Consider the following 447,069-nt stretch of genomic DNA (forward strand, 5'->3'; position numbering starts at 1 on the left):
GCGCGGCGAGCTGCTGATAGGTCTGTTCGACCTCAGCGCGTTCGACACCGATTTCCTGTGCGCGGGCGGCCTGAATCTTGAGCGTTTCGTCGATCAGGTTGCGAAGCACCTGAACGCGCAGACGCTGGCGCTCTGCATCGGACACTTCGACTTCGGAAGCGTTGGTGACGAGAGCCACGCGCTGATCAATGTCGGTGCCCGTGATGACGAAACCGTTGACGACTGCGGTAGGCGCACGCTCGTTCGGGTTCTCGCTGCCGTAGACAGTGAAGTTTTCAGGAATCCCAAGCGGGTTGTCAGCCGTAGGAACAGCGGTCGTCTGCGCAGCGGCGGGTGCTGTCACCAGCCCGGCAAGAGCAAGCGCAGCTACTGAATTTCGAATGGAAGCAAATACCTTCAACGTCACGTCCCGTAATCCCGAATTGTTCTCATGCGTGCGGTCGTCATGCGTCCCGTTTCGCTCGCGACCTTCAAGTCTGTTGCCGCAGGTAATGCAGCGTCAGCTTGGCCAAACCGTTGCACGCTCCCGGCTTAACGCTAGCTGAGTGAGGTTAGTCGTGGCGCCCTTTAACCCGTTTTTTGCGCGCTGCCAATTCGCGCGGTGTGAGTAATCGGGGAGGGGGCTTTCGGCGGCTTAGTTGAAGCCAAGATTGCGCAACGCGAAGAATAACTGGAACGAGTTGCCGCGCTCCGCGTCGCCCGCCGTGATGAAGTCACGCCGCCAGGTCGCGCCGAACTCGATGCAGTCGTCTCGGTAGGCGATGCCAAGGCGCGTGCGGATCGGCTCGAAACCGTCAGGCGAGAAGATCGGGTCTTCATCCGCGCCGGTTAGGTTGAAAACGCCCGAGCCGAACACCGACCAGTGCCGACCGATGGTGAAGCGCCCGGCAGCCCGGATTTCCTCGCGGTCGCGCAAATCCTCGACGGTCTGAATGTCGCGGTTGAGGCGAAGGTAGCCAACTTCGACATAATTGCGCTGCGATCCGATGGTCGCGTCGATCTCGTTGCGGCGGACCGCGAGATTGTCCTTGTCGATGCGGAACCGGTGGGTGAAGGCGAGGAAGTTGCGGTAGCGAACCTCCGTCCGGCCCACGAAGTCGGAAACGCGCTCAGACAGGCCCGTACCGTCGGGGAAGATCGCCTGCTGCGTTTCGGTAAGGCGGAAGGACTGGCCGATATTGGTTTTGACCCGCCACCCCGGCTTGGTCAGTTCCCAATCGACGCCCCACGTGACGCGCGAGCCTTCCTCGACCCGGTCATATCCTGAGAAGCGGTTGAGCGCGAAGAGGTTGGAATCCTCAAGATCGATCGCGCGCGCGTCTTCGTTGGGGACCGCGAGGTTGCGGATCGATGGGGCTGCGACGAGTTGCAACCGGGGTTTCAGGACCTGCGTGCCGCCGAAAGCCTCGCCCACGAAAGGCCATTCGATATCGACCGCCGCCGTGGCAACGCCGCGCGTGGTCCAGCCCTCGTTCCCGCGATAGGCCGCGGTGAGCGTCGAGAGCGTGTCATTCGTGTTGTAGACATCGCCGCGAACGAGGCCGGTGAAGGTGACGACCTGCCCAAGCCCGGTCAGTTGGCGCAAATCCCAGCGAGCACCTGCAAAGGCGCGCTGCGTATCTTGTCCCTCGTTGCGGATGAGGCTGAGGGAATTGGCCTGCAATTGCAGGTTACCGCCAAGCAGCGGGTCCTCGATATTGTAGCGATAATCGATCGCCGGGACAGCGAGCGGAACCTGACCTTGCTCGGCATTGATGCGCAAGGTCTGCGTCGCCCAGCCGGCCACGCTTAAATAGGACCGATCATCGATCCGCTCGAGATTGATGGTCGAGCGCAACCGGTCGTCGCGGCTGATGTCATAGCGGCGAAGGAAAGTGCGGTCGCTTGCCACACGGACCGAGCCGGTGATGCTCCATTCGGGCGAAAACTGAAAGCGGCCATTGGCAAACAGGTGCCCGCGCGGATCGCTTTGCGTTGTCGGGGTCGCTCCGAAGTTCGACACGCGGCGGCTCGACGTCGCATAGCCGGTGATCTGGTATGCGCCCTTTTCGGTGAGGTGCCGGAACTGGCCCGTCGCCATCGGCGCCACGTCGGAATAGACCCGCGCACCCAGCGTCAGGTCCTTGTTGTCGGCCAGCCGCCAGTAATACTCGCCCGAGAGCTCAAGTCCGTTGACCTGATCGAAGCGGACGTTGGGGACCAGAAACCCGCTTTCTGCGCGGCCATCGGTGCGGATGGCAAGCCCGGGCAGCGGCAGGATGCGCGCGCCGAACAGCTCCAGCATGGCGCCATCGAAACTGACGCGTGCCTCCTCCGGGTCGTAAGTGACGCGCTCTGCGGTGATGCGCCAGGACGGGTCCTTGTCGCAGCCTGCCTCATCGCTGACAGCGCAGGCGCTGTAGGCGGCGTCCGTAAGCAGCACGGTGCCATCCTGCGCCCGCGTTGCCGACCTTGCCGCTAGCCGTCCGCCTGCGCGAAGGGCAAGAAGCAGGTCGTCCATCGCGCCCGCTTCGAACTGATCGTTGAGCTCGATTGTCTCTGTGAAGATCTGATTGCCCGAATCGTCGACGAAACGAACATTCCCGCGCGCCACGATCTCCCCACTGCCACGATCCCAAGTAACCTCGTTCGCGCGGACCGATGCGCGGTCGGAACGCAGGATTACATTGCCGCGAGCGGTGAGGATATCGGCTTCGTTATCGTATTCGACCTGCTCTGCCTCGAAGGCGATCTGGTCGCCTTCCTCGGGAAGGTCAGGCTCGATGCTGGGAGGATCTTCGTCCTCGAACGTAGGCGGAGGAGGCGGTGCATCGGGATCGGCCTGCGAAATCGCCTGGCCGGGCAGCGGCGCATCGTCCTGTGCCAGTGCTGGCACCGCGACAAACAGCGCCGAGAAACACGCAGCCGAAGCTGCCAGCGCCAGAGGGCTGGTCATGTTGCGCGACACTGTAAACGGCCTCATGCCTACGCAGACCCTCGAACCCTCGGACATGGCTTGCCTATTGCACCGCTGCGGCCTAATCGCAATCGCCATTCCAGAACTGCTTTTGAAAGCAGGATCAAACGTGTCGCAAACGCCCTAGTAACGGCCAACTTGGCAGAGCCATTCGCGACAAATCACAATCGGAGCCCTCATGCAGATCAATTTCACCGACAGCGCACCCGACAATGTTCGCCTTCATGTGCAGATCGTCAATGAGGGCGACGGGCTCGAAGGCATCGATGAAGTGCTCGCTGAAGGCGCGCCGACCGCGCGTTTCCGAGGCAAGCCTGGACAGGTGTTCGAAGGCTTCGCCAAGATCGACGGGGAGCTTCGTCGTCTGGCCATTTCGGGAGCTGGTGAAGCGGGCGCAGACAATCGCCGCCTCAATCTTGAACGGGCAGGCGCTGCGCTGACGGCGAAGTATCTTCGTTCGGGCGAAACCGACATGGTGCTCGACCTTGCGAGTGCAGTAGAGGACGCCGAGGAAGCTGGCGCTGCCCTCGCAGGCCTGTGCATGCGCAGCTGGTCGATGGACGATTATCGCACCAAGCTTTCGAAGGAAAAGAAGGTCTCGCTCGAGACTGTGCACGTCATCAATGCACCCGAAGGCACACTCGCCGCTTGGGACCGCGAACTGGCGATCACCAAGGGCGTCGATTTCACCCGCATGCTCGTCACCCAGCCTGCGAACCTTCTTTACCCGGAAAGCTTCGTTGAAGTTTGCCAGAAGATGTTCAAGGACACCGGCGCTGAGCTGACCGTTCTGGACGAGGCGCAGATGGAAGAGCTCGGCATGGGCGCGCTGCTTGGCGTGGGTCAGGGCTCAGTGCGCGAATTGCGCCTGCTCGCGATCCGCTGGAACGGCGGCAAAGAGGGCGAGAAGCCAACCGTTTTCGTGGGCAAGGGCGTGACCTTCGATACTGGCGGTATCTCCTTGAAGCCCGGACCCGGTATGGAAGACATGAAGTGGGACATGGGCGGTGCAGGTGCCGTCGCGGGCGGCATGCTCGCGCTGGTCGGGCGCAAGGCGAAGGCCAACGTCGTTGGCGTTGTCGGCCTTGTCGAGAACATGCCCGATGGGAACGCAATCCGCCCGGGCGACGTGCTTACCTCGATGAGTGGTCAAACGATCGAAGTGCTCAACACCGATGCCGAAGGCCGCCTGGTCCTGTGCGACGCGCTGCACTGGGCACAGGAACAGTACGAGCCTGAACACATCGTCGACTTCGCAACCTTGACCGGCGCGATGATCATTGCGCTTGGCAACGAGCATGGCGGCGTTTTTGCCAATGACGACGATCTCGCCAGCCAGCTGGTAAGCGCAGGCAAGTCGGTGAACGACAAGCTTTGGCAGATGCCGCTTGGCCCGGCTTACGACAAACTCATCGATTCCCCGATCGCCGACATGAAGAATATCGGCGGGCGCGGCGCAGGCTCGATCACGGCGGCGCAGTTCCTTAAGCGCTTCATCAAGAAAGATACCAAGTGGGCGCACTGCGACATCGCGGGCATGGTCTGGTCCGACAAGCCCGGCCACGCGCATGACAAGGGCGCAACCGGCTACGGCGCGCGCCTTATCAACCAGTTCATCGCGGACAACGTGGAGTAATTTGCCCCATGGCGAAGATGCGGAAGAAATCCGATCTTCCGTCAAAGATCTGCGAGACTTGCGGGCTTCCCTTTACGTGGCGCAAGAAGTGGGAGCGCGACTGGGACAACGTTCGCTATTGTTCGGAGCGCTGCAAGCGGAATAAGAATAAGGCCTGATGAAAGTCGATTTCTGGCAACTCTCGCGCGATCCGGTCGACAAGGTGGTCGCCCTCATCGCGCAGCGCGTGCTGGATAGCGGCGAGCGGCTGTTGGTCGTCAGCAAGAATTCCCAGCAGCGCGACGCGATCTCGCGCACTCTCTGGAAGGCGGAGCCTGAGAGCTTTCTCGCCAATGGCGAGGCCAGCGCGGCTGGCGCGGACAGGCAGCCAATCCTGCTGTCCGACAGCTGCGAGGCTGCGAACGCGGCCAGCCATGTGATCTTTGCCGATGGCGAATATCGGGAACCGACCGGGTTCGAGCGCGCCTTTCTCCTGTTTGACGACGAAACCGTTGAGGCGGCTCGCGGGACGTGGAAGAGCCTAGAGAGCAGCGATGGCCTTGAACGCGCGTTTTTCCGTCAGGATGGCGGCAAGTGGACCAAGGTCGCCTGAAGGCTTGCGAGCCGTGCCCCGATAGCCGAAACTGCGAGGCGCAATGGGGAGAATCAGCATGCGAATCTCGACACTCGTCCTGCCTGCCGTGAGTGCGCTCGCCTTGACGGCGTGCGGGTCCGAGACCGAAGGCACATTCACGACCGATGAAGGCGACACCGGCGAATACGTCATCGACAATGATGGCGGTGAATCGACCATGACCATCACCACTTCCGATGGCGAGGTCAACGTGCGCACCGGGTCCACGGTGGCGGTCGATCTGCCAAGCGGTTTCTCGCTCATCTCGGGCGCAGACGTGGTCAGCAATACGGTGTTCGACCAGGGCGGAACCAAGGGCTCGCTGCTCAGCTTCCGCACCAGCAAGTCGCCTAATGAGATCGCCGAATTCTATCGCTCGCAAGCCGAAGACGCGGGCGTGAAGATCCAGATCGAAACCAACATGAATGGTGGCCGGATGATCGGCGGTGAGAACGAGGCGACCGGGCTCACCTTTTCGGTGACCGCCTATCCAGACGGCGACGGCATGACATTGGGCCAGCTCACTGTGGGTGAAGACCCCGGCTGATTTCGCACTCGTCAAGCGCCAAACGACCAAAAGCTTGAATTGCGCCTGCGCTGGCGCTAGGGGCGCGCGCAATCCTCTCTGGCGCGCCGCGTGGCGTGCGATTTTTCAAAACAAGGACGAATACCATGGCGGTCACCCGCACCTTTTCGATCATCAAGCCCGACGCCACCAAGCGCAACCTGACTGGTGCCGTCACCAAGAAGCTCGAAGACGCTGGCCTTCGCGTCGTCGCTTCGAAGCGCATCCACATGACCCGCGAGCAGGCCGAAGGCTTCTACGCGGTTCACAAGGAACGCCCCTTCTTCGGTGAACTCGTCGAATTCATGATGAGCGAGCCGGTTGTCGTGCAGGTTCTCGAAGGCGAAGACGCTGTGAAGCGCAACCGCGACGTCATGGGCGCAACCAACCCGGCTGAAGCTGAAGAAGGCACGATCCGCAAGGAATACGCGCTGTCGATCGGCGAAAACAGCGTCCACGGTTCGGACAGCGAAGAAAACGCAGCGATCGAAATCGCGTTCTTCTTCAACGACGACGAGATCGTCGGCTAAGCACTTACCGTGCAGCTATCTTGAAGAGGGCCGTCCGGTTGGGCGGCCCTTTTCGTATCAGCGCTCCTCTGCGAAGCGCTCCAACTGCTGTGAATGTGCATGGTGATGGCCCGATGCGCTGTCTTCCATCTGCGCGTGCATTGCAAAAAGGGCTTCCGGCGTCAGTTCGAGATCGAGATCTGCATAGCAGCGCGCGATCGCACCCTCCCAGTCTCCGCCCAGCGCGTCGAAATGGAGCCGCGCGATCTTGCCGTCCCATTGCGTCAGGGTTTTCGCCATACGCTCCTCGCGCAGCACGATCTTGTGCCGCCAAAGCGCCTCGATCGTGTCGAGATCGCAGGTGTCGGACTGGATCGCCATCTGGTTTGCGCAAAGTGACACTGCGCTGCGAAGGACCTTCTCACTGTCGCGCTCGGCCACGACCAGTCGCGCATCGGGGAACAGGTCGAGCAAGGCGGGAAGGTCTTCGGCGAAAGCGGGCACCTTGAGCACGCGCGGCTTGTCGGCGATCCCGCGGTGGGCGGCGTCGGTTCTCAGTATGCGCGCGAACTCGCGGTAGATCGGTGCGGCGTCGGCAGCCTCACTCCAGATTGAATAACTCGGAATATGCCACTGCGATTCGTAGATCGAGTGGTGCAATGCCGCCGAAATCCAGGCGAGCTCCTCCTCCACATCGCCCGGCGCCATCGGATGGATTGATTGCAGCCAGGGATTGAGCGCGTTGAGCATCACCAGGTCAAGCGCGCTTCGGACTCGGTTGACCCCCTTGGCCGCAGGGACGGGGTGATAGGCATCGCAATAGCGCGTGTGCGAATGCGCGGGGTCTGCGGCGAGCAGCTTGTGAATGCGTGTCGTGCCCGAACGCATATGCCCGATCACTATGATGGGCGGGGCGAGCTCGGTTTCGGCAAGTTCAGGCCGGTCGCTCCACAGCTTGCCGAAGGCGAGGCGGTTCTTGACCACGCGGCTCAGCTGACCCCACGCCATCGCCTTGCCCAGCGGGTTGAGGTTGGCCTCTTCGATCACGGCATTGCAAAGCCGCTCCAGCCGCTCGCGGAAATCGACCACATCCTCGCCTGAGCGTCCACCGGTTTCGCCATGCGCGTTGGCGGCGTTGGTGGCGACGTCCCAGAGCGCGTCGGCGCTAAGATCGGGCGTGGGCAGCCAGCCTTTGGCCCACGCCGTGCCAAGCAATGTGTTGGCGCGATCGGCGAGGCGTCCTCTCGCAAGAGGATGCTCGCGCGCGGGCTTCTTTCTCGGAAATTGCGGCATCAGAACTGGTCCGCCGCATCGAGCAGCTTGGTCAGGCGCGCAGGTGCAACGCTGCGCCAGCTTCGATGGAGCCATTCGCCGACATGCTCCCAATCGACGCCAGGGCGGTTGAGGATCACGCCGATCCATCCGCTGGCGCCGTAATAGGCGGGTTTGAAATAGGCTTCGGGCTGCGCTTCGACGAGGTCCAGCAGCTCGTCTATGCTACCCGTCTTCACGAGAACGGCGATGTGCTGCGAGCCGTGATGCTGATCGTTGAAATGCGCGAAGAACTTGCCCGATTTCTCCGTTCCAACGCGAAAGCCGGGCGAACCGTGGCTGTCGCGTTCGTGCGTTTCGGGCAGGGCAAGCGCTAACTCGCGCACCTTCGCATACAGATATTCGGGATCGTAGCCTCGCGAGACATAATCCGCGACTGCGCGCGGATAGAGCTGATGCTCGGCCGGTTTGACCCGCGCGGCGAGTGCTTCTGGTGTGTCGTCGGGCGCAATGGCGACCCTGACCTGCGCCAAGACCTCGCCGGCATCGAGTTCAGGCGTGACGATATGAACGCTCGATCCCGCATGGCTGTCGCCAGCCTCGATGGCGCGCGCGAAGGTGTCGAGTCCCTTGTATTTAGGCAGAAGCGAGGGGTGAATGTTGAGGATCCGACCCTCCCAACGCTCGACAAAGCTGTCGGAAAGAATACGCATGTATCCGGCAAGCACGATGAAGTCCGCGCCCGCCTCGACCACCGCCGCTTCCATCGCGGCGTCCTGCTCTGCGCGGCTGATGCCTTTGTGCGAGTGCGTGAATGTCGCGATGCGTTCAAGCTGCGCGAGCGCGAGCCCGGCTGCGTCCGCGACATTGCTCGCAACAAGCACGATCTCGTAGGCCGCATCGTCTAGGCGGCTGGCGTAAAGCAGCGCGGCAAGGTTGGTGCCCGTGCCCGAAATGAAGACCGCGATCTTCGCTTTATGAGTCATGCTGATCCCGTCTCAGCATAGATCCCTCCGATAGTCTGGCGCGATCCTGCTGCGAAAGTCCGGTCTGGACAAGGCAGGCGCGGCAGTTTGCCTCAAGCCGTGTGTGTTGCGCTCCAGTCGCCGAGCGCGCTCCATGTACCCTGCGATCCGCGAACCGTGCAGCCGCGCTCGCCTTGCGCGATTGTCCCGACGCGCAGCACCGTCTCGCCAGCCTCTTCGAGCCGTTTGGTGACCGTGTCGACATCGGTCTCGGCCACTGCGAGAACCATGCCCACGCCGCAATTGAAAGTGCGCGCCATTTCCTCAGGCTCAATCGCGCCCTGCCCCTGCAGGTAGGCCATCAGGCGCGGTTGCTCCCAAAGGTCGGCATCGACCTGAGCATGCGCGCCGTCTGGCAGGATGCGCGGAATGTTTTCGAGCAAACCACCGCCGGTGATGTGTGCAAGACCGTGGATGAGCCCATCGCGAAGCAGCGGAAGAAGGCTCGCCACATAAATGCGCGTGGGTTCGATAAGCGCGTCGATCAATAGCTGCTCGGGATCGAACAGGGCAGGGCGGTCGAGTTTCCAACCCTTGTCCGCTGCAAGCCGCCGTACGAGCGAATAGCCGTTCGAGTGGACACCTGAACTTGCAAGGCCCAGCAGCACATCTCCGGGGGCGACTTTTTCGCCCGTCAGCTGCTCCCCGCGCTCGACCGCGCCGACACAGAAACCAGCAAGGTCATAATCGCCATCGCCGTACATCCCCGGCATCTCGGCTGTTTCGCCGCCGATGAGCGCGCAGCCCGCTTGTTTGCACCCCTCGGCGATGCCCGCGACCACCCGCTCGGCTATGCCGTTCTCCAGCATTCCTGTGGCGAAATAATCGAGGAAGAACAGCGGCTCAGCACCCTGCACGATCAGGTCATTGACGCACATCGCGACTAGGTCGATCCCGACGGTGTCGTGCCGGTCAAAGTCGATCGCGAGCTTCAGCTTGGTTCCGACCCCGTCATTCGCCGCGACGAGCAGCGGGTCTTCATACCCGGCAGCCTTCGGATCGAAGAAGCCGCCAAAGCCTCCCAGATCGCTGGTTGCTCCCGGCCTCGCTGTGGCCTTTGCCAGTGGTGCAATAGCCTTCACCAGCGCGTTGCCGGCATCGATCGAAACGCCTGCATCGGCGTATGTATATGGGGAGTTCTTGCCACTCATGCGCAAGGCTTTAGCCTTTCAGGCTTGGATTTCCACTTCGCATTGGGCAAAGACGCATCAGATTTCCCCGATGAGTATGTCATCCACCCTTTCCGGCCCGAATTTGAGAGCCCTGCCAGCGCCGCGCTGGATCGCCGCAGCGCTGTTGGCGCTTGCTCTGTTGGGCGGCGGCTATGCGCTCGTACTGGCGCAGGTGTCGGGCGACCGCGGTATCGCTCCCACCGCTTCGAGCGCGGACATCGAGGTGCGCGGAATCGAGGTTGATGTGCGCGCTGATACGGGCGAGGAGGCGCGCGATGAGGCGTGGCGGCGTGCGCAGCGTGAGGCGTGGGAGCAGGTCGGTGGGCCTGCGATCAATGACAGCCAGCTTGCAGGCATGGTCTCGGCCATTGTCATCCAGCGCGAGCGGATCGGGCCAAAACGCTATGTCGCAACGCTTGGAGTGACCTTCGACCGCCAGCGCGCAGGGCGTTTCCTAGGTGGCGCTCGCAGTGCGCGTTCGTCCGCACCGATGTTGCTTATTCCGGTGACGGTGAGCGGGGGAGCTTATACGACCTTCGAGGTTCGCAATCCGTGGCAGCGCGCTTGGGCCGAATTCAATCCGGGCGGAAGTCGCATCGACTATGTCCGCCCGTCCGGCGCAGGGGGCGATTCGCTTTTGCTGACATACGGGCAGGCGGGTCGACGCAGCCGCGCATGGTGGGCGAGCACGCTCGACCAGTTTGGCGCTGCCGATGCTCTCGTGCCGATTGCCAAGCTCGATCACCAATTCCCAGGGGGCCCGATCACCGGGACCTTCACCGCACGCTATGGACCGGATAGCAAGTTCCTCGAGACATTCGAGATGGAAGCGAACGGTCCGGCGCAGTTGCAGGCCATGCTCGGTGAAGCGGTTGAGCGCATGGACGCGATCTACGAAGAGGCGTTGGCCGATGGGAAATTGCAGCCCGACCCGACCCTGCGCCTCGGCGGTTCGGGGCAGGTCGATCCGGCGCTTGCTCGCTTGATCGAGATTGGGCGCGCTATCCGGGCCCGCGATGCCGCCGCTGCTGAGGCGGCTGCGACGGCTTCCGAATTCCCGGCCGGTGAGGCACCCGTCGCGCAGCCGACTCAGGCCCCCGCCGTCGTGCGCGCTTATGCCGTCCAGTTCGCAAGCCCCGATCCGATGGCTTTCGATTCGGCCCTTTCGACCGTCCGTCAGGTTCCGGGAGTGCGCGGATTAGCGGTTACGAGCACCGCGATGGGCGGCACTTCGGTCATGAGCGTAAGCTACGGCGGCGACCTTTCTGCGCTGGCGGCGGCGCTGCGCGAGCGCGGCTTTGCCGTGCGCGAGGGCAACAACGCGCTCGCCATCAGCCGCTAGACCGCCAGTGGTGCTGCCGTGGCTGGTTCATCGCATTCCCAAATAGCTCTCCCGCTGGCTCCAGCCGGCGAAGGCGCCCCACGCCGGATCGTAGTGGGGAACGCCAATCTGCAGGTGGTCGAGGCCCTGCAGAACCCAGCCAGCTGGCCATTCAACACCGCCGTCCTGACCGGCCCGCCGCGCTCGGGAAAGACCCTGCTCGGCAATTGGGCCGCAGGGCAGGGGATCGAAGTCATCGACGGAGCCGATACGCTGGACGAAGCGCAGGTGTTCCACCGGTGGAACGCGGTGCAGGAGGGCGGCTCGCGCGCAGGAACGAAGTTGCTGCTGATCGCCGACAGCACGCCTTGGGAGATAAGCCTGCCTGACCTCAAGTCGCGCCTCGGCGGATCGCTGCAACTCGCGATTGGCGATCCCGATGACGCCATGGCGGCGCAGCTGATCGAAGCGCATGCAGAGGCGCGCGGTCTCACCTTGGCAGAGGGGGCAGCGGACTATCTCGTCCCGCGCACGCGGCGCTCCTTTGCAGATATCGAGGCGCTCGTGCGGACCATCGACCGTATCAGCCTTGAACGTGCAGCACCCGCTACCATGTCTGTGTGGAGAGCGGCGCTCGAAGCTTTGCATGGGCCCGACCAACAAAAACTGTTGTAGCGCGGATTTGCCTTTCGGCCCGTTTGGTGGGAGAATCAGCACCATGTTCGACAAGCTCAAGGCTTATCTGGACTCGGTCCAGGCGCGCGATCCAGCTCCTCGGTCGCGGTGGGAAATCCTTTTGTATCCGGGGGTTTGGGCACTTGGCTTCCACCGGATCGCGCATTGGCTCTTCGATGCGAAGCTGTTTTTCCTCGCCCGGTTCGTCAATCATCTCAGCCGCCTGCTGACCGCGATCGATATCCATCCGGGCGCCAGGATCGGGAAGAACTTCTTCATCGATCACGGCTTCACCGTGATCGGCGAAACCGCAGAGATCGGCGACAACGTTACGATCTATCAGTGCGTGACGTTGGGCGGGACCAATCCGACAAATGGCATGGGCGGCAAGCGCCACCCGACCATTCAGGACAACGTGATCATCGGCTCAGGCGCGCAGGTTATTGGCCCCATCACCGTGGGCGAGCGTGCACGCATCGGCGCCAACGCCGTGGTGACCGAGGAAGTGCCCGAGGGCGCGACGATGGTCGGTTTCAAGGCGCGCTCGACACTCGTTCCTGCCGAAGAGTGGATCAAGGACTTCATCCCCTACGGCACGCCGTGCGAAGATGCAGAGGGTAACCGCGTCGACTGCATTGAGAAGCTCGAAAGCGAACTGATCGCAATGAAAGCTGAGATCGCCGCTCTGAAGGCAGATCGTCAGGTCGATGAACCGGTTCAGGGCGATCTCGACCTCACCAAGAAAAGCGGGACCGGCGCCTGATGAGTGCAGGTCTAGGAGCCGGGAATTCCGGCCAGGTTGTTGCGTTTCCGAGTAAGCAGGCTGCAAACCAAGTCGGGTTTGACCGCGAGGAACTGCAGCGCATTCTCGACCTTTATGGCCGTATGGTCGCCGCGGGCGAATGGCGTGACTACGCGATGGATTTCGACCTCCACGCAGCGACGTTCGCCGCATTCCGCCGCACCGCCGAGCGCCCGCAAACGCGCATCGAGAAACGCCCGAGCCTTCGAGGCAAACAGGGCATGTACACGCTGTTCGGCGAGCACGGACAGATCCTCAAGCGCGGCTCTGAACTCGTAAACGTGCTTGCCCCGGTCGAGAGGCGGCTGATGAAGGCGGTCGACGACTAGGCCGTCGCTGCCATCGACAGGGCCGGATCCTCGGTCGCGGGAAGGCTCGCCTGAACATTTCGCGGAAGCGCCGCAACCACCGAACGTCGGATCGGCTGCCAGAAGGCTGAGAGGCTCAAGAGAGCCGATCCGATCACCAACGCGGTAAGTGCAAAATTCAATTCGACAGCTCCAAACTCGCGGAACAGGAATGTCAGCGCGAACAGCACATAGGCGAGGGCGGAGACCAGCAGCGCGCGCCGGTCAATCGCCAACGCTAGCAGGCCAAACGCGATATAGACGCCGAGCACACCCACAGCCGCTCCCACGCCCAAATTGTCACCCTCGGTCACGCCAAGCAGGGCGAAGATCGGGTGAGCGATCATTGGCGCTGCCAGCAGGTGCAGCCAGAAGGCAACGTCGCTGCGACGCGTGATACGCTCGCGATCTGAAATGTCCCAGCGCATGGCAAAGCCGAACACCGCAAGACCTGCGATGAAGACGAGGACGAGCAGGATATCGGGCGTAATCAGCCCGGGACCGACAGCGGCCAGCATCAGGGCGATGGCCGTGCCTGCGACACCCGCAGCACCGGCTGCGACCGTGATCGGCACCATGAAGCGTCGCCAATGAAAGTAGGCGGCGCCCGCTCCAGCAAAGGCTGCGAGCGCGGCGATCACGGCTCCGATGCGGTCGCTGCCATTCAGGATGATGGTGAACCCTGCACCGAGAACTGCGAAGAAGACCCCGCCGACGAAGGCGAGCAGCACCAGGATCGAGGGCAGCGCCATCCGGCGTTTGCGCGTAAAGAACTCTGCCAGCGGCCATGCGGTTACGGCCACCAGCAAGCCGGGCAGGCAAAGATCAAGCGCGGTCTTGAGGTTTCGGGCGTCGGCCCTCGCCTCCAGCTGAGCCGCGCTCATCCTGCTTGGAATTGTCTCAAGCCAGGCTTCGGCGGGTACGAACATTGCGGCGAGAGCCTGACCAATCGCACCGACCGCGAGCAGCAAGATGACGATGCCGATGCTGACGAATATGTCGTTGAAGCTGTTGATCAGTCGAAAGTTTTCTTCCGACCCGCGTGGCAATTCGCGCACTCTCGTCATGTGAGCGCGGAAGCTCTCGGCGGCTTCGGCGCTCAGCGCGCCTGCCGCGACGGCGGAATTGATGTCGTCTTCTGAATACATTTCGGGCCCAGCCTCCCCTGCTGAATAGCGAGGGAAGCTAGGCCCGGTGTATTAAGTAGTCAATACAGTGGTGCGGATTAGCCGCGCGCGCTGGCGGGACCGGTGCCGGTGACCTTCTGCATGGCCTTGAGGATGTTGCCCGACTGCTCGGAACCCGACTGCGGGGCGACGAGGTTCGAGAAGTCGTTGATCTCGTCCCAGCGTGCGGCGAAGCCTTCGACGGTACGGTCTTCGTCCTTTAGCCAGACGGCGTCGTTCATAACGGTCCACGAAGAGTGGAAACCGCCGGCGCCTGCACCGACGATCGCGTTGGTGGGCGAGTCTTCACTGACGAGGAACAGCGCTGCCGGGACCACGTTCACCGGATCGAACAGCTTGAAGGCTTCTTCAGGGAAGAGGTCTTCGGTCATGCGCGTGCCGGCAACCGGCGACAGCGTGTTGACGCGAATGTTGTACTTCGCGCCTTCGAGCTGGAGCGTTTTGGTGAGGCCTGCGAGGCCGAGCTTGGCCGCGCCGTAGTTTGCCTGGCCGAAGTTGCCGAACAGGCCGGTCGACGATGCTGTCATGAGAACGCGGCCATAGGCCTGCTCACGGAAGGTTTCCCAGCAAGCCTTCGTGACGAAAGCCGAACCGGTGAGGTGGACCTTGAGGACGAATTCGAAATCGTCCGGGGTCATCTTGTGGAACGTCTTGTCGCGAAGGACGCCAGCATTGTTGATGAGGACGTGCACACCGCCCCACTTCTGCTTGGCGTCGGCGACCATCTTTTCCATCTGCTCGTATTCGGTGACCGATCCGCCGTTTGACATGGCTTCGCCGCCCATGGCTTCGATCTCTTCAACGACCTTCAGGGCCATGTCCGAGTGGCCGGTGCCGTCGCGTGAACCGCCGAGGTCGTTCACGACGACCTTCGCGCCGCGGCGGGCGAGTTCGAGCGCGTATTCGCGGCCCAGTCCGCCGCCTGCGCCGGTGACGAGGGCTACCTTGTCCTTGAAGTCGATGGTCATGGGGAACGATCCTTTCCGTGGGGTTTGTTTATCTGGTCTGTGAGCGGGCGTGCTTTACGCTCGCGTAAACTCTTATGCGGCGCTGCGTGGCAGGAATCGTGCTGCGTTGCAACACCGTGCGCTGCGAAGTTGCGCTGCCGTAGCGTAAGATTGTTATTCTATAGCGCTTCGAGGGCGGGAATGAGGCCTTCGAGCGAATCAATTACCGCATCCGCGCCCAATTCGTGAGGCGGCTTGTCACAATAGCCATAAGCCGCGCCGATAACCGGAACGCCCGCTCCACGCGCAGCCTTAACGTCATAGGTCGAATCGCCCACGAATGCGAAGCGGCCACCGCCGCCAATCTCACGCGCTTTTAAGACCGGAGCGGGGTCAGGTTTGGCGAGGAACTTGCCGTCGGGTCCCTTGCCAAGGCTGTTGCCGCCGATGACCGTTTCGAAGGGTGCGATGAAGTCGATCTGCGTCAGGATGGAGCGCGCGAATTCCTCAAACTTGTTGGTGACGACAACCATCTTCACACCGCGCGTCGCGAGTTCGTCCACCACCTCGCGGGCGTGGGGGTAGGGCGCGGAATGAACGGCGTTGTTTTCCGAGTAAAATGCCAGCATCGCCTTGTAGAGCGGCTTGAATTCCTCCGGCGGCAAGCCGCCTTGCGCCTCGATGGCGCGGGCCAGCATGATCTTTGCTCCGCCTCCGATCAGGTCTTTTGAGCTGTCGACCGGCACCGTATCGAACCCACCAAGCTTGAGCGCATGGTTCACCGCTTCGCCAAGGTCGCGGAATGTGTCGAGAAGTGTGCCATCAAGGTCGAAACCCACGGCATCGAAAGGGAAATTGGCCATAGGCGGCATCGCGTGAAGGAACCGACTTCAATCTGCAAGCATTTGATGGCAAGCGCTGCCGGGCCTACAGGAGAGAGCATGACTGATTTTGCCGCCATCATCCTTGCCGCTGGCAAGGGCACCCGCATGAAGAGCGAGCTCCACAAGGTGCTCCACCCGATTGCGGGCAAACCGATGCTGCTGCACCTGCTCGACAGCTTTGCCGAGCTCGCGCCCCAGCGCACGGTCGTGGTGGTGGGCGACAGGCGCGAACAGGTGGACGCTGTACTTGAAGGGCGCGATGTCTCGACTGCGCTGCAAGACCCGCAGCATGGCACTGCTCATGCAGCCTTGCAGGCGCGTGAGGCGCTCTCGGGCTTTTCGGGATACCATCTTGTTTGCTTCGGCGATGTGCCGATGGTCCGCGCCGAGACGGTGCAGCGCCTGATTGCTGCGCTTGAGGACGGGGCAAAGGTCGCGGTGCTAGGCTTCCGGCCCGAAGATGCGCTCGCCTATGGCCGGATCATTGCCGACGATGATGGCACGGTGCGCAAGATGGTCGAATTCAAGGACGCGACCGAGCGCGAGAAGCGCACGCGCCTGTGCAATTCGGGCCTGATCGTCGCGCATTCGGACGATATGTGGCCATTGCTCGACGCGGTCGACAACGATAACGCGCAAGGCGAATATTACCTCCCTGACGTCGCCACCGGAGCCATCTCGCGCGGCGACAAGGTCGTCGTGGTCGAAACCGATGCGGACGAGGTTGCCGGCATCAACAGCCGCGCCGAACTCGCCGAGGCTGAGCAGCGCTGGCAGGCAGTCCGCCGCGAAGAGGCGATGGCGGATGGGGCGACATTGCGTGCTCCTGAGACCGTGTTCTTCAGCTGGGATACGAAGATTGGCCGCGATGTCCTGATCGAGCCCAACGTAGTCTTCGGTCCCGGCGTGAGCATCGCCGATGACGTCCACATCAAAGCGTTCTGCCACATCGAAGGCGCAACCATCGCGAGCGGCGCGGCGGTCGGGCCGTTCGCGCGCCTGCGTCCGGGCGCGGTGATGGAAGAAGACAGTTTCGTCGGCAATTTCGTCGAAATGAAGAAGGCAACACTTGGCCCCGGCGCAAAGGCCAGCCACCTCACTTATCTCGGCGATGCGACGGTGGGCGCCAAAGCCAATATCGGCGCAGGCACGATCACCTGCAATTACGATGGCTATTTCAAGTACCACACCACTATTGGGGATCGCGCTTTCATCGGCTCGAACAGCGCCCTTATCGCGCCGGTCACTATTGGTGCAGATGCAATCGTGGCGGCAGGCTCCGCTGTTAGCCGTGACGTCGGCGCCGGCGACCTTCGCATGGTGCGCGGCGAGCAGGCCGTGAAGCCGGGCTGGGCCGATCGCTTTCACGATACGATGAAGAAGAAGAAGGCAGCGCAAAAGGACAAGTGAGCATGACGCCTATCCTCTTCAGTGCCACCACAAAGCCAGAAGAGGCGCGGGTCTTCTATTGCGACGTCATGGGTTTCACTCTGACCGACGACAATCCGTTCTCTCTCGAATTCGATGCTGGTGGCACGATGCTCCGCGTTCAAAAAGTCGAGAGCTTTGAGCCGCATCCCTTCACCCAGCTAGGCTGGCGGGTCGAGGATATCGCTGCCGAATGCGACCGCCTGTCAGAGCGAGGCGTCGAATTCGCCCGGTTCGAATGGATGGAGCAGGACAAGCGCGGCATCTGGACGACGCCCGATGGCGCGCAGGTGTGCTGGTTCCGCGACCAGGACGGCAACACGCTGTCGCTTACCCAGTGGCCGGAGTGAGCGAAGAGGCACTGACCTGCTGGCTATGCCGGCGCGCGATCGAAAATCGCCTCCAGTGGCACCACCCAGTGCCCAAGTCGAAGAAGGGCCGCGCGACCGTCCCGGTTCATCCGATCTGCCACAAGACCATCCACGCAAACTTCACCAATGCCGAGCTTGCCCGGATCGGCGATGACCCGGAAGCCCTTTCCGACAAGCCCGCCATCGCGAAGTTCCTTGGCTGGATCGCGAACAAGCCGCCCGACTTTCACGCGCCGACCCGCCGCTAGGGCCGTGCCATCCGGGAACTGCTGCCTCTCGTAACTGTAGAGGTAACAGCAAAAGCAAAGGAGTGAGCGCGAGATGGGTGTGGCAAAATGGGTTCTGGCAGGAGCAGGCTTGGCCGCCATCGCAGGCGTCGCAGCCGTCGCGCAATATCGCGGTGACAGCGAGGAACCTGCCTATCGCAGCATCGCCAAGGACGACGCCTTCGAGCTGCGCGAATACGAACCGATAATCGTTGCCGAGGTCACTCACATGGGCGACCGTCGCCGCGCGAGCGGGGCGAGTTTCCGCCGCCTTGCCGCTTACATCTTTGCTCAGGACCGGCCGGGTGGGGACCGCGAGCGGATCGCCATGACCGCTCCGGTAATCCAGGAACGGATCGATCAGGCCGAGCCGATCGCGATGACGTCTCCCGTCCTTCAGGAAGAAACAGCCACCGGCGAATGGCGGATGCGCTTCGTCATGCCTTCGCGCTTCACGATGGACACGCTGCCCACGCCGCCTTCGGATATCACCTTGACCAAGGTGCCCGCTCGCCGGATCGCTGCCGTACGCTTCAGTGGCAACGGTTCAAACGCCGACCTTGCCAAAATGGAAGCCAGGTTGACCGAGTGGGTTGAAGACCAGAACCTCACACCGGTCGGAGACTTCGAGTACGCTTTTTACGACGCGCCGATGGTGCCAGGTCCCATGCGGCGCAATGAGGTGCTGATAGAGGTCGCGGCCGAGTAGGGGGGAACTCGCGGGTACGCCTACGACCTCTATCGCTCGCAACTCAGGCGCTCTCGAGATACTCCGTGCGTACAGGAGCCGAGCGGGAATATTCACGTTCCCATTCCTCGAACTCGCTGCGGCTCAGCAGATAGCGCTCGCGCGCTTCGTGAAAGCTGATGGCACGGTCATGCACGGCGCGCACCACATCAGCCTTGCGCGAAGCGGACCAGTGGACGCGATGAGAGCGCGGGAGGCCATAACGCTTAATTGCGTCGGCAATCGAAATATCGCGGGGGTAAGCCATTTCCTAAGTACTCCTTTGTATCCCGGCGAGATCAAAGGTGTGTTTTCGCACTTAACGAGGGCCTGCCAGACATGGTTAATTTCGCGTTGACGAACCCCCCCGTGCGCGGCCTGCGACGAACCGAGTGAAAACTGTCGGACTGCTTTACAACTGACCATGCGGTCGACAAAAAGGGGCGGTACCCCGCAGGAAACCGCCCCTTTTCGATACGCTCATCTTTTAGGATTCGCTTCGGCTTTGCGCGAAGGTCAACCGCCGGTCTGTTCGTCCATCAGCTGCTGCATCAGGTAGACATATTGCAGCGCCTGAAGCTTGGCGCGCTGTTCGTTATCGACGCCGCCTGAGTGTCCGCCGGTCATATCCTCGTAGTAGTAGTATGGCTGCCCCAGTTCCTTGAGACGCGCCGCACCCTTTCGGGCGTGCGCAGGATGCGTGCGATCGTCTGCGGTCGAAGCCCAAAGGAATGGGGTGGGGTAGTCCACGCCTTCAACGATCTTCTGATAGGGCGAATACCCTTCGATCCATGCGCGCTGTTCGGGGATACGCGGATCACCATACTCGCCGATCCATGAAGCGCCGCGACCGATCAGGTGATAGCGGAGCATGTCGAACAGCGGAATTTGCACGATAGCCGCTCCAAACAGGTCAGGACGCTGCGTGAAGGCCGTTCCGACAAGCAGGCCGCCCTGCGAGCCGCCCTGGATGCCGAGGTGCTCAGGCGAAGTGAAACCGCGATCCACCAAGTCCTGTCCGACTGCGATGAAATCGTCCCAGGTGCGCTGCTTGTTCTCGCGGATCGCGGTCTGGTGCCAGCCGGGGCCGAATTCACCGCCACCGCGAAGGTTTGCGAGCACATAGGCTCCGCCGCGCTCAAGCCACATCTTGCCGGTCGAACCCATATAGCTCGGCAGGCGCGGGATCTGGAAGCCGCCATAGCCGCTCATCAGGATCGCCGTTTCGCCGTTCATCTCCATGCCGGCAGGCTTGACGATGAAGTAGGGAATCTTGGTTCCGTCGGCGCTGGTCGCCTCGTGCTGCTCAACGTCCATACCAGCAGCGTCGAAGCGTGCAGGCGAGGTCTTGAGCGGCATCGGGTCGGTCGAACCGTCGGTGTAGTAGAGCGTCGTCGGGTTGAGGAAGTCGGTGACAGTGAACATGATTTGTTCACTCTCATTCGAGCTTGCCGCGATGCCGACCGTCGCATTGTCGGGCAGGGCCACTTCTTCGCTGGTCCAGGCGCCGTCCTCGTAGTTGAATTTGAGCACCTTGCCGACAACGTTGTCGAGCATGCCGACATACAAAGCGCCTGCGGTGATCGCACCGCCGCGCTTGGTCTGGCGCTCTGCCGGAGCCCAGACGAGCGTCTTGGCCGCGCCGTTCGGGTTCGCCTTCCACTCTTCAAGGTCCATCGCGACCAGGCTGTCAGCCGGGAAGGTCTGGCCGTCGACTTCCCAGTCAACATCGGTCGAAAGCAGCACCTGGCCATCGACGATCCCGTAAGGCGACGCCTTTTTCGGGATGTCGAGCTTGATCCATTCCTCGCTGTCATCGTCGTAGAGAAAGTATTCGCTTTCGTGGAAGCTCACGCCGCGAAACGCGGTCATGGCCTGCATTTCGCCGCTCGCATCGCGCATCAGGCTTGCACCGGCCCACACATCGTCGGCCTGTCCACGGAACAGTTCGGGCGCATCGGCAAGATCGGTGCCGCGTTCCCAAAGGCGGGTGGTGAAGGGGTATTCGCTGTCAGTGAGCGTGCCTTCGCCAAAGTTGCGGCCGACGAGCAGCGTATCCTCGTCGAACCACTGGATGCCGCCCTGGCTCTTCTCGGCCAGTTCAAAGCCACCTTCGACGAACTCACCGGTGGTCATGTTAAACTCGCGCATGATAGTGGCATCCTCGCCTCCATCGCTGAGCGCGATCATGCACATTTCCATCGCGGGCGGCAGGCAGGTCGAGCCCTTGTAAACCCATTCCTTGCCCTCAGCCGCGGCCAGCGCGTCGATGTCGAGCACGGTTTCCCATTCCGGATTGTCGGTCTGGTAGCTTTCCAGCGTCGTGCGGCGCAGGATACCCTTGGGGTTCTCCTTGTCCTGCCAGAAGTTGTAGAGACCGTCCGGGCGGAAGCTCACGAACGGAATGCGATCTTCGCTGTCATAGATGGCAAGCGCCTCAGCTTTCAGCGTTTCAAAGCGCGGGTCGTTCTCCAACGAGGCGAGTGTGCGCTCATTCTCTGCCCGGACCCAGTCCAGCGCTTCGTCGCTGCGGGCTTCTTCGAGCCAGATGTAAGGGTCTTCGTTAGGACCAGGGACGCCGCTTTCATCCATTGGGCTTTCGTCCATATGCGCATCTGCGGATGCGGAAGTCGCAACGCCCATGGTCATGGCAGCTGCAAGAGCCAGAGCGATGGTATTCGTGGAAACAAGTTTCAAAGGTCCTCTCCTTGGGGGTTTCAGGAATGTTTGTGCATGGAGAGCCTTTGATTGTGAAGGGCTAAATGCGGTCAGGACACTCCCGGATAATATTCGAAATAGGCATTGTGCTCGGCGGGTAATTCGATTGCGTAGAATGCGCCGCCATAGGCCAGGACGATCACGACACCTGCGAGCGGACCAAGCGTCAGCGCAGGCTTGTGCCAGCGGCGCGCCTTGCGAAAGTGGAGCGCGGCTAACAGGTGGCCGGTGATCGCCATGACGGCGAGCACGTAATAGGGTGCAAAGCCGTACCGAAGCGGATCGAGAACGAGCGTCCCCGCCGCCCAGTAGAAATTGGTGTCGAGACCAAATCCAAGGCGCGTGATGAGCGCCGCGCTGGTATGCATCACGATGAAATAGACGAGATAGCATCCGCTGGCGAACTGGACCCAGTGCCAGAAATCCTTGCGAGAGCGCTTGGTTATGCGACGCAGGAGACCTATCCCCAGGCCGACCTGCACGGCGAGCGCAAGCGCCAGAGCAGCTTCTATCACAGGAACTCGATAGACAGCGCGGCCCCATTGCAGGACGAGATCCTGAGCCGCGATCGAGCCTACCGCGCTGAAATGCGCTGCGAAATGCACTGCGAGAAAGAGCCCTATGAAAAGTGCAAGGCGGCGGTGGGCTTGCTTCGCTTCAACTCGCATGGCATCGCTCCTTAATCGGATATCTATTACCCGGATAAAGAATATCCAATTAAGGAGTCAAGAGTGCAACTGGCCAAAGGCATCGAGTGGACGACGCATGTTTGCACCATCATCGCGCTGTTGCCCGAGGGAAAGGGCCTCAGCGTCGATGCACTTGCCGAATTTTTTGAGCTTCCTGCCGCTTATTTATCGAAACAGATGCAGGCGCTTCGCCGTGCAGGGATTGCGCAATCGGTTCGCGGGAAGGGCGGCGGCTATCGACTTGCGCGTTCGCCGGATGCCATAACTCTTCTCGACATCGTCATTGCCATCGAAGGACCGTCGCCCGCCTTTCGGTGCACCGAGATCCGTCAAAACGGGCCATGCGGGCTCAAGCGCTCCGAATGCAAACGCCCCTGCGAGATTGCAGCGGCCTTCGCGCTTGCCGAACAGGCCTATCGCAGCGCGCTTGAGTCGAAGACGCTCGCCTCGATCATGCAAGAAGCGGCAATGAACTCGACGCCTGAGCATATGATGGAGATTGCCGGGTGGGTTCAGCGCCAGAGCTCGTGAGGCCCGATAGGCGCCCGTCGCCGTAGCTCAGCCGGGTTCTTGTTCGGCTACGGGAGCAGGCAAGGCGATCGCAAACTCTCGTCCTTGGAGCCAGTCGACGTATTTTCCGGCCAGCCACCACACGAGGATAACCAGAGGTGCGGACACCATGCCGTCTGTCGCATAATGCCAGCCGAGGTGGATCGAGCCGATGTAGATCACCGCCGCATAGGCCCAACCGATCACCGTCAGCACTCTCGACCCTTGTTGCTGGAGCCATAGAGCAGCCGCTACCGAAATCGCGACGTGGATCGACGGCATGGCCGAGATACCGCTGATGAGCAGGGGATTGTCCATGGTGTCGATCAGCGTATCTTTCACCATGATGACCGACGGCGCTTGATCAGACAGCACTGCGAGCATCGGATCGAAACTGCGGTCGCCGAAGAAGTCTCCGACCATCACCGGTCCGACCGATGCCATCAGCATGGCGAGCCCGCCACCCAGGAAAAGCCAGGTGAATTGCAGGACGAGGGCAAAGCGGATTTTCTGCGCTTCGTTGAAGGAGAAGGCGACCCACACCGCTAGCCCGATATGGACCATGTGCCACGCATTGTAGAGCCAGACGATCTGTCCGGTGGCCCACCCGAACAGCGCATGGGTGATACGCCATGGGTCGGTGCCGAAGAAGATCTTGCGGTCCAGTTCGACAAGGAACGGGTCGAGGTAGAACGGCATCACAAAGGGGATCGATTTCTTGATCCCGCTGAACACTTCGAGCGACATCGCCAGTGAAAGATAGAGTGCACCGGCCCAAACCACCTTCGGCCAATGTGCGCGAAAATCGGCGGCGAGTTGCGACACCGGATTGGGATTGCGAGCGATCACCGGGCGGAGAAGAAAGAAAATCGCGAAGACCGGCGTCAGGAGAAGGACGAGATTGATAAACGCATTACCGCGATTGTTGTCTGGCACCGGTGCCAGCAACGCGATCAGCGCGACCGCTACAACCGTCAGATAGCCAATGCTGATGCCGCGAATTTTCATGCGATGACTACCTGGCTCCCTCACCGGGGCTGGGACATTTGATCCCGTTCCCGCCTGAAATCCCAAAAGAAAAGGGCGACCCGCAGGCCGCCCCAATCACATCGCAATTCTTGGTAAAGATTTACTTACCCTTCGACGTGCTCCGCGAGCACAGTCAGGCCCCGTTACTCGCCGACATGCTCGGCGAGAACAGTCAGGCCCCCGTTACTCGCCGACATGCTCGGCGAGAACAGTCAGGCCAGCGTCTCCGACTTCAGCAAAGCCGCCGCGCACTTCGATGGTTTCGGGCGCAGCGCCTTCGGTCTTGTAGACCTGCACCGCGCCGTCGCGGATCGTGCTCATGAAAGGCGCGTGGCCTTCGAGAACGCCGAATTCGCCTTCGGTGCCGGGGACGACGACCATGTGGACGTCTTCGCTGCGGACCAGCTTGGCAGGGGTTACGAGTTCGAAGTGGAGTGCCATCGATCAGTTTCCGTCAATCGCCGCATCGAATGCCGATGTGGCCTTCTCAAATTTGTCGCGGCAGCCCGGATTGCAGAATCCGACGACCTTGCCGCGATAAAGGGTCAGGCTGTCACCTGAGACCGGATCGCCCGACCATGGACAAACCGCATTGACGCAGTTTGCCAGGTCAAGCGTTTCCGACATATTCCTTAGCTTTCCTCGGCGAGCTTGGCTGCCTTTTCGACCACCATATCGATGCCGCCAACCATGTAGAAGGCCGCTTCGGGGAGGTGATCGTATTCACCGTCGACCACAGCCTTGAACGACTTGATCGTGTCTTCGAGCTGCACGAACAGGCCCGGGATGTTGGTGAAGACCTCAGCCACGTGGAACGGCTGCGAAAGGAACTTCTGGATCTTGCGCGCACGGGCAACGGTGAGCTTATCTTCTTCCGAAAGCTCGTCCATGCCGAGAATGGCGATGATGTCCTGAAGGCTCTTGTACTTCTGCAGCGTTTCCTGAACGCGGCGAGCGGTCTCGTAGTGCTCCTGACCGACAACGCGCGGTTCGAGAACGCGGCTGGTCGAGTCCAGCGGGTCCACCGCCGGATAGATGCCGAGCTCCGAGATGGCGCGCGACAGAGTGGTCGTTGCGTCAAGGTGAGCAAACGAGGTTGCCGGGGCAGGGTCGGTCAAGTCATCTGCGGGAACGTAGATGGCCTGCACCGAGGTGATCGAGCCCTTGGTGGTCGAGGTAATGCGTTCCTGCAGGTTACCCATGTCGGTCGACAGGGTCGGCTGGTAGCCCACCGCCGAAGGAATACGGCCGAGAAGCGCGGACACTTCCGAACCCGCCTGCGTAAAGCGGAAGATGTTGTCGACGAAGAACAGGACGTCCTGGCCTTCTTGGTCGCGGAAGTATTCTGCCATGGTCAGACCCGACAGAGCAACGCGTGCACGTGCGCCCGGAGGCTCATTCATCTGACCGAAGACGAGCGCAACCTTGGAGCCTTCCGAGATAGCGTTGCCGTCTTCGTCCTTGGCGATAACGCCAGCGTCGAGGAATTCGTGGTAGAGGTCGTTACCTTCACGGGTACGCTCACCAACGCCTGCGAACACGGACACGCCGCCGTGACCCTTTGCGATGTTGTTGATGAGTTCCTGAATGAGAACGGTCTTGCCCACGCCAGCGCCGCCGAACAGGCCGATCTTGCCGCCCTTTGCGTAAGGAGCGAGAAGGTCGATTACCTTGATGCCGGTGACGAGAATGTCGGCTTCGGTCGACTGGTCGACAAAGGCAGGAGCCTCTGCGTGGATCGGGCTGGTCATGTCAGCGCCAACCGGGCCACGCTCGTCGATGGCTTCGCCGACGACGTTCATGATGCGGCCGAGCGTCTTGGGGCCAACCGGAACGCTGATCTGCGCGCCGGTGTTGATGACTTCCTGACCGCGAACAAGGCCTTCGGTCGCATCCATCGCGATCGTGCGGACGGTGTTTTCGCCAAGGTGCTGCGCGACTTCGAGGACGAGCGTCTTGCCGTCGTTTTTGGTTTCGAGCGCGGTCAGAATTGCGGGCAGTTCACCGGGGAACTGCACGTCGACGACAGCGCCGATGACCTGGGCGATGGTGCCGTTGGTGGTCTGGTTGAGGACTGGTGCGGTTGCCATTTTCGTTTCCTGTGATGTTCGGCCTTTTGGGCCGTTAAATCGTGAGCGTTATTCGGGCTGGGTAGGGACGTTCGCGCTTGCCGGTTGATCGGCCATCGCGTCGGCGCGTTCGAGCGAGGAGCAGAATTGCGGCTCCTGTTCGACGGCCCATGCGTCATCGGACTGGGTGAGTGTAAGTTCGCGGGTCACGCCTTCCGGGTCACCGGCCAGCGCGAAATCGCAGGTGAAGCTCTGTGCAAGGTCGGTCGCGACGCAGGTTGCCGAGCGGACCTCGGTGCCAAAGCCGGTGCAGGCTTCGCCGAGCGCCATGCTGACGGTTTCCATGCTGGGCGGATCTCCCGCATCGCCGACCGTGTCATCGTTGGCGGTGCTGACGGTCGCCACATCGACGTCATCGCCGGCGCCTTCTTCTTCAGCGGGAGCTGCGCAGGCAGCAAGACCGAGGATGACAGTGCAGGCTGCAAAAGTCTTGAGGGTCTTCATAGTGCTTCGGCTCCTGCGATGATTTCGATCAGCTCGGTGGTAATCGCGGCCTGACGGCTGCGGTTGTACTGGATCGTCAGCTTGTTGATGAGGTCGCCTGCGTTGCGCGTGGCGTTGTCCATCGCGGTCATCGAAGCGCCTTGCTCCGATGCCTCACGCTCAAGCAGCGAGCCGAACAGCTGCGTCTTCACGTAACGCGGAAGGAGCTCTTCGAGGATTTCCTCTTCACCCGGCTCGTATTCGACCACGGCGTCGGTTTCCTCAGCCGTTTCCGGTGAAGGGACGGGGATCAGCTGGTTGACGGTCGGGTTCTGAACCAGTGCCGACTGGAAGGTCGGGTAGATCAGGTGTGCAACGTCATACTTGCCGTCTTCGAACATCTGGATGAGTTCTGCAGCGATGGCATCGGCCTCTTCAAAGCCCGGCGTCTTCACATTCGAGGTGTCGAAGTGGTTGCCGATGCGCTCGGGATATTCGCGCTTGAGCGGCGCGCGGCCCTTTTTGCCGACGAGGTAGAACTCGACCGACTTGCCTTCAGCAAGAAGCGCCTGCGCCTTGGCCTTGGCAGCCTTGACGAGGTTGGAGTTGAGACCGCCGCACAGGCCCTTGTCGGTGTTCACCACAACCAAAAGGTTGCGCTGGTCTGAGCCGGTGCCTGCGAGAAGCTTGGGCGCGCTGTCGCCCGAAACCTTGCCCGCAAGGCTCGCCATGACAGCTGCCAGGCGTTCCTGATACGGGCGTGCGGCTTCGGCAGCGGCCTGCGCACGGCGCAGCTTGGCCGCGGCGACCATCTGCTTGGCCTTGGTGATCTTCTGGGTCGACTTGACCGAGTTGATCCGACCTTTGAGTTCCTTGAGTGAGGGCACTTACCCTTGCTCCTTATGCGAACTGCTTGGCGAAGGCTTCGAGGCCCGCAACCACAGCAGCCTTGGTGTCGTCTTCGAACTTTCCGGTGGTGCGGATCGTTTCGAGGACGTCGGCGTGCTCGCTGCGGAAGAAGGCGAGCATTTGCTCTTCGTATTCGTTGACGCGGTCGACAGCGATCGAATCGATAAACCCGTTGGTGCCGGCAAAGATCGATACGGTCTGCTCTTCGAACGGCATCGGGTTGAACTGCTTCTGCTTCAGAAGCTCGGTCAGACGAGCGCCGCGGTTCAAAAGCTTCTGCGTAGCAGCGTCGAGGTCCGAACCGAACTGCGCGAATGCAGCCATTTCACGGTACTGGGCAAGGTCGAGCTTCATCGAGCCCGAAACCTTCTTCATCGCCTTGGTCTGAGCGGCACCGCCCACACGGCTAACCGACAGACCCACGTTAATTGCAGGACGGATACCCTGATAGAACAGGTCGGTTTCGAGGAAGATCTGGCCGTCGGTGATCGAAATCACGTTGGTCGGAATATATGCCGACACGTCGCCTGCCTGCGTTTCAATGATCGGAAGCGCGGTGAGCGAGCCGCCGCCTTCTGCCTTGTTCATCTTTGCAGCGCGCTCAAGCAGGCGGCTGTGGAGATAGAAAACGTCACCCGGATACGCTTCGCGGCCCGGAGGACGACGCAGCAGGAGCGACATCTGACGATAGGCAACGGCCTGCTTGGAAAGGTCATCGTACACGATCACGGCGTGCATGCCGTTGTCGCGGAAGAATTCACCCATCGCGCAGCCGGTGTACGGCGCGAGATACTGAAGCGGTGCAGGCTCCGAAGCGGTCGCGGCAACGACGATGGAATATTCCATCGCGCCGTTTTCTTCGAGCTGCTTCACGATCTGCGCGACGGTCGAACGCTTCTGACCCACGGCGACATAGACGCAGTAGAGCTTCTTGCCTTCGTCATCCGATGCGTTGACGCCCTTCTGGTTGATGAAGGTGTCGATTGCGACGGCGGTTTTACCGGTCTGACGGTCGCCAATGATAAGTTCGCGCTGACCACGGCCAACGGGGACGAGGGCGTCGATGGCCTTGAGGCCCGACTGCACCGGCTCCGAAACCGATTCGCGCGGGATGATGCCCGGTGCCTTAACTTCAACGCGGCTACGCTCGGTCGTTTCAATCGGGCCCTTGCCGTCGATCGGGTTGCCCAGCGCGTCGACCACGCGGCCCAGCAGAGCCTTGCCCACGGGGACGTCCACGATGGTCTCGGTACGCTTGACGGTGTCGCCTTCCTTGATCTCGGCGTCCGAGCCGAAGATCACGACGCCGACATTGTCAGCTTCGAGGTTGAGGGCCATGCCCTGAACGCCATTGGCAAATTCGACCATTTCACCGGCCTGGACCTTGTCGAGGCCGTGGATGCGGGCGATGCCGTCACCAACGCTAAGCACGGTGCCGACTTCGCTGACCTGTGCTTCGGTGCCGAAATTGGCGATCTGGTCCTTGATGACCTTCGAGATTTCTGCGGCGCGGATTTCCATGTTCGTAGTCCTTTAAGCCTTCATGGCCTGGGCGAGAGAATTAAGGCGAGTGCGGATCGAGGCATCAATGCGCTGCGATCCAATGGTGACGACGAGCCCGCCCAGAAGGTCAGGATCTTCGTCGGCTGTAAGCATGACAGTGCGGCCAACGCGGGCCGTGAGCTTGTCCTTGAGCGTTGCAAGCTGAGCATCGGTCAGCTTGTGCGCGCTGGTGACATTTGCCGACACCTCACCGCGCTGTGCCGCGGCGATGGTTTTGAATGCGGCGATCATTTCGGGCAGCTTCGACAGACGGCGATTGCCGGCGAGCACGCCGAGAAACTTCGTGGTGAGCTCGCTCAGCTCGAGGTGCTTGGCCACTGCGGAAACTGCGGCGCCTTGTTGTGTGCGCGAGAGTTCCGGGTTGGTGGTTGCAGCGGCCAGATCGTCCAACTCACTCAGCGCAGCGCCGAGCGTTTCGAGATCGGATTCGACCGAAGTGACGGTTCCGTTTTCGGAAGCCAGATCGAACAGGGCCGAGGCATAACGGCCTGCGAGGCTAGCCTGAATACCGGCGGAATTATCCACGCGTTTAGATCCTCTTTGAGGAGTGAAGAAAACAACTGACGCTCTCGGGGAATCTGCAGGGGGCAAGGGGCCTCTGCGCCGAAGCTGGCGCGCGCCTAGCAATTCAATTCTGATTCCGCAAGCCGGGTGGTCAGATTGGCTGACCTGTCCACGCCTTAACCGCGCCGCTTTGCATACTGCCAAAGTGCTGGACAATTTGTTTACCGATCGGTAAGTAAGACGCGTGCAATGCTGGTGAAGGCGTGGTAATCAGCCAGCAAAAGTGGGAGAGGAACTTATGCAAATGACCCCGATGGCACCCAAATGCGGTGTCGAGGTTTCCGGTGTCTCGCTGGCTTCGTGCAGCGACGCGGAAATGCAGGACATCAAGAATGCGATTTACGAGCACGGTGTTGCCGTGTTCCGCGATCAGGAATTCTCGAAGCAAGACCATATCACCTTCGGTAAGCGCTGGGGCGGGATCGATGTGAACAACTATTTCCCGCTGACCGAAGACTATGCCGAGATCGCGGTGGTCAAAAAGGACCCCGATCAGCAGACCAATATCGGCGGGGATTGGCACACCGACCATTCGTATGACCAGATACCTGCGATGGGATCGGTGCTGGTCGCGCGCGAACTGCCCCCTCAGGGCGGTGACACGATGTGGGCGCATATGGGAGCGGCCTATGATGCGTTACCGCAGGACCTCAAGGACGAGATCGAAGGCCTTGAAGCGTTTCACACCGCCGACCACATCTACAAGGCCGATGGGCTGTATGCGCAGACCGACATGGGTAGGAGCCTTCGCGGGCATGATCTCAAGACCGGAGCAGTCCACCCGGTCGTGATCCGTCACCCGCATACCGGGCGAAAGCTGCTCTATGTAAACCGCGCCTTCACGATTAACTTCGTCGGTCGCACGCGCGAGGAAAGCATGCCGCTGTTGCAGCGCCTGTATGATGCTGCGCTTACGGACGACAACCAGTGCCGCCTGCAGTGGAAGCCCGGAACGATAGCGATCTGGGACAATCGCACGACGTGGCACAATGCAATGAACGATTATCAGGGCCACTATCGCGAGATGCACCGCATCACGCTGTCGGGTGAGGCGCTGGCTGCTTGAGCCGTTCTGCTACGGGACGGCTTGTTCGCCAGCCGCCTCGGCCCCGGCGATCTCCTCGTAGGCCCGCTTCGAGTACGTCTCGAGGCGGCTTCCCCACGTGCCCGGCGGCATCGTGTAAAGGCCGCGCAGATAGGCCTTGTCGAGCTGCGTAAGCGACTGAGGTCCGGTGAGCACATCGCCATCAAACAGAGTCAGGATCGACGCCGCAGCCAGATTGTCCGCGTCGTAATTCCTGCGCGGTGATCCAAGCAATTGTAGCGTGGCGAAGTCCGCGAGTTGATTGAGGTGCACGTTTTCCAATTGCCGCACATCGAACACGATGAAGCTGCTGCTCCGGGTGCGCGGGAGCGATGCTCTGAACCGCGAAGCGCCATATTCCCTCTCCTGCGCAACATTGGCGCCCGCATCGTCGAAAAGGAAACCGGCCCCGGCAACCGCTCCGGTGTTTTGTTCGTTCGCTGAGCGAGCCAGGCGCGACTGGACGCCCTCGATATTCCACGCAACGAACGGCAGGCCGCGATTGATCTCGGTGCGAATATCGCGGACGGCAGCGGCGTTGAAGATTTGGGGGCGCTCGCGGCGCAGGCGGTCGACGAGGACGCCGGGGCGATCGACAACCATGATAACGGCGTTGGCGGTGCAATCAGGCTCCCCAAGTTCTAGCCCCGCATCCTGCGCATTCGTGCGGACCCGCTGCGCCACGCGCTCGCTCAATTCGGCGCCCAGCCCGACCACAGTCAGGCACAGCGGGTCAATGAAGCGCGGGATTGCCTCCTTGGGCCGGCGGCTGTGAGCGATGTCTTTGACGCCCTGCCTGACTTCCTCTTCGCGCAAGGGACGCTCTGCCGTGACCTCGATCTCGGGCTCCGCAGTGCGGATACTTACGGTTTCGGAGCTGTCTTGCGCCTGAAGCGCCACGGGCGAGGCGGCTGCGATCGCCAGTGCGGCGGTGCTGAGGAGGGTAGGAAAAGACAAGCGCATCTGCGAACTCCGCTCGTTTCGGGGACGTCAGCATAACGCATTGGAGCGCCGGGCAAAATAGGCTGACCGGCATAGCGGTAGTCTACCCTAGCGAGCGGCCCACCCAGATGACCGGTGCGAGCGAGAGGATCGCGAAGCCGAGCGCGACCTGCCACCATCGGCTCGCGAAGATCATCGCAAAGATGACAAATCCCGCAATGACATCGCCCGAGATAGCCGCGAGGAAATCCGGCAGGGACGGTCCTCTTTGCCACAGGGTCCAGAACCAGCGCGCGTTTACCGACCAGAAGAACAGTGACATCAGTATCCACTGATACCGGCGGTTATCCTGATAATACTGCGCAAGATCCACGCCATCGTCGTCGATCTGGCCGGGAAATGACACCGCCGCGAGCAGTGCCAGCATCACCAGCTGGAACATGATCGGCAGAAATTCGCCGAGCGTGATCGCGCCCTCGCTGTTCTTCGCCGCGCCCCACCAATAGGCAATGATCGTCAGCAACACGAAAAGCGCGAAAATCGGCTGCGCCCAGTGCCATTTGACCGCCTTCGAACGCAGCACATTGTTCAAATGCTCAAGCTCGAACGCGATCGCGACACCGAGCACGATCGAGGCGAGGACGAGCGCTTGTTCCACGTTCTATTGCTCCGCCGCGAGGGCGGCCGCTCCACCATCGGCGCGCTTTGTCTCGCATGAATAGACCAGCCGCTCGTTCGGGCGGTCGGGCAGTTGCGCGATGAGGGCGCTTTGCTGTTCAGCCACGGTGCTAGCCGCATCGGTGACACCGCAGGCGGGCGGGTCGTAGGCGCTGCGAGCCTCGCGCGCGGCATCCATCTCCTGGCGTCCGAGCAGATAACGGTCGGTGCGGAAGGTGCGCGTGTCAGGATTGTAGGTGCTGATCGAGACCGCTGCTTCGTCGCCCGGCACAAGCACGCGTGTCCAGTCGCCGTTCATCATTCCGTACTGTGTGCGCTCGTTGACGCAGCCGGTTGCGGCCCAGTCGAACTCCACGTCGTCAGTACGCGCGCCTGTCACGCGGCTTCGGTCGGTGTCGAGCGTGCAAATTAGCGTGCCGTCACCTGCGATGCTCGCACCCGGATCGCCCGCATCGGTTGGCGCGGGATCGTCCTCTCCCAAAAGCGCTGCGGTGCGTTCCTCGATCTCGGAATAGCCGGGGCGAGTGACCCACACGATCACCGTCGCGATCAGAGCCGCGCCTGCGACACCAGCGGCGATCATCGCGCGGTTTCTCAGCTCCGGCTTGTCGGCGAGTGAAGTCCGTAGCTGGCCCGCTGTGTATGCAGCTCCAATCGCCACCAGAAGTAGCACCATCGCGATAGCCATTGCGTTGTCGCGGCGCTCCATAACCTCGATCTGTGCCTGCAGTCGCGCCGCGTCGCGAGCCTCGCGCAAAGCGGTCTCACGCGCTGCGATGCGTTCCTGCGCCTCGGCGCGTTGTTGTTCAAAGCGAGCACGTTCGGCGGCGTTGAGCTCGTCAATCGAGCGGCATGGGAGCGAATTGACGCGCGGTTGGATTTCGTTCTCGCGCAGGAACGGCATCAACTCGCGCAGCGATACCGCGAAGTAGAACTCGGCATCCGACCCGTCCGAATCGGCACCGAAGCTGTTCACGCCCAGCACGCGTCCGCAACCATCGAGCAGCGGGCCGCCCGAATTGCCGCGCGCAATCGGAGCGGTGTGGAGTATCGTGTCGAATTGTCGGCTCGGTCGCTCGCCCGAGAGGAACCCGCGACTTTTAACCGGGGGCTGCGCGCGGAAGATATCGCTCATCTCCAGCCCTTGCGCGAGGTCGACATTCATCGGGTAGCCGACCGCCGAGACCTCGCCCATGTCGCCCCCCCTGGCGCCCAATCCCGCGCCTGCCAGCGTAAGCGGCTCTAGACGAAGCGAACCGTCGGTTATCTCGAGTAAGGCAAGGTCGTTGCGCGGGCTCACCGCAATCGGCGTTGCAAATGTCGCCGCATCGCCTTCGCTCGGCACGATGCCAATGCGCAAGGTGTCGTCGAGCAAGGCCTCGCGGATAACGTGGGCATTGGTAACGATCTGCGTGGGCGAGACCGCAAATCCGCTGCCATGCGTCACGGGCACGACCTCGTCCCCGCTGCGGTCGATCAGGACAACGCGCACGACCCCGCGTGCAGCCGCGTCGATATCGCCCGGATCGGCGGAGGCGGGCGCGGCAATCAATGCGAGGGCGATAATCGCCAGAGCTTTGCGGAAAAGTGCTATCATCACGCCCACTCTTATGCAGGCGCGAACATTGACCGCAAGCTTCGGGATGCGCTTAGTTGGGGGTGCTGCGACAAAGGCGCCATGGCACACGAACACACATTGACCGACGATCAGCGCTGGCAAATCGCGCTGGCCAAGGACCGCCGCTATGACGGAGCCTTTGTAACAGGCGTCCATTCGACCGGCATTTATTGCCGCCCCTCATGCCCGGCGCGCGCACCCTTGCGAAAGAATGTGCGCTTTTATGCTGGTCCTGCAGATGCCGAGGCAGCGGGCCTTCGCGCCTGCAAACGTTGTTCACCGAACACGCAAAGCGCCGAGGAAGCCTGCGTGCTCGCCGCAATTGCCGCGATCCGGGCTGATGGCGCGCAAACGCTGGACCGGTTGGCGGACCTCACCGGCTATTCGCCCACCCATTTCCAGCGGTTGTTCAAGCGCACCGTCGGATTGTCTCCCGCCGCTTTCGCACGTGCGCTTCGCGAAGAACGCGTGCGCGGCGCGCTGGAAAGCGGGGCGAGCGTCACCGATGCACTTTACGAGGCGGGCTATGCGAGCGCCTCGCGCTTCTATGACGATACAAAGGACAGGCTGGGCATGACGGCAAGCGACTGGAGCAAGGGCGGCGACGGCATTCGCATCCACTGGAGCGTGATCGAAACCTCTCTCGGCGAAATGCTGGTTGCTGCGACCGACAAGGGCGTGTGCTGTCTCAGCTTCGGCGAGGGCGAAGAAGAATTGCGCGCCCGCTTTCCCAAGGCAGAACTGGTAGAAGGCAGCAACCAATTCCGCGAGCTCTTCGAGCAGGTCACACAGGCGGTCGAACAGCCGGGCAGCGACAACTCGCACATTCCGCTCGACGTGAAAGGCACCGCATTCCAGCAGCGCTGCTGGGAGGCCTTGCGCAGGATCCCTGCGGGCGAGACGCGCAGTTATGGCGAACAGGCCGCAATGCTCGGAAATCCCAAGGCCAGCCGCGCCGTGGGCAGCGCGAATGGCGCAAACAACATCGCGGTGCTGATCCCGTGCCACCGCGTCGTGCAGGCTGACGGGTCGATTGGCGGTTATGCCTATGGGCCGGACATCAAGGCGGAATTGCTCAAGCGGGAAGGCGCCATGTAAGAGGAGTTGTTCTGAGATGACCAAGACCGAGTTTGCAGCGCTTCACCGGGCGGGCGATCCGCTGGTGCTCTTCAATGTCTGGGATGCAGGAAGCGCCGTTGCGGTCGCGCGGGCAGGGGCGAGGGCGATTGCTACAGGCAGCCATTCGCTCGCTGGCGCGCAAGGCTATGACGACGGCGAGCACATCCCGTTCTCGCGCCTTGTCGAAACCGCCAAGCAGATCGCTGACGCGGTGGACCTGCCAATCACCATCGACATGGAAGCAGGCTATGCGACCAATCTTGCCGACCTTGCCCACAACGCCGACGCGCTCACGCATGCGGGCGTCATCGGCTGCAACATTGAAGACCGCCTGATACGTGCCGGAGGCCTGCGCGCCATCGACGAGCAGGCAGAGCGCATCGCCACGGTCAATGCGGAAGGTCTGTTCGTGAACGCCCGCACCGACGTATTCCTGAACCCGCTGATGGAGGGCAAGGACGCCAACCAGATCGAGCTTGTCTATGCCGCCATTGAGCGCGGTTCAGCCTATCGTTTCGCAGGGGCGGGCAGTTTCTTCATTCCCGGACTGAGCGACCCCGACCTGATCGCGCAGGTCTGCGACAAGGTCGCGCTTCCGGTAAACGTCATGCGCATGCCGGGCATGGTGAGCAATCACGAGCTGGCCAATCTTGGTGTTGCCCGCATCAGCTATGGCGGCGCCCCATGGCGCGACGCGATGGCAAGCGTCGAGGCGGCTGCGAAAGAAGCGTTTGCCTAGCTGATCGTATGCCAGCGGCTTTGCGCGAGCGGGCCAGACCTTACTCGGGGTCGTTGGTCGGGCTGGGCGGCAAGTCGAGCACGATGATGGTGCCGTGGTCGGTCCCTCCGACCGACAGCTTCCCGCCGATGGAATCAACGAGCGAATTGACCATCGCACCGCCCAAGCCTCGCCGGTTGCTTTCTCCTTCCTCGCGCATGGCCTTGCGACGATCTCGCAAAGACACGCTATCCTTCGGCCAGTTAAGTCCCTCGGGCAAGCCGACGCCGTCATCCTCAACGGTCAGCCGAACGAGCCCGCCTGCAAGGTTTTCGAGCCGCACGCGGATCATGCCAAGATCGCGGCCGACAAAAGCGTGCTCGAGGCTGTTGGTGAGGAACTCGGTGACAAGCAGGCCAAGCGTGGTCGCGGTGTTGACGGGAAGATTCACCTGATCGCACTCGACATTCATGCGGATTGCCTTGCGCCCATCGATCGCGGCCAGCGCGGCAGCGACCCGGCTGATATAGGCGCCTGCTGCAATCTCGTCGTCGGAGATTGTCGCGACCCCGCTGCCGGACAGTTCTTCGTAAAGCAGAGCCAGACTTTGAACTCGGCTGGACAATGCTGCGAGCGCTTCCTTTGAGGCTTCGCTGCTTTCATGCATGCGGATCAGACCGACGATCATCGCGAGGTGGTTTTTGACGCGGTGCTGAAGCTCGGACAGCAAGACGTCCTGCGAAGGGTCGGGCAATTCCTCTTCCTGACCAGTCAGGTCGCGCTGGATGCCCAGGAACGAGACGATGTCGCCTACATCGTTTCGGATTGGCGAGATGAGAAGCCGGTTTGTGAACTTCGTTCCGTCGGCCTTGTAGTTCGCCAGATCTACCGTGATATCTTCGCCGTCTTCGAGGGCCTGTCGGATTTTTGCGACCGACCTGGGGTCGGTGTCATCGCCTTGCAGGAAGCGGCAATTGCGCCCCACCGTCATCTCTGCGCTGTATCCGGTGACAGCTGTAAATCGCTCATTGATGTAGAGGATCGGTTGATCTTCAAGCGTCGCGCTTGCAAGCACCATGGAGAAAGGAAGCTTGGCGATTGCTTCGCCAAGGCGAGCCTCTGCAAACTCAGGGGGCATGTCCAGAATTCCTTACGGCTTGAAGCGTCAAGATAGATTTACATACCTGATCTTGAGTTGAAATGCGAGAAGGTCCGCGACCTTTCGAGCAACACACTGAAATCTGGCCGCGTTCGGGCTCTGAGAATGGCTGAACTCTTGCGCTTCTGATGCCGCTCGATATTTTCGCCGCCCGCTTGGAGGAGCAATGATGAGCGACAACACTTTCTTGGCCCGCGCCCTGTTCGACGCATTTCATTCCGGCGACACCGCCGCAGCACGCGCTTTGCTGTCGCCAGAATTCAAAGGCTCTCAAAATGGCGGCCCGCAAATGGACGCTGACACCTTGCTCGCGTTCTCGGGTGCGGTTTACGCCAAAGTCGCGAATTTCCGATATGAGGAGATCATGTGCGAGGCGACACCCAGCGGCTTCGTCGAAGAACATACGGTTCGAGGGCAATTGCCCGATGGCGGCGTCCTCGACCTGCGGCTTTGCGTCGTCGGGACAGTCGAGGGTGGCCAGATCACCGAGCTGCGCGAGTATCTCGATAGCGCAGGAGCAGTTGGTTTGGCGAAGGCGCTCGCGGGCTGATAATATAATGAACCGATGCGTTCATTATTTCATTGCGTGATCGAAACAGTACCTCTACGGGCGCGGGCATGACCGATTTCCCCCTCGATCTCGCCACACAACTCACCAGCATTTCCGACACACGTCTCAAGGCTGAGGGCGGCGAGGCCTATTGGAATTTCCAGTCCGCTTTCGGCGGTTGGGCGCTCGCGCTCGGATACAGTGCTGTCGAGCAAGCGCGCCCGCAGGAGGCGATGCTGGCGAGCGTCACTGCAAACTTCCTGAAGCCTCTTCCGCACGAGGGTCTGATGGTCGATGTCAGACAGTTGCGACAGGGGAGGCGCACCAGCTTCCTTCGCGCTGAAATGGCGAAGGGCGACGCCTTTGATGAGCCAATCTTCGCAGCCGACTACGTGTTTTCGGACATGAAGGAAAAGGCGCTCGATTACGCCTGCGAATTTCCCGAGGTTCTGGCGCCCGAGGACGCACCGCGTCTTCCCGATACGCCGGGACCGAAGTTCCTGAGCCGCTACGAACAGCGCGTGGCACTGGGCAAACCGTTTTTTGCGCAGGAGCGCCCGCATTCAGCGTTCTGGGTGCGCGACGCTGCGGGTCGACCTTGGGATGAAAAGGCGCTGCTGGCCGTATCGGATACGCCGATGCCGCGGACCTTTTTCCTTGATCCCACACCGCGCTTTGGAGCGACGGTGACATACGATCTGCAAGTGTTCTGTACGCGCGCCGACCTGGCCGAGCAGGGCAGCGATTTCCTGCTGATCGAAGCGACCAGCGACCGGGTCTATTCCGGGCGCTTTTCCGCAACGACACGCATCTGGTCCGCGAGCCGGAAACTGCTCGCGATCTCCAACCAGCTTGCGTTCTACTAACACTGCCTCGCGTGCGGCAGGTGTTGCGCAAAACCGAATTGTGAGGGCGTTGCACTGCGGCTCGATGACAGCGCCGGTTTTCTCGAGGCGCTGCAGCGCTAACCGTTCTTGATCGTCAGCCCGCCATCGACGGGAATGACTGCGCCGGTGATGAAGCTCGCTGAAGGCAGGACGAGCGACAAGGTCATGTGAGCGACCTCCTCGGGGTGACCATATCGGCGCAGGGGAACACGGCGCTTGGCGTAGATTTCCTTGTGCTCTTCTGGAATGCGCTCGGTGATGCCGGTGCGGATCGGGCCGGGGCAGATCGCGTTGACCGTAATTCCGTCGCGTCCGAGGTCCACCGCCATCCCGCGTGTGAGGCCAATCACACCGTGCTTGGCAGCGACATAGGGCGAATTGGTGGGCGTTGCGCCCAGTCCCTCGGTCGAGGCGATGTTGACGATGCGCGGATGCTCGCTCTTGCGAAGATGCGGCATGGCTGCGCGGATGATCCGCTGATGGGCGGTGAGCAGCCCTGCGATGCTCTTGTCCCAGTAATCGGGATATTCGTCATCCTCGATCATCGCATGAAGCGAGAAGCCAGCATTGTTGATGACGATGTCGAGCCCGCCGGATTGCTCCGCGATCTCGGCCACGCGTGTCTCGATCGCATCGGCATCCATCACATCCAGCGCTAGTGGAAATGCGCTGCCGGGATAGCCCGCCTCCGCAATCTCGTTCGCCACCGCATCGCATTTAGACTGATCGAGATCGGTCACCGCGACGTGCGCGCCTTCTGAGGCAAACAGGTGAGCGGTCGCGCGGCCCATTCCGCTGGCAGCGCCGGTGATTAGAGCCCTGTGACCTGCGATTGAGCGGCTGAGAGGCTTGTACGGCTCCATTTTCGCCCTTCCGATCAATCGAGCTTGGGCGGAAAGCCAGGCTCGGCCTTGGCCATTGCGCGCTGATAGGCATCGCGCGAACCGATGCGCTGCAGCCACGCCTTGAGGTTAGGCATGTGATCGACACTCATGTCATTGAAAGCGCGCGCCGTCGTCAGCGAGAAGCCAAGCATGATGTCAGCGGTGGTCAGCGCCGAGCCGCCGAAATAATCAGCTTCACCCAGGCGCTTCTCGATATGCGCCCATGCGTTCGTGACCCGCTTCATCAAAGGCGGGGGCATTTCAGCGCCGACGGCATTCACCGCAATCGTCATCATGCCGTTGGTCATCAAAGTCGCGTTGGCGAAATGGTACCAGTACAGGTGGTCGGCAAAGTCCGGGTGATCGGGGCCGGGGACTAGATCCGTATCGGGAGCATACTTGCCCACGATGTAATCCATGATCGCGCCGCTCTCGCCCAGCACGAGATCACCGTCGGTGATGACCGGCGCGATCTCCATCGGGTGAAGAGCTTTGAGCTCTGGCGGGGCAAGGCGCGTTTCTGGATCGCGATTGTAGAGCTTGAGGTCGTATTCGAGCCCTAGTTCCTCGCACAACCAGACGATGCGTTCGGACTGCGAAATGCGCAGGTGGTGGATGGTCAGCATGGCCGCGAAATTCCCCTCAAGACTTGGCGTTATTCGTTTCTCGCCCAGCTACTATCGGCAGGGGTCAGCGTGTCGAGGAATTTCTGCGCGCTCTCAAGGTAATCGGACTTCTTCGCATCATTCATCCGGTCCCAGTTCGAATAGATGCGCCCTATCCGGTGATTGCTTTCCAACCGGTCGCGGTGGCGGTCCATGAAGTGCCAGTACAGCGGGTTGAAGGGGCAGGCGCCTTCGCCGGTTTTCTTGCTGACCGAGTAGCTGCATTCTTTGCAGTAGTCGGACATCTTGTTGATGTAATTCCCGCTCGCCGCATAAGGCTTGGTCGCGAGATTTCCGCCGTCGGCGTAGAGGATCATGCCCGAGACATTTGGCAATTCCACCCACTCATACGCATCGGCATAGACCGCCAGATACCAGTCTTGCACGTCGCGCGGATTGATCCCTGCGAGTAGGCAGAAATTGCCTAGCACCATCAGGCGCTGGATGTGGTGCGCGTGCGCGTTGTCATGGGTTGAACGGATACAGTCGGCAAGGCAGCGCATATCGGTCTCGCCGGTCCAGAAGAACTCTGGAAGAGCGCGCTGGGCGTTCAGCTTGTTGTCGCTTTCGAGGCCCGGCATGTGCAGCCAGTAAAACCCGCGGATGTATTCGCGCCAGCCAATGATCTGACGAATGAAGCCCTCGACCGAATTGATCGGGGCTTTGCCGTCTACGTAGGCCTGCTCGGCGCGTTTGCAGAGTTCGACGGGGTCGAGAAGGCCAAGGTTGATGCTCGTCGAGAGCATCGAGTGATACATATCATCGGAGCCATGGACCATCGCGTCCTGATAGGGTCCGAATTTCTCGATCCTCTCCGCAAAGAAGGCATCGGCGGCTCTCTCAGCTTCATCGCTCGTCACGGGCCATTCGAACTTCTCGAGACTGCCGAAATGGTCGCCGAACTTGTCATCGACCAGTTCCATGACTTCGCGCGTGATGTCGTCGGGCTCGAACTTTGGGACGGGTGGCGGGTCCATCTCGTCTTTTGGTGGTTCGCGATTGTCCTTGTCGTAGTTCCAGTCGCCGCCTTTGGGCTTGCCGTCATCGGTCATCAGCAGGCCGGTCTTGCGGCGCATCTCGCGGTAGAAATGCTCCATCGTGAGGTGCTTGCGACCCTCGGCCCAGTCGCGGAACTCGGCGTGAGTGGCGATGAAGCGGTCGTCAGGAAGGATTTCAACCTCGCAGGCGAACTTGTCCGGCCATTCCTCGATAGCCTGCTGCACGCGCCATTCGCCCGCCTCGACCACGCGGATCTTCGATGGATCGTGCCGCTCGACCGCGCGCGCGACCTCGCCGGTGAAGCTGCCCGCATTGTCTTCGTCGGTGAGCTTGACGTAGTCGACGCTCCAGCCAGCGTCCTCAAGCTCGGCGGCGAAGTGGCGCATGGCGGAAAAGATCAGCGTGATCTTTTGCTTATGGTGCTTGACGTAGGTCGCCTCGTCCCAGACCTCCATCATCAGGATGACGGTGTTGTCCTTGGTCTGCCCGCGAAGCGAGGCAAGGGTGCGGGTCAGCTGGTCGCCGAGGACCGGTACGAGAACAGGATTTTCGGAAGGCATGCCTTAGCTACGCGCGGGGCCGCGAAAGGTTGCCGGTGCAAGTTACATTCCGGGTATCTTCGCAAGCTCGTTCACGACCACTGCATCGGCAGGCGGTGGTGTGTATCCGAAGTCACTACTTACAAAGCCTTCGGGAGGAGCGAAGGTGAAATTGACCGTCGGGGATTTCACCAGCGCCGAGCCCTTGCAGCTGCGATCATGCTCCAGATGGCCATCCTTGCGAAAGGCTTCGATTGCGGCTTCCGGGGAATCGCGGAAGTAGATTTCAGGTCGGTTATGGCCGGTTGGACCGTTCAGCCAGCGATAGACCGTGGGTGACCGCTCACTCAAATGGGCCATCCAGGCACCAACCACCTCGTCGGCGTGAAAGCCTGTCAGCTGCTGGGGGCCTTCAACGGCGAATGGCGCTTTCGTGCTGACCTTGTAGCGCCAGACATCGCAGCCTCGAGGGCCAAGCGCCTGCTGGATCGCGATCATCACGTACCAGGTCTTGGTCGGCTTTTCGGCGGCCTGCGGAGTCTCAGCCGGAGCAGGGTCAGGCGTCTGCGCAAATGCGCCTGCGCTCGCAAAAGCGAGGGCGGCGGCAGTCAGGTTCACCAATTTGCTCACAGTCGGCTCCCATCAGTCACGCTCGCAGCATGACAGGTGGGCGTAACCAGAGGCTTAAGGGCAATCGTGCCTAGACGAAGCTGTAGGGGTCAATGTCAACGCCGACGCGGATGCCGGGGGCGAAGTCCTGCCTGCCGATCCAGTCGCGGAGCATGCCTTGCAAGTTGGCGCTGCGCCGAGCGTTGATTAGGAAGCGGTAGCGATATCGGTTCCTCAGGAGCGCAAGTGGGGCAGGCGCGGGGCCAAGGATCATGAGGTCGTCGAGATGTGGGCGAGTGTCGCCGAGCCGGGCGGCCGCCTCGCGCGCTTCGCGTTCGTCTTCCGAAGACAGGATGATCGAGGCCCAGCGACCGAAGGGCGGCGCACCGGCATCGCGCCTCGCATCGGTTTCGGCCTCGTAAAAGGCATCACGGTCGCCGTTGGCGAGGGCTGCGATTACCGCAGCGTCGGGATGGCGGGTTTGGATCAGTACTTCGCCCGGCTTCGCGCCGCGTCCTGCGCGACCGGCAACTTGCGCGACTTGTTGATAGGTGCGCTCGGCCGCGCGCAAGTCGCCGCCCTCAAGGCCGAGATCGGCATCGACCACGCCAACGAGGGTCAGCTCGGGGAAATGGAAGCCCTTGGTGACGAGCTGCGTGCCGACGATCACGTCGATCGCCCTGGCTTCGACCTGTGCGAGGAATTCCGCGGCACGAGCAGGGGAGCCGAGCGTGTCTGACGTGGCTACCGCGACACGCGCCTCTGGGAAAAGCTCGCTCACCTCGTCCGCGATCCGCTCGACGCCGGGACCGCAGGCCACGAGGCAATCGGCCTCGCCGCATTCGGGGCAGGCATCCGGCGGACGCGTCTCCAAGCCGCAATGGTGGCAGGCGAGGCGCGCGGAGAGCCGATGTTCGACCAGCCAGGCGCTGCAATTGGGGCACTGGAAGCGATGCCCGCAATTGCGGCACAAGGTGAGCGGTGCATATCCCCGGCGGTTGAGGAAGAGGAGCGATTGCTCACCTGCTTCCAGCCGCGCTTCGAGCCCTTCGATCAGCGGCGCAGCGAGCCAGCGACCGCTCGCGGGTTTCTCTATCGTGAGGTCAACCAGCTTGATCTCGGGCAGCTGCGCACCGCCAAAACGGTTGGGTAGCTCAAGCTTTGTGTAAGTGCCCGTATTCGCCATATGCAGGCTTTCGAGTGCGGGCGTTGCGCTCGCCAAGACCACAGGGATTTCCTCGAACCGGGCGCGCATTACCGAGACGTCGCGGGCGTTGTAGCGCACGCCGTCATCCTGCTTGAAGCTGATCTCGTGCGCTTCGTCGACGACGATCAGGCCAAGGTCGGCATAAGGCAGGAACAGCGCCGAACGCGCTCCGACAATGACCTGTGCTTCGCCCGTGCTGATCGCGCGCCAGGCTCGGCGGCGTTCGGTCGATTTGAGCGAGGAGTGCCATTGGACGGGCGCCGCTCCAAAGCGGTCCTCGAAGCGGGTCAGGAAGTTCTCGGTCAGCGCGATTTCGGGAAGCAGGACGAGCACCTGCCGCCCCATGCGCAGCGCTTCGGCGACCGGCTCGAAATATGTTTCAGTCTTGCCCGATCCGGTCACTCCGTCGAGCAGGAAGGGTTCGAATTTGCGTGCTTCGACTGCCTTCACCAAGTGTTTCGCCACGCGCATCTGGTCGTCGGACAAAGCCGGCTGGTGGTGATCTGCGTCTGCGCGTTCATAGGGGCGGTCGATGGAAACCGTCACCGGCTCGATCACTCCCTGATTGACCAGCCCGCGCAGAACCCCTTCGGATACTTCTGCGATGCCTGAAAGCTCACGGATCGTGCCTTGCTCGCCTTCGAGCGCCTCAATCGCTGCAGCGCGCTGCGGTGTCATGCGTTCGGGCGTTCCGCCAGACAGGCGATATTCGGTCGTGGTGGTCGGGCCGCCCAATGCACCCCCGCTGGACAGCACCATGCGCGCGACGCTTGCAAGCGGAGCGCAGTAATAGTCGGCGGTCCATTCGATGAGGCGGCGCAGAGGCTCCGACAGAGGCGGCACCGGCACCACCTCGCGCAATGCGCGCAGCTTCGATGCGTCCACCTCCGCCCCCGGCAGGCGCCCTTCATCCCAGACAATTCCCGTCACGGTGCGCGGGCCCAGCGGTGCGACCACGACGCTGCCCGGCTCGACCTCCATGCCTTCTGCAAGCTTGTAGTCGAGCGCGCCCAATGCGGCATTCAAAACAAGGAGTCGGACGCGGTTCATCGGAACCTGAACATAGGGAGGGTGGTTACGAATAAAAACGCGAGGTTCGCAGATATGAACGCAATTGACCCCAACACGCTCAACCGGCGGCGCTTCCTCGGAACCGGTCTCGCCGGTGCAGCCCTGCTGGCGCTCCCCGCCTGCGCTTCTTACCCGGGCGGCATCAGCATGACCGAAGTGATCCGCCGCCTGCTCTTGCGCGCGAGTGAGAACGCCTTTGCGCGGCTGACAGCGCCAGATGGCTATTGGGACGAACAGGTCGCGCGCATTGGGCTGGGCAGCCTTCTGGGCACGCGCGGCGATGCGCTTACTCGTATCCTTACTTCGACCCTGTTCAAGGACCGCCTCGAAGGCGTTTTCGCCGACATCGCGATCGAGGGTTCCTACGTCGCCGCCCCGATCGTGCGCGATGCGGTCGACATCATCGGCCCGGCAGCCGCGGTCGAGCTTGTGCGCGGTGGACCGCAGGCTGCCACGCAGGCGCTTCGCGGAGAGCTGGGTGGGCGGCTCATCGACGAAATGGTCCCCGAGCTTGGCGAGGCGATCCGCATTGCCAACGATCCGCTGGTGGCCGAGCTGCTCAACGCCGCCACGGGCACCGATATTGGCGGGATCGCAGGCCGCATGGCCGACACGATCGACAGCGCGATCTGGAGCGAGATTGGCCGCGAGGAAGCCGCGATCCGTGCCAACCCCGAAACCACCCGCGATCCCGTCCTGATCGGCGTCTTTGGAGCTGCGGCGCGGATCTGATCTTACTGGCCTCGCAGCAGCGCGATTAGTGGACCTGCGAGGGCCTCTACCGCCTGCTGCCCACCACTGTTGAGGAAGACGAAAGTCTCGTTTCGCCGTCCTTCGTCGTTGAAGCTGAAGAGCTCGAAGCCGCGCTCGGACCCGTCGACGCTCGCGTTGATCTGCCGAAAATGCGCGGCGTGTTCCGCACTGAGAACGCCGCCGTCGGTGACATAGGCGTAAAACTTTCGAAGGTCGGAGAGGTTTGAATACATCCCGCCGCTGCCGAGCACGAGCCAGCTTGTCGGACCCCAGTTTGGCGGGATGTTGGGAAGGCCCACCTGCTTGCCGCCGCCCACTGCGAAATCTTCGAGTTGGTGCTCTCCGCGCTCGCCATAATCGCCGGTGCGCGTCATCCCGGCCGGTTCGAAGAAGCGCGAGCGAAGAAATTGTGCGTAAGGCTCTCCGCTCACCCGTTCGATAATCGCCGAGGCAAGCCCGAAGGCCCAATGCGAATGCGCCTCGCCTTCGCCTGGAGCGAACAGCAGCGGTGTCTGCATCGTGCGCCGTTCGAACTCGGTGCGATCAATCCAGGTCAGGTCCGCATCCGCATCGCCGGGCTGGGCGGGAAAATCGGGGAGGCCCGACTGGCCTGTCAGCATGTGGCGGATCGTCATCTCCGCGCGGTCGGCTGGCGCGTCGGGATAGTATTTGTCGAGCCTGTCATCGAGCGACAGCTTGCCTTCGTCTGCGAGGAGGAAAATCGCCGCCTTGGTGAATTCGATTGGCCGTGAGCCTATGCCGAAGATCGTATCGACTTCATTGACCCGTCCGCTTCCCGGGTTGGCGAGGCCATAGGCTTTTTCGACCACGGGCTCTCCATCGATTTGAACGTAGACAACGCCGGAAAAGCCGCCCTGCGTCATGATCGCATCGAGCTGTGCATCGAGGTCAGCCCTCGTAAGCTCGACGCCTGGAGCCTCCGTTTCTTGCGCGTGCCCGAGCGTCGGCGTGGAAAGCGCGACCATCGCGGCGAGGCAAATGGCGAAGGGGCGCGGGGTGACTGGCATTGCGGATATCCTTTTTCGACTACAGTTGTAATCAGTCCCGCTGCATACCTAATCCATTCAACCGTGCGATCAAGGCACCTTCGCCGATCCTCAAAAGCGTTTCGTCACGTAAAGCTGGGGTACGTGGTTGATCCGGTCGGTGCGGGCTTCTCGCGGATTGTAGATCAGCATGTAGCCGACGCCGAGTGACAGACTTTCGCTCACCTCCCGCGTCACGATGGTGCGTGCCCGCCATTGATCGCGCGGCGCGTTACTCAGTCGATTGCGCCGCTGGGCGAGGTGAAGGAACTCGCCGTCAATGCTCGCGCGCCATCCTTGGCCAAGCGGCTGGGTGTAGCGCACCATCTGCCGCAGACGCAGCTCCATCCGGTCTGCGCCGTCGAAGAAGCGCTGCTCGACCCGCGTGCGAGCCGAAAAGCGCCCTTTGGATAGCGTCACCTGCTGGTGCGGGCGAAGCTCGGTAATGCCGCCCTCGGTCTCGAACACTCCAAAGCCGCCGCCGATCCGCACGCCGTCATCAACCTGCTGGTCGATATTGAGCCTGAGCGTCTGTTGCTCATCCCCGCGCACTTGTTCGCGCCAGCGCGCCGACCCGTCGAGCGTCCATGACGTGTCCTCGTCAAAGTCCCCGCGCGCGACCGCGTAAACCCACGCCTGCACATCTTCTTCGGCGGCAGAGGCAAGAGACGGTTGCCAAGCCGCCCACGCACAGGCAATCACGCTGGCAAATCGGCTTAGCCCCCTCATCATGGCGATAAGGGTATAGGCGCAAGCCTCTGATTGCCACCCGTCACGCCCGATAGGCTGAGGAGAACAACCGCATGAAATTCTTCGTCGACACCGCCGAGATCGATCCGATCAAGGAACTCGCTGCAACCGGGCTGCTCGACGGGGTTACCACGAACCCCTCGCTCATCCACAAGTCGGGCCGCGACTTCATGGAAGTGACCAAGGAAATCTGCGGCATCGTCGATGGCCCGGTCAGCGCCGAAGTCGTCGCTCTCGACCATGAAACGATGATGAAAGAGGCTGAAGTGCTGCGCAAGATTGCGGACAATGTCTGCATCAAGGTTCCGCTGACGGTCGACGGGCTCAAGACCTGCAAGGCGCTTTCGAGCGACGGCACCATGGTCAACGTGACACTGTGCTTCTCGGCCAATCAGGCGCTCCTTGCGGCCAAGGCCGGTGCGACCTTCATCTCGCCTTTCGTTGGCCGTCACGATGACAACGGCTTTGACGGGATGGACCTTATCCGTGACATCCGCCTGATCTACGACAACTACCTGTTCGACACTGAAATCCTTGTCGCATCGGTGCGTCACACCAATCACGTGCTCGAAAGCGCGAAGATCGGCGCCGACGTCATGACTGCGCCGCCAAAGGTGATACACGCGCTGTTCAAGCATGTGCTGACTGACAAGGGGATCGAGGGCTTCCTCAAAGATTGGGAAGCGACCGGGCAAAGCATTATCTGATCTGGGCATCATTTGATCGCTGCAAGCCGTATCCCTATCTGAACCAAGAGAATGTCCGAAGAATCCCCCCTCGACCGCTTCAAACACGCCTTGACCGGAGCAGCGCGCGCGATTGCGCGTGATGCCGAGGTCGAGGTTGCGTGGAGTGCAGACGTGCCCGGCGCGTCGGGCAATCGTTTCCGGGTACCTCTGCCCGGACGCGATCTGCCGGCCGATCAAGTGACCGAGGCGCGCGGCTTTGCAGACAGTTTTGCGCTCAAATTGCGCCACCACGATGCAGGGCTTCACGCGAGGGCCGCGCCGCCCGAGCCGGTGGCGCGCGCCTGCTACGATGCGATCGAGCAGGTCCGCTACGAAGCGCTGGGCGCAAATCGGTTTGGCGGGATTAAATCGAACCTCGATTCGGCCACAGAAATGCGCACCGCGGGCGATCCGATTGCTCGTGCGCAAAACGCTTCCGAGGTGCCGCTCCAGACCGCGCTCTCGCTGATGCTGCGCGAACAGCTTACCGGTGAGGCCATTCCTGACCGCGCTCAGGCAGGCGTGGGTCTGGTTCGCGAATTCATCGAAGACGCGGTGGGCGACGATTTTGTCTCGCTCGCCGAACAATTGAGCGATCAGGAAGCCTTTCAGAAACTCACGCTCGACCTGCTGCGTGACCTCGACCTCACGCGTCCGACCGAAACGCCCGAAGAGACTGAGAACGACGACAGCGAAGAGGACGAGGGCGAGGACGACGACCAGACCGGCGACGAACAGAATGAAGGCGACGCCGACCCGCAAAGCGCCGAGATGGCCGGCGAAATGGCCAAAGGCGACGCCGACGGCGAAGCCGACAGCGAAATGTCCGCCGACGACGAGATGCAGGAAGGCGAGCCGGGCGAAGAGGGTGACGCCTCCAACGCGCCTGTGCGCCCGAACCGCCCGCAGGCCGACATCCCAGATGGTCTCGACTACAAGGCTTTCACAGAGCGTTTCGACGAGGAAATCGAAGCGCCCGAACTGTGTGATGCCGAAGAGCTCGACCGGCTGCGCGCCTATCTCGATAGCCAACTGACAGGGCTTCAGGGCGTGGTGACCCGCCTTGCAAACCGTCTGCAACGCCGCCTGATGGCGCAGCAGAACCGCAGCTGGGACTTCGACCAGGAAGAGGGCGTTCTGGATGCAGCGCGCCTTTCGCGCGTCGTTGTTTCTCCGGGCACGGCGCTGTCCTACAAGGTCGAGCGCGACATCGACTTCAAGGACACGATCGTCACGCTGCTGATCGACAATTCGGGTTCGATGCGCGGGCGTCCGATTTCCATCGCAGCGATCAGCGCCGACATTCTCGCGCGCACGCTGGAACGCTGCGGGGTCAAGACCGAGATCCTCGGCTTCACCACGCGCGCCTGGAAGGGCGGGCAGAGCCGCGAAGCATGGTTGGCCGATGGCAAGCCGCAGGGTCCGGGTCGCCTCAACGATCTGCGTCACATCATCTACAAGCAGGCCGACGAACCATGGCGCCGTGCGCGCCGCAATCTTGGCCTGATGATGCGCGAAGGGCTGCTTAAGGAAAACATTGACGGCGAAGCGCTGCTCTGGGCGCACAGCCGTCTGATCTACCGCCCCGAGGAACGCCGCATCCTGATGGTGATTTCCGACGGCGCGCCGGTGGACGACAGCACATTGAGCGTGAATTCGGCAGGCTACCTTGAAGCTCACCTTCGCGGGGTGATCGACTGGATCGAGAACGTGTCACCCGTCCAGCTGGTCGCTATCGGCATCGGTCACGATGTGACCCGGTACTACCGCCGAGCGGTGACGATCATGGACGTCGAACAACTCGGCGGCACGATCATGGAGCAGCTTGCGGAGTTGTTCGAAGATGAGAAGGGGCCCAAGAGAAGATGAACGTAACCGAAGCCGTCACCACCCGCCGCTCGATCCGTGAGTTTCTCGACAAGCCGGTCAATCTTGAAACCATTCGCCGTGTCATGGACAAGGCGCGCTGGGCCGCTTCGGGCTGCAATTATCAGCCCTGGGAAGCTACAATCCTGACCGGCGAGCCGCTCAAAGAGCTTCAGGCGAAGATCACCTCAACCCCGCCGCAGAAACTGGAATACGACTGGGACGCGCCCAAGCAAGAGGAGGCCTACAAACAGCGGCTTTACAGCCTTGCTGAAGGTATGTTCGATTCGATGGGAGTTGCGCGTGACGATGGCGCGGCGCGGATGGCGGCTATGGGCCGCAACGCCACCAGCTTTGATGCGCCGGCAGTGATGTTCGTATATTTCCCGCGTCTGATGAAGTCCCCGCAATGGTCGGACACCGGCATGTGGCTCGCCACGGTTGCGCTGCTCCTTCGCGAGGAAGGGCTGGATAGCTGCTTCCAGGAATTCATGGCCTACTATGCCAACGTCATCCGCGATCACATTGGCATCGACCATGATCGCTACATGTTCTTTTGCGGCATGGCGATTGGCTATCGCGACCCGGATGCGCCGGTGAACAATTTCGAGCGTGAGCGTGAGCCGCTCGACGATGCGGTGAAGTTCCTCGGCTTCGACTAAGCCTGCATCAATCGTGCCCGCGCTGGTCCTCTGACACCTGCCGTACGACGTCGGGGTCGTCCCAGATCATGACCCCCATGGTGATGAACCATGCGAGCATTCCGCCCGCCAGCATCCGCTCATAAGCGCCGTCATAGTCGGTTGGTACGAAGAAAAAGAGCGGACCCAGTACAGCCCATGCCACTCCGCCGAGATAAAGCGATCGGCCAAGCCACTTGTTGATTTCCCAGAATTGTCCGGCGGTCAGCAGGACGGTCAGCGGGAAGGCTAAGCCCAGCACATAGACCAGCCGGTAATGGATCACCGGGCCTTCGCCGGTCGTGTAAGCCTCGTATCCAGCGATCAGCACAACGCAGGCCGCCACGATCACCAGCAGCCATGACCCGATCTTCCAGTCCAGCCGATCGATCCGCCATCGCAGCAATCCGGCGGTCGTCGCCAGCACCGACGCGACGAACGCGTAGATGCCAAGGTCGGCAAGCTCGTCTGCAGGCGTGCCTTCGTCTTTGGATGCAGCAAGGTCGCTGATCGTGTCGCGCATGATGCCGACCTGCTCGGACATTCCTGCGCCGATGAAGTCCATGATGACCGAGATCAGGCATCCGCCAATCGCGATGCCTCCCAGCACGCGCGAGGTCGTATCGGTTCCGGAATCTTTGCTGATCGTTGGTTCCTGTTGCACTGGGTGGCGGTTTGTCGCATGGGCGCTGGCATGGCCCAGACACCGCTTAGACTGTTCAACTCTCTCAACAGGCAGATCGAGGAGTTCGTTCCAATTCACGAGGGCGAGGCGCGCGTCTACACCTGCGGGCCGACGGTCTATAACTACCAGCATATCGGCAATATGCGTGCATACGTGTTCGCCGATACGCTTGGCCGCACGCTTCAGTTCAAGGGGCTAAAACTCACTCACGTCATCAACATCACCGATGTAGGCCACCTTACGTCCGACGCTGATGAGGGTGAGGACAAGATGGAGAAGATGGCGGCGAGCCAGGGCAAGAGCGCTTGGGACATCGCTCGCTTCTATCAGGAAGACTTCGAGCGCGATCTGGCGCGGCTGAACGTTCAGAAGAAACAGCACCCGCGCGCGACCGAATATGTCGAAGAAATGATCGCGTGGGGCAAGCGCGTGGCGGACAAGCACTGCTATGAGCTTGAGAGCGGGCTCTATTTCGACGTCTCGACGGTCGCGGATTACGGCAAGCTGGCCCGCGCCGTCACCGAAGAGGGTGAAGGCAGGATTGAGCGGCTTGAGGGCAAGCGCAACGCGGCCGATTTCGCGATCTGGCGCAAGACCCCTGCTGGCGAGACGCGACAAATGGAATGGGACAGCCCATGGGGCAAGGGCGCTCCGGGTTGGCACCTTGAATGCTCGGTGATGGGCGAGGCGCTGCTCGGCTTTCCCTTCGACATTCACACCGGCGGGATCGACCACCGCGAAATCCACCACCCCAACGAGATCGCGCAGAACCAAGCCTATTGCTGCTCGGGCGGGCTTTCCGATGCGACCAATTCTGGCGCGCGCATCTGGATGCACAACAACTTCCTGGTCGAGCGTTCGGGCAAGATGTCGAAGTCGTCCGGAGAATTCCTGCGGCTGCAACTGCTGGTCGACAAGGGCTTCCACCCGCTCGCCTATCGGATGATGTGCCTGCAAGCGCATTATCGCAGCGAGCTCGAGTTCAGCTGGGAAGGGCTGGAAGCGGCGCTGACGCGGTTGAAGCGGATGGTCATGGCGGTTGAGCGGCTTGCCGATGCGCCGTCGCAGCCGGTTGCCGAACACCCCAAGTTTGCTGCTCCGCTTGTAAAGTTCGAAGAGGCGATGTTGGACGATCTCAACACCGCAATTGCTCTGACTGCGCTGGAAGACGCGCTTGCGACCAAGAAGGTCGATGCAGGCATCAAACGCGCTGTGGTTGAACATATGGATGCGGTGCTGGGTCTCGACCTTTTCAACCTTTCCAGAGCAGACTTGCGCATTCGCCCCGCCTCAGCCGAAATCGCCGAGGAAGAGATCGAAGACGCGCTCGCTCGCCGCAAGGCCGCGCGCGCTGAGAAGGACTTCGCAACCTCCGACGCGATCCGCGACGAACTCACGGCCAAGGGCGTGGAAGTGATGGACGGCGACGCGCTGGGCTGGGACTGGACGCTTTCCTGATTCGTCAGTGCGAGCGGAGCGAAGCAATCTATGGACCGAACACTGAGTTGAAGTCTCAGGTCCATGGATTGCCGCGTCGCTGCGCTCCTCGCAATGACGATGATCGTAACAATTGACACTAGTGTAGCGAGCGCTACAATGGTTGCATGCTGCAACCTATCCTCTGGCTCATCCTAGCTGCGATACACGCTATGCCAGCGCTTGCGCTGTTTCGTCCCGTGACCCTGACAACGCTCTACCGTATTGCGCCCGACAACCCTCTGTTCCTCCTGATGCAGCACCGTGCAGCCCTGTTCTTCGCGGTCTTCGTCGCCTGCGTGTTCGCAGCCTTTGTGCCCGAGGGAAGGCGGCTTGCGACGCTGGTGGTTGGAACCAGCATGGTGAGCTTTCTGGTTCTGTACTGGAGCGCGGGTAGCCCGGCACCGCTCAAGACAATCGCGATGGTCGACCTTGCCGGTCTGCCAGTGCTTGCCGGGGTAGCGTGGCTCGCATTCCGGCCCTAACAAGGCTCACATGACCACACTCGCAATATCCGGCCTCATCCGTCCGCTTCTCGAACCGCAGCTGCCAGAAGGGCTGGATGTCCGATGGTTCATGACCGCCGAGGAAGCCATCGACGCGGTGAAGGGCGCGGAGATCGGTTGGTTCGACATGAACGATAAGGAGGCGATGGCGAAGGCGCTACACGCCGCGACTGATCTCAAATGGCTGAACTCGATCTATGCGGGCCTCGATTTCCTGCCGATGGACGTGCTAATCGAACGCGACATCACCGTCACCAACGGCGTCGGCATCAACGCGATCACCATTGCCGAATATGTTGTGATGGGCATGCTCAACATCGCCAAGGGTTACCGCGACGTTGTCCGCGCGCAGGAACGCCGCGAGTGGCTGCTCGATTCTCCGGGAAAGCGCGAGCTCGCGGGCTCGAAAGCGCTGCTGCTCGGCTACGGCGCAATCGGCAAGCTCATCAAGCCCCGGCTCGAAGCCTTCGATGTTGACGTAACCGTGGTTCGCCGTTCGGGCGGAGAGGGCGTGCTGACGCCTGACGAATGGCGCGGGAAACTGGGCGATTTCGACTGGGTCATCCTCGCCGTGCCTTCCACCCCCGAGACCGAGAACATGATTGGCGCGGACGAGCTTGCAGCAATGAAATCGGACGCAGTAGTCGTGAACATCGCGCGCGGCGAAGTGGTTGACCAGCCGGCGCTTGTCGAGGCGCTTCGCAGCAAGGCTATCGGCGGCGCGTTTCTCGATGTGACGACGCCCGAACCGCTTCCCGAAGATCACGAGCTTTGGACGCTCGATAACGCGCACATCTCGATGCACCTGTCAGGTCGTGCGCAGGATAAGATGTTCATCCGCTCTGCCACGCGCTTTCTTGAGAACCTGCAAAATTACTTGGCCGGAAAGCCCGTCGCGCCGATCTTCGATCCGCATCTGGGCTACTGATCTAGGCTGCTAATTTTCCGGGAATTTCCGCTTCGCCCTTGGATTCTGGCGGAATCCTGCAATACATGGCTCTGACGTCCGGCCATCAAGGCTGCGACACACACGACACGTACCGCGAGGACATGGGGTGCAGCCTCCACGTAGAGGCGTCCTTGCGCGAGCATTTTACGGTCACGGCGAAAGGCAAGCGACGGCCTTTTGCGAAGTATTGGGGGGAATACGAAAATGAGCGATACCAAAAAAGCGTCTGACGTCTTTATCGACTGTCTCGAGGCCGAGGGCTGCGAGTATATCTTCGGTGTGCCGGGTGAAGAGAATCTCGACTTTCTCGACTCTCTGGGCAAGTCGGACAAAATCAAGCTGATCCTCACCCGCCATGAACAGGGCGCAGGCTTCATGGCCGCGACGTATGGCCGCCACACCGGCAAGACCGGCGTGTGTGTTGCAACGCTCGGACCGGGTGCAACCAATTTCGTGACCAGCGCAGCTTACGCGCAGCTTGGCGGAATGCCGGTGCTGATGATCACCGGTCAGAAACCGATCAAGAAATCTAAGCAGGGCCGCTTCCAGATCGTCGACATCGTCTCGCTGATGGAGCCGGTCACAAAGTATTCGATCCAGATTGCAGCCGGCGACAACATTCCCAGCCGCGTGCGCGAAGCCTATCGCCTCGCCGAAGAGGAAAAGCCGGGCGCGACGCTGATCGAACTGCCCGAGGACATTGCCGAGGAACAGGCCACCGACTTCAAGCCGCTTCCCAAGAGCGTTGCGCGTCGTCCTTCGGCTGAGCCCAAAGCGGTTCGCGCTGCGGTGAAGGCGATAGAAGATGCAAAGAACCCGGTTCTCGTCATCGGAGCGGGCGCCAACCGCAAACTGTGTGGCCGGATGCTCGAACAATTTGTCGAGAAGACCGGCATCCCGTTCCTGACCACCCAGATGGGCAAGGGCGTGATCGACGAGCGGCACCCGAAATTCCTCGGCTGTGCGGCGCTTTCGGCTGGCGACTTCGTTCACCGCGCGGTCGAAGCCTCCGATTGCATTATCAATGTCGGCCACGACGTGATCGAAAAGCCGCCTTTCTTCATGAAGGACAACGGTGTCACCGTGATTTACGTCTCGACCAAGACGGCTGAGGTCGACCCGGTCTACTTCCCGCAGATCGAGGTCATCGGGGACATCGCCAACGCGGTCTGGCAGATCAAGGAAGACATCTCGCCCAACCGCGACTGGGATTTCGAACAGATGCTCGGCTACCACAAGGCTGAGCTTGAACACACCGGCAAGCTTGCAGCCGACGATCGCTTCCCGATCTTCCCGCCGCACCTTGTTCAGCAGGTCCGCGACGCGATGCCGCGCGATGGGATCATCTGCCTCGATAACGGGGTCTACAAGATATGGTTCGCGCGTGGATACACCGCTTACCTTCCCAACACCGTGCTGCTCGACAATGCGCTGGCGACGATGGGTGCAGGGCTTCCCTCAGCGATGATGAGCGCGATGCTTTACCCCGACCGCAAGGTCATGGCGATCTGCGGCGATGGCGGTTTCATGATGAACAGCCAGGAGATGGAAACCGCGGTGCGCCTCGGCCTCAATCTCACCGTGCTGATCCTGCGCGATGATGCATACGGAATGATCCGCTGGAAGCAGGCCAATATGGGCTTTGACGATTTCGGTCTGACCTATGGAAACCCGGATTTTGTCCAGTACGCTGAAAGCTACGGCGCGAAAGGTCACCGGGTGGAATCCTCCGCGCATCTGGCCGAGCTGCTGAAGCACTGCAACGAGACGCCGGGCGTCCACCTGATCGACTGCCCGGTCGATTATTCGGAAAACGACCAGATCCTAAACATCGACATCAAGAAGCTGAGCGCCGAGCTTTAAGTTTAGCGCTCGCGCACTTCATTCGATAAGCTCACAACCTCGCTCTCAGGGGAAGACCATGCACGAAGTCGTCAATCCGTTCGACCGTCAGAAGATCGGTGAGGTTCCGACGCACGATTGGGAGACCATCGACGGGTATCTCGCCAAGGCCGAGGCCCTGCACAAGAACCGCGATGGCTGGCTCAAAACGCATGAGCGCGCCGCGATCCTCGAAAAGGTCGTCGAGATCATGAAGGATCGCCGCGATCACCTCGCGATGCAGATTGCGGACGAAGGCGGCAAGCCGCTGATCGATGCGCGCGTCGAGGCGGACCGCGCGATCAAGGGCGTCGAGCTGTGCATCGAGGATCTGGGCAATGTGCGCGGAACCGAGATTCCGATGGGATTGAGCTCCTCGGGCGACGGTCGCCTTGCCTGGACTTCGCGTGAGCCGATTGGCCCGGTTGTGGCTGTGTCGGCGTTCAATCACCCGCTCAATCTGATCGTGCACCAGGTCTGTCCTGCGGTTGCGACCGGCTGCCCGGTGATCGTCAAACCGGCCAGTGACACGCCGCTTTCGTGCTTCGAGTTCGTCTCGATCCTGCACGAGGCTGGCTTGCCGGAGGATTGGGCACGCGCCGTCCTTCCGTCGCGCGATGCGTCGGAGAAGATGGTCACCGATAACCGCGTCGCCTTCTTCACCTTCATCGGTTCGGCAGGCGTGGGCTGGGGGCTTCGCTCCAAGCTCTCACCGGGCACGCGCTGCGCGCTCGAACATGGCGGGGTTGCCCCGGTGATCGTCGATCCCAGCGCGGATATCGACGCGGCGGTCGGCTCGCTTATCAAGGGCGGCTTCTACCATTCAGGCCAAGTCTGCGTCTCAGTTCAACGTGTCTTCGCGCATGCAGACATTGTCGATGAGCTTTCATCGAAGATGGCCGATGCTGCCAAGGCTCTGAAGGTCGGCAACGCGATCGAGGAAGACGTCGAATGCGGCCCGCTGATCCGGCCCAAGGAGGTTGACCGGGTCGAAGAATGGGTGAGCGAAGCGCGCGACGGCGGGGCCAAGGTCCTGTGCGGCGGTGAGCGGCTCGGCGACACGACATACGCGCCCACCGTGCTGCTCGACCCGCCCAAGGATGCCAAGGTTTCCACGCAGGAGGTCTTCGGGCCGGTGGTCTGCATCTACACCTACACCGACGTGGACGAGGCGATCGCGCAAGCCAACTCGCTCGACGTTGCGTTCCAGGCGGCGATCTTCTCGAACGACCTTGCGAACACGATGCACACCTATCGCAACATCGACGCAGCCGCGGTGATGGTGAACGACCACTCAGCATTCCGCGTCGACTGGATGCCGTTCGCAGGGCTCAAGCATTCGGGCCACGGCGTTGGCGGCATTCCCTACACTATGCATGAAATGACCATCGAGAAGATGATCGTCATCAAGGCGTAGCCGGTTGCGAGGGCCCACTCGGGCCCTCGTCCTCGGCGCTATTCCTTAACTCAGCTTTCCTCCAGAAGCAGCAGCACTGCTGTTACCACCATGCGCTCGTCTTCGCCGAAGCGGTGGTCGACCTCTCTGATGGTGGCATCCGCGACAAGCTGGCCGGGGATAGTGAATTCGTGCTCGGGCAGGTTGGCGATGAACTCTTCACCAACCGCGACAGCATCCGCACCGTTGAAGTCGAGCATCACTTCGTGCCGCGTACCCGCGAAGGTGATCGAACTCCACGCCTTCTCCTCGTGTGTGAGCAGGTCGGCGCGCCCCTCGGCCAGCATCAAGAGCGCCTCGCGCACCCGGTCAGCTGTCGTTCGACGCGGGCGATAGCGGCGACCTGCGGGCCGAGCAGGGACTTCAGCTGTGGCGGCGGACTTGGTTTCAAGCGCCGCGCTGACGCAGGCAAGCGGCGCGGCAAGCAGGGAAGGGTCATACAGCATGGGCAAGGTCCTTGGTTTCGAGAGTATCGGTGTGTGAAGCCGCTGACGCTGCGGCAAACTCGGCCATCCAGTTGAGCGTACGCGCTTCGGTTCGCGGACGCGGGATGCGGCCCATCCGCAAGTCGAGGACGAAGCGCGGATCACCCGCGGCGAGCCGACCGAACTTGGTTGCAGGCATTTCGTGAGCCCTGAGGAATTGCTCGACTTTCCGAAGCAGCATTTTTGATCCCTTTCCTGGTCATTCCGGACTTGAAGAAGCTGGGACGCCTGCACCGCGAATTGCTCAATGTTCACTAAACGTTCCACCTCAAATCCTACTTGTCTAGGAAAAATCCTTTGTGTAGGAAGAATTCATGACAAACGCCTCCGACACCTCACTCGACGCACCTCGACAGCGCCTGCTTGATCTGGCGCAGGAGCGCGGCGCCAGCCTCGCGAGCCTTTCGGTGCTGATCGGCAGAAATGCGAGTTATCTCCAACAATTCATTAAGAAAGGTTCCCCGCGAAAGCTCGAGGAAGGAGACCGGAAAGTGCTCGCGCAGTTCTTCGGGATTTCGGAAATCGAGCTTGGCGGAACTGAGAGCGTGACGCAGGAAATATCCTACGAAACTGGATCTGGCAGTGCCGATTCGGCTCAGTGGGTGGAGGTTCAACGCCTTGCTATCGGCGCATCAGCGGGACCAGGCGCCTTGCCAACGGAGGAGGCTGCGTTCGATACATTCCGTTTCTCGCGCCGTTGGCTGGCCGAGCAGGGACTCAGTAATGCGAAGCTGTCGGCAATCACGGTCGAGGGGGATTCGATGGAGCCTTTGCTCAATGATGGTGATGAGATCCTCATCGACCGCACTGAGCGTGCGTTTCGCGACGGTGTGCACGTCGTGCGGCTTGGCGAAACGCTGATGGTCAAGCGCGTTGCCCGTGCGGGGGCAGGGCGGTTCGCCTTGCTAAGTCAAAACCTGGCTTACCCGCCGGTCGAAGTGGCCGCCGACGAACTGGAGATCATTGGCCGCGTGGTCTGGAAGAGCGGCCGTATCTAGAGCACGCCGCCGCGCTCGCTCTTGCGCTTTGCAATCCAGGTGGCGTGCTCGTCCTCGACCCGGCGCCAAGCGCCGAAGACCGAGAGGCCCTCTTCAGGAGCGCCCTTGCGGCCCAGCGAATAGATCTGCTCGTAAAACCAGAATTGCGTGGCAAATCCGGCCATGGTCCGCACGAGCTTGATCCGGGTGAGGAATGAAAGCGGACCGGGCAGCAGCGAAAGCTCGTCCTCGAAGCGCGGGAGGTCCTCCTCGCCGGCCAGCAGGTGGTTGGGGCCATCGGGTTGGGCACACAACGGACGGCCAAGCCCGATAAGGTCGGCTGCGCCTTCATCCAGCGCCTGCTCCATCGCTGCGCGGGTGCGAAAGCCGCCGGTGACCATCAGCGGGACCGATACGGCATCCTTCATCGCCTTGGCAAAGTCGACGAAATAGGCTTCGCGCTTGAGCGTGGATGCTGCGACTTTCGGGTTGTCGGCCGGTTCGGTCCCCTCGATCCCCAGCAGCTTGGGCTGTTCGTATGTGCCCCCTGAAATCTCGATCAGGTCGACGCCAAGTTCTTCAAGCCACTTTACGACCCTGAGGCTGTCCTCGAAGGCAAAGCCCCCTTTCTGGAAATCCGCGCTGTTGAGTTTCACTGCGATGGGGAATGCCAAACCCACTGCCTCGCGTGAGCGGCGCACGACCTCGGTCAAAAGCCGCGCGCGGTTTTCGAGGCTGCCGCCCCATTCGTCGCTGCGCTGGTTGGTCTTGGGGCTGAGGAATTGCGAGATCAGGTATCCGTGCGCCGCATGGACCTGTATCCCGGTGAAGCCAACTTTCTTGCAAGTTTCGGCAGCGCGGACGAAGCCTTCGATCACGGCCTCGATCTCGTCAGCCTCAAGCGCGACAGGTTCGCCGAACTGGCCACCGGGCAGGTCGAGCTTGACCGCCGATGGCGCCTTCGGATGCGGATTGACGATGGCCATCGTCTGCCGCCCAGCATGGCTGATCTGCGCCCAGAAGTGATTGCCATTGGAAGTGCCGGCAGCAGTCCATTTGCGGAATGCCGTCAGCTCGTCTTCGCTCAATTCGCGGTCGATGATGACATTGCCGGGGCGTTCGAGGTGTTGGGCGTCGATCTGGATATTGCCCGATAAGAGCATCCCCGCACCACCTTCGGACCAGATGCGATAGAGTCGCTCAAGCTCCGGCGTTGGCAGGCCATCGGTGTCCGCAAGCCCTTCGGTCATGGCAGCCTTTGCGAGGCGGTTGGGAATGGTCGCGCCGCAGGGAAGGTTTAGAGTGGTGTCCAAGGCCATGTTTGTCGCTCTCCCGGTTTCAACTTGTTACCGATAGCGCGGCGGTGGCGATCGCGCACCTTGCTCGTCCACAACTTGCAATTGGTAGAGCGACCCGCCATTTCACCGCGCATGACCGATACGCCCATTCCCCCGATGAAAGCCGCGATTATCCCGGTGACGCCGCTGCAGCAGAACTGCTCGCTTATCTGGTGCACCAAGACGAACAAGGCTGCACTGATCGATCCGGGCGGCGATCTCGACAAGCTGAAAGACGGCATCGCCAAGGCCGGGGTCGAGATGGAGAAAATCCTCATCACTCACGGCCACCTCGACCATTGCGGTCAGGCAGGCATGCTCGCTGAGGAACTGGGTCTCTCCATCGAAGGGCCGCACAAGGACGATCTGTTCTGGATCGAGCAGCTCGACAGCGACGGTGCGCGCTATGGCATGACGGCGCAGAGCTTTACGCCCGACCGCTGGCTTGAGAACAATGACACGGTGACGGTGGGCGACCTCACGCTCGACGTGATCCACTGCCCCGGCCACACGCCCGGCCATGTGGTGTTCTTCCACGCGCCGAGCCGCTTTGCGATCGTGGGCGACGTGCTGTTCCAGGGATCAATCGGACGCACCGATTTCCCGCGTGGCAATCATCAGGACCTGATCGATTTCGATCACGCAGCGCCTGTGGCCGCTGGGTGAAGACGTGATGTTCATTCCGGGACACGGACCGACGAGCACTTTTGGCCGCGAGCGCAAGACCAATGCGTTCGTTTCGGACTACGCGTTGTCCTGATCGCCCTTTGCCATCGCCCGGCTCTCTCGCTTTAGAGGCCGTGAAACGGGGCAGACTTCCTGCACATAGCCGTTGAGCGTGTTGGTGAGGTTCTCGCGAACCAGCCGGTAATGCACGTATTGCCCGCGCTTCTCGCTTTCCACGAGACCTGCGTTCTGGAGCACGGTGAGGTGCTGCGAGACGGCTGGCTTGGAGATGTCGAACCGCTCGGCAATCTGGCCGGCGGTCAGTTCGGACTCCGAGAGGTACGCCAGGATCTTGCGGCGCACGGTCGAGGCTAGGGCTTCGAAAACTTTCTGCATGATAGCTGGGTATATAAGCGCTTGCTTAATCGCTTACCAGTGCGCATAGGTATTTAAGTGATACATTAATTACCTATGGAGTTGCCGATGATTCGTTCCGAGGATGAGCAGGCAAGCGAAGGCGCGCAAAGCCGCGACCGCTGCGAGGTGAACTGGATCGTCGACACTCCCGGCGCGGACCCTTCCAAGGGCGAAGTGCGATGGGATCCGGTCCACAGTGCATGGAACGGCGGGATGTTGCTGGCATCGCTCGCCCTCATTCCGTTCTTCACTACGCCCACAGCGGTGGCGGTGGGGCTGGGACTGACGGGAGCGATGGTGCTGCTCGGCCACTCGGTGGGGTTTCATAGACTTCTGATCCACGGCAGCTTCGAGACCACGCCCGTCCTGCGGCGCTTCCTCATCTGGTGCGGCGCGGTTGCGGGAATGAGCGGGCCGATCTGGATCGTCAAAACCCACGACCTGCGCGATTGGGCGCAGCGGCAGGATGACTGCCACGACTACCTCGCGCACCGCAGGCCGATGCTGCAGGACGCATGGTGGCAGCTGCACTGCACCCTGAAGCTCGACAATCCACCGCGCTACAACGTCGCAAGGTTCGAAGAGAGCCGCTTCATTCGCTGGCTCGAACGTACATGGATGCTCCAGCAATTGCCGATAGCGGCGCTGCTATACTGGCTAGGCGGCTGGCCGTTCGTTGTTTGGGGCGGGTTAGTGCGCGTCACCCTGACCGTGCACGGTCACTGGTTTGTCGGCCACCTCGCGCATCGGCGCGGGCCGCAAAGCTGGGAAGTGCGCGGGGCAGGGGTGCAAGCCCATGACGTGCCTTGGGCGGGTATCCCCACGATGGGCGAGGCGTGGCACAACAACCACCACGCATACCCCGGCAGCGCGCGCATTGGCCTCAAACCCGGTCAGAGCGACTGGGGCTATCGCTTCATCCAGGTGCTGGAGAAACTGGGGCTTGCCTGGAACATCTGTCTGCCAGAGCACATGGCTGGCAGAGCGACGAAACTGGTAGAGGTCGATCCTACCGTCAAAGCACCCGTGCCGCAATCAGCGCAGCCACAATAGCAAGGCCGAGCAGCGTCAGCAGGGTCACGATCGTCCCGATCAGGCGCCCCATCTTGAACGAGCCGCCATCCATGCCGAATGCATGCGCGATGCGGGCGATGAAGTAGAGCGCAGCCACATATTGCAGCCAAGCCTGGCCTGTCCCGGAAAGTTCGATCACGAGAATCAGCGCGAGCACAAACGGCGTACTCTCGACGAAGTTTGCCTGCGCGCGCATGCGCCGGATCAGCGGTTCGCAATCCTCATCGCCGACATAGACTTTCTCGGCGTTGCGCACCGCGCCGATCCGCAGCATGAGCCAGACATTGAGAATTGCCGCCGCCGCAGCCGCGGCCAGCGTCACAGGAAGCAGTGCCATTGAACGATCCCCTCGCGTTTAATTATCAAGTCCCCTGCTTGGCCCTCACGCAGATGGCTTGCAACCTTTGAGTTTTGCGCTATATCGCGCGCCTTCCCGCCAGACCGGCTCGGACGCTTTCGCCTGGGACATATGCCTTCAGGGTATATGCCTTGTGCGCATCGCGGCCTTGCCCTAAGGGCAACGAGAATACGCCCTAAGGGCAACACCGACACGCCCTTCGGGCATTTTACGAAACACGCTGCGCCTAATCGGCGCAAACAACGCATTAATTGAGGAAGTGGCTTAGCCATGGCAGTCCCCAAGAGAAAAGTATCCCCGCATCGTCGTGGCAATCGCCGCGCACACGATTCGCTGAAGGTCGAAGCATTCCAGGAATGCTCGAACTGCGGTGAACTCAAGCGCCCGCACCACGTGTGCTCGGCATGCGGCTTCTACAACGGCCGCGAAGTGATGGTGCCCAAGGGCATCTAAGCCGTCATTAAAGAAGGACCAGGCGCATGACTCTCCCGCGTATCGCTGTTGATGCGATGGGCGGCGATGAAGGCGTGCGCGTCATGGTCGAAGGCGCTGCGCTTGCGCGGCGTGAATATGACGACTTCAAGTTCCTGTTGGTCGGTGACCAGCAGCGCATTGAACGTGCGCTCGATACGCATCCCGGCATGGCCGGCGCCAGCGAGATCCTCCATTGCGATGACGTGATCAGCGGCGACGAACTGCCCTCGCGCGCTATCCGACGTGCCAAGACCACCAGCATGGGCCTTGCCGTGAACGCGGTGAAAGATGGCCGCGCAGGCGCTGCGGTCAGCGCCGGCAACACCGGCGCGCTGATGGCGATGAGCAAGATCGCTCTGCGCACGCTTCCCGGCATCGACCGTCCGGCACTCGCCGCTCTCTTGCCGACGCTCGAGCCGCACGACGTCGTGATGCTCGACCTTGGCGCAAACACCGAAGCCGACGCGCGTAACCTCGTCCAGTTTGCGGTGATGGGCGCGGCCTATTCGCGCATCGTCAACGGGTTTGAGAGCCCGAGCGTGCGATTGCTCAATATCGGCACCGAAGAGATCAAGGGTACAGAAGCCCTGCGCGATGCTGCCGCGCAGCTGACTGCAGCAACCGCCAACGGCAATTCCAGCCTCGCCCTTCAGTTCGACGGCTTCGTCGAAAGCGACAAGATCAACCGCGGCGAAACCCATGTGGTCGTGACGGACGGATTTTCCGGCAACATCGCTCTGAAAGCGATCGAGGGATCGGCGCGCTTCGTGACGGACCTCTTGCGCCAGGCCTTTACATCCTCGCTTCGTTCGAAGATCGGCTTCCTCGTGTCGCGGCCTGCGACCGAGCTTCTTCGCCATCACCTTGATCCGAACAACCACAACGGCGCGGTCTTCCTTGGCCTCAACGGCGTGGTCGTCAAAAGCCACGGCAGCGCGAACGCCAAGGGCGTAGCGAACGCGGTTACCGTCGCGGCCCGTCTGCTCGAGAACAAGCTGACACAGCGCATCGCTCACGACCTTGCCGAACTGGGCGAGGACGCGCTTCGCAAGGGCGGGAATGGCGCATCGACCGGACCATCCGAGGAAAGCGGAGCCGCAGCGTGACAGGCTCGAGAATTGTTGGATCGGGCTCTGCGCTACCTCAGCGCATCGTCACCAACAACGAACTGGCAGAGCGGGTCGACACCTCGGACGAATGGATAATCGAGCGCACCGGCATCCGCCAGCGTCACATTGCCGGCGAAGGTGAGACCACGGCCACGCTTGCAACCGACGCGGCACGCGCCGCGCTTGCCGATGCTGGGCTGGAAGCTGGCGATATCGACCTCATCGTTCTTGCTACGGCAACTCCCGACAACACCTTTCCTGCAACCGCAACAAAGGTGCAGCATGCTCTCGGCTGCAAGAACGGCCCTGCATTCGATGTCGGTGCGGTGTGTTCGGGTTTTCTCTATGCGCTCACAACAGCCGATTCGCTGCTCGCAACCGGCTCTGCGAACCGTGCATTGGTGATAGGCGCCGAAACTTTCAGCAGAATTCTTGATTGGGAGGATCGAACGACCTGCGTTCTTTTCGGAGACGGCGCAGGCGCGGTTGTGCTTGAAGCACCTGATGCAGCGAACCCAGCAAAGACCGGTGGTCCGGGCGTTCTCGCAAGCCGGCTTCACGCCGATGGCGCGCAGCATGATCTGCTTTATGTCGACGGTGGTCCGTCAAGTACGCAGACTGTCGGACATTTGCGCATGAAAGGCCCCGAAGTCTTCCGCCACGCGGTTGTCAATCTCTCCAGCGTTCTGAAGGAAGTGATTGAAGACGCAGACGTTTCTGCGTCCGATATCGACTGGATCGTCCCTCATCAGGCGAACAAGCGCATCCTCGATGCGACCGCCAGAAAGCTCGGAGTTTCCGACGAAAAGGTTGTCGTGACGGTCGACAAGCACGCCAACACTTCGGCTGCATCTGTACCGTTAGCCTTCGATGTTGCGCGCAAGGACGGGCGGATCAAAGCTGGCGATCTGGTGATGTTCGAGGCCATGGGCGGCGGCTTCACATGGGGTGCAAGTCTCGTCCGCATGTAGTCACGACAAAGCCGATTGGCTTAACCGCACAGGGCAAAACTCGTCCGACTTCGCGCAGTGCAGTTGCGCAATACCCCGTTTTTCAATAGGATTGTCACATTAACAGGGGTCGCGTTCTCTTTAAGGAGGGGAACAGCATGCGTTCAGTGGGCACTTTGACCCGGGCCGATCTGGCCGAGACAATCAATCGCAAGATGGGCCTGAGCCGGGCTAAATCGCTCGATTTGGTTGAGTCTATTCTGACCAAGATGTCAGACGCTCTGGCTAACGGCGAGAATGTGAAAATTTCCGGGTTCGGCAGTTTCGTCCTTCGCGACAAGAATGAGCGCATTGGCCGCAATCCCAAAACCGGGGTGGAAGTACCGATCACTCCGCGCCGCGTCCTTACTTTCCGTGCAAGCCAGCTCCTCAAGGAGCAGATCGCGAAAGGCGCCTAAGGGCGTCTGGCGGCATGGTCGACTTCAACGACGGCAAGGACAAGTCGGCGCTCCGAACCATCGGAGAGGTCAGCGAAGCGCTGGGTATCAAGCCCCACGTTCTTCGCTATTGGGAACAGCAATTCGCTTTGCTCAAGCCGATGAAGCGCAGCGGCGGACGGCGTTATTATCGGCCCACCGACATTGAAATGGTCGAAGCGATTGACCGGCTCATCAATGAGGAAGGTTACACGCTCAAGGGCGCCGAAGCGGTGCTTCGTTCGGGCGGTGGACCCAAGGGCTCTGGCGCCAACCGTCGCACCGGCGAAGATCGTCGCATTGGCGACAGGCGCGCCGACGCGGACGAAGTGGGCGAACCTGTCAGTCTGAGCGTCTCGCCCGAACAGGTGCTGACCCCAGCGGTTGAGGAAACCATTGCGCAGCTCAAGACGCTGCGCAATCGCTTGGCAAAGGCGATCGAAGCCTAGTTTCTCGAAGAGATTGCGGCGCTTACTCGGCCGCCATCAACGCCGCTTCGCCCAGATCAACGCTGACGAGGCGCGAGACGCCTTTTTCCGCCATCGTCACACCAAACAAGCGGTGCATCCGGCTCATTGTCACCGCGTTGTGGGTGACAATGAGATAGCGCGTCTTGGTCGTGCGAACCATGGAGTCGAGCAGATCGCAGAAGCGTTCGACATTGGCATCATCGAGCGGCGCATCGACCTCGTCGAGCACGCAGATCGGCGCGGGGTTGGTCAGGAACAGCGCGAAAATCAGTGCGGTCGCGGTCAGCGCTTGTTCGCCGCCCGATAGCAGCGAGAGCGATTGCAAACGCTTGCCCGGTGGCTGGGCGTAAATCTCAAGGCCCGCTTCCAGTGGATCATCGCTATCGACCAGCGCGAGATGCGCCTGGCCGCCTTGGAACAGGCGCGTGAAGAGCACCCGAAAGTGCCCGTCCACCTCTTCGAATGCCGCGCGCAGGCGCTCACGGCCTTCGCGGTTGAGATTGCCGATGGAAGCGCGAAGGCGCGCGACAGCTTCGGTCAGTTCAGCCTGCTCGCTGGCATTCGCGCCGTGCTCTTCCTCGATCCGGGCGAGTTCTTCGGCAGCGACAAGGTTTACAGGGCCAATCCGCTCGCGGCTGGCGGTGAGGCGGTCCATCTCTTCCGATTCCACCGTCGCCGGCTTCACGTCCGCTTCGTCGAATTCGAAGCGTTCGGCCAGCAGCGGGGGAGGGCACTGGAACCGTTCGCCCGACACACGCGCCATTTCGCTGCGGCGGGCTTCCTCGTTCTCGGCGCGCGCGACCAACGTGGCGCGACCTTCGCGCGCAACGGCGAGCGCTTCCTGCGCTTCTGCAAGTGCGCGTTCGATGGTGCGGCAGGCGTCCTGGCACGCATCCATGACCGATTGCGCTTCTTCAAGTTCCTTGGTCAGGCGCGCGCGAACCTGATCGCCTTGCTCGATTTCGCGCATGAGGGCGGCTGGCTTGGCAGCGATGACTGCGCGCTCTTCCTCGATTTCTTCAAGCCTGCGCCCGGCTTCGGCAACGCGTGAGGCTGCTTCGCCCGAACGCGCTTTCCAGCTCGATTGATCAGCCTGCTGTGCGGCAAGGCGTTCGCGTGAGACTGCAAGGCCCTGATCATGCGCGGCGAGTTCGGCAAGCGCGGCTTGCACACCGGTTTTCGCGGCCTCGTGCCGGGCGCGCGCCGCGTCGAGCGCTGCTCGGCCCGCATCAGGCGGCGGCAAGGCAGCGCGCGCGTCTTGAGCGGCCTTCAATTCGCTGCGAGCGCCGTCCAGTTGCTCGTCGAGATCGCTTGCAGATGCGGCAAGTTCTTCGAGCCGAGCGGCAACGCGTTCCTTTGCTGCTTCCGCAGAATCGAGACGGCGCAGGCTCGCGCGTTCAGTTTCGATAGCGCCTGCGAGCTCGCGTTCCTGCGCGACGAGAGCGGTTTGCAAAGCCGACAATTCTTCGCGAGCCGTTGTCTCGTTCGCCTGTGCGATTTCAGCCGCGCCGCGCAAATCGGGAAGCTGCAATTCGAGCTCGGCCAGTCGGTTCGCAGCTTCGAGCCGCGCAGCCTCAGCTGAACCTTCGCCGCGGGCGATAAAGCCGTCCCAGCGACGCAGATGCCCTCCTGTCGTCACCAGCCATTCGCCGGCACCAAGGGCGCGGCCATCGTCACTGTCGGCCACATGCACCAGCGCGAGGCGGGCGCGCAGTTCCTCGGGGCAATCGCGTACATAATCGAGCAGGCTGTCGGTCACTTGCGACGGCGCGTCGCTGCCGGTCCAGTACCGTCCGTCAGATCCATCGGGAGCTGCGCCAATCGGCGATTTTGCATCGCGGCCCAGCACGGCAGCGATGGCGCGTTCGTAGCCTTTTTCGACCGCTACCTTGTCGAGCGCAGCGGGCAGGCCCTTGCGACCGGCTTCGCGCTTTGCACGCGCATCGCGGTCGCGGGCAAGAGCGGTGTATTCGCGTTCGATCCCGGCGAGTTCGGCGCGCGCCGTGGAGAGTGCGGCCGATGCTTCGTCACGCGCAGTCTGAAGATCGCCCTTGCGCGCCTGTTCTTCTTCAAGCCGGGTGCGCAAGCGGCTGACTTCGGCAGCGGCGTCGTCAGCGGCTTCGCGCGCTTCGGTTACGGCGACCTCCGGGTCTTCACCGCCAGATAGCTCTGCACGCGCTGCCGCAATGCGTTCGCCTTCGCGTTCCAGCCGGGAAAACCGCGTCTGCGCCTGTTCGATCGCGGCCTCGGCAACGCGCCATTCGGCTTCGACACCCGCATGATCGGCGGTGGCCTTGGCAAGGTCGAGTTCGGCGGTTCGGCTGGCGCGCTCGGTCTTTTCCGACTTGTCGGCGAGTGCCGGACGCTCTGCCTCGGCTTCGGTAACGCGTGTGCGCGAGGCTTCGAGTTCGCGCTCAAGCTTCTTCAGCGCTTCGGCAGCGTCGTTGGTGAGGCGGTCCGCTGCCACCCGATCTTCTTCAAGCCGTTCGCGTTGACGCTCAAGGTCGGCAAGCCGCGTTTCGGCTGCTTCCAGCTTTTCCGACAAGGCCGCCATGCGGTGCCCATGCGCGCTGGCATCGTCGCGGCGGTCGGCGAGTTCGTCGCGCGCTTCGGCAAGTTTTGCCGCTGCTTCAGCCTGTTGCTTCTGCGCCTCCGCGGTCAGTCGGTTGGCGTCGGCAACCTTGGCTTCCGACGCTTCGGCAGCCGCGCGTGCCTCCTTTGCGGACGCCGCCGCATCGCGCCAGCGGGCGAAGACGAGCCGCGCTTCGGCATGACTGATCTGTTCGGTGAGCTTGGTGTAGCGTTCGGCCTGCTTCGCCTGGCGCTTCAGGGACGCCATCTGCGAATCGAGACCCGCCATCAGGTCTTCGAGCCGCTCGAGGTTCTTCTCGGTCGAGCGCAGTTTGCTTTCGGCATCCTTGCGCCGCACGTGAAGCCCGGCGATCCCGGCGGCCTCTTCGAGCATCATGCGCCGCTCGGCAGGTTTGGCGGCGATGACCTGCGCGATCTTGCCCTGACTGACCAGTGCCGGGCTGTGCGCGCCTGTCGCGGCGTCTGCGAAGGTAAGCGCGACGTCCTTTGCACGAACATCGCGACCGTTCACGCGATACGCGGAACCGGCGCCTCGTTCGATGCGACGGGTAACGACGAGTTCTTCGTCATGTTCGTCGCTCGCATGTAGGACGACTTCGGCAAAAGCGCGGGCAGGGCGGGTCGACGTGCCTGCGAAGATCACGTCTTCCATCCCGCCAGAGCGCATCGATTTGGGCGAGTTTTCGCCCATGACCCAGCGGATCGCTTCGAGCAGGTTGGACTTGCCGCAGCCATTGGGGCCGACGACCCCGGTCAGGCCCGGTTCGATGCGCAGTTCGGCCGGCTCTACAAAGCTCTTGAAACCAGAGAGTTTGAGCCGGCTGATCTGCATATGCGTGTCTGTTTAGCCCCGCTTATTCCTGCCGCGCACCGGCGCGCTGGATCAGCGGCTCTAGCTCGCCCCAGCCGATCACATCGAGCTTGCGACCGTTCAGGAGGAAGGTCGGCGTCGAGTTGATGCCAAGCTCATTCGCCTGCTCGGACGAATTGTTGGCTATGCTCTCGATCGTGCTGACATCAGAAAGGCAAGCGCGTTGCTGGTCAGCGGAAATCCCGCGTGCCGCGAAGAATTCGACCAGCCCGGCGGCCTGCGCAATGCCGATAAAACGCTGTTCGGGCGGAGCGTTGCCAGCGGCCTGATATGCAGCGTTGTTGCTGTTCACGTTGTTGAAGAAGGCAGGCAACTGTGCCCAGGCCATGTCGGACAGGGTCTGCATGTTCTCATCAGCGCCGCACCGCACCAGGGTCGCGATGGTGAGATCGATCGGGTCGCGAACGAGGTTGCGCTGTTCGAAGCTGACCACGCCGGTTGCGACATATTCCTTGATCGGTTCCTTGGCGGTGGCAGCGAACTGCGCACAGCCGCCGCAGGTATGCGAGGCATATTCGACCAGCTTGATCGGCGCATCGGGATTGCCGAGGATGTATCCGTCTTCCTCGCTGACCGTCACTGTCTCGGTCCAGTTGGTGCCGTCTGGGGCCGCAATCGGCTCGATCGCTTCACTCGAGGCGACATCGCCTTCCTCGCCGCCGCACGCGGCAACAGCAAGCGCGAGCGGCGCTGCGAAAGCAAGCTTGAGAGAAGTGCGGATCGTATTCATGGTCGGACGTATCCTTGGAATCGAAGGGAAAGACTATCGCGGTGGGTTGTAGAGCCCAAGCGCTCCGGGGGAAGGGCTTGTGCAAAAATGTGCTGAAACTGTGAATTAGACGCCTGAATTGATCAATCCTGTGCGTTTCCGGGACGGAAATGTTCGCTCAATACCGGATAAAGCGCGTCCCACGAATGAACCTGCTCCAACAGCTCGCCATCGAGCGCAAAGCTCGGCGTGCCGGGAACGGCGAATTCTTCGCGGTCAGCATCACCATTGCGGATCAGCGCAAGCGCGGCCTCATCATCGGCAAGGCATGCACTGATCTTGACCCGGCTCATGCCGGTATTGGCAAGCATGTCGTCGAAATCGAGCGCCGCCGCCATGTTGGCGCGCGATGCTCTGTCGCCTCTAGCCCAGCTCTGCATTTGCGATTGCGGGGCTCGCTGCGCTTTCGCCATCCAGCTGTCCTGACGGGTGAGGAACATGCGGTGGCGATCCTTCATGCCCGACACATCGCCGCACTGCACCAGCAGCGAGACGGTGAGGTCGATCGCGTTTCGGATCACCGGGCGGATCTCGAGGTTCATGTGGCCGGGCGCAAGCACGGTCAGGTCAAGCGCGCCTTCGCCTTCCTTGGCAAAGGTGGCGCAGTGGCCGCACGTGTAGCTGATGAATTCGATCAGGCTCGCCTCGGCGTTGGGGTTGCCGATGCGAAAACCACGCTCGGTGCGCTCGATCTCGGCATGCCATGCGGCGCGGCGACCATCGCCAACAAAGGCGCTTCCCGGATTGGAAAGTTGGTTGTCCTGCGAAAGCGGCGCCTGCTGCGCTCCAGCGGGAAGGGCAAGCAAGGTGGCGGCTGCCACTCCTGCCAAAATCGATCTTCTCACGTCTCGTCGTCTCTCTTTGTCTTGTCCCCGTCGCCCATACTGCGCGCGAGGCTTTCCAGCACGGTGCGCAGCTCGGGATCGCCGATGTCGCGCAGGCTGTCTCCCAGTTCCATCGGGATCGGCTTGAGCGACGGCGGCGCTTTGGGTTTCTCTTGAGCATTTGGCGGCTTAACCGCGCCTTGCCGAATTTTCGCGCGCGCGACGGCGTTGTAGCCGAAAAAGCGGTTCACCCGCTCGATGATTTCCGGGAGCACCTGCTGGATCAGCGGTGCGTGGGCGGGTGTGACGACAAGCTGCAGGATGCCCTCGGACTTCTCTCCCGGCGGAAAGCGGATCGCTTCGGGTGAGCAGACGCGCGCATGGACCGGCCCGACAATTTCGGGCCAGCGAGTGACGACCGAGCTTTGTACGAAGCCAAAGCGGCGAAAGGCGGTGCGCCCGATTTCGGGCATCAGATCGCCAATAGCCTTGGGGCCGCGCCCGCGTGGTCGCTCATACGGTTTGGCGGCCTTGCGCGGACGTCCCCTGGCGCTGGGCTTCGGTTTGCCCGAATTCGTGGTCTTGTCGCTTCCCATTTCGCTTCCAGCCATGCCATAGGCGCGCCGTGACTGCTAGCGCTTCAGACAAGCTTCTCGACTGGTACGACAAACACGCCCGCGAGCTTCCATGGCGCAATCCGCCCGGAGAGCCTGTGCCGAACGATCCTGCGTGGCCTTATCGCGTGTGGCTGTCCGAGGTGATGCTGCAACAGACCACGGTTGCTGCGGTGAAGCCCTACTTTGCCAAATTCACGACCATCTGGCCGACCGTCTTTGATCTTGCCGGGGCGAGCGATGATGAGGTGATGGCGGCCTGGGCGGGGCTCGGATATTATTCGCGCGCTCGCAATCTCGTTAAATGTGCGCGCGAAGTGGCGTCTCGCGGCGGCTTTCCCTCGACAGAGACGGAACTTCGTGAGCTTCCCGGCCTTGGCGCGTACACCGCAGCGGCGATTGCTGCGATTGCCTTTGGCGAGCGCGCCGTGGTGGTCGATGCCAATGTTGAGCGGGTGGTGGCGCGGCTGTTCGATATCGAGGAGCCTCTGCCGGGCGCGCGCAAGGCGATCCGTCAGCGAGCCGACGAGATTACTCCCGAGCACCGCGCCGGGGACTTCGCGCAGGCGATGATGGACCTCGGCTCTCAAATATGCACCACCAAGTCGCCGCGCTGTCTGCTGTGTCCGCTGTCCGAAGAATGCGAAGGCCGCAAGGCGGGCGAGCCCGAGCGGCTACCGGTCAAACCGCCCAAGAAGGCCAAGCCCGAGCGACGCGGCACCGCCTACTGGATCGAGCGGGAGGGTAAAGTCTGGCTCGTGACGCGCCCCGGCACAGGGATGCTTGGCGGCATGCGCGCGCTGCCCGATGACGGCTGGAGCGCGCGCGAAGACGGTTCAGGCGAGGCCCCGATTGCTGGCGAAGTGCAGGAATTGGGCGCAGTGCGGCACACTTTTACCCATGCTCACCTGACTCTTAGAGTGGTGCGCATTGAGGCGACCACCGCCCCGCCGGGTGATGGCGAATGGTGGCCGATTGGTGAGATTGAAAAGGCAGGCCTGCCGACGCTTTTCGTCAAAGCCGCGCGGTTGGCGCTGGCCAGAAATTAAACGAAGCCGCCACCCAAAGTCAGGCGAACCGCAGCGATCAGGCCCACGATCAGGCAGAAATTACGCCCGCCTGTTCTCGAGGACAGCGCCCCGATCACCACACCAAGCGCAATCAGCGGCAGCGCGAGCCAGTTGGCCCAGCCCAGAAATGGGATCTGCGCGGGGATGACGATAACAAGGCTGATGAGCCCGATGAGGTATGCGAGTATGTTTCCCATGTGTGTTATATGGGTATAGCACCTTGCAGAATCAAGCCTCAAGTAGGCAGCGTCTGTGCACTTGCAATTGACGGTTAAGCCTCGCTCGCTCAAACAGTCGTCAAACGAAACTGACCCACCCGGGAGAAAACCCACAATGGCCTTTCGCACTTTCGAACATCCAAGCCTTTCGCGCCGCTCGCTTTTCCGCGGAGGAGCCTATGCGATGGCAGGTGCCACGCTCGCATCGCTGCCGTTCGGGCGCGCGCTTCTTGCCCATGATGTAAGCGAAAGCTGGCCCAATGTTGCTGCGATGGCGAACAAGTATGTGAGCGAAGGCAAGGTCGCCAACATGTTGCTCACCTTCGGATGGGGGCAGGACGACCACGCTCACACGGTCGGTGGCGGCACGCTGGCGCTAAATGGCAGCACCGAGGTCGACGAAAACTCGCTCTATCGCATCTACTCGATGTCGAAGCCGATTACCGGTATGGCGACGATGATGCTGATCGACGATGGCGCGTTCGAGCTCGACACGCCGCTTTACGACATCATCCCCGCATTCCGCGACACGCAGGTTCTGGTCGATCCCGAAGGTCCGCTCGACAACACCGTCGCGCCCGAGCGTCCGATCACGATCCGCCAGCTGCTCACCCACACCGCAGGCATCGGTTATACGATTACGTCCAAGGGCCCGCTGCTCGACGCTTATGTCGAGAACGGTATTGTCGGCGGACGCGTCAGCCGCTTCCCGATCCCTGGCGTTCCGAACCCAACGCCTGCACCGGGTCTTGAAGTGTGGACCGACAGGCTCGCCAGTCTGCCGCTCGCTTATCAGCCTGCGACCAAGTGGAGCTATTCGAACTCGATCGACCTGCTTGGCCGCGTGATCGAAGTTGCGAGCGGGATGGATTTCGAGGCTTTCCTCAAGACCCGGATGTTCGAACCGCTCGGCATGAACAGCACCTGGATGACGGTGCCCGAAAGCGAGAAGGGCCGCCTCACCGACAATTATGGCATCCTTGGCGAAACGCTCCTGCCGCTCGATCCGGGTGCAAACTCGATCTTCCTCGACGAGCCCAAGGTGCCCGCTGGCGGCGGCGGCCTTGTTTCCTCGCCCAAGGACTATGATCGCTTCCTGCGCATGCTGCTTGGTTACGGCAAGCTTGGCGATGAGCGAATCATGAGCGAGGAAGCCGTGCGCGTCGGCACTTCAGACCTCATCCCCGAAACCGTCGATCTTGCAGGGTCATGGATGGTCGGTCAGGGTCACGGCGCTGGCGGTCGTTCGCTCAATGGCACGTTCGGCTGGGGCGGTGCGGCTGGCACGCTTGCTGCGGTTGATTACAAGCTGGGCCTGCGCACCGGCCTTTACACCCAGTATATGCCCTCAGACGCCTATCCGATCCGCGACGAATATCTCGCCGCGCTTGAGGCGGATGTCGCGGCGATGCATGCGGGTCACGCAAACCACGCCTCGTAATGGCGCTCGCAAACGGACCCATCGCCTTCGCCGGATCGCCTCTCGACCGCGCGGATAATCTTCGCGCGGACCGCGATGCTCTGGCCGGCATGATGAACTGGAAGGCGCGGCTGCTGAAGCTCGACGCGCTGATGCCGGAACTCGACGAAACCGGGCGGCTTGCCTGGGGCACTTTGGCCGACGCTGCTGAGGATGCGGAGCTGGTGTTCCTTGGCCTCGATCGCAGCGATGGCGGCGAGAAACCGTGCTTTGCCGCGGTTCCGCCAGAGGGCGACGCAAGCCCGCGCATGGCGAACCCGCGCCTGTGGTCGCTGATGGCGACGCTCGATCCGGCTGATCTGGCGCTTTACGGCGGGGCGCGCAGCCTGATCGACTGGCACGCTCGCCACCGCTTCTGCGCGAATTGCGGCGCACCCACAAATATCACGAAGGGTGGCTGGCAGAGAAACTGCGACAATTGCGGTTCACAGCATTTCCCGCGCACCGATCCGGTCACGATCATGCTGGCAGAGCATGAAGGCCGTTTGATGCTGGGACGAGGGAAGGGTTGGCCTGAAGGGCGCTTCTCCGCGCTCGCAGGATTTGTCGAACCGGGCGAAACCATTGAAGAGGCTGCCGCGCGCGAGGTGTTCGAGGAATCGGGCGTGCGCGTTCGCGACGTTTCCTACATCGCCAGCCAGCCATGGCCCTTTCCAAGTCAGCTTATGGTAGGATGCCATTCCTATGCGGATGACGATGCGCTCACCATCGACGAGACCGAGATGGCCGAGATTATCTGGTTCACCCGCGAGGAAGTAGCATCGGCTCTCGCAGGCAATGGCCCGTTCCACGCGCCGCCGCCTCACGCAATTGCGCATACGCTGATGAAATGGTGGCTGGAGAAGACCGAATGAGTGCTCCGGAAAAGCTCACGATCGACATCTATTCCGACGTCCTTTGCCCATGGTGCGTGATCGGCTACGGCCAGCTGACCAAGGCATTGGATGAGCTTGAGGGCGAGATCGAGGCGCAGGTGCGCTGGCGGCCGTTCGAACTCAATCCCGACATGCCCAAAGAGGGCGAGGAGCAGGAAGCGCATCTCAGCCGCAAATATGGCCGCTCCGCCGAAGAGGGCGCTGCGGTGCGCGGCAAGATGCGCGAAATCGCTGACAGCGCCGGTGTATCGCTTAGTTACGAAGGCGAGGGCGAGGCGCCGCCAGCGATGATGTGGAACACGCGCGATTGCCACAAGCTGCTGGGCCTCGCGCTTGAGCAGATGGGGCCGGAAGTCCAGACGAGGCTCAAGCTTGCTTTGTTCGAGGCCCATTTCAACCATCGCAAGGATTTGTCCGATCGCGACGTGCTGCTGGGCATCGCGAGCGAAGTCGGTCTCCACCGCGAAGCCTCCAAAGCTGCGCTTGATGACGCCGATCTTGAAGCGCGCGTACTCGCAGAGGAGCGCCAGGCGTGGGATCTCAACATCTCAGGCGTTCCCGCCATGATCGTTGAAGGCAAGTTCATGATACCCGGCGCACAGGCTCCTGATGTCTACGTCAATGCACTGCGCCGCGTGGTCGAGAAGACGCGGGCTTCTGCTGAGTGAGCGAATTCGCTCCCAAGAGCGCGGTCATAACGGGCGGCGCAAGCGGGATCGGGCTGACGCTCGCACAAAGACTGGCGGGACGAGCGCTGGGCGTGATGGTCGCCGATTTGCCCGGGCCTGCCCTCGACCGTGCCGCTGCAATCGACGGTATCACCGCGATGGCCTGCGATGTGAGCGACCTGAAAGCGGTTGAGGCGCTTGCCGACGCGGCTTTCGACACTTTCGAGACCGTCGATCTCGTCTTCAACAATGCCGGTGAAAGAGGGCCTCGAGGCAAGCTGTGGGAAGTCGACCCAGCCCGTGCCCGCGCGCATTTTAACGTCAATTACTGGGGCGTGTGGAACGGCTGCCGCGCTTTCGCTCCGAGGCTGATCGCTCAGGACAATCCGAGCGCAATCTACAACACGGGCAGTGAGAACAGCTGGTTCTGCGCGATCGAGCAATCCGCTGCGTACATAAGCGCGAAACATGCCGTTCTGGGCCTGACCGAAAGCCTGCGCGGTGATCTGCCCGAACACGTCCACGCGGGCCTGATCGTCCCCGGCTGGGTCTTCACCCCGCTCGGGCCCGAACAATTCATGAAGCTCGGCATGAATGTCGAGGACTATGTCGACCGCATCCTGCCGCAAGTCATGCAGCGCCGCCGCTTCGTGGTCAGCCATGGCTATAACGAGGTGCGGATAGGCGAACGCATGAGCGAACTCTCGGCGAGTTTTGCCGAATATGCGCTACCGCCGGAGCAGGATGCGCGCCACGATGTGCGTCTGGTCGTCGAGCAAATCCGTAAAGCTTCACAAGCCGCCGAAAAGCAGTAGGCCTAAACAGCGCCAAAACATCCGCCAATACAAGAAACAGGGGACAGGGGCTCAATGAGCAAGGCAATCAAGAGCTTTACCGTCGTGGCATTTGTCACGATTTTCGCGCTCGCATTCGCGTTTTTCGCAGGCGCAAACAGCGTTCAGGTCTACGACGCGCCCACCATGTACTGGTGCGCGTGGCTGGCGCTGGTGATCAACTGGCTTGCCTTCATCCCCTCCGCTGCGGCGCAATCGGACAAGTTCTACGACAGTTTTGGAGCGATCACCTATCTCAGCGTTACGGCGCTTGCCTGCTACGCTGCCGTCACCACGATGGGCTCTCTCGACACTCGCGGTATTGTCGTGGCCGCGATGGTCGCGATCTGGTGCATCCGGCTCGGCACGTTCCTCTTCATTCGCATCCAGGCGAAGGGCGGCAGCGACAGCCGGTTCGAGAAGATCAAGAAGAACCCGCCGCGCTTCCTTGCAGCTTGGACGCTTCAGGCGCTCTGGGTGATACTGACTGCTTCCGCCGCGCTCGCGATCATCACCAATGAAACGCGCGAGCCGATCGGTATTTTCTTCTGGGTCGGCGCAGCGATCTGGGTCATCGGCATGGCATTTGAGACCATCGCCGACGCACAAAAAAGCGCGTTCAAGTCAAAGGACGAGAACGACGGCGATTTCATCAATGTCGGATTGTGGAGGTGGTCGCGCCACCCCAATTACTTTGGCGAAATCACGCTGTGGACCGGTATCTTCGTGATCGCCATCCCGGTGCTTTCAGGGATGAGCTGGCTGGTCGTGATCTCGCCGATCTTCGTCTACCTGTTGCTGACCCGGATCAGCGGGATCAACCTGCAGGAAGAACAGGCAAAAGAGCGCTGGGGCGACGACCCCGAGTATCAGGAATATCGCCGAAAGACCCCAGTGCTCTTTCCCAAGCCTCCCGCCGCACAAGGTTGATGCGGGCGGGGGCAGGAGTTCGATAGCCTGACTTAGTTTGCTTCGCCCTTCTTGATGGCTTCCATCGTCTTGGGGCCCTTGCGAGCATCATCTTCGGGGTTGTCCGAGCCGACCACCGGTTCGCGATTGTCGGGATCGGTCGCGCGGTTCAGCTCGGCGCGTTTGCCCACGCGCACATTGACCGTCCCATCGGCGCTGCCCTGATGCGACGGGGTGGCTTCCTTGGTGATTTCTTCGATGAGTTCGTTGTCGGGGTGAAGCGATTGACGCTCTGGCATGTTGTTTCTCCTTTACCTCGCTTACCGGGAAGGACCCGCCCGCGTTCCCAAAAAGCGCTCGCAAAATTCGATATTTGCGCAAGGGCCAGCAATCTGTAGTGTCGCATCCGGGATCAAAGAGCGCCGTCACTTCTCGCATTAAGGACCCGACCCAATGACCCGCAATTCCACTTTTCGCCTGATCGCTGCCACCCCGCTCATTGCCTTGCTCGTAGCATGCGGCGGCGAACCGACAGACGCCGAAGCGCCAGAGCCCGCCGGCGATGCGCCAGCCGAAATTGCCGAACGTCAGGACAATTTCGAAGCCATCGGCGACAGCTTCAAGGCGATCCGCGAACAGCTTGAAACCGACGCTCCCGATTTTACGGTGATCGAACCGGCTGCTGCCGACATCAACACAAGGCTCCAGCGCCTGCCAGACCTGTTCCCCGAAGGAACCAGCATGGAAGCGGGCTACGACACCGAAGCGCTTGCCGCGATCTGGGAAGACCCCGACGGCTTCAACGAAGCGATCCAGACCGCTGTCGGATTGAGCGAGGAAATGATGGCGGCTGCGGCAACCGGCGATCCCGAGGCCGTCGGCGCGCAGGTCGGCAATCTCGGCAAGAATGGCTGCAAGAACTGCCACGATAGCTTCCGCAAGGACGACGACTGATCCAGCGCGAGGTCGCATAGCGCATGGCCGAACCCACTCAGCCCGTTCGCATTTGGGACTTGCCGGTCAGGCTCACCCACTGGTCGCTGGCCGTGCTGGTCCCGGCCATGTGGGTGACAGCCGACAATTCCGAATGGGGCTGGCATATAAGGCTTGGCCATGTGCTGCTCGCGGTGCTGCTGTTCCGCATATTCTGGGGCTTTGTCGGCACGGATACGGCGCGGTTTGGCAATTTTGTGAAGGGGCCGGGGAAAGTGCTCGCCTACCTTCGCGGCGGGTATGACGAGAAGGCGAACAAGGGGCACAGCCCGCTGGCCGCTCTCGCAGTGCTCGGCCTTCTTGGCTTCACTCTGGCGCAAGTCGCAATGGGGCTGTTCGCAGGCGATCCATTCGATGGAGCGACTGGTCCACTGAACCCTCTGGTCGGAGTTGGCACCGCCGACACGCTAACCGATACGCATGAATGGTTCTGGTGGGTCGTTGTCGGAATGATCGGCCTGCACATTACCGCAATCGGCATTTACGGCGCAGTTCGCGCGGAAAATCTGATCGGCGCGATGATCGGTGGCAAGGGCGAAAAAAAGCTCGTTGTGGCCGACAACTCGCCGACCCCTTGGGGCAGGGCACTAGGCGCCTTCGCGGTTGCGGCTGGGATCGCGCTGTGGATCTACCTTGGCGCCCCGCCTTTGACTTAGATGCCGCTGACCTAAACCAGTCCCAACTTCTCCAGCTTCGCCGCAAGTTTGCCGGGTAGCGCGTCGCCGATGTCTTCACCCGGAGCAAGGTCGCGAGGGGGCTCTCCCTTGAGATAGCGCCAGCCCTGATGGGCGCGCTTGGGACGCGGGGAGACCCGGACCAGTTCGGGCTTCAGCTCGATTAGCCAGCGCCCGCTATCGGTCTGCGAAAAGCCAAGAATTTCGGAGCGAGCGACGATGCTGTGCTGGTGGATCCAGTACAGCGAGCCGCCGATGCATTCCTCCCATTTTGTCGGACGATACTTGGTTGTCAGGTGCGGGCTGCGGCGTCCTGCATACCAGCTTTCGATATCGCCATAGCTCTGCGCGCCGAACGCGATCTTGGTCAGGTGGAGAGGCATGTGTATTCATATGGCGGGTCAGGAGCGGTTTTTGAACCGGCCGAGAGAGGAAAACAGGGGGAATTTCGATGGTAAACGGTGCGAAAAATGCACTCGTGGCTGGCGTGCTGGTGGCGCTTGCCGCGTGTTCAGGACAGGCGGGCGAACAGGCGGATCAAGCCGACCTCACACCCGGCGAGCCCCATCCCGAATACGGCATGGCGAGCACCATCACCGAAGCGATGACCGCGAACGCCGCCGGTCTCGTGACAGAAGGCAAGGTCTATCCGCTTGGCGTAGTCACCGGACCGGACAGCGTGCCGTATCCGGGGCGCAGCTTCTTGATCGAGACCTTCGCCGCCGGCGACGCGATGGGCGCGAACCGCATCACGGGGCACGATGATCGCCTCGTGACGCATGTCGGGATCGGCAGCCAGATCGACGGACTTGGCCATATCGGGCGCGACGGAGTGCATTATGGCGGTGTGCGCGCCGAGGAATTCCTGACGCCCAACGGCCTCACCAAGTTCGGTACCGACCAGATCCCGCCCATCGCGACGCGCGGCGTACTGATCGACATGGCGAAGCATTTCGGCACCGACCGACTGGAACCGATGGCGAGCTTTGGCGGCGAGGACATCGCTGCCGCAGCCGAGGCGCAAGGGGTCGATATCAGAGCAGGGGACGTGGTGCTCCTTCATTCCGGATGGCTCTCGATGGCAGAGGAAGACCCGGAAGCTTTCATCGCCCAGCAACCCGGCATCAATGCCGATGGCGCGGAATACCTCGCTGGCCTCGGCGTTGTGGCAGTCGGTGCGGACAGCGCTGCGTTGGAGACAATGAGTTTCGAGGACGGGATCGTCTTTCCAGTCCACGCGGCCCTACTTGTCGATCACGGCATCTACATTCTGGAAACGATGAACACAGGGCCGCTTGCGGCGGACGAGACTTACGAGTTCTTCTTCGTGCTGGGGCAGCCGCGTTTTGCCGGATCGGTGCAGGCGGTGATCAATCCGCTGGCGATCAAGTAGAGCGCGCTAGAGCGGTGCAAGGCCAGCCGCGACCGCAAGGCCGAGGAAGGCGAAGAAGCCCATCGAATCGGTGATCATCGTGACGAACACGCTGGAGGCGACCGCAGGGTCCTGGCCCATGCGCTCGAACGCAACGGGGACCAGCACACCTGCAAGGCCCGAGACCGCAATGTTGATGACCATAGCAAGGGCGATGACCACGCCCATCTGCCAGCCGAACAAGATGCCAGCGGCGATCCCGATCAGCACTGCAACCGTGAAGCCATTGAGGATCGCCACGCGCAATTCGCGCCACACGATCTTCCACGTGTTCGCTCGCGTCAGCTGATTGGTCGCAATTGCGCGAACCGCGACTGCCATGGTCTGCGTGCCCGCATTGCCGCCAATGCTAGCCACGATTGGCATCAAGACGGCTAGCGCCACGAGTTGCTCGATCGCGGCGCCAAAGAACGCGATGATCGCGGAAGCCACCACAGCCGTCCCAAGGTTCGCGACCAGCCAGCGCACGCGGCTGGAATAGGCCTCACGGATCGGCTCGTTGATGTCGCCATCGCCCGCACCTGAGAGAAGCAGCGCATCCTCGCCCGCCTCCTCGGAGATAATGTGAACAATGTCGTCGACCGTCATCTGACCGACCAGCCGCCCGCTCTCGTCCACCACCGCAGCAGAAATCAGCGCATATTTCTGGAACATCAGCGCGACTTCTTCCTGATCGGTATCGACCGGGATCAGGGTCTGGTCGCGCTTCATCACGTCGGTAAGCTTGATGTTGCGCGGGGTCGTCAAAATCCAGTTGAGCGCGCAGGTGCCGACCGGATGGAAGGCGGCATCGACCACGAAAACCTCGAAGAAATCGTGCGTGAGGTCGCCTTCCTCGCGAAGGTAATCGATAAGATCGCCCACGGTCAGGTGCTCGGGAACCGCCATCACGGTGCGGTTCATCAGACGTCCGGCGGTCTCCTCGGGATAGGCCAGCGCGGAATTGACCGCAGCCTGCGTCTCAGGCTCCAGCTCGGCGATAATCGCCTTCTGGTCGTCCTCGTCGAGGTCTTCGAGCAGCTGGACCGCATCGTCGGTCTCCAGCTGTTCGGTAATCGCGGCGACGTCCTGAGGCTCGAGCGCCTCCATCATCAGTTCGCGGACGTGATCGTTCAGTTCCGCGATCACTTCCGCGCTCATCAGGTCAGTGATCGAAGCGGCGAGAATCGCGCGATCGTCGCGGTCGAACAGTTCGAGCAAGTCGGCGATGTCAGCAGGGTGGAGCGGCTCGACAAGGTCATAGACCGCGCCCGTATCGCCCGCCTCGAGCGCTTCCTCGACCTCGCGCACATATTCCGGTTTCAGCCGGTTTTCCTCGTCGTGCCGCTCATCGTCGATGCGGTCGTCAGGACGCACTTCTTCCTCTTCCGCCTCGGCGGTCAGCACTTCATCATCAAGGGCTGCGGGATCGACCATGGGAGCGGGTTTAGATGCGGCCCCTCGAAAAGCAACCGCTTACCCGCACGGGTGACATGGCGAACCAAAACCGTTAGGCGCACGGGCAAATCAATCAGGAGATTCTGACAAATGGCCGAAAAGCTCACTTTCACGCTCGACACCGGCGACGGCGAAGCAAAAGACGTTGTCATCAAGCTGCGCCCGGACCTCGCACCCGGCCACGTCGAGCGCATCACCACGCTCGCCGGCGAAGGCTTTTATGACGGAGTCGTCTTCCACCGCGTGATCCCGGGCTTCATGGCTCAGGGCGGCGATCCGACCGGCACCGGCATGGGCGGCAGCGACAAGCCTGACCTCAAGGCCGAGTTCAACAGCGAGCCGCACACGCGCGGCACCTGCTCGATGGCCCGTACGCAGGTCCCCGACAGCGCCAACTCGCAGTTCTTCATCTGCTTCGACGATGCCGAATTCCTCGACGGCCAGTACACCGTCTGGGGCCAGGTCGAAGAGGGCATGGAACACATCGATGCTCTGCCCAAGGGCGAGCCGCCCGCACAGCCGGGCAAGATCGTGAAGGCGACTGTCGCCTAAACTGATGGGAGTAAAAAGGTGACGCTGCGCCGGGTCGCACTTGCGATTTGCCTGTTGGCAGTTTCGGCCTGCGCCACCTTTCCCGACATTTCGCAATCGCGGTCACCATGCCGGACTGAGCCTGGTGGCTGGTGCGGCTTTATGCGTGCCGCCGCCGTGCAGGCTTATCCTTTCGCGGTTGCCTCGACACAGGCCTATGTCGGTGATGACGACATATACGCCTATCCGCTCCCCACACTTGAGCGGCTGGAGCGTTTGCCGATTGCCGAAGAGGACCGTGAACGCGGCTTCGGTTACCAGATCTTCGAACAGTTCGAGACCGGTTCTGAAGGCGATCCTGCCAGAAAGCCTGTTGCGCGCATTCTGGCTTTTCGCGGGACCGATTTCGACGGCTTCACCGATATCTTCTACGGCACATTGCGCCGCGATCAGATCGACATTGCTGTCAGCACTTTCGAGGCGGAGATGGCGCGCTTTGACGACGACTTGCCATGGATCGTTGCGGGCCACTCGCTGGGAGGGGCGCTCGCGACCGAGGTCTCGATCCGCTATCCGGAAGTGAAAGCTTACATGTTCAACACCTCGCCATTCTATCGCGGCGAGGCGATGACCAACGACGTGCAGCGCACGGTATTCAACGAGCGAGGTGAAGTCCTGCGCAGGTTCGCTCGTTTCGACGATGCGCCGGCCGCTGACGTGTACACGCTCAACTGCGGACCGCGGAACGGTCAGTTCACAAAACACAGCATTCGCCTGCTGTCCGATTGTCTTGTTTGGATCGCAGCATACTCCAACAGCGACGCGCTCAAGATCGTGCGCGCACAAGGCATCCGAAAGCCGATGGTTGAATGCCAGCGCGATAACGACGACCATCCGGGTACGGGCTGGCAAGAGGTCGAACCCTGCGTTCATTCCGGTCGCAAACCGAAGGATGAAGCTGACAATTGAAGTGGCGCGAAGTTGCGGGTAAAGCGCCGCCAATCATGAAACCGCAAACTCCTCCCAAGACCTACCGGGTCAAGTCCTTCGGCTGTCAGATGAACGTCTATGATGGCGAGCGTATGGGCGAGCTGTTGGCCGAAAAAGGCATCACGCCTGCGCCCGAGGGTGAGGACGCTGACCTGGTGGTGCTGAACACCTGTCATATCCGCGAGAAGGCGGCGGAGAAGATTTACTCCGACATTGGCCGTCTGACCAAAGGCAAGACGCAGGAGAAGGCGCCGATGATCGCGGTCGCAGGCTGCGTTGCGCAGGCCGAAGGCGAGGAGATCATGGCGCGCGCTCCGGCGGTGAGCATGGTCGTCGGTCCGCAGGCCTATCACCGCCTTCCCGACATGCTGGACAAGGCGGTTGCGGGTGAGCGCGCGACCGACACTGACATGCCCGCGATTGCGAAGTTCGATAGCCTGCCCAAGCGCAAGCGTCGTTCGCCCACCGCTTTCCTGACTGTGCAGGAAGGGTGCGACAAGTTCTGCACCTATTGCGTTGTACCTTATACGCGCGGCGCTGAAATATCGCGCCCCTACAGTGATTTGATCGACGAAGCTCGCAAGCTGATTGAAGCAGGCGCGCGCGAAATCACGCTACTGGGCCAGAACGTCAACGCATGGTCCGGTGAGGACGAGAAGGGTCGCAGTGTCGGTCTCGGCCAGCTGATCCACGCGCTTGCCGAACTCGATGGGCTTGAGCGCATTCGTTACACGACCAGCCATCCCAACGATATGGACGACGCACTGATCGAGGCGCACGGCACTTGCGACAAGCTGATGCCGTATCTCCACTTGCCGGTGCAGTCGGGCAATGACCGCGTGCTTAAGGCGATGAACCGTTCGCACACCGCCGAAAGCTATCTCAAGCTCCTCGAACGCTTTCGCACAGTGCGCCCGGATATCGCGCTCTCAGGCGACTTCATCGTCGGCTTTCCCGGCGAGACCGAGGCGGAGTTTGAAGACACGCTCAAGCTGGTCGACGAAGTGCGGTATTCGCAGGCGTTCAGCTTCAAATACTCGCCGCGCCCCGGCACCCCTGCTGCGACGATGGATAACCAGATCGCAAAAGAGATCATGGACGACCGCCTCCAGCGCTTGCAAGCTCGCCTCAACCGCGACCAGCTTGCCTTCAACGAGGGGCTTGTCGGCAAGACCTGCACGGTCCTCGTCGAGCGTAAGGGCAAGCACCCGGGGCAATGGCTCGGCAAGTCGCCATGGCTCACCAGCGTCTGGTTCGAAGGCGATGCGCAGATAGGCGATCTGGTCGAGGCAACCCTCGTTGAAGCCGGACCAAACTCGATCGAGGGCCTCCTGAGCGCCTGATCACGCAGCTCATTGCACCTGTGTGACGCCATGTCGGCAGCGTGACTTTCCCCAACCTTGGATGCGGGCTGTGCTTGCTTTGCCTCGCAACGCGCTTACCTTTCCGACTCGGAAACACTCGCACAGGAGATGAGCGTAGCTACCCATGGGCCGCAGACCGACCAGCGCAATCGATCCTTCGGTTATCCCCGAAGCCATCAATCCCAAAACACGCGCAGATGCGCCAATCGGCCACGGGCAAGCGCGGGCTGAACTGTCCTTCGAGAACCAGTCGCTGCTTGGCCCGCTGTTTGGCGAGTTCGATGCAAACCTGGTGCAGGTCGAAAACCGGCTTGGCGTCTATATCCACGCTCGCGGCGACCAGATCTTGATCGAGGGGCCCGAAGACGCGGTTGGGCGGGCCCGCGATACGCTCACCACCATGTATGACAGGCTGGCGCTGGGGCAGGACCTCGACAGCGGCGCGATTGAATCGCTCATTGCCATGTCGAACGAGCCGACGCTTGAAGGGATCATCTCCGGCGACAAGGAAGAGCCGCCGATCATGATCCGCACGCGGCGCAAGACCATCGTACCGCGCTCGGCAACGCAGATCACATATATGCGTAGCCTCGTGCGCGACGACATCATCTTCGCGCTTGGGCCTGCAGGGACGGGTAAGACCTATCTCGCGGTGGCGCAGGCGGTGGCCCAGCTCATGTCGGGAAGCGTCCAGCGCCTGATCCTCTCTCGTCCGGCGGTGGAGGCAGGGGAAAAGCTCGGCTTTCTGCCCGGCGACATGAAGGACAAGGTCGATCCCTATCTGCGCCCGCTTTACGATGCGCTTTACGATTGCATGCCGCCCGAACAGGTCGAGCGGCGGATCGCATCCGGCGAGATCGAGATTGCACCGATTGCCTTCATGCGCGGGCGCACGCTCGCCGATGCTTTCGTGATCCTCGACGAGGCGCAAAACACCACGCGTGAGCAGATGAAGATGTTCCTCACCCGCTTTGGCCAGAATAGCCGGATGGTGATCTGCGGCGATCCGCGCCAGGTCGACATTCCCGGCGGCGACCGGATGAGCGGGCTGGCCGATGCGGTCGACAAGCTTGAAGGGGTCGACGGCTTTGGCACAATCCGCTTCACAGCCGCCGACGTCGTGCGCCACCCAATCGTGGGCCGCATAGTCGAGGCGTATGAAGGGCCTGATGCCTAGCCGAGCAAGGCCGGTCCAACCAGGCCAAGCCAGGCGAAAATCCCCGCAACCGTGCCTGCTATCAATGCGCCCCACGCCAGCCATCGCCGCTTATCCGGCATCGCCCGGTGCACTGTGCGCCAGACCCAGATCAGGAAAATCAGTTCGCCAACCAGCAGGGGCCAAAGTGGCAGAGCAATGGCGGTCATAACGGTATGCTCGTCGAAGGATGGCGAGGGTGGCGGTAGTCCGGACAGGGCGCGGTAGGCGAGGACGCCCAGAAACCCGACCGAGAAGATGAAGCGCGCGGGCGCCGTGATGGCGAGCGCCAATCCAAAGGCGCGAAATCGCCCGATCAAGGCGATACCGATCAAGGTGAGCACGACGCTCACAATTGGCCCCATGCCGGTTTGCACCACGCGCTGCAGCGGCGGATAGTCGGTAGCGGGCGTGTTCGAGATCACGCTCGATGCGGTCATGCGGACATCCTCCCCATAGGCGAGGCCTGCAAGGAAGTGCCCTGCTTCGTGCAGGAAAATCACGGGACCGGCCAGAACCAGTGCCCAGAAGAAAAGCAGCGCGGCAAATTTGCCTGCCGCGCTGCTTGTCCAATGGATTGTTGAGGTCATCATGCGAAGCGATCTGTGTCTCTATTCGCTCACCTTTTCAATCGCTTCGAGCAATTCCGGTACTTCGGAGACCGCGATTTGCCAGACTTGCAGCAGACCCGCTTCGCCGCCGTTGACGGGGCGGTCCGAGGTGAAGACGAGGGTTTTGCCATCAGGCGTGATCCGCCCGGCGAATTCGGAGAACCGCGTGTTTACGCTTCTACCAAGCGGACGCGGTGTGCTCCATGTCCCGTTTTCAAGTGTCGAGACATGCAGGTTTGCAGGATCGCTGCTGCCGCGTGCGGTGGTGGTGAGCAGCATGAGGCGGCCATCTGCAGAAACCCACGAACCATCATTCTCGCCATCATTGTTAATCGGCGCTGGCAGGATCTCGGGACGCTCGAAACCGCCTGACCCATTGCTTCTGGCGACATAGATATCGCGCAGGCCCGCCCCGTCGAGGCGTTCCGACCAGAAATAAAGGTCGCCATCGAGAGTAAGAACCGGAGCGGTTTCGTTGTTGACGAAGCGCGTCTTGCGAATTCCCCCGCCGCGAATTCGGTTGATATCAGGATCGTCGATCGCCTGGGGGACAGCGTCGGTGTCGGTCAGGTCGAGGCGGAAAAGGTCAAAGTCTTCATAGACATCCTCGCCCTCATGCCGTTCACGCTCTGGGGCCCATGAGAAGTAAAGCGTGCGGCCATCGGGAGAGACGCTGGGCCAATCGACGCGGGCGCGTTGGGGGAGGGTGACTTCTTGCGGGCGGCTCCAACCGAAAGGCGTGCGCGTTGATCGCATCAGCAATTGAGGACAGTTCCAGATCCGTTCGCAATCAGCCTGCGCGAAGTAGATCGTATTTCCATCAGGCGCGAAGGCGGGTGAAAGCGTTATGCGCCCACTTTGTTGCAGGTCCTCAGGTGCAAAGAGGCTAGCACCTGACGAAGCGGCCGGGGACGCGGGGGCATGCGCGGCAGGCTCGGCAAGGCCAAGCGATATGAGGAGACCGGACAACAGAGAGGTGAGGAAGTTCATGGGATCATAATCCTTGGCTTGTGTCTTCTGATCCCGGCACTGAGTTCTATCAGGCGCTTAAACGTTAATGTGATCGAAAAAGGGCGTAGGATGATTGCATTCGATCATATATAACCTTTCGATGACCGAATTAGCTCAAGCTGTCCTCGACGCGGCGGATCGACGTATCTTGAGAGAGATACAACGCGATATTCGCCGCTCTCCTCAAACCATCGCCGATGCGGCAGGTCTTTCGGTCTCTAGCTACCGCAGAAGGCTAAAGCGCCTGCGCGAGGCCGGGGTGATCGAACGCGAGGTGGCGCTGGTCAATCCGGGACAGCTCGGCATCGACATCATTGTCATGGTCAGCCTGGTCGATGAACGTGGGCCTGAATATGATCGCCTCAAGCGCCTCTACCGCGCCTCTCCGCAAATTTCGCAGTGCTACAGCGTGACTGGCGACGCCGACCTCATCCTGCATGTACACATGCCAGACATGGCCAGTTTCGAGAGCTGGATACAGGCCAACATCATCGAAGATCCGGCGGTCAAGCGATGCACCAGCCATGTCGTCTATTCGCGGGTGAAGTTCGATACGACGGTCCCGCTTTGACGAGTTTCCCGGCGTCTTCCGCTATGGTTGTCACCGCGCATCAGGAAGGCCCATCCGGGCTTAAACTTTGACTCTCTCGAAGAAACACGGCTAGAACGCCGTTAGTTAACACCGACTCACCATCGTGCAATGTGGTGTGTCGGCGACCAAGCGGGCGTAGACCTGCTGGTGGACAAGGCGCTTTGGGCCGCGCTTGTTTGTCTGGCCGTTTGGCCACCCGGGGGGAAATATCCAATGAAGAAATTGTTGTGGGCTGGCGCCTCGTGCATGGCGCTCACTTTGTCGACGGCTGCGTTCGCGCAGAACAATTCCAGCACCATCACGCAGACCGGCAGCGATGACGACGCTGATGTCACGCAGACCGGTGCAACCAATGTCTCCGAGGTCGAGCAAGACGGCACCGCGGTAAGCGTCGATGGCATCGCCAGTGAAGCGATCATTCTTCAGGAAGGAGCGGGCGGCTTCTCCCGCGTGGTCCAGACCGGCGACAATATCGCTGATGTCAACCAGACCGGTACCAGCGATGGTATGCAATCGGTTGTCACTCAATCCAACCTCGCAGGCGGCGACAGCAACACCGCTACAATCATTCAGCGCGGCGCGGGCCTCGGCGAGGGCTCTGCAACCGGTTCTTTCGTCACGCAAACGGGCACGCGCGGCGTTGCCTTTGTCGATCAAGGCGAATTCACCACCGATGCAGTGAGCACGATCTCGCAGAGCGGTAACACCTCGGGCAGCCAGCGCGCAGAGGTATTCCAGATCAGCGGCGCTGCCGATTCCAGCATCACCCAGCAGGACGCCGCGATGAAAGCCGAGGTCTTTCAGGATGGATCGAGCACCTCGACCATTCTGCAAACCGGCCGCTTCCATACCGCCGGCGTTCGTCAGGAGGGGGACGGCAACACCTCCAGCGTTGTGCAGACGGGTATAAATGGACAGGTCGGCGATCCCGACGATCCTGACTCCGCTCCGCTCGGAACCGCCGATGCGCTCATCGGCGTCTTCCAGGTCGGAAACGACAACGTTTCGCAGATCACCCAGAATGGCGAAAACCAGAACGCCGATGTGCGCCAGTTCGCCAACAGCAACTTCTCGCGCATTTCCCAAGGCGTCCAGACAGGCGGTTCGGCCGACATCACTCAGACCAGTGACGACAACCATTCCGAAGTGGATCAAACTGGCTCATCGACGGTCTTCGTCACGCAAAGCGGCGCTCCAAACCCGTTTGGACCACGCTCATGGGATGGGACAGCCACGAATGCAAATTCGGGCACAGCGTATGACAACAACGTCTCGCTCGTGACGCAGTCTGGCCTCGATGCAGAAATCATTGTTTCGCAGAATGGCCAGATCAACCGCTCGAACGTTGTCCAGTCATCAAGCGACAGCATCGCCAACCGCGCGATTGTCGAGGTTTCGCAAACAGGTGTCTTCAACAGCTCGTTCGTCAACCAGTCGGGCGATGGCTCTTCGGCTGATGTCGTGCAAGGTGGTGGGCACGCGCGCAACGTATCGGGCGTGATCCAGTCTGCGACGGACTCGACCATCGAAGTCACGCAGACCGGAGAGAACTTGGCGCCGCCAGCAAATTCGCCGACGAATGAAAGCTTTGCCTCGCAGAGCGGTACGCTACAGACCGCGACGATCATTCAGGATGGTGATGAGCACCTGTCGAACCTTACTCAGTCGGGGGAAGGCAACGAGGCGCTTGTTACGCAGCTGGGCACGGTCAACACTTCGACCGTCACTCAGTCAAATCTCAACAACTTTGCCGATGTCGACCAGTTCGCCAATGCGACCAACAGTCGCTCGACCGTGACCCAGTCGGGTGAGGGCAGCCGCGCTTTCGTTGAACAGGGCGGCGATAACCAGACTGCGATGATCACGCAGGATGTGCCAACGACGCTTCAGTTCGGCACCATCCCTACATTCGCAGGCGCGCTGGTACGTCAGGAAGGCGCTGACAACAGCGGTACGATCGATCAAAGCGGCGATCTGGGGGGCGTCAGATTTGGCAGCTCGGCCAATCCCGGCCTGTTCCCGGCAGATCATTCTCAACTTGGTGAAATAGACCAAGACGGCGTCGGTAACACGGGGACCATCACGCAGACCGGCCTCAGCAACGCGGCTCGGGCCATTCAGAACGGCGACCGCAACCGTGCGACTTACATGCAATCCGGAACTAACACGGCTGGCCGCTCGGTCACGACCGGTGACGACAATGTCATCACGGTGGATCAGTCGGGCGTTTACGCTGGCATTTCCGATGCGAACATCACACAATTAGGCAATACCAACACCGCGATTGTGACACAGGATGGCGGAGGTCTCATCGCTGCCTTTGGACGTCCGCTGTCGCTTATCAATCAGAACGGCAACAACAACACCTCGACAACGACCCAGTCGGGCAATGATGACCTCGCATTCGTTGACCAGATCGGCGAGCGCAACCGTTCGACCATCACGCAAAATGCCGGCAGCAACCGGAACATTGCGGATGTCGATCAGAACGCCTCGGACGGCATTTCGACCATCACGCAGACGGGTGACGACAACTTTGCGCAGCTGATCCAAGGCGGTACGTTCAACGAATCTGTCATCACGCAGGACGGCACCTTGAACAGCGCTGTTGTAACGCAGGGCGGCATGATGGACTATTCGGGCGTTATGCAGACCGGGACCAGCAACGTTGCGACGGTCAATCAGAGCGTTCCCTGATAACACTCATGCATTACGTTTCGAACACGTTTCGAACACGTTTCGGGCCGCGATCGGGGGAATCGCGGCCCGTTCTTGTTTGGGGCTCGGCGTTAAACCCTTCGCCAAGGCGCGCAGCGAAACGGACCGCTTTCCTACGCAGCCATTTTCGCGCTAGGGCGCGGGGAATGATTTCGCATTTTCTTACCCTCGCATGCGGACTTAAGGTCGAGCACGTACAGCGCACCGTTTTTGTGCCTGGACCGTGTAACATGCGGTCCACTTCTCGGATAAGTCACTGGAATTACGAGGTTTCGTGTGGAGCTTGAAATCGACCTCGAAGACTGGCCACCCATAGACAATGGCGGCGAGTGGGAGGCGCTCGCACAGCGCGCTGCAGACGCCGCCGCAGGTGCCGAACCAGCGCTTGCCAGCGATCGCCTCTCGGTCAGCATCCTGTTCACCAGCGATGGTGAGGTGCACACGCTCAACCGCGAATGGCGTGATCGCGACAAGCCTACGAATGTGCTCAGCTTCCCGATGATGGAGCGCGCAGAGCTGCTTGAATTGGGCGCAGAGGGACCACCGGCAATGCTGGGCGATATCGCGCTCGCTTACGAGACTTGCGCACGCGAGGCAGCGGAGAAGGGCATACCGCTTGATCATCACGCAGCGCACCTGATCGTCCACGGATTGCTCCACCTTGCAGGCCATGACCACGTGCATTGCGACGAAGAAGCGCAGGTGATGGAGAATCTGGAGCGCTCGGCACTTGCAAATATGGGGATTGCAGACCCATATAACGACACTGACTGACACCAGGAGTAATCAGCAAAGGGCCATGCCCGATTCCAGTAGTCCTACCGCGGGAGACGCGGAGAGTAGCAGCGGGCTTTGGCCCCTCCTCAAGAAGATGGTCGGCGGCGGCGACGGCGACCGCTCGCTTCGCGCGCAACTCGAAGAGAAGATCGACGAGCACGAAGGCGAAAACGACGACGAAACGCACGACGAGAATGGCAGCGGCAACGGCGATCTGTCGCCGGTCGAGCGGCAGATGCTGCGCAACCTGCTGCACTTCTCAGAACACGACGCGGATGACGTAGCGGTTCCGCGCGGAGAGATCGTCGCGGTCGATGCGTCGATCAGCTGGGATGATCTGGTTGCGCAATTCTCGCAGCACGGCCATTCGCGCATGCCGGTCTATCGCGAGACGCTCGACGACGTGATCGGGATGATTCACATCAAGGACGTCTTCACCTACCTCGCCAAGGGCAAAACGGGCCCACGCGACTGGACGGTGCTGATGCGTCAGCCGCTCTATGTGCCGCAGGCTCGCGGCGCTCTGGATGTGCTCGCCGACATGCGCGCGCGCCGCGTGCACCTTGCGATTGTGCTCGACGAGTTCAGCGGCACGGACGGCCTCATCACGATCGAAGACCTCGTTGAGGAAATCGTCGGCGAGATCGAGGACGAACACGACGAGACGCCCGAGGCTCTGATCGTGCCGATCGGCGAAGGCATGTGGGATTGCGACGCCCGCGCCGAGCTTGAGGACGTTGCCGAACTGGTCGACCCGCGCCTTGCAGAGGTGTCTGAGGCGGTCGACACGCTGGGCGGTCTTGCCTTTGTGCTGGCTGAACAGGTCCCACCGGTGGGAACGATGCTCGACCATTCGAGCGGCTGGAAGATCGAGGTGACGGCGGGCGATGAAACCCACGTCAAACGCCTGCGCCTCCATGCACCTCAACCCGAAGGCGACTTGCAAGAGGTGCAATAATCGCACGCACAGGGCGATTTTCGCACTCAGGCTTCGATTTTCTGCATCCAATACGGCATTGAAACGTATCTACCTGAAAACAGGAGCCACTCGATATGCCATCACGCCGCCTGCCCCCCTTGCGAGCTCTCGAAGCCTTCATGCGCACGGTGCGTCTGGGATCGGCGCGCGCGGCAGCGGAAGAGATTGGCCTGAGCCCGTCAGCCCTGTCGCGCCGGATCACGAACCTCGAGGAGTTTGTCGGCAAGAAGCTCTTCACAAGGGCGCGCCAGTCGATGCAACTGACCGATGAAGGTCAGGCGTTCTACGAGGCGGTGAACCCGCACCTCGAATCGCTCACCCGCGCGGTTGAAAGCCAGTCGGACAATATCTCCGTTCTGCGTCTGCGGCTCGGTGTGCTGCCGATGTTCGGAAGCCAGCGTCTGTTCCCGCGGCTCGGCGAATTGCGCAAGCGGCATCCGCTGCTGCATATCGACATCGATACCGCCCCGCATCTCGAGGACCGGGTGGGCGATACGCTCGACGCAGCGATCATCCTCTCACGAGGGCCTGCGAGCGGCCTTCACGCGGTGCGGCTGGATCACAACCTCGTCCACGCGATCTGCTCGAACGAGCTCGCCGCTGCGATGGGCGACAACGTCACTCAGTCGAACATGGAAAAGCAGACCTTCCTCATCCACAACGAATTGCCTGAGAGCTTCGTTGCCTGGAGGAAGGCCAACGATCTTGAAGAGGTCGAGCCCGCCGCGATCGATCACTACGATTTAGGCGCGCTGATGCTTGAGGCAGCAGCGCAGGGTCTGGGCATCGCGATCATGCATGACGACCACCTCCGGCGCGCAGCGGACAGCCGCCTGACCAACCTCAACGGTCCGGACGTGCAGAGCCCGTACAGCTACTGGTTCGTGTGCAAGCCCACCGCGCTTGAGACACGTCCCGTTCGCCTGTTCCACGATTGGTTGGTGCGCGCAGGCCTTTAGGTCCGACTACGCGGCGGTCTCATCGGGGACCGGATCGTCCTTGACCGCCGAATAGCGCACAGGCGGCACGTCATGCGCGAAATCACGCAGCGGCTTTCCCAGCGCCTCCAGCAGAGCTTCCTCGATCCGGCGCCGCGCTTCCACGCTGATGGCCTTGCGCCCAACATAGTCTGCCGGGCTGAAGGGTTCGAGGAACACGATGCGCAGATCGAACGTACCTTTACGCGCAAGCACCCGCTTGGCATTGTTGAGCCCGCCTTCTTCACCGATCCATCCGATCCATTCCGCGACGGGGCCGTAATCGAGCAGGACTGGCTGCACCAGGACGCCGGGCGGGGGCGGTTCGAGGACTGAGAGCATGCTGGTCTTGAAGGGCAGGAGAGATTGCCCGTCGGTTGTCGTTCCTTCCGGAAAGACGGTGACAGACCAGTTGTCGGCGAGCGCTTCCTTGAGGGCATTGATCTGCTGCGCGACGCCCATGCGGTGCTCACGCTTCACATAGACGGTGCGGTTCATGTCGGCGAGCCAGCCCACGAGAGGTGCTTTTGCAAGCTCTGCCTTGGCGACGAACGCCGTGCCACACGCGCCCGACAGACTGAGGATATCGATCCACGAGACGTGGTTGGCGATGTAGAACACGTCGCGCTTGAGGTGCGTACCTTCGACCCTGACCTTGGCGCCCGAAATGCGCGCGGCGAAGCGCAGAAACCACATGGGGAACGGCGAACCGTAGGCGACGAGCCGAAACAGAAAATGCAACGGCACCATCACGATGATGAGCGCGAGCAGCATGAGCGAGCGGGTAATGATGCGCACCCATCCCATGATCGAAATCGGGGTCGTCTCGCCGCGCGCAGCCGCGACCCTCAAGGCCCAGGCCTTGTCCTCGGTCGGGGCATCGGTGCCGGTGATGGCCGCTTCGTCTGTCATGTTCGCGAAGTCAGTCTTCGCGCGAAAGCCGGACGCCGTACAGCTCCATCCGGTGGTCGACGAGGCGATAGCCAAGCTTCTCTGCAATCTGGCGCTGGAGCGCTTCAACTTCGGGGTCGACAAATTCGACAACCGCGCCGGTCTCGACGTCGATCAGGTGATCGTGATGCGCTTCGGGAACGGGCTCGTAGCGCGAGCGGCCATCGCCGAAGTCATGGCGATCAAGAATACCGGCTTCTTCAAACAGACGAACCGTGCGGTAAACGGTCGCGATCGAGATCTTGCTGTCGATTGCGGAGGCGCGTTGATGCAGCAATTCCACGTCGGGATGATCGTCGCTGTCCGAGAGGACTTTCGCTATCACTCGGCGCTGTTCTGTAATGCGCAGACCCTTCTCCGCGCACAATTGTTCAAGATCGATTTTCTGGCTCAAGCGGGTGTTCCTTGGCACGGCGTCGGGCGGGGCCGACTAATGGTCACTGCATGCTTTACCGGGCGAGGGCGGATTGCTCAAGCTGGCAGAAAAGCGAAGTCCCCCGCTTGATCTCTCAAACGGGGGACATGATGTGTGCGTCCAGGTCCATCGCGACCGCGACCCGTAAGGCCGCTCCGAACTCCGGATTTACTTGGTCTTCTTGCGCCCGCGGCCGGCACCCGGCTTGCGGCCAAGGCCGATCTTCTTTGCCAGATCACGGCGCTTTTCGGCGTAGTTGGGTGCCACCATCGGATAGTCTGATGGAAGTCCCCAGCGCGCCCGATATTCTTCGGGCGTCATATCGAAATTGGTGCGAAGATAACGCTTGAGCATCTTCAGCTTCTTGCCGTCTTCAAGGCAGACGATGTAATCTGGCTTGACCGAAGCGCGAATGGATACGGCAGGCTCCGGCCGTTCTTCTTCCGGTTCGCTTTCGTCGCCAAGGCCGGACAAAGCACCGTAAACGTTGGTGATCAGTCCGGGGACGGCATCGACTTCGACGTTGTTGTTACTCAGGTGAGCAGCGACGATGTCGCTGGTCAGAGTGATGAGCGTCTCTTTCATCTCCATGTCCAGGTCTTGCATGAGTTCCTCGTTTTTCTTGTTTTCGGATTTTTCCGATAACAGGCGCATGGCGCACGAGGACAGCCTTTGCAAGTCACGCTGTGACGAAGTGTCCCTTTTATGAGCGGAACTGGATGTTTATTTGGTCAATGACAATACTTTACAGCGAACGACCAAAAGTAATCGCATCAATGCGTTCACCATTTGAAAGACGGTAATAGTTGGGACGCTGGCCGATGGGTTCGAACCCGACCTTGCGGTACAGGTGGACGGCAGGGTTGCCGCGCCGCATCTCAAGGAAAATTCGGTTGACGCCGCGAGACTTCGCCATGTCGAAAAAGTGCTGCATCAGTTTTTCGCCGAGGCCGCGCCCTCTCATTTCAGGCGCCACAGCAATCAGAAGCAACTCTTCTTCATCAGCCGCGAAACGCGTGAGCACAAATCCTGCCGGAATAGAATCTCGGCCGTTGTGCGAGCTGCCTTCAATTGGCTCACCGTTCGCGTTGAGCACGAGCGCGTGGGTCGATGGCATGGCGAGAGCGTCGTTTACCTGACGGCGGTTCCACGCTTCTCCGTAAGCCGGGTCGAACGCAGCCTCCATGACCGTCATTATGCGATCGATCGTTAGGGGGCAGCGCGTCACGTTGCGGCCTGCCTTTGAGGCTTGGCGTCGGGCGCGCGGCCATAGATCGGTGTCAGATCGCTCGTGAGCCAATTGTCCGGCAAGAGTTTCACGTTGCCAGCATCCGGAAGCAGCTCGACAGCCTCGTGATCGCCTTCAAGAAGGGCGGCGAAATCTTGTGCACGATTGCCCGCAATTTTCCGATGCGCCCCGCGTTCGGCCGCCTGCTCTGGGGTCAGCGAACGGACTTTAGCTTTTGAGTCCCTGCTAAAGTCGGCGATGAACCATTCGCCATGGCCGCCATTCATGCATACGGTGACGGGCCTCGGCTCATCCTGCATGGCACGCGCTGCCACCAATGCCAGCGTCGGATAACCCTGTACGTCAGCGCCCCAGGCAAAACCGAGCGCCCGTGCTGCGGCAATCCCGATCCGGACACCAGTGAAGCTGCCCGGACCAAGCGAAACAAGAATACGTGACGCGCGGCCACGATCGGGCACCGCTTCAATCATGGGGATAAGGCGTTCCGCATGGCCGCGACCAAGCACTCGGTGGTCGCGCGCTATCAATTCATCGCCCGCAAAGAGAGCGATCGAACACGCCTCACTGGCGGTTTCAATGGCAAGGGTGCGCGAGAGATCCTGCATGCGGCTTCGCCCTGCCTCAGGGCGAGCCACGCTGCAAGTCGTTCACGCCAATATCAGACGATCGAGTTGCACTTCTCGAAGTCGGGGCGCGGCGAACGGTCGAAAATGCTTTCGGGATTGCCATAGCCAATCGAGCACAGGAAATTCACACGGTGACGCGGATTGTCTCCGAAATAAGCCTCGTTGACCTTGTCGGCATCGAAGCCCGACATCGGGCCGCAATCGAGGCCAACAGCGCGTGCTGCGAGTATGAGGTACGCACCCTGCAGCGAGGAATTCCGGAATGCGCCTTCCTTGCGGCCTTCCTCGTCGCCTTCAAACCAGCTCTTTGCATCAGTGTGCGGGAACAGCCAGGGCAATTCCTCGTGAAAATCGATGTCGTAGCCGATGATCGCGGTAACAGGCGCGGCCTTGATCTTGTCGCGGTTGCCTTCCGAAGCGAGACCGGCGAGGCGGTCCTTCTCTTCCTGGCTCTTTACCCAGATGATCCGAACCGGCTGCATATTCGCAGAGGTCGGCGCCATCTTCATAAGGTCCCAGATAGCCTTCAGCTGCGCGTCCGAGACGGGCTTGTCGAGCCAACCATTATAAGTGCGCGCATCGTTGAACAGTTGGCCAAGAACGTCGGCGGACAGAACGTTGTCGTGATATTGGGTAGGCATGGGTGTCCTTGAGAATTGAGAGGTTAAGCTGCTCTCACTTCAACAACTTCGGGCACATAATGTTTCAAAAGACTTTCGATGCCGTGCTTGAGCGTGGCGGTGCTCGATGGGCAGCCAGCGCAGGCGCCCTGCAACGTGAGATAGACAACACCATCCGAAAAACCGCGATAAGCAATGTCGCCGCCATCGCCTGCGACTGCTGGGCGCACGCGCGTTTCAAGGAGCTCGTTGATCGAGGCGATGATCTCGGCGTCTTCCTCGCGATCCTCGACTACCATCTCTGCCTCTTCCGGGGGGACGCTGATCCCGTCAGCCGTGCCGCCGACGAACAGCGGAGCTTCCGACACGAAATGGTCGAGCAGGATCGCGTGAACCTGAGGTTTGAGTGCGCTCCAATTGACGCCTGGCGCAGCGGTGACCGTCACGAAGTCCCAGCCATAGAAAACATTGACGACCTCGCCCGTGTCAAAGATCGCCTGGGCAAGCGGGCTTGCTTCGGCGGCTTCGGGGGAGGCAAACTCGCGCGTTCCTGACGGCATGACGGTGCGCCCGGGGAGGAACTTGAGGCTCGAGGGGTTCGGCGTGGTTTCGGTTTCGATGAACATAAGCCCTAAATAAGCTTAGGCGCGCTTCGCTACAAGCAAGCGATAGTTTGGTCACATTCACTGGTCCTTCACCCGCAGCCTCTCTATAGAGTAGCCATGAAGAAGTTTGTCCGGGCGCTCGCCGCCTTTTCCCTGATCGCTGTTCCCACCACGCTTGTCGCTCCGGCATTTGCGCAAGAAGCGCCTGCCGAGCCGGAAATCCCCGCACCGCAAGCGCTGCAGCCCGAGGGTGAGGTTCCCTGGCTCTACGAGGGCAGCAACGTTCCCGTCGACGAGGAATGGTATTGGGGCGTGATGGACAACGGACTGCGTTACGCCGTGCGCCGCAACGGCGTGCCGCCGCGCCAGATCGCGATCCGGGTGCGCGTCGATGCGGGCTCGCTCCACGAGACCGACAGTGAGCAGGGCTTTGCTCACCTTCTCGAACACCTGCTCTTCCGTGAGAGCAAGTATCTGGGACAGGCCGAAGCCATCGCCGCGTGGCAACGCCTCGGCGCGACCTTTGGTGCCGATGCTAACGCGGAAACGAGCCCGACGCACACGGCTTACAAACTCGACATTCCAGACATAAACCGCGCCAAGCTGGATGAGAGCTTCAAGCTTCTTTCCGGCATGATCCGGGAGCCGGTCCTGAACGACGCTAACGTCGCCGCTGAACTGCCCATCGTGCTTGCCGAAAAGCGCGAGCGTGGCGGCGCAGCGGAGCGTGTGGGCGACATCACCCGCCGCACATTCTTCGCAGGACAAAGGCTCGCGACCCGCAACCCGATCGGCACCGTCGAAACACTCGAAGCCGCGCGCGGTGATGCGGTGCAGGCGTTCTACGACCGCTGGTATCGCCCTGAAAAGACAGTGATCGTCGTCGCAGGTGATGCAGATCCTTTGGTGCTCGCTGGCCTCGTGGAAAAATGGTTCGGAGATTGGGAAGGAACGGGCAATCCCGGCAATGCACCCGATTTCGGCGACCCGCTCCCACCAGAAGGCGCTCCGGTAACAGCCGGTACAGACCTTCCGATTGGCGAAGTCAGCGCAGCCATCGAGGCCGATCTTGCGCGCACGTTCACCTATGCGATCATGCGTCCTTGGCGCAAAGTCGATGACACCATCGTCTACAACGAAGGCCGCTTGCTCGACGCGCTTGCCCAGTCGATCATCAATCGCCGGTTGGAGACTCGGGCGCGGGCAGGGGGCTCATACCTCTTTGCGCAGGTCCAGCAGGATTACGTCTCGCGCTCGAGCGATGCGACCTTTGTGAGCTTCCGTCCACTGACCGAAGACTGGCGGGCCGCTCTCGCTGACGTGCGCGGCGTAATTGCCGATGCAATCGAGAACCCGCCGACACAGGAAGAGATTGACCGCGAGGCGGCGGAGTTCGACATTGCTTTCGTGAACTCGGTCGAACAGGCCCCGGTTCAGGCTGGGCGTGATCTTGCCGACAATCTCGTCAACGCGGTCGACATCCGTGAAACGGTGGCGAGCCCGCAAGTCGTGCTCGACGTGTTTCGCGGAATGCGCGCACGAATGAACCCGGAAGAGATTCAGGAGCGCACGCGCGGCCTCTTCAGCGGTAATGTCGTCCGCTCGGTATATGTGACGCCTGCCATCGGTGAGGCCGATGAAAGTGCGCTCCAGCTGGCGCTCGCAAGCGAGGCGCTGGTCGATTCAGGTGCGCGGCTTGCCGCCGAGAGCATCTCCTTTGACGAACTCCCGCCGATTGGTGAACCGGGAGCGGTCACTGAAATTGGTCCGCTTGGCATTCTGGAAGTCGAGCAGGTCAATTTCGACAATGGCGTGCGCGCGCTTCTTTGGTCCAATGACGCAGAGCCGGGCCGCGTGACCGTCAAGGTCCGCTTCGGTGCTGGCTACCGCGCGTTCGATCAGGACAGCGCGGTTTATGCGCCAATCGGTCAGATGGCTCTGGTCGGGTCGGGCCTTGGAGAGCTCGGCCAGAACGAGATCGACAGGCTGGCCACGGGCCGCAAGCTCGGCTTCGACTTTGGTATCGACGATGCGGTCTTCACCTTCACGGCGCAGACCCGCTCGGACGATGTGGCCGACCAGCTGTATCTGTTTGCAGCGAAACTCGGCATGCCACGCTGGGATGCCGATCCGGTGATCCGCGCCAAGGCGGCTGCGGAGCTTGCCTACAACACCTATTCGACAAGTCCGGGTGCAGTACTCAATCGCGACCTCGAATACATCTCGACCGACAACGATCCGCGCTTTGCGACGCCGACGCCCGAGATGCTCGAGCAGGTCACGCCCGAAGGTTTCCGCGAGGTTTGGGAGCCGCTGCTTCAACAAGGGCAGATCGAAGTGCTGGTCTTCGGCGAGTTCGACCGTGATGCGATCATCGAAAAGCTGCGTGTCACCTTCGGCGCATTGCCGGAGCGTGCACCCATCGCTCCTGAAGTTGCAGCGCGCGTCCCCGGGTTCCCAGATGCTTCGAACGCTCCGAGAGTGCTCACACACCGCGGTGATGATAACCAGGCCGCAGCCGTGGTCGCATGGCCAAGCGGCGGCGGGATGGCGAGCATTCGCGAGGCACGCCAGCTCGAAATCCTGATCCAGGTCTTCAACAATCGTATGCTCGAAGCGCTGCGCGAACAGGCCGGCGCGAGCTATTCTCCGCAGGTCTTTTCAGATTGGCCGACCGACATTTCGGGCGGCGGTCGGATCGTGGCGCTCGCTCAGCTTGAGCCGGACTTCGTGCCTGTGTTTTTTGCTGAGGCCGACCGGATCGCAAGCGACCTTGCCGCCAGCCCACCGAGCGCAGACGAAATCAACCGCGTGACCGAACCGCTCAGCCAGCGCATCCGCCGTGCATCGACCGGCAACCAGTTCTGGCTCTACAACCTCGAAGGCGCGAGCCGTGATCCCAGCCGTGTCGAGCTGCTGCGCTCGCTGCTGAGCGATTACTCTCAGACGACGCCTCAGATCATGCAGTTCCTCGCCGATCGCTATTTCGCCAATGGCGCGCCGCTCAAGCTGGCCGTCATCCCAGAGGGTCAGGAGCTGGCCGAAGGTCCGGCGCCTGTTCAAGGACCGGTCGACACCGCGGCTCCGGCAGTGCGCGCGGTGCAGACTTTTGGCAGGTAGAAATTGCAATGATCGGCCTATCCGATCACTGATGCCGTGAAACAAAGTTGTCGCAAACAGCTTCACGGCTTTACATATAGAACCAGCGCGCCTAGTCCGCGCGCCCGCAGACGTTAGAGAAGAATCGAGAATATCCGTGGCCCAGAACTGGAAGCCTGAAAGCTGGAAAGAGCACGAAGCGCGGCATCTGCCGCATTATGAAGACGCCGCCGAACTGGCCGAGGCCGAGGCGACGCTTGCTGCCTATCCGCCGCTCGTCTTTGCCGGTGAAGCGCGTGCTCTGAAGGCCGACCTTGCAGATGTCGCCAACGGCCACGCCTTCCTGCTCCAAGGCGGCGATTGCGCTGAGAGCTTTGCCGAGTTCCATCCAAACAACATCCGCGACACGTTCCGCGTGATTCTGCAGATGGCGGTCGTCATGACCTTCGCGAGCAAGCGTCCTGTCGTGAAAGTCGGCCGCATGGCTGGCCAGTTCGCCAAGCCCCGCTCCTCGTCGACTGAAACCAAGGGCGACCTCACGCTGCCGAGCTATTTCGGCGACAACATCAACGGGATCGAGTTCGACCCCGTGCAGCGTCGTAATGATCCGGGCCGCATGGTTCGCGCCTACTCGCAGGCCGCTGCAACCCTCAACCTGCTGCGCGCCTTTGCGGGCGGCGGTTATGCGAACCTGCGGCAAGTGCACCAGTGGACGCTCGATTTCATGGGACGCACTCCCTGGGCTGAAAAGTTCTCCGAGACCGCAGATCGCATCGGCGAAGCGCTCGACTTCATGGAAGCCTGCGGCGTCGACCCCGCCACGGTCCCGCAACTTCAGGGCACCAGCTTTTACACCAGTCACGAAGGCTTGCTGCTGCCTTACGAGCAGGCGCTGACCCGTCAGGATTCGCTCACCGGCGATTGGTACGCAACGTCCGCGCACATGCTGTGGATCGGCGACCGCACGCGCTTTGAAGGCAGCGCGCACATCGAATTTGCTCGCGGTATCGGCAACCCGCTTGGAATGAAGTGCGGACCAAGCCTTGAACCTGATGCGCTTCTGAAGCTGCTCGACGAATTGAACCCGGCGCGCGAAGCTGGACGCATCACGCTCATCAGCCGCTATGGCCACGACAAGGTGGAAGACGGCCTGCCCAAGCTCGTTCGTGCCGTGAAGCGTGAACGGCACCCCGTCGTGTGGTCGTGCGACCCTATGCACGGCAATGTGATCAAGTCGGAGAGCGGCTACAAGACCCGGCCCTTCGACCGCATCCTATCTGAAGTGAAGGGCTTCTTCGCCGTTCACCGCGCCGAGGGCACGCATCCGGGCGGCATCCATGTCGAGATGACGGGGCAGGACGTGACCGAATGCGTCGGCGGGGCTGTCGCAATCACCGACGATGCGCTGGGCGACCGGTACCACACCCACTGCGACCCGCGTCTTAATGCGGAGCAGTCGCTTGAGCTCGCATTTACCCTCGCGGAGATGCTCAACGAGGAAGCGAATACGCAGCGCACAGCAGACGCAGCCTGACAGCAATTCGGTACGTAGCCGCACGAGGGGCTGCGTTTCCTGAACTTCGCAAGTCTTTGCCTAGAGGCCATGCTTGCGATGCTGGCCGTATCACCTTCCTTGCCCGGTCACCAACTGGGAACAGCGCCGACTTTTGGCGCGTCTGCGTCCGATGCACGCGGTTTGGAATGGCTCCAAGCGTATGTGGGATCGACCGATGCCACTTCGCTCTTGATCGCGTGCCTCATTCTGACCGTCATCGCATTGGTCGCTTTATCGAGCACGATAGTGAACCGACGCGAGATGCGCTTTATCGCCCGCGAGGCTCGGTCCCGATCCGAGACAATGCGCGAATTGCTTCGCACGATGAGGATGGCGGAGTGCATAGCCGGGATCGGAGTGTGGGAATATGACTATGAGGTTGGTGTCCAGCATTGGTCTGACGGTCTCAAGCGCCTGTTCGGCATCAGCGCGGATGCCGAGTTCACGCCGGGCGATGCAGAGACTTTGTTGTTCGCGAACGGCGCGGATCTGGTCGGTCAGATTAGAGCTAAGGGCGACGAGGTCGAACCGTACAATTTGACGCTGAGCATTTACGGGTTCGACGGCGTTGAACGCACTTTGCTAATCCAGGCCTGCAATCTTCGTGGTGCCGATGGAACTGTGCAGCGCGTTGTGGCGGTGGTGAAAGAGGGCAAGAGCAGCAAGCCGGTCGCAGGCGCGAATCCGCAAATCTCGTCATCAAAAGCGATCAACGGCCTAAGGACGCCGGAAACTTGTGCCGACAGCCGTGATCGGGGCGCGATCATGCGCACTTTGGATCGACTGGTGGTAAGCGCACGAGCGGGAAAGCATTCCCTCACAATGGTGATGTTCGACGTCAGAATTCGGCCTGCATCAGAGGAAGCCCCGCGCTTAATCTCAACGTCTGAAGTGGCTGCGCAGGTCGCCCGCATTTCTCGATGGCGCTCGCGATCCGATGAACTTGTCGGAAGGCTGGGCGAAGAGCAGTTCGTTTGGCTTCTTCCGGAGATATCAGAGAATGCGGCAAGAGTTCACGCAAATGCCCTGCGCCGGGCGATAGAGAGCGAATATCGGTGTGACGGCGTGCATTTCAGCATAGGCGTCGCCGGTCTTCAGCCCGGCGATAGCGCGCTTTCCCTCATTGCTCGCGCTGATGATGCCATGAATTGCGTGAACCATCCTGAGACTATCAAAGTCGAAGTATCGCCGAGAGTGTCAGCCTGATACGACGCCTAAAAGTGTCACGAAACCAGTCACTCAACGCTTTTCTTTGGCTTCGCTATGCGCCATGGAGGTGCGCGGACGGACCCGAGAGGGAGAGGAACGTTGGCTCAAGGCCGGCATCAGGAAGCGACATCGATCGATACGCCTGGCGGTATCGCGCAGGCTTTTGCGCGCACGCGCTCACTTATGAAAGCGCTCGCGCAGCCGCTCAGCGACGCTGACGCGAGCATCCAGTCAATGCCTGATGCCTCGCCTGCAAAATGGCATCTGGCGCACACGACGTGGTTCTGGGAGACGTTTCTTCTGAGAGAGCATGTGCGGGGATACAGGCTGCACGACGCAGAATGGCCGTTCCTTTTCAACTCCTATTACGAAGCCGAAGGTGCCCGGATTGCGCGTGCGGCTCGGGGGATGCTGTCGCGTCCCAGTGTGCAAGAGATTCTCGACTGGCGCGCTGCGGTCGATGCGGCGATGGAGCCTCTATTTGATCGCGAGGAGCTTGTTGATTTGATCGCGCTGGGTATCGCGCACGAACAACAGCATATCGAATTGCTGCTGACCGACATAAAGCACGCTCTGTTTCAGAACCCACTCGGCCCAGCAATGTGTGATACGGATCGTGAGCGATCTCCATCCAGCGAGGACTTGGGGTGGCATGAACACCCCGGCGGGGTCGCTCTTATCGGTCACGACGGCGACGCTTTCGCTTTCGACAATGAGGGGCCGCGTCACCGAGTGCTACTTGAACCGTTCGCTGTTGCAGACCGTCTGGTCACCAATCGCGAGTGGTCGCAGTTTATCTCCGACGGTGGCTACAAGGATGCCTCGCTGTGGCTATCAGATGGCCTCGCATGGGTGAGAGAGAACGGGATCACCGCACCGCTATATTGGCGCGGAGCCGAGCAGTTCACGCACACCGGGTGGCAAGGCCGCGATCCGGACGCTCCGGTTACGCACATCTCATATTACGAGGCCGATGCATTTGCGACATGGGCTGGTGCGAGATTGCCGACCGAATTCGAATGGGAGGCCATCGCGCGCGGACAAGACCAGCAAGGTTCGCCACAGGCGCACGATGCAGCAGCAGGCAATCAGCTCGATCAGGCTGAAGCACCTTTGCCGTCGGGTGGGAGCGAGCTGTTCGGTGATTGCTGGCAATTCACTCAATCGGCCTATCTTCCCTATCCGCGCTTCAAACCCGCATCGGGCGCGGTCGGCGAATACAATGGCAAGTTCATGAGCGGTCAGTGCGTCCTGAAAGGTGCAAGCTGCGCCACTGTTCGCGGCCATTCGCGCGCATCCTACCGCAACTTTTTCTACCCCCACCAACGCTGGCAGTTCACTGGACTAAGGCTGGCAAAGGACATCTAGTTCCCATGACCACAAGCCAAGGGCTCAAGCTCGTCGACCTCGATGAAGCCGGGGTCGACAATGCTTTCAGGGCTGATGTGCTCGCAGGGCTCTCGCAGGAACCGAAAGCTGTTCCGGCGCGCTGGTTCTATGACGAAGCGGGCTCGAAGCTGTTCGAGAAAATCACTCAGCTGCCAGAGTATTATCCGACCCGGGCGGAAACGGAGATTTTGAGAGATCGGGGGGCCGAGTTTGCAAAGCTGATCCGGCCCGGCTCTACAGTGGTGGAGTTTGGATCTGGCTCGTCGGTCAAGACACCGGTACTCTTATCCGCGATTGAGCCGTCGGCTTACGTGCCGCTTGATATTTCAGGCGACTTCCTTCGGGCGAGCGCTGCTGATCTGGCGGAGAAATTTCCGGGCCTTCCCGTCTACCCGGTTGAAGCTGACTTCATGCGGCAGGTGGAGTTACCTGACGCAGTTGCCGACCTCCCCAAGCTTGGTTTTTTCCCTGGTTCTACAATAGGCAACATGGTCGCCCGCACCGCGGTCGATCTGCTTCGTTCAATGCGTGAGACATTGGGCGTGGGCGCACAGCTGCTTATCGGGATGGACCAGATCAAGAACGAGGACGTTCTGGTTTCGGCCTACGACGATGCAGCCGGTGTGACTGCGGCCTTCAATCTGAACCTCGTGACCCGAATAAATCGCGAGCTTGGCGGGACAATTCCCCTAGATGCTCTCAAGCACGAGGCGCGGTGGAACGACGATTTTGCTCGTATCGAAATGCACCTTGTCGCGACCCGTGACATTGCCTTCGAAGTCGATGGCAAGAGCTTCGCCATGGCCGAGGGAGAGAGCATCCACACTGAGAACAGCCACAAGTTCAATCGTCGCACCTCGAACATGCTGCTTCTTGCTGGAGGGTGGGAGCCAACCAAGCGCTGGCTGGACGATCAAGGGCGCTTCTCTCTGCTGCTGGCTGAGGCCAGAGCACCCCGATCCGCGCCTTAGTCGTTTAACGCTTGAAACCGCCGACGCTTTCGGGCGTTAGGGGCGCATGAGCACACAGCATTGCGATATTCTGATTATCGGCGCGGGCATGGCTGGCCTGACCTGCGCACAGGCGCTGTCCGAGGCTGGCCGCAAAGTCACTGTCCTTGACAAGGGCAGGGGGCCCGGTGGCCGGATGGCTGCGCGACGCGCAGAGATTGCTGGTGACGTTGTTTCCTTCGATCATGGCGCGCAATACTTCACCGCTCGCGATCCACGCTTTGTCGAAGTCGTCAAGAAATGGGAGCGGCTCGGCGTGGTTGCACGCTGGGACGGTGCGGGGTCGAGCGACCCGGCCTTCGTAGGCGTTCCCGGAATGAACGGCCCAATCCGCGCGCTCGCTCATCCGCTCGACGTTCGCTGGAGCACGAGAGCGGAGACGCTCACACGCATGGGGAAGGAATGGCATGTCGATGCAGGCGGCGAAAACTTCACTGCCGACAATGTCCTCGTCGCCGTCCCTGCCGAACAGGCGGCTGACATTCTCGCAGTCACAGTGCCGGACTTTGCAAAGGTTGCGGCGAGCGTTCAGTCCGAGCCCTGCTGGGCGGTCATGGCCGCCTTTTCACAGAAGCTGGATGTCGAAGCGGACAGCATTCGGGATGAAAGCGCATCCATCTCATGGGCAGCGCGAAACAGTGCGAAGCCCGATCGCGCCGGGCGTGAGACCTGGGTCCTGCACGCCTCGCCCAAGCGCAGCCGCGAACTTGTCGATCTTCCAAAGGAGGAGGTCGGACCGCTTCTGCTGGACGATTTTTTCGATCAGACCGGCGCACCATGCGTTGCGCCCATCCACCTCGCCGCTCATCGCTGGCTTTATGCCATGCCAAAGCCAGTTGATGGTGAAGCGGCGCGATACGATCGTGATCGCAGCATCGGGATTGCTGGCGACTATCTGCATTCTCCGCGGGTCGAGGGAGCATGGATATCAGGCCGTGCGTTGGCCGATAAAGTGCTAGCGGAATAGAGAATGGCTGAGGCTCCTGAAACAGGATCGAAGCCGGCATGGTATGCCCTGCACGAAGCCGCCTGCGCCCAAGGCAAGCGCAAGTATATCGACCCAGAAACCGGCTACGTCGTCTTTACGAGGCTTGCTCATCTGGAGCGCGGCGAATGCTGCGGTTCTGCCTGCCGCCACTGTCCCTACGGACACGAAAACGTACCGCCTGAATGGCAGTGATTTTCATTTAGCGATTTCAGGAAGGCCTGGCTGGGGTGGCAGGGATCGAACCTGCGAATGGCGGTACCAAAAACCGCTGCCTTACCACTTGGCTACACCCCAGCAGGAGGCGCGGATATAGCGCCCCGGACACAAATGTGAAGGGCTTTTGGAAGGTTATTGCGACCGCTGGCGCCGCACGGCCAAATCGCGCTCAACCTGGTCCATTACTGAGTGGCTGAGTTTGTAAAAAAGCATCGCCACGCCTGCAGGCAAGAGCGCGAGCGCTGGCAGGATTGCAAAGGCAAAGTTAATACCCGCAAGCGCCTCTGCGCTTTGTTCGCCCTGGGGTACAAAGCCCGTCAGTTCGAGGGCGATGCCGGGGGCAAATGCGCCGAGGCCTGTGCCAACTTTCACTCCGAAAATCGACGCTGAAACCGTCAGCCCCGTCATCTGCTGCCCCGATTTCCAGTCGATATATTCGGCAATATCGGTGAACATCGAGAAGGACAAAACCATCAGAAAGCCAAAGCCCAAGCCGACGAAATACTGCGCGAGCGTCTGGGGCCAGATCGCATCAAGTGGCATCATCGCAAAAGCGGTAATACCAATCACCTTCATCGCTCCTCCGGCGAGGATCAGATGCGACTTTTCAAACCTTCGCTGGAGCAAAAATCCAAGGATGACGCCGCTGACCTGACCCACGGCAAGTGCGGTGAGGAACAGACCGAAGCGGTCGAGGAACAGGAAGACTGGCGTTCCGTCGTCTCCCGCCACGTACTTGAAGAAGAAGCGAGCCGTTGATGCACGGCTCGCGATCGAGAGCACTCCGAAGACTGCCGCGATGACCACGCAGATCCATGCGCCTGTCCTGAACAGCGTCGCAAGGTCGCGCCTGATCGCCGTGTTCGTCGGGACGGCGGGTATCCGCTCTTTCGTCGTAGCGAAAGTTACGACGTAGATCACGACGGAGACTGCGGCGAAGACGCCCATCGTCAGCATGATCCCCGTGCGCTCGTCCTCACCGCCGAGCTCGCGGATCAAGGTCGTGGCAAGCACGCCCACAACGATCCCGGCAAGGCCCGAGAAGAACATTCGGTATGCAGTGACGTTGGCGCGCTGCTTGGCCGAGGGTGAGATCACTCCCAGCAGCCCCGAATACGGAACGTTGACTGCCGTGAAAGCCAGCATGGTCAAACCATAGGTCACGTAGGCCCACACCAGCAGCCACCCGGTCGACATCTCCGGTGCGGCGAAGATCGCAAAGCCGGTGAGGCCAAAGGGCAGGGCTCCGAACAAGAGGTAAGGACGGTATCGTCCCCACCGCGTGCGCGTACGGTCGGCGATGACGCCCATGACCGGATCAGTGACCGCATCGAAAACGCGCGACAGGAGAAGCATCAGTGCCATCGCAGCAGGCGCAATCCCGCCAAGGTCGACGAAGAAATAGAGCAGATAGGCGCCGAAGAAATTGAGATAGAGGCCAGAGGGCAAATCGCCCACGCCGTAGCCGAGCTTCTCGCTCAGGCGGATTCGTTCATGCGCCTGTGCGCTCAAAACATTCTCTCACTCACGCATGCGACAATGGGCCGGAAGCGCGGTGACTTCCAGCCCATTTGTGCAGTTGTTCGACGAGTTTCGATGCGTGCCCGTCAGAAGGTGAAGTCGAGGTTCTTGCCTTTGAAGTCCGCGGGCGAGTGGCGCTCGGCCAATTGCTGGTCTTCGTCGCCCCAGACCTTGTTCACGAGGCGACCGCGCTGAACGCCTGGACGCTGAGCAATCTCTCGGGCCCAGCGGCCTACGTTCTTATAATCATCGATCGAGAGGAAAGTCTTGGCTTCGTTGTAGATTGTGCCTGCCACGAAAGGAGCCAGCCAAGGGAAGTTCGCGATATCGGCGATGGTGTATTCGTCGCCCGCAAGGAAGCGCGTCTTGCCAAGCTGCTGGTCGGCGACATCGAAAATGCGCTTCGTTTCCATCGCGTAGCGATTGATCGGATATTCGTATTTTTCAGGCGCATAAGCATAGAAATGGCCGAAGCCGCCACCGATAAATGGCCCGGTCCCTACCTGCCAAAACAGCCACGAAAGCACTTCAGCGCGCGCAGCGGGATCGGTCGGCAGAAACTCGCCGAACTTCTCGGCGAGGTAGACCAGGATCGCGCCGGATTCGAACACGCGAATATCGTCTTCGCCGCTCGCGTCGACCATCGCAGGGATTTTCGAGTTCGGATTTATGCCGACAAAGCCGCTGGTGAACTGGACGCCTTCGCCGATATTGACGGTGTAGGCGTCATACTCAGCGCCCGCATGCCCCTTTTCTATCAGCTCCTCGAGCATGATGGTCGCCTTCACGCCGTTGGGCGTTGCAAGCGAGTAGAGCTGGAAGGGATTGTCGCCGCGCGGCAGCGCTGCTTCTTCGCGCGCGCCTGCTGTGGGGCGGTTGATGTTTGCAAACTTGCCGCCGCTTTCGCTGTCATAAGTCCAGACTTCGGGCGGGGTGTAAGTGGGATCGGCCATGTCGTACTCCTTTTCTCAAGGAAGAAAATTGCGATGCGTTCCTCTGGCGGATCAATTGGAGGCTTAGCGCGGTCACCGCAAGGTGGAACCAAGCGTGCTTGCGGCGCATTTCCTTTGGCATGGAGAAGCTTATCTATGTCGATGACGCCCTGCCGGGCATCACGCGCAAGGGCGCAGGGCGCGGCTTCGCTTATTATTCTCCCGCAGGCGACCTGATCCGCGACCGGGGTGAGCGCAAACGCTTGAACGCGATCGCTCTACCTCCTGCCTATCGCGATGCGTGGTTCTGCCCGGAGAGCAACGGGCATATCCTAGCCACCGGCTATGATGATGCAGGGCGCAAGCAATATCGCTACCACCCGCATTTCAGGCTGATGCGCGAAGGCGACAAGTTCGACCGCTGCGAGGAATTCGGCAAACGCCTGCCCCTGATCAGAAAGCGGGTCGCAAGCGAGATCGAAGGCGATGTCGCTACGCGCGAGAGAGTGCTGGCGGCAATCGTACGGCTGCTCGACATGGGCTTCGTGCGGATCGGCAACGAGGTCTACAAGAAAACCAACCAGTCCTTCGGCGCCTCCACTTTGCGCGACGAGCATGCGACGATTACCGGCAGCAGGGTCGAGCTTTGCTATACCGGAAAGGGCGGCAAGGATCGGCGTGTTCTGCTCGAAGACGAAGCGCTGGCACGCGCGGTGGAAGATGCGCGCGATGTTCCCGGACCTCATCTCTTCCAGTATTACGATGAAGACGGAGATCGTCACGCGCTCGGCAGCAGCGATGTGAACGACTATCTGCGTTCCGTGATGGGCGAGGAATTCTCGGCCAAGAACTTCCGCACATGGCACGCGAGTGTGCTTGCGTTTGCGAAGATTGCCGAAGCAGCAGAGCGTCCGACGATCACCACAATCCTTGAGGAGGTATCCGACAAGCTCGGCAACACTCCGGCGGTTGCGCGTAACAGCTATATCCACCCTGCGGTGATCGACATTCCTTCAAGAGAGCGCGGATGGGAGGAGTGGCAGGCGACCCTCTCAATCCCGCGAGCTACAAAGTACCTGACAGGCCATGAGCGCGGCCTCTTGGAGCTCCTCGAACAAAGCCCGCAGGCCGCCGAACTGCTAACTGCCTAGAGTCTCTTGGCGATAGCGGCTAGAGCACACGGGAATTGCAGCGGGAGCAGGGCTTTATGGCCGATACATCTCACCCCTTTTACGACATGCATGCGCACGGTTTTGTCCGTGTGGCGACCGCGACGCCGTGCATGCGGACGGGGGATGTGGTTTACAATGTGAAGGGCATCCTTGCCGAGGCGCGCAAAGCGCATGAGCAGAACGTCGATCTCGTCGTTTACCCCGAACTGTGCGTTTCGTCCTACGCCATCGACGACCTGCATCTTCAGAACGCGATGCTCGATGCGTCCGAAGCGGCGCTCGGGACGATTGCTGAGGAAAGCCGCGACCTGACCCCGGTGCTTGTTGTCGGTGCGCCGCTGCGGCGCAATTCGAAGATCTACAACTGCGCCATCGTCATCGCGCGCGGCGAAGTGCTCGGCGTCATCCCAAAGAGCTATCTGCCCAATTATCGCGAGTTCTACGAGAAGCGGTACTTCGCCCATGGCCGCAACTGTCAGGATTTATGGATCGGCGTGAATGGCGAAGAGGTGCCGTTTGGTACGGACCTCGTCTTCTCCGCCTCGAACCTGCCGGGCTTCACCTTCGGGGTCGAGATTTGCGAAGACTTCTGGGCTCCGAACCCTCCCGGTACGCTGGCGGCGCTCGCTGGGGCGCATATCCTTTGCAACCTTTCTGCTTCGCCAATCACCATCGGGCGCGCGGATGATCGCCACCTGCACTGCCGCTCGTCCTCCTCGCGCTCGATCTGCGCCTATGTCTATTCGGCAAGCGGTCACGGCGAGAGTACGACGGATCTAGCTTGGGACGGGCAGGGAGTGATCTACGAGCTTGGCGGACTGCTCGCCGAAAGCGAGCGCTTCGATCTCGATCCAGAGCTTTGCGTGGTCGACGTCGACACCAATCGCATCGCGGGTGAGAGGATGCGCAACCAGACCTTCAGCGACGCAGCCGAAGCGCATGGACGCCCGGAGGACAGTTTTCGCCGCGTGGTGTTCGATCACGAATACGAAGAAGGCGAAATAGGGCTCGAACGGCCCGTGCGCCGGTTCCCATTCGTGCCCAACAATCCCAAAACGCTGGACGAGGATTGCTACGAGGCTTTCAACATCCAGGTCGACGCGCTCATGCGCCGGATCCAGGCCACCAAGGCAAAGTCGCTGGTCATAGGCATTTCAGGCGGTCTCGACAGCACGCACGCGCTCATCGTGGCGGCGAAGGCCTGTGATCGGCTCGGGCTGCCACGCAGCATCATTCGTGGCTACACCATGCCCGGCTTCGGTACGTCGGATGGTACGAAGAGCAATGCTTGGAAGCTGATGGAAGTCTTTGACATCACCGCCGAAGAGATCGACATCAAGCCCGCTGCGCAGCGCATGCTCGAAGACATGGGCCACCCCTTCGCCAAGGGAGAGCCGGCCTATGACGTAACGTTCGAAAACGTGCAGGCGGGCCTTCGCACCGACTACCTCTTCCGTCTCGCAGGGCAGCACAATGGCTTCGTCATCGGGACCGGCGATCTGTCCGAATTGGCACTTGGCTGGTGCACCTACGGTGTTGGCGATCATATGAGCCATTACGGCGTCAATTCTGGGGTGCCCAAGACGCTGATCCGGTACCTGATCCGCTGGACCGTCCAGACCGAGCAGTTCCTCCCGGTCTGCAGCGAAGTGCTGATGAGCGTCTACGACACGGTCATCTCACCCGAACTTGTCCCCGCAGGAGAAGACGGCGCGATTCAGGATACCGAGGCGCATATTGGGCCTTACGAGCTCAACGACTTCTTTCTGCACCACTGCGTACGGTTCGGTCAGCGACCGGGCACTATCGCGTTCCTCGCTTGGCACGCATGGCGCGATGCCAAGGCAGGAGACTGGCCCGCTGGCTTCCCCGAAGAACGCAAGAACGAATACACGCTCGGCGAAATCGCTGAGTGGCTGAAAAGCTTTCTCAAGCGTTTCTTCGGCTTCTCGCAATTCAAGCGCAGCGCGCTCCCCAATGGGCCGAAAGTCTCCTCCCAAGGTGCGCTTTCGCCGCGCGGAGACTGGAGAGCACCGAGCGATGCAGTTGCCGATGTATGGCTCGATGAATTGAAAGCGAGCTTGCCTGACAAGTTGTGATCGCAAAAAGGCCGGAGCGTCGCAGGACACTCCGGCCTTTTTTGGGGCTCGATCGCGAGGATCAGCCGCGATCGAGCGAGTACCTGCCCGCACCGAAGGCAGCGATGGCGAACATGCCCCCCGAGATGGCGAGGTTCTTGAGGAACATGGTCACCTCAAGCTGCTGCGAGAAGTCATTGTGAAAGATGACTGCGGTCAGGACTGTGAAGATGCCCATCGCCAAAGCGACTTGCCGTGCCTTGAAACCGATGGCGAGCAAAAGACCCCCGCCGATTTCGAGCGCTACCGTGCCGAAGTAGACCAACTCGGGAAACGGAAGGCCGACGGATCCGATATACCCGACAGTCCCTTCCATCGCGCCGATCTTGTTGATCCCGGCGAGGACGAAGAGCAGCGCAAGGAGGAGTCTCTGCGACCAGAGCAAGTGCGTCCTGACGCGCGGTCGAGGAAGTCGCTGGGACGGGGGAGGTTGTTTTTGCAATCGTGGACATGGGTAGTCTCCTTGATGGAGGGGCGAGATGGTCAGACCATCTCTTCGATGCGGGCCTTGGCCGCTTCGATCTTTTCAGGGCCGTCGCGGCCCATGATGCCGTCAGCTGCAACGATCTCGACGTCGCTGATGCCGAGAAAGCCGAGGAAGAACTTGAGCCAGCTCGACATGAAATCCATGCCTGAACCGATTGGTGTGCCGCCCGAAGCACCCGCGATGTAGGCCTTCTTGCCTTCGAGCAGGCCGACCGGACCGGTCTCAGTGTACTTGAAGGTGGTCCCGGCGCGGGCGACGAGGTCGGCCCATGCCTTCAGCGTTGCGGGCACACCGAAATTGTAGACGGGCGTCGCAATGACGATCATATCGGCAGCCATCAGCTCATCGATGAGCGTGTCTGCGATCGCGGCGAGTTCCTGCTGCTCTGCAGTGCGCTCGGTTTTGTCGGTCAGGCCTGCGTTGAACAGCTCCCAGCTTTGAAACGGGATGTCGTTCTTGGCAAGATCGCGCTTCGTGACGCTTGCGCCGTTCTTCTCGGCGAGGCGGTGAACCAGCTTGTCTCCCAGAGTGCGCGAGACGCTTTCCTCGTCGCGGATGCTGGCAGTGATATGAAGGATGTTGGACATTGGGATGTGCTCCTTTGGAGTGAGAAACATGGAGGGGCCGACCGCAAGGGGCGGTCGGCCCCGGAGGGACTTGGATCAGGCCGCGTCGACGAGGACCACTTCGCTGTCTTCAAGCGCGGTGATGGTCACGCTTTCGAGCCGGGTGATCGCGACGCCGTCGCGGGCATTGGCTTCGACGTCCTCGACCCGGACCTTGCCTGTGGCAGGGACGAGGTAAAGGTGACGATCTGCCGCTGATGGCGTGTAAGTCACGCTTTCACCGGCCTTGATCGTTGCACCCAGTACGCGGGCATCTGTCCGAATGAGCAGCGCGTCATTGTCGTTTGCGGAGCCGCTTGCGAGGGGGACGAACGATCCGGCGCGGTCGCCCTTCGGAAACTCGCGGGCACCCCAGCTGGGTTCACCGCCGCGCTCCTCGGGAATGATCCAGATCTGGAAGATCTGCGTGTCGGTGTCCTCGAGATTGTATTCCGAGTGGCGCACACCGTTGCCAGCGCTCATCACCTGGACATCGCCCGCTTCGGTTCGGCCCTCATTGCCCATGCTGTCGCGGTGGGTGATGGCGCCTTTGCGGACATAGGTGATGATTTCCATGTCGTTGTGCGGGTGAGTGGGGAAACCCGTTCCGGGAGCGATCGTGTCGTCATTCCAGACGCGCAGGCTGCCCCAGTGGACGCGTGCCGGATCGTGATAGCCGGCAAACGAGAAGTGGTGGTGGGCATCGAGCCAACCGTGATTGGCGGAGCCGAGGCTGTTGAAGGGACGAAGTTCGATCATGTCGTATCTCCTGTTCGGATCGAGCGTGTCGCTATGTTGAAACGGGAGATAGGGAGGATTGTTCAACCAGATAACTGCGATAAAACTTGCCAAGATGTTCAGATTATCTGAACATAGTGCATATGAAGCTCGGCGATCCCAGTCTCGACCAGTTGCGCATTTTCCTCGAAGTTGTTGATGCGGGCAGCTTCGGCGGTGCCGCGCGGCGCATGAACCGTGCGGTTTCGGCAATCAGCTACGGCATTGCGCAGCTTGAAGCGCAGCTTGCGGTGACCCTGTTCGAACGTGAGGGATCGCGAAAACCAGTACTCACGCCTGCTGGCGAGGGGCTGCTGGCCGAAGCGCGGGGTGTTGCCGACGGAGTCGACGCATTGCTTGCCAAGACACGCAGCCTGCATGCGGGGCTTGAAAGCAATCTCGGCTTGGTACTCGACGTGATGGTGCCCGGCGATGTTACGGCAGGCGTCCTGCGAGATTTTCGCGAGACCTTCCCGACCGTGGCCCTGCGGCTTCGCGTCGAAGGTTTGGGAGCGGTTGCATCGTGCCTGATCGACGAAGAGGGGCAACTTGCCATAGGAGGCCCGATTGTGGGCGAGGACCCGCTGCTGGAGCGCCAAGCCATCGGTCAAGTCGAGCTAATACCGGTTGCCGCACCATCCCACCCGCTTGCGCAGAAAGGTGTCCAGCCCGGCGAAAGCCGCAAGCACTTGCAGCTTGTCCTCTCCGATCGCTCGAGCCGGACCGAGGGCCGCGAGTTCTCGGTGCTCAGTCCACTAACGTGGCGGCTGGGTGATTTGGCAGCAAAGCATTCGCTGCTGAAGGAAGGGCTGGGCTGGGGTAACATGCCGCGCGAAATGGTCGCTGTCGATCTGGAGGCAGGGCGCCTTGTGGAGCTCGATTTGCCTGAGAAGCCGGGCGACAATTACACGCTTTACGCGCTGTGGCGGCGCGACACGCGGCTTGGACCAGCCACGAGCTGGCTGATCGATGCTTTCAGGGAGCGATTGGGAGCTTAAGCCGCACGTGCGGTGCGGAGCCACTCTTCGGCGTCGCTCGGCGTGTCGAAGAACTCGACATCAAGCCCGCTTGTGATCCGGCGGTACTGCATGCGCACGAGTGAGCTCTCCGATACGACCGCAAAGCGTGTCAGTCCGTTGGTCTGAGCGAGCAGTAAACTTTGGCGGATTGCGTCGGCGGTTTCGCGATCCTGCGGGACAAAGTGCCTCAGGTCGCCAAGCGCACTGAAGGTCTCGCGGGCCTTGATGAAGGGTGTCGCTGCCTTCGCAAGTTCGTCGAGAAACGCGCGCATTGTTTCGAGCGTCCAGAAGCCGCCAATCGCAAAGTGCAGCTCGCTGTGAGCCCTGTCTGCGCGGATTTCCTGAGTGCGTTCGAGCTGCTCCATGCGTTAAGTCCTGCCTAGGCGGCTTCCTTGCTGCGCAGCCAGTCGAGGGCATCGGCTTTCGTCTCGAAGATCTCGAGATTGATGCCGTCGTTGATGCGCTTGTATTGCATCGCTGCCAATTGCGAGTCAGTCACGATGGCAGTGCGGACCACCCCAAGCCTCGCAGATTCGCTGACGACCAGACGGATGCCTTCTGCGATCTCGCGGGTTTGCGTGACGAAGCCGGTGAGATCGCCGAGCACGTACATTTTGCGCCCCTGCGAATAGAACGGCTTGGCCTTCTCCAGAAGCTCGCGCGAGAAGTCGGCGAGGGTATTCTGGTTCCAGAAACCGGCGGCCGAGAAATGCACCTCGTGCCGGTCCAGATCGGCTATGACGGAGAATGATGGGTCAAGCGTCTGCATACCACTTGCCGTAGCGGAAGTGGGTAAAGATTGCCCTAAGCCACTGTCTTTTCTGGCCCGAAGAGGACCGTTTCATCGCCCGCTTTCCACGGCGTGAATTTGGGCATTATGCTGGCGAAGAGCTCGCTTTCTAGGTGCCCTTTGAGCCAAGGTTGCAGATGCGGCAAGTCCTGTGCGTCGAACCAGGCGCGGTCGTGGTTGGCGAATTGGCGGATGAAGGGGAATAGGGCGATATCGGCGAGCGTGCGCCGCTCTGCGCAAAGCTGACCCTGAGCCGCGACCCGCTCATCCCAGCGCGCGAGGATCGCCAGCCCTTCCGCGCGGTGGTCGACTTCGCCGTGGTCCGGCTCGTCCTCGTAGCGGTTGGGGTATTTGTAGCGGTCAAGATGGTGCTTGAACGTTCCATCAGCCTCGGCGATCAGTGCCGTATCATCGCCTTCGAGCCAGCCTTCAGGATCGTTGCGATGAAGCGCCCAGCGCATGATCGCGATGCTTTCCTCGATGACCGATCCATCGCGAAAGTCGAGCACTGGGACGGTCGCCTTGGGCGAGGCTTCGATCAGTTCGGGCGGCTTGTCAGCAAGCTTCACCTCGCGCAGTTCCACCGTCTCGCCTGCGATCCACAGCGCCATGCGTGCGCGCATCGCATAGGGGCAGCGGCGGAACGAGTAGAGGACAGGGAGGGGACGCGTCGATTCAGTCATCCTTGTCTGAGAACTCCGCACCCACATGCGCGGTTCCGCGCGCCTTGGCGATCGCTTCCTGCCGCTGACGTTCGCGGTAGCGTGCGCGCTGTTCTTCAGTGCGCTCGTTGAAGCAGGCAGGGCACGACACGCCTTCCTCGAAAGCGGGCGAGGCGCAGTCCGACAGGCTCACCGGGCGGCGACAGGCGCGGCACAGCCCGTATTCCCCGGTTTCGAGGCCATGCTTCACCGTCACGCGCTCATCGAAGACGAAGCAGTCGCCCTGCCACCTGCTCTCTTCTTCTGGCACCTCTTCGAGATACTTGAGGATGCCGCCTTTCAGGTGGAACACGTCCTCAATCCCCTCGGCGCGCAGAAAGCTGGTCGACTTCTCGCAGCGAATGCCGCCCGTGCAGAACATCGCGACCTTCGTCTTGCCTACGAGCAGTTCCTCGCGGTGATCGCGGAACCAAGCGGGGAAGTCGCGGAAGCTGGGTGTCGCGGGATCGACCGCGCCCTCGAACGTGCCTACCGCGACCTCGTAGTCGTTTCGCGTGTCGATCACGAGCGTGTCGGGATCTGAGATGAGCGCGTTCCAGTCTTGCGGATCGACATAGCGCCCAACGCTTTCGCGCGGGTCGATGTCGGGCTCTCCCATCGTGACAATCTCGCGCTTGAGCCTCACCTTCATGCGGTTGAAGGGCATCTCGGCAGCGGACGAGAACTTGACGTCGAGCTCAGCACAGCCGGGCAGCGAGCGGATGTGGCCGAGCACGGCGGCTATCGCATTGTCGGTCCCGGCAAGCGTGCCATTGATCCCCTCATGCGCGAGGAGCAGCGTCCCCTTGACCCCGACCGCCTGACAGGCAGCCAGCAGCGGCTCGCGAAGGTCGGCGGGGTCATCGAAGGGCGTGAAGCGGTAGAGCGCGGCGACTTGGACAGAGGCCGGGAAAGGTTCAGGTGCAGACATACGTCGCCGTGATGTCGACTTTCACATTGCCTTCCGGGGTCGTGCCGATGGTCTTCGTCAGGACCATGGTTTCGCCTTCCTTGGTGGCGTCGCTCTTGCCCCGCTCCAGACAGGCTTTGACTGCAAGTTCATCCAGGCCGGTATCATCGATCTCGAAGCCGCGCTCATAGACGTGTGTCATCGTGGTCTTCACCCTGGTTTCGTCGATCCACTCGACCGTGCCAGCGCCCGCGAGCAGCGAAGCAGAGGCGACCAGGTTTGCGAGAAAGTTGAGTATGCCCATCATCATTTATACCCGCATCACCCAGCCGTGCTTGTCTTCGATCGCGCCGCTCTGAATGCCGACGAGTTTGGTGCGCATCTTCTCGGCCATCTGGCCGATGCCGCCGGTGCCGATGGTGAACTCGCCAGCCGGGGAAGCGACGGTGCCGACCGGAGTCACGACCGCAGCGGTTCCGCATGCGAGCGTTTCGAGCAGTTTGCCGCTCTCGGCTTCCTCGCGCCATTGGGCGATGGAGTAGGGCTCCTCGCGCACGTCGAGGCCTTCCTCGCGCAGCATCGCGATCAGGCTGTCGCGGGTGATGCCGGGCAGGATCGTGCCGGTGAGCGGCGGGGTGATGACGCTGCCGTCGCTGCGCACGAAGAACAGGTTCATGCCGCCCAGTTCCTCAATCCACTTCTTCTCGACTGCATCGAGGAAGACGACCTGATCGCAGCCATGCGCGATGGCTTCGGCCTGCGGGACGAGGCTGGCTGCGTAGTTGCCGCCGGTCTTGGCCGCGCCCGTTCCGCCGGGGGCTGCACGCACGTAGTCTTGGCTGACCCAGATCTTCACCGGGTTCACGCCGCCCTTGAAGTAGTTGCCGCTGGAGACGAGGATCACGACGAACTTGTACTGCTTGGCCGGACGCACGCCCAGGAACGCTTCGGAGGCGAACATGAAGGGGCGGATGTAGAGCGAGCCGCCTTCGACTGATGGCATCCAGTCGGCGTCGGTCTTCACCGCGAGTTTCACCGCGTCGAGGAACACGTCCTCGGGGATTTCGGGCATCGCCATGCGCTTGGCGCTTTCGTTGAAGCGGCGCGCGTTCTGCTCGGGACGAAACATGGCGAGGCCGCCATCTGCGTGGCGGAACGCCTTCATTCCCTCGAAGATCTCTTGCGCATAGTGCAGGACCGAGGCCGCCGGATCGAGAGCGATGGCTTCGCGCGGACCGATGCGCGCGGAATGCCAGCCGCCCTTGTCCTCGTCATAGTCGATTGTGACCATGTGATCGGTGAAGACCTTGCCAAAACCGGGGTCGGCAATCGCGGCTTCGCGGGCCGCGTCAGGCGTGGGTGAGGGGTGAGGAATAGTCTCGAATTGCATAGGTCATGCGGATAATGTCGGGCGAGGCCGGGGGCAAGCGGTGTGTGCGCGCTGTGGCTTTTGGAAGGCTGCGATGGACCGTCGAAGGGGTGCTTTCGAAAATACGGCGGTTCGGAGCATGTGCCTGTTAAATAGCGGGTTTTGAGTGGATTGGCGTGTAGGATGTGTGACTTTCCGTTGGCGGGCCATCGAGGCGGTCGCGGGCTTGATCATCTTGGAGAGTGTCAGGCTTTCCATAAACGCGATCCATAACGTCTGCTCTGCAAGTAGGAAAACGGGCAGCACCCTTCGCCAACACCGCCCAATGAAAAGGGCGCTTCCTCGCCCGTAGGAGGAAACGCCCTTTCATGGTCAGCGGCGGTAAGCGCCGCTCACGAAGTCTTACTCGGTCGTTAGGTTACCGAATATACCTCGCGCGGAAACTTGCCGACCTCTCTACTGAACCATGAGACATCGGATCACCTCCTTTCGCGCTTGTAAGCCAAGACCCAAACCGTATCACCGGGGGCCGAGAGCCGCGTTCGCCGCTGGCCTCAATCACTGTTGTGAATCATGTGAATTGTTCAGGCAAGACTTGAAAAAAGTTTTTCCCACGTCAGAATAGAACATTGTTGCGTAACTGACGTAACAAACGGCGCCTTGGGGAAACCTGGGGCGTTTTGTGTATCCGGGACAGGTTTGTGGGTAGCCTGTCGAGAAGCTGTGGATATTAACGGATAGAATCGGTTTGGTTTGCGTGACCCCATCCGCGGCCACGTCCTCGATGCTGTTCCTCCTTCACTGTGTTCAGTCGGGCATCTGCGGCTCGCGCGCGTGCGCTCGCGACGCCTGCAGCGTCGATCACAAGCCACATGAGAAGTTTACTCAAAAATTGCTGCATACGGCCCGCAGGGTCGCAAGGGCGCCAAAGAGACGTGGGCGCCCGCCCGCAGCGGGCCCGCAGCGAAGCGAAGGGCGTCTAGCGAGGACGAAGCCCCGGATGGGGCTTCGCTAAAGAAAGATCTACCTGCAATCCTCGATCACACGCGTCACCTCGGCCCATGCGGGTAGGTACAGCGTGCGCTCGCCCTCGGTGCCGATAGCAAAGCGACCCTTGGTGATCGCCATCGCATCGAGCAACGGATCTCTGGGCTGCAGGCCCACGGCGACTATGCCGCTATCCGGAATCGGCTGAGCGACAAGCTGGCGCGTCGTCGTCTCGGTCGTGACGCTCATGGCACGTGGCTGCGGCGAAGCATTCCCGGTCGGGCGACCCAATGCGACGATCCCGGCAGCGCATCGCAGGATGAAGACGGGCTCTCCTGATCCTTCCGTAAAGATCGCGAGGCTTTCACCCGGCTCATCCACATAGCTCCACATGCCCTGCGTCTGCGGCGCATCGAGGTAGTTGTCGTATTGCGGCTCCTGAACGAGCGGCGGGGGCGTCGGTGTAGGTGTGGGCATCGGCGATGGCGTCGATACCGGCGCTGGCGGCGGCGGAGGAGGGGGAGGTGGCTCTGCGCTGGGAACACAGGCTGCAATTCCGAAGGTGAGGGCAATGGCGCCGACGGTGTGCAAGAGACAAGCTTTCATGCCCACTCAATGCGCGCTAACGGCATTCAGGTCCATGACTGATAAGAAAAATCCTCAGAAGAAGCGCGCAAAGAAGCGCGTCGATCATCTGCTGGTCGAACGTGAACTGGCCGAGAGCCGCACGCGCGCTCAGGCGCTGGTGATGGCGGGCGTCGTTTTTGTCGGCGAAGAGAAGGTCGCAAAGCCCGGTCAGCAGGTTGCCGAGGATGCGGCGCTCGAAGTGCGCGGACGCGATCATCCCTGGGTGAGCCGGGGCGGGATCAAGCTGGCTCACGCGATCGAACACTTTGAACTCGATCCAACCGGCGCAGTGGCGATCGACGTTGGCAGCTCAACCGGCGGCTTCACCGACGTTCTTCTGTCCAATGGCGCGGCGCACGTCTTTGCGGTCGACAGCGGGACCAACCAGCTCGCATGGAAGCTGCGCCAGGATGAACGCGTCACCGTGCTCGAACAGACGAGTGCGCGGATCCTGACCCGCGATCAGATTGACCGCGACTGCAACTGGGTGGTGTGCGACGCGAGTTTTATTGGCCTCGCAAAGGTGCTTGAGCGCCCCCTAGAACTGGCGGCGCAAGGGTGCCAGCTGGTCGCGCTGATCAAGCCGCAATTCGAAGTTGAAAAGCACGAGGTAGGCAAAGGCGGCGTGGTCCGCGACCCGGCCCTGCACGAACGGGTCTGCAACGAAGTGCGTAAATGGTTGGAGGGGCTCGGTTGGGACATTGAAGGAATAGTCGAAAGCCCGATCACCGGTCCGCAGGGTAACGTCGAATTCCTGATCTCAGCGCGGCGATCTTAAGCCGGTTGGCGATTACTCCAGGTCCAGCGACCCCAGCTTCGCATCAAGGTCGATCGGGATTTGCGAGAGCACTTCGATACCGCTCTCTTTCTCATACGCTGCCTCTTCACCGTGCTCTGCGACGAGTTCCGCGTGCTTCTCGTCGCGTTCGCGCAGCAGCTGCGCGATCTCGTCGCGGTAGAGCGCGACCATTGCGGTGACGAAGCGGTTCACGAGGTCGTCTTCGGGCGTGTGGTCGGTGTTGAAGTCGGGCAGGTGCTCGATCATCACGTCGGCGGGGAACAGGAATTCGTTGGTCACGAAGCGGTTCACCGTGAACCATGCGCGCGGAATGCCGTTCGTGTCGATCGACAGGCCGATGACATGTGTGACGTGAGCGCGGCAGTCCTCTCCCTGAGGCGGCCAAACCTTCGGCTCCAGCCCTTCGGGCAGCTGCGTGCGGTGGAGGAACAGGTGAAAGTGCCCGTGCTCATCCTTGTCGCGGCTGCCGGGAGCGTGGACATGATAGTACCAGCGCGACTTGCAGTATTTGTCGCGCGCATCCTTGATCGGGTAATGCTTCCAGAAATTCGCGCCCACTTCGGGCACGACGCGCAGCATCAGCGGTTTCTGCTCCTGCGCCATCTGGGTGATCGTTTCGATCACGACATGCGCGGCCTCAACCGTCGTCAGGGGCTTGGAGGGCGGGGCAGAAGTTGTGTCTGGAGCGCTGGCCATGTTCCTGAGACTAGAATGCAAAACGGCCGGCGACAACTCTCGTTATCGCCGGCCGGATTGTGGTTACGCAGTTGCGTAAGCGCGAAGGCGATTAGCCTTCAGCTGCACAGCAGCCTTCTGCGGCGCAGCAGCCAGCTGCACAGCAGCCTTCAGCGGCGCAGCAACCAGCTGCACAGCAACCTTCAGCTGCACAGCAGCCTTCGGCAGCACAGCAGCCAGCTGCACAGCACGATGCGGTTTCTTCAACCGAAGTCTCGTCAGCAGCGGTGTCGCCCTCTTCAGCCGGCGGGGTGCAGGCTGCGGTCGAGATTGCGAGGCCACCAGCGACGGCGAGCATCGATGCGAAGTTGGTCTTTTTCATTAAGTCGTCCCCTCATCGAACCTTGGACGGGTTTCCTCCCCCCGACTAAGGCCCAGTTGGCAAAGGTGAGGCGCGCGAGTGGAAATTCCTGCCGAACGGCGCCCCGAATCACGGCAAGAATGTGGCGAAGCTATCACAATGTGGCGAAAGCGCGAACGCTGTTAATTTCGCTGCCGACTTTCTGCGCGCAATCGGCTGTCACCAAGACATTGATTCAGGGTAACAATGTGCCGGATTGGGGCAGGTCTGCCATGAGCCGCAAGGGCAGGGTTTGGCGTGCCTTATTCGCTCGTGTATCGCCCCCAAGGCGCGCAGCGGATGCGAATCGAGGCGCGCTATCGGGGACGCGGAAACAGGGCACAGCGAGTTGCGCGAAAGCGGCTCGACTATGTTGGGAGAAGAGATGAATTTTCTGGCTTCGAAAGCTCAGCTGCGGGCAAGTTTCCTGCGCTGGGCGTTGTTTCTGGTCCCGCTTATCGTGCTGCTTGGTTTTACCGCCGGACAATTGGGAAGTCCCGACACCGTCTGGTTCCAAAGCCTGACGAAGCCCACGATCTTCCCGCCGACCGCGGCTTTCGGGATTGTGTGGGGCATTCTCTACGTCATCATCGGCCTTGCGCTTGCGCTCGTGGTCAGTGCCTGGGGCGCTGCGGGCAGGGGGCTCGCGATCGTGCTGTTCGCGCTCCATTTCATCGGCAACCTTGCATGGACGCCGGTGTTCTTCGGAATGCAGGAGATGACGCTTGGGCTTTATGTCCTGATCTATGTCGCGGTCAGCCTGCTGCTTGTCATCGCCGCGTTCTGGCGGGTGCGGCGGATCGCTGCGCTGATGATGCTGCCTTACCTTGCGTGGGTGTGCTTTGCTGCGGTTCTCAATTACCAGTTTATCGAAGCCAACCCCGATGGCGGTGCAGATGCCGGCGAAGGGGCGGTAGAGCGCATCGAGTTTTGATGGGTTGCTTCTGGACAATCGCAACGCTCATCGCCACATAGCGAGCCATGCAAAGCCAGAACCCGATCATCGCCGATTTCGTCAAACTCGCTAACAGCGCTGCTGGCACCATGGCCGGCATGACGCGTGAAGCGCGCGAGAGCGCCCGTGAACGTATGCGCGAGGCGATGGGCGGCATGGACTTCGTCAGTCGCGAGGAATTCGATACGGTCAAGGCGATGGCTCAGAAGGCCCGCGAACAAGCCGACGCTCTCGAAGCTAAGGTGGCCGAGCTCGAAAAGAAGCTCGCCGCGAAATAATCTCCAAGCACTTCCCTGCCAATCGCAGGATTGCACCCGCATCATGATCCTCTAGGCTGGCTCGCGAACTTCTTGTTTCGAGAGGCATCCCAAGAGGCATCCATGATCCGATCCATCCTGCTCGCCGCAACGGCGCTTTCGCTTTCCTCAGCCGCTTTCGCCCAGGACGCCGAAGAAACCTTCGGCGGCGCGAAGGGCGCCGACCTTTCGATCGAGGCGATGGAGCCTGATGGCAGCGGCGTCACGCTTGGCCGCGCGGGCGAGTACCCCGCAGACATTGCGCGCTATCTGCTTGCTGGCGGTCCGGGAGCAGCCAACCTCTCGCCCGATGGCGAAACCATCGCGTTTTCATGGGACATCACCGGCCAGAGCGAGCTTTGGGTCATGCCGGCAAGCGGCGGCGTGCCGCAGCAGGTGACGTTCGAAACCGGCGTGGGTGCACCAGTCTGGACGCCGGACGGATCGAGCCTGTTTTATTCCGCAGACCGCGACGGAAATGAGCAACCCGGCTACTTTGCGCTCACGCCTGACGGGATGAGCGAGACCGAAATCCTCCCGGCAGCGCGCGGCGACTTCCGCATCTTTGGCGGCTTTGCCGAGGATGGCAGCTTCATCTACGCGTCGACCGCGCGCGGGGCAGGGGTGTTCGACATCTATCGCGGCACGATGGACGGCGCGTCCAAGTTGCTGGTCGAAAGCGAGCTTGGTCTTGCCGCTCGCTCGATCTCGCCCGATGGCAAATATGCCATCGTGACCGAAACCGTGGGCGAGGATGCTGACAATCTCTACCTCCTCGACCTTGCCACGAAGGAGATGACCACGATCTCCAAGCCTCCGGTCGAGGACCGTGCGAGCCATACGCTGGGCGGCTTCGAATGGTGGCCCAATTCGCGCGGCTTCTATTTCTCGACCAACCTTGGCCGCGAATATGGCGCGCTCTCCTTCTACGATGTCGAAAGCGGCAGTTTCGAGATGGTCTTCGGATCGGACCGCGACGTCGAAAACCTCGAACTGTGCGGCGCGGGTGAGGGTGGCTCCTACCTCTACTGGACCGAGAATGACGATGGCTTTGACCGCCTTCGCGGCTGGCAGGTGGTCGAGAAGCGCCCAATCAGTATGCCCGAAATGCCCGAAGGCACTTATTCGCTGGACTGCGAGGCAGAAGGCGATCTTCTGATCCGCGTCAGCGGCTGGCAGACGCCCGGCGAATTGTGGATGACGAACCCGGTCGCAGGCACCGCCGAAAAGGTGTTCGCGGCAAACTATGCCGGCCTTGATCCCGACCGCCTCATCCGCCCGCAGGTCGTGCGCTATCCTGCGCGCGACGGGGTGGAATTGCAGGGCCTGCTTTATCTTCCCGAAGGAGCCGGTACGGGCGACGACGCGCCGCCGGTGGTCTTCTCCGTTCACGGCGGACCCTCGGGCCAGTCGCAGGCGAGCTTCGACCCGATTGCGCAGTACCACGTCGCAAGGGGCGTCGCGGTGTTCGAGCCCAATGTGCGCGGCAGCACCGGTCTCGGGCGCACCTATGCGACGCTCGACGACCGGGAGAACCGCTTGAACTCGATCAGCGACCTTGTCGACCTCAAGAACGCGCTTGCCGCCGATGGCCTGATTGACGGTGATCGAGCTGCGGTGATGGGCGGATCATACGGCGGCTACGCCGTGAACGCGGTGCTGGCCGAATACCCAGGTGAGTTTGCTGCCGGAGTGTCGCTGTTCGGAGTTGCCGACTGGATCACCGCGCTCGAGGTCGCATCGCCCGCGCTCAAGGCGTCGGACAGGATCGAATATGGCGACATCACAGAGGATCGCTGGCGCGAGTTTTACCGCGTCAATTCGCCGATCCGCAAAGCCGACCAGATTCGCGTGCCGGTGCTCTACTCACACGGCGTGATGGACCCGCGCATCGACATCTACGAGACCGAGGTGATGGTGAAGACCCTTCGCGAGAACGGCGTCGAGGCTCCCTTCGTGCGCATTCCCGACGAAGGGCATGGCTGGCGCAAACTTTCGAACCAGCTGTTCTACTATCGCAAGCAGGCGGAATTCATCGAAGAGCAGCTGGGTCTGACCGAAGCCGAGTGACCCATTAAGCATGAATATCCGCGCTCCCGCGATCCTCGTCGCCGCGCGTCCGCATGGCGAGACGGCGGTGATCGCGCGGCTTTTGACCGAAGACCACGGCCTCGTCGCCGCCTATGTCGCAGGTGGACGGGGGCGGCAGCTGCGCCCCGTGGTCATTCCGGGCAATTCGCTCGAGGCGGAGATTCGCTCCAAGTCTGACAGCCAACTGCCTTTCGCCCGGATCGAACTGGCAATCAGCCGTGCACCGTGGATGACCGAGCCGCTGCCCGCAGCCGCGATCGGTTGGGCCTGTGCGCTCACCGCCTCGACCTTGCCCGAGCGCAATCCGTACCCATCGCTCTACTCCGCGTTCGAAGCGTTGCTGGAGGCAATCTGCCACGCACCCAGCGCGCGCGGTTGGCTTGCCGCGATGGTGGCGTTCGAGGCGATGCTGCTGCGCGAGCTTGGCTATGGCGGCGAGAAGCCTGACATGGCCGCTGACCTCGATACCCAGTTCGAAGCCTTCCGCCAGCTTCATCGCCCGATCCGCGACTACCTTCTTGCGGGAAACCCCCGCGATGTTATGGCCGCGAGGAATGCGCTGGGGGAGCGCCTGAAGCGCATGATCGAGTGAGGGCGAGGTTATGAAGATCGCAATTCTGCCAGGCGACGGGATCGGCCCCGAAGTCACCCGCGAGGCGGTGAAAGTGCTTGAGGCGGTGAACCTGCCGGGCCTGGTCCTGTTCGAAGGCGACGTCGGCGGCATCGCCTACAGACGCCACGGCCATCCGCTTCCGCCCGAAACGCTGACGATTGCCAAGTCCTGCGATGCAGTGCTGTTCGGCGCTGTCGGCGATCCCGATTGTGACAGGCTCGACCGGCATCTGCGCCCGGAGCAGGCGATTCTGGGGCTTCGCAAGGAGCTCGACCTGTTCGCCAATCTGCGCCCGGCCAAAGTCTATGAGGGGCTGGAGCACCTCTCGCCCCTGAAGCCGGAGATCGCGAGCCAGCTCGACATGATGATCGTGCGCGAGCTGACGGGAGACGTCTATTTCGGCGACAAGGGCGAGCGCGTCGCCATCGACGGCACGCGCGAGGGGTGGGACATGATGTCCTACTCCGAAACCGAGGTCAGCCGCATTGCTCGCGTCGCTTTTCGAACCGCGCGCGCAGGCGATGACAAGTACCGCGTGACCAGCGTCGACAAGGCAAACGTGCTCGAAACCAGCCAGGTGTGGCGCGACACGGTCAACGCGGCCGCAGGCGCACATCCCGATATCGAACTTAGCCACATGTATGTCGACAACGCCGCGATGCAGATCATCAGCAATCCGGGCAGCTTCGGCGTGATCCTGACCGGCAACCTGTTCGGCGATATCCTGTCCGACCTTGCCAGCGCGGCGGTGGGTTCGATCGGCCTGCTAGCCAGCGCCTCGATGGGCGAACGCCGCACCGACCATGGCATTTTCGGCCTCTATGAACCGATCCACGGCAGCGCGCCCGACATTGCTGGCAAGGGCATCGCCAATCCGATGGCGACGATCCTGTCAGCCGCCATGATGCTGCGCCATTCCTTTGGCCTAGAGTGCGAAGCAGCGCGGATCGAGGCGGCGGTCGAAAAGGCGCTGGCAGACGGTTTCCTCGGCGGCGACCTTGGCGGAGAGCACGGGACCGAGGCGATCGGCGCTGCGGTGAGGGAGCGGCTCTAGCCAGCATCCAGCGATGAGCCTCGAGCTTGCGATAATTCTCCCGACGCTCAACGAGCGCGGCAACCTTGCGCCGCTTGTCGAGCGCATCGAAGCGGCGCTCGGGAGTCTCGTGGGGGAGGGGGGCTGGGAAGTGCTCATCGTTGACGATGACAGCAAGGATGGGACAGCAGACGAGGGCCGCGATCTTGCGCGGACCGATCGCCGGGTCCGGGTGATCCAGCGGATCGGCAGGCGCGGGCTTGCGAGTGCGGCGATCGAGGGGTTCTGCGCGACCGCTGCGCCGTATGTGGCCGTCATGGACGCCGACCACCAGCACGACCCGGCGCTTCTCGCTGGAATGCTCGATGCGCTGAAAGGGGGCGAGGCTGAAATCTGCGTTGCCAGCCGCTTTGCGCAAGGGGCGAGCACCGCGGCCTGGGAACAGCCTGAGCGCGAAAGACTTTCCAACCTCGCCAACCGGATCGCACGCGGGATAACCGGGGTTGAACTCACCGACCCGATGAGCGGCTATTTCATGCTCCCGACCGCCACGGCTCGGGCGCTTGTACCGCGATTGTCGGGGATCGGCTTCAAGATCCTTCTCGATCTGCTCGCCACCGCCGATGCGCCGATGAAAGTGAAGGAGTTTCCGCTGAAATTCGCCAAGCGCCGCGAGGGCGAGAGCAAGCTTGACCGGGCGATCCTGTTCGATTTCCTCGCCGGGATTTATGACAAGACGCTGGGCCGCCTGATCCCGACTCGCTTTGCGCTGTTCGGCACGGTCGGGGCGCTCGGTGTGATCGTGCACATGGCGGTGCTTGCGAGCCTTCTTTTCGTGTTCGAGGAAGCCTTTACGCTTTCGCAGACCGCAGCCGTACTCACCGCGATGAGCTTCAACTTCTGGCTCAACAACTGGCTGACCTATCGCGACCGCCGCTTGAAGGGCTGGGGCGAGTTTCTGCGGGGCTGGGCGGGGTTCTGCCTGACTTGCGCGGTGGGCGGCTTCGCGAATGTCGCAGTGGCGACACTGTTGCAGTCTCAGGGGCTATTCTGGGCGCTCGCCGCACTGGCGGGCATCCTCATCGGCTCTGTATGGAATTACGCGCTATCCAGCCGCTTCGTGTGGGGGCGGTTCTAGGCAAACCGGCTGCGCAGCAGCCGCAAGGCCGACTGGCCGCCGCGCCTTATGGCGCGAAGCCAAGCAGGCCGGATGGCCTGCGCCCGGCGTCTGAGGGCGCAAAAAAGCTACCTCCAGCCCGCGATCCAGGTCCAATCGGCAAAGCTCATGGGCCCGTCGAGCGGCGCGGCGGTCAGGATCTTGTAGAACACCCCGAACAGACCCGCGCTCGCCAAAAAAACGCCGTAAGCCAGCCTGCTCCATCCCGCTTGCCTCAAATCGCTCAGCGACAAGGCCAGTGCGCCGAGCAGGAACATGCTCGGCATGACGTAGTGATAATAGAACTGCACAGGCTTGGGCGCGATGAGCCACAGGCCGAGGCTGACGCCGTAGCCGACGACCATCGCGATCTTGGCCCAGTCGCCGCGGTAAAGCCCCGCGACAAGGCACCACACCAACGCAGGAAGGCCGATCAGCATGGTCAGCGGATTGCCGATCAGCAGAACCCCGCGCTGCGCTTCGTCGACGAATTCGTAAAGATACCAGATGCCGCGCGTGTTCATCACCCATTGCGGCCAATTGCTCTGATAGGAATGTGGGGCGAGCACCTGCTGCTGAAGCGCGAGCATATCGGCGTGAAGCCCGAACAGGCCAAGCTCTGAGATCGGCGAGGGGCGAAGCTCGCTGCCCAGCCAATGTCCCGGCATAAAAGTCAGCGCGTAGATCGCAAGCGGCAGGATGCCGAGCCACAGAAACGCTTCGATCAGGCTGGTCCCGGGTATCGGAACACCGCGGCGGCTCGTGAAGAAGCGGCGGCGGCCTGCCGACAGGCGCGCGGCGAAGAAGGTCAGGCCCGGCACCATCGCCAGCGGCACCGCGTTCCATTTGCTCCCCAGAGCGCATCCGATGGAAATGCCGGTGAGAATAAGGCGGGTGCGCCCCGTTTCCGGTTCGCGAATGGCGGCAGCGAATTGCCATGCGGCGAGCGACAGGAACGCCGCCATGAAGATGTCGAGCATCGCGATCCGGGCATGGATCAGCAGGTGAAAACCGGTCACTAGCAGGATACCAAACGCGACCGTCGCGAACCTGTCCTCGCTCGTGTGCCACATCGCCCGCATGCTCGCGCCCACGGCCACGATCCCTGCAATGAGCGGCATGATCCGCCAGCCCAGCGGATTGTCGCCGAACAGGTACATGCCAAGCGCAATCAGCTCCTTGCCGAGAAGGGGATGTTCGCGGTTCACGTATTCCCCGGTCACGCCCGCCCATGCGTTTAGGAATTCGCGCGCTGCCGGAAGGTAGTGAACCTCGTCGAAATAGGGCGCAGAAGGGGTCGTAAGCCGGAAGCCTGCTATCAGCGCGAAGATCGCCGGGATGACGAGGCACCAGATCCAGGGATCGCTGGGGTGCTCTGGCGCGCTTTCGTGAGCGCGATGAAGCGGCTCTGGTGCGTCGTCGACACTCTGGGCTTGGGCCTCGGTCATGGACCCGAGCGCTTAGGCAAGCACTCAGGCCCCTGCAAGCTTGTTAGGCATTCATGATCAGGCGGTTGGCGTGTCTGCCTGCGCGCATTCGAGGTAAAACAGCCGCGCGCACATGGCGAGAAGTCCGATGCTGGCGGTCGATATTACGAATAGCCCCCAAAGCGCGACATTCATTCCCACTGCGCGCGCTCGCGGTGCAATGAAGAAGAAGGCAATCAGAACCGCCGCGATCAGGTCCCACCAAACCTGAATGCCGGTGAGGTTCTGCGAGTGGTTCACCCAGAACATCACCGGCCCTTCCTGCCACAACTGGATCGTGGTGTAGCCAGCAAAGCCTGCTCCAAGCATCGCGGCCATAAGGGCACTTCCGGTTTTTTGATGGCGCGCCAGGATCGAGGCGAATGCGACGAGCCCGCCTGCAATGCCAGCGATGAACAGGATTTCAGTGGGACTCATGACGATTTTCCTCATTGTTGTAGCGAGTGCTACAAAAGCTTGTAGCGTAATGTAGCAATCGCTACAAGGCCCTATGTCCAGCGCATCCAACAGATCTCAAATGAACCGCGAGACGCTTCTTCCGCTTCTTGCGGCCCATGTCCTTGAGCACGGGCTCGCCGCTGCCAGCCTTCGGCCACTCGCCAAGGCAGCAGCGACAAGCGACCGCATGCTGATCTACCATTTCGGCAACAAGGTGCAGTTGCTTGCAGACATCCTCGCGCACATTGCCGACACCTATTCGCTGGCGCTTGATGCCGCCGTGGGTGGTGAGCGCGCGCAGAGCAGGCAGGAGGTAGTCTCGCGCATCCTCGCTCAGGTGAGGGAGCCAGCCATGCAGCCCTTCCAAACCCTTTGGTGGGAGATCGTGGCGGGCTCGGCTCGCGGTGTGCCTGGCTATCACGAGGCCGCCGAGGCGGTCATGGCTCGGTTGCTCGAGTGGCTGGAAACCCAGATGCCCGAGAACGACCCCGATCCGGTTGGCGGCGCGCGGTACCTTCTCACGCTGATCGAGGGGGCGCAGATGCTGAGCACCGTCGGCCACGCGCGAACAGCGCGTGAAGGACTGCTTGCGGGCGACCTTTCTGGCGACTAATCGGGCTGCACGATGAAGAAGACCACCGGAATGGACCGCGCGACGACGCGCAACTGGCGACCCGCGACACAGGCCGTGCGCGGCGGGACGTGGCGCTCGGAACATGGCGAGACGAGCGAGGCGCTGTTCCTCACCTCGGGCTACACCTATGACGATGCGCAGACGGTGGCGGACCGGTTTGCGGGCGAAGCCGAGGGCATGACCTATTCGCGCCTTCAGAACCCGACCGTCGCGATGCTGGAAGAGCGGATCGCCTTGATGGAAGGGGCCGAGGCCTGCCGCGCTCAGGCGAGCGGGATGGCGGCCATGACCGCTGCATTGCTCTGCCAGCTGTCCACCGGTGACCATGTTGTCGCCGCGCGCGCCGCGTTCGGTTCGTGCCGCTGGCTGGTCGACCATCTGCTCCCGCGTTTCGGGATCGAAACCTCAGTGATCGACAGCGCCGACGATGCGGCATGGGAAGCGGCGATCCGGCCCAATACGAAGGTTTTCTTCTTCGAGACTCCGGCCAACCCGACGCTCGATATCGTTGATCTCAAGCACGTCTGCGACCTCGCCAAGGCGCACGGGATCACCACGGTTGTCGACAACGCCTTTGCCTCGCCCGCCTTGCAGCGCCCGATGGAGTTTGGCGCGGACGTCGTCGCTTACAGCGCGACCAAGCTGATGGACGGGCAGGGCAGGGTGCTCGCCGGCGCGATCTGCGGGAGTGAGGAGTGGGTGAACGAGACACTCATGCCGTTTCAGCGCAACACCGGACCCACGATCAGCGCATTCAACGCCTGGGTCGTTCACAAGGGGCTCGAGACGCTGAGCCTGCGCGCTCACCAGCAGAGCCGCAATGCAGTGGCGCTGGGTGAGTTTCTCGAACCGCGCGTGACCAAGCCGGGCGGCCACATGCGGCATCCCGGCCTGCCGAGCCATGCGCGCCACAATCTCGCTCTCTCGCAAATGGAAGCGACGGGTCCGATTTTTGCCTTCGACGTCGGCACGCGCGAACGCGCCTTTCAGATCCTCAACGGGCTGGAGCTTGTCGATATCTCCAACAATATCGGCGATGCGCGCAGCCTGATGTGCCACCCGGCGAGCACCACGCACGCAAACATGGGCGAGGAAGCGCGCGAGGAAATGGGCGTTTCCGAAGGCCTCCTTCGCATCAATGTTGGGCTTGAGGACATAGCCGACCTCACCGAGGACATGGACCGGGCGCTCAGCGCGGCGGGAATTTAGCGCCGACGGCGACTTGGTTCGCAGGCAACTCCGTCGTTATCCCGGTCAAGCGCAGGCCGATAGCCTGGCTGGCCGCGATAAATCGGCGCAGCACCGGCAGCGCGTACGGCATCGCAATTGCGATAATAGACGTCACCCTCGATGGACTGCGCCCTTTCTACCGGTCGGGTGGCGCGAGAATTGCGGTGGCAATGATAGGTGCCGTTCTTGCGATCGTTATGGCACCCTTGCGCGTTGAGCCCACCCGGATGCGCTGCGACCGGAATGGCCAAGAGGCCAAGAGTTGCCGCGAAGGCCGATGCGATAGCAGCAGGAAGGTAACGTGCCTTGGACATACCTTTAGATAGCACGAAATCCTTCTGAGAATAAAACGGGCGAGGGATCGAGAGCGCTCACGCAAAAAGCCGGGGCAACGCGCATGACGCGCCACCCCGGCTTCTAAGCACATCCGCTGCGGTTCGATGGTCACTTACGCAGCGGTTGGAACGACCTTTCGTGTGGCCTTCGCCAAGTCAGGGCATACACGCGTGCATGCCAAGACACAGTCGGTATTGCCTCACGGCTCCTAACAATTCAGGAGCGAACGACGCTAACGCCAATTTAACCACGTCATACACGGACAGCGCGGTTGTGCAATGCAGCATGATTGCCTATGTGGCTCCATCACTTCTCCAGTCCGGGCGCACTCTCTCCACCTGTCCGGCTCATAGACATTTCCGGATAGATCCGACCATGACCCAGACCCGCTCCTTCGCGGAAACCTTCCGCCGTGACTGGTTCGCTCAGCCTCGCGCAGACATTCTTGCAGGGATCGTTGTCGCCCTCGCGCTGATCCCTGAGGCCATCGGCTTTGCGCTGATCGCAGGCGTCGACCCGAGCGTTGGCCTTTATGCGAGCGTCGCGATTGCGATGGTGATCGCGTTCACTGGCGGGCGTCCGGGCATGATCTCGGCGGCGACCGCTGCGGTCGCGGTCGTGGTTATCCCGCTCGTGCGCGATTACGGGGTCGACTACCTCTTTGCAGCGACGATCCTGATGGGCGTGTTTCAAGGTATTGCGGCGGTGCTGCGGCTCGACCTGCTTATGCAATTCGTCTCGCGCAGCGTCATCACGGGCTTCGTGAACGCGCTCGCGATCCTCATTTTCATGGCGCAGATCCCTCAGCTCATGCCGGGTAACGAGGGCGTGGGCCCGTGGACCTGGGCGATGGTCGCGGTCGGCCTTGGCATTATTTACGGCTTCCCGCGCATCACCAAGTCGGTGCCGAGCCCGCTTGTCGCCATCGTCTTGCTGACCGCTGCGGCAATTTACTGGGGCCTGCCCGTCAACAATGTCGCGGGCGAGGGCACTTTGCCCGATGGCCTGCCAACCTTTGCGCTGCCCGACGTGCCGCTGACGTGGGAGACTTTGCAGATCATCGCGCCGTACTCGCTTACGATGGCGGCGGTCGGTCTGCTCGAAAGCCTGCTCACCGCGCAGATCGTCGATGACATGACCCACACTGAAAGCGACAAGCGCCGCGAGAGCGCGGGGCAGGGCATCGCCAACGTGGTCGCTGCCTGCTTTGGCGGCATGGGTGGCTGCGCCATGATCGGGCAGTCGGTCATCAACGTGACCTCGGGCGGGCGCGGGCGACTGTCGACCTTTACCGCTGGCGCGTTCCTGCTGTTCCTCCTCACCGTTCTTGGCCCGTGGGTCGGACAGGTGCCGATGCCGGCTCTGGTCGCAGTTATGATCATGGTCAGCATCGGGACGTTCAGCTGGAACTCGATCCCCAACCTGCGCCGCCATCCGCCGACCAGCTCGATCGTGATGATCGCGACGGTTGTCACGGTTGTGTGGACGCACGACCTGGCGCTTGGGGTGCTTGTCGGCGTGCTGCTGTCGGGCATCTTCTTCGCGCAGAAGGTGAAGAACATGTTCACCGTCGAGCGTGTGCGCCGACCGCATTCGGCTGTCTATCATGTGAGGGGCGAGATATTCTTCGCCAGCGTCGACCGCTTCGTCGACCTGCTCGGCCCGGAAAGCCAATACGAAGACGCCGCTCACCACGTCGTCATCGACGTGAGCCAGGCGCATTTCTGGGACATCTCTGCCATCGGTGCGCTTGAGAAAGTCATCGAGCGCATGCGTCGCAATGGCCGTCACACGCGCGTGGTCGGACTGAACGCGGCAAGCGCCGACCTGTTTGATCGCTTTGCGCTGGAAGACAGAACCGGGGTGGAATTGGGTCTCTCTCCGACGGGCTAGCCAGCGCAATCGGCGTCGTGAGCGCGCTCGGCGCCTGAGGGCCGAAAGCATAACGTCTGAAAAACAGACTTGAAACGCGCGCCGCGTCGTGCGAGCCATCGGAAAACCTTATCAGGAGAGTTCCCATGGCAAGCCGCGTCGAGCTGATCTTCGATTTCGTCAGTCCCAATGCCTACATGATCTGGTGGCCGCTGCGCGATCTCGTCAAGCGGACCGGGGCAGAGCTCGACGTCACGCCGGTGTTCCTTGGCGGGATGCACAAGCTCACCGGCAACGCGCCTCCGATGATCCGCGATGCCGATGTGAAGGGCAAAGTCGAATATTCGATGCTCGAAATGCGCCGCTTCATCGAAAAGCATCAGCTGAGCAAATACAAGCTGCACCCCAACTTCCCGTTCAACTCGATCACGCTTCAGCGGATGCTGTTTGCCGCCGATCAGGACGGCCGCGGCGTGCAATTCGTCGAGGGAATGCTGCCTGCAATCTGGGAACAAGGCGTCGATGTCACCGACCCCGAAGCCCTCGGCGCAGCGGTTGCAGCAGCGGGCTTCGATGCGAAGGACCTGTTCGAGCGGACTCAGACCGACGAGGTGAAACAGGGTCTTGTCGCCAACACCGACAGCGCGGTCGAACGCGGCGCGTTCGGTATTCCGACGCTATATGTTGGCCCCAAGGACGGACCGCAGGAAATGTTCTTCGGCAAGGAACGTCTCGGCCAGATCGAGGAAGAGCTCGAAAAGGGGTAGCGGCTAGGTCGCCAGTCGTCCGGCTTTGCGCAACCGTTTGAGCGCCCTTCGCGACCCTAGCTCGGTCCAGATGTTGAGATCCTTGCCGCGATATTCGGTGCCAATCGAGTGGTCTTGCTCGGCGCCCTCGGCTGTGCCGTCGAGAACCTCTCCGACGACTTTCACATAGCCCTGCGCGCCCACCTCGACAGCGCGGCCAAACACGGCGTGCAGGTCGTCGTGTGACTGCAAGCTCGCGCGCCCGGTGAAGAACACCTTGCCGCCGTCAACCGCAGAGGTGCATTCGTGGACGGTCGCTCCGACCATGTCGGGCCGCTCGTCGAGGATTGGCCACATTGCGCAGCTGACCCCGCGATAATGCGGCGAAATTCCGGTGTGCATGTTGAGCGCGATATCACTCGCGCTCTCCAGCACATCGTCAGGGATCATGCTGGTTCCGTAGATTGCGAGCACGTCCGGCTGGAGCGCTTCGACTGTCTTGAGCAGGCGGCCAGCTTTTGGCCTCCCGACCCGCTGCACGAGGTCTTCGCGAGCAAATTGCGCAGATGTCTTGCCAAGCACCCGCGCAAGGCTGGCCTCGCGCTTGCCCCGGTCGCTCGTAACCTTGAGAAAGACGCTGCGCAAAGCCTTGCCCAAGAACTGGTCCGGATTGCGCTTGAGGACCTTCTTCCAGGACCTCTTGGCTGGTGGATCGCACACGAGGATCGCAGCCACGTCGTAGGCTTCGCAAAGCGCATTGGTCACGTATTTATGCTCGCGCCCGTCGCCCGTGATGATGACCAGCCGCTTCACCCCAGCACCGCCTTCTTGAGGGAGCGCAAATGCTGCTTCACCCGAAATTCGGATGCCAGTTCGCGATTGGACTGGTTCGTCAGTGAGCGGCGATACCAGACGTCCTTGGCCGGGCGCAGCCAGTTGGCGCGGGCATGGACAAGAAAGATCGCCTCGTGACCGCTCTCCCGTGCATGCGCGTGTACCTCTTCGGTCAGGTCAAGCTCATGCCCATAGGGTATCGAAAGCGAACGCACGCGGCTCTGCGACAGCTCTTCCAGCATTGCCTTTGAGCCAGCGATCTCTTCCTGCATCTCTTCTGCGGACAGGCTGCGGCAGTGCACATGGGTCTTGGTGTGATTGCCGATCTCGATACCAAGGGAAACGAGCTCTTTCAGGTCACGTGCCGACAACAGCGGAGCGCGTTCGCCGAGGTCAATGGGACCGAACTCGGCGATCAACTTGGCGACCACGTCCTGACGTTCGGCCGAGCCAAGACGCGCCATGTCGTTCACGATCAGCGAATGCACCGCATCGCGGGACGGGATACCAAGCACGCCGCAGACCTTCTCGATCCCGAACGTATTCACGGCATAGGCCAGCATGGAATCGAGCGAGATCGCACCTTCCTGAACCATGCCGGGATTGATGAAGTAGACGGCAGGTATCCCGCGCGGGCCCAACACTTCGCGGGCAATGCCAAGCACCGAGTACCAGGCGTCGTCAAAAGTCAGCAGCAAGGAATTGTTCGGCAAATCCCCGCTCAGGACTTGATCGAGCGACACGAACGTATAGCGCTCATGCAGCCACGCGAGGTGACGCTCAAAGGCTTCTCGCGAACTGGTCAGGCCAAGCCCTCTTTCGAAGGCGCCTTCCTCCCCGATGTGATGGTGCAGCACGCAGGTGAGGTGGGGCATGATCGGGCTTGGTGGCTCGCAGGATGGTAAAAGTGCGCCGGCGCAGCGATGAACCGTCCACGCCGTGCAGTCGGCGTTCACCTAGCCCAGTCGCTGCGCGCGCGGCAAGTGCAGACCCGCAGCAATCCGGGTCAAACCGGCTGTCGCAAAGGAACCGGTGAAGTCCGCAGCCGTTCATTCATCGTCCATTGTGGCGCTGTGCGGTACAAGGCTTGCGTTATTCGCAGGTGGATTAAGGGCACTCCCGCTCTTGAGGCCAGAACGAGAATTGCTACGTATAGATTCGTATGAAGGAACTTTTCCAACACGCAGCCGTCACCGAAGGCATCACCGTGCGCGTCGCGGTCAACTTCCTGCCCGAGCAATCACACCCCGACGCGGGCAAGTGGTTCTGGGTCTATCATATCCGCATCGAGAACGGATCGCATGAGCAGATTCAGCTCATCACCCGCCACTGGCGCATCACCGATGCACGCGGGATGGTGAACCATGTAGATGGCGAGGGCGTCGTTGGCGAACAGCCTGTCCTCGCTCCGGGTGAAAGCCACGATTACGTCTCCGGCTGTCCGCTGACGACAACGCACGGCTCGATGGAAGGCTTCTACACCTTCCACAAGCCGGACGGCTCGCCGATGGAAGTGCGCATCCCGTTCTTCCCGCTCGCCGCGCCTGAGACTGCGGACGGACAGTCGCGCGCCTGATAGAACGCGTTTCAAGCGCACAATTTGCATTGATCTTGCGATAGAACGCGCTCGCTTCTAAGCGGGCCATCGTGAAACGCACGCACCTCCCCTTGAACGCCCTGCGCGTCTACGACGCTGCCGCGCGCCACCTGTCGTTCACCCGCGCGGCTGACGAGCTTGCGGTGACGCCTGCCGCTGTCGGCCAGCAGATCCGCGCGCTTGAGGATCACCTCGGCGTGGTCCTGTTCCGCCGCACGTCCAAGGGGCTGGAGCTCACACCCGAAGGCGAGGCTGGTCTCGATGCGCTTCGCGAAGGCTTCCTGCGCTTCGAGGAGAGCGTTGCCGCGATGCAGGCGGGGCAATCCTCCGACCGCTACACTATCGCCGCCCCGCGCGAATTCTACGCCGAGTGGCTCAGCCCGCGCCTTGCCGAGTTCCAGGCGGGCACCCCCGGTGTAGTCTACACCATCCTCGCCGATGAGGGCGCCGACTTCACCGAGGCGAACCTCGACCTTGCCATCCGGCTGGTCGACGGTCCCGGCGAGCTCGAAGGCACTCAGCTTGCCGAGGCTCGCCGCGTTACGGTCGAAGCTCCAAAGGCCCGCGATTCCTGGATCGACTGGCCCGGAGCCGCTCTGCCCGAAGGCGTGCGCCCCTGCATCAAGGCGGGCTCTGCCGGACAGGCTCTGGCGAGCGCGCTTGCCGGCATGGGCCGCACCGTCCTTCCGCTGCCGCTGGTGGCGGGCGCGATCGAGCGCGGGCAGCTGACCGCGCTGGACGAGCCGGTGGAGAGCCGCCGCGCCTACTGGCTGGTCGCCCCGGTCCCGCAATGGCGCTCCAAGAAGGTCAAGGCGCTCGTCGAGTACCTCACTTCCTGACTGACGCACCCCATCCGGGGTGCGGTGTCCTCGCTCACACGACCTGAAGGTCGCGTCGCTGCGGGCGCCCGGTCGGGCTTGCACTCGGCTTCGCCTCGCGTATCAGCGCGAGGCATGAGAGCCGTCCAAACCCTCACCACGCCCCGCTTCACCCTGCGCGCGTTCCGGCGCGAGGATGCAGCCGCGCTCTTTCCGACCATGTCGGACGACGATGTCAGCCTATACCTCACCCGGCCCGCCTTCACCTCGGAAGAGGAGCTGTGGGGCTGGTTCGCCGATCCCGACTGGATCGGGCGCACCTGGATCGCCGAGGATGCGGGCGGAGACGTCGCAGGCCGCTTCGTCGCGTTCCCCGCGCATGAGAAGGGCGTCGAGGAGGTCGGCTACATCACCGCCATTCACCGCACCCGCGAGGGCGTCGCGCGCGAATGCATGGAGGCGCTGATCCGCCACCTGTTCACCGCCGCAATCGAGGACGCAGGCGCACGCAAGCTCACCGCCGAAGTCGACACCCGCAACGCCGCCTCGGTCCGCCTGCTCGAAGCGCTAGGCTTCACCCGCGAGGCCCACTTGCGCGAGCACGAGACCACCCATGCGGGCCTATGCGACATCTACCTCTACGGCCTGCTCAAGAGCGAGTGGGACGGCGGCGAATAGGGCGCTCGGGCTTGATCGCGGGACGCGCTCCAACGCCAGCGCAAACCCGCAGAAAACCGAGAAGTGGACCGCATGTTACACGGTCCTAGCGCAAACTCCTGAGCCACCGCAAATGCGCGCGCAAAACCCCCTCATTCGCCTCCCGCCGAGCCGCAACTTCGGGAGGGCAGGGCGGGTTCCCCCCGATATTCTCCACCGCCACATGAGCCGCCCAGCCGGAATTGTGCGCATGCTGATCGGTGTCGCCGTGCGGCTGCCAGCCAGCATCCGGGCGACCGGGAGGAAGCGGCTGTGTGGGATCGTAAGGAGGGGTTTTCATCGCGTGGTCCTTTTGTGGGGAGGGGAGGACCGGGTGACTTGGCAGAATTTGGGCGTGTAGGAAAACTGTTCTGAAACGAGACAATTACAGCCATGTGACACTGTTTTAATCGGATAAGTAGCAGGAAAGTATTGTTTTTATTCTCGAACATGAAAAGGGAAGCAATGGTTTACCGAACGGTAGAAATTCGGGGATCGATTCAGAAGATCAGTTTCTTGGGACGTACTGAAACTGCTTCGATAAGATGGGGGTATTATGGATCAGGAACGAGCGGATGCGGAGCATCTATTGCCGTATCTGCAAAACCAAGAGCGCGACCTAGTCGATCTCATAGTGAAGCGTACACCGCTTGAAAAAATCATTGAGCGCATGGGCCTGCCGCAAAGCAGCGTGGAAAACCTCGTTCACCGTGCGCGTTTTGCTTTCGGGGCGAATGATGATCTTGTCGATGATTACCTTGCTTTGCTTGAGGATTGGCAGGCATCGACCGGCAGCAAGTTTGCGACCAACGATGACGAGATGGGCGGTTTTGACGATAAGGGGAGGTTCCAATCGAGGATGCTTTCGATCCTTGGGACGCTTCAGAAAAAGTTCTCTCCTGCCGAGCTTCGCGATGTCGCTGCGGCACTGCTGAAGCTTGCCGATTCCATGGAGCAGAATTGGTCGCCGCATCGCGTACAGGCGCAGTATCGCTGGCCGTCACGCGCAGCCCGGATTGAGCGCAATTCCGTCGAATTGGCGAAACGCGCGATGATGCTGCTTGAGCATCGCAAGCTACGCGAGAAATACCTTCCTGGCGAACTATTCGGCGATCCGTCGTGGTACATGCTGCTGGACCTGTTCGTGCAGTTTGCGGGCGGGGCAAAGGTGTCGATCACCAGCCTGTCAATCGCGGCCTATTGCCCGACCACCACGGCCCTGCGCCACATCGGTCAACTCGAAGAGCAAGGCCTGATCGTACGCGAAGCCTCGCCAACGGACGCACGGGTCAAGCTGCTGAGCCTGACCAAGCAAGGCGTGCTTGGCGTAGGGCGGGTGCTGGAGCGGGTGATCTGACAGGTTTGGCGCGCTAAGATACGCAAAGGTACCGCAGGCTAATTGCCATAGTACTTTGAACCAATTCGCTTTTGGTATTGGTCGGCGGCGAAGTCCCCATTGATTGAGTGGATCTCGATTGCGTCGTCGCGGATTAGATGAAGGTGGTTTTCATATCTCTTTGACCTAGGGAACGTTTTCACGCGAACAGGTTCCCCCCCATATTGATGCACGGTTTCGTCACTCTGGATGACAATCACGCCATCATCGAATTCGAGAACCACCCCGAACAAGGCGGTTTGAGCTGAGACGAGGGAATTGACGCGGAACTCCAGCCGAACCTTCAATCCTGTGTCAATAATTCTACCGTCCCTTAAAAGCCGATATGATCTGATCTCATCATCCACGAAAAGATAAAGTTTGTCTTGACTACCCCAAGCAAACGAATCTCCGCTCCCTTCAAATTTCTTAAACTCGCTGCTTAGGTCACGCGTATCTCCGGCTGATTGCCTAAACACTGGCGGTAAGTCTCCGGTCGATTGCTCATTGTTTTGAGGCTTAGCGTCGCTGTCGGATTCAATTGGCTTAATCTTGTATTCGGCGAGGTAGCTTCCACCATCAATCGAGGTCGCAACAATGTTATGAAACATCCAATCGCATGCGTCGGCAGTTCGACGAGAGATTTGATTGTGGCCGGTCGGGATTAACTCCTCGCTGAAGATGTTTAAGTCGAGCTCAAATAGGCCTTCCGTACCGCCCGCGATTGCAGCAACCCCATAAGCGGGCCACGCTTGGTTGGCCGGGATGTCAGATATCCTCTCAATTGGTGTGTAATGGTCTTCGTCGACAGAATAAATGCCCGAATAGATTCCGTCTGGAGACGCAATGACCATCCGATCGAAATACATGGCGCTGGTCGCACTCGGGAACGGGAATTTTATGCCGTTCTCAAATACTAAGAAATTCTCGAGAAAGGATTGTTCGATCTCGAAAATGCTATTTGGTAAGGCTGCAAAAGCACTTTCGAGACGCTCTTGAGGGATCGTATTTCTGTAAAGCGCATTACTCTCGGAGAATGAGAAGCGAAACGCATCGTGACTGCCAGGGTGAACCTTTGAAGCCAACTCGTTTATGATGGCTTCCCAATCGTATACTTTGATTGAGCCATCCATATGCAGGAGGTGTAGGCGCCCCTTGTAAAGCAAGGTGTCCCACCACTCCCCGGAAATTTTAAGAGTTAGATTTTGCATGGCTGGCCGCAGACTATCTTTCGCACTTGGGACTTTGATAGCAGACTTTTTTCAAGCCAATCATTGATAACCGGTCTCGGTGGTCTTTGCTGAGTATTTCGATGGTTCACCGGGTAGCCATGCCATTCGTCATTCGCATGCTCGTCAAACCTTGCAATGAACAGAGATGTGCGATGATCCCTATCTCTCCCTAGGCTACTTGGCGAAGATTCCACTAGATGGAGGCCCCACGCCCACTTCTTTGCGATCCAGCCCTCACTCATCGCTCCACGAAAGCTGGCTCTTTCTTCGGTTTCTGAGATGTCCCATTGAGATTTACCCGGGGTCTGATCTCGATGGTCCGGCTTATGCACATACTGCACAGAAATTGTCGATCGCCCAGAAAGCCAAGAGATTTTCGTGGTTTGCATGAGGCAACCCATAGCCGAATTGCAAAATTGTTCAATTCCTCGACCTAATCTCAACGCACTTGACCCCCCGCCCACATCCCACTATGTGCCCGCCCATCCGGTGACCGGCTTGCCATGTGCGAGTCTCGTCTTCGAACAATAGAGCTGAACATTGCCGGTTCGTCCCGCAGGCCTCGCTCGCTCCTGATGCGTTCAGGGTGGAGTAAGGCCTTTTCTATTGGGCTTGCGCATGATCTTCACGATCAAAGCGGGTGTGGGGCGGCTGTCAAAGTAACCCGGTGGCCACGTGGCCGGTTCTGGGTGGAGCGTTTTCAGCTTGTGCCTTTTGCGAAAGGATCGCCGCTCTTGCGGTGGCTCTTTCTCGCAAAGCCTTGGCGGCCTTGGTCGCTGGCGGCAGGCGCAAGTCTAACCTTCCACACATAACCGTCCGCAAGTTCCACCTCCGCGCCGATCCCTTCAGGGAAAGTGGGAACCGGTTTCCCGCCCGGAAGGGTCGGCAACAAGCATGGTGAAGAGTAACTTATGCCGACGATCAACCAGCTGGTCCGCAAGGGCCGCACTCCGCAGAAGGCCAAGTCGAAGGTCCCTGCAATGGAGCAGAATCCGCAGAAGCGCGGTGTCTGCACCCGCGTCTACACCACGACGCCGAAGAAGCCGAACTCCGCACTTCGTAAGGTCGCCAAGGTGCGCCTGACGAACCAGCGCGAAGTCATCTCCTACATTCCGGGCGAAGGCCACAACCTGCAGGAGCACTCGGTTGTGCTCATCCGCGGCGGCCGTGTTCGCGACCTTCCCGGCGTTCGCTACCACGTCCTTCGCGGCGTGCTCGATACGCAGGGCGTCAAGGACCGCAAGCAGTCCCGCTCGAAGTACGGCGCCAAGCGTCCGAAGTAATTGAGACGCGGTGACGGGCCTCTCCCGCGCCGTTCCACCCATACGGATACGATCCGGGTGGAAGGGCGGGGGAGAGGGCCGGCGCCGCCAAGACGCTCGCGGATGCGAGCGGCTCTCCAAAGGAGTTTTAAACATGTCACGTCGTCGTCGTCCCGAAAAGCGGGTCATCCTGCCCGATCCCAAGTTTGGTGATCAGGTTCTCTCGAAGTTCATGAACAACCTGATGCTCGACGGTAAGAAGGCCGTTGCAGAAGGTATCGTGTACTCGGCGCTCGAAACGGTCGAAGCCAAGGCCAAGGCCGATCCGGTGCAGCTGTTCCACGATGCGCTCAACAACGTGAAGCCGCAGGTCGAGGTTCGCTCGCGCCGTGTCGGTGGTGCGACCTACCAGGTGCCGGTCGAGGTTCGCCCCGAGCGTGCCCAGGCTCTCGCGATCCGCTGGCTGATCGGTGCGGCTCGCGGTCGCCCCGAAACCACCATGAGCGCCCGTCTCTCGGGTGAGCTGATGGATGCCGCCAACAACCGCGGTAACGCCGTCAAGAAGCGCGAAGACACGCACCGCATGGCGGACGCGAACCGCGCCTTCTCGCACTACCGCTGGTAAGGATTGTGGAACGGGCGAGGGACACGTCTTTCGCCTGTCACAATCGTCACTATATGGGGGCCGATCCGCTAACGGCGGCCCCCTGAAGACCTTAAGGAAGATATTATGGCCCGCGATTATCCGCTGGAGCGCTATCGCAATATCGGCATCATGGCGCACATCGATGCCGGCAAGACCACCACGACCGAGCGTATCCTCTATTACACCGGCAAGTCCTACAAGATCGGCGAAGTGCACGATGGTGCTGCGACGATGGACTGGATGGAGCAGGAGCAGGAGCGCGGGATCACGATCACGTCCGCTGCGACCACTTGTTTCTGGAACCCGGAAGATCCTGACATGGATCCGATGGGCGATCCCAAGGAACTGCGCGCGAACACGCCCAAGCACCGCATCAACATCATCGACACCCCCGGCCACGTTGACTTCACCATTGAAGTCGAGCGTTCGCTGCGCGTGCTCGACGGCGCGGTTGCATGCTTCGACGGCGTTGCCGGCGTTGAGCCGCAGTCCGAGACTGTCTGGCGTCAGGCCGACAAGTACAAGGTTCCGCGGATGTGCTTCATCAACAAGCTCGACCGCACCGGCGCCGACTTCAAGTACTGCGTGCAGTCGATCATCGACCGCCTCGGTGCGACCCCGGCTGTCCTGTACCTGCCGATCGGCATCGAATCGAGCCTTGAAGGCCTCGTCGACCTCGTCAACCAGCGTGCTATCACCTGGAAGAACGAAGACCTCGGCGCTGAATACACCTTCGGCCCGATCCCTGACGACATGGCTGACGAAGCGGCAGAATACCGCGAGAAGCTGATCGAGCTTGCTGTTGAGCAGGACGATGATGTCATGGAAGCCTATCTCGAAGGCAACGAGCCTGACGCTCAGACGCTCAAGCGCCTGATCCGCCAGGGCACGCTTGAGCAGAAATTCGTCCCCGTCCTGTGTGGTTCGGCGTTCAAGAACAAGGGCGTTCAGCCGCTTCTCGACGCGGTCATCGACTACATGCCGTCGCCGCTCGACGTTCCCGCGATTAAGGGCGTTCTGCCCGACAGCGAGGAAGAAGCATCGCGTCCGTCTTCGGATGACGAGCCGTTTAGCGCGCTCGCATTCAAGATCATGAACGACCCGTTCGTCGGCTCGCTCACCTTCACGCGCATCTATTCGGGCAAGCTCGAAAAGGGCTCGGTCCTGAACTCGGTGAAGGACAAGAAGGAAAAGATCGGCCGTATGCTGCTGATGCACTCCAACGAGCGTGAAGACATTGATGAAGCGTTCGCTGGCGACATCGTTGCAATCGCAGGCCTGAAGGAAACCACCACCGGTGATACCCTTTGTGCGCCTTCCGCACCGATCATCCTGGAGCGTATGGAATTCCCCGATCCGGTCATCGAACTGTCGGTGGAACCCAAGACCAAGGCCGACCAGGAAAAGATGGGCGTTGCGCTCAACCGCCTGGCTGCCGAGGATCCCAGCTTCCGCGTGTCGACCGACCACGAAAGCGGTCAGACGATCATCAAGGGCATGGGCGAGCTTCACCTCGACATTCTCGTCGATCGCATGAAGCGCGAGTTCAAGGTCGAAGCAAACGTCGGTGCGCCGCAGGTGGCATACCGCGAATCGCTCGCCCGCGAAGTCGAGCTCACCTACACCCACAAGAAGCAGTCGGGTGGTTCGGGTCAGTTCGGTGAAGCCAAGGTTGTCGTCACCCCCGGTGAACGCGGCCAGGGCATCATCTTCGAAGACGAGATCAAGGGCGGTAACATTCCGCGCGAATACATCCCGTCGGTTGAAAAGGGCATGCGCGAGCAGGCTGAAAGTGGTCACCTGGTCGGCTTCCCGATCATCGACTTCACGATCCGCCTGATCGACGGCAAGTACCACGATGTCGACAGTTCGACGGTGGCGTTTGAAATCACTGGTCGCGGTGCGATGCGTGAAGCCGCTCAGAAGGCCGGTATCAAGCTGCTTGAGCCGGTGATGAAGGTTGAAGTCGTCACTCCCGAGGACTACCTCGGCGACGTGATCGGCGACCTCAACTCTCGTCGTGGTCAGATCCAGGGCACCGACAGCCGCGGCAACGCACAGGCCGTCGAAGCCTTTGTCCCGCTGGCCAACATGTTCGGCTACGTCAACGAACTGCGCTCGTTCACTCAGGGACGCGCACAGTACACGATGCAGTTCAGCCACTACGACGAAGTGCCGCAGGCTGTGGCGCAAGAGGTTAAGGAGAAGCTTGCGTAAGCAAGCGCTAAACGCTAGGGGCGGCGCCTGATTCAGCGGGCCCGCCCTTTCTCCCGCGAAGCAATCAATTTCAAAAAGAAGGTTATTAGAGAAATGGCGAAGGAAAAGTTTGAGCGTAACAAGCCGCACGTTAACGTCGGCACCATCGGTCACGTTGACCACGGTAAGACCACGCTGACCGCAGCGATCACCAAGGTCCTGGGTTCGGCTGTCGATTTCGCAAACATCGACAAGGCTCCCGAAGAGCGCGAGCGCGGCATCACCATTTCGACCGCACACGTCGAATATGAAACCGACGCACGTCACTACGCTCACGTCGACTGCCCGGGTCACGCTGACTACGTGAAGAACATGATCACCGGCGCAGCGCAGATGGACGGCGCTATTCTGGTTGTGAACGCAGCTGACGGCCCCATGCCGCAGACCCGCGAGCACATCCTGCTTGCCCGTCAGGTCGGCGTTCCGGCTCTGGTCGTTTACATGAACAAGGTCGACCAGGTTGACGACGAGGAAATCCTCGAGCTCGTCGAACTGGAAGTCCGCGAACTCCTCAGCGAGTACGGCTTCGACGGCGACAACATCGCCATCGTGAAGGGTTCGGCTCTGGCCGCTCTCGAAGGTCGTGACGACGAGATCGGCGCGAACTCGATCAAGGAACTCATGGACGCTGTGGACGAAAACATCCCGCAGCCCGACCGTCCGGTCGACAAGGACTTCCTGATGCCGATCGAAGACGTGTTCTCGATCTCGGGTCGTGGTACGGTTGTTACCGGCCGTGTTGAAACCGGCGTTGTGAACGTTGGCGACGAAGTTGAAATCGTCGGCATCAAGGACACCACCAAGACGACCGTGACCGGCGTTGAAATGTTCCGCAAGCTGCTCGATTCGGGTGAAGCTGGCGACAACATCGGTGCCCTGATCCGCGGCGTTGGCCGTGAAGAAGTTGAGCGTGGCCAGGTTCTCGCGAAGCCGGGTTCGGTTACGCCGCACACCGAGTTCAGCGCAGAAGTCTACGTCCTTTCGAAGGACGAAGGTGGCCGTCACACGCCGTTCTTCGCTAACTACCGTCCGCAGTTCTACTTCCGCACCACCGACGTGACCGGCGAAGTGATCCTTCCCGAAGGCACCGAGATGGTTATGCCGGGCGACAACGTGACCATCGGCGTCAAGCTGATCGCACCGATCGCCATGGACGAAGGTCTGCGCTTCGCAATCCGCGAAGGCGGCCGCACCGTCGGCTCGGGCGTGGTCTCGAAGATCACCAAGTAAGCCGCTGCCCTCAGGGCAACGCACCAAATTCGGGGGCCGGTTCACAAATATGAGCCGGCCCCCAATTTATGTGAGGTGAGTTTCGGCGAACGTGCCGGGAGAACACCTCACCGGCTGCGTGTACTTTTCGTGACACTTATGGGTTGCCAGAATCCGGCTCACCCGATATACGCGCGCCAACTTAGACGGAGATTCGTTTCCGTTGTAACGAAATTAGGTAAGGCCGCCCGCAGAACGGCAACGAGAAGCGGGGCTGGCCTTTTGTTTTTGAGGGCGTCGCCCACCACAGTGGCGTTCTTCGGCTCTTTCGCATTGGTATAGGTAATGGAAGCACAGAATATCCGTATTCGCCTCAAGGCATTTGACCACCGCGTTCTCGACCAGGCGACTGGCGAAATCGCTGACACGGCGCGTCGTACGGGTGCTCTTATTCGTGGCCCCATTCCCATGCCGACGCGTATCGAGAAGTTCACCGTGAACCGCGGCCCGCACATCGACAAGAAGTCGCGCGAGCAGTTCGAGGTGCGCACCTACAAGCGGCTGCTCGACATCGTGCAGCCCAACGCCCAGACGGTCGACGCTCTGATGAAGCTGGACCTCGCTGCAGGCGTGAACGTCGAAATCAAGCTGGCCTAATCACCGCTCGATTTCACCGTCCATCAGACAGGACGTAAAGCTGGTCTGAGAATTTGGGCCCCCGATGGCCCCGCTGGTCGGAAACGACTCGCAAGACATCTGGATACCGCCGAGCATGCTCGGGCTGCGTCCTCCGTCTCGCCAAACCGGCGCCATGAAGGCGAGGGGAGGCATAAGCCCGGACGGGGCTCGTAGCATAAACAAATTGGGCCGAATGGATTGCCAAGGAAACAAGGTGATCCGCACGCACCTTTGGGATGGTCCCTTGGGTGCCTCTGTAAGGAGTATAGACGATGCGCACAGGCGTGATCGCAAAGAAGGTTGGGATGACCCGCCTCTTCCAGGAGGACGGACGGCACGTGCCCGTTACCGTGCTCGCTCTGGAAGATTGCCAGGTCGTCTCGCACCGCACCGCAGACAACGACGGCTACTTCGCCGTTCAGCTGGGTGCAGGCGAAGCGAAACAGAAAAACGTTGCGAAGCCGCAGCGTGAGCACTTCGGTCAGGCCGGTGTTGGCCTCAAGAAGCGCGTCGCGGAATTCCGTGTCGAAAACGAAGAGGGTCTCGTGCCCGTCGGTTCGCTGATCAGCGCCGACCACTTCGTCGCAGGCCAGAAGGTCGACATTACGGGTCACACCCAGGGTAAGGGCTTTGCCGGTGCTATGAAGCGCTGGGGCTTCGGCGGTCTTCGCGCCACCCACGGTGTTTCGATCTCGCACCGTTCGCACGGTTCGACGGGTAACCGTCAGGATCCGGGCCGCGTTTTCAAGGGCAAGAAGATGGCCGGCCACATGGGCGACCGTCAGCGCACCCAGATGAACCTCGAAGTGGTTCGCACCGACGCCGACCGCGGCCTTCTCTTCATCAAGGGCTCGGTCCCTGGCTCGAAGAATGGCTGGCTGCTGGTTCGCGACGCGATCAAGCTCGACATGCCTGAAGATCTTCCGTTCCCCGGCGCTGTCCTCGAGACCGCGAAGCCGCAGGACGAAGCTTCAGCACCCGAGCAGGATGCCACCGACGTGCCGACCCCGGCTGAAGAAGCTGCTGCCGACAACGGCGGCACGACTGACGCCCCCGCCACCGATGGCGCGGCTGAAGAAAAGAAGGAAGACTAAGCCATGAAGGTGAAGGTCCAGAAAATCGACGGGAAGGCGTCGGGTGATATCGAACTGTCGGATGACGTGTTCGGTGTCGAGCCGCGCGCTGACATCCTGCACCGGGTCGTGACCTGGCAGCTCGAGAACCGCCGTGCCACCGCTCGTCCCACGCGTGAGCGTTCGGACGTGGCACGCACCGGCAAGAAGTTCGGCGCCCAGAAGGGTTCGGGCGGCGCTCGCCACGGCGATCGCGGCGCTCCGATCTTTATCGGCGGTGGTAAGGCTCACGGTGCTCGCAAGCGTGACTTCAACCAGTCGCTGAACAAGAAGATCCGCGCTCTCGGTCTCAAGATGGCTCTTTCGACCAAGGCGAAGGACGGCCTCGTCGTTCTCGACAGCCTTGAGCTGAAGGAAGCGAAGACCCAGGCTCTCAAGGGTCACTTCGACAAGCACGGTTTCGCCGGCAAGGTCCTCGTGATCGACGGCGAGAGCGTGAACGACGGCTTCAAGCAGGCTGCAGGCAACCTCAAGGGCGTCAACGTCTTGCCGGCCGCTGGCGCGAACGTCTACGACATCCTCAACCACGACACGCTGATCCTCACCAAGGATGCGGTCGAAAAGCTGGAGGCGCGCTTCAATGGCTAAGAAGGACGGCATCGACGCGCGGCACTACGACGTGATCCTCGCACCTCACATCACCGAAAAGTCGACCATGGCGTCGGAACAGAATGCGGTGGTGTTCAAGGTGGCGAACGACGCGACCAAGCCGCAGATCAAGGAAGCGGTGGAAGCCATCTACGACAAGAAGGTCGTATCGGTGAACACCATCCTGACCAAAGGCAAGACCAAGCGCTGGAAGGGCAAGCCCTACAAGCGCTCGGATTTCAAAAAGGCTGTCGTACGTCTCGCTGAAGGCGAGATGATCGACATCACCAGCGGTATCTGAGGCGGATCATGGCACTCAAGAACTACAAACCGACAAGCCCCGCACGTCGCGGCCTTATCCTGGTCGACAAGTCGGGCCTCCACAAAGGTGGCCCGGTCAAGTCGCTCACCGAAGGCAAGCGCAAGACCGGTGGCCGTAACAACAAGGGTCACGTGACCTCGCGCGGTATCGCCGGCGGTCACAAGCAGAAGTATCGCTTCATCGACTTCAAGCGTCGCAAGTGGGATGTCCCCGCGACCGTCGAGCGGATCGAATACGACCCCAACCGCACCGCTTTCATCGCACTTCTGAAGTACGAAGACGGCGAACTGGCTTACATCATCGCTCCGCAGCGTCTTGCTGTGGGTGACACGGTTGTCGCTGGCGAAAAGACCGACACGAAGCCTGGCAACGCCATGCTTCTGGGCCAGATGCCGGTTGGCACGATCTGCCACAACGTTGAGATGAAGCCGGGCAAGGGTGGTCAGATCGCCCGCTCTGCCGGTGCCTACGTCCAGCTCGTTGGTCGTGACCGCGGCATGGTCATCGTTCGCCTGAACTCGGGCGAGCAGCGTTACCTGCGTGCCGATTGCATGGGTACGGTTGGCGCGGTTTCGAACCCCGACAACCAGAACCAGAACTTCGGCAAGGCCGGTCGCACCCGTTGGAAGGGCCGTCGCCCGCTCACTCGCGGTGTCGCCAAGAACCCGGTCGATCACCCGCACGGTGGTGGTGAAGGCCGCACCAGCGGTGGCCGTCACCCGGTAACTCCGTGGGGCAAGCCGACCAAGGGCGCCCGTACCCGCAAGAACAAGCAGACGGACAAGATGATCATCCGTTCGCGGCACGCGAAGAAGAAGAGGTAAGCAGACATGGCACGTTCCGTCTGGAAAGGTCCGTTCGTCGAACTCAGCCTTCTCAAGAAGGCCGAGGACGCACAGGAAGCGAGCAGCAACAAGCCGATCAAGACCTGGTCGCGTCGCTCCACCATCCTGCCGCAGTTCGTTGGGCTCACGTTCAACGTCTACAACGGTCAGAAGTTCATCCCGGTTTCCGTTTCGGAAGAAATGGTTGGCCACAAGCTTGGCGAGTTCGCTCCGACGCGCAACTTCCCCGGCCACGCGGCTGACAAGAAGGGTAAGCGATAATGGGCAAGGCAAAGTCCCCCCGCCGCGTTGCAGAGAATGAGGCGCTTGCCGTCGGCACCACGATCCGTGGTTCGGCGCAGAAGCTCAACCTCGTTGCCGAGCTGATCCGTGGCAAGAAGGCCGAAGAGGCCATGAACATCCTCTCCTTCTCCAAGAAGGCGATGGCGAAAGACGCCAGCAAGGTGCTCGCATCCGCGATTGCCAATGCGGAAAACAACCACGATCTCGACGTCGACGCTCTCGTCGTTGCAGAGGCTTCGGTTGGCAAGTCGATCACGATGAAGCGTTTCCACACCCGTGGCCGCGGCAAGTCGACTCGCATCCTGAAGCCCTTCAGCAAGCTGCGCATCGTCGTTCGCGAAGTAGAGGAGGCCTAAACCATGGGTCAGAAGAGTAACCCAATCGGTCTGCGTCTCCAGATCAACCGCACGTGGGACAGCCGCTGGTACGCCGAAGGGCGCGACTACGCCGGCCTGCTCGCGGAAGACATCAAGATGCGCAAGTACATCCTTGAGAGCCTGCCCCAGGCAGCGATCTCGAAGGTTGTGATCGAGCGTCCGGCCAAGCTGTGCCGCGTTTCGATTTATGCTGCGCGTCCGGGCGTCATCATCGGCAAGAAGGGCGCAGACATTGAAAAGCTGCGCGCCAAGCTGTCGACCATGACTTCGAGCGAAGTGAAGCTGAACATCGTTGAGATCCGCAAGCCGGAAATCGACGCCAAGCTCGTCGCTCAGGGCGTGGCTGACCAGCTGGTTCGCCGTGTCGCTTTCCGCCGCGCGATGAAGCGTGCGGTTCAGTCGGCACTGCGTCTTGGCGCTGAAGGTATCAAGATCGTGTGCGGTGGCCGTCTCGGCGGCGCTGAAATCGCTCGCGTCGAATGGTACCGCGAAGGCCGCGTGCCGCTTCACACCCTGCGTGCGAACATCGACTACGCTGAAACCGAAGCGCTCACCGCTTACGGCATCATCGGAATCAAGGTCTGGATCTTCAAGGGCGAGATTCTGGCCCACGATCCGACCGCGCAGGACCGTCTCATGATGGAAGCTCAGACTTCCGGCGTGCGTCCGGCTCGCTGATTGCAGGATTAGGAAAGAACCATGCTGCAACCAAAGAAAACCAAGTATCGCAAGGCCTTCAAGGGCAAGATCAAGGGCGACGCGAAGGGCGGCACCACGCTGAACTTCGGCTCCTACGGTCTGAAAGCTCTTGAGCCCGAGCGTATCACCGCGCGTCAGATCGAAGCGGCTCGCCGTGCGATCACCCGCGCCATGAAGCGTCAGGGCCGCCTGTGGATCCGCGTCTTCCCCGACGTGCCAGTTTCGAAGAAGCCGGCTGAAGTTCGTCAGGGTAAGGGTAAGGGCTCGGTCGAATACTGGGCTGCTCGCGTAAAGCCGGGCCGCATCCTGTTCGAACTCGACGGCGTTGACGGCCAGGTGGCCGCTCTCGCTTTCGAACGCGCCGCGATGAAGCTGCCAATCAAGACCAAGGTCGTTGCCCGCTTCGGCGACACCTCGCACCTGGGAGGCGAATAATGGCTAACACCGAAGACCTTCGCACCAAGACCGACGACCAGCTGTCCGCCGAACTCACCGAGCTCAAGCGCGAGCAGTTCAACCTGCGGTTCCAGGCTGCGACCAATCAGCTCGAGAAGCCTTCGCGCATCCGCGAAGTGCGTCGCACGATCGCTCAGATCAAGACGCTGCAGAACGAGCGGGCTGCTGCGGCAGCCAAGGCGTAAGGAGTAGACAATGCCGAAACGTATCCTCGTCGGGACTGTCACCTCCGACAAGACCGACAAAACCGTGACCGTACTGGTCGAGCGCAAGGTGAAGCACCCGCTTTACGGGAAGATCATCCGTCGCTCGAAGAAGTATCACGCTCACGACGAGAAGAACGAATACACCCTGGGTGACGTCGTTCGTATCGAAGAGACGAAGCCGATCTCCAAGACCAAGACCTGGGCCGTCAAGGACCGTGTCGTGGCCGGCGGAGTGCAGGCAATCGAAGCCGATCTGGACGTCGCGGAAGCGACCCCGACCGGCGCAGAGTAAGACGTAGCAAGGAACTGCCAGGCCCCGGTTACTGTCGGGTGACTTGGCAAGCCAAGAGAAGGAACCGGATCAATGATCCAGATGCAATCCAATCTCGACGTCGCGGACAATAGCGGCGCGAAGCGCGTCCAGTGCATTAAGGTGCTGGGCGGGTCGAAGCGTCGTTTTGCCTCCGTTGGCGACGTGATCGTGGTTTCCGTCAAGGAAGCCCAGCCGCGCGCAAAGGTGAAGAAGGGCGACGTTCACCGCGCCGTCATCGTGCGCACCCGCAAGGATGTGCGCCGCCCCGACGGCAGCGTAATCCGCTTCGACAGCAACTCCGCTGTCCTGGTCAACAAGTCGAACGAGCCGATCGGCACCCGTATCTTCGGGCCGGTGGTTCGCGAGCTTCGTGGCCGCGGCTTCATGAAGATTATCTCGCTCGCTCCGGAGGTGCTCTAAGATGGGTGCTGCAAAGATCAAAAAGGGTGACGAAGTCGTCGTTCTCTCGGGCAAGGACAAGGGCCGTACCGGCAAAGTCCAGCAGGTCCTGCCGAAAGAAGGCAAGATCATCGTCGAGGGTATCAACGTCGCAACCCGTCACCGCAAGCCGAGCCAGGTAAACCCGCAGGGTGGCATCGACCGTACTCCGGCTCCGATGAACATCTCGAAGGTTGCTCTGGCCGATCCCAAGGATGGCAAGCCGACCCGCGTCCGTTTCGAAGAAAAGGACGGCAAGAAGGTTCGCGTTGCCGTGAAGAGTGGGGAGACCATCGATGGCTGATTACACTCCGCGCCTCAAGGCCCGTTACGAAGACGAAATCGTCAAGGCGATGACCGAAAAGTTCGGTTACAAGAACCGTCTCGAAGTCCCGCGTCTCGAAAAGATCACGCTCAACATGGGCGTGGGCGAAGCGAGCCAGGACAAGAAGAAGGTCCAGACCGCAGCTGAGGAAATGGCTCTGATCGCTGGTCAGAAGCCGGTCATCACCAAGGCGAAGAAGTCGATCGCACAGTTCAAGCTGCGCGAAGGCATGCCGATCGGTTGCAAGGTGACCCTGCGCCGTGACCGCATGTTCGAATTCCTCGACCGCCTCGTGACCATCGCAATGCCTCGCATCCGCGACTTCCGCGGTGTGAACGACAAGTCGTTCGACGGCCGTGGCAACTACGCGATGGGCCTCAAGGAACAGATCGTCTTCCCTGAAATCTCGTACGACAAGATCGAGAAGGTTCGGGGCATGGACATCATCGCGACCACCACCGCCAAGACCGACGAAGAAGCCCGTGAGCTGCTGCGTCTGTTCGGCTTCCCCTTCCAGGGCGAAGCAGGCGAAGACAAGAAGGCCGCCTGAGGGCGAGCCTTGGACAAGACACTAGGAAAGAGAGCTTAAGTCCAATGGCGAAACTGAGTTCGATCAACAAGAACGAGCGCCGCAAGCAGCTCGTTAAGAAGTACGCAGCGAAGTACGAGAAGCTGAAGGCTATCGCTAACGATGAATCGCTTGATGAAAGCGAGCGTCTGATTGCGCGCCTGAAGATGGCCGAGATTCCGCGTAATGCGAATCCGACCCGCGTGCGCAACCGCTGCGCCACCACCGGCCGCCCGCGCGGCTATTACCGCAAGTTCGGCATCAACCGTATCGAACTGCGTCAACTCGGCAACCGTGGCATGATCCCCGGTCTGACCAAGTCGAGCTGGTGAGGAACTGACACATGGCTATGACCGATCCTCTGGGTGATATGCTCACCCGCATCCGCAACGGCCAGCAGGCGAAAAAGGACAGCGTCCTTTCGCCCGCTTCCAAGCTGCGTGCAAACGTTCTCGAAGTGCTTCAGCGCGAAGGCTACATCCGTGGCTACAGCGAAGACAGCTCGGGCAAGCACGCTGCGCTGCGCATCGAACTGAAGTATTTCGAAGGCGAGCCGGCGATCAAGCACGTCGCTCGCGTCTCCAAGCCGGGCCGCCGCATCTATTCGGGTTCGAAAGAACTGCCGAACGTGCGCAACGGCCTTGGCATCACCATCGTCTCGACTCCGCGCGGTGTCCTTTCGGATGCTGAAGCACGCGAGAGCAATGTCGGCGGCGAAGTGCTCGCGGAGGTGTTCTGATGAGCCGCATTGGTAAAAAGGCAGTCCCGATCCCCGGTGGGGTGACGGCCAACATCGAAGGCGACACGCTGACGGTAAAGGGCCCCAAGGGCACGCTGAGCATGGGTCTTTCCGACCTCATCGACTACAAGGTCGAGGGCGAAGAGATCCAGGTGAACCCGGCCAACGACACCAAGCAGGCGCGCTCCTACTGGGGCATGCAGCGCACGCTGGTTGCGAACCTGGTTGAAGGTGTGACCGAAGGTTTCTCCAAGACGCTCGAGATTTCGGGTGTTGGTTATCGTGCAAACGCGCAGGGCAAGAAGCTCAAGCTCGAGCTTGGTTTCAGCCACGACGTGCTGCTCGACGTGCCCGAAGGTCTCGAAGTGAAGACCCCGGACCAGACCACGGTCGAAATCAGCGGTATCGACAAGCAGGCCGTTGGCCAGTTTGCCGCCGAAATCCGCGAATATCGCAAGCCTGAGCCGTACAAGGGCAAGGGTATCAAGTATCGCGGCGAGTATATCTTCCGCAAGGAAGGGAAGAAGAAGTAAGATGGCAAAACTTTCCCTCTTTGAACGTCGCCGTCGTCGTGTGCGCACCGCTCTGCGGTCGCGTGCCGGTGGCAAGCCGCGTCTCTCGGTGCACCGCACCGGTCGGCACATCTACGCCCAGATCATCGACGATGCAGAAGGTAAGACCGTTGCCGCCGCATCGACGCTTGGTGCCAAGGCTTCGGGTGCGAATGTCGATGCCGCCGCAAAGGTCGGCAAGGATATCGCTGCCGCTGCCAAGAAGGCTGGCGTGACCACTGTCGTGTTCGATCGCGGCGGGTTCCTGTTCCATGGCCGCGTCAAGGCGCTGGCCGATGCCGCTCGCGAAGGCGGGCTGGAGTTCTGATGATGGCTGACGAAAACAAGAACGAAACTCCCGAAGTGACGGAAACTCCCGAAGCAGCGGCTGCAAAGGCCAACGCCGAGGTTCCTGCTGCTGCAGAAACGCCGTCGGAAGCTGCCGACAACCAGAACCCGGCTCAAGAGCCCAGCGCTCAGCCGACCGAACAGCCCAAGGCGGAAGAACGCCAGGGCCGTGGTCGTGGCCGTGGTGGTCGTGACGGTGGTGGCCGTGGTCGTGGTGGTCGCGACAACCGTCGTGGCAAGCGCGAAGAAGAAGATGATGGCATCATCGAGAAGCTCGTGCACATCAACCGAGTCTCGAAGACGGTTAAGGGTGGTAAGCGCTTCGGCTTTGCAGCTCTCGTCGTCGTCGGCGACGGTCAGGGCCGCGTCGGCTTTGGTCACGGCAAGGCACGCGAAGTGCCTGAAGCCATCACCAAGGCAACCGCTGCTGCACGCAAGAAGATGATCCGCGTCCCGCTCAAGGAAGGCCGCACGCTTCACCACGACGGCAATGGCCGTTTCGGTGCAGGCAAGGTCACCGTTCGCACCGCGCCTCCGGGTACCGGCATCATCGCCGGTGGTCCGATGCGTGCCGTGTTCGAAAGCCTCGGCGTTGCTGACGTTGTCACCAAGTCGGTCGGCACTTCGAACCCGTACAACATGATCCGCGCTACCTTCGACGCGCTTGCCGACCAGACTTCGCCGAAGTCGGTTGCGCAGCGTCGCGGCAAGAAGGTTGCCGACCTCCTGGGTCGTGGCGGTGCCAGCGCAGCCGAGGCGGAAGCCGACGCTGCAGCTATTGTGGAGTAACACCTGATGGCTACCATCAAGATCAAGCAGATCGGTTCGCCGATCCGTCGTCCCGAAAGCCAGCGCAAGATCCTCATCGGTCTTGGGCTCAACAAGATGCACAAGGTCGTCGAGCGTCAGGACACCCCTGAAGTTCGCGGCGCGGTCGCAAAGATCCCGCATCTTGTAGAGATCGTGGACTAAACCAATCTCATGAGGCCCCGCATGGTGCGGGGCCTCATCCTTTCAGCGCGAACAAAAGCGAAAGCGAGTGCACACATGAAACTCAACGACATCCGTGACAACGAAGGCGCCCGTAAGGGTCGCATGCGTGTGGGCCGTGGTATCGGCTCGGGCAAGGGCAAGACTGCCGCACGCGGTCAGAAGGGCCAGAAGAGCCGTTCGGGCGTAGCGATCAAGGGCTTTGAAGGCGGCCAGATGCCGCTTCACATGCGTCTTCCCAAGCGCGGCTTCAACAACCCGTTCGGCAAGGACTACGCGGAAGTGAACATCGGCATGGTCCAGAAGTTCATCGACGCCAAGAAGCTCGACGGCAAGAAGGACATCACCGAAGAAGCCCTGCGCGAGGCTGGCCTTGCACGTGGCGGCAAGGACGGTGTTCGTTTGCTCGGCAAGGGCGAGCTCAAGGCCAAGGTCAAGTTCGTCGTCACCGGCGCGACCAAGGGCGCGATTGCAGCGGTCGAAAAGGCTGGCGGCAGCGTCGAGACCAAGGCTCCTGCCAAGGCTGACGCCGAATAATTGGTATCTCTCATCAGCCCGGGGTGTCGCGAAGATGCTCCGGGCTGACGAAAAGTGGCCCAAAATCTGGCGGCAGGGTTCGACAAGTCGCCCTGCCGTTCCTATTTAGGCCCGCATGACCGGGGCAGGGCAGGGATCGTCCGGACCGGAAAATGTTAGGATCGACATAGAAACATGGCTTCACGCGCCGACAATATCGCCAGCAACCTGAACCTCGGCAACTTTGCCCAGGCAACAGAGCTTCGCCAGCGCATCTGGTTCACGATCGGCGCGCTGATCGTCTTCCGCTTCCTCAGCTTCGTGCCGCTTCCGGGTGTCAACCCGCTGGCGCTCGACCTGCTGGCGCAGCAGAATCAGGGCACCATTCTCGACATGTTCAACATGTTCACGGGCGGTGCGCTTGCGAATATGAGCCTCGTCGCTCTTGGTGTGATGCCCTACATCACCGCGTCGATCGTGGTGCAGATGGCATCGGCGCTTCACCCTACGCTGGCCGCTCTCAAGAAAGAGGGCGCGTCGGGCCGTCAGAAACTGAATCAGTACACCCGTTACGGCACGGTCTTCCTGTGCGCGATCCAGGGCTATTTCCTTGCAACCGGTCTCGAAAGCTATGCCAGCGCGCAGGGCATCGAGGCAGTGGTCAATCCCGGCTACGGCTTCCGCATCGGTGCGGTGATCAGCCTTGTCGGCGGCACCATGTTCCTGCTGTGGCTGGGTGAGCAGATCACCAGCCGCGGTATCGGCAACGGCGTCTCGCTCATCATCATGGCGGGCATTGTCGCCCAGTTCCCGACCTTCGCGATGAACATGTTCGAAGGCGGCCGCACGGGCTCGATCGCTCCGACGATCATCATCGCCTTCCTGCTGATGGTCGTGGTCCTCATCCTGCTCATCAGCTTTGTCGAACGTGCACAGCGCCGCCTGCTGATCCAGTATCCCAAGCGCGCGACGCAGCGCGGAATGATGCAGGCGGATCGCTCGCACCTTCCGCTCAAGCTCAACACCGCTGGCGTTATCCCCCCGATCTTCGCAAGCTCGCTGCTGCTGCTGCCGCTGACGATCAGCTCGTTCGCTGGCAACTCGGTCGACACGACCAGCGGCTTTGGTTCGACCATCGTGTGGCTGAACCAGTATCTTGCGCATGGTCAGCCGATCTACATGGCGCTCTACGCCATCGGCATCATCTTCTTCTGCTTCTTCTACACCGCGGTCGTGTTCGACCCGGAAGAGACGGCGGACAACCTCAAGCGCAATGGCGGCTTCATTCCGGGCATCCGTCCGGGCAAGCGCACCGCCGACTATCTTGAGTATGTGCTCACCCGCATCACCGTGGTCGGCGCGATCTACCTGACGCTCGTCTGCGTGATCCCCGAATACATGATCGCCCAGACCGGCATCCCGCTGTTCCTTGGCGGCACCAGTCTCCTGATTGTCGTCAACGTGACCGTCGATACGATCAGCCAGGTCCAGTCGCATCTGCTGGCTCACCAGTATGGCGATCTCATCAAAAAAGCTAAGTTGAAAGGCCGCATGCGCTGACGCATGGTGGCATGATCACGCGACACAAATGCGTACGGGCGTAGTGCCCGGCGCGATAAAAGGGGATTTGCGCTCGTGAACATCATTCTTCTTGGCCCTCCGGGCGCGGGCAAGGGCACGCAAAGCGCTGGCTTGGTAGAGCGCCACGGCATGAAGCAGCTTTCAACCGGCGACATGCTCCGCGCAGCGGTCAAGGCCGGCACTCCGGTCGGGCTTCAGGCAAAAGCGGTCATGGATCGCGGCGAGCTGGTTTCGGACGAGATCGTCTCGAACCTGATCGACGAGAACCTTGCCGCCATGCCCGCTGACCAGGGCGCCATCTTCGACGGCTATCCACGCACCGCCGCGCAAGCAGGCGACCTCGACCGCATCCTTGCAAAGAATGGCCGCAGCCTCGATTGCGTGATCGAGCTTGAAGTGAACGTTGACGCTCTGGTTGAACGCATCACGGGGCGCTTTTCCTGCGCAAATTGCGGCGCGCTTTATCACGATACCGCGAACCCGCCCGCGAAAGAGGGCGTGTGCGACGTGTGCCACTCGACCGAGTTCAAGCGCCGCCCTGACGACAACGAGGAAACCGTGCGTACCCGCATGGAGGAATACCGCGCCAAGACCGCGCCGATCCTTCCGGGCTATGAAGAGCGCGGCATCGTCTCGCGCGTCGACGGCATGGCGGAAATCGCTGAAGTGGCTAGCGCCGTCGACGCAATTCTTGCCTGAGCTGACCTTCGCACTTTCCACCGACCGGGGCTCGCTCTAACCTCGCTTCGACTGAGGGAGGATTTTTCGTGCGCATTGTTCTGAAAACCGTAAGCGGACTGGCGCTTGCCATGGGGCTCGCGGCCCCTGCCATGGCCGAAGTGGTCGAGTCTAAAGAAGATCACTTCGTCACCCGCAACCAGGCGGTGGTGGAAGCTGATCCCAAGGCGACATGGCTCGCGCTCATCAGCCCGGCGCGCTGGTGGTCGGGTGAGCACACCTGGTCCGCCGATGCCGCGAACCTGACGCTTATGCCGCAGGCAGGCGGATGCTTTTGCGAGAAGATTCCCGAAGTCGAAGACGCCGAACGCATCACGCTTGAGGGAAGCGTCGAGCATATGCGCGTGATCCAGGCTTATCCCGAAGTCGCGCTTCGCATGGAAGGCGCGCTCGGCCCGCTGCAAAGCGAACCGGTGACAGGCATCCTCACCGTCGCGATCAGCGAAGTCGATGAAGGGACGCGGATCGTCTGGGAATACAATGTCGGCGGCAAGATGCGCTATCCGATCGAAGTGATCGCGCCTGCGGTCGACGGGGTGATGACGCTGCAACTGACGCGGCTCGCCGACATGCTCGGCACGGTTACTGCTCCGACTCAAGGGGGCGAATTGCCGGAGCCTGAGGAAGAGGGCGAGCCGGAGGCTGAAGCTCCCGCAGATGAAGATGGCGCGGCGATGATCGACCCGGAAGCCGTGATCGAAGAAGACGAGCCCGAAGGCCCCAGCGCGGTCGACGAGGCTTTCGGCGACCTCGGCGGTCCGGGCTGATTGTCAGCAGCAGCGGCTGCTTTCCCTGGCCGCTTTTTCGGTGACCGCAGCGATAGGCGCTTTGTCTTCGCCATAGGTGGCGGCTGCATCCATCGTGTGGAACATTTCCCAGACGACAGAGCTCGGGTCGGCGGCCCAGTGCTTGTCGCTGCGAGCATAGCAGCAATGCGCGCCTTCTTCTGGCTTGGACGCGATATCGGCCTTGGCGAGCCGCGCTTCGAGTTCCGCCAACTCGCCCGCATCGCCAGCCTGAATGCCGAGATGGTTGACCCCGACCGACGCGCCCTCGCGGGTGCTGATTGCGAAGTTGACGCGCGGATCCTCGACCTCCCATTTGGCGTAGTCGCCCTTGGTGACGCTCGGCTTCTGGTCGAAGAGCGCAGAATAGAACGCGATGGCGGGTTCGAGCGCGGCGACGCTCACATGGACGTGCAGTCGTTTCATTGAGATGCTCCTTGAGTAAGCGCGGTGAGATCGAGATCGCCGACAATCGCGGGGCTGCCGCTGCAGCAATCGGCCATCAGAAATTGGATCAGTTCGCGCAGGGTGTCGTAATCGGCGCGGTAGATGATCGAGCGCCCGTCGCGGCGCGAGGTGACAAGCCCGGCATTACTGAGCTTGGAAAGGTGCGCCGATAGCAGCGTGCTGCCGATATCGAGCTGGCGCGCGATCTCCCCTGCAGGCAAACCGTCATCACCGGCCCGCACCAGCAGCTTGACCGTTTCGAGCCGCGTCTTCTGTGAAAGCGCGGCAAAGCAGGCGAGAGCGATTGTCATTTTCATAATTCAAGAACTATTGAAATGAGTCGTTCGTGTCAAGATCGGGCGAGCGTCCCCATCGAAATGCGCGTTCCACAAGCCGGGTTTTGCGTCGCGCCGCGTTTGGTAGTATCAGGGGCTTGAAACAACGTCTCGGCGACCCATATGGGCCGCTCGATTGACGCCTGCGCGTTTGCCCGGTTGACGTATCGCTCGAATCACCGTAAGCGCGCCCTTCATTCGACAGGTTCGAGTCCAGTCCGGCGGGCACCATGGCTTTGGTGCACCAACCGGACTTTTGCCATTTGGGCATGGTTCGACACCATCGAATGAATTGAGCGTTGAGATAGGGGGCAGCGGCCCATACCCGCAAACCCCTGTGGAGCATGGAGAATTAAGTGGCTCGTATTGCCGGGGTAAACATCCCCACAAATAAGCGCGTAATCATTGCGCTGACCTACATTCACGGAATTGGCCGCACGACGGCAGTCCAGATCGCAGACAAGCTTGGCATTCCGCACACCGCCCGTGTGCAGGACCTCACCGATGAGGAAGTGCTGCGCATTCGCGAAACGATCGACGAAGCCTACACCGTTGAAGGTGACCTTCGCCGCAACACCGCGATGAACATCAAGCGTCTCATGGACCTGCGTTCGTATCGCGGCCTGCGCCATCGTAACCAGCTGCCCGTTCGCGGTCAGCGTACGCACACCAACGCCCGCACCCGCAAGGGCAAGGCCAAGCCGATCGCCGGCAAGAAGAAGTAAGCTGCTGGTCCTTCCAGCACGCTTTTTCCTTCTCCCGTAGAATAAGGATAACCGAACAATGGCACGCGAACCCGGCAAAGTAAGGCGCCGCGACAGAAAGAACATCACGAGCGGCGTTGCGCACATCAACGCCAGCTTCAACAACACCATGATCACCATCACCGATGCGCAGGGCAATGCGATCAGCTGGTCCAGCGCCGGCATGATGGGCTTCAAGGGCAGCCGTAAGTCGACCCCGTATGCAGCACAGGTTGCTGCCGATGACGCGGGCAAGAAGGCTGCTGAACACGGGGTTCGCACCCTCGAGGTTGAAGTGAAGGGTCCGGGCTCGGGCCGTGAAAGCGCACTTCGCGGTCTCGCCGCAGTGGGCTTCAACATCACCTCGATCCGTGACGTGACCCCGATCCCGCACAACGGTGTGCGTCCTTCCAAGCGCCGCCGCGTTTGATCCGAATTTGGGTGGTGGCGGTCTTTCGGGACTGCCGCCAACCAACCGGGTCTGGTTCGCTGACGAGCGTTTCAGACCCGCCTCACAATTCCAGAACCCGCTTACGTAAGCGAATTAGGGGAAATCCATGTCCGTCAACATGAAGAACTGGCAGGAACTAAAGAAACCCAACGCTCTCGAAATCAAGGAAGGCGGCGACAAACAGCGCAAGACCACCTTCGTCGCAGAACCGCTTGAACGCGGTTTCGGCCTGACGCTCGGCAATGCGCTGCGCCGGGTGCTGCTGAGCTCGCTTCAGGGCGCAGCGATCACCTCGATCAAGATTGAAAACGTCCTTCACGAATTCTCGTCGCTTGCCGGCGTTCGCGAAGACGTGACCGACATCGTTCTCAACGTGAAGCAGATCGCGCTCAAGATGGAAGGCGAAGGCCCCAAGCGCCTGCAGCTTTCGATGACCGGTCCGGCTGAAGTCACCGCTGGCGACATTGCTGTCACCGGCGACATCGAAGTCATGAACAAGGACCTCGTCCTTTGCCACCTCGACGAAGGCGCGACGCTCAACATGGAGCTGACCGCTGACGTGGGTAAGGGCTACTCGCCCGCCGTTCAGAACCGCCCGGCCGATGCGCCGATCGGCCTGATCCCGGTCGACTCGCTCTACAGCCCGGTTCGCCAGGTGAGCTACAAGGTCGAGAACGCCCGTGTCGGCCAGGAGCTTGACTACGACAAGCTTTCGCTGACAGTCGAGACCGATGGCACCGTCACCCCGGAAGACGCCGTGGCATACGCTGCGCGCATCCTTCAGGACCAGCTGACGCTGTTCGTCCACTTCGAAGACGGCATCCCGCAGCCGCAGTCGGCCATGATCGGTCAGGCTGCTACGCCGCAGGAAGACGACGCCAACCAGCTCAACCGTTACCTCCTCAAGAAGGTCGACGAGCTCGAGCTGTCGGTGCGTTCGGCCAACTGCCTCAAGAACGACAACATCATCTATATCGGCGACCTCGTTCAGAAGACCGAAGCCGAGATGCTGCGTACGCCGAACTTCGGCCGCAAGTCGCTCAACGAGATCAAGGAAGTGCTCTCCAGCATGGGCCTGCGCCTTGGCATGGACATCCCCGGATGGCCGCCTGAGAACATTGAAGAAATGGCCAAGAAGCTCGAACAAGAGCTGCTCGGCTAACCAGGTTCCGGCGGCGCACCTTAAGCGCCGCCAGCACTGGGCTACCTCACACGGGCCCTTTTCAAACGAAGGAAATACAAATGCGTCACGGAATTTCTCAGCGTAAGCTTTCGCGCAAGTCGGGCCACCGTACGGCTCTGTTCCGCAACATGGCTGCGGCCCTGATCAAGCACGAGCAGATCGTCACCACGCTGCCCAAGGCGAAGGAACTGCGTCCTTACGTCGAAAAGCTGGTCACGCTGGCAAAGCGCGGCGGTCTTTCGAACCGTCGTCTCGCCATGACCCGCCTTCAGGACGAAACGCAGCTCAAGAAGCTGTTCGACGTTCTGGCCGAGCGTTACTCGGACCGTGATGGCGGCTATACTCGCATCATCAAGGCCGGCTACCGCGACAGCGACAGCGCCGCGATGGCGATCATCGAATTCGTCGAGCGCGACGAAGATGCACGCGGTCAGGACTCCGGTCCGGACATGAGCGAGCAGGACGAATACGCCGACGCGTAAGTCCTCGCACAAGAGACAAGAGAAGGGCTGGCGGAGCGATCCGCCGGCCCTTTTCTTTTGTTGGCCTGCGTGTACCGTCCCAGCTCATGATGAAACTTCTCACACTTGCCGCAGGCGCAGCGCTAGCCCTCTCGACCAGCGCCTGCAATCCGCACCAGCGCAAAACCCGCCACGGTCGGTTTCGCCGCAATCGGATCAGGATCAGCTGAACGATCGATATGCCCGCGCTCTTGCCGGTGGCTACAAGGCTTTGTTCCTGTGCAGCGCGATAGCCAACGCCGAAGCGAATGGTGTCCGACGCAGCCCCGAAAGTGTTCATGAGTGGGAACTGAGCGGCATTTATCCGGCGCTCGATCCGATCATTCGCGATTTGCCGTTTGAGATCGTCCGGTATGGCGAAGGGGCGATCATCAACCACGTCGCGGTGCCATATGAAGATGGCGGAACCCGGTATGCGCTTTACACAGCCGGGCACGGCTGCGCGGTGCAACCGATCGGGTTTACACCAGATGCGGACCGCGCATCACCAGCATCAGCGTCAGTCACAACAGGCTCGCGCCGAATCGACCCGCTGACGGAGAATGTCGGCGAAAATCGCGTGGATGTTAGCGGCGCGTTCGACGGGAGTTATGGAGGGGGACGCACGACTGCTGTGACGGTATTGCAGGGCGGGGCTTTAGTCGGTGAGCAATATGCTGAGGGCTTCGATGCCAACACCCCGCAACGCACATGGTCAGTCGCCAAAAGCATCGGCGCAACGATCATCGGAGCCGCGGTTCAACGCGGGGAGGCCGATGTCATGGCCTCGGCTGGGCTGGGTGCGGATGGCAACGATCCGCGACGTGCGATCACGATTGATCACGCGCTTAGAATGGCATCGGGGCGCTACTCGGATACGCGTGGTAACCGCACCGATCCCCTCTATTGGGGAGGCACCACGGTCGACAAGCGCGCCCAAGGCTGGCCGCTGCTCGACGCACCGGGGACGGTCTATCGCTGTGCCAATAACGATACGCTGGCCGCCATTATGGCTATCGAGGACACGTTTTCGGACAATCCGCCCGCAGCGCTCTTTCGCAAGCTGGATATGACGAACACGGTAGCGGAGACCGACTCTCAGGGAAATTATGTTTTGTCCTCGCAGGTATGGTCGACATCGCGCGATCTGGCGCGATTGGGTCAGCTCTATCTTTAGGACGGCATTTGGCAATCGCGGTCAGTACGTCGTTGTCGTCCCCAGCCGCGATGTCGTTATAGTGCGGCGCGGTGAGAATATGTTGGGCACGCGCTCCGACATTGCGGGCTTCACCCGCGACGTGCTGGCGGCCTTGGCTCAGTAGTGCATCCATTCAGATAAGTCGTCGTTTACCTGAACGCCAACTGTAAGTCCCGCTCAGAATCGCCTCAGTTTTGTTCATCTAGAAGGCCCTCACGGTGAACGGAAATTCCTCCGTCGCTGGTAACCCGAGGATGAACCCACATGACTGATCTTACCAAGACCATCACCAAGGGCGCGCTCGGGACTGTCGCGGCTGGCGCGATGGCCCTGGCGTCCGCAACTCCCGCTGCTGCAAGCGATCGCCACCGCGATCGTGGGATCAGTGCCGGCGACGTGATTGCAGGGGCCGTGGTCATCGGCGGCATTGCCGCGCTGGCAGGTGCCTTCGATGGCGACCGCGATCGGCGTTATCGTGATCGGCGCTTCCGTGGCTATAACGACCGCGTAGGCTTCCGTGGTCGCGGTGGTGGTCAACGCGCAATCGAGCGCTGTGTCCGCACCGCAGAGCGTCAAGCCCGCCGTTTCGGTGGCTACCGCTTCGCCGACGTAACCCAGATCCGCGACGTCGATCGCACCCGCTTCGGATGGCGTATCCGTGGCCGTATGGAAGTCGAGGGCCTGCGTGGCCGCGGTTATGGCTACGGCAACCAGGGCTTCGATCGTGGCCGCTTCACTTGCTACGTCGAACGCGGCGCGCGTCCGGAAGTCCGCTTCCGCGGCATCGCCGGGCTTCGCTAACTCATAACCAACACTGCTCGGACGGGGCGGTGACCACCGGGGCGGTTCAGGCTTGCGCAAGCCTGGGCCGCCTAACTATGGTCTAATCATGAGCGATTGGTGGCCGCTCGCCTGCACCATTGGTGACAACAAACAGGAGGGAGCTTCCATGGCTCAACACACGAAGGCTTTTCGCATTGGCGCGCTGACCGGCATGGTCGCAGCCGTTTCGATGGCCGCTTCACCCGCATACGCAGCCGAAATGCCGCTCGCCTCGACCGAGGCAACCGGTAGCGCGTTCGGCCTCGTCTTTTCCGAAACCGACGCGATGAGCGGCGACTGGTATGCGCCAGGCGCAGAGCCGCTTGAATATCGCCGCTGGCGGCGCGGTTGGCGTCGCGGCTGGCGTGGCCGGCGCGGCATTCGCGGGGGCGATGTGCTGGCAGGCGTGCTCGTCCTCGGCGGGATCGCTGCGATTGCAAGCGCGGCCAGCAACAACCGCCGCCGTGACCGCGATGTCGTGATCGTCGAGCGTGACCGCGTGCGCGACCGCGACGACCGCCGCTATGATGACCGCCGCTCGAACCCGCGCGCCTCGTCAGGCTCGGGCCTCGATAATGCCGTATCCATCTGCCTCGACGAGATCGAGCGCGACGTGCGCGTCGATGCCGTCAACAATGCGAGCCGCACACCAAGCGGCTGGGTGGTCAGCGGGACCTTGTTCAACGGCGCTGGCTTTAACTGCCGCATCGATAACAATGGCCGTGTGTCAGGCGTCGACTATTCGGACTTCAGCGGAGTGAACTTTGAGAGCGGCGAAACCGTTCAGCCCGCCTCGGGCCAATGGTCCGACGACCGCTATCGTGAAGCGCGTGCGCAGACGGGCGAGCAGACGCCCACGCAGACAACCACGCTGGCTTTCGCCGAAGGGGCCGAGACAAACGCTCAGCCACTCAATGCCGCGAGCGCAAACGATGCGCAGCCGGCCTATCCCGGAGGCCCGCTTCCCGGCGAAGAGGGTTATCCCGAAGAGTGATCTTTCGATGATGGGGCGGGCCGTGGGTCCGCCCCTTCTTCTTTGGGGCTAGAGCGTCCGTAGCTTGGCAGCCCCAGCTCGAAATGGATGGCAGCCGCGCGCAGGATAAAGCCTGCGACGAATGCCAGCGCCCAGGCCCACTGGGTCGGCACACCGATCAGTACCGCCGCAATCGCTCCGCCCACGGTCAGCGTTGCGCTAAGTGCGGCGGCAGTCACGTATAGTTCTGGCTGCATGATGATTGAAGGACGCCCGGCGACCACGTCGCGGATGATCCCGCCAACGCATCCCGTAATGATCCCCATCAGCGCGGCAGGTACCGGCGGGATACCGTAAGCCATCGCCTTGGCAGCGCCGAGCACGGCGTAAGCTGCAAGACCAAGAGCATCGGCATAGTCGAGCAGCTTGCCCTCCCACAAACGCATCGGCGTAAACCACGCGATCAGCGCGGTGCCCAAGCACACGACCGCGACCCACGGATCGGTCATCCAGAAAACGGGCGCATCGATCAGAAGATCGCGCACGGTTCCCCCGCCAACACCTGTCACCAGCGCGAAAAATGCCATGGTGACGAAGGTCTGCCGCTCGCGCGCGGCGACCAGCGCTCCCGACAGCGCAAAGATCGCAATGCCTGCGATGTCGAGCAGGTCGAGGATCGGGGTGAGGACGGTCTCGTTCATGCTCCGGCGGTCTTAGCGCGGGCCTTGCGGCGGCGGAACATCAGGATGCAGCCGAAGATCGCTCCTGTCAGAGAGAGCGCGGCAAAGGCGATCAGGATCGGGTGGCTCGTATCCTCGCGCTCGGACAGGTCCATGATGTGAAGCCCCCACATGAAATCGAACCAGCGCCACCAACGCGTGCGCACCGCCTCGATCCGGCCCGTGTCGCGCCCGACATAGACATGCGTGCCGTCTTCGAGAGCGACTTGCCAGACGGGCAGGGGACGGCGGAAATCGAAGGGCACGTTGTCGGCGTCGAACGCCGTGACGCTGGCTACCATGTCGCCGCCGACAATCTGCGATGCCACCAGTTCGCGCGCTTCGGCTTCGCCAAGCGGGTCCAGCGCGTCTCCGCTGACTGCATCAAAGCGCTCTATGCGACCATCCATATAGGTCACGCGGGTAATCGCCCGGCCCGATTCCATGCGCGTCTCGAAGGATCGAACAGGCGGTGTGCCGGTAAGCTGAAAAGCTATCGGGGCAGGATTGCCCGGTGGCAAAGCGGCTTCCTCGCTTTCCATTCGCAAGTGTTCGCCGCGCACTTCCTCAATCGGTTTGGCGACCATGAACAGGCCCGTCGCGGTCCACATGACGATAGGAACGCCGACCAGCCAGCCGAGCCAGATATGCCACTTCGCAAGGCGGCGCATGATCGATGTTTTCGCCATAGTCTCGCGCCCTTGGAGAAGCTGCATCAGCTGTGCAAGATTTTCCCGATCGCGCCTGCCGCATCAATGCAGTCGAGGTCGGACATAAACCGCCCCATGACCTGCATTCCGCAAGGAAGTTCAGAGCCTTCGTACATACCGCTTCCCACAGGCACGATAGTGGAGGGCAGATTGGGGAAGGTCGCGATGCCCGCCCAGGCAAGCCCGCTTGCGCCCGGAATATCCTGTCCGTTCACTCGGATCGTCGAATCGAACACGCGCTCTTCATTGTGCGGGACCGCCAGCACAGGCGCGGGCGGGGCGAGGACGAAGTCGTAGGTGTCGAACAGGGTCTCCCATTCGGCAATGTTGGCCGCCTGCGCGTCGAGCAGGTCGAACCAGTCGGTTGCTGTCGCGCGCTTGCCGCTTGGCGCAGGCGCGCCGCGCGCCATCGCGGTGTTGAGCATCCGCATGTAATGGCCCTGCTGCGCTTCGAGATCGGGGATCAGCGTACTTGCGCGATCGATGGTGATGCCAGCTGCCAGAAGCGCCTCGATCGCGTTCTCGATCGGCTCCGTAACCGAGGCATCGACCGGTGCGCCGGGATATTCGGTGATTGCAAGCACCCGGCACTGCTTGAGCGGTTTGCCGGAGCGGGTGAGCGCGTATTGTCCGGCGATTGCAGTCAGCGCGGCGAGGTCTTCTGCATTGCGGGCCAATGGACCGGCGACAGACAGCGCGCCATCATGGGCCGCGACAAAGCCCTTTCGCCGCGCCATTTGCGGGTGGTCGTGGCCGCGTTTCGAGATCAGGCCCCAGCTCGGCTTGTGCCCGTAAACGCCGCAGAAATGCGCTGGCACGCGGACTGAACCGCCGATGTCGGTCCCGAATTCGCACGCCACCATGCCGCTCGCCACCGCAGCCGCGCTGCCGCCGGATGATCCGCCGGGCGAGCGTGTGACGTCGTGCGGATTGTTGGTGCGGCCATAGACCGGGTTGAAGCTCTGCCAGTCGGTGAGGTCGGTCGGCACGTTTGTCTTGCCAAGGATCACCGCGCCCGCCGCCTTCAACCGCCGCACGAGCTCGCTGTCGCGCGGAGCGATATAGTCGGTCAGGCGCTTGTGCCCCCAGCAGCTTTGCAGGCCCTCTACGTCAAAGCTTTCCTTGACCGTCATCGGCACGCCGAAGAGCGGCTGGTCCTCGCGTGGTCCTGCCTTGTCGAGAGCCATCGCCGCTTCGTGCGCACGCTCGAAATCAGGAACGGCCAGCGCGTCAATCTCCGCATCGAGATGCTCGATCCGCGTGACCGCAGCATCGACCGCTTCGGAAACGCTCATCTCGCCCGCCCTGATAGCCGCTGCGGTTTCGAGCGCGCCGGGTTTGTCGGTCAGTTGCGGATAAGCCATCGTCAGTTTTCCCCTCGGCGCAGAGGGTTAATCCAGCAAAGTGCGCGGGGCAACTTTGCGTGCTCGCTTATTCCTTGGTTGCGGGCATTTCGCGCCCGCCCTGGAACAGGGTGAGGCCGGTGATCGTGCCGCTGTCATCGCGGTTGAAGCGGACCTGTGCATCGACGACCTTGAGGAAGAACATGTCCCCTTCCTCGCGGAAGATCTCGTTAGCGCCTTGCCCGGTCGCCTGCGCCATCAGCTTTCCGTCTTCGACGAAAGTCGTGATCTTGAAGGTCGGGGCGAGGGCATAGACGCCCTCATATTCGGCCAGCGCCTCCGCCGGGACCTCAACCGCAACGCGGTCAGCCGTCGTCGGGATTTCGCCGCCCTGCGCCAATGTCATGAGCTGGCGTCCGATATTCTCGGCCGATCCGCCATTGAGGTTGGCGAGGACGGCTACCGTCGTGCTCTTCGCGCGGTCATAGCCAAGCCAGGCGTTGAACCCCTGAATGCCGCCGCCGTGCCAGATGTATTGGCCGTTCTCACCGTCGCTGACGACCACGCCGTGCGCATATTTTGCTTCGCCGATCGCATCATGCGGGGCGGGCTCGACAAACTCGGCGACGCTTTCGGGCGACAGGATTTCGCCGGAATACAGCGCCGTGTTCCAGCGGTGCAGGTCGCTCACAGTCGAATACATCGCGCCCGCGCCGGTGGGGATGCCCATATAGACATAGCCCGCATTCACCCGGCCTTCGCCGCCCGGAGAATAGCCAGCCGCGCGCTTGGGCAGGATTTCGGCGTTTACGTCGAAGCCGCTGTTTTCCATGCCGAGCGGTGTAAAGAACTGCTCATCGAAGTAGGTGGCGATATCCTGTTCGCTGACCCGTTCGACGATACGCGAGAGAAGGACATAGCCCGAATTCGAGTAGGACCATTTGCTGCCCGGCTCGAATTCGAGCGGAAGGTCGCGGAAGAAGGCGATCAGGTCATCCTGCGAGGTTTCAAGGCGGCTGAGATCGCCAAACCCATCGAGCGAGGTGACGTTGGGCAGGCCCGCCGTATGACGCATCAGATTGCGCACCGTGATCGCGCTCCAGCTCTCTGGTGTGCTTTCGAGATAGGTCGAAATCGGCGCGTCGAGGTCGATCAGCCCTTGCTCGGCCAGCTTCATGATCGCGACCGAAGTGAACTGTTTGGTCACCGAACCGATGCGGAACTTCGTGTCGGGCGTGTTGGGGATATCCCATTCAAGATTGGCCGATCCCCATGCGCGTTCGAGCAGCACCGCGTCGTCCTTCGCAACGATCACCGCTCCCATGAACGCGCCTGATTCCGCCTCTTCCGAAGCGAGTTCAACCATGCGCTCGGTATCCTGCGCGGCGGCTGGCACTGCGAAAGCGATAGCGAATGGGGAAAGGGCGAGCGCGAAGCGGCGCGTGATGAGCATGTGAATTCCTCCCGAGCGTGTATTAGTTAAGTAATACACACACTCGTGCGCGGTGCAAGAAGGGATATGAGGCAAGCCCTTCAGAGCGATGCGAAAAAGCGGTCTTCGGCCTCGTAGTCGAACATGTCCCACGGATAAGCGGCGAGCTGAGGGAAAGCCTTGCGCCAGTCGGCGGGGTTCAGATCGACGAGCCATTGCGCGCTGCTCAAGAGCTCGGATGCCACGCAGAAATAGCCCGCCTTGTCGGCCTTGGCGTTCGAGACGACAAAAGGTTCAGGCACCGACCAAGGCGTGCGGCCTACGCTGCCTTGGGGCGGGCCATCCATGAGGTGGAAGCCGACATCGTATCCCAGCCATTCGGCCAGCACTCGTCCGATTTCCGCAACCGTGCGCGCGGGGTCGTCGGCCATGTTGAAGACGCCGCCCGCATCGTCGGCAGCCATCTTGCGCGCATTGGAACCGAGGCAGAACGAGCTGGTCGTGCTGAACTGGCTCTCACCCCCGAAAGCGAGCGGGATGCGCGTGCGTCCGTCGAGGAACCGTTTGACGAACCACCACTCGCGCGGGTGGCGGCTGTATTTGCCGAACAACGCGCAGGGCCGCAGGATGGTCGCGCGTTTGCCGAACAGGTCGAGCGCCTTGTTCTCCATGCGGACCTTGCGGGTCGAATAGGTGTCCGGCCCGGGTGCGACGGTGGACTGCCTTTCCGTGACAGGGCCGTCGAATTTGGGAAAGCCGTTGGTGGCGGCCTCATCGAGCGTTCGGCCTTCGTCATCGCAATAGACGCTCGCCGAGGAGACCACGATCAGCCTGCCGACCGCGTCAGGATCATAGAGGGCGACATCCTCTTCATCGAAAGCGATGGTGTCGAGCACCACGTCGGCATGCGGAGCAGGATCTTCGCCTGCGGTGTAGGGGACGAAGCTCTCCTTTTCGCTCAGCTTCCAGGCGGGCTTTGTGCGAGCGTGAATGTGCACGTCCCAGCCGTGGAACGCGAAGTTGTATGCCGCGGCGTAACCGATCTGGCCTGCACCGATTATCGCGACTGAACGGCCCATCGCGATTGCTCCCGATCACATGTGGATCGGCTTGCCCTGAACCGCCATCGCCGCTTCTTTGAAGGCTTCGGCGTGAGTGGGGTGAGCGTGGCAGGTGTAGGCGATGTCTTCGCTCGTCGCGCCGAATTCCATCGCCTGTGCCGCCTGCGCAATCATCGTCCCCGCCAGCGTGTTGATCATCCACACGCCTAGAACACGGTCGGTCTTAGCGTCCGCAATCACCTTGACGAAGCCATCGGTGTCGCGGTTTGCCTTTGCGCGGCTGTTCGCCATCATTGGGAACTTGCCGACCTTGATCGCCTTCTTGTCGCCGCCCGCCTTTTCGATCGCTTGTTCCTGCGTGAGGCCGACGCCAGCGATTTCGGGAGTGGTGTAGACCACGTTCGGGATCACGTCGTGGTTTACGATGCCGGTCTGGCCTGCGATGTTCTCTGCCACCGCGACGCCTTCATCCTCGGCCTTGTGCGCGAGCATCGGGCCAGGGACCACATCGCCGATGGCCCAAACGCCTTCAACGCCCGTGCGGAATGCGTGATCGATTTCAATCTGACCGCGATTATTGACCTGAAGCCCTGCCTTTTCGAGCGCGAGGCCATCGGTGTTGGGGCGACGCCCGATCGATACGAGAACGTGGCTGGCTTCGAGCTTCTGCTCGTCGCCGCCTTCGGCTTTCTCGATGGCAAGCGTCACCTTCTTGCCCTTGACCTCGGCGCCGGTGACCTTGTGGCCGAGCATCATTTCCATGCCCTGCTTCTTGAAGATCTTGTTCGCTTCCTTGCGCACTTCCTCGTCCATGCCGGGAAGGATCTGCGGCAGGAATTCGACCACGGTGACCTTCGCGCCAAGGCGGCGCCACACGCTGCCGAGCTCAAGACCGATCACGCCGCCGCCGATGACGACGAGGTGCTCTGGCACTTCTTCGAGTTCGAGCGCGCCGGTCGAATCGACGATGCGCTTTGCCTCATTGTCGACTTCGACGCCGGGAAGCGGGGTGACCGAAGAACCGGTTGCGATCACGATGTCCTTGGCGGTGATGGTTTCATCGCCGACCTTGACCGTGTGCGCATCTTCGAATGCGCCGTGGCCCTTGAGCCAGGTGACCTTGTTCTTCTTGAACAGGAATTCGATCCCCTTGGTGAGATCGCCGACCGCGCTGGTCTTCTCCGCCATCATCTTGGAAAGATCGAACGTTGCATTGGCGTCGATGCCCCAGGTCGCGAAGTGACCGCCTTCGGCCTCTTCGAAAAGCTCCGATGCGTGCAGCAATGCCTTCGACGGAATGCATCCCACGTTGAGGCAGGTGCCACCCAGCGTTTCGCGCGATTCGATACAGGCGGTCTTGAGTTCAAGCTGCGCTGCGCGAATGGCAGCGACATAGCCGCCGGGGCCAGCGCCAATGATAAGGCAATCGTAATCGTAGGGGTGGTCAGCCATGTTTCGAATGATCCCGTTCAGTCTGACGTTTGAGTGTGTTGAGGCCCATTTAGTGGCTTGGGTGCCGTTGTGCCATGCAAAGTTTGCGCTGGTTCATCAATACGACCTTCGGCCCATGCGACCATGCGGCCGTGATGGCCGGTGTTGATGCCGGTCTTCACGATTTTGGCCGGATTTCCCGCCACCATCGAGCGGTCGGGCACGTGGCCGTTCACGATGCTCCCGGCTGCGATGACGCAGTGATCGCCGATGCTAACGCCCGCCGTAACAACCGCGTTCGCTCCGATGAAACAGCACCTGCCAATCCGCGTGTCGTCGTGATGCGCGCCGACAAAGTCATGCGCAAAGATGCGAGCGCCCGGCGTGATGATCGTGTGATCGCCGATATGGATGCCCTTGGGGTGAGTGTAATCGAGGAACGCCTTGCCCGAGATCAGCACGCCCTTTCCGATATCCATGCCCCAGACACTGCGCAGATACTGGCGGCGGATCGCGGCGAAAGCGAGGTAGAGGCGTTTGCGGATCGCAGTCAGCATGGCTTGTCCCTCCGCTTAAGGTTCGGTGCGCAACCAAAGAGCCGCTTCGCTGCGTCAGCTTGCGGGTGGTGTTTCCGCAGGCGTGCTCTCGGCCCCGTCCGCAGGTGCGCTCTCGGCTCCGCCGCTGGCGCTCGCGCTGCAAGTGCGCAGGAGCTCCTCGATCGTCTCGCGGTTGATGTCCAGCGACCCGTCCGAAGCATCTTCGGCCAGCCTGTCAGCCGCGCATTCGCAGGCAGGCGTGACGTTTTCTGAGGTGATCCCGTTGTCCTGGGCAATCTGCTCGCATTGCGAAACCACCTCGGTGCGGATCTGGTCCTTGATCGCGTTGCCAGCCATTTCGGTTGCCGCATCGCACGCGGTCAGGGCGAGAGCCGCAAGGGGAAGCGATATGAGGGTAAGCGCGCGCATGGGCAGGTTCCTTGGTGGGGGTGGGGCTGACTTAAAGGTCGATCAGCATCCGGGTGGGATCTTCGATCGCTTCCTTGATGATCTTGAGCGCAGTCACCGCCTCACGCCCGTCGATCAGGCGGTGGTCGTAGGAAAGCGCGATATACATCATCGGACGGATCTTGACCTCGCCATTGATCGCAACCGGACGGTCCTCGATCCGGTGAAGGCCGAGAACGGCGCTTTGCGGCGGGTTGATGATCGGGGTCGACATGAGCGAGCCGAACACGCCGCCATTCGAGATCGTGAAGGTGCCGCCGGTCATGTCGGCCATGGTGAGCGTGCCGTCCTTGGCGCGCTTGCCATAATCGGCGATGTCCTTCTCGATTTGGGCAAAGCCCTTCTTGTCGCAATCGCGCACGACCGGAACGACAAGGCCGTTGGGAGCCGAGACCGCAACCGAGATGTCGACATAGTCGTGGTACACGATCTCGTCGCCCTCGATATAGGCGTTGACGCTCGGCACGTCCTTCAACGCAAGGCAGGCGGCTTTCGCGAAGAAGCCCATGAAGCCGAGGCGGATGTCGTGCTTCTTGGCGAAGAGGTCCTTGTACTTGGTGCGCGCCTCGATGACGGCACTCATGTCGACATCGTTGAAGGTGGTGAGCAGCGCCGCGTTGTCCTGCGCGCCCTTCAGGCGGCGGGCGATGGTCTGGCGCATGCGGGTCATCTTGACGCGCTCTTCGTTGCGGCCTTCACCGGAGGCTGTCGCGGTCGGTGCCGGAGCAGGGGTGGGCGTAGGCGAAGGCGCGGGACTGTCGCCCTTGGCTTTCGCAGCAGCGATCACGTCTTCCTTGGTCAGGCGGCCATCCTTGCCGGTGCCCTTGATGGTCGAGGGATCGACCCCGTGTTCGAGCACGGCACGGCGCACGGCTGGCGAGAGCGTCTGAGTGACCTCTTGGTCTTCACGCTTCTCTTCGCCTTCCTCGCGCATTTCCTGTGCACGCGCAGGCTCTTCGCCCTTGGTCGCAGCGCCGGTCGCGCCTTCCTCGATCACCGCGATGACAGCGCCAACCTCGACCGTGTCGCCAACCGCGGCGCGGTGTTCGGACAGCACGCCAGCCACAGGTGAGGGCACGTCGACCGCGACCTTGTCGGTTTCGAGGCTCGCAATCGGCTCATCGACCGCGACCGCGTCGCCCGGCTGCTTGAGCCATTCGCCGATCGAGCCTTCGGTGACCGATTCCCCGAGCTGAGGGACAGTGATTTCAGTAGCCATTTCTCGTGATCCTCGAGTTTCTTGTCTTGGCGAATTACTTGGTGAGGCCGAGCGCGTCGGCGACCAGCTTCTCTTGTTGTTCGACGTGCCGCTTGGCGAGGCCGGTTGCGGGCGATGCAGCTGCCTCGCGTCCGGCATATTGCGGGCGCTTGCCCTCGTGGCCTGCCGCGGTGAGAGCGTCCTCGATCTGGTTCTGGACGAAGAACCAGGAACCGTTGTTCTTGGGCTCTTCCTGACACCAGATAACCTCTTCGAGGTTGGTCATGCGCTTGAGACGCACGGCGAGCGGGTCGCCGGGGAAGGGATAAAGCTGCTCGATCCGCACGATCGAGACGTCTTTCAGTTTCTCCGCGTCGCGTTTCTCGATGAGGTCATAGGCGACCTTGCCCGAGCACAGGACGAGGCGCTTGATCTTCTTGTCGTCAGCCGTCGCCGGTTCCATCGAGGGATCCGACTTGATCCGCTTGAACTGCCAGTCGCCGAGGAATTCCTCGCGCGGGCTTTTCGCCATCGGGTGACGCAGAAGCGACTTCGGCGACATGATAACAAGCGGCTTGCGGAAAGACCTGAGCATCTGGCGGCGTAGCACGTGGAAGTAGTTCGACGGCGTCGTGATGTTGCAGACCTGAATGTTGTCGTTCGCGCACAATTGCAGGAAGCGTTCAAGGCGCGCCGAGGAGTGCTCTGGCCCCTGTCCCTCATATCCGTGCGGCAGCAGCATCACGAGGCCGTTGGCGCGCAGCCACTTTACCTCGCCCGACGCGATGTACTGGTCGATCATGATTTGTGCGCCGTTGGCAAAGTCGCCAAACTGCGCTTCCCAGAGCGTCAGCGTCTTGGGATCGGCCATCGCATAGCCGTACTCGAAACCGAGCACGCCATATTCCGACAGCGTGGAATCGTGCACTTCGAACTTGCCGTGCGGCAGCGTGTTCAGCGGCACATATTTGTCTTCGGTCTTCTGGTCGACCCAGACGGCGTGGCGCTGAGAGAAGGTGCCGCGCCCGGAATCCTGACCCGACAGGCGCACATTGTAGCCTTCCATCACGAGGCTGCCGAAAGCGAGCGCTTCGGCGGTGGCCCAGTCGAAGCCTTCGCCGGTTTCGAACATCTGCGCCTTCGCCTTGAGCACGCGGCCAAGGGTGCGGTGGATGTTCACATCGTCGGGCACTTCGGTGAGCGTGCGGCCAAGCGAATCGAACATCTTGCGCTCGATTGCGGTGTCGACGTTGCGCCGCGCGGTCTCGTCGTCGGCAGGGCGGTGCAGACCCGCCCAGCGCCCGCCAAACCAGTCGGCCTCGTTCGGCTTGTAGCTCTTGGCGGCTTCGAACTCGTCTTCGAGATGAGAGACGAATTCGTCGGCCATCTTCTGGCGCTCGCCGTCATCGATCACACCTTCTGCAATCAGACGCTCTTCATAAACACGGCTGACCTTCGGGTGCTTCGAGATCACGTCATACATGATCGGCTGGGTGAACTTGGGCTCGTCACCTTCGTTGTGGCCGAAGCGTCGATAGCACCACATGTCGATCACGACGTCGCGGTGGAAGCGCTGGCGGTATTCGACGGCGAGCTTGCACGCGAAGGTCACGGCTTCGGGATCATCGCCGTTGACGTGCAGGATTGGCGCCATCACGCCCTTCGCCACGTCGCTCGGATAAGGCGAGGAACGCGCGAACATCGGCGAAGTGGTGAAGCCGATCTGGTTGTTGATGATGAAGTGCAGGCAGCCGCCGGTGTCGTAGCCCGGCACGCCCGAAAGCGAGAGGCTTTCCCAGACAACGCCCTGGCCAGCAAAGGCCGCATCGCCGTGGATGAGGACGGGGAGCACCTGACCCTTGTCATCGAGATCGTCGCGGATGAATTGCTGCGCGCGGGTCTTGCCGAGCACGACAGGGTTCACCGTTTCGAGGTGCGAGGGGTTGGGGACCAGGCTCATGTGAACGCTGATGCCGTCGAACTCGCGGTCGGTGCTGGTGCCGAGGTGATACTTCACATCGCCCGATCCGCCGACATCTTCGGGGTTGGCCGAGCCGCCGGAGAATTCGTGGAAGATCACCTTGTAAGGCTTTTCCATCACGTTCGCGAGAACGTTGAGACGGCCGCGGTGGGCCATGCCGTAAATTATCTCGCGCACGCCCGCGCTGCCGCCATGCTTGATGACAGCTTCCAGCGCCGGGATCATGGATTCGCCGCCATCAAGGCCGAAGCGCTTGGTGCCGACATATTTCTTGCCGAGGAATTCCTCGTACTGTTCGCCGCGAAGAACGGCGGCGAGGATCGCCTTCTTGCCTTCAGGCGAGAATTGGATCGTGTCGCCCGGGCTTTCGAATTTGTCCTGGAGGAAGCGCCGCTCTTCGGTGTCGGCGATATGCATGTATTCAAGGCCGACCTTGCCGCAATAAACGACGCGCAGCCGCTCATACAGCGCGCCCACGGTCGTCCATTCCATGCCCAGCACGCCGCCGACATAGACTTCCTCGTTCTCCTTGCCCGCAAGGCCATGGAATTCGAGCGTAAGGTCGGGCGGGGTCTCGCTGCGCTTCGTAGACGTGCCCAGTGGGTCGAGCTGCGCAGCGAGGTGTCCGCGAACACGGTATAGCCTCACAAGCGTCATCGCCGCGATCGAAAGGCTGGCCGCCTTCTCGATCGAGGCCGGGTCAGCCGCCTTGCCAGCCGCTTTCGCAGCCTTGCCGACCGCCTCCTTCGCCCCGAGCAGCATCTGCGTCGGGTCCATGGCGCTCGCCAGGCCCGCGTCTGCGTCCGCTACCTCGGCAAGCCACTTGGGATTGCCCCAGGAAGGGCCCGGCTGCGGGCCTTCCTGGTCGGTCATTTCGGGGAGAAAATTTTGCGGTTCTTCGCCCATGAGGGTTCTCCGGGGAGGGTAGGGTTACGCCATTTCTTTCAGCATGGCGTCCAAGGTGGTGCCGAGTTCTGACGGCGAAGGCGAGACGCGGATGCCCGCATCTTCCATCGCCGCGATCTTGTCTTCTGCGCCGCCTTTGCCGCCCGATACAATCGCGCCGGCGTGACCCATACGGCGGCCCGGAGGCGCTGTGCGGCCTGCGATAAAGCCGACCGTTGGCTTCGAGCGGCCTTTTGCAGCCTCTTGCTTCAAGAACTCAGCGGCTTCTTCTTCAGCCGACCCGCCGATTTCGCCGATCATGATGATCGACTTGGTTTCCGGATCGTCGAGGAAGAGGTCGAGCACGTCGATGAAGTTCGTGCCGTTGACCGGGTCGCCGCCGATGCCGACTGCCGTGGTCTGGCCAAGGCCGACCTGTGTGGTCTGGTGGACGGCTTCGTAAGTGAGCGTGCCCGAGCGCGAGACAACGCCGACGCTGCCCTTCTTGAAGATGGAGCCGGGCATGATGCCGATCTTGCATTCTTCCGGCGTCAGCACACCGGGGCAGTTCGGGCCGATCAGGCGCGACTTCGAGCCTTCAAGCGCAGCCTTGGCGCGCACCATGTCGAGCACAGGGATGCCCTCGGTGATGCAGATGATGAGTTCCATCTCCGCATCGATAGCTTCGCAAATCGCATCAGCGGCAAAGGGCGGGGGCACGTAGATGCACGAAGCGGTCGCGCCAGTTTCGGCCTTAGCCTCGCGCACGGTATTGAACTGCGGCAGACCGATATGTTCCGTGCCGCCTTTGCCCGGCGTGACGCCCGCAACCATCTTGGTTCCGTAATCGAGAGCCTGCTGCGTATGGAACGTGCCGGTGTTGCCGGTCATCCCTTGCGTGATGACCTTGGTGTCTTTGTTTACGAGGATGCTCATTTTAGTCCTTCGCTTTGCCGAAGAGTTTCGAGAAGAATGACGGTGGTTTGGGTAAGTCGGGAAGAGGGCCGTCCGGAAATACAATGTGTCGCCCGAGGCGGCCGTCATCTGACATCATATCGTAGATGCCCAGCTGTAGCTCCTTGGCTTTCGCAAGACCAATTCTCTCGCCAGCGTCGCGATCACTGTGACCGCGAGGCATCCCCCAATGTATGGCGCCGGGCAAAAGGTCGTAATCTATCCCCAATGGATCGTCGGTGTCGGTCCGTATGAAATCGGGAAATTGCTCAGTCATTGCATCATACCAACGCCGCAATGGCGGGCTGAGCCGTTCTAGCTCTCCTTCCTCGGGAAAGTCGGTTTGCGAAAGCCTGTGATACCAATCGCGAAAAGCTTTGCCATCCCGCGGAGCAACGGCTGGATCGAATACGACCAGGTCGACGCTCATTTAAGGCTCTCGTCCAGCCCCTTACACGCCTCGAGCAGTTCCTCGACCGCATCGGTCGAGACCTTGAGGTTGGACTTTTCCTCGTCCGACAGTTCGATCTCGACCACTTCCTCGGTACCGCCCGCGCCGATCACGGTCGGGACGCCGACATACAGCCCGTCGAGACCGTACTTGCCTTCGACGTAGGAGGCACATGGCAGGATGCGCTTCTGGTCGCCCAGATAGGCTTCGGCCATGCTGATCGCGCTGGTGGCGGGGGCGTAGTAAGCCGAGCCGTTGCCGAGCAGGCCGACGATCTCGCCGCCGCCCTTACGCGTGCGGTCAACGATTTCGTCGAGACGCTCTGCCGGAACGCCCTTGATCTTGGCGTAGTCGTCAACCGGGATGCCGTTGATCGTGGTGTAGCTCTTGACCGGAACCATCGTATCGCCGTGGCCGCCGAGGACGAAGGCGTTGACGTCCTTCACCGAGCAATCGAATTCCCATGCAAGGAAGGTCGCAAAGCGCGCGCTGTCGAGAACGCCGGCCATGCCGACCACCTTGTTGTGGGGAAGGCCCGAGAATTCGCGCAGCGCCCACACCATCGCGTCCAATGGGTTTGTGATGCAGATCACAAATGCGTCGGGGCAGTTATTCTTGATGCCTTCGCCAACAGCCTTCATCACCTTGAGGTTGATGCCGAGCAGATCGTCGCGGCTCATGCCGGGCTTGCGCGGGACGCCTGCGGTGACGATTACGACGTCGGAACCGGCAATGTCAGCATAGTCGTTCGAGCCGGTGATCTTGGCGTCGAAGCCTTCGATCGGGCCGCACTGGCTAAGGTCGAGCGCCTTGCCCTGTGGCATACCTTCGGCGATGTCGAAGAGGACGATGTCGCCCATTTCTTTTTTCGCTGCGAGGTGGGCGAGCGTGCCGCCAATCATGCCGGAGCCGATGAGCGCGATCTTCTTGCGGGCCATGTGTATCCTTCCCAAAATCTTCGGGACGAATAATCCAAGCGAGGCTTAATAGCCCGGCTTTCGTCCCAAATGGCCGGGCACCCGCTTCTGGCGGCGGGGTAGGCCCGGGGAAGGGCGATTGCAACCGTCAAAAGGTCGCATATGCCAACTATCTTCGCAAATAGTTCGCAATTGCATTAAGCGGGGGAAGGTCGAGTTTTCGGCGCTCCGGAGAACGGGGCGTGAATCAGGCTTGGTCTGAGAAAAGCATAGCGCTTGGCGAGGGCGCCAGATCAGGCGGTCGCGCGGCGGCCGTCCTGCTCGCGTTCCTGTGCCAGCAGCATGGCGGCAAGGTAGTCGGGGACGGCGCGGCTGAAGTAATAGCCCTGGCCAAGGTTGCAGCCCGCATCGCGGACGACCTGCACCTGGTCAATCGTCTCCAGACCCTCGGCAACGATATCCATGCCAAGCGTCGTTCCCATTTCGGCCACGGCACGGATGATCGCATCGCTCTTGCGGCCAACCTGCGCGCCCGAGACAAAGGAACGGTCGACCTTGATCTTCGAGAACGGGAAGGTGTTGATGTAGCCGAGCGAGGAATACCCCGTTCCGAAATCGTCGAGAGCAAAGCGCACGCCGATTTCCGACAGTTCCTCGATAAAGGCAGCGGTCGAGTGGTTGTCTTCGATGAAGAGGCTCTCGGTGACTTCAAGTTCAAGACGCCTCGGGTCGAGCCCTGCTTCACGAAGCGCGCTCTTGATACCCAAAGCCGCGCCCGGAGCGCGGATCTGAAGCGGAGATAAATTGACGGCGACGGTCACATCATCGGGCCATGTCGCAGCAACGCGCGCGGCCTGCGCCGTGATCCAGTTGCCAAGCGTCACGATCACGCCGGTTTCTTCCGCCACCGGAATGAATTCGTCAGGCCGCAGCTCGCCCTTGTGCGGGTGGAACCAGCGAACGAGCGCTTCGAACGTCTTGATGCGGCCTGTTTCCAGATCGACGATCGGCTGGAAGTAGATCGACAGCTCGTCGCGCTGGATTGCGGCCCGAAGCTCGTCCTCGATCTCGCGGCGGCGCGCGAGGTCGCGCGACATCGAAGAATCGTAGAAACATGTCCGGCTGCGTCCGCCGACCTTTGCATGATAAAGCGCAAGGTCTGCGCTCTGCATCAGCGTGTCGGCATCGTTGCCGTTCTCCGGCAGCAGCGAAACGCCCAGCGAAGCGCGCACTTCGAGGCGTTCTCCGTCGATGCGGAACGGGCGCATGATCTCTGCATGGATTTCGCTCGCTAGGCGTTCGGCGTCCTGGCGGCTTACGATCGGGCAGAAAATGATGAACTCATCGCCGCCAAAGCGAGCGACGGTCGACCCTTCAGGCGAAACTTCCTTCAATCGCTTGGCAACGCCGGTCAGAACGCGGTCGCCGACCGGGTGGCCGAGCAGGTCGTTCACTTCCTTGAAGCGATCAAGGTCGACCCAAATGAGAGCCAGGCGGCTGTCGTCATTCACGCCCATCATCGTTTCGACCATCGCGTGATTGAGACCGGCGCGGTTCGCAAGGCCGGTCACCACGTCGGTGCGAGCAAGGACCTGCATCTTGTCAGCCAGCCGCGCGCTGGTTTCGGCAGAAGCAATCGAGTCGCGCAACACCGTGAAGATGTTGCCGCAAATCGAGATCATCGCCGGGATCAGCAGAAGGATCGTGATGCCCAACGCGATGAAGCCCGGCTTCGCAGTCCAGAAACTTGCCAGCGCGATCGGAACGCAGGTGAGGCCAAGCTGGCCCATCGCGATCGTCAGACGACCCGCATTGCGGGCGCTCACCCCGATCCCATAGCCGACCGCATTGCACACCATCAGCACTTCGACCTGCACACTGCTGCCGTCTACGATGACGAATGCAGCGGTGCAGCCAAGCGCGAGAGCGAAGCTGAACGCGCCGATCTCGTAAACGAATTCAAGCGTGGCCGTGCTGTTGCCATCGGCTTCGGCATCGAGCGCCAGTGCCGCTGCGACGCGAGCTGCCGCGATCACGGTCAGCACTGCAGCTGCGACGTAAAGTTCGGGCATTTCGGCAATCCATGCCGATACCGATGCCGCGCACACGATGCACAGCGCGCCAATCGCAAGACTGGAAGGTTGAGCGTAAAGTGTGGTGACCAGCAGGCGGCGCACGCGTTCGGACAATTGGTCCGACGACTGTTGCTTGCCGAACCGCCCTTTCAGGCGGCTTATTTCACTGGTCACTCCCATAACGCTCTGGCCCTACGCAATACAGGTCAAGGGGTGGTTAACGCGGCGGCGGCTTTATCCACGGTCGGTGGACGCAAACCTTCGAATTCAATTTGAATCGATCGTTTACCGCCGCAGGAAATCGAGCGGACCCGGGGAGGGGGAACTGGTCGGCTCGATGGCGAAAGGGACGTGCGAGGCAAAGCCTTAGCTGAGCGCGCCATGCGGTCCGAGTTTGGCCGCTTCCGCCGCAAGCCTGCGATCGAGCGTGCGGGTGATGCCAAGCCACCAGTCATAGGCCTGACGGTCGCCCTCGAAGAACGCCTTCTCGGCCTGTGCGCGTGCCTGGCGAGCGGCACCGAGGCCGTGCTCCGCAAAGTGCCGAAGGGCTGCGCGAAGCATATGGTCATTCGCCGGCTTGTGATCGCCAGCGTTTGTGCGCTTCACCGGCCCCTTGGTTCCCGATTTCGGGTTGTTGTCGTTGGCCACGCGTTCTTGCGCACGCACCGCCAGAGCCTTGGCAATCGGAGTGCAGGCTGGGGCGTGAGCGAGGCGATTAGCGGGTGCGAAGCGAAGGGACATCGGGCGTCTTGGTCTCTCGTTTTGGCGCCCGCGTGCAATTCGCTGCCAACATGGTCGCGGCGTTGCTGTCGGGCGCAGAAAAGGGTTTCAGCGATGTCAGCCGCAATAAGCCTGACGCGCTAAGGCTTGGTGTGGAGCTAAGGTTGAGATCGCGTTAACCGGATCGCTAATCCGTGGGATTTCACCGCTGGGAAGAGGGAGGGGCGGCGGCTTTCTCGCCCGCTATCGAACGCTGTTCCTGTTCCAGCGCGGCGCGCGCGGCGTCGCTCTTCCATTGCCCTGCGCTCGCATAGTCCTCGCGAACCTGGCCAACGCCTGCGTAAGCGGGATCGGCAAGCACGGGCTCCGGTGCTGCAATCGCTGCCGGCGGCGAGGAAGGCTCTGCTGCGCTGCGCGGACTGGCCACCGCGCCGCCTTGAGCCCGCGAGGCTGGCAAGCTCTCGATACGCGCTGTTCTGCCCCGGTTTGCGGCCCCCGGTTCCTCACCCGCATAGCGCGCGGTGAACGCGCCGCTCGCGCCAGCCGCGCCTTTGGAGCGGTAGAAGCGGTGTGCGCCGATCGTGCCGATGTGGTCGAGGCTGGACGCCCAGTAAGGATTGACCCAGAGCGTGTGGTAATGCGTCGCGTGCCCGACGGGCGCGTAAACGCTGCCCGCCAACGCCTCGTCAGCGATCTGTTTTGCCCGGTCCCACGACCGCCCGCCAGCGCGGCGCGAAAGGCTGCCATCGCAAGTAAACGTGAACTGGCAACCGGTCCTGCGCTGAGAGCCCTGATAGACCACGCCGCACACGCTTCCCGGCCAGCTGCGATGGGAGACGCGGTTCAGCACGACCTGCGCAACGGCGCGCTGTCCCGCTTCGCTTTCGCTCGCCGCTTCATACCAGATCGCCTGCGCAAGACATTCAGCAGCGCGCAGGTGGCTTGCTCCTCCGGCGCTGAAGAATGGCTGCGCAGCAGGGCCAGCGTCGATCACCTGTCCCAGCTCGCGTCCGGCCTCTGCGCCTGTATCGTAAGCGTCCGTTGTTGGCAGCGCGATCAGCGCATCGTCGGCTGAAGGCGCGGCAAGGAAGAAGAAAGCAGAGCCTGGGAAACTCTGCCCCGGACGCTCAAACGGCATCGCGGGATTGGCTTTGAGCTCGGCAGACAGCTTCGCGCTCACCATCTCGGCTTCGGTCGGAGCATTGCCTGCAAGCGCTCCGAACTCGCCGGGGGCGGCCATGGCGGGCACCGCAATTGCGGCGAGCAGGACCATCAGCCGCGCGCGCAGATTGCCGCCCTGCGCTCGCGGTTGTGGCGCAGAGGCGCTCGCGTCGGGCAGGCGGATTACCTGCGACGAGGCGTATTTGGCCCTGGGGGCTGAAAGGCTGCGAAGGAAACTCATGGCGCGCCTCAAGCGCGTAACGATCGTGAGGCGCTTTCACGAGCTTGCTGACAGGTGGCGTCCCGAAAGGCGACACAGGTCATCAATTCGTTAACGCTGCGCTAGCGTGCTTGTGGTGAGCCCGTCGCGGCCCTATCGGCTGGCAGGGATGGGAGTTTCGGCGATCAATCGGGCGGCACGTTGGCTCGGCGCGGCAAGTGCGCTCGCGGTCCTTACGGGCTGCCAGCCCGCCAAGGTCGAGCGCTCCGTGGATATCGGCCCCACATTCGTAAGCCTCAATCCATGCCTCGATGCAATCCTCGTCGAAGTGGCCGCGCCAGAGCAAATCCTTGCCCTGTCGCATTACAGCCGCGATCCCGCAGCCAGTTCGATGGATGTTGACCGCGCTCGCACATTCGGCGTCACGGGCGGGACGGCTGAGGAGATCATCGCGCTTTCGCCTGAGATCGTCCTTGCCAGCCGCTTCATCGCGCCTGCCACGCTGAACGCGCTCGAACGCGCAGGCTTGCGGGTCGAGACCTTCGACAGCCCCTTCAGCAGTGAGGCGAGCTTCGACCAGATTTTCCGGATCTCCAACCTTGCCGAGCACCCAGCGAGGGGTGACGAGTTGGTGCAGGAAATCCGCTTCAGCGTCGGCAAGCCGGAAGGCGATGCGGGTTCAGCCATGGTGTGGCAGGCTGGACAGATCGTGGCAGGCGAAAGCTCGCTGGTGGCGGAGCACCTGCGCTGGGCTGGTTTCTCAAACCACAGTGCAGCGCAGGGGTTGGGGCAGGCCGATTTCGTGACGCTCGAAGCGGTGCTGACCGAGCCGCCGGACCTGCTTCTGATCGCAGGCGATGCGGCAGGGCAGGGGCATCCGGTGCTTGGTTCGCTTGAGGGCACCCATGTCGCGCGTTTTGACCCGAACCTTTTCTATTGCGGTGGCCCCTCGATTGCGCAGGCGCGCGAACGTCTTGTCGATATTCGCGCACAGCTTGAGGGGGCGAGCGAGTGAACCGCGCTGTCATAATCTTCGCGGCGTTGCTCGTGGTTTTGGTGCCGCTTTCCCTGCTCGCAGGGCGGGTGTGGATCAGCCCTTTCGCAGCAGATGGCACGGCGAACGCGGCGCTGATCCTGATGGAATTGCGCCTGCCGCGCGCAGTCCTCGCGATTGTCATCGGGGCGGGGCTTGGCGCGGCTGGCGCTGCGATGCAGGGCTATCTGCGCAACCCTTTGGCCGATCCGGGCCTGTTCGGCATTGCGCCCATGGCAGCGCTCGGCGCGGTGGCGAGCTTTTGGTTCGGGCTCGCCTCGTCTTCCTGGGGCGTTCCCGTCTTTGCGCTGGCCGGAGCCGCTCTCGCGATGGCGCTGCTTGCCGCGATTGCGGGAAGAAGCGTCTCGGATGGCCGCGCGGGCGCGGGCGGAGGGATCGCGCTCTTCACGCTTGCCGGTCTGATGATCGCCAGCCTTGCCGGCGCTCTCACCGCGCTTGCTATCACCATGGCGCCCAGCGCCTTTGCGATGAGCCAGATCGTCATGTGGCTCAACGGCGCGATCACCGACCGCTCATGGGCGGAGGTCTGGATCGCAGCGCCGCTTACTCTTGCCGGGATCGCGGTGCTGATGCTGGCATCGCGAAGCCTTGATGCGCTGACGCTCGGCGAAGAGGCGGCACGTTCGCTCGGCGTTGACCCTAAGCGGCTGCTCTTCCTGCTGGTGGTGGGAACGGCGCTCACCGTGGGGTCAGGGGTCGCGGTAGCTGGAATTATCGGTTTCGTCGGATTAATCGTGCCCCATCTCGTGCGCCCGCTCACCGACCGCCTGCCATCCTCGCTCCTTCTTCCAAGCGCTCTTGCAGGGGCATGTCTCGTGCTGCTGGCAGACAGCGTTGTGCGCGTCCTGCCGCTGGTGACCGAGCTTCGGCTCGGCATAGCCTTGTCTCTGATCGGAGCGCCATTCTTCCTGTGGCTGCTCATCCGCATGCGCAAGGGGCGGCTGTGATGCTGGAGGCAAACAACCTTTCCATTGAGCGCGGCGGTCGACCGGTCCTGAGCGATGTCAGCGCTGCGTTTGCAGCCGGTGAGATCACCGCGATTGTCGGGCCAAACGGAGCTGGCAAGTCGAGCCTCGTCCTCGCGCTCGCAGGGCTGCTCGATCCGGCGAGCGGCGCTGTGAGGCTTGATGGACGCTCGATCCATGCACTGCCGCCGCGAGAGCGCGCGCGCACGATCGGCTATCTCCCGCAGGACACCGACATCGCCTGGGACGTCGCGGTCGAACAGCTGGTGGCGCTTGGCCGCCTTCCGCATGGCGACCGGGGTCGCGAAGAGGTTGAGGCTGCCATTTCGATGCTCGCGCTTGAGGACTTGCGCCATCGCCCGGCGAGCCGTCTGTCGGGCGGAGAGAAGGCGCGCGTCCTGCTCGGCCGGGTGCTGGCTGGGACGCCTGAGTGGGTGCTCGCCGATGAACCGCTCGCCGCACTTGACCTCGCCCATGCGAAGGCGCTGACCGCGCACTTTCGCGAGATCGCGGATAGCGGCTCTGGCGTCGTGATCGTGGTTCACGATCTTGCCGTGGCAATGAACTGTGCCGACCGCGTCATCGTCCTGAGCGAAGGCAAATGCGTGGCCACCGGCACCCCAGCCGATGCCCTGAGGCAAGAGACGATCAAGCGCGTGTGGGGAGTGGATGCTGACTGGTTGGGTAAACCGGGCCAGCATGCGCTGGTCATTCGCCGTCCTTAGCGGCAGGTGCAGTGCCGCTGAATACCACAGGTGACCTGCGCATACCGACCCGGTGCGGCGGGTTAGGGTGCGCCGCATCTCAATGTTTGTTGCGATCCAAAAAGCCCAAGGCGCGACCCGAAGGGCAGGAGTGCAAAGACCTACAAAGAGGATTGCTTCATCACCAATTGCCGCCATTTTGGCGACTTCATATTTTCTGTACCCCTTCGCTAACCGCGGTTTTCTGCGGGTTTGGAGCGAAATAAAGAGTTTCGCTGGCACCCGATTGCGAGGCCGACTAAGCCGTTTTAATGGCCAGTTCCGACCAGATCCTCTCAGATTCCCGCTGGCTCCCTCACGCATTCGATCCGGCAACAGGGGCGATCACCTTCATCAAGCTGGAGCGTGAGCGACTATCGGCATCGCGCTTTCTTGCAGACGCAGGCAGCGAGGAAGGGCGCGAGATTGCGAGCGTGCTTTTGGCCGAGATCGCTCAGGCTCAAATCGCTCAAGGTCCGCTCCATTTCATCTTTCACACTGCGTTCTGTCGCTCGACCCTGCTGGCAAGAGCGCTAGAACAACCCGGCATCAGCGCCGGTCTCAGCGAGCCGGGAATCATCGCCAGCCTGGTAAATGCAGGGCCTCAGGCAAAGCCTGCAATCGCGCCCGTCATGGCATTGCTGAGCCGCAGCTGGGGTGTGGACGAGGCTGTTTTCGTAAAACCGACCAACCACGCCAACGCCATCGCGCCCGCGCTTATGGAAGCGGTACCGGGGGCAAGGGCAGTGGTGATGACCAACCCGCTGCCATCCTTCCTCGCTGCCGTGGTTCGCAAGGGGATGCTCGGGCGTAGGTGGGCTCGGCAGTTGTACCTCGAGATGATGGGCTATGCCGGAATGGACCTCGGCATGGATGGCCGAGAGCAGTTCTCCATGACTGACCTGCAAGCGGGCGCGCTGGCTTGGTTCCTGAACCAGCGTTTCATGCATGGGATGGTGAACCGGTTCGGCGAGCGGGTCAGAGTGCTCGACGGAGATCGTTTTGGTGAAGAGCCGGCTGAAACACTCGCGGCCATTGGAGCCTTCACGGGAGTTCCGATCACTCAGCAAAAAGCCGAGGCAATCGCAAGCGGCCCCGTCTTTACCAGCGATGCCAAGACCGGCGAGGATTACGCGACCAAAGCGGCCCGCGACGCAAAGGCCACGAGCAGCGCGGTGGTCGAGGATGAGATGGCAAAGCTCGAAGAATGGATCGCCATGATCGCGGGCCAGGCCGGGCTCACGGTGCCGATCAAACAGACGCTGTTTTAGCCGCGTCCCGACCAGCTGCCCGACTTGCGATCAGGCCTCGCGCGGGTCGGAATAGTCGGCATTCAGGAAGATGTTGGTGCGCCTCTCGCTGCGATAAACTAGGCCCTTTGCGACCCTGTTCGCCGCGTGATGATATTCGAGTTCTTCGGCAATGCCTTCATAGTCACCCGCTTCGATGGCTGCGTTGAGCTTCGGGCTTTTCTCCGGCCCGACCGTCCCAATGCCGACATTGAAGACAAGGTCGACAAGCGCGTCGAATTCGTTCTGGTTGAGCGGAAGATCACCGACGAGTTTGCGCACGCCCTTTTCGGCCTTTGCGAGGTCCTTTTCGAGAAAGGCGAGGGCGCGTCTGTGCGAGATGGTATCGCCTACCTTCAACCGGTCCTTGGGCAGTACGAGGTGCCCGACGCCGACCGTCGGATAGCCCGCCACATCGCGGTAGACATCATAGCGCACGCCTTCTTCCTCGATCATCGCCTCGATCAGCCGGTCGCTGACGCCCAACTTGCGGGCATCGCGGCGCTCGGACGGGTCGACGAGTTCAAAAGCGTCCGACTTTTCGACTTTCTCCATGAGGTTTTCCGCTGCGATAGGATCAGCCGAAAGCGCAAGATTCGACGTCCCCGAAAGCCCCAGCGCACTGACACCCAGCGCAAACGCCGTTCGCTTGCGGCGCTTGCCGCGCATGCGGACGTTCTGGAGCGGCGAGAAGGTGTTCGCTCGCCTCTGTCTGCTGCGCTCGCGACGGTCCTTCCAGCGCTTGCGGAACGATTTCGCAAAACTGCGCCGCGCCGCCTTCTTGACGGAAGGCAGATCGGGTGCCTGCGTCAAATGCGACGTGTTAGGCGAAGTGAGCCGCGACCCCTTTTCGCCGCCAGAGGCAGCGTTGATCGTAAAAGCGGGTTTGCGACCCGCAGGACCAGATGTGAGAAGTGTGTTGCGCGTTGAACTAAAGATAAAGTTGTCCTTTCGAGGGAAAGGACCGGGCGCTTCGTCACGAATTCTGTGACGGCGAGCGAGCCTCGGCACGTGAGTGCGGCATCAAAGAGGCACTGCTTGGGATCCTTCCCGAAATGTCTGCACGACCTGGGCGCGGCGGTTGCTCGCTGAAATGTTCGAGGTCGTTGTTGTGTTCATCTTAGTTACAAGCAGGGCCGCAAGTTCGATCCACGGTTCGGCGTAGCTGAGGCACAGGATGTGGAGCGCCGATGTTAGACATCCGACGTGCGCCCTCTTGCGAAGGCGCTGAAATTCAGTAGCTTTCAAAGTCGCGATGGGGATCAAATGGAAATGTATTGAGCCATTGACGGCTATCGGCTGTGGGTGGGGAGCCTATGCAGTTGGTGTGCTGGACGGTGGATTGACTGCGGGCGCAATCGTCGGCGGCTCTGCGCTTATGCGTATTTGGGGAGAGGCAAAGCAAAAGGTCGGGCTTGACAGTGCCAAGGTCATCAAACGACAGCAACAGCGGATCAAGGCGCAATGGGAAGCGCAGGCTGGTGAAAGCTGGGTCGTAGAGGCTGACCTCGCCGCAGCCGATGAAAGGCTAGCAAAGCATCTCGCCGATGCGATTCCTTCCATCAAGGAACTGGGCCTCTCAATCCGCGATGGCGAGCCTTATCCCGGGCGTGCCGCGCTGGCGATCGTCGACAGGCTTTCTGAGCGCAAGGATTGCAAGATTTTTCGTGAAGGAGGGCAGGAAGGTTCGAGCGACACCGCGCGGAGATTTGCCCTTGTCGTGGTCGAAGCGTCACTGGAGGCCGCTCTCGAGATTCCGGAATACGCACAAAAGCTGCACACTTGGTTCTTCGTGGCAATCAACGAGGGGATTGCCGAGGCGAACTTGCGACTTCAGCGGCTTGAGACGCGGGTAGACGAATTCATCGACCGGATCGATGGCCGCCTCAGAGATTTCAATATACCTAGCCCGGTCTTGCGTGACACCGTGCTGATGCAGCTTAGCGTACAGCCCGGCGCAAGCGATGCAGAGCTTGCAAGGGCAGTAGCGAAGCTCAAGAAGCAACATGATGACCTACTGGAGAAGGTCGCAAATATTCCGATAATCGACAACGAAGTGGCAGATTTGAGGGCGCAGGCAGAAAGTGCTCTCGAGAGCTATGAGCACAGTAACGCTGCTGCTCTGTATTCTCGGGCTCGTTCGCAGATGAAGGCCAAAATGCTCCAGGGCGCGCGAGTAGTAAGTGATCTAGCATTTGCTGAAGCTGACGCGTTGCTCATCGATGGAAAATGGCGCGAAGCCGACCTTGCTTGGGAGGATGGAATAGGCGCGTTGGTGCCTTTTGATGCTCGGATCGCTGCGAATTGTTCGTGGGAGGCCGCCTACAAAATGAGGGATTATCCAAGCTCGTGGCGATACAGCGCGCCATGTACGCCAGATCATCTCTTGAACACGCTTCGCCGCTGGAAGAAGGTTCATGAACTCGAATGTGAGGCGGCCGATGGTCTTGCGTCCGGCAACATCAGCTCTTGCAAAGGGGAAATTGAGAGCACGGTAAAGGCACTGATAAATATAGGAGATTGGCTTGAGGTCCATCTCCATCTGACGAAGATTTCATCGCTGACATTTTTGGCTGGAGCACTTGAGGAGAAACTGGCCGCAAACGGCGAGGACAAAGATTTCGAGAAATCGCATAGGCAAGTTTTGGGTTGGCTAAATGCTCAATGGGTAGATTTCTATCTCGTTCTTCGCAGGCCCAATGATGCAGAGAGGGTGCGGAATTGCGAAGCTAATTTTCAATCCTACGAAGAGGAATTTGATCGCAACGGCCCCTTCTTTGACAGAGTTAGCGCCCGTAACGTATTGAATTGGCTCTTTGAGATGCAGAAGAGAGTTTCTACGGTGGGGCATGAGTACACTCACTCATACTTCCTGTTTTTGAGTTTGGTTCAAGTCGTTGGAGTCTTTAGAGGGCGGGCTTTTGCATCTATCGAGGCAGTCACATTACTCCAAAGTTTTATCGAACAACTCTATGAAAACGGACGTGTTTCAGAAGCTGAAATCTTGACCTCGGTTTTCGCCGAATTGAAAGAAAACTCCAGCGAAATGGCTCAAGTTTTAGGGTCAGGATTAAATGAGGGCGCGAACACCGACGCTGATGGTGCCCGAATTGACCGACTAATCAAACAATTCGATGACCGTATCGCTCATCTTCAAGAAGCTTGTATCAAATTGCAATTTGAAGCTTGAAGCTCAAGCCCATTAAGGGTTGTTCGAACCCGCCAACCCATCACCCCCCGCAATACCGCCAATCCCCACCCCGACACCGCCGCACGGCTTCGCGCCATTCGCGCATGCGGCGTTGGTAGTCGGCGCGGCTTCTTTCGTAGTCGTCCATGTCCTGAGCGTGGCGGTCGTAGGCTTCCCAGCCGCGCGCATATTCGGCGTCGCGGCGTTCGACGTAGCGCAGCTGCTCGCGGTTGAGGCGGCGGATCTCGGCGCGGTCTCGGGCGAGTTCTTCGCGTGAGAGGCCTTTGCAATCGTCGGGGTCGGAGCAGGCATAGGCGGGTGCGGGTGCGCTTGCGGCTAGCGCGGTGATCACGAGAGCGGCGGTTGCGGCCAGAGGGGCGGGGAAGGCGTTGGGGATGCGCATGGTGGGTTCCTTCGCGACGTGAAGCGATCAAGTTGTTGTTTTTCCACCAGCCACGATCATAGCGCGAAAGCCGAAGAAAGCCTTACCCGAGCCGCTCGGATCGCCGCCGCCCAGGGTCGGCCCGTCGATGCGGCATTCGATTGTTGCAAGGCGGCACCAAGTCGCGCCTCGGGCGTTGTAATCGGTAAGCCTCGTCGCCACCTCTCACCCAAGCGGGCACAGCCCTCTGCGCTCCCCCTTTACATCAGCGAACATTTGCGGAACAAACGCCCCTTATGAGCCTTACGAAAATTCAGAAGCATTGGCCTGTCACATGCTGACAAAAATAAGCGTCCGTGGTGCCCGTGAGCACAACCTCAAAGGCGTCGATATCGACCTGCCGCGCGATAGCCTGATCGTGGTGACGGGGCTGTCGGGCTCGGGCAAGTCGAGCCTCGCCTTCGACACGATCTATGCCGAAGGGCAGCGGCGCTATGTCGAGAGCCTTTCGGCCTATGCGCGCCAGTTCTTGGAGATGATGCAAAAGCCCGATGTCGAGCATATTGACGGGCTTTCTCCTGCAATCTCGATCGAGCAGAAGACGACCAGCCGCAACCCGCGCTCGACCGTGGCAACCGTGACCGAGATCTACGACTACATGCGCCTCTTGTGGGCGAGGGTTGGCGTGCCGTATTCGCCTGCGACGGGCGAGCCGATCACTGCGCAGAGCGTGTCGCAGATGGTCGACCGGGTGATGGCTCTGCCTGAGGGCACACGGCTTTACCTGCTCGCGCCGGTGGTGCGCGGGCGCAAGGGTGAGTACCGCAAGGAGCTCGCCGAATGGCAGAAGGCCGGTTTCACCCGCGTGCGGATCGACGGGGAACTTTACCCGATCGAGGAAGCGCCTGCGCTCGACAAGAAGTTCAAGCACGACATTGAAGTAGTGGTCGATCGCCTCGCGGTGAAGGAAGGGCTGGAGACGCGTCTTGCGGATTCGTTCGAAACTGCGCTGAAGCTTGCCGAGGGCCTCGCCTATGTTGACCTCGCCGATGGCGTGGTGCCGGGGCGCGAGGATGAGGCGGATCAGGGCGGCGCGATGAAAGGCGCCGGCATCCCTGCGAACCGTATCGTGTTCTCCGAAAAGTTCGCCTGCCCGGTCAGCGGTTTCACTATCGAGGAGATCGAGCCGCGCCTGTTCTCGTTCAACTCGCCGCAGGGCGCGTGCCCGACCTGCGACGGGATTGGCGAGAAGCAGCTGTTCGACGAGCAGCTCGTGGTCCCGAATGAGGAGCTGACGCTCAAGCAAGGCGCGATTGCTCCGTGGGCGAAGTCGAACCCGCCGTCTCCTTATTACATGCAGGTGCTCACCAGCCTTGCGAAGGCGTATGACTTCACGATCACGACGCCGTGGAAGGACCTTGAGCCTGACCAGCGCATGATCATTCTCCACGGCACGGGCGGCATGCCGGTCGCGCTCACCTTCAAGGACGGGCGCAAGCAGTACACAGTCAACAAGGCGTTCGAAGGCGTCATCGGCAACCTCAACCGCCGCATGATGCAGACCGAGAGCGCGTGGATGCAGGAGGAGCTGGGCAAGTTCCAGACCGCGCAGCCGTGCGAGACCTGCGGGGGCAAACGCCTCAATGAAAAGTCGCTCGCGGTGAAAATCCCGAGCGCCAAAGGCCCCACGGATATTGCGGAACCCACGGTTATGAGCGTCGCGGATGCCAAGGCGTGGTTCCTTGACCTCGATCGGCATCTCACCGACCAGCAGGCCCAGATCGCCCGCCCGATCCTGAAAGAGATCAACGAGCGGCTGGGCTTCCTCGACAATGTCGGGCTCGACTACCTCAACCTCGACCGCACCAGCGGCACGCTGTCGGGTGGGGAGAGCCAGCGCATCCGGCTCGCCTCGCAGATCGGCAGCGGCCTGTCAGGCGTGCTCTACGTCCTCGACGAGCCAAGCATCGGCCTGCATCAGCGCGACAATGACCGGCTGCTCGAAACGCTCAAGCGGCTGCGCGATCTTGGCAACACCGTGATCGTGGTCGAGCATGACGAGGACGCCATCCGCACCGCCGACCATATCGTCGACCTTGGCCCGGGCGCAGGGGTTCGCGGGGGCGAGGTGGTCGCGCAGGGCACGCTCAAGCAGATCATGCGCGCGAAGAAATCGCTCACCGCCGACTATCTCACCGGCAGGCGCGAGATCGCGGTCCCGCAAACCCGGCGCAAGGGCAACGGGCACATGCTCACCGTCCACGGCGCGAAGGCGAACAACCTGAAGGACGTCACCGCCGCCATCCCGCTCGGCACCTTCACCTGCATCACCGGGGTCAGCGGGTCGGGCAAGTCGTCCTTCACCATCGACACGCTCTACGCCTCCGCCGCGCGCACATTGAACGGCGCGCGCGTCATCGCGGGCAAGCACGACAAGGTCACCGGCCTCGAATATTGCGACAAGGTCATCGAGATCGACCAGTCCCCCATCGGCCGCACCCCGCGCTCGAACCCCGCGACCTATACCGGCGCCTTCACCCAGATCCGCGACTGGTTCGCCGGCCTCCCCGAAAGCCAGGCGCGCGGGTACAAGCCGGGCCGCTTCTCCTTCAACGTCAAGGGCGGGCGCTGCGAGCAATGCACCGGCGACGGCCTCATCAAGATCGAGATGCACTTCCTCCCCGACGTCTACGTCACGTGCGAGACATGCGGCGGCAAGCGCTACAATCGCGAGACGCTGGAAGTGAAGTTCAAGGGGCATTCCATCGCCGACGTGCTCGACATGACGATCGAGGATGCGGAGGAGTTCTTCAAGGCGGTCCCCCCGATCCGCGACAAGATGCGGATGCTGAACGAGGTGGGGCTGGGCTACGTCAAGGTCGGCCAGCAGGCGACGACGCTATCCGGCGGCGAAGCGCAGCGCGTGAAGCTCGCCAAGGAGCTTGCCAAGCGATCCACCGGACAAACGCTCTACATTCTGGACGAGCCGACCACCGGCCTGCACTTTGAGGACGTGCGCAAGTTGTTGGAGGTGCTGCACCGGCTGGTGGAGCAGGGCAACAGCGTGGTGGTGATCGAGCACAATCTCGACGTCATCAAGACCGCCGACTGGATCGTGGACCTCGGCCCGGACGGCGGCGTGCGCGGCGGCGAGATTGTGGCAGAGGGCACGCCGGAAGAGGTGGCGCAGGTGGAGCGCTCGTTTACCGGGGCGTACTTGAAGCCGATGTTGGAGAAGGCAAGCGGGGCGCGGGAGGCGGCGGAATAGCTTTCGCCAGCTCCCATTGGAAGCTCACCGTGCTTCTTCGAGAATCTCTTCCCAGATCTCGCGTAGTTCCAAAACCCGGTTTGAGAGTATCTGCCCTTCATCACCGTTTAGGTCGATTTCACGGACAGAGAAAGATTCAGCGCGGTGTACGTCAAGGATAACCATGTCCTGAACGCGAAAGTTGTCGAGGACCTCACTCATCACCCAAATACCGACTCTCGCCCAGCGAGGCGCAAGCGCTGGTCCTTCGCTGAAATATGGGTAGATCAGGCGGTGACGATCTGGGTCGATCTGGAAGCACAACAGGTTATCGACTTTCACGGTAATTCCCAACCCGTCAATCTCGCGGCGTGCGTGCACATTTTCATCAAGCGGCGCGATTTCTTCGTTCATTGAACCTTCGAAGCGGTGCCACCATTCGATAAACTGCGGACACACGACCGAATAGAGACGGTCGCGAGGCCCGTGCCTCTCAATGCGCATCGATGTAGCAAGTTCGAGGTCGGTACCATCGGTGGCATATGATTTCGCATCGCTCCAGAATGGCCCATAGAAGTCGCCGCCTCCTTCTCCGGGCCGCTCTTCCCTGCGACGATCCTGGTAGGCTTCACGCTTCAGAGCAGATCGCGCTCGATCATCATCGAGCATGCAAATTCGAAGGAGTTTGTTCAAATTGATGAGTTCCAAGCTCATTGTTTGTTTCCTTGGTATCAGTTGACGGAAGAGTGTGTCGGCGACCGCGAATGGTCGCCGACAATTTCATGCGGTACCAAGGGATTCCTATTCAGGTTTCCTACACCGAACTTGGCCCATAAAAAGCCACGATCGCTATTCGGTCAGCGATTCGTTTGGAGCTAAGCGGGCCTTATGCAGGCACGAGAAAGCAGAAAGCTTGCTTGCCATAATGACGAGCGTAGATGCGCTTTCCGTTCCGCGTAACCCACGGGCGGCAAATCCACTTTTTGCCGGGCGGAGCCGGCCGCTGGTAGTTTGACACGTCGTGTGTCTCCTTCCTGTGCGGCCACGCGTTCTTGCTTCCTTAACCGATTCCGCCTAGGCGGGCAGTGTTCAAGTGCCGGTATCGGATAGCTCACCTTTTTCAGGGGCCGCTGTCTGATCCAGGCTTTCTAAGGGGTGCGGGTCATACCGTGCCCCTTTTTCTTGCGCCGCTGGTATTGCCGATCACGGTGACCACTCAAGAGATGCCATAGCCGCAGGTGCCTCGCTCGACAGAGAGCAGCTGCGCGGCTCACACCAAAAATCTGCATCGCTTGTCGAATTGATTTTACGCCCCGAAATTCCTGCGCAGGCATAAGAAATGCCGCTGCGAAGATGTCCGCTTGCCTCTCAGGATCTAGACGCGCGTCTCGTTTCCGGAGGAAGGCGAAACCAGTTCGGCCAGTGTGCATGAGCAAGTGGCCCAACTCGTGAGCGCCGGTCATCCGTGCTCGCGGGCGATCTTTGACAAGCTCTGCGTATGCGGACGGTCCAAAAGTAATAATAGGGCGGAAGCCATCTGTAATGGCCTCCGCCTTGCCGAGTTTGGCGCCCTCCTCAACGTGGAACTCGTACCCCTGAATAAGTGAGGGCAGGATATGCTCCAACACATGAGCGACCGGAACCCGCTGGCCGGGCTTCATCCCGATCGCGGTACGGGCCTCCATGGCGAGGGTCTCAATTTCTGCGGCTGTGAGTGGGGGGGCTACGCGATATTCACGCATCATCAGTTCCCCTTACGATTCGGTAGATGCGACGCTTTTCATCGACCGAAAGCCTTGCGAAGCTTGCTGTCAAATCGAAAGCGAGAGCACGATCCTCTTCAGACGCGTCGCCTTCGAGATCAATGCTGAATTGGCTTCGCGATAATGCCGCTGCACGCATCAGCTCGTTCTTTTCCGAAGCACTCAAGCTCAGCGCTCGTGAGACCTTAGCTTCAAATCCATCTGGTATTGCACGCTTCCCCCTTTCGATCTGGCTTAGGTATGGCGAACTCATCTTGAGCCGCTTCGCCAACTGACCTAGCAACTGCCCCCGCTCCTCGCGCTCGCGGCGAAGAAACTGTCCTAGTGGGGTCATTGTCTGTCTCCTCTTCAAGGCTCGTCGGGAGCCCACCGGTCCATCGGACTTCCTTTAATTAGCAGAAATCTGCAAATTTGCAACCCCTGCAAATTTGCTGTCTGTGCAAACTGAGCGGACCCGCATTCATCGGCAAGGCCGCTGTCGATCCCAGCTCGCGTGCGTCAAGTTGCCAGTGTCGCGAACATTCCCCATTTTCCTACTCCCCACAAACCCGCTAACTGAAAGAGTCCAACCGGCCCGCAGGGCCGCAAGCGCGACTGCGCGCCCGCAGCGGGGTCGAAGACGGCGCCGTGCGCCACCCGGCCTTCAGGCCGTGTGAGCGAGGGAAGCGCAGCTGACCGAAGGTCAAATCGCACGCCGGAAGGCGTGCGCAAGGAAAGCACACTCGCACCCTTACGTGATCTTAACTACCTGCGCGGTAGGACAATACTCATGTCGCACCGCTTCCTCTCTTTCGCCTTGCCGCTCACCTTTGTCGCCACGCTGGCTGCGTGTGATGCGCCCGATCCGGACGATTATGGGGGCGGGGCCGAGGGCGCGGCGATTGCCAAATGCATTTCGCGCACTGAGCGTGCTGACAGCGCGGTTACGCGTCCGCAGGCCGAAGAGATGTGCACTTGCCTCACCACCAAGACGGCGAGCGCGCTTAGCGGTGGCGGGATGAACCGCAGATCGATGGAAAGCACTTTGCGACGCTGTGCAACGGATGCCGGGATCGAGATCACCGGCTGATTGCGCCGCATTTTCCTACATCCCCCAAAGCCGCTAACTGAGCAGGATCTTCTCCGCTTGGGCGTCCCTTTTGGCCCGCTATCAAAGAACTGCTCCCCGCCTTGACCCACTGCGCACACCACGCCGACCACGCCCCCACCATCGCCGAACACCTGCCTCTCACCGACACCACAACAACGTCCTCCCGAGGCCACCGCATGGCCCTGACCACCACCGCTCACTTTACCCTCAGGACCGTGTAACATGCGGTCCACTTCTCCGGTTTCTGCGGGGTTGGGGAGGGGGGGTGCGGACCCGGGCTGGCTCGAAGCTCTGCGGGTGCTCTTGCTGTCATGGGCGCTATCATAATCCCTGCAATGATGTAGGGCGGGTGATGGCTTTCAAATCGAACCCCTGTCGCCCGGACCCGCGCGTCCTTGCTCTATCGCCTCGCCGGGCTGTCTGCATGGCGCTTGGCGCGGGGGTGCTGATGCTTGCTGCCGGGTGCAGCGACCTTGCCGATCCGCGCGATTACGGGGGCGGGGCCGAGGGGCGGGTCTTCGCCCAGTGCGTCACGCGCACCGAGAAGGACAACCCTTCGATTACCCGCGAAGAGGCGGCGAGTATGTGCACCTGCCTCAACGAGCGCATCGCCGAAGGGACCGAACAGCCGATTGCCAACGGCACGGTCGGTCGCAGCGAGACGCAGCGCGCCTTGCTGCGCTGTGCCGCTGACCTCGGCATCGAAGCGGGCTGAGCGCAAGGATCGCGCGCGCCGCGAGGGTTCTCGCTACCCCGGCAGGATCACCGTCGAGGCGTAGGACTTCAAGAGCTCGGTCATGCCGGCCATTTGCGGGCCCACGCGCGACTTGGCGATGTAGCCCGCGACGCCGAAGTCGTAGGCGCGGTCGCGGTCTTCCTCGGCCTCGGAGGTGGTGAACATGAAGACGACGTGGTTGCGCAGTTCGGGCTTGGCGCGGATCTCCTCGAGGAACTCGAAGCCATTCATGCGCGGCATGTTGATGTCGAGCAGGATAACAAGCGGCTTCTCGCACGGATTGGCGGCGCGTCCGGTGAGCACCTCGATGCCCTCCTGACCGTCCTCTGCGGCGACGACGCTGATGTCAGGGGCGGCCTTGCGCAGGGCGCGCTCGACCAGCTCGGAGTAAATGTCGTCGTCGTCGATGATGAGGATGCGCGGTTCGCGGGTGTGGGGCGCTTGCGTCAGGGTGTCATGCATTGAGGTCGGTCCTTGTGAAACGGGGCCAGGTGAGGCGGAAGGTGGTGCCACGCCCGGCGCCGAGAGGGAGGAGGTCGAGCTGCCCGCCGTGCCCGGTGGCGAGCCGCTGGGCGACGGCGAGGCCAAGGCCGGATGAGCCGCGCTCCGATGCCTTGAGCGTCTGGAACAGGCGGAACACTCGCTCGCGCGCGTTCTCGGGGATGCCGGGGCCGTCGTCGGCGATGTCGATCTGGCACTCGTGCTCGCGCAACTGGGCGGTTACGGTGATGGTGCCCTGGTCCTTGTCATGGTGCTTGATCGCGTTGGAGATGAGATTGCGCAGCACAGTGGTGAGCGGGGTGCGCGCAGCATCGAAGGGTTCGTCCGATGCCTCGACCCTGACCGCGAAACCGTCCGGGATGTCCTCGATCGCGATGATGTCGGAGAGGATCTCGGACAAGCTGGTGGGTTCGAGCTGCACCGCGCGGTTGCCGGCGCGGGCATAGGTGAGCAGGTCGTCGATGAGCTTCTCGACCGAGTGGACGCGGGCTTCCATGCGGTCGATGTTCTTGAGGACCCCGTCGAGCTGGCCGTCCTCGAAATCCTCGCGGATAAACTCGATAAGGTTGGAGATGCCGCGGATCGGAGAGCGCAGGTCGTGGGAGGCGACATAGGTGAACTCTTCGAGCTGAGCGTTGACTTCGCGCAGGCGGCGCTCGGTGCGCTGGCGTTCGGTGATGTCGACGATGGCCGCGCAGGTCATCGGGCCTTCGCTGGTCTCGAACGGCGTGAGGCCGATCTCGAGCGGGAATTCGACCCCGTCCTTGCGCAGGCCGGTTAGGTCGCGGCCCTGACCCATGACGCGGGCGGTCGGGGCAGCGTCGAAACGCTTCCGCTGGTCTGGGTGTTGGTCGCGGTACCGCTCGGGCAGGAGCTGGTCGATGCTGGTGCCGATCAACTCGGTCTTGTCATAGCCGAACAGCGCGACCGCCATATCGTTGACGGCGGTGATCAGGCCGTCATCCCCGATGATGATCTTGCCGTAGGGCGAGTTGTTGAAGATGAGACTGAATGCCTCATCCTGCTGGCCCGCGCCGGGTGCCAGCTCGCTCGGGACGATGCTTGGGGGTGGAAAGTGCTGGTTCATGGTGCCTGCTTTGCGATCGGCATGGTGTGGGTCGTCCGAGAACGACGCATTACCCGGGCAATCTCAAAGCGATGGTGGCGTTCACGCCACGCAAGGTCACGTAGGACAGGCGCTTAGCCGGTAGGGCAGTTGCCCGCGATCTCTTCCCCGGCAAAGGCCTTGGCGACGAAGGCGGCGGCATCGTCCATCGATTGCAGCAGCCCGCCCGAATGGTCGGCCCCGGCATATGTGCGTGCCTCGATGGTCGAGCCCGCAGCGCATGATGCCTGGACGAAGGCCTGCTGCATCGGGAGCGGGGTCACGGTGTCGACCTCGCCCGTGCCAACGAAAACGGGCACGCCGAGCACGAGCGTTGGGTATTCGAGCGCTTCAAACACCATCGGCTGACGCTTGAGCACCTCGGGCGTGTTGATGTCTGAGGGGGTGAGCCCTTCTTCCATCACCGTCTCGGTCAGTTCGAACACGCACTGGTCATAGGCTTTTGCAACCGTCGGCCACACATCCGCGTCGACAAATTCCTCAAGCGAGAAGGTGGGGTCGAGCTCCTCGGCGAGGATCATCAGGTAGAGCGTGTAGGTATTCTGCGGCGTCGGCGTGTTCGGGTCCGCGCTCAGCATCATCTCGCGGATGGCAGGCGGGAAGAACGGAACGCCGGTAGCCGAGATCGCGCGCAGGTCGATCTCTGGCGCATATTGGGCGGCAAAGCCTGCGGTCGCAATCGCGCCCGCTGCGCCTTGTGACTGGCCGGTCACGACCACCGCATCGCTCACAGCGAAATCGCCCGACTGCACCGCGCGGATCGCGTCGAGATTGCTGTAGGCCATCGGCGCGGCGGCCATGTAGGGGTGGACGCCCTCGCTCCCCAATCCCTGATAGTCGCTTGCGACCACGGCATAGCCTTTCACAAGCCAGCCGGAGAGGTAGGTGAGATCGCGCTGAGACTGGCCATTGGTCGACGGAGCGCAGGCATCGGCTACGCCCACCGTTCCATGCGACCATGCGATCAGAGGCCAGCCGCCTTCGGGCGCTTCGCCTTCGGGCAGGTAGATCGAGCCGGTGACCGTGATCGGGCTTTCCCCATCAAGGCCATTGGTCGAGGCATAGGTGAAATTCGCCCCGCTTGCCGCGCCGGGGATGAGCGATGCTTCGGCAACGGCGCTTTGCGAAATGAGTGCGCCGGGCTCCGTTTCTTCGGTTGTCTGCCCTTCCGCTTCGGGGGCGCAGGAGACGAGGAGCACCGCGAGGGCGACAGGCGAGAGCGTGCGCAAGGCTGTTTTCATACGTGCGATGCTTCCTTGGCGACCCTCGTCTTGTCAAGCGAGCGACACGCGCCATTTTCCTACTCGCGCAAATCTGTGTAGCTGGTCTGGCTCCGCTTCAAGGAGCCAAGAGAAATGTCAGCACAAAGCCCGCGCCCGTTCATCCCCGCAGCCGAGGCGCTTCCCGCCATCATCGAGATGTTGCCGCCTGACAGCGAGTTTTCGGGCCAATTGCGGTTTGCGCGGGGTCGACAGGCGGATTTCCTGCGCAAGCTTGCCGATTGCGGAGAGGTGCGCGCGGCAGCGAAAGCCTCGGCGGTATCGCATCAGACGGTCTACCGCATGCGTCGCGCATCGCCCGCCTTTCGCGCCGGCATGGACGCAGCGATGATGATCGCTCGCGAACTGGCCGAAGACTTGCTCGCAAGCCGGGCGATGAACGGGATCGAGGAAGAGGTCTACTACCACGGCGAGGTCGTCGCCACGCGGCGGCGCTATTCGGACCGGCTGCTGCTTGCACACCTTGCGCGGCTCGACCGGCTGGCTGAGCGTGAAGACGTGGCGGTGGTTGCAGGTTCCTTCGATGAGCTGATCGAAGCGTTCGAAACCGCCGAAGATGAGAGCGAGGAAGCCCTTTCCGATTTTGCGCCAGGACCGTGTAACATGCGGTCCACTTCTTGCGCTTCAAGTGAAGAGGATGAGGCGGAAACACCGCTTGGTGAGGAGGTCGAGGAGTTCCCGGTTGAACGGCTCGAAGAGCGGCTGTGCGCGATGGAGGATGCACGCCCCGCCGACGCTCCGCCATTGAGCGAACTGGCGCAAACCTCTGACGAGATAGGGGAGATCGAGGCGCTGCATCTCGCCGCCTTCGAAGCGGGCGAAGCCGAGTGGTGGATGCTGAGCAAAACGGGCGCAGAAGCTGGCGCGGGCGGCAAAAGCGAATCCGGCTTTCGCGACTCAGAAGAGAGGCGTATTTTGAAGGCTCCTTAGACAAGGAGAGGGACGATGAAACTCACGCGTAACGCACGGATTGCAGCGGTCTGCAGCGCAGGCTTGATCGGCGCAGGGATAGTCGGCGTACCGGCAGCGCTCGCCGACGGGCATGCACACGCGCTTGGCGCGTCGCTTTTCGGCGAGAACGAGGTCGGCCACCAAGGCGCGGGCGAGGATGCCAGCGGCAACTTCGAAGGCGAGATCGACATGGAGGCGGGCACGCTGTGCTACTTCCTCGAGATCGAGGAACTGGATGGATTCACCGCAGCTCACATCCACAAGGGCAAGGAAGGCAAAAACGGGCCGCCCGTTGTGGTGCTCGAACTGACCGGAGAGGATGGCGACGAGACCTGCACGCAAGTCGATGGCGAGGTGCTGGCCGCAATCGCGAGCGAACACCAAGACTACTACGTCAACGTGCACACGTCCGAGTTTCCGGCGGGCGCTATACGCGGGCAGCTGGGAAGCTAAGTGGGAGCTACGGAGGGCGTCGGGCGTTAGGGCGCCAGCAGCTCCATCTCGACGCTGGCATGGCCGCGCGAGATCATGCCGATCTCGCGCGCTGCGGCGCGGCTGAGGTCGATCGTGCGCCCTCGTATGAAGGGCCCGCGATCGTTGATGCGCACCGTGACGCTCTTGCCGTTGCGGGTGTTGGTGACGCGAACGAGACTGCCGAAGGGCAGGGTCTTATGCGCGGCGGTCATCGCGCCCATGTCGAAGCGTTCGCCATTGGCGGTGCGACGGCCATGGAAGCGGCGGCCGTAATAGGAAGCAACGCCCCTACCGAGGTCACGAAGAATTGTCGGGCCACGCGGAGGCTCGAAGGTGTCGAGATCGACGGCGTCGGGCGGTACCATCAGGTCGATGTCCTGAAGATCAGGGCCAAGCGGCTCGATCACGTCGGTGAACTGGGCGGCGAAAGGCACGATCTCGGCGGACTCTTCGTAGCTGGCTGCGGCGTCGGAACTGGTCGCAGAGTAGAGCGTCTGCTGCGCGGTCGAGGCCCCCAGCGGAAGGCTCGCAAGGCAGATGGCGAGCACGAATTGCGATGCTGCACGCGGCGTGCGTGCCCTGCGGTGTTGCGGGTCCAAGAGGCGATCTGGCTGTCTCATGGGAGGCGTCAGATACACGACAGGAGCCTGACAAGGCAAATCTGCGCCGTTCCAAGCGGCGCTAGCGGGCCTCCGACTGGCGCGATCTGGGGCACATTTGCGACAAGCCGAAAGACGCGGGATGTGAGTGGGAATCGAGGGACAGAGCCGGGGAGGGCACAAAGCAAATGGGGCCGGCATTGCTGCCGACCCCACTCTTACCAGCGCGTGGTCGCATCGGTTTTGCGTCCGGTTTGGCGAACCTCCCCTTCAGCATCCGTTTGCGCACTTGGCGCCCGGTTTCTCATCCGCGTCCAGCTGTGCTGTCTCTTCAGGGCCCTTGCGGGCTCTTCCGTTCTTGCACCGCCTTGCTTCGCGGTTCGTCACCGGCGCTCGCACCGGCATCCGACCTTGTTTCGTGACTGTCCCGCTATGGGTCCGGCCGAAGCCTTCTCCTTGCGCTAACAGCCCCTTGACGAAGGCCGTGGCTGCAATCCCTTAATGGCTGACGGTTCAAACACTCCAGTTCCGTGCTCGAAAGCACTTTCCTACAGCTATCGCCTGCCGGTATCGCAGCCTTAACGATGACAACGCATTCGCACTTTCCTCAAACAAGCCGGTTTGCTTCCTGCGTGAGCATTCTGCATACCGTCTCTCAGACAGTGCGTGGACAGCAGCCACCGTATCTTCGCAACCCAAATTGCTCTGGTTTTCAGTGCCTTGCGGCTCTTCAATCAGTGCCTTCTGTGTTCCGAAGACAACTTGAAACTGCGCCCGAATCGCTTGGTTCGCAAGCCATGCAAGAGCGGGTTATCCACTTTTCACCAGATCAGCTGTGGAGAGCGGTGGACAACTCAACGGTTCATCGCATTGGACAGCTTTGAGCGGGAACCAGTGAGGCAGCGAAGCGTTGCGCTTGCAGGAACGCGCAAGCGCAGCTTTTCGAATGTTACGCTTCTGTGAAACGCGCTTCGGAGCGACTCGGTGCGACTCGCCGCAACAGCGAATCGGTGATGGGCGAGTCGCTGCGATTCGCGATGTCAGTCCCGCTTGCGATCCCGGCCAGCCAGCAGCTTGAGGCGCAGCGCATTGAGCTTAATGAAGCCTTCGGCATCGTGCTGGTCGTATGCGCCCGCATCATCCTCGAACGTCACGTGCGCTTCGGAATAGAGCGAATGCGGCGACTTGCGGCCCACGACGCTGGCCTGCCCCTTGTAGAGCTTGAGGCGGACGGTGCCGGTCACCTTCTCCTGGCTGAGGTCGATTGCCGCCTGCAGCATCTCGCGCTCGGGCGCGAACCAGAAGCCATTGTAGATGAGCTCCGCATATTTCGGCATCAGCTCGTCCTTGAGATGAGCAGCGCCGCGGTCGAGAGTGATCTGCTCGATGCCGCGATGGGCGCGGGCGTAGATTTCGCCGCCTGGGGTCTCGTACATGCCGCGCGACTTCATACCGACGAAGCGGTTCTCGACGAGGTCGAGCCGGCCGATACCGTGCTTGCGGCCAAGGTCGTTCAGAGCGGTGAGGAGGGTCGCAGGGCTCATCGCCTCGCCATTCAACGACACACCATCGCCGCGCTCGAAACCGATCTCGATGTACTCAGGCGTGTCGGGTGCATTCTCTGGGTGTTCGGTGCGCGAATAGACGTAGTCCGGGGTCTCCTCCCACGGGTCCTCCAGCACCTTGCCCTCGGACGAGGTGTGCAACAGGTTGGCGTCGGTGGAGAAGGGGGCTTCCCCGCGCTTGTCCTTGGGCACGGCGATCTGATGCGCTTCGGCCCATGCGATGAGAGCGGTGCGGCTGGTAAGGTCCCATTCGCGCCAGGGGGCGATGACCTTGATGCTCGGGTCGAGCGCGTAGGCGGAGAGTTCAAAGCGGACCTGGTCGTTGCCCTTGCCGGTCGCGCCGTGAGCGATCGCATCGGCGCCCGTCTCATGCGCGATCTCGACTAGACGCTTGGAAATGAGCGGACGGGCGATGCTGGTGCCGAGCAGGTAGTCGCCCTCATACCGGGCGTTTGCGCGCATCATCGGGAAGACGAAATCGCGCACGAACTCCTCGCGCAGGTCCTCGATGAAGATGTGCTCGTCCGGGATGCCCATGGCGCGCGCCTTTTCGCGGGCGGGCTCGATTTCCTCGCCCTGACCAAGGTCGGCGGTGAAGGTGACCACCTCGAGCCTGCGCTCGACGCTCAGCCATTTGGCGATGACGGAAGTGTCGAGGCCGCCGGAATAGGCGAGGACTACGCGCTTGATGTCGGACATGGTCGAGGTACTCGGATGGGCGGCCTTGCGGCGTGTGGATAATCGGAATGCGGCGCTTTACCGAGCGCAGAGGGTGGAAGCAATCCAGTCGCGTAAGTCTCGGGTAACGCGGAGCAATGTCTTAACGTATCGCGACATTCGGGGTAACAGTCTGGTTTGTCATTAGTATGCGCGGTGCGGGATCACGGACTGAAGACAACTGATGAAGAGTGTGCTCGCCGCCGCCACCCTGACCGCTTTCGCCGCCAGCGGGGCGTATGCCCACGAAATCCTGCACGCCGACCACGCTGATCATGCTCAAGGAGCGGATTGCGGCCATGATGCGATGAACCAGCAGGGCTCGCACAGGGACTTCGTTCACGCAGACCGCCTGCATCACATGTATGGCGACCACTTCGACGATCACGGCCCGGTCAAGATGGTCAGCAAAGAGCAGCTCGCCCGCCGCTGACCATTGCGAGCGGCGGAATGCTACTCCGCCGCTTCCTTAAGCTCTGGATCGAAGCGCCAGCTCGGGATCTCGCCGATCTCGCGCAGGCGTGCACTTTCGCGCTCCATATATTCGCGAGTCATCGGGATGGCGCTCCGGTCTTTCACATATTGCAGTTGCCAGTTGACCATCGTCCCGTTGCGGAAGCTCTGCTCAGCGCCCGCGAGGTAGAACAGCCACATGCGATAGAACACCTCATCATACATCTCGGTGATCTCGGCCTGATGCATGACGGTGCGCGCGTACCATTCTTGAAGCGTGTGGCTGTAGTGAAAGCGCATCGCTTCGACGTCCATCACCTGCCAGCCGTTCTTCTCGCTCTCGGTCACGAGCTCGCTGAGCGCCGGGATGTAGCCGCCGGGGAAGATGTACTTGCGGGTCCAGGCATCGGTGTAACCCGGCGCGCCCGATCGACCGCAGCAATGCGAGATCATCACGCCGTCTCTCTTGAGCAGGCGGTTCGTGTGCTCGAAGAATTGCGGGTAGTGGATCGTGCCGACATGTTCGAGCAGGCCGACGCTTGAGATACGGTCGAATTCGCCGGTCACGTCGCGGTAGTCCATCAGCTCAAACTTGACGTGTTCGTCCACGCCCAGCTCTTTCGCCCGCTCGTTCGAGAAGGCGATCTGGTCGGGCGCTAGGGCCACGCCGAGCACTTCGCAGTCGTACATCTTGTGCAGGTAGAGCGCGAAGCCGCCCCAGCCGCAGCCGATGTCGAGCACGCGCATGCGCTTGCCGCCATTATCTTCGGGCCGCTTGAGATAGAGCTTGGAGGCAAGGTGCGCCTTCTTGTCCATCTGCGCTTGTTCGAGGCTGGTGCGGGTGGGATCATCCTCGCGATAATAGGCCATCGTGTATTGGCGATCCTCGTCGAGGAAACGCTCATAGAGCTGGCGCGTAAGGTTGTACGTGTGCTCGGCATTGGCTCTCGCCGAACTGCGCAGGTTGATGCCGTCGACTGCGGCCTTGACCTTCTGCACCGCCTTGCGAACTGGCCCCTTGGCCTTGAGCGACGATGCGCCCAGCCGTTTGGCGTTCATGGTCACCATCAGGATCATGTCGCGGATATCGTGCGGCTCCTCGACCACGAGCCAGCCCCACATGAACGCCTCGCCAGCGCCCATCTGCGGATAGCGAACGATGTGGTTCGCCGCTTTCTTGTTGGTCAGCTTGATGCGGATTGGACCGGCACGCCCGCCAACGAGCGGATCGTATTCGCCGCCAGGTCCGTAGGTGTACTCTTTGCCATCGTGATCCGTCACGATAAGCTGGCCAAGCTGAATTGCCTTGGTCAGGAATTTGTCGAGTAGCCACATATGTCTGATTGATCCCCCGAAAACAGTGTGCGCCGTACGAGCAAGAAAGTCTCTCCAAACACCGGTTTGGCTGGCTTTGTGTTATGCTGTCAATCGGGAGTAGGAAAGTGTCGTCAGGGGAGACGGGGATGAGCGAAGCCAAGACACAAGTGAACGATGCGCCGGTAGAGGACTTTATCGCCGCGGTTGAGCCGCCTTCGAAGCAGGAAGATGCACAGGCTTTACTGCAACTGTTCGAGAGGGTGACAGGCGAGAAAGGCCGCATGTGGGGCGACAGCATCATCGGCTTTGGCGAGTACAAGACGACCTATGCGAGCGGGCGCGATGTACATTGGATGCGGGCAGGTTTCAGCCCGCGCAAAGCGAAGCACTCGCTTTATCTCATGGGCGGCTATTGCGACGAGATCGCCGCCAAGCGGCGCGAGGAAGCGCTTGGGCGGCTTGGCAAGCACAAGACCGGAAAATCCTGCCTTTACATCAACAAGTTGGCGGACGTTGATCTCGAAGTGCTTGAAGACATGATCGCTGCCGATTGGGAGGCAATGAACCGCATCTACCCGGAGTAGTGCGACCTAGATGCCGGCATACCACTGGTAGTCGCCGACATCCTCCCAGAAGCCGCCTTTGCCTCCGTGGATGTCCTCGAAGCTGGCCACCGCTTCGATGCCGGTCAGGTACTTGGCGTGCTTGTAGCCCAGCTGCCGCTCGATCCTCATTCTTAGCGGCGCGCCGTTCTTCTCGGGGATGGGTTCGCCGTTGAGCCTGTGCGCGATGATTGTCTGCGGATGATAGGCATCGACCATGTCGACGCTCTCGTAATAGGCGCGGCCATAGAGCGTGTCGGCGCATCGGAAGACGATGAAGTTGGCTTCCTCGCGTACCCTGGCCTCGTCGAGCAGGCGCGAAAGCTGCGGTCCGGTCCATTCGGTAATCGCGCTCCAACCCTCGACGCAATCATGGCGGGTGATCTGGGTACGCTGAGGCAGGGCCTTGAGATCGGCAAGGCTCAGGCTCAGCGGATTTGCGACCAGCCCGCCGACTTCGAGCCGCCAGTCGGCAAAGCCGTTCGCCAATTGCTCGCGATATTCAGGCGTGTCGACCGTGAGCGATCCGTTGCCGCGAATGTCGGGGGAGCGTTCGGCCGGCGCGTATTCGGGAGCGAGCGCCTGCCGATTGGCGAGCGCGCGGTGCGCGGCGCGGTGCCAGTCCTCGGCAGCGTCGAACAGATCGCCTGCGGGCCCGGTTTCGGCAAGCTCGGTGCAGGCGGCGGCGGGAAGCGCGGCCATCCCGGCAAGCATCGCGCGGCGTGTGGTGTCAGCCATGTCGGCTCTCCTTCTTGCCCCCGGTGATCATCGCACCAAGCTCCTTCCACTGGCTGGGCATCAGAGCGAGGAGGATATGAAGCACCGCGAAGCCCGCCAGCGCCCAGGCGGCGAGGAAGTGCAGGCTGCGCGCGCTCTGACGACCGCCGAGCAGGTCGACCAGCCACGGCGCGATGGGCTCGAAACCGGGGCTCATGGCAAGGCCGGTGAAGACCATGAGCGGCAAGAGGATGCCGAGCACGACGCCGTACATGATGCGTTGCAGCGGGTTGAACTTCGAAGGCTCTTCGTGATCGCCCGAAGTGTGCGATTTGATGACTTCGAGCCAGCGGCGCGGTGACCAGTCGCCGGGGCTTGTTGCCATATCGCGCCAGAAGTGGCGGTTGATCAGACTTGCGATCCACATGAAGAGCAGCGCGAGCGCGAAGATCCATGCCGACAGGTTGTGCCAGTCACGCGCCTCGGCAAGGTCGTAGCGTTGGGGGATCGTCATCCAGGACGGGAAGCGCATGACCCTAAGCCACGCATCGGCCGGGTCGAAGCCATAGTCGCCCCAGTAGAGGTAGCGGTGGGCATTCGAGATGGTGAGGCCGGACCCGAACAGCACGATGAAAGCGACCGCGTTGATCCAGTGCCAGATCCGCGTCGAGAGCGCGTGGCGCTTCATGCCCTGTCCCTTCGCCGCATCGCTTCTTCGCGGGCGAGGTAGATAACGTCGCGCGGCTGGTCCATCAGGTGCTGACCGCTGTCGATGAACAGTGTGGTGCCGCTCTTCAAGGTGCCGGTCGCGAGGAACAACGCGGCATCGACGATCTCTTGCGGCGATGTCTTGCGCTCCAGCAGGTTCAATCGATGCGAGACATCGGTTTCATCCTCGCTCTGATCGTGGCTGGCAAGGATCGCTCCGGGCGCAATGCCGTAGACGCGGGCATCTGCGGGAGAGGTCATCGCCATCATCGGGATTGTCGAGGCAAGCGCGTGTTTAGACATCGTGTAGCTGAAGAAGTCGGGGTTAGGGTTCTCGATCTTCATGTCGGTGACGTTGATGACGCAGCGCGGTTCGTCGCCTTGCGCACGTGCGACAAAGGCCTGCGCCATGCGGGCAGGGGAGAGAGCGTTGACTTGCATCGCTTCTCTATTCGTAGCGGGATCGAGTTTGGTTGCATCGTCGTAGCGAAAGACTGACGCGGAGTTGACGAGGCAGCGAAGGCCGGGGAGACGGGCTGCTGCTCGCTCGATCATAGAGGCGGCGGCGTTATCGTCCGACAAGTCGCATTGGACGGTCTCAGCGGACGGCAATTCGCCTGCAAGCGCCTCGGCCTGGTCGCCTGAGCTCAGGTAGTGGATGACGACGTGCCAACCCCTGCCAGCAAAGCCGCGCGCGATCTCGGCGCCGATGCGCGTGGCGCCTCCGGTGATGAGGATGGCGGGGAGGGGTGCGTCATCTGCCATGACGCAGAGCCCTATCAGCGCTCACCCGCTTTGCACACAGCAAAGCGCCGCCCGCTGGGACTTGCGGACGGCGCTTATCTGGTTGGCGTTTAGAGGGTTAGCGGCAGCGTGCGTCGCTGCGGTCGATCTCGCGGCCCAGGACCGCGCCCAGCGCACCGCCGAGCAACGTGCCGACCGTGCGGTCACCGCGTGTGTCGATCGTGCGGCCCAGAAGGGCGCCGACGCCCGCACCGATCACAAGACCGGTCGTGCCGTTGTCGCGCTCGCAGTAGTAGCGTCCGTCACGGCCGCGCCAGACGCGGTCCCCGCGGCGCAGTCGTCGCGGTTCGTAGTAGCGGCCACGGTCGTCATAGACGCGGCGATTGTACCTGCGGTCGTAACGCCGGTCGCGGCGATCCTCGTAATAGTCGTCATCGTCATCATCGTAGCGGTCACGGTAGCGACGGCCGTAGGCGCGGGCATGACGCGGCGGGTCGCCGTAGGAGGCGACGTGCTCGAGGCCGGTGTCGAATGACAGTTGTATATCCATAGCAGGAGCGGGGGCGGGAGTGATCTCGGCGGCCTGGGCGGGAGCGCTGATGGCGGCGAGGGAGCCGGTGGCGGCAAGCAGTGCGATCATTTTCATCGTCGTGTTCCTTTGCGGCCTTGTTCGTGAAGGCACGCCCTATTTCGTTCATCTTCACCGAACGCTGGATGAACGAAATGTTGGAATACGAGTCAGGGAGACGAGATGCATTCTTACTGCGACGAGCGGATCGAATCTCAGATCAACTTCGCCCGCGCCTTTTCGCGCAGCTTGGGGGCGAGTCGTTCCATTTCAGCGAGCTCCTCAAGCTCGTCTTTCGAAGCCTTGCCCGCGACCAACGCCGCGAAAGTGCGCGCGACCGTCCAGTCGCTCTCGCCCGTCTCGGTCCGCTCGAGTACGTCGCCAGCGCACGCTTCCCCGATTTTGAGCACGCGGAAGTACCAGCCCGAACGCCCGCTTTCGATGATGGTCTTCACCATGCCTGTCGAATCGCAATGCTCGCCGAAACGGTGCTCGATCTTCCAGCAAGGCTGGCGCGGCTGGCTTACTTCGATCAGCGCGCTGCCGAGCCGGAAGCGGTCGCCGATATGCACCTCGCTTTCAGTGAGGTCGCTCACCGCAAGGTTCGACCCGAACGCACCGGGATGGTCGAGCAGGTCGATATCGCCGAGCGTCTCTCGCCAGAATGCGTGGTGGTCGAGCGGGTAGAGATGCAGCGCCATTTCCGGCCCGCCATGAACGCGCCGGTCGGCTTGTTCGTCGGGGGCAAGTCCTTCTTCGAGGATCTGCACGGCGCCCTCGCGTGGGTACTTGGCAAAGGCGCTCAATTCCGCGCCGTTGAAGGGGCGAGCGGTCCCGGTGCAGATCGCTTCGAGCGTGCGTTTCATGGCTGTTCCTTCTGGGGCGAAGCATGAGAAGTGGACCGCATGTTACACGGTCCAGGCGCAAATACTGGACGGGTCGATTTACGCGGATTTGAGGCTGTTTTGAGGTTGATCCAGCGGCGATTATGCATGCCAGCCTTGCAGCACAAAGCGCGCCTGTAGGAAAGTGTAACGCCCTATTCGGGACGCTGCGCGGTGATCGCGAGCCACTCGCGCATGACGCCGTCAGCACCCTTTCCCCGCCACGGGGCAAGTTCGAGGATTTCAAAGCCGGCAGCGGAGTAAAGCTCCTCCACATAACCTTGCGTGACCCGCGAATTGAGGCGTCCGCGATCGTCGCGAATTTCATCATCGCCCTGCTTGTAGCTTGCAAAGTGAAGTCCGCCGGGGACCAGCGCTAAATGGGTCGCTCCGACGATATCGCTCAGCGCATCAGTGGGCACATGCATCAAGCAGGCATGCGCCCATACCGCGTCATATTCGGCCGACGCCGCCAGTTCCTCGAACCGCATCTGCCGTGCATTGACGCCGTGCCGTTCGTTTGCCTTGGCGACCATTGCGGCGGTGCCATCGGTTGCGTCGACCGCAAAGCCGCGTTCGATCATGCGCGCCGCATCGCGCCCCGTTCCGCAGCCCAGTTCAAGAACACGCGCACCGGAACCGAGCCGGTCGAGAAAACGGTCGAGAAACCGGCTGTGCGAGCGGTCGAATGCGAGCGTGTAATAGGGCACGCTCGCTTCGTAGTGGTCGATGGTCGGCTGATCGGTGCTCATGGCGGATGTCGTGCCCGCCAGGAGGCTGCGGATCAATCCTTGAGACTGCGCTCGAAGAATTGGAGGGTGGCGGGCCAGATGATCTTCTGCGCCTCGCCATTGGCGGGATTGCCGGTTTCGCGGCTGCCATCGCCCGACAGGTAATGACCGGCATCGGTGAAGATCAGGCTGACGGTCGGCAAGCCAGCTTCGGCGCGCCGCTCTGCGATGAACTGGGCCATTTCGCCTGAGTTCCAAACGAGATCGGCATCGCCGCCTGCGACTAGCACTGGCTCGTCGATCTGCTCCACCGCGATGCGCGCTTTGACCACACGGTCGGGATTGGCGTTGCGGCCCTTGTCGTGCGGCAACCGGATACGAGGGTTGCCATCGGGACCGGTCGGATTGGCGAATTCCTCTCCCATGCCTTCATACGGCACGAAAGGAAGCGGCTCGCCCTGCCAGCTGAAGGAGCTTGGGCGGGTGCCATCGCCTGTGCCCCATCCTTCCCAGACTACATCGCTGGGTACGATGGCTGCGATGGCAGCAAAGCCGTCGATATAGCTTCCCGCGAGGAGGGCTAATTCCGCACCCTTCGAGACGCCGTAGATGCCGATATCGTCGGCGCGCACATCGTCTCGTTCGGCAAGCCATTGCAGCGCTGTTTCTGCACGGTCGACGGGGATGTCGGCAAATGCGCGAGGCAGGCCGGGGAATTGCTGCGGATTGTCGCCCCAGGCGGGCGAGTAATAGGGCATGCCGAAGACCGCGTATCCTTCGGCGAGGAAGCGCGGTGCAAGGTTGCGCGCGGCGCGGTCGCCGCCTTCGCTCCCGCCAAGCAGGATGATCGCGGGGAAGGGGCCTTCGCCTTCGGGTGCGATGAAGAACGAGCCGGGCATCGAGTCGCCCACGGCAATCTCGGGAAGCTCACCGGTAGGCGCGGCGTCCTGCGCGAGCGCTGAACCAAGCGGCAGCGTCAGGGGCAACGCAGCGGCCGCGAGTGCAAAACCATAGACAGCAGTGCGGATAGTCATGTCGGCTCTCTCCTTCATCCCTCACCGGGCAAAGCTACGAGGGAGAACCACATTGAGATGCGGTTCAGTCCTCGCTCGCGAGCGCGGCGGCTGCGGCCTCGCGGTCGCGCTCGGCGCGGCTCTTCTTCTGCGCAGCGGTTTTCAGCTGCCCGCAAGCCGCGTCAATATCGCGGCCACGCGGAGTGCGGACAGGCGCGCTGATGCCGCCTTCGAAGACGATGTTCGAAAATGCCTTGATCCGTTCAGGCGTCGAACATTCGTAATTCGCGCCCGGCCACGGATTGAACGGGATGAGGTTGACCTTTGCGGGCAGGTCGAACTTTTTGAGCAAGCGGACAAGCTCGCGCGCGTCTTCGTCCGAATCGTTCTTGTCCTTGAGCATGACGTATTCAAACGTGATGCGCCGCGCGTTGGAGGCGCCGGGATAATCGGCGCAGGCCTGCAGCAGTTCTTCGATGCCGTACTTCTTGTTGAGCGGCACGATCTCGTCGCGCACGTCCTTGGTCACGGCGTGGAGCGAAACCGCGAGATTGACCCCGATCTCCTCGCCGCAGCGCTCCATCGCCGGGACAACGCCGCTAGTGGAAAGCGTGATGCGGCGCTTCGACAGGGCAAGCCCGTCGCCGTCCATCACGAGGTTAAGCGCATCGCGCACATGGTCGAAATTGTAGAGCGGCTCGCCCATGCCCATCATCACGATGTTGGTAAGCAGGCGGCCATCGGCGGTGTAGTGACCGACGTCTTCTGCATCGTCCAAACCGTCCATCACACCCTTGGGCCACTCGCCAAGGGCATCGCGAGCAAGCATGACCTGCCCTACGATCTCACCCGGCGTGAGGTTGCGAACGAGGCGCATCGTGCCCGTGTGGCAGAAGGTGCAGTTCAATGTGCAGCCGACCTGGCTCGACACGCACAGCGTGCCGCGGTCGGCGTCCGGGATGAAGACCATCTCGAAATCGTGGCCGTCATCGGTCTGGAGCAGCCACTTGCGCGTGCCGTCAGAGGAATGCTGAGCTTCGACGACGTTGGGACGACCGATCACGAACCGCTCGGCAAGCCACGGGCGCATGGTTTTCGAGATGTCGGTCATCGCCTCGAAGTCGGTGACGCCGCGATGGTAGAGCCAGTGGAACACTTGTTTCGCGCGCAGCTTCGCCTGGCGCTCCTCAAGACCCGCTTCGGCGAACAACTCGCGGATGCGCGGGCGGGGGAGGCCGATAAGGTCGATACGACCATCGGCGCGCGGCGTGATGTCACGCGCGACGGGAACCGGGTCCACCTGCCCGGGGATGGTCATGAGTGTCGTGTCTGCCATGATTGAGCGCGCATATAAGGGCGCGAGTGCGATTTGACCAGTCAGCTGATCGGGTGACTGGTAAGGTCCTGTCCGAACATGACGCGGTGCCCGTCAGGCGTGCGCACGGCAAATTCGCGCATGTCCCATTCCTCGGTGCGCGGCTCTTTCAGGATGTCGACCTTTTCTCGGTCGATCTCGGCGAAATAGGCGTCGATGTCGTCGAACTCGATATAGCCGAAATACTGGTGGTCGCCGAGGTCGGGGATCGGGTGCGCATCGGGGCAGGAACCGAGCATGATCATGCAAGGCCCGCGCTTCACGAAAACCCAACCGCCAAGATCGCGCAGGGCGTCGAACTTCATCACGTCGACCCACCAGCGCGCAGTCGCCATCGCGTCGGGTACGGCGAGCACGAAGCTCATGCCGGTGATCGAAGGCTTCTCGCTCACCGCGACGCGCATCCGACGACGGCGGCATCGATAGCGGTCGCGACGCCTGCAAGGTCGTATCGGTCGGTGAAGCGGCGACCTTGGTCGTCACGCGCCGACACGCTCATGCGGGTAGCGGAGCGAAGGGCTGCAACGACGCTTGCATCCATGCGCGGATCCTGCGCCCATGCGTTGCGGCCATTGGCGGCGAGGGTGAAGCGCTCGGACCCGATGGTGAGGCGCACATCGCTGCCATCGCGCGCGGCGCGTGAAAGCTGGATGTGGAGCTGCGTGCGGATGTTCTGGCGCGGCCAGCTTGCGATACTGGCGAAGGGCCCCGCTTCGTTGCTGCGAGTCGGCTTGGCGATGGCGTAACAGCGCGCAGGGCTGTCATCGCGAAACGCGGCCCAGCTGGAATAGACGCCGAGGCTGTCTTTCGCTGCGAGAGGCGATGCGATGAGGCCGAAGGCTAGCAGGGGGAGGGCAAACCTAGTCATAGTCTATTCCCATGACTTCCCACTCCTTGAGCCCGCCGGGAAGCTTTACGATGCGCAAATCCCCGACAGATGCGCCTTTCAGTGCCTTGGCGATCGGAGAAGACCACCCGACAAGCCCCTTGCCCGCGTCCTGTTCATCGTCCCCAACGATAGTCACCGTGCGGCGCTCGTCGTCCTCGTCGGCAAGCTCGACTCGTGCGCCGAAGAATACGCGGCTGCGGTCCGGCTGGTTGGACGGATCGACCACGCGGCACGCTTTCATCCGGCGCGAAAGGTAGCCCAGTTCGCGGTCGATCTCGCGCATGCGCTTGCGGCCATAGATGTAATCGCCGTTTTCCGAGCGGTCGCCATTGCCCGCCGCCCAGCTGACGATCTCGACGATCTCAGGGCGTTCGGTGCCGAGCAAATGGTCATAGCGCGCCTTGAGCGCAGCCATGCCAGCGGGCGTTATCGGAGGGCCGGGTTTTGAAGCCATGACGCCACTTTTAGCGCGAAGGCTTTACGGAAGAAAAGTGTCGACCGTGCGCGGCAGCCCCGCTTGCTCTGGATACATGTGCGAATAGCTAACCGCATTGCCGATCACGCGCATGACGTAATAGCGCGTCTCGAAATTGGCGGGGATCTTCTCGATCCATTCGACCCAGTCGATCTCGCCCCGGCGCGGGTCGCCATTCAGCGCGAGCCACTGACGCACGCGCCCCGGCCCTGCATTGTAGGACGCAATAGCAAGCGGATAGGCGCCGCCATACAGGTCCATCCGGCGGGCAAAGTGCGCATCGCCAAGGCGGATATTGTATTGCGGATCCTCGGTGAGGTTCGCGCTCATATATTGAATGCCGAGAATGCCCGCTTCTTCGCGAGCGGTGCTGCGCAGAAGCTGCATCATGCCGATCGCGTTTGCGTGGCTGCGACGGGTGCGGTCGAATTCGCTCTCCTGCCGGGCGATGGCGTGAACCATCGTCCAGTCGTTGACGCGCGGAGTGGGGACGGTCGGGAACCCGATCCGTTCGAAGCCCGAAAGCCCGTTTGCGCCCGCTTCCATTCCAACGACGACCGCCATTTCTTCAAGGCCCGTTTCAGCGGCGAGCTGGTTCACCATCAGGAGCTCTTCAGGCGTCTTCGCGCTTTCACCGATCGCCTGGAAAAAGCGGCGCTCGGTCCGCCAGTCGCGGCGATTGCCGGCAAGCGTGCGGATCGCGCGAACCAGCGGGCGCGCCTCGAATTCGGCGCGGGTGGTCGCGTCGATCTGCAATTGGGGAAGTTCGGCGAATTCAGGCATCGGGCGGCCAAGCGCTTGAAGCGAGAGCTGGCCGTAATAGTAATGCGGATATTCGGCAGCCATTTCGAAGTAGCGCGCCGCATCTTCGGAAAGACCCGCCTGACGCGCCGCACGGCCTGCCCAGTAGAAACCTTTCGCGCGGGTCAGCGGCGTGCGAGCCGCCTCGCCATATCGAAGGAACAGCGGAGCAGCTGCCGCGCCATTGCCAAGCTGCCAGAGCGCGTTCGTGCCGCCCAGCCACATGAGGTCGGTGTAGCGATCACGCAGCGAGAAGGAGCCTTGCGAGATGTCCTCTCCCTCTTCGAACAGGTCATCGATCTTGCTCGCGATGCGCACCGAACTGGTCGCGCCTGCCGCCTTGGCAATCGCGAGCATGTCGCCGACGAATTCCGCCGAATCAAAAGCAGGTGCGTCGAAGTCAGGACGGTTTGAAAGGAGATTGATCGCCGCATCGGTCATCCGGCGCGAGCGATAGTAATTCACGAGGTTGAAAACATAGCCCGCATCGCGCTGCGCATCGGCAGGGACCGGCACGCCCGCTTCAGACGGCAGGGTTCCGCGAACCAGCGCGATGCGCGCAGTCGCAAGGTCACGCTGCGGCGCTGCGAGGTTAACGAGGTGACGCTCGGCAGCTTCGGCATCGCCTTGCCACAGCAGAGCATCCATGCGCGCCGCGTGATCTTCATCGGAGAACTGCGAGCCAAACAGGCCAAGGATGTAGGCCTCTGCCGTGGCGCTCATGTCACCGCCTCGCCACGCTTCGCGCGCCATGTCGAAGGCTTCGTCGCGGTTCGCGGCTACCAGGGTTAGCGCGTAAAGCGCGCGGCCATGGTTGGTAAGCGGTGGGTGCGCGTCAAAGAAAGCGAGCGCATCGGCCTGCTCGGGCACTTCATCGTCGAGCGTGCGCTCGGCGCGGATGCGGATCATCTCCATGCGCGGAAATTCGGGATAGCGCAGCGCGAAGCCTGCATAATCGGCGAAGGAATACTCGCCGTTTCCGGTCAGACGCTCCCATTGAGAAATCGCCGCCCCGATCTCACCGGGAGCCCGCGCCACGAGGTTGCTGCGCTGGGGAACGCTGCTCGCTTGCGCGCTCTCTTTCATGGCCGAGCCAGGGGTCGAAAGCGCTCCCACGGAAGCTGCGGCGAGGGCCGCGATGGCAATAGGGCGGGAAAGCAAATTTCTGACCATGCTGGACATAGTGCGGATTGGCTCCTTATCAGGCGCTTAACAGGATTACTCGGGTGATGAAGATTGCCCCAGCCTTAAGTTATTGTGTCATACAGGAAGATTGCAATGTTCAGCGGCTCCATTCCGGCTCTGGCGACTCCTTTTCGCGACGGATCGTTTGATGAAAGCGCGTTTCGCAAACTTGTTGACTGGCAAATAGAAAACGGCAGCTCGGGACTTGTTCCCTGCGGCACGACCGGAGAGGCCTCTACGCTTTCCAATGCCGAGCACCACCGGGTGATCGAAGTGTGCATCGAACAGGCCGCTGGACGCGTGCCGGTGATCGCCGGTTGCGGGTCGAACGACACGCGCAACGCCGCGCTTCATATGAATTTTGCCAAGAAGGCGGGCGCGGCTGCTGGGCTTTGCGTTGCGCCTTATTACAACCGGCCAAGCCAGGCCGGACTGATCGCGCATTTCAGCTATCTCGCCGAGAGCTGCGACCTTCCGATCGTTCTCTACAATGTGCCGAGCCGCACGGTGACCGACCTCGAAGACGAAACCGTGGTCGAACTGGTCAACCGCTTTCCAGACAAGATCATCGCGATCAAGGATGCATCGGGCGACTTATCGCGGGTTGCCGATCATCGCATGGGGATCGGACGCGAGTTTTGCCAGCTTTCGGGCAATGATGAGCTCTGGCTGCCGCACTCGGCTGCTGGGGGCAGAGGGGCGATTTCGGTGACGGCCAATGTCGCGCCTGCACTCTGCTCTGAATTCCATGCAGCAATTGCAGCCAACGACCTCAAGAAAGCGCGTGAGCTGAATGACCGCCTGTTCCCGCTACACTACGCGATGTTCTCAGACGCATCGCCTGCTCCTGTGAAGTACGCACTGAGCCGCGTGCACGACTGGTTCTCACCTGCCGTGCGCCTGCCGATTGTCGAGGCGAGCGAGGCATCGCGCAAAGCAGTCGACGACGCGCTTGAACATGCGGGGCTGATCTAAAGCACCTCGTCTTCGTCGAGCAGCGTTTCGGCAAAGCCTTCGGGTTCGCTGGTATAGATCGCGTCTGCGAGGCTCTCGATCCGGGCGCCGACTCGTTCAGGGTGGTCGACATGGGCGATGTGGAACAGCGCATCGCCCTGGTGAACCACAGGCAGGGTTGCATGGCCGATAATGATGCCATCGGTCGGGCTGAGGATTTCGAGCGGCTCTTCGCCGAACAGACCCGCGACAGCCGCGAGCAGATCGCCTTTCTTCACCGCATCGCCCGACTTGCGCATCCGGTGCGTGACGCCGCCTCGGGGGGAGCGGACCCATTGCGTCTTGTTCGAGCGAGCGGGCACGCCGACTTCCGCAAGTCCATCATCGGCTTCAATCATGCCAAGATGGGCAAGCACGCGGCTCACCCCCGCAACGCCGGTCTCGATGGAAAAGCGGTCAAAGCGCAGCGCCTCGCCGGTTTCCATCAGCAGCATCTCGACCCCTTCCTTGGCGGCGAGCGCGCGCAGCGACCCGTCGCGAAGCGGGCTTTCGATGATCACTGGCGCGCCGAATGCCATCGCAAGTTCAACCAGCTTCTTGTTTCTGGCGGCGATGCGAATTTGCGGCAGGTTGTAGCGGTGAACGGCAGCGGTGTGGATGTCGATGCCGAGCGAAGCGCGGCTTACCACTTCGCTGAAGAATACGTTGGCGACCTGCCCGGCAAGCGAACCCGACGCGTTGCCGGGAAAGGAGCGGTTGAGATCGCGCCTGTCAGGCAGGTAGCGGGTGTGACTCAAGAAGCCAAAGATGTTGGCGACCGGCACCAACATGAGCGTGCCTGACAGTTCCTCGGCGGAAAGCTGGTTGGCGATGCGCTGGATGATCGCGGTTCCCATGATCTCGTCACCATGGATTGCGCCGCTTACGAACACAGTCGGCCCCGGCTTGGCTCCATGAAGAACGCGCACGGCAAGCTGCGAAGAATATCCGGTCGCCATCGTGGTGATGGGCAGGCCGATATCGGCCTCGGTCCCCGGCGCGATGGTCTCTCCGCCGATCTCGAAATTGGATGGTTTTGGCGCGTGCATCTTTGAGTAAATCCCCGTGGTGAGCGAGATTGCGCCTCAAAACGCGCGCTTGGCAAGCGGAAGTTGCGCGCCTATCTCGCCTGCCACCATGGCACGGCCCAAACCCAAAATTTTCGACAAGCAGAAAACCGTCGCGGAAAATCGCCGTGCGCGCTTCGACTATGCGATCGAGGAAAAGTTCGAAGCCGGTCTCGCGTTGCAGGGGACCGAGGTGAAAGCCTTGCGCGCTGGCGAGGCGACGATTGCCGAAAGTTATGCCGAAGTGCGCGATGGCGAGGTGTGGCTAATCAATTCGAACATCCCCGAATACAGCCACGGCAACCGCCTGAACCACGAACCGCGCCGCCCGCGCAAATTGCTGCTGAATGGGCGCGAGATCAACAAGCTGTTCGGCGCGGTCGAGAGGAAGGGCATGACGCTCGTGCCTTTGTCGATCTACTTTAACGCGCAGGGGCGCGCGAAGGTCGAACTCGCTCTAGCCAAGGGCAAGCAGGCGCATGACAAGCGCGCCAGCATCAAGGAGCGCGACTGGAAGCGCGACAAGGCACGGATCATGCGCGACCGGGCGTAATCGCCGTTGAGAGCAAAGCTTCGCGGTTAATTTTCGCTTGGGTCAATTCACCCATTGGTCAGATGCCATTCGCTACCCATATGGCGGTCATGGTGGTTAATCGGCACTTGAACGAAGGACGCTTGCACTGCGTGAAGACGCAGGCCAAGGCGCGCCCGTCGTCATGAGCAGCCAGCGCACCTCTTCTCCCAGTTTCTTCCAGAGCCCGTTCCGCTGGATGGGACACGCCTTGGCGCGCTACATGCCGAGCCGAGAGGAAATGGCTCGCAGCAAGTATCTCGCACCAATTGCGCACCGGTTCCTGTCGCCTGAGCTTTGGCGCTTCACGCGTCGCTCGGTTCCGCGCGGGGTTGCTCTGGGGCTGTTCAGTGCATTCATCCTGCCGGTGGGACAGATATTCCTCGCCGCCTTTCTCGCGCTTCCTGCACGGGCCAATGTGCCGCTCGCTGCTGCTGTCACCTTCGTGACCAACCCGTTCACCATTGCATTTTGGGCAGTGGTCGCAAACCGGGTGGGAACCTTCATTCTCAAGATCGATGCGGCCGCCGCGCAGGTCGCCAGCGCCAAGGCGGGCTCTACCTGGTGGGCGTCCTTCGTCGACTTCTTCGAACTTGCCGGGGTGACCGTGGTGGGCTTTGTCGTCCTCGCCGTCGTCTCGTCGGCAATCGGTTATCTCATCTCCGGCGCGATCTGGCGACTTATCGTTGCACGCAAGCGGGCAAAACGGCTGAAAGTGATGGGCAAGCGGCTCGACCTGAGCGCTGACGCAAACTAGGCTGGAAGGCCTTTCTAGACGGGCGTTCGTGCGCTCACCTTGCAGCCGACAATCGACGAAGAGCCGTACCCAGCGTGAAAGCCCCCAGCACCGACACTTCTTCAAAATCCTCGCCATCGCTGCTTTTGACAGGGGTGGGGGCAGGGCTGCTGTTGAGCGCGCTCGCGGTGTTCCTGGTAAGCGGGGACTGGATCGTCGGTGTCGCTTATGCGGCGGGCCTGATCGTGCTGCTGGCCGCAGCCTTCGCCTTTGAACGCTACACCGCCGAACCATCGCAGGCGGAGGTCGCCGCAGCCGATTGGTCGGTAACCGTCGCAGCGATCGAGGCAAGTGGCGGCGCATCGGATGATCGCGCGGCGGAAGCCATCGCCATCACCGACAGGGCAAACAGGCTGGTCTGCGCGAACACGCCTTTCACCAACGCTTTTGGCGCTGAAAGCGCCCCGCCGGCGCTTGATCTGGATCGCCCCGAACTCGAAGCCATGAGCAAACTCGCGCGCGAAGCGTGGCGCGATGGCGATGCAAGCCTTGCTTCGCTTGATAGTCAGGGGGGCAGGGAATGGTCGGTCAGCGCGGCGCGCGCCGGGCGCGGCGACGACCACCTCATCTGGCGCTTTACTCCGATCATCGCTGCGACAAGCGATCCGCTCGCCAAGATCGACCTCTCCGGACCTTTTGGCGCGATGTTGAGCCGCGCAGGGATCGAGGCGGCCATCACCGGACCTGACGGCATTATCCGCTCGGTCAGCGCAGGGTTTGCCGAGCGCGCTTCGGGTGACGAGGCTGCGACGCTTGCCGGGCAGGAATTCGTTTCACTGCTGCGCGCCGACCAACGCGATCGCATCTTCTTCGCACGCGAGGGGCGCAGCGGAACGCCGCAGACGCTGATCGACGTGCCGCTCAGCGAACCGGGTCTTGCAGGGATCACTCCGGGCCCGGACGAAGGGCTTTCAATGATGCTCCTGGTCGACAGCGGCGTCGGCATCGGAACCGGCTGGGACGGAGCGTCGCAAGCGGGCGTCGCGCAGCTCGAAGCGCTGCTTTCGCAATTGCCGCTCGGCCTCGCAATGGCAGACCGCGACGGACGGTTCCTGTTTGGAAACGAAGCATTCCTGCGCTCGGTCGATCGCGAGGGAAGGGGACTTCCGCCATTTCCGACCGACCTTGTCGTGCGAGAGGACAAGGGTGCACTGTCCGACGCCGTGCGCCGCCACGGACGCGGGCCTGCGACAAGCGGCGACATGGCCGTGCGCCTGACCTCGAGCCCGGAAGAACCGGTCTCGATGGGACTTGCCGGTGTGCGCGGGCTGGGCGAAGCGGCGGTGCTCCTAAGCCTTGCCGATTCCAGCGAGGAAAATCAGCTCAAGCGGCAGGTTGCACAGGCGACCAAGATGCAGGCGGTGGGCCAGCTTGCTGGCGGTGTTGCGCACGACTTCAACAACGTGCTCACCGCGATTATCGGGACGTGCGACCTCATGCTGCTGCGCCACACGCCGGGTGACAGCGACTATGACGACATCCAGCAAATCCGCGCCAACTCCAACCGCGCAGCCTCACTGACACGGCAATTGCTCGCGTTTTCGCGCCAGCAGACCCTGCGTCCTGAAATCCTGCAATTGCCTGACGTAGTCAGCGAAGTGAGCCCGCTGATCAAACGGCTGCTCGGCGAGAAGATCGACTATTACGTCCAGCATGACCGCAACCTCGGTGCGGTGCGCGCCGACCCGCAGCAGCTTGAGCAGGTCATCATGAACCTTGCCGTAAATGCGCGCGATGCGATCAATTCCAATACCGGTCACGGGCGAGCGATGGGCGGTAAGCGGCAGGGACGGATATCGCTCCTCACGCGCAGCCTGGAATCGAACCAGGTGGTTAAGCTCGGCTCCGAAATCCTGCCGCCTGCCGACTACACTGTGCTTATCGTGGAGGATAATGGCGGCGGTATCCCGACCGAGGTCCTGCCCAAGCTTTTCGAACCCTTCTTCACCACCAAGGAACAGGGCAAGGGCACAGGGCTCGGCCTTTCGACCGTCTACGGGATCGTCAAGCAATCGGGCGGCTTTATCTTTGCTGACAACGCCACCGATGCGAGCGGGCGGCCCAAGGGAGCGCGCTTCACGATCTACTTCCCGGTCCACAAGGGCGTGGTCCCGCGCAAGCAGGTGGCCCCTGTGAGCGAGGCGTCCTCCGATTGGTCGGTGGGCGGCAAGATACTGCTGGTCGAAGACGAGGACATGGTCCGCGCCGTCGCCGAACGCGCCTTGTCGCGCGCCGGATATCAGGTCACGCCTTGTGCTGGCGGGGAGGAAGGGCTTGCCGCCATCGAAGGTGACGGCGATTTCGACCTCGTTGTCAGCGATGTCGTGATGCCCGGAATGGACGGGCCCGCCATGGTGCGCGAAATCCGCAAAGCGCATCCAAAGATCCCGGTGCTCTTCATGTCGGGATATGCCGAAGAATCTTTGCGCAAGGATATCGACATTCCCGACATGCACTTCATTCCCAAACCTTTCAGCGTCGCTGCAATCAGCGACAAGGTCGGCGAAGTCATGCGTGCAGCCAAGGCAGCGCAGGACGCCTGATTTATTGCTCATTCACAGGGCGTGTGAAAAAAGTTTTGTTCTACTCTTGTTCTTATGGAACAAACCGTATACATCCGCTCCAACAGGGGGCGCTCGACGGGCATCTCCAACCGGCTGGTTAAAACTCGCTAATCAGCCCTAGGCAAGCGAAGGAGTGCATGCGATGGCTACCAATCTCAAGCTCGTAGAGAAGGAAAAAGACGTGGACCGTCAAAAGGCGCTCGACGCCGCTCTTGCACAGATTGATCGCGCTTTCGGCAAGGGTTCGGCGATGAAGCTCGGCTCGAAAGAGGCGATGCAGGTTGAATCGATTTCGACCGGGTCGCTGGGCCTCGATATTGCTCTTGGCATTGGCGGCCTGCCCAAAGGCCGCGTGATCGAAGTCTATGGCCCGGAAAGCTCGGGTAAGACGACGCTCGCACTGCACTGCATTGCAGAGGCTCAGAAAGCCGGCGGTACGGCGGCCTTCGTCGATGCCGAGCATGCGCTTGATCCGGTCTATGCGAAGAAGCTGGGCGTCGACATCGACGAACTGGTCGTCTCGCAGCCCGACACGGGCGAGCAGGCACTCGAAATTACCGACACGCTGGTCCGCTCGAACGCGGTTGACGTGCTGGTGGTCGACTCGGTCGCGGCGCTTGTCCCGCGCGCAGAAATCGAAGGCGAGATGGGCGATTCCCACGTCGGCCTGCAAGCGCGCCTGATGTCCCAATCTCTGCGCAAGCTGACCGGGTCGATCAATCGTTCCAAATGCATGGTGATCTTCATCAACCAGCTGCGGATGAAGATCGGCGTCATGTACGGCAACCCCGAAACTACGACCGGCGGTAACGCGCTCAAGTTCTACGCTTCGGTTCGCCTCGACATTCGCCGCACCGGCCAGATCAAGGACCGCGACGAGGTGATCGGCAACTCGACCCGCGTGAAAGTGGTCAAGAACAAGGTCGCCCCGCCGTTCAAGCAGGTCGAATTCGACATCATGTATGGCGAAGGCATCTCCAAGATCGGCGAGATTCTCGATCTCGGCGTGAAGGCCGGCATCGTCGAGAAGTCGGGCAGCTGGTATTCCTATGACAGCGTCCGCATCGGCCAGGGCCGCGAGAATGCGAAAACCTACCTCAAGGAAAATCCTGAAGTTTGCGACAAGTTGGAAGCCGCCATTCGCGGTAAAACCGACGAGGTCGCCGAGGAAATGATGACGGGCCCGGACGCGGATACCGACAGCTGATCCTCAAGCGGGCGCCCTGCTGAAACCTCGTCTTTTGACGAGGGAGGGGCGGATCAAAGTGCGGGCCTTTCAGGGTCCGCCGCCCGGAGAAACGGAACAGCGGCGCGTACCTTGCTCCCTTTATTCAGGAGCGACAGGTCCGCGCCGGTTTTTCGTTGCGCAAAGACCGCGCGCTGGGACCGGCCGATTGCTGGGATAGGCGGTGCTGCAACAGGGGTGATCCGAATGGGGCAAGAACCGCTCCTTTCGCTTGTCGCTTCCGCAAGCATTGCCTAACTGCCAATCCATGACTTCGACCAACGATATTCGCCGCTCCTTTCTCGACTTCTTCGCAAGTGAAGATCATGTCGAGGTGCAAAGCGCGCCGCTTGTCCCGCACAACGATCCGACGCTCATGTTCGTCAATGCGGGCATGGTTCCGTTCAAGAACGTCTTTACTGGTCTCGAAACACCTCCGGGGCCGCGCGCCACGTCCTCGCAGAAATGCGTTCGCGCCGGTGGCAAGCACAATGACCTCGACAATGTTGGGTACACCGCGCGTCACCACACTTTCTTTGAGATGCTCGGCAACTTCTCGTTCGGCGACTATTTCAAGGAACAGGCGATCCTCAACGCCTGGACCCTGCTGACCAAGGAATGGGGGCTTGCGCCCGAAAAACTGACGGCGACCATCTATCACACGGATGACGAAGCCTTCGATCTGTGGCGCAAGATCTCCGGCCTCCCTGAAGAACGCATCATCCGCATCGCGACCGCCGACAATTTCTGGTCGATGGGCGATACGGGTCCATGCGGTCCGTGCTCCGAGATTTTCTACGATCACGGCGATCATATTCCCGGCGGCCCTCCCGGAAGTCCGGACGAGGATGGCGACCGCTTCATCGAGATCTGGAACCTCGTTTTCATGCAGTTCGACCAGGCGGCCGATGGTACGCGACGCGATCTGCCGAGCCCGTCGATCGACACCGGAATGGGCCTCGAACGCATCGCTGCTGTCATGCAGGGTGTCCACGACAACTACGACACCGATACGTTCAAGGCGCTGATCGCGGCATCGGAAAACCTGACTGAAGTCCCTGCGAGCGGTGAGAACACTGCCTCACACCGCGTGATTGCCGACCATCTGCGTTCGACATCTTTCCTGATGGCTGACGGCGTGCTGCCCTCTAACGAAGGCCGCGGTTACGTCCTTCGCCGCATCATGCGGCGCGCCATGCGGCATGCGCACCTGCTCGGCGCGAGCGAGCCCCTCATGCATCGCCTTGTACCTGCACTCGTATCCGAGATGGGCCAGGCTTATCCCGGACTTCAGCGCGGGCAGTCACTGATCGAGGAAGTGCTGCTTCGCGAAGAAACGCAGTTCCGCAAGACGCTCGATAAGGGCCTCAAGCTCCTCGACGAAGCCACCGGCTCGATGTCTGAAGGTGGCGAACTCGATGGCGAAACCGCTTTCAAGCTCTACGACACATACGGCTTCCCTTACGATCTGACCGAAGACGCTTTACGCGCCCGCGGCATCAGCGTCGATCGCGGCGGTTTCGATGACGCAATGGCGCGACAGAAGGCTGCCGCCCGCGCAGCCTGGAAAGGCTCGGGCGAAGCCGCATCGGACGAAATCTGGTTCGACATCGCCGAACGCGAAGGGGCAACCGAGTTCACAGGCTATTCGACCACTTCGGGTGAGGGCACCGTAGTCGCTCTCGTCAAGGATGGCGCCGAAGTCGACAGCGCGTCGGCAGGCGATGAGGTCATGGTGCTGACGAACCAGACGCCGTTTTATGGCGAAAGTGGCGGCCAGACCGGCGACACCGGAACAATTAGCACGCCTGCCGGATTGGCAGCGGACGTCACCGACACGAGCAAACCGCTCGGCCGCTTGCACGCGCATCAGGCCAGGATCACTGCTGGCGAGGTCAAAGTCGGCGACAACGTTCAGCTCGACGTGGACGCAGAGCGACGCACACAGATCCGCGCCAATCACTCGGCGACGCACCTTGTCCATGCAGCTCTACGAAATCAGCTCGGTGATCATGTTACGCAGAAAGGCTCGCTTGTTTCGCAGGAGCGGCTGCGCTTCGACTTTTCCCATCCCAAGCCGCTCTCGGCAGAGGACATCGTTGCGATCGAAGATGAGGTGAACGCCGAGATCCTCGCCAACGAGCCGGTCGGCACGCGCCTGATGAGCCCTGACGACGCGGTCGAGGCTGGCGCGCTCGCTTTGTTTGGTGAGAAATATGGCGACGAGGTCCGCGTGCTCTCGATGGGGCGCTCCGGCGGCAGCGGCCGCAACTACTCGGTCGAGCTGTGCGGCGGCACCCATGTCAGCGCGACAGGCGATATCGGCCTTTTCCGCATAGTCTCCGAAGGTGCCGTATCTTCGGGCGTTCGCCGGATCGAGGCGTTGACTGGCGATGCTGCGCGCAACTGGCTCGTCGCGCGCGAAGAGGCGCTCAAATCCGCTGCCGGCGCAATCCGCGCAACACCGGAGGAAGTCCCGGCGCGCGTTGCCGCACTTCTCGATGAGCGCAAGCGGCTTGAGAAGGAACTGGCAGAAGCCAAGAGAGCCCTCGCGCTTGGCGGCGGCGGTTCAGGCGGCGGCCCGGCGACTTCGGCTGATGAGCAGGTTGCCGGGGTCGCGTTCAGCGGACAGGTCCTCGAAGGGCTTAACCCCAAAGAGCTTCGCCCGCTGCTTGATGAAGCGAAAGCGCGGCTTGGCACGGGCGTTGCCGCAATCGTTGCCGTCAATGATGGCAAGGCGAGCATTGCTGCTGCCGTGACCGATGACCTCACCGACAAGTTCAGCGCGGTTGATCTTGTTCGCGCAGGTGTCGAGGCGCTTGGTGGCAAGGGTGGGGGTGGCCGCCCCGACATGGCACAAGGCGGCGGCCCCGACGGCTCAAAAGCCGCCGAGGCCATCGCTTCGGTCAAATCCGTGCTTGAAAGCGCGTAAGCGTTACGCGGCGGGCGTCTGCTTCGTCACGCCGCTGCTGCCCTGTTCGACATCGTTGCCGCCGGTATCACCGGGGTGGCCGCGACCCTGATCGGTCGGCGCCTGGTCTTTCAGCGGGTCCTGTACGTTTTGCGGCTTGAACTTTTCGTCGTTCGGCGTGGGCTTGGTAGGGTCGACATCCTTGGTCATGGGTTTCTCCTTTGTCTAAAAGGATTACCCGCAAGCTGCCCACTTGGTTCAATTTTCGACCGTTGACGTCCTCAGTTTCGGAGGGGACTTGAGCCCTCCGTCGACCTCCAGCTGTTCTCGAAACTCGTCACGCTTTTCATGGATCGAGGCGATCACCGGGCCCATGGCGACGCCGATATCGACCAGAACAGCTTCTGAGAGCTGCAACGAGCTTTCGAGATTTTCGGGCACGGCGTGGCTAGCGCCTGCTCGGTAAAGCTGCGCTGCATGGTCGGTATCGCGGGCGCGCACGACGATGAGCAACTCGGAATGGTCGGCACGCAGCCTGGCTACGAGGCGTTGTGCCAGCACCGGCTCGTCCATGGTGAACACAAGCGCTGGTGCCTCCGCGATACCGACCCGCGCAAGCACATCGCCGCGGGCCGCGTCACCGAACATGACGCGATAACCCTTGCGCTTGGCCGCATCGACTACGTCGGGATCGGAATCGATCAGCACATGGGGTTGGTCATGCGCTGTCATCATATCGGCAATCAGCCTTCCTACACGTCCTGCGCCAACGATGATGGTGCGCGGTTCGCCGTCGTCATCGTCGGGTAGGTCTGGAACGGCCTCGACCCGGCGAGCGATAGCTCTACCGAGCTTGGCAAGAAGCGGTGTGATCGTGAGACCGATTGCCGTAACGATCTGCCAGAACTGTGCGGTTTCGGTGTCGACAACAAGCGCGCTCGTCGCTGCTGCGAGCACGATCAGGGTGGTTTCCGATGGGCTCGCCATCAGCACGCCAGTCTCTGCCGCCGTAGAGCGCCGCGCGCCCATCATGCGCAGCAGGGCACCGGTTACGACCGCCTTGAACACCAGCACACCGACGACCGCTCCCATGATGGTGCCAAGATCGGCCCAGATCACGCGCAGGTCGATGCTCATGCCGATGGTGATGAGGAACACGCCGAGTGCTAGGCCCTTGAATGGCTCCATGATGCTTTCGACTTCGCCGTGGTACTCGGTCTCCGCGATCAGAAGGCCTGCAATGAGCGCACCGACGATGGGTGAAAGGCCGGTGGCGGCGGTCGCTAGGCTCGCGCCGATCACGACCAGCATGGATGCGGCGAGAAACAGCTCCGGGCTCTTTGTTCGCGCCGCCTGGCTGAACAGGCTTGGCAGGGCGAAACGCCCCGCGACGAGGAGGACGAGGATCACGATACCGCCCTGGATCAGGGTGTTCGTGAGGTCGCTCACGCTGTCGCCCGATGCGGTCGGAGCGAGCGCGCCGAGGATGAAGATGATCGGGACGATCATGATGTCCTCGAACAGCAACATCGACAGGGCTGCGCGTCCGACCGGGCTCTTGGTCCCGGAAATCGGCAACACGATGGCGGTCGAAGAAAAAGCGAGGGCAAAACCAAGCGCGAGTGCGGCCTCGGTCGCCATGCCGCTCGCATAGCCGAAGAAACCAGCCGAGATGCTGCCGATGATTAGCAGTTCGAGGCTGCCGAGCCCGAAGACGAGCCTTCGCAATTGCCACAGGCGATTGAACGACAGCTCAAGCCCGATCGCAAACAGCAGCAGGATTATGCCGAAGTCGGCGAAGGGTGTTAATCGGTCAGGGTCCGATATCGTGACATATCGCAGCCACTCAAACTGATCGACCAGCGACCCGAGCCCATATGGGCCAACCAGGATGCCGATCAGGATGAACCCGATGATCGGCGTGATCCGAAAGCGAGCGAAAACGGGGATGACGATGCCTGCCGATCCGAGGATCACCAGCGCATCCTGCATCACCGGGGACATGGTAAGTTCGCCTGCCATGGCTAGGACTTACCTGTGTCAAAAGGTGCTGTCATCCGCCACCGTGCCCTCTTGACCCGCTCGCAGAAGCAGCAGGCGTGTCGACTTTTTCTCCGAGCGGATCGGAAATGTTGCCCACGCGCCTGTCCCACTCGATTCGGTAGAGATCGAAGCGGCGATCGGCGAGGTTCTGCACCGTGCCCTCTGCGCGGGCCCATTGCAGGTCTGAGAGATTGACGTCGCTGATGGTTAGCGTTTCCACGTTCTCCGATGCCTCAGCTGCGATACCGTCGCGGGCGAAGGGGAAGTCGCACGGGGTCAGGATGCAGCTTTGCGCGTACTGGATGTCCATGTTCGCGACATTGGGCAGATTGCCGACATTGCCGCTCATCACGACATAGCACTGGTTCTCGATCGCGCGGGCCTGCGCGCAGTAGCGCACCCGCATGTAACCCTGGCGGCTGTCGGTGCAGAAGGGCACGAAAATGATCCGCGCGCCTTCATCGACAAGGCGGCGGGCAAGCTCTGGAAACTCGCTGTCGTAACAGATGAGGACGCCGATAGGGCCGCAATCGGTCGGAATGGCATCGATGCTGTCACCGCCCTTGATGTTCCACCAGTACGCCTCGTTAGGCGTGGGGTGAATCTTCTCCTGCGCGTAGATCGACCCGTCGCGAAGGCAGACATAGGCGACGTTGTGGATGTCGCCATCGGGCATGCGGGTGGGGTGCGAGCCGCCGATGATGTTGATGTTGTAGGCGAGCGCCATTTCCGAAAGCTTGGTGCGGATTCTCGGCGTGTATTCGGACAGGCACTCGATCGCTTCCAATGGGCTGAGTTCGTCCTCCTCTGCGCTCAGCAGCATCAGCGTGAAGAGCTCGGGAAAAACGATGAAGTCGCTTTCATAGTCGGCAGCGACATCGACGAAATATTCGACCTGCTTCATGAATTCGTCGAAGTCCGCGACCGCGCGCGCCTGTAGCTGACAGGTGGCAATGCGAACGCCCTCGACATCGCGCGGCAGACGGTGCTTCTTTGGCGCATCGGCATCGACATAGGGGTTGCGCCAGACCATGCGCACCGCATTGCCGCGGCTCGCCTTGTCTTCGGGCAGATACTTGGGGAGGATGCCCGCAGGCTCGAACCCGTTGGCAAGCTGGAAGCGCAGGACCGGATCGTGGACCTTACCCTCGAGGATCAGGTCGAGATATTCCTGCGGGTTCTCGGCCCGGTTGTTCTTGCGACGCTTGGCCCGTGCATAGCCCGGCATGCGTCCGCCAAAGACAATGCCGGTGAGGTCAAGCCGCTCGGCAAGCGCGCGCCGTTCTTCGTAAAGCCTTCGCCCGAGACGGCTTCCACGCACATTGGGATCGACGCACAATTCATAGCCATAGAGCCAGTCGCCAGTCGGATCGTGGCGAGAGCCAAAGCCGTTGCCGGTCACCTCGTCCCAGGTGTGATCAGAGAGTGCGACCTTCTCGTCGAGCCGCATCGAAGCGCAGTAGCCGACGATCTTGCCATCGAGCTTCGCGACGAAACATCCCTCAGCGTAGTTGTTGATCTGCCCGCGGATCTCACCCTGCGTGTAAGCGGGCAGGTCATCATAGGCGCGGCGCACAAGATCGCCGATGGCGCGCACGTCCTTGAGCTTGGCCTGCCGGACTTCAAGCCGGGCCTTGCTGCGGGTCTGGGTCATTTAGGCTTGTCTCCAAATGCACAAAGGGCGGCCTGCTCCAAAAGAGAGGCCGCCCTGATGCTACGCCGTAGTGCGGGCGTTGTTCCGCCTTAGAAAGCGGATCAGGCCCAGCTCTGCATTTCCTTTTCGAGGTTCTGCACGATTGCCTCGAAGAACTGCTCGGTAGTGAGCCAGTTCTGGCTCGGACCGATGAGCAGAGCGAGGTCCTTGGTCATCTGGCCGTTCTCGACCGTTTCGATGCAGACGCGCTCAAGCGTTTCGGCAAAGCGAACCACATCGGGAGTGTCGTCGAACTTGCCGCGATACATGAGGCCGCGGGTCCACGCGAAGATCGAGGCGATCGGGTTGGTCGAAGTCGCCTTCCCCTGCTGGTGCTGGCGATAGTGGCGGGTGACGGTGCCGTGCGCGGCTTCTGCCTCAACGGTCTTGCCATCGGGTGTCATCAGGACCGAAGTCATCAGGCCGAGCGAGCCGAACCCTTGCGCAACGGTGTCGGACTGAACGTCGCCGTCATAGTTCTTACAGGCCCAGACGAACTTGCCCGACCACTTGAGCGCCGAAGCGACCATGTCGTCGATCAGGCGGTGCTCGTAGGTGATGCCGGCTTCCTTGAACTTGTCGGCGAATTCGGCGTCGAACACTTCCTGGAACAGATCCTTGAAGCGGCCATCATAGGCTTTCATGATCGTGTTCTTGGTCGACAGGTAGACCGGCCATTTGCGGTCGAGGCCGTAATTCATCGAAGCGCGAGCGAAGTCGCGGATCGAATCGTCGAGGTTATACATCGACATGGCAATGCCGGCGCTCGGGAAGTCGAAAACGTTGAGGTCGATCTCGGTTCCGTCATCACCATGGTAGACCATGCGCAGCTTGCCCGGTCCCGGGATCAGCGTGTCGGTGGCGCGATACTGGTCGCCAAATGCGTGGCGGCCGACAACGATCGGGTGAGTCCAGCCCGGTACGAGGCGCGGGACGTTGTCGATGACGATCGGTTCACGGAACACCACGCCGCCAAGGATGTTGCGGATGGTGCCGTTGGGCGACTTCCACATTTTCTTGAGGTCAAACTCCTCGACGCGCGCTTCGTCAGGGGTGATCGTCGCGCATTTCACGCCAACGCCGTACTCCTTGATCGCGTTGGCTGCATCGATGGTGATCTGGTCGTCGGTTTCGTCGCGCTTTTCGACCGAGAGGTCGTAATACTTCAGGTCAACGTCGAGATAGGGCAGGATCAGCCTTTCGCGGATCCACTGCCAGATGATCTTCGTCATCTCGTCGCCGTCGAGTTCGACAACCGGGTTTTTGACCTGAATTTTCTGCATGGCTAGCGCCTCATCCTTGTGGAATGTCTGTGAGCGTTAGGATGTCTGATGTGATCCCTTGCGAGCGCTCTAGCAGAGGCTGCGCAGGGCGCAAGGTGTCGAAGGTCTAATGCGACCCGACTTGTTGCAACCGACATGCAAAAGCGGAAACGGGAGTTGGGCGGCGCGCATCAACGGCGCGCCGGCTCAGAACGGCCAGAGTTCCTCGATGAGGGCTGGCGGTGTCTCTAGCTTCACGTCTTCCTTGCGCGCGATGAAGGGACGCTCACGGACGTGTTTGTCCTCAAGCGCGCATTCGAGCATGAATTGCGCAAGGTCGGGGCGCCGAGTGCGCAGTGTGCCCCGGGGCATGTCGTCCAACGAAACCTCATAATCGCCGGTAAGCTTGCGGTTGAGCAACCAACCGGGACGCACTGCCGTCCAGTCGATATCTTCGCACACGTGCAATACTCGCTCCATCTCTCCCATCTGGCGAAAGATGCGATCAAGCGCAGCCGTCGCGCCCTTGAACCAGAGCGGTACGGTGGCTTTCGGATCGGCAAAGGCTGCGGAGATGACGACAAGGCGCTTCTTGCCGGTCTTGCGCATGGCCTCAACCATGTTGACCGCGCCTTCGGTGTAAAGGGGGGAGGGTTGATCAACGTCTGCGGATCGCGGCCCAGACCAACAGCCGAGATGACGACATCGATGCCGTCCATCAGATGCGCAAGGTCGCCATCGAGCAGGTCGGCTTCGCATTTCTCGAAGCGTTCGTGCTCGATGAAATTTCCCGGCCAATCGCGTTCAGCGCCACGTACCGAATGGCCTGCGTCCAATGCTTGTTCGAGAAGGGGTTTGCCAGTGTCGCCGGTCGATCCGAATAGAAGTATGTTGCTCATGCTCTTGCCAATTCACGAGAGCGCGAAAAGTGCCAAGAAACTTGGCGCTTCCGTGGTTTCAGCGGATCGAAGGGGAGAAGATGGTGGGCGTAGGAAGAGTTGAACTTCCGACCCCTGCGATGTCAACACAGTGCTCTACCACTGAGCTATACGCCCACACTATCATCATATCCCGAAATCGGCCGAAGCCCGTTGCGGGAAGCGGCGCATTAGCGAGAGCGCGTCGCCAGTGCAAGCGATTCGCGCAGCGCTGATACGATTTTATGTCAGACCTGGGCTTGCGCCTGCTCTTCGAAGACGCGCTCCACCTCAAGCACGAGGTCGCGCAGGTGAAACGGCTTTGACAAAACCTTGGCATGTGGCTGCTCACGGCTGGCGCGAAGCGAGACGGCGGCAAAGCCCGTGATGAACATGACCTTGGTGCGCGGGCTAACTTCCGCGCAACGCTGCGCGAGTTCAATTCCATCCATTTCGGGCATGACAATGTCCGAAAGAAGCAGGTCGAATTCGCCTTCCTCAAGAAGGGGCAGTGCTTCGGTGCCGCGATCGACGCTGGTGACTTCATAACCGGCCTTGGTGAGCGCACGCTCCAGGTATGTGCGCATTGCGTCTTCGTCTTCGGCAAGAAGGATTCGCGGAGCAAGATTTGTGGTCATGGCGAAGCCCTTTACCGCATTTCGCTTAAGAAGTCCTTGGCATGATTGCCGCGTGCCCTCATTTGAGACGGGCAACCTAATCGGGTTACCACACAAGCTTAACGTGACCGGCACATCGCAGTGGTCGCGAGTAGGGGGGCAAACGAGGCTTTGACTCAGATGTTCAAATTGGGCAGCAAAAGACCTCAATGAACCGGTTTTCCCGAAAGTCCCCGTTGCGCCCTGTTCCTGCTGGCAAAAGTGGTCAAAGCACCACGTCAAGCGGCGGCGCGATTGCGCCTATGGCCGAGGGCCATGACGCTCACAATCCAGCGGAAAAGGACGTGACTAACGCAGCTTACGTTCACGTCAGTCCACGCGCGATGCCGCTGCCGGTCCTGATCGCCGTTCCGCATGCAGGGCGCGTCTATCCCGGCAATGTGCTCGCGACGATGCGCGATGCGGGGCTGAGCCAGCTGCGGCTCGAAGATCGTCATGTCGATGCTGTCGGAGTTGAGATTGCGAAGGCGACAGGAACCGGGCTTCTGGTCGCGCAGGCGCCGCGGGCAATGTTGGACCTCAACCGCTCGGCAGACGATATCGACTGGGAAATGATTGTCGGAGCGCCTGAGGAGATCCGTTCTCCTTCGCGTTCGCATCGGCGCGGTCGCGCGATGCCCAATTCTCGCGCTCGGAGCGGTCTGGGGCTGGTGCCGCGCCGCCTGCCCGGTTTTGGCGAGATCTGGCGCGAGCGTCTTTCCGCCCAGGAGCTCGCGCGGCGCATCGACCGCATTCATCGCCCCTATCACGAATTTCTAGCCAAGGAGCTTGAGCGCATCCGCGACGTCTGGGGGGCTGCTCTGCTAATCGATCTGCACTCGATGCCTCCGCTGCGCCGACCCAGTGGGGAAGAGCGCGCGCCGCAGATCGTGATTGGTGATCGGTTTGGAGCTTCCTGCCACAACACCCTTGCTGCTCGCGCGCTCAGTTACCTTGATCGCCACGGCTGCGCAGCGGCGCATAATCGCCCTTATTCAGGTGGTTACGTGCTTGATCGTCACGCGGCCCCCGCGCGCGGTATCCATGGCATTCAGATTGAACTGTGCCGTTCGACCTATCTCGATGCGACGCTTTCGCACACTACGGCTGCGGTCAAACCGCTCGCCAACATGATTGCGGGCCTGGTGCGCGAACTGGGCGCCGAAACTGCCGGGTTGGGGGCAGGCGGGCAGACAGCTCAGGCGGCTGAGTAAGTCCGCCTTGCAAATTATTGAAAAACTGAAGAAAAAGACCGCCTCGCGTTTTTAAGGGGGGGTAACACGAGGCGGCCAGGTTCAGGGAGGAAAACGCCCAAAAGGGCGCGTCCCGGACGGCTCATGAGGGGGGTGCCGTCCGTAGGTTGCAAATAAGAACTGAGGGCCCCGTGTTCAAGACACGGAGCCCCCAGAAAAAGATCGCTTTTGGCGAAAAACGAGGGACGCTTTTGGAGCGTCCTCGCTTCGGCATATCTTACATCGTGCCGCCGGCAGGAACGGCAGGCGTACCGCCTTCAGGCATGGGAACCTTGCCCTGTGCGCTCTGGCGTTCGAACAGCATGCGCATCAGGTTCATCGAGAACAGGTGCGCGTGCATCAGCATCAGCATGCCGTTCTTGTTCAGACCGTCGAGCACGTCCTTGTCGAGCTCGCGCAGCTTCTCTTCGTTGACCATCTGGAAGCCGGTGTAGACGAACGGCTTGTCAGGCATGTCGTTGCGAGTGATGTCGATGCGGCCTTCCATCAGAACGTCGAGCTTCTTGAGCTCTTCGAGGAATGCGCGGGTGCGCTGGCCCGACTGTTCAAAGCGGCGGCAGAACTCGAGAACGCCGTCGGTGTATTCGGTCGGCTTGCGCGGCTCGTCGCCTTCGCCCGGCTGGAACAGCGCCTGGCCTTCTTCGCTTGCGCCAACAACGCCCGCCTGCGGGTCGAAGCACAGCGACATATCGTCGCTGTCGCGGTTGAGCTTGGCGAGCATGAACGGGTAGCGGCGAACATAAGCGGGTACGTAGACACCGGCTTCGAGCTTGCCGTCTTCGCCGATGTAGCAGTTGACGCCGTCATTGAGGCCCATGAGCGCGATCGGCAGCGGGTTGTCGCCGGCGGTGAACACGATCGGGAAGTGACGCTGCGCATCAACGAATTCGTCGACGGTCAGCGGGATCGCGTGCGTGTTCGCCAGGAACGATGCGTCTGCGAACGGGCTGACTTTCCAGTCGCCATGATCGCGGCTGTTGAGCGGAAGCAGGTCTTTGTAAAACAGCGGAAGTTGCGGCTGCGGCGCGGTCGCCATGGAAATCTCTCCGAGAAGCTATTGGAAATCTGTTCGCGGCTGTCAGCGGAAAAGAGGCCCCTCCCACAAGGCCGCGATTGCGGCGCTTTAGGCGTTCGCGTGGGCAGGCGCAAGCGCGAGGGGGATCAATTACCCTGCGGCGGCACCAGTTTACCCGGATTCAGCAGATTTTGTGGATCTAGCGCCTGTTTGACGCTGCGCATCATCGCTAGCGCAACCGGATCGCCGAGCCTGCCGAGATCGCTGACCTTCATCTGGCCGATGCCGTGTTCCGCGCTGATTGACCCGCCCCATTCGGTAACGAGATCATACACTTGCGCGCTGACAGCCTTCCCTTGTGTCTCTTCCCAGACGCCCGGCTCGGCGCCCTTGGGAGCGAGAACGTGGAAGTGGACATTGCCATCGCCCAGATGCCCGAACGCAACGGCTGAGGTGCCCGGATGCGCTTCCTCGATCGCAGGTGAGGCGGCGAGGATGAATTCGGGCATGCGTTCAACGGGAACCGAGATATCGTGCTGCATCGCAGGGCCAAGCGCCCGCTCTGCTGCCGAGATCGAATCGCGCAAGGTCCAGAAATCCTCTGCCTGCCGCTCGTTCGACGCGATCACAGCATCGGCCAACAGCTCGGCTTCGGCAGCATCGGCAAGCGCCTCTTCCAACCTCTCTCGAAGCTCAGCATCGTCTCCATCGAGCGCCACGCATTCGACGAGCGCGTTCCAAGCGTGACGCTGCCCAAGCGGTGATCGCGCGTCGGGCAAATGCGCGAGCACGCTGTCGAGGCAGTGCGCTGGGACGACCTCGAACCCCTCCAGCGTATCGCCGAGCGCGCGGTCGACACGCCTCAAGAGCGCGCGCGCATCGGTGATGGAGGACAGGCCGACCCAGGCGGTTGCGCGGGCCTGCGGGGCGGGGAGCAATCGAAGCGTTGCGCCGGTGACGATGCCGAGTGTGCCCTCCGACCCGATCAGCAATTGCTTGAGGTCGAAACCGCGATTGTCCTTCTTGAGCACGGTGAGCGCATCGAAAATGCTGCCATCGGCCAGCACCGCCTCGATCCCCAGAACCTGTGCGCGCATCGTGCCGTGACGCAGCACCTGAGTGCCACCTGCATTGGTAGAGATCAGGCCGCCAATCGTTGCTGAACCCTTGCCGCCGAGCGTAAGTGGGAACCTCAAGCCCTCAGCCTCCGCCGCTTCGTGAAAGGTCTGCAGGATCACGCCCGCATCGCACACGGCATGACCTGCGCCCGAATCGATCGAGCGGATCGCGTTCATGCGCCGCAGCGACAAGAGGATCGATGCACCGGTTTCGTCCGGCGTCGCACCGCCGGCCATGCCGCTGTTCCCGCCTTGCGGCACAATCGGGACGCCGTGCTTGGCGCACAGCTTCACCAGTGCCGAGACTTCCTCGGTCGATGCGGGCGAGGCGAGAGCCAGCGCGCTTCCGGTGTAGCGCCCGCGCCAGTCGGTTTCCCACGGCTCGATATCCTCGGCGAGCTGAGTGAACCCCTTGGGTCCGAGCAATTCCGCTGCTTCGGCAAGGAACGTGTCTTTGGTTCGAGTCAGTGTCGTCATTGTGGCTGCTATGCCACACTCCGCCGCGATTGTACTAGTGCTTTGCCCCGAGCAGTCCGCTTAGTTAAGCCAGCGTTCAATCGCTCATGCTAGTGCGCATTTCGGATCGCGTCAGAGGCCAGGACTAAAAGCAAACGGCCTTCGAATACTGGAGGAACCCCCGAGAAACCCATGCCGAGCTTGCTCGCCCTTGCAGCGCCGTTTGCGCTGATCTTGCCCGTTTTGGGGCAGGGGTTTTTGCAGGCTGAAAGCGGGGTGAATAACGGGGAAGAGGCTGCCAAGACGCAATCCACCGCTCCCGATTTTGAAGAGCGACCCGAGGCACCTTACTCGCCCGCGAATACCGCCGCGACGCCGCTCGATGCGTTTTATGGTGGGCAGGTCGCACGTCAGGTCAGGATTGACCGCCGGGTCACGATCCGCATTACGCCGCGCCGGGAAAGCCCGCGCAACAGCTTGCTGGCACGCTTGCCACAACGCGGAATGAGCCTTGCTTACGAAGAGCGCGATAGCGAGCGCTGCGTGCCGATGGCGCGTATCTCGGGCGTTCAGACGGGAACCGGCAATCGCTTGCTCCTGTTCCTTCGCGACAATCGTATCTTCAGCGTCAATCTTGAGCGCGCGTGCCGCGCCCGCGATTTCTACGCCGGTTTCTACATCGAGCGCAGCGAGGACGGCCAACTTTGCGTTGAGCGAGACCAGCTGCAATCGCGCAGCGGTGCCAAGTGCGAGGTCGAGGCAATGCGCCAATTGGTGGTGGTGCAAGAGTAACTGCTGCTCGGCTTTGATGCCGCCCCGGCGGCACAAGCTTCCCCAACCCTGTCCAATTCTTGACTTTTGCGGCCTTTTTCGCCAATCGCAGCGGCGCTGCTTGAGGGTAACCTTATAGGCAGCGCCCAATCCGGCAGCCTCGCTGCCCGCTATCCGGACATTTTGAACCGCATGACCTTTGCCGATCTCGGCCTATCTCCCGAATTGCTGAAAGCCGTCGAGGACGCCGGCTACACCGAGCCGACCGCGATCCAGGCCGAAGCCATCCCTGCCGTGTTGATGATGAAAGACCTCATCGGCATCGCGCAAACCGGGACCGGCAAAACCGCCAGCTTCGTGCTTCCCATGATCGACGTGATGGCCGCTGGCCGCAGGCGGGCGCTGATGCCGCGCTCGCTCATCCTTGAGCCAACGCGCGAGCTTGCTGCGCAGGTTGCCGAGAACTTCGAGAAGTACGGCGCGAACCACGATCTCAAGATGGCGCTGCTGATCGGCGGCGTTCAGATGGGCGACCAGCTGAAGACGCTAGACGAGGGCGTCGATGTCCTGATCGCAACGCCGGGCCGTCTGATGGACCTGTTCGAGCGTGGCAAGATCCTGCTCAACGGTTGTGAATTGCTCGTCATCGACGAGGCCGACCGGATGCTCGACATGGGCTTTATCCCCGATATCGAGTTCATCTGCGACAAGCTGCCTGAAACGCGGCAAACGATGCTTTTCTCGGCCACCATGCCTGCGCCGATCGAGAAGCTCGCAAAGAAATTTCTCAGCAATCCCAAGCGGATCGAGACGACGCGCGCAGCGACCACGAATAAGGACATCACTGCGTTCAAGGTTCCGGTCAAGGCCCGCCAGAAACGCGATACGCTCGAATGGCTGTTGGCTAACGACCAGGTTGAAACGGCGATCATCTTCGCCAATCGCAAGACTACTGTGCGAGAGCTCAACAAACACCTTCAACGCCAGGGTTTCGCCAGCGGTGAGATCCATGGCGATATGGACCAGAGTTCCCGTCTGAAAGAACTCGACCGGTTCAAGTCGGGCGACGTCAACATCCTCGTCGCGTCAGACGTTGCGGCGCGCGGGCTCGACATCAAGGGCGTGTCCCACGTCTTCAACTTCGACACACCGTGGCACCCGGACGACTACGTGCACCGCATCGGCCGGACGGGCCGCGCAGGGGCGAAGGGGCGCGCTTTCACATTGGTTGCCGATGAAGACGCCGAAGCCATCGCCAATGTCGAGAAGCTGACTGGTGCGAAGATCAAGGTCTTCGGCAAGGAAGACGTGCGCGTCGAACTGGCGGATGGTTCAGCCAAGAACACCAGCGGTGATGACGAGGCGAAGGACGAAAAGCCCGCCGAGAAGAAGAGCCGCTCTCGCAGTCGCAAGCGCGACGATGAAGGCGATGCGCCTCGTAAACCGCGCCGCGAAAGCGCCGAGGACAAGCCTGCACGCAAAAGCCGCTCCCGACGCCGCGACGATGAGAGCGACGATCCGGTCCCTGCAGGCGAATGGAACGGGCCCAAGCCCGGCTTCCTCGACGTAGGCGCGACCTGAGGCTTGCTACTTTACGCGCACGAAAATTCGTGCCGTTTGCGTCTCGCCGTTCCCGTCAGTGACAGTGTAATCTACGTAAGTCAGACCGGTGAAACCGGAGGCTGGCATGATCGTGATGAGGTTATTCTCGCCAAGGGATGCGGAAACCTCGGACACGTTGCTGCTGGGCACCGCGACCTGCGAGACCGTTATTCCGTCCGGGATCAAAAACCCATCATCGACGGCGGTGAAGTCGTTTTCGATGGGGTGGTCCTCATCGACACCGTCATCGACCAAGGTTAGTCCGATGCCGGCCTCCGTTTCGTAGTAATCGGGGCTTGGAAAGAAAAATCCTGTCTCGGTTATCGGGATAAGCTCTGCAAATCTTGCGATCGCATCCCTGATATCTTCCGTGTTGAGAGCCAGGACTTCGGCGGCAATCTCGCTTGAATTGGTCTGCTCCAATTCCGAGATTCGCGGAACGAGAAAACCGACCACCGCCATCTGGAATTGAGCAGCCTGTTCAGGTGTTTCAATCCGAAGGGGTACCGTGGCTGCATATGCATTGATCAAGTGAGCGATTGCGCTTTGCACGTCACTTTGAAGGTCAGAATATAGCGGCAACCGCGCGACAAGTGCGCTCATCGCCGCGTTGTCATTGAACAAGAACGCGTCTGGCGCCGCATCTAGCGACGCAGATAGCGAATTAGTATCCTCGGGAAACACACTGCGAACGAACGGAGATATCTGCAGCGATAGCAACCCAAGCGCCCGTGCATTTGCCGCAAGCAGGCGCTCCGCATCGGCGGCCACTTCCGCGTCATCGCTCAGTGCCTCCTTGAGCGGGTCGAATGTGCGGATATCAGGGTCGAGCGTTTGCAGGCGGAAAACGTTTTCTGTCACGCCCAACTGACGCTTGAGCTTATCCTGGTCTGGCCCATTCGGTAGAAGCGAGGTGAGTGGTGACACAACAGTCGCATCACCCGGCGCTCTCAGTACCGTTCGAAGACTCGATTGCGCGTCAATGAAGAGCGGAGCCTTGCCGAGGTCGGAAAGATCTCCTTCTCGTTGGCCCGAAACCCTACTGGGCAAACCGTCACGTCCCGAGAAGTTTGGAAAGTACTCACCTTCGCGGTTGCCGTATCCACCTGCGACGAACTCGGATTCGTCATCGAAATCGCTATCGTCAAAGAAGCGCCAGAACGACGGGCCTGAGGCGAGGCCTAGCACACGCGCAGTCGATCCGGTGGGTGTCGGGGAGGGCGTGGGTGTGGGTGTCGGGGTCGGGCTTGGTCCCGAGCTTGGGGGAGGCCCGCTGCCACCTCCGCCACACGCAGCCAAGGCAACACAGGCAGCGCCTGTAAGCAAAATTCTCGAAATCATAAAGGTGCGACCCCGTCCCCAAATCTTCTCTAGCGCCACCGTACGGAGTGGGTCCTGCTTTTCAAGTGCGTTGCGCAAGCTCCTCCCATCCTCCTTGTGGGCAATGGCAAATTGTGCCCCTTTCACCAATCGAACTGATCGCCTAAAGGCCGCGCTGCCCCCGTTTGAAACACCTTTTGGAGAACACCCTTGGCCTGGCAAGACACCCTCAACGCGCGCGGATGGAAAATCCCGTTCGTGGGCAAGTCGCTGTTCCAGATCGGCAAGGAACTGCGCCCGAAGATCGACGCGATCATCATGGAAAACTCCAAGATTCCCGACGCCGCGATCCAGGACAAGAAGCACTTTCCCTGGATGGAAAAGCTAGAGGCGCGCTGGACGGATATCCGCGACGAAGCCGTGCGCATCCGAGCACAGGACATTCCCTCACTTGGCGAGATTTCGTTCGATCATGGCAGGATTGGCAAGGACAAGCGCTGGCGCGCGTTCTTCCTCAAGGGCTATGGCTACACGATGGAAACCAACGCCGCGCGCGCTCCGATCACGTCGAAGCTGCTCGACGAGGTGCCGGGGCTGGTGACGGCGAATTTCTCTGTGCTCGAAGCAGGCGGTCATATTCCGCGTCACTGGGGCATGACCAAGGGGATGCTTACCTATCACCTCGCGCTGAAATCTCCGGCTGAGACCGAGAAGTGCCGCATGCACCTTGAGGAAGGCGAGACCACGCATGTCCTCAACTGGCGCGATGGCGAAAGCTTCGTGTTCGACGACATGTTCAACCACGAGGTCTGGAACGAGACCGAAGAGGATCGCTACGTCCTTCTTATCCAGATCAAGCGCCCGTGCCGTTGGAAGGGTAACGCGATCCAGAACCTGTTCCTGTTGGGTGTGCGCAATTCGCGCTTTGTGCAGGACATCAAGAAGGCGATCGAAAGCGCGGCGAAGAAGCGCGAGACGGCGGCCTGAGGCAAGCGCCGGTCTTCGATGTATCCCAGCAAAACCGCCCCTGAGCGCCTTGCCGACGGGCTCATCCATGCGGTGAGCCTTGCAGGTTTTGCGATTGCAGCCGGGTTCCTCATCCAGAAGAGTTCCGCGACCGATGACATCTGGCTGACCAGTGCCGCGATCATCTATGTCGCGGCGGGGCTGCTTTCGATCATGGTCTCCTTCGCATACCATCTTCACCCGCGCCACGAATGGCGCCCAGCATTGCGGCGCTTGGACCATGCCGCAATTTACGTAGTCATTGCTGGCACTTTCAGCCCGCTTCTGATCATTGCGGGGTCGACGATGGCACATGCCGTGCTCGGCGTCATTTGGCTGGCAGCGATGGCAGGGGTGGCCTTCAAGCTAATGGCCGACAATGGCAATTCACGCTGGTCGCTGATCTCGTATCTGGCTCTCGGCTGGACGGCGCTGATCGCTTTACCAAGCTTCTGGAACGCGCTTCCTGCATACTCGACCGCCGCAATCGCTGCCGGGGGCCTGTTCTACACGGTGGGTACGCTGTTCTACCGCAACAAGATCATGCGATTCCGCTACCCGATCTGGCACGCTTTCGGAACGCTCGGCGGAACGTCGTTCTTCGTGGCGATCTGGATGGCCGTCGCTGGCGTGGTTTAGATCTTGGCCGCTGAGCTTAGCCCGCGACCTAACCCACCACAGTCACGAAACTGTCGATCACGCGCTTTTCGCCCGCTTCCTCAAAGTTGATCGTCAGCTTGTTGCCTTCCTGATCGATCACGCAGCCTGTGCCGAATTTCTTGTGTTCGACCATCGCGCCGATGGCGATATCGGAGCGCGGCTTGGCTGCGAAGCTTGCCGCTGAACGGCCCGGTTCGGCGACGCGCTTCTGCCGCGGTTCGTAACCGGTTGCGACCGCGCGTTGCCATCCGGGACCGCGCGCCTGTGCGCGGTCAGGGCGGTCGCGTGCGACGTGGGCGAAGGGGTCTTCGTTTTCCGACCAGTTTGCTCGCCATAGCGAGGCGCCGCCGGTCATCGTGGTTTCCTGCTCGATATGCTCTTCGGGCAACTCCTCGATGAAGCGCGAGGGGATGGAACTGGTCCACTGGCCGTAAATGCGGCGGTTGGCCGCATGCAGGATCATGCAGCGCCGCCGCGCGCGGGTTATCGCGACATAGGCGAGGCGGCGCTCTTCCTCGAGGCTTGCGAGCCCGCCTTCGTCGATCGCGCGCTGCGAGGGAAAGACGCCTTCTTCCCAACCGACGCAGAACACGTGGTCGAATTCGAGGCCCTTGGCCGCGTGGATCGTCATGATGGTGACGGTGTCTTCCTCATCGCCGCGATCATTGTCCATGACGAGGCTCACATGTTCGAGGAAGTCGCCGAGCGTTTCATACTCTTCCATCGCACGGGCGAGTTCGGAGAGGTTTTCCGCGCGCCCAGCGCTTTCGGCAGAGCGGTCGGCGGCGAGCATGTCGTTGTAGCCGCTTTCGTCCAGAACAAGCCGCAGGAGGTCGGACGGCGTCATCTGCTCCGAAGCCTCGCGCCAGGCGAGGAACGACCGCATCAGCGAGCCAATCGTATTCGCGGCGCGCTTTGGCAGTTCGTCGCTGTCGGCAAGCTCAAGCGATGCGGCGGCGAGCGGCATGCCGACGCGGCGGGCATGCTGGTGCATTTTCTCAAGCGTCTTTGCGCCAAGCCCGCGCTTGGGCTGGTTGTAGATGCGCTCAAATGCAAGGTCGTCCTGCGGCTGCGCAATCACCCGCAGATAGGCGAGCGCATCACGTATTTCGGCGCGCTCGTAGAAACGGAAACCGCCGATGATGCGATAATTGATGCCGGTCTGAATGAAGCGGTCTTCAAACTCGCGGGTCTGGTATTGCGCCCGCACTAGGATCGCGACCTGGTCCAACGGAGCGCCCTCGCGTTCGAGGCGTTCGATTTCTTCGCTGACCCGCCGCGCTTCTTCGGGCGCGTCCCACACCCCGATGACGCGGACCTTGTCGCCGCCATTCACCTCGGTCCACAGCGTCTTTTCGTGACGCTGCGAGTTCGCGCGGATCAAGCCCGATGCTGCACCAAGGATATGCGGGGTCGAGCGGTAGTTCTGTTCGAGCCGCACGACATGCGCGCCGGGGAAGTCCTTTTCAAACCGCAAGATGTTCGCGACCTCGGCCCCGCGCCAGGAATAGATCGACTGGTCATCGTCGCCGACCACGCAGATGTTTTTGTGGGTCTGAGCAAGCAGCCTCAGCCACAGATACTGGACCGCATTGGTGTCCTGATACTCATCGACGAGGATGTATTTGAAGCGCTGCTGGTAATCGGCAAGCACATCGGTGTGCTTGCGGAAGATGTTCAGCATGTGAAGCATAAGGTCGCCAAAATCACAGGCGTTCAGCGCTTTCAGGCGATCCTGATAAAGGCGATAAAACTCCGCTCCCCGCCCGTTGACGTAGGCCTCGCACTCCGCGGGGTCGAGGTCTTCGGGATTGAGTCCGCGGTTCTTCCAGCGGTCGATGAGCCCCGCAAGCTGGCGCGCAGGCCAGCGTTTTTCATCGACGCCGTTGTCGTTGATCAGCTGCTTTAACAGTCGCAATTGATCGTCGGTGTCGATGATCGTGTAGTTCTGCTCAAGCCCGACTAGCTCGGCATGGCGGCGAAGCATCTTGGCGCAGATCGAGTGGAAAGTGCCGAGCCAGGGGATGCCCTCAGCACCCGGACCCAGATGGCCTGCAACACGCTCCCGCATTTCCCGCGCGGCCTTGTTGGTGAAGGTCACGCACAGGATCTGGCTCGGCCATGCGCGGCGTGTTGCAACGAGGTGAGCAAGGCGCGAGGTCAGCGCCGCGGTTTTCCCTGTGCCCGCACCCGCCAGCATCAGCACCGGCCCCTCAGTCGTCAAAACGGCCTCTCGCTGCGGCGGGTTCAGCCGCTGAGCATAAGGCGGCACCGGCCCATCGGGGACGTTGTCGTCAGGGGGAAGGGGAAGGTTCGAGCTCATGACTTCTTTTTAGAGGCGCTGTGCGAACAGGTAGGGAACGAATGCGCGCTCGGCAAGCGCGCTAAGCTGCGTTTTCATCTTTTTCGGAACCATGGGACGGGCGAGTGCATTTGGAAGGGCATCATGGGAACTGACAAAGGAAGACGGGAAACAACAAAGGATTACACACGATGAAGAACCTTATCTCAGCCTCGATCACCTCAATTTCGGCCGCCACTCTTTTTGCTGTGGCCCCGGTCATTGCGCAGAATGATGCGACTACCGACAACGACGGCTCGACGAAGGCCGAATTGCCAGTAGTGGTGGAGCGCAACGATGCCGGTAAAGCCACGAAGGTGCGCATCGATGGCCAGGTTTACGACGTGTGCATGAACGACGATCAGGACGGCTGCATCAACCCCCGCGCCGCTGGCCTCGATTGGGGCAATCGCCCGCTCGATTATTGGCCTGGAAAGCCGGCGAGCTCGAAGTAAGAGCTTCGACTCCAACCAAATTTGAAGGAAGGCGGCGCTGATAGCCGCCTTTTTTCATGTCCGCTTCTGACGTTCGCTGTTCGCCTCAGCCTGTTTGCGCCACAGGTTTCGTTTATCCGTGCGCGCGCAGAGGTCTGGGCGCTTCGGCGGGCTTCGCGAATGACTGCGGCCATGCCACATAGGGCTCGTCCGGATCGAAGGGGATCACTCGTCCGGGTCGCATTAGCATTCGTCGCGCAAACGTGTTCGATCATCAGGAGACCACTCATGCGCAAATCCCATCTCATCCTAGGCGCCGTCGCTGTCGTCACATTTGGAGTCGTTGCCTCAGCCCCCGGCATGGCACAGGACATCGAGGAGCCAGCGCCGCCTGCAACACCGGACCCGATGGCTCCGGAGGCGAAGGCTGAATATGACGGCTGGCCGGCGGAAAAGCAGGCCGAGTACGACGTCTGGCCTGCGGAAACGCAGGGCTATTACTGGACGCTGACACCCGAACGCCAGACAATGTTCTGGAGACTTGAGGACGGCGACAAGATCGCAATCACCGCGATGACCGGCCCGGAACGCGAGGCGGCATGGACTCAGATCGAGAACGCCTTTGCCGACCCGGGCCCAAGCGAGGGCTGAGCAGCCCGATCCATGACTGATGGCAGGTCTTCGTGCCAAGAGCGCGGGCCTGCCACCTTTTTCAGTTGGGGAAGATTGAGCGGGCATCACTTGCTCGCATTGTTCACCCGTCACTAGCCTCGCAACTCGTTCGGTTTTCGTGGCGGGGGACAGTGCATGGGTGTCGGCGAGTATCTGATTATCTTCGCAGCGATCCTGATCGGCTTGTCAGTGGCCGATCTCGCTCTCAGCCTTCATCGCCTCATGCGGCAGGGACGCGCCATTCGATGGGACCCGATCGTCCCGGTGACGGCCTTCATCGTCCTTTGCCTTATCCTCAACATCTGGTGGGGTCTCTATCGCGGCTTTTCGGAGCTCGAGCAGATACAATTCATCGAGTTCCTTCCCGTCGTTTTCACACTGCTGACCCTGTTCCTGCTGGCGGCGGCTGTCCTGCCTGACGAGAAGCTGGAGCAAGGAAGCTCTCTGCGCGAATACTACCTCGCGAACCGCGTCCAGTTCTGGGGGCTCTTCGCATTCTATCTGGCGATAGTGACCGCCTCTGGATTCTATGACGGCTGGCGCGAGGGATGGGAGGCGATGCAGTATTTCCAGCGGGGCATCGCAAACATCGTCTGGATGTTCCTTTGCATCGGACTGATCTTCACCAAGCGCATGGCTGCGCATTGGGGCGTGGTCATTGTCAGCCTTGTCGCGATCTCCCTATCCTGGTTCAACGCGCCTCTTGCGATGCCTGCAGCAGCGTAAGGCGCGCTTTGCCGACCTTGCGCGACACGTCCACCGAGAGACCCTTGATCTCGGGCTCTTCGTCGAAAGCCGTTTCGAGCGCGATCCAAGTCGCATCGCCAATCCACCCGAGCCGCAGCAAACGGTCGAGCGCAACCTCGCCCGCGCCGGTGCGATAGGGTGGGTCGGCAAGGATCAGGTCACAGGGCTCTTTTGCAGCGCGCAGGCTCATGACCGAGCCTGCGTCGACCTGAGTTCGGGTGCGGCATTCCAGCGCTGAAATATTTGACCGGATGGCGTCCAGCGCGCCGCGTTCCTGTTCGACGAACAGGCAATGAGCAGCGCCTCTGGAGAGCGCCTCGAGACCGAGCGCGCCCGATCCAGCGAATAGGTCAGCGACGCGTAGGTCTTCGAAGCTTCCAAGGCGGCTGGTGAGCATGGAGAACAACGTCTCCCGTGTTCGGTCGGCCGTGGGACGCGTCGCGTCGCCCTTGGGCGCGACAAGTTTTCGCCCGCGCCATTCGCCAGCAATCACGCGCATTACTTGGGTGGCCTCTTCAATGTGCTGACAAAGCGATCAAGATCGCCCTTGCGGATGCGCACGGCCTGTCCGCGCGGCAGGTCGCCAAGCCCAAACGGGCCGTAAGCGGTACGGATCAGCCGGTTCACTTTCAGCCCGAGATATTCGAGCACGCGGCGCACCTCGCGGTTCTTGCCTTCGGTGATTGTCATCTCGACCCATTGGTTCTTGCCCCCAGCGCCCCCGCGCTCGAGATTTGCGTCGATCGAGCCGTAGCGCACGCCGTCAATTTCGACGCCTTCGATCAGCGCTTCGAGCTGTTCCTGAGAAACGTCTCCGAAAGCGCGCGCGCGATAGGTGCGCGGAATGCCTGAGGAAGGCAATTCCATCTGTCGCTTGAGGCCGCCATCATTGGTCAGCAGCAGCAGCCCCTCGGTGTTGAGGTCGAGCCTGCCGATCGGCATCAGCCGCGGCGTATCCTTGGGCAGTGCATTGCGAAGCGCGGCGTAGATCGTGGCGCGCCCCGCCGGATCGCGCTCCGCCGTTATCAGGCCGGTGGGCTTGTGAAACGCGTAAAGCTGCGCAGCTTCGGGCTTCGCGACCGGCTTGCCGTCGACTGCCACGCCCCGGAGGCTGGTCACGAAGGTTGCAGGCGTTTCGACGACCTTGTCGTTCAGCGTGATGCGACCGTCGGCAATCATGCGCTCGATCTCGCGGCGGCTGGCCACACCTGCGCGGGCGAGCAGTTTCGCGATACGGTCGCCCTCGGGGCGGTCTTCGGATTGTTTGGGGTTGGTGGGCATTATGTTCCTTTGCCCGCGCCCCTTAGGCGTTCAAGGCGTCCTGCACAATCGCATCGAAGCGCGCGATCCCGCCTTCGAGCGTACCGAGCGTCAACTCTGTCACCGCTCCGCTTTCAAGACCTTGCTGACCCAGTTCAGCGGCGCGGAAGTCCTCGCTCGCAAAAACACCTCCATCGAGCAGTTTCCAAGACCGCTCCCAGTGGTCGCGCGCCTTGTCGGTCTTCGGCTCTTCGGGGATCAGCATGAAGTCCTCGACGAGCGTGAGATCATGGCGCTGAGGCATCAGCACCATGACGTTGACGTAATCGGGGCTGGGCACGATGACGGTCGCTGGCAGCAATTGGTAGGCGAAGGTGATGACCCGCCGCATCGCCTCCATGTCGGTGAGGTCGACGCCTTCCATCTCTTCGAGCCGCCCAACCGCGCTGCGCAGGTGTGGACCGACGCTGTCGCCTGCTGTGACACCATCCTTGAAGAATGGGCCGATGGTGTTGGCGTGAAGGCGGGTCACGTGGTAGCTTTCGAGGAAGGCATCCATGATGAGCTTCCAGTTGCCTTTGACCGTATGGGTCTTGCGGCGGAACAGGTAGGCATCGCCCATTCCGAAGGCATCGAAATCGGCGCTCACCGCCTTCGCGTCGCTGAAATCCGCGCCTTCTTCAGGCGCGAACCAGATGAGGCCTCCCGCCTCAAGGCTCGGCAGCTCGACGAGGCCGTGCTCGCTCTTATCGAGGCGGGGGAAGGTTTCAGGCCGGGGTAAGGCAAGGAGCTTGCCGTCGAGCTTGTAGGTCCAGGCGTGGTAAGGGCAAACAAGCCGCTTGGCGCATTGGACCTTTTGCCCCTCGACCAGCCTCGTGCCTCGATGTCGGCAGACATTGAGGAATACATGCGCCGTCCCGTCGCTGTCGCGCGTGATGAGCAGTGGGCGACCCGTCGCATCGTGAGGCACAGCCATGCCTGCATCCGGGATCAGCGCGCCAGGAATGAGAACCTGCGGCAGCCTATCAAAGAGCGCCGCTTTCTCGCGAGCGAAGTGATCGGGGTCGGTGTAACGGCTCGCGGGTACCGTCTGACCGGCCTCGGCCTCCCGCGTCACCCCCTCGCCAACAGCCTGCGCCAAGGCCAATTGCCCCGGTGTCGGCTGCATCTTCGATGAATCCTTGGGTAAATCTGTTGTCGGCGCGTTCATCGCGGCTTCCCTATCTCTCTTCTCAAAGGCTAGTGTTGCACGAAATTCCTGGGAAGCAAAAGGACGACGACATCGGAATGGACTGGAGCACGGCAATTCTTTTCGGGGTGATCGCGGCCATGGTCGGGCTCGCATACGTCGTCCCGTCCTTCGCCCCCTATCGCCGAAAAATGCCATTCGTGGCATTTCTGCTCGGCATTTCTTCGGGTTTTCCGCTGACGCTCCTGCTGGGGACGATGACCTTCTGGCTTTCGAAGGTCGGCATCGAGAAGTCGACAATCGGTTTCGCCATCGGCCTGACGACACCCTACACCCTCAAGTTCCTGTGGGCGCCGTTGATCGACAAGACCCGCATTCCGATCCTGTCCGACATGCTCGGGCAGCGCCGGGCGTGGCTCTATCTGGTTCAGGGCGCACTTGTGCTTGCGCTCTGGCAGCTTGGCAGCAGCAACCCTACGAATGAAAACATCGGCCTCTTCGCGTTCTGGGCGATCGTGGTGGCCTTCCTTTCCGCGACGCAGGATATCGTGATCGACGCCTATCGGATCGAGATCCTCTCCGACGAGGAGATGGCGCACGGTACCGCGATGAACCAGTTCGGCTATCGCACCGGCAACCTGCTCGCTGGAGCGGGCACGATCTACCTTGCCTCGACCGAGGGTTACGATGTCGGTTGGGCAATGGCTTACGGGATCACGAGCTTCCTTATCCTACCCGCAGCGCTGGGTGCCTTGTGGGCAGGGGCGGGGCGCTATGATCCTTCCAGCGCGCGCGCGGCCGGGCAGAAGTTCTCGACCTGGCTGATGGAAACCGTGGTCAATCCGTTCAAGGAATTCCTCGGCCGTAAGGGCGCGGTGCTGATCTTGTTGTTCGTCCTGATCTACAAGGTTGGCGACGCGATGGGGCAGGGCATGCTCAACCCGATGATTGTCGAGCTTGGTTTCTCCGACACCGAATTCATCACGATCAACAAGTTCGTCGGTTTCGGCGCGCTGATCGTTGGCTCTGCGCTGGGCGGCCCGTTCATCGCCTGGCTCGGTATGGGGCGCGCGCTTATCGTCTCGGGCCTGTTGATGATGCTGTCGAACTTCATGTTCGTCCTGCTCGCCATCGTTGGTGACAACAACATCATGCTGGCGCTGGCCGTTGGGACCGAGAACCTGACGAGCGGGATCGGCCTTACCGTCTTCGTGACGTATCTCTCCGGTCTTTCGAACCTCGCTTACACCGCGACGCAATTTGCGCTGCTGTCGAGTTTCGCAGCCGTCGGGCGGACTTGGTTGGCGACCCCCTCGGGTTACCTTGCCGAGAACCTGGGGTGGGTCGGTTTCTGGACCTTCACCGTCATCGTCGCGATCCCCGGCATGACGCTCTTGTGGCTTCTGTGGCGTAAGGGTTTCGTGGTCGAAAGTGTGCGGCAGACGGGGAAGGAAGAGGTCGATGATCCACCTGAGGCGGTGAACGGCAAACCGCGGGTGGAGCCGAGCTAGGTCGGAACCTCGTCGTTCAGCTTCAAAGCTTCGCCCGCGAGGTAGAGCGAGCCGGCGATGAGGACGGGATTCCCGTCATTGGGCAGATTGAGCATTGCCTCTTCAAGGTCGGCGCGAGGAACTGCATTTGGACCGAAGGCGCTTGCGTGGTGACAATCGTGGTCGGGCACCGGAACAACTTGGAGCGTGCGGATACGGTCGCCGAGCGGCTCGATGATAGCGCGCGGATCTTTGTTGTCGAGCATGCCGATGATGAGGTGGAGCGAGCATGGCTCGTCGGCCACTGCACTTGCCAGCGCTTCTCCGGCATTTGGGTTGTGACCGCCATCGAGCCAGATGCGCCCACCGTTTCCAAGAGAAACAAGGGGCCCGCTAGCAAGCAGCTGCAGCCTTGCTGGCCAGTTGGCTAAGACAATTCCCTTTTCAAGGCTACACATTGAGAATTCAATACCCCGCTGCGCCCTGAGCATGGCCATCGCAAGACCTGCGTTTAGAACCTGATGGTCACCAAGCATGTCAGGTCGCGGGAGATATTCTGGAGCACCGTCAGTTCGGTGGTCTCGGTAATACATCCCATTCTCGGTTGGTGAGCAATCCCAGTGGTCACCCATTAATCGGAATTTCGCTCCAGATTTGGCGGCAACGTCAGCTATCGCATTCGAAGCTTCGGGCGCATACTCGCTTCTCCCAAACGTCACCAACGGCACACCCCTCTTCGCAATTCCCGCCTTCTCGAACGCAATCCGCGCCATCGGCTCTGTCGGTACGCCTTCCTCAGGCGCGAGCAGAAAGCGTTCGTGGTCCAGTCCCAGCGCCGCGATCCCGCACGCCGCGACCGCTTCCGGCTCCAGCACATTGGTCGCATCGAAGCGTCCGCCCAGACCCACTTCGACCACGCAGGCGTCGGCAGGCGTGCGGCTGAAGGCTAGGATTGCGGCGGCGATGGTGACTTCGAAGAAGCTTGGGGAGATATCCACGCCTGCGTCCAAGACTTCCTCAACAAGCTCCGCCAGCGGGCCGTCTTCGATCAACTTTCCCGCAATCCTGATCCGCTCATTGTAGCGCACCAGATGCGGGGAGGTTGTCACATGCACTCGCTTGCCATCTGCTTCGAGCATCGCGCGCAGGAACGCGCAGACTGAGCCCTTGCCGTTGGTCCCCGCGACGTGAAACACGGGCGGAAGCTTGCGGTGCGGATTGCCGAGCTTATCCATCAGCGCGCGGATCGTCTCCAGCCCGAGCCGCCCTTGCGGGACGCTCAGCGCCGAAAGCCGGTCCAGTTGCGCCTGAACGCGCGGGTCATCGGACTGCCCGAAGTCGAGCTGACCGGATTTCATGGGAGTGCCTACGCAGCCGCTTTGGGCTGCAGATAGTCGAGCACCTGCGAAAGCCGCTCTTTCAGGTCCTTGCGGTGAACCACCATGTCGACCATCCCGTGCTTGTGCAGGTATTCGGCGCGCTGGAATCCTTCGGGCAATTGCTCGCGGATCGTGTCCTGGATCACGCGCTGTCCGGCAAAACCGATGAGCGCGCCGGGCTCTGCGATATGGACATCGCCAAGCATCGCGTAACTCGCCGTCACTCCGCCCGTGGTCGGGTCGGTGAGGACGACGATGTATGGCAGGCCAGCGGCCTTGAGGCGGCGCGTCATCACGGTTGCGCGCGGCATTTGCATCAAGCTCAAGATGCCTTCCTGCATGCGCGCGCCGCCTGCCGCAGTGACGACCACAAAGGCGCAGCGGCGGTCGATGGCTTTCTGCGCTGCCTGACAGAAGGCTTCACCCACCGCCATGCCCATCGAGCCGCCCATGAAGGTGAAGTCCTGCACGCCAACAACGGCGGGTCGTCCATCAATCGCGCCCGAGCCTGCGACAAAGGCGTCTTCGTGCGTGCTTTTGGCGCGCGCCGCCTTGATGCGGTCGGTGTACTTCTTCGAATCCTTGAACTTGAGCGGGTCTTCGGTGACCTGCGGGATAGGCAAAAGCTCGAAACCCGGATCGAGCAAGAGCGCCAGCCGCGTGTCTGCATCGATACGCCCGTGATGCGCGCATTTCGGGCAGACCGAGAGGTTCTCCTCGAACTCCTGCACGAAAAGCATTTCCTGGCAATTCTTGCATTTGACCCAAAGGTCTTTCTCGGTGCTCGTTTTCTCGGTGCCGAAACCGAGCGAATTGCGGACGCGGGTGAACCAGTTCATTTCTCGTATCCCTTAGGAACGTGCGGCGCGCATGGCCGAGGTCATGGCGCTGGTCAGTGCTTGTAGCTTGGCAGGGGCCGCATCGCCAAATTCTCCGACCAGATCGACGAAGGCGGAGCCGACGACGACGCCGTCCGCGACCTTAGCGATTTCGGCGGCCTGCTCGGGCGTGCGCACCCCGAAGCCGACGGCGACGGGCAGGTCGGTCGATTGCTTGATGCGGCTGACATTGGCTTCGATCGAGTCGATTGCGGCCTGCTGCTTGCCGGTGATGCCTGCGACCGAGACGTAATAGAGAAAGCCCTCGCTGCCCTCGATTACTGCGGGAAGGCGCGCTGCGTCGGTGGTTGGCGTAGCTAGGCGGATCGGGGCGATACCTTTTTCGCGCAGGGCCGGGCCAAGCTCGCCGTCCTCCTCTGGCGGAATGTCGACGCAAATGACGCCGTCAACGCCGGCGTTCGAGGCTGCGAGCGCAAACCATTCAGCGCCGCGCCGGATCATCGGGTTGGCATAACCCATCAGGACCAGCGGCGTGTCGGGATGGCGTTTGCGGAAGTCGGTCGCCATTTGCAGCACGTCTGCGGTAGTCGTGCCCTTGCCGAGCGAGCGCAGGTTGGCGCTCTGAATCGCGGGGCCGTCAGCCATCGGATCGGTAAAGGGCATGCCAAGCTCGATCACATCCGCGCCGCCTGCGACGAGTGCATCGAGATTTGCCGCTGTGTCGCCATCGCCAGCCGTGATGAAGGCGACGAAAGCGGGGTGCGGTTTGGAGAAGGCGTTGGAGAGGCGGCTCACAGTGGTAAGTCCTTCTTCGTCAACAAGCCCCAAAGGCCGCATACGGTGGCGACTATCAACATGAAAATTGGCACGCCATCCCAGTGGATTTCTTCTGCACTCATCGACTTGAGAAGGATCAGGATCGGTGAGATCAGTAAACCGATTACGAACCCCTTTAATCCCCTCATCAAGCTGAAGCTTGCGAAAACACGTTCAATCAGGGGCGGTTTCTTGCCCAGTACTGGGCCATCATCGCCGCGTCTCACATTTCCACCCCAAGCTTCTCCGCTACGGTGAAGATATCTTTGTCTCCGCGTCCGCACAGATTCATCAGGATGATCTGGTCATCGCTCATCTGCTTAGCGCGTTCGGCGACCGCGTGAATAGCGTGGCTCGGCTCAAGCGCGGGAATGATTCCCTCGGTACGGCAAAGCAGCTTAAAGCCTTCAAGCGCCTCTTCATCGGTCACAGCGTTGTATTCGACGCGGCCTGTTTCCTTGAGCCAAGCGTGCTCGGGTCCGATGCCGGGATAGTCTAGGCCGGCGCTGATCGAGTGGCCTTCGGTGATCTGTCCGTCTTCGTCCTGAAGCAGATAAGTCTTGTTGCCGTGGAGCACACCGGGGACGCCGCCAAGGAGGCTCGCCGCGTGTTCGTCACCATCCAGCCCGTGACCCGCCGCTTCGACGCCGAGCATCTTCACGTCCGGATCGTCGAGGAACGGGTGGAAAAGGCCCAGCGCATTCGATCCGCCGCCGATGCAGGCGACGAGCAGGTCGGGCAGGCGACCGGTGCGGGCGAGCATCTGCGCGCGCGCCTCGGTGCCGATCACGCTCTGGAAATTGCGCACAAGCTCGGGATAGGGGTGCGGGCCTGCCGCCGTGCCGATGATGTAGAAGGTGTCGTGGACATTCGCGACCCAGTCGCGCAGCCCTTCATTCATGGCGTCCTTGAGCGTCGCACCGCCGCTGGTGACGGGAACGACCTCGGCGCCAAGGAGCTTCATGCGGAAGACGTTCGGAGACTGCCGGGCCACGTCTTCTGCGCCCATGTAGATGACGCAGGGCAGTCCAAAGCGCGCGCACACGGTCGCGGTGGCAACACCGTGCTGGCCAGCGCCCGTTTCAGCGATGATGCGCGTCTTGCCCATACGCTTCGCCAGCAGGATCTGGCCGATGCAATTGTTGATCTTGTGCGCGCCGGTGTGATTGAGCTCGTCGCGCTTGAACCACACCTGCGCTCCGCCCAGCGCCTCGGTCAGTCGCTCGGCAAAATACAGCGGCGAGGGGCGGCCCACATAGTGTTCGAGCAGGTCGTCGAACTCAGCCTGAAACGCAGGATCGGCCCGGGCAGCGCGATATTCACGCTCCAGATCGAGGATCAGCGGCATAAGCGTCTCGGCGACGTAGCGGCCACCAAACTCGCCAAAATGCCCGCGATCGTCGGGCTGGGTGCGGAAAGAATTGGGGGTGTTCTCAGTCATGGTCGAGCGCGGCTTTGCAGAAGGCGGCGATTCTGTCCACGTCCTTGAGGCCCGGCGCGCTTTCCACACCTGACGAAGTGTCGACCAATGGGGCGCCGGTTGCCCGGATGGCGTCGGCCACATTGTCGGAATTGAGTCCGCCCGCAAGGCCCCAAGGGATGGACTTGTCGAACGCATCGAGCAGCGACCAGTCAAAGCCAATTCCCATGCCGCCCGGCAGCGCACCCTTGGGCGTTTTGGTGTCAAACAGGATCAGGTCGGCAACGCTCGAATAGGCGTCGGCAGCGGCGATATCCTCGGCTGTTTCGACGCTCAGGACTTTCCAGACCGGCAGGTTTAAGCTGGCCTTGACCTCTTGGACGCGGGCCGGAGTTTCCTTTCCATGAAGCTGGATCGCGTCGAGCGCGCCGTGCCGGACTGCCTCGTTGAGCAGGGTATCCTCGGGGTTCACGAACACGCCAACCTTCAGGAGCGAGGTTGGCGTTGTCGCAGCCAGTTCGCCCGCAAGCTCAGGCGCGACAAAACGCGGTGAGGGCGGGTAGAAATTGAAACCGATATGGCTCGCCCCCGCATCAGCGGAAGCGGCAATCGTCTCGGGCGTCGAGAGCCCGCAAATCTTGATTTGGATGGTCATGCCAAAGGTTTCGAGCTTCAGTCGTTCTGGATCAATCTGAACAGCGATCCGTCCGGGTCAGTCAGATACGCGATCGTTAGCCCGCTGGCTTCTTTTTGAGGAGGATGAATTCGTGGATAACCAGTGCGCGTATCGGGTACGCCTGCTACCTCAATTTGTGCGACCATCTCGGCCAGATCGTCGAGCCGAATACACGCACCAAACGAGCTCTCGAGGGGATTGAGGTCGGGATACGGAAAGAATTCTAGAACCACGCGAGACCCCTTTGGGCCGCGATGGAGGATCATCCAGTTATCAGCCCGGTAACCGCATTCGAAGCCGAGCTTGGCGAAAAACTGGACCGTCGCATCAAAATCGCGCGACGGCAGGTTAGGCGTGGCCAGATCGGGCATTCGTCACCTTCGTCAAAGTGTTGCCTCGATCGCGCGCGCGGCGGCTTCGGGGTCTTCGGCGCGGCTGATCGGGCGGCCAATTACAAGCACGCTCGCGCCATCGTCGCGCGCCTGTCGCGGAGTAACAGTGCGTTTCTGGTCGCCGGTGAGCGAGCCTGCGGGGCGAAGGCCGGGGACGACGAAGAAGCCGTCCTTCCACTGTTTGCGGACCTGTCCGACTTCCTGACCGGAACAGACTATGCCGTCGAGGCCAGAGGAATGCGCAAGTTCAGCAAGGCGCATCACGTGATCGTGCGGCGTGCCTTCGGTGCCCGTGGCGCGAAGGTCGCGTTCGTCGAGGCTGGTGAGCATGGTAACGCCGACGACCTTGCAGCCTTCTGCAGCAGCCGCCTTCGCATCCTCCATCATTGCGCGCCCGCCGCTTGCGTGAACGGTGACGATGGATGGCTCGTAAACGTGGATCGCCTGCATCGCGCCTGCGACCGTGTTGGGGATGTCGTGGAACTTAAGGTCGAGGAAGATCGGCAGCCCCATATGCGCGATCTCGTGAACGCCGTGGCCACCATGCGCGCAGAAGAACTCAAGCCCCAGCTTGATCCCGCCAATATGCGCTTTTACCTTCGATATAAGCGCCTTGGCAGGCTCGATCTGAGGTACGTCGAGCGCAAGATAGACCGGATTGCTCATTCAGCGGTGTCGTCCTTCTGGGGTGAGCTTGGTGTCGGGGAGAGTGTTTCCGCAGGCTTTGCCGGGATATCCGCAGGCTTATCGACAGTCGCATCCGGCTGATGACGCTGTGACAAGGCGTTGGATTTGATGGAGTTTTCAAGGCTACGGATGCGGCGACCAAGGCTCCATTTGACGCTGCGATGATAGAGCCAGGTGGGGATAACTCCGAGCAACCAGAATACGAGGGCGATGATACCCACAGGCCAGTCGAACCCAACCGGGTCTTCCGACAGCCAGATGCGAACGCGCTGCGGCTCTCCGTAATTGAGCATAACGAAGACGACGATGAATATCGCCAGCAAGACCCACAGAATTGTACGCACGATCTGCACGTGTTCGATCCCCTTGATTTCGCGACCCGTGTTTTCCGGGCATTTTGTGTTGACGCAAACCTAGGCGATTTGGCGCGCGAGTCTAGCGGTGTGACAAGTATCGCCAGTTGGCAATCGGCTTACCCGAAGACGCGAGCGAAAATCGTGTCCACATGCTTGAAGTGGTATTCGAGGTCGAACTTTTCCTCGAGCTCTTCGTTCGACAGAGCTGCGGCCACTTCATCGTCAGCCTTCAGCAGTTCGAGAAGCGAAAGCGCGCCCGACAATTCCCACACTTTCATCGCATTGCGCTGGACGAGGCGGTAGGCGTCCTCGCGGCTGACGCCAGCCTGCGTGAGCGCAAGCAGCACACGCTGGGAATGGACAAGCCCGCCCATCGAATCGAGATTGGCCTGCATGCGTTCAGGATAGACGAGCAGCTTTTCGACGACCCCGGTCAGGCGCGCGAGCGCGAAGTCGAGCGTAATCGTCGCGTCAGGGCCGATGAACCGCTCGACCGACGAATGCGAGATATCGCGCTCGTGCCATAGCGCCACGTTCTCGAGCGCGGGGAGGGCATAGGCCCGGATCATGCGCGCTTGGCCGGTCAGGTTTTCGGTGAGGATCGGGTTGCGCTTGTGCGGCATCGCGCTCGAACCCTTCTGGCCCTTGGAGAAGAACTCCTCGGCTTCGAGCACTTCGGTGCGCTGGAGATGGCGCACCTCAACCGCGAGCCGCTCGATGCTGCCGGCGATGACGGCGAGGGTCGAGAAATACATCGCGTGGCGGTCGCGCGGGATGACCTGAGTGGAAACTGGCTCGACGCTCAGGCCCAGTTTCTCGGCGACGTAGGCTTCAACTTCGGGGTCGATATTCGCAAACGTGCCCACCGCGCCCGAGATCGCGCAGGTGGCGATTTCCTCGCGTGCGGCGATGAGGCGCTGCTTGCACCGGTCGAACTCGGCATAGGCCTGCGCGAGCTTGAGGCCGAAGGTCACCGGCTCTGCATGGATACCATGGCTGCGGCCGATGGTCGGGGTGTATTTGTGCTCTTCGGCGCGGGTCTTGATCGCGGCAAGCAGTGCGTCGAGATCGGCGAGCAGGATATCCGAAGCGCGAGCTAGCTGGACCGCAAGCGTCGTGTCGAGCACGTCAGAGCTGGTCATGCCCTGGTGCATGAAACGCGCTTCTTCGCCGACCTGCTCTGCCACCCAGGTGAGGAACGCGATCACGTCGTGCTTGGTAACTGCCTCGATCGCGTCGATGGCTTCGACGTCGATCTCAGGATTGGTCGCCCACCAGTCCCACAGCGCTTTACCGGCACTTGCAGGGACGACGCCCATCTCGCCCAGCTTTTGGGTCGCGTGCGCCTCGATCTCGAACCAGATGCGGTACTTGGCTTCAGGCTCCCACAGGGCGGACATCTCTGGGCGGGCGTAACGGGGGACCATGAGCGGAGGCTTTCTTTCGAAAAGAGTGGATCGGCGGCTTTCCCGGCGCGGCTATGCCGCGACGCGCTGTTTGGCAAGAGCCGCCTTCGCGGTATCACCTGTAACCGGGGACGCGCCCGGCGCGAATGTAGGGCAGGAGGAACATTCATGACCAACGCATCGCCTGTAAGCGTGCCGCCCTCGGCTGTGGGCGTGGCTCACGCAGACAAGCTGCAGGAAGAGCGCTTTCCGCCTTTCCTGCGAGTGACGGTGCGCCGCTGGACGAAGTGGTACCTCGAAGGGACCGAGACCTTCTGGCCATTCAGCGATGTCGTCATTCGCTTCTTCATCGGCATGTGGTTCCTGCGTTCGGGACTGGTCAAGGCCGCCGACTGGGAGACCGCGCTTTACCTTGCCGCGAACGAGTACCCCGTTAGCTGGATGAGCCCGACCAATGCGGCGATGACTGGGCTTGCGATCGAGCTGATCGGGCCGATCCTGCTGATCGCTGGCTTCTTCACGCGCCCCGCCGCTTTGGCGATGGCCGCGCTGACGATTGTGAGCCAGGCGGTATACATCCCGACCACCACCAACCTCATCGTGAGCGCGATGCTGGTCTGGTACGTGTTTCACGGGCCCGGCGCGCTATCGATGGACCGGGTGCTGGCATCGGGTTTCAAGGCGAGCGCGCTCCCGTTCGCCCGTCCGACCGTCAACGCTTGGGAGTTCTCGCGCGAACACATCGCCCCGGTCGTGATGGCCGCGATCCGTGTCTGGTTCGCAGTGACCTTGCTTGTCGCAGCGGGACTGTTTGAGCCACCGGTCGTTGTTCAGACATGGCTTCCCATCAGCATTTTCTCAGGCTTCCCGGCGTGGCTCTCGATCCTGTGGGCAGCGTTCTTCTTCACCGGGTTCGGCGCGGTGATCGTGTCCTACGCTCTCTTCTTCCTCATCGCATTCTTCATGATTGCAGGCGCTCACCCGAACATCACGCTGTTCCCGTTTCTCTTCCTCGCGATTTACGAAGCGAAGGGGGCAGGCTGGCTTTCGGTTGACCGGGCTATCCTCAAGTGGCTCGAGAAGAACATCCTGTTCGACCGAGATTATGCGGAAATTCCCGATCGCTGGCCGCATGTGGTGGTCGTCGGCGCAGGGTTTGGCGGATTGGCCGCTGTTGAGCGCCTCAAGCGCTTACCGGTGCGCATCACGCTGATCGACAAGCGCAACTACCACCTGTTTCAGCCGCTACTCTACCAAATCGCCACCGCGACCCTGAACCCGGCTGACATCGCGACCCCTATCAGAAGCCTGTTCAAGGCTGACGGCAATGTGCGTGTCATCAAAGGCGAGGTGAAGGGCGTGGATAAGGAAGCGCGCACGATCAGCTACTGCACGAGCGAGACGGATCACGAGCAGCACCTGACATTCGACAAGCTGGTGCTCGCCACCGGCGCGACCCACTCGTACTTTGGTAAAGACGAGTGGGGGCCGTATGCGCCCGGCCTAAAGACCATCGAAGACGGTGTTGCCGTACGGGCATCGATCCTAAACGCCTTCGAAGAGGCCGAGGCTTCGGGCGATCCGGAAAGGATCAAGCGGCTGCTGACTTTCGTGATCGTCGGTGCTGGTCCTACCGGTGTCGAACTGGCCGGTGCAATCGCGGAACTCGCCCGCGTCAGCGTCGAGCGCGAGTTTCGCACTTGCGATCCTTCGACCGCGCAGGTCATCCTAGTCCAGTCAGGCGACCGAGTACTGCCCGCATTCCCTGAAGAGCTGTCAACCGAGGCAATGGCTTCGCTCGAGAAACTGGGCGTCGAAGTGCGGCTAGGTGGGCGCGTGACCGAAATTGCGGAGCGTCATGTGAGGATTGGCGAGGACACGGTGATCGAGACCGAAACCGTTCTCTGGGCCGCGGGCGTGGCTGCATCCCCTGCTGCCAAATGGCTCGATGCCAAGGCAGACAGAGCGGGCCGGATCGAGGTGAACCACAATCTTCGCGTGCTTAGGCCAAACGGCGCAGCGATAGAGGATGTGTTCGCCATTGGTGACACCGCTGGCAGCATGGCGTGGGATGGCAAGCCCGTTCCAGGTCTGGCACCTGCTGCGAAGCAGGCAGGTGTGCATGTCAGCCGCGTCATTGAGGCCGAACTGCTCGGCAAACCGTGCCCAGGGCCATTCGCTTACAAACATCAGGGAAGTCTCGCGACCATCGGCCGCAAGTCTGCCGTCGCGGATTTCGGTATCTTCAAGATGTCGGGCGCGCTGGCCTGGTGGCTCTGGGGGCTGGTCCACGTTGGTTTTCTCACGGGAGCGCGCAATCGAGTCACGGTGACAGTAAATTGGGCATGGAGCTTTTTTGCCAAACATTCGGGCGTCAGGCTCATCACCGAAAAGCAGGTCTAGATCAGCCCCTTCGCGCGCAGGCTCACATGACCTTCGCGGCCCACGATCACGTGGTCGTGCAGCGTCACCCCGAGCAGCCTTCCAGCCTCGGCGATTTTCTGTGTGATCTGAACATCTGCCCGGCTTGGCTCAGGGCTGCCGGATGGGTGATTGTGAACCAGGATGAGAGCGCTCGCGCCTACATCCATCGCACGCCGGATCACCTCGCGCGGGTGGATCGCGGCCTCGTCGATCGAACCATCGCCCACATGATGATCGTCGATCAGCCGGTTTTTCGCATCGAGATAGAGCACGCGCACGCGCTCGACCGTCAGATGCGCCATGTCGGTCGTGAGATAGTCGATCAGTGCCTGCCAACTTCCGAGCAAGGGCTTCTGGACAATCTCGCTGCGGGCCATGCGGCGTGAAGCGAGTGCGACGCTCTTGAGGGCGGCTGCGCTGGTTCGTCCAACGCCTTTCACACGCTGCATCGCCGCTGGATCAGCGTTAAGCACTCCGGCAAGCGATCCGAAACGTTCGATCAGAGCCTTCGCCACCGGCTTTGTGTCGCCTTGCTTGATTGCGGCAAACAGCAGGTATTCCAAAACCTCATAATCTGCGAGCGCCTCGGCCCCGCCTTTCAGGAGCCTTTCGCGAAGTCTTTCGCGGTGGCCCTTGCCAGCCATCTTGCCCGAATCGGAGACATAAGCAGCCTCAGAGGCGGAGGTCTGGCCGAAATCAAAACTGTCTTCAGGTTGAGGCAATCCGGGTCCCGTCACGTAAAAAGTGTGCGATCTGTCAAAGCCATAATTGCCTTTGGCAGCCGCGTCGCGCAAGTGAAGAGAAAGATGTCAGATGCCCCTTCGCCTTTCGATTCCACAATGGAGCGCCGATCGCTTCTGAGGGGAATGTGGCCTGATCGCTGGCGCTGGCGCTTCAGTCTGCTGACATTGATTTTCCTGATTGTTTTCGGATCGGCTGCATGGATCGAGCGAGATCGCATCGCGGCCAACCTGATCGATGACGCACTTGAGACCAACGGGATCGAGGCGACTTACGAGATCTCCGAAATCGGACCGCAGCGACAGGTAATCAAAAACGTGGTGGTGGGCGACCCGCTTTCCCCCGACCTCACCGTCGAGCAAGTCAATGTCGATGTCGTCCTGACCCTCGGCACTCCGCAGATCGGACGGGTCGAACTTGTCCGGCCCCGGCTGTACGGTGCATTTCGCGATGGCCGCCTCAGCCTCGGTGCGCTTGACCCGGTGCTCTATGCCGAAAGCGATGCGTCACCGGGACTGCCCGCGTTCGATGTCGCTATTGTCGATGGACGGGCACGGATCGACAGCGACTATGGCGTGATAGGTGCAAAGCTCGAAGGGGCGGGGAGGCTCGATGGAGGATTTGAGGGGATCATCGCAGCGACCGCTCCGGGCTTCGGGACGGAGAATTGCAGCGCGCAAGAGGCAACCATCTACGGTGAGGTGTCTGTCGATGGCGGAAGGCCGATCTTTGATGGTCCCGTGCGGCTGCGAGAATTCAAGTGCGAGGGCGCCTCGTTTGCGAGCGCCGATATCGCCGCGCGGGTCGAATTGTCCGAAGGCTTCGATTCGCTCGACAGCAATCTCAGCATCGCCGCGGTTGACATCGACTACGGTGAAAACGGTGCGTCCTCGCTCGACGGAGAAGTCGGTCTGCTCTGGCGGTTTGCAGGCAGCGAAGCTGTTGCGATGGGTGATCTGAGCGTACGGCACGACCTGACCGCTTCGGGCGTCACGACCGCTTACGCCGATATTGGTGAGCTTGGAGCAGAAGGGCAACTGCGCCTCACCGACAACATGTCGCGCGGCGAATGGAGCACACGGTTCAATGGCCGCGGAGCCGAACTCGCACTCGATGCGACCAGCGCCCTCACAGACGCGCAGGAAACGAGCGAGGGGACGTTCCTTGCTAGTTTGCTGGCAAAGGCCGAGCGCGGCCTTTCGCGGGGCCTCAGCGATGCGCGGCTTGCAGGTGACGTCACCGTGCGGACCAATCCCCAGGGTCTGAGGGTAATCATCCCGGAAGCACGCCTTCGCAGCGATAGTGGCGAGACCCTGCTGGCGCTGTCGAGGGTCAGCTATTCACAATCCGAAGCGGCGGGAGATCAGCTAGCCGGCAATTTCATCACGGGCGGCACCGATCTGCCGCTCATCACCGGGCGAATGGACCGACGGGGCAATGGCGACCTCGCTATTCGCATGACGATGGCGGAATACAGAGCCGGTGCAGATTCGCTGGCGGTTCCGCGATTGACGCTGTTGCAAAGTTCGAGCGGCGCGCTTTCGTTCAATGGGCTGGTCGAGGCTCAAGGCGCATTGCCCGGCGGTAAGGTGCGCGGGCTGCTGGTTCCGGTTGAGGGAAGCTATTCCTCGGCAGCTGGTCTCGCGGTTGGGCGGCGCTGCACCGACATCGCGGTGCGCGGCCTCGAGCTATATCAGCTTTCGCTGACCGAACGGCGCGTGACGCTCTGTCCGCAGACGGGAGCCTCCGCGATGGTGCGCTACCGCGATGCGCTCGACCTCTCGATCGCGAGCGAGGCGATTGATCTTGCAGGCTCCCTCGGCGAATCGCGCGCCCGCCTGTCCGCCTCCTCGGCTTTGCTGCGCTATCCGGGGCCATTCGCGCTTACAGGGCTGGAAGCGGTGATTGGCGATCCCGACAATGCAGTGCGTTTCGCAGCGGAGACATTGGAAGGGCGGTTTGACGATGGGATCGCGGGCACATTTGCGAGCGCAAGCGCGGCGCTCGACATCGTTCCGCTCGACCTCAGCCAGATGTCGGGCAACTGGAGTTACGAGGACGGTGCGCTGCTTGTCGATGAGGGCGCATTCAGGCTGACGGAAAGGATCGATCCGGCAAACGGTCCCGACCCGCGGTTCCAGCCATTGACCGCGCAAGGTGCCTCGCTCGTTCTGGCGGACAACACGATCATCGCCGAAGCCGCTCTGCGCCATCCAGCGAGCCAGGCGCTCATCACCAGTGTTTCGATCCGGCACGACTTGTCTGAGGGGACGGGTAGGGCGGACCTTGATGTTCCGGGCGTCCGCTTTGGCGAGAACCTGCAGCCCGACGATCTATCCATCCTCGCGCGAGGCGTGGTGGCTGCAGCCGAAGGGGTGGTCACTGGCGAGGGCGTGATCACTTGGACGCCCGACGGGATCGACAGCTCAGGCACCTTCCGCACCGACGACTTCGACTTTGCTGCTGCCTTCGGTCCAGTGCAACGGGTCAGCGGGGAGATCGAATTCACCGACCTCCTCGAACTGACGACCGCGCCGGGACAGGTGCTCAACATCGGCTCGGTCAATCCCGGTATCGAGGCGCTCGACGGACAGGTCACCTATTCGCTCACCGGTGGCACGCTGGTCGGCGTCGAGGAAGGACGCTGGCCGTTTATGGGCGGCACGCTGATCCTTCGTCCAACCAAGATCAATTTCGGCGGTGGCGAGGGGCAGAGCTACGTCTTCGAGCTGATCGCGCTCGACGCAGCCACCTTCGTTACCCAGATGGAGCTGTCGAATATCGGCGCGACGGGCACATTCGACGGCACGATCCCGATCTTCTTCGATGCCGACGGTAATGGCTCAATCAATGGCGGCTTGCTGATCTCGCGGTCGCCGGGCGGCAATGTCTCCTATGTAGGCGAGCTTACATATGAGGACCTCGGCGCGATCGCCAATTATGCGTTCAACTCGCTTCGTTCGCTCGACTACAACCAGATGGCGGTCGAATTGAATGGCGATCTTGCCGGTGAAATCGTCACCAATTTCAAGATCGACGGCGTGAGGCAGGGCGAGGGGGCGAGCCGCAACTTCATCACCCGTCAGCTTGCCGACCTGCCGATCCGTTTCAACGTTAATGTACGTTCTGAGAATTTCTACCTGCTCGCGACGATCGTGCGCGGAATCTTCGACCCGACAATCTTCGACACGCCCGCGATGCGCGAATCTCTTGGAATTGGAGAATTTGCTCCGATCGAGGCCGAGCCAGAACCCACGCCAGACCCGGATCTCCCGCCTCCTGTTGAGAACATCATCCAAAGGCGTGACCAGACTACCGAAGCGCTCCTGCGCGATGAATCGACCGTTCAACCTCCAGAAAGCGATAATCTGCCATGAAGATGCGTAAATTGACCCCGGTGCACCCGGATGCCACATCGTGTGAAACACAAGGCAAAGGGCGCAGCAGGGGAAGAGTTATGGCGAGGACCCGGACAAACGGGACCGGACTGGCAGTTTTGGGCGCGATGGCGCTTACCGGGTGCATCAATGTTTCCGCACCCGAAGAGCCCATCGTTATCGAACTGAACGTCAATATCCGCGCCGAAGTGCTGTACCGGCTGGCAGAGGATGCCAGCAATACGATTGAAGAAAATGCAGATATCTTCTGACAGGCTTTGATGCCTGCCGAAGATTGGAGGAACGAGAGACCAATGACCCTGATCCGCAACACCATGCTTGCTGCCGCTGCCGGCCTTATTGCCGTCACCGGTGTTTTCGCCCCGGCTTCGGCCCAGCGCGATCCTGCCTACGCCGCCGCTCGTGCCAATGGTTCCGTGGGCGAAAAGATGGACGGCTATCTGGGCGTTGTTGGCAATGCCACACCTGCACTTCAGCGGATGGTGGACGACATCAATATCCGTCGCCGCGCCGTTTATGCTGAAAAGGCCAAGGAAAACAACGCGACGCTTGAACAATATGCGACCACCGCAGGGTGTCAGGCAATCGCGCGCACGGTGCCCGGCGAAAAGTACGAAGCGCCTGATGGAAGCTGGCAAACGCGCACCGATGCACCTCCGCAGCGGCTTCCTGCCTGTCCGTGATTTTCCACTCCACGCTTCAATGCGTGAGGAAAGCGCAACACCCTACCATTGACTCGGGTTTTGCCCTCTTCTAGGGGGCACACGCCCTTGGCGGGCACCTCGTTGTCGCGTGCCTCGCTTGCCTCAATTTGGAAAGCAGCATGAGCGACGAGAAACCCGCCCGAGAACCCATCGCTGAGGATGCGCGGATCGACGCGCTCGAAGAGCGGCTCAAGGCCGCACGCGAGCGCGAAGACGAACGCAACCGGTCGAAGGTCCAGGGAGCTGATGCGAATTATCGCAGCGGCAACCGGGTCCTTGCAGATCTGCTCGGCGGAATTCTCGGAGGCAGCGTCATCGGATGGGCAGTCGATGCCATATTCGGAACGCTCCCATGGGGTCTGTTGGTCGGCCTTTTCCTCGGAATTGGCGTTGCCTTCAGGAACATTATTCGTGCGGCAAACACGGCCCCCAAGGACCCGGAATAGGTCCTGACAAAAGGGGCCGCGTTTTTACAGGTATCAGGGATACAACAAGGTCGTGGCAGCCGAAGCAGGCAAAGTCGATCCGATGAAGCAATTCCAGATTGAGCCGCTTATCGGCCAATCCTGGGAAATCGCTGGCTTCAACATCGCATTCACCAATTCCGCTCTCTGGATGGCGATCACCACGGTTCTGCTGTGGGCGTTTGTCTTTGGCGGCATGAAGCGTGAGCTGGTCCCCGGTCGCTGGCAAATGGCGGTCGAGACCTTCACGGGCTTCATCGACGACATGCTGGAGGCCAACATCGGCAAGGAAGGCCGCAAGTACCTTCCCTACATTTTCAGCCTGTTCATGTTCATCCTGTTCGGCAACCTGCTTGGCCTTTTGCCGATCGGTCTTGCATTCCTACACCCGTTCACCTTCACCAGCCATTTTACAGTGACCGGCGTGCTTGCGGTGATCAGCTTCTCGATCGTTCTGATCGTCGGCTTCTGGAAGCATGGCATCAAGTTTTTCACCCTGTTCGTGCCGCACGGTACGCCGCTACCGATGATCCCGATCATTTTCCCGATCGAGCTGATCTCGTTCCTCGTGCGTCCGTTCAGCCTCGCGCTTCGTCTGTTCGTTGCGATGATGGCCGGGCATGTGCTGCTCAAGGTTCTCTCGTCCTTCGTCATGGACGGCATCAATGCGGGCGTCGGCTTCGGCCTGATGGTCAGCCTGCCGAGCTTCCTGCTTATGATCGGCATTTCCGCACTGGAGATCCTTGTCGCAGGCATTCAGGCATACGTATTTGCACTGCTCACGTCGCTGTACATCAACGACGCAGAGCACCTTCACTAAGTTCACCTTTTTCCATTCCAACATTTCGATTTTCTCAAGGAGTTTAAGTACAATGGAAGCAGAAGCAGCCAAGCTCATCGGCGCAGGCCTCGCAGCTATCGGTGCCGGTATGGCAGCCATCGGCGTGGGTAACGTCTTTGGTTCGTTCCTCGAAAGCGCCCTTCGCAACCCGGGTGCAGCAGACGGCCAGCAGGGTCGCCTGTTCATCGGCTTCGCCGCAGCCGAACTTCTCGGCCTGCTGGCGTTCGTCGTCGCGATGATCCTGATCTTCGTCGCCTAATCGACTTTCGGTTCCCGGGCAGGCCAGTGATCTGGCTTGCCCGGTGACCACCTGATTTCATTCGACCTTCAAGGCAAAGCCAACTGACATGCCTCAGATAGCCCAGCTCGCCGAGACCTATTCCAGCCAGGTATTCTGGTTGCTGGTCTTTTTCGGCATCACTTTCTTCCTCATCGGTCGGGGCATGGTCCCCAAGGTGATGGAGACCGTGGGTATGCGCGACCAACAGATCGCTGACGACCTCGCCGCTGCGCAGGCCGCCCGCGACGCCGCTGACGAGCAGGAAGATGCATGGCGCGAGCGTGAGAACGCCAATCGTGCCAAGGCGCAGGGCCTGATTGCAGACGCCAAGGCCAAGGGTGCCGCTTCGTCCGAAGCCAAGCTGGCTGACGCGCAGAAGCGCCTTGATGCAAAGCTCGAAGCCGCCGAAACCGAGATCGAAGCCGCGCGCACCAGCGCGATGGCCGAGGTCGAGGACGTGGCTGCCGAAGCAACGCAGGACATCGTGGCTCGTCTCGCCGGTGCCAAGGTCGACAAGCGGACCGCACGGTCCGCCGTGAAGAAGGCTCTCGCCAATGGCTAACCTCGTTCTCACCATGATCGCTGCCGGCGAAGGTCCGGCGGCATTCGGTCTTCAGGACTACCAGTGGGTCAGCCTTGCGATGGCTGTCCTGATCGGTGTCGTCCTTTGGAAGAAGGTCCCCGGCGCGATCGCCGGCGGGCTCGACAACAAGATCGCCGAGATCAAGCAGCAGCTCGACGAAGCAAAATCGCTTCGCGCCGAGGCCGAGAAGCTACGCGACGAGTACGCCGCCAAGATCGCCGGTGCTGAGAAAGACGCCGAAGCTATGATGGAAGGCGCTCAGCGCGAAGCCGACGCGATCCTCGCCAAAGCCGAAGCCGACAGCGAAGCGATGGTCGCTCGCCGTCAGCGTATGGCCGAAGACAAGATCGCAGCCGCGGAGCGCGAAGCGGTCGATGGTGTCCGCGCCAGCGCTGCCAACGCCGCTGCCGCTGCATCGCGTACGATCATCGCCAGCAAGCACGACGCCGAGGCTGACAAGGCTCTGGCTGACGAGGTCATCGCCTCGCTCTGATGGCTTTGCCGATCCGGGATTTGAGAGGGCGGTCCTTTGGGGGCCGCCCTTTCTAATTCAGGCTCCGGGCTCGAACACGACCTTCCCGACCAACTCACGCCGTGCCATCGCTTCGAACCCTTCCCGCCAGCGAGACAGGGGAAGGGTGCGGTCGATTGCGGGGCTAATCCGGCCAGCCTCCGCAAGCTGCGCAATCGCAGCGTTGATTGCTGCGCCTCGCTCGGGAAAGCGGCGTGCGTATTCGCCGGCGCGCAGGCCGATGATCGAGAATCCCTTAATGAGCGGGATGTTGGTTGCGACTTCGGCGATTCTTCCGCTGGTGAAGCCGACCACGACCAGCTTGCCCCCAAAGGTCACGCAGCGGGTGGATTCGTCGAAGATGTCTCCACCGACCGGATCGAAGACAATGTCGCACAGGCGGCCGTCGGTGAGTTCGGCGACCTGCTCGCGGAAACGTCCCTCGGCGGTGATGACGGCGTCAGGCGAGCATGCCGCTTCGATTGCAGCGCGTTTGCCCGCAACGCCCGTCGCGGCGATCACCTTCGCCCCAAGCGCTTTGGCCAAATCGCAGGCGGCCAGTCCGACGCCGCCGCTTGCACCGTGCACCAGCACGGTTTGTCCGGCCGCCAGCCCGCATAGCTCAACAAGGCCGGTATAGGCTGTCGAATAGGCCGCGCCCATTGCGGCTCCCTGCGCGAAGTCGAAGCCTTCGGGCAAGCGCGACAGTCCGCGCTCAGGAATGCTCGCGATCTCTGCGAAGGCTCCGGTTTTGTTGCCGCCCATTACCCGGTCGCCGCGCGCAAAGCCGCTATCCGTATCCGCTTCGATCACCTCGCCAGCGCATTCGAGACCGCTTGTAAAAGGCAGCTCAGGTTTGAACTGGTACTTCCCCTTGGTCATCAACAGGTCGGGAAAGTTCAATGAGGCGGCGCGCACACGTACCAGAGCTTCGCCCGGCCTTCGCTCCGGCTCCGCCATGTCGGCAAGCGTGACGCCGGACAGGTCGTCCGACAGGCTTTCAACCCTCAGACCCTTCATGGTCATCAGAAATTGTCCTTGGCCGCCCTGAGCGCCGCGAAGGTCTCGTGCGGAGCATTGCCGCCCCAGCGCTCCATCAGCGCAGGATCGTCGGCGCGCAGAAAGGGGTTGGTCTCAAGCTCACGTTTGAGCACGGTCGGAACGGTCCATTCGCCGCGCGCGCGCTTCTCGTCGATCTCGCGGGCGTATTCCTGGAGTGCTTCGTTGTCGGGGTCGGCGTGAAGCGCAAACTTCGCGTTCGCCTGCGTGTATTCGTGCGCGCAATAGAGCACCGTGCCGGTCGAGAGGCGCTTGATACGCTCAAGGCTGCGCCAGAACTGTTCGGGCTCGCCTTCGAACATCCGCCCGCAGCCCAGCGCGAACACGCTGTCGCCGACGAAGGCCATGCCTTCCTCGACCACGTGATAAGCGATGTGGCCGTTGGTATGGCCCGACACGTCGATAACGTCGGCGCGGTGTTCGCCGAGGTTTACGGTGTCGCCGTGTGCGACCACGCGGTCGATCGGCGAGAGCTTCTCAACCTCCTTGGGAGCCAGCACACGCGCACCGGTCTTCTCTACAATCTCGACGTTCCCGCCGGCATGATCGGGATGCCAGTGGGTGTTCCAGATATGCGTGATCGTCCAGCCCTTGGCCTCCGCCTGCTTCAGATACTCCTTCGCATCCGGTGTATCGATCGCGGCAGTTTCGTCGGTCACGCTGTTGTGCAGCAGGAAGCCGTAATTGTCGGACAGGCAGGGGAACTGGTGAACTGTGAGCATGAGACTGTTTGGCTGTCCTATCGCTTCGCGGTTTGAGGACCCCAGTCTACGCCCATCCGCAGATGTAGGAAAGGCCCGCTCTCCGGTTTGGAGAACGGGCCTTTCCGAATGCCTTGAAAGGCGTTTGGCTTAGTCGTCCGACTTCTTGAGCGCTTCGCCCAAGATGTCGCCGAGCGATGCGCCCGAGTCCGACGAACCGAACTGCTGAACCGCTTCCTTCTCTTCGGCGATCTGACGCGCCTTGATCGAGAAGTTCGGCTTCTTCGAACGGTCGAAACCGGTGACCATCGCGTCGACCTTCGAACCGACCTGGAAGCGGTCGGGACGCTGTTCGTCGCGGTCACGGCCAAGGTCGCTGCGCTTGATGAAGCCGGTTGCGCCATCGTCGCCAACCTGAACTTCGAGGCCGCCATCGCGGACTTCGAGAACGGTGACGGTGACGGTCTGGCCCTTGCGGAGCGAACCGGCTGCGGCTGCGCCTGCTTCGGTCGGAGCGCCCTTTTCAAGCTGCTTCATGCCGAGGCTGATGCGTTCCTTGTCGACATCGACGTCCAGAACCACGGCCTTGACCTGCTCGCCCTTGCGGTGGAGCGCCAGAGCGTCTTCGCCCGAAATACCCCATGCGATGTCCGACATGTGGACCATGCCGTCGACGTCGCCGTCGAGACCGATGAACAGGCCAAACTCGGTAGCGTTCTTGACTTCGCCTTCGACTTCGGCGCCGACCGGGTGCTTCTCGGCGAACTCGTCCCACGGGTTGCGCTGAGCCTGCTTGAGGCCGAGGCTGATGCGACGCTTTTCGCTGTCGACTTCGAGGACCATGACTTCGACTTCCTGCGAGGTCGAGACGATCTTGCCCGGATGGACGTTCTTCTTGGTCCAGCTCATTTCGCTGACGTGGACCAGGCCTTCGATGCCCGGCTCGAGTTCGACGAATGCGCCGTATTCGGTGATGTTGGTGACCTGGCCGGTCAGCTTCATGTTGACCGGATACTTGGCAGCAACGCCATCCCAGGGATCGCTTTCAAGCTGCTTCATGCCGAGGCTGATGCGCTGCGTTTCGGCGTTGATGCGCACGATCTGCACGGTCACGGTGTCGCCGATGGCGATCACTTCGCTCGGGTGGTTGACGCGCTTGTAGCTCATGTCGGTGACGTGGAGCAGGCCGTCGATGCCGCCGAGGTCTACGAACGCACCGTAGTCGGTGATGTTCTTGACCACGCCGTCGATCACCTGACCTTCGGCCAGCTTGTCGATCAGCTCGCTGCGCTGTTCTGCGCGGGTTTCTTCAAGCACGGCGCGGCGTGAGACAACGATGTTGCCACGGCGACGGTCCATCTTGAGGATCTGGAAGGGCTGCGGCACTTCCATGAGCGGGGTGACGTCGCGCACGGGGCGGATGTCTACCTGCGAGCCCGGAAGGAAGGCCACGGCGCCGTCGAGGTCGACGGTGAAGCCGCCCTTGACGCGGCCGAAGATGCGGCCTTCGACGCGCTTGCCTTCGCCAAACTCGTTTTCGAGCTTGTCCCAGGCAGCTTCGCGGCGGGCGCGATCGCGCGACAGCATGGCTTCGCCGTCGGCGTTTTCGACGCGGTCCACGTAGACTTCGACTTCATCACCGACCGACAGGCCGTGATCGTCTTCGCCGCGTGCGAATTCCTTAAGGTTGACGCGGCCTTCGCTCTTGAGGCCTACGTCGATGACGGCGTGACCAGCTTCGATCGCGGTCACGGTGCCCTTTACGACGCGGCCTTCAAAGCCACCGTCGTCGGCGCCGCCGAGTTGTTCGTTGAGTAGCGCTTCGAAATCGTCGCGCGTTGGGTTGGGTGCAGTTGCCATAAGGCGTGCGTTTCCTGTTTAACGTTTGCTACCGGCCACCGGTTTTACCGGGGTCTTAAACCGCCTCCCACGCACCATTGCGAGGGCTAGCGGGGCAAGAGGCCGATTGCTCCACGCAGCCGGATGCTGTCGCAGAGGTCCTTTCAATCGCGCCATTATGTTTGGGGATTGCGAGAACGGCCGCGCGCTTAGGCCAAAGCACGCTGGAAAGCAAGCAAATTGCGGAGAGCTCTTACCGTGCTGCGAGCGCCTCTTGCACAGCCTCCAGCACCGTCTCAAACGCCTGCTCGCGGTCGAAGGCGGTGGTGTCGATCACCAGTGCATCAGATGCGGCCTTGAGCGGCGCGTCCTTGCGATTGATGTCGCGGGCGTCGCGGGCGACGATGTCCTTCTCGATCTCGGAGAGGGGGATTTCCTCCTCGTGGTCCATTTTCTTGTCGACCATTTCGAGCCAGCGGCGGCGGGCGCGCTCCTGCACGCTGGCGGTAATGAAGAGCTTCACGTCGGCATCGGGAGCAATGACCGTCCCGATATCGCGTCCATCGAGCACCGCGCCGCCCGGCTGCTCGGCAAAGGCGCGCTGGCGCTTGAACAAAGCCTCGCGCACCGCCGGATGGACCGAGACGCGGCTTGCCAGCCCGCCCGTTTCCTCCGCGCGCAGCACGTCGTCCTGCATCAGCTCATCGGGAAAGTCGCAGGCCGCCAGCGCATCGGCCGGGTCGTCGGGATTGCCGCCATTGATCGCGACCTGCCGCCCGACCGCGCGATAGAGAAGTCCCGTATCGAGATGCGGCACGCCGAAATGCTCGGCAAGCCGGCGGGCAATCGTACCTTTTCCCGATGCGGTAGGGCCATCGACGGCGATGATCATTGAGCGGATTTCCTTTTCTGAAATGCCTTTACCAGCCCGAAGATCGCGATGGCTGCCCAGAACCCTTCGAGCACGAGGCTCGGCCAGTTGGTGTGGACCAGCAGGCTGATCGTCAGCAGGCCCGCTCCGGTCAGGTTGGTGCCGTGCAGGATGAAGGGGTTCGGTTTCTCGACATAGGTGAGATAGGCATAGGCTCCGATGATGCAGGCCGTGCCGACAAAGCCGATCATCGAATAGATATCGAGCGGGGTCGTCATTGTATGTCCTTTGCGGCGGCAGCGGCTTTCTCCGCGTCGACCTTTTCGCGAAATTCCTTTGCGGCGTGCCTTTCGCGCTTGGAGCGTTCGCGGCCTTCATTCGGGGCCCAATCCCAGCGCAGCCAGATGAAATAGCTTAAGACCGGCAGCAACAGCACCGCCAGCCACAGCCTGCCGAGCTGGATCGCCTCGCCGTGAACGAGGTGGTCGTAGATGACCGACCCGAGCACGAAGATGCCGATGCCAAGCGAGTAGAGTGCGATTTTTTCCTTCATTGCGCCGCGCTTTCAAGCACCTGCACGAAGGTGGGAAAGCTGGTCGCGATCGGGTCGGTGTCGTCGATTTCGACCCCGTCGCGGCTTGCGAGACCAGCGACTGCCATGCTCATCGCGATGCGGTGGTCGAGATGGGTTTTGACCCGCGCGTTGGACGTGCCCCGAAGCGGTTCTCCGCCAGTGCCGTAAATGGTGAGGCCGTCTTCATGTTCCTCGACCCGCGCGCCTGCTGCGGTGAGGGCGGCGGCCATGACCGAGATGCGGTCGCTTTCCTTGACGCGCAGTTCTTCTAGGCCGGTGGTTGTGGTGGTCCCTTCCGCCATCGCGGCGGCGACAAACAGAACAGGGAATTCATCGACCATGCTCGGCACGATGGCCGGGTCGACCTCAATGCCTTTGAGCGGAGCATGGCGCACGCGCAGATCGGCCACAGGCTCGCCTCCGACCTCGCGCCGGTTCAGTTCCTCGATATCCGCGCCCATCTGCTTGAGCACGGTGACAATCCCAGCGCGCGTCGGGTTGAGGCCGACATTCTCGACCACAAGGTCGCTTCCCGGTACGATGCTGGCGGCAACCAGAAAGAAGGCAGCAGAGGACGGGTCGCCGGGGACGGTGACGTCCATCGGCTGAAGGTCGGCCTCGCCGTGGATCGCGATGACGCGTTCTCCGTTTTCTTCGCTGACTTCGAGGTTCGCGCCGAACCCTCTGAGCATGCGCTCGGTATGGTCGCGGGTGGCGACCGGTTCGATGATGCGGGTGATGCCCGGCGTGTTAAGCCCTGCGAGAAGCACGGCGCTTTTCACCTGCGCGCTTGCCACGGGCAGGCGATAGGTAATCGGCACGGCGGGAGACGCGCCGCGCAGCATGCATGGCAGGGTGCCTCCTCGCGATGCCTCGAAACTCGCGCCCATCTGGCTCAGCGGTTCGATCACGCGGTTCATCGGACGGCCTGACAGGCTCGCATCCCCGATGAAGGTCGCGGTGAGCCCATGGCTGGCGAGCAGTCCCATCATCAGTCGGGTCGAAGTGCCCGAATTGCCCATGTCGAGCGCGGTGCGCGGCTCGATCAGGCTGCCAAGGCCCGCGCCGTTCACGCGCCAGGTGCCGTCATCCTCGCGCACGATCCGCGCTCCGAGCTGGCGCATCGCGGCGGCGGTGGCGAGCACGTCTTCGCCTTCGAGCAATCCGGTGATCCGGCTTTCACCCACGGCAAGCCCTGCAAACATCAGCGCGCGGTGGCTGATCGACTTGTCGCCGGGCACGCGAAGGCGACCCTTTAGCGGCGCTGATGAGGTGAATGTGTACGATCCCATGGCGCGCAGGTCTTTGACAGCGGCTCTACCATCTGGCAAGGCGCGCCGCACTTTCGGACCGATACCTTGATAAAGAGGCGATCCGGTCCCACACAAGCTTACAAACTACCCGTGCCGCAGTCGCACTCGCGGCAAGACTAAGGACACTATCGAAATGGCGAAGCCTGAATGGGGAACCAAGCGTTCCTGCCCCGACTGCGGAACCCGCTTCTATGACCTGGGCAAGGACGATCCGGTCACCTGCATCGAATGCGGCAACACTTGGGAACCGGAACCCGTGCTGAAGTCGAAGCAGCCGATCCCGATCGACGATCCCAAGAAGAAGGATCAGGAAGCCGACAGCGATCTGAGCGGCGACGATGATGATGAACTGAAGGACATCGAGAACATTGACGACGACGATGATTCGCCCGACAACGACGTTGACCTTGGCGGCGACGATGACCTTGGCGTGGCCAAGGGCAAAGGCGACGACGAAGACGACGATACCTGATTTTGCTCTTGCGTTTCGCGAGGGGCGGTCTTAGAGGAGCGCTCCCTTGCGAATGCAGGGGTGCGGCCTTATCTTCGATAGGGTCACGACATCGATGAATTGGGGCCTTAGCTCAGCTGGGAGAGCGCAACACTGGCAGTGTTGAGGTCAGCGGTTCGATCCCGCTAGGCTCCACCATCGAACCATATTCAGTGAGTTGTCCGTTGTGATGGCTCCGCACGCTGGCCGACGAGGTTTCGTCCGCCGGCGTTTTTCGCGTTTATCGGACTTCGCAGGTCCGAGAGGAGTTTGAAGACGATGTTCGACAATCTGTCCGACCGCCTTGGCGGCGTCTTTGATCGCCTCACGGGTCGCGGTGCGCTGAGCGAACAGGACGTTCGCGACGCGATGCGCGAAGTGCGCGTGGCGCTGCTTGAGGCCGACGTTGCGCTTCCGGTTGCGAAGCGTTTCATCGATTCCGTAACCGAAAAAGCGATTGGCCAGGAAGTTCTCAAGGCGGTCAAGCCGGGGCAGCAGGTCGTCAAGATCGTCCACGACGAGCTCGTGGCGATGCTTTCGGGCGAGGAAGGCGAAGAGGCTACTGAAGGCCTGAACCTCGATGCAAAGCCTCCGGTCGTCATCATGATGGTCGGTCTTCAGGGCTCTGGTAAGACAACCACCACAGCGAAGCTCGGCAAGCTGATCCGCGAACGCTATGGCAAGAAAGCCATGATGGCCTCGCTCGACGTCAACCGTCCGGCAGCGCAGGAACAGCTGGCGGTGCTGGGCGAGCAGACGCAAGTCGCGACCCTGCCGGTTATCGCGGGCCAGCAGCCGGTCGACATCGCGCGGCGCGCGATGGAGTCGGCTCGTCTCCAGAATTTCGACGTGCTGTTGCTCGACACCGCGGGCCGCCTGCATGTCGACGAAGCGCTGATGGCCGAGATGAAAGCCGTCTCGCAGGTATCGGCCCCGACCGAAGTGCTGCTGGTCGTCGACTCCCTGACGGGTCAGGACGCAGTTAACGTCGCGCAGAGCTTTAGCGGCGAAGTCCCGCTCACCGGCGTGGTTCTCACCCGGATGGACGGCGATGCGCGCGGCGGTGCGGCGCTTTCGATGCGCGCAGTCACGGGCAAGCCGATCAAGTTTGCAGGGACGGGCGAAAAGCTCGACGCGATCGAAACCTTCCGCCCCGGCTCGGTGGCCGACCGCATCCTCGGCATGGGCGACGTTGTGAGCCTCGTCGAAAAGGCGGCTGCGACGATCAAGGAAGAAGAGGCCGCAAAGCTCGCCGAGAATTTCGAGAAGGGCAAATTCGACCTCAACGACCTGCGCATGCAGCTCAAGCAGATGCAGAACATGGGCGGTCTTGGAATGCTTGCCGGCATGATGCCGGGCATGAAGAAGGCCAAGCAGGCGATGGCCGCGTCGAATATGGATGACAAGGTGCTCGTTCACATGGATGCGATCATCTCCTCGATGACCAACAAGGAGCGCGAGCGTCCCGAACTGATGAACGCCAAGCGCAAGAAGCGCGTGGCCGCGGGCAGCGGGACCGACGTTCAGACGGTCAACAAACTCCTCAAGATGCACCAGGAAATGAGCCGCGCAATGAAGCAGCTTCGCAAGATGGGCGGGCTCAAGGCGCTGGCTGGCATGTTTGGCGGCGGCGGTGGCCTTCCCGGCGGAATGCCGCCTGGCATGGGCGGCCCCGGCGGCGGGGGCGGCTTGCCTGGCCTCGGCGGCGCTGGCGGCCTTCCACCCGGACTTCCCGGTCTTGGCGGACCGAAGAAAAAGTAAACTCACAAATTAAACGAATTCAGATATTTAAACTCGAAAGGTAATCTACAATGGCAGTTGCAATCCGTCTGTCGCGCGGTGGCGCGAAGAAGCGTCCTTACTACCGCATCGTCGTCTCGGACTCGCGCAGCCCGCGTGACGGCAAGTATCTCGAGCAGATCGGCACCTACAACCCGCTGCTCGCCAAGGATGACGAGAACCGCGTCAAGCTCAACGAAGACCGCGCCAAGTACTGGCTCGGCGTTGGCGCTACGCCGTCCGACCGCGTCATGCGTTTCCTCGATGCCGCCGGCATCATGGAACGTCCGGCCCGCAACAACCCTCAGAAGGCAGAACCGGGCGAAAAGGCCAAGGAACGCGCCGAGGAAAAGGCTGAGAAGCTGAAGGAAGCCGAAGAAGCAGCCAAGGCCGCCGAAGAGGAAGCCAAGGCAGCAGCCGAAGCTCCGGCAGAAGAAGAAGCGCCCGCTGAAGAGGCTCCTGCTGAAGAAGCAACGGCTGAAGAAGCTCCGGCGGAAGAAGCTGCCGAAGACGCTGCTGAAGACAAGGCAGAAGGCTAAGCCTCGCCTTGGCGGACACGTCCGACACGCAAGCTGCGCCCGGTCTGGTGGAATTGGCCGCTATCACCGGCGCGCACGGCGTGGCGGGCGAGGTCCGCTTGAAGCTGTTTGGCGAGGGGCTCGATGCCCTACGCCAGCACAAGAGCTTTAACGAGGGCGCACTGACCCTCAAGAAAGTCCGTTCCGATAACAAGGGCGGCGCCATCGCCCGCTTTGCCGAGGTGCAGGGGCGGGGCGAGGCTGAAAGGTTGCGCGGCACGGTGCTGACCGTTCAGCGCGAGGCTTTGCCCGAGCTCGAAGAGGGCGAGTACTACCACGCCGACCTGATCGGGCTCGCGGTCGAAACCAACGCTGGAAATGTGATCGGCAAGGTTACTGCTGTCCAGAATTTCGGCGCAACCGACATCATTGAAATCGCACTCGACCCGCCGCCTGAAAAGGGCCTGAAAGCGATCATGGTTCCCATGACCAAGGCTGCCGTGATTGAATGGGACGCGGACCGGCTTGTCATTTCGCAGGATTTCGCCGACCAATAGCGCCTATGAGCGCGTCCGATCCCTCTATCGAATACGCGACTTCCACAGAGCTGTGGAAGCGGCTCGACAGCTATGTGATCGGCCCGGAAACCGCCACGCTCTCCTTCCCCGCACGACTGGCGCGCGAAAACCGCTGGGAAGCCGACTTCACCAGCCGAGTGATCTGCGAATATAAGCGTTTCTGCTACCTCGCCGTGACCGCCGGCCAGGAAGTGACCCCGTCGGATGCGGTCGACCAGGCGTGGCACCTGCACCTCACCTACAGCCGTGATTATTGGGGCGAGTATTGCGAGGAGATCCTGCAATGCGACCTCCACCACGGTCCGACCGCTGGCGGAGCGGCGGAAAAGTCGCGGTTCTACGATCAATATGCCGAGACGCTCGAACTCTACGAGGACGCTTTTGGTGAGGCCGCACCGCCCGATATCTGGCCCGCTGCTCAGCGCCGCTTTGGCCGCGATCCCAAGGGCATACGCGTTAACCCCGATGATGTTATGGTGCTGGAAAGACGCGTCGCTATCCTCGGCGCGTTTGGCTGGATCGCGCTGGGTGTGGGTATCGCGGTCGTAGTAGGAGTGATATTCTGATGGAGCTTTTCGCGTCTTACACCGGCGGCGATTTTCTCGTTTTCTACTGTATCATGCTCGTCACCTGCATCTTCGCAGGCTTGTGGATCCCTGCAAACCTGCGCCCTGAAGGGAGGCGCGGCGAGGTCGAGGATCTCGAGGAAGTCGCAGTCCTAACCGGCGGAGCCGACCGGCTGAGTGTAGCGGTGCTTTCCTCGCTCTTTGCCAAGGGTGCTCTCGACGTGGATGAGAAGAAAAGACTCGCGGTCCGGCAGACCGGGGTGGCGGAGAATGACAGCGAGCGCGCGATCCTCGCCAAGGTTGGCGGCTTTCGCCCAGCCGAAGCGGGCCGCTCGATCAAAGTGCAGGCGGCGGCGGTGGAGACGCGGCTGATCCGGCGCGGCCTTATGATGGACGAGGGCGATAGGTGGAAGCTGCGCGCACTGTCGGCTGCGCCCTATGCTGCGCTGCTCGCCATCGGGCTTTACCGCCAACAAGCAGGGGCTGCGATCGGGGAGCCGACCGGGTTCCTCGTGGCTCTCATCATCATCACCCTGGTCCTCGGCCTTTTCCGCTTCGCGATGGGCAATCCGCGAACGATGGCCGGGAACGAAGTTGTCCGCTCGCTTGAGCAGAATGGCAGCCGTTTGCGGCGCGCACCGCAGGCGAACGAAGCGGGCTATGCCGTTGCAATCTTCGGTACAGGCGTATTGGTTGGCACGCCGTGGGAGCCAGTCCATGCCGCGCGCCAGTCCGGTACAGGCGGCGATGGCGGCGGATCGAGCGATAGCGGCGATGGTGGAGGCGGCTGCGGCGGAGGATGCGGCGGTTGCGGGGGCTAGCCCGCGTGAGTAGGGCGCGTGGCATGACCAAACTCAACGTAGCGATCTGCCAGGCGGCACCGATACCGCTCGACTTTGATGGCGGTATCGAGAAAGCAACGCGCCTTGCCAAGGAAGCCATCGATGCGGGCGCGCAGATGGTGGCTTTCGGAGAGACCTTCCTGGGTGGCTATCCGCTGTGGCTCGACGAGGCTCCGGGCGCGGCTTTATGGGACCATCCGGGGACCAAGGCGTGTCACCAGATCATGCTCGACAATGCTATTGTGCCGGGTGACGAGCGGCTGCTGCCGTTGCAAGAACTGTGCGATACGAGCGGCGCGGTTATCAGCCTCGGCGCGCATGAGCGGCTGCGGCAGAGCCTTTACAACAACCAACTGCTCTTCCGCCCAGGCGAAGCTCCGCTCGACCACCGCAAGCTGGTGCCGACCCATGGTGAGCGGCTGATCTGGATGCGCGGCGATGGCTCGACGCTGGGCGTGCATCAGGCCGAATGGGGCCGGGCGGGCAACCTTATCTGCTGGGAGCACTGGATGCCGCTAGCCCGCGCGGCGATGCACAATCTGGGCGAAAGCGTGCATGTGGCGGCCTGGCCGACGGTGCGTGAGGAATATGCGATTGCCTCGCGGCACTACGCGATGGAGGGGCGCTGCTTCGTGCTGGCGGCTGGGCTGGTGCAACGGCGTGGCGACCTGTTCGAGGGGCTGGAGCGGGTCGGCGGGGATGCCGACGTGAAAGCGCTGTTCGAAGCTATCGAAGGCGACATGCTCAACCGCGGCGGTTCGATGATCATCGCGCCCGATGCCCGGGTGCTAGCGCAAGCCGGCGAAGGCGAGGAGGTTCTCCACGCCGAACTGGACCTGAGCGAGATCGGACAGGGCCTCGCGAGCCTCGACATCGACGGGCACTACTCGCGGCCAGATGTGTTTGAACTGAATGTCGATACTCGGGCGAAGGACGGGGTGAATTGGTCGGATGATCGTTGAACTTATCATCTTGGCGATCGGACATATCGTACTGACCGGGGCGATATCGCTAGTGTTGCGACGCTCGGTGCATTCGCTTCACTATATCTTGATCGCGCTCATATCTTCGCTGGCAGTTACCGCCACGTTGCTAATCGCGTTCCTCGCTCTCTCGGATCGCCACGGGCAACCAGTGGTCGATCTCCTCTCGGAAAGTCTCAGTAATCAGACGTCCAGTTCCGCGATACTAGGGGCCTTCCTTGTAGGTTCAGCTGGGAGTGCACTAATCCTACGAGCATACGAACGGATGCGGCGGTCGCGAAACCTCGCATGACCTTCGCTGCCACCATCCTCACGCTCTACCCGGAGATGTTTCCCGGACCGCTGGGCACGTCGCTTGCGGGAAAGGCGCTTGAGCGCGGAAACTGGGCTTGCGCGACCGTTAACCCGCGCGACTTCGCCACTGACAAGCACCGCACCGTCGACGATACGCCCGCAGGCGGCGGGGCGGGAATGGTCCTCAAGGCGGACATCCTCGGCGCAGCGGTCGACAGCGTCGCGGATGAGCGTCCGATTCTTGCGATGACACCGCGCGGCAAGCCTATCACCCAGGCCCGCATTCGCGAGATCGCGGACGGTCCCGGCGTCACCATCATCTGTGGCCGGTTCGAGGGGTTCGATGAGCGACTGTTCGAAGCGCGCCCGCAGATCGAGGAAGTCAGCCTCGCCGACATCGTCCTTTCGGGCGGAGAAACGGCGGCGATTGCCATACTTGACGCTTGCATTCGGCTGCTTCCCGGAGTAATGGGCGCGGCTTCTAGCGGGACCGAGGAGTCGTTTGAGGACGGCCTTCTTGAATACCCGCAATATACCCGACCTTACGAATGGGAAGGGCGCACGATCCCCGAAGTGCTGCGATCGGGGGATCATGCGAAGATCGCTGCTTGGCGAAAGTCAAAAAGCGAAGAGATTACACGGTTACGCAGACCGGACCTTTGGGAACGTCATGAGGGCGTTCGGGACCAGTCTGCCTCTGGCGCGCGGCGAAAGAACAAGGATACGGACCAGTGAACCTGATCCAGCAAATCGAAGCCGAAGAAATCGGCAAGGTCGAACGTGAAATTCCCGACTTCCGCGCAGGCGACACCGTTCGCGTGGGCGTCAAGGTGAAGGAAGGCAACCGCGAGCGTGTGCAGAACTTCGAAGGCGTTGTGATTGCGCGTTCGAACCGCGGCATGGGCTCCAACTTCACCGTCCGCAAGATCAGCTTCGGCGAAGGCGTGGAGCGTGTGTTCCCGCTGTACTCGCCGATCGTCGATTCGATCACCGTCGTTCGTCGCGGTGTCGTGCGTCGTGCGAAGCTGTACTACCTGCGTGGCCGCACCGGTAAGCGTGCGCGTATCGCCGAGCGTCGCGAGAACGTCGCTAAGGCATAAGCCTCGCTGGCATAGCGAAATTCGTAAAGGGCGGTCCTTGCAAGGGCCGCCCTTTTTCGTTGCGGGGTTGCAAAGATTGTCCGCGATTGCGAGAGCCTGACCCGAATGACAACGAAGGGGCTTTCCTTGAGATGCGAACTGCTTTGCTTGCTGCCGCCGCCGCAATCCTTTTGCCGACCACTGCTTTCGCGGACGCGCACATGACCGAGAGCTCTCCTGAACTCACATTCGAACGCGTCTTTGCCTCCCCATCGCTTAACGGACCGACCCCGCGCGCGGTCAAGTTCTCGCCCGATGGCAAGTACCTGACCCTGCTGCGCAACCGCGAGGAGGATTCCTCGCGCTACGACCTGTGGGGATATGACTTCGCCACGCGCGAATGGCGCATGCTGGTCGACAGCGAGGCGATCGGTTCGGGCCGTGAGCTATCCGAAGATGAAAAGATGCAGCGAGAGCGTGCGCGCGTCGGCAGCCTCAAGGGTATCATCTCCTACCAATGGGCAAGCGATGGCTCGGGCGTTCTCGTGCCCATCGACGGCGACCTTTATTTCGCCAAGCTCGACGGGACGGTTCAGCGCTTGACCGATACTGAGGAAAGCGAACTCAACCCCAAGCTTTCGAACAAGGCGGGCTACGTTTCCTTCGTGCGCGATCGCCAGCTGTGGGTCGGGGAAGTGGGAAGCGAAGCGGCTCCGATCACGCCCAAGGAAGAAGACACGATCCGCTGGGGCGAAGCCGAATTCGTCGCGCAGGAAGAGATGAGCCGTCTCACAGGGTATTGGTGGGGACCGAACGACCAGCGCATCGCCGTTCAGCGCACCGATGAAAGCCCGGTCGGTATCGTCACTCGCGCAGCTATCGGTGCAACCGGCACGCAGGTCTTCGACCAACGCTATCCGGTGGCTGGCTCGGACAACGCGATTGTCGAACTTTATGTGATGGACCCCGATGGCGGGAACCGTGTGAAGGTGGACCTTGGCGATAACACCGACATCTACATCGCCCGTGTGAACTGGGGGCCGGACGACTACCTCTACGTCCAGCGCCAGAACCGCGAACAGACCGTGCTCGACATGCTCAAGGTCGATCCTTCGACGGGCGAGAGCGAGGTCTGGTTCACCGAAACCGCCGCGCGCGACGACTATTGGATCAACCTGTCGGATAATTACCGCTTCCTTAAAGATGGCAGCCTCTTGTGGTGGTCGGAGCGGGATGGCTTCGGCAATTTCTACCGCTTCGACGGAGAGAACTGGACGCAGCTTACGAGCCGCAAGGAGCCTGTCACCGCGCTGGTCGGAGTGGATCAGGACGGGGACAAGCTGTATTATCGTGCAGTGACCGACGTTCTGACCGAGCAGGTCTACGTCTCCAGCCTGTCCGCCGAAAGCGAACCGACGCTGCTCACCGATCCCGACTACACGAACTCGGCCAGCATGGACCCAACGGGCAAGGGCCTGCTCATCAGCCGTTCGGCGACCGATCAGCCGACCCAAAGCTACATCGCGGATACGAGAGGCGAACGGCTTGTCTGGGTCGAGGAAAACGCGCTCGACGCGGATCATCCCTACACGCCGTTTCTGCTGAGCCACACGCCGCCCGAATACGGCACGATCCCCGCCGAGGACGGCACGCCGCTGCATTACATGATGCTCAAGCCTGAGATGGAGCCGGGCAAGCAGTATCCAGTGTTCTACTATCACTATTCCGGGCCGGGTCCGCAGGTCGTGGACAAGGGCTGGGGCGGCGCTCTGGCGCAGGCGGTCGTCGACAAGGGCTATATCTGGTTCGCGCTCGACAATCGCGGCTCAGCCAATCGCGGCGTCGATTTCGAGCAACCGCTCTACCGCGCCATGGGCGGGGTCGAAGTGCGCGATCAGAAGACCGGTGCCGAGTTTCTCAAGACGCTCGATTACGTCGATGCAGAGAAGATCGCGATCTACGGCTGGTCCTATGGTGGCTACATGACGCTGAAGCAGTTGCAGGCTGATCCGGGGCTTTATGCAGCCGGTATCTCAGGCGCGCCCGTGACCCGCTGGGGCCTGTACGATACGCACTATACCGAACGCTTCATGGGCGACCCTCGCGAGGTGCCGGAAGCCTATGAAGCCGCGAGCGCCATTCCCAACGCGACCAAGATCAGCGATCCGCTGCTGCTGATCCACGGCATGGCGGACGATAACGTGGTGTTCGAGAACTCCTCAGAGCTCATCAGCGTGCTTCAGGAAAACAATGTCCCGTTTGAGATGATGCTTTATCCCGGCTACACGCACCGCGTCGGCGGCGAACAGGTCAGCCCGCATCTGTGGAACACGATGTTCCGCTTTCTCGAAAGCCACGGAGTGACGCCGCCGGAGTAATTCAGGCGAGCCACTCCAGCGCCTTGGCGGCGACTTCGTCAGGCGCTTCGACCTGAGGGTAGTGGCCGACAGTCTCGATCAGGTGGTGCCTCGCGTCCGGCACCACTTCGCGCCATTTGTCATAGGCGTGCTTGCCCGAAACCGGGTCGAGCGCGCCGTTGATGAGGCCGATCTTGCCTTGCGCTGCGACCAGAGCCGCTTCCCACCGCTCCTTATGCTCGACCCGGTCGGCGATGTAGTGGAGCAGCTTGTGCGTGATCCGGTTGCCGCCCTTGTAGCTGATGAACTCCCAGAACTCGTCGAGTTCCTGCTCGCTAGGCTGGGTGTCGGGGCCGAACACTTCGGAAAAGCTCTTGCCGAACCCCTTTCGGCTCATCAGCAGCCCCAGCAGGAACCCGAAAGGCGAATCGCCGAGTTTCTGCATCGGGCGAGGGCGGTGCTGGTCGGGGAAGATGCCGCCATTGAGGAACACCATTTTGCCAAGGCCCTTCGCGCCTGAGCCATCCTGCTGCCGCGCCAGCAATTCCTGTCCGACCGATACGCCGTAATCGTGCACCAGCGCATCGAAGTCGCCCACGCCAAGCTCGCTCAGAAGCGCTTCCTGAAGATCGGTCTGGCGATGGATCGAATAGCCTGAGCGCGGCTTGTCCGACAGGCCGAACCCCAGCATGTCGGAAGCGATCAGATGGTGTTTCTCCGCCAGCATTTCCCACACGGGAACCCAGTCCCACGCGCAGGTCGGAAACCCATGCACAAGCAACACCGGCCTCGCTTCGGGATCGCCGCCTGCCCAATAGGCGATCTTGTGCCCATCAAAGTGGAATTGCTTGGCCCGATTGTGCCAGTCTCGCGTAGTCAGCGTCACGTCTTTCCCCTTGCCAAGGGGGCATAGTGTCGCCACCTCACGGCGCAAGAAACTTAATCGGAGAATGTGAATTGGGTTACCGGGTGGCTATCGTCGGCGCGACGGGCAATGTCGGACGCGAAATGATGCAGGTGCTGGCCGAGCGCGAATTCCCGATTGAGGAAATCGCGGCGGTCGCCAGCGGGCGCAGCCAGGGATCAGAGGTTGAATTCGGCGACACCGGCAAGATGCTCAAATGCAAGAATATCGAGCATTTCGACTGGTCGGGCTGGGACATCGCGCTGTTCGCCGCCGGAAGCGGACCTGCCAAGGAGTACGCGCCCAAAGCGGCGGCTGCGGGCTGCGTAGTGATCGACAATTCCTCACTCTATCGGATGGAACCAGACGTGCCTCTGATCGTGCCGGAGGTGAACCCCGATGCGATCGACGATTATTCCAAGCGAAACATCATCGCGAACCCCAACTGCTCGACTGCGCAACTGGTTGTGGCGCTCGCTCCGTTGCACAAGGCGGCGACGATCAAGCGCGTCGTTGTCTCCACCTACCAGTCGGTTTCCGGCGCGGGCAAGGCGGGGATGGACGAGCTCTTCGAACAATCACGCGCGATTTTCGTGGGCGATCCGGTCCAGCCGTCCAAGTTCACCAAGCAGATCGCCTTCAACGTGATCCCGCATATCGACGTCTTCCTCGACGATGGTTCGACTAAGGAAGAGTGGAAGATGATGGTCGAGACCAAGAAGATCCTCGACCCCAAGATCAAACTGAACGCGACCTGCGTGCGCGTGCCGGTCTTCGTCGGCCACTCCGAGGCGGTGAACATCGAGTTCGAGAACGAGCTTTCGGCAGAGCAGGCACAGGATATCCTGCGCGAGGCTCCCGGCATCATGCTGGTCGATAAGCGCGAGGACGAAGGCTACGTGACCCCGGTCGAAAGCGCCGGCGACAGCGCGACCTATATCAGCCGCGTGCGTGAGGACCCGACGGTCGAGAATGGCATCACCTTGTGGTGTGTGTCCGACAATCTGCGTAAGGGCGCGGCATTGAACGCGGTGCAGATCGCAGAACTGCTCGGTCGACGTCATCTGAAGAAAGGCTGAAGCGATGCGGGCACTGGTGATCGCAGCCTCTTGCCTGGCACTAGCTGCCTGTGGCGGGTCGGATGTACCGTCGCCAGCCGAACGGCTTGAACAACGCGAGGGCGGGGCGGTCGCCGAGATCATCGATCCGGGCCAGGTCACTCTTAAGTCCGAAGGCCTCGTTGCTGGCCCTGACGCGTTCTTCTTTGCTGCCGGACAAAGCGAAGTCGAAGCCGCACTCACACGCGCAATCGGCGAGCCGGGTGAGATCATGGACATGCCCGAATGCGGCGCGGGGCCAATGGAGAGCTCTACCTATCCGGGCGGGCTGACAGTCAATTACCAGGACGGAATCCTTGTCGGCTGGCTGGTCAACGAGCCGTCGGACTCAATCGGAGTAGAAGGCCTGCCCGTCGGCACCCCGCGCTCTGATCTGGAAGCCATGCCTGGCTTTGCCCTGATCGAAGGCAGTACGCTGGGCGAGGAATTCATGCTTGGCGACAGGTTTGCGGGCTTCATCGAGGATGATGCGGTTTCCATGCTTTATTCAGGGACGCAGTGTTTTTTCCGCTGAAGCGCGCTAGGCTCGCGTCATGACATTATCAGCCGATCTGTTCTTCAGCTTCCGCTCGCCTTATTCCTACCTCGCCGTGGGCCGGTACCGCGATATGGCGCGCGAATACGATCTGGACATCACGCTTCGCACCGTATGGCCCATTGCGATCCGCGATCCTGATATTCTGTTCACCGGCAACCCTGCGGCGCCGCGTTACATCGTGATGGATTGCATGCGCGCAGGGCAGTTTCTGGGCATTCCGATCAGCTGGCCCAGGCCCGATCCGGTGGTGCAGAATTTGATGACCCGCGAGATTGCTGAGGAACAACCTTACATTCACCGTCTCTGCCGCCTTGGACAGGCGGCTACACGACGCGGCAAGGGATTGGAGTTTGCCGCCGAAGTCGCTCCGATCATATGGGACGGCAGCGTCGATGGCTGGAATGAAGGCGATCACCTCGCGCGCGCATCTGAACGCGCTGGCCTCGACCTTGCCGAGATCGACGCGGAGGCCGAGAGCGACGCTGAAGCGCTCGACGCCGAGATCGCCGACAATCAGAAAGCGCTGGAAGCCGCAGGTCATTGGGGCGTGCCCACGCTTGTCTTCGACGGGGAGCCGTTCTTCGGCCAGGACCGGGTCGAGATGGCGAAGTGGCGCATGGAGCAGAAGGGTCTGACGAAGCGGTGATAATTCATCCGGACGCGACAGATCAGGAAGTGCGCGCGCATATCGATGCGGAATATGTAAGAGGAAAACATAAATCGGGCTGGTCTTACATCTACAGCAATCAGTCCAGTCGTCGAAATCCGAGATTGGTGACAATTGGCCTCAACCCCGGTGGCGGTCGGGGCGACTACGATTGGAGTGCGGATAAACGGCTGATTTTCGAAGACGACGATAAGCACGCAAACGCCTATTTCGATCAGAGGTGGGGCGAAAACGATCAACCCACTCCTCTGCAAACTCAAATTCGAGCCATGAAGTCTAGGCACTTTGATGATATTCCAACTGACCAGATACTCAGTTTCCAGTTAATCCCCTTCCGAAGCCCGAGCTGGCACGAGCTTGCTGACGATCAGCGCAATAGGGCTGTCGATGTCGGATTTGGCCTACTCGGCTGGACGCTTGCCAATCTGAAGACGTCAACAACTGTTGTGGCGTTCGGGCTATCGCAGTTTGAACAAAGACTTGTCGGTTGGTTTCGTGGGACCGAACCGCGAACATTTGGCGTAGGGTGGGGGCGTGTTTCGGCAACGGTTTGGTCAACACCATACGCAGCCAAGCTCATTTTTCTGCCGCATCTGAGCCGATATCGAATATTTGGTCGTCCAGAATTCACTGAAGAGAGCATGATCTTTGGCTGAGAACAGTTTCATATCCTTCGACGGCACGCGCCTCGCGGTCCACCGCGCGGGTGAAGGACGCCCCGTGGTGCTCTTGCATGGCCTGTTCTCGAGCGCTTTCATGAACTGGACCAAGTGGGGCCATCACACGCGGCTTGCCGATGCCGGGTTTGAGGCGATCATGCTCGATTTCCGCGTTCACGGCGACAGCGACGCGCCGCATGATCCCGCCTCTTATCCTAAGGGCGTGCTGGTGCGCGATGCGGCGGCGCTCGTGGAGCATCTGGCGCTGGAGCCGGGCGAGTTCGACCTTGTCGGCTTTTCGCTTGGCGCGAGGACCGCGATCCATGCGGTTGCGCACGGGATTCTGGAGCCGCGCAAGCTGGCGATCTGCGGTATGGGCGTGGCCGGTCTGGCCGAATGGGAGCGGCGTGCGGCGCACTTCAAGAGGGTGATCGACGAGTTTGACACGATCAAGCCGGGTGATCCGGCCTATGTGGCGCGCACTTTCCTCAAGTCGCAGGGGGTCGACCGGGTTGCGGCGCGGCTCTTGCTCGATGCAATGGAGGATTTCGACCTCGCGCGTCTGGCGAGCATCACCATGCCGACAGGGGTAATCTGCGGCGACGAGGACAACGACAATGGCTCTGCCGAAGAGCTGACCGCGCTGCTTCCCAACGCGACTTATTATGAGGTGCCCGGCAGCCACCTCAATTCCGTCACCAAGCCCGAGCTTGGCGAGGCTCTGGTGGAGTTTCTGACCGCATGACCGTTTCCAAGCGCGCCTTCCTGCTCTGGTGGATCGGCGGCCTCGTCGCGTTCGGCATCGTCATCTGGCTGGGAAGCGGGATTACCGGGGGCGAAGTCACCCTCGGCATCCTCGACCACCAGGCTGCTGGCACGGCGGCGCGGGTGGACGAGATACAGCAGCAATGGCTTGCTGGCGGCGTCTTGGATCTTGCAAGGATCGCGATGGCAGGCGATCTCGTTTTCATCGGCATCTACGGCATCGGCTGCGTGCTTGCCGGGTTCTATTACCGCTCGCGCCCGCAGATCGTTCTCAAGGTCTTCGGTCTCACGGCCCTCGTCGCGGGCGTGCTGTTTCTCGCCACCGATTATGGCGAGACCATCGCGCAGTTCATCCAGCTGATGGAATTGCAAGGCGATGATGATCTGGCCGGATTCGCCGCCACGTTGCGCCCGGTAAAGGTGTTCGCCTTTATAGCAGCGACATTGGCCGTAATCGGCGCGCTTTTGGCGGAACGCCTTTCGTCGAGAGCATCTTGATAATCGCCTCAAAGCCGCGCAATCACGCTGGCCTGAGGACATTGACTGGAAAAGACTAGAGAAGAGGGTCACTCCACCATGAAATTCACCAAACTTTCGCTCAAGGCATCGGCGGCTGCGCTGGCCGTGTCGCTCGCCGCCACCTCGGTGCCTGCATTGGCAGAGGCGCATCAGGACAGCGCCGAAATGCAGGATGCCGGTACGCAATTCCCGCTTACGCCTGAAGGCGCGGCGCAGTTCGTCGCCAGTGTCGAGGACGAGATGCGTGCCTTCTCCGAGCCGTATGCGCGCGTGTCTTGGCTCAATGCGACCTACATCAACACCGATTCCAACGCGCTCGCCTCGCAATATGGCGCGCAGCTCACCACGATGAGCGTCGGCTTTGCCAACGAAGCGGCCAAGTATGCCGCCGTCGAAGGGCTGGACCCCGAGGTTGAGCGCAAGCTTGGTATGCTGCGCTATTCGATCGGTCTGCCAGCTCCGGCACGCGACGGCGCGGCTGAGGAACTGTCCGACATCGCCACCCGTCTTCGTGCAGCCTACGGGGCGGGGCGAGGCACTCTGAATGGCGAGGAAATCGGCGGCTCGGATATCGAGGCCGAAATGGGCAATCTTGATCGCACGCCCGAGGAACTCGCCGAAATGTGGGCGAGCTGGCACGACAACGTCGGCGCCCCGATGCGCGAGGATTACGCGCAATATGTGAGCCTCGCCAACGAAGGTGCTGCCGAGCTTGGTTTCGACGATCTCGGCACGATGTGGCGCTCTGGCTACGACATGAGCCCGGAAGAATTCGCCGCCGACACCGAGCGTATGTGGCAGGAAGTGAAGCCGCTCTACGTCGCACTTCACACCTATGTCCGCCGCAAATTGAACGAGCATTACGGTGACGAGGTCCAGCCCGCGACCGGCCCGATCCGCGCTGACCTGCTCGGCAATATGTGGGCGCAGGAATGGGGCAACATCTACCCGCTCGTCGCACCCGAGGGCGCTGGCGATATCGGCTATGATCTCACCGACCTGATCGTCGAAAAGGACCTCGACGCGGTTGAGATGACCCGCGTGGGTGAGCAGTTCTTCTCCTCATTGGGTTTTGAGCCGCTGCCCCAGACATTCTGGGAGCGCAGCCAGTTCACCAAGCCCGCTGACCGCGAAGTCGTGTGCCATGCTTCTGCGTGGAACCTCGACAATGTCGACGATCTGCGGATCAAGATGTGCATCAAGCAGAATGCGGACGATTTCATTACGATCCACCACGAGCTTGGCCACAACTACTATCAGCGCGCCTACAATCAGCAGGACTTCATGCACCTCGGCGGTGCCAATGACGGATTCCACGAGGCGATCGGAGATATGATCGCGCTGTCGATCACGCCCGAATATCTGGTCCAGATCGGCATGCTTGAACCCGAACAGGTGCCGAGCGCTGACAAGGATATTGGCCTTCTCCTGCGTCAGGCGATGGACAAGGTGGCGTTCCTGCCATTCGGCCTTCTGATCGACCGCTATCGCTGGAGCCTGTTTGACGGCAGTGTCGCGCCTGAGGATTACAACAAGGCCTGGAACGATATCCGCCTCGAATATCAGGGCATCACCCCGCCGGTCGAGCGCCCAGCCGATGGCTTCGATCCGGGTGCGAAGTACCACGTGCCGGGCAATGTCAGCTACACGCGCTACTTCCTTGCGCGCCTCCTTCAGTTCCAGTTCTTCAAGGCCGCCTGCGATCAGGCCGGTTGGGAAGGGCCGCTTCACCGCTGCTCCTTCTACGGCAATGAGGAAGTGGGCAAAAACCTCAACGCCATGCTCGAACTCGGCGCTAGCGAGCCGTGGCCTGAAGCGCTCGAAGCCTTCACCGGCGAGCGTCAGATGAACGGCACCGCGATGGTCGAGTATTTCGCGCCGCTGATGGCGTGGCTCGAAGAGCAGAACGAGGGCCAGGAAGAAGGCTGGTGAAATACGCAGCCGCCTTTGCCGCAATAGCGCCGCTTTTGGCCTCCTGTGCTTCGGCGCAGGAGCCGGAGGCGAGCGCGCCGGTCGCATCCGATGTGACCGGCACGCTGTTCGTTGCGCAAAAGCGCGGCAACACGATCACCAAGGTCGATCTTACGAGCGGTGAAGAGGTTCTGCGCCGGGACAGCTGCACCAACCCGCACGAACTGGCGACCTCTCCCAATGGCCGGCATGTCGCACTCGCTTGCTATGGCGGGACGACGATCGACATTTTCAATACCGACACGCTTGAGCGCACGCACAGCGTCGAGCTTGGCGAGAACGCCCGCCCGCACGGCATCGTGTGGCATGAAAACGGGCACATCTACTCGACCGCCGAGGGGCGTCAGTCGATCTTCTGGATCCGCAGTCCACTGAGCCAGATGCCCGACGTGTTCGAGTACGCGACCGGCAAGCGCGGCAGCCACATGCTGGTCGTCGCTCCCGATGCGCGCACCGCATGGACCACTGATCTTGGATCGCGAACAGTAACGCGCGTGGACCTGCTTACTCGCCGAGCACCGCTTTCGGTTACGGTAGGAGAGGAACCCGAAGGCATCGCGCTGACGCCCAACGGCGAGACGCTGTGGGTATCGGCGCGCGGCTCCAATCAGGCTTTCGCTCTCGATTCTGAGAGCATGGAAGTTCGCAGCACGGTTGAGACCGGTGCGTTTCCGCTACGCCTCGCCATCCGCCCACAGGGCGATGTCGCGGTCACCTCCGATCTGATGGACAGCGGTTTGTCGGTGATCGATCTCGAGATGGCCGAGGTTACCCGGCAGATATCCGTCGACGAGGCTTCGAATGCACAGCAGCGCTTTCAGGTGACTATCCTGTGGTCCGACGATGGGACACGTATCTACGTCGCCGAAACCGCCAGCAACACGGTGGCCGAGGTCGACTACGCGACCGGCGAAGTCCTAAGGCGACTGCCAGGCGGTGAGGGCGGGGACGGACTCGCTATCCTGCCGTGAGCCAGAAGAAGCCGCGCAAACTGCTGCCCGCGGTTGGGTGGCGGGAATTGGTCGATTTGCCCGATATCGGCCTTACCGCCATCCCGGCGAAAATCGACACAGGCGCGCGTACGTCATCGCTCCATGCCCGTGTGCTCGAGCAGTTCGAGCGCGACGGTAAATCCTTCGTGCGCTTTGCCGTAGACTGGGACAATATCGCTCACGAGGGCGTGGCGGTTCAGGTTGACAGGAGGGGCATAACAAGTTCGAATGGAGAGACGCAGTACAGGTTCGTAATCAAGACCCCGTTGCGCATCGGGGATGTCGAATTTCGCGCTGAATTCAGTCTTGCTGACCGTTCGGACATGAAGTTTCCGATGTTGATCGGGCGGACGGCTCTGCGACGACGCTTCGTAGTCGATAGCGGACATTCGTGGCTGCAATCGCCCATACGCCCTGATAACTAGACACGCCCACGCCTTTCCAAGGAACACCCCCTTTATGAAAATCGCCATGCTGGCTCGCAATCCGAATCTCTATTCACACAAACGTCTGAAAGAGGCAGCAGAGCAACGGGGTCATGAACTCGATATTCTAAACACCACGCGCTGCACCGTGAACATCGCCAGTCATCGGCCCACGCTGACCTATAATGGTGAGACGCTGGCAGGCTATGACGCAGTGATCCCGCGTATCGGGGCATCGATCACCAATTATGGCCTTGCGGTGTTGCGACAATTCGAGATGGCTGGGGTGTGGCCGCTCAACGAAAGCGTTGCGATCGGACGCAGCCGCGACAAACTGCGCTCCATGCAGATCCTCGCCAAGTATGGTCTTGGTCTGCCTCTCACCGCCTACGCCAACGACCCTAAGCAGGCTGAAGAGATCATCAAGGCGGTCAATGGGCCGCCGGTGGTTATTAAGCTGCTCGAAGGTACGCAAGGCATCGGTGTCGTGCTTGCAGAAACCATGTCGAGCGCAAAGTCGGTGATCGAGGCTTTTCGCGGGGCGAACGTCAACATCCTCGTGCAGGAATTCATCAAGGAAGCGGGCGGCACCGACATTCGCGCGCTGGTTGTCGGCGGCAAGGTCGTCGCCGCAATGAAGCGCACCGGCGCGGCAGACGATTTCCGCTCCAACCTTCACCGCGGGGGAAGTGCTGAGGTTATCAAAATCACGCCTGAAGAACGTTCGACCGCCGTTCGGGCAGCAAAGCACATGGGTCTGAATGTCTGCGGCGTCGACATGCTGCGTTCGAACCACGGACCAGTGATCATGGAGGTTAATTCCTCGCCCGGTCTCGAGGGCATCGAAACCGCAACTGGAAAGGACGTTGCGGGCCAGATCATCGACTTCATGAAGGCGAACGCGAAGGTCGGCGCGACCAAGACCAAGGGGCGTGGCTGATCCGGAACAGCCTGCAAAGAAGTATGAGCAGGCCCTTTGCGGCGTCGTGCAAACTGGCTATCCCTTCGCGCATGCTTATTCGCTCGATCATTTCGACTTCGCTTGCAGCCCTTGCCTTGGCTGTAACCTCAACGCCAGCCGCAGCGCAGCAGGCTCCCGCCCAGACACAGGCGCAATCAGCGCGACCCGACTGGGTCGGCCGTTTTGACGATCAGCTGATGCGGATGCTGATGCAGGATTTGCGCGCGACCTGGACCGTGGAGCAGTCTGCTGAAGGCCTGACCACCTACCGCGCGAGCGCCGAGGGCGGGATCAACTTTGTCGCCGTGCCGCGTTCGTGTGAGGACCAAAATGGCTGCGTCGGACTGGTTGTCATCGCCTTGTTCAACGACGTCAATGTCAACAACGCTGCTCGACTTGATGCGTTCATCAATTCATTCAACGACCGCCAGCCGACGGCAAAGGTCATGCGCGATCCGCAGGGAATGGTTGCTCTCCAGGCCTACATCAACGCGGCCAACGGCATCACCTATCGCAATCTGCTCGCGCAGATGGTCGTGTTTGGGCAGAACATCACCACTCTGAGCCGCGAGCTGATCGAACTCGAACAAACTCAATAGGCGTTTTTCAAAAAGCACCCGTTGGCACTCAAACCCAAGATTTCAGGCGGCTTTCAGGCTGGAAATGAAACCGTTTGTCGATTCTTCGAGATCGCGAATGGTTGTGACCAGCGCCTGCGCCGCGTCTTCGAGTTCTTCTGACAGTTTGTGTCCGGCATCAGTCCTTTTGGCGAGCGCATTGTTTCGCTCGAAAAGGGCATCCGCCTCCTGAGCTGCGTCCCGAGCGAAGCGTGAAATTGTGTCTGCAGCCTGCCGCTGGCTGTCGACATCGACGCGGATCAATTCGGCAGCCTGTGCAAGCTCTGCCACCGCGTCGCTGATCGCCCTGAAGCCACTTTCGGCCTCCTCAGTCCCTTCTCCCACCCCTTTCAGGAAGGTTTCGATGTCGCCAGCAGCAAGAGTTGCCTGCCTTGCGAGTGCTTTAATCTCCTGTGCCACCACCGAGAAGCCGCGCCCGTTTTGTGATGCCGAGGCCGCTTCGATCGAGGCGTTCAGCGAAAGAAGATCGGTGCGATCGGCGATCCTTGCGATTTGGCGATTGGTTTCGCCAATTGTGCGTTTTTGCTCCGACAGGTGCTCGATTGCTTCGCCGACTGTGCGCGCTCGCTCGATGGCTTGGCTGGTCAATCTGTTCTGTTGTTCGGCGCTGACCGCGATGTTCGCGATCGACATCGATATTTCCGAAAGACCGGCTGCGACCATGTTGGAAGCCTTGCGGGCTGCTTCTGCATTCGCTGCGGTGCGCTTGGCCTCAGTCCCAGCTTCTTTGGACAGGATGCGCAATTCGCGCGAGGAATTGGCGAGTACCGTGGCCGTAGCCGCGACTGCATGAGTGACCGCGCTCACCGAATGCTCGATGTCGGCGGCGATGCTCTCGCGAGACTCCCGCCGAGAAACCTTTGCCTTCTCTTCAACGGCCTGTTTGGCCGCTTGTTCGGCCTGAATCGTATCAAGGGCCGCTTCGAGGGATTCGCTGGCAAACCGCAACTCTTCAGCGCGCTCTGCACTCTCGCCGCGCGCTGCCTCGATGTTTTCAAACAGCTTGCGAAAGCACACACTGATCCAGCACAGGATCGACCCGATCATAATGACCGCGATGGCGTGGATTTCGACGCGCAAGAGCCTGGTCTCGTCCGGGAAGGCCCATGTATACGCCCACATGCTCAGGACCACGTGATGTACAATTATCAGCAGGCACGCCAGAATTATCGGCCGCGTGTCACAAAGCAGGGTGAGGGAGGCAAGCGCTACGAAGAAATAGAGGTGGAAATCAATCTGCCAGACGAAGCCCTGCATGGCGAAGACAAGGAGCGCTGGCTGGATTGCAGCCATCAGCCCGACTGCGAGGCGCGCGACGCTATCGTTGCGACGTTTCACCACGTACCAACTTGGGAGTAGATTGGCGACGGCGCTTACTGAGGCGGCGACAAGAGCGGCCTCACCCATGTGGAAAGACAAGGCAAGAAAAATGAGGGCCGCTGCCCATCCGAATGCCGTTGCGAGGAAAATCCCACGCCGGCGAAGGTCATCGATGCCCGAAATCACCGGACCGCCCTTGAAGCGGCGCCTGCGCAGCCAGACACCGATACATTCACGATGAGCACACCGTCACTTGCGAGCGCGCTGAAGAAAGACGTTCGCTTGCCGCGAATGACAAGCGATCCTTCGAATTGGCCACGCGCCATAATTTGTGTGTCGGGCTGCGAAATCATCTTCGCTACCGCCTGCTGGGCTGCCGGGGTCAGAGGTATGAGCGTCGCAGCCTGGCCACTGCGCGGAAAGATGGCAACGAGCAGGACACCCGAAGTGGCAATCAGTCCGTGAAGCGCAAGGACGATCGACCGGACAAATCGTCTTGGCGCGATTTCAAGGGCACATTGCATACCGGGTACATCGCGAATTTTGGTTAGCGCACCATCTGCGGTTCGCCACGTAAATGCCCGCTCAGTATTGCCCGGTAGCGTTTTTACCGGAAGGGCGGCTCGTTAAACGCGCGCAGCTTGCGGCTATGCAGGCGGTCGCCTTCATCGCGCAGGCGCGCCGCGGCTTCGAGGCCTATCTGCAAGTGAGCGGCAATCGCTTCCTCGTAGAACTTGTTGGCCTGCCCGGGCAGCTTGATCTCACCATGCAGCGGCTTGTCCGAAACGCACAGAAGCGTGCCGTAAGGGACGCGGAAGCGATAACCCTGCGCGGCAATGGTCGCGCTCTCCATCTCGACCGCGATTGCGCGGCTTTGCGAGAAGCGCTTGGCGCTCGACGCGTAGTGCAACTCCCAGTTGCGGTCGTCGGTGGTGACGACCGTGCCGGTGCGCATGCGCTCCTTGATGTTCGCGCCCTGAACGCCCGAGACGGCTTCCGCCGCGCCTGCTAGCGCCAGCTGAACCTCAGCAATCGGCGGGATCGGGATTTCGGGCGGAAGCACCTGATCCAGCACATGATCGTCGCGCAGATAAGCGTGAGCGAGCACGAAGTCGCCGATCTTCTGGCTAGAGCGCACGCCGCCGCAGTGTCCGATCATCATCCAGGCATGCGGACGCAGCACGGCGAGGTGATCGCAGATCGTCTTGGCGTTGGATGGGCCGACGCCGATATTTACGAGGGTAATGCCTTTGCCGTCCTCGCGAATGAGGTGATAGGCAGGCATCTGGTGTTTGCGCCAGGCGGTATCGTTGAGCTGCTCTTGAGCGTTGTCAGTGCATTCGGAGATGTCGAGGCCAGCTGCACCCTTGAGAGCCATGTAGCCGCTGCCATCTTCGCTTTCGCAAATCTGCTGCGCCCCCCAGTTCACGAATTCATCGACATAGCGATGGTAATTGGTGAACAGGATAAAGTCCTGAAAATCCTCGACCTTGGTGCCGGTGTAGTGCGCGAGGCGGGCAAGCGAATAGTCGGTGCGCAGACCATCGAACAGCGACAGCGGCATGTCCGCATCGTCGTCGAACTCGATGCCGTCCGCCAGCTCGTCTCCGATCAGCGACAGATCGGTCGAAGGGAAATACTGCGCGATTTCATAGGGCGGAGTGCCCTGCATCGCCGCACCGGCTTCACCGTCGAGCACATAGGGAAACGGGATTTCCTGGCGCGAGCGGCTGACCGTGACGTCGATCTCATATTCGGCAGAGATCAGTTCGAGTTGCTCGGCAAGGTAGGGGCCGAACAGGTCGGGCCGGGTGATCGTCGTCGTATACGTCCCGGGCATTTCCAACCGGCCAAAGGCGCGGCTGCGATCCTGGGGATCGCCCACTCCTGAATAATGCAATGTCAGCTGGGGATATGCGTAACTTCCATCTTCGCGCTTTCGCTGCGGAGGGATGGTGCCGTTCTGGCCAAACGCGATAACGTCCGCGCGAAGGGTTGCGACGGCGTCGCTGTAGTGCTGCTGCAATTGTTTCAGGATGGTGGGGATTGGGGTCATTCAGCTGTCCTCTTTGTTGTTCTTGGCTTTAATTTAGGACCTTTGCAGGTCTTTTACAAAAAGGGCGCGAAGGTCGTTTGACCCTCGCGCCCAATTTTCGCTCGAAGAGAGAAAGCGCTTAGGCTTCGTCTTCGTTCTTGTGATCCGTTGCTTCGATCAAAGCTTCGGTTTCGCTCACGCCTTCCGGCTTGGCGACACCGTCTTCGAACAGTTCCTCAGGGATTTCGCCCGGTTCGAGGCCTGCATTGTCGATGCGCGTATCGGCAGCAGCTTCTTCGATCTCGCGCTGCTCTTCTTCGAACAGCTGTGCAAGAACGTCGACACCCTGCGACTGCAGTTCGGCTTCGTCGTCCGAGCGGGCGACGTTGGCCTTGACGGTCACGTGCACCTCGGGGTGGAGGGCGACGGTCACGTCGTGCATGCCGATGGTCTTGATGGGCGCGCCCATGATGACCTGCTTCTTGTCGATGTCGTGGCCCTTGTCATTGAGGCCAGCAACCATGTCGCGAACATTGACCGAACCGTAAAGCTGGCCAGCGTTGGAAGCGGCACGAATGAGGACAACCTCTGCGCCTGCAACCTTTTCGCCGAGCTTTTCAGCTTCGGTACGCTTCTCGGCGTTCTCTTTTTCGAGACGCTCACGGTTGGCTTCGAACACGGCCTTGTTGGCTTCGTTTGCGCGCAGGGCCTTCTTCTGCGGAAGAAGGAAGTTGCGGGCATAGCCGTCCTTGACGGTGACGACGTCGCCAATCGTGCCGAGCTTCTCGATACGTTCGAGGAGAATGATATCCATGTCTCTTTCTCCTTACTTCACGATGTACGGCAGTAGGCCGATGTGACGCGCGCGCTTGATGGCCTTGGCCAGTTCACGCTGCTTCTTTGCAGAAACGGCGGTGATGCGCGAAGGTACGATCTTGCCACGCTCGGACATGAAGCCCTGAAGCAGGCGCACGTCCTTGTAATCGATCTTGGGGGCGTCCTTGCCGCTGAACGGGCAGGACTTGCGGCGGCGGAAAAACGGGCGGGCCATCAGTCGCGCTCCTCACGGTCGGAACGGCGCTTCTTGTCGCGCTCGTTCTTGCGCATCATCACGCTGGGACCTTCTTCGTGCTCTTCGACACGGATGGTCATGTAGCGAATGACGTCTTCGTTGATACGGGTCTGGCGCTCGAGCTCTTCAACCACCGAGCCGGGGGCGTCGATGTTGAGCATGACGAAATGCGCCTTGCGGTTGCGGTCGATCTTGTAGGCGAGGGACTTGAGGCCCCAGGTCTCGGTCTTGGTGACCTTGCCTTCGTTCGCTTCGACGATTTCGGTCGCCGTGGCCGCCAGCGCGTCAACCTGGGCCTGCGAGAGGTCCTGACGCGCGAGGAAGATATGCTCGTAAAGAGCCATCTCGCGTTCCTTCAATTGCAATGCCGATCGCTGGCTTGTCCGCACCATTGCGGGGCCCCTCCGGCTTTCTTTAGCACCGCCTCCCGGAAGAAGCGGATGCGCGCACATAACGGTTTTCGCCGGTAATGCAAGTCTTGTGCGCCGGGAACAGCGGGGCCAAGCGGCAGTTGGGAAGGCACATATAAAGGGGAACATGAATGCCATCAGGTCTGGTCGCTTTATTCGACGACGTTGCAGTCATTGCGCGCGCTGCGGCTGCATCGGCCGACGATATCGCTGCTGCAGCCGGTAAGGCGGGCTCGAAGACTGCGGGGGTGGTCATAGACGATGCCGCCGTCACGCCGAGCTACGTCACGGGTCTTTCCCCGGCGCGTGAATTGCCGATCATCTGGGCGATCACCAAGGGCAGCTTGTTCAACAAGTTGGTGATTCTCTTACCCGGCGCGATCCTGCTTTCAGAGTTCCTGCCCTGGCTGATCATCTACATCCTGATGCTGGGCGGCGCCTTCCTTTGTTACGAGGGCGCCGAAAAGGTCATGGAGAAGCTTGGCGGTGACAAACACGGCAAGACGGTCGAGGATGTGATTGAGGACCCGGTCGAGTTCGAGAAGCAGCGCATTTCTGGCGCTATTCGCACTGACCTGATCCTATCTGCCGAAATCATGGCGATCGTGTTGAATGAACTCGATCTGCCGACGTGGTGGGAGCGCGGGCTGGCGCTGGCTCTCGTCGCGGTGGCTGTTACGGTTCTCGTCTACGGTACAGTCGCGATCATCGTGAAGCTGGACGATATCGGCCTGTCTCTTACCAAGTCAGACAGCGCCGCGACGCGCAGTTTCGGCGAGGGGCTGGTGGCTTTCGTTCCCAAATTGCTGATCGCGCTTTCCTTCATCGGCACTATCGCGATGCTATGGGTCGGCGGCGGGATCATCATCCACGGCACGCACGAGATCGGCTTCGATCTGTTCTACGAAATTGCACACGGTGCAGAATATGCCGCGGCTGGCGCGCTGACAGCGATCTCCGGTGTGGCCGGGTGGGTGACTTATGCTGGCGTTTCGGCGGTGCTGGGGCTTGGTCTGGGTTTCGTGATCGCGATCCTGCTCCACAAAGTCATCGGTTATGAGGGTGCTCACTGATGGCAGGCGGGCTGACGCTTTACACCTGCGCCGGTTCGCGCGGGCTGCGGGCGACCTGGGCGGCGGAGGAAGCGGGAGTAGATCTCGATCTCAAGGTGCTGCCGTTCCCACCGCGCCACCTCGCGCCCGAATACCTCGACATCAACCCGCTTGGCACAGTCCCGATGCTGGTCGAAGGCGAGGTGCAGATGACCGAGAGCTGCGCCATCGCGCATTATCTGGCGGTGAAGGGCGGCTCTGACGATCTCGTCGTCGCTCCGGGTGAAGCCGACTATGCTGAATATCTGGACTACACCTACCACGCCGATGCGACGATCACCTTCCCGCAGACGGTCTACATGCGCTTTGCGATCTTCGAGAAGGCAAAAGGCTGGGGCGATGCTGGCGTTGCTTATGCCAAGTGGTTCGAGAAGCGCTTGGTGAAAGTAGAGCGGCGCCTGGATGGGCGCGAATATCTGTGCGCAGATCGTTTCACCGTGGCCGATATCTGCGTTGGTTACGCGCTGGTGCTGGCGGGCAGGGTAGGTCTGGACGAGCGCGTGCCCGACAGCCTCAAGGCTTATCGCGAGCGCTTGACGCAGCGAGAGGCCTACAAGCGGGCAGTGGCTCGCGAAGAGGCGGGGTTGAAGGCGCTTTCGGCCTGATTAGGTATCGGAAGAAGGTGCGAGCTGCGTTCCGCATTTGCCGCAGGTCTTGTTCGGCCACGGAACCGCAAATATCCCGCGAAAGAACAGGTTCTTCCCGCAGCTCGGGCAATTGTAGGTGAGCATCCGCCGATTGGCGAAGACGAGGCCGATAATCGCAATGCCGAAAGCGATGCTCGAATGGCCGAAGGTGCGTTCAACCAACATCACGAACAGCACTGACAGCACGAGCGCCCCGGCCATGAACCATGCGTGCTGGCGAGCCCGTTCGTAGATGCTCATGCGAGCCGCTCGAATATGCTGCGCGCAAAGGTGCTGAGCGTGTCGTCGCGCGCGCCCATGATGACGATGCGGTCGCCGGGCCTGGCGATTTCGATGATCCGGTCGCCGCAAGCCTCGCGTTCGGGGATATGCTCGGCTGTTCCGCCATGCTCCTCGATCAGGGCGATGATCCGCTCTGTCCCTTCGCTTCGGTCGACGGTGCCGCCGAAATACACGGGATCGCACATGATCGTGATGTCGTCCGCGCCTAGCTCCTTCGCGAAGGTCTCCGCGAGCTCATGACCCATCTGCTTGAGCGGACCATATCCATGCGGCTGGAAGAAAGCGATCACGCGGCCCTCGGTGGCCTTCAGCGTGCGCAGGGTCGCGGCGCATTTCTCCGGATTATGGCCGAAATCGTCAATCACAGTAATGCCGGAGGCGCTCGTCCCGACCACGTCGAAACGCCGGGCAAGGCCTGCAAAATCCTTGAGCACGTAGACAGCTGAGCGCACCTCGATCCCCGAGGCACTCGCCGCCGCGATAGCTGCAAGCGCGTTCGAGAGGTTGTGCATTCCCGGCATCGGCAGGATTAGCGGGAACACTTCGCGCGTGCGGTTGTCGATCACCGCTGCCCTGATGCCGAGCGCGTCCTGCTCGATCGATTCCGGTTCGACCGTGATATCCGCGCTCTGATCGTGCACCGCGAAGCTGACGACGTTCTTTGCGCGCTCGGCAAGGAAGCGGGCTTCCTCGTTGTCGAAATTGATGACCGCACGATCAGATATCGCGACATAATCGCCGAATAGCTGGCGCAGTTCCTCGATGCTTTTGTGGTCGAGGCTCACGTTCAGAAGAACCCCGACGCTGGGACGATAGAGCGCAATCGAGCCGTCGCTTTCGTCGACCTCACTGACGAAACTCCTGCCCGAGCCCATCCGCGCCGACGCGAAAGGATTGGAGCCGTCGGCGAAGTTCTTCATCACCGCGCCGTTCATGACCGTTGGGTCGCGGCCAGCTTCGGCCATGATCCATGCGATCATTCCGGTGACGGTCGACTTGCCCGACGTCCCGCCGACAGCAACCGAATGCTCGGCGCGGTTGAACAGGTTGGAGAGCAATTCGGCGCGGCTCATGCGCTCGCAGCCAAGTTCCTTCGCAAGGCGCACTTCGGGTACTGTGTCCTCGACCGCAGCGGAGGCGATCAGGATCTGCTTTCCCGATGTGATCCCGCTCCCATCTTGTGGGAAGAGTTCGAAGCCGTTGTCTGCCAGCCAAGCGAACTTTTCGGGCGTGCGGCCCTGATCGTATGACCGGTCGGACCCGGCCACTTCAATACCTAGCCCATGCGCAATCTGGGCGAGCGGGAGCATGCCCGATCCACCGATTCCGCAGAAAAACAGAGGGTGCGCATCCGGCGCATCAACATTGTCGCGATCCATGATTGCAAAGGTTATGGGCTTGCACAGTGACTGACAAGCGCCATAGGCTCCCCACATGACGAATATCGCCATTTGTGCGCCCGCAACGCCGATTACCCGCGACCATGCCGATGCGCTGAGGCAGTTGGTCGCCGATGAGTTTCCCGGTGTCAGCGTCACCTTTCACGAGCAATGCTTTGCCGAACAAGGTCATTTTGCAGGCGATGACCTGACGCGCCTGTCGGCATTGCTCGATTGCGCGAACGATCCGCAATTCGACGCCGTGTGGTTCGCCAAGGGGGGATATGGCTCGAACCGCATCGCCGAGGCCGCCGTCGCCCAGATGAACGCAAACGCGCGGCAGAAAACGTATGTCGGCTTTTCCGACTGCGGCTACCTTCTCGGCGCGCTCTACAAGGCAGGCATCGGCCAGTGCGCGCATGGTTCGATGCCGGTAAGCGCAAGGTCCGAGACAGGTCGCGAGGCGGTTCGGCGTGTGCTGCGCTGGTTCGGCGGAGACAATTCAGGGTTAGAACCGAGCCTAGATGGCGTCACGCCAGCTGCGGCCTTCAATCTCATCACGCTTGCCATGCTCGCCAAGACGCCTGCCATGCCCGACCTCACCGGTCATGTCGTAATGGTCGAGGAAGTCGCCGAGCACCTCTACGCCATCGACCGCATGTTCTTCGCTCTGGCAGGCAGCCTGCCGCGTATCGCCGGGATCAGGCTGGGGGCGGTGACAGCGGTGCCCGAAAACTATGTCGAGTTCGGTCAGAACGAGGAGGAGATTGCGAAATACTGGTGCGACCGCATGGGCGTGCCCTACCTTGGCCGCGCCGAGATCGGACACACCGCTGCCAACAGGGTTGTGCCGTTCGGACTTGCAGGGCCTGCGCGAGGCTCCTAACGGCGCGGGGCTAACTCAAAACGGGGCCGCAAGAGCCCTGATGTAATGACGGGGATACTCACATGATTGCATTCGTTTTTCCGGGGCAGGGCAGCCAAAAGGTAGGCATGGGCACCGAGCTCGCCGCCGCCAGCGCCGCCGCGCGCGAGGTTTTCGAAGAGGTCGACGATTCGCTTGGCATGAAACTCTCGGCCATCATGCGCGACGGACCCGAGGACCAGCTCACCCTCACCGAAAACGCACAGCCTGCAATCATGGCTAATGCGATTGCGACCCTGCGCGTGCTTGAGAATGATTTCGGCAAGAAGCTGGCGGAGACCGGATCTTGCGTCGCCGGCCACTCGCTCGGCGAATACAGCGCGCTTTGCGCTGTCGGCGCTTTCGACCTTGCGACCACCGCGCGCCTGCTGAAGCTCCGCGGAAGCGCGATGCAGGCGGCCGTGCCTGTGGGTGAGGGCGGCATGGCTGCGCTTCTCGGTGCTGACGTCGAGAAAGCCGCAGCGCTTGCTGCCGCCGCTTCCGAACAGGACGTGTGCGAGGTCGCGAATGACAACGATCCCACTCAGGTCGTCATCTCGGGCCACAAGAGCGCCATCGACCGAGCCATCGCGATGGCGAAGGACCACGGCATCAAGCGCGGCATCGCTCTGCCGGTTTCCGCACCTTTCCATTGCTCGCTCATGCAGCCAGCCGCCGACCGAATGGCCGAAGCGCTCGCCGAAACGCCTCCGGGAGAACTGGCCCTGCCGGTCTACGCCAATGTCACCGCGACGAAGGTGTCGGACCCGGAAGAAGAGCGCAATCTGCTGGTCGAGCAGGTCACAGGCCGCGTGCGCTGGCGCGAGAGCGTGATCGCCATGCGCGCCGACGGTGTTGAGCGTTTCGTCGAACTGGGCGGCAAGGTGCTTGGCCCCATGATCGGCCGGATCGACAAGGAAGCGGCCACCGACAGCCTGATTTCAATGGATGACCTGGAGGGGTTCGCCAAGACGCTTTGAGCAAGCTCGATTTCTCCACCCACTGGATCAACCGGGAAAACGCGCACCTGCTCACGCGTGTCGCGCCGGGCACATTCGACCACGCCATCGATCCAGAGCGCCTAGCCCGGTATCTCGCAGGCCCCGCCAACTGGATGGCGGTCGCGATGCATGAGGCGCTGGTGGTAGGCATGCTCATGGCAGTCATCCACGACCATCCCGACAAACCGACCGAACTGTTCCTTGACGAGATCGGCACAGGCGACGATTGGCGACGTAAGGGTATTGCGCGCGCCTTGATCGAGAAACTCTTCGAACGCGCCGATGCCGAGGGCATTGATGAGATTTGGTTGGGGACTGAAACCGACAACGTGCCTGCGCGCGGCCTCTATGAAAGTTTCGGCCACACGCGCGAAGATGCAGTGATTTATTACCTCGACTGGTGAGGAGAGAGATATGTTTAGGCTTGATGGAATGAACGCGCTGGTCACCGGCGCAAGCGGCGGGATAGGTTCGGCAATCGCGATTGCATTGGCGAAGCAGGGCGCGAGGGTGGCGCTGTCGGGCTCGAATGGCCAGAAACTGCGCGCCTTCCGCGAGCAACTGCATGAAGAGCATGGCGGCGAGCATGTCGAGATCACCTGCGATCTTTCCAACACCGAGCAGGTCGAGGAATTGATCCCCGCAACGCTCGATACGCTGGGCGGGATCGACATTCTCGTAAACAATGCCGGCATCACGCGCGATGGCCTCGCCATGCGGATGAAGGATGAGGACTGGCACCAGGTCGTCTCGATCAACCTCGAAGCCGCTTTCCGCCTGATGCGCGCCAGCGCTCGACCCATGATGAAAGCGCGCTTTGGCCGCATCATCAACATCACCAGCGTAGTTGGACACACCGGCAATCCGGGCCAGATGAACTATTGCGCAGCGAAGGCAGGCCTGACCGGGATGACTAAGAGCTTCGCGCAGGAAGTCGCAAGCCGCGGCATCACCGCCAATTGCGTCGCTCCTGGCTTTATCCGGACCGCGATGACCACCGCGCTCGATGAAAAGCAGACCGAGACGATCAACGCGCGCATTCCGATGGGCAAGATGGGCGCAGGCGACGATATCGGTGCGGCCGTGAGCTTCCTCGCCAGCCGCGAGGCCGGCTATATCACCGGCGAAACGATCCACGTGAACGGCGGCATGGCGATGGTCTGATGAAGAGGATCACGCTCCTCGCTGCCGGATTGCTGGCAGCTGCCTTCACGGCGCCCGCTGTATCGGCCAAGGAAGGCTCTCTCGCCGAATGTGCCGTCGCTGAAGCTCCGGAGGGGTTCCAGTCGAACCTCTTCCGCTCGTGGATCGCAAGCTACGAGAAGGACGCCGAGATCGAGATCGATGAGCGCGGTTTCCTGCTCATCGTACTCCAATGCTTTGACGGCGATATTGGGGACAGAGCCGCCATGGAGCGGGCGGCGCTGATCGTGATCTCCGCCGCGCTCAAGGACGAGGCCGCCGGGCGACTGGAAGGCATGGGGCTTGATCTTGCCCAGGTAGACGCGGTCATGCTTCCGATCATGAAGCAAGTCCCGGTCAAGAAGCTGCTCAACAACAACCTTTCCTTGCCGGAAGAGCTGGAAACCGAAGCGGAAGAGCGATTCAACGATTTGATCGAGGCGAGCGGGATCGAGGGAACGAAGGTGGAAACCACTCTCGCCGCCTATCTTATCGGCATGATTGGCGACATCCTCGACCCTCAGAAGTGACGAACGCCCCCTTATCCCCAGCCCATTCCTTACAGTTAAAGCGACAAACTTGCCCGTGGTGACAGCCGCGCTAAGGTTTTCAGGACCAAGGGCGCTTTCGGAAGCGATTCCGCATCCGTTGAGGGCCGCAGACAAAACAACGATAGGTTGAAAGCTGATGAAGGCTACGATCGAACGCGCGACGCTCCTGCGTTGTCTCTCTCATGTTCAATCGGTGGTTGAGCGCCGCAACACCATTCCGATCCTGTCCAACGTCCTGATCGATGCATCGGACGGCGGAAGCGTGAAGGTCATGGCGACCGACCTCGACCTGCAGGTTGTCGAAACGATGAGCGCCTCTTCGGTCGAAAGCCCGGGCGCTATCACTGTGTCGGCGCACTTGCTGTTCGACATCGCTCGCAAGCTCCCCGACGGCGCTCAGGTCAGCCTCGAAACCGCCGAGAACCGGATGGAGATCAAGGCCGGGCGCGCACGCTTCAAGCTGCCGACGCTGCCGCGCGACGATTTCCCTGTGATCGTTGAGGGCGACCTTCCAACCAGCTTCGAAATCCCTGCGCGCACGCTGGCGCAGATGATCGATGCAACCCGTTTCGCGATCTCGACCGAGGAAACGCGTTACTACCTCAACGGCATCTTCCTGCACGTGACCGATGAAGACGAGCCGGTACTCAAGGCTGCGGCCACCGATGGCCACCGCCTTGCGCGCTTCACGCTTGCGCGTCCCGATGGCGCCCAGGGTATGCCTGACGTGATCGTACCACGCAAAGCCGTCGCCGAACTTCGCAAGCTACTCGAAGAAGCGCTCGACGGGGCAGTCCAGGTCGACCTTTCGGCTTCCAAGATCCGCTTCACGCTTGGTGGTGAGGGCGGGGTGGTCCTGACCAGCAAGCTGATCGACGGCACATTCCCTGACTACAGCCGCGTCATTCCGACCGGGAACGACAAGCTGCTGAAGGTCGATCCCAAGCTGTTCTTCGAAGGCGTCGACCGCGTCGCGACTATAGCAACGGAGAAGACCCGCGCGGTCAAGATGGGGCTTGATGCGGACAAGGTGACGCTCTCGGTGACCTCGCCTGACAACGGCAACGCAGCCGAAGAGCTGATGGCCGATTACAAGAGCGACGGTTTCGAAATCGGCTTCAACGCGAACTACCTCAAGGACATCCTTGGCCAGTTCGACGCTGAAGAGATCGAGCTTCACCTTGCCGATGCGGGCGCACCGACGCTGATCCGTGAAAGCGATACGAGCCCGGCTCTCTACGTTCTCATGCCGATGCGCGTGTGATGAGGCTTCTGGGGGGAATTTTCGCCGGATCGGGGCTGCTCATCCTTGCAAGCGCGAGCTTCGCGCAGAGCGAGGAAGAAAACACCGCTTTCACGCCCGAGGATGACCTCGATTGCGCGATGTATGTCGGCGCGCTGATGGCCGAATCGCAGGCCGAGATGACCCCGGAAAGCCGTGCGGCGCTGACCAGCGCGTTCACTTATTTTACCGGGCGATACGAAGCCTTGCGCGGCACCGGATTGACCGAGGCCTTCACCGCCCGCTACCCCGCCTATGCCGCTTCCGACCCGCAACAGATCGCGCAGACCTGCTCGGTCCGCATGCGCGCCTTCGGAGCGCGGTTGGAACGTGCCGGGCGGGCGATGGCGGAGATGATGCCGTCTGAAACAGAGGCACCGGCTGACAGCCAGCCAGCGGGATAATCTTTCCATGGGCGACACCTCGCCGCCGCAAGTCCGCATTTTCGGGACGGTCATTTCGACCTATACGCGGATCGTCGAGATCACGTGCGAGGAAGCTGGTCTTTCGCATGAGACTATCGCAACCGCCGCTCAGTCTCAGCAAAACCGCCATCCATTCGGCAAGGTTCCGGTGGTCGAGGTCGATGGGCTGGAACTGATCGAGAGCGTCGCAATCGCGCAATATCTCGACAATGCACACAACGACTCAACGCTTCAGCCGACACAACCTGCTGCAAGGGCGGTCATGGACAAGTGGATCGCGCTTGCGAACAACTACCTCTTCCCGATCTTTGAGAACGGCCTTGTTGTGCCGTGGATCATGCACCGCGTCGGCGGCTTTCCGCTGGACGAAGACAAGGTCCAGCGCGCGCTTCCCACCGTCAGCCGCGCGCTCGGCTACATTGAAGGCGAATTGAGCGAAGATGGCGCCTGGACGTCGCTCGGTTTTACGCTGGCCGATGTGTTTCTCTACCCGATCGTCAGGTCGGTCCAGCTCACCCCGCAGGGCCGGGTCGGGATCGAACAATGCGAGCGCCTGCATAGCTGGCTCGCTTCGTGCGAAAAACGCCCCTCGATCGTCGCTACACGGTGGGAAAGCGAGGTTTGATCGGTTAAGGCTGCTCGTCAAAGAGGAGACACCGACGCATGACCCTTTCTCAAGTCCAAGTCCGCAAAGATGCGCTGACCGATGCCGAAACCGTTGAAACCGAGGCAGGCGCGCTCGCAAACGGCGCGATCCGGCTCGAAGTCGAGAGCTTTTCGGTAACGGCTAACAACATCACCTACGCAGTGGTGGGCGATGGATTTGGCTACTGGAACTTCTTCCCACCGACCGGCGGCGACACCGAGGGTAAGGGCATTGTCCCCATGTGGGGACACGCCAAGGTGGTTGAGAGCAACTCTGACGAAATTGCCGTTGGCGAGCGCGTCTACGGTTACCTCCCGATGGCAACGCATCTCGATGTCATTCCCGGAAAGGTGTCGGACAGCGGCTTCATGGATATGGCGGACCATCGCCAGCCGATGAGCCCGATCTACAATCAGTACTCGCGGCTTGCCGCCGATCCGGAGCATGACCCTGCGCGTGAAGCAGAGCGCATGATTTACGGCCCACTGTTCAAAACCGGCTTCCTGATCGAATACTTCATGCGCAAGGAAGGCTGGTTCGGCGCGAAGGAAGTGATCCTGACAAGCGCCTCGTCGAAAACGGCGATGGGGCTTGCAAGCGTTGCCAAGCAGAATTCTCCCGATGTGAAGCGCGTTGGCCTGACGTCCGAAGGCAATGTCGAATTTGTCGAAAAAACAGGTCTTTATGACGCGGTCTACACCTACGCGGAGATTGGCACGCTTTCGCTGAACGACTGCGTCACGGTCGACTTCGCCGGCAATGCCGAGGTGCTTGGCAAACTGCACGAGCACTTCAATGCCATGCTCAAATATTCGTGTCTCGTCGGGGCAACCCATATCGAGGCGCGTTCGAGCTTCAACGAGGATGGCGAGCTTCCCGGACCCAAGCCAACCTTGTTCTTTGCGCCCGACCATGCGGTCGCGTTCTTCAAGGAGCACGGCCCTGTCGAAGGTGGCAAGCTCGTGGCGGCGACCTGGCACCAATTCCTGCAATCGGTCGAAGGAGCGGTCGAGATCGTCAAGCTCTCCGGTATTGACGCAGCGCGTGAGACCTATCTCGAAATGGTCGGCGGCAACGTCGATCCGGCCAAGGGGATCGTGGTCGAGCCGTAGGGCTCAATCGGGCTCTACAACCGCATAGTTGAACAATCCCGAGCGCTGCGCAGCGTGGCGCTCGACCATTTTCTGCTGCGTGTCAGGCTCCGTCGGGATGATGCACCAGCCGCCGCCCATGGCTAGATTAGCGTCGAGTCCCTTTGCGAGCACCTCGGGGCCGGGCTGAGCGCGCCAGTGGTCGCCGACCTCGTCGGGGCTCTGCCGCGCCCCGCCGAAGCGTTCGGGCCTCGCCTGCGCGGCGTTCCAGATCTGAGTGTTGAGGATACCGGGGCACAGGATCGTGACCCCGATATCGTCTTCGGCAAGCTCTGCGGTCAGCGCTTCACCGATGGCGGCGGCCATTTGCTTGGTGGTGGCGTAGAGCGTGAAGGGTCCGCTCACCGGTGTCACCGAAGCCGAGCTCGCGGTGATCCCGACATGGCGCGCGCCGTCGCGGGCCTTGAGTGAGGGCAACCAGGCGCGTGCTGTGTGCATCGGCCCCATCACGTTCACACCAATGAGCCAGTCGAGCGTGCGCGCCTTTGCGCCGCTGACAGTATCCGCGCTGCCAACGCCCGCATTGATCCATAGGAGCGAGGGTTCGATCCCTTGCGCGATCAGCTTTTCGGCAACGCGCTGCGTTTCCTTCGCGTCCGACACATCGCATCCATGCGCGACCGACGCATCGCCGCACATGCGCGCAGTTTCCTCTGCCTCGTAAGCATCGATATCGAGCGCGCAGATTCTCATCCCCTTGGCGGCGAAGTGCTGGGCGAGCCATCGCCCAATACCTCGGCCAGCGCCGGTGATGACGGCCCAGTCGCCGGGCTTTGGTTCAAATGCGCTCACTCGGCCGCTTCCGCCAGTTCGGCGCGCTGCGGGCCTCGGATCAAGCCGCCGGGCGTCTCACCGGTCCACTTGCCTTCCTCAAACGTGACCACGCCGTTCTTGATCGTGCAGGCGTAACCGTCGGCCTTTTGCAGCAGGCGCTTGCCACCTGCGGGAAGGTCGAAGGCGAGCCATGGGCGGCCCAGTTTGAGGCGCTCCATGTCGATCACATTGATGTCGGCGAGATAGCCCGGCGCAATGACCCCCCGATCTTCAAGGCCATAAAGCATGGCGGTGTCGCGGCACTGGCGCTTGATCGCATTTTCGAGCGTGATGCGATCCCCGCGCTTGCGATCGCGAACCCAGTGTTCGAGCATGAAGGTGGGCGAGGCTGCGTCGCAGATCGTCCCGCAATGCGCGCCGCCATCGGACAGCGAATTGACTGTGTCATCGGCGTGCTGGAGCGGGTGAAGAAAGTCGAGGTTCCCTTCCGCATAGTTGAGGATCGGCAGGTAAATGAAGCCGGTCCCATCCTCGCGGCAGAGCATGTCGTAGGCGTATTCCTGCGGGTCCACGCCAGCGGCCTTGGCGCGCGCATTCACGCTGGCGGTTTCGTCCGGTTCGTAATCGAAATCCGGGTCCATCTCATATTGCAGCGCCCAGCCTTGGGTGATGACCATGACAACACCGATGATGTCCATCGGCGCTTCGGAATAGTCGTTGGCTTCGGAAAGCAGCTGTTTCTTGAAGGCAGGATCGAGGAGCTTGGCTTTCTGCTCCTCCCAGGGAAGCTCTGCGATGGCCTGCCAGCTGGGGCGGTACACGAAGGGATTTACCGTGCCCTGCCACGCCATGATGATGCCGTTTCCGCGAAGCGCGATCTGGGCAACGATGTTGGCGCCGTTGTCATTCTCGGCGCGCATCGTCTCGATCTGCTCCTTGAGCGGCATTTCCTTGGCGATGCTTTCGAGCGCGGCAAAGGTTACCGGAATGCCAGCTTCGCGGCTCAATTTTCCCATCCATTCAAACTCGTTCCAGTCGCGCTGGAGGTCGCTTGCCATTTCGAACACGGCATGGCCGCCTGCATCCTTGGCGCGGCCCATGGCGTGGCCGATGGCGACCAGTTCTTCCGGCGTTGCGGTGGTGCCGGGGACGAGCTCTCCATCGACAGACTTGTGCAGCACGGTGCGTGAGGTGGAGAAACCCAGCGCACCGGCGCGAACGCCCTCTTCGACGATTGCACTCATTTCGGCGATGTCTTCGGTAGTCGGGACAGCGCCCGGCTGCTCGCGGTCGCCGAGCACATAGGCGCGCACCGCGCCATGCGGGACATGCGTGCCGATATCGACCGTGCGAGGCAGCTTTTCGAGCGCGTCGAGATACTCAGGGAAGGTCTCCCAATCCCAGGTAATCCCCTCGGCAAGAGCGGTGCCGGGGATGTCCTCGACCCCTTCCATCAGACTGATCAGCCATTCGTGGCGGTCGGGCTTGGCGGGCGCGAAGCCCACGCCGCAATTGCCCATGACGACCGTGGTGACGCCGTGCCAGCTTGAGGGAGCCATCTCCTGATCCCAGGTTGCCTGCCCATCGTAATGCGTGTGAATGTCAACGAAGCCGGGTGCCACGATCTTGCCACTCGCGTCGATCTCGCGCGCTGCGTCCCCGGTTACTGTCCCGACCTGAGCGATCAGCCCGTCCTTGACCGCGACGTCTCCGGTGAAACGCTCTGCGCCCGTTCCATCGACGATGGTTCCGCCTCTGATGATGAGGTCGAATGCTGGCATGAAATGTCTCCTCTCTCAGTCATGGAAGGTCTCACAATGAAACCTGCTTGTCCAGAACGAGCGCGGCCTCGGACTGGCCCGATGCGCGCACCGGTGTTAGCCATGCGGCATGGAGAGAAAACCAAGCTGGAACCCGCCCGCAGACAGCGGCATTGCAATTCACTGGGTGGAGGCGAACGGGCTGACTTTCGAAGTTGCCGAGACGGGTGAGGGCGAGCATCTGGCGCTTTGCCTGCATGGCTTCCCCGAACTGCATTATTCGTGGCGGCACCAGATGCCTGTTCTGGCTGATAAGGGCTACCGCGTCTGGGCCCCGAACCTGCGCGGCTATGGCGCGACGGATCGGCCTGTGGGGACCGACGCTTATCGTTTGCGCACGCTCGCGCAGGATGTGGCGGCGCTCATCGATGCAAGCGGCGCAAAGGAGGTCACGCTCATCGCGCATGACTGGGGAGCGATCATCGCGTGGTATTTTGCGATCCTGAAGGTTCGCCCGCTCACCCGTCTCGTCATCCTCAACGTGCCGCATCCGCGTTGCGCGCGGCGTGAGCTCAAGCATTGGCGGCAGCTCAGGAAAAGCTGGTACATATTCTTCTTCCAGCTGCCCTGGATACCCGAATGGTTGCTCGGGCGGGGCCGGGCCGCTCCGATCGGGCGGATATTCCGCGATTCAGCGGTGAACAAGTCGCTCTTCACTCGCGAAGAAGTCGCGCCCTATCGCGAGGCAGCGGCGCAGCCGGGCGCTCTGACCGCGATGTTCAACTATTACCGCGCACTGCTGCGCCGACCCGATGCGCGCGATACCGGCGCTGGCTTGGTCGATGTGCCGACACTGGTCCTGTGGGGCGAGCAGGACGTCGCGATCGACATCCATGTGCTCGACGGGATGGAGGAGTATGTGAGCGACCTCACCGTGCGCCGCTACCCGCACGCGTCGCACTGGGTGCAGCAGGACATTCCAGACGAGATAAACGAGGCCCTGAGCGAATGGCTTCCTGACGTCTAGGCGGCTTCGGCGCTTTCGTTCTCGGTTGCGGGCCGGTCGAGGAATTCGCGGATCGAGTCCACGCTCTCGTCCTTGTGGCTCAGCAAGAAAAGGTGCCCGCCGCCAAGCATGATCTTGAGCTCGCTGTTGGGGATTAGCGCGTTCAGGAACTTGCCGTTCGCCAGCGGCACGATGGCATCTTCATCGCCCATCATGATCAGAGTTTCCTGATTAAGCAGGAAGGGCAGGGCAGGCGCGCTGGTCCAGCCGATCATGCAGAGCAGCTGGTACATGTAGCCGCGCGGGCTGGGCGGCTTGAGGCGCGACATATGCCCCTTCTTGCCCGGACCTGCGCCAAGACCCTCACCATAGAGCGTCTCGAAATTCTGCATCATGTAGTCGGTGTCGACGTAGCGGCGCGGGTTGGCCATCTTGGTCAGAGCCTTGGGGCTTCCCGGCATCATCAACATGCCTGCGCTGGTCGCGATCAGGACCAGACGGCGAACGCGGCCCGCATGCTGCATCGCGAAATGCTGTGCCATGCCGCCGCCCCAGCTTATGCCCATGACATCGACATCGCCAACGCTGAGATGATCAAGCAGCTGCGCTGCGGTCCAGCTCATCGTGAACGGGTTGTACGGCATGAGCGGATCTGGTGAGCCGCCAACGCCCGGCATGTCGAACATAATGAAGGGACGCTCTGGCAGGGCCTCTGCCAGAGGAGCGACCGCTTCTATATTCGCGCCAATGCCGTTGAAGAAAAGGACTGGCAGATGGTCGGAAGGCTCATCGAGCCGCCAGCGTGCAACCCTGAGAGTGCGTCCGCCCACCTGTTCCATCGAAACGACCGCCCCGTGCATGGGGTCGTCCTTGGTTTCGCTCACTATCGTACCGTCCTTTTGATGCGCGCGTGATCCCGAGCGCCTGTCTTGGGTGGGAGGCACGCATCGCAGATCCCTTGCGAAACGTGCCTCCCATAAGCTCTTTAGTTGTTATCTGAAACGGGCCTTATCAGACTTCTTCGATTACGTAGAGTCCCGGAGCGCTTTCCATCGCCGGATGCGCGTCGCTGCCCACAGTTTCGGGCGCTGCGACCTTCTTCCCCGAGCGTTTCTGGATCCATTCCATCCACAGCGGCCACCAGCTGCCCTTTACCTCTTCGGTGCCCTGCAGCCATTCATCGGCGGTCGCGGGGAGCTTGCCCTTCTTCTTCTGGACAAAGTACTTGGCTTTGGGATTGCTGGGCGGGTTGAGGATCGCCTGCATGTGGCCCGACTGCGAAAGGACGTAGGTGACGTCCTTCGAACCAAACAGCTGCGTTGAGCGATAGGTCGCCTTCCACGGAGTGATGTGGTCAGTCACGCCGCCAAGGATGAACAGGTCGCTAGTCACCTTCGACAGGTCGATCTTGTGTCCGGCCATCTCGACCTCGCCCTTCTTGGTGAAGGCGAGCGTTTCGTAAATCGTCAGGAAGTCGCCCATCAGGCTGGCGGACAGGTTGGTCGCATCGGCGTTCCAGAACAGCACGTCGAATGCCGGCGGGTCCATGCCAAGCAGGTAGTTGTTGATGACGTAGTTCCAGATGAGATCGTTCGGGCGCAGCCATGCAAAACCGCGCGCAAGATCATCGGCCTTGATGATCCCGGCCTTTTCCGCACGCTGGCGGGCAATCTGCATGCCGTTTTCACTGACGAGCGAGCCTGCCTCGATGTCCGTTGCCTTCGGGTGAAGCACGCAAACCATCATCGTCAGCGTGCCGAGGATATCGTTGCCCTGCGCTGCCAGCTTCGATGCGAGCACCGCCGCCGTCTGACCGCCCGAGCAGCCCGAAGACACGTTGACCTTGGGCGATCCGGTGATTTCGGAAGTGACTTCGAGAGCCTTCTCACAAGCGGCGATGTAGTCGTCCATGCCCCAGTGGCCCTGTTCCTTGGACGGGTTGCGCCACGAGATCACGAAGGTCTGGATGCCGTTATCGACCTGCCACTTGATCACCGACTTCTCGGGCGAGAGGTCGTTGATGTACATCTTGTTGATCTGCGGCGGGATAGTGAGCTGCGGGGTTTCGTAAACTTCGTCCGTGGTCGGCGCGTACTGGATCAGCTCCATGATCTCGTCGCGGTAGACGACGTTGCCCTTCGAGGTCGCGACATTCTCGCCCAGCTTAAACGGACGCTTGTCGACTTGGCTGACCATGCCCTTGTTATGGACGAGATCGTTATAGGCGTTCTGCAGACCCTTGATGAGGCTAAGCCCGCCTGAATTGATGATCTGCTTTTGCGCCGCAGGGTTGCCTGCGAGCGTGTTGGTCGGCGCAATGCCGTCTAGGATGATGTTGGCGATGAAGTTCGCGCGGTTGCGCTCCAGCTCATCGAGCTCAAGCTCTTTCAGCCAATTGCTCATCCCCTTCTGGATCGCGAGATAATACTGCGCGCCAGCCCGAAAGAACGGGTTGTACTGCCACGCCGGGTCCATGAAACGCTTGTCCTTGGGGTGAGGGGCAAGGTCGCTCTGGCCGGTCATGATCTTGACCATGTCTTCGCCCATCGTGCGCGCATGGCGCATGGCGCGGCTCGGATCGGAAGCGGTCTCGCGCAGAAGCAAAGCGACCGCGCCGACGAAATCTTCACGCGCAACGCCGATCAGCGGCCCCAGCGCATTGGTCGATTGTGCGGCTTCGTTCTCGAGCGTTACCTTGGCTTCCGACATCCTAGTCCCCTTGTTTTCGGCAGCTTATGCTTAAGCATATAGCGCGTGTCACGCGCCTAGATGGCGTGCCTTTGGGCGAGAGGCAAGTCGGCTCGTCGCTGCGTCAGTGCGGCCCGTGCGTTTGTCCGGGTTAGCCATTCCTTCACCAGTTCATGGTTACTGGAATTTGGTGCATTAGAAATTACGGTTAGGGAAAATGGCTTCATTGTTTTCGAAACTCGCCGGCGGAGGCGGGAGCGACTCTGCCAACCGAAAGGGTTCGCCGGGTGACGCAAATGATCACAGTCGGCGTGCGGACCTGCTTGCAGGACTGGAGAAGGCTGATCTTGGCTGGTTCTGGGAAACGGACGCTTCGGGCCAACTGACTTACCTTTCACCAAAGGCATGCAGAACGCTGGGGTTGGAGGCCGAGGAGCTTCTCGGCAAGGAACTGACCGAATTCATGGCGACCGACAATTCGGGCGCCACCGGAAGCACATCGCGTCCGCTCAAATTCCGCCTGAAATCACGCAGCCCGATCTCGCGCCTCAATGTCGAGATAACGGCGGCTAACAAGGAAGTCTGGTGGGAAATATCAGCCGGCCCGCGCCTTGATGCGCAAGGCGAATTTCGTGGCCTTCATGGCACTGCGCGCGATGTAACGAAGGCGCTGGCCGAAGCCCGCGAGGCGGAGCACGCGGCGCAGTTCGATTCCCTCACAGGCCTCGCCAACCGTGCGCGCATGACTCACATGCTCGACTCCACGCTGACCGCTTTCAAGCAGTCCCAGCGTTCGGTGGCGATCATGCTGATGGACCTCGACCGGTTCAAGAAGGTGAACGACACGCTCGGACACCCGGCTGGCGATGAACTGCTGGTGCAGGTGGCTGAGCGGCTTGGTCGCATCTATGAGCAGCGCGGCGGCGAAATTGGGCGACTTGGGGGCGACGAATTCCAGGTCATCATTCCCGATATGGACGATCGCGGTGAACTGGCCGATCTTGCCAACAAAATGGTCCAGATGGTCTCACAGCCATACACAATCGCGGGGACACGCGCGATTATCGGATGCTCAATCGGCATTGCGGTGGCGCCATATGACGGGATCGACGCAAGCGAACTGATCAAGTCTGCCGACCTGGCGCTGTACTCGGCCAAGGACGGAGGGCGGGGCCAGTTCAAGTTCTACTCGGCAGAATTGAGCGCAGAGGCCGATTTTCGCCAGCGCATCGAAGACGACCTTCGCGACGCGATCGCAAATGACGAGCTCGCGGTTCACTATCAGCCGATTGTCGATGCCCGAACGCACAAGGTGTCGTGCCTTGAAGCCCTGCTTCGCTGGGAACACCCACATCGCGGCTTTGTTTCGCCCGCGGATTTCATTCCTGTCGCCGAAGAGCAGGGAATGATCGGCGAGATCGGCGAATGGGTCCTGCGTAAGGTCTGTGATGATCTGGCACACTGTCCGTCTGAAATCAGGGCGGCGGTCAATGTTTCTCCCATCCAGTTCCAGGGCGAAAACTTTGTCGGAATGGTCAAGGAGGTCATTCAGGACACCGGGATCAAACCGTCTCGTATCGAGCTCGAAATCACCGAGAGCGTATTCGTCGGCGATCTGGAAGAGACTATTGCGCAGTTCAAGAAACTGAAGCGCATCGGCATCCGCCTTGCACTCGACGATTTCGGAACAGGCTATTCGTCACTGAGCTATCTGCAGAACGCGCCTTTCGACAAGCTCAAGATCGACCAGAGCTTTGTTCGCGGCTGCGCGTCCGAGGACGCAAATAACGGCATTCTCGTCGCAGCGATCGTTTCGATGGCGTCCGCGATGGGAATGGAAACCGTGGCGGAAGGGGTCGAGGCCAAGGACGAATACAATATGGTTGTCCAGCATGGCGCCGGGCTTCTTCAGGGCTATTTGTTCTCCGGCGCGCTGACATTCGAACAGCTCATGGAGCGTTTCGACACAGGCGAAATCGAATTCAAACCGCGCGGGCCAGAAAAATACCGCGCCGAACGCCACACCGAGTTCCGCAAGATCGGCCTGGTACACGGCGATGCGCGCTACAATGTCATCCTTCGCAACATCTCAAAGACCGGCGCCATGATCGACGGGCTGCTTGATGTTCCTGTTGATACGGACGTGGTGCTTGATCTGGGCGGAGGCCAGCTGGCGGTTGCGACCGTGAAGCGTTCGGATGGGTCGATCCAGGGGGTTGAGTTCGAAACTCCGCTCATCAGCAATGGCTCCAGTGGCCTTTGCACGCGTCACCGTGTGTCGCCCTATCAGATCGAAGCAGCTGGCCGTGCTTTTGGGGCCATCGACGACAACGACGTTGCTGCGGTGACAGGTGGTTCTGGCGGTTCGAAGACCTTCCTCGAAGTCGACATCACAAAATACGGTCTCTGACGCAGCAGCAGGTCACTTTCTGCGTTAGCTGTCAGGATTTTTTACACGTTAACTAAGGTCATTAGGCTAATAATAACCAACCGGATTTACGGCTGGGCAAGAACGGTAATGCGTCCAATTCCGGGCGCAAGGGAAGGGAAGTCGCCAGGTGCCCCTCAAGGGTTTCTTGTCATCGAGGAAAACTAGCGCAGGCAGTGCGGCCAGTGCCCTGTCTGATGCCGAGAAGCTGTCCATGCTTGATGAGCTTGAGAGGTCCGGCCTCGGCTGGTTCTGGGCAAGCGACAAGGACGGCAAGGTCACTTACATGAGCAGCGCGATTGCCGAGCGCCTCGAACTCCCGCTCTCCGAAATTATCGGCCAACCGCTCGCCAGTGTGTTCGTTTCCGCTGACCGGGAAGGGCGCACCAAGTCGCTTTCGCTTATGCTGGGCGCTCACAAATCGTTCAGTGGCTTCGCGGTGCGCGCCGAAAAGCGACCCGAAGGCGCAGTTCTCAGACTGTCGGGCCAGCCTTCCTTCAACGGCAAGACTTTTGTTGGGTTTCGGGGAACCGGTTCCGACATAACCGACGAATATCACCGCGAGGAAGAGACCGAGCGGCTGGCGAAGTACGATTCGCTCACCGGCCTTTCGAACCGCCACCGCATGAAGCACCAGATCGAGACGACGCTCACCGCATTTCAGGCGGCAAAGCGCAATTGCGCGATCCTGATGCTCGATCTCGACAAGTTTAAGCACGTCAACGACACGCTCGGCCACTCGGCAGGCGATGAGCTGCTGCGTCAGGTGTCCGACCGGCTTCAGCGTTCGATTGAGGTCGAATGCGAGATCGGACGTCTTGGCGGCGACGAATTCCAGGTGATGATCCCCGATCAGGACGACCGCGGCGTGCTGAGCGAAATCGCGATGAAGATCATCACGATGCTCAAGCAGCCTTATTCGCTCGACGAAGGCCGCGCGATCATTGGCTGTTCTGTCGGTATCGCGATTGCCCCGCATGACGGCGTGACGATGGACGAGATCGTCCGCAACGCCGACCTTGCGCTTTACGCGGCCAAGAATGGTGGGCGAGGGCAGTACCGCTTCTTCTCCGGCGAGCTTGAGAACGAAGCCATCTTCCGTCGCAGGCTCGAAGAGAATCTCGGCGAAGCGGTTCGCGAAGAGCAGCTTTTCCTCAAATACGAACCAATGGTCGATGCCGCGACCCAGACCGTTCGCGCCCTCGAAGCGCATATCTGTTGGAACCACGAGCAGCGCGGTGAGATCGACGAGATCGAGTTTGCATCGATCCTCGACGGCTCAAGTCAGGTTGGCGAGGTCGGCCTTTGGGCCATTCGCGAGGCGTGCCAGCAGGCGAGTACATGGCCTGACAGCATTCGCGTCGCGGTCAATGTGCCGGTTCCTCTCTTCACATCGGAAGGCTTCGTCGATGCCGTGTCCGAGGCGCTCGAAGACGCTGACCTTCCTGCCAACCGGCTCGAGCTTGAAATCAGCGAGGCGGTGTTCTTCGGCGATACCGACGTGGTCGACCGCGTTCTCGCAGCCCTGTTCAAGCGCGGCATTCGCCTCACGCTCGATGAGTTTGGTTCAGGCTATTCCTCGCTCGCATACCTGCGCCGCGCTCCGTTTGACACCATCAAGATTGATGAGAAACTGGTCACCGAGGCCGAGGAGCATGACAGCCGAGAACTCGGCCTTATCCGCGCAATCGTCGCGCTCGCCGGAGCGCTCGAGATGGATACGATCGCAAACGGAATCGAATCCGTAGAGCTTTTCGATCGCCTCAAGGAATGCGGCGTCAAGTTCATGGAAGGCCCGATCTATTCCGAGCCGGTAAACCGCGATGTTGTCGATGCCGAGCTTGCAGGCGAAGCGTGGAAGATCGCTCCAAGCGGCGATCGCACCAAGCGCGCACGCCGTCGCACGGTCTTCCGCAAGATCCAGATCATCCACGACGATCACTCTTACGAAGTCACGCTGCGCAATCTTTCGAAGACCGGCGCACTCATTCAAGGCCTCGCCAATGTCCCGAAGGGCACGCAATTCGTGGTCGACCTTGGTGCCGGCCAGCTGGCCGTGGCAACCGTGATCCGTACCAATGGCGATATCCAAGGCCTCGAATTCGAGCAGTCGCTGATCGACGATGGTTCGGGCGGACTGTGCACCCGTTACCGTGTCAGCCCCTACGCGCTCGCTTCGGCAGGGCGCCCGCTCGAAGCCTTGGCTCAGGGCGACTACAAGGCAATGCCGGGCGGCGGCCTTGGCCAATCGGGCAGCGTCCCGCAGTTCGCCTATGCCCCGCCGCCGCGAAACGAAGCGGCCTGAGACGTCCACCAGACAGGTTGCAATTTTCGCGAATGACATTGAGGCAGCGGATCGCTAAACGCGCATCCAAATGACTGACCTCTCAAAAATCCGCAATTTCTCGATTATCGCGCATATCGACCACGGCAAGTCCACGCTCGCAGACCGGCTGATCCAATTCACCGGCGGTCTGACTGAGCGCGAGATGTCCGAGCAGGTGCTCGACAACATGGACATCGAGAAGGAGCGCGGCATCACCATCAAGGCGCAGACCGTGCGCCTTAATTACACCGCCAAGGATGGCGAGACCTATCAGCTCAACCTGATGGACACGCCCGGCCACGTCGATTTCGCCTATGAAGTCAGCCGCAGCCTTGCCGCGTGTGAGGGCGCGCTGCTGGTGGTCGATGCGGCGCAAGGAGTCGAGGCCCAGACCCTCGCCAATGTCTACCAGTCGATCGAGCACGATCACGAGATCGTATCCGTCATCAACAAGGTCGACCTTCCCGCCGCAGAACCTGAGCGCGTGAAGGAAGAGATCGAGGAAGTTATCGGGCTCGACGCGTCCGACGCGGTCCTCACGTCCGCCAAGACCGGGATCGGCATCGAAGAAGTGCTCGAAGCGGTGGTCGCAAAGATCCCGCCTCCCAAGGGCGAACGTGACAAGCCTTTAAAGGCGAGCCTCGTCGACAGCTGGTACGATCCGTATCTCGGCGTCGTCATCTTGGTGCGCGTTATCGAAGGCGTTCTGACCAAGAGCCAGAACATCAAGTTCATGCAGGGCGGCACGCAGCACCTCGTCGACCGCGTAGGATGCTTTACCCCCAAGCGCACCGATTTGCCGGAGCTGGGGCCGGGCGAGATTGGCTTCATCACCGCTCAGATCAAGGAAGTCGAACAGGCGCGCGTGGGTGACACGATCACCACCGTAAAGAACGGCGCGACCGAAGCGCTGCCGGGCTACAAGGAAGTTCAGCCGGTGGTGTTCTGCGGCCTGTTCCCGGTCGATGCCGCCGACTTTGAAAAGCTGCGCGAAAGCATCGGAAAGCTGCGCCTTAACGATGCGTCGTTCTCGTTTGAGATGGAAAGCTCTGCCGCGCTTGGTTTCGGCTTCCGCTGTGGTTTTCTCGGGCTCCTTCACCTCGAGATCATTCAGGAGCGCCTTTCGCGCGAATACGATCTCGACCTCATCACCACCGCGCCATCGGTGGTCTACCGCGTCCACCTCAACAAGTCGAAGACCGAGGACGCGACCACGATCGACATTCACAACCCCGCCGACTGGCCCGATGTCACCCGCATCGCGACCATCGAGGAACCGTGGATCAAGGCCGTCATTTACACGCCCGATGACTATCTCGGCTCGATCCTCAAGCTGTGCCAGGAGCGCCGCGGCATCCAGACCGACCTCACCTATGTCGGCGGACGCGCGCAGGTGACGTATGAACTTCCGCTCAATGAGGTGGTGTTCGACTTTTACGATCGCCTGAAGTCGATCAGCCGCGGCTATGCGAGCTTCGACTACGAGCAGATCGGCCTTCGCGAAGGCGACCTCGTGAAGATGAACATCCTCGTCAACAATGAGCCGGTCGACGCGCTCTCGCTGATCGTCCACCGTTCGGTCGCTGAAGAACGCGGCCGCGGCATGTGCGAGCGCCTCAAAGACCTCATCCCGCGGCACCTGTTCAAGATCCCGATCCAGGCTGCAATCGGCGGCAAGATCATCGCTCGCGAAACCATCGCAGCTCTGCGCAAGGACGTCACCGCCAAGTGCTATGGCGGCGATATCACGCGTAAGAAGAAGCTTCTCGAAAAGCAGAAGAAGGGCAAGGCGCGGATGCGCGAGTATGGGAACGTGAGCATCCCGCAGGAAGCCTTTATCGCCGCGCTGCGGATGGGTGAGGAATAAATCGCTCACCCAAGGTGTTGATAGCGGGCGCTTTTTTGCACCTGCGAAATAAAACAAGCCAAGCGCGCAATTTTGCGCTATCAATGCCCGTTCACGGGCGAGCCTGACTGGCTGTTGCCCAATCGAGTCGAGCGCCAAGAGCGCGCCGGCTCGTTCCATTTTCGAGCGCGAGACTCCGCGCTCATACTCAAGCGAAATACCATGTCATTTGAAACTCTCCCGCCCGCCATTGGCGAGGCCTTGGCCGAACGCGGCTATTCCGAACCCACTCCTGTGCAGGCAGCCGCAATGGCCCCTGATTCCGCCGGACGCGACCTGATCGTTTCGGCTCAGACCGGCTCGGGCAAGACTGTCGCCTTCGGGATCGCGCTGGCGCAGGACATTCTTGACCAGATCAGCGGAACGCCGCTGCAAGAGAGGCCGCTGGTCCTGGCAATCGCGCCGACCCGCGAACTTGCCTTGCAGGTGAGCCGCGAGCTTGGCTGGCTTTACGCCAAGGCGGGCCTGCGCATCGCGACCTGCGTCGGCGGCATGGACGCAAGCAAGGAGCGCCGCGCGCTTCGGTCCGGGCCTGCCATCGTTGTCGGCACGCCGGGCCGTCTGCGCGATCACCTAGAGCGCGGCGCGCTGGACCTGTCGGGGCTTATTGGCGTTGTTCTCGACGAGGCCGACGAGATGCTCGACATGGGCTTTCGCGAGGACCTTGAGGAAATCCTCGACGCAACGCCGGATACGCGCCGCACGTTGCTGTTCTCAGCCACCATGCCTCAGGCGATCGTTCGCCTTGCCCAGAAATACCAGTCGGACGCGCTGCGTCTGTCGCTGGGCGGCAAGGATCGCGGTCATGGCGATATCGACTATCAGGCGATCACCGTTGCTCCGTCCGAAATCGAGAACGCGGTTGTGAACCTGCTGCGCTTCCACGAGGCGGAATCGGCAATCTGTTTCTGCGCCACGCGCGAAAGCGTGCGGCGGCTTCATTCGGCGCTTCAGAACAGGGGCTTTGGCGTCGTTTCGCTTTCCGGCGAGAACTCGCAATCCGAACGCAACCAGGCGCTGCAGGCCATGCGCGACCGGCGTGCGCGGGTATGCGTTGCGACCGACGTGGCTGCGCGCGGGATCGACCTGCCGACACTCAGCCTTGTTATCCACGTTGAAACACCGCGCGATGCCGAGACGCTTCAGCACCGTTCGGGCCGCACGGGCCGTGCGGGCAAGAAGGGCACGGCGGCGATCATCGTGCCGTACAATCGGCGCAGGCGCGTCGATGCAATGCTGAACGGAGCGAAGATCAAGGCGCAGTGGCTCGACGCACCCAGTCCCGAGGCGATCCGCAAGAAGGATCACGCACGCCTCATGGAAAAGCTCACCCAGCCGGCCGAGTACGAGGCAGACGATCGCGCGATCGCCAGCGAACTGCTCGCTCGCATGTCGCCAGAAGACATCGCGGCTGCTCTGGTGAAAGCGCATAGGGCAGAGCTGCCCGAACCCGAAGAGATGCTCGCCAACACGCCCGAGGCGCGCGAGAAGGCGAAGAAAGAGCGCCAGCGCCCCGGCTTTGAAGACACCGTGTGGTTCAAGATCGGTGTTGGGCGCAGGCACAATGCAGAGCCGCGCTGGCTTTTGCCGCTGATCTGTCGCCGTGGGCACATCACTCGCAACGAAATCGGAGCGATCCGGGTCGGGCAGAACGAAAGCTGGTTTCAGATACCGCGTCCCATCGCTGCCAAGTTTGCCGATACGCTTGAGCAGACCTTTTCGGACAAGGATGACCAGGACGCGATCCTGATCGAGGAATCGGCAGAAGGACCCCGGATCGAGGCTCGGAACAACCGAAAGAACCACTCGGGCAAGCCTTTCGTGAAGCCGTTCGGGAAAGGCAAGAACGCCAGCCCGAGGGAGGGCAAACCGCGTGAAAAGGGCGCGGGCTTCAAGTCAAAGCATGGCAAGCCGAACAAAGGCAACGGCCCAAAGAAACCGTTCAAGCCCAAGCGGTAAAGCCGCCGTCAGGCCACCAAGCCGCGAAAGCCTAGTCTTAGCTGCGACCTAATCACAAAGTCGTTCTGCAAGAAAGTTGCGCGAACGGCTGTGGTCAACTTTGTTATCCTCAAGACGAGGCTAACATTGGTTAGATAAGAGGGTGACAATCTGGCGGCTTGTCGCTTTAATCCTCATCGAATCGGGGAATTCGATGGGGGCAATCATGAAATTCGAACGGCTGTTTGCTGTATTCGCGGCAATTCTGGCTTTGGGCTTTGCAGGCATTTCGCCAGCGGCAGCGCAGGACGACAATCGCCCGATTGTCGGCATAGCGCAGATGGAAGACCTGACCGGCGGCGGCAACGCAGAAAACTTTGTCGCCATGATCGAAACCGCGATCATCGGTTCGGGCAAGTTTCGGATCATCGAACGCGCGCGCCTTGCGACGCTGATGGAAGAGCAGGGACTGGCGCTCAGCGGCACGACCACCACCAATCGCCCCGGCCAGGTTGGCGGCTTTGAAGGGGTGGATTACCTCGTTTACGGCACGATCTCGTCGATTTCCGCGACGAACCGCTCGGATATCGGTGGAAGCATGCTGCGCGGGCTGCTTGGTGGCAGCCGCAATCGGCCCGATTGTTACAAGACGCGCGTTCGCATGGAAGCGGACATCCGCATTACCGACACGAACACTGGCGAAGTGCGTTACGCGACCCGCATCAGCGAGGAACAGGACTCCGCCACCGTTTGCGGCGGCGGAAGCCAGATCGATTCTGCGGCTCTGCTGCGCTCGTCGGCTGACCAGATCGCAACCGGCCTCGTCACCGCGATCTTCCCGATCCAGGTGGCAGCGGTTCAGGGCGACGGCACGATCATCCTCAACTTTGGTCAAGGTGCGGTGCAGCGCGGCGACTTCCTCATGATCTATGGCGAAGCGACCGAGATCCCCGATCCTTCGGGAACCGGCACGATCAAGATCGACGGAGAACAGTTCGGAGCGATCCAGGTGACTGATGTCCAGACCGGCTTCAGCCGCGCCGTGCAGGTGACTCAATTCAGTCAGCCGTTGCAGGTCGGCGCTATTGCGCGCCCGACCGACAGCGACACGGTGCGCGATCTTGAACGCGCACAAAGGCGTCGCCGCTGATTGACGCGGCACGAGGCTGGCAGGGTTGCTGTGCCTCATCGATCACGGTGCATCCCAAGGGGGGAACACGATGAAGGCTTTTCTTGCACGCATAGCGTTCGCTTTGGGATTGCTCGGCGGGCTGTTCGCCCTGTCAGCGACATCGGCCAGCGCTCAAGGCGAGACGCGGGTGCGCGTCGGGACCATCACCGCAGGGCAATCCTGCACGACATGGCGCAATTACGAAGGCAGCCGCCTGACCTATTCAGAGGCTGAATATGCCCGGTGGTGGGGCGCAGCGGCGGCGCGGCGTTACTATCTGTCGCACACGACATGGCGCAGCTGGGTCGTGAAGGACTGCCAGGACAATTTCACCAGCCTGCGCGACACAGTCGAAGCCTCGCTTGCCTCAACCGGCAGGCTGACCGTTGGGCGAGGGGGCTACACGCTCGACATTCGCATCTCGAACATTTCCTCGACCCCGCCTGCTACGCGTCAACCGGTGCGCGGCGATGCATCGTATCGCACCAGCTGGGGCACCGCTTTGGTGACAGCCGATTACATCCTGCGCGATCGCAATGGCGACAGCGTTGATGGCGGTGCGATCACCAAGCGGATCGAGATGTCGCGGACGATCGACACCAATCGCATGAGCGTTTCTGTTAGCGAGCCGGGCGCTGCGGTGTACAACCTGATGCAGAACGAGGTCGCGCTGGCAATCGCACGCGAAGTGACCTTCACGATCGAACCGGCAAGGGTGATCGCGGCTGAAGGCGACCGGATCGAGATTAATTACGGCCGCCCGCTGGTGGAGCTTGGCGACAGGCTCGATGTGAAGAAAACGCGCGGGATCGGCTCGATCCGCTACCGTGTTGTTTCGGCGAGCGACAACGATGCCGTGGCCGAAGTCGATGGCGACAACGATACCTCGGATATCGAACCGGGAAATCTCGTGACCTTCATCGAGAAGGACTCCGACGCCGCCAACGCAAGGCGCTTTCAGCGCAGGCGCCTGCCTTAAGTTCAGCACCGTAGCGGCGTGGTTCACTTTCCTACACGCGCCGTTTTGTGCGATGGAAACGCCATGCTCAGACATCATTTCATGCGAACTTCGCCGGTGTGTGATGGCCGCTCAGCCGGGAGGTTGAACTATCTCGCTCTGGACCGTGTAACATGCGGTCCACTTCTCATTGTGCACGCCCCACAGGAAAAGCCGCAGGCTTCACTTGGCGTTCACTTTCGCGCTGGCTATACGCTCCTGTCATGACCACCAAGCTCACCATGCGTACCCGCCTCACGCGCGCCGTCCTGATCGGCGCCGGATTTGCCACCCTTGCTGCCTGTGGCGGCGGTTCTGCAGAAGAAGACGTGGCTTATGTCGCGCGCGACGTCGAATCGCTCTACGCCGAAGCGCAGCGCCGTCTCGATCGCGGCAACACCACACTTGCCGCTGCATTGTTCGACGAGGTTGAGCGTCAGCATCCCTATTCGCCATGGGCTCGCCGTGCGCAGCTGATGAGCGCATTCTGCTATTACATCGCGCGCGATTACAACAAGGCGATCCAGAACTCGCAGCGCTTCCTGTCGATTCACCCGGGTAACAAGGACGCGCCCTATGCGTACTATCTGATTGCGCTCTCCTATTACGAGCAGATCAGTGACGTGAACCGCGACCAGTCGATCACCGAGCAGGCGCAGATCGCGCTTCGCGAAGTGAACCGCCGTTTCCCGCAGACCGAATACGCTGCCGACGCGCGTTTGAAGCTTGACCTTGTGGCCGATCACCTTGCGGGCAAGGAGATGGAAATCGGGCGCTTCTATCAGCGCTCGGGCCGTTGGCTTGCTGCTCAGCTGCGCTTCCGCAACGTGGTCGAAACGTACGAGACGACCAGCCACACGCCTGAGGCCCTTTATCGCCTTACCGAAAGCAGCCTTGCACTCGGCATCCGCGAAGAAGCGGTGAAATACGCAGCCGTGCTCGGCGCGAACTATCCCGGCACCGAGTGGTACGACAAGGCGTTCGAACTGGTCGGCGACCACGCAAGCGGCGTCACCCCCAGCTAAGAGCTTGTCGCCTGATGACGGGCGAGTGTGATTGGGTTAGAGCGGGGCCACGATGCTGACCCGTCTGTCGATCCGAAACATCGTTCTTATCGAAGCGCTCGACCTCGATTTCGGGCGAGGGCTTGGCGTGCTTACGGGGGAGACCGGGGCGGGCAAGTCGATCCTGCTGGACGCCCTCGGACTGATTCTGGGCGACCGTGCGGAGACGGCGCTGGTGCGTGCCGGTGAAGCCAAGGCGAGCGTCACGGCCAGCTTCGAGTTTGCCACGCTCCCGTCCGCGATTGCCGAAGCACTGGACGATGCCGACCTTGAGCTTGAGCCTGGCGAACCGCTGATCATCCGGCGGCAAGTGAAGGCCGATGGCGGCTCAAAGGCCTATGTCAACGATCAGCCGACCAGCGTGGCTCTGCTTCGCGCGCTCGCACCGGCACTGGTCGAACTGCACGGCCAGCACGACGATCGCGGCCTCGTAAACCCGCGCGGGCACCTCGCGCTGCTGGACAGGTTCGCGGGGACTGATCTTGCACTTCTTGAAAGGCGCTTTGCAAGCTGGGCCAAGGCAGAAGCGCAGCTCTCCGAAGCACGCGATGCGGTTGAACAGGCCAAGGCTGACCAAGATCTGCTGATCGCGCATCTGGCTGAACTGACTGCGCTTGAACCGCAGGCCGGCGAAGAGGCAAGGCTCGCTGCAACGCGGGCAGACATGCAAAAGGGTGAGAAGCTGTCAGGCGAGCTGGAAGAGCTGCGCCACGTCTGGGAAGGCTCGGATTCGCCGCTTGCCTCGCTCAGGGTGGCCGCTCGCAAACTTGACCGAATAGCCGAGCAACACCCTCTGCTTGCAGAAGCTTTGGCCGCGCTAGACCGTGCCGTCATCGAAGCGGGCGAAGCGGAGGAGAAACTCGAATCCGCAGCCGAGGCGCTGGTGCATGACCCGCAGGCGCTCGATGCGGCAGAGACGCGGCTGTTCGAATTGCGCGCGCTGGCTCGAAAGCACCGCTGCGAAGTCGACGAATTGCCAGAATTGATGCGCGATATGCGTGGCAAGCTCGACTCGATCGAGAGCGGAGAGGCTGAGCTTGACGCGCTGGAAGCCGCTGCGAAGGAGGCTCGCGAGGCCTATGGCGAGGCCGCAGGCATGGCGCATGAGGTCCGCATTGCGGCTGCCAAGCGCCTCGACCAAGCGGTCGCAGCGGAACTCGCACCGCTCAAACTTGATGCGGCGCGCTTCCTGACTGCCATCGGCAAACTGCCGCCAGACAAATGGGGCAGGCTCGGCATGGACTCTGCTGAGTTCCTGATCGCGACCAATCCCGGTGCTGACTTTGCGCCGCTTGCCAAGATCGCCTCGGGCGGAGAGCTTTCGCGCTTCATCCTCGCCTTGAAGGTTGCCTTGGCAGAAAAAGGCGGGGCAGCGACGATCATCTTCGACGAAATCGACCGCGGCGTGGGTGGTGCAGTCGCGAGCGCAATCGGCGAAAGGCTTGCTCGGCTTGCTTCGGACGAAGGCCAGTTGCTTGCCGTCACGCACTCGCCGCAAGTCGCCGCGCGGGGGCAAACCCATTACCTCATCGCCAAGGCATCGAGTGGCACCGTAACCAAGACCAGCGTGGTGCTGCTCGACGAAAACGGTCGCCAGGAAGAGATCGCTCGCATGCTATCGGGTGCGGAAGTGACACCGGAGGCGCGCGCGCAGGCGGATCGCTTGCTGGAAGGCGTGTGATGGATAGCGGCGAGGACTTTGAAGGCCTCTCTTCCGGCGAAACCGCTATGGTGGCCGGAGCAGCCATCCTCTCGCTTCTCGGCACGCTCGTGGGACTGGCGGGCCTCCTCATGTGGGGCATCCGCGCCTTCGACATGATGTTCCCGGTCTCGGGGGATGGTCCTCAAATGCTCGCTGACTGCGCGCCTTATCTGACGCTGTTGCACTTTGTGCTGACCGTGGTGATCACCATGTGCGGAGTTCTCAACCTCATGGTTGCGACACGCGGCCGGGATTTCGTCGAAGGTGGCTGGAAGCGCTGGCTCTTGCTGTCCGCTCTGAGCGTTGTCGCGGGCGTGCTGTTCTTTGCCGTCCCCAACACTGTTTGAATCATCATCAAGGAGAGCGCTGAGGTGTCAGCCAATCCCGTCTCGCAAATGTCTGAAGCTGATGCTGCGAACGAATTGATGCGGCTTGCCAAGCAGATCGCGCATCATGATCGATTGTATCACGCTGACGACGACCCTGAGATATCCGACCAGGAATACGATGCGCTGGTCAGGCGCAATCGCGAGCTGGAGGAAGCGTTTCCCAAACTGGTGCGGGAAGATTCCCCGTCGAAACGGGTAGGGCACGCGGTCGCCGCCTCGCCGCTCTCCAAAGTGACTCACGAAGTTCGCATGATGAGCCTCGACAATGCGTTCGATGCGTTTGAGGTCCGCGAATTCATCGGACGGGTTCGTAGGTTCCTCGCGTTGGCCGGAGACGAGGTTGTTGCCTTGACTGCGGAGGATAAGGTCGATGGCCTATCCTGTGCGTTGCGATACGAGGATGGCAAACTGGTTCAAGCGGCGACCCGTGGCGATGGGCAGACGGGAGAGAACGTTACAGCAAATATTGTACATGTAGCTGGTGTTCCCGAATCCCTCGACCACGTTGGTCATAAGCGCGGCAACTTCATAGTTCCAAAGGTCTGTGAGATTCGCGGTGAAGTCTTCATGGAGAAGGACTTCTTTGATGAATTCAATAGGCTATCGGCGATTACGGGAGGTAAAACCTTCGCGAATCCGAGGAATGCTGCTGCTGGATCGCTTCGCCAGAAGGACGCCAACAAAACGGCATCTAGAGGCCTTAAATTCATGGCACACGGCTGGGGCGTGATGAGTGACCCACTCGGTGAAACCCAGTATGAAGTGATGCGGGTAATCGAAGATTTCGGACTTCAGGTGTCTTCGTTGTTGCGACGGGTTGAAAGTGTCGAAGCAATGCTGGCCCATTACGAGGAGATCGGGCGACAGCGCCCGGAACTACCCTATGAGATCGACGGGGTGGTCTACAAGGTCGACCGGCTCGACTGGCAGCAACGCCTCGGCTTCGTCGCCAAAGCTCCGCGCTGGGCACTCGCGCACAAATTCCCGGCGGAGAAGGCTCAGACAACGCTTGAGGCGATTGATATCCAGGTCGGGCGCACGGGCAAGCTGACACCCGTGGGCAGGCTTGCGCCGGTGCTGGTCGGCGGGGTGACAGTCACCAACGTGACGCTCCACAATCGCGACGAGATCGAGCGTCTCGGCGTGCGTCCGGGCGACCGGATCGTGATCCAGCGCGCGGGCGACGTGATCCCGCAAGTTGTGGAAAACCTTACAGGCGATGAAGAGCGCGAGCCCTTCGTCTTCCCTGATTACTGTCCCGAGTGCGACAGCGAGGCTGTGGCTGAGGAAGGCGAGGTCGATGTGCGCTGCACAGGTGGTCTCATCTGTCCGGCGCAACGCACTCAAAGGCTTGAGCATTTTGTCAGCCGGAAAGCCCTCGACATCGACGGTTTTGGGTCGAAAACCATCGCGCAATTCTTCGCGCTGGGATGGCTCGAAAGTCCCGCTGATATCTTCCGGCTCAAGCATCGCCGTGATGACATCCTCGCGCTTGAGGGATGGCAGGACAAGTCTGTGGATAACCTGTTGGCCTCTGTGGAGAACCGCCGCGAGCCTGACGCAGCGCGCCTCTTGTTCGGACTTGGCATCCGACATGTCGGCGAGGTCACCGCGCGGGACTTGTTGAAGCATGTTCACGAACTGCCTGCTCTTCGCACAATCGCCGAGAAGGCGCGCGCAGGCGATGACGAGGCGGCCAGCGAACTGACTGCGATTGACGGCATCGGCCCTAGCGTTGTCGAGGCTTTGGGTGACTTCTTCCACGAGCCTCATAATGTCGCAGTGTGGGAAGACATCCTGTCTGAAGTCACCCCGCCGCGTTATGAAGTCGAAACCCTCGATAGTCCTGTTGCGGGCAAAACGGTGGTCTTCACGGGCAAGCTCGAGACGATGAGCCGCGACGAGGCCAAAGCGCAGGCCGAACGTCTGGGCGCAAAAGCAGCAGGCTCTGTGAGCGCAAAGACCGATCTGCTCGTTGCCGGACCCGGAGCGGGATCGAAACTAAAGAAGGCAGAGCAGCTGGGTATCGAAGTCGTCGACGAAGCAGGCTGGGCTGAGATCGTCGCAAACGCGGGCTAGGTCCATCAGATTTCAGCAAGTTCTTTGGAAACCTCTTCGCTTCAACGTGTAGTATCAGCATGAGCAAAATGACCGGCTTTCGATTTCTCGCGCTATTTCTCCCCATCTTGGCGCTCGTCGTATGGATTGCCGCGAGCGCAGAGGGCGAAGGGCAACCAAGCACGATTGTGGCACTTGATGCTCCCTCCATCGCTATTGCCGTGGCAACCCCGGAGGAGCGAGCGTTCGAGCAAAGGCTGGAAGAGATTGGGGCATCTCTCACCGGAACCGTCGGCATCGCGGTGCAGGACGTAGAGACGGGCGAGCTCTACGAGTTCAACGGCGACGAACTGCTGCCCCAGCAAAGTGTGACCAAATTGTGGGTTGCGATGGCGGCGCTGTCTCAGGTGGATCAGGGCGACCTGAATCTAACCGAGAGGGTGCGCATCGGGCGCGGTGATCTGACCCTTTTCCATCAGCCGATCAGAGAGATCGTGAAGGCTCGCGGGAGCTACGACACGAACTACCGCGATCTTTTCGAAAGGTCGATCACGCGCAGCGACAACACCGCCAATGATCGGCTCTTGCGCCGCATCGGCGGGCCGAGTGTTGTGCAGCAATGGCTCGATGACAATGAATTGACCGGCATCCGCTTCGGCACCGATGAGCGCTCCAAGCAAAGCGCAATTGCAGGGCTAGATTGGTCGCCTTTCTATTCGATCGGTCGGCAGTTCTACGAAGCGCGTGACCGAGTGCCCGACGCTATGAGGCGAGCCGCGTTCGAAGGATACCTCGCCGACCCGATCGATGGAGCGAGCGCGAATGCCATCGCTTCCGCTCTCACGAAACTGGCGAGAGGCAATTTGCTCGATACGGATACGACCAGATTGTTGAGAGACACGCTCGAGCAGACGCGAAGCGGACCGAGGCGTTTGAAAGGCGGCGCCCCTGAGGGTTGGCGGGTCGAACACAAGACCGGGACCGGACAGGTCTACGGCAATGAGCAAAGTGGCTATAATGATGTTGGCATTCTCACATCGCCCGACGGCCGCGAATATGCGATCGCGGTGCTCATTGGTAGAACCAGCGAGCCAACACCTGCGCGAATGGAGATGATGCAGCAAGTGACGTCAGCCACCGCCCAGTTTCACGAGGATCGCAAAGATGCAGCAGGCGAGCCAATGCTGGCAGGAGCGGACAGTTGAGCGAGCTTGAGCAGTTTCACACACAAGCGCTGGATGTGGCCCGGCTACTGCGCGCTCGCGGCGAAAAGCTTGCGGTGGCCGATGGCGCGACTGGTGGGCTTATCGCCGCAAGTCTCCTCACTGTTTCCGGAGCGCTCGACTTCTTCGTCGGAGGAGGTGTGGTCTACTCGTTCCGTGCCAGAGACGTCCTGTTCGACCTCCCGCGCGAAGCGTACAAGGGCATGCGCGGGGCAACCGAGGATTACGCCTTGTTGCAGGCCCGCGCGATCCGCGACAATTTCGGCGCAGATTGGGGCCTGGCGGAAAGCGGCTCGGTAGGAGGCAGTTCAAATCATCCCACCGGCGCAGCTGCAGGCCGCAGTGTTGCAGCGCTGGTTGGACCGGGCGGAGAATTCACCGCGGTGCTTGAAACGCAAAGCGACGGCCGGATCGCCAACATGCACGCCTTCACCAGCAACGCGCTTGGTTTGGCGGGGTCAACGCTTCAAACGCTCAGCAGCGGGTAGCTCAGTACACCAATTGTCGTGATCGCCAGTGCAGGTGATACGGGCGCTGACTTGCTCGCCCTGGTGAGCGCTGCCACACCCGTGAATAGCATCGAGATTGCGAAGGCAGCCAAGAAACCCGAAATGCCGAGCCAAGGCAGTACGGCGATTAGCAGCTTCGCGGTTCCCCCTGGAATAGCTCCCGCTGCGAACAGGCCGATCATGGCCAGCGAAATCATCACATCAAAGCCAATTACACTTAGCGCAAACTCGAACACCCCAAGCCAAACACCGGCCGCGTTGGCCATGCAACCGACCAATAGCAGGGTGACATTGGCCGCATTGGAAAGGGTGTTTTTGCGCAGCTCACCGATCAGCAATGGTAGCATCGCGAGCGCAAAGGCCCCAATGTAGAAATACTCGAAATATTGCGACATCAACTAAGCGCCCTCCTGAACTCAGCATTCCTTCGAACACCGATCCGGAAAGGCGCTAAGCCAAATTCGCAAAGAATTCGTAGCCTTGCGTCGATCTCAACCGCTTAGTCGTTCGGCATGATGTAGATTTCGCGCACCGCTGCCGTCTTCGGTTGCGATAGGGCGTAGACCACCGCATTTGCGACATCTTTGGGCTGGATTTTTGTGGGCTTGGGCTCATCGAAAAAGGGCGTATCGACCATGCCAGGTGCGATCACTGTCGCCCTACCACCCCATTCACGCATTTCCTCGGCGAGGTTTTCGCCAAAGCCATGTACGAAGTGCTTGGTCGCCGAGTAGACTGACCCCTTGAAGCTGTCGCGTCCTGCCTTCGAGCCGGTCACAACGTAGTGCCCCTTCGTCTCCTTAAGATAAGGCGTCGCATAGTGAGCGAGTAACAAAGGCGCGAGCACGTTGACGTGGATCATGTCGTGCCACTCATCCGGGTCGCCGTTCTCGATGCCCGGCTTTTCCACTCCGGTCCCCGCATTGGCAAAAACAGCGTCAATCTGCCCGAACTTAGCCTTCGTATTCTCCAGCGCTTCGCTGATGTCTTCTCGCTTCGTCACATCGCATGGCAGAGAAAGGGCGGCATCGCCAATTTCGCGTGCCAACTCCTCAATCTTGTCAGCCGAGCGGGCACAAAGCGCAACGTTCCAGCCAGCATCTGCCGCCGCTTTCGCCGTGGCAGCGCCGATGCCTGAAGATGCACCAGTGATAAGGAGGGTCTTGCTCATGGGGAATTCCTTCGGATTTGAATTGCTTTTGCCTGAACAATGGAAGGATGCGCCCTCGCGTTCCCAGAAAAATTTTCGCGCAAATGTCGAATCCGGCTTGTGCGCCGCGTCTTCGTGTCAGAGCTTCGCCATGGTGGCGCGGCTGAATGAGAAGAGGACGTGACATGCAATACATGCTGCTGATCAACGAAGATGAGAGCATCTACGAGGGCGACGATGGTGCCAAGCTGATGGAAGAAACGCTTGCCGGCCACATGGCTCTGGCTCAGGCATGGGCCGAGAAAGGTGTCGCTTTTTCAGGTGAGCGACTGAAGCCCGGATCAACTGCCACCACGATCAAGTGGAATGCCGGGTCGCACACACTGCACGATGGCCCCTTTGCCGAGACGCACGAGGAACTCGGCGGCTTCTACATCATCGACGTTGCCTCGCTCGACGAAGCGCTTGAATGGGCCAAGCAAATCCCTGTTCCCGGCAAGGGCGCGGTTGAGGTTCGCCCGATTTGGCCAATGGAAGGGTGAGCCTAGCGCGCGAGATTGCCGATGCACGGCCTAGAGTGATTTCCGCCCTGGCCGTGCAACTGCGCGATCTCGACCTTGTTGAAGACGCTTTTGCCGACGCAGCTGAGAAGCTGATCGAGGGCGATGAGGTTCCCGACCGACTTACCAATTGGCTGTTTGTCGTCGCCAAACGCAAGGCGCTGGATGCGATGCGAAGGCGCGCAGCACAGGACAGGGCTCTTCAAAAAAGTGCACCGGTGGAAGAGATGGCGGACATTCTCACCTTGCCAGAACCAATCGCGGACGAACGGCTGCGCCTGATCTTCATCTGCTGCCATCCAGCGATTGCCCTTGAGGCGAGAACGGCGCTTGCGCTGAAGGTTATCTGCGGGTTGCCTGTGGGTGTGATCGCGCGGCTCTTCGTGAGCAGTGAGGCGACGATGTACCAGCGCATCACCCGGGCCAAGGCAAAGGTGCGTGATGCCGGAATTGCCTTTGAACTGCCTGAGCGAAAGGCATGGGGCGAGCGTCTGGAAGCAGTGCTGCTAACCTTGGAGCTTGCCTACACAGCCGCCTATCAGGACGCCGCGGGTGAACTGGACCCCGAATTGTCTGGAGAGGTGGCCCGGCTCGCCGCCATGGTTGCCGAGCTTTTGCCCGAAGAGCCTGAGGCGCTGGGGCTTGCGGCATTGGTCTGGCTTGCGAGATCGCGCGAGGCGGCAAGGGTGGATGCAGACGGCGCGATGGTTCCACTGTCGCAGCAGGACGTGCGCAAGTGGGACCGCGCTGCCATCGGGCAAGCGCGCTTATGGCTAGATGCTGCTGCGACGATTGGCGCATCCGGTCCGTATCAGGTGATGGCGGCAATTCAGCTCACGCATGCCCGCCGCGCCTACGACGGTAAGACCGACTGGGCCGCAGTACTGGCGCTGTATGATGTGCTTGTGGGTATGCGGCCGGCGCCGATGGTTGGCTTAAATCGGGCGGTGGCCTTGGAGAAGGTCGAAGGCGCAAAGGCGGGACTTGAGGCTCTGGATGCCATTGAGGCGTCGCGCATTCGTTCGTCACGGCCTTATCGGGTGGCGCGGGCTCAGATGTATTCGGGTCTAGGGCAATGGGACGCCGCGCGGTGCGAACTGGAGCAAGCGCTGGATCAGGATGTGCCGCGTGCCGAACGCCTCTTTCTCAAACGCAAGCTCAAGGAGCTGCGTCAAAATCATCGACCCACTTCATGACCCCGCCGGGGAAAGGTGACCAGACGCCTATCTCAACACCAGCGCTGGCCAGTTGATCGCTCGTCCATTGATTGCAGGTGTTGCCCAGGTGGTATGTGCCGCTCGCCGTGTAGAACACGTCGTGCGCTTCATAGCCGGGAAGGACTTCGCGGGTTTCGGAAGGAGCGACTTGCCCTTTAATCGAAGCGGCGAGAGCTCGGTATTCGACTGGCCGCAGATGCATGACGCGATAATCGTCGGAAGGGGCAGGGCGGACGTAATGCGCCACATGCAGCACCCCTTCGCCGCCCGTCATAGCCGTAACGACCGTGATCGGGTTCACATCAGACCATGTCGGTGTTTCGAGGAAAAACTTCCGCTCTCCCCAGCTCACCGCGACGTGTGTGTAGTCGCGGGAGGACGCGATGATGTCGCTTGCGGGAAAAATGTGGCGCCAGTCTTGTTCAGGCGTGAGGATGGGCATGGCGATTTCGGTGTGAATGCCGTTGGTGCCGATAAGGATCGCGATCGTACGCTCGGTCGATGGATTCGGCTCGGTCCAGCCCGAGTTGCGAGAAATGGATGAACCGATCCAGCCCGACAGCGCGAAAAGTGCCGCGAAACCAACGAACACGAGGCCAGCCCAGCACAGGGCCTTCAGAACAGTCTTCGCGCCCGTGCCTTTATCGGAGGCTTGCACGCCAGACCTTGCGCTTTCGGAACCACAAAATCGCCCAATCCCCGCGCTGAGTGCGCGCGACATGGCGAAAACCCGATTGGCGATACGCTCGACGAACGGCCCGTTCCTGGTCGCCCGCCAGTAGCCCTGCGAGCAGAACCGATCCACCTTGTGCTGTGGCTGCTGCAAAGTCGGGCGCAAGCTCGACCAATGGTCCTGCAAGGATGTTGGCGATCAACAGATCATACGGCCCGCGCATCTGGAGCAACTCGTCATCCATGCCGTCCGCGATGACCATCGTCATTTCGCCGCGGCCACTGTCCATGTTTACGCCGTTCAGCCCCGCATTCACATCGACTACCTCTGCACAGATGGCGTCGATGTCCGATGCGGTCGCCTTGGCTCCGGGCCATAACTTCATTGCCGCAAAGCCCAGCAATCCAGTGCCGGTGCCAATATCCGCAATGTTGCGCGCGACGATGCCACGTGACTTCATGGCCGAGAGAACTTCCAGACAGCCGGCGGTCGTTTCATGTTGCCCGGTGCCAAATGCCTGTGCAGCCGGGATCACGAAATTGACGGCATCAGGATCGTCGGGAAACTCGGCCGTGTGGACATAGAACCGCCCTGCACGGATCGGCTCGACGCCCTGTTGGCTGAGCGTTAGCCAATCCTCGTCTGCAAGCTTCTCAACCGAGATGTCGGGTGCCTTTCCAGCAAACAGCGAGGCGAGAGCGTGCTTCTGTGTGGCGCCCGGCTTCTTGGGATACCACGCTTCGAGCACCCAGTCCTGTGGTCGATCCTCTGAGATCTCTCGTCCCGAAATGACGAGGTCGAAGTCCCAGTCCTCCAACTCGTCATGCGCGAGCAAGGCACTCTGCACCTGGGGCTTGGGTGCGAACGCCGAGAGCTTCCAGCTGCTCACTAGTTTGCTCCTGCCTCTCGCTCGAGACGCGCGTTTAGGTCTTCTGTCTTGCCTGCGGCAAAGGCTTCGCACGACATGCCATTGTCGAGCCTGCCCGCTGCGGCGCGTTCGATCATCTTGCTGTGTGAGGGATGGGGTGTGAGCAGGATGTCGCACCGCCAGTTCATTCCCGCAACGCGTTCAATTCCTGCACGATACTCGGAGAGATAGTCGGGGTGTTCAGAGAAACGGTAATCGTCGCTGCTGACCGGTGACATGCTGTCGGCGAACACTATCGCCTTACAGTCGCGACCCTCGCAGGAGCGCCAGAAGTAGGACCGTGAACCCGGCGTGTGACCAGCGGTGGTAAAGGGATAGACTCGTAGATGGCCGAACGAGACCGATCTGCCAGACTCCAGCGTAAAGTCGACCGCGACCGGGGCCATTGCAGGGTGCATGGCTTGTTGCGGATCGTTGTCGGCAACTTTTCCAGTTTCGAGTACGGGCCCTGCAAGTGGGCTCGCACCTACGCGCGCGCCGGTTCTCTCCGCAACCAGTGCGTGTCCGCCGACGTGGTCGAAGTGCTCGTGGCTGTGCAGCAGGATTTCGACGTCTTCGAGCGCGAAGCCCAGGCTCTCGATATTGTCGAGAACGATCTGCGCGCCCGCTTCGGTCCCGCTGTCGATCAGGACGTGGCCGTCGTCCGAAGTGATGAGGATCGCAGCGATACCGCATGTCCCGACATAATAGGTGTTGGCATGGATGCGGTAAGGATGGGCGGGCTTGTCCCAATCGTCCCATTTCTCGCATTCTTGCGAGAAGCGGACGATCTCGGCTTGTTTCCTTTCAGCTTCGGTTACCGGCTCTTCCGCCAATGCTTGAGTAGAACTGGCGAGCGCCATTAGCGCGCATGCAGAAGCGAGTTTAGCGAACAAAGCTGGCTCCGTTGGCGTCGATCACCGCTCCGGTCATGCTGGGCGGGGCGTCGAGCACGCAGAAGGTGATGATGCGGGCGATTTCCTCTGGAGTCGCGACGCGTCCCAGCGGGATGTCGGCCAGTAAGCCAGCTCCGCCGCGACTTTCAAGGTAGTCTCCCGCCATGCTTGTGTCGGTAAAGCCCGGCGTGATGGCGTAGCTCAAGATGCCCTCGGCTGCGTAAGCGCGGGCGATCGTCTTGTGCATGGCGATCATCCCACCCTTGGCAGCGGCATAATGCCAATGGCCAGGCGAATCCCCACGATAAGCAGCGCGGCTTGCGACATGAACAAGCCGCCCCCTGACACCGTCTTCGCCCGCTATACACTCCTGCCAATGCCGTACAGCGAAACGGCTGATTTGGGCTGCTGCAGTGAGGTTGATGCGGATCGTGTCTTCCCATGCATCCAACCATTCGATGTCGGAGCGTTCGAGCCGGTTTTTCTCGAACAGTCCGGCATTGTTGACGACTGCCGCGATGTTGCCGCCGCTGCGATCCATCGCCTCTTCCCAAAGCATCTGAGCCGCGCGTGGGTCGGAGAAATCCGCAGCGATGCGTTCAGGGTCCCCAGAGCGCGTTTGGTGACCGATCACCTCGAAACCGCGCGCTTCCAGGGCGGCTGCAGCAGCCGCGCCAATCCCCCGGCTCGATCCTGTGACGAGAATTGCGGTCATTTGTGACCCCTTGTCTGCAAGCTTTTATGCCAATTCATGCAATCCCCTATCCGAATTTTTGCAAGCAGTGTCGAGCGCTTCCGCCCTTGCCTCATTCGTGAGGTTCGTTAAGTGGGGTTGGGGGCAATCAAGACATATGGGATCATCATGAGCCAAAGACCGCTTTCTCCGCACCTCCAGATATGGCGGTGGGGACCGCATATGCTGGTATCAATCCTTCACCGTGTGAGCGGCGATGGGATGGCATTGGTCGGCCTTGCCGTCCTCGTCTGGTGGCTAGGCGCGCTTGCAAGCGGGCCAGAAGCTTACGAGACGTTTCTTTGGGCCGCCGCTTCGCCGCTCGGATATGTGGTGCTGATTGGTCTGACCTGGGCTTTCTTCACCCACATGATGAGCGGGCTGCGCCACTTTGTGCTGGATATCGGAGCGGGCTACGAGCTCGACACAAACCGGTTCTGGTCGATCGTCTCGCCGATCATCGCAATCGCTCTCACGGTTGTCCTGTGGGGCTACCTCCTTTTCGTGAAGGGAGCTTGAGCCATGGGTAACGGCACTTCCATCGGTAAAGTCCGGGGTCTCGGCTCTTCGCATCACGGCGCGCATCACTGGCTTGCGGCTCGCACCACTGCGATCGGCAATCTTGTCCTGATGACCTGGCTGATCCTCAGCTTCGTTCTGCTGCCTGATTTCAGCTATCAAAGCGTGTCTGGGTGGCTTTCACAGCCAATTGCCGCTGTCCCGATGATCCTTCTGATTATCAGCGTGTTCTACCACGCCCGGCTCGGCCTCCAGGTCGTGATCGAGGATTACATCCACGAACCCGGTTCGAAATTCGCGCTGCTCTCAGCGCTCAACCTTGCAGCATTCGGCGGCGGCGCTTTCGCGATCTTCAGCGTTGCCAGCCTCGCACTCACAGGAGCAGCCTGATGGCCAGCACTCCCGCATCTGGCGCCTCTTTGAAGGGCGACTACAAGATTATTGACCATATGTACGACGTGGTGGTCGTGGGCGCGGGCGGCTCAGGCCTTCGCGCAACGACCGGCGCTGCCGAAGCAGGCCTGCGCACCGCGAACATCTCGAAGGTTTTCCCGACCCGCTCGCACACTGTAGCTGCACAAGGCGGCATTGCGGCAAGCCTCGGCAACAACTCGCCCGACCACTGGCAGTGGCACATGTACGACACCGTCAAGGGGTCCGACTGGCTGGGCGATCAGGACGCGATCGAATATCTTGTCCGCGAAGCCCCTCAGGCGGTTTACGAGCTGGAGCACGCAGGCGTGCCTTTCAGCCGCAACGAAGACGGCACGATCTACCAGCGTCCGTTCGGCGGGCACATGCAGAACATGGGCGAAGGCCCTCCGGTGCAGCGCACCTGCGCCGCAGCCGACCGCACCGGTCACGCCATGCTCCACGCGCTCTATCAGCAGAGCCTGAAGTATGACGCCGACTTTTTCATCGAATACTTCGCGCTCGACCTGATCATGGCGGAAGTCGACGGCGTGAAGCAGTGCGTCGGCGTGATGGCGATGTGCCTCGATGATGGCACGATCCACCGTTTCCGTGCGCAAAGCGTTGTGCTGGCAACCGGCGGTTATGGCCGCTGCTACTACACTGCGACTTCCGCACACACCTGCACTGGCGATGGCGGCGGCATGGTGCTGCGCGCTGGTCTGCCGCTTCAGGACATGGAGTTCGTCCAGTTCCACCCGACCGGCATCTACGGCGCAGGCGTCCTCATCACCGAAGGCGCACGCGGCGAGGGCGGGTATCTCACCAATTCCGAGGGCGAGCGTTTCATGGAACGCTACGCTCCGAGCGCGAAGGACCTCGCATCGCGCGACGTCGTGTCGCGTTCGATGGCTCTCGAAATGCGCGAGGGGCGCGGGCACGGCGCAGATGGCGACCACATTCACCTGCACCTCGACCATATCGACCCCAAGGTTCTTGCAGAACGCCTTCCGGGGATCACTGAAAGCGGCAAGATTTTCGCTGGCGTCGACCTGACGCGCGAAGCTCTGCCTGTGACGCCTACCGTTCACTACAACATGGGCGGTATCCCTTGTAATTATCATGGCCAGGTCGTGACCCTCGGCAAGGACGGCCCGGACACAGTTGTCCCTGGTTTGTATGCTGTGGGCGAGGCGGCCTGTGTGTCGGTCCACGGCGCAAACCGTCTGGGCTCCAACTCGCTTATCGACCTCGTTGTGTTTGGCCGCGCAACCGGCCTGCACCTCAAGGACACGCTTAAGCCCGGCGTGAGTCAGCCCGAACTCGCGGCTGACAGCGCGGACTTCGCGCTCTCTCGCGTCGATCACTTCCGCTATTCGGAAGGCGGCTCGCCTACAGCGGCGATCCGGGCGGACATGCAGAAGGCGATGCAGAAGCACGCAGCCGTCTTCCGCGACACCGCTCTGATGGACGAAGGCGTCAAAATTCTTGCCGAGCAGAACAAACGGATGGAAGACATCCACGTTACCGACAAATCGCTGATCTGGAACTCTGATCTGATTGAGACGCTCGAGCTCGACAACTTGATGAGCCAGGCCAACGTCACCATCGCATCGGCAGCGAATCGCAAGGAAAGTCGCGGTGCACACGCGCACGAGGACTTCCCCGATCGCAACGATGCTGAGTGGATGAAGCACACCATCGCCTGGTTCGAGGGCTGGGGCGGCAATGGCGGCGACATCAAGATCGATTACCGCCCGGTGCACGAATACACGCTCACCGAGGACGCCGAGTACATCAAGCCAAAGGCACGCGTGTACTGATCTATGCTTAATTCGGCCGCTTGCGGGCCAAGGCTAGTTCTCTGATAAAGCTGGCAAGAGGGTTCGCATGCTCGCCAGATTCGATGATCCAGCGGTCGAAAAGGCCTACGTGATGAGCGAGCGCGAGGCGCGCGTCCCTGCGACGCGTTTCCTCGCCGGGATCGGAATCGTCACGCTGATCTCGTATATCGGGTTCAACCCGATGCATTTCCCGCCCGAGGGGGTGATCGCCTACAACATGGCGGCGATCCCCTTCATGCTGGTGCTTACCTGCATTGTCGGGCTGACATTCACGCGCTTCTACATCGAGCAGAGCTGGATCGACCTCGTCATCTTCATTGCGATGACGGTCGTGATGGTTCTGCTGATCGAGGCGCTGGGCGAACAATCCGACATAACCGAGATCAGCCGGTTCGGGATGGGGATTATCAATTTCGGCATTCTCGTTGTGTTTGCGAGTGTCGGCTTTGTCGCGACCACCCGGTATTTCTTCAGCTGGGCAGTGGTGCTGCTGCTGACTTATGCCACTTTCCTGCTCATCGTGGACCGCAACATCGTCAACGTGGTCTATTCATTCACCAACTTCACGACCTTCTTCACCTTTGCCTGCTTCGTGAACTGGGACATCGATCGCCGCGCGCGCCGCAGCTACAAGGCGTGGATGGCCCTCGAAGACGAGCGCGCCAAGACCGAAGAGATGCTTTTCAATGTCCTGCCCAAGAACGTCGCGAACCGCCTGCGCCGCGGCGAGGTCGTGGCGGACAGCTTCTCCGATGTCTCTGTGGTGTTCGTCGATATTGTCGGTTTCTCGAAACTGGCTCGAAAGCTCTCGCCCGGTCATCTCGTCAAGCTGCTCAACGCCATTTTCGGCCTCGCAGACGAATGCGCGAAGAACGCTGGCGTGGAGAAGGTAAAAACGATCGGCGATGCCTATCTCGCAGTCGCAGGCGGTACCACCAGCACCGAGAACGATGCAGTTTCAGCCATTCGGTTCGCCGAGCAAATGATCGCAGCAGTCACCGATTATGCCCGCGACACCCGGATCGACGTTGCCATCAGGGTCGGCATTCATACCGGCCCTGTCGTCGGCGGAGTGATCGGCCAACAGCGAATGGCTTACGATTATTGGGGTGACACGATGAATACAGCTGCAAGGCTCGAAGGCGTTGCAGAGCCGGGCGGCATTGCTGTGTCGGAAAGCACCTATTTCGCGGCGTGCTCGCAGGTCGATTTCACTCCGGCAGAGCTTCAGACCTTGAAAGGCATCGGCGAGACCAAGGTCTACCGCGTAATCATTGAAAACGAGGTAGCGGATCAGGCCGCGCGGTGAGTGGGTCCGTTGTCGACCGGGCGCGGGAAGTTCGAGGCCGGGGTCATCCGGCGGCCAAACAGGCCTGCAGCCGGATTGGCGGGGATCTTGACGACGCGGTCAGCGGGATCGGGTTTGTCAGTCTTACTCATCTTTTGGTCCTTCGTGCATAGCGGCGATCCGAAGGAAGTGCGGGTCGCTTGATGAGTCGTAATTACCTTCGATCTGGCGCTACTGAATTGTAGTGATCCGTCAGCCGGCAACAATTGTCGGATGGATACAATGGCGCTTGACGCTTCCGCCAGCCTCCCTGAAACAAGCAGCAATGGTTTTGCGCACCCTCTACCGTCTCGCCGTGATCACTGCGCTTTGCGCCGCGCCGCTTTCACTACCGGCCGGGGCACAGGACAATCCCAACCAGCCTCCCGAACACACTGAGCCTTTTCCAAATATCGGGATAGGACAAACGCGTGCGGAGATGCTGGAGAGCTTTGCAGAGGCACCGCAACTCAAGCGCGGCGAGCCTGCGCGCGTTCTGCTCGACCAGCGCCGCCGTCTTGCTCGTTCGCTCGACGCGCTTGCGCCTCAGCGGTCCGGATCGATTGACGCTTATGTCGTGAGCATTGCGCTCGACAGCGACCCAGTGTTTGCCCGCGAGGCTCGCGAAGCTGGCCGCGTCTTGGCTCGCCGTTATGGAGCGAACGGACGGGTCCTTACGCTCGCAGGGCCGGATGGTACGCGCGATGATCTGCCGCGCGGTTCGATCGAAAGCCTACTGGTCAGCCTCGCACACATCGCAGAGCTGATGGACACCGATGAAGACGTGCTGGTGCTCTATACGACGAGCCATGGCAACGAACTCGGTCTGGCCTATCATTATGGCGACACCGGCTACGGCGTATTGTCGCCCACGCGGCTTGCCGACGCGTTCGAGGAGCTCGGAATCGAGCGGCGCATCCTCATCATCTCGGCGTGCTATTCCGGCGTCTTCGTGCCCGCCCTTTCGGGCCGCGACACCGCAATTCTGACCGCCGCCGCTTCGACGCGTAATTCCTTCGGTTGCGAGCCGGAGAACGACTGGACCTTCTATGGCGATGCGCTGGTCAACCGCGCGCTTCGCGAACCGCAGCCGCTAACCGAAGCCGTGCGGGCGGCAGGTCGAACCATTGCTGGTTGGGAAAGCGAGCGGCGCCTGCTCGCTTCGCTGCCCCAAAGCGCGTTCGGCGCTGGCGTTTCAGCCTGGCTTCCAACGCTGGAGGCAGGCATGCCGCAAGTGGCGAGCGCTCCGGTGGGCAGGCCAGCGGTCGGCGAGTGATTATTCGTCAGGCTCCTCGACGCGGCGCGCATCTAGGATAGTCACCGGATCGGCGAGAATCTGTCCGACCATCATGCCTTCGCCCTTGTTGGGATCGGCAGGCAAGGCATGGATCGCGGAGACGACATCCATCCCATCGATGACGTAGCCGAAGACGGCGTAGCCATTCTTCCAGATAGGGTCGTCTGAATCGGGCTGAGCATCGAGGCCGACCTGATCGGCGAGCATGATCGAGAAATCGCCATTCGCCGTACCCGGTTCGCCCATCGCCATCGACAGTGCCCCGTTGGTGTGGCTTAGGCCCGTTTTGGTGGTCGGCTCATGTGGGATGCCCGGCAGGATGCGGTTTGGATCAAACTGTGTGCCGCCCTGGATCAGGCCATTGGGCATAGGCTCGCGCTCCAGTTTCATCGCGCGGTAGAAGACCGTGCCGTCGAACCTGTCCTCATCGACGTAGCGCAGGAAATTGGCAGCGGTGATTGGAGCGCGTTCGGTCTCGAGGCGGATGGTGATCTCTCCCATCTCGGTCTCGAGAACGACGTCGGTGGTTTCGTAGTTGACCTCCGGCTCGGGCGTTTCGGCGATCAGAGGCTCGGTCTGCTTGATCTCGAACTTCATCAGCAAAGTGCGCTGGTTCTCGGAGAAATTGTCGTCCGAGGCGAGATATAAGAATGTCTTGCCGAACTGTTCGCGCAGCGCGAGGCCTTCGAAATTGTCGAGGGTCAGCGGTGGCAACAGCGTTGCAACTGTCTCGTTCCCACCCTCGGCAAGCACGGCGACGATCGCTGCGCGGTTGCCTTGTCCCTGCACGTAGCTGCGAAACAGGATGTAGCAGGTGCCATCGGCTCCGCAGGCGGCATCCGTTGGAACGCCGCCTTGTTCTGCAAGGTCCGGGGGAGGCGCGACTTCGAATGCGACTTCACCGCCGTCGACGATCAGCGAGCAGTTTTCCCGTTCGGTCCCGGCCCATTCTCCGCAAACGAGCAGCTTATCGCCAGCCTGCGCAAGTGTCTCGATGCCGAAATTGCCTTGCGCGCCAAAGAGGATGGACGGTGGGTATTCGAGATCTACTCCCGCGCCCTCGGCAAGGTCGTCATAGCGCCAGACCCGGTGGCGACGTTCGAAGCTGACGAGCCAGTTACCCGCCGCATCGCGGGTGATGGCTTCGGCATCGGCGTCTTCCTTGTCGCGCAAACGCCTGCCGCGTTCGTCGTTCAGATCGCCGCGCATGATTGCCAGCACGTCGATCAGCCGTCCATCGAACTCGTCTGGCTCGATGGTGAGCCACTTGCCGTCATCGCTGACCGTATAGAGCAGGCCATCGTGCCATTCGAGGCCCGAAATGCCTCCGATTTCCTCCTCGCCCGGCTCGATCATGACACCGCCGCGATAAATGAGTTCACCTACTTCGGAGATTTCAGGGTCATTCGGGTCGAGCTCAACTGGCTCTGTGATCGCGAAAATCTCGTCTTGGGCGAGGCTGGGTGCGCTCACCAGCATGGCGAAGCTTGCGCAAATGGCTGTCTTCCAAGTCATTCGTCCGTTCTGGTGAACCCTTTGCAGAAGAGCAAGCGGGGGGGCGCGTCATTCATCAAGCAGCAATGTTTACAAGCGTAATCGTTGTGACTACAGACGTAATCAAGCCACCGGTGGAAGAGGGAGGCACGCTTGACCAAGTCCCCTGATAACAATGCTGAAAAGCCTGAACGCATCAGCGAAGCTGAACATGCGGTCATGGAAGTCCTTTGGGATCGCGGCACCGCCAGCGCCGCGCAGGTGTGCGAAGTCGTATGCCAAAAGCGCGAGTGGAGCCTTGCCACGGTCAAGACGCTGCTATCTCGTCTTGTTCAGAAAGGTGCGATTGAAACCCGTCCGGATGGTCGCCGTTTCCTTTACAGCCCGCTGATCGCCCGCGCCGAATATGTCGGCGGGGAATCGCGCCGTCTTGTCGACCGCCTGTTTGGCGGAAAGGCGGCTTCGCTGGTTGCTCACCTGGCCGAGACCGAGGCGCTGAGTGAGGACGACCTCAGCGAAATCGAGGCACTTCTGAAGGAGTTGAAGCAATGACCAGCTGGCTCCTAGAAACGCTCGCGTGGACCGCTGCGCTGATCGCACTGGTTCTTGTCCTTCGCCGTCCGGTTACCCGCTGGTTCGGCCCCCAATTCGCTTACGCCTTGTGGGCATTGCCTGCGCTCAGGCTCGTCATGCCCCCGATTGAACTGCCTGCCTCGATGCGTCCAGTTGACGCAACGGCAACCGCAGAGCCGGTGATCGAGGGCGGCACCCAATACCTAATCCTCGACCCCGTCACTCCAGTTGCGACACAAGATGGAGCAGGGCAGTCTGAGGCGGCGGCGTCCGGTCTCGCCACACAGCTTACCCCGACGCATAGCTTCGATTTTGGACCCTTAATCGAAGCTGGCATCGCAGTGTGGCTGATCGGCGCCGCCATTTTCCTTTACATGCGCTTCAACGCCTACTTCGCACTTCGCGATGACTTGCTCGACGGTGCGAGCGAAGTCGGCCGAGATGGCAAGGTTCGCCTTGTCGAAACGCATGGCACGAATGCGCCGCTTGCATTTGGCGTGATCGACAAGGTCGTGGCTCTCCCGCCCGGCTTTCTGGCGCAGCCAGATCGGCAGGCCCGCGATCTCGCGCTGGCTCACGAGCTGGCGCACCACAAAGGCCGCGACCTCCTTGTCAACGTTCTCGTGCAGCCTTTGTTCGCCATGCACTGGTTCAATCCGCTAGGCCGCTATGGCTGGCTTGCGCTGCGGCGCGATCAGGAAGCGGCTTGCGATGCGCGTGTCATGGCGCAGCGTCCGCCTGAAACTCTATCCGAAGCGCGCGAAGCCTATGCGAATCTGATCGTAAGCTTTGCCGCAAGCCCTGGTGTCGCGCCCAACCATGCCCTCACCGCGCCGATGGCGTGCCCGGTGCTGGGAGAAAAATCGATAATTCATCGTTTGAGGAGCCTAAAGATGAACGACACTCCAAAGAGCCGCCGACTGGCCGGTCGACTGATGCTGGGCGCGGCGGTTGTGGCTCTGCCTTTGACCGCATCCATCTCCTACGCTGCAAGCGAAGCGCCGCTGCCGCCGGCACCGCCTGCTCCGCCAAGCGTGTCTGTCGCGCCGCCGGCACCGCCAGCCGCTCCGATCGCTCCTGCTGCGCCGCTGGTTCAAGAGATCGAAGAAGTTGATCCGGATGTGGATGTCGACGTCGACGTTTCCGAGGACGGCACTCGCAGCGAAAACGTGTTCGTTATCCGGACTGAGAGCGATGGCGACAGCCGCGTTCATGTCCAACGCTGGGTCGAAAAGAACGAGTGGACCAGCGAAGGCATGAGCGAAGAGGAGCGCGAACGCATCATCATCGAGATGCGCGAAGAACTCGCAGAGGCCAAGAAGGAGCTCGATGAGCTGCCCGAAATCCTTGAAGAAGCCATGGCCGACGTGGAAGCAGCCGAAGCCGAGGTCCGGACCGTTATTCGCATGAGCTGCAATTCATCGAGCGACGAAGTTGCTACGACGGTTGAGAACGCCGATGGCACTCGCGTCGTCAAATTGTGCCAGGCGCGAGTGATGGCATCGGCTCTCGAAGGATTGAAGCAGGCGCGTGCAGAAATTGCTCGCAGCCGCGACATGACGGCCGAAATGCGCGAGCGTGTCGTGCGTGAACTCGACCAGCAGATCGAGCGGTGGGAAGCAAACGCCCGCTAATTAAGGCCGATTGAACAGGCGCATGTGCGAGGACCCTTTCCCTCGCGCAAAAGAAGGCCGGCGAGCAACCAAGTTGCGCGCCGGCCTATCTTTTTTGGGCTCGTATTCGGCCTACTGTCCGTCCTGCTCCTGCGTTGGCAGGACAGGGCGTTCGGTGCGGGGACGCGCAGGGTAGTTGCATCCGCGTTCGCGGCCGACGCCTTTAAGGAAGCCACGCCGCACCATCCCTGCGGTCACTGCGCGATTGAACTCGCGCCGACGCTTGTTCGCGCCGGAAACTTCGCGAACAAGGCCGCGGAAGGGGATGAATGAGCCGACAACGCTTTGTGCCACTCTGCCACCGCTTATCCGGCGTCCCTCTTCCTCAACGAAGATATCGAAGTCGTCACCCAACGCGTTATCGAGCGCTGCGATCTCGGCCATTAGGTGGTTGCAGTTCAGCAGCCCTTCCACGTCGTACGGATCGGCCGCGGCATCGACGAGAACAGGAGGCAGATCGTCGCTGTCGATGTTGAAGTCTTCAAGCGGAGTGCGCGCCACGTCCATGGCATCAGGTTCGTCGCGCTGCTGGGCAACGCCTGGCGATGCGGCGGCAAGGGCAAGGCCCATGGCCATTCCTGCCGATCCGATCGGTTTAACGAAGCTGCGTAATCTCATCACATGCACGGTCGTCCCCCCTAAGTCCCAATTGCAAGGCTTCCTGACGCTGGCGACTGGTCCCATGAGTGAAAGTCTCGGGATTCGCCCGGCGTCCTGATCGTTGCTGCAAGGTATCATCGCCGATTGCACTGGCTGCGCGCAAGCCCTCTTGCATGTCACCCGGTTCAAGCAGGTTCCGGTTCTTGCCTGCCCAAACTCCAGCATAGCAATCCGCCTGCAACTCCATGAGCACGCTCAGCTGGTTTGCCGAACGCGGGTTCGATGCCTGAAGACTGCGGATCTGACCGCTGATGCCGGTAATCGTCTGGATATGGTGACCAAATTCGTGAGCGACCACGTAAAGCCGCGCAAAATCTCCGCGCTCTCCGGACATACGCGCCAATTGATCGTAAAAGCCTGTGTCGATGTAGATCGTTTCGTTCGCGGGGCAGTAGAACGGTCCCATGCCGGTCGAAGCGGGGCCACAAGCGGTGTCGAAGCGCTGGCTGGTCGCAAACCTCAAGGAAGGCTGGCGAAACTCAACGTTTTGTTGGGCGAAAGTCTGCGCCCATGTCTCGTTGAGTGAGGTGAGCGCCGCGCAAGTCTCATTCGCGTAGGCATTCGAGGAACAGATCGCAGTCTCATCCTCGTTCTGAGGTGCCTGCGATGAACCCGACGTTTGCTGCACACCTTCAATCAGGCCGAGGGTCTGGCGTGGGTCGACACCGAAGACGACTGCGCCGACCAAGGCAATAACGATCCCGACGCACCCAACACCGCCAGCTCGCCGTGCACCGCCAGTCGTGCCGACATTGATCTTATTAGTGTTGAAGGGGTTCAGGCGCATCCTCGTGTCCTCCCAATCGAATCTATTATAGCTATGTCTTGGTCGCTCAGCTTTTGCTGGACACCAGCAATCAGTGCGGCAAAGACGCTTGTCAATTCAATGGCTGAAACGGTGGATTGTGCCCGATGCTTTCGGAAAAACGCGCGCTGGTCACAGGATCGACGTCGGGAATAGGTCTTGCGGTTGCACGCGCACTTCGTGCCGAAGGGGCTGAGATTATCCTCAACGGTCTGGGCGACGAGGGCGAGATCGCGAAATTGTGCGAGGAAATGGGCGCGACCTTCAGCGGGGCGAACCTCATGGATCCAGCCGCTATCGAAGTGATGATGGAAGAAGTCGGCCCGGTAGACATTCTCGTCAACAACGCCGGCATGCAGCACGTCTCACCGGTGGAAGACTTCCCGCCGGAAAAATGGGACGCAGTGATTGCGCTTAACCTTTCAGCCGTTTTCCATACAACGCGGCTCGCCGTGCCGGGCATGAAGGCTAAAGGCTGGGGCCGTATCATCAACACCGCGAGCGCACACTCGCTCGCCGCCTCACCGTTCAAGAGCGCTTATGTCGCCAGCAAGCACGCGATCGCTGGGTTCACCAAAACGATTGCACTTGAATTGGCTCAGGATGGCGTGACCGCGAATTGCATTAGCCCGGGATATGTCTGGACGCCTTTGGTCGAGAACCAGATCCCTGACACGATGGCTGCGCGGGGTATGACGCGCGAGCAGGTGATGAACGATGTTCTGCTTGCCAAGCAGCCGACGAAGAAGTTCGTGCAGCCAGAAGAAGTCGGCGCGATGGCGGTCTTCCTCTGCAGCGATGCTGCGGGTAACGTGACGGGCGCTAATTGGAGCATTGACGGGGGATGGACGGCCGAATGATGGGGCGTATGCCGGGCCGGGGGCGGCTTTTCCTAGTGTGTTTTGTCAGCTTGTGCCTTGCCGCATGTGCTCGCGCTCCGATTGCGAGTGTGCCAGCGGCTGAGCGCGATGTGATTGCTGCCAACCTGATGCGCGACATCGAAGTGCTTGCGAGCGAAGAATTCGGCGGCCGCAAGCCCGGAACCGATGGCGAGGTGCGGACTGTCGAATTCCTCATCAACGAGATGCAAAGTGCCGGTCTTGTTTCCGGTACGAACGATCCGGGCAGCGCATGGCGGGCCCCTGTGGAATTGGTCGCGAGTACACCGCTATCGGGCACGATCGAGTTCACCGCTGGAGAGCGGGACATCACTCCGGGCGAAGGCCAGGCGGCTGTCCTTACTTCAGGCAGGCGTGGATTGATCCAGGACGGCGAACTCGTCTTCGTCGGCAAGGAGGCAGAAAGCATCGTTGCTGAGGATATTGCGGGCAAGGTCGTGGTCATGCTCGGCGAGCCAGGTGTAAGCCCGCGCCGCCGTGCGACCCTGTTCGAAAACTCGCCGGCCGCGATCATTACGGTGGTAGAGGACAACTCTTCCATCGAAGCCGTCAGCCGCGCCTATGGCCGCGAGCGGATCGGGCTTGCGAGTGAAGAGCAGAACAGAGTGACCGCATTCGTCACCAACGATGTCATGCTGCAATTGCTGGGCGAAGATCGCTGGCAATCGCTGCTTGGCGCAGCAGAGGATGAGAACTTCGTCCCCGTGCCGCTTTCGGCGAAAACGTCGCTCGATGCCCAAAGCCAGCGGCGGGAATTTACCAGCTATAATGTGATTGGCCTGTTGCCGGGATCATTGCGTGGTGCAGGTGCGGTGATGTTACTCGGCCACTGGGATCACCTTGGCGATTGTGCCCCGGACACGCCCGAGCCCCTATGCACTGGCGCAGTCGACAATGCGAGCGGGATAGCGGTGATGCTTGAGCTTACGCGCAGGCTCGCTGCAAATGGCCCCTACGATCGGGATATTTACGTCCTTGCCACCAGCGCCGAGGAGTCAGGATTGTTGGGAGCCAAGGCATTTATCGACCAGCCTTCGGTCCCGCTCGACGATATCGTAGCAGCCTTCAATTTCGACACCGTGGCTATCGCGCCTGCTGGCACGGCGCTGGGGTTCGTAGGAGAAGGCCGCACCGCGCTTGACGAAACGATCAGGCAGACCGCTGCCGAGGCGCGCCGCGAGCTCGGCAACAAGGAGTTTGCCGAACAGTTCGTGCGCCGTCAGGACGGCTGGGCCTTCCTCGAGGCAGGAGTGCCTGCTGTCTTCCTTTCTAGTGCCTTTGCCTCGGAGATCGTTCTTGGTCCCTACCTTGCCGAGAGGTATCACCGCCCGGGTGATACGATCGAAGGCATCGAGCTTGGCGGCGCGATTGATGACCTTCTGCTGCACGAGGAACTGGTGCGCAGGGTAGCAAGTACAAGCGCTTACACCCCAGCTGCTTCACAATAACGTCTAAAGCGCGCTGGCAGGCCTAGCGCCTTTCACAAAGCCGCCCTACATGGGCGTGCACGATTCGCTTCACACACGGAAAAAAGCAGCACGTGCACATGGATATTCCCCTCGGCCTTACCTTTGACGACGTTCTTCTGCGACCTGCGGAAAGCAATGTGTTGCCAAGCATGGCAAACACGCAGACCAAGCTGACGCGCGAAATCGGCCTCAACATCCCCGTGCTTTCGAGCGCAATGGACACCGTTACCGAAGCCGACATGGCGATCGTCATGGCGCAGCTGGGCGGTATCGGTGTGCTTCACCGCAACCTTGACGTCGAAGAGCAATGTGCGGCCGTGCGCGCCGTCAAACGCTTTGAAAGCGGGATGGTCGTTAACCCTATCACTATCTCGCCTGATGCGGTTCTGGGCGATGCTCAGGCGTTGATGGAAGCCAACCGGATCAGTGGGATTCCCGTAACCGACAGCGAAGGCAAGCTGTGCGGCATCCTCACAAACCGGGATGTGCGCTTTGCCGAGAACCCACAGCAGCCAGTGCGCGAGCTGATGACCACTGAAAACCTTGCGACCGTTCCGCTTGGCACCAGCCAGGAAGACGCGCGCCGCCTTCTGCACCAACGTCGGATCGAGAAGCTTCTGGTGGTCGACGGCGACTATCGCTGCATCGGCCTTATTACGGTCAAGGATATCGAGAAGGCGGTCACCTATCCCAATGCGACCAAGGACACCGCGGGCCGCCTGCGCGTGGCGGCAGCAACGACCGTGGGCGATGCTGGCTTTGCGCGGACCGAGGCGCTGGTCGATGCCGAAGTCGACGTCGTCGTTATCGACACCGCCCACGGCCACAACAAGGACGTGTCCAAGGCCGTTGAGCGCGTGAAGAACCTTTCCAACTCGGTGCAGGTCATTGCGGGTAACGTCGCCACCGCTGAAGCCACCCGCGCGCTTATCGATGCAGGCGCAGATGCAGTGAAGGTCGGCATCGGGCCCGGCTCAATCTGCACCACACGCGTCGTCGCAGGCGTCGGCGTTCCGCAGCTCACCGCGATCATGGGCAGCGCTGAAGAAGCCGCCAAATCGGGCGTCCCTGTCATCGCTGATGGCGGCCTTCGCACCTCGGGCGATGCTGCCAAAGCGCTGGCTGCTGGCGCGTCGACCGTGATGGTCGGCTCAATGCTTGCAGGCACGGCTGAGAGCCCGGGCGAGGTTTTTCTGTATCAGGGCCGTTCCTACAAGGCTTATCGCGGCATGGGCAGCGTTGGCGCGATGGCTCGAGGCAGCGCGGATCGCTATTTCCAGCAAGACGTGTCGGCGATGAAGCTTGTTCCCGAAGGCATCGAAGGGCAAGTCCCGTTCAAGGGCCCTGCGGCTGATGTGATCCACCAGCTCGTCGGCGGTATCAAGGCGGCGATGGGCTATACCGGCTCTGCCACTATCGAAGACCTCAAGACTCGTGCGCAATTCGTCCGGATTACCAATGCAGGTCTTTCGGAAAGCCACGTCCACGACGTCGCCATCACGCGTGAGGCACCCAACTATCCGACGCGATAGGGCACTTCTGTGATCGAAATCGTTCCCCTGATGCTGTTCCTCCTCGCCATTCCCGATGACGGGCCGGGTGAGATTGAACTTACGCGCTATCCTGCCCTGTTCGAAACCGAGGAGGAGTGCCGCGACTATGGTGAGCGCGTTGTACGTGCCCGTGTCACGATAGAACACGAAAACGCCACGCTCTTCCAGATTTTCTGCGAGCCCGTGCCGGACCGCGAGGAGTTTGAAAAGCTGTTCAACACCCTCAGCGAAAAACGGCAGCGTTCCAGCGAAGCGCGGGACCAATGACCCCCGCCGCCCGCGTTCAGGCGGCAATCGAATTGCTCGATGCAATCATTGAGGGCGCTCGCAACAAAGGCGCGCCTGCTGACCGATTGATCTCCGAGTATTTCAAAGCGCGGCGCTATGCCGGGTCAAAGGACCGGCGCGCGGTTCGCGAACTCGTCTACCGCGCGGTGAGACTGTGCGGTCCGGTCCCTGCCGATGGCCGCTCAGCGATGCTTGCGCTCTCGAATACGGATGAGAGCCTCTTGCCATTGTTTGACGGCTCGACCCATGGGCCGCAAACGATTGCTCCTAACGAAACGTCAGCAGAGACAGGGGTCGCACCTCACTGGTTGATAGAGCGGCTTTCAACCTCTGGCATCGAGAGCGACGAAGCCATGGCGCTCCTGGACAGGGCGCCGCTCGACATCCGTGTGAACGCACTCAAGGCCGACCGTGGCACGATCGAGTTGCCTGAAGAGGGCGAACCACTCATCGCTTCGCAGGGCCTCCGGTTCGCATCGGGGACGCAGGTCGAGCAATGGCGAGAATGGCGTGATGGGCTGGTCGAGATACAGGACCACGGCAGCCAGTGGGTTTGCGAGGCTGTACATGCGCAGCCCGGCGACACCGTCATCGACCTTTGTGCAGGCGCAGGTGGCAAGACACTTGCATTGGCCGCAAGGTTTGGAAACGCGGTCAGCCTCATCGCCGCTGACACCGACAAGCGACGCCTTGGCAATCTTGCGCCACGAGCTGCGAGGGCAGGGGCACAGGTCGATCACACTGTCTTGCTCGATCCGGGCCGTGAAATTGAAGCGCTTGAGCCTTGGGCAGGTAAAGCCGATCACGTGCTTGTCGACGCACCTTGCTCAGGTAGCGGAACTTGGCGTCGTAATCCTGAAAGCCGTTGGCGTCTGGATGAAGCAGAACTTGTCCGACTTACGAAGCTTCAGGCTCATGTGCATGATATCGCAGCGAAGCTGGTTCGTCCCGGAGGCAGTATCACATTCGTCACCTGCTCGCTGCTTGACGAAGAAGGATCAGGGCAGGTCGATGCATTCCTTGACCGGCATTCAGGATGGGAGGCCGAGGGTCTCGAACTTCCTGTCGGACGAAGGCGCGGGAAAGGCATTCGCCTTACTCCGTATCACGACGGTACGGACGGCTTTTTTGTCGCAAACTTACGTTTCCCGTGCTAGCCGTTAACGACTATGGCGAAGCCTTCATCTTCTCGGCTTGCTGACTTCAAGGAGCTGTTCATGCGTTTCGCGCCCGCTGCCGCTGCCCTCTCACTCATGTTCGCGACCGTGGCGAGTGTGTCGAGCGCTGGCCAGCTCGAAGCCGATCCGCGCGCGCAGGCTCTTATCACTCAAGGGGAAGCTGCGCTGGAGGCTGGCGATACGCAGGGCGCAATCGATGCATTCGAAGCTGCGCTTGCGGTCGATCCGGGCTACACTCCGATCCTGTTGAACCTTGCAGAAGCTGCCCGTCAGGACGGCCTTCAAGGCAAGGCGATCCGCTATTATCGCGAGGCACTGGCCCGCAATCCTGATTACTTCGCCGCAATCTCGGGTGAAGGCGAGGCACTGGTAGAGAAGGGCGCGGTCGACAAGGCGCAGCGCAATCTCGCCCGGCTCGAAAGCATGTGCGGTCAAAGCTGTCCTGAAACGCAGGCGCTTCAGGCTCGCATCGCGGCAGGGCCTCCTGCGCGCTTTGCCGTCGAAACCGCCGAGGACGGCACGGCTGCCAACTGAGCTTGGCGCGCACTCGAATGCTGACACTTCACCACCTCGAATACTCGCAGAGCTTCCGCATCCTGTGGCTGCTTGAAGCCCTGGGCGCCGAGTATGAGCTCAAGAGCTATAATCGCGATCCCGAGACCAATCTTGCGCCTGCCGAATACAAGGCGCTTTCGCCTCTCGGCACGGCTCCGGTCGTGACCGAGGGCGACCTCGTGCTCGCAGAGAGCAACGCGATTATCGACTATATTCTAGATTCCTATCCCGACAGCGATCTGCGTCCGGGTGCAGGGCACAAGGACCGCGCGCGCCATCTGTTCTGGTATCACGCGTCGGGCGCATCGTTCATGAACCTGCAGAGCGTTGCGATGATCCTCGGGCTGCTTGAAAGCCGCGCGCCCTGGCCTATCAGCGCCCTGCTCAAGTCGGTGTTTGGCCAGGTGCACAAGCTCTTTCTCGGTCCGCGCTTCGATGCGCTGTTCGACCTGATGGAAAATGACCTCGCCAAGCAACCGTTTTTCGGCGGCGACAATCTGACCGCTGCCGATATCACGCTGGTGTATTCAATGTTCGCTGCGCGTGAACGGGGTCAGCTTGATGGCTACCCGCAGGTGACTCAGTGGTTCGAGAGGATCGAGGAATTGCCCTCGTTCCAGTCTGCCCGCGCGAAGGACAAGCGCGACAAGATCACCTTCAGCTTCTGAAGTTGCTCAGATCAGCTGCGCAAATTCCGCGACCAGCTCTTCATAGACTTCGCGTTTGAACGGGACGATCAGGTCCGGCAAATCACGCGGCTTCACCCAGCGAAAAGCGTGAAACTCGGGCGGGTTGTGTGCTTGAAGATTGATGTCGGCATCGCTCCCGAGAAAACGGCCGAGATACCAATGCTGGATCTGGCCGCGATACTTGCCCTTCCAGACTTTGCCTAGAAGCTCGGGCGGGAGGTCGTAGCGGAACTGCCGCGAGGCAGGCGCAATCACATTGACCAAACTGCCGCCGACACCCGTTTCTTCCTCCAATTCGCGTAAGGCAGCGGTTTGAGGGTCTTCGCCCTTGTCAATTCCGCCCTGTGGCATTTGCCAGAAGCCGTGAGCGCTAGGGTCGATGCGTTCGCCGACGAAGACGTTGCCGTCCTCGTTTGCAAGCATGAATCCGGCACAGGGGCGATAGGGGAGGTCGTTCAAGAGGGGTTCTCCAAGAGGAATTTCATATGCGCGACGATCCGCTCCAGATCGCCCTGCGTGCTCGGCACGGCCTGGCGCAGGTTGGTGAAGGAATGGGTGACGCCCTTCATCTCGATAAAGGTCACGTCTGCTCCAGCCTGAGAGAGGGCAGAGGCATAGTCGCGGCCAGAATCGCGGATCGGATCGAGGCTTGCCGTGACCACGATGGTGGGCGGGGCCTTGGCGTGATCGCCGTGGATCGGAAATCCGCGCGCATCCTCGCGCACTGCGCCATAGGCAGCATCGAAGAATTCGATGGCAGCCCGGGTAAGAACAAAGCCGTCCGCAAATGCCTTAAAGCTTGCAGAGCCTTCGACCGCGCTTGCGAGCGGAAAGATCGGGACTTGCAACGCGACCGGCACATCGGCGGGCTTCTCGGCGAGCAATTGCCCAATGACGATCGTCGCATTGCCCCCGGCGCTGTCTCCGATCGTGACGAGCCCGGTTGCCTCGCGTCCGAGTTCGTGCGGAGATGAAGCGATCCATCGCGTCGCGGCTTCGCAGTCCTCAATTGCGGCGGGGAAGGGCGCTTCAGGAGCGCGGCGATAATCTACCGCGACGAGAGGCAAATCCATCAGAGCAGCGATCTCGGTGCATAGCGCGTGGTGTGTTTCAAGGTCGCCGATCACGAAGCCGCCACCATGGTAAAAGGTGATGACCGGACCCGGTTCACGCGTCTCGCGCGCATCGTAGAGGCGCAGCGGGATGTCGCCCGCTGGGCCGGGGCAGGTGAGGTCACGGATCACCGCAAGCTCGCGCGCAGGACGGTCCGCCATGCCATGCAGCGCAACATAAGACGCGCGAGCTTCCTCAAGCGTCATGTCAGCCAGGGCTGGTCCCTCCATCGCCGCAAGCGCATCGAGGAACATCTTCATGTCAGGGCGGATGAAGGGTGTGGTGTCGGACATTCTTGGCTCTCTCCCGTCTCTCTTTGCGTGAAGCGATAGAGGCTTGGCCCGCGCATTTCCACTCGCAAAGAGGCGTGTGTGACGGTAGGCATCGCTTCATGGACAATCTCACGCACAGCCTTGTCGGCGCGGTGATGGCGCAGACGGGTCTCAAGCGGAAAACCGGCCTTGCAATGCCCGCTCTTGTGATCGGAGCGAACCTTCCCGATGTCGATGCTGCGTGCTTCTTCTGGCTTGAAGGGACAGAACACCTCGGCTTCCGGCGCGGGATCACGCATGGGCCGCCCGCCTGGGTGATCCTGCCCTTGATCCTCGCTGGTCTTCTTTGGGCGTTCGACCGGTGGCAGGCAAAGCGGGGCAAACGGCCCGAGGGGCGCCTTCCGGTGCATTTCGGTTGGCTCTATGGCTTGAGCTTTCTCGGTTGCCTTTCGCACCCGGCGCTCGACTGGCTCAACGTTTACGGCATTCGTCTGCTCGAGCCGTTCTCGTCACAATGGTTCCATGGCGACACGCTATTCATCATCGACCTGTGGCTGTGGGCGCTTTTGTCGGTGACGATCTGGTGGTCGCTGCGGCAGGAAAAGCGCGGCGGCAACTGGACGCGGACTGCGTGGATCGGAAGCGTCGTCGGGCTGCTCTACATCGCACTCAACGGGGCGATCACGTGGTTCGATTACAATGCGGGCGGCAAGTATCGCGAGCCCTATCCGGCCGAGTACATTTCATCACCCGTGCCGTTCTATTTCTGGGAGCGTGAGCAAATCGCGAGGCTCGAAAGCGGGCGCTGGATTTCGAGCAGCTGGGACGGCGTGGCGTTCGGCTATGGTTACAGTCACTCGATCAGCCAGCAATGCGAGCTTCCCGACTTTAGCGAAGAGCGAAAGACCAATTCGCAGCTCGATGCTTTCCTGTTCTGGTCACGCGCGCCTTTTGGAGAGGCCAATCGCGATGGTTCTCTCATTCTTCGCGATGCTCGCTTTTATGATCCGCTGGCGCGAGACAGGTTCGCGCTGGTGCTCCCCGACGTGAAATGCATGGAACTGGTACCCGACTAAAACGCTTGAGTACCATGACCAAACCGCAAATCCTCTGGCTGAGGCGCGATCTGCGCATGGCCGACAATCCCGCTCTCTATCACGCTGCCAAGGCTGGTCCGGTCGTTTGCGTTTATGTCCTCGACGACGAAGCCCCCGAACATCACAGGATGGGCGGCGCTTCGCGTTGGTGGCTTCACCATTCGCTTGAAAGTCTGAGCAAGAGCCTGGGCACCCGAAACGCGAAGTTGATCTTGCGCCGTGGCGATGCGGTTGAGGAACTCACCACCGTCGCGAATGCGGTGGGGGCCGACACGATCCATGCGAACACGCATTACGAGCCGTGGTGGAGGAAAGCGCAGAAGAAGCTGAAGGACGAGATCGACGTCCAGCTCTACGACGGTGTTTACTTGTTCCCCGCTGGCCACGTTACGACGGGCTCGGGCGATCCGTACAAGATCTACACGCCGTTTTACAAAGCGTTGCGACAGGAATTGCCCCCGCGCGACGTGCTGCCCGAGCCGGAAACGCTCTCCTCGCCAGATGACTGGCCCGCGAGCGACGAGCTTGCCGACTGGAACCTTCTCCCCACCAAGCCCGATTGGTCGGGAGGCATCGCAGACTTCTGGGAGGTGGGCGAGGACGCAGCGCATGAGCGTCTGTCTGAATGGGAAGATCATGTCGCCGACTACGAAGACAAGCGCAATTTTCCGAGCGTAGACAAGACATCGCGCCTGTCGCCGCACCTGCACTTCGGCGAGATTTCCCCGGTGCAGGTCTGGCACGCGCTCAAGCACAAACGCTCCAATGGCTGGAACAGCTTCGAGAGCGAACTGATCTGGCGCGACTATGCGGCCAACGTGATTTGCGAATACCCAGCTTATGCAAGCGAGAACTATCGCGAAGATTACGACAAGCTCGAATGGCGCGATCCCGATAGCGACGAAAAGGCCGCCAAGGACCTCAAGAAGTGGCAAGAGGGCAAGACCGGCTATCCGATCGTCGATGCAGGGATGCGCCAGCTTTGGCAGACCGGTTGGATGCACAATCGGGTGCGCATGATCACCGCCAGCTTCCTCATCAAGCACCTCCTGATCGACTGGCGAAAGGGCGAGCAGTGGTTCTGGGATTGCCTGGTCGATGCCGACTACTCGTCGAATGCGGTCAACTGGCAATGGAACGCGGGCACGGGCGTCGATTCAAACATGTTCAGCCGGATCATGGCTCCGCTGACCCAATCGGAAAAGTTCGATGCGGCTGCCTACATTCGCGAATATGTGCCCGAGCTTGCCGATCTCGATGAGCCCTACATCCACGATCCCGAAGAGCACGGCTGTTTGCCCAAGGCCTATCCAGCCAAGATGATCGCTCACAAGGAAGGGCGCGAGCGGGCCTTATCGGCATACAAGGATATGAAGAACGGGTGAGGGCGCTCTTGCGGCCCCATATGGCTCGCGCTTAAGAAAGCGCCATGTCAGCGCAAGGGGTCAGAGGAGAGCAACTGCTCAGTTCGGGTGAGCGTTTTGCCTCGCGTCCGGGGCTGTTTTCGCGCCTGATCGCTCCCGGCTTCGGCAAGATCCTCGACCGGATTGATGCAGGGCTGGCGAAAGGGTCGCTGCTTGCGCACCTCCCCGATGGAACGACCCGGGTGCTTGGCGGTAATGCTCCGGGTTTCGATGCGCAGATCACGCTCAAGGACTGGCGAGCGCTGTTGCGACTTGCGACAGGTGGGGTGATCGGTTTCTACCAGGCGTACGAGGCTGATGAGTGGGAGACGCCCGATCTCACGATGCTGTTCGCATTATTCTCAGGCAATGTGAGGACGTTGGGGGATACGGCGCGCAGCTCAGGACCGTTCAAGTGGGCGGGGCGCATGGCTCACTGGCTCAATCGAAACAACCGCGCGGGTTCGCAGCGAAACATCGCTGCGCATTACGACCTCGGCAACGATTTCTACCGCGAGTGGCTCGACCCGACGATGACGTATTCGAGCGCGCTCGGCCTTGGCGAAGACGGCCTTACGGCGGCGCAGAAACGCAAGCACGAGGCTTTGTCGGCCCGGCTTGGCAATCCAAAGACTGTTCTTGAGATCGGATGCGGCTGGGGTTCGCTGGCGCAGCATCTTGCAGGCAGGGGCGCTGATGTGACGGCGATCAGCCTCTCCGACGAGCAACTCGCCTATGCGCGGGCGAATACATCTTCTGACATCCGCTATCTCAAGCAGGATTACCGCGATGTCAGGGGGACATTCGATGCGATTGCGAGCGTCGAGATGGTCGAGGCTCTGGGGCGCGAATACTGGCCGACATTCATGGACTGCATTGCTCGCAGTCTCGCTCCCGGAGGACGTGCCGGTGTCCAATACATCTCAATGGCAGACGATTTGTTCGAGGCCTATGCAGGGACGGTCGATTTTATCCAGGCATACATCTTCCCCGGCGGATTACTCATCAAGTCGAGCGAATTTCGTGCGCTCGCTGAAGAGAGGGGCCTCGAATGGTGCGATCAGAGCGATTTCGGGCTCGATTATGCTGAAACGCTCAAGATCTGGCGCGAACGTTTTGATGTCGCTTTCGAGCATGGCCGACTGCCCGCGGGCTTCGATGATCGCTTCGTGAGGCTCTGGCGCTTTTACCTCAGCTATTGCGAAGGCGGGTTCCGCTCGGGCAATATCGACGTTCACCAGGTCACGCTGGTTAAGACATAAGAGAAGAGAGAGGGACTTCGATGAAGAAGCTATTGGGGATCATGGGCGCGGTGAGCACACTTGCGCTGGCAGGATGCAGCTATGGCGCCGCGGAGGGCGTCGAGGCCGCGCCAGCGCCGCTGGCTTCGGTAGAGATGGTTATGCCGCCCGAGCGCGATCCGTCGGAGCTTCAGGTGCTGTTCTGGAACGACGAGCAACGCTCTGCCCGTTTTCGCGACATGGAAAGCTGGTTCGCAGGCCACGAAGTCCCGGCCGCATCAAATCCGCGCGCGCTCGAAGAGGGAACGCCGCTCCCGGCCGAGCTCGCACAGGAAATCCGCTCCCTGATGCTCGAAACAGGCGCTGCTGGCGTGATGGTCTGGGAAGATGGGGGCGTGCAATTCGAAGACTACGCGCTCGGTTTTGGCCCCGATCAACGCTGGACCAGCTTTTCGGTAGCCAAGAGCTTTACTTCGACCCTGTTGGGAGCCGCTGTGAAGGATGGCTTTATCGGTAGCCTGGATGACCCGGTCACCCAGTATGTCCCCGGTCTGGCAGGCTCAGCCTATGACGGGGTCAGTGTGCGCCAGATTGCGACGATGACCAGCGGCGTCGCCTGGAACGAGGATTACACCGATCCCAACAGCGACGTGGCCGCCATGAATCGCTTCGTGGTCGAATATGGCCCTGACGCCATCGTTGAGCAGCTGAAAGGGCTCGAACGCGAGGCCGAGCCGGGCGAGAAGTGGGTCTACAAGACCGGCGAGACCAATCTTATCGGACTGGTTGTCGAAAACGCAGTTGGATTGTCGCTCGCTGAGTATGCTCAGGAAAAGATTGTCGAACCAGCGGGTTTCGAAGGCGGCCTCTTCTGGATGACTGATCCGCGCGGAGGCAATATTGGCGGCTGCTGCCTGTCACTCACGCTCGGGGACTACACCCGAATGGGCGTCTTCGCGCTTGAGGGCGGAGGCGACCCCGTGCCCGAGGGTTGGTTTGCGGAAGCAGGCAATTCGCTGGTTGATTTCGAAGGTCGACCTGGCTTTGGTTACGGCTACCAATGGTGGACTTATCCCGGCAGCTATGGCGCGCAAGGCATCTTCGGTCAGTCGATCACCATCGTGCCCGGCGACAACCTCGTCGTTTCGATTGTCAGCAATTGGCCCACGGCCACCGGTGCGAACCGGGGCAAGTGGTTCCAGATGGTCGGAAAGATCGCGGCAGCCGAGTAATCGGACTGCCGCGACGTGGCATCACATCGGGCGGTAAACGCCGGTGTTGCTGTATCGCTGAAGAATGTTGTCGTGCACGATCGGGCTCAAGAGCTCGGTGAATGCGCAGCCGACTATGCAGTTGTCCCACCATACCACCTCGGCCTGAAGCAATTCGAGGCCGGGAAGGGTGAGCCAGCACATCTGGCCTTCGTGCATGCGATTGATCGATGCAGCGGAGAACCCCGAGATCGACAGGTCATGAACCACGCTCTGAAATGCGCGGCCACCCGACGCCCGAAGGGTAGCCGGGATTGTCAGGCGCGTGCGCGGTGAGCAGCGATCTTCCTGCGCTGCCATTTCGTATCGTTTTTGGTCGGTAGGCATGGGCCTGCTACCTTCTCCAGTCAGCTTGGTGGTCTCTGTGCCGGTGGAACGGGTTCGACCCTCATCCACCGGTTTCGCTTGCCAGACTGTTGCACAGGAAGGTTAACAGGTTGGTAAGAGGCAGATTTCTGTGCCGTCATGCCCGTATTTTGCGGTGAAGCGATGCAATGACGTCACGATGCTACGCCGCAGGAACTCGCAGGGCCTCTTAATCTACGCGCTCGCGATGGCCTGTCGTGAAGTCTTCAGCAAGCAGGGCGACAATGCGCTTTGCCACCACTTCGGGTGGTTTGACGCTTTCAGGCTTCTCTCCGGGATAGGCGCGGGCACGCATATCGGTGCGGGTCGCGCCCGGATCGACGATGGCAACGCGGAGCGGACTGAGCTTCTCAACCTCTGCGGCATAGCTGTCGAGCAGGTTGTCGAAGGCTGCCTTGGTCGAGCCGTAGGCCGACCAGAACGAGCGCGGATTGGCACCGACGCTGCTGGTGAGGCCGATGATGCGGCCAGCCTCTGCACGGCGGAGCAGCGGGTCGAAAGCGGCAAGCAATGCCTGTGTCGCGACCACATTGGTCATGATCGCCGTGTTGAACTGCTTGGGATCAATCTGCGGAAGCGGTGTGAGCTCTGGCAAATAGGCCGCTGAAATCACGAGAACATCAAGCGTTTCCCAGCGCCCCGCAATCGCGGAGGCAAGCCGCGAAACAGCATCGGGCTCGGTCAGGTCGACCGGCGCAATGGTCGAAGTGCCGCCCGCATCGTGGATCCGGTCCTCGATGGCTTCGAGCGCTTTCACCTTGCGCGCGGTGAGGATCACATGCGCACCCGCCTCGGCAAGTGCGATAGCGGTCGCGGCGCCAATGCCTTTGCTCGCGCCGGTAACCAGGGCGGTGCGCCCTGCGAGAGGTTTTGTGTCTGTCATGGAAGTTCAGGCCGCTTTGGGATCAACAAAAGGGAGCTCGCCTGTCCCCTCTTCGCTCATCGCGAGGTCGGTCAGGCTGGTGGGGTAATCGCCGGTGAAGCAGGCGTCGCAGAATTGCGGACAGGCCTTGTCGCAACTCTTCGAGCCGACGGCGCGGTAAAGGCCGTCGATGGAGATGAAGGCGAGGCTGTCGGCCTTGATGAATTCGCGCATCGGCTCGATTTCCATGCGCGCTGCGAGCAGTTTCGAGCGTTCGGGCGTGTCGACACCGTAGAAGCACGAATGCGCGGTTGGCGGACTGGCCACGCGGAAATGCACTTCGCTCGCACCTGCCTCGCGCATCATCTCGACGATCTTGAGGCTGGTGGTGCCGCGCACGATCGAATCGTCGATGAGCACGATCCGCTTTCCGGCGACAAGGCCGCGATTGGCGTTGTGCTTGCGCTTAACGCTTGAATGGCGCGCGCTGTCCGATGGCTGGATGAAGGTGCGCCCAACATAATGCGAGCGGATTATGCCAAGCTCGAACGGCACGCCCAATTCCTGAGCATATCCAATTGCCGCAGGCACGCCGCTATCCGGAACCGGCACGACCAGATCGACATCGCATGGCGCTTCGATAGCGAGTTCGCGACCGATCGCCTTGCGCGCCTCATAGACACTGTGCCCGGCAAAGGTGCTGTCTGGACGGCTGAAATAGACGTGCTCGAAGATGCAGGGCCGCGCCTTTTGGTTGCCGAAGGGATGCAGGCTCTTGATCTCGCCGTCGAAGCCGACCTGGATCATCTCGCCTGCTTCAACTTCACGTACAAATTCGGCACCGACCACGTCGAAGGCGACGCTTTCGCTGGCGAACAGGATCGAATCGCCAAGCTTGCCCATTACCAGCGGACGGATGCCCAGCGGGTCGCGGCAGGCGATCATGCCTTCGGGCGTCATCACGATCAGCGCATAGGCCCCTTCGACAAGGCGCAGCGCGTCGATCAGCCGGTCGGCGACCGTTGGATAACGCGAGGTGGCGACAAGGTGGATGATAACTTCGGTGTCGGAGGTCGACTGGAAGATCGACCCTTTGCCAACGAGGTCTTTCCTCAGCGCAAGCGAGTTTGAGATATTTCCGTTATGCGCAATGGCAAAACCGCCGCTTGCAAGCTCGGCATAGAGCGGCTGCACATTGCGAAGGCCCGCGCCGCCGGTCGTCGAATAGCGCACATGGCCTGCCGCCATCGAGCCGGGCAGTTCGTCGATTGCTTCTTGTGAGGAAAAACTGTCGGCAACATGGCCAAGCGCGCGGCGAGAGATGAAATCCTTGCCGTCGAAGCTGGTTATGCCGACCGCTTCCTGTCCGCGATGCTGAAGCGCGTGGAGACCCAGAGCGGTCGCGGCCGCGGCTTTTTCTGCATTGATCGCGCCGAACACGCCGCACTCTTCGCGAAGCTTGTCGCCGTCCGGGTCCAGAAATGGATGAGTGAGGTTGCCTGCGACGCCCTCAGTATCGGTGTTTGCCATCGCTCGTACTGTCCGCTGCGCTGCCCCCGAATGTTGTGCGCTCAATGGCGATGTTACCGATCAATTACAAGGTCGGATCACGGACCGTCACCGGTCTTTTTTGCTACGTGGCTGAAGCGTACCGGTTTTCGCATGAGGTCTGCTTGTGCGCACACCGATCGCGTCTTAAAGGCAGCATTCATCTCAACTGCTCCACTTCACCGGACCTGAATGCTCACTCCCTTCGAAAGAATGATCGCCAAGCGCTACCTGTGGCCGGGCAAGGGCGAGGGCTTTATCGCGCTCGTCGCCGGAATCTCGGTCGGCGTGGTGATGCTGTCGGTCGCCATGCTCGTTCTCGTGATGAGCGTGATGGGCGGCTTTCGCACCGAAATGCTCGAAAAGTTCTCAGGGCTGAACGGTCACGCGATTATTCAGGCCTATGGCGGCGAGCTTGATGGGTGGGAGCGTGTTGTTGAGGAAGTGCGCGCCACCGAAGGCGTCACCGATGCATCCCCGCTGATTGAACAGCCGCTGGTCGCAAGCGTCAACGGGCGGCTGAACCCAGTCTTCGTTCGCGGCAACACTCCCGAAGATCTCGCGCTGATCAGCGACAAGGTCCTGTTCGGCGATATCTCTTCGCTTCAGCCCGATGCAGGGCGGGTTGCGATAGGCTCACGCTTGGCCGCCAATATGGGCGCCCGCGTTGGCGATACGGTTACGCTGATAAATCCGTCGGGCCGCACAACTCCGTTTGGCACCACCTTCCGCCAGGTCCCTTATGAGGTTGGCGCGATTGTTGAGTTTGGGCTCTACGACTTTGACGAAAAGTTCGTAGTCATGCCGATGAGCGATGCGCAGACGCTCCTCCTGATGGGCGACACGATCGGCCTTATTCGCGTGAACGTGACCGACCCTGACAATGTGAGCGGTATTCTCGGCGCGGTGGAGCAGAATTTAACCGGCCGCGCTCAGATCGCCGACTGGAAGCAGATCAATTCGACCTTGTTCGAGGCGCTCGAGATCGAGCGTGTTGCGATGGCTTTCGTGCTGAGCTTCATGGTTCTGGTCGCCAGCTTCAACATCCTGTCGAGCCTCGTGATGCTGGTTCGCGCGAAAACGCGGGACATCGCGATCATGCGAACGATGGGCGCAACGCGGCGCTCGCTGCTCAAGATCTTCGTCACGACCGGCACTACTATCGGAGCGATCGGTACGATTGCCGGTCTGGTTCTGGGCTTCGTGCTGCTCCTGTTCCGCAACGAGATCGTCGACGGCATCGCTTATGTCACTGGAGCACAGATATGGGATCCGGAGGTCCGGTTTCTCACCAGCCTGCCGGTCCGCATCGATGCGTGGGAAGTGATCGGGGTAGTCGCTCTGGCCATCGGCCTCAGCTTCCTCGCAACGCTTTATCCTGCGCTCAAGGCGTCGAACACCGATCCGGTCCAGGTGCTGCGTTATGAGTGATCCGATTGTCTCATTGCGCGATGTGAAGCGCAGTTTCGAACAGGGCGGTCAGCGCATTGATGTGCTGCGCGGCGTCGATCTGGATATCATGCCGGGCGAAATCGTCGCGCTGCTAGGCCCGTCTGGTTCGGGCAAATCGACCATGCTTCAGGCTGTCGGACTACTAGAAGGCGGTTTTGAAGGTTCGATCACGATTGCCGGTGAGCGCGCTGAAAAGCTCGCCTCGGATCAGCGCACGCGCGTTCGGCGCGAACATCTGGGGTTTGTCTATCAGTTCCACCACCTTCTGCCCGACTTCAACGCGACAGAGAACGTGGTGATGCCGCAGATGGTGGCTGGCACTGACAAGGCGACCGCGACGACACGCGCTGAAAGCCTGTTGTCCAGCCTCGGCCTTGGCCACCGCCTGACGCACCGGCCCAGCCAGCTTTCGGGCGGTGAGCAACAGCGCGTTGCCGTGGCGCGTGCGCTGGCCAATCAACCGACCTTGGTGCTCGCGGATGAGCCAACCGGCAATCTCGACGAGGCGACGTCCGACGTGGTCCTCGGACAGTTCCTCGATCTGGTGCGCGGCGAGGGCAGCGCCGCGTTGGTTGCGACGCATAACGAACGCCTCGCAGCGCGCATGGACCGCGTCGTCCGATTGCATGACGGTGTGCTGGGCTAGCACGCCAGAACGCGTCAAAAACCCGTGAACCATTGCGCCCTTGGCTGGTTATTCAGTCAAAGGAGATTTATCATGGCAGACCATCCCAGCACATTCGAAGGCACCCCGCTCGACACCGACGAAGACGCATGGGAAGACCGCGCGGCTCTCCATAACAAGGCGAGCAGCGACGGTGTCATTTCAGGCGGTAACGCGCTTCGCCGTGGCACCTTTGCCGAGATGATCCGTCACATCGCCATGCTGCCTGAGGGCGAGCGCGGCGACTACGTGATCGAAAAGAAGGGCGATCGCGAGTACTCGGCCGAGGAGGCGATCGCGCTCTCCTCCCGCGAAGACTTTCCCAAGGCATAAGGGTCAAGAGCCCACGCGCAGCGATCCGTGCGTGTGGGCTTTTTGCAGATCAGGGGTGGCGCTTTCGCTGGCCCGCGGTCACCCTCGCGCCAACAGGGAGGGTACCACATGATCGCACTCGTTCTTCCGCTCGCGCTGCTTCAGGCGACAGCCGATGCTCCACCAACGCCGCCAGCACCTCCGCCGCCCGCCTGCGCAAGCGAGGCGCATGGCGGCTTTGACCTATGGGTCGGCGAGTGGGACGTATTCCCCAACGGCAGCGACACTCAAGTCGCAAACAGCCGGATCGAAAGGCTTTCAGGCGGGTGCTCGATCCGCGAAATGTGGATGCCCTTTCGCGGCTCCGGCGGGCAGAGCATGTCGATGCTCAACCACACGACTGACCGCTGGGAGCAGACCTGGGTCGGCGCCGATGGCAAACGCGTCGATTTCGAGGGCGGCGTCGTGGATGGCGCAATGGTGCTGACCGGCTATTGGGATGATGTCGCAGGGCCCGGGCAGGACGCCTTGGTGCGTATGACCTACTCGAAACTTGATGACGGATCTGTGCGCCAGCACGGAGAGGCCTCGACGGACCATGGGCTTTCGTGGCAAACGAGCTTCGATTTCATCTACCGGGCGAAGGACCAAGCCGACCAATGACCACGATTGCCGATTTTGAAGTAACCACCAACCGGGGCGAAACGCTCGATCTTGCGACCAAGAAGGGCAAGGTCCTGCTGGTGGTGAACACCGCGTCCAAATGCGGTTTCACCCCGCAGTATGATGGGCTGGAAAAGCTCTATCAGGACTTCAAGGACAAGGATTTCGAAGTTCTCGGCTTCCCCTGCAACCAGTTCGGCGCACAGGAGCCCGGCAATGCCGACGAGATCGCCGAATTCTGCAAGGTCAATTTCGGTGTCACTTTCCCACTGATGGCCAAGATCGACGTGAACGGGCCAGATGCATCACCGCTCTACGACTGGATGAAGAGCGAGAAGAAGGGCGTGATGGGCTCCAAATCGATCAAGTGGAACTTCACCAAGTTCCTGATCGACCGCGAAGGCAATGTCGTAAAGCGTTACGGCCCACAGGACACGCCGCGCATGATCGCAAAGGATATCGAAAAGCTGATCTGAGAATTGTCCACGATCTGTGGAGAATTAGCGCAGGCCAGCGCTTCCGATTTCAGGCAATTTTCCTAGATTAGGGTATGCCTTTCGCTCCCTTCGTCCCGCTACGCGTTTTGTCTTCCTATTCGATGCTTGAAGGAGCGATCGATCCCAAGGCGATCGCCAAGCTGGCGAAGGAGCGCGGCTTTCCGGCAATTTCGATCTGTGACCGCAACGGCCTTTACGGTGCAGTCATGTTCGCCAATGCCTGCAAGAGCGAGGGCGTGCAGCCGATCATCGGCACGCTGCTGGGTGTTGCTCGCGAGGGTAGCGAAGGCAAGCTTGTCGATTACCTGCCGCTGCTCGCGCAGGATGAGGCAGGCTACGACAATCTGTGTCATCTCGTTTCGAAGGCACACCTTGATCGCCCGCTTGAGCTGGAGCCGCATGTCGTCATGGACGATTTGGAAGGCCATACAGACGGCCTGATCGCGCTGACTGGCGCGGGCGAGGGGGCTTTGACGCGTCTGCTTGCAGAGGGGCAGGTCGACACTGCGACCGCTTTTGTCGAGCGGCTCGACAAGCTGTTCGTGAACCGCCTCTATATCGAGCTTGCACGCCACGGCGATCCAGTTTGCGAGCGGGCAGAAGATGCGCTGATCGAAATGGCGTATAATCGCGCGCTGCCGCTCGTCGCGACAAATCCCGCCAACTTCGCCGAGCCCCACATGCACAAGGCGCATGACGCCATGCTATGCATCGCAAACTCGACTTACATCGAGAACGAGGATCGCCCGCGAACCAATCACGCTGCCTTCGTTAAGTCTTCGAACATGATGGAAGAGCTGTTCGCCGATCTTCCTGAGGCAACCGCCAACACCCTCGTTATCGCGCAGCGCTGTGCTTACGCGCCGCCATATCGCGACCCGATCCTGCCGAGCCTCGCCGGTGACCTCGAGGGCGAGGCAAAGATGCTGGCGGAGCAATCGAAGGCAGGTCTGGAAGAGCGGCTTTCATCCTATGAGGACCTCTCCGACGAGGATCGCAAGGTCTATTTCGACCGCCTCGATTACGAGATCGATATCATCGTCGGGATGGGCTTTCCCGGATACTTCCTGATCGTTGCCGACTTTATCCAATGGGCAAAGGACCAAGGCATTCCTGTCGGGCCAGGACGTGGTTCGGGTGCTGGCTCGATCGTCGCCTGGGCGCTGACCATTACCGACCTCGACCCGATCCAGCTGGGACTGCTGTTCGAGCGTTTCCTCAACCCCGAACGTGTGTCGATGCCCGACTTCGACATCGACTTCTGCGAAACGCGGCGCGGTGAAGTCATCCGCTACGTGCAGAAGAAATATGGCCATGACCACGTCGCTCAGATCATCACCTTCGGTAAGATGAAGGCCCGCGCGGTGCTGCGCGATTGCGGGCGCATCCTGCAGATGAGCTACGGGCAGGTCGATCGCCTGTGCAAGATGGTGCCCAACCATCCGACCGATCCGTGGACGCTGCCCCGCGCTCTCAATGGAGCGGCGGATTTCAAAAAGGAATACGACAACGACAACGAGGTGAAGCGCCTCGTCGATCTGGCACTTCAGCTTGAAGGTTTGCCGCGAAACTCCTCGACCCACGCGGCCGGTGTCGTGATCGGGGACCGGCCACTGGCGCAGCTTGTTCCGCTTTACCGCGATCCGCGTTCGGATATGCCGGTGACGCAATACGACATGAAGAATGTCGAAAGCTCCGGCCTCGTGAAGTTCGACTTTCTCGGGCTAAAGACGCTGTCGGTGCTGCGCAAGGCGGTGGACCTGCTCGATATGCGCGGGATCGAGATCGATCTCGGCGCGCTTCCGCTGGATGACACGGCGGTCTACGATCTCATGCAGATGGGTAACACGGTCGGTGTGTTCCAGTTGGAATCGGAAGGCATGCGCCGTACGCTGAAGGCGGTGAAGCCATCCAATTTCGGCGACATCATCGCGCTCGTCTCGCTTTATCGTCCGGGCCCGATGGACAACATCCCTCTGTTTGGACAGCGCAAGGCGGGCGAGGTGGCGATTGAATACCCGCATCCCAAGCTTGAGGGGATTCTCGCCGAAACCTACGGCATCTTCGTCTACCAGGAACAGGTCATGCAGGCCGCGCAGATCCTTGCGGGATACTCGCTCGGCGATGCTGACCTCTTGCGGCGCGCGATGGGCAAGAAGGTCCAGGCCGAGATGGACATCCAGCGCGGCCGCTTCGTCGAAGGCTGCAAGGACGTCTCAGGTATCGAGGCCAAGCAGGCGAACGAGCTGTTCGACTTGATCGACAAGTTCGCAGGCTACGGTTTCAACAAGTCGCACGCTGCCGCTTACGCATTGCTCGCCTATCAGACCGCTTGGATGAAGGCGCATTACCCCGAAGAATTCTACGCCGCGTCGATGTGCTTCGACCTTCACCAGTCGGAAAAGCTCAACATCTTCGTCGATGATGCTCGCCGCTATCCGGCGGAACGGGCAAACGGGTCGGGCGTCGAGGTGCTTCCGCCAGACGTAAACCATTCCGAAGCGCGCTTCACGGTCGAGCAGACCGACGATGGCTACGCGGTCCGCTATGCGCTTGCAGGCATTCGCAATGTCGGTGAGAAGGCGATGGAGGCGATTGTTTCCGAACGCCGCGCCAATGGACCATTTGAGAGCCTCAAGGATCTGTTCGAACGCATGCCGCAAGGCGCGATGAATCGGCGTCAGCTCGAAGGGTTGATCTGCGCAGGTGCGCTAGACGGGCTCTACCCCAACCGTGGAGAATTGTTCGCCAACGCCGACCTGCTACTCGCCACCGCCGATGCGGCGGCACGGGAGCGGTCGAGCGGGCAGGGCGGTCTCTTTGGCGGCGAGAATGCTCCGCAGGAGGACTTGCGCCTGCAACCTGCTGAAAGCTGGTCGCGGCCCGATCAGATGGCGAAGGAGCGCGAGAACTTCGGCTTCTATTTCTCCGCTCACCCGGTCCAGCAATATCGCGAGGTCGCCTCCGCACAGGGCGCGCGCACCTATCAAAGTCTGATGGATGCTGGCGCGCCTCCCGGTGGTCGAGGGACCGCCGTGATCGCGGCCATGGTCGAGAGCGCTGGCAAGGGCCGCACCAAGCGCGGGGCGGAGTTCGTGCGCGGACAGTTCTCGGACTCCTCGGGCCAATTCTCGGCGGCGTGTTTCGAGGAGTCGCTCGTCTCCAGCTTCCAGAACTGGGCCGATAGCGGCGAATGCGTGCTACTCACGGTTGAGCTCGATTCTCCCAATCCTGGTGAGCCTCCCCGTCTCACAGTACGCGGAGCAAGGCCGCTTTCCTCGGTAACGGGCAGCACACCGATGATCCTCAAGATGGATGTGACCAGCCTCGATGGGCTGGCAGAGCTGAAACTGGAATTGACCCACGACCAGAAGGCACCTGGCGAAGTGCTTGTTCGGCTTATCCTCGGACCTGACGACGAAGCGCATATGCGGCTCGGCTCTAACTTTGTTCTCGATGGCGAGCTTGCCGAGCGGCTTGCACAGGCGGAGGGTATCGAGAACGTCGCGCTCGAACCGCTTCGAGGACGGGCGAACCTCAAGCTGGTGGCCTGATGTCCGATCCGGTCGCGGAGCTCACCGACAAGGAGAAGGAGGCGCTGCGGCTGCTGTTGGCGGGGTACGATGCAAAATCGTCGGCCAATGAGCTCGATATTTCGGTGCACACGCTCAACGATCGCCTGCGCAGCGCGCGGCGCAAACTGGGCGTTACCACAAGCAAGGAAGCCGCAAGGCTACTCGCCAGCGCCGAGAATGGATCGAACGCGTCGGACCCCAAATCCCTTGTGCACAATCCTTTGGGGGTACAGGAAAACCAAGAAAATCAGGATGATCCATCTGCCGCGGATCGAAGCGAAACCGGAATTTTCCAGTTCGCAGCGCGGCGGAAAGGTATTCTGATCATGTCATTTACTCTGGCTTTATCGCTCGCAATCTTGGCGGTCGTCCCCTCGCAAGCGCCTTCAACCGAGAGCGCATCGGTGGCACCGCGGCCATCCCAATCCGAACTACAGGCGCGGCGCTGGCTCGGCCTCATCGACTTTGGCAAATTTGACGAAAGCTACGAAGAGGCGGGAGAGACGCTGCGCGACCAGTATTCGCTCGGCAAATGGAAGTTCGGGCTGACGCTTCGCATGACGAAGGGCGACATTCAGGACCGCTCGCTAGCCACCGTTACGCGCACGGACGAGTTCAAGGGCCGGGAAGGCGGTGAGTACGAAATCGTCGTGTTCAACTCGCTGTTTGAATACGAAAACCGTCAGATCGAGCGGGTCGTTCTAGAACGCGTGGGATCGGAGTGGCAGGTGGTCGATTACAAGATCACCCCGCTAGAAGGCGACCGGTAACGAAAAAGGGGCCGGATCCCTCCGGCCCCTTTCGCAATTCAAGCTTCGAACTTCGCTTACATGCCCGAACCCGGACCGTAAGTGATTTCGACGCGGCGGTTTTGCAGTTCGCGCACACCGTCAGCGGTGGGAACGCGCGGCTGCGATTCGCCGAATGCCTCGCTTGCAATGCGGCCCGAAGGCACACCGCGTGCGGTCATGTATTCCATGACGCTCATGTTGCGACGCTCGGCCAGAGCCATGTTGTAGCTCACGCTGCCCGAACGGTCGGTGTGACCGGCAAGCATGACGCGCGCCGTGCCGCAGTTCGAGTATGCGGTAACCGCATTGTCGAGGATCGTCGCTGCATCCGCTGTGATCGTGCTTTCATCAAAGTCGAAGAAAACGATGTAGGGGCCGGTGTTACACGGTGCCAGCTCAGGAGCGGGCGGCGGCGGTGGCGGCGGCGGTGGCGGGGGAGGCGGCGGCGGTGGCGGCGGCGGGGGAGGAGGCGGCGGAGGCGGCGCATCCTGACCACCGAAGTTGAATGTCAGCGTGCCGAGAATCGAGTGCGATTCCTGAAATAGCTCAAGACCGTTGCCACCGAAGCCTTCGACTTCGACGTTGTCAGCGCGGAAGTAGCGATACTTGATGCCGATATCGGCATTGTCCGCGATCGGATAGCGCGCACCAGCAATGCCCTGATATGCAAAGGTCGTGTCGCTATCATCAGCAAAGGTGCCGTTGACAGGGTCGCTCAGTTCGAAGGTGACATTGGCAAAACCAGCGCCGGCACCGACGAAGAACTGCAGGCCGTCATCGTCGCCGATGTCGATCATGCCGTTGAGCATTGCGGTCAGGGTGTCTTGAGTGCTGTCGGGACCGGTGCGGAATCCACCGGGGACACCGAGAGTGTTGTTCGGGCTGGTCACGACGAAGGTGTCATGGTCCTGCGCCTTGTAAGTTGCCTCTGCCTCGAGACGGAACATGCCAAAGTCGTAACCGACCACGGCTTCCAGTTCGATCCCGGTACCGGTGTTGACGAATGATTCGTTCAGCGGCGGGGTGCCCTGGAAGGGTTCGCTTTCGATCTCGATCTGGTCTTCAAAGATGATGCCCCCGCCGATACCGGCGTAGACCTGTCCCTCGCGCGCTTGCGCGGGGACTGCGATGATTGCCGCCGTGCTGGCGAGCAGAATCGCTGTTTTTCTCATTTTTGTCCTCACTATGTATTTGACCAACCACGCAAAAGGGGGATCGTGGTGGTTGTGACAATAATCCGTGACTTTGTTCAAGGTTCCAAAATTTCTTCGCACTGTGTGAAATAGTCGGTCGTCAGCCTCATTCTTGCGACCAATGGCATCGGCTCAGGCAATCGCAATGAGGACAATTACTTGGGTCAGGCGCGTTTGCGCCCACCGAAAAAAGAAGGGGCCGGATTGCTCCGGCCCCTCTAGCGAATTCTATTGATGGTGCTTCTTACATGCCCGAACCGGGGCCGTAGGTGACTTCGACACGGCGGTTTTGCAGTTCGCGCACACCGTCAGCGGTGGGAACGCGCGGCTGCGATTCCCCGAAGGCTTCGCTTGCGATACGGGCCGAAGGGACACCGCGTGCGGTCATGTATTCCATGACGCTCATATTTCGGCGCTCGGCCAGAGCCATGTTGTAGCTCACGCTGCCCGACCGGTCTGTATGACCGGCGAGCATCACGCGCGCCGTGCCGCAATTCGCATAGGCGGTGATGGCATTGTCGAGGATCGTCGCAGCGTCCGCCGTGATCGCGCTCTCATCGAAATCGAAAAACACGATGTAGGGCCCCGTGTTGCAAGCCGGAGCAGGCGGCGGGGGCGGAGGAGCAGGCGGCGGTGGCGGCGGTGGGGGAGGCGGAGGAGGAGGCGGCGGGGGCGGAGGAGGCGGCGGGGGCGCAGCCTGACCACCGAGGTTCCAGATGACGCTCGCCATAACCGAGTGCGATTGATAGTCGACCTCAATCGGGTTGCCGTTCGATGCGTCGAGCTCAAACTCGTCCACGACAAAGTAGCGATACTTGAGGCCGACATCCATCCGATCGTTCACGGGAACCCGGAAACCGGCGATTGCCTGGTAAGCGAAGTCGCTGCTGGAGTCGTCGATGAGGCTGCCGAAATTGGCAGGTTCGATCGAAAGGTCGACCCGCGCGATACCGGCACCGCCCCCGGCATAGACCTGGATGCCGTCGTCATTGCCGAACTCGACCAGAGCATTCACCATGCCGCTGATGATGTTGATGTCGGCAGACGAGCTTACGAAGCTGACCGGAGTTGTCTGACCGCCCGCAGTGAAGGTCGGGTTGAGCAGGGTGACATCGTCGATGCCGTTGTTCTTGTAGGAACCCTCGGCTTCAATCCGGAACCAACCGAAATCGTATCCGAAGATCACGTCGGCATCGAAACCGAGGTTCGGATCGGCAAAGGCCGCGTTGGTCTGCGGATCGGTATCGGCGAGATCGATGTCGATCTGGTTGCCATCGTTGATGCCCGCTTCGAGACCGACATATGCCTGCCCCTCGCGCGCTTGCGCAGGTGCGGCAATTGCTACCGCAGTGGTAGCAAGCAAAAGTGCTGTTCTTTTCATTGTAACCCTCACTGAGTTTTGAACTCTCTTGGGCGGGTAAGCTGCGCCTATGGCAGGTACGTGACGCATTCCTTCACCTTGTCATACATCTGTCCGATGCGAGGATCGCCGATTGCAATGCGCGGGTCTGCGCGCCATGATCCCCACCGGAGAGAGGCTGCTTTTTGCGGCCGATTATTTTTCAGGAGAGAGAGAAACAACCATGCAGACGCAGAACCTGGGTGCCATGCAGGACTGGAGCATGCGGATCACGTCGGTGATCGACCATGCCGCACGCGAAGCCGGAGCGCGGGAAATCGTGACGCGCTGGGCCGACGGCAGCGAAACCCGCACCAACTGGGCCGGTATCCGCGAAGATGCGCTGAAGATGGCGCAGGCATTGAAGGCTCTTGGCATCAAGCCGGGCGAACGCGTTGCGAGCCTTGCGATGAACCATTCGCGTCACCTCGTAAGCTGGTACGGCGTTGCTGGCATGGGCGGGGTGCTCCACACGGTAAACCCGCGTCTGTTCGAAGATCAGCTCGAGTACATCGTCACCCACGCCGAAGACCGCGTGCTGCTTTACGATGCAGCATTTCAGCCGATCGTCGATGCGATGAAGGACCGCTGGCCCACGGTCGAGCACTACATCTGCTACGATTCCGGCGAGCACACGACCAGCTTCGAGGATTGGATCGGCGAACAGAATGGCGAGACCGAATGGTTCGCCGGAGACGAGCGCGATCCGTGCATGATCTGTTACACCAGCGGCACTACCGGCAATCCCAAGGGCGTCCAGTACGAACACCGCTCCACCGTGATGCACGCCATCAGCGGGCTTCAGCCTGCCGCTTTCAACTTCTCGAGCGCGTCGGTGATGCTCCCCGTGGTCCCGATGTTCCACGCGGCCAGCTGGGGGCTACCCTACGCAGGCGCGATGGCTGGCATCAAGTTCGTGTTCTCGGCGGTAAACGACCCGGCTGTGCTGCACGAGATGATGATCAAGGAGGGTGTCACCGACAGCGCGGGCGTGCCGACCGTCTGGCTCGCTCACTTCCAGTATTGCGACAAGGAGGGCCTCGACCTGCCGCCCTTGAAAGCCGCGACTATTGGCGGTTCGGCTGCTCCCAAGTTCATGATCAAGCGCCTCCTTGAAAATGGCACGCGCGTGCAGCACGCCTGGGGCATGACCGAGACCAGTCCCATCGGCACGGTCGGTGGCCCGACCTGGGACTGGGATACGCTCACGCTTGATGAGAAGGTCGACAAGTGCGCCATGCAGGGCCGCCCCGTTTTCGGCGTCGAGCTGCGCACCGTGGACCTCGACGACATGGCGACCGAATTGCCGCGAGACGGAATGACTTCCGGCGCGCTCCAGATCCGGGGACCATGGATCATCAAGCGCTACTTCAAGGCGGAACAGGATGCAGTGAACAACGAAGGCTGGTTCGACACTGGTGACGTCGGCATCCTGCACCCGGACGGCACGCTGCAGCTTACCGACCGGACCAAGGACGTGATCAAGTCGGGCGGGGAATGGATCAGCTCGGTCGAGCTGGAAAACGCAGCCGTCGGTCACCCTGCCGTCGCCGAGGCGGCGTGCGTCGGCATGTTCCACCCCAAGTGGGACGAACGCCCGGTGCTGTTCGTTATCAAGAACGAAGGGGCCGAATGCACTGGTGATGATATCATTGAGCACTTGAAGCCGCTCGTGGCGAAGTGGTGGCTGCCCGACGCGGTCGAGTTCGTCGACGATATCCCGCACACCGCGACCGGCAAGATCTCGAAGAAAGATCTGCGCGACCGGTTCTCGGATTACAAGCTGGAGGCGTGAGGGCCATGATGAAGAACCGCATCGCAACCCTGTTCGCACCCCTTGCGCTGCTTGCGTGCACCTCTTCGGCAGCGGCATCCGTCATCGACGTGGCCAAGACCCCGTGGTGCGGGTGCTGCGCTGTGTGGGTCGAGCGGATGGAAGCCGCTGGCTTTACGCTCGACGTGCGCAATGTCGAGGACCTCAATCCGATAGCCGATGAGGCGGGCGTTCCGCGCAACCTGCGCGGCTGCCACACCGCCATGGTCGAAGGCTACGTGATCGAAGGACATGTTCCCGCAGAGGACATTAAGCGCCTGCTCGAAAAGCGGCCCGACGCGGTCGGCCTCAGCGTTCCCGGAATGCCAGTCGGCTCGCCCGGAATGGAGCGGGGCAGCCGCGTTGACCGCTATCAGGTCGTGCTGATTATGGCCGATGGACGCCACCGGGTGTGGTCCACCCACGGCCCCTCGCAGTCCTGAACCTGAAGGAGCGCAGTCTCATGGCGAAGAGCTACATCGACCCGTCGCCTGCCAATTTTCAGGCGTTCAAGGATCTCCCGCGCGACGAGCCGATCCACATGCTCAACCTGCTGCGATACCGCGAGCTGGCCGAATATCCCGAGGGCCACCAGCATCATGGCAATGGCTGGAGCGGCAGGCGCGCTTACGAGGAGTACGGCGTAACCTCTGGCCCGATCTTCAACCGCGTGGGCGGCGAAATCGTCTGGCGCGGTGCTTTCCAGACGATGGTGACAGGGCCGGAGCCTGACGAAAAGGTCTGGCACGACGGCTTTGTCGCGCAATACCCCAATGCGGGCGCTTTCTTCGAGATGATCAAGGACCCCGGCTACCAGAAAGCCGTCATCAATCGCACTGCCGCGCTGGTGGACAGCCGCCTGATGCGTTTCAAACCGGGCGAAGTCGGCGGAGGATTCGGCTAGTCCGAGCCGCTCTCGCAATCGTCTTCCGGCAGGCCGAATGGGGCGATGCGCGGGTTAGAGAACGATCCTTCGTCCGGTGACGCGTCGGGTGTCGAGCGGCCGAGTTGCTCGTTCATTTTCTCGGCCACGTCCGCCGGGACGAGCACGGTGCACAGCTTTTCGACTTCGTCGGTGACAATCACGCCGAAATCTTCATCGATGGCATCGCGCGGGATGCCGAAACGTTCGGCCACGGCGTCAGGATCGGGCGGGTCTCCATCGAAATGGAACTGCACCATCACCTTGGGTTGATCCTGAGCCATGACCGATCGTCTCTCTTTCAGGGGTGAATGCTAGCCACCACAGCCGCAGTCACCGCCTCCGGATTTGCCGCCGGCAGGCGCGGGCGGCGCGGCGCCGTCTGAGCCTACAAGCGCTTGGTATTGGCCGACATAGTAGAACAGTTCGGCCATTTCTTCCACGCTCAGCTCTTCTAGCGCACTGCCGTCGCTTAGGTCGAGCATGCCCATATCGCCGCTCTGCGCATCGCCATCGTACTCGTCGAAGAAATCGAACTCAGCTTCCTGACGAGGACGCGGCGGGCGCGGCGGGATCGGCGGGATGGGGATGGGACGCGGTGGCCGCGGGATCGGCAGACGCGGACGACACAGCCGCGGGAAACGGCGGCAGATGTCGCGCGGCAGCGGGATCGGGCGACAGATGTGCGGATGAGTGCGGCATATGTCGATGATGATCGGCCGCAAGCGCCGCGCGATCGCGCACCCGTTGACCACGCCATAACCGTGCGAGAAATCATATCCTCGCGTACCAAGATCCTGCGCGGTGTTGGTAATCAGCTGACGAATGGCTGCCGGGGTTCGCGATGCGTTTCCTGCGACATAAGGCCGCTTCGAACGGACCGCCGCAACCACGCCCGCAACAACGGGGCAAGCTGCTGAGGTTCCCCCATCGGCGGCATAGACGCCCGAACCCTGAAAGTGCGTGTATCCGGAGATATCCGGCTTGTTGCGCACAAGACGGCCCGGGCCCTTGCTCGAATAGCCGACGCGGGTCTTCGTGGTGTCGACACCAGCGACCGAGAGCACCTGCGGGTGGCTGTTCGCGCCATAGATTGCGCGAGTAGTCACACCTCTGCAGCGACCATCGGGGCAGTCGCTTCCGCAATTGCCTGCCGCAAACAGGATGTCTGCGCCGTGGCGGGCCAGGGTGGTCACGATCCGGTTGAACGGGTGACCGGGGTTGTCGCTGTAATTGCCCGGATGACCGACGGGGTAATCCCACGATGGATGGAACATGCCCCAGCTGTTGTTGACCACCAGCGAGCGTGTCTCACCAGGGCGACGCGGAGCGCGCATCACGCGGATAAGGTGCTGGTATGCGCGCACGGCATCGGACAGGAAGCCTTCCATCACCGTGCCGCCGGTTGCCCGCGTTTGAAGCAGTGCGATGTCGAGCAGGGTGCATTTGGGCGCCGCAATACACGCGTCGAAAGCGCACATCGTGCCGTGTCCGACTGGCAGATTGCCCGGCGTTAAACCGGCGCGCGGAACCCAGCTGCGGGCCGCATCGAAACCGGGATTTTTCCCCTTCGAGCGGATATGCGCCATGTTGATGCCGCTATCGACAATCGCGACGAGCACGCCTTCACCGTCCGCTCCCATGCGGTGCAGGGTGCTGGTGCAAAGCAGCCGCTCAACCGTCCGGTCGTTTCCCTGCGGAGGCGATCCGGGACAAATGAGGCATGGCTCGATCGTGACGTCGGAATAGACGCCCCGAACACCTGGCTTCTTCATCAGCTCCTTCGCCGCCTTTTCAGCATCGTCGGAATCGACGTTGCAGCGCATGAGGTAGGTGGTTTCGACCGAGGGTTGAGCATCAAACCCGTCGTCTTCCATGGAAATGTTCTCGCCGTCCTCTTCGGAAGCCATGTCGAAGCCGAAATCGTCGTCGAAGGCAGCAAAGCGCGCTTCGCCTGCTCCGCCGGCAAGATCGGTCATTTCCGTCACGCCGAAGTCGGTATCCAAAGTGATGCTGGAGACATCGTCTGCAGCGGTGACCGTCTTTGATTTCTTCATCGCCTTTTCGGTGGCGGCACCGGCTTCGAATTTGCCTGTGGAAGCTGCCGCGAGGCCGCGATCCTCTTCCATTTCGATTAGAAGTTTTACTAAGCTCATGATCCTGTTCCTGTTTTTAGTTTTGTAGAACAAGTGATTGAGCGACCTTTATTGTTCCCTCTCGTTGCAATCACGCATAGGTCATCAATCCCAAAATATATGGGACTTTAAGTTCAATGCTTTTCAAATGACCGACTCGGATACTACGTTTTTGCATTAAGGGAAGATGGTATAGAATCGACAATTGTCAGGTTATTGACCGTGGATCGTTAGTTTACAGTTATATTAACTAAACTACATTTCAATTTGTTTTGTCGCTTCTTGATCAGATCTTACGCTGTCTTTCTGCCTGATATCGCGTCGGCGTGACGAACCGGCGGCCTAAGCCATCTGGCGCTAGCGGATCGAAATTGCCCGACATCGCGCTCTTGGCTAGGCTTGTTGAAACTCAAAGCTAGCGGAGAAAACACGATGCCAACCGTTGCCGTCGCCACCGATTTCAGCCCCAGAGCAGACAGGGCGGTCGATCGGGCAAAGCTTTTGCAAAAGCAGATGGGCGGCAAATTGCTGGTCGTTCACGCGACCAATCAGGCGGCAGACGATCAGCCGGACATGGATGACCTCACTCGCAAAATGCGCCTTTCGACCGGGCTTGAGGCTGCAGATGGCGACGTGCAGTTTCTGTTCCCAAGCGGAACGCCGACCAAGGCGATTGCTCATTCGTGCGACAAGCATGACGTGGACCTGCTGGTCCTTGGACCGGCGCGGTACAATACGCTCGGCGACTACTTTCTTGGTACCGCTGTCGACTACATCCTTCGATCGACCACCAAACCCGTTCTCGTGGTCAAGATGCGCGCCCACACAGATTATCGCGAGATCGTGGCTGGCACCGACTTCTCTCCCGGCTCAGCGCACGCGATACTTACCGCAGCGCGAATGCTTCCCAACGCCAAGGTGCATGTTGTCAACGCGTGGCAAGTGCCGTTTCAGGCGTTCAACAAGGACGCCTACGCTGCCGAAGAGGTCGAGCGCGATCACAAAAACAAGCTCGCTGAATTCATGGCTGGACTTGCAGAGCGGGAAGGGCGCCTTGCCGACGCGACTAGCGAAACGAACCGCGGCGATGCGTGCGATGCGCTTCGAAAGGGGCTCGAGGTAAACCCGAACGCGCTAGTGGTTCTTGGCAGCCACGGGACAAGCGGCTTCAGGCAGGCAACTATCGGCAGCGTTACCAGCGACCTCTTGCGATATCTCGAAGCCGATACACTGGTAATCAATTCTGCAGACGCAGAGTAGCGACGCCTCAACAGACGAGGGCGCTAGTCTGCGAAAAGAACACTACACGCGGCGTTCTTCGCCCGAGCGCCGGACATGCTTGCGACGATCCGGGCCCTCATAAGCGGTGTCTGCCTTGCGGCGATCGCCCGAACGGCGATCGGAGCTGCGACGGTCAGATGCGCTAGCGTTGCTGGAATTGTGGTTCGTTGTCATCGTCTACTTCCCAATTGCACCAAAGTTATTTGACGGTGGCAATTAGAAACCGAATTAAGTTAATCTTGCGTAAAAGGCCCGTAAAAATACAGTATAATTCCAAATAGCGACAATCACGCAGTGTTAGAATAGTCGCAATTGACCGCCCAATTCCGGCGGTCTGAACCTAGAGCAATCGAGATCGAATTGCGCCTTGCCCTTGCCTATTCCGGCTCGCTTGCACGCCACGCGGAAGCGGGTTCGCAGAAGGTCAGCCCAGACGCCGGTTGGCTTCATCCGCGTGAAAAAGTCGGGATCGTTATCGCGACCATTCCTGATGGATCGCACAATGCTCATCACCTTGCCTGCACGATCCGGGTAATGAACATCGAGCCACTCGCGAAACAATGGTGAGACTTCATGCGGAAGGCGCAAGGGGATCCATCCAACGCTTTTGACGCCGAGCGCCGCAACCCGCTCGATAATGCTCTCCATGAACTCATCGGTAATCGCCGGGATGATCGGGGAGATAGAGCAATGCACCGGCACCCCAATCTCGACCAGCTTGCCAAGCGCCGCCACGCGTTTCGCTGGGGCAGGGCAGCGCGGTTCGAGCTTGCCTGACAGAACCGGGTCTAGCGTCGTGACCGAAATCGCGACGGCTACAAGGTTGCGGCTCGCCATCTCCTCAAGCAGGTCAGCGTCCCGCGTTACTCGGTCGGACTTCGTCGTGATTGTGACCGGATGCCGCGCTTCCAAACACACTTCGAGAATGTCGCGGGTGATGCGGTAACGCTTCTCTATTGGCTGATACGGATCGGTGTTGGTCCCCAGCGCAATCGGTTGTGGCTTGTATTTGCGTTTCGCCAGCGTTTCTCGAAGCAGTTCAGCTGCATTGGGCTTTGCGAACAGCTGTGTTTCAAAGTCCAGGCCGGGTGAGAGATCGTGATAGGCGTGGGTAGGGCGCGCAAAGCAATAGATGCAGCCATGTTCGCAACCGCGATAGGCGTTGATAGAACGGTCGAAGGGGACATCCGGCGATTTGTTGAAGGTGAGGATCGTTTGAGGTCGCTCCTCGGTCACAGTCGTGCGCAACTTTACCGGCGGTCCATCAAGCGATTCCATATGGTCGCGCCAGTCTCCATCCAGCTCACGCGTGGCGAGGCCAAAGCGTGTCGAGACACCGCCAGAGGCGGCACCTCGACCGCGCTCGAAATCGGGATGGTCGGGGTAACGCATGGGTGGAACATATAAAGAACATACACGCGTTTGTCACCCGATTTCGCTTTCCTACATGGTGCGCGAAAGGGCATGGGGCAGACCCTCGAAATTGCCATTTGAGAGGAGGACGGATTTTAGCCCTAGGACCGTGTAACATGCGGTCCACTTCTCAGGTAAGGCGCTGAAAACGCTAGGATTCAGGATTCGCGAAGTCGCGGCATCAGTTCGACGAAATTGCAGGGCCTGTTGCGGCTGTCGAGCTGCTCGGCAAGGATGCCGTCCCAGCCATCCTTGACCGCTCCATTAGAGCCGGGAAGTGCAAAGATGTAAGTGCCCCTTGCGACGATGGCGCAGGCGCGCGACTGCACGGTGCTGGTGCCGATGGACTTGTAGCTGATCCAGCGAAACAGCTCGCCAAAGCCGGGAATGTCGCGCCCGCCGTCGATACGCGAGAGCGCTTCAGGGGTGACGTCGCGGCCGGTGAGGCCAGTGCCTCCGGTCGAGATGATCGCGTCGATGTTGGGATTGTCGATCCAGCTTTCGATCTCGTCCACCAGCAGGATCGCATCATCCTTGATAATGGCGCGTTCGGCGATGGTGTGACCGGCGGCTTCGATCCTTGCTGCAAGAATGTCGCCGGAGGTGTCGTTATCGCGGGTGCGCGTGTCAGAGACGGTCAGGACAGCGATGTTGATCGGAGTGAAGGGTAAGGTCTCGTCAATCGCCATCGCGTCGATCCGTCCCTATCGCTCGAGGCTCGCGGAGCGCGAATGGTATGCGCCGGGGAACACAGGCCACTCACCTTGTGCAAGGGCGCGGCGACTGGGCGAGGTAACGCCGGCGGCGCGCTCGTACATCCAGTAGTTGCGCATTACGATCGAGACATAGCCGCGCGTCTCCCAATAGGGGATCGACTCCATCCAGAGCAGCGGATCGCCCTGATCGTTGATCTCAGAATTCCAGCGGCTGACCGGAGTGAGGCCTGCATTGTAAGCGGCCATGATCTTGGGGAGCAGCCCTTGCGTCGCCGGATTGTCGCGAAGCATCTCAAGGTTGCGCTGCCCGAATGCGAGGTTCACCTCGGGATCGTTGAGGTCGACGTAGGATGCGCTCATGTTGAGGCGCGGGGCGTGCTGCCGCACGGTGATCGGAGTGATCTGCATGAGACCGCGCGCATTGGCGGGGCTGACTGCGCGGGTGCGAAAGCCTGACTCCTGGAGGGCATGTGCGAAGGCAAGCGAAGGATCGACGCGCCATCCGGTGCGTGGCTGCCATCCGGCTACTGGATAGAGCAAGGAACGATCCGCTCGCACTCCGTATGGGGTGTAGTGAGCCATGAACAGCTGCGTCGATGGCAGGCCAAGCGTTCGAGCAAGTCGCGCTATCGCAGGATAGTCCTGCGCCCGTCCGATCCGCGCTTCATGGCGAAGAACCTCGTCGGCAAGGCCCGGGCGACCGATCTCGATCAGGGCAGCAGCGATGCGCACGTTCTTGCGGTCGGAGATCGCGTTCCAGTCTGCACTGTCAAAAGGCTCAGCCGGTGCCGCTGTCGGAACCTCGATGCCCAGCTGGTCGATTGCGAGCATTCCGTACAGCGTCTCGTCATAGCGGGACGCGGCATCGATGTGGCGCTGCGCACGATCTGGGTCACCGCACCGTACAAGCGAGCGGTAAGCCCAGTAATGGGCAGCAGATGTGAGTTCGACATTGGTCGATTGGTACGCGGCACGCTCGAAGGCATCCGCCGCGATCGAGCAATCGCCAAGGCGCCACGATGCAAGGCCTGCGACCCATTCGCCTTCTGCAACCCAGGCACCCGAACCTTCGGAAACCGTCTGCGCCAGCATGAGCGCGTTCCGGTCGTCGTTCTCGATATAGTAGCTCCACGCCACACGCTGCCGCCACTCGGCGCGCGCTTCTGCGCTGAGGTATGGATCGATCTCGACAAGCTGTGCATGCGCGCCGACCGGGTCATCATTGCGGATTGCGCTGAGGATCGCATCCTTGGAGCGCGGTGTGATCGAACCGTCGTCGACGGTGCGCGGGCGAATGCGCTTGGTGGCGGAGGGCTGCCGCGCAAAGCTCTGCGCTTCGGGAAATTGAGGAAGCCACTCAAGCCCGCGATTGGCGCCGATCCGGCCCAATTGCTCTGCCTGCGGAAGCTCGACGCCGTCCTCGAACCACTGCTCAACTTGCACAGATGAAACTCGCGGGCTGTTAGCGTGGGTATAGAATTCAGCCAATGCGAGCTGATTGAGGAGGCCATTGTCACGGCGTTCTAGCAGCGCACGGACGTCGTCCCATTGCTGGCTATCGATCGCGGCAAAAAGCGAGCGGTAATGCGCGCGTTCCTCGTCGCTCAGGACTTGAGGTACTGCGGCCCTTGCTGCGTGGGCGCGCTCATATTGCGCCACCATGTTAGAGGATTGCGCAAAGGCAGCAGGAGCAAGTGCGAGAGTGGAAGCCGCAGCGAACCCAACAATTGAGGCTCGCAAACCGTAAGTCGTCATAGATCGGCTGACCATTCCATCCATCTCCGCCAAAACCTGGCCTTGAGGCGGGGCATTGCCATCATGGCATCGAGCCCCTCGCTCACCATCAGCGGTACACTTCGCTTCTCATGGTTGATTTCGCGTAAAGACGATACGTCTTTCGTTAACTCGTGCCCCAATAACGGCGGGATGCTCGAACCGAAGGCAATCAGGCGCTTAGGGGCGACGAGGCTGATGTGGTGGAGCGTGACAGCGTCCATTCCCGCGGCGGCAATGGTGGCGGCATCGGCCATCGGCGTGTGACGGGGCAGAGCGGATGCAAGATAGACGGCATCTTCGGACAATCCCATCGCCGTCAGGATGCGGTCGAGCAATTGGCCGCACGTGCCGTTCAGGAGCCTGTCGCTGTCTCGCTCTTCGGGATCGAGGACCAGTACCATCAACTCGGGCCTCGCAGCGCCTCGCGGCGGAACCCGACCACGCGGCCCAATGGTGTCTAGGCCGGGTGCCTCGAGCCAGAACTGGCGGAAACCATCAAGATCTGCTGGTGGATTGGGCCCAAGAAGATCACTTAGCTGAATTTTGGGACTAGGTGCCGGGACAGGTTCTGACGACGCAGATTTCGCGCTTGGCGACGCTGTTGGCGCAGTGTCAGCCTCTGGAACTGCATCCATGCTACCAAGCCATGACGTAGCGTCCTCGGCGAAGTCGCAATCGACACCTGCCATTCGCCACCAGTCCAAAGTGGCATCGAGTTGGTCTTTCAGGGAGGATGCAGGTGCTTTCATAGTCTTGAAGGCAGGCCTTGACTGTCGGACCCCTCGTTAGCAAGTGCATTGCGACAGATATGCGCAAACGGGTGCGCACAACTACATTGGGGTAAAAAAGCTGATGAGCGAACGCGAATCAATGCCATGCGACGTCGTGATTGTGGGTGGCGGGCCGGCCGGCCTGTCAGCTGCGATCAAACTCAAGCAGATCAATGAAGAGCTTGAGGTTGTCGTATTGGAGAAAGGCTCCGAGATCGGAGCGCACATTCTCTCAGGCGCGGTCGTCGATCCCAAGGCGCTGAACGAGCTGTTCCCCGATTGGCGCGACATGGATTGCCCGATGGCAGAAACGCCGGTGACCGATAACTGGCACTGGGTGCTTTCAAAGAGCGGCAAGACTTCGCTCCCGCACGCGATAATGCCTCCGCTGATGAGCAACCACGGCTGTTACACCGGATCGCTCGGCAACATGACCCGCTGGCTTGGTGAACAGGCCGAAGCTCTCGGCGTGATGGTGTTCCCCGGCTTCCCGGCTTCCGCTCCGATCTTCGATGAGCAGGGCCGCGTCTCCGGCGTTATCACACAGGACATGGGCGTTGCCGCCGATGGTTCGCACAAGCCCGATTACCAGCCGGGCATGGAGATCCACGCCAAGTACACGCTTTTTGCCGAGGGCGCGCGCGGATCGCTCACCAAGTTGATGAAGGCGAAGTACGACCTTGAGGCCGATTGTCAGCCGCAGGTCTACGGCCTTGGCATCAAGGAGCTGTGGGACATCGATCCGAGCAAGCATGTGCCGGGCCGCGTGATCCACACGCAAGGCTGGCCGCTCACCGAAAGCGATAGCTGGGGTGGGGGCTTCCTCTACCACCAGGCGAACGGTCAGGTTGCGCTCGGCTTCGTGACCGCGCTTGATTACAAGAACCCGTGGGTTTCGCCTTACCAAGAGTTTCAGCGCTGGAAGCAGCATCCTGCGATCCGCGAATACCTCGAGGGCGGGACGCGCGTCGCTTATGGCGCGCGCGCTATCAACGAGGGCGGCTGGCAGTCAGTGCCGAAGCTTGCCTTCCCGGGGGGCGCCTTGATTGGTTGCGCGGCTGGCTTCGTCAACGTGCCGCGCATCAAGGGTAGCCACACCGCGATGAAGAGCGGCATGCTGGCAGCCGAGAGCATTGCCGCTGCGATTGCGGCTGGCGACGAAAAGACCGAGCTGATGGATTACGACAGCGCGGTGCGTTCCAGCTGGATCGCCGACGAACTCAAGAAGGTTCAGAACGCTCAGCCCGCCGTTGCCAAGTATGGCGGCGATATCGGCACCGCACTTGCCGGGATCGATATGTGGATGCGCACGCTCAAGATCGGCCTGCCGATAAGCATGAAGCACCACAAGGACCACACTATGACGGGCCGGGCCGATCTCTACCCAAAGATCGACTATCCCAAGCCTGATGGTGAAATCAGCTTCGATCGCCTCACCAACGTCGCTTTCAGCTTCACCAACCATGCGGAGGACCAACCGGTCCACCTGCAGGTCGGCGACCGCGACTTGCAGCGCGAAAGCGAGCTTAAGGTCTTCGGCGGCCCCTCTGCGCGTTACTGTCCGGCGGGTGTCTATGAGTGGATCGAAGAGGAGGGCAAAGAGCCCAAGTTCCAGATCAACTCTCAGAACTGCGTCCACTGCAAGACGTGCGACATCAAGGACCCTAACCAGAACATCAACTGGGTGACCCCGGAAGGCGGGGGCGGGCCTAACTACCCGAACATGTGACGCGCCTCTTGGCGATCAGCGAAACCGCATATGCCAAGATCAACCTCGCGCTGCATGTCCGCAGGCGGCGCGAGGATGGCTATCATGAGCTTGAGACGTTGTTCGCCTTCGTCGATGCAGGCGATGTGCTTAGTGCGCGAGTGTCTGACCAGGACCGGGTGACCACGCTGGGTGAGTTTGCAGGCGGGATCGACGACCCGCTCGACAACCTCGTTGCCAAAACGCTCGCGGTGCTTCCCCGAGCTCAGTGGCTCGATATGACCCTCGAGAAGAACCTGCCTGTCGCGGCGGGTCTCGGTGGCGGATCTGCCGATGCGGGCGCTGTCTTCAGGTTGGTGGAGCAAATGCATGGCTTGCCTGACGATTGGCAGTCTCGCGCGGCAAAGCTCGGCGCCGACGTGCCGTGCTGTGTACGAAGTGAAACGGTGGTTGGGCGAGGCACCGGGACCGAACTGGAGCGCGCTCCACAGGATCTGGCAGGTACGCCGGTGCTCTTGGTCAATCCGCGTGTTCCACTAGCCACTGGCCCAGTTTTCAAGGCGTGGGATGGCCGCGACCGTGGCGCCTTGCCTGAAGGCTCGGCCCGTGAGATCGCCCTCGAAGGGCGCAATGATCTCACCACGCCCGCGCTCGAATTGTGCCCTCCCATCAGCGATGTGCTAGACGCACTTGCGAATGGCGAAGCATGGCTCTCCCGCATGTCGGGATCAGGAGCCACCTGTTTTGCGTTGTATGACGACGAAGCCGCGCGTGATCACGCTGCCGAGCGGCTTAGAAAAAAGCGCCCCGACTGGTGGCTGCTAACAGGGAAATTGAGATGATCGACGGACAGGTGTTCAAGCAAATCGGCGACTTGAAGCGAGGCGGGCTGGTGTGTGTGGCAGACCATGCGTCGAGCTTCGTGCCCGATGACCTTCCGCTTGGAATTCCTGCCGATCAGGTGGAAACGCATATCGGAGTGGACATCGGCGTCGCCGGTGTTGCCGCACGAATGGCTCGGCGGCACGGTATTCCGGCTCACATGGCGCTTATCAGCCGTCTGGTGGTGGATCTGCACCGTGAGGAAGACCATCCCAAGGTCGTACCGACCGAAAGTGATGGGCACTTGATCCCTGGCAATATTGGCGCGGACGTAGAAGCGCGTCTGGATCGATATCACCGGCCCTATCACGAAGCCTTGGCCAAGTGGTTGGACGAGGCGGCCCCCGAGCTCATCATCTCGCTTCACAGCTTCACGCCTCGACTGGAGACCAGCACTGAGGAACGTCCTTGGGAAGTTGGCCTTCTCTACAATGAAGACGACCGCGCCGCTCGCCATGCCATCCGACTGTTCGGAGAACTGGGCCTGAATGTAGGCGATAACGAGCCTTACTCGGGCAAGGAACTCAACGCGACGATGAACCGGCATGCGGAGGCGCACGGGCGACCCTATTGCGCTGTCGAAGTCAGACAGGATCTGATTTCGAACCGCGCAGACCAGGCGCGCTGGGCTGCCATGATCGCCGATGTGTGTGGAAGGGTTGCGCTCGCGCTCGACTAGCGGCACAGGCTGTTACCCGGATCGAACTCTACGGGAAACAAAATGTCCTTCGACAAGTCCAAATTGCCAAGCCGCCACGTCTCGGTCGGGTCTGAACGCGCGCCCCACCGTTCCTACTATTACGCGATGGGCATGACCGAGGAAGAAATCGCACGCCCCTTCGTTGCCGTGGCCAGTGCTGGTAACAATTCCGCGCCTTGCAACACAACGCTCGATCCGCAGGCGAACATCTGCCGCGAAGGCGTCATTGCGGGGGGAGGGACCCCGCGCCGCTTCAACACCATCACGGTTACAGATGGGATCGCGATGGGCCATCAGGGCATGAAGAGCTCGCTGGTAAGCCGTGAGGTCATTGCGGACTCCGTCGAGCTTTCGGTGCGCGGTCACTGTTACGATGCGCTTGTCGGATTTGCCGGATGCGACAAGAGCCTGCCCGGAATGATGATGGCCATGCTGAGGCTCAACGTGCCGAGCATTTTTGTCTATGGTGGCTCGATCCTGCCAGGCACTCATCGCGGCAAGGACGTGACCGTCGTCGATGTGTTCGAGGCCGTGGGCCAGCACGCGGCAGGAAATTGCCCGCTTCAGGAGCTGATCGAGCTCGAAAAGGTTGCGTGCCCCGGACACGGAGCCTGTGGCGGCCAGTTCACGGCCAACACGATGGCCTGCGTGGGTGAGGCAATCGGATTGTCATTACCGAACAGCAACATGGCTCCTGCTCCTTACAGGTCGCGTGAAGAAATCGCTCGCGCCGCGGGCGAGCAGGTGATGGTTCTACTTGAGCGCAACCTGCGCCCCCGCGACATCTGCACGCGCGCCGCTTTCGAGAATGCCGCGCGCGTGGTCGCAGCGACTGGCGGTTCCACCAATGCCGCTCTGCATCTGCCTGCTATGGCGAGCGAGGCGGGCATCGACTTCGACCTGTTCGACGTCGCCGAGATTTTCAAGTCCACCCCCTATATCGCCGACCTGAAGCCCGGCGGTAAGTACGTCGCAAAGGACATGCATGAAGCAGGCGGCGTTTACATGGGTATGAAGACACTGCTCGAAGGAGGGTTCCTCGATCCCGAGCCGATGACTGTGACCGGCAAGACGCTGGGCGAAAACCTCGAGGAAATCACGTGGAATCCCGATCAGAAGGTATTCTACGACGTAAGGAACCCGATCACCCCGACCGGCGGTGTGGTTGGGCTTAAGGGCTCGCTCGCGCCCGAAGGTGCGATCGTAAAGGTTGCCGGGATGGAACGTTTGCAATTTACCGGCACGGCTCGCGTATTCGAATGCGAGGAAGATGCCTTCGAGGCGGTCGAGAAGCGCGCCATAGTCGAAGGCAGCGTCATCGTCATCCGCTACGAAGGTCCCAAGGGCGGGCCCGGAATGCGCGAAATGCTCGCCACCACCGCTGCGCTTTACGGCCAGGGTATGGGAGAGAAAGTCGCCCTCATCACAGATGGGCGGTTCTCAGGCGCTACGCGTGGTTTCTGTATCGGTCATGTCGGCCCTGAAGCCGCGGATGGCGGACCGATCGCTCTCGTCGAGGATGGCGACACGATCAGCATCGATGCCGAGCTTGGCACGATCGACCTGGAGGTCGACCAAAGCGTGCTTGAAGAACGCCGAAAAGCATGGAAGCCGCGCACAAACGACTATCAGTCGGGCGCGCTGTGGCGCTATGCGCAGAACGTCGGGTCCGCGCGAAACGGAGCGCTCACCCATCCGGGCGCCAAGTCTGAGACCCATGTGTTTGCGGATATCTAGTATAGCCTTGAGCACGTTCGCTCTTGCCGCCTGCGGCACCGGGAGTCCTGCGCCACAAGGAGATTTGGTGGATTGCGCGATAGGGTCCGGTGCGGATTATTCGAACGAATGCGTGCTTGAGCGCCTGAATTCGCAGCGATTTGTCATTCACGGGCCAAATGGCGGTTTCCGTCGCTTTGAGATCGAGCACGGCGAGGAGGGAGGCGCGGTTGTATCTATCGATGGGTCTGCCGAAGTCGCAATCATCAGCCAAGGCGATCCGCTGGAATTCGCTGTCGAGAATGACGTATATCGTGTCGACAAGGCGCTGATTTTTGGTGCGAATAATGAGTAACGCGCAGGTTCTTTCTGCCTCTGAGATGCGGGCCGCCGAGCAACGGATTTTCGACACCGGCACAAGCGTGTTCGAATTGATGGAAGTCGCCGCAGGAGGGGCCGCTGAATGGATCAGGCGGTTGGCTGCCGGTCGCAGCGTTACCGTCCTTTGCGGCCCTGGCAACAATGGCGGCGATGGCTATGTCATCGCTCACCATCTGCGTGAGGCGGGCAACGAGGTGACCGTGATTGCGCCGGTAGAACCGAAGACCGACGCAGCAAAACAGGCGCGCAACCTGTGGGGAGGCGCTGTTCAAACCTCTGGCAGGGGTCGGGGTGCGGACGTCTTTGTTGATAGCTTGTTTGGCTCAGGCTTATCCCGCCCGCTGTCAGGCGAACATGCTCTTCTTCTCCGCGACCTGGCAGAGCGTCACGCCTTCAACGTCGCAATCGACGTGCCATCGGGCACTGCGAGCGATACTGGCGCGCTTCTCAATGACAAGCTGCCAGATTTCGACGTCACCCTCGCACTTGGCGCGTGGAAATTCGCACACTGGCTGCTTCCAGGACGCCCGAAAATGGGGGCGAGACGCCTGGTTCCAATTGGCGTCGAGCCTGTCGAGGGCGCGGCGCAGGTAGTGACAAAGCCTCGACTATCACCGCCCGCTGTTGACGCGCATAAATATCGCAGGGGCCTTGCGGCAATTGTGGGTGGCAAAATGCCCGGCGCTGCCATTCTCGCTACAGAAGCCGCCATGCGGAGCGGCGCTGGTTACGTGAAATTGCTTGGTACACAGGCTCAGCAGCGCACCGACCCCGGATTGGTAGTCGATACTTCGCCATTGGCTGATGCAATGGTTGACGAGCGGATAGACGCCGTTCTGTTGGGCCCAGGCTTGGGACGCGACGAGGAAGCGCGTGATCGACTTTCGAGCGTTTTGTCGGCAGGAAAACCAATGGTCCTCGACGCTGACGCCTTGGTGCTACTCCGACCAGAGATGTTGCCAGAAAATTTGCCGGTTCTCGCCACGCCTCATGATGGAGAACTTGAAGCACTATTCAGGGCTTTCAGCGTCATTGCAGAAAGCCAGCGCGACCGGGCCATGGCTCTGGCAAGATCAAGCGGAATGGTGGTTCTGGCCAAGGGCCCAGATAGCGTGATCGCTGCGCCAGACGGTCGGATCGCCTTGTTGCCGCCCGCGCCGTCATGGCTCTCGGTTGCAGGAACTGGAGATGTTTTGGCGGGGATCGCGGTAAGCCGTATAGCGTCAGGTGCCACGCCATTCGATGCAGCCTGCGAAGCGGCTTGGCTGCACGGCAGGGCTGCCGAACGATGCGGCGCTGCTTTCACACCGCTCGAGCTTGCTCATGCCGTCCCTGGCGCGCTGGCGGAGTGCCTGTGAACGAGATCGTTCGCCTCGCAGCAAAAGGAGATGGCGTGACTGCCTCAGGGCAGCACGTCGCTTTCGCCGTACCAGGCGATACGATCTTAGCCGATGGAGCGATTGAGCGGGGCGATCATCATGTTGATCCTCCGTGCCGCCACTTTGCAGTCTGCGGAGGCTGCCAGCTTCAACATGCGGATGAGCAGATGTTGCGGGCTTTTGTTCGCGATCGGGTCATCAATGCAGCGCTAGGGCAGGGCGTAGAGGTCGACGAAGTTCTGACCGAACATCTCTCTTCTGTTCAAAGCCGACGCAGGGCTTCGCTTCATGGCCTTAGGACCGCAAACGGCGCGGTCCTTGGTTTTCGTGAAGCAGGTTCACATCGGCTTGTCGATCTGGCTGAGTGTCCGGTGCTTAGGCCTGAACTCGCGTCACTCATTCCAGCAATGCGAGGTTTCATCGCGAAGCATGGTCCCAAGGGGAACGTCGATATCACTTTGACCCTTTGCGATCAGGGCGTCGATGTGGGACTGTCTCATTTCCCGTTGGAGGGGCTTGCGGCGACTGAAGGAGCGCTGGATTTGGCGCGCGAGCATGCTCTCGCGCGGCTCACCATCGATCAGGGCTATGGTCCCGAGACGGTGTGGGAACCAGAACCGGCAACGGTTTCGCTGTCAGGCATACCCGTTGCGTTGCCCGCAGGGGCATTTCTCCAAGCGACTCAGGATGCCGAAGATCTGATGGTATCCGACGCACGGATCGCTTTGGGCGGCGCGCGGATCGTGGCTGATCTTTTCGCTGGTCTCGGAACATTCGCTTTTGGTCTCGCGAGAAGCGGGCCTGAGGGGCGCAAGGTTCTGGCTGTCGAGGCGGATCGATCGGCTCATCTGGCGTGCAAAGCATCCGCAGCGAGGTCAGGCGGCCGCGTTCTGACTACGCACCGTGACCTCTTCCGAAACCCGCTTCAGGCAGAGGAGCTTAGCCGGTTTGACGGAGTGCTGCTGGATCCACCAAGGGCAGGGGCGAAGGCGCAGATAGCTCAACTTGCCAAGAGCGATTGCCCGCGTGCCGTCTATATAAGCTGTAACCCGTCGAGCTGGGCGCGCGATGCAGCGGTGTTGTGTGAGGCTGGTTACCAGCTCGAAACGCTGCGGCCAGTCGGTCAGTTTCGCTGGTCGACGCATGTCGAACTCGTGAGTGTTTTTAGACGCTAACTGCGCAAAGCGGCGAGGATCTGCGCCTCGAGCCAGTCGCGGTGCTCGTCATCGACATAGGAGTGTCCCGCGCCTTCACACCGTTGGATTCGGCGGTCGGTTTCGTCCCATGCCGCTTCGAACAGTTGTGCGGTTCGGTCTGCTGTCGCGAGAAGGATGGTGACATGCCCTTCGAACGCGCTGAGGCCCGCTTGCATTTCCTGCGCGAGTGTCGTCGGCGCAGGGGCAGGCCGCAAGGATGACACAAGACCTTTTCCAAGTTTCTTGAGATCAACGCCGCCGCGCAGCAGGCGCGCTATCTCTCGTGGGTTCTTGAGCTTTTCAGCATATCTCGCGCGGATAGCATCCGGCGTGTGAGTAGGGGCGTATTCGCCTTCGTGCTCGTCGCTCTCGATGGTCCACGGATTGGAAAGAACTAGGCCCTCTAGCCCTTCGCCTTGTGTAAGCATCAAGGCAGAGGCGGCATCACAGTTTCCGAAAGCGAACACGCGGTCCATTTGCGGGACCATGCCGCGAAAAGCCTCAAGCGCTGCGCGGATATCCTTGGCCGATGACCGAAAGCCGCGGTTTTCGCCTTCGCTCGCTCCGATGCCGCGCCGGTCGAAGCGGAAAACGGGGAAGCCTTTTGAAGCGATTGCCGCTGCAAGATGAGACTGGCCCGAGAAAGCGCCCGAGCGGATTTCGTTGCCGCCGCTCACCAGCAACAAACCAGTGCTTCCCGGAGCGGTATCGAGCGTTCCTGCAAGCTTGAGGCTCCCGCAGCCGAACTGGAATTGCAGCCGGCTCATGCGCACTCATTCCTGCCGCCTGACACGATTGCGGCGAGCGCTGCTGACTGTGCTTCGTCCTCGCCAGGTTCTGCCCTCAGCCACAATCCCGGGCCGCCGAGTTCTTTCTGCACAATCGTTTTCTGAGCCTCAACTGCTCTGGGTTCAGCCGTTTCCATTTCGCGCAGCATCTCAGCGCCAATTCGCCATCCAGCAAGAACCAGCCCCTCGCTTCGGCCAGTCTCTATGAGCCCTTCGCTGTTTTCATCGATCCCAGCTTCGCGCGACGCGATTATTCGTGCGCGCAGCATGGCACGAAGCTGCTTTGGACCGGATTGAGGTGCGTAATGCCATCCGGGGAGGTCCTCCGGGGCGATAATCGCGCCAGCGCGGATTGCGAGGACGTTTGTCGCGCACGCGTGCAGCGCCGCTTCCTTTGCTGCCGCTTGCCAACTTGCGATCGTTTGCGCTTCCAAGGGAGCTAGGCTTTCATTTGTCCCGGGCAAATCGGGCAGGAAACTGTCAACTCCAGCCTCGTCGAGCGCCCGCATTGCCTCGACAGTAAAGCGGCGCAGCTTGTTGGCTTCGTCAAACCATGCGGGTAAGATCAGCACACGTTTCGCGCGTCCCTGATCCATGGAGAGCAGCATCTCTTCCGAGACTTTTCCGCTAGGCAGGGGGGCTTTCCAGTTTGATATCATGCGCTGTGTCGCTTGGGGCGTGCGTCAGCGCTCTGCCAGCTTGCCTTCCGCAAAAGCCAAGAGCCCGCCATAGGTCTCCAGCATCTCGCCATCGACATCGTCGTCTTCGATCACGATATCGAGCCGGTCTTCCATCTCGGTCAGAAGACCGGCAACTGCCATGGAATCGAGTTCGGGCAGATGACCGAACAGGCCGCTTTCATCCTCGAGAGCGCTCGCGGTTTCTTCGTCTATCCCCAGAACATCGGAAATGATTGACTTGAGTTCAGTGTCGAGCGCTGCGCGGCTCATCGCAAGGCCAGTTGCGGCCTTTTCAGGAGTTTCTCCGGTCGCAGAAGAAGTGCTCATTTCTGATCGATCCTACTGGGGCGCCGCTGGCTGTTGGGCGGTTTGCATAACTCTTGGCCCGCGCCCTTAACCGTGCGGCGGGTACGGCGCAAGCGCAGGGACTTCTGGTTCAGTGAGGCGGCGCGCGGTCTGGCGGGCAAGATCGAGCCAGCCGTGCAGGCTTGATAGATCCAGACAATCTATCCGGTAACGCGGTCTCACGGCGTTCATCCAATCGGCTTTGTAGGCTTGATCGCCGGTACCGAAATCGACGAGATCGACGCCGTCAATGTCAATCACTTGCCTGAACAATGCTGCTGTTAACGTTGTCCCCGCGGAAAGATTGCGCGCACTTTCGAGATGCGCGAGCTTGTGGATGTACGCTGTCCGATTTTCCACGGTCCAGCATTGAGCTGCTACAGGCTGACCGTCATGATGGGCGATGCCAAAGCGAAGCCGACCCGCTGAGGCTTCTTCGCGAGCGAACTGGCGGAGCATTGAGGGTTGGTCTTCAGTTGGTTTCCAACTGGAATCGTAGATCGCCTCATAATGCGCCCAAAGGTTCTTATCGAAATGCGTAAAAACCTGAGTTTCAACCTTCTTCGCCTTGCGCTTGAGCGTTGTCCGCAACATGCCAGGCCGGCCTTCCCAGTATTCGTCGAAAGTCTGACCGTTCACATGAAGGACGTGGTTGGTGTCCTGATGCGTGACCTCTACTCTCCAGCCAGCCTTTGAAAATGCTTTTGCGAGCCTGGTCGCTGAGCCGTCCTCGTCAGGCACAGGATCCAGCGTAACGCGGTGCGCGCGCTGCCTTAGCTGCTTGGCAATTTCGGCGAGAAGGCGGTCACCATCGCTTCCTTGAGGCGCGAGCTGACGCCAAGTGAAACTGTACCAGTTACGCAATGGTGTGATCCGGCCATCATTTTCAGTGAGCGCCAGGGCAGCTGACTTATCTGCGTCTGACGCGATGGCAATCAGCGGGGTCAGGCCTGTCTCGGCGAGAAGGGAGTACCATTCTGCACGATCAAAAGGGGCGCTCGGCGCGAGAGATCCTTTTGCAAAGACCTCTTGCAAGACGTTAACCCTGTCGTGATACCGCGCTTCGATCACTCGTATTCAATCCTTCTGGACACCGATGCACGAAACCCTCGATTCAACACCTTATCCGATCGATCACCTCACCCAGAGGGCAGCTGCGATTGGTAAAGGCGATGCCCCAGCACTGGTGCTTCGCGAGGCTGTGCTTAACCACGATCAGTTAAGACAGCGTGTCGAACTGTTAGCCGGTTGGATTGCGCAAGAAGTCACCGAGCCAGGGGCACGGGTCGCAAGTTGGGCTTCCAAGGGCGAGCTGACGTGCCTTTTGCCGCTCGCTGCTGCGAGAGCGGGCAAGGTTCACGTCCCGATCAACCCGTTGCTGAAACGCGCTCAAGTGGCACACATCCTGTCCGATAGCGGCGCGAAGATGCTGATCGGGACGGGCTCACGACTGAAATCGCTGGAAGCGGGAGACAGCCCTGACAGCTGTTCGCTGCTTGAAGAGAAGGCAGCTTTGGAAGCGGCCTATGCCACAGGCGCCAAGCTCGGTCCTTCGGATGCGGATACGGACGATCTTTGTGCGATCTTGTACACCTCCGGTTCGACCGGCAGGCCTAAGGGAGTGATGCTCAGCCACGCCAATCTCTGGCTCGGCGCGGTGAGTGTGGCCGGTTATCTTGGCATGGTATCTGACGACGTGACTTTGGCCGTGTTGCCGCTTTCCTTCGATTACGGGCAGAACCAACTCCTCTCGACTTGGTATGCAGGTGGCTGCGTCGTTCCGCTGGACTTTCTGTTCCCCCGCGACGTCGCGAAAGCATGCGCCAAGCATAAGATCACGACACTGGCGGCCGTTCCCCCGTTGTGGGTCCAATTGACCGAGCTGGATTGGCCCGAAGAAGCCAGCTCTTCGCTGCGCCGTCTCACCAACAGTGGGGGCGCGCTGACCACTGACTTGGTGAGCGACTTGCGCAGGATATTCCCAACTGCTGATCTTTTCCCGATGTACGGCCTTACCGAGGCGTTTCGCTCGACCTTTCTCGAGCCTTCGCTCGTCGATCAGCACCCGACTTCGATGGGGACCGCCATTCCATTCGCGGAGATCATGGTGATTGATGACGCTGGCACTCTCGCGGCGCCCGAGGAAGAAGGTGAGCTAGTGCATTGCGGGCCGTTGGTGGCTCAAGGGTACTGGCAAGACCCCCAACGTACAGCAGAGCGTTTCAAACCCGCTCCTGCGCAATCAGAGTATGGAGGCGTTGCCGTCTGGTCGGGGGACCGTGTGAAGAGGGCGCAGAACGGCCTTCTCTACTTCGTCGGTCGGCGTGATGCGATGATCAAGAGCGCTGGCAACCGGATCAGCCCTCAGGAGATTGAAGAAGCGGCAATCGCGACAGATCTGGTGGCCGAAGCGGTCGCGCTTGGCATTCCCGATGACCGTTTGGGCCATGCGGTCCATCTTGTTGTGCGGGGAACCACAGACGATGCAGAGCAAGCGTCTCTCTCAAAGCTGCTGCTCAAGGAGCTACCAAATTTCATGCAGCCACAGGCGATCCATTGGCTTGAGGTAATGCCGCTCAATCCGAACGGCAAGATCGACAGAACCGCGCTTTATCGCGAGCTGGTTGGGGAGAGCGCGTGATGAAGACCAAGCCGGTTGGCCCCATACCGAAAGGATACGATGCCATTGACGGCGAGCTTGTCATTGGTGGGCATACCGCGTCCGACCTCGTCGAGGCAGCCGGTCGGACCCCGCTGTTTGTATACTCCAGGTCGCATCTTGATCTGCGCATGGCCGAACTGCGCGCCGCATTGCCGAAGCGCATCGGAGTAAACTTTGCCGTCAAGGCAAACCCCCACCCTGCTGTTATTGCTCACATGGCTCCACTGGTCGATGGTTTCGACGTCGCCTCTTCTGGAGAGTTGGCCAAGCTTCAGGAAGCGGGCATCGATCCGTCTCGTGTGAGCTTTGCAGGACCAGGCAAACGCGATGATGAGCTTGAAGCGGCGATCGTCGCAGGCGCAACGCTCAACTGCGAATCCGAGGGTGAGGGCGAGCGCGCTCTCGCGATTGCTCAGCGTGTCGGTAAAGCGCCCCGGATCGCGATACGCGTAAATCCGGATTTCGAGCTCAAGGGCTCGGGCATGAAGATGGGCGGGGGAGCAAAGCCATTTGGTGTTGACGCGGAACGTGTGCCCGCTCTCGCTCAGACGCTGATCGATGGTGGTGCCGAGTGGCGCGGCTTGCACATTTTCACAGGCAGTCAGGCTCTTAGCGCCGATGCAATTATCGAAGCGCAAGGTAACGTCATCGACCTCGCTGCACGGATCAGCAATGATATCGGCGAAGGCCTGCCAAAGCTCAATATGGGTGGTGGCTTCGGTATCCCATATTTTCCTGGCGATGAGCCGCTCGACTTACCTGCGGTCGGCAATGCGCTCAAAGAACGGACAGCCGATCTTCCAGAAAGCCTCAGTGACACAGAGCTATGCCTTGAGCTTGGCCGCTATCTCGTTGGTGAGGCGGGAGTTTATCTGTGCCGTGTGATCGATCGGAAGGTTAGCCACGGCGTGACTTATCTCGTCACTGATGGCGGACTGCACCATCAATTGGCCGCGTCCGGCAATTTCGGAACCGTGGTGAGGCGCAATTATCCGGTCGCCATCGCTAACCGTTTTGGGTGCGAAGGCGACGACGTGGTTAACGTCGTTGGCTGCCTTTGCACACCGCTTGATCGACTGGCCGATGCAGCGCTGTTGCCGCGGGCTGAGGTCGGGGACCTAGTAGCTGTCTTTTGCGCTGGAGCCTACGGAGCTACGGCGAGTCCGGAGAACTTTCTGGGCCACGGACCGGCAGCGGAAATGCTCGTTTAGGGTTCGCCAGACGCCTGTCCCGAAACGGGATAGGGGGCCAATCTGGCGCGTATCACTAACAATATGTTCACCATTATCGGCGAGAAGTTCCGGGTCATTCGCGTACCCGGGTGAGGCAGGTCGCTCCTGCCATGACGATCCGGGGCCGCAACATCTGGCCAAGGATACGTATCGATGCCCAATTCGCTGTCTCTCGCCCGTTTCGCGGGAATCTCTCTTGCATCCCTCGCTGTCGCGGCCTGCGGCGCTGGTGGGCCAGAGCTGCCATCGGCCAGTTATGCTGCCGGACAAAGCGAACCTAGCGAAGAGTACATCATTGGCCCGCTCGACGAGGTGACGATCCACGTCTGGCGAAATCCCGAACTGAGCGCTGAGAAAATTCAGGTTCGTCCCGACGGCCGGATCACGATCCCGCTTGTTCGCGACATGCCTGCTGTTGGCAAGACAGCGACCCAGCTGCAGAACGACATCAGAGACGAGCTCGTTCAATATATTGAGCAGCCAATCGTCTCGGTGATTGTGAACCAGTTCAACTCGACCTTTGACCAACAGATCCGTGTTGTCGGCTCGACCGAGCAGCCAGCATCGCTGCCTTACCGCGCCAACATGACGGTTCTGGATGCAATGATCGCTGTCGGCGGTCTGGGTGAATTTGCTGCTGGCAATCGCGCCAAGCTGCTGCGTATCGATCGGGACGCTGGGACGCAGAAGGAATACCGCCTGCGCCTTTCCGACCTTTTGAAGCGCGGTGACAGTACTGCCAACGTCATGCTGCGTCCGGGCGATACCATCATCATCCCTGAAAGCCGGTTCTAAGGGAGCTCGGACGGGAGGATGAACGAACTCTTCGACGAACTGCGCACAGCGCTCTATTCGGTCTGGCATCGCCGTTGGCTGGCGTTGGCCGTGGCTTGGGGTGTGTGCCTCCTGGGTTGGCTTGTGGTGGCTCTGATCCCCAATTCATACGAATTCAAAGCGCGCATCTACGTCGACGTGGACGATGTCCTATCCGAACAACTCGGCATTGCTGGTGATGGTCAGGAGGAAATCCGCGAAGTGCGCCAGACGCTGCTGGGCTCGGTCAATTTGGAAAAAGTCATCACTGCGACCAAGCTTGGCGAGAACATCACACAGCGAAGCGAGATGGATACCGCGATTGCTCGCCTTGCTGAGAATGTGAAGGTTGAAAGTGAAGAGGACAATCTGTTCTCGATCACCGCCGAGGTTGGCGTTCGCAGTCTTAGCGATGCGGAAAACGCCGTATTGGCTCGCAATGTCGTCCAGAAGCTGCTCGACATCTTTCGCGAGGAGCACATCTCAGGCAACCGCGCACAGGTTAGCGGAGCCATTGCTGACCTCAACGACCAACTTGAAGAGCGCAAGCTTGAGCTTGAGCAGGCCGAGGAACGCCGCCTCGCTTTCGAAGCGCAATACCCCGATCTTGCGGGTGGTTCGGCTTCGCTCTCATCGCGCGTACAGCAGGCCCGAGCAGAGCTTCGCGATATAGACGCAGACCTTGCGGCGGCATCTAGCGCGCTGGCACAAATGAATTCGCAGATCGCCTCAACCCCGCGCACTATCGCAGGTGGTCCGGGGGCGGTTGGCCCGCAAGCCGCGCTTTTGCAGGCACAATCACAACTGGCTGAATTGCGGTCTCGTGGCCTTACCGACCAACATCCCGATGTGGTCTCGACCAGTCGACAGGTCGATATCTTGAGCCGCCAGGTAGCGGCCGCTGGTCCGGGCGACGTCACGGGTTCGCCAAACCCTGCTTACTCTCAGCTGGTGGCTCTTCGCGCCGATCGCCAGGCGACCATCGATTCGCTGCAAGCGCGCCGGGCCGCTGTCCAATCCAATCTCGCGTCGCTTGCGGCAAGCCAAGCGACTGAGCCAGCCGTTGCAGCAGAGGCAAACCGCATCAGTCGCGACTATGATGTGCTGCGCACAAACTACGAGCGGCTTCTGGAAGATCGCGAAAAACTCCGCACGCGCGGCGACGTGATCGACGAGACAAGCCAATTCAAGTTCGATTTGGTCGACCCGCCAGTCGTCCCGCAATCACCCTCCGCACCCAACCGCCCGCTGCTGCTGATCGCAGTGCTGTTTGTAGGCGTGGGAGTTGGTGCCGGGGTTGCCTATGTCATCGGTCAGCTGCGCTCTAGCTATTCAACCTCGCAGAGCTTGGAACGGTCAATGGGGCTACCGGTCATCGGGTCCATTTCGCTGACACTGTCCGAAACCGCCAAGGCACTTCGCCGCCGCCGTCTCAAGCAGTTTGCAGGTGCGAGCGCCGGCCTGTTCGGCGTGCTTGTTGTTCTATTGGCGATCGAGATTGTCTCGGTCGGAACGATCGCGTGAGGAGGCAGGCATGACAGAGCATAGCAAGATCGATCGCAAGTCAGCCGAGCGCGCTCACAAAAGCGCTTCGTTGTTCGAGCGTGCCGATGCGGCTTTTGGCCTCGACCAGATCGGGCCAGCTGCAGTGCCAGGCAATCTGCCGAAAGCGAAACGCCCACCGCAGCGGCTTCAGCGAGCGCCAGAAACGCGTCCTACATCGCCCGGTTCTGCACCAACGCAAGCCGCAGCTCCGCACGCGCCCAAGATTGAGAAGTCCGTCTCGTTTAAGGGGCAGCGCCTTTCAATTGAGCGCGACAAACTGCGCGATGCAGGCCTTATCGTTCCAGAAGAACCCGTTACCGGCCTGCTTGAAGAGTTCCGGATCGTGAAAAGAGAGCTGCTCGCCGACGCACGCGCAGCCAATGACGACCCGTCGCGACGAGTTTTAGTATGCTCGCCGCATTCCGGTGAGGGCAAGACTTATTGCGCGACCAACCTTGCGCTCGCTCTTTCTGCCGAGCGCGATATCGAAGTGGTGCTCGTCGACGCCGACGTGATCAATCCATCTGTCTCGCGCCGCCTTGGTATCGAACAGGGCGCAGGATTAATGGATGCGCTGGCAGATGCCTCTATCAATCCAGAGGACCTTGTTTCGCCGACTGATATTGATGGGCTTTTCGTCATGCAGGCAGGGACTGGCAGCGCCCGTGATGCCGAATACCTGACAAGCGCTCGCACCGGCGAGGTGCTTGATCGCCTCACGCGCGGCGCGCCCAACCGTTTCCTGATTTTCGATACGCCGCCTGCGCTTGCCGCGTCTCCGGCAGCGGAACTTGCAGCTTATGTCGGGCAAGCGCTTCTTGTCGTCCGCGCGGACGAAACGAGCCGCGCTGCGCTCGACGATGCACGTCAGCTCCTTTCGGCCTGCCCAGATATCAAGCTGCTGCTCAACGCAGCGCAATTCAGCCCGTCAGGTCGCCGCTTTGGCGACTATGGCGAAGGGGAGGAATGATCATGCGGTTCTTCCGAGGAAAGCTCCTTGTCGGATGCGCGGCTTTCTCGGCTGCAATGCCGGCGCATGCCCAATCTGAGCAACCGGCCGGTGACGGCCGAGCGGTGACTATCCAGCCATATATCGAAGTGAGCCAGATCCTCACTGCCGAGCTGTCTCCGGGCGATGAAGTCCTCACCTTTACGCAGATCGCAGCCGGGGTGGATGTCAACGCACAGGGGCGCAACAGCGGCGCTTCGGTATCGGTCCGTTACGAGCGCAATATCGGCTACGGCGACGCGGTCGACACAGATACGATCAGCGGGATCGCGCGCGGCTATCTTTCGGTCATTCCGCGTGCGCTGACGCTTGAAGCTGGCGCACTCGCCAGTCGCACCCGCGTCGACACCGGAGGTGCCGTCTCGCCCAACCCATTGGTGAGCGATGATGCGACCAGCCAGATCTACAGCCTCTATGCAGGACCGACGATCGCGACACGCCTCGGCGCTGTCGACGTCTCGGGGTTTGCGCGTGTTGGCTACAACCGGTTCGAAGCCAACGACGCGGTGATCGATCAGGCTGGCAATCCGGTTGATATCTTTGACGATTCTGTGACCTACCAGGGCCAGATCCGTGCGGGCACACGTGTCGGCGATCCGCTCCCCATTGGCCTTGCAGTGACTGCTGGCGGGTTCCAGGAAGACATATCGAATCTCGACCAGCGCGTGCGCGACACCTTCGTTCGCGGAGACGTGACCATACCGGTGTCGCCCAGCCTCGCGCTGGTGGGCGGCGTTGGCTACGAGGATGTTGAGGTTTCGAGCCGCGACGCACTGCGTGATGCTGCAGGCAATCCGGTCATCGGATCAGATGGCCGAGTTGTCACCGACCGGACTTCGCCGCGATTGGTCGCCTTTGATGTCGATGGGTTGCTCTGGGACGTCGGCGTTCTTTGGCGTCCTTCGACACGCACGTCGCTGGAGGCGCGTGTAGGCGAACGCTATGACAGCACCACCTATTACGGCAATTTCACCTACATCCCCAGCCGTCGCAGTGCTCTGAGCATTTCGGTCTATGACGGGATCAGCGGCTTTGGCGGCGTGCTCAACAATGCGTTGTCCGGCCTTTCGAGCGATTTTGTGGCTAATCGTAATCCGGTCACGGGTGACTTTGGTGGGCTGGTTTCCGGCGGGGAGACTCCGGGTCTCGTCAACTCGTTCGGCTCGGTTCGCTCCGCAGCTTTCCGAGGTCGCGGCGTGAACGCAACGTATCAGCGCCAGATGGGCCGTCTCACCGCAGCTTTTGGCGCAGGTTATGACCGTCGCACTTTCATCGCCGCTGCTGGAAGCGCGCTCGAAGCTGCCGATGGCCTGCGCGATGAAAGCTATTACGTCACCGGAGCGCTCACGCGGCAGCTTGGCCGCAACGCGAACCTCCAGGCAAATGCTTACGTGAACTGGTTCGAGGCTGGCACGCCCGGCAACGATCTGACCGCTATCGGCGCCTCAGCCGCATACAATCGCTCCATTAGCGAGCGTCTGTCTGCGCGCGCTGCTTTGGCAGTCGACTATTTCGATAGCGAATTCACCGCCGAAGACTTTGCCACCGCAACCGCGCTGCTTGGCCTGCGCTACAATTTCTAAGCCCACGGAGCTGACCTGAAATGTACGACCAATATTACGGCTTCAGCGGACGCCCATTCCAGCTAACGCCGGACCCGCAATTCTATTTTGAGAGCGCAAGCCATAAGAAAGCCATGAGCTATCTCGGCTATGGCATGAACCAGGGTGAGGGCTTCATCGTCATCACCGGTGAGGTTGGTGCTGGTAAGTCGACGCTGGTCGCTCACCTGATGGAGCGCATCGACCCAGAAGCACTCACCGTTGCACAGGTCGTCACCAGCGCTCTCGATGGCGAAGAATTGATCCACGTTATCGCGCAAGCTTTCGGCCTTGCTGTCGAAGGGCGCGACAAGGCAGGCGCACTGGGCGCGATAGAGCGTTTCCTTCAGGACGAGGCCCGCGAGGGGCGTCGCTGCCTACTCGTCGTCGATGAATGTCAGAACCTCGATTTCACCGCTCTTGAAGAGCTGCGCATGCTCTCCAACTTCCAGCTGGGCGCGCATCCGCTCCTGCAGAGCCTGTTGCTAGGGCAGCCAGAGTTTCGCCGCACGCTGGCGCATCATCCTGACCTTGACCAGCTGCGCCAGCGTATCATCGCCTCGCACCACCTCGAAGCACTCGATGAAGATGAAGTCGAAGACTATATCTTGCACCGCCTGCGGCACGTTGGCTGGGACGAACGGCCACCGTTCGAAGAGGGGCTGCTTGAGGCGCTTTACAAGGCGACTGACGGTATCCCGCGCCGCGTGAACCAGGTCATGAACCGCCTGCTGCTGCTGGGCGCGATTGAAGAAAAGGACATGGTTGGAAGCGAGATGCTCGAAGCGGTCATGGCCGAGATGAACGCTGACCAGGCGCGCGGATCCAGCGCTGAACCGAGCCCCTTGAGCATTGAGCCTGCCGTGTCAGGTCAATCAGTGCAGCCTGCTCAGGAGCAGGACATCGACAGCGTGCCGGCGACCGAAGTTGCGGCTCTCCTTGCTCAGCGGGACGCTCGCACTGCCGAGCTTGAGGCCGCAATCAGCGATTTGCAGGCGGCGGATGCATCGCCATTGTCCGGAGCGCAGGAGGCTGAAGCTGAACTGGGCGCGGCGCTTGAGCGGATTGAATCGCGCCTTGAGGAGCAGGAACGCTCGTTTCGGCACGTGCTGACCATGCTCATCGAATGGCTTGAGGACGATACGTCACGCGAGGCCGCCTGACCTATGAACGCGCCTAATCCGTTTTCAGAGAGCGACAAGATCGAGGGCCGCGCAATAGCGAATGGCCTGTCAGTCGATGTCGAAGACTGGTTTCAGGTGGGCGCATTCGAAACTGTCATTGACCGCGCAGATTGGAGCTCGATCGCCACGCGGGTCGAAGGCAACATCGCACGAATTCTCGACCTTTTTGGCGAGGCCGGGGTCAAAGGTACGTTTTTCACGCTTGGTTGGATCGCTGAGCGCCATCCATCGATGATCAAGCAAATTGTCGACGCCGGACACGAGATTGCCAGCCACGGTTACGACCATGCGCGCGTCTTCACCTTTGAGCGCAAAGCGTTTGCCGACGACATTCGCAAGGCGCGCGAGATCCTTGAGGATTGCTCTGGCCAAAAGGTGACCGGATATCGCGCACCAAGCTTTTCGATCGATCAACGTTCGCTCTGGGCCTTCGACGAACTTGCGGAGCAAGGCTACGCTTATTCGTCGAGCGTCGCGCCGGTCACGCACGACCATTATGGTTGGCGCGAGGCGCCTCGTTTTGCATTTCGTCCTGTTGAAGGGTCGGAACTCGTGGAGATTCCAGTCACCACAGCCATGTTAGGCAAGCGCCGCGTTGGTGCGGGGGGAGGGGGGTTCTTCCGTGTGCTGCCTTACGCATTCTCGCGCTGGGCCATCCGGCAGGTCAACCTTGTGGATCAACGTCCCGCGGTTTTCTACTTCCATCCATGGGAGGTCGATCCTGATCAGCCGCGCGTAGACAACGCGCCGATCCGTTCAAAGCTGCGCCACTACACCAACCTCGACAAGATGGCCGGCAAGCTTTCCAACCTTGTCGCGGAATTCAACTGGGGGCGCATGGACGAGCTTGCGCGCCGTGAGGCTCGACGGGCAGTACCCTTCACGAAGGATTCCGACACAGCTGGAGCGGCTCCGTGAACGCGCCGCTCAATATGTCCGTTTCTGCATCGCTAGTCGAATTGTCTGACGACCGATTGTCGCGGCGAATTGACGGCTTCGTGCGTGAGCAAGGAGGAAGCGTCTTTCATTTGCCGCAGTGGTTGAAAGCAGCAGAAGGCGCCTCAGGACACCGGGCGAGTGGTTTCATCACTGAGCAATTGGGCGCCATAACGGGCTGGGTTCCGCTAACCGAGGTTCGCTCGCTTTTGTTTGGGCAGGCGCTTGTCTCAAGTGGATTTGGGGTCGGCGGGGGAATTCTCGCCGAAAGCGACGAAGCGGCACGAGTTCTGGCGCGTGCGGTCGAAAACCACGCTCTGCTTTACGGCTTTGCGAGCGCCGAGATGCGTGGTGGTCCGGTTCCGTCAGGCTGGGAACCAGTTTCCGACAAGCACTGCGGGTTCGAACGTGCTCTGGCTGATGACGATGAGGCACAATTGCTGGCCATCCCTCGCAAAGCACGGGCCGAGGTTCGCAAGGGTCTGAAGAACGGGCTTGAGGTCAACATCGGTCGGGGCCCGAAGGATTTGGCCGCTCATTATTCTGTTTACTCCGAAAGTGTGCGAAACCTTGGAACGCCGGTTTTCCCAAAGCGGCTCTTCCGGGCGATGCTCGACGCCTTTCCAGACAGCAGCGATGTTCTTACCGTCCAACAAGACGGCAAACCAATTTCCAGCGTTCTGTCATTTTATCACGATGGCGCGGTCCTGCCTTTCTGGGGCGGCGGCAAGCACCGTGCTCGCGATGCAAGAGCCAATGAGCTGATGTATTACGAGCTGATGCTCAACGCCCGGCGCAAGGGTATGCATCGCTTCGATTTTGGCCGCTCCAAAACGGGCAGTGGTCCTTATCGGTTCAAGAAGAACTGGGGATTTGAGCCTGAACCCCTGACATATTCGACCTGGACAGCGCCGGGGGAGGAAGCGCGCGATGTCGATCCGACGAGCGATGCCTATGCACGCAAAATCGCGATTTGGAAGAAACTCCCTCTACCCATTACGAACAGCGTCGGCCCGCTGATCGCGCGCGATCTGGCGTGATGGGAGTGCCGTGATGGGCGATATTCTCTTCCTTGCACACCGGGTCCCGTTTCCGCCCAATCGAGGCGACAAGATCCGCAGCGCGAACCTGCTCTGGAAGCTCGCGGAAATTGCGCCGGTTCATGTCGGCGCCTTCTCTGAGAGTGAGGAGGATTGGGATGGGGTTGCCGAACTCGAAGCACTGGCTAAATCACACTTCATTGCCAATCGCAGCAAGCCGCTCGTTCTTGCGGGCGTGGAAGCGGTGCTTTCGGGAAAGCCGGTAAGCCTTACCGCGTTCCATAGCCCGAAACTGGAGAGATGGGTTCGTGATTCGATCTCATCGCAAGCGATAGATACCATCGTCGTGTTTTCGGGGCAGATGGGACAATACATTCCAGCTGATTTTTCCGGCCGGGTAATCGTCGATCTGTGCGATGTCGACAGCGCGAAATTTGAAAGTTATGCGGCATCCGGACAGCGCGTCTGGCTGAACGAACGCGAAGGCCGATTGCTGGCGCGCGAAGAAGAAAGGCTGGCACGCCGTGCTGAGGCGACAGTCCTTATCAGCGACAATGAGGCTGAGCTTTTCTGCTCGCGCTTGCAGTCCCCTTCGATGGCGAGGGTGAAGGTCATCGGCAATGGGATCGACGCGCATGCTTTCGATGCTGCGAAAGTCGTCCCGCATAAAGAGTTGTCAGGTGCCGAGGGACCCACTTTCGTCTTCACGGGCCAGATGGACTATCCGCCCAATGAAGCAGCCTCTCTGTGGGCGATCGCTGAGTTACTGCCTGCAATCCAGCAACTTCAACCAAGAGCGCAATTCCATGTGGTCGGCCGCAATCCGACTAGGGCATTGCTGGCGCGCGATGGCGTAAATGGGGCGAAGGTCTGGGGTGAAGTGCCGGACGTTCGACCGTTTCTTGCCGCCGCTACCTGCGTTGTAGCCCCCCTCGCCATCGCAAGGGGAGTCCAAAACAAAGTTCTGGAAGCGATGGCGATGGCGCGGCCCGTGCTGCTTACCCCGCAGGCTGCGGCAGGGATCGACGCCCAGGATGGCAGCGACTGGCTCGTGTGCGAGGCGAATGCAGCATCAATGGCCGCTCGCGCTTCCCAGATTGTTGAAGCCCCCGCTGTGGCTGAGAAGATCGGCAAGGCGGCGCGGCAGTTCGTTTTGGAGAACCATTCCTGGGATGCGATGCTTTCGCCACTGGAAGCTCTCGTAAAGGGCAAGGGCGAGGACGCGCGCGATGCCGCCTGAGGCTCTCTCCCATTCGAACAATCCATCTGCGAGCGGAGCAACGATTTCGGTCGAGTGGCGAAAGGCGCTCAGCCTTCTGGCTGCTTCGTCGTTAGCGTTGATCGCTCTGGCGGCGCGCGAGTGGGGCGAGATGCTGCACCAGTGGTGGAACATCGACACATATTCGCACATCGTTTTGGTCCCGCTGATCATCGGTTGGCTTGTGGCGATCAAGCTTGGCGAACTGGCAAAGATTTCTCCGCGGCCATGGGTGCCCGGTATCGCGATTGTGGTGGGGGGGCTTGGACTATGGCTCGTAGGCAGGGCGAGCGGGATCAACTTGATTGCTCACGCGGGAGCGGTCGGTATGCTTCAGGGCATGGTGGTCGCGGCAATCGGTCCGAGAGCATCACTGGTTATCGCTCTGCCAATTGCTTTCGCCGTGTTCCTCGTTCCATTTGGTGATGAGATCATTCCGCCGCTTCAGGCAATCACCGCCGAGATCGCAATCGCGCTTACACTCTGGAGCGCTGTCCCGGCTCAAATCGACGGCATTTACATCGATACTCCCGCAGGCCTTTTCGTCGTTGCCGAAGCGTGTTCTGGCGTGAAGTTTCTGATCGCCATGGTGACGCTAGCTGTGCTTGTCTGCTTCACTCGGTTCGAACGCTGGTCGCATCGCGCTCTTTTCATGGTTGCATCGATCGTAGTCCCGATCCTCGCAAACGGCATCCGCGCCTGGGGCACCATCTTCATCGCGCAGAGCCAGGGGGTGGAGTTCGCAGCGGGATTTGATCACATCTTCTATGGTTGGATATTCTTTGCGATCGTCGTCGCTCTGATCCTGTCCGCCGCGTGGCGGTACTTCGATCGTGAACCCGAAGACTATGGGTGGACTGCCGATGCCGTCGCGCGGTTTAATTTCATTCACTCGCTGGGACGAGGGCAGTCCAGCGCAATCGTCGTGTTTGCTGCCCTTGCCGCGATGGTGATCCTTGCAGCAATCGCAGCGAGCATTGTCGATGCAGGAGCATTGGGCTAACCGCTCAATCAGCCATGTGCGGGATCGCCGGAATCTTTCATGCTGAAACGCCAAAGCCGGTCGATCCCAGGCGGATCGAGCGGATGTGCGACGCAATGGCTCATCGCGGGCCCGATGGTGCCGGTGTTTGGACCGACCTAGGGGTAGGGCTTGGCCATCGCCGCCTTTCGATCATCGATCTTGAAGGCTCTCCGCAACCTATGCTTTCCGCCGATGGCCGCGCAGTCGTCGCGTTCAATGGCGAGATTTACAACTTCCGCGAGCTGCGCCAGGAGCTTGAGAGCCAAGGCGCGAAGTTTCGGACGTCCGGCGACACCGAGGTCATCCTGGCCGCATGGCAACGCTGGGGCGTAGATTGCCTCGAAAAGCTCCATGGCATGTTCGCCTTCGCGCTTTACGACCTAGACAAACGGCAATTGTTTCTGGCCCGCGACCGGTTCGGCGTGAAGCCATTGTTCATGACCCGTCTGGCCGATGGCGGCCTGGCATTTTCCTCCGAGCTCAAAGGGCTGCTCGCGCATCCGCAGATGCGTCGCCGCGTCAATCCGCAAGCCGTGGATGCGTACCTCACTTGGGGCTATGTTCCGGACACGCACTCAATCCTTTCCGGGGTGGAGAAACTACAGGCCGGTCACTTCCTGCTCCTCGAACAGGGTCGGCCCATTGCGGCCCAGCGCAGGTGGTGGGACATCAGTTTTGCCGATCGCGCGAAGGGGAGCGAAGCGGACCTGTCAGCTGAACTGGTCCATTTGATGCGTGAAGCTGTCCAGTCACGCATGGTATCGGACGTGCCGCTTGGAGCATTTCTTTCAGGTGGAGTGGACTCATCGAGTGTCGTTGCATTGATGAGCGAGGCGAGCGCTGAACCAGTTCGCACTTGCTCTATTGGGTTCGATGTCGCGGCGCTGGACGAGACAAACTACGCGTCTCGGATAGCGCAAAGATTCAGCACAGATCATGACAGTCGCACGGTTGCCAGCGATGACTTTGGGGCAATCAATCAGATCTCGGCGATGTTCGACGAGCCATTCGCAGACGCTTCGGCGTTGCCGACATGGCGGGTTTGCCAATTGGCTCGCGAGAAGGTGACGGTCGCCTTGTCTGGGGATGGCGCTGACGAAGCGTTTGCAGGATATCGCCGCCAGGTCTTTCACCACAACGAGGAGAAGGTGCGCTCGCTCTTGCCCGCCGGCTTGCGCCGGCCGCTTTTCGGAGCACTTGGGCGATATTGGCCTAAGGCCGACTGGGCACCGCGCCCATTGCGAGCGAAAGCGACACTGCTGGCGCTCGCCGAAAGTGGAGAGAGCGGCTATGCGCGCGGCCTTTCAGTTGCGACGCACGATCAGCGCGTATCGCTTTACGATCCGGAATTCACGAGAAAATTGAGTGGCTTTCGCGCCGAAGATGAACTCATTTCGCTCATGAAATCTGCGCCAGCGAGAAGCGGTCTCGACCGTGCTCAATATGCAGACCTCACCTTCTGGTTGCCCGGCGATATTCTGACGAAGGTGGATCGTACGAGCATGGCGGTGAGCCTGGAAGCCCGTGAACCGTTGCTAGACCATCGCCTCGTCGAGTTTGCTGCCCGGTTGCCGGAGGGGATGAGGGTGAAAGGCACGACAGGCAAGCACCTGCTGAAGAAATGTATGGAGCGGTATCTTCCGAACGATATCCTCTATCGCCCAAAGCAAGGGTTTGTGACCCCCATTGCTCAATGGCTGCGTGGACCATTAAACTCTGAAACACGAATGATTGCCTCGAGCTCAACCCTGTCGGGATTGGGTTGGTTCAAGCCCAACGAGATCCGGCGTCTCGCCGACGATCACATTTCAGGGCGCAGCGATCATTCACGCGTCCTTTGGCAACTGCTCATGCTGGAGCGCTCACTGAAGCATTTGAATGTTTCGGGATAGAAATCAGCGCTGAGGCGTACTTATCCCCAGTGCAAGGGAATAAAATGTCTCGTTTGCACATATTTGGCCCAAATAGAGACTCGTCTCGTCTCATGAGCTGAAATAAATGTTTGCCTATTTGCCAAGTGGTGGGTTAGCAATGCGTTAAAGCAGGCTAAAAGGCCGCATTCGCGCTCGATCAAGATGTCAGGCGCACTAGGGTCGAATTGGAGTTACGCGCAATGGACAGCAGCGTCGGCAAGGCAATTCCATGGACAGGCGATGAGCAATTAATCGCCGAGAGCGCAATCCACAATTCAATCCCGGAAGAACTGTTTGCACTGCAGGAACTCGATGTCCTGTATGACGATCGCAGCGCGGCATTGTGGACCTATATGAGCCCCGAAGGACGACCGTCTTTCACACCAACCATGCTTGGCGACTTCGAGAATTGGCAGGATCTGATCGAAAGCGGTTTTGGTCCCGATAAGGTGCCACTGCGCTATCTGATTTTAGGTAGCCGATCCCCCGACGTCTTTTGCTTTGGCGGTGACCTCGATCTGTTTCAGCGTCTCATCAGGGACCGGGATCGCGATGCGCTCGTCGAGTATGGACATCGTTGCTGCAGGATCCTGGATCGCAATATCCGCACTCTCGACATTCCGATGCTTACGGTCGGACTGGTGCAGGGTACCGCTCTGGGCGGTGGTTTCGAGGCGCTCTTGTCCTTCGATTACATCATAGCTGAGCGGCACGCGACATTCGGGCTGCCTGAGGTGATGTTCGGGCTTTATCCCGGGATGGGCGCTCATGCCTTGCTGGTTCGCAAACTGGGATCGGCGCTGGCAGACAAGATCATCGTTTCGAACGAGACCTTCACGGCCGAACAGATGTACGAGTTTGGGATCGTCAACCAGCTGGCCGAACCTGGTGACGGTGCGAACGCAGTGCGCGAGTTCATCAAGAAGTCCGAGCGTCGTCACGCAGGACTTGTCGGTGCGCGTCTTGCCACCAAGCGGGTTTGGCAGCTCCATCTCCAGGAGCTCAACGAGATCACCGAGATGTGGGCTGACACAGCCTTGCAGCTCACTGAGACCGATCTGAAAGTCATGAGCAGGCTGGTTGCGGCGCAAGCACGTCTTGCCGAACGGATTGCCACCGCAGCGGCCTAAGGCACGCGATCAGGTCTCGGCTCCGTGGCCTAGCGCCATGTATTCATCGCTCTGCATTTCATTCAGGCGGCTAACCGTCCGCTCGAACTCGAAGCTTCCGTCGCCTGCGGTGTAGAGTTCTTCGGGCGGAGCCTCGGCGGTCACAAACAGCTTCACCCTGTGCTCGTACAGCGCATCGATCAAGGTGACGAAGCGCGCAGCTTCGTTGCGTTGATCGGGGCCCATTTTGGGGATCCCGACAAGGATGATCGTGTGGAATGCGCGGGCGAGGGCGAGGTAGTCCGAGGCGCCGCGTGCCTCTCCGCACAGGCGCTTGAAACTGATCGCCGCCACCCCTTTCAGCGCCTTGGGCACGTGCATGTCACGCTTTGAGCTGATGTCGAGCACGCCGGTGGGAACGTTGGCTGCATCCTGCGGGTCAAAATCGGTGAGGCGGAAGAACACCTCGCGCACTTTCGCGGTCGCTTCGTCGCTAAACGGTGAGTACCAGGTGGCCATGTCGCCAATGCGATCGAGGCGGTAGTCCGTAGGGCCGTTCAACCCAACCACATCCAACTCCTCATTGATGAGGTCGATGAAGGGCAGGAAGTGCTCGCGATTGAGGCCGTCCTTGTAGAGATCTTCTGGTGGACGGTTCGAGGTGGTGACGATGCACACGTCCTGTTCGCGGATCAGCTGCGTAAACAGGCGGCTCATGATCATCGCGTCGGCTGAATTGTTCACCACCATCTCGTCGAAGGCGAGCACTCTCAGGCCCTCCGAGAGCTTGGCTGCCACTGGCGGGATCGGGTCGCCCTCGTGACGCTGGCGAGCGATCCGCATTTCCTCGTGCACCTCCTGCATGAAGGCATGGAAGTGAGCGCGGCGCTTTTCAGGAATGGCGAGCGTGTCGTGGAACAGATCCATCAGCATCGACTTGCCGCGCCCGACACCGCCCCACATGTAGACGCCTTGCGGCCGCTCTTGCTTTCGCGCGAACAGCTGGGCGAGCAAGCCACCTGGCTTCTCGGCCTCAAGCTCCTTTTGCAGCGCATTCAACCGCTCGACTGCGCGCCTTTGATCGGGATCCTCGCGCAACTCTCCGTTGGCGATTAGCTGCTCGTAGCGGGCGCGCATGCGGGTCATCAGCTGGCCTGCTGAGGACGCGGCTTCATCTTGCGCACGATTCCGGAATAGGACGCGACCACATCGTCATCCTGCATCACCTGCCCTCGCACGAAGACGAGCTTCCCGGTCTCGCGCACGATCTCGTTTACGGCGTCTAGTGGGCGGTTCGGATCACCGCCGCCCACGAACTGGGTCGAGAGCTCCAGCGTCACCGACGGCCCGGCATTGCCGCTGCCGATCGTGTGCATCGTCGTGAACATCGAGATGTCGATCAGCGCGAGCGTTACGGCACCGTGGATGATGCCCTGCAGGTTCTCATGGCGGCGTTCGGGGAACATGCGCAGCCGCGCTTTCCCATCCTCATCGACGCGCGTGATGAGGCGCCCCATGACGGCGCCGTTGAACAGCGACTGGTCCTTGAGGTTCCAGTGCCTCCAGCCCGGATTGTCCGGATCGGGCCCGTGCTCAAAGACGTCTTCGCCCAGACCTTTTGGTCCCGATGTCATGGCAGCGCGATCAGATGGCGCGTTCGGCCATCATCTTCTTGGTTTCTGCGATTGCCTTGGCGGGCGAGAGGCCCTTGGGACAGACATTCGCGCAGTTCATGATCGTGTGGCACCGATAGAGGCGGAAGGGGTCTTCCAGCTCGTTCAGGCGTTCACCCGTCATCTCGTCGCGGCTGTCGGCTAGCCAACGATAGGCTTGAAGCAGGATTGCCGGGCCGAGGAACTTGTCCGAATTCCACCAGTAGCTCGGGCACGAGGTCGAGCAGCACGCGCACAGGATGCACTCGTACAGACCATCCAGCTTCTCGCGCTGTTCGGGCGTCTGCAGACGCTCTTTGCCCGAAGGCGTGGGGCTGACGGTTTGCAGCCAGGGACGGATCGAGGCGTATTGCGCGTAGAAGTGCGTGAAGTCGGGCACGAGGTCCTTGATCACGTCCATGTGCGGCAGGGGCGTGATGCGGATCTCGCCCTTCAGGTCTTCGATCGCGGTGGTGCAGGCAAGCCCATTCGCGCCGTTGAGGTTCATCGAGCACGATCCGCAGATGCCTTCGCGGCACGAACGGCGGAAGGTCAGTGTCGGGTCGATCTCGTTCTTGATCTTGAGCAGCGCGTCGAGAACCATCGGGCCGCAATCGTCGAGGTCTATCTCGAACTTGTCGTATCGCGGGTTCTCACCACTGTCGGGATCGTAGCGATAAACCTTGAACGACTTCACCCGTTTCGCGCCATCGGCTTTATGCACTTTGCCGCTTGGCTTGATCTTCGAGTTCTTCGGAAGGGTGAATGTCGCCATGATGTAGATGTCCCTGTCTATCAGTGTCCTACTTAACGCCTGTGGCATGGGAGGCAAGGCGGCAAAGCTTGCGAGCTGTGCGATGCGTGTTGCCAGTTGTTCAAGTGGCTCCCCCGATTTCTGGTTTCTCCTGCCAGTGTGGACCGGACAAGCACCCTTTTGAAAGAATGTGTCATTCGTTCAAGATGCTGATACATAGGGATAATATGCCGGTTCCGGCTGTAGGATGTGTGACTTTCCGATTTCTCCGCCTCCTTCTCACCGTTACGCCTCACCCAAGCCGGAACTTTTCGCAGGCTCGCTCGCTCTACCGGACATGGACGAAGTAGGAAAATGGCCCCGCGGCGCTGCGATATTTGGTGCGAGCGGCGGCATCGGGCGAGCAATTGCCGAGACACTGGCAGCCCGTGGATGCGAGGTCGTCCATGTCGGATCGCGCAGCGGCAGCGCACCTGAAGGCGGCGCATTTCGGCCTTTCACGTTCGACCTCACCGATGAGAACAGCATTGCCGAGGCTGCGAGAAGCATGAAGGACGCGCCGCCCGAATTGGTGCTCGTTGCCAGCGGGGTTCTCACCCTATCGGACGGAACCGGGCCGGAGCGCACCTACAAGCGGCTCGATCCCGAGAAGATGGCGCAGGTTTTCGCCATCAACACGATCGGCCCGGCGATCATCGCAAAGCACATGCTCGCGCTCATGCCGCGCGACCAGCGTCTCGTGTTCGCAGCTCTGAGCGCGCGCGTCGGTTCGATCAGCGACAATGGGCTGGGCGGTTGGCATTCCTATCGTGCTTCCAAGGCTGCGCTCAATATGCTGCTCCGCAACTTTGCGCTGGAGACTGGCCGCACGCACAAGCAGGGCGTTGTTGTCGGACTGCACCCCGGCACCGTGGACACGCAGCTGTCCGAGCCATTCCAAACCAATCTACCCGAAGGCCAACTCACCACGCCCGACGAGGCAGCTGCCATGCTGCTCGATGTGATGAGCGGCCTCGACGCTGATGACAGCGGCAAGGTTTTCGATTTTGCGGGTAAGGAAGTGCCGGCCTAACCGGTTGCCAGCATCGCCCACACGAAGACAAAACCGGCCAGCGCAATCGCGATTGCCGTTGCCCTGAGTGCGCGTCCTGAAACAAAGCGGGCGACCAGCTCAATCACCGCTCCCAACGTCAGCAACATCAGTGCCGCAACGACGAAATCGCCGATCTGCCAATTGACCTCGCCCGTTAACTGCATCGCCAGGAGCGGGATCGCCAACAGCGTGCAGGAGAGCGCGCCAAAAGCGATCCTATAGGATCGAAAATTGGGGTTGGTCGAAAGTGCGGCGGACATGATTCATGCTCCCATTGGTTTGGGTGTATGCCTCCGAAGCGGATTATGGACCTGCCTCGCCATTATTGGCAAGTGCCGCGTGCGCTTACGCCGCGATCAATGCGTTGCGACGCCACGCCTCGGCGAGCAGTGTTTCAAGCAGATCGCCATGGCTGAAGCCCGCTTCCTTTGCCGCCTTCGCCATCACCTTTTCCGACCACAGATTGCAGTTGAGGTTGATCTCGATGAAGTTGATGTCGCCGGTCTTCAGGTCGACCCGAAACTCGATCCGGCCATAATCGAACGGCAGGAATTCGCGGGCGAACTTGTGCGCCATTTCTTCGATTCTCGGCGCGAACTCGGCGTGGTCGAACCTCTTGAGGGCGGCCTTTTCCGTGTTAGGAACCAGGTCACGTTTCTCGTAATAGGTCCAGAGTTTCTGTGTGTTTTCACGCTCATACCACAGCATCGGCAGCGCAACCGGCTTGCCGTGCATCGTGATGAAAGCGCACTGGACATCGTATCCGTCGAGGTATGGCTCAACGATCGCGTCGTGGCCCTGACCGTGGATGTCAGCGATGGAATTGGTCACGCCATTCCAGTCATAGGCATCGGAAATGCCCCAGCTGGCTGAGCTTGCATTGGGCTTGATCACCCAGCGCCCGTCGGGGGAAGGGGGCAGGTCGCTTTCCTGTACTGGAGCGCCTCTGCGATAACAGAACCAGGGCGCGGTCGGAACGCCCGCGTGGGTCGCGACCAGCTTGGAAACCGACTTGTCATCGCCAAGCCCGCGCAGGAACGGCATCGCGCCCAGATAAGGCAAGCGGTGCATGTTGCACAGGACCGGGATCAGCATTTCAGAGTTCACGAAGCCGCCGCGATTAAGCAGCGGGAACACGAAATCGACATCGGGCCGCGTGAAAAGCACATCATAGCTGTCGGCAAGATGCAGGTTCAGGCCAAGCTGTTCGAGGCTGGTGCGCACTTCGTGATGGTAGATTGCGTGATTGCCGTCTTCGGGATGCATCCCGCCGCCCCAATTGGCGTGCTTTGCCATGAACAAAAGCCGCACACGCTCTTTATCTTCTGCAGCGATGCGCAGCGGGGTCAGGGTCTCGCTCATACTTCTTCCGGTCTTTACAATGCGCCCCGTCTCCCTCGCGCATTAGTCGGCCTTTGCCTTACGCGCCAGCCCCTTGCTGAAGCGGCGTGACGGGTTGCACACAAAATCATTTGGCAAATGGGCGGATATGAGGGAAACTTACCGCTCGGCAATCGGGCTCAGGAGGGATCGGTGGGCTTGGGAGACTGGTACGACGCGCATGTAATGCCGCGCCTCATTCGATGCGCATGCAGCACCGGGCAGGTGATGAAGCGGCGTGCAATGGTGGTGCCGCTCGCGAAAGGCGACGTGTTCGAGCTTGGCTGCGGCGGCGGGATCAACCAGGAATTTTACGACGTCGAGGCCGTGTCTTCCTATGCCGGGATCGATCCGCATGAGGGCCTTCTGGACAAGGCGCGGGCGGCGGCTGAGGCCAAGGGCTGGCCTGCCGACATCCGCCAGGGGATAGGCGAAGATATTCCGTTTCCGACCGGCTCCTTCGATACGGTGGTGTGCACCTTTACCCTGTGCTCGGTGCAGGACCCGGCGAAGGTTCTCTCGGAAATGCGGCGTATCCTGCGGCCCGGTGGTCAGGCGCTGTTCCTCGAGCATGGACGGGCTCCCGATCACGGCGTCGCGAAGTGGCAGGACCGGATTGAGCCCGTTTGGAAGCGCATGGCGGGGGGATGCCATCTGACGCGCCCGATCGGCTCGGCGTTTCGCGGGAGCGGGTTCGAGGTCGAACCGCTGGGGCAAGGGTATCTGCCCAAGGCGCCGAAGTTTGCCATGTGGAACGAGTGGGGGATCGCACGCAAGGCGGGTTTGTGACGCAGCACGAATAAGAAAGGGGCCGGGAGAGTGCGTTCTCCCGGCCCCTTTATTGTCAGCAATTTGCGATGATTACTCGCCGAAAGTGCGTTGCCACCAGCCACCGCGCTTCTTGCCGCCATCGGCTTGCTCTTCAGCCTTGTCGTCGGAGGCAGGCTCCTCTGCCGTTTCGGCGGGAGCTGCGGCCTCAGTCTTGGCCTCCTCGGTCGGGGCCTCGTCGGCAGGCGCTTCCTCGACCTTCTTCTTGCGAGGGGCGCGCTTGCGAGCAGGTTTCTTCTTGGGCTCCTCCTCTGTGGGAGCTTCCTCGACCTTGGCTTCCTCAGCAGGAGCTTCTTCCTCGGCAGGCGCTTCCTCGACCTTTTTCTTGCGAGGTGCGCGCTTACGCTTGGGCTTTTCTCCCTTGGGAGCTTCTTCGGTCTCCCCGTCCGCTTTGGCGTCCGCTTCGGCAGCCATGGCCTGGGCGGTTTCGGGAGCATCGTCTGGCCCTGCGACAACGGTCATGTCTTCCTTGACCTGTTCGGATACCTCCTCGAGGTTTTCCGCGTCTTCAGACGTCACCGTTTCGTCGGTCTTCTTGCGACGACCGCGACCACCGCGGCGGCGGCGGCGCTTGGGCTTCTCTTCGCCATCGTCCGAGGTCTCTTCCGAAGCCTCGTTACCGTCCGATGCATCGCTTTCGTCGCTGTCGTCGCTGTTGTCTTCGCCGTCTTCCGACGAACCGGTGTCCTGACGCTTCTTGCCGCGACCGCGACCACCACGACGGCGGCGGCGCTTTTTCTTCTTGGGCGCGTCGTCGTCCTCGTCGGAGCCGTCATCCTCGGGGATGTCGTCCTCGTCCTCGTCGTCGTCGACGATCGGTTCGAATTTCGGAGCCTCGGTCGGGCGCGGGCCCTGGCTCGAGACTTTCATCTTCGCGCCTTCGTCCTCGCCTTCGGGCATTACCTCGACGATGACGCCATAGCGTTGCTCGATCTCGACCAGTTCGTGGCGCTTCTCGTTGAGGAGATAGACCGCTGCCTCGGTGCTTGCTTCAAGGCAGATCTTGCTGCCTTTGCCCTTGGCCGCTTCGTCCTCGATCAGGCGCAGTGCGGAAAGACCGGCGGACGATGCCGTACGAACGAGACCCGTGCCATCGCAGTGCGGACATTCGCGCGTCGTTGCTTCGAGCACGCCGGTGCGCAGGCGCTGGCGGCTCATTTCCATCAGACCGAAGCCCGAAATGCGGCCAACCTGAATGCGCGCGCGGTCGTTCTTGAGCGCCTCTTTCATCGCCTTTTCGACTTTGCGGACGTTGGAATTGTATTCCATGTCGATGAAGTCGATGACGACAAGGCCCGCCATATCGCGCAGGCGCAGCTGGCGCGCGATTTCGCGTGCTGCCTCAAGGTTGGTGTGAAGCGCGGTCTGCTCGATCCCGTGCTCCTTGGTCGAGCGCCCGGAGTTGATGTCGATCGAAACCAGCGCTTCGGTCGGGTTGATGATTAGATAGCCGCCCGATTTGAGCTGAACCATCGGATCATACATCGCACGCAGCTGATCCTCGGCGCCATAACGCTGAAAGAGGGGCACGGGGTCCGAGTAGGCCTTCACCCGACGCGCATGGCTGGGCATCAGCATCTTCATGAAGGCCTTGGCCGACTTGTAGCCATCCTCGCCCTCGACCACGACTTCCTCGATCTCGCGATTGTAGATGTCGCGGATCGCGCGCTTGATGAGGTCACTGTCAGAATGGATCAGGCTGGGTGCGGTCGATGCCAGCGTGGTCTGGCGGATATCGTCCCACAGCCTTGCAAGGTAATCGAAATCGCGCTTGATTTCTGTCTTGGTGCGGCTGAGGCCCGCGGTGCGAACGATCAGGCCCATGGACTTGGGCAGCGACAAGTCGGAGACGACCTGCTTCAGGCGCTTGCGGTCGCTGGCCGAGTTGATCTTGCGGCTGATCCCGCCGCCATGCGACGAGTTCGGCATCAGGACCGTGTAGCGCCCGGCAAGGCTCAGGTAAGTGGTGAGTGCAGCACCCTTGTTGCCGCGCTCTTCCTTGACGACCTGAACGAGCAACACCTGGCGGCGCTGGATGACGTCCTGTATTTTGTAGCGGCGGCGAAGAGCCATGCGCTTTGCGCGCACTTCATCGACTTCCTTGGCGCGGCTGCGGCCTTTTTGCTGGCCTTTCTTGCCGCCCTGACGACGGCGACCGCGACCCCGGCGACCGCGGCGCGGCTTTTTCTCGCCATCGTCACCGTCTTCGCCGTCTTCGGAGGATTCTTCGCCCTCGTCTTCGCTATCGTCGTCGTCCTGATCATCGTCGTCGTCATCATCCGATGCGCCGTCTTCGATGGTCGAAACCTTGTCCTTGTCCGAGGTGTCGATTTCCTCGAGGCCGTCCTCTGCAAGGTCTTCGGCAAGCGCTTCCGCGCTTTCGTCTTCTGCATCGTACTCCTCGCCAGGAGTGATGCCTTCTTCCTCTTCCTCGTCGCGAAGCCGCGCTTCTTCTTCAGCGGCCTCCGCCTCTTCAGCGAGCAGCGCTTCGCGGTCGCTTTGCGGAATCTGGTAGTAGTCCGGGTGGATTTCGTTGAAGGCGAGGAAACCGTGGCGATTGCCGCCGAAATCCACAAAAGCCGCCTGCAACGAGGGTTCGACCCGCGTGACCTTGGCTAGATAGATGTTTCCTTTGATCTGCTTGTGTTCAGCAGATTCAAAATCGAATTCCTCAATCCGATTGCCTTTGAGTACCGCCACCCGGGTTTCTTCCGAGTGGCGCGCATCGATTAGCATGCGCGTTGCCATGTAATATTCTCCAAACGCCCCGTCGCTGCGCCAGCGAATGGCGGGAAGGGCGTGTCTTGTTGGGGTAATCGGCCCGCTGCACCGCGCCTGCAAAGGCAGGTTCGATGGTCGGGCCGGTAGTGGTAAATGCGCGCTTCTGCATGTGCGGGAAGCGGGCAGTGATCGTGTCTGCTGAAACGAGAGTGCGGATCATGTCCGCGCTGCGACTCGCGAACTCACCCATGCCGCCGGTGCGGATAGTGTGTTCCTGCGAGGAGAAGCGTCTCGTCACTGCATCAACCTGTCATGTGGCCGGTCTTTGCGCCGGGTAAAGCGCTGTTCGGCCTTGCGAATGAAGCCGGAGGCGTGCGCGTCAACAATTGATCGCGAGCCGCCCCGTTTCGATTACAAGCGCTAGCACCGGTGGTTAAGCGCCGCAACTCTATTGCGCATACACAACGCAACATTCTAAGCCGTTAAGACAATGAGCATCCGAACGCTTCTGTTGCTTATCCTCGCTGTGCCCGCCCTTGTTTTGGGCGGCGCCATGGCATTGGGCGTGACTATTCCGGTGCCGGAATGGGGTCGCGAATACGTGATGCGCTTCCTTCTCGATCCTGCGCCAGAGCAGGTCGATTTGCCCGATATCATGGGGCCTGACGATCCGACGAGGCCACTGGTTGTGCTCGATGCAGGACATGGTGGGCGCGATCCTGGGTCGATCGGGCGCGATGCTTCAGGCGAAGAGGTGCTTGAAAAGGATATCGTCTTCGCGCTGACGATGGCTCTCCGCGACAGGTTGCTCGAAGAGGGCGGGATCAGGGTCGCCCTTACGCGGGGCGACGACACGATCATCCCGCTTGCACAGCGTCCTGAAATTGCTCGCCAGCTGGACGCCGACCTGTTCCTCTCGATCCACGCGGATTCCGCAGGCGGCCGCAGCGACGTTGCCGGGGCGAGCATCTACACCTTGTCGAACGAGGCGTCCTCCGAGGCTGCGGCCCGATTTGCAGAGCGCGAGAATGCCGCCGACAGTTTGAATGGCATTACGATCGAAGGGCAGAGCGCCGAAGTCAGCGCGATCCTGGTCGAATTGTCGCAGCAGCGTACGCAGGATGATGCGACCGAGTTCGCCTCGCTTATCGCTAGGGAAGGCGCCGAGGTGATCCGCTTTCACCCTCAGGCGCGGCGTTCGGCTGTCCTTGCTGTGCTGCGTGCACCCGATGTGCCGGGTGTTTTGTTCGAAAGCGGCTTCGTCACAAATGAGGCCGACCGGGCACGGCTTACCACCGAGGAAGGGCAGCGGGCCTATGCCGAAGTGCTCGCGCAGGCGATCCGCGTCTATTTCGCACGGCGGGCCGAGCCATAGGCGGACACTTGAATGCCGCTCTGGCATTCCGCGCCGAACCACTATAAATCGCAAAATCAATGACTGAAGCAGACCCCCAAGCTCTCAATTTCGTCGATTATGCCCGCTATCGCTTCAACCGCGATTCGACGGGCGCGCTCGCGTGGTTTTCTGCCAAGTGGAGCGAAAGCCTGCTGTTCAAGCTTGGCGCATTCGCGGTTGGAGCCTTTGCGCTTCTCTGGATCGCGGCGTGGGGTTGGCTGGCGAGCGACCTTCCCGAAGCGGAAAGCCTGACCGAATACCAGACGCCGCTACCGACCGTGGTGCGCGGGATCGATGGCGAAATCGTGCACTCCTACGCGCGCGAACGGCGCGTGCAGCTGCAGTATAATGATTTTCCCGATCTGCTGATCGATGCTTATCTTTCCGCTGAGGACAAGACGTTCTTCAGCCATGGCGGTGTCGACTATACGGGCACGGCCAATGCAGTGATCGACTATCTCAATCCCAGCCGAACGAGGCGCGCAGTGGGTGGTTCGACCATTACGCAGCAGCTTGCGAAGATTCTCCTGCTCGGCGACGAATATTCGGTCACGCGCAAGCTCAAGGAGATGATCCTTGCCGGCCGCATCGAGCAGGTGCTTTCGAAGGAAGAGATCCTCGAGCTATACCTGAACGAAATTCCGCTGGGACGCCGCTCCTTCGGGGTGCAGGCGGCTTCGCGGGCTTATTTCGATAAGGATGTGGGCGAGCTTGAGCTGCACGAGGCAGCCTTCCTTGCAATCCTTCCCAAGGCACCCGAGCGCTATGGCCGCAGCGGCCAGGAAGAAGCAGCGATGACCCGCCGCGATTTCGTGCTCGCACAGATGGAAGAAAATGGCTTCATCACCGAAGCCGAACGTGCCGCTGCAGCAGCGCAGCCGCTTGGTCTCGTGTCGCAGCGCAGTCAGCGCAGCGCAGATGCTGGGTACTTCCTCGAGGAAGTGCGCCGCGAGTTGATCGAGAAATTCGGCGAAACGGCAGAGGATGGCGAGAACAGTGTCTATGCTGGCGGGCTTTGGGTGCGCACGTCGCTCGACACCGAGCTTCAGGAAGCTTCGCGCGATGCGCTGCGCCGGGGGCTTGTGCGATACCACGGCCGCCGTGGCTGGTCGGGCGCGATCGCCACCATTGATGTGAGCCAAGGCAATTGGGCGAGCCAGCTCGCAAGCTCTTACCTCGGCGTGCGCTATAAAGACTGGCGCGTAGGTGTCGTCACGCAGCGTAGCGGGTCGTCGGCTACAGTCGGTTTCTCGAACGGCGATGAGGCTCCGCTTTCGAACCTGCCTAACGCATTGAAAGCCGGCGACGTGATTGCCGTAAGTCCAGCAGGCAACGGTTTCCGGGTCGAGACAATTCCAGAAGCGCAGGGCGGGGTGGTCGTGCAGGACGCGCAGACCGGACGCGTGCTCGCCATGCAGGGCGGGTTCGATCATCGCCTGTCGGACTTCAACCGCGCAACGCAGGCGATGCGCCAGCCGGGATCGACCATCAAGCCATTCGTCTACGCAACCGGCCTCGACAACGGCATGACGCCTTCGACCGAGGTCGATAACACGCGGTACTGTTACTATCAGGGTCGCAATCTCGGCGAGAAGTGCATACGCGGCGGGCGCGCGGGCCAGTTCCCCATGCGGTACGGGCTTGAGCAGTCGCAGAACATCATGACCGTTCAGATCGGTATGCAAGCGGGCATGGAGAATGTGGTCGACACGATCGAGACGCTCGGCATCTCCGAGGACCCTGATCCCTACGCAGCAACCGCGCTGGGTTCGGAAGAGACGACCGTTGGCAAGATGGTCGCTGCTTATGCCGCGCTTGCCAATCATGGCCGACTGAACCAGCCCACCGTCATCGACTACGTGCAGGACCGCAATGGCCGCGTGATCTGGCGCGCGGATGAGCGTGCCTGCACTGGCTGTAACATGGCCGAGTATGACGGCAGCCCAATGCCTCGCTTCGGCATTAAGGGCGAGCAGGCGATGGATGCGCGCACTGCCTATCAGACGATGCACATGCTTGAAGGCGTTGTGACGCGCGGAACCGCGACGATCCTGCGCGACCTTGACCTGCCGCTCTTCGGCAAGACCGGAACCACCACTGGACCCAAGGACGTGTGGTTCGTTGGCGGGACGCAGCGCCTGATTGCGGGCGCGTATGTCGGCTTTGACAATCCGCGCAACATGGGCGGCTATGCCTATGGCGGGACGATTGCTGCGCCTATCATCAAGGACTTGATCCAGAATTCGAAGGAGCGCTGGGAAACCGTGCCTCCTGTTGCACCTGAGGGTATCCGCATGGTCCGCGTCGATCGGCGCACCGGCAAGCGCGTCCTCGATGGCTGGCCCACCGGCGATCCGCGTGGTGACGTAATCTGGGAAGCCTTCAAACCCGACACCGAACCAGACCGCCGCACCCGCCAGGACGAGATTGCGGCCAAGCGTGACGAAATCCTCGCGCTGATCGCTGCTGGCCGCGCTGGCGATACGCGCGGCGGGCGCCGTGAGGGCGAGCCTACGAACTTTGCTGAAGAGCAGGGAGGAATCTACTGATGCGTCAGCTGTTTACCGCTATTGCGGCCTTGATCGGTCTCCTCGCAATGGGCACGGCGACGAGCGCCAAGGCAGAGCTCAAGGTAGGCGATCCTGCCCCGGTATTCTCCACCAATGCAGCGCTTGCCGGAGAGGGGATGAATGTCATTCTCACCGCAATGCTGCGCGATGGGCCGGTTGTCCTCTATTTCTACCCCAAGGCATTCACCAGCGGATGCACGCTCGAAGCGAACGCCTTCGCCGAAGCGATGCCCGAATTCGAAGCTGCGGGGGCATCGGTCCTCGGCATGTCGAACGACGATATTGAAACGCTCAAGCGCTTCAGCCGCGAGGAATGCCGCGATGCTTTCCCGGTCGGTGTCGCAAGCCGCCGCCTGATCGACGCCTATGACGTAGCCGCTGGCAATTCGGGCTTCGCCAGCCGCACCTCCTATGTCATCGGCCAGAACGGACGCATCGCTCACGTCTATTCGAGCAGCGACTGGCGCGGTCATGTGCGCGAAACCTTGGCTGCGGTAAAGGCGCTCTCGAACTGAGGCGCGCCGCGCGCTTTACAATCGGCTAACCGACGCTAAGCGGGCCTTCTGAACTGATACGTAAGGAATAATTATGCGGGCCGAGGCCCAGGCAAATATCGACCGGATCGAAGCGGCGCTCGCTCTCGTCCGGCAATCGCTCGATTGGGAGCGCGCCCTGCATCGCCTCGACGAGCTGAATGCGCGCGTCCAGGATCCGACGCTTTGGGACGATCCCAAGGAAGCGCAAAAGATCAGCCGCGAGCAAAAGCAGCTCGAAGATGCGGTCAACACAGTCAGCGATATCAGCGCTGAAATGGGCGACGCGGTCGAATTCATCGAAATGGGTGAGGCCGAGGGCGAGGAAAGCATCGTCAACGACGGCCTCAAAAGCCTCGAAAAGCTCGCCGCGCGCGCCGACGCCGACAAGGTGCAGGCGCTCCTGTCCGGTGAAGCGGACGGAAACGACACCTATCTTGAAATCCATGCAGGCGCTGGCGGAACGGAATCGCAGGACTGGGCGGAAATGCTCTTCCGCATGTATGGCCGCTGGGCCGAACGGCGCGGCTTCAAGGTCGAAACGGTCGAATATCAGGCGGGCGATCAGGCCGGGATCAAGTCGGCGACGCTGCTGCTGAAAGGCGACAACGCCTACGGCTACGCCAAGACCGAGAGCGGCGTTCACCGCCTTGTCCGCATCAGCCCCTATGACAGTGCGGCAAAGCGTCACACGAGCTTTTCGAGCGTCTGGGTCTATCCGGTAATCGACGACGATATCGACATTGAGATCAACCCGGCTGACCTCAAGATCGACACCTACCGCGCATCGGGTGCGGGTGGTCAGCACGTCAACACCACTGATTCCGCGGTTCGCATCACGCACCAGCCCACCGGCATCGTGGTTGCTTCGCAAAACGACCGTTCGCAGCACAAAAACCGCGCCACCGCGATGAACATGCTGAAAGCGCGGTTGTTCGAGCGCGAGATGGCCGAGCGCGAAGCTGCCGCTTCGGGCGAGTATCAGGAAAAGAGCGAGATCGGGTGGGGCCACCAGATCCGCTCTTACGTGCTCCAGCCGTACCAGATGGTGAAAGACCTTCGCACCGGCGTCACTTCAAGCTCGCCTGACCGCGTGCTCGATGGCGATATCGACGACTACATCTCCGCCGCGCTTGCCCAGCGTGTAACCGGCGAGAAGGTCGAGGTGGAGGACGTCGAATGATGTTGGCAAGGCTCGGCATGCTGGGCCTTGCTGCGGCGGCCCTTGGCGGGTGCGACGCTTTCTCGCAGCCGCCGAGTGACAGGCTCGACACCGCGCTTGAGTTTCCGCAGCCAGCACGCGACGTCGCTCAGACGGTTTCCAACCAGTTCTCAAACGAAGACGCCCGCGATGAGCGCGGCGAGGCGACGGCGGTCATGGACCTTGCCAATATCTCGCCCGGCATGACAGTCGCCGATATCGGGGCGGGCGAAGGCTATTATACGGTCCGTCTCGCCAACCGTGTGGGCGAAGATGGGCGCGTGCTCGCTCAGGACATCGATCGCGAAGCGCTGCAGCGGCTCGGTCGACGTGTTGAGCGTGAGCGGCTCGAAAACATCTCGATCAAATTGGGCCGCGCGGACGATCCGCAGCTGCCGGTCGACAGTTTCGACCGGATTTTCCTCGTTCACATGTATCACGAAGTCGAGGAACCCTACGCGTTTCTCTGGCGCATGTGGCCTGCGCTGGCCGACGAGGGGCAAATCATTGTGGTCGATGTAGATCGCCCCACGGGTCGCCACGGGATACCGCCCGCGCTGCTGTTCTGCGAATTCAAATCGATCGGATACAAGCTTGTCGAGTTCGTCGAACGCCCCGACCTTCGCAGCTATTTCGCTCGGTTCGAGCGAGGCGACGAGCGCCCCGAACCCGAAGCCATTTCGGTCTGCGCCAACAGCTGACCAAATCCACGTTTTTCAACACCTGTCCAAGCGCCCTTTCCAGCACCGATGCGCGGTGCTAGGCGCTGCGACCATAAAAATCGGCCTATGAGAAAGGCCAAGACTTAGAGGAGAGTCGCCGGGGATGACTGATTTCCCAACCCATTTCGACCGCGAAGATTTGCTCAAATGCGCACGCGGTGAACTGTTCGGGCCAGGCAATGCGCAATTGCCCGAACCGCCGATGCTGATGATGGACCGTATCACCGACATTTCCGGCGATGGCGGAGAGCATGGCAAGGGCCATGTTGTTGCCGAATTCGATATCAAGCCTGACCTGTGGTTCTTCGATTGCCACTTCCCCGGCAACCCGATCATGCCTGGCTGCCTTGGCCTCGATGGCCTTTGGCAGCTGACCGGTTTCAACCTTGGCTGGCGTGGCTGGAAGGGTCGCGGTTATGCACTTGGAGTGGGCGAGGTGAAGCTTACCGGAATGGTGCGCCCGGATCGCAAGATGCTAAAATATTTTGTCGATTTTACCAAAGCCGTTCAGACCCGCCGCCTCACCATGGGTGTCGCTGATGGCCGGGTCGAAGCCGATGGCGAAGTCATCTATCAAGTCAAAGACATGAAAGTCGCCCTGTCCGAGGCCTGATCGGGGCCAAAGACTGGATCAACTGGGGCGAAAAGGGGATTTATGCGCCGCGTCGTTATCACCGGGTTGGGGATCGTATCCTCGATTGGAAACAATGCAGATGAAGTGCTTGCCTCGCTGAAGGCTGGCAAATCCGGCATCTCGTTCAATGAGGAAATGGCCGAGCACGGGTTCCGCTCGCAGATCGCGGGTGCAATTGATCTCGACGTCAAAGAGCACGTCGACAAGCGCACGCTTCGCTTCATGGGGCCGGGCGCAGCCTACGCGCACATCGCGATGGGTCAGGCGATTGCCGATGCCGGGCTTGAAGAGAAGGACGTCATCAACCCGATGACGGGTGTGATTGCCGGTTCCGGAGGTCCTTCGACCTCGGCGATGCTGGCTGCGCATCAATCGGTGCTCAAGACCGGCGGGACCAAGCGGATCGGCCCGTTTGCAGTGCCCAAGACCATGTCGTCGACGGTCAGCGCGAACCTTGCGACGGCGTTCCAGATCAAGGGTATGAACTTCTCGATCACGTCCGCGTGCTCGACCTCGCTCCATTGCATCGGCATGGCCGCACAGCAGATTGCGCTTGGCCAGCAGGACGTCATGTTCGGCGGTGGCGGAGAAGAGCTCGACTGGACGCTCTCGTGCCTGTTCGACGCCATGGGCGCGATGTCGAGCAAGTATAACGACACGCCCGAGCGCGCATCACGAGCTTTCGATGCCGACCGCGACGGTTTCGTTATCGGCGGCGGCGGCGCAATGGTGGTGCTGGAAAGCCTCGAACACGCGCAGGCACGCGGGGCGAAAATCTATGCCGAAGTCACTGGCTTTGCGGCGACTTCGGACGGCGCTGACATGGTTGCACCGTCGGGCGAGGGCGGGGAGCGTGCGATGCGCGGCGCAATCCGCACGCTCGGCGAAGACCGCAAGGTAAGCTACATCAACGCGCACGGCACTTCGACCCCGGTCGGCGATGTCGGCGAGATCGAAGCGGTGCGCCGCGTCTTCGGAGAGGGCTCGACCCCGCCGGTCAGCTCGACCAAGTCGATGACCGGTCACAGCCAGGGCGCTACCGGCGCTCAGGAAGCGGTCTACTGCCTGCTCGCGCTCGAGAACGATTTCATCATCCCGTCGATCAATGTCGAAACGCTCGATCCGGCGCTCAAACCGGAAGAGATCGCGACTGAGCTGGTGGAGAACGCCGGGCTCGACACGGTCATGACCAACAGCTTCGGGTTTGGTGGGACCAACGGGTCGATGCTGTTGTCGAAGTTTCACGGATAAAGTGAGGTAGCTATGGGCGTGCTTGCTGGAAAACGAGGGCTCGTAATGGGTGTCGCCAACGATCGCTCGATCGCTTGGGGCATCGCCAAGGCCTGCGCCGAAGCAGGCGCGGAGCTTGCCTTTACCTATCAGGGCGAAGCGTTCGGCAAGCGGCTTGCACCGCTGGCTGAGAGTGTCGGCTCTGACACGATGCTCGACGTCGATGTTACTGACGACGCCTCGCTCGACGCGGCATTTGGCGCGCTGCAGGACAAGTGGGAAACGCTTGATTTCGTCATTCACGCGGTTGCGTACTCGGACAAGTCGGAGCTGACAGGCCGGATCCTCGACACCAGCCGGGCGAACTTCAAAAACTCGATGGACATCTCCGCCTACAGCTTCATCGAAGTTGCGCGGCGCGCGCATCCGATGATGAAGGAGAATGGCGGCACGATCCTGACGCTGAGCTACATGGGTTCGAACCGCGTGACCCCGAATTACAATGTTATGGGTGTTGCCAAGGCCGCGCTGGAAGCGGGCGTTCGCTATCTCGCCAATGATCTGGGCCCTGAGGGCATTCGCGTGAACGCGATCAGTCCGGGCCCGATGAAGACGCTTGCGGGGTCGGCGATTGGCGGCGCGCGCAAAACCTACAAGCACACGGAGGCCAACGCTCCCCTGCGCGCTAATGCGACGCTTGAGGCGGTGGGCGGAACGGCTGTGTATCTGTGCTCCGACGCGGGCGCATGCACGACCGGTGAGATTATCCGTGTCGATGGCGGCTTCCACGTCCTCGGCATGCCTCAGCACGATAACTTGTGACGATGGAGATCCGGCGCACCGACCTCAGTGAGCCTGAAGTCGCGGCGCTGATCGACCTGCATACGCGCGAGATGTTCGAAGGCTCGCCGCCCGGCACCAATCACGCGCTCGATCAGTCTGGCTTGAAAACGCCTGACATCGAGGTGTTTGCGGCATGGGACGGCGAGCTTCTTCTTTCGATTGGCGCCATCCGCAAGCATGATGATTTTGCCGAGATAAAGTCGATGCGCGCGCACCCAGAAGCGCGTGGCACGGGCGCGGGCAAGGCGATCCTGACGGCCTTGATCGATCGGGCGAAGGAACTTGGCTATCCCGAGATCAAGCTTGAGACCGGATCGGGCGAGTTGTTCGAGCCGGCGACGCGGCTATACCGAAGCTTTGGCTTTGAACCGTGCGAGGCCTTTGCGGGCTACACGCCGGGCGAGTTCAACAAGCTCTATTCACTGAAGATCTAGCGTCAGACCAACGCGGTCAGAACTTGGTCCGGCGGACGGTGCCCGTCGGCCCAGAAGCGGATGTTGGCGATCACCTTTTCACCCGATGCCTCGCGCCCTTCGACCGTGGCGCTGCCGATATGCGGGAGGGTCATCACGTTGGGATTGGTGATGAGGCGCCGGTCCACCTTGGGTTCGTCCGGATAGACGTCAAGGCCTGCTCCTGCGAGGTGGCCCGACTGCAAGGCCTCGATCAGCGCTTCTTCGTCAATCAATTCGCCGCGGGCGGTGTTCACGATGCTGGAACCCGGCTTCATCAGCGCGATGCGGCGAGCATCAATCATGCCGCGGGTTTCATCGGTCAGTGGGCAGTGAAGGGTGAGGATGTCGGCCTCGGCGACGAGGTCGTCGAGATTGTCGACGAAGCGCACTCCCAGCATCTGTTCGAGCGCTGCGGGAAGCGGCCTGCGGCTATGGTAGGCCACTTCGAGCCCGAACGCCCGAGCACGGTGCGCGACCGCTTGTCCAATCCGGCCCATACCGACAATGCCGAGTACCTTGCCGCCAATTTTGCGGCCGAGCATTCCGGTCGGTGCCCAGCCGGTCCACTTGCCGCTGCGCACCAACTCGACGCCTTCGCGAATGCGGCGAGGGACGCCGATAATGCCCGCCATTGCGAGGTCGGCCGTGTCGTCGGTAAAGACGCCGGGCGTGTTGGTGACGATGATCTTGCGCTTCGCGGCTGCCGCCAGATCGATATGTTCTGTCCCCGCGCCAAAATTGGCGATCAATCGCAGGTTCTCGCCCGCACCTTGGATCATTTCGGCATCAATCCGGTCGGTGACTGTCGGGACCAGCACGTCGCAGCTTGCCATCGCCTCGACCAACTGCTCGCGGCTCATCGGCTTGTCGCTCTCATTGAGGACAGCCTCGTAAAGCTCGCTCATGCGCGCCTCGACCGCCGGGGCGAGATGGCGTGTGACCACCACGCGGGGCTTGCCGGATGAGAATTTCGGAGGGGTCTCGCTGTTAGCCATGAGCTAAGCGCTACGGGGTTTCGCAACCAAGCGTCAAGCGGCCTCTTGGTCCTTGATGGGCTAGTGATGAAAAGGTTATCAGGATGCCATGACCGCGCTTCGATTTTTTGCCGTCCTCGGCTTGTGCCTCGTGCTTGCAAGCGCGATCTTCACCGATGCTCTGCGCGCCCAGAACCGGGAAGTGCCATATTGGGCGACCCTGCGCTTCGACGAAGTCAACATGCGTGTTGGGCCCAGCCAGGAATACAAGATCGACTGGGTCTACAAGCGCAAGGGGCTGCCGGTGAAAGTCGTGCGCGTGCGCGAAAGCTGGCGGCTCGTGCAGGACCATGAAGGCACGCAGGGGTGGGTCGAGAGAAGCCAGCTCAACCCCAAGCTTGGCGTCCTGATCATCGGTGAAGGGCTGACCGAGCTGCGCGAAGAGCCCGCTGCCAACTCCGCCATGCGCTGGCGCGCGGAGCCGGGAGTCGTCGGCGAGCTCATCGAGTGCCGCGACAATTTCTGCGAAATCGACGTCGATGGCAGGATTGGCTGGGTCGCGATGGAGCGGCTGTGGGGCGTGGGTTCAATGGAACCCGACGCCCCTTAATTCATCAAACCAGTTCGACAGCCACTGCGGTTGCTTCACCTCCGCCAATGCACAGCGAGGCGACACCCTTTGTCTTCTCTTGCGTCTTGAGCGCATTGATCAGCGTCACGATGATACGCGTGCCCGATGCACCGATCGGGTGACCGAGAGCGGTCGCGCCGCCGTTCACGTTGATCTTGGCATGGTCGATCCCGATGTCGCGCATCGCGAACATGGCGACACAGGCAAAGGCCTCGTTCACTTCCCAAAGATCGACGTCGTCGACGCTCCAGCCTGCTTTTTCGAGGACTTTCTCAATCGCTCCGACAGGTGCGACAGTGAAATCCTTGGGCATGCGGGCATGGGCGGCCATCGCCACAACCTTGGCGACCGGCTGCTGACCGTTTTCCTTGGCGACACTTTCACGGGTGAGAACGACAGCCGCAGCGCCGTCCGAGATCGAGCTCGACGTAGCCGCAGTAATCGTGCCGTCCTTGGCGAAGGCAGCGCGAAGCGTCGGGATCTTGTCGGGGCGGCCCTTGCCGGGCTGTTCGTCAGTGTCGACGGTGACTTCACCCTTGCGGGTTGCGAAAGTCACAGGGACCACTTCATCCGCAAACGCGCCGCTTTCGATAGCTTTGTTCGCGCGGTCGAGCGAGGTGATCGAGTATTCGTCCATGTCCTCGCGAGTGAGCTGATACTCATTCGCGGTGTCCTGAGCGAAGGTGCCCATTGCGCGGCCTTCTTCGTAAGCGTCTTCAAGCCCGTCGAGGAACATGTGATCGTAGGTGGTGTCGTGTCCGATGCGCGCGCCCGAGCGGTGCTTCTTCAGAAGATACGGCGCGTTGGTCATGCTCTCCATACCGCCTGCGACGACATAATCGACAGTGCCGCTGGCGAGTGCCTCTGCGCCCATGATCACGGTCTGCATGCCGCTGCCGCAGACCTTGTTGACGGTGGTAGCCTGCACGCTTTCGGGAAGGCCTGCCTTTATCGTCGCCTGGCGGGCTGGTGCCTGACCGAGGCCTGCGGGAAGGACGCAGCCCATGTAGGTTCGGTCGAACTTTTCGCCCGGAACGCCCGATCGTTCCACCGCAGCCTTCACCGCGGTCGCGCCAAGGTCAGTTGCCGACACGTCGGAAAGCGCCCCCTGCATCCCGCCCATGGGCGTGCGCGCATAAGAGAGGATGACGATCGGATCGTTGGCAGAAAACTGGGCCATGATTCACTTCCTTGAGAAACGAGGGGGAGATTTGGCTCCCGATTTAGTGTTGCGCCTGTCTCATGGCAACGCGAGATCAGCTTTGCCATCGGCAATTGGTATTAACTTGCGGGCGCGAGTGCTTTCCCGCACAAAGCGTGGCAAAGCGAAACCAAATTTGCCGGAGAGAGACCAAAATGGCCGACGACAAACGCGAAGAACTCGAACGCCTGCTTGACCTGCAGCGCAGCGCCTTCACCGCATCGCGCCCCGAAAGCATGAAGATGCGCAAGGATCGCATCCGCCGCGCGATGGCCTTGCTCAAGGATCATGGCGAAAACTTGTGCAAGGCGATGAGCGCGGATTTCGGCAATCGCGCGATGCACCAGTCAATGATCACCGATATCGATGGCACGATCAACGCAGGGAAAAACGCACTGTCGAACATGGACAAATGGGCCAAGCCTGAAAAACGCAAGGTCCAGTTCCCGCTCGGGCTCATGGGAGCAAAGGCGGAGGTTCGCTACGAACCCAAGGGTGTGATTGGTATCCTGTCGCCGTGGAATTTCCCGGTGAACCTCGCTTTCTCGCCGTTGATGCAGGTCTTTGCGGCCGGCAACCGCGCAATGATCAAGCCCAGCGAGTTTACCGAGCGCACGTCGCTGCTGATGGCGGAACTGGTCGAGGAGTACTTCACTCCGGACGAATGCGTCGTTGTGACCGGCGGACCGGAAGTGGCCGCTGCGTTTTCGTCGCTTCCATTCGATCATTTGATCTTCACCGGCTCGACGGCTACCGGACGCCGGGTGATGCAGGCCGCCGCAGAAAACCTCGTGCCTGTCACACTTGAGCTAGGCGGAAAATCTCCGGTCGTCCTTGGGCGCAGCGCTGACTTCGCCAAGGCGGGTGAGCGGATCGCGCTCGGCAAGATGATGAATGCGGGCCAGATCTGCCTCGCGCCCGACTACATGTATGTTCCGGAGGAGAGCGAAGACGAAGCGATTGCCGGCGTGACCAACGCCGCATCGACCATGTATCCGACCGTGCTGGAAAACGACGATTACGCGTCCATCGTTTCCGACCGCCATTTCGAGCGGCTTCAAGGCCTGGTCGAAGACGCGCGTGACAAGGGTGCGGAAGTAATCGAAGTCAATCCGGCGGGCGAGAACTTTGCCAGCGCCAACCAGCGCAAGTTGCCTCTCACCGTGCTGCGCGGGGTCAATGATGACATGACCGTGATGCAGGAGGAGATTTTCGGGCCGGTCCTGCCGGTGAAAACCTACAAAGCGGTCGATGAGGCGGTCGATTACATCAACGAGAACGACCGCCCGCTTGGCCTATACTATTTCGGCGAGGACAAGGACGAACAAGAGCGCGTCCTGTCGCGCACCGTTTCCGGCGGCGTGACCACCAATGACGTGATCTTCCATGTCTCAATGGAGGACCTGCCGTTCGGTGGTATCGGTCCATCTGGGATGGGCAGCTATCACGCGATCGAGGGCTTCAAGGAGTTCAGCCACGCACGCGCTGTCTATCAGCAGCCCAAGATTGACGTCGCGAAGCTCGCCAAGATGAAGCCTCCCTACGGCAAGGCCAAGCAGAGCGCGTAAGGCACTCCAGCGATGAGGATCCTACTGGCGGCGCTTGCGCTGACGGCTACTTCGCCGTTGTTGGCCCAAGAGAACGCCGCTTGGCGCAGCGTCGATGCACAGACCGGGCAGATTCGTGACCTTGATGAGCTCACCGCGCTGGCAGAAGCTTTTCCTGACAGCTCGTCGGTACGGCTGCGGCTTCTGAACGCTCAGCTTGAAGCCGAGGATTTCGATGGCCTGAAGCAAACGCTGCGCTGGCTCATGGATCGCGGCTACGTCTTCAGCGAGGTCGCGCGCGATCAGATCCCGAAACTCGTCGGTGAAGAACATGCTGGAGATGTTGCGGCACTGCTTACCCGCGAGGTTGAAGTAATCGAGGCTAGCGAAGTCGCGGCGACAGTTCCTGCTGAGGCAGGTCTGATCGAAAGCGTCTTTGCCCCTGAAAGCACGCCCCTGATGGTGGCGACTTCGGTGACCGGCAATTCGGTCCACATCTACACAGGCGATCAAAGCTGGACTTCGATCGCGATACCGGGAGCTAACGACCTGTCGGGCATCGTGGGCGAGCCGGACGATTCCATGGGTTGGGCCGCTTCTGCCAATCTCGACGAATTTGAGGACGCTGAGGAATTCTTCACCGGTCTGATCGGACTCCGCGGTGATTTTCAGAACCCAGTGCTGGTCCCGGCTCCAGAGGGCGCGAAAGCAGTATCTGACCTAACGATCAGCCCCGATGCGACGGTGTACGCAAGCGATCCGATCGGGGGAGGGATCTATTTCAAGCCCGTGGGCGGAACCGAGTTGGAAGTGCTAGTTGCTCCGGGCACCTTTCGATCACCGCAAGGCCTAGCGATCAGCGCAGATCAGTCTCGGCTTTATGTCGCCGACTATCGATATGGATTGGCGATGATCAATCTTGAGGATGGCTCTATTTCGCGCCTGCAATCCGATGTGCCCGCGATCCTTGACGGGGTTGATGGCCTGTGGCGGCATGGTGACCGGCTCATCGCGATGCAGAATGGGACATCGCCGATGCGGATCAGCGCATTCACCTTGTCGGAAGATGGTCTCAGGATCACTGCGGTTGAAACACTTGAGCAAGCACATCCTGGTTGGACTGAGCCGCTGGGTGGGAGCATTTCGGGCGATGCTCTCGTCTATGTTGCCACCGGCCAATGGGATCGCTTCGTCAAGGGTGAACCGGCTCAGGACAAGCCTCCCATCCCGACCGATATTCGCCGCCTACCGCTTGCGCCCGGGCAGGATTGACATCCGCACGACCCACAGTTCGATTTTCTGCAACAGATATGTGCCCATTTGACCGAGTCGCGCCCTTGCGCGGCGGTGACGACGCGCCTAGAGGCAGCCCACTGGGATAAATAACGTCTGGACATCGCTGTGATAGATCTCGCTCAGTATCTTCCGATACTGCTCTTCATCTTCATCGCCTTCGGGCTTTCCGTGCTTTTCGTGTTTTTGCCGATGGGCGTTTCGCGCCTGACCGGTGCGCACAATCCTGACGCGGAAAAACTGTCGGAGTATGAGTGCGGCTTCCCCGCATTCGAAGACGCGCGCAGCCAGTTCGATGTCCGGTTCTACCTGGTCGCGATCAGCTTCATCATCTTCGACCTCGAAGCCGCATTCCTGTTTCCGTGGGCGGTGAGCCTTGGCGAAACGGGCTGGGTAGGCTGGATCGGCATGATGACCTTTCTGGGCATACTCGCGATCGGCCTTGCTTATGAATGGAAGAAGGGAGCTCTGGACTGGGAATGAGCACGCCCGAACAAACAGTAGGGATCACCCCTCCGAACAATTTGCCGGATGTGAGCGCACTCGAAACCGCGAAAGCGGGCGAGGTGCGCCAGCCTGACGAAGATTACTTCCGCTCGCTTCAGACAGAGGTGAATGACAAGGGTTTCGTCGTCACTTCGACCGAAGACCTGTTTCAGTGGGCGCGTACCGGTTCGCTGTGGTGGATGACCTTTGGCCTTGCGTGCTGCGCGGTCGAGATGATCCACGTCAATATGCCGCGCTATGACATGGAGCGTTTCGGCATCGCCCCGCGCGCCTCGCCGCGTCAGTCGGACGTGATGATCGTCGCAGGAACGCTCTGCAACAAGATGGCTCCGGCGCTGCGCAAGGTCTACGACCAGATGTCCGATCCCAAATACGTGATCAGCATGGGTTCGTGCGCCAATGGCGGTGGCTATTACCACTATTCCTACAGCGTCGTGCGCGGCTGCGACCGGATCGTACCGGTAGACATCTATGTGCCTGGCTGCCCTCCGACTGCCGAAGCGCTTCTTTACGGCGTGATGCAGTTGCAGCGGAAGATCCGCCGTTCGGGGACGATCGAACGGTGACCAACGCTCCTCGCCAGATCGGTTCGACGGCTGCCTGCCTGCTGGTGCGCGATGTTCGCGCCTCGGCACAGTACTATGCGGACAAGCTCGGCTTCGTCGCTCCGCAGCTGTGGGGTGATGATGAGCCGACCTTCGCCATTCCGCAGCGCGACGACGTATCGATCATGCTGGCGCGCGCCAATGACGGCAAACCGCTTCATGCCAATTCGACCGATTTCGGCATGTTCAGCGCCTACTTCTGGGTCCGCGGCGTCGATGCTCTTTACGAAGAGTTCAGCGCGAACGGCGCGGACATCACCGAAAAGCCGACCGACCGTGCCTATGGCATCCGCGAGATCTATGTCCGCGATCTCGATGGGCACCTGATCTGCTTCGGCAGCGATATTGACGAGGCTGTACACTGATGGCCGTTCTCCATTCCGCCCCCAAATTCGCCTCGAACGAAGGCGTTCTCGATGCTCTGAGCGAAAGCGTCAGCGTGTGGCTTGACCGTGCCGAGGAACAGCACGGCGAGATCATTCTGACCGCCAAGCGCGAAAGCATTGCCGAGGTGCTGCGCATCCTTCGCGACGATCACGCCTATCAGCAGATGATGGAAATCGCCGGGGCCGATTATCCCGACCGCGATGAGCGTTTCGAAGTCGTCTACATGCTTCTGAGCCTCACCAAGAACCACCGGATCATGGTGAAATGCTCGACCGACGAGACGACGCCGGTCCCCAGCGTGACTTCGCTGTGGCCTAATGCGGGCTGGCTCGAGCGTGAGGTGTTCGACCTTTACGGTGTCGTGTTCGAGGGCAATTCGGACCTGCGCCGCATCCTCACCGACTACGGTTTCGAAGGACATCCTTTCCGCAAGGACTTCCCGATGACCGGCTACACCGAGTTGCGCTATTCGGAAGACGAAAAGCGAGTCGTTTACGAGCCTGTCGAACTCCCGCAGGACATGCGCACCTTCGACTTCCTATCGCCTTGGGAGGGCTCGGATTACGTGCTTCCTGGCGATGAAAAAGCCGATGGTCCGCCGCAAGTCGACAAGCCCAAGGTTACCGAAAAACCTGCCGACACCGGCGCTGGCCCCAAAGCCACGGAAGCTGCCGCTGAAGGCACTGACGCCGTTCCGCCCGACATGATCGAGGTCGAGATCGGCGATGACGACGAAGTGAAGGAGGGCGACGAATGAGCGTCCAGATCGAAGAATCGCCGACCACCGACGGCGAAGTCATCACCAACTACACGTTGAACTTCGGCCCGCAGCACCCCGCGGCGCACGGCGTTCTTCGCATGGTGATGGAGCTTGACGGCGAAGTGATCGAGCGTGTCGATCCGCATGTCGGCCTGCTCCACCGCGGCACCGAGAAGCTGATCGAGCAGAAGACCTATCTTCAGGCTCTGCCGTATTTCGACCGCCTCGATTACTGCTCGCCGCTTTGTCAGGAGCACTCCTACGTGCTCGCGATCGAGAAGCTGCTGAACATCGAAGTGCCAGAGCGCGCGCAGTACCTGCGCGTGCTGTTCGCCGAGCTTACCCGCATCTGTAACCACATGCTCAACATCGGCGCGCACGTCATGGACGTTGGCGCGATGACGCCGAACCTGTGGGTCTTCGAGCTGCGCGAGGACTGCCTCAACTTCTTCGAACGCGCATCGGGCGCACGCATGCACTCTGCATGGTTCCGCCCCGGCGGTGTGCATCAGGATGTTCCGGAAAAGCTGCTCGTTGATATCGGCGACTGGCTCGACAATCGTTTCTTCCAGCTGTTCGACGACGCGATGAGCCTCGTCATGGACAACCGCATCTTCAAGCAGCGCAACGTCGATATCGCCGTCGTAAGCCGTGATGACGCGGTCGCGTGGGGCTTCTCCGGCCCGATGATCCGTGCTGCGGGCATCCCATGGGACCTTCGCAAGTCGCAGCCTTACGACGTCTATGACCGCATGGAATTCGACATTCCCGTCGGCACTAACTCCGATTGCTATGACCGCTTCATGGTCCGCGTGCAGGAAGTTCGCGAGAGCGCCAAGATAATCAAGCAGTGCCTGCGCGATATGCCTGAAGGCCCGATCGCGAGCACCGACGGCAAGGTTTCGCCTCCCAAGCGCGGCGAGATGAAGCAGTCGATGGAAAGCCTGATCCACCACTTCAAGCTCTACACCGAGGGCTTCCACGTCCCCGCAGGCGAAGTTTACGTCGCGACCGAAAGCCCCAAAGGCGAGTTCGGCGTCTATCTCGTCAGCGACGGCACTAACAAGCCGTACCGCTGCAAGATCCGCCCAACCGCCTTCAGCCACCTTCAAGCCATGGATATGATGAGCAAGGGACACATGCTGGCAGACGCCACCGCCATTCTCGGCGCGATTGATGTCGTGTTTGGGGAGTGTGATCGCTAATGGCTGACCGTACACCTGCACCCGATACGCCCGAGCTGCGCGCGCGTTGGGGCTCTTTCGAGTGGTCGAAAGAGAACAAGAAGAAGGCCGATCGCGAGATCGCCAAGTATCCCGAAGGCCGCCAGAAATCGGCCGTCATGGCGCTGCTCGATCTCGGCCAGCGTCAGGTCGGCGAAGAGACCGACACGCAGGGCTGGCTGCCGCTTCCGGTGATCGAATACATCGCCGACTATCTCGACATGCCGGTGATCCGCGTGCTCGAAGTCGCGACGTTCTATTTCATGTACAACATGAAGCCGGTGGGTAAGTACCACGTGCAGGTTTGCGGGACGACGCCGTGCATGCTTCGCGGATCGGACGACATTATCAGCGCGTGCAAGAAGCGCGGCATGGCGTTCGGCAAGGTGTCAGAAGATGGCCTTTGGACCCTCACCGAAGTTGAATGCATGGGCAATTGCGCGACCGCACCGATGGTCCAGATCAACGACGACAATTACGAAGACCTGACCGTTGAACGTCTCGACGCCGTGCTCGATGCGCTCGCTGCTGGCGAGCAGCCCAAGACGGGTACGCAGGAGCCAGGCCGTCACACCTCTGAACCGAGCGGTGGCCCGACCACGCTTAAGGAAATGGTCGACGCCAACCATGATTACCGGGGTGACTGGTAATGACCGGCGGCACGCTCGCACTGATGATTGCAGGCCTCGTGGGCTTTGGTGCCGGCGCGTATCTCGCCGCCACTGGTGAGCGTTCCGTTGGTATCGCACTGATGGGTATGGGCCTTCTGTTTCAGGCGCTGACGCTGCGCCAGCTGAGAATTTCTAAAGTGAAGGATCAAGGCGATGCTGGCTGACAAGGACCGCATCTTCACCAACGTTTACGGCTTCC

Annotated in this window: 460 protein-coding genes, 3 tRNA genes and 2 pseudogenes (2 of these 465 only partly in view); 269 read left to right on the top strand and 196 right to left on the bottom strand. The window is 61.0% G+C overall.

Features of this window, described 5'->3' with window-relative positions; translation table 11 throughout:
- Positions 1-400, bottom strand: partial view of a peptidylprolyl isomerase gene (locus tag AC0V6T_RS03565; protein ID WP_486124383.1) — the 5' end (the start) only. 947 nt of this gene lie to the left of the window's left edge; the window shows 400 of its 1,347 coding nt (coding positions 1-400); it begins with the start codon at positions 398-400; its stop codon lies off the left edge, out of view.
- A 234-nt stretch (positions 401-634) separates the two neighbouring features.
- Positions 635-2,962: an LPS-assembly protein LptD gene (locus AC0V6T_RS03570; protein WP_486124385.1), complete on the bottom strand. Its 2,328-nt coding sequence runs from the start codon at positions 2,960-2,962 to the stop codon at positions 635-637.
- Between the two features lie 172 nt (positions 2,963-3,134).
- Here AC0V6T_RS03570 and AC0V6T_RS03575 point away from each other — a divergent pair, with 172 nt between their 5' ends.
- From AC0V6T_RS03575 to ndk, 5 genes are all read left to right on the top strand, one after another.
- On the top strand, positions 3,135-4,592 hold the full coding sequence (locus tag AC0V6T_RS03575) for a leucyl aminopeptidase (RefSeq protein WP_486124387.1): 1,458 nt from the start codon (positions 3,135-3,137) through the stop codon (positions 4,590-4,592).
- Between the two features lie 8 nt (positions 4,593-4,600).
- The gene (locus tag AC0V6T_RS03580) at positions 4,601-4,750 is read left to right on the top strand and encodes a DUF2256 domain-containing protein (protein ID WP_486124389.1); all 150 of its coding nucleotides are present in this window, start codon (positions 4,601-4,603) and stop codon (positions 4,748-4,750) included.
- Positions 4,750-5,184 (top strand): DNA polymerase III subunit chi, encoded by a 435-nt coding sequence (locus tag AC0V6T_RS03585; protein ID WP_486124391.1) that lies wholly within the window; start codon positions 4,750-4,752, stop codon positions 5,182-5,184. Before AC0V6T_RS03580 ends, AC0V6T_RS03585 begins: the two co-directional genes overlap by 1 nt.
- A 58-nt stretch (positions 5,185-5,242) precedes the next feature.
- Positions 5,243-5,752 carry a hypothetical protein gene (locus tag AC0V6T_RS03590; RefSeq protein WP_486124393.1) on the top strand — a complete coding sequence of 170 codons (510 nt, stop codon included), beginning with the start codon at positions 5,243-5,245 and terminating at the stop codon, positions 5,750-5,752.
- A gap of 125 nt (positions 5,753-5,877) precedes the next feature.
- Entirely contained in the window at positions 5,878-6,300 is a 423-nt protein-coding gene (ndk, locus tag AC0V6T_RS03595; RefSeq protein WP_486124395.1) for a nucleoside-diphosphate kinase, read from the top strand.
- A gap of 57 nt (positions 6,301-6,357) precedes the next feature.
- Here the strand turns inward: ndk and AC0V6T_RS03600 are convergent, their stop codons facing one another.
- The 3 genes from AC0V6T_RS03600 to purM form a co-directional block, all read right to left on the bottom strand.
- Positions 6,358-7,572: a sulfotransferase gene (locus tag AC0V6T_RS03600; RefSeq protein ID WP_486124397.1), complete on the bottom strand. Its 1,215-nt coding sequence runs from the start codon at positions 7,570-7,572 to the stop codon at positions 6,358-6,360.
- Positions 7,572-8,537, bottom strand: a complete 966-nt coding sequence (gene purN, locus AC0V6T_RS03605; protein ID WP_486124399.1) for a phosphoribosylglycinamide formyltransferase — start codon at positions 8,535-8,537, stop codon at positions 7,572-7,574. The genes AC0V6T_RS03600 and purN overlap by 1 nt, the downstream gene beginning before the upstream one ends.
- 92 nt (positions 8,538-8,629) lie before the next feature.
- Entirely contained in the window at positions 8,630-9,727 is a 1,098-nt protein-coding gene (gene purM / locus AC0V6T_RS03610) for a phosphoribosylformylglycinamidine cyclo-ligase (protein WP_486124401.1), read from the bottom strand.
- 70 nt (positions 9,728-9,797) lie between these two features.
- Between purM and AC0V6T_RS03615 the strand changes: the two genes are divergently transcribed.
- The 4 genes from AC0V6T_RS03615 to AC0V6T_RS03630 all read left to right on the top strand — a co-directional run bounded on the left by AC0V6T_RS03615 (position 9,798) and on the right by AC0V6T_RS03630 (position 12,875).
- The gene (locus AC0V6T_RS03615; protein WP_486124403.1) at positions 9,798-11,090 is read left to right on the top strand and encodes a heavy-metal-associated domain-containing protein; all 1,293 of its coding nucleotides are present in this window, start codon (positions 9,798-9,800) and stop codon (positions 11,088-11,090) included.
- 114 nt (positions 11,091-11,204) lie between these two features.
- On the top strand, positions 11,205-11,744 hold the full coding sequence (locus AC0V6T_RS03620) for an HdaA/DnaA family protein (protein WP_486124405.1): 540 nt from the start codon (positions 11,205-11,207) through the stop codon (positions 11,742-11,744).
- A gap of 43 nt (positions 11,745-11,787) precedes the next feature.
- Complete coding sequence (gene epsC / locus AC0V6T_RS03625; RefSeq protein ID WP_486124407.1) at positions 11,788-12,507, top strand: serine O-acetyltransferase EpsC; 720 nt, start codon at positions 11,788-11,790, stop codon at positions 12,505-12,507.
- Entirely contained in the window at positions 12,507-12,875 is a 369-nt protein-coding gene (locus tag AC0V6T_RS03630; protein WP_486124409.1) for a DUF2794 domain-containing protein, read from the top strand. The genes epsC and AC0V6T_RS03630 overlap by 1 nt, the downstream gene beginning before the upstream one ends.
- Here AC0V6T_RS03630 and AC0V6T_RS03635 read toward each other — a convergent pair.
- The 3 genes from AC0V6T_RS03635 to AC0V6T_RS03645 all read right to left on the bottom strand — a co-directional run bounded on the left by AC0V6T_RS03635 (position 12,872) and on the right by AC0V6T_RS03645 (position 15,890).
- Positions 12,872-14,041, bottom strand: coding sequence for a hypothetical protein (locus tag AC0V6T_RS03635; protein WP_486124411.1), 1,170 nt, complete (start codon positions 14,039-14,041; stop codon positions 12,872-12,874). The two genes, AC0V6T_RS03630 and AC0V6T_RS03635, sit on opposite strands and share 4 nt — an antisense overlap.
- A 77-nt stretch (positions 14,042-14,118) precedes the next feature.
- Positions 14,119-15,048, bottom strand: a complete 930-nt coding sequence (locus AC0V6T_RS03640) for an SDR family NAD(P)-dependent oxidoreductase (RefSeq protein WP_486124413.1) — start codon at positions 15,046-15,048, stop codon at positions 14,119-14,121.
- A gap of 158 nt (positions 15,049-15,206) precedes the next feature.
- Entirely contained in the window at positions 15,207-15,890 is a 684-nt protein-coding gene (locus AC0V6T_RS03645) for an HAD hydrolase-like protein (RefSeq protein WP_486124415.1), read from the bottom strand.
- Between the two features lie 78 nt (positions 15,891-15,968).
- Between AC0V6T_RS03645 and glmU the strand changes: the two genes are divergently transcribed.
- The 4 genes from glmU (at position 15,969) to AC0V6T_RS03665 (ending at position 18,685) form a co-directional block, all read left to right on the top strand.
- On the top strand, positions 15,969-17,321 hold the full coding sequence (gene glmU / locus AC0V6T_RS03650) for a bifunctional UDP-N-acetylglucosamine diphosphorylase/glucosamine-1-phosphate N-acetyltransferase GlmU (RefSeq protein ID WP_486124417.1): 1,353 nt from the start codon (positions 15,969-15,971) through the stop codon (positions 17,319-17,321).
- Between the two features lie 2 nt (positions 17,322-17,323).
- Positions 17,324-17,689 carry a VOC family protein gene (locus AC0V6T_RS03655; RefSeq protein WP_486124419.1) on the top strand — a complete coding sequence of 122 codons (366 nt, stop codon included), beginning with the start codon at positions 17,324-17,326 and terminating at the stop codon, positions 17,687-17,689.
- Positions 17,686-17,958: an HNH endonuclease gene (locus AC0V6T_RS03660; RefSeq protein WP_486124421.1), complete on the top strand. Its 273-nt coding sequence runs from the start codon at positions 17,686-17,688 to the stop codon at positions 17,956-17,958. Before AC0V6T_RS03655 ends, AC0V6T_RS03660 begins: the two co-directional genes overlap by 4 nt.
- Before the next feature lie 73 nt (positions 17,959-18,031).
- Entirely contained in the window at positions 18,032-18,685 is a 654-nt protein-coding gene (locus tag AC0V6T_RS03665) for an SOUL family heme-binding protein (protein WP_486124423.1), read from the top strand.
- 43 nt (positions 18,686-18,728) lie between these two features.
- Here AC0V6T_RS03665 and AC0V6T_RS03670 read toward each other — a convergent pair whose 3' ends face one another.
- From AC0V6T_RS03670 to AC0V6T_RS03680, 3 genes are all read right to left on the bottom strand, one after another.
- A complete protein-coding gene (locus tag AC0V6T_RS03670; protein ID WP_007164766.1) occupies positions 18,729-18,971 on the bottom strand; it encodes a DUF1153 domain-containing protein in 243 nt (80 codons plus the stop codon).
- A 248-nt stretch (positions 18,972-19,219) separates the two neighbouring features.
- A complete protein-coding gene (locus AC0V6T_RS03675) occupies positions 19,220-21,346 on the bottom strand; it encodes a prolyl oligopeptidase family serine peptidase (RefSeq protein WP_486128488.1) in 2,127 nt (708 codons plus the stop codon).
- Positions 21,347-21,471: 125 nt separating this feature from the next.
- Entirely contained in the window at positions 21,472-22,089 is a 618-nt protein-coding gene (locus AC0V6T_RS03680; protein ID WP_486124425.1) for a hypothetical protein, read from the bottom strand.
- A 63-nt stretch (positions 22,090-22,152) separates the two neighbouring features.
- Here AC0V6T_RS03680 and AC0V6T_RS03685 point away from each other — a divergent pair, with 63 nt between their 5' ends.
- Entirely contained in the window at positions 22,153-22,641 is a 489-nt protein-coding gene (locus AC0V6T_RS03685) for an RrF2 family transcriptional regulator (RefSeq protein WP_486124427.1), read from the top strand.
- Between the two features lie 27 nt (positions 22,642-22,668).
- On the opposite strand, the gene AC0V6T_RS03690 is transcribed toward AC0V6T_RS03685, so the two are convergent.
- From AC0V6T_RS03690 to AC0V6T_RS03725, 8 genes are all read right to left on the bottom strand, one after another.
- The gene (locus tag AC0V6T_RS03690) at positions 22,669-23,667 is read right to left on the bottom strand and encodes a phosphatase PAP2 family protein (protein ID WP_486124429.1); all 999 of its coding nucleotides are present in this window, start codon (positions 23,665-23,667) and stop codon (positions 22,669-22,671) included.
- A 204-nt stretch (positions 23,668-23,871) separates the two neighbouring features.
- A complete protein-coding gene (locus AC0V6T_RS03695; RefSeq protein WP_486124431.1) occupies positions 23,872-24,129 on the bottom strand; it encodes an ATP synthase F1 subunit epsilon in 258 nt (85 codons plus the stop codon).
- Between the two features lie 3 nt (positions 24,130-24,132).
- A complete protein-coding gene (locus AC0V6T_RS03700; RefSeq protein WP_486124433.1) occupies positions 24,133-24,315 on the bottom strand; it encodes a glutathione S-transferase in 183 nt (60 codons plus the stop codon).
- A 5-nt stretch (positions 24,316-24,320) separates the two neighbouring features.
- A complete protein-coding gene (atpD, locus tag AC0V6T_RS03705; RefSeq protein WP_486124435.1) occupies positions 24,321-25,778 on the bottom strand; it encodes a F0F1 ATP synthase subunit beta in 1,458 nt (485 codons plus the stop codon).
- Positions 25,779-25,826: 48 nt separating this feature from the next.
- A complete protein-coding gene (locus AC0V6T_RS03710; RefSeq protein WP_486124437.1) occupies positions 25,827-26,261 on the bottom strand; it encodes a hypothetical protein in 435 nt (144 codons plus the stop codon).
- Positions 26,258-27,127 (bottom strand): F0F1 ATP synthase subunit gamma, encoded by an 870-nt coding sequence (locus AC0V6T_RS03715; RefSeq protein WP_486124439.1) that lies wholly within the window; start codon positions 27,125-27,127, stop codon positions 26,258-26,260. Before AC0V6T_RS03715 ends, AC0V6T_RS03710 begins: the two co-directional genes overlap by 4 nt.
- A gap of 13 nt (positions 27,128-27,140) precedes the next feature.
- Complete coding sequence (gene atpA / locus AC0V6T_RS03720) at positions 27,141-28,670, bottom strand: F0F1 ATP synthase subunit alpha (protein WP_007164756.1); 1,530 nt, start codon at positions 28,668-28,670, stop codon at positions 27,141-27,143.
- Positions 28,671-28,682: 12 nt separating this feature from the next.
- The gene (locus AC0V6T_RS03725; protein ID WP_486124441.1) at positions 28,683-29,237 is read right to left on the bottom strand and encodes a F0F1 ATP synthase subunit delta; all 555 of its coding nucleotides are present in this window, start codon (positions 29,235-29,237) and stop codon (positions 28,683-28,685) included.
- A 283-nt stretch (positions 29,238-29,520) separates the two neighbouring features.
- Between AC0V6T_RS03725 and AC0V6T_RS03730 the strand changes: the two genes are divergently transcribed.
- Positions 29,521-30,342 (top strand): TauD/TfdA dioxygenase family protein, encoded by an 822-nt coding sequence (locus AC0V6T_RS03730; RefSeq protein WP_486124443.1) that lies wholly within the window; start codon positions 29,521-29,523, stop codon positions 30,340-30,342.
- Between the two features lie 9 nt (positions 30,343-30,351).
- Here the strand turns inward: AC0V6T_RS03730 and AC0V6T_RS03735 are convergent, their stop codons facing one another.
- From AC0V6T_RS03735 to AC0V6T_RS03745, 3 genes are all read right to left on the bottom strand, one after another.
- Entirely contained in the window at positions 30,352-31,317 is a 966-nt protein-coding gene (locus tag AC0V6T_RS03735; protein WP_486124445.1) for a hypothetical protein, read from the bottom strand.
- A gap of 88 nt (positions 31,318-31,405) precedes the next feature.
- Positions 31,406-31,960, bottom strand: a complete 555-nt coding sequence (locus AC0V6T_RS03740) for a hypothetical protein (RefSeq protein ID WP_007164752.1) — start codon at positions 31,958-31,960, stop codon at positions 31,406-31,408.
- A 3-nt stretch (positions 31,961-31,963) separates the two neighbouring features.
- Positions 31,964-33,577, bottom strand: a complete 1,614-nt coding sequence (locus AC0V6T_RS03745) for a trypsin-like peptidase domain-containing protein (protein ID WP_486124447.1) — start codon at positions 33,575-33,577, stop codon at positions 31,964-31,966.
- Positions 33,578-33,658: 81 nt separating this feature from the next.
- On the opposite strand from AC0V6T_RS03745, the gene ada reads away from it, so the two are divergent.
- A complete protein-coding gene (gene ada, locus AC0V6T_RS03750) occupies positions 33,659-34,696 on the top strand; it encodes a bifunctional DNA-binding transcriptional regulator/O6-methylguanine-DNA methyltransferase Ada (protein WP_486124449.1) in 1,038 nt (345 codons plus the stop codon).
- A 16-nt stretch (positions 34,697-34,712) separates the two neighbouring features.
- Positions 34,713-35,456 (top strand): isocitrate lyase/PEP mutase family protein, encoded by a 744-nt coding sequence (locus AC0V6T_RS03755; protein ID WP_486124451.1) that lies wholly within the window; start codon positions 34,713-34,715, stop codon positions 35,454-35,456.
- 40 nt (positions 35,457-35,496) lie between these two features.
- Here the strand turns inward: AC0V6T_RS03755 and AC0V6T_RS03760 are convergent, their stop codons facing one another.
- Positions 35,497-36,573, bottom strand: coding sequence for a PAS domain-containing protein (locus AC0V6T_RS03760; RefSeq protein WP_486124453.1), 1,077 nt, complete (start codon positions 36,571-36,573; stop codon positions 35,497-35,499).
- Between the two features lie 190 nt (positions 36,574-36,763).
- Between AC0V6T_RS03760 and AC0V6T_RS03765 the strand changes: the two genes are divergently transcribed.
- Both AC0V6T_RS03765 and AC0V6T_RS03770 read left to right on the top strand, forming a co-directional pair.
- Positions 36,764-37,144: a nuclear transport factor 2 family protein gene (locus tag AC0V6T_RS03765; protein ID WP_486124455.1), complete on the top strand. Its 381-nt coding sequence runs from the start codon at positions 36,764-36,766 to the stop codon at positions 37,142-37,144.
- Between the two features lie 68 nt (positions 37,145-37,212).
- On the top strand, positions 37,213-38,010 hold the full coding sequence (locus tag AC0V6T_RS03770; protein ID WP_486124457.1) for an acyl-CoA thioesterase: 798 nt from the start codon (positions 37,213-37,215) through the stop codon (positions 38,008-38,010).
- 98 nt (positions 38,011-38,108) lie between these two features.
- On the opposite strand, the gene AC0V6T_RS03775 is transcribed toward AC0V6T_RS03770, so the two are convergent.
- The 5 genes from AC0V6T_RS03775 to AC0V6T_RS03795 form a co-directional block, all read right to left on the bottom strand.
- A complete protein-coding gene (locus AC0V6T_RS03775) occupies positions 38,109-38,894 on the bottom strand; it encodes an SDR family NAD(P)-dependent oxidoreductase (RefSeq protein WP_486124459.1) in 786 nt (261 codons plus the stop codon).
- A gap of 14 nt (positions 38,895-38,908) precedes the next feature.
- The gene (locus tag AC0V6T_RS03780) at positions 38,909-39,541 is read right to left on the bottom strand and encodes a glutathione S-transferase family protein (protein ID WP_007164743.1); all 633 of its coding nucleotides are present in this window, start codon (positions 39,539-39,541) and stop codon (positions 38,909-38,911) included.
- Between the two features lie 29 nt (positions 39,542-39,570).
- The gene (locus AC0V6T_RS03785) at positions 39,571-41,139 is read right to left on the bottom strand and encodes a cryptochrome/photolyase family protein (RefSeq protein ID WP_486124461.1); all 1,569 of its coding nucleotides are present in this window, start codon (positions 41,137-41,139) and stop codon (positions 39,571-39,573) included.
- A 42-nt stretch (positions 41,140-41,181) separates the two neighbouring features.
- Positions 41,182-41,748 (bottom strand): hypothetical protein, encoded by a 567-nt coding sequence (locus AC0V6T_RS03790; protein WP_486124463.1) that lies wholly within the window; start codon positions 41,746-41,748, stop codon positions 41,182-41,184.
- A gap of 70 nt (positions 41,749-41,818) precedes the next feature.
- Positions 41,819-43,984 (bottom strand): primosomal protein N', encoded by a 2,166-nt coding sequence (locus AC0V6T_RS03795; protein WP_486124465.1) that lies wholly within the window; start codon positions 43,982-43,984, stop codon positions 41,819-41,821.
- A 54-nt stretch (positions 43,985-44,038) separates the two neighbouring features.
- Between AC0V6T_RS03795 and AC0V6T_RS03800 the strand changes: the two genes are divergently transcribed.
- Entirely contained in the window at positions 44,039-44,737 is a 699-nt protein-coding gene (locus AC0V6T_RS03800; RefSeq protein ID WP_486124467.1) for a DUF4197 family protein, read from the top strand.
- Between the two features lie 2 nt (positions 44,738-44,739).
- Here AC0V6T_RS03800 and AC0V6T_RS03805 read toward each other — a convergent pair whose 3' ends face one another.
- On the bottom strand, positions 44,740-45,786 hold the full coding sequence (locus tag AC0V6T_RS03805) for a serine hydrolase domain-containing protein (protein WP_486124469.1): 1,047 nt from the start codon (positions 45,784-45,786) through the stop codon (positions 44,740-44,742).
- Between the two features lie 90 nt (positions 45,787-45,876).
- Positions 45,877-46,536: a DUF2490 domain-containing protein gene (locus AC0V6T_RS03810; protein ID WP_486124471.1), complete on the bottom strand. Its 660-nt coding sequence runs from the start codon at positions 46,534-46,536 to the stop codon at positions 45,877-45,879.
- A gap of 71 nt (positions 46,537-46,607) precedes the next feature.
- Here AC0V6T_RS03810 and fsa point away from each other — a divergent pair, with 71 nt between their 5' ends.
- From fsa to AC0V6T_RS03825, 3 genes are read left to right on the top strand one after another with little or no spacing between them, the layout of a single operon-like run.
- Positions 46,608-47,261, top strand: a complete 654-nt coding sequence (gene fsa, locus AC0V6T_RS03815; RefSeq protein WP_486124473.1) for a fructose-6-phosphate aldolase — start codon at positions 46,608-46,610, stop codon at positions 47,259-47,261.
- 51 nt (positions 47,262-47,312) lie between these two features.
- The gene (gene cobT / locus AC0V6T_RS03820; RefSeq protein ID WP_486124475.1) at positions 47,313-49,151 is read left to right on the top strand and encodes a cobaltochelatase subunit CobT; all 1,839 of its coding nucleotides are present in this window, start codon (positions 47,313-47,315) and stop codon (positions 49,149-49,151) included.
- On the top strand, positions 49,148-49,810 hold the full coding sequence (locus AC0V6T_RS03825; RefSeq protein ID WP_486124477.1) for a nitroreductase: 663 nt from the start codon (positions 49,148-49,150) through the stop codon (positions 49,808-49,810). The genes cobT and AC0V6T_RS03825 overlap by 4 nt, the downstream gene beginning before the upstream one ends.
- 7 nt (positions 49,811-49,817) lie before the next feature.
- Here the strand turns inward: AC0V6T_RS03825 and AC0V6T_RS03830 are convergent, their stop codons facing one another.
- Entirely contained in the window at positions 49,818-50,492 is a 675-nt protein-coding gene (locus AC0V6T_RS03830) for a DUF998 domain-containing protein (protein WP_486124479.1), read from the bottom strand.
- Between the two features lie 30 nt (positions 50,493-50,522).
- Between AC0V6T_RS03830 and cysS the strand changes: the two genes are divergently transcribed.
- From cysS to AC0V6T_RS03855, 5 genes are all read left to right on the top strand, one after another.
- On the top strand, positions 50,523-51,971 hold the full coding sequence (gene cysS / locus AC0V6T_RS03835; protein ID WP_486124481.1) for a cysteine--tRNA ligase: 1,449 nt from the start codon (positions 50,523-50,525) through the stop codon (positions 51,969-51,971).
- A gap of 191 nt (positions 51,972-52,162) precedes the next feature.
- Positions 52,163-52,474 (top strand): hypothetical protein, encoded by a 312-nt coding sequence (locus AC0V6T_RS03840; protein ID WP_486124483.1) that lies wholly within the window; start codon positions 52,163-52,165, stop codon positions 52,472-52,474.
- 10 nt (positions 52,475-52,484) lie between these two features.
- On the top strand, positions 52,485-53,423 hold the full coding sequence (locus AC0V6T_RS03845; protein ID WP_486124485.1) for a D-2-hydroxyacid dehydrogenase: 939 nt from the start codon (positions 52,485-52,487) through the stop codon (positions 53,421-53,423).
- A gap of 225 nt (positions 53,424-53,648) precedes the next feature.
- Positions 53,649-55,307: an acetolactate synthase large subunit gene (locus tag AC0V6T_RS03850; protein WP_486124487.1), complete on the top strand. Its 1,659-nt coding sequence runs from the start codon at positions 53,649-53,651 to the stop codon at positions 55,305-55,307.
- Positions 55,308-55,365: 58 nt separating this feature from the next.
- Positions 55,366-56,742 (top strand): aldehyde dehydrogenase family protein, encoded by a 1,377-nt coding sequence (locus tag AC0V6T_RS03855; RefSeq protein WP_486124489.1) that lies wholly within the window; start codon positions 55,366-55,368, stop codon positions 56,740-56,742.
- Between the two features lie 50 nt (positions 56,743-56,792).
- Here the strand turns inward: AC0V6T_RS03855 and AC0V6T_RS03860 are convergent, their stop codons facing one another.
- Together AC0V6T_RS03860 and AC0V6T_RS03865 are read right to left on the bottom strand one after the other, a co-directional pair.
- Positions 56,793-57,227 (bottom strand): hypothetical protein, encoded by a 435-nt coding sequence (locus AC0V6T_RS03860; RefSeq protein ID WP_486124491.1) that lies wholly within the window; start codon positions 57,225-57,227, stop codon positions 56,793-56,795.
- Complete coding sequence (locus AC0V6T_RS03865; RefSeq protein WP_486124493.1) at positions 57,217-57,447, bottom strand: hypothetical protein; 231 nt, start codon at positions 57,445-57,447, stop codon at positions 57,217-57,219. Before AC0V6T_RS03865 ends, AC0V6T_RS03860 begins: the two co-directional genes overlap by 11 nt.
- A gap of 133 nt (positions 57,448-57,580) precedes the next feature.
- Here AC0V6T_RS03865 and AC0V6T_RS03870 point away from each other — a divergent pair, with 133 nt between their 5' ends.
- A complete protein-coding gene (locus AC0V6T_RS03870) occupies positions 57,581-58,264 on the top strand; it encodes a S24 family peptidase (RefSeq protein WP_486124495.1) in 684 nt (227 codons plus the stop codon).
- Here AC0V6T_RS03870 and AC0V6T_RS03875 read toward each other — a convergent pair.
- Positions 58,261-59,562, bottom strand: a complete 1,302-nt coding sequence (locus AC0V6T_RS03875; protein ID WP_486124497.1) for an NADH:flavin oxidoreductase/NADH oxidase family protein — start codon at positions 59,560-59,562, stop codon at positions 58,261-58,263. The genes AC0V6T_RS03870 and AC0V6T_RS03875 overlap by 4 nt on opposite strands.
- 135 nt (positions 59,563-59,697) lie before the next feature.
- Here AC0V6T_RS03875 and AC0V6T_RS03880 point away from each other — a divergent pair.
- Positions 59,698-60,340 (top strand): annotated as a pseudogene (locus AC0V6T_RS03880) (MBL fold metallo-hydrolase).
- Here the strand turns inward: AC0V6T_RS03880 and AC0V6T_RS03885 are convergent.
- Positions 60,325-60,642 carry a metalloregulator ArsR/SmtB family transcription factor gene (locus tag AC0V6T_RS03885; RefSeq protein WP_486124499.1) on the bottom strand — a complete coding sequence of 106 codons (318 nt, stop codon included), beginning with the start codon at positions 60,640-60,642 and terminating at the stop codon, positions 60,325-60,327. The pseudogene AC0V6T_RS03880 and the gene AC0V6T_RS03885 sit on opposite strands and share 16 nt — an antisense overlap.
- 87 nt (positions 60,643-60,729) lie before the next feature.
- Between AC0V6T_RS03885 and AC0V6T_RS03890 the strand changes: the two genes are divergently transcribed.
- The gene (locus AC0V6T_RS03890) at positions 60,730-61,716 is read left to right on the top strand and encodes an acyl-CoA desaturase (RefSeq protein ID WP_486124501.1); all 987 of its coding nucleotides are present in this window, start codon (positions 60,730-60,732) and stop codon (positions 61,714-61,716) included.
- Here AC0V6T_RS03890 and AC0V6T_RS03895 read toward each other — a convergent pair.
- Positions 61,679-62,074 (bottom strand): MAPEG family protein, encoded by a 396-nt coding sequence (locus AC0V6T_RS03895; protein ID WP_007164720.1) that lies wholly within the window; start codon positions 62,072-62,074, stop codon positions 61,679-61,681. The two genes, AC0V6T_RS03890 and AC0V6T_RS03895, sit on opposite strands and share 38 nt — an antisense overlap.
- Positions 62,075-62,365: 291 nt before the next feature.
- Here AC0V6T_RS03895 and rpmF point away from each other — a divergent pair, with 291 nt between their 5' ends.
- The 5 genes from rpmF to AC0V6T_RS03920 all read left to right on the top strand — a co-directional run bounded on the left by rpmF (position 62,366) and on the right by AC0V6T_RS03920 (position 65,553).
- Positions 62,366-62,548, top strand: coding sequence for a 50S ribosomal protein L32 (gene rpmF, locus AC0V6T_RS03900; RefSeq protein ID WP_007164719.1), 183 nt, complete (start codon positions 62,366-62,368; stop codon positions 62,546-62,548).
- A gap of 26 nt (positions 62,549-62,574) precedes the next feature.
- Positions 62,575-63,675 (top strand): phosphate acyltransferase PlsX, encoded by a 1,101-nt coding sequence (plsX, locus tag AC0V6T_RS03905; RefSeq protein WP_007164718.1) that lies wholly within the window; start codon positions 62,575-62,577, stop codon positions 63,673-63,675.
- A complete protein-coding gene (locus tag AC0V6T_RS03910) occupies positions 63,672-64,649 on the top strand; it encodes a beta-ketoacyl-ACP synthase III (RefSeq protein ID WP_486124505.1) in 978 nt (325 codons plus the stop codon). Before plsX ends, AC0V6T_RS03910 begins: the two co-directional genes overlap by 4 nt.
- A 137-nt stretch (positions 64,650-64,786) precedes the next feature.
- The gene (locus tag AC0V6T_RS03915) at positions 64,787-65,086 is read left to right on the top strand and encodes an integration host factor subunit alpha (protein WP_486124507.1); all 300 of its coding nucleotides are present in this window, start codon (positions 64,787-64,789) and stop codon (positions 65,084-65,086) included.
- Positions 65,087-65,100: 14 nt separating this feature from the next.
- Positions 65,101-65,553, top strand: coding sequence for a MerR family transcriptional regulator (locus AC0V6T_RS03920; protein ID WP_486124509.1), 453 nt, complete (start codon positions 65,101-65,103; stop codon positions 65,551-65,553).
- A 22-nt stretch (positions 65,554-65,575) separates the two neighbouring features.
- Here AC0V6T_RS03920 and AC0V6T_RS03925 read toward each other — a convergent pair whose 3' ends face one another.
- The 4 genes from AC0V6T_RS03925 to AC0V6T_RS03940 form a co-directional block, all read right to left on the bottom strand.
- A complete protein-coding gene (locus AC0V6T_RS03925; protein ID WP_486124511.1) occupies positions 65,576-68,998 on the bottom strand; it encodes an AAA family ATPase in 3,423 nt (1,140 codons plus the stop codon).
- Between the two features lie 22 nt (positions 68,999-69,020).
- Positions 69,021-69,767 carry a thioredoxin domain-containing protein gene (locus AC0V6T_RS03930; RefSeq protein ID WP_007164713.1) on the bottom strand — a complete coding sequence of 249 codons (747 nt, stop codon included), beginning with the start codon at positions 69,765-69,767 and terminating at the stop codon, positions 69,021-69,023.
- Positions 69,768-69,889: 122 nt separating this feature from the next.
- Entirely contained in the window at positions 69,890-70,651 is a 762-nt protein-coding gene (locus AC0V6T_RS03935; RefSeq protein ID WP_486124513.1) for a thioredoxin domain-containing protein, read from the bottom strand.
- Complete coding sequence (locus tag AC0V6T_RS03940) at positions 70,648-71,241, bottom strand: DUF721 domain-containing protein (RefSeq protein WP_007164711.1); 594 nt, start codon at positions 71,239-71,241, stop codon at positions 70,648-70,650. Before AC0V6T_RS03940 ends, AC0V6T_RS03935 begins: the two co-directional genes overlap by 4 nt.
- Before the next feature lie 14 nt (positions 71,242-71,255).
- Between AC0V6T_RS03940 and AC0V6T_RS03945 the strand changes: the two genes are divergently transcribed.
- Positions 71,256-72,293 (top strand): A/G-specific adenine glycosylase, encoded by a 1,038-nt coding sequence (locus AC0V6T_RS03945; RefSeq protein WP_486124515.1) that lies wholly within the window; start codon positions 71,256-71,258, stop codon positions 72,291-72,293.
- On the opposite strand, the gene AC0V6T_RS03950 is transcribed toward AC0V6T_RS03945, so the two are convergent.
- Positions 72,290-72,511 carry a hypothetical protein gene (locus AC0V6T_RS03950; protein WP_486124517.1) on the bottom strand — a complete coding sequence of 74 codons (222 nt, stop codon included), beginning with the start codon at positions 72,509-72,511 and terminating at the stop codon, positions 72,290-72,292. The genes AC0V6T_RS03945 and AC0V6T_RS03950 overlap by 4 nt on opposite strands.
- Positions 72,512-72,647: 136 nt before the next feature.
- Here AC0V6T_RS03950 and AC0V6T_RS03955 point away from each other — a divergent pair, with 136 nt between their 5' ends.
- Genes AC0V6T_RS03955 through AC0V6T_RS03975 form a run of 5 tightly spaced genes read left to right on the top strand, consistent with a single transcriptional unit; the run spans position 72,648 to position 77,318 of the window.
- Positions 72,648-73,973 carry a serine hydrolase domain-containing protein gene (locus tag AC0V6T_RS03955; RefSeq protein WP_486124519.1) on the top strand — a complete coding sequence of 442 codons (1,326 nt, stop codon included), beginning with the start codon at positions 72,648-72,650 and terminating at the stop codon, positions 73,971-73,973.
- Entirely contained in the window at positions 73,973-74,866 is an 894-nt protein-coding gene (gene nudC, locus AC0V6T_RS03960) for an NAD(+) diphosphatase (protein ID WP_486124521.1), read from the top strand. The genes AC0V6T_RS03955 and nudC overlap by 1 nt, the downstream gene beginning before the upstream one ends.
- Positions 74,863-75,555, top strand: a complete 693-nt coding sequence (locus tag AC0V6T_RS03965) for a DsbA family oxidoreductase (RefSeq protein WP_486124523.1) — start codon at positions 74,863-74,865, stop codon at positions 75,553-75,555. Before nudC ends, AC0V6T_RS03965 begins: the two co-directional genes overlap by 4 nt.
- Entirely contained in the window at positions 75,552-76,370 is an 819-nt protein-coding gene (locus tag AC0V6T_RS03970; RefSeq protein WP_486124525.1) for an SDR family NAD(P)-dependent oxidoreductase, read from the top strand. The genes AC0V6T_RS03965 and AC0V6T_RS03970 overlap by 4 nt, the downstream gene beginning before the upstream one ends.
- A 54-nt stretch (positions 76,371-76,424) precedes the next feature.
- Positions 76,425-77,318, top strand: a complete 894-nt coding sequence (locus AC0V6T_RS03975) for a DUF1295 domain-containing protein (protein WP_486124527.1) — start codon at positions 76,425-76,427, stop codon at positions 77,316-77,318.
- Positions 77,319-77,350: 32 nt separating this feature from the next.
- Here the strand turns inward: AC0V6T_RS03975 and AC0V6T_RS03980 are convergent, their stop codons facing one another.
- The gene (locus AC0V6T_RS03980; RefSeq protein WP_007164703.1) at positions 77,351-77,596 is read right to left on the bottom strand and encodes a hypothetical protein; all 246 of its coding nucleotides are present in this window, start codon (positions 77,594-77,596) and stop codon (positions 77,351-77,353) included.
- 154 nt (positions 77,597-77,750) lie between these two features.
- Between AC0V6T_RS03980 and AC0V6T_RS03985 the strand changes: the two genes are divergently transcribed.
- The gene (locus AC0V6T_RS03985) at positions 77,751-78,251 is read left to right on the top strand and encodes a c-type cytochrome (protein WP_486124529.1); all 501 of its coding nucleotides are present in this window, start codon (positions 77,751-77,753) and stop codon (positions 78,249-78,251) included.
- A 23-nt stretch (positions 78,252-78,274) separates the two neighbouring features.
- Positions 78,275-78,946: a cytochrome b/b6 domain-containing protein gene (locus AC0V6T_RS03990; protein ID WP_486124531.1), complete on the top strand. Its 672-nt coding sequence runs from the start codon at positions 78,275-78,277 to the stop codon at positions 78,944-78,946.
- An 11-nt stretch (positions 78,947-78,957) separates the two neighbouring features.
- Here the strand turns inward: AC0V6T_RS03990 and AC0V6T_RS03995 are convergent, their stop codons facing one another.
- Positions 78,958-79,347: a DUF1489 family protein gene (locus tag AC0V6T_RS03995; RefSeq protein ID WP_486124533.1), complete on the bottom strand. Its 390-nt coding sequence runs from the start codon at positions 79,345-79,347 to the stop codon at positions 78,958-78,960.
- Between the two features lie 68 nt (positions 79,348-79,415).
- Between AC0V6T_RS03995 and AC0V6T_RS04000 the strand changes: the two genes are divergently transcribed.
- Positions 79,416-80,357, top strand: coding sequence for a cyclase family protein (locus AC0V6T_RS04000; protein ID WP_486124535.1), 942 nt, complete (start codon positions 79,416-79,418; stop codon positions 80,355-80,357).
- 6 nt (positions 80,358-80,363) lie between these two features.
- On the opposite strand, the gene mgtE is transcribed toward AC0V6T_RS04000, so the two are convergent.
- The gene (gene mgtE / locus AC0V6T_RS04005) at positions 80,364-81,812 is read right to left on the bottom strand and encodes a magnesium transporter (protein ID WP_486124537.1); all 1,449 of its coding nucleotides are present in this window, start codon (positions 81,810-81,812) and stop codon (positions 80,364-80,366) included.
- A 111-nt stretch (positions 81,813-81,923) separates the two neighbouring features.
- On the opposite strand from mgtE, the gene AC0V6T_RS04010 reads away from it, so the two are divergent.
- From AC0V6T_RS04010 to AC0V6T_RS04025, 4 genes are all read left to right on the top strand, one after another.
- Positions 81,924-82,385, top strand: coding sequence for a peptidylprolyl isomerase (locus tag AC0V6T_RS04010; RefSeq protein ID WP_007164697.1), 462 nt, complete (start codon positions 81,924-81,926; stop codon positions 82,383-82,385).
- An 18-nt stretch (positions 82,386-82,403) separates the two neighbouring features.
- Positions 82,404-83,333, top strand: a complete 930-nt coding sequence (locus AC0V6T_RS04015) for a hypothetical protein (RefSeq protein WP_486124539.1) — start codon at positions 82,404-82,406, stop codon at positions 83,331-83,333.
- Between the two features lie 35 nt (positions 83,334-83,368).
- Positions 83,369-84,697, top strand: a complete 1,329-nt coding sequence (miaB, locus tag AC0V6T_RS04020) for a tRNA (N6-isopentenyl adenosine(37)-C2)-methylthiotransferase MiaB (RefSeq protein WP_486124541.1) — start codon at positions 83,369-83,371, stop codon at positions 84,695-84,697.
- A gap of 145 nt (positions 84,698-84,842) precedes the next feature.
- Positions 84,843-85,895: a PhoH family protein gene (locus tag AC0V6T_RS04025; protein ID WP_486124543.1), complete on the top strand. Its 1,053-nt coding sequence runs from the start codon at positions 84,843-84,845 to the stop codon at positions 85,893-85,895.
- On the opposite strand, the gene AC0V6T_RS04030 is transcribed toward AC0V6T_RS04025, so the two are convergent.
- Complete coding sequence (locus AC0V6T_RS04030; RefSeq protein ID WP_486124545.1) at positions 85,892-86,506, bottom strand: hypothetical protein; 615 nt, start codon at positions 86,504-86,506, stop codon at positions 85,892-85,894. The two genes, AC0V6T_RS04025 and AC0V6T_RS04030, sit on opposite strands and share 4 nt — an antisense overlap.
- A gap of 18 nt (positions 86,507-86,524) precedes the next feature.
- The gene (locus AC0V6T_RS04035) at positions 86,525-87,514 is read right to left on the bottom strand and encodes a TolB family protein (RefSeq protein ID WP_486124547.1); all 990 of its coding nucleotides are present in this window, start codon (positions 87,512-87,514) and stop codon (positions 86,525-86,527) included.
- A 121-nt stretch (positions 87,515-87,635) separates the two neighbouring features.
- Here AC0V6T_RS04035 and AC0V6T_RS04040 point away from each other — a divergent pair, with 121 nt between their 5' ends.
- The 5 genes from AC0V6T_RS04040 to AC0V6T_RS04060 all read left to right on the top strand — a co-directional run bounded on the left by AC0V6T_RS04040 (position 87,636) and on the right by AC0V6T_RS04060 (position 93,560).
- Positions 87,636-88,106 (top strand): Lrp/AsnC family transcriptional regulator, encoded by a 471-nt coding sequence (locus AC0V6T_RS04040; RefSeq protein ID WP_486124549.1) that lies wholly within the window; start codon positions 87,636-87,638, stop codon positions 88,104-88,106.
- A 234-nt stretch (positions 88,107-88,340) separates the two neighbouring features.
- Entirely contained in the window at positions 88,341-90,824 is a 2,484-nt protein-coding gene (locus tag AC0V6T_RS04045; RefSeq protein ID WP_486124551.1) for a beta strand repeat-containing protein, read from the top strand.
- Positions 90,825-91,121: 297 nt separating this feature from the next.
- Positions 91,122-91,619: an rRNA maturation RNase YbeY gene (gene ybeY / locus AC0V6T_RS04050; RefSeq protein ID WP_486124553.1), complete on the top strand. Its 498-nt coding sequence runs from the start codon at positions 91,122-91,124 to the stop codon at positions 91,617-91,619.
- 25 nt (positions 91,620-91,644) lie between these two features.
- Positions 91,645-92,580 carry a hemolysin family protein gene (locus AC0V6T_RS04055; RefSeq protein ID WP_040464346.1) on the top strand — a complete coding sequence of 312 codons (936 nt, stop codon included), beginning with the start codon at positions 91,645-91,647 and terminating at the stop codon, positions 92,578-92,580.
- 95 nt (positions 92,581-92,675) lie between these two features.
- Positions 92,676-93,560 carry a LysR substrate-binding domain-containing protein gene (locus tag AC0V6T_RS04060; protein ID WP_486124555.1) on the top strand — a complete coding sequence of 295 codons (885 nt, stop codon included), beginning with the start codon at positions 92,676-92,678 and terminating at the stop codon, positions 93,558-93,560.
- Between the two features lie 6 nt (positions 93,561-93,566).
- Here the strand turns inward: AC0V6T_RS04060 and AC0V6T_RS04065 are convergent, their stop codons facing one another.
- From AC0V6T_RS04065 to AC0V6T_RS04095, 7 genes are all read right to left on the bottom strand, one after another.
- Complete coding sequence (locus AC0V6T_RS04065) at positions 93,567-94,490, bottom strand: lysophospholipid acyltransferase family protein (protein WP_486124557.1); 924 nt, start codon at positions 94,488-94,490, stop codon at positions 93,567-93,569.
- 10 nt (positions 94,491-94,500) lie between these two features.
- A complete protein-coding gene (locus AC0V6T_RS04070; RefSeq protein WP_007164683.1) occupies positions 94,501-94,923 on the bottom strand; it encodes a Fur family transcriptional regulator in 423 nt (140 codons plus the stop codon).
- A gap of 189 nt (positions 94,924-95,112) precedes the next feature.
- Positions 95,113-95,550 (bottom strand): Ros/MucR family transcriptional regulator, encoded by a 438-nt coding sequence (locus AC0V6T_RS04075; protein ID WP_040464829.1) that lies wholly within the window; start codon positions 95,548-95,550, stop codon positions 95,113-95,115.
- Positions 95,551-95,689: 139 nt separating this feature from the next.
- On the bottom strand, positions 95,690-96,139 hold the full coding sequence (locus tag AC0V6T_RS04080) for a GNAT family N-acetyltransferase (protein WP_007164681.1): 450 nt from the start codon (positions 96,137-96,139) through the stop codon (positions 95,690-95,692).
- A 29-nt stretch (positions 96,140-96,168) separates the two neighbouring features.
- Positions 96,169-96,798 carry a tRNA (adenosine(37)-N6)-threonylcarbamoyltransferase complex dimerization subunit type 1 TsaB gene (gene tsaB / locus AC0V6T_RS04085; protein ID WP_486124560.1) on the bottom strand — a complete coding sequence of 210 codons (630 nt, stop codon included), beginning with the start codon at positions 96,796-96,798 and terminating at the stop codon, positions 96,169-96,171.
- Between the two features lie 53 nt (positions 96,799-96,851).
- On the bottom strand, positions 96,852-97,460 hold the full coding sequence (locus AC0V6T_RS04090; RefSeq protein ID WP_486124562.1) for a malonic semialdehyde reductase: 609 nt from the start codon (positions 97,458-97,460) through the stop codon (positions 96,852-96,854).
- A 23-nt stretch (positions 97,461-97,483) separates the two neighbouring features.
- A complete protein-coding gene (locus AC0V6T_RS04095; RefSeq protein ID WP_486124564.1) occupies positions 97,484-98,065 on the bottom strand; it encodes a NifU family protein in 582 nt (193 codons plus the stop codon).
- Between the two features lie 96 nt (positions 98,066-98,161).
- Between AC0V6T_RS04095 and AC0V6T_RS04100 the strand changes: the two genes are divergently transcribed.
- From AC0V6T_RS04100 to AC0V6T_RS04130, 7 genes are all read left to right on the top strand, one after another.
- Complete coding sequence (locus AC0V6T_RS04100) at positions 98,162-101,164, top strand: M16 family metallopeptidase (protein WP_486124566.1); 3,003 nt, start codon at positions 98,162-98,164, stop codon at positions 101,162-101,164.
- A 136-nt stretch (positions 101,165-101,300) separates the two neighbouring features.
- A complete protein-coding gene (locus tag AC0V6T_RS04105; protein ID WP_486124568.1) occupies positions 101,301-102,677 on the top strand; it encodes a class II 3-deoxy-7-phosphoheptulonate synthase in 1,377 nt (458 codons plus the stop codon).
- A gap of 183 nt (positions 102,678-102,860) precedes the next feature.
- The gene (locus AC0V6T_RS04110; RefSeq protein ID WP_486124570.1) at positions 102,861-103,904 is read left to right on the top strand and encodes a GGDEF domain-containing protein; all 1,044 of its coding nucleotides are present in this window, start codon (positions 102,861-102,863) and stop codon (positions 103,902-103,904) included.
- A gap of 102 nt (positions 103,905-104,006) precedes the next feature.
- A complete protein-coding gene (gene egtB / locus AC0V6T_RS04115) occupies positions 104,007-105,275 on the top strand; it encodes an ergothioneine biosynthesis protein EgtB (RefSeq protein ID WP_486124572.1) in 1,269 nt (422 codons plus the stop codon).
- A 5-nt stretch (positions 105,276-105,280) separates the two neighbouring features.
- The gene (gene egtD / locus AC0V6T_RS04120) at positions 105,281-106,267 is read left to right on the top strand and encodes an L-histidine N(alpha)-methyltransferase (RefSeq protein ID WP_486124574.1); all 987 of its coding nucleotides are present in this window, start codon (positions 105,281-105,283) and stop codon (positions 106,265-106,267) included.
- A gap of 46 nt (positions 106,268-106,313) precedes the next feature.
- A complete protein-coding gene (locus tag AC0V6T_RS04125) occupies positions 106,314-107,273 on the top strand; it encodes an NAD(P)/FAD-dependent oxidoreductase (protein ID WP_486124576.1) in 960 nt (319 codons plus the stop codon).
- A gap of 3 nt (positions 107,274-107,276) precedes the next feature.
- The gene (locus AC0V6T_RS04130) at positions 107,277-107,486 is read left to right on the top strand and encodes a C1orf53 family protein (RefSeq protein WP_007164671.1); all 210 of its coding nucleotides are present in this window, start codon (positions 107,277-107,279) and stop codon (positions 107,484-107,486) included.
- Positions 107,487-107,513: 27 nt separating this feature from the next.
- Here the strand turns inward: AC0V6T_RS04130 and AC0V6T_RS04135 are convergent.
- The 3 genes from AC0V6T_RS04135 to yghU all read right to left on the bottom strand — a co-directional run bounded on the left by AC0V6T_RS04135 (position 107,514) and on the right by yghU (position 109,984).
- Positions 107,514-107,588: transfer RNA gene (locus AC0V6T_RS04135), tRNA-Gln, on the bottom strand.
- A 54-nt stretch (positions 107,589-107,642) separates the two neighbouring features.
- A complete protein-coding gene (locus AC0V6T_RS04140; protein ID WP_486124578.1) occupies positions 107,643-109,022 on the bottom strand; it encodes an MFS transporter in 1,380 nt (459 codons plus the stop codon).
- Positions 109,023-109,117: 95 nt separating this feature from the next.
- Positions 109,118-109,984, bottom strand: a complete 867-nt coding sequence (gene yghU, locus AC0V6T_RS04145) for a glutathione-dependent disulfide-bond oxidoreductase (RefSeq protein ID WP_486124580.1) — start codon at positions 109,982-109,984, stop codon at positions 109,118-109,120.
- 119 nt (positions 109,985-110,103) lie between these two features.
- Here yghU and AC0V6T_RS04150 point away from each other — a divergent pair, with 119 nt between their 5' ends.
- Positions 110,104-111,114 carry a DNA topoisomerase IB gene (locus tag AC0V6T_RS04150; protein WP_486124582.1) on the top strand — a complete coding sequence of 337 codons (1,011 nt, stop codon included), beginning with the start codon at positions 110,104-110,106 and terminating at the stop codon, positions 111,112-111,114.
- A gap of 56 nt (positions 111,115-111,170) precedes the next feature.
- The gene (locus AC0V6T_RS04155; RefSeq protein WP_486124584.1) at positions 111,171-113,234 is read left to right on the top strand and encodes an NAD(+) synthase; all 2,064 of its coding nucleotides are present in this window, start codon (positions 111,171-111,173) and stop codon (positions 113,232-113,234) included.
- 61 nt (positions 113,235-113,295) lie between these two features.
- Here AC0V6T_RS04155 and AC0V6T_RS04160 read toward each other — a convergent pair whose 3' ends face one another.
- The 3 genes from AC0V6T_RS04160 to AC0V6T_RS04170 all read right to left on the bottom strand — a co-directional run bounded on the left by AC0V6T_RS04160 (position 113,296) and on the right by AC0V6T_RS04170 (position 115,124).
- Positions 113,296-113,658 (bottom strand): DoxX family protein, encoded by a 363-nt coding sequence (locus AC0V6T_RS04160; RefSeq protein WP_486124586.1) that lies wholly within the window; start codon positions 113,656-113,658, stop codon positions 113,296-113,298.
- 98 nt (positions 113,659-113,756) lie between these two features.
- Entirely contained in the window at positions 113,757-114,347 is a 591-nt protein-coding gene (locus AC0V6T_RS04165; protein ID WP_486124588.1) for an FMN-dependent NADH-azoreductase, read from the bottom strand.
- Positions 114,348-114,422: 75 nt separating this feature from the next.
- Entirely contained in the window at positions 114,423-115,124 is a 702-nt protein-coding gene (locus tag AC0V6T_RS04170; protein ID WP_486124590.1) for a pirin family protein, read from the bottom strand.
- Positions 115,125-115,246: 122 nt separating this feature from the next.
- On the opposite strand from AC0V6T_RS04170, the gene AC0V6T_RS04175 reads away from it, so the two are divergent.
- The gene (locus AC0V6T_RS04175) at positions 115,247-116,140 is read left to right on the top strand and encodes a LysR family transcriptional regulator (RefSeq protein ID WP_486128490.1); all 894 of its coding nucleotides are present in this window, start codon (positions 115,247-115,249) and stop codon (positions 116,138-116,140) included.
- On the opposite strand, the gene AC0V6T_RS04180 is transcribed toward AC0V6T_RS04175, so the two are convergent.
- From AC0V6T_RS04180 to AC0V6T_RS04210, 7 genes are all read right to left on the bottom strand, one after another.
- The gene (locus AC0V6T_RS04180) at positions 116,137-116,526 is read right to left on the bottom strand and encodes an STAS/SEC14 domain-containing protein (RefSeq protein ID WP_486124592.1); all 390 of its coding nucleotides are present in this window, start codon (positions 116,524-116,526) and stop codon (positions 116,137-116,139) included. The two genes, AC0V6T_RS04175 and AC0V6T_RS04180, sit on opposite strands and share 4 nt — an antisense overlap.
- 14 nt (positions 116,527-116,540) lie before the next feature.
- Positions 116,541-116,930, bottom strand: a complete 390-nt coding sequence (locus tag AC0V6T_RS04185; RefSeq protein ID WP_486124594.1) for a hypothetical protein — start codon at positions 116,928-116,930, stop codon at positions 116,541-116,543.
- 35 nt (positions 116,931-116,965) lie between these two features.
- Positions 116,966-117,634: a glutathione S-transferase gene (locus AC0V6T_RS04190; RefSeq protein ID WP_486124596.1), complete on the bottom strand. Its 669-nt coding sequence runs from the start codon at positions 117,632-117,634 to the stop codon at positions 116,966-116,968.
- Positions 117,627-118,583 (bottom strand): oxygen-dependent tRNA uridine(34) hydroxylase TrhO, encoded by a 957-nt coding sequence (trhO, locus tag AC0V6T_RS04195; RefSeq protein WP_486124599.1) that lies wholly within the window; start codon positions 118,581-118,583, stop codon positions 117,627-117,629. Before trhO ends, AC0V6T_RS04190 begins: the two co-directional genes overlap by 8 nt.
- A complete protein-coding gene (locus AC0V6T_RS04200) occupies positions 118,570-118,872 on the bottom strand; it encodes a hypothetical protein (RefSeq protein WP_486124601.1) in 303 nt (100 codons plus the stop codon). Before AC0V6T_RS04200 ends, trhO begins: the two co-directional genes overlap by 14 nt.
- A complete protein-coding gene (locus AC0V6T_RS04205; RefSeq protein WP_486124603.1) occupies positions 118,873-119,952 on the bottom strand; it encodes a branched-chain amino acid aminotransferase in 1,080 nt (359 codons plus the stop codon).
- A 1,002-nt stretch (positions 119,953-120,954) separates the two neighbouring features.
- Complete coding sequence (locus AC0V6T_RS04210; RefSeq protein WP_486124605.1) at positions 120,955-121,395, bottom strand: hypothetical protein; 441 nt, start codon at positions 121,393-121,395, stop codon at positions 120,955-120,957.
- A 163-nt stretch (positions 121,396-121,558) separates the two neighbouring features.
- Here AC0V6T_RS04210 and AC0V6T_RS04215 point away from each other — a divergent pair, with 163 nt between their 5' ends.
- Positions 121,559-122,323 carry a TlyA family RNA methyltransferase gene (locus tag AC0V6T_RS04215; protein WP_486124607.1) on the top strand — a complete coding sequence of 255 codons (765 nt, stop codon included), beginning with the start codon at positions 121,559-121,561 and terminating at the stop codon, positions 122,321-122,323.
- A 12-nt stretch (positions 122,324-122,335) separates the two neighbouring features.
- Here the strand turns inward: AC0V6T_RS04215 and AC0V6T_RS04220 are convergent, their stop codons facing one another.
- Entirely contained in the window at positions 122,336-123,040 is a 705-nt protein-coding gene (locus tag AC0V6T_RS04220) for a DUF6969 family protein (RefSeq protein WP_486124609.1), read from the bottom strand.
- A 91-nt stretch (positions 123,041-123,131) separates the two neighbouring features.
- Entirely contained in the window at positions 123,132-123,401 is a 270-nt protein-coding gene (locus tag AC0V6T_RS04225) for a hypothetical protein (RefSeq protein ID WP_486124611.1), read from the bottom strand.
- Positions 123,402-123,804: 403 nt separating this feature from the next.
- Between AC0V6T_RS04225 and AC0V6T_RS04230 the strand changes: the two genes are divergently transcribed.
- The 6 genes from AC0V6T_RS04230 to AC0V6T_RS04255 all read left to right on the top strand — a co-directional run bounded on the left by AC0V6T_RS04230 (position 123,805) and on the right by AC0V6T_RS04255 (position 129,545).
- The gene (locus AC0V6T_RS04230) at positions 123,805-124,353 is read left to right on the top strand and encodes a TspO/MBR family protein (protein WP_486124613.1); all 549 of its coding nucleotides are present in this window, start codon (positions 123,805-123,807) and stop codon (positions 124,351-124,353) included.
- 47 nt (positions 124,354-124,400) lie between these two features.
- Positions 124,401-124,652 (top strand): accessory factor UbiK family protein, encoded by a 252-nt coding sequence (locus AC0V6T_RS04235; RefSeq protein ID WP_486124615.1) that lies wholly within the window; start codon positions 124,401-124,403, stop codon positions 124,650-124,652.
- A 102-nt stretch (positions 124,653-124,754) separates the two neighbouring features.
- Positions 124,755-126,740: a S9 family peptidase gene (locus AC0V6T_RS04240; RefSeq protein ID WP_486124617.1), complete on the top strand. Its 1,986-nt coding sequence runs from the start codon at positions 124,755-124,757 to the stop codon at positions 126,738-126,740.
- Positions 126,741-126,750: 10 nt separating this feature from the next.
- A complete protein-coding gene (gene recO / locus AC0V6T_RS04245; protein WP_486124619.1) occupies positions 126,751-127,353 on the top strand; it encodes a DNA repair protein RecO in 603 nt (200 codons plus the stop codon).
- Positions 127,354-127,363: 10 nt separating this feature from the next.
- The gene (gene leuB, locus AC0V6T_RS04250) at positions 127,364-128,428 is read left to right on the top strand and encodes a 3-isopropylmalate dehydrogenase (protein WP_486124621.1); all 1,065 of its coding nucleotides are present in this window, start codon (positions 127,364-127,366) and stop codon (positions 128,426-128,428) included.
- Positions 128,429-128,441: 13 nt separating this feature from the next.
- A complete protein-coding gene (locus AC0V6T_RS04255; protein ID WP_486124623.1) occupies positions 128,442-129,545 on the top strand; it encodes a glycosyltransferase family 2 protein in 1,104 nt (367 codons plus the stop codon).
- Between the two features lie 107 nt (positions 129,546-129,652).
- On the opposite strand, the gene AC0V6T_RS04260 is transcribed toward AC0V6T_RS04255, so the two are convergent.
- Positions 129,653-131,011, bottom strand: a complete 1,359-nt coding sequence (locus tag AC0V6T_RS04260) for a phospholipid carrier-dependent glycosyltransferase (protein WP_486124625.1) — start codon at positions 131,009-131,011, stop codon at positions 129,653-129,655.
- Between the two features lie 57 nt (positions 131,012-131,068).
- The gene (locus tag AC0V6T_RS04265) at positions 131,069-131,467 is read right to left on the bottom strand and encodes a hypothetical protein (protein ID WP_486124627.1); all 399 of its coding nucleotides are present in this window, start codon (positions 131,465-131,467) and stop codon (positions 131,069-131,071) included.
- Positions 131,468-131,567: 100 nt separating this feature from the next.
- Between AC0V6T_RS04265 and AC0V6T_RS04270 the strand changes: the two genes are divergently transcribed.
- Entirely contained in the window at positions 131,568-132,101 is a 534-nt protein-coding gene (locus AC0V6T_RS04270; RefSeq protein WP_486124629.1) for a TetR/AcrR family transcriptional regulator, read from the top strand.
- Between the two features lie 12 nt (positions 132,102-132,113).
- Entirely contained in the window at positions 132,114-133,331 is a 1,218-nt protein-coding gene (locus AC0V6T_RS04275) for a trans-sulfuration enzyme family protein (RefSeq protein ID WP_486124631.1), read from the top strand.
- On the opposite strand, the gene AC0V6T_RS04280 is transcribed toward AC0V6T_RS04275, so the two are convergent.
- The gene (locus AC0V6T_RS04280; protein ID WP_486124633.1) at positions 133,328-133,666 is read right to left on the bottom strand and encodes an excalibur calcium-binding domain-containing protein; all 339 of its coding nucleotides are present in this window, start codon (positions 133,664-133,666) and stop codon (positions 133,328-133,330) included. The two genes, AC0V6T_RS04275 and AC0V6T_RS04280, sit on opposite strands and share 4 nt — an antisense overlap.
- A 397-nt stretch (positions 133,667-134,063) precedes the next feature.
- Between AC0V6T_RS04280 and AC0V6T_RS04285 the strand changes: the two genes are divergently transcribed.
- On the top strand, positions 134,064-135,581 hold the full coding sequence (locus AC0V6T_RS04285) for a SulP family inorganic anion transporter (protein WP_486124635.1): 1,518 nt from the start codon (positions 134,064-134,066) through the stop codon (positions 135,579-135,581).
- A 125-nt stretch (positions 135,582-135,706) separates the two neighbouring features.
- Complete coding sequence (locus AC0V6T_RS04290) at positions 135,707-136,327, top strand: DsbA family protein (RefSeq protein WP_486124637.1); 621 nt, start codon at positions 135,707-135,709, stop codon at positions 136,325-136,327.
- A 3-nt stretch (positions 136,328-136,330) separates the two neighbouring features.
- Here the strand turns inward: AC0V6T_RS04290 and AC0V6T_RS04295 are convergent, their stop codons facing one another.
- Both AC0V6T_RS04295 and AC0V6T_RS04300 read right to left on the bottom strand, forming a co-directional pair.
- Positions 136,331-137,119, bottom strand: coding sequence for a formyl transferase (locus AC0V6T_RS04295; RefSeq protein ID WP_486124639.1), 789 nt, complete (start codon positions 137,117-137,119; stop codon positions 136,331-136,333).
- Positions 137,116-138,015, bottom strand: a complete 900-nt coding sequence (locus AC0V6T_RS04300) for a polysaccharide deacetylase family protein (protein ID WP_486124641.1) — start codon at positions 138,013-138,015, stop codon at positions 137,116-137,118. The genes AC0V6T_RS04295 and AC0V6T_RS04300 overlap by 4 nt, the downstream gene beginning before the upstream one ends.
- A gap of 287 nt (positions 138,016-138,302) precedes the next feature.
- Between AC0V6T_RS04300 and apaG the strand changes: the two genes are divergently transcribed.
- From apaG to AC0V6T_RS04320, 4 genes are all read left to right on the top strand, one after another.
- Complete coding sequence (gene apaG, locus AC0V6T_RS04305) at positions 138,303-138,716, top strand: Co2+/Mg2+ efflux protein ApaG (protein ID WP_486124643.1); 414 nt, start codon at positions 138,303-138,305, stop codon at positions 138,714-138,716.
- Positions 138,717-138,787: 71 nt separating this feature from the next.
- Positions 138,788-139,576 (top strand): LysR family transcriptional regulator, encoded by a 789-nt coding sequence (locus AC0V6T_RS04310; RefSeq protein WP_486124645.1) that lies wholly within the window; start codon positions 138,788-138,790, stop codon positions 139,574-139,576.
- Between the two features lie 114 nt (positions 139,577-139,690).
- Positions 139,691-140,233: a GNAT family N-acetyltransferase gene (locus AC0V6T_RS04315; protein ID WP_486124647.1), complete on the top strand. Its 543-nt coding sequence runs from the start codon at positions 139,691-139,693 to the stop codon at positions 140,231-140,233.
- Between the two features lie 574 nt (positions 140,234-140,807).
- Positions 140,808-141,608, top strand: a complete 801-nt coding sequence (locus AC0V6T_RS04320; RefSeq protein WP_486124649.1) for a hypothetical protein — start codon at positions 140,808-140,810, stop codon at positions 141,606-141,608.
- Positions 141,609-141,646: 38 nt separating this feature from the next.
- On the opposite strand, the gene AC0V6T_RS04325 is transcribed toward AC0V6T_RS04320, so the two are convergent.
- Positions 141,647-142,837 (bottom strand): hypothetical protein, encoded by a 1,191-nt coding sequence (locus tag AC0V6T_RS04325; RefSeq protein ID WP_486124651.1) that lies wholly within the window; start codon positions 142,835-142,837, stop codon positions 141,647-141,649.
- A 932-nt stretch (positions 142,838-143,769) separates the two neighbouring features.
- Here AC0V6T_RS04325 and rpsL point away from each other — a divergent pair.
- The 28 genes from rpsL to AC0V6T_RS04465 all read left to right on the top strand — a co-directional run bounded on the left by rpsL (position 143,770) and on the right by AC0V6T_RS04465 (position 161,691).
- Positions 143,770-144,141 (top strand): 30S ribosomal protein S12, encoded by a 372-nt coding sequence (gene rpsL / locus AC0V6T_RS04330; protein ID WP_007164630.1) that lies wholly within the window; start codon positions 143,770-143,772, stop codon positions 144,139-144,141.
- 133 nt (positions 144,142-144,274) lie between these two features.
- A complete protein-coding gene (rpsG, locus tag AC0V6T_RS04335; RefSeq protein ID WP_007164629.1) occupies positions 144,275-144,745 on the top strand; it encodes a 30S ribosomal protein S7 in 471 nt (156 codons plus the stop codon).
- 105 nt (positions 144,746-144,850) lie between these two features.
- Positions 144,851-146,983 carry an elongation factor G gene (fusA, locus tag AC0V6T_RS04340; protein ID WP_007164627.1) on the top strand — a complete coding sequence of 711 codons (2,133 nt, stop codon included), beginning with the start codon at positions 144,851-144,853 and terminating at the stop codon, positions 146,981-146,983.
- Between the two features lie 93 nt (positions 146,984-147,076).
- A complete protein-coding gene (gene tuf / locus AC0V6T_RS04345; protein ID WP_486124655.1) occupies positions 147,077-148,252 on the top strand; it encodes an elongation factor Tu in 1,176 nt (391 codons plus the stop codon).
- A gap of 324 nt (positions 148,253-148,576) precedes the next feature.
- The gene (rpsJ, locus tag AC0V6T_RS04350) at positions 148,577-148,888 is read left to right on the top strand and encodes a 30S ribosomal protein S10 (protein WP_006831877.1); all 312 of its coding nucleotides are present in this window, start codon (positions 148,577-148,579) and stop codon (positions 148,886-148,888) included.
- A 293-nt stretch (positions 148,889-149,181) separates the two neighbouring features.
- Positions 149,182-150,003: a 50S ribosomal protein L3 gene (gene rplC / locus AC0V6T_RS04355; protein ID WP_486124657.1), complete on the top strand. Its 822-nt coding sequence runs from the start codon at positions 149,182-149,184 to the stop codon at positions 150,001-150,003.
- A 3-nt stretch (positions 150,004-150,006) separates the two neighbouring features.
- Positions 150,007-150,630, top strand: coding sequence for a 50S ribosomal protein L4 (gene rplD / locus AC0V6T_RS04360; protein WP_007164623.1), 624 nt, complete (start codon positions 150,007-150,009; stop codon positions 150,628-150,630).
- Entirely contained in the window at positions 150,623-150,931 is a 309-nt protein-coding gene (locus AC0V6T_RS04365; protein ID WP_007164622.1) for a 50S ribosomal protein L23, read from the top strand. Before rplD ends, AC0V6T_RS04365 begins: the two co-directional genes overlap by 8 nt.
- 8 nt (positions 150,932-150,939) lie before the next feature.
- Positions 150,940-151,776, top strand: coding sequence for a 50S ribosomal protein L2 (gene rplB / locus AC0V6T_RS04370; protein WP_486124660.1), 837 nt, complete (start codon positions 150,940-150,942; stop codon positions 151,774-151,776).
- Positions 151,777-151,782: 6 nt separating this feature from the next.
- On the top strand, positions 151,783-152,058 hold the full coding sequence (gene rpsS / locus AC0V6T_RS04375) for a 30S ribosomal protein S19 (RefSeq protein WP_007164620.1): 276 nt from the start codon (positions 151,783-151,785) through the stop codon (positions 152,056-152,058).
- Positions 152,058-152,435 (top strand): 50S ribosomal protein L22, encoded by a 378-nt coding sequence (gene rplV, locus AC0V6T_RS04380; RefSeq protein WP_007164619.1) that lies wholly within the window; start codon positions 152,058-152,060, stop codon positions 152,433-152,435. Before rpsS ends, rplV begins: the two co-directional genes overlap by 1 nt.
- A gap of 3 nt (positions 152,436-152,438) precedes the next feature.
- Entirely contained in the window at positions 152,439-153,134 is a 696-nt protein-coding gene (gene rpsC / locus AC0V6T_RS04385; RefSeq protein ID WP_007164618.1) for a 30S ribosomal protein S3, read from the top strand.
- Positions 153,135-153,155: 21 nt separating this feature from the next.
- A complete protein-coding gene (rplP, locus tag AC0V6T_RS04390; protein ID WP_007164617.1) occupies positions 153,156-153,590 on the top strand; it encodes a 50S ribosomal protein L16 in 435 nt (144 codons plus the stop codon).
- Complete coding sequence (gene rpmC / locus AC0V6T_RS04395) at positions 153,590-153,796, top strand: 50S ribosomal protein L29 (RefSeq protein ID WP_007164616.1); 207 nt, start codon at positions 153,590-153,592, stop codon at positions 153,794-153,796. Before rplP ends, rpmC begins: the two co-directional genes overlap by 1 nt.
- A 10-nt stretch (positions 153,797-153,806) precedes the next feature.
- Positions 153,807-154,109 (top strand): 30S ribosomal protein S17, encoded by a 303-nt coding sequence (rpsQ, locus tag AC0V6T_RS04400; protein WP_007164615.1) that lies wholly within the window; start codon positions 153,807-153,809, stop codon positions 154,107-154,109.
- Between the two features lie 72 nt (positions 154,110-154,181).
- Positions 154,182-154,550 (top strand): 50S ribosomal protein L14, encoded by a 369-nt coding sequence (rplN, locus tag AC0V6T_RS04405; RefSeq protein ID WP_007164614.1) that lies wholly within the window; start codon positions 154,182-154,184, stop codon positions 154,548-154,550.
- Position 154,551: 1 nt separating this feature from the next.
- Complete coding sequence (gene rplX / locus AC0V6T_RS04410; protein WP_007164612.1) at positions 154,552-154,872, top strand: 50S ribosomal protein L24; 321 nt, start codon at positions 154,552-154,554, stop codon at positions 154,870-154,872.
- Positions 154,865-155,443 carry a 50S ribosomal protein L5 gene (rplE, locus tag AC0V6T_RS04415; RefSeq protein ID WP_486124664.1) on the top strand — a complete coding sequence of 193 codons (579 nt, stop codon included), beginning with the start codon at positions 154,865-154,867 and terminating at the stop codon, positions 155,441-155,443. The genes rplX and rplE overlap by 8 nt, the downstream gene beginning before the upstream one ends.
- A gap of 44 nt (positions 155,444-155,487) precedes the next feature.
- A complete protein-coding gene (gene rpsN, locus AC0V6T_RS04420; protein WP_007164610.1) occupies positions 155,488-155,793 on the top strand; it encodes a 30S ribosomal protein S14 in 306 nt (101 codons plus the stop codon).
- A gap of 11 nt (positions 155,794-155,804) precedes the next feature.
- The gene (rpsH, locus tag AC0V6T_RS04425) at positions 155,805-156,200 is read left to right on the top strand and encodes a 30S ribosomal protein S8 (RefSeq protein WP_486124667.1); all 396 of its coding nucleotides are present in this window, start codon (positions 155,805-155,807) and stop codon (positions 156,198-156,200) included.
- Positions 156,200-156,733, top strand: a complete 534-nt coding sequence (rplF, locus tag AC0V6T_RS04430; protein ID WP_007164608.1) for a 50S ribosomal protein L6 — start codon at positions 156,200-156,202, stop codon at positions 156,731-156,733. The genes rpsH and rplF overlap by 1 nt, the downstream gene beginning before the upstream one ends.
- Position 156,734: 1 nt before the next feature.
- The gene (gene rplR, locus AC0V6T_RS04435) at positions 156,735-157,079 is read left to right on the top strand and encodes a 50S ribosomal protein L18 (protein WP_007164607.1); all 345 of its coding nucleotides are present in this window, start codon (positions 156,735-156,737) and stop codon (positions 157,077-157,079) included.
- A complete protein-coding gene (gene rpsE, locus AC0V6T_RS04440) occupies positions 157,079-157,888 on the top strand; it encodes a 30S ribosomal protein S5 (protein WP_007164606.1) in 810 nt (269 codons plus the stop codon). The genes rplR and rpsE overlap by 1 nt, the downstream gene beginning before the upstream one ends.
- 6 nt (positions 157,889-157,894) lie before the next feature.
- A complete protein-coding gene (gene rpmD, locus AC0V6T_RS04445; protein ID WP_007164605.1) occupies positions 157,895-158,071 on the top strand; it encodes a 50S ribosomal protein L30 in 177 nt (58 codons plus the stop codon).
- Between the two features lie 75 nt (positions 158,072-158,146).
- Complete coding sequence (rplO, locus tag AC0V6T_RS04450) at positions 158,147-158,626, top strand: 50S ribosomal protein L15 (protein WP_040464335.1); 480 nt, start codon at positions 158,147-158,149, stop codon at positions 158,624-158,626.
- A gap of 174 nt (positions 158,627-158,800) precedes the next feature.
- Complete coding sequence (gene secY / locus AC0V6T_RS04455; protein WP_007164603.1) at positions 158,801-160,165, top strand: preprotein translocase subunit SecY; 1,365 nt, start codon at positions 158,801-158,803, stop codon at positions 160,163-160,165.
- A 75-nt stretch (positions 160,166-160,240) separates the two neighbouring features.
- Complete coding sequence (locus tag AC0V6T_RS04460; protein ID WP_486124671.1) at positions 160,241-160,885, top strand: adenylate kinase; 645 nt, start codon at positions 160,241-160,243, stop codon at positions 160,883-160,885.
- A gap of 68 nt (positions 160,886-160,953) precedes the next feature.
- Entirely contained in the window at positions 160,954-161,691 is a 738-nt protein-coding gene (locus tag AC0V6T_RS04465; protein ID WP_486124673.1) for an SRPBCC family protein, read from the top strand.
- Between the two features lie 3 nt (positions 161,692-161,694).
- Here AC0V6T_RS04465 and AC0V6T_RS04470 read toward each other — a convergent pair whose 3' ends face one another.
- Both AC0V6T_RS04470 and AC0V6T_RS04475 read right to left on the bottom strand, forming a co-directional pair.
- Positions 161,695-162,135, bottom strand: a complete 441-nt coding sequence (locus AC0V6T_RS04470) for an ArsI/CadI family heavy metal resistance metalloenzyme (RefSeq protein ID WP_486124675.1) — start codon at positions 162,133-162,135, stop codon at positions 161,695-161,697.
- Positions 162,132-162,473 (bottom strand): ArsR/SmtB family transcription factor, encoded by a 342-nt coding sequence (locus AC0V6T_RS04475; protein WP_486124677.1) that lies wholly within the window; start codon positions 162,471-162,473, stop codon positions 162,132-162,134. The genes AC0V6T_RS04470 and AC0V6T_RS04475 overlap by 4 nt, the downstream gene beginning before the upstream one ends.
- A gap of 374 nt (positions 162,474-162,847) precedes the next feature.
- Here AC0V6T_RS04475 and rpsM point away from each other — a divergent pair, with 374 nt between their 5' ends.
- The 7 genes from rpsM to AC0V6T_RS04510 all read left to right on the top strand — a co-directional run bounded on the left by rpsM (position 162,848) and on the right by AC0V6T_RS04510 (position 168,382).
- Entirely contained in the window at positions 162,848-163,216 is a 369-nt protein-coding gene (gene rpsM / locus AC0V6T_RS04480; RefSeq protein WP_007164598.1) for a 30S ribosomal protein S13, read from the top strand.
- A 58-nt stretch (positions 163,217-163,274) separates the two neighbouring features.
- Positions 163,275-163,664 (top strand): 30S ribosomal protein S11, encoded by a 390-nt coding sequence (gene rpsK, locus AC0V6T_RS04485; RefSeq protein ID WP_007164597.1) that lies wholly within the window; start codon positions 163,275-163,277, stop codon positions 163,662-163,664.
- 127 nt (positions 163,665-163,791) lie between these two features.
- Positions 163,792-164,847 (top strand): DNA-directed RNA polymerase subunit alpha, encoded by a 1,056-nt coding sequence (locus tag AC0V6T_RS04490; RefSeq protein ID WP_111992845.1) that lies wholly within the window; start codon positions 163,792-163,794, stop codon positions 164,845-164,847.
- 80 nt (positions 164,848-164,927) lie between these two features.
- Positions 164,928-165,350: a 50S ribosomal protein L17 gene (rplQ, locus tag AC0V6T_RS04495; protein WP_486124680.1), complete on the top strand. Its 423-nt coding sequence runs from the start codon at positions 164,928-164,930 to the stop codon at positions 165,348-165,350.
- A gap of 250 nt (positions 165,351-165,600) precedes the next feature.
- Positions 165,601-166,545, top strand: a complete 945-nt coding sequence (locus AC0V6T_RS04500; protein WP_486124682.1) for a serine hydrolase — start codon at positions 165,601-165,603, stop codon at positions 166,543-166,545.
- Positions 166,546-166,830: 285 nt separating this feature from the next.
- A complete protein-coding gene (locus AC0V6T_RS04505; protein WP_486124684.1) occupies positions 166,831-167,367 on the top strand; it encodes a hypothetical protein in 537 nt (178 codons plus the stop codon).
- Positions 167,368-167,515: 148 nt separating this feature from the next.
- On the top strand, positions 167,516-168,382 hold the full coding sequence (locus tag AC0V6T_RS04510) for a hypothetical protein (protein ID WP_486124686.1): 867 nt from the start codon (positions 167,516-167,518) through the stop codon (positions 168,380-168,382).
- Here AC0V6T_RS04510 and AC0V6T_RS04515 read toward each other — a convergent pair.
- From AC0V6T_RS04515 to AC0V6T_RS04590, 16 genes are all read right to left on the bottom strand, one after another.
- Positions 168,367-169,062, bottom strand: a complete 696-nt coding sequence (locus AC0V6T_RS04515) for a trimeric intracellular cation channel family protein (protein WP_486124688.1) — start codon at positions 169,060-169,062, stop codon at positions 168,367-168,369. The genes AC0V6T_RS04510 and AC0V6T_RS04515 overlap by 16 nt on opposite strands.
- Positions 169,059-169,769, bottom strand: coding sequence for a PepSY domain-containing protein (locus AC0V6T_RS04520; RefSeq protein ID WP_486124690.1), 711 nt, complete (start codon positions 169,767-169,769; stop codon positions 169,059-169,061). The genes AC0V6T_RS04515 and AC0V6T_RS04520 overlap by 4 nt, the downstream gene beginning before the upstream one ends.
- 26 nt (positions 169,770-169,795) lie before the next feature.
- The gene (locus tag AC0V6T_RS04525; RefSeq protein ID WP_486124692.1) at positions 169,796-171,154 is read right to left on the bottom strand and encodes an amidase family protein; all 1,359 of its coding nucleotides are present in this window, start codon (positions 171,152-171,154) and stop codon (positions 169,796-169,798) included.
- Positions 171,155-171,221: 67 nt separating this feature from the next.
- Positions 171,222-172,586, bottom strand: coding sequence for a serine hydrolase (locus tag AC0V6T_RS04530; RefSeq protein ID WP_486124694.1), 1,365 nt, complete (start codon positions 172,584-172,586; stop codon positions 171,222-171,224).
- A gap of 80 nt (positions 172,587-172,666) precedes the next feature.
- A complete protein-coding gene (locus tag AC0V6T_RS04535; RefSeq protein WP_486124696.1) occupies positions 172,667-173,644 on the bottom strand; it encodes an NAD(P)-binding domain-containing protein in 978 nt (325 codons plus the stop codon).
- A gap of 15 nt (positions 173,645-173,659) precedes the next feature.
- Positions 173,660-175,078 (bottom strand): dihydrolipoyl dehydrogenase, encoded by a 1,419-nt coding sequence (gene lpdA / locus AC0V6T_RS04540; protein WP_486124698.1) that lies wholly within the window; start codon positions 175,076-175,078, stop codon positions 173,660-173,662.
- 17 nt (positions 175,079-175,095) lie between these two features.
- On the bottom strand, positions 175,096-175,614 hold the full coding sequence (locus AC0V6T_RS04545; protein ID WP_486124700.1) for an acyltransferase: 519 nt from the start codon (positions 175,612-175,614) through the stop codon (positions 175,096-175,098).
- Positions 175,615-175,668: 54 nt separating this feature from the next.
- Positions 175,669-176,022 carry a hypothetical protein gene (locus tag AC0V6T_RS04550; RefSeq protein WP_486124702.1) on the bottom strand — a complete coding sequence of 118 codons (354 nt, stop codon included), beginning with the start codon at positions 176,020-176,022 and terminating at the stop codon, positions 175,669-175,671.
- A gap of 31 nt (positions 176,023-176,053) precedes the next feature.
- Positions 176,054-177,280 (bottom strand): 2-oxoglutarate dehydrogenase complex dihydrolipoyllysine-residue succinyltransferase, encoded by a 1,227-nt coding sequence (gene odhB, locus AC0V6T_RS04555; protein WP_486124704.1) that lies wholly within the window; start codon positions 177,278-177,280, stop codon positions 176,054-176,056.
- Positions 177,281-177,314: 34 nt separating this feature from the next.
- Positions 177,315-180,146: a 2-oxoglutarate dehydrogenase E1 component gene (locus tag AC0V6T_RS04560; protein WP_486124706.1), complete on the bottom strand. Its 2,832-nt coding sequence runs from the start codon at positions 180,144-180,146 to the stop codon at positions 177,315-177,317.
- 24 nt (positions 180,147-180,170) lie between these two features.
- Positions 180,171-181,061, bottom strand: a complete 891-nt coding sequence (gene sucD / locus AC0V6T_RS04565; RefSeq protein ID WP_486124708.1) for a succinate--CoA ligase subunit alpha — start codon at positions 181,059-181,061, stop codon at positions 180,171-180,173.
- Between the two features lies 1 nt (position 181,062).
- A complete protein-coding gene (locus AC0V6T_RS04570) occupies positions 181,063-181,509 on the bottom strand; it encodes a hypothetical protein (protein ID WP_486124710.1) in 447 nt (148 codons plus the stop codon).
- Entirely contained in the window at positions 181,506-182,468 is a 963-nt protein-coding gene (mdh, locus tag AC0V6T_RS04575) for a malate dehydrogenase (protein WP_486124712.1), read from the bottom strand. Before mdh ends, AC0V6T_RS04570 begins: the two co-directional genes overlap by 4 nt.
- A gap of 272 nt (positions 182,469-182,740) precedes the next feature.
- On the bottom strand, positions 182,741-184,696 hold the full coding sequence (locus AC0V6T_RS04580) for a putative bifunctional diguanylate cyclase/phosphodiesterase (RefSeq protein WP_486124714.1): 1,956 nt from the start codon (positions 184,694-184,696) through the stop codon (positions 182,741-182,743).
- A 192-nt stretch (positions 184,697-184,888) separates the two neighbouring features.
- Positions 184,889-185,263, bottom strand: coding sequence for a hypothetical protein (locus AC0V6T_RS04585; RefSeq protein ID WP_486124716.1), 375 nt, complete (start codon positions 185,261-185,263; stop codon positions 184,889-184,891).
- A gap of 181 nt (positions 185,264-185,444) precedes the next feature.
- Positions 185,445-186,644: a cell wall hydrolase gene (locus AC0V6T_RS04590; protein WP_486124718.1), complete on the bottom strand. Its 1,200-nt coding sequence runs from the start codon at positions 186,642-186,644 to the stop codon at positions 185,445-185,447.
- Positions 186,645-186,759: 115 nt separating this feature from the next.
- On the opposite strand from AC0V6T_RS04590, the gene AC0V6T_RS04595 reads away from it, so the two are divergent.
- The 4 genes from AC0V6T_RS04595 to AC0V6T_RS04610 all read left to right on the top strand — a co-directional run bounded on the left by AC0V6T_RS04595 (position 186,760) and on the right by AC0V6T_RS04610 (position 190,656).
- Positions 186,760-187,638: an ABC transporter substrate-binding protein gene (locus AC0V6T_RS04595; RefSeq protein WP_486124720.1), complete on the top strand. Its 879-nt coding sequence runs from the start codon at positions 186,760-186,762 to the stop codon at positions 187,636-187,638.
- Entirely contained in the window at positions 187,635-188,624 is a 990-nt protein-coding gene (locus tag AC0V6T_RS04600; RefSeq protein ID WP_486124722.1) for a FecCD family ABC transporter permease, read from the top strand. Before AC0V6T_RS04595 ends, AC0V6T_RS04600 begins: the two co-directional genes overlap by 4 nt.
- Positions 188,624-189,367: an ABC transporter ATP-binding protein gene (locus tag AC0V6T_RS04605; RefSeq protein ID WP_486124724.1), complete on the top strand. Its 744-nt coding sequence runs from the start codon at positions 188,624-188,626 to the stop codon at positions 189,365-189,367. Before AC0V6T_RS04600 ends, AC0V6T_RS04605 begins: the two co-directional genes overlap by 1 nt.
- A 290-nt stretch (positions 189,368-189,657) precedes the next feature.
- A complete protein-coding gene (locus tag AC0V6T_RS04610) occupies positions 189,658-190,656 on the top strand; it encodes a hypothetical protein (protein ID WP_486124726.1) in 999 nt (332 codons plus the stop codon).
- A 30-nt stretch (positions 190,657-190,686) separates the two neighbouring features.
- Here AC0V6T_RS04610 and AC0V6T_RS04615 read toward each other — a convergent pair whose 3' ends face one another.
- A complete protein-coding gene (locus AC0V6T_RS04615) occupies positions 190,687-191,487 on the bottom strand; it encodes a lysozyme (RefSeq protein WP_486124728.1) in 801 nt (266 codons plus the stop codon).
- A 472-nt stretch (positions 191,488-191,959) separates the two neighbouring features.
- Here AC0V6T_RS04615 and AC0V6T_RS04620 point away from each other — a divergent pair, with 472 nt between their 5' ends.
- Complete coding sequence (locus tag AC0V6T_RS04620) at positions 191,960-193,864, top strand: hypothetical protein (protein ID WP_486124730.1); 1,905 nt, start codon at positions 191,960-191,962, stop codon at positions 193,862-193,864.
- A gap of 40 nt (positions 193,865-193,904) precedes the next feature.
- Here the strand turns inward: AC0V6T_RS04620 and AC0V6T_RS04625 are convergent, their stop codons facing one another.
- Positions 193,905-194,267 carry a hypothetical protein gene (locus tag AC0V6T_RS04625; protein WP_486124732.1) on the bottom strand — a complete coding sequence of 121 codons (363 nt, stop codon included), beginning with the start codon at positions 194,265-194,267 and terminating at the stop codon, positions 193,905-193,907.
- 313 nt (positions 194,268-194,580) lie between these two features.
- Between AC0V6T_RS04625 and uvrA the strand changes: the two genes are divergently transcribed.
- A complete protein-coding gene (gene uvrA / locus AC0V6T_RS04630) occupies positions 194,581-197,514 on the top strand; it encodes an excinuclease ABC subunit UvrA (RefSeq protein WP_486124734.1) in 2,934 nt (977 codons plus the stop codon).
- 24 nt (positions 197,515-197,538) lie between these two features.
- Here uvrA and AC0V6T_RS04635 read toward each other — a convergent pair whose 3' ends face one another.
- The 3 genes from AC0V6T_RS04635 to AC0V6T_RS04645 form a co-directional block, all read right to left on the bottom strand.
- Positions 197,539-198,207 (bottom strand): hypothetical protein, encoded by a 669-nt coding sequence (locus AC0V6T_RS04635; protein WP_486124736.1) that lies wholly within the window; start codon positions 198,205-198,207, stop codon positions 197,539-197,541.
- Between the two features lie 434 nt (positions 198,208-198,641).
- Positions 198,642-199,238: an ImmA/IrrE family metallo-endopeptidase gene (locus AC0V6T_RS04640; RefSeq protein ID WP_486124738.1), complete on the bottom strand. Its 597-nt coding sequence runs from the start codon at positions 199,236-199,238 to the stop codon at positions 198,642-198,644.
- Positions 199,228-199,590: a helix-turn-helix domain-containing protein gene (locus AC0V6T_RS04645; RefSeq protein WP_486128492.1), complete on the bottom strand. Its 363-nt coding sequence runs from the start codon at positions 199,588-199,590 to the stop codon at positions 199,228-199,230. The genes AC0V6T_RS04640 and AC0V6T_RS04645 overlap by 11 nt, the downstream gene beginning before the upstream one ends.
- A gap of 435 nt (positions 199,591-200,025) precedes the next feature.
- Between AC0V6T_RS04645 and AC0V6T_RS04650 the strand changes: the two genes are divergently transcribed.
- Both AC0V6T_RS04650 and AC0V6T_RS04655 read left to right on the top strand, forming a co-directional pair.
- Positions 200,026-200,325: a hypothetical protein gene (locus tag AC0V6T_RS04650; RefSeq protein ID WP_486124740.1), complete on the top strand. Its 300-nt coding sequence runs from the start codon at positions 200,026-200,028 to the stop codon at positions 200,323-200,325.
- A gap of 373 nt (positions 200,326-200,698) precedes the next feature.
- Positions 200,699-201,061, top strand: a complete 363-nt coding sequence (locus AC0V6T_RS04655) for a hypothetical protein (RefSeq protein ID WP_486124742.1) — start codon at positions 200,699-200,701, stop codon at positions 201,059-201,061.
- Positions 201,062-201,094: 33 nt separating this feature from the next.
- Here AC0V6T_RS04655 and AC0V6T_RS04660 read toward each other — a convergent pair whose 3' ends face one another.
- From AC0V6T_RS04660 to AC0V6T_RS04670, 3 genes are all read right to left on the bottom strand, one after another.
- Positions 201,095-201,544, bottom strand: coding sequence for a response regulator (locus tag AC0V6T_RS04660; protein ID WP_486124744.1), 450 nt, complete (start codon positions 201,542-201,544; stop codon positions 201,095-201,097).
- Positions 201,537-202,670, bottom strand: coding sequence for a PAS domain-containing sensor histidine kinase (locus AC0V6T_RS04665; RefSeq protein ID WP_486124746.1), 1,134 nt, complete (start codon positions 202,668-202,670; stop codon positions 201,537-201,539). The genes AC0V6T_RS04660 and AC0V6T_RS04665 overlap by 8 nt, the downstream gene beginning before the upstream one ends.
- A gap of 113 nt (positions 202,671-202,783) precedes the next feature.
- The gene (locus tag AC0V6T_RS04670) at positions 202,784-203,950 is read right to left on the bottom strand and encodes a lipase family protein (RefSeq protein WP_486124748.1); all 1,167 of its coding nucleotides are present in this window, start codon (positions 203,948-203,950) and stop codon (positions 202,784-202,786) included.
- 114 nt (positions 203,951-204,064) lie between these two features.
- Here AC0V6T_RS04670 and AC0V6T_RS04675 point away from each other — a divergent pair, with 114 nt between their 5' ends.
- Positions 204,065-204,919, top strand: coding sequence for a hypothetical protein (locus tag AC0V6T_RS04675; RefSeq protein ID WP_486124751.1), 855 nt, complete (start codon positions 204,065-204,067; stop codon positions 204,917-204,919).
- Between the two features lie 15 nt (positions 204,920-204,934).
- A complete protein-coding gene (locus AC0V6T_RS04680; RefSeq protein ID WP_486124752.1) occupies positions 204,935-205,393 on the top strand; it encodes a CHRD domain-containing protein in 459 nt (152 codons plus the stop codon).
- Positions 205,394-205,419: 26 nt separating this feature from the next.
- Here AC0V6T_RS04680 and AC0V6T_RS04685 read toward each other — a convergent pair whose 3' ends face one another.
- A complete protein-coding gene (locus AC0V6T_RS04685) occupies positions 205,420-206,034 on the bottom strand; it encodes a septal ring lytic transglycosylase RlpA family protein (protein ID WP_486124754.1) in 615 nt (204 codons plus the stop codon).
- A gap of 1,019 nt (positions 206,035-207,053) precedes the next feature.
- Positions 207,054-208,277 carry an argininosuccinate synthase gene (locus AC0V6T_RS04690; protein WP_486124756.1) on the bottom strand — a complete coding sequence of 408 codons (1,224 nt, stop codon included), beginning with the start codon at positions 208,275-208,277 and terminating at the stop codon, positions 207,054-207,056.
- Positions 208,278-208,479: 202 nt separating this feature from the next.
- Between AC0V6T_RS04690 and AC0V6T_RS04695 the strand changes: the two genes are divergently transcribed.
- Positions 208,480-208,728, top strand: coding sequence for a hypothetical protein (locus tag AC0V6T_RS04695; protein ID WP_486124758.1), 249 nt, complete (start codon positions 208,480-208,482; stop codon positions 208,726-208,728).
- Between the two features lie 20 nt (positions 208,729-208,748).
- Here the strand turns inward: AC0V6T_RS04695 and AC0V6T_RS04700 are convergent, their stop codons facing one another.
- The gene (locus tag AC0V6T_RS04700) at positions 208,749-210,083 is read right to left on the bottom strand and encodes a class I SAM-dependent methyltransferase (protein WP_486124760.1); all 1,335 of its coding nucleotides are present in this window, start codon (positions 210,081-210,083) and stop codon (positions 208,749-208,751) included.
- 128 nt (positions 210,084-210,211) lie between these two features.
- Here AC0V6T_RS04700 and AC0V6T_RS04705 point away from each other — a divergent pair, with 128 nt between their 5' ends.
- Entirely contained in the window at positions 210,212-210,649 is a 438-nt protein-coding gene (locus AC0V6T_RS04705) for a DUF1801 domain-containing protein (RefSeq protein ID WP_486124762.1), read from the top strand.
- 6 nt (positions 210,650-210,655) lie between these two features.
- On the opposite strand, the gene AC0V6T_RS04710 is transcribed toward AC0V6T_RS04705, so the two are convergent.
- The 12 genes from AC0V6T_RS04710 to AC0V6T_RS04765 form a co-directional block, all read right to left on the bottom strand.
- Entirely contained in the window at positions 210,656-211,405 is a 750-nt protein-coding gene (locus tag AC0V6T_RS04710; RefSeq protein ID WP_486124764.1) for a molybdopterin-dependent oxidoreductase, read from the bottom strand.
- Positions 211,398-212,072, bottom strand: coding sequence for a cytochrome b/b6 domain-containing protein (locus tag AC0V6T_RS04715; protein WP_486124766.1), 675 nt, complete (start codon positions 212,070-212,072; stop codon positions 211,398-211,400). Before AC0V6T_RS04715 ends, AC0V6T_RS04710 begins: the two co-directional genes overlap by 8 nt.
- Positions 212,069-212,857: an SDR family oxidoreductase gene (locus AC0V6T_RS04720; RefSeq protein ID WP_486124768.1), complete on the bottom strand. Its 789-nt coding sequence runs from the start codon at positions 212,855-212,857 to the stop codon at positions 212,069-212,071. The genes AC0V6T_RS04715 and AC0V6T_RS04720 overlap by 4 nt, the downstream gene beginning before the upstream one ends.
- A gap of 97 nt (positions 212,858-212,954) precedes the next feature.
- Complete coding sequence (locus AC0V6T_RS04725) at positions 212,955-213,482, bottom strand: glycine zipper 2TM domain-containing protein (RefSeq protein WP_486124770.1); 528 nt, start codon at positions 213,480-213,482, stop codon at positions 212,955-212,957.
- A gap of 137 nt (positions 213,483-213,619) precedes the next feature.
- Positions 213,620-214,270 carry an MOSC domain-containing protein gene (locus tag AC0V6T_RS04730; protein WP_486124772.1) on the bottom strand — a complete coding sequence of 217 codons (651 nt, stop codon included), beginning with the start codon at positions 214,268-214,270 and terminating at the stop codon, positions 213,620-213,622.
- Between the two features lie 173 nt (positions 214,271-214,443).
- Positions 214,444-215,040: a class I SAM-dependent methyltransferase gene (locus AC0V6T_RS04735; protein WP_486124774.1), complete on the bottom strand. Its 597-nt coding sequence runs from the start codon at positions 215,038-215,040 to the stop codon at positions 214,444-214,446.
- A gap of 32 nt (positions 215,041-215,072) precedes the next feature.
- On the bottom strand, positions 215,073-216,053 hold the full coding sequence (locus tag AC0V6T_RS04740) for an acyl-CoA thioester hydrolase/BAAT C-terminal domain-containing protein (protein WP_486124776.1): 981 nt from the start codon (positions 216,051-216,053) through the stop codon (positions 215,073-215,075).
- A gap of 64 nt (positions 216,054-216,117) precedes the next feature.
- Positions 216,118-217,368 carry a dual-specificity RNA methyltransferase RlmN gene (gene rlmN / locus AC0V6T_RS04745; protein ID WP_486124778.1) on the bottom strand — a complete coding sequence of 417 codons (1,251 nt, stop codon included), beginning with the start codon at positions 217,366-217,368 and terminating at the stop codon, positions 216,118-216,120.
- 41 nt (positions 217,369-217,409) lie between these two features.
- Entirely contained in the window at positions 217,410-217,799 is a 390-nt protein-coding gene (locus AC0V6T_RS04750) for a VOC family protein (RefSeq protein WP_486124780.1), read from the bottom strand.
- Positions 217,796-218,275 (bottom strand): invasion associated locus B family protein, encoded by a 480-nt coding sequence (locus tag AC0V6T_RS04755; RefSeq protein ID WP_486124782.1) that lies wholly within the window; start codon positions 218,273-218,275, stop codon positions 217,796-217,798. The genes AC0V6T_RS04750 and AC0V6T_RS04755 overlap by 4 nt, the downstream gene beginning before the upstream one ends.
- Complete coding sequence (greB, locus tag AC0V6T_RS04760; RefSeq protein WP_486124784.1) at positions 218,268-218,750, bottom strand: transcription elongation factor GreB; 483 nt, start codon at positions 218,748-218,750, stop codon at positions 218,268-218,270. Before greB ends, AC0V6T_RS04755 begins: the two co-directional genes overlap by 8 nt.
- Positions 218,751-218,774: 24 nt before the next feature.
- Positions 218,775-220,610 carry a lytic transglycosylase domain-containing protein gene (locus AC0V6T_RS04765; RefSeq protein WP_486124786.1) on the bottom strand — a complete coding sequence of 612 codons (1,836 nt, stop codon included), beginning with the start codon at positions 220,608-220,610 and terminating at the stop codon, positions 218,775-218,777.
- A gap of 240 nt (positions 220,611-220,850) precedes the next feature.
- On the opposite strand from AC0V6T_RS04765, the gene dapA reads away from it, so the two are divergent.
- A complete protein-coding gene (gene dapA / locus AC0V6T_RS04770; protein ID WP_007164540.1) occupies positions 220,851-221,732 on the top strand; it encodes a 4-hydroxy-tetrahydrodipicolinate synthase in 882 nt (293 codons plus the stop codon).
- Here the strand turns inward: dapA and AC0V6T_RS04775 are convergent.
- Positions 221,729-222,799 carry a succinylglutamate desuccinylase/aspartoacylase family protein gene (locus AC0V6T_RS04775; RefSeq protein WP_486124789.1) on the bottom strand — a complete coding sequence of 357 codons (1,071 nt, stop codon included), beginning with the start codon at positions 222,797-222,799 and terminating at the stop codon, positions 221,729-221,731. The genes dapA and AC0V6T_RS04775 overlap by 4 nt on opposite strands.
- Before the next feature lie 88 nt (positions 222,800-222,887).
- Between AC0V6T_RS04775 and smpB the strand changes: the two genes are divergently transcribed.
- The 5 genes from smpB (at position 222,888) to alaS (ending at position 230,905) form a co-directional block, all read left to right on the top strand.
- A complete protein-coding gene (gene smpB / locus AC0V6T_RS04780; protein ID WP_486124791.1) occupies positions 222,888-223,370 on the top strand; it encodes an SsrA-binding protein SmpB in 483 nt (160 codons plus the stop codon).
- A 241-nt stretch (positions 223,371-223,611) separates the two neighbouring features.
- A complete protein-coding gene (locus AC0V6T_RS04785) occupies positions 223,612-224,145 on the top strand; it encodes a DUF2062 domain-containing protein (RefSeq protein WP_007164537.1) in 534 nt (177 codons plus the stop codon).
- A 134-nt stretch (positions 224,146-224,279) separates the two neighbouring features.
- Positions 224,280-226,727, top strand: a complete 2,448-nt coding sequence (locus AC0V6T_RS04790; protein WP_486128495.1) for a response regulator — start codon at positions 224,280-224,282, stop codon at positions 226,725-226,727.
- 163 nt (positions 226,728-226,890) lie between these two features.
- Positions 226,891-227,955: a recombinase RecA gene (recA, locus tag AC0V6T_RS04795; RefSeq protein WP_007164535.1), complete on the top strand. Its 1,065-nt coding sequence runs from the start codon at positions 226,891-226,893 to the stop codon at positions 227,953-227,955.
- 286 nt (positions 227,956-228,241) lie between these two features.
- A complete protein-coding gene (alaS, locus tag AC0V6T_RS04800; RefSeq protein WP_486124793.1) occupies positions 228,242-230,905 on the top strand; it encodes an alanine--tRNA ligase in 2,664 nt (887 codons plus the stop codon).
- 3 nt (positions 230,906-230,908) lie between these two features.
- On the opposite strand, the gene AC0V6T_RS04805 is transcribed toward alaS, so the two are convergent.
- From AC0V6T_RS04805 to cpdR, 8 genes and pseudogenes are all read right to left on the bottom strand, one after another.
- The gene (locus AC0V6T_RS04805; protein WP_007164533.1) at positions 230,909-231,094 is read right to left on the bottom strand and encodes a hypothetical protein; all 186 of its coding nucleotides are present in this window, start codon (positions 231,092-231,094) and stop codon (positions 230,909-230,911) included.
- A gap of 48 nt (positions 231,095-231,142) precedes the next feature.
- Positions 231,143-232,906 carry a cation:proton antiporter domain-containing protein gene (locus tag AC0V6T_RS04810; protein ID WP_486124795.1) on the bottom strand — a complete coding sequence of 588 codons (1,764 nt, stop codon included), beginning with the start codon at positions 232,904-232,906 and terminating at the stop codon, positions 231,143-231,145.
- A gap of 31 nt (positions 232,907-232,937) precedes the next feature.
- Complete coding sequence (locus AC0V6T_RS04815; protein WP_486124797.1) at positions 232,938-234,581, bottom strand: GNAT family N-acetyltransferase; 1,644 nt, start codon at positions 234,579-234,581, stop codon at positions 232,938-232,940.
- 101 nt (positions 234,582-234,682) lie between these two features.
- The gene (locus tag AC0V6T_RS04820) at positions 234,683-235,903 is read right to left on the bottom strand and encodes an NADP-dependent isocitrate dehydrogenase (RefSeq protein WP_111992790.1); all 1,221 of its coding nucleotides are present in this window, start codon (positions 235,901-235,903) and stop codon (positions 234,683-234,685) included.
- A 186-nt stretch (positions 235,904-236,089) separates the two neighbouring features.
- A complete protein-coding gene (locus AC0V6T_RS04825) occupies positions 236,090-236,503 on the bottom strand; it encodes an NAD(P)H-binding protein (RefSeq protein ID WP_486124799.1) in 414 nt (137 codons plus the stop codon).
- Positions 236,504-236,613: 110 nt separating this feature from the next.
- Positions 236,614-236,781, bottom strand: a pseudogene (locus AC0V6T_RS04830) (hypothetical protein); the annotation flags it as partial.
- An 81-nt stretch (positions 236,782-236,862) separates the two neighbouring features.
- Positions 236,863-236,937: transfer RNA gene (locus tag AC0V6T_RS04835), tRNA-Val, on the bottom strand.
- Between the two features lie 110 nt (positions 236,938-237,047).
- Positions 237,048-237,437, bottom strand: coding sequence for a cell cycle two-component system response regulator CpdR (cpdR, locus tag AC0V6T_RS04840; RefSeq protein WP_007164528.1), 390 nt, complete (start codon positions 237,435-237,437; stop codon positions 237,048-237,050).
- 188 nt (positions 237,438-237,625) lie between these two features.
- Here cpdR and AC0V6T_RS04845 point away from each other — a divergent pair, with 188 nt between their 5' ends.
- Entirely contained in the window at positions 237,626-238,669 is a 1,044-nt protein-coding gene (locus AC0V6T_RS04845) for an N-formylglutamate amidohydrolase (RefSeq protein WP_486124802.1), read from the top strand.
- A 256-nt stretch (positions 238,670-238,925) separates the two neighbouring features.
- Here the strand turns inward: AC0V6T_RS04845 and AC0V6T_RS04850 are convergent, their stop codons facing one another.
- Both AC0V6T_RS04850 and AC0V6T_RS04855 read right to left on the bottom strand, forming a co-directional pair.
- On the bottom strand, positions 238,926-239,744 hold the full coding sequence (locus AC0V6T_RS04850; protein WP_007164526.1) for a SapC family protein: 819 nt from the start codon (positions 239,742-239,744) through the stop codon (positions 238,926-238,928).
- Positions 239,745-239,869: 125 nt separating this feature from the next.
- Positions 239,870-241,318 carry an FAD-binding oxidoreductase gene (locus tag AC0V6T_RS04855; RefSeq protein ID WP_486124804.1) on the bottom strand — a complete coding sequence of 483 codons (1,449 nt, stop codon included), beginning with the start codon at positions 241,316-241,318 and terminating at the stop codon, positions 239,870-239,872.
- A gap of 171 nt (positions 241,319-241,489) precedes the next feature.
- On the opposite strand from AC0V6T_RS04855, the gene AC0V6T_RS04860 reads away from it, so the two are divergent.
- Together AC0V6T_RS04860 and AC0V6T_RS04865 are read left to right on the top strand one after the other, a co-directional pair.
- On the top strand, positions 241,490-242,089 hold the full coding sequence (locus AC0V6T_RS04860) for a hypothetical protein (RefSeq protein ID WP_486124806.1): 600 nt from the start codon (positions 241,490-241,492) through the stop codon (positions 242,087-242,089).
- Positions 242,090-242,260: 171 nt separating this feature from the next.
- Positions 242,261-243,649 (top strand): DEAD/DEAH box helicase, encoded by a 1,389-nt coding sequence (locus AC0V6T_RS04865; RefSeq protein WP_486124808.1) that lies wholly within the window; start codon positions 242,261-242,263, stop codon positions 243,647-243,649.
- Between the two features lie 6 nt (positions 243,650-243,655).
- On the opposite strand, the gene AC0V6T_RS04870 is transcribed toward AC0V6T_RS04865, so the two are convergent.
- A complete protein-coding gene (locus tag AC0V6T_RS04870) occupies positions 243,656-245,011 on the bottom strand; it encodes an Ig-like domain-containing protein (protein ID WP_486124810.1) in 1,356 nt (451 codons plus the stop codon).
- A 189-nt stretch (positions 245,012-245,200) separates the two neighbouring features.
- Here AC0V6T_RS04870 and AC0V6T_RS04875 point away from each other — a divergent pair, with 189 nt between their 5' ends.
- Positions 245,201-245,977, top strand: a complete 777-nt coding sequence (locus AC0V6T_RS04875) for an aspartyl/asparaginyl beta-hydroxylase domain-containing protein (RefSeq protein WP_486124812.1) — start codon at positions 245,201-245,203, stop codon at positions 245,975-245,977.
- 18 nt (positions 245,978-245,995) lie between these two features.
- Positions 245,996-246,634: a PAQR family membrane homeostasis protein TrhA gene (gene trhA / locus AC0V6T_RS04880; protein WP_486124814.1), complete on the top strand. Its 639-nt coding sequence runs from the start codon at positions 245,996-245,998 to the stop codon at positions 246,632-246,634.
- A gap of 28 nt (positions 246,635-246,662) precedes the next feature.
- Here the strand turns inward: trhA and AC0V6T_RS04885 are convergent, their stop codons facing one another.
- Positions 246,663-248,978 carry an ATP-dependent helicase gene (locus AC0V6T_RS04885; RefSeq protein ID WP_486124816.1) on the bottom strand — a complete coding sequence of 772 codons (2,316 nt, stop codon included), beginning with the start codon at positions 248,976-248,978 and terminating at the stop codon, positions 246,663-246,665.
- A gap of 170 nt (positions 248,979-249,148) precedes the next feature.
- Between AC0V6T_RS04885 and AC0V6T_RS04890 the strand changes: the two genes are divergently transcribed.
- The 3 genes from AC0V6T_RS04890 (at position 249,149) to AC0V6T_RS04900 (ending at position 250,828) form a co-directional block, all read left to right on the top strand.
- Positions 249,149-249,451: a hypothetical protein gene (locus tag AC0V6T_RS04890; RefSeq protein WP_486124818.1), complete on the top strand. Its 303-nt coding sequence runs from the start codon at positions 249,149-249,151 to the stop codon at positions 249,449-249,451.
- Positions 249,452-249,718: 267 nt separating this feature from the next.
- On the top strand, positions 249,719-250,081 hold the full coding sequence (locus AC0V6T_RS04895) for a hypothetical protein (RefSeq protein ID WP_007164516.1): 363 nt from the start codon (positions 249,719-249,721) through the stop codon (positions 250,079-250,081).
- Positions 250,082-250,237: 156 nt separating this feature from the next.
- Complete coding sequence (locus AC0V6T_RS04900; protein WP_486124820.1) at positions 250,238-250,828, top strand: hypothetical protein; 591 nt, start codon at positions 250,238-250,240, stop codon at positions 250,826-250,828.
- Here the strand turns inward: AC0V6T_RS04900 and rsmD are convergent.
- From rsmD to AC0V6T_RS04915, 3 genes are read right to left on the bottom strand one after another with little or no spacing between them, the layout of a single operon-like run.
- On the bottom strand, positions 250,794-251,348 hold the full coding sequence (gene rsmD / locus AC0V6T_RS04905) for a 16S rRNA (guanine(966)-N(2))-methyltransferase RsmD (RefSeq protein ID WP_486124822.1): 555 nt from the start codon (positions 251,346-251,348) through the stop codon (positions 250,794-250,796). The two genes, AC0V6T_RS04900 and rsmD, sit on opposite strands and share 35 nt — an antisense overlap.
- Positions 251,348-252,130, bottom strand: coding sequence for a pseudouridine synthase (locus AC0V6T_RS04910; protein WP_486124824.1), 783 nt, complete (start codon positions 252,128-252,130; stop codon positions 251,348-251,350). Before AC0V6T_RS04910 ends, rsmD begins: the two co-directional genes overlap by 1 nt.
- Positions 252,131-252,152: 22 nt before the next feature.
- The gene (locus AC0V6T_RS04915; RefSeq protein WP_486124826.1) at positions 252,153-253,319 is read right to left on the bottom strand and encodes an aromatic ring-hydroxylating oxygenase subunit alpha; all 1,167 of its coding nucleotides are present in this window, start codon (positions 253,317-253,319) and stop codon (positions 252,153-252,155) included.
- Positions 253,320-253,354: 35 nt separating this feature from the next.
- Between AC0V6T_RS04915 and AC0V6T_RS04920 the strand changes: the two genes are divergently transcribed.
- On the top strand, positions 253,355-254,809 hold the full coding sequence (locus AC0V6T_RS04920) for an AmpG family muropeptide MFS transporter (RefSeq protein ID WP_486124828.1): 1,455 nt from the start codon (positions 253,355-253,357) through the stop codon (positions 254,807-254,809).
- Here AC0V6T_RS04920 and AC0V6T_RS04925 read toward each other — a convergent pair.
- From AC0V6T_RS04925 to purB, 9 genes are all read right to left on the bottom strand, one after another.
- Positions 254,806-256,146 carry a bifunctional folylpolyglutamate synthase/dihydrofolate synthase gene (locus AC0V6T_RS04925; protein ID WP_486124830.1) on the bottom strand — a complete coding sequence of 447 codons (1,341 nt, stop codon included), beginning with the start codon at positions 256,144-256,146 and terminating at the stop codon, positions 254,806-254,808. The two genes, AC0V6T_RS04920 and AC0V6T_RS04925, sit on opposite strands and share 4 nt — an antisense overlap.
- 8 nt (positions 256,147-256,154) lie before the next feature.
- Positions 256,155-257,006, bottom strand: a complete 852-nt coding sequence (gene accD / locus AC0V6T_RS04930) for an acetyl-CoA carboxylase, carboxyltransferase subunit beta (RefSeq protein ID WP_007164509.1) — start codon at positions 257,004-257,006, stop codon at positions 256,155-256,157.
- 12 nt (positions 257,007-257,018) lie between these two features.
- Positions 257,019-257,801 carry a tryptophan synthase subunit alpha gene (trpA, locus tag AC0V6T_RS04935; protein ID WP_486124832.1) on the bottom strand — a complete coding sequence of 261 codons (783 nt, stop codon included), beginning with the start codon at positions 257,799-257,801 and terminating at the stop codon, positions 257,019-257,021.
- A gap of 244 nt (positions 257,802-258,045) precedes the next feature.
- Positions 258,046-259,263 carry a tryptophan synthase subunit beta gene (gene trpB, locus AC0V6T_RS04940; protein ID WP_486124834.1) on the bottom strand — a complete coding sequence of 406 codons (1,218 nt, stop codon included), beginning with the start codon at positions 259,261-259,263 and terminating at the stop codon, positions 258,046-258,048.
- A complete protein-coding gene (locus AC0V6T_RS04945) occupies positions 259,256-259,897 on the bottom strand; it encodes a phosphoribosylanthranilate isomerase (protein WP_486124836.1) in 642 nt (213 codons plus the stop codon). Before AC0V6T_RS04945 ends, trpB begins: the two co-directional genes overlap by 8 nt.
- 17 nt (positions 259,898-259,914) lie before the next feature.
- Positions 259,915-260,289: a bleomycin resistance protein gene (locus AC0V6T_RS04950; RefSeq protein WP_486124838.1), complete on the bottom strand. Its 375-nt coding sequence runs from the start codon at positions 260,287-260,289 to the stop codon at positions 259,915-259,917.
- Between the two features lie 12 nt (positions 260,290-260,301).
- Positions 260,302-260,976 carry an orotidine-5'-phosphate decarboxylase gene (gene pyrF / locus AC0V6T_RS04955; protein WP_486124840.1) on the bottom strand — a complete coding sequence of 225 codons (675 nt, stop codon included), beginning with the start codon at positions 260,974-260,976 and terminating at the stop codon, positions 260,302-260,304.
- Complete coding sequence (locus AC0V6T_RS04960; RefSeq protein WP_486124842.1) at positions 260,973-261,350, bottom strand: LapA family protein; 378 nt, start codon at positions 261,348-261,350, stop codon at positions 260,973-260,975. Before AC0V6T_RS04960 ends, pyrF begins: the two co-directional genes overlap by 4 nt.
- Positions 261,351-261,469: 119 nt before the next feature.
- Positions 261,470-262,780, bottom strand: coding sequence for an adenylosuccinate lyase (purB, locus tag AC0V6T_RS04965; RefSeq protein ID WP_486124844.1), 1,311 nt, complete (start codon positions 262,778-262,780; stop codon positions 261,470-261,472).
- Between the two features lie 147 nt (positions 262,781-262,927).
- On the opposite strand from purB, the gene AC0V6T_RS04970 reads away from it, so the two are divergent.
- Positions 262,928-265,162: an FAD-dependent oxidoreductase gene (locus AC0V6T_RS04970; protein ID WP_486124847.1), complete on the top strand. Its 2,235-nt coding sequence runs from the start codon at positions 262,928-262,930 to the stop codon at positions 265,160-265,162.
- Here AC0V6T_RS04970 and radC read toward each other — a convergent pair.
- On the bottom strand, positions 265,159-265,905 hold the full coding sequence (gene radC / locus AC0V6T_RS04975; protein WP_040464799.1) for a RadC family protein: 747 nt from the start codon (positions 265,903-265,905) through the stop codon (positions 265,159-265,161). The genes AC0V6T_RS04970 and radC overlap by 4 nt on opposite strands.
- 84 nt (positions 265,906-265,989) lie before the next feature.
- Between radC and AC0V6T_RS04980 the strand changes: the two genes are divergently transcribed.
- From AC0V6T_RS04980 to AC0V6T_RS05015, 8 genes are all read left to right on the top strand, one after another.
- The gene (locus AC0V6T_RS04980; protein ID WP_486124849.1) at positions 265,990-269,301 is read left to right on the top strand and encodes an intermembrane phospholipid transport protein YdbH family protein; all 3,312 of its coding nucleotides are present in this window, start codon (positions 265,990-265,992) and stop codon (positions 269,299-269,301) included.
- 80 nt (positions 269,302-269,381) lie between these two features.
- Positions 269,382-269,573, top strand: a complete 192-nt coding sequence (locus AC0V6T_RS04985) for a YnbE family lipoprotein (protein ID WP_486124851.1) — start codon at positions 269,382-269,384, stop codon at positions 269,571-269,573.
- 42 nt (positions 269,574-269,615) lie between these two features.
- Entirely contained in the window at positions 269,616-270,005 is a 390-nt protein-coding gene (locus AC0V6T_RS04990; protein WP_486124853.1) for a YdbL family probable chaperone protein, read from the top strand.
- A gap of 140 nt (positions 270,006-270,145) precedes the next feature.
- Entirely contained in the window at positions 270,146-270,472 is a 327-nt protein-coding gene (locus AC0V6T_RS04995; RefSeq protein WP_007164495.1) for an AtpZ/AtpI family protein, read from the top strand.
- Between the two features lie 82 nt (positions 270,473-270,554).
- Complete coding sequence (locus AC0V6T_RS05000) at positions 270,555-271,310, top strand: F0F1 ATP synthase subunit A (protein WP_486128497.1); 756 nt, start codon at positions 270,555-270,557, stop codon at positions 271,308-271,310.
- Positions 271,311-271,362: 52 nt separating this feature from the next.
- Complete coding sequence (locus AC0V6T_RS05005) at positions 271,363-271,590, top strand: F0F1 ATP synthase subunit C (RefSeq protein ID WP_324262799.1); 228 nt, start codon at positions 271,363-271,365, stop codon at positions 271,588-271,590.
- An 88-nt stretch (positions 271,591-271,678) separates the two neighbouring features.
- Positions 271,679-272,173, top strand: coding sequence for a F0F1 ATP synthase subunit B family protein (locus AC0V6T_RS05010; RefSeq protein WP_486124856.1), 495 nt, complete (start codon positions 271,679-271,681; stop codon positions 272,171-272,173).
- Positions 272,166-272,687, top strand: coding sequence for a F0F1 ATP synthase subunit B family protein (locus AC0V6T_RS05015; RefSeq protein ID WP_007164491.1), 522 nt, complete (start codon positions 272,166-272,168; stop codon positions 272,685-272,687). The genes AC0V6T_RS05010 and AC0V6T_RS05015 overlap by 8 nt, the downstream gene beginning before the upstream one ends.
- Positions 272,688-272,744: 57 nt before the next feature.
- Here AC0V6T_RS05015 and AC0V6T_RS05020 read toward each other — a convergent pair whose 3' ends face one another.
- The 7 genes from AC0V6T_RS05020 to aroA all read right to left on the bottom strand — a co-directional run bounded on the left by AC0V6T_RS05020 (position 272,745) and on the right by aroA (position 279,041).
- Positions 272,745-273,725, bottom strand: coding sequence for an NADPH:quinone oxidoreductase family protein (locus AC0V6T_RS05020; protein WP_486128499.1), 981 nt, complete (start codon positions 273,723-273,725; stop codon positions 272,745-272,747).
- 5 nt (positions 273,726-273,730) lie between these two features.
- Entirely contained in the window at positions 273,731-274,486 is a 756-nt protein-coding gene (gene gloB, locus AC0V6T_RS05025; RefSeq protein WP_486124858.1) for a hydroxyacylglutathione hydrolase, read from the bottom strand.
- A 129-nt stretch (positions 274,487-274,615) separates the two neighbouring features.
- Positions 274,616-276,325: a 30S ribosomal protein S1 gene (rpsA, locus tag AC0V6T_RS05030; RefSeq protein ID WP_007164488.1), complete on the bottom strand. Its 1,710-nt coding sequence runs from the start codon at positions 276,323-276,325 to the stop codon at positions 274,616-274,618.
- Between the two features lie 232 nt (positions 276,326-276,557).
- Entirely contained in the window at positions 276,558-277,196 is a 639-nt protein-coding gene (locus tag AC0V6T_RS05035; RefSeq protein ID WP_486124860.1) for a (d)CMP kinase, read from the bottom strand.
- A complete protein-coding gene (locus AC0V6T_RS05040; RefSeq protein ID WP_111992754.1) occupies positions 277,193-277,453 on the bottom strand; it encodes a CBU_0592 family membrane protein in 261 nt (86 codons plus the stop codon). Before AC0V6T_RS05040 ends, AC0V6T_RS05035 begins: the two co-directional genes overlap by 4 nt.
- Positions 277,450-277,728 carry a hypothetical protein gene (locus tag AC0V6T_RS05045; RefSeq protein ID WP_486124863.1) on the bottom strand — a complete coding sequence of 93 codons (279 nt, stop codon included), beginning with the start codon at positions 277,726-277,728 and terminating at the stop codon, positions 277,450-277,452. Before AC0V6T_RS05045 ends, AC0V6T_RS05040 begins: the two co-directional genes overlap by 4 nt.
- Complete coding sequence (gene aroA, locus AC0V6T_RS05050; RefSeq protein ID WP_486124865.1) at positions 277,725-279,041, bottom strand: 3-phosphoshikimate 1-carboxyvinyltransferase; 1,317 nt, start codon at positions 279,039-279,041, stop codon at positions 277,725-277,727. The genes AC0V6T_RS05045 and aroA overlap by 4 nt, the downstream gene beginning before the upstream one ends.
- A 154-nt stretch (positions 279,042-279,195) precedes the next feature.
- On the opposite strand from aroA, the gene AC0V6T_RS05055 reads away from it, so the two are divergent.
- From AC0V6T_RS05055 to AC0V6T_RS05105, 11 genes are all read left to right on the top strand, one after another.
- Complete coding sequence (locus AC0V6T_RS05055) at positions 279,196-279,534, top strand: TIGR02300 family protein (RefSeq protein ID WP_007164483.1); 339 nt, start codon at positions 279,196-279,198, stop codon at positions 279,532-279,534.
- Between the two features lie 101 nt (positions 279,535-279,635).
- Positions 279,636-279,711: transfer RNA gene (locus tag AC0V6T_RS05060), tRNA-Ala, on the top strand.
- 120 nt (positions 279,712-279,831) lie between these two features.
- Entirely contained in the window at positions 279,832-281,313 is a 1,482-nt protein-coding gene (gene ffh / locus AC0V6T_RS05065; RefSeq protein ID WP_486124868.1) for a signal recognition particle protein, read from the top strand.
- Positions 281,314-281,363: 50 nt separating this feature from the next.
- Positions 281,364-281,870: a 30S ribosomal protein S16 gene (gene rpsP / locus AC0V6T_RS05070; RefSeq protein ID WP_007164481.1), complete on the top strand. Its 507-nt coding sequence runs from the start codon at positions 281,364-281,366 to the stop codon at positions 281,868-281,870.
- Positions 281,871-281,878: 8 nt separating this feature from the next.
- Positions 281,879-282,406 carry a ribosome maturation factor RimM gene (gene rimM, locus AC0V6T_RS05075; RefSeq protein ID WP_486124870.1) on the top strand — a complete coding sequence of 176 codons (528 nt, stop codon included), beginning with the start codon at positions 281,879-281,881 and terminating at the stop codon, positions 282,404-282,406.
- A gap of 5 nt (positions 282,407-282,411) precedes the next feature.
- Complete coding sequence (locus AC0V6T_RS05080; RefSeq protein WP_486124872.1) at positions 282,412-282,993, top strand: glycine-rich domain-containing protein; 582 nt, start codon at positions 282,412-282,414, stop codon at positions 282,991-282,993.
- Complete coding sequence (locus AC0V6T_RS05085; protein WP_486124874.1) at positions 282,993-283,814, top strand: TIGR04222 domain-containing membrane protein; 822 nt, start codon at positions 282,993-282,995, stop codon at positions 283,812-283,814. The genes AC0V6T_RS05080 and AC0V6T_RS05085 overlap by 1 nt, the downstream gene beginning before the upstream one ends.
- A gap of 23 nt (positions 283,815-283,837) precedes the next feature.
- Complete coding sequence (locus AC0V6T_RS05090) at positions 283,838-284,797, top strand: carbon-nitrogen hydrolase family protein (protein ID WP_486124876.1); 960 nt, start codon at positions 283,838-283,840, stop codon at positions 284,795-284,797.
- A 309-nt stretch (positions 284,798-285,106) separates the two neighbouring features.
- Complete coding sequence (trmD, locus tag AC0V6T_RS05095) at positions 285,107-285,847, top strand: tRNA (guanosine(37)-N1)-methyltransferase TrmD (RefSeq protein ID WP_486124878.1); 741 nt, start codon at positions 285,107-285,109, stop codon at positions 285,845-285,847.
- Positions 285,844-286,212, top strand: coding sequence for a 50S ribosomal protein L19 (gene rplS / locus AC0V6T_RS05100; protein ID WP_007164472.1), 369 nt, complete (start codon positions 285,844-285,846; stop codon positions 286,210-286,212). Before trmD ends, rplS begins: the two co-directional genes overlap by 4 nt.
- Before the next feature lie 131 nt (positions 286,213-286,343).
- Complete coding sequence (locus AC0V6T_RS05105) at positions 286,344-288,569, top strand: S9 family peptidase (RefSeq protein WP_486124881.1); 2,226 nt, start codon at positions 286,344-286,346, stop codon at positions 288,567-288,569.
- 1 nt (position 288,570) lies between these two features.
- Here AC0V6T_RS05105 and AC0V6T_RS05110 read toward each other — a convergent pair whose 3' ends face one another.
- Positions 288,571-289,434 (bottom strand): alpha/beta fold hydrolase, encoded by an 864-nt coding sequence (locus AC0V6T_RS05110; RefSeq protein WP_486124883.1) that lies wholly within the window; start codon positions 289,432-289,434, stop codon positions 288,571-288,573.
- Between the two features lie 71 nt (positions 289,435-289,505).
- On the opposite strand from AC0V6T_RS05110, the gene AC0V6T_RS05115 reads away from it, so the two are divergent.
- The 11 genes from AC0V6T_RS05115 (at position 289,506) to AC0V6T_RS05165 (ending at position 298,666) form a co-directional block, all read left to right on the top strand.
- Complete coding sequence (locus tag AC0V6T_RS05115) at positions 289,506-290,531, top strand: aspartate-semialdehyde dehydrogenase (RefSeq protein WP_486124885.1); 1,026 nt, start codon at positions 289,506-289,508, stop codon at positions 290,529-290,531.
- A gap of 4 nt (positions 290,532-290,535) precedes the next feature.
- A complete protein-coding gene (locus AC0V6T_RS05120; RefSeq protein ID WP_486124887.1) occupies positions 290,536-291,084 on the top strand; it encodes an aspartate-semialdehyde dehydrogenase in 549 nt (182 codons plus the stop codon).
- 19 nt (positions 291,085-291,103) lie between these two features.
- Positions 291,104-291,754 carry a DsbA family protein gene (locus AC0V6T_RS05125; protein ID WP_486124889.1) on the top strand — a complete coding sequence of 217 codons (651 nt, stop codon included), beginning with the start codon at positions 291,104-291,106 and terminating at the stop codon, positions 291,752-291,754.
- Positions 291,718-292,431 carry a hypothetical protein gene (locus tag AC0V6T_RS05130; protein WP_486124891.1) on the top strand — a complete coding sequence of 238 codons (714 nt, stop codon included), beginning with the start codon at positions 291,718-291,720 and terminating at the stop codon, positions 292,429-292,431. The genes AC0V6T_RS05125 and AC0V6T_RS05130 overlap by 37 nt, the downstream gene beginning before the upstream one ends.
- A complete protein-coding gene (locus AC0V6T_RS05135) occupies positions 292,424-293,179 on the top strand; it encodes an alpha/beta fold hydrolase (protein WP_486124893.1) in 756 nt (251 codons plus the stop codon). Before AC0V6T_RS05130 ends, AC0V6T_RS05135 begins: the two co-directional genes overlap by 8 nt.
- Positions 293,176-293,697: a hypothetical protein gene (locus AC0V6T_RS05140; RefSeq protein WP_486124895.1), complete on the top strand. Its 522-nt coding sequence runs from the start codon at positions 293,176-293,178 to the stop codon at positions 293,695-293,697. Before AC0V6T_RS05135 ends, AC0V6T_RS05140 begins: the two co-directional genes overlap by 4 nt.
- A gap of 78 nt (positions 293,698-293,775) precedes the next feature.
- A complete protein-coding gene (locus AC0V6T_RS05145) occupies positions 293,776-295,650 on the top strand; it encodes a M2 family metallopeptidase (protein WP_486124897.1) in 1,875 nt (624 codons plus the stop codon).
- Positions 295,647-296,660, top strand: a complete 1,014-nt coding sequence (locus AC0V6T_RS05150) for a YncE family protein (protein WP_486124899.1) — start codon at positions 295,647-295,649, stop codon at positions 296,658-296,660. Before AC0V6T_RS05145 ends, AC0V6T_RS05150 begins: the two co-directional genes overlap by 4 nt.
- Entirely contained in the window at positions 296,657-297,106 is a 450-nt protein-coding gene (locus AC0V6T_RS05155; RefSeq protein WP_486124901.1) for an ATP-dependent zinc protease family protein, read from the top strand. The genes AC0V6T_RS05150 and AC0V6T_RS05155 overlap by 4 nt, the downstream gene beginning before the upstream one ends.
- A gap of 34 nt (positions 297,107-297,140) precedes the next feature.
- On the top strand, positions 297,141-298,046 hold the full coding sequence (gene rimK / locus AC0V6T_RS05160; protein WP_486124903.1) for a 30S ribosomal protein S6--L-glutamate ligase: 906 nt from the start codon (positions 297,141-297,143) through the stop codon (positions 298,044-298,046).
- Between the two features lie 23 nt (positions 298,047-298,069).
- Positions 298,070-298,666, top strand: coding sequence for a YbjN domain-containing protein (locus AC0V6T_RS05165; RefSeq protein WP_486124905.1), 597 nt, complete (start codon positions 298,070-298,072; stop codon positions 298,664-298,666).
- Between the two features lie 42 nt (positions 298,667-298,708).
- Here AC0V6T_RS05165 and AC0V6T_RS05170 read toward each other — a convergent pair whose 3' ends face one another.
- The 5 genes from AC0V6T_RS05170 to rpsF all read right to left on the bottom strand — a co-directional run bounded on the left by AC0V6T_RS05170 (position 298,709) and on the right by rpsF (position 303,476).
- A complete protein-coding gene (locus tag AC0V6T_RS05170) occupies positions 298,709-300,211 on the bottom strand; it encodes a methyl-accepting chemotaxis protein (protein ID WP_486124906.1) in 1,503 nt (500 codons plus the stop codon).
- Positions 300,212-300,632: 421 nt separating this feature from the next.
- Complete coding sequence (locus AC0V6T_RS05175) at positions 300,633-302,081, bottom strand: AMP nucleosidase (protein WP_486124908.1); 1,449 nt, start codon at positions 302,079-302,081, stop codon at positions 300,633-300,635.
- 118 nt (positions 302,082-302,199) lie between these two features.
- Complete coding sequence (gene rplI / locus AC0V6T_RS05180; protein ID WP_007164456.1) at positions 302,200-302,874, bottom strand: 50S ribosomal protein L9; 675 nt, start codon at positions 302,872-302,874, stop codon at positions 302,200-302,202.
- A 12-nt stretch (positions 302,875-302,886) separates the two neighbouring features.
- Complete coding sequence (gene rpsR, locus AC0V6T_RS05185; protein WP_007164455.1) at positions 302,887-303,111, bottom strand: 30S ribosomal protein S18; 225 nt, start codon at positions 303,109-303,111, stop codon at positions 302,887-302,889.
- Entirely contained in the window at positions 303,111-303,476 is a 366-nt protein-coding gene (gene rpsF, locus AC0V6T_RS05190) for a 30S ribosomal protein S6 (RefSeq protein WP_040464792.1), read from the bottom strand. Before rpsF ends, rpsR begins: the two co-directional genes overlap by 1 nt.
- A 197-nt stretch (positions 303,477-303,673) precedes the next feature.
- On the opposite strand from rpsF, the gene AC0V6T_RS05195 reads away from it, so the two are divergent.
- Complete coding sequence (locus AC0V6T_RS05195; RefSeq protein ID WP_486124911.1) at positions 303,674-304,615, top strand: DUF808 domain-containing protein; 942 nt, start codon at positions 303,674-303,676, stop codon at positions 304,613-304,615.
- On the top strand, positions 304,615-305,259 hold the full coding sequence (locus tag AC0V6T_RS05200; protein ID WP_486124913.1) for a glutathione S-transferase family protein: 645 nt from the start codon (positions 304,615-304,617) through the stop codon (positions 305,257-305,259). Before AC0V6T_RS05195 ends, AC0V6T_RS05200 begins: the two co-directional genes overlap by 1 nt.
- On the opposite strand, the gene AC0V6T_RS05205 is transcribed toward AC0V6T_RS05200, so the two are convergent.
- On the bottom strand, positions 305,260-305,541 hold the full coding sequence (locus AC0V6T_RS05205; RefSeq protein ID WP_007164451.1) for a hypothetical protein: 282 nt from the start codon (positions 305,539-305,541) through the stop codon (positions 305,260-305,262). It abuts the gene before it with no gap.
- Positions 305,538-306,962, bottom strand: a complete 1,425-nt coding sequence (locus AC0V6T_RS05210) for a glutamate ligase domain-containing protein (RefSeq protein WP_486128501.1) — start codon at positions 306,960-306,962, stop codon at positions 305,538-305,540. The genes AC0V6T_RS05205 and AC0V6T_RS05210 overlap by 4 nt, the downstream gene beginning before the upstream one ends.
- A gap of 55 nt (positions 306,963-307,017) precedes the next feature.
- Between AC0V6T_RS05210 and AC0V6T_RS05215 the strand changes: the two genes are divergently transcribed.
- The 9 genes from AC0V6T_RS05215 to AC0V6T_RS05255 all read left to right on the top strand — a co-directional run bounded on the left by AC0V6T_RS05215 (position 307,018) and on the right by AC0V6T_RS05255 (position 314,065).
- Positions 307,018-307,848, top strand: a complete 831-nt coding sequence (locus AC0V6T_RS05215) for an LD-carboxypeptidase (RefSeq protein ID WP_486124915.1) — start codon at positions 307,018-307,020, stop codon at positions 307,846-307,848.
- Between the two features lie 62 nt (positions 307,849-307,910).
- Entirely contained in the window at positions 307,911-308,846 is a 936-nt protein-coding gene (fabD, locus tag AC0V6T_RS05220) for an ACP S-malonyltransferase (protein ID WP_486124917.1), read from the top strand.
- Positions 308,843-309,271, top strand: coding sequence for a GNAT family N-acetyltransferase (locus AC0V6T_RS05225; protein ID WP_486124919.1), 429 nt, complete (start codon positions 308,843-308,845; stop codon positions 309,269-309,271). The genes fabD and AC0V6T_RS05225 overlap by 4 nt, the downstream gene beginning before the upstream one ends.
- Before the next feature lie 10 nt (positions 309,272-309,281).
- The gene (gene fabG / locus AC0V6T_RS05230) at positions 309,282-310,031 is read left to right on the top strand and encodes a 3-oxoacyl-[acyl-carrier-protein] reductase (protein WP_486124921.1); all 750 of its coding nucleotides are present in this window, start codon (positions 309,282-309,284) and stop codon (positions 310,029-310,031) included.
- Positions 310,031-310,579 (top strand): hypothetical protein, encoded by a 549-nt coding sequence (locus tag AC0V6T_RS05235; RefSeq protein WP_486124923.1) that lies wholly within the window; start codon positions 310,031-310,033, stop codon positions 310,577-310,579. The genes fabG and AC0V6T_RS05235 overlap by 1 nt, the downstream gene beginning before the upstream one ends.
- Before the next feature lie 157 nt (positions 310,580-310,736).
- Positions 310,737-311,864 carry a DNA polymerase III subunit beta gene (gene dnaN, locus AC0V6T_RS05240; RefSeq protein ID WP_486124925.1) on the top strand — a complete coding sequence of 376 codons (1,128 nt, stop codon included), beginning with the start codon at positions 310,737-310,739 and terminating at the stop codon, positions 311,862-311,864.
- The gene (locus AC0V6T_RS05245; RefSeq protein WP_486124927.1) at positions 311,864-312,286 is read left to right on the top strand and encodes a hypothetical protein; all 423 of its coding nucleotides are present in this window, start codon (positions 311,864-311,866) and stop codon (positions 312,284-312,286) included. Before dnaN ends, AC0V6T_RS05245 begins: the two co-directional genes overlap by 1 nt.
- Before the next feature lie 7 nt (positions 312,287-312,293).
- Positions 312,294-312,932, top strand: a complete 639-nt coding sequence (locus AC0V6T_RS05250) for a glutathione S-transferase family protein (RefSeq protein WP_486124929.1) — start codon at positions 312,294-312,296, stop codon at positions 312,930-312,932.
- A 38-nt stretch (positions 312,933-312,970) separates the two neighbouring features.
- A complete protein-coding gene (locus AC0V6T_RS05255; protein WP_486124931.1) occupies positions 312,971-314,065 on the top strand; it encodes a DUF2855 family protein in 1,095 nt (364 codons plus the stop codon).
- Between the two features lie 3 nt (positions 314,066-314,068).
- Here AC0V6T_RS05255 and AC0V6T_RS05260 read toward each other — a convergent pair whose 3' ends face one another.
- Positions 314,069-314,896 (bottom strand): SDR family NAD(P)-dependent oxidoreductase, encoded by an 828-nt coding sequence (locus AC0V6T_RS05260; RefSeq protein ID WP_486124933.1) that lies wholly within the window; start codon positions 314,894-314,896, stop codon positions 314,069-314,071.
- Entirely contained in the window at positions 314,893-316,659 is a 1,767-nt protein-coding gene (locus AC0V6T_RS05265; RefSeq protein ID WP_486124935.1) for an N-acyl-D-amino-acid deacylase family protein, read from the bottom strand. The genes AC0V6T_RS05260 and AC0V6T_RS05265 overlap by 4 nt, the downstream gene beginning before the upstream one ends.
- 109 nt (positions 316,660-316,768) lie before the next feature.
- On the opposite strand from AC0V6T_RS05265, the gene AC0V6T_RS05270 reads away from it, so the two are divergent.
- Complete coding sequence (locus AC0V6T_RS05270; RefSeq protein ID WP_486124937.1) at positions 316,769-317,665, top strand: alpha/beta fold hydrolase; 897 nt, start codon at positions 316,769-316,771, stop codon at positions 317,663-317,665.
- Here the strand turns inward: AC0V6T_RS05270 and AC0V6T_RS05275 are convergent.
- Together AC0V6T_RS05275 and AC0V6T_RS05280 are read right to left on the bottom strand one after the other, a co-directional pair.
- On the bottom strand, positions 317,662-318,528 hold the full coding sequence (locus AC0V6T_RS05275; RefSeq protein ID WP_486124939.1) for an alpha/beta fold hydrolase: 867 nt from the start codon (positions 318,526-318,528) through the stop codon (positions 317,662-317,664). The genes AC0V6T_RS05270 and AC0V6T_RS05275 overlap by 4 nt on opposite strands.
- A gap of 127 nt (positions 318,529-318,655) precedes the next feature.
- Positions 318,656-320,353 carry a PHA/PHB synthase family protein gene (locus AC0V6T_RS05280; protein ID WP_486124941.1) on the bottom strand — a complete coding sequence of 566 codons (1,698 nt, stop codon included), beginning with the start codon at positions 320,351-320,353 and terminating at the stop codon, positions 318,656-318,658.
- 196 nt (positions 320,354-320,549) lie between these two features.
- On the opposite strand from AC0V6T_RS05280, the gene AC0V6T_RS05285 reads away from it, so the two are divergent.
- The 12 genes from AC0V6T_RS05285 (at position 320,550) to AC0V6T_RS05340 (ending at position 338,022) form a co-directional block, all read left to right on the top strand.
- Complete coding sequence (locus tag AC0V6T_RS05285; RefSeq protein WP_486124943.1) at positions 320,550-322,742, top strand: sensor domain-containing protein; 2,193 nt, start codon at positions 320,550-320,552, stop codon at positions 322,740-322,742.
- A 232-nt stretch (positions 322,743-322,974) separates the two neighbouring features.
- Complete coding sequence (locus tag AC0V6T_RS05290) at positions 322,975-325,065, top strand: putative bifunctional diguanylate cyclase/phosphodiesterase (protein WP_007164434.1); 2,091 nt, start codon at positions 322,975-322,977, stop codon at positions 325,063-325,065.
- 70 nt (positions 325,066-325,135) lie between these two features.
- On the top strand, positions 325,136-326,953 hold the full coding sequence (lepA, locus tag AC0V6T_RS05295) for a translation elongation factor 4 (protein WP_040464787.1): 1,818 nt from the start codon (positions 325,136-325,138) through the stop codon (positions 326,951-326,953).
- Between the two features lie 201 nt (positions 326,954-327,154).
- The gene (locus AC0V6T_RS05300; protein ID WP_486124946.1) at positions 327,155-328,951 is read left to right on the top strand and encodes a DEAD/DEAH box helicase; all 1,797 of its coding nucleotides are present in this window, start codon (positions 327,155-327,157) and stop codon (positions 328,949-328,951) included.
- A gap of 205 nt (positions 328,952-329,156) precedes the next feature.
- Positions 329,157-330,080 carry a CsgG/HfaB family protein gene (locus tag AC0V6T_RS05305; protein ID WP_486124948.1) on the top strand — a complete coding sequence of 308 codons (924 nt, stop codon included), beginning with the start codon at positions 329,157-329,159 and terminating at the stop codon, positions 330,078-330,080.
- 70 nt (positions 330,081-330,150) lie between these two features.
- A complete protein-coding gene (locus AC0V6T_RS05310) occupies positions 330,151-331,080 on the top strand; it encodes a hypothetical protein (RefSeq protein ID WP_486124950.1) in 930 nt (309 codons plus the stop codon).
- 242 nt (positions 331,081-331,322) lie between these two features.
- The gene (locus AC0V6T_RS05315; protein ID WP_486124952.1) at positions 331,323-332,123 is read left to right on the top strand and encodes an outer membrane protein assembly factor BamD; all 801 of its coding nucleotides are present in this window, start codon (positions 331,323-331,325) and stop codon (positions 332,121-332,123) included.
- 52 nt (positions 332,124-332,175) lie between these two features.
- Positions 332,176-333,843, top strand: coding sequence for a DNA repair protein RecN (gene recN, locus AC0V6T_RS05320; RefSeq protein ID WP_486124954.1), 1,668 nt, complete (start codon positions 332,176-332,178; stop codon positions 333,841-333,843).
- Complete coding sequence (locus AC0V6T_RS05325) at positions 333,843-334,211, top strand: hypothetical protein (RefSeq protein ID WP_486124956.1); 369 nt, start codon at positions 333,843-333,845, stop codon at positions 334,209-334,211. Before recN ends, AC0V6T_RS05325 begins: the two co-directional genes overlap by 1 nt.
- A 48-nt stretch (positions 334,212-334,259) precedes the next feature.
- Positions 334,260-336,332, top strand: coding sequence for an NAD-dependent DNA ligase LigA (gene ligA / locus AC0V6T_RS05330; RefSeq protein ID WP_486128503.1), 2,073 nt, complete (start codon positions 334,260-334,262; stop codon positions 336,330-336,332).
- Positions 336,333-336,391: 59 nt separating this feature from the next.
- The gene (locus AC0V6T_RS05335) at positions 336,392-337,516 is read left to right on the top strand and encodes a serine hydrolase (RefSeq protein ID WP_486124958.1); all 1,125 of its coding nucleotides are present in this window, start codon (positions 336,392-336,394) and stop codon (positions 337,514-337,516) included.
- Positions 337,513-338,022, top strand: coding sequence for a CinA family protein (locus tag AC0V6T_RS05340; RefSeq protein ID WP_486124960.1), 510 nt, complete (start codon positions 337,513-337,515; stop codon positions 338,020-338,022). The genes AC0V6T_RS05335 and AC0V6T_RS05340 overlap by 4 nt, the downstream gene beginning before the upstream one ends.
- Here AC0V6T_RS05340 and AC0V6T_RS05345 read toward each other — a convergent pair.
- Entirely contained in the window at positions 338,001-338,438 is a 438-nt protein-coding gene (locus AC0V6T_RS05345; RefSeq protein WP_486124962.1) for a hypothetical protein, read from the bottom strand. The two genes, AC0V6T_RS05340 and AC0V6T_RS05345, sit on opposite strands and share 22 nt — an antisense overlap.
- Before the next feature lie 104 nt (positions 338,439-338,542).
- Complete coding sequence (locus AC0V6T_RS05350; RefSeq protein ID WP_486124964.1) at positions 338,543-339,214, bottom strand: SDR family oxidoreductase; 672 nt, start codon at positions 339,212-339,214, stop codon at positions 338,543-338,545.
- 146 nt (positions 339,215-339,360) lie between these two features.
- On the opposite strand from AC0V6T_RS05350, the gene AC0V6T_RS05355 reads away from it, so the two are divergent.
- Together AC0V6T_RS05355 and AC0V6T_RS05360 are read left to right on the top strand one after the other, a co-directional pair.
- Positions 339,361-339,735 (top strand): YciI family protein, encoded by a 375-nt coding sequence (locus AC0V6T_RS05355; protein ID WP_486124966.1) that lies wholly within the window; start codon positions 339,361-339,363, stop codon positions 339,733-339,735.
- Positions 339,732-340,949 (top strand): RNA polymerase sigma factor, encoded by a 1,218-nt coding sequence (locus AC0V6T_RS05360; RefSeq protein WP_486124968.1) that lies wholly within the window; start codon positions 339,732-339,734, stop codon positions 340,947-340,949. Before AC0V6T_RS05355 ends, AC0V6T_RS05360 begins: the two co-directional genes overlap by 4 nt.
- Here AC0V6T_RS05360 and AC0V6T_RS05365 read toward each other — a convergent pair.
- Genes AC0V6T_RS05365 through AC0V6T_RS05380 form a run of 4 tightly spaced genes read right to left on the bottom strand, consistent with a single transcriptional unit; the run spans position 340,912 to position 344,161 of the window.
- Positions 340,912-341,628, bottom strand: a complete 717-nt coding sequence (locus AC0V6T_RS05365) for a DUF2459 domain-containing protein (protein ID WP_486124970.1) — start codon at positions 341,626-341,628, stop codon at positions 340,912-340,914. The genes AC0V6T_RS05360 and AC0V6T_RS05365 overlap by 38 nt on opposite strands.
- Positions 341,612-342,532: a 50S ribosomal protein L11 methyltransferase gene (locus AC0V6T_RS05370; RefSeq protein ID WP_486124971.1), complete on the bottom strand. Its 921-nt coding sequence runs from the start codon at positions 342,530-342,532 to the stop codon at positions 341,612-341,614. Before AC0V6T_RS05370 ends, AC0V6T_RS05365 begins: the two co-directional genes overlap by 17 nt.
- A complete protein-coding gene (gene bla, locus AC0V6T_RS05375; RefSeq protein ID WP_486124973.1) occupies positions 342,532-343,446 on the bottom strand; it encodes a subclass B3 metallo-beta-lactamase in 915 nt (304 codons plus the stop codon). Before bla ends, AC0V6T_RS05370 begins: the two co-directional genes overlap by 1 nt.
- A complete protein-coding gene (locus AC0V6T_RS05380; protein ID WP_486124975.1) occupies positions 343,436-344,161 on the bottom strand; it encodes an SDR family NAD(P)-dependent oxidoreductase in 726 nt (241 codons plus the stop codon). The genes bla and AC0V6T_RS05380 overlap by 11 nt, the downstream gene beginning before the upstream one ends.
- Positions 344,162-344,308: 147 nt before the next feature.
- On the opposite strand from AC0V6T_RS05380, the gene sdhC reads away from it, so the two are divergent.
- From sdhC to AC0V6T_RS05400, 4 genes are all read left to right on the top strand, one after another.
- On the top strand, positions 344,309-344,698 hold the full coding sequence (sdhC, locus tag AC0V6T_RS05385; RefSeq protein WP_486124977.1) for a succinate dehydrogenase, cytochrome b556 subunit: 390 nt from the start codon (positions 344,309-344,311) through the stop codon (positions 344,696-344,698).
- 3 nt (positions 344,699-344,701) lie between these two features.
- Positions 344,702-345,088, top strand: coding sequence for a succinate dehydrogenase, hydrophobic membrane anchor protein (gene sdhD, locus AC0V6T_RS05390; protein WP_007164415.1), 387 nt, complete (start codon positions 344,702-344,704; stop codon positions 345,086-345,088).
- 29 nt (positions 345,089-345,117) lie between these two features.
- Entirely contained in the window at positions 345,118-346,932 is a 1,815-nt protein-coding gene (sdhA, locus tag AC0V6T_RS05395; RefSeq protein WP_486128505.1) for a succinate dehydrogenase flavoprotein subunit, read from the top strand.
- 67 nt (positions 346,933-346,999) lie between these two features.
- Positions 347,000-348,262, top strand: coding sequence for an adenylate/guanylate cyclase domain-containing protein (locus tag AC0V6T_RS05400; protein ID WP_486124979.1), 1,263 nt, complete (start codon positions 347,000-347,002; stop codon positions 348,260-348,262).
- On the opposite strand, the gene AC0V6T_RS05405 is transcribed toward AC0V6T_RS05400, so the two are convergent.
- Positions 348,247-348,393 (bottom strand): hypothetical protein, encoded by a 147-nt coding sequence (locus AC0V6T_RS05405; RefSeq protein ID WP_486124981.1) that lies wholly within the window; start codon positions 348,391-348,393, stop codon positions 348,247-348,249. The genes AC0V6T_RS05400 and AC0V6T_RS05405 overlap by 16 nt on opposite strands.
- A gap of 173 nt (positions 348,394-348,566) precedes the next feature.
- On the opposite strand from AC0V6T_RS05405, the gene AC0V6T_RS05410 reads away from it, so the two are divergent.
- On the top strand, positions 348,567-349,556 hold the full coding sequence (locus AC0V6T_RS05410) for a C13 family peptidase (RefSeq protein WP_486124983.1): 990 nt from the start codon (positions 348,567-348,569) through the stop codon (positions 349,554-349,556).
- On the opposite strand, the gene AC0V6T_RS05415 is transcribed toward AC0V6T_RS05410, so the two are convergent.
- Entirely contained in the window at positions 349,557-351,092 is a 1,536-nt protein-coding gene (locus tag AC0V6T_RS05415; protein WP_486124984.1) for an esterase-like activity of phytase family protein, read from the bottom strand.
- Positions 351,093-351,224: 132 nt separating this feature from the next.
- Between AC0V6T_RS05415 and AC0V6T_RS05420 the strand changes: the two genes are divergently transcribed.
- Complete coding sequence (locus AC0V6T_RS05420) at positions 351,225-351,623, top strand: BlaI/MecI/CopY family transcriptional regulator (RefSeq protein ID WP_007164409.1); 399 nt, start codon at positions 351,225-351,227, stop codon at positions 351,621-351,623.
- On the top strand, positions 351,620-353,278 hold the full coding sequence (locus AC0V6T_RS05425; RefSeq protein WP_486124985.1) for a M56 family metallopeptidase: 1,659 nt from the start codon (positions 351,620-351,622) through the stop codon (positions 353,276-353,278). Before AC0V6T_RS05420 ends, AC0V6T_RS05425 begins: the two co-directional genes overlap by 4 nt.
- A 111-nt stretch (positions 353,279-353,389) precedes the next feature.
- Here AC0V6T_RS05425 and AC0V6T_RS05430 read toward each other — a convergent pair whose 3' ends face one another.
- Together AC0V6T_RS05430 and ypfJ are read right to left on the bottom strand one after the other, a co-directional pair.
- Positions 353,390-353,935 carry a hypothetical protein gene (locus AC0V6T_RS05430; protein WP_486124986.1) on the bottom strand — a complete coding sequence of 182 codons (546 nt, stop codon included), beginning with the start codon at positions 353,933-353,935 and terminating at the stop codon, positions 353,390-353,392.
- Positions 353,913-354,764 carry a KPN_02809 family neutral zinc metallopeptidase gene (gene ypfJ, locus AC0V6T_RS05435; RefSeq protein ID WP_486124987.1) on the bottom strand — a complete coding sequence of 284 codons (852 nt, stop codon included), beginning with the start codon at positions 354,762-354,764 and terminating at the stop codon, positions 353,913-353,915. The genes AC0V6T_RS05430 and ypfJ overlap by 23 nt, the downstream gene beginning before the upstream one ends.
- A gap of 125 nt (positions 354,765-354,889) precedes the next feature.
- Between ypfJ and AC0V6T_RS05440 the strand changes: the two genes are divergently transcribed.
- The 7 genes from AC0V6T_RS05440 to AC0V6T_RS05470 all read left to right on the top strand — a co-directional run bounded on the left by AC0V6T_RS05440 (position 354,890) and on the right by AC0V6T_RS05470 (position 361,392).
- The gene (locus AC0V6T_RS05440; protein ID WP_486124988.1) at positions 354,890-355,642 is read left to right on the top strand and encodes a 3-hydroxybutyrate dehydrogenase; all 753 of its coding nucleotides are present in this window, start codon (positions 354,890-354,892) and stop codon (positions 355,640-355,642) included.
- Positions 355,639-357,129 carry a M20/M25/M40 family metallo-hydrolase gene (locus AC0V6T_RS05445; RefSeq protein ID WP_486124989.1) on the top strand — a complete coding sequence of 497 codons (1,491 nt, stop codon included), beginning with the start codon at positions 355,639-355,641 and terminating at the stop codon, positions 357,127-357,129. Before AC0V6T_RS05440 ends, AC0V6T_RS05445 begins: the two co-directional genes overlap by 4 nt.
- A gap of 98 nt (positions 357,130-357,227) precedes the next feature.
- Positions 357,228-358,682: an IMP dehydrogenase gene (gene guaB, locus AC0V6T_RS05450; RefSeq protein ID WP_486124991.1), complete on the top strand. Its 1,455-nt coding sequence runs from the start codon at positions 357,228-357,230 to the stop codon at positions 358,680-358,682.
- 9 nt (positions 358,683-358,691) lie between these two features.
- Complete coding sequence (locus tag AC0V6T_RS05455) at positions 358,692-358,970, top strand: hypothetical protein (RefSeq protein WP_486124993.1); 279 nt, start codon at positions 358,692-358,694, stop codon at positions 358,968-358,970.
- On the top strand, positions 358,967-360,148 hold the full coding sequence (locus AC0V6T_RS05460) for an RsmB/NOP family class I SAM-dependent RNA methyltransferase (protein ID WP_486124995.1): 1,182 nt from the start codon (positions 358,967-358,969) through the stop codon (positions 360,146-360,148). Before AC0V6T_RS05455 ends, AC0V6T_RS05460 begins: the two co-directional genes overlap by 4 nt.
- Positions 360,149-360,208: 60 nt before the next feature.
- On the top strand, positions 360,209-360,703 hold the full coding sequence (locus AC0V6T_RS05465) for a tetratricopeptide repeat protein (protein WP_486124997.1): 495 nt from the start codon (positions 360,209-360,211) through the stop codon (positions 360,701-360,703).
- Between the two features lie 17 nt (positions 360,704-360,720).
- Positions 360,721-361,392 carry a glutathione S-transferase family protein gene (locus AC0V6T_RS05470; RefSeq protein WP_486124999.1) on the top strand — a complete coding sequence of 224 codons (672 nt, stop codon included), beginning with the start codon at positions 360,721-360,723 and terminating at the stop codon, positions 361,390-361,392.
- A 6-nt stretch (positions 361,393-361,398) separates the two neighbouring features.
- Here the strand turns inward: AC0V6T_RS05470 and AC0V6T_RS05475 are convergent, their stop codons facing one another.
- Both AC0V6T_RS05475 and AC0V6T_RS05480 read right to left on the bottom strand, forming a co-directional pair.
- Entirely contained in the window at positions 361,399-361,872 is a 474-nt protein-coding gene (locus AC0V6T_RS05475) for an RNA pyrophosphohydrolase (protein ID WP_040464315.1), read from the bottom strand.
- On the bottom strand, positions 361,869-362,819 hold the full coding sequence (locus tag AC0V6T_RS05480) for an alpha/beta hydrolase (protein ID WP_486125001.1): 951 nt from the start codon (positions 362,817-362,819) through the stop codon (positions 361,869-361,871). Before AC0V6T_RS05480 ends, AC0V6T_RS05475 begins: the two co-directional genes overlap by 4 nt.
- A gap of 98 nt (positions 362,820-362,917) precedes the next feature.
- Between AC0V6T_RS05480 and AC0V6T_RS05485 the strand changes: the two genes are divergently transcribed.
- From AC0V6T_RS05485 to AC0V6T_RS05500, 4 genes are read left to right on the top strand one after another with little or no spacing between them, the layout of a single operon-like run.
- Positions 362,918-363,874 carry a metal-dependent hydrolase gene (locus AC0V6T_RS05485; RefSeq protein WP_486125003.1) on the top strand — a complete coding sequence of 319 codons (957 nt, stop codon included), beginning with the start codon at positions 362,918-362,920 and terminating at the stop codon, positions 363,872-363,874.
- Positions 363,875-363,888: 14 nt separating this feature from the next.
- Positions 363,889-365,280 (top strand): cryptochrome/photolyase family protein, encoded by a 1,392-nt coding sequence (locus AC0V6T_RS05490; protein ID WP_486125005.1) that lies wholly within the window; start codon positions 363,889-363,891, stop codon positions 365,278-365,280.
- 44 nt (positions 365,281-365,324) lie between these two features.
- Positions 365,325-366,560: a class I SAM-dependent methyltransferase gene (locus AC0V6T_RS05495; protein WP_486125007.1), complete on the top strand. Its 1,236-nt coding sequence runs from the start codon at positions 365,325-365,327 to the stop codon at positions 366,558-366,560.
- A gap of 20 nt (positions 366,561-366,580) precedes the next feature.
- Positions 366,581-367,771, top strand: a complete 1,191-nt coding sequence (locus AC0V6T_RS05500; protein ID WP_486125009.1) for a serine hydrolase domain-containing protein — start codon at positions 366,581-366,583, stop codon at positions 367,769-367,771.
- Positions 367,772-367,792: 21 nt separating this feature from the next.
- Here AC0V6T_RS05500 and AC0V6T_RS05505 read toward each other — a convergent pair whose 3' ends face one another.
- The 3 genes from AC0V6T_RS05505 to purF form a co-directional block, all read right to left on the bottom strand.
- The gene (locus tag AC0V6T_RS05505; protein ID WP_486125011.1) at positions 367,793-368,137 is read right to left on the bottom strand and encodes a PilZ domain-containing protein; all 345 of its coding nucleotides are present in this window, start codon (positions 368,135-368,137) and stop codon (positions 367,793-367,795) included.
- 208 nt (positions 368,138-368,345) lie between these two features.
- Positions 368,346-369,059: an SDR family NAD(P)-dependent oxidoreductase gene (locus tag AC0V6T_RS05510; RefSeq protein WP_486125013.1), complete on the bottom strand. Its 714-nt coding sequence runs from the start codon at positions 369,057-369,059 to the stop codon at positions 368,346-368,348.
- A gap of 6 nt (positions 369,060-369,065) precedes the next feature.
- Positions 369,066-370,568 carry an amidophosphoribosyltransferase gene (purF, locus tag AC0V6T_RS05515; protein WP_486125015.1) on the bottom strand — a complete coding sequence of 501 codons (1,503 nt, stop codon included), beginning with the start codon at positions 370,566-370,568 and terminating at the stop codon, positions 369,066-369,068.
- A 210-nt stretch (positions 370,569-370,778) separates the two neighbouring features.
- On the opposite strand from purF, the gene AC0V6T_RS05520 reads away from it, so the two are divergent.
- The 7 genes from AC0V6T_RS05520 to AC0V6T_RS05550 all read left to right on the top strand — a co-directional run bounded on the left by AC0V6T_RS05520 (position 370,779) and on the right by AC0V6T_RS05550 (position 378,519).
- Complete coding sequence (locus tag AC0V6T_RS05520; protein WP_486125017.1) at positions 370,779-372,017, top strand: lipoprotein-releasing ABC transporter permease subunit; 1,239 nt, start codon at positions 370,779-370,781, stop codon at positions 372,015-372,017.
- The gene (locus AC0V6T_RS05525) at positions 372,010-372,684 is read left to right on the top strand and encodes an ABC transporter ATP-binding protein (RefSeq protein WP_486125019.1); all 675 of its coding nucleotides are present in this window, start codon (positions 372,010-372,012) and stop codon (positions 372,682-372,684) included. Before AC0V6T_RS05520 ends, AC0V6T_RS05525 begins: the two co-directional genes overlap by 8 nt.
- Before the next feature lie 72 nt (positions 372,685-372,756).
- A complete protein-coding gene (locus tag AC0V6T_RS05530) occupies positions 372,757-373,035 on the top strand; it encodes a hypothetical protein (RefSeq protein ID WP_486125021.1) in 279 nt (92 codons plus the stop codon).
- A 108-nt stretch (positions 373,036-373,143) separates the two neighbouring features.
- Positions 373,144-373,677 (top strand): hypothetical protein, encoded by a 534-nt coding sequence (locus AC0V6T_RS05535; RefSeq protein ID WP_486125023.1) that lies wholly within the window; start codon positions 373,144-373,146, stop codon positions 373,675-373,677.
- A complete protein-coding gene (locus AC0V6T_RS05540) occupies positions 373,674-374,153 on the top strand; it encodes a glutathione peroxidase (RefSeq protein ID WP_007164385.1) in 480 nt (159 codons plus the stop codon). Before AC0V6T_RS05535 ends, AC0V6T_RS05540 begins: the two co-directional genes overlap by 4 nt.
- A gap of 74 nt (positions 374,154-374,227) precedes the next feature.
- Positions 374,228-377,728: a DNA polymerase III subunit alpha gene (dnaE, locus tag AC0V6T_RS05545; protein WP_486125025.1), complete on the top strand. Its 3,501-nt coding sequence runs from the start codon at positions 374,228-374,230 to the stop codon at positions 377,726-377,728.
- Complete coding sequence (locus AC0V6T_RS05550; protein WP_486125027.1) at positions 377,728-378,519, top strand: DUF4019 domain-containing protein; 792 nt, start codon at positions 377,728-377,730, stop codon at positions 378,517-378,519. Before dnaE ends, AC0V6T_RS05550 begins: the two co-directional genes overlap by 1 nt.
- A gap of 56 nt (positions 378,520-378,575) precedes the next feature.
- Here the strand turns inward: AC0V6T_RS05550 and AC0V6T_RS05555 are convergent, their stop codons facing one another.
- Complete coding sequence (locus tag AC0V6T_RS05555; RefSeq protein WP_486125029.1) at positions 378,576-379,712, bottom strand: OmpA family protein; 1,137 nt, start codon at positions 379,710-379,712, stop codon at positions 378,576-378,578.
- A gap of 265 nt (positions 379,713-379,977) precedes the next feature.
- Entirely contained in the window at positions 379,978-381,114 is a 1,137-nt protein-coding gene (locus tag AC0V6T_RS05560; protein ID WP_486125031.1) for an OmpA family protein, read from the bottom strand.
- A 202-nt stretch (positions 381,115-381,316) separates the two neighbouring features.
- Between AC0V6T_RS05560 and AC0V6T_RS05565 the strand changes: the two genes are divergently transcribed.
- Genes AC0V6T_RS05565 through AC0V6T_RS05575 form a run of 3 tightly spaced genes read left to right on the top strand, consistent with a single transcriptional unit; the run spans position 381,317 to position 383,849 of the window.
- Positions 381,317-382,927 (top strand): long-chain fatty acid--CoA ligase, encoded by a 1,611-nt coding sequence (locus AC0V6T_RS05565; RefSeq protein WP_486125033.1) that lies wholly within the window; start codon positions 381,317-381,319, stop codon positions 382,925-382,927.
- Between the two features lie 5 nt (positions 382,928-382,932).
- The gene (locus AC0V6T_RS05570) at positions 382,933-383,388 is read left to right on the top strand and encodes a DUF411 domain-containing protein (protein WP_486125035.1); all 456 of its coding nucleotides are present in this window, start codon (positions 382,933-382,935) and stop codon (positions 383,386-383,388) included.
- Between the two features lie 20 nt (positions 383,389-383,408).
- Positions 383,409-383,849, top strand: coding sequence for a DUF1330 domain-containing protein (locus tag AC0V6T_RS05575; RefSeq protein WP_486125037.1), 441 nt, complete (start codon positions 383,409-383,411; stop codon positions 383,847-383,849).
- Here the strand turns inward: AC0V6T_RS05575 and AC0V6T_RS05580 are convergent.
- Positions 383,846-384,151 carry a hypothetical protein gene (locus AC0V6T_RS05580; protein WP_007164377.1) on the bottom strand — a complete coding sequence of 102 codons (306 nt, stop codon included), beginning with the start codon at positions 384,149-384,151 and terminating at the stop codon, positions 383,846-383,848. The two genes, AC0V6T_RS05575 and AC0V6T_RS05580, sit on opposite strands and share 4 nt — an antisense overlap.
- Positions 384,152-384,181: 30 nt before the next feature.
- Positions 384,182-386,023, bottom strand: a complete 1,842-nt coding sequence (locus AC0V6T_RS05585) for a S8 family peptidase (protein WP_486125039.1) — start codon at positions 386,021-386,023, stop codon at positions 384,182-384,184.
- A gap of 411 nt (positions 386,024-386,434) precedes the next feature.
- Between AC0V6T_RS05585 and AC0V6T_RS05590 the strand changes: the two genes are divergently transcribed.
- Positions 386,435-387,262, top strand: a complete 828-nt coding sequence (locus tag AC0V6T_RS05590; protein WP_486125041.1) for a universal stress protein — start codon at positions 386,435-386,437, stop codon at positions 387,260-387,262.
- A gap of 42 nt (positions 387,263-387,304) precedes the next feature.
- On the opposite strand, the gene AC0V6T_RS05595 is transcribed toward AC0V6T_RS05590, so the two are convergent.
- The 5 genes from AC0V6T_RS05595 to AC0V6T_RS05615 all read right to left on the bottom strand — a co-directional run bounded on the left by AC0V6T_RS05595 (position 387,305) and on the right by AC0V6T_RS05615 (position 391,589).
- Positions 387,305-387,457: a hypothetical protein gene (locus tag AC0V6T_RS05595; protein ID WP_486125043.1), complete on the bottom strand. Its 153-nt coding sequence runs from the start codon at positions 387,455-387,457 to the stop codon at positions 387,305-387,307.
- A 123-nt stretch (positions 387,458-387,580) separates the two neighbouring features.
- Positions 387,581-388,675 (bottom strand): PA0069 family radical SAM protein, encoded by a 1,095-nt coding sequence (locus AC0V6T_RS05600; RefSeq protein ID WP_486125045.1) that lies wholly within the window; start codon positions 388,673-388,675, stop codon positions 387,581-387,583.
- 179 nt (positions 388,676-388,854) lie between these two features.
- On the bottom strand, positions 388,855-389,385 hold the full coding sequence (moaB, locus tag AC0V6T_RS05605) for a molybdenum cofactor biosynthesis protein B (RefSeq protein WP_486125047.1): 531 nt from the start codon (positions 389,383-389,385) through the stop codon (positions 388,855-388,857).
- A 15-nt stretch (positions 389,386-389,400) separates the two neighbouring features.
- The gene (locus tag AC0V6T_RS05610) at positions 389,401-391,074 is read right to left on the bottom strand and encodes a lytic transglycosylase domain-containing protein (protein WP_486125049.1); all 1,674 of its coding nucleotides are present in this window, start codon (positions 391,072-391,074) and stop codon (positions 389,401-389,403) included.
- 89 nt (positions 391,075-391,163) lie between these two features.
- Positions 391,164-391,589 carry a uracil-DNA glycosylase family protein gene (locus AC0V6T_RS05615; protein ID WP_486125051.1) on the bottom strand — a complete coding sequence of 142 codons (426 nt, stop codon included), beginning with the start codon at positions 391,587-391,589 and terminating at the stop codon, positions 391,164-391,166.
- A 451-nt stretch (positions 391,590-392,040) separates the two neighbouring features.
- Between AC0V6T_RS05615 and AC0V6T_RS05620 the strand changes: the two genes are divergently transcribed.
- The 7 genes from AC0V6T_RS05620 (at position 392,041) to AC0V6T_RS05650 (ending at position 399,899) form a co-directional block, all read left to right on the top strand.
- Positions 392,041-393,687 carry an electron transfer flavoprotein-ubiquinone oxidoreductase gene (locus AC0V6T_RS05620; RefSeq protein ID WP_486125053.1) on the top strand — a complete coding sequence of 549 codons (1,647 nt, stop codon included), beginning with the start codon at positions 392,041-392,043 and terminating at the stop codon, positions 393,685-393,687.
- A gap of 8 nt (positions 393,688-393,695) precedes the next feature.
- Entirely contained in the window at positions 393,696-394,508 is an 813-nt protein-coding gene (locus AC0V6T_RS05625) for a 4-(cytidine 5'-diphospho)-2-C-methyl-D-erythritol kinase (protein ID WP_486125055.1), read from the top strand.
- The gene (locus tag AC0V6T_RS05630) at positions 394,505-395,227 is read left to right on the top strand and encodes an N-formylglutamate amidohydrolase (RefSeq protein WP_486125056.1); all 723 of its coding nucleotides are present in this window, start codon (positions 394,505-394,507) and stop codon (positions 395,225-395,227) included. Before AC0V6T_RS05625 ends, AC0V6T_RS05630 begins: the two co-directional genes overlap by 4 nt.
- A gap of 42 nt (positions 395,228-395,269) precedes the next feature.
- On the top strand, positions 395,270-396,985 hold the full coding sequence (gene ilvD / locus AC0V6T_RS05635; protein WP_486125059.1) for a dihydroxy-acid dehydratase: 1,716 nt from the start codon (positions 395,270-395,272) through the stop codon (positions 396,983-396,985).
- 67 nt (positions 396,986-397,052) lie between these two features.
- Positions 397,053-397,319, top strand: coding sequence for a hypothetical protein (locus AC0V6T_RS05640; RefSeq protein ID WP_486125061.1), 267 nt, complete (start codon positions 397,053-397,055; stop codon positions 397,317-397,319).
- Positions 397,312-398,703, top strand: a complete 1,392-nt coding sequence (locus tag AC0V6T_RS05645; protein WP_486125063.1) for an NAD(P)H-hydrate dehydratase — start codon at positions 397,312-397,314, stop codon at positions 398,701-398,703. Before AC0V6T_RS05640 ends, AC0V6T_RS05645 begins: the two co-directional genes overlap by 8 nt.
- The gene (locus AC0V6T_RS05650) at positions 398,694-399,899 is read left to right on the top strand and encodes a class I SAM-dependent RNA methyltransferase (RefSeq protein ID WP_486125065.1); all 1,206 of its coding nucleotides are present in this window, start codon (positions 398,694-398,696) and stop codon (positions 399,897-399,899) included. The genes AC0V6T_RS05645 and AC0V6T_RS05650 overlap by 10 nt, the downstream gene beginning before the upstream one ends.
- Here AC0V6T_RS05650 and AC0V6T_RS05655 read toward each other — a convergent pair.
- The 4 genes from AC0V6T_RS05655 to AC0V6T_RS05670 form a co-directional block, all read right to left on the bottom strand.
- On the bottom strand, positions 399,896-400,687 hold the full coding sequence (locus tag AC0V6T_RS05655; RefSeq protein ID WP_486125067.1) for a hydrolase 1, exosortase A system-associated: 792 nt from the start codon (positions 400,685-400,687) through the stop codon (positions 399,896-399,898). The two genes, AC0V6T_RS05650 and AC0V6T_RS05655, sit on opposite strands and share 4 nt — an antisense overlap.
- Positions 400,684-401,304, bottom strand: coding sequence for a hypothetical protein (locus AC0V6T_RS05660; protein ID WP_486125069.1), 621 nt, complete (start codon positions 401,302-401,304; stop codon positions 400,684-400,686). Before AC0V6T_RS05660 ends, AC0V6T_RS05655 begins: the two co-directional genes overlap by 4 nt.
- Positions 401,305-401,391: 87 nt before the next feature.
- Positions 401,392-401,658 (bottom strand): phosphopantetheine-binding protein, encoded by a 267-nt coding sequence (locus tag AC0V6T_RS05665; RefSeq protein WP_486128507.1) that lies wholly within the window; start codon positions 401,656-401,658, stop codon positions 401,392-401,394.
- A 123-nt stretch (positions 401,659-401,781) separates the two neighbouring features.
- On the bottom strand, positions 401,782-402,804 hold the full coding sequence (locus AC0V6T_RS05670) for a GNAT family N-acetyltransferase (protein ID WP_486125071.1): 1,023 nt from the start codon (positions 402,802-402,804) through the stop codon (positions 401,782-401,784).
- A 25-nt stretch (positions 402,805-402,829) separates the two neighbouring features.
- On the opposite strand from AC0V6T_RS05670, the gene AC0V6T_RS05675 reads away from it, so the two are divergent.
- The 13 genes from AC0V6T_RS05675 (at position 402,830) to AC0V6T_RS05735 (ending at position 419,080) form a co-directional block, all read left to right on the top strand.
- Positions 402,830-404,374 (top strand): acyl-CoA ligase (AMP-forming), exosortase A system-associated, encoded by a 1,545-nt coding sequence (locus tag AC0V6T_RS05675; RefSeq protein ID WP_486125073.1) that lies wholly within the window; start codon positions 402,830-402,832, stop codon positions 404,372-404,374.
- Positions 404,374-405,606: a pyridoxal-dependent decarboxylase, exosortase A system-associated gene (locus AC0V6T_RS05680; protein WP_486125075.1), complete on the top strand. Its 1,233-nt coding sequence runs from the start codon at positions 404,374-404,376 to the stop codon at positions 405,604-405,606. Before AC0V6T_RS05675 ends, AC0V6T_RS05680 begins: the two co-directional genes overlap by 1 nt.
- A gap of 174 nt (positions 405,607-405,780) precedes the next feature.
- Positions 405,781-406,422, top strand: coding sequence for an XrtA/PEP-CTERM system exopolysaccharide export protein (locus AC0V6T_RS05685; RefSeq protein WP_486125077.1), 642 nt, complete (start codon positions 405,781-405,783; stop codon positions 406,420-406,422).
- An 18-nt stretch (positions 406,423-406,440) separates the two neighbouring features.
- Complete coding sequence (locus tag AC0V6T_RS05690) at positions 406,441-407,964, top strand: XrtA system polysaccharide chain length determinant (RefSeq protein ID WP_486125079.1); 1,524 nt, start codon at positions 406,441-406,443, stop codon at positions 407,962-407,964.
- 10 nt (positions 407,965-407,974) lie between these two features.
- A complete protein-coding gene (locus tag AC0V6T_RS05695; protein WP_486125081.1) occupies positions 407,975-408,955 on the top strand; it encodes a P-loop NTPase in 981 nt (326 codons plus the stop codon).
- Between the two features lie 2 nt (positions 408,956-408,957).
- Complete coding sequence (locus AC0V6T_RS05700; protein WP_486125083.1) at positions 408,958-410,577, top strand: preprotein translocase subunit YajC; 1,620 nt, start codon at positions 408,958-408,960, stop codon at positions 410,575-410,577.
- Positions 410,578-410,597: 20 nt separating this feature from the next.
- Positions 410,598-411,758, top strand: a complete 1,161-nt coding sequence (locus AC0V6T_RS05705) for an XrtA/PEP-CTERM system-associated ATPase (RefSeq protein ID WP_486125085.1) — start codon at positions 410,598-410,600, stop codon at positions 411,756-411,758.
- 3 nt (positions 411,759-411,761) lie between these two features.
- Entirely contained in the window at positions 411,762-412,697 is a 936-nt protein-coding gene (locus AC0V6T_RS05710) for an XrtA system polysaccharide deacetylase (RefSeq protein WP_486125087.1), read from the top strand.
- Positions 412,694-413,755 carry a FemAB family XrtA/PEP-CTERM system-associated protein gene (locus AC0V6T_RS05715; protein ID WP_486125089.1) on the top strand — a complete coding sequence of 354 codons (1,062 nt, stop codon included), beginning with the start codon at positions 412,694-412,696 and terminating at the stop codon, positions 413,753-413,755. Before AC0V6T_RS05710 ends, AC0V6T_RS05715 begins: the two co-directional genes overlap by 4 nt.
- Positions 413,756-413,768: 13 nt before the next feature.
- The gene (locus AC0V6T_RS05720) at positions 413,769-414,995 is read left to right on the top strand and encodes a TIGR03087 family PEP-CTERM/XrtA system glycosyltransferase (RefSeq protein ID WP_486125091.1); all 1,227 of its coding nucleotides are present in this window, start codon (positions 413,769-413,771) and stop codon (positions 414,993-414,995) included.
- The gene (xrtA, locus tag AC0V6T_RS05725) at positions 414,985-416,016 is read left to right on the top strand and encodes an exosortase A (protein WP_486125093.1); all 1,032 of its coding nucleotides are present in this window, start codon (positions 414,985-414,987) and stop codon (positions 416,014-416,016) included. The genes AC0V6T_RS05720 and xrtA overlap by 11 nt, the downstream gene beginning before the upstream one ends.
- A gap of 14 nt (positions 416,017-416,030) precedes the next feature.
- Positions 416,031-417,929, top strand: a complete 1,899-nt coding sequence (locus tag AC0V6T_RS05730; RefSeq protein WP_486125095.1) for an XrtA/PEP-CTERM system amidotransferase — start codon at positions 416,031-416,033, stop codon at positions 417,927-417,929.
- Between the two features lie 221 nt (positions 417,930-418,150).
- Positions 418,151-419,080: a crotonase/enoyl-CoA hydratase family protein gene (locus AC0V6T_RS05735; RefSeq protein ID WP_486125097.1), complete on the top strand. Its 930-nt coding sequence runs from the start codon at positions 418,151-418,153 to the stop codon at positions 419,078-419,080.
- Positions 419,081-419,089: 9 nt separating this feature from the next.
- Here the strand turns inward: AC0V6T_RS05735 and zapE are convergent, their stop codons facing one another.
- From zapE to AC0V6T_RS05750, 3 genes are read right to left on the bottom strand one after another with little or no spacing between them, the layout of a single operon-like run.
- A complete protein-coding gene (gene zapE / locus AC0V6T_RS05740) occupies positions 419,090-420,205 on the bottom strand; it encodes a cell division protein ZapE (RefSeq protein ID WP_486125099.1) in 1,116 nt (371 codons plus the stop codon).
- Positions 420,205-420,693, bottom strand: coding sequence for a PaaI family thioesterase (locus AC0V6T_RS05745; protein WP_007164344.1), 489 nt, complete (start codon positions 420,691-420,693; stop codon positions 420,205-420,207). Before AC0V6T_RS05745 ends, zapE begins: the two co-directional genes overlap by 1 nt.
- 10 nt (positions 420,694-420,703) lie before the next feature.
- Positions 420,704-421,486, bottom strand: coding sequence for a succinate dehydrogenase iron-sulfur subunit (locus AC0V6T_RS05750; protein ID WP_007164343.1), 783 nt, complete (start codon positions 421,484-421,486; stop codon positions 420,704-420,706).
- Between the two features lie 316 nt (positions 421,487-421,802).
- On the opposite strand from AC0V6T_RS05750, the gene AC0V6T_RS05755 reads away from it, so the two are divergent.
- Positions 421,803-422,537, top strand: coding sequence for an SDR family NAD(P)-dependent oxidoreductase (locus AC0V6T_RS05755; RefSeq protein ID WP_486125102.1), 735 nt, complete (start codon positions 421,803-421,805; stop codon positions 422,535-422,537).
- On the opposite strand, the gene AC0V6T_RS05760 is transcribed toward AC0V6T_RS05755, so the two are convergent.
- Both AC0V6T_RS05760 and AC0V6T_RS05765 read right to left on the bottom strand, forming a co-directional pair.
- Positions 422,534-422,818, bottom strand: coding sequence for a hypothetical protein (locus AC0V6T_RS05760; protein WP_007164341.1), 285 nt, complete (start codon positions 422,816-422,818; stop codon positions 422,534-422,536). The two genes, AC0V6T_RS05755 and AC0V6T_RS05760, sit on opposite strands and share 4 nt — an antisense overlap.
- 85 nt (positions 422,819-422,903) lie before the next feature.
- The gene (locus tag AC0V6T_RS05765) at positions 422,904-423,920 is read right to left on the bottom strand and encodes a D-alanine--D-alanine ligase family protein (RefSeq protein WP_486125104.1); all 1,017 of its coding nucleotides are present in this window, start codon (positions 423,918-423,920) and stop codon (positions 422,904-422,906) included.
- Positions 423,921-424,124: 204 nt separating this feature from the next.
- Between AC0V6T_RS05765 and AC0V6T_RS05770 the strand changes: the two genes are divergently transcribed.
- Complete coding sequence (locus AC0V6T_RS05770; protein ID WP_486128509.1) at positions 424,125-424,727, top strand: class I SAM-dependent methyltransferase; 603 nt, start codon at positions 424,125-424,127, stop codon at positions 424,725-424,727.
- Positions 424,728-424,799: 72 nt separating this feature from the next.
- Here AC0V6T_RS05770 and AC0V6T_RS05775 read toward each other — a convergent pair whose 3' ends face one another.
- Entirely contained in the window at positions 424,800-427,514 is a 2,715-nt protein-coding gene (locus AC0V6T_RS05775; RefSeq protein ID WP_486125106.1) for an Rne/Rng family ribonuclease, read from the bottom strand.
- A gap of 463 nt (positions 427,515-427,977) precedes the next feature.
- Here AC0V6T_RS05775 and AC0V6T_RS05780 point away from each other — a divergent pair, with 463 nt between their 5' ends.
- The 9 genes from AC0V6T_RS05780 (at position 427,978) to AC0V6T_RS05820 (ending at position 437,050) form a co-directional block, all read left to right on the top strand.
- Positions 427,978-428,862, top strand: coding sequence for an N-acetylmuramoyl-L-alanine amidase family protein (locus AC0V6T_RS05780; RefSeq protein WP_486125108.1), 885 nt, complete (start codon positions 427,978-427,980; stop codon positions 428,860-428,862).
- A 59-nt stretch (positions 428,863-428,921) separates the two neighbouring features.
- Positions 428,922-431,432, top strand: a complete 2,511-nt coding sequence (locus AC0V6T_RS05785) for a penicillin-binding protein 1A (protein WP_486125110.1) — start codon at positions 428,922-428,924, stop codon at positions 431,430-431,432.
- Positions 431,432-431,968, top strand: coding sequence for a peroxiredoxin (locus AC0V6T_RS05790; RefSeq protein ID WP_486125112.1), 537 nt, complete (start codon positions 431,432-431,434; stop codon positions 431,966-431,968). Before AC0V6T_RS05785 ends, AC0V6T_RS05790 begins: the two co-directional genes overlap by 1 nt.
- A 73-nt stretch (positions 431,969-432,041) precedes the next feature.
- Positions 432,042-433,169, top strand: coding sequence for a peptide chain release factor 2 (prfB, locus tag AC0V6T_RS05795; protein ID WP_486125114.1), 1,128 nt, complete (start codon positions 432,042-432,044; stop codon positions 433,167-433,169).
- Positions 433,166-433,888, top strand: a complete 723-nt coding sequence (locus AC0V6T_RS05800) for a class I SAM-dependent methyltransferase (RefSeq protein ID WP_007164332.1) — start codon at positions 433,166-433,168, stop codon at positions 433,886-433,888. The genes prfB and AC0V6T_RS05800 overlap by 4 nt, the downstream gene beginning before the upstream one ends.
- Before the next feature lie 124 nt (positions 433,889-434,012).
- Positions 434,013-434,522: a bifunctional 3-hydroxydecanoyl-ACP dehydratase/trans-2-decenoyl-ACP isomerase gene (gene fabA, locus AC0V6T_RS05805; protein WP_007164331.1), complete on the top strand. Its 510-nt coding sequence runs from the start codon at positions 434,013-434,015 to the stop codon at positions 434,520-434,522.
- Positions 434,523-434,564: 42 nt separating this feature from the next.
- On the top strand, positions 434,565-435,794 hold the full coding sequence (locus AC0V6T_RS05810; RefSeq protein WP_486125117.1) for a beta-ketoacyl-ACP synthase II: 1,230 nt from the start codon (positions 434,565-434,567) through the stop codon (positions 435,792-435,794).
- A gap of 45 nt (positions 435,795-435,839) precedes the next feature.
- Entirely contained in the window at positions 435,840-436,595 is a 756-nt protein-coding gene (locus AC0V6T_RS05815) for an enoyl-ACP reductase FabI (RefSeq protein ID WP_486125119.1), read from the top strand.
- Between the two features lie 2 nt (positions 436,596-436,597).
- Positions 436,598-437,050: a GNAT family N-acetyltransferase gene (locus AC0V6T_RS05820; protein WP_486128511.1), complete on the top strand. Its 453-nt coding sequence runs from the start codon at positions 436,598-436,600 to the stop codon at positions 437,048-437,050.
- Between the two features lie 2 nt (positions 437,051-437,052).
- Here AC0V6T_RS05820 and AC0V6T_RS05825 read toward each other — a convergent pair whose 3' ends face one another.
- Positions 437,053-438,066: a 2-hydroxyacid dehydrogenase gene (locus tag AC0V6T_RS05825; protein ID WP_486125121.1), complete on the bottom strand. Its 1,014-nt coding sequence runs from the start codon at positions 438,064-438,066 to the stop codon at positions 437,053-437,055.
- An 88-nt stretch (positions 438,067-438,154) separates the two neighbouring features.
- On the opposite strand from AC0V6T_RS05825, the gene AC0V6T_RS05830 reads away from it, so the two are divergent.
- A complete protein-coding gene (locus AC0V6T_RS05830; protein WP_486125123.1) occupies positions 438,155-438,655 on the top strand; it encodes an SH3 domain-containing protein in 501 nt (166 codons plus the stop codon).
- 4 nt (positions 438,656-438,659) lie between these two features.
- On the opposite strand, the gene AC0V6T_RS05835 is transcribed toward AC0V6T_RS05830, so the two are convergent.
- Entirely contained in the window at positions 438,660-439,856 is a 1,197-nt protein-coding gene (locus AC0V6T_RS05835; RefSeq protein ID WP_486125125.1) for a thiolase family protein, read from the bottom strand.
- 176 nt (positions 439,857-440,032) lie between these two features.
- Between AC0V6T_RS05835 and AC0V6T_RS05840 the strand changes: the two genes are divergently transcribed.
- The 10 genes from AC0V6T_RS05840 to nuoF form a co-directional block, all read left to right on the top strand.
- Positions 440,033-441,445 carry a coniferyl aldehyde dehydrogenase gene (locus AC0V6T_RS05840; RefSeq protein WP_486125127.1) on the top strand — a complete coding sequence of 471 codons (1,413 nt, stop codon included), beginning with the start codon at positions 440,033-440,035 and terminating at the stop codon, positions 441,443-441,445.
- Between the two features lie 12 nt (positions 441,446-441,457).
- On the top strand, positions 441,458-442,696 hold the full coding sequence (locus AC0V6T_RS05845) for a hypothetical protein (RefSeq protein ID WP_486125129.1): 1,239 nt from the start codon (positions 441,458-441,460) through the stop codon (positions 442,694-442,696).
- Between the two features lie 129 nt (positions 442,697-442,825).
- Entirely contained in the window at positions 442,826-443,200 is a 375-nt protein-coding gene (locus AC0V6T_RS05850; protein WP_007164322.1) for an NADH-quinone oxidoreductase subunit A, read from the top strand.
- Positions 443,197-443,790, top strand: coding sequence for a NuoB/complex I 20 kDa subunit family protein (locus AC0V6T_RS05855; protein ID WP_486125131.1), 594 nt, complete (start codon positions 443,197-443,199; stop codon positions 443,788-443,790). The genes AC0V6T_RS05850 and AC0V6T_RS05855 overlap by 4 nt, the downstream gene beginning before the upstream one ends.
- Entirely contained in the window at positions 443,787-444,194 is a 408-nt protein-coding gene (locus AC0V6T_RS05860) for a VOC family protein (RefSeq protein ID WP_486125133.1), read from the top strand. The genes AC0V6T_RS05855 and AC0V6T_RS05860 overlap by 4 nt, the downstream gene beginning before the upstream one ends.
- Entirely contained in the window at positions 444,194-444,973 is a 780-nt protein-coding gene (locus AC0V6T_RS05865; protein WP_486125135.1) for an NADH-quinone oxidoreductase subunit C, read from the top strand. Before AC0V6T_RS05860 ends, AC0V6T_RS05865 begins: the two co-directional genes overlap by 1 nt.
- The gene (locus AC0V6T_RS05870) at positions 444,970-446,181 is read left to right on the top strand and encodes an NADH-quinone oxidoreductase subunit D (RefSeq protein WP_007164318.1); all 1,212 of its coding nucleotides are present in this window, start codon (positions 444,970-444,972) and stop codon (positions 446,179-446,181) included. The genes AC0V6T_RS05865 and AC0V6T_RS05870 overlap by 4 nt, the downstream gene beginning before the upstream one ends.
- A complete protein-coding gene (gene nuoE / locus AC0V6T_RS05875) occupies positions 446,181-446,849 on the top strand; it encodes an NADH-quinone oxidoreductase subunit NuoE (protein ID WP_111992616.1) in 669 nt (222 codons plus the stop codon). Before AC0V6T_RS05870 ends, nuoE begins: the two co-directional genes overlap by 1 nt.
- Positions 446,849-447,034 (top strand): hypothetical protein, encoded by a 186-nt coding sequence (locus AC0V6T_RS05880; protein WP_486125138.1) that lies wholly within the window; start codon positions 446,849-446,851, stop codon positions 447,032-447,034. The genes nuoE and AC0V6T_RS05880 overlap by 1 nt, the downstream gene beginning before the upstream one ends.
- Positions 447,024-447,069 carry the beginning of an NADH-quinone oxidoreductase subunit NuoF gene (nuoF, locus tag AC0V6T_RS05885; RefSeq protein WP_486125140.1) on the top strand. It continues 1,247 nt past the right edge of the window, so the window shows 46 of its 1,293 coding nt (coding positions 1-46); it begins with the start codon at positions 447,024-447,026; the stop codon falls past the right edge of the window. The genes AC0V6T_RS05880 and nuoF overlap by 11 nt, the downstream gene beginning before the upstream one ends.

This window comes from Erythrobacter sp. S158, from assembly GCF_057364915.1.

Coding starts and splice junctions, on each gene's coding strand:
- AC0V6T_RS03570 (WP_486124385.1), bottom strand. CDS start 2,962: ATGAGGCCGTTTACAGTGTCGCGCAACATGACCAGCCCTCTGGCGCTG.
- AC0V6T_RS03575 (WP_486124387.1), top strand. CDS start 3,135: ATGCAGATCAATTTCACCGACAGCGCACCCGACAATGTTCGCCTTCAT.
- AC0V6T_RS03580 (WP_486124389.1), top strand. CDS start 4,601: ATGGCGAAGATGCGGAAGAAATCCGATCTTCCGTCAAAGATCTGCGAG.
- AC0V6T_RS03585 (WP_486124391.1), top strand. CDS start 4,750: ATGAAAGTCGATTTCTGGCAACTCTCGCGCGATCCGGTCGACAAGGTG.
- AC0V6T_RS03590 (WP_486124393.1), top strand. CDS start 5,243: ATGCGAATCTCGACACTCGTCCTGCCTGCCGTGAGTGCGCTCGCCTTG.
- ndk (WP_486124395.1), top strand. CDS start 5,878: ATGGCGGTCACCCGCACCTTTTCGATCATCAAGCCCGACGCCACCAAG.
- AC0V6T_RS03600 (WP_486124397.1), bottom strand. CDS start 7,572: ATGCCGCAATTTCCGAGAAAGAAGCCCGCGCGCGAGCATCCTCTTGCG.
- purN (WP_486124399.1), bottom strand. CDS start 8,537: ATGACTCATAAAGCGAAGATCGCGGTCTTCATTTCGGGCACGGGCACC.
- purM (WP_486124401.1), bottom strand. CDS start 9,727: ATGAGTGGCAAGAACTCCCCATATACATACGCCGATGCAGGCGTTTCG.
- AC0V6T_RS03615 (WP_486124403.1), top strand. CDS start 9,798: ATGAGTATGTCATCCACCCTTTCCGGCCCGAATTTGAGAGCCCTGCCA.
- epsC (WP_486124407.1), top strand. CDS start 11,788: ATGTTCGACAAGCTCAAGGCTTATCTGGACTCGGTCCAGGCGCGCGAT.
- AC0V6T_RS03630 (WP_486124409.1), top strand. CDS start 12,507: ATGAGTGCAGGTCTAGGAGCCGGGAATTCCGGCCAGGTTGTTGCGTTT.
- AC0V6T_RS03635 (WP_486124411.1), bottom strand. CDS start 14,041: ATGTATTCAGAAGACGACATCAATTCCGCCGTCGCGGCAGGCGCGCTG.
- AC0V6T_RS03640 (WP_486124413.1), bottom strand. CDS start 15,048: ATGACCATCGACTTCAAGGACAAGGTAGCCCTCGTCACCGGCGCAGGC.
- AC0V6T_RS03645 (WP_486124415.1), bottom strand. CDS start 15,890: ATGGCCAATTTCCCTTTCGATGCCGTGGGTTTCGACCTTGATGGCACA.
- glmU (WP_486124417.1), top strand. CDS start 15,969: ATGACTGATTTTGCCGCCATCATCCTTGCCGCTGGCAAGGGCACCCGC.
- AC0V6T_RS03655 (WP_486124419.1), top strand. CDS start 17,324: ATGACGCCTATCCTCTTCAGTGCCACCACAAAGCCAGAAGAGGCGCGG.
- AC0V6T_RS03665 (WP_486124423.1), top strand. CDS start 18,032: ATGGGTGTGGCAAAATGGGTTCTGGCAGGAGCAGGCTTGGCCGCCATC.
- AC0V6T_RS03670 (WP_007164766.1), bottom strand. CDS start 18,971: ATGGCTTACCCCCGCGATATTTCGATTGCCGACGCAATTAAGCGTTAT.
- AC0V6T_RS03675 (WP_486128488.1), bottom strand. CDS start 21,346: ATGGGCGTTGCGACTTCCGCATCCGCAGATGCGCATATGGACGAAAGC.
- AC0V6T_RS03680 (WP_486124425.1), bottom strand. CDS start 22,089: ATGCGAGTTGAAGCGAAGCAAGCCCACCGCCGCCTTGCACTTTTCATA.
- AC0V6T_RS03690 (WP_486124429.1), bottom strand. CDS start 23,667: ATGAAAATTCGCGGCATCAGCATTGGCTATCTGACGGTTGTAGCGGTC.
- AC0V6T_RS03695 (WP_486124431.1), bottom strand. CDS start 24,129: ATGGCACTCCACTTCGAACTCGTAACCCCTGCCAAGCTGGTCCGCAGC.
- AC0V6T_RS03700 (WP_486124433.1), bottom strand. CDS start 24,315: ATGTCGGAAACGCTTGACCTGGCAAACTGCGTCAATGCGGTTTGTCCA.
- atpD (WP_486124435.1), bottom strand. CDS start 25,778: ATGGCAACCGCACCAGTCCTCAACCAGACCACCAACGGCACCATCGCC.
- AC0V6T_RS03710 (WP_486124437.1), bottom strand. CDS start 26,261: ATGAAGACCCTCAAGACTTTTGCAGCCTGCACTGTCATCCTCGGTCTT.
- atpA (WP_007164756.1), bottom strand. CDS start 28,670: ATGGAAATCCGCGCCGCAGAAATCTCGAAGGTCATCAAGGACCAGATC.
- AC0V6T_RS03730 (WP_486124443.1), top strand. CDS start 29,521: ATGACCCCGATGGCACCCAAATGCGGTGTCGAGGTTTCCGGTGTCTCG.
- AC0V6T_RS03745 (WP_486124447.1), bottom strand. CDS start 33,577: ATGATAGCACTTTTCCGCAAAGCTCTGGCGATTATCGCCCTCGCATTG.
- ada (WP_486124449.1), top strand. CDS start 33,659: ATGGCACACGAACACACATTGACCGACGATCAGCGCTGGCAAATCGCG.
- AC0V6T_RS03755 (WP_486124451.1), top strand. CDS start 34,713: ATGACCAAGACCGAGTTTGCAGCGCTTCACCGGGCGGGCGATCCGCTG.
- AC0V6T_RS03760 (WP_486124453.1), bottom strand. CDS start 36,573: ATGCCCCCTGAGTTTGCAGAGGCTCGCCTTGGCGAAGCAATCGCCAAG.
- AC0V6T_RS03765 (WP_486124455.1), top strand. CDS start 36,764: ATGAGCGACAACACTTTCTTGGCCCGCGCCCTGTTCGACGCATTTCAT.
- AC0V6T_RS03770 (WP_486124457.1), top strand. CDS start 37,213: ATGACCGATTTCCCCCTCGATCTCGCCACACAACTCACCAGCATTTCC.
- AC0V6T_RS03775 (WP_486124459.1), bottom strand. CDS start 38,894: ATGGAGCCGTACAAGCCTCTCAGCCGCTCAATCGCAGGTCACAGGGCT.
- AC0V6T_RS03780 (WP_007164743.1), bottom strand. CDS start 39,541: ATGCTGACCATCCACCACCTGCGCATTTCGCAGTCCGAACGCATCGTC.
- AC0V6T_RS03785 (WP_486124461.1), bottom strand. CDS start 41,139: ATGCCTTCCGAAAATCCTGTTCTCGTACCGGTCCTCGGCGACCAGCTG.
- AC0V6T_RS03795 (WP_486124465.1), bottom strand. CDS start 43,984: ATGAACCGCGTCCGACTCCTTGTTTTGAATGCCGCATTGGGCGCGCTC.
- AC0V6T_RS03800 (WP_486124467.1), top strand. CDS start 44,039: ATGAACGCAATTGACCCCAACACGCTCAACCGGCGGCGCTTCCTCGGA.
- AC0V6T_RS03805 (WP_486124469.1), bottom strand. CDS start 45,786: ATGCCAGTCACCCCGCGCCCCTTCGCCATTTGCCTCGCCGCGATGGTC.
- AC0V6T_RS03810 (WP_486124471.1), bottom strand. CDS start 46,536: ATGATGAGGGGGCTAAGCCGATTTGCCAGCGTGATTGCCTGTGCGTGG.
- fsa (WP_486124473.1), top strand. CDS start 46,608: ATGAAATTCTTCGTCGACACCGCCGAGATCGATCCGATCAAGGAACTC.
- cobT (WP_486124475.1), top strand. CDS start 47,313: ATGTCCGAAGAATCCCCCCTCGACCGCTTCAAACACGCCTTGACCGGA.
- AC0V6T_RS03825 (WP_486124477.1), top strand. CDS start 49,148: ATGAACGTAACCGAAGCCGTCACCACCCGCCGCTCGATCCGTGAGTTT.
- cysS (WP_486124481.1), top strand. CDS start 50,523: ATGGCCCAGACACCGCTTAGACTGTTCAACTCTCTCAACAGGCAGATC.
- AC0V6T_RS03840 (WP_486124483.1), top strand. CDS start 52,163: ATGCCAGCGCTTGCGCTGTTTCGTCCCGTGACCCTGACAACGCTCTAC.
- AC0V6T_RS03845 (WP_486124485.1), top strand. CDS start 52,485: ATGACCACACTCGCAATATCCGGCCTCATCCGTCCGCTTCTCGAACCG.
- AC0V6T_RS03850 (WP_486124487.1), top strand. CDS start 53,649: ATGAGCGATACCAAAAAAGCGTCTGACGTCTTTATCGACTGTCTCGAG.
- AC0V6T_RS03855 (WP_486124489.1), top strand. CDS start 55,366: ATGCACGAAGTCGTCAATCCGTTCGACCGTCAGAAGATCGGTGAGGTT.
- AC0V6T_RS03860 (WP_486124491.1), bottom strand. CDS start 57,227: ATGCTGTATGACCCTTCCCTGCTTGCCGCGCCGCTTGCCTGCGTCAGC.
- AC0V6T_RS03865 (WP_486124493.1), bottom strand. CDS start 57,447: ATGCTGCTTCGGAAAGTCGAGCAATTCCTCAGGGCTCACGAAATGCCT.
- AC0V6T_RS03870 (WP_486124495.1), top strand. CDS start 57,581: ATGACAAACGCCTCCGACACCTCACTCGACGCACCTCGACAGCGCCTG.
- AC0V6T_RS03875 (WP_486124497.1), bottom strand. CDS start 59,562: ATGGCCTTGGACACCACTCTAAACCTTCCCTGCGGCGCGACCATTCCC.
- AC0V6T_RS03885 (WP_486124499.1), bottom strand. CDS start 60,642: ATGCAGAAAGTTTTCGAAGCCCTAGCCTCGACCGTGCGCCGCAAGATC.
- AC0V6T_RS03890 (WP_486124501.1), top strand. CDS start 60,730: ATGATTCGTTCCGAGGATGAGCAGGCAAGCGAAGGCGCGCAAAGCCGC.
- AC0V6T_RS03895 (WP_007164720.1), bottom strand. CDS start 62,074: ATGGCACTGCTTCCTGTGACGCTGGCCGCGGCTGCGGCGGCGGCAATT.
- rpmF (WP_007164719.1), top strand. CDS start 62,366: ATGGCAGTCCCCAAGAGAAAAGTATCCCCGCATCGTCGTGGCAATCGC.
- plsX (WP_007164718.1), top strand. CDS start 62,575: ATGACTCTCCCGCGTATCGCTGTTGATGCGATGGGCGGCGATGAAGGC.
- AC0V6T_RS03915 (WP_486124507.1), top strand. CDS start 64,787: ATGCGTTCAGTGGGCACTTTGACCCGGGCCGATCTGGCCGAGACAATC.
- AC0V6T_RS03920 (WP_486124509.1), top strand. CDS start 65,101: ATGGTCGACTTCAACGACGGCAAGGACAAGTCGGCGCTCCGAACCATC.
- AC0V6T_RS03925 (WP_486124511.1), bottom strand. CDS start 68,998: ATGCAGATCAGCCGGCTCAAACTCTCTGGTTTCAAGAGCTTTGTAGAG.
- AC0V6T_RS03930 (WP_007164713.1), bottom strand. CDS start 69,767: ATGAATACGATCCGCACTTCTCTCAAGCTTGCTTTCGCAGCGCCGCTC.
- AC0V6T_RS03940 (WP_007164711.1), bottom strand. CDS start 71,241: ATGGCTGGAAGCGAAATGGGAAGCGACAAGACCACGAATTCGGGCAAA.
- AC0V6T_RS03950 (WP_486124517.1), bottom strand. CDS start 72,511: ATGGGAAACATACTCGCATACCTCATCGGGCTCATCAGCCTTGTTATC.
- AC0V6T_RS03955 (WP_486124519.1), top strand. CDS start 72,648: ATGGCCTTTCGCACTTTCGAACATCCAAGCCTTTCGCGCCGCTCGCTT.
- nudC (WP_486124521.1), top strand. CDS start 73,973: ATGGCGCTCGCAAACGGACCCATCGCCTTCGCCGGATCGCCTCTCGAC.
- AC0V6T_RS03965 (WP_486124523.1), top strand. CDS start 74,863: ATGAGTGCTCCGGAAAAGCTCACGATCGACATCTATTCCGACGTCCTT.
- AC0V6T_RS03975 (WP_486124527.1), top strand. CDS start 76,425: ATGAGCAAGGCAATCAAGAGCTTTACCGTCGTGGCATTTGTCACGATT.
- AC0V6T_RS03980 (WP_007164703.1), bottom strand. CDS start 77,596: ATGCCAGAGCGTCAATCGCTTCACCCCGACAACGAACTCATCGAAGAA.
- AC0V6T_RS03985 (WP_486124529.1), top strand. CDS start 77,751: ATGACCCGCAATTCCACTTTTCGCCTGATCGCTGCCACCCCGCTCATT.
- AC0V6T_RS03990 (WP_486124531.1), top strand. CDS start 78,275: ATGGCCGAACCCACTCAGCCCGTTCGCATTTGGGACTTGCCGGTCAGG.
- AC0V6T_RS03995 (WP_486124533.1), bottom strand. CDS start 79,347: ATGCCTCTCCACCTGACCAAGATCGCGTTCGGCGCGCAGAGCTATGGC.
- AC0V6T_RS04000 (WP_486124535.1), top strand. CDS start 79,416: ATGGTAAACGGTGCGAAAAATGCACTCGTGGCTGGCGTGCTGGTGGCG.
- mgtE (WP_486124537.1), bottom strand. CDS start 81,812: ATGGTCGATCCCGCAGCCCTTGATGATGAAGTGCTGACCGCCGAGGCG.
- AC0V6T_RS04010 (WP_007164697.1), top strand. CDS start 81,924: ATGGCCGAAAAGCTCACTTTCACGCTCGACACCGGCGACGGCGAAGCA.
- miaB (WP_486124541.1), top strand. CDS start 83,369: ATGAAACCGCAAACTCCTCCCAAGACCTACCGGGTCAAGTCCTTCGGC.
- AC0V6T_RS04025 (WP_486124543.1), top strand. CDS start 84,843: ATGGGCCGCAGACCGACCAGCGCAATCGATCCTTCGGTTATCCCCGAA.
- AC0V6T_RS04030 (WP_486124545.1), bottom strand. CDS start 86,506: ATGATGACCTCAACAATCCATTGGACAAGCAGCGCGGCAGGCAAATTT.
- AC0V6T_RS04035 (WP_486124547.1), bottom strand. CDS start 87,514: ATGAACTTCCTCACCTCTCTGTTGTCCGGTCTCCTCATATCGCTTGGC.
- AC0V6T_RS04040 (WP_486124549.1), top strand. CDS start 87,636: ATGACCGAATTAGCTCAAGCTGTCCTCGACGCGGCGGATCGACGTATC.
- AC0V6T_RS04045 (WP_486124551.1), top strand. CDS start 88,341: ATGAAGAAATTGTTGTGGGCTGGCGCCTCGTGCATGGCGCTCACTTTG.
- AC0V6T_RS04055 (WP_040464346.1), top strand. CDS start 91,645: ATGCCCGATTCCAGTAGTCCTACCGCGGGAGACGCGGAGAGTAGCAGC.
- AC0V6T_RS04060 (WP_486124555.1), top strand. CDS start 92,676: ATGCCATCACGCCGCCTGCCCCCCTTGCGAGCTCTCGAAGCCTTCATG.
- AC0V6T_RS04065 (WP_486124557.1), bottom strand. CDS start 94,490: ATGACAGACGAAGCGGCCATCACCGGCACCGATGCCCCGACCGAGGAC.
- AC0V6T_RS04075 (WP_040464829.1), bottom strand. CDS start 95,550: ATGCAAGACCTGGACATGGAGATGAAAGAGACGCTCATCACTCTGACC.
- AC0V6T_RS04080 (WP_007164681.1), bottom strand. CDS start 96,139: ATGACGGTCATGGAGGCTGCGTTCGACCCGGCTTACGGAGAAGCGTGG.
- tsaB (WP_486124560.1), bottom strand. CDS start 96,798: ATGCAGGATCTCTCGCGCACCCTTGCCATTGAAACCGCCAGTGAGGCG.
- AC0V6T_RS04090 (WP_486124562.1), bottom strand. CDS start 97,460: ATGCCTACCCAATATCACGACAACGTTCTGTCCGCCGACGTTCTTGGC.
- AC0V6T_RS04095 (WP_486124564.1), bottom strand. CDS start 98,065: ATGTTCATCGAAACCGAAACCACGCCGAACCCCTCGAGCCTCAAGTTC.
- AC0V6T_RS04100 (WP_486124566.1), top strand. CDS start 98,162: ATGAAGAAGTTTGTCCGGGCGCTCGCCGCCTTTTCCCTGATCGCTGTT.
- egtD (WP_486124574.1), top strand. CDS start 105,281: ATGACCACAAGCCAAGGGCTCAAGCTCGTCGACCTCGATGAAGCCGGG.
- AC0V6T_RS04125 (WP_486124576.1), top strand. CDS start 106,314: ATGAGCACACAGCATTGCGATATTCTGATTATCGGCGCGGGCATGGCT.
- AC0V6T_RS04130 (WP_007164671.1), top strand. CDS start 107,277: ATGGCTGAGGCTCCTGAAACAGGATCGAAGCCGGCATGGTATGCCCTG.
- yghU (WP_486124580.1), bottom strand. CDS start 109,984: ATGGCCGATCCCACTTACACCCCGCCCGAAGTCTGGACTTATGACAGC.
- AC0V6T_RS04150 (WP_486124582.1), top strand. CDS start 110,104: ATGGAGAAGCTTATCTATGTCGATGACGCCCTGCCGGGCATCACGCGC.
- AC0V6T_RS04155 (WP_486124584.1), top strand. CDS start 111,171: ATGGCCGATACATCTCACCCCTTTTACGACATGCATGCGCACGGTTTT.
- AC0V6T_RS04165 (WP_486124588.1), bottom strand. CDS start 114,347: ATGTCCAACATCCTTCATATCACTGCCAGCATCCGCGACGAGGAAAGC.
- AC0V6T_RS04170 (WP_486124590.1), bottom strand. CDS start 115,124: ATGATCGAACTTCGTCCCTTCAACAGCCTCGGCTCCGCCAATCACGGT.
- AC0V6T_RS04175 (WP_486128490.1), top strand. CDS start 115,247: ATGAAGCTCGGCGATCCCAGTCTCGACCAGTTGCGCATTTTCCTCGAA.
- AC0V6T_RS04180 (WP_486124592.1), bottom strand. CDS start 116,526: ATGGAGCAGCTCGAACGCACTCAGGAAATCCGCGCAGACAGGGCTCAC.
- AC0V6T_RS04185 (WP_486124594.1), bottom strand. CDS start 116,930: ATGCAGACGCTTGACCCATCATTCTCCGTCATAGCCGATCTGGACCGG.
- AC0V6T_RS04190 (WP_486124596.1), bottom strand. CDS start 117,634: ATGACTGAATCGACGCGTCCCCTCCCTGTCCTCTACTCGTTCCGCCGC.
- trhO (WP_486124599.1), bottom strand. CDS start 118,583: ATGTCTGCACCTGAACCTTTCCCGGCCTCTGTCCAAGTCGCCGCGCTC.
- AC0V6T_RS04200 (WP_486124601.1), bottom strand. CDS start 118,872: ATGATGATGGGCATACTCAACTTTCTCGCAAACCTGGTCGCCTCTGCT.
- AC0V6T_RS04205 (WP_486124603.1), bottom strand. CDS start 119,952: ATGCAATTCGAGACTATTCCTCACCCCTCACCCACGCCTGACGCGGCC.
- AC0V6T_RS04210 (WP_486124605.1), bottom strand. CDS start 121,395: ATGCCCACACCTACACCGACGCCCCCGCCGCTCGTTCAGGAGCCGCAA.
- AC0V6T_RS04215 (WP_486124607.1), top strand. CDS start 121,559: ATGACTGATAAGAAAAATCCTCAGAAGAAGCGCGCAAAGAAGCGCGTC.
- AC0V6T_RS04220 (WP_486124609.1), bottom strand. CDS start 123,040: ATGGCCAGCGCTCCAGACACAACTTCTGCCCCGCCCTCCAAGCCCCTG.
- AC0V6T_RS04225 (WP_486124611.1), bottom strand. CDS start 123,401: ATGAAAAAGACCAACTTCGCATCGATGCTCGCCGTCGCTGGTGGCCTC.
- AC0V6T_RS04230 (WP_486124613.1), top strand. CDS start 123,805: ATGAATTTTCTGGCTTCGAAAGCTCAGCTGCGGGCAAGTTTCCTGCGC.
- AC0V6T_RS04235 (WP_486124615.1), top strand. CDS start 124,401: ATGCAAAGCCAGAACCCGATCATCGCCGATTTCGTCAAACTCGCTAAC.
- AC0V6T_RS04240 (WP_486124617.1), top strand. CDS start 124,755: ATGATCCGATCCATCCTGCTCGCCGCAACGGCGCTTTCGCTTTCCTCA.
- recO (WP_486124619.1), top strand. CDS start 126,751: ATGAATATCCGCGCTCCCGCGATCCTCGTCGCCGCGCGTCCGCATGGC.
- leuB (WP_486124621.1), top strand. CDS start 127,364: ATGAAGATCGCAATTCTGCCAGGCGACGGGATCGGCCCCGAAGTCACC.
- AC0V6T_RS04255 (WP_486124623.1), top strand. CDS start 128,442: ATGAGCCTCGAGCTTGCGATAATTCTCCCGACGCTCAACGAGCGCGGC.
- AC0V6T_RS04260 (WP_486124625.1), bottom strand. CDS start 131,011: ATGACCGAGGCCCAAGCCCAGAGTGTCGACGACGCACCAGAGCCGCTT.
- AC0V6T_RS04265 (WP_486124627.1), bottom strand. CDS start 131,467: ATGAGTCCCACTGAAATCCTGTTCATCGCTGGCATTGCAGGCGGGCTC.
- AC0V6T_RS04270 (WP_486124629.1), top strand. CDS start 131,568: ATGAACCGCGAGACGCTTCTTCCGCTTCTTGCGGCCCATGTCCTTGAG.
- AC0V6T_RS04275 (WP_486124631.1), top strand. CDS start 132,114: ATGAAGAAGACCACCGGAATGGACCGCGCGACGACGCGCAACTGGCGA.
- AC0V6T_RS04280 (WP_486124633.1), bottom strand. CDS start 133,666: ATGTCCAAGGCACGTTACCTTCCTGCTGCTATCGCATCGGCCTTCGCG.
- AC0V6T_RS04285 (WP_486124635.1), top strand. CDS start 134,064: ATGACCCAGACCCGCTCCTTCGCGGAAACCTTCCGCCGTGACTGGTTC.
- AC0V6T_RS04290 (WP_486124637.1), top strand. CDS start 135,707: ATGGCAAGCCGCGTCGAGCTGATCTTCGATTTCGTCAGTCCCAATGCC.
- AC0V6T_RS04300 (WP_486124641.1), bottom strand. CDS start 138,015: ATGCCCCACCTCACCTGCGTGCTGCACCATCACATCGGGGAGGAAGGC.
- apaG (WP_486124643.1), top strand. CDS start 138,303: ATGAAGGAACTTTTCCAACACGCAGCCGTCACCGAAGGCATCACCGTG.
- AC0V6T_RS04315 (WP_486124647.1), top strand. CDS start 139,691: ATGAGAGCCGTCCAAACCCTCACCACGCCCCGCTTCACCCTGCGCGCG.
- AC0V6T_RS04320 (WP_486124649.1), top strand. CDS start 140,808: ATGGATCAGGAACGAGCGGATGCGGAGCATCTATTGCCGTATCTGCAA.
- AC0V6T_RS04325 (WP_486124651.1), bottom strand. CDS start 142,837: ATGCAAAATCTAACTCTTAAAATTTCCGGGGAGTGGTGGGACACCTTG.
- rpsL (WP_007164630.1), top strand. CDS start 143,770: ATGCCGACGATCAACCAGCTGGTCCGCAAGGGCCGCACTCCGCAGAAG.
- rpsG (WP_007164629.1), top strand. CDS start 144,275: ATGTCACGTCGTCGTCGTCCCGAAAAGCGGGTCATCCTGCCCGATCCC.
- fusA (WP_007164627.1), top strand. CDS start 144,851: ATGGCCCGCGATTATCCGCTGGAGCGCTATCGCAATATCGGCATCATG.
- tuf (WP_486124655.1), top strand. CDS start 147,077: ATGGCGAAGGAAAAGTTTGAGCGTAACAAGCCGCACGTTAACGTCGGC.
- rpsJ (WP_006831877.1), top strand. CDS start 148,577: ATGGAAGCACAGAATATCCGTATTCGCCTCAAGGCATTTGACCACCGC.
- rplC (WP_486124657.1), top strand. CDS start 149,182: ATGCGCACAGGCGTGATCGCAAAGAAGGTTGGGATGACCCGCCTCTTC.
- rplD (WP_007164623.1), top strand. CDS start 150,007: ATGAAGGTGAAGGTCCAGAAAATCGACGGGAAGGCGTCGGGTGATATC.
- AC0V6T_RS04365 (WP_007164622.1), top strand. CDS start 150,623: ATGGCTAAGAAGGACGGCATCGACGCGCGGCACTACGACGTGATCCTC.
- rplB (WP_486124660.1), top strand. CDS start 150,940: ATGGCACTCAAGAACTACAAACCGACAAGCCCCGCACGTCGCGGCCTT.
- rpsS (WP_007164620.1), top strand. CDS start 151,783: ATGGCACGTTCCGTCTGGAAAGGTCCGTTCGTCGAACTCAGCCTTCTC.
- rplV (WP_007164619.1), top strand. CDS start 152,058: ATGGGCAAGGCAAAGTCCCCCCGCCGCGTTGCAGAGAATGAGGCGCTT.
- rpsC (WP_007164618.1), top strand. CDS start 152,439: ATGGGTCAGAAGAGTAACCCAATCGGTCTGCGTCTCCAGATCAACCGC.
- rplP (WP_007164617.1), top strand. CDS start 153,156: ATGCTGCAACCAAAGAAAACCAAGTATCGCAAGGCCTTCAAGGGCAAG.
- rpmC (WP_007164616.1), top strand. CDS start 153,590: ATGGCTAACACCGAAGACCTTCGCACCAAGACCGACGACCAGCTGTCC.
- rpsQ (WP_007164615.1), top strand. CDS start 153,807: ATGCCGAAACGTATCCTCGTCGGGACTGTCACCTCCGACAAGACCGAC.
- rplN (WP_007164614.1), top strand. CDS start 154,182: ATGATCCAGATGCAATCCAATCTCGACGTCGCGGACAATAGCGGCGCG.
- rplX (WP_007164612.1), top strand. CDS start 154,552: ATGGGTGCTGCAAAGATCAAAAAGGGTGACGAAGTCGTCGTTCTCTCG.
- rplE (WP_486124664.1), top strand. CDS start 154,865: ATGGCTGATTACACTCCGCGCCTCAAGGCCCGTTACGAAGACGAAATC.
- rpsN (WP_007164610.1), top strand. CDS start 155,488: ATGGCGAAACTGAGTTCGATCAACAAGAACGAGCGCCGCAAGCAGCTC.
- rpsH (WP_486124667.1), top strand. CDS start 155,805: ATGGCTATGACCGATCCTCTGGGTGATATGCTCACCCGCATCCGCAAC.
- rplF (WP_007164608.1), top strand. CDS start 156,200: ATGAGCCGCATTGGTAAAAAGGCAGTCCCGATCCCCGGTGGGGTGACG.
- rplR (WP_007164607.1), top strand. CDS start 156,735: ATGGCAAAACTTTCCCTCTTTGAACGTCGCCGTCGTCGTGTGCGCACC.
- rpsE (WP_007164606.1), top strand. CDS start 157,079: ATGATGGCTGACGAAAACAAGAACGAAACTCCCGAAGTGACGGAAACT.
- rpmD (WP_007164605.1), top strand. CDS start 157,895: ATGGCTACCATCAAGATCAAGCAGATCGGTTCGCCGATCCGTCGTCCC.
- rplO (WP_040464335.1), top strand. CDS start 158,147: ATGAAACTCAACGACATCCGTGACAACGAAGGCGCCCGTAAGGGTCGC.
- secY (WP_007164603.1), top strand. CDS start 158,801: ATGGCTTCACGCGCCGACAATATCGCCAGCAACCTGAACCTCGGCAAC.
- AC0V6T_RS04470 (WP_486124675.1), bottom strand. CDS start 162,135: ATGAAACGACTGCACGTCCATGTGAGCGTCGCCGCGCTCGAACCCGCC.
- AC0V6T_RS04475 (WP_486124677.1), bottom strand. CDS start 162,473: ATGAAAATGACAATCGCTCTCGCCTGCTTTGCCGCGCTTTCACAGAAG.
- rpsK (WP_007164597.1), top strand. CDS start 163,275: ATGGCACGCGAACCCGGCAAAGTAAGGCGCCGCGACAGAAAGAACATC.
- AC0V6T_RS04490 (WP_111992845.1), top strand. CDS start 163,792: ATGTCCGTCAACATGAAGAACTGGCAGGAACTAAAGAAACCCAACGCT.
- rplQ (WP_486124680.1), top strand. CDS start 164,928: ATGCGTCACGGAATTTCTCAGCGTAAGCTTTCGCGCAAGTCGGGCCAC.
- AC0V6T_RS04505 (WP_486124684.1), top strand. CDS start 166,831: ATGACTGATCTTACCAAGACCATCACCAAGGGCGCGCTCGGGACTGTC.
- AC0V6T_RS04510 (WP_486124686.1), top strand. CDS start 167,516: ATGGCTCAACACACGAAGGCTTTTCGCATTGGCGCGCTGACCGGCATG.
- AC0V6T_RS04515 (WP_486124688.1), bottom strand. CDS start 169,062: ATGAACGAGACCGTCCTCACCCCGATCCTCGACCTGCTCGACATCGCA.
- AC0V6T_RS04520 (WP_486124690.1), bottom strand. CDS start 169,769: ATGGCGAAAACATCGATCATGCGCCGCCTTGCGAAGTGGCATATCTGG.
- AC0V6T_RS04525 (WP_486124692.1), bottom strand. CDS start 171,154: ATGGCTTATCCGCAACTGACCGACAAACCCGGCGCGCTCGAAACCGCA.
- AC0V6T_RS04530 (WP_486124694.1), bottom strand. CDS start 172,586: ATGCTCATCACGCGCCGCTTCGCGCTCGCCCTTTCCCCATTCGCTATC.
- AC0V6T_RS04535 (WP_486124696.1), bottom strand. CDS start 173,644: ATGGGCCGTTCAGTCGCGATAATCGGTGCAGGCCAGATCGGTTACGCC.
- lpdA (WP_486124698.1), bottom strand. CDS start 175,078: ATGGCTGACCACCCCTACGATTACGATTGCCTTATCATTGGCGCTGGC.
- AC0V6T_RS04545 (WP_486124700.1), bottom strand. CDS start 175,614: ATGCTGACTGCGATCCGCAAACGCCTCTACCTCGCTTTCGCCGCGATC.
- AC0V6T_RS04550 (WP_486124702.1), bottom strand. CDS start 176,022: ATGCGCGCGCTTACCCTCATATCGCTTCCCCTTGCGGCTCTCGCCCTG.
- odhB (WP_486124704.1), bottom strand. CDS start 177,280: ATGGCTACTGAAATCACTGTCCCTCAGCTCGGGGAATCGGTCACCGAA.
- AC0V6T_RS04560 (WP_486124706.1), bottom strand. CDS start 180,146: ATGGGCGAAGAACCGCAAAATTTTCTCCCCGAAATGACCGACCAGGAA.
- sucD (WP_486124708.1), bottom strand. CDS start 181,061: ATGAGCATCCTCGTAAACAAAGACACCAAGGTCATCACGCAAGGGATG.
- AC0V6T_RS04570 (WP_486124710.1), bottom strand. CDS start 181,509: ATGAGCGTCGACCTGGTCGTATTCGATCCAGCCGTTGCTCCGCGGGAT.
- mdh (WP_486124712.1), bottom strand. CDS start 182,468: ATGGCCCGCAAGAAGATCGCGCTCATCGGCTCCGGCATGATTGGCGGC.
- AC0V6T_RS04585 (WP_486124716.1), bottom strand. CDS start 185,263: ATGTCCCTTCGCTTCGCACCCGCTAATCGCCTCGCTCACGCCCCAGCC.
- AC0V6T_RS04590 (WP_486124718.1), bottom strand. CDS start 186,644: ATGAGTTTCCTTCGCAGCCTTTCAGCCCCCAGGGCCAAATACGCCTCG.
- AC0V6T_RS04605 (WP_486124724.1), top strand. CDS start 188,624: ATGCTGGAGGCAAACAACCTTTCCATTGAGCGCGGCGGTCGACCGGTC.
- AC0V6T_RS04610 (WP_486124726.1), top strand. CDS start 189,658: ATGGCCAGTTCCGACCAGATCCTCTCAGATTCCCGCTGGCTCCCTCAC.
- AC0V6T_RS04625 (WP_486124732.1), bottom strand. CDS start 194,267: ATGCGCATCCCCAACGCCTTCCCCGCCCCTCTGGCCGCAACCGCCGCT.
- uvrA (WP_486124734.1), top strand. CDS start 194,581: ATGCTGACAAAAATAAGCGTCCGTGGTGCCCGTGAGCACAACCTCAAA.
- AC0V6T_RS04635 (WP_486124736.1), bottom strand. CDS start 198,207: ATGAGCTTGGAACTCATCAATTTGAACAAACTCCTTCGAATTTGCATG.
- AC0V6T_RS04640 (WP_486124738.1), bottom strand. CDS start 199,238: ATGATGCGTGAATATCGCGTAGCCCCCCCACTCACAGCCGCAGAAATT.
- AC0V6T_RS04645 (WP_486128492.1), bottom strand. CDS start 199,590: ATGACCCCACTAGGACAGTTTCTTCGCCGCGAGCGCGAGGAGCGGGGG.
- AC0V6T_RS04650 (WP_486124740.1), top strand. CDS start 200,026: ATGTCGCACCGCTTCCTCTCTTTCGCCTTGCCGCTCACCTTTGTCGCC.
- AC0V6T_RS04655 (WP_486124742.1), top strand. CDS start 200,699: ATGGCTTTCAAATCGAACCCCTGTCGCCCGGACCCGCGCGTCCTTGCT.
- AC0V6T_RS04660 (WP_486124744.1), bottom strand. CDS start 201,544: ATGCATGACACCCTGACGCAAGCGCCCCACACCCGCGAACCGCGCATC.
- AC0V6T_RS04665 (WP_486124746.1), bottom strand. CDS start 202,670: ATGAACCAGCACTTTCCACCCCCAAGCATCGTCCCGAGCGAGCTGGCA.
- AC0V6T_RS04670 (WP_486124748.1), bottom strand. CDS start 203,950: ATGAAAACAGCCTTGCGCACGCTCTCGCCTGTCGCCCTCGCGGTGCTC.
- AC0V6T_RS04675 (WP_486124751.1), top strand. CDS start 204,065: ATGTCAGCACAAAGCCCGCGCCCGTTCATCCCCGCAGCCGAGGCGCTT.
- AC0V6T_RS04680 (WP_486124752.1), top strand. CDS start 204,935: ATGAAACTCACGCGTAACGCACGGATTGCAGCGGTCTGCAGCGCAGGC.
- AC0V6T_RS04685 (WP_486124754.1), bottom strand. CDS start 206,034: ATGAGACAGCCAGATCGCCTCTTGGACCCGCAACACCGCAGGGCACGC.
- AC0V6T_RS04690 (WP_486124756.1), bottom strand. CDS start 208,277: ATGTCCGACATCAAGCGCGTAGTCCTCGCCTATTCCGGCGGCCTCGAC.
- AC0V6T_RS04695 (WP_486124758.1), top strand. CDS start 208,480: ATGAAGAGTGTGCTCGCCGCCGCCACCCTGACCGCTTTCGCCGCCAGC.
- AC0V6T_RS04700 (WP_486124760.1), bottom strand. CDS start 210,083: ATGTGGCTACTCGACAAATTCCTGACCAAGGCAATTCAGCTTGGCCAG.
- AC0V6T_RS04705 (WP_486124762.1), top strand. CDS start 210,212: ATGAGCGAAGCCAAGACACAAGTGAACGATGCGCCGGTAGAGGACTTT.
- AC0V6T_RS04710 (WP_486124764.1), bottom strand. CDS start 211,405: ATGGCTGACACCACACGCCGCGCGATGCTTGCCGGGATGGCCGCGCTT.
- AC0V6T_RS04715 (WP_486124766.1), bottom strand. CDS start 212,072: ATGAAGCGCCACGCGCTCTCGACGCGGATCTGGCACTGGATCAACGCG.
- AC0V6T_RS04720 (WP_486124768.1), bottom strand. CDS start 212,857: ATGGCAGATGACGCACCCCTCCCCGCCATCCTCATCACCGGAGGCGCC.
- AC0V6T_RS04725 (WP_486124770.1), bottom strand. CDS start 213,482: ATGAAAATGATCGCACTGCTTGCCGCCACCGGCTCCCTCGCCGCCATC.
- AC0V6T_RS04730 (WP_486124772.1), bottom strand. CDS start 214,270: ATGAAACGCACGCTCGAAGCGATCTGCACCGGGACCGCTCGCCCCTTC.
- AC0V6T_RS04735 (WP_486124774.1), bottom strand. CDS start 215,040: ATGAGCACCGATCAGCCGACCATCGACCACTACGAAGCGAGCGTGCCC.
- AC0V6T_RS04740 (WP_486124776.1), bottom strand. CDS start 216,053: ATGACTATCCGCACTGCTGTCTATGGTTTTGCACTCGCGGCCGCTGCG.
- rlmN (WP_486124778.1), bottom strand. CDS start 217,368: ATGGCAGACACGACACTCATGACCATCCCCGGGCAGGTGGACCCGGTT.
- AC0V6T_RS04755 (WP_486124782.1), bottom strand. CDS start 218,275: ATGACTAGGTTTGCCCTCCCCCTGCTAGCCTTCGGCCTCATCGCATCG.
- greB (WP_486124784.1), bottom strand. CDS start 218,750: ATGGCTTCAAAACCCGGCCCTCCGATAACGCCCGCTGGCATGGCTGCG.
- dapA (WP_007164540.1), top strand. CDS start 220,851: ATGTTCAGCGGCTCCATTCCGGCTCTGGCGACTCCTTTTCGCGACGGA.
- AC0V6T_RS04775 (WP_486124789.1), bottom strand. CDS start 222,799: ATGCACGCGCCAAAACCATCCAATTTCGAGATCGGCGGAGAGACCATC.
- smpB (WP_486124791.1), top strand. CDS start 222,888: ATGGCACGGCCCAAACCCAAAATTTTCGACAAGCAGAAAACCGTCGCG.
- AC0V6T_RS04785 (WP_007164537.1), top strand. CDS start 223,612: ATGCCGAGCCGAGAGGAAATGGCTCGCAGCAAGTATCTCGCACCAATT.
- recA (WP_007164535.1), top strand. CDS start 226,891: ATGGCTACCAATCTCAAGCTCGTAGAGAAGGAAAAAGACGTGGACCGT.
- alaS (WP_486124793.1), top strand. CDS start 228,242: ATGACTTCGACCAACGATATTCGCCGCTCCTTTCTCGACTTCTTCGCA.
- AC0V6T_RS04805 (WP_007164533.1), bottom strand. CDS start 231,094: ATGACCAAGGATGTCGACCCTACCAAGCCCACGCCGAACGACGAAAAG.
- AC0V6T_RS04810 (WP_486124795.1), bottom strand. CDS start 232,906: ATGGCAGGCGAACTTACCATGTCCCCGGTGATGCAGGATGCGCTGGTG.
- AC0V6T_RS04815 (WP_486124797.1), bottom strand. CDS start 234,581: ATGACCCAGACCCGCAGCAAGGCCCGGCTTGAAGTCCGGCAGGCCAAG.
- AC0V6T_RS04820 (WP_111992790.1), bottom strand. CDS start 235,903: ATGCAGAAAATTCAGGTCAAAAACCCGGTTGTCGAACTCGACGGCGAC.
- AC0V6T_RS04825 (WP_486124799.1), bottom strand. CDS start 236,503: ATGGTTGAGGCCATGCGCAAGACCGGCAAGAAGCGCCTTGTCGTCATC.
- cpdR (WP_007164528.1), bottom strand. CDS start 237,437: ATGACCACAAATCTTGCTCCGCGAATCCTTCTTGCCGAAGACGAAGAC.
- AC0V6T_RS04845 (WP_486124802.1), top strand. CDS start 237,626: ATGAACCGGTTTTCCCGAAAGTCCCCGTTGCGCCCTGTTCCTGCTGGC.
- AC0V6T_RS04850 (WP_007164526.1), bottom strand. CDS start 239,744: ATGGCGACCGCGCCGCAGCCGCAACTTCCGCTGTTTTACAAAGACCTG.
- AC0V6T_RS04855 (WP_486124804.1), bottom strand. CDS start 241,318: ATGACGACACTGACTCGAACCAAAGACACGTTCCTTGCCGAAGCAGCG.
- AC0V6T_RS04860 (WP_486124806.1), top strand. CDS start 241,490: ATGCCGAGCTTGCTCGCCCTTGCAGCGCCGTTTGCGCTGATCTTGCCC.
- AC0V6T_RS04865 (WP_486124808.1), top strand. CDS start 242,261: ATGACCTTTGCCGATCTCGGCCTATCTCCCGAATTGCTGAAAGCCGTC.
- AC0V6T_RS04870 (WP_486124810.1), bottom strand. CDS start 245,011: ATGATTTCGAGAATTTTGCTTACAGGCGCTGCCTGTGTTGCCTTGGCT.
- trhA (WP_486124814.1), top strand. CDS start 245,996: ATGTATCCCAGCAAAACCGCCCCTGAGCGCCTTGCCGACGGGCTCATC.
- AC0V6T_RS04885 (WP_486124816.1), bottom strand. CDS start 248,978: ATGAGCTCGAACCTTCCCCTTCCCCCTGACGACAACGTCCCCGATGGG.
- AC0V6T_RS04890 (WP_486124818.1), top strand. CDS start 249,149: ATGAAGAACCTTATCTCAGCCTCGATCACCTCAATTTCGGCCGCCACT.
- AC0V6T_RS04895 (WP_007164516.1), top strand. CDS start 249,719: ATGCGCAAATCCCATCTCATCCTAGGCGCCGTCGCTGTCGTCACATTT.
- AC0V6T_RS04900 (WP_486124820.1), top strand. CDS start 250,238: ATGGGTGTCGGCGAGTATCTGATTATCTTCGCAGCGATCCTGATCGGC.
- rsmD (WP_486124822.1), bottom strand. CDS start 251,348: ATGCGCGTGATTGCTGGCGAATGGCGCGGGCGAAAACTTGTCGCGCCC.
- AC0V6T_RS04910 (WP_486124824.1), bottom strand. CDS start 252,130: ATGCCCACCAACCCCAAACAATCCGAAGACCGCCCCGAGGGCGACCGT.
- AC0V6T_RS04915 (WP_486124826.1), bottom strand. CDS start 253,319: ATGAACGCGCCGACAACAGATTTACCCAAGGATTCATCGAAGATGCAG.
- AC0V6T_RS04925 (WP_486124830.1), bottom strand. CDS start 256,146: ATGAAATCCGGTCAGCTCGACTTCGGGCAGTCCGATGACCCGCGCGTT.
- accD (WP_007164509.1), bottom strand. CDS start 257,006: ATGAACTGGTTCACCCGCGTCCGCAATTCGCTCGGTTTCGGCACCGAG.
- trpB (WP_486124834.1), bottom strand. CDS start 259,263: ATGACTGAGAACACCCCCAATTCTTTCCGCACCCAGCCCGACGATCGC.
- AC0V6T_RS04945 (WP_486124836.1), bottom strand. CDS start 259,897: ATGACCATCCAAATCAAGATTTGCGGGCTCTCGACGCCCGAGACGATT.
- AC0V6T_RS04950 (WP_486124838.1), bottom strand. CDS start 260,289: ATGCCCGATCTGGCCACGCCTAACCTGCCGTCGCGCGATTTTGATGCG.
- pyrF (WP_486124840.1), bottom strand. CDS start 260,976: ATGAGCAATCCGGTCTATCTTGCGCTCGACGTACCTCAGATCGAGCCT.
- purB (WP_486124844.1), bottom strand. CDS start 262,780: ATGGTCCCCCGTTACGCCCGCCCAGAGATGTCCGCCCTGTGGGAGCCT.
- AC0V6T_RS04970 (WP_486124847.1), top strand. CDS start 262,928: ATGACCAACGCATCGCCTGTAAGCGTGCCGCCCTCGGCTGTGGGCGTG.
- AC0V6T_RS04980 (WP_486124849.1), top strand. CDS start 265,990: ATGTCAGATGCCCCTTCGCCTTTCGATTCCACAATGGAGCGCCGATCG.
- AC0V6T_RS04985 (WP_486124851.1), top strand. CDS start 269,382: ATGGCGAGGACCCGGACAAACGGGACCGGACTGGCAGTTTTGGGCGCG.
- AC0V6T_RS04990 (WP_486124853.1), top strand. CDS start 269,616: ATGACCCTGATCCGCAACACCATGCTTGCTGCCGCTGCCGGCCTTATT.
- AC0V6T_RS04995 (WP_007164495.1), top strand. CDS start 270,146: ATGAGCGACGAGAAACCCGCCCGAGAACCCATCGCTGAGGATGCGCGG.
- AC0V6T_RS05000 (WP_486128497.1), top strand. CDS start 270,555: ATGAAGCAATTCCAGATTGAGCCGCTTATCGGCCAATCCTGGGAAATC.
- AC0V6T_RS05005 (WP_324262799.1), top strand. CDS start 271,363: ATGGAAGCAGAAGCAGCCAAGCTCATCGGCGCAGGCCTCGCAGCTATC.
- AC0V6T_RS05010 (WP_486124856.1), top strand. CDS start 271,679: ATGCCTCAGATAGCCCAGCTCGCCGAGACCTATTCCAGCCAGGTATTC.
- AC0V6T_RS05015 (WP_007164491.1), top strand. CDS start 272,166: ATGGCTAACCTCGTTCTCACCATGATCGCTGCCGGCGAAGGTCCGGCG.
- AC0V6T_RS05020 (WP_486128499.1), bottom strand. CDS start 273,725: ATGAAGGGTCTGAGGGTTGAAAGCCTGTCGGACGACCTGTCCGGCGTC.
- gloB (WP_486124858.1), bottom strand. CDS start 274,486: ATGCTCACAGTTCACCAGTTCCCCTGCCTGTCCGACAATTACGGCTTC.
- rpsA (WP_007164488.1), bottom strand. CDS start 276,325: ATGGCAACTGCACCCAACCCAACGCGCGACGATTTCGAAGCGCTACTC.
- AC0V6T_RS05035 (WP_486124860.1), bottom strand. CDS start 277,196: ATGATCATCGCCGTCGATGGCCCTACCGCATCGGGAAAAGGTACGATT.
- AC0V6T_RS05040 (WP_111992754.1), bottom strand. CDS start 277,453: ATGACGACCCCGCTCGATATCTATTCGATGATCGGCTTTGTCGGCACG.
- AC0V6T_RS05045 (WP_486124863.1), bottom strand. CDS start 277,728: ATGAAGGAAAAAATCGCACTCTACTCGCTTGGCATCGGCATCTTCGTG.
- aroA (WP_486124865.1), bottom strand. CDS start 279,041: ATGGGATCGTACACATTCACCTCATCAGCGCCGCTAAAGGGTCGCCTT.
- AC0V6T_RS05055 (WP_007164483.1), top strand. CDS start 279,196: ATGGCGAAGCCTGAATGGGGAACCAAGCGTTCCTGCCCCGACTGCGGA.
- ffh (WP_486124868.1), top strand. CDS start 279,832: ATGTTCGACAATCTGTCCGACCGCCTTGGCGGCGTCTTTGATCGCCTC.
- rpsP (WP_007164481.1), top strand. CDS start 281,364: ATGGCAGTTGCAATCCGTCTGTCGCGCGGTGGCGCGAAGAAGCGTCCT.
- AC0V6T_RS05080 (WP_486124872.1), top strand. CDS start 282,412: ATGAGCGCGTCCGATCCCTCTATCGAATACGCGACTTCCACAGAGCTG.
- AC0V6T_RS05085 (WP_486124874.1), top strand. CDS start 282,993: ATGGAGCTTTTCGCGTCTTACACCGGCGGCGATTTTCTCGTTTTCTAC.
- AC0V6T_RS05090 (WP_486124876.1), top strand. CDS start 283,838: ATGACCAAACTCAACGTAGCGATCTGCCAGGCGGCACCGATACCGCTC.
- trmD (WP_486124878.1), top strand. CDS start 285,107: ATGACCTTCGCTGCCACCATCCTCACGCTCTACCCGGAGATGTTTCCC.
- AC0V6T_RS05105 (WP_486124881.1), top strand. CDS start 286,344: ATGCGAACTGCTTTGCTTGCTGCCGCCGCCGCAATCCTTTTGCCGACC.
- AC0V6T_RS05120 (WP_486124887.1), top strand. CDS start 290,536: ATGCGGGCACTGGTGATCGCAGCCTCTTGCCTGGCACTAGCTGCCTGT.
- AC0V6T_RS05125 (WP_486124889.1), top strand. CDS start 291,104: ATGACATTATCAGCCGATCTGTTCTTCAGCTTCCGCTCGCCTTATTCC.
- AC0V6T_RS05140 (WP_486124895.1), top strand. CDS start 293,176: ATGACCGTTTCCAAGCGCGCCTTCCTGCTCTGGTGGATCGGCGGCCTC.
- AC0V6T_RS05145 (WP_486124897.1), top strand. CDS start 293,776: ATGAAATTCACCAAACTTTCGCTCAAGGCATCGGCGGCTGCGCTGGCC.
- rimK (WP_486124903.1), top strand. CDS start 297,141: ATGAAAATCGCCATGCTGGCTCGCAATCCGAATCTCTATTCACACAAA.
- AC0V6T_RS05165 (WP_486124905.1), top strand. CDS start 298,070: ATGAGCAGGCCCTTTGCGGCGTCGTGCAAACTGGCTATCCCTTCGCGC.
- AC0V6T_RS05175 (WP_486124908.1), bottom strand. CDS start 302,081: ATGACCCCAATCCCCACCATCCTGAAACAATTGCAGCAGCACTACAGC.
- rplI (WP_007164456.1), bottom strand. CDS start 302,874: ATGGATATCATTCTCCTCGAACGTATCGAGAAGCTCGGCACGATTGGC.
- rpsR (WP_007164455.1), bottom strand. CDS start 303,111: ATGGCCCGCCCGTTTTTCCGCCGCCGCAAGTCCTGCCCGTTCAGCGGC.
- rpsF (WP_040464792.1), bottom strand. CDS start 303,476: ATGGCTCTTTACGAGCATATCTTCCTCGCGCGTCAGGACCTCTCGCAG.
- AC0V6T_RS05195 (WP_486124911.1), top strand. CDS start 303,674: ATGCCATCAGGTCTGGTCGCTTTATTCGACGACGTTGCAGTCATTGCG.
- AC0V6T_RS05200 (WP_486124913.1), top strand. CDS start 304,615: ATGGCAGGCGGGCTGACGCTTTACACCTGCGCCGGTTCGCGCGGGCTG.
- AC0V6T_RS05205 (WP_007164451.1), bottom strand. CDS start 305,541: ATGAGCATCTACGAACGGGCTCGCCAGCACGCATGGTTCATGGCCGGG.
- AC0V6T_RS05210 (WP_486128501.1), bottom strand. CDS start 306,962: ATGGATCGCGACAATGTTGATGCGCCGGATGCGCACCCTCTGTTTTTC.
- AC0V6T_RS05215 (WP_486124915.1), top strand. CDS start 307,018: ATGACGAATATCGCCATTTGTGCGCCCGCAACGCCGATTACCCGCGAC.
- fabD (WP_486124917.1), top strand. CDS start 307,911: ATGATTGCATTCGTTTTTCCGGGGCAGGGCAGCCAAAAGGTAGGCATG.
- fabG (WP_486124921.1), top strand. CDS start 309,282: ATGTTTAGGCTTGATGGAATGAACGCGCTGGTCACCGGCGCAAGCGGC.
- AC0V6T_RS05235 (WP_486124923.1), top strand. CDS start 310,031: ATGAAGAGGATCACGCTCCTCGCTGCCGGATTGCTGGCAGCTGCCTTC.
- dnaN (WP_486124925.1), top strand. CDS start 310,737: ATGAAGGCTACGATCGAACGCGCGACGCTCCTGCGTTGTCTCTCTCAT.
- AC0V6T_RS05245 (WP_486124927.1), top strand. CDS start 311,864: ATGAGGCTTCTGGGGGGAATTTTCGCCGGATCGGGGCTGCTCATCCTT.
- AC0V6T_RS05250 (WP_486124929.1), top strand. CDS start 312,294: ATGGGCGACACCTCGCCGCCGCAAGTCCGCATTTTCGGGACGGTCATT.
- AC0V6T_RS05255 (WP_486124931.1), top strand. CDS start 312,971: ATGACCCTTTCTCAAGTCCAAGTCCGCAAAGATGCGCTGACCGATGCC.
- AC0V6T_RS05265 (WP_486124935.1), bottom strand. CDS start 316,659: ATGCCAGCATTCGACCTCATCATCAGAGGCGGAACCATCGTCGATGGA.
- AC0V6T_RS05270 (WP_486124937.1), top strand. CDS start 316,769: ATGGAGAGAAAACCAAGCTGGAACCCGCCCGCAGACAGCGGCATTGCA.
- AC0V6T_RS05280 (WP_486124941.1), bottom strand. CDS start 320,353: ATGTCGGAAGCCAAGGTAACGCTCGAGAACGAAGCCGCACAATCGACC.
- AC0V6T_RS05285 (WP_486124943.1), top strand. CDS start 320,550: ATGGCTTCATTGTTTTCGAAACTCGCCGGCGGAGGCGGGAGCGACTCT.
- AC0V6T_RS05290 (WP_007164434.1), top strand. CDS start 322,975: ATGCTTGATGAGCTTGAGAGGTCCGGCCTCGGCTGGTTCTGGGCAAGC.
- lepA (WP_040464787.1), top strand. CDS start 325,136: ATGACTGACCTCTCAAAAATCCGCAATTTCTCGATTATCGCGCATATC.
- AC0V6T_RS05300 (WP_486124946.1), top strand. CDS start 327,155: ATGTCATTTGAAACTCTCCCGCCCGCCATTGGCGAGGCCTTGGCCGAA.
- AC0V6T_RS05305 (WP_486124948.1), top strand. CDS start 329,157: ATGAAATTCGAACGGCTGTTTGCTGTATTCGCGGCAATTCTGGCTTTG.
- AC0V6T_RS05310 (WP_486124950.1), top strand. CDS start 330,151: ATGAAGGCTTTTCTTGCACGCATAGCGTTCGCTTTGGGATTGCTCGGC.
- AC0V6T_RS05315 (WP_486124952.1), top strand. CDS start 331,323: ATGACCACCAAGCTCACCATGCGTACCCGCCTCACGCGCGCCGTCCTG.
- recN (WP_486124954.1), top strand. CDS start 332,176: ATGCTGACCCGTCTGTCGATCCGAAACATCGTTCTTATCGAAGCGCTC.
- AC0V6T_RS05325 (WP_486124956.1), top strand. CDS start 333,843: ATGGATAGCGGCGAGGACTTTGAAGGCCTCTCTTCCGGCGAAACCGCT.
- ligA (WP_486128503.1), top strand. CDS start 334,260: ATGTCTGAAGCTGATGCTGCGAACGAATTGATGCGGCTTGCCAAGCAG.
- AC0V6T_RS05335 (WP_486124958.1), top strand. CDS start 336,392: ATGAGCAAAATGACCGGCTTTCGATTTCTCGCGCTATTTCTCCCCATC.
- AC0V6T_RS05345 (WP_486124962.1), bottom strand. CDS start 338,438: ATGTCGCAATATTTCGAGTATTTCTACATTGGGGCCTTTGCGCTCGCG.
- AC0V6T_RS05350 (WP_486124964.1), bottom strand. CDS start 339,214: ATGAGCAAGACCCTCCTTATCACTGGTGCATCTTCAGGCATCGGCGCT.
- AC0V6T_RS05355 (WP_486124966.1), top strand. CDS start 339,361: ATGAGAAGAGGACGTGACATGCAATACATGCTGCTGATCAACGAAGAT.
- AC0V6T_RS05380 (WP_486124975.1), bottom strand. CDS start 344,161: ATGACCGCAATTCTCGTCACAGGATCGAGCCGGGGGATTGGCGCGGCT.
- sdhC (WP_486124977.1), top strand. CDS start 344,309: ATGAGCCAAAGACCGCTTTCTCCGCACCTCCAGATATGGCGGTGGGGA.
- sdhD (WP_007164415.1), top strand. CDS start 344,702: ATGGGTAACGGCACTTCCATCGGTAAAGTCCGGGGTCTCGGCTCTTCG.
- AC0V6T_RS05400 (WP_486124979.1), top strand. CDS start 347,000: ATGCTCGCCAGATTCGATGATCCAGCGGTCGAAAAGGCCTACGTGATG.
- AC0V6T_RS05405 (WP_486124981.1), bottom strand. CDS start 348,393: ATGAGTAAGACTGACAAACCCGATCCCGCTGACCGCGTCGTCAAGATC.
- AC0V6T_RS05410 (WP_486124983.1), top strand. CDS start 348,567: ATGGTTTTGCGCACCCTCTACCGTCTCGCCGTGATCACTGCGCTTTGC.
- AC0V6T_RS05415 (WP_486124984.1), bottom strand. CDS start 351,092: ATGACTTGGAAGACAGCCATTTGCGCAAGCTTCGCCATGCTGGTGAGC.
- AC0V6T_RS05425 (WP_486124985.1), top strand. CDS start 351,620: ATGACCAGCTGGCTCCTAGAAACGCTCGCGTGGACCGCTGCGCTGATC.
- AC0V6T_RS05430 (WP_486124986.1), bottom strand. CDS start 353,935: ATGAGATTACGCAGCTTCGTTAAACCGATCGGATCGGCAGGAATGGCC.
- ypfJ (WP_486124987.1), bottom strand. CDS start 354,764: ATGCGCCTGAACCCCTTCAACACTAATAAGATCAATGTCGGCACGACT.
- AC0V6T_RS05440 (WP_486124988.1), top strand. CDS start 354,890: ATGCTTTCGGAAAAACGCGCGCTGGTCACAGGATCGACGTCGGGAATA.
- AC0V6T_RS05445 (WP_486124989.1), top strand. CDS start 355,639: ATGATGGGGCGTATGCCGGGCCGGGGGCGGCTTTTCCTAGTGTGTTTT.
- guaB (WP_486124991.1), top strand. CDS start 357,228: ATGGATATTCCCCTCGGCCTTACCTTTGACGACGTTCTTCTGCGACCT.
- AC0V6T_RS05460 (WP_486124995.1), top strand. CDS start 358,967: ATGACCCCCGCCGCCCGCGTTCAGGCGGCAATCGAATTGCTCGATGCA.
- AC0V6T_RS05465 (WP_486124997.1), top strand. CDS start 360,209: ATGCGTTTCGCGCCCGCTGCCGCTGCCCTCTCACTCATGTTCGCGACC.
- AC0V6T_RS05470 (WP_486124999.1), top strand. CDS start 360,721: ATGCTGACACTTCACCACCTCGAATACTCGCAGAGCTTCCGCATCCTG.
- AC0V6T_RS05480 (WP_486125001.1), bottom strand. CDS start 362,819: ATGTCCGACACCACACCCTTCATCCGCCCTGACATGAAGATGTTCCTC.
- AC0V6T_RS05485 (WP_486125003.1), top strand. CDS start 362,918: ATGGACAATCTCACGCACAGCCTTGTCGGCGCGGTGATGGCGCAGACG.
- AC0V6T_RS05490 (WP_486125005.1), top strand. CDS start 363,889: ATGACCAAACCGCAAATCCTCTGGCTGAGGCGCGATCTGCGCATGGCC.
- AC0V6T_RS05495 (WP_486125007.1), top strand. CDS start 365,325: ATGTCAGCGCAAGGGGTCAGAGGAGAGCAACTGCTCAGTTCGGGTGAG.
- AC0V6T_RS05500 (WP_486125009.1), top strand. CDS start 366,581: ATGAAGAAGCTATTGGGGATCATGGGCGCGGTGAGCACACTTGCGCTG.
- AC0V6T_RS05505 (WP_486125011.1), bottom strand. CDS start 368,137: ATGCCTACCGACCAAAAACGATACGAAATGGCAGCGCAGGAAGATCGC.
- AC0V6T_RS05510 (WP_486125013.1), bottom strand. CDS start 369,059: ATGACAGACACAAAACCTCTCGCAGGGCGCACCGCCCTGGTTACCGGC.
- purF (WP_486125015.1), bottom strand. CDS start 370,568: ATGGCAAACACCGATACTGAGGGCGTCGCAGGCAACCTCACTCATCCA.
- AC0V6T_RS05520 (WP_486125017.1), top strand. CDS start 370,779: ATGCTCACTCCCTTCGAAAGAATGATCGCCAAGCGCTACCTGTGGCCG.
- AC0V6T_RS05525 (WP_486125019.1), top strand. CDS start 372,010: ATGAGTGATCCGATTGTCTCATTGCGCGATGTGAAGCGCAGTTTCGAA.
- AC0V6T_RS05530 (WP_486125021.1), top strand. CDS start 372,757: ATGGCAGACCATCCCAGCACATTCGAAGGCACCCCGCTCGACACCGAC.
- AC0V6T_RS05535 (WP_486125023.1), top strand. CDS start 373,144: ATGATCGCACTCGTTCTTCCGCTCGCGCTGCTTCAGGCGACAGCCGAT.
- AC0V6T_RS05540 (WP_007164385.1), top strand. CDS start 373,674: ATGACCACGATTGCCGATTTTGAAGTAACCACCAACCGGGGCGAAACG.
- dnaE (WP_486125025.1), top strand. CDS start 374,228: ATGCCTTTCGCTCCCTTCGTCCCGCTACGCGTTTTGTCTTCCTATTCG.
- AC0V6T_RS05550 (WP_486125027.1), top strand. CDS start 377,728: ATGTCCGATCCGGTCGCGGAGCTCACCGACAAGGAGAAGGAGGCGCTG.
- AC0V6T_RS05555 (WP_486125029.1), bottom strand. CDS start 379,712: ATGAGAAAAACAGCGATTCTGCTCGCCAGCACGGCGGCAATCATCGCA.
- AC0V6T_RS05560 (WP_486125031.1), bottom strand. CDS start 381,114: ATGAAAAGAACAGCACTTTTGCTTGCTACCACTGCGGTAGCAATTGCC.
- AC0V6T_RS05565 (WP_486125033.1), top strand. CDS start 381,317: ATGCAGACGCAGAACCTGGGTGCCATGCAGGACTGGAGCATGCGGATC.
- AC0V6T_RS05570 (WP_486125035.1), top strand. CDS start 382,933: ATGATGAAGAACCGCATCGCAACCCTGTTCGCACCCCTTGCGCTGCTT.
- AC0V6T_RS05575 (WP_486125037.1), top strand. CDS start 383,409: ATGGCGAAGAGCTACATCGACCCGTCGCCTGCCAATTTTCAGGCGTTC.
- AC0V6T_RS05580 (WP_007164377.1), bottom strand. CDS start 384,151: ATGGCTCAGGATCAACCCAAGGTGATGGTGCAGTTCCATTTCGATGGA.
- AC0V6T_RS05585 (WP_486125039.1), bottom strand. CDS start 386,023: ATGAGCTTAGTAAAACTTCTAATCGAAATGGAAGAGGATCGCGGCCTC.
- AC0V6T_RS05590 (WP_486125041.1), top strand. CDS start 386,435: ATGCCAACCGTTGCCGTCGCCACCGATTTCAGCCCCAGAGCAGACAGG.
- AC0V6T_RS05595 (WP_486125043.1), bottom strand. CDS start 387,457: ATGACAACGAACCACAATTCCAGCAACGCTAGCGCATCTGACCGTCGC.
- AC0V6T_RS05600 (WP_486125045.1), bottom strand. CDS start 388,675: ATGCGTTACCCCGACCATCCCGATTTCGAGCGCGGTCGAGGTGCCGCC.
- moaB (WP_486125047.1), bottom strand. CDS start 389,385: ATGGCGATTGACGAGACCTTACCCTTCACTCCGATCAACATCGCTGTC.
- AC0V6T_RS05610 (WP_486125049.1), bottom strand. CDS start 391,074: ATGGTGGCGCAATATGAGCGCGCCCACGCAGCAAGGGCCGCAGTACCT.
- AC0V6T_RS05615 (WP_486125051.1), bottom strand. CDS start 391,589: ATGGTACTGGTCCTCGATCCCGAAGAGCGAGACAGCGACAGGCTCCTG.
- AC0V6T_RS05620 (WP_486125053.1), top strand. CDS start 392,041: ATGAGCGAACGCGAATCAATGCCATGCGACGTCGTGATTGTGGGTGGC.
- AC0V6T_RS05630 (WP_486125056.1), top strand. CDS start 394,505: ATGATCGACGGACAGGTGTTCAAGCAAATCGGCGACTTGAAGCGAGGC.
- ilvD (WP_486125059.1), top strand. CDS start 395,270: ATGTCCTTCGACAAGTCCAAATTGCCAAGCCGCCACGTCTCGGTCGGG.
- AC0V6T_RS05645 (WP_486125063.1), top strand. CDS start 397,312: ATGAGTAACGCGCAGGTTCTTTCTGCCTCTGAGATGCGGGCCGCCGAG.
- AC0V6T_RS05655 (WP_486125067.1), bottom strand. CDS start 400,687: ATGAGCCGGCTGCAATTCCAGTTCGGCTGCGGGAGCCTCAAGCTTGCA.
- AC0V6T_RS05660 (WP_486125069.1), bottom strand. CDS start 401,304: ATGGATCAGGGACGCGCGAAACGTGTGCTGATCTTACCCGCATGGTTT.
- AC0V6T_RS05665 (WP_486128507.1), bottom strand. CDS start 401,658: ATGAGCCGCGCAGCGCTCGACACTGAACTCAAGTCAATCATTTCCGAT.
- AC0V6T_RS05675 (WP_486125073.1), top strand. CDS start 402,830: ATGCACGAAACCCTCGATTCAACACCTTATCCGATCGATCACCTCACC.
- AC0V6T_RS05680 (WP_486125075.1), top strand. CDS start 404,374: ATGAAGACCAAGCCGGTTGGCCCCATACCGAAAGGATACGATGCCATT.
- AC0V6T_RS05685 (WP_486125077.1), top strand. CDS start 405,781: ATGCCCAATTCGCTGTCTCTCGCCCGTTTCGCGGGAATCTCTCTTGCA.
- AC0V6T_RS05690 (WP_486125079.1), top strand. CDS start 406,441: ATGAACGAACTCTTCGACGAACTGCGCACAGCGCTCTATTCGGTCTGG.
- AC0V6T_RS05695 (WP_486125081.1), top strand. CDS start 407,975: ATGACAGAGCATAGCAAGATCGATCGCAAGTCAGCCGAGCGCGCTCAC.
- AC0V6T_RS05700 (WP_486125083.1), top strand. CDS start 408,958: ATGCGGTTCTTCCGAGGAAAGCTCCTTGTCGGATGCGCGGCTTTCTCG.
- AC0V6T_RS05705 (WP_486125085.1), top strand. CDS start 410,598: ATGTACGACCAATATTACGGCTTCAGCGGACGCCCATTCCAGCTAACG.
- AC0V6T_RS05710 (WP_486125087.1), top strand. CDS start 411,762: ATGAACGCGCCTAATCCGTTTTCAGAGAGCGACAAGATCGAGGGCCGC.
- AC0V6T_RS05720 (WP_486125091.1), top strand. CDS start 413,769: ATGGGCGATATTCTCTTCCTTGCACACCGGGTCCCGTTTCCGCCCAAT.
- xrtA (WP_486125093.1), top strand. CDS start 414,985: ATGCCGCCTGAGGCTCTCTCCCATTCGAACAATCCATCTGCGAGCGGA.
- AC0V6T_RS05730 (WP_486125095.1), top strand. CDS start 416,031: ATGTGCGGGATCGCCGGAATCTTTCATGCTGAAACGCCAAAGCCGGTC.
- AC0V6T_RS05735 (WP_486125097.1), top strand. CDS start 418,151: ATGGACAGCAGCGTCGGCAAGGCAATTCCATGGACAGGCGATGAGCAA.
- zapE (WP_486125099.1), bottom strand. CDS start 420,205: ATGACCCGCATGCGCGCCCGCTACGAGCAGCTAATCGCCAACGGAGAG.
- AC0V6T_RS05745 (WP_007164344.1), bottom strand. CDS start 420,693: ATGACATCGGGACCAAAAGGTCTGGGCGAAGACGTCTTTGAGCACGGG.
- AC0V6T_RS05750 (WP_007164343.1), bottom strand. CDS start 421,486: ATGGCGACATTCACCCTTCCGAAGAACTCGAAGATCAAGCCAAGCGGC.
- AC0V6T_RS05755 (WP_486125102.1), top strand. CDS start 421,803: ATGGACGAAGTAGGAAAATGGCCCCGCGGCGCTGCGATATTTGGTGCG.
- AC0V6T_RS05760 (WP_007164341.1), bottom strand. CDS start 422,818: ATGTCCGCCGCACTTTCGACCAACCCCAATTTTCGATCCTATAGGATC.
- AC0V6T_RS05765 (WP_486125104.1), bottom strand. CDS start 423,920: ATGAGCGAGACCCTGACCCCGCTGCGCATCGCTGCAGAAGATAAAGAG.
- AC0V6T_RS05770 (WP_486128509.1), top strand. CDS start 424,125: ATGCCGCGCCTCATTCGATGCGCATGCAGCACCGGGCAGGTGATGAAG.
- AC0V6T_RS05775 (WP_486125106.1), bottom strand. CDS start 427,514: ATGGCAACGCGCATGCTAATCGATGCGCGCCACTCGGAAGAAACCCGG.
- AC0V6T_RS05780 (WP_486125108.1), top strand. CDS start 427,978: ATGAGCATCCGAACGCTTCTGTTGCTTATCCTCGCTGTGCCCGCCCTT.
- AC0V6T_RS05785 (WP_486125110.1), top strand. CDS start 428,922: ATGACTGAAGCAGACCCCCAAGCTCTCAATTTCGTCGATTATGCCCGC.
- AC0V6T_RS05790 (WP_486125112.1), top strand. CDS start 431,432: ATGCGTCAGCTGTTTACCGCTATTGCGGCCTTGATCGGTCTCCTCGCA.
- prfB (WP_486125114.1), top strand. CDS start 432,042: ATGCGGGCCGAGGCCCAGGCAAATATCGACCGGATCGAAGCGGCGCTC.
- AC0V6T_RS05800 (WP_007164332.1), top strand. CDS start 433,166: ATGATGTTGGCAAGGCTCGGCATGCTGGGCCTTGCTGCGGCGGCCCTT.
- fabA (WP_007164331.1), top strand. CDS start 434,013: ATGACTGATTTCCCAACCCATTTCGACCGCGAAGATTTGCTCAAATGC.
- AC0V6T_RS05810 (WP_486125117.1), top strand. CDS start 434,565: ATGCGCCGCGTCGTTATCACCGGGTTGGGGATCGTATCCTCGATTGGA.
- AC0V6T_RS05815 (WP_486125119.1), top strand. CDS start 435,840: ATGGGTGTCGCCAACGATCGCTCGATCGCTTGGGGCATCGCCAAGGCC.
- AC0V6T_RS05820 (WP_486128511.1), top strand. CDS start 436,598: ATGGAGATCCGGCGCACCGACCTCAGTGAGCCTGAAGTCGCGGCGCTG.
- AC0V6T_RS05825 (WP_486125121.1), bottom strand. CDS start 438,066: ATGGCTAACAGCGAGACCCCTCCGAAATTCTCATCCGGCAAGCCCCGC.
- AC0V6T_RS05830 (WP_486125123.1), top strand. CDS start 438,155: ATGACCGCGCTTCGATTTTTTGCCGTCCTCGGCTTGTGCCTCGTGCTT.
- AC0V6T_RS05835 (WP_486125125.1), bottom strand. CDS start 439,856: ATGGCCCAGTTTTCTGCCAACGATCCGATCGTCATCCTCTCTTATGCG.
- AC0V6T_RS05840 (WP_486125127.1), top strand. CDS start 440,033: ATGGCCGACGACAAACGCGAAGAACTCGAACGCCTGCTTGACCTGCAG.
- AC0V6T_RS05845 (WP_486125129.1), top strand. CDS start 441,458: ATGAGGATCCTACTGGCGGCGCTTGCGCTGACGGCTACTTCGCCGTTG.
- AC0V6T_RS05855 (WP_486125131.1), top strand. CDS start 443,197: ATGAGCACGCCCGAACAAACAGTAGGGATCACCCCTCCGAACAATTTG.
- AC0V6T_RS05865 (WP_486125135.1), top strand. CDS start 444,194: ATGGCCGTTCTCCATTCCGCCCCCAAATTCGCCTCGAACGAAGGCGTT.
- AC0V6T_RS05870 (WP_007164318.1), top strand. CDS start 444,970: ATGAGCGTCCAGATCGAAGAATCGCCGACCACCGACGGCGAAGTCATC.
- nuoE (WP_111992616.1), top strand. CDS start 446,181: ATGGCTGACCGTACACCTGCACCCGATACGCCCGAGCTGCGCGCGCGT.
- AC0V6T_RS05880 (WP_486125138.1), top strand. CDS start 446,849: ATGACCGGCGGCACGCTCGCACTGATGATTGCAGGCCTCGTGGGCTTT.